The organism is Azomonas agilis (genome assembly GCF_007830255.1).
GTDB classification, from domain to species: Bacteria; Pseudomonadota; Gammaproteobacteria; order Pseudomonadales; family Pseudomonadaceae; genus Azomonas; species Azomonas agilis.
Window position 1 is genome coordinate 115,344 of sequence record NZ_VLKG01000001.1, and the last position, 387,593, is coordinate 502,936.

357 protein-coding genes, 10 tRNA genes, 1 other RNA gene, 1 pseudogene, 1 CRISPR repeat array and 1 riboswitch (1 of these 371 only partly in view) are annotated in these 387,593 nt (G+C 51.8%); of the genes and pseudogenes, 144 read left to right on the top strand and 225 right to left on the bottom strand.

Annotated features, from left to right (window positions below):
• Both LX59_RS00490 and LX59_RS00495 read right to left on the bottom strand, forming a co-directional pair.
• Positions 1–72: the beginning of a cyclin-dependent kinase inhibitor 3 family protein gene (locus tag LX59_RS00490; RefSeq protein ID WP_144569886.1), read on the bottom strand. It extends 429 nt beyond the left edge of the window; the window shows 72 of its 501 coding nt (coding positions 1–72); it begins with the start codon at positions 70–72; its stop codon lies off the left edge, out of view.
• A gap of 34 nt (positions 73–106) precedes the next feature.
• Positions 107–463, bottom strand: a complete 357-nt coding sequence (locus LX59_RS00495; protein WP_144569887.1) for a metalloregulator ArsR/SmtB family transcription factor — start codon at positions 461–463, stop codon at positions 107–109.
• Positions 464–569: 106 nt separating this feature from the next.
• On the opposite strand from LX59_RS00495, the gene arsB reads away from it, so the two are divergent.
• The 5 genes from arsB to LX59_RS00520 all read left to right on the top strand — a co-directional run bounded on the left by arsB (position 570) and on the right by LX59_RS00520 (position 5,481).
• Positions 570–1,625, top strand: a complete 1,056-nt coding sequence (arsB, locus tag LX59_RS00500; RefSeq protein ID WP_144569888.1) for an ACR3 family arsenite efflux transporter — start codon at positions 570–572, stop codon at positions 1,623–1,625.
• Between the two features lie 16 nt (positions 1,626–1,641).
• Positions 1,642–2,643 (top strand): permease, encoded by a 1,002-nt coding sequence (locus LX59_RS00505; RefSeq protein WP_144569889.1) that lies wholly within the window; start codon positions 1,642–1,644, stop codon positions 2,641–2,643.
• Between the two features lie 18 nt (positions 2,644–2,661).
• Positions 2,662–2,898: a thioredoxin family protein gene (locus tag LX59_RS00510; protein WP_144569890.1), complete on the top strand. Its 237-nt coding sequence runs from the start codon at positions 2,662–2,664 to the stop codon at positions 2,896–2,898.
• Positions 2,899–3,076: 178 nt separating this feature from the next.
• On the top strand, positions 3,077–5,035 hold the full coding sequence (locus LX59_RS00515) for a methyl-accepting chemotaxis protein (protein ID WP_144569891.1): 1,959 nt from the start codon (positions 3,077–3,079) through the stop codon (positions 5,033–5,035).
• A 35-nt stretch (positions 5,036–5,070) separates the two neighbouring features.
• A complete protein-coding gene (locus LX59_RS00520) occupies positions 5,071–5,481 on the top strand; it encodes a lysozyme inhibitor LprI family protein (protein WP_170234311.1) in 411 nt (136 codons plus the stop codon).
• 13 nt (positions 5,482–5,494) lie between these two features.
• Here the strand turns inward: LX59_RS00520 and LX59_RS00525 are convergent, their stop codons facing one another.
• The 4 genes from LX59_RS00525 to LX59_RS00540 form a co-directional block, all read right to left on the bottom strand.
• Complete coding sequence (locus LX59_RS00525) at positions 5,495–7,780, bottom strand: YgiQ family radical SAM protein (protein WP_144569892.1); 2,286 nt, start codon at positions 7,778–7,780, stop codon at positions 5,495–5,497.
• Between the two features lie 89 nt (positions 7,781–7,869).
• Positions 7,870–8,868 carry a LacI family DNA-binding transcriptional regulator gene (locus LX59_RS00530; RefSeq protein ID WP_144569893.1) on the bottom strand — a complete coding sequence of 333 codons (999 nt, stop codon included), beginning with the start codon at positions 8,866–8,868 and terminating at the stop codon, positions 7,870–7,872.
• 103 nt (positions 8,869–8,971) lie between these two features.
• The gene (locus LX59_RS00535) at positions 8,972–10,450 is read right to left on the bottom strand and encodes a glycoside hydrolase family 32 protein (RefSeq protein WP_144569894.1); all 1,479 of its coding nucleotides are present in this window, start codon (positions 10,448–10,450) and stop codon (positions 8,972–8,974) included.
• 93 nt (positions 10,451–10,543) lie between these two features.
• Positions 10,544–11,827, bottom strand: coding sequence for an MFS transporter (locus LX59_RS00540; RefSeq protein ID WP_144569895.1), 1,284 nt, complete (start codon positions 11,825–11,827; stop codon positions 10,544–10,546).
• Positions 11,828–11,979: 152 nt separating this feature from the next.
• Here LX59_RS00540 and LX59_RS00545 point away from each other — a divergent pair, with 152 nt between their 5' ends.
• Positions 11,980–13,605: a carbohydrate porin gene (locus LX59_RS00545; RefSeq protein ID WP_144569896.1), complete on the top strand. Its 1,626-nt coding sequence runs from the start codon at positions 11,980–11,982 to the stop codon at positions 13,603–13,605.
• A 74-nt stretch (positions 13,606–13,679) separates the two neighbouring features.
• Here the strand turns inward: LX59_RS00545 and alr are convergent, their stop codons facing one another.
• From alr to rnr, 8 genes and pseudogenes are all read right to left on the bottom strand, one after another.
• Positions 13,680–14,753 (bottom strand): alanine racemase, encoded by a 1,074-nt coding sequence (alr, locus tag LX59_RS00550; RefSeq protein WP_144569897.1) that lies wholly within the window; start codon positions 14,751–14,753, stop codon positions 13,680–13,682.
• 408 nt (positions 14,754–15,161) lie between these two features.
• The gene (dnaB, locus tag LX59_RS00555) at positions 15,162–16,556 is read right to left on the bottom strand and encodes a replicative DNA helicase (RefSeq protein ID WP_144569898.1); all 1,395 of its coding nucleotides are present in this window, start codon (positions 16,554–16,556) and stop codon (positions 15,162–15,164) included.
• A gap of 101 nt (positions 16,557–16,657) precedes the next feature.
• Entirely contained in the window at positions 16,658–17,104 is a 447-nt protein-coding gene (rplI, locus tag LX59_RS00560; protein WP_144569899.1) for a 50S ribosomal protein L9, read from the bottom strand.
• A gap of 21 nt (positions 17,105–17,125) precedes the next feature.
• Positions 17,126–18,018: pseudogene (locus LX59_RS00565) on the bottom strand (hypothetical protein).
• Between the two features lie 34 nt (positions 18,019–18,052).
• Complete coding sequence (gene rpsR / locus LX59_RS00570; RefSeq protein WP_144569900.1) at positions 18,053–18,283, bottom strand: 30S ribosomal protein S18; 231 nt, start codon at positions 18,281–18,283, stop codon at positions 18,053–18,055.
• A 27-nt stretch (positions 18,284–18,310) separates the two neighbouring features.
• On the bottom strand, positions 18,311–18,721 hold the full coding sequence (gene rpsF / locus LX59_RS00575) for a 30S ribosomal protein S6 (RefSeq protein WP_144569901.1): 411 nt from the start codon (positions 18,719–18,721) through the stop codon (positions 18,311–18,313).
• A gap of 142 nt (positions 18,722–18,863) precedes the next feature.
• Positions 18,864–19,610: a 23S rRNA (guanosine(2251)-2'-O)-methyltransferase RlmB gene (gene rlmB / locus LX59_RS00580; RefSeq protein ID WP_144569902.1), complete on the bottom strand. Its 747-nt coding sequence runs from the start codon at positions 19,608–19,610 to the stop codon at positions 18,864–18,866.
• Between the two features lie 54 nt (positions 19,611–19,664).
• Positions 19,665–22,253 carry a ribonuclease R gene (rnr, locus tag LX59_RS00585; RefSeq protein ID WP_144569903.1) on the bottom strand — a complete coding sequence of 863 codons (2,589 nt, stop codon included), beginning with the start codon at positions 22,251–22,253 and terminating at the stop codon, positions 19,665–19,667.
• Positions 22,254–22,439: 186 nt separating this feature from the next.
• Between rnr and LX59_RS00590 the strand changes: the two genes are divergently transcribed.
• Positions 22,440–22,526, top strand: a tRNA-Leu gene (locus tag LX59_RS00590).
• Between the two features lie 78 nt (positions 22,527–22,604).
• Positions 22,605–22,691 (top strand) — tRNA-Leu (locus LX59_RS00595).
• 83 nt (positions 22,692–22,774) lie between these two features.
• On the opposite strand, the gene LX59_RS00600 is transcribed toward LX59_RS00595, so the two are convergent.
• From LX59_RS00600 to LX59_RS00660, 13 genes are all read right to left on the bottom strand, one after another.
• On the bottom strand, positions 22,775–24,331 hold the full coding sequence (locus LX59_RS00600) for a sensor domain-containing diguanylate cyclase (protein WP_246118642.1): 1,557 nt from the start codon (positions 24,329–24,331) through the stop codon (positions 22,775–22,777).
• 132 nt (positions 24,332–24,463) lie between these two features.
• A complete protein-coding gene (locus LX59_RS00605) occupies positions 24,464–26,035 on the bottom strand; it encodes a diguanylate cyclase domain-containing protein (RefSeq protein ID WP_144569905.1) in 1,572 nt (523 codons plus the stop codon).
• Between the two features lie 164 nt (positions 26,036–26,199).
• Positions 26,200–27,492, bottom strand: coding sequence for an adenylosuccinate synthase (locus tag LX59_RS00610; protein WP_144569906.1), 1,293 nt, complete (start codon positions 27,490–27,492; stop codon positions 26,200–26,202).
• An 87-nt stretch (positions 27,493–27,579) separates the two neighbouring features.
• Positions 27,580–28,764, bottom strand: a complete 1,185-nt coding sequence (locus LX59_RS00615) for an ATP phosphoribosyltransferase regulatory subunit (RefSeq protein ID WP_144569907.1) — start codon at positions 28,762–28,764, stop codon at positions 27,580–27,582.
• Positions 28,765–28,982: 218 nt separating this feature from the next.
• On the bottom strand, positions 28,983–29,891 hold the full coding sequence (gene hflC, locus LX59_RS00620) for a protease modulator HflC (protein WP_144569908.1): 909 nt from the start codon (positions 29,889–29,891) through the stop codon (positions 28,983–28,985).
• Entirely contained in the window at positions 29,891–31,075 is a 1,185-nt protein-coding gene (hflK, locus tag LX59_RS00625) for an FtsH protease activity modulator HflK (protein ID WP_144569909.1), read from the bottom strand. The genes hflC and hflK overlap by 1 nt, the downstream gene beginning before the upstream one ends.
• A 97-nt stretch (positions 31,076–31,172) precedes the next feature.
• The gene (gene hflX, locus LX59_RS00630) at positions 31,173–32,474 is read right to left on the bottom strand and encodes a ribosome rescue GTPase HflX (protein ID WP_144569910.1); all 1,302 of its coding nucleotides are present in this window, start codon (positions 32,472–32,474) and stop codon (positions 31,173–31,175) included.
• Between the two features lie 11 nt (positions 32,475–32,485).
• Positions 32,486–32,734 carry an RNA chaperone Hfq gene (gene hfq, locus LX59_RS00635; protein ID WP_144569911.1) on the bottom strand — a complete coding sequence of 83 codons (249 nt, stop codon included), beginning with the start codon at positions 32,732–32,734 and terminating at the stop codon, positions 32,486–32,488.
• Positions 32,735–32,819: 85 nt separating this feature from the next.
• Complete coding sequence (gene miaA / locus LX59_RS00640) at positions 32,820–33,785, bottom strand: tRNA (adenosine(37)-N6)-dimethylallyltransferase MiaA (protein ID WP_144570228.1); 966 nt, start codon at positions 33,783–33,785, stop codon at positions 32,820–32,822.
• Between the two features lie 98 nt (positions 33,786–33,883).
• Positions 33,884–35,776 (bottom strand): DNA mismatch repair endonuclease MutL, encoded by a 1,893-nt coding sequence (mutL, locus tag LX59_RS00645; protein WP_144569912.1) that lies wholly within the window; start codon positions 35,774–35,776, stop codon positions 33,884–33,886.
• Entirely contained in the window at positions 35,773–37,248 is a 1,476-nt protein-coding gene (locus LX59_RS00650) for an N-acetylmuramoyl-L-alanine amidase (RefSeq protein ID WP_144569913.1), read from the bottom strand. The genes mutL and LX59_RS00650 overlap by 4 nt, the downstream gene beginning before the upstream one ends.
• A gap of 16 nt (positions 37,249–37,264) precedes the next feature.
• A complete protein-coding gene (gene tsaE / locus LX59_RS00655) occupies positions 37,265–37,729 on the bottom strand; it encodes a tRNA (adenosine(37)-N6)-threonylcarbamoyltransferase complex ATPase subunit type 1 TsaE (RefSeq protein ID WP_144569914.1) in 465 nt (154 codons plus the stop codon).
• Positions 37,717–39,225, bottom strand: a complete 1,509-nt coding sequence (locus LX59_RS00660) for an NAD(P)H-hydrate dehydratase (protein WP_144569915.1) — start codon at positions 39,223–39,225, stop codon at positions 37,717–37,719. The genes tsaE and LX59_RS00660 overlap by 13 nt, the downstream gene beginning before the upstream one ends.
• 72 nt (positions 39,226–39,297) lie before the next feature.
• Here LX59_RS00660 and queG point away from each other — a divergent pair, with 72 nt between their 5' ends.
• The 3 genes from queG to LX59_RS00675 all read left to right on the top strand — a co-directional run bounded on the left by queG (position 39,298) and on the right by LX59_RS00675 (position 41,435).
• Positions 39,298–40,389, top strand: a complete 1,092-nt coding sequence (gene queG / locus LX59_RS00665; protein ID WP_144569916.1) for a tRNA epoxyqueuosine(34) reductase QueG — start codon at positions 39,298–39,300, stop codon at positions 40,387–40,389.
• A gap of 345 nt (positions 40,390–40,734) precedes the next feature.
• The gene (locus tag LX59_RS00670) at positions 40,735–41,022 is read left to right on the top strand and encodes a 2Fe-2S iron-sulfur cluster-binding protein (RefSeq protein ID WP_144569917.1); all 288 of its coding nucleotides are present in this window, start codon (positions 40,735–40,737) and stop codon (positions 41,020–41,022) included.
• Positions 41,023–41,084: 62 nt separating this feature from the next.
• The gene (locus LX59_RS00675; protein WP_144569918.1) at positions 41,085–41,435 is read left to right on the top strand and encodes a 2Fe-2S iron-sulfur cluster-binding protein; all 351 of its coding nucleotides are present in this window, start codon (positions 41,085–41,087) and stop codon (positions 41,433–41,435) included.
• Positions 41,436–41,515: 80 nt separating this feature from the next.
• On the opposite strand, the gene LX59_RS00680 is transcribed toward LX59_RS00675, so the two are convergent.
• A complete protein-coding gene (locus LX59_RS00680; RefSeq protein WP_144569919.1) occupies positions 41,516–43,138 on the bottom strand; it encodes a methyl-accepting chemotaxis protein in 1,623 nt (540 codons plus the stop codon).
• A 424-nt stretch (positions 43,139–43,562) separates the two neighbouring features.
• A complete protein-coding gene (locus LX59_RS00685) occupies positions 43,563–44,363 on the bottom strand; it encodes a hypothetical protein (RefSeq protein WP_144569920.1) in 801 nt (266 codons plus the stop codon).
• 270 nt (positions 44,364–44,633) lie between these two features.
• On the opposite strand from LX59_RS00685, the gene sodB reads away from it, so the two are divergent.
• The 3 genes from sodB (at position 44,634) to LX59_RS00700 (ending at position 47,789) form a co-directional block, all read left to right on the top strand.
• A complete protein-coding gene (gene sodB, locus LX59_RS00690; RefSeq protein WP_144569921.1) occupies positions 44,634–45,215 on the top strand; it encodes a superoxide dismutase [Fe] in 582 nt (193 codons plus the stop codon).
• 166 nt (positions 45,216–45,381) lie between these two features.
• The gene (locus tag LX59_RS00695) at positions 45,382–46,698 is read left to right on the top strand and encodes an imelysin family protein (RefSeq protein ID WP_144569922.1); all 1,317 of its coding nucleotides are present in this window, start codon (positions 45,382–45,384) and stop codon (positions 46,696–46,698) included.
• A 20-nt stretch (positions 46,699–46,718) separates the two neighbouring features.
• Positions 46,719–47,789, top strand: coding sequence for an imelysin family protein (locus LX59_RS00700; RefSeq protein ID WP_144569923.1), 1,071 nt, complete (start codon positions 46,719–46,721; stop codon positions 47,787–47,789).
• A 34-nt stretch (positions 47,790–47,823) separates the two neighbouring features.
• On the opposite strand, the gene LX59_RS00705 is transcribed toward LX59_RS00700, so the two are convergent.
• The 6 genes from LX59_RS00705 to LX59_RS00730 all read right to left on the bottom strand — a co-directional run bounded on the left by LX59_RS00705 (position 47,824) and on the right by LX59_RS00730 (position 53,617).
• Complete coding sequence (locus tag LX59_RS00705) at positions 47,824–48,534, bottom strand: lipopolysaccharide kinase InaA family protein (RefSeq protein ID WP_144569924.1); 711 nt, start codon at positions 48,532–48,534, stop codon at positions 47,824–47,826.
• Positions 48,535–48,768: 234 nt separating this feature from the next.
• On the bottom strand, positions 48,769–50,046 hold the full coding sequence (locus LX59_RS00710; protein WP_144569925.1) for a sensor histidine kinase: 1,278 nt from the start codon (positions 50,044–50,046) through the stop codon (positions 48,769–48,771).
• 1 nt (position 50,047) lies between these two features.
• Complete coding sequence (locus LX59_RS00715) at positions 50,048–50,725, bottom strand: response regulator transcription factor (protein WP_144569926.1); 678 nt, start codon at positions 50,723–50,725, stop codon at positions 50,048–50,050.
• Between the two features lie 173 nt (positions 50,726–50,898).
• Positions 50,899–52,539, bottom strand: coding sequence for a chaperonin GroEL (gene groL, locus LX59_RS00720; RefSeq protein ID WP_144569927.1), 1,641 nt, complete (start codon positions 52,537–52,539; stop codon positions 50,899–50,901).
• Positions 52,540–52,585: 46 nt separating this feature from the next.
• Positions 52,586–52,879 (bottom strand): co-chaperone GroES, encoded by a 294-nt coding sequence (locus tag LX59_RS00725; RefSeq protein WP_144569928.1) that lies wholly within the window; start codon positions 52,877–52,879, stop codon positions 52,586–52,588.
• A gap of 255 nt (positions 52,880–53,134) precedes the next feature.
• Complete coding sequence (locus LX59_RS00730) at positions 53,135–53,617, bottom strand: FxsA family protein (protein ID WP_144570229.1); 483 nt, start codon at positions 53,615–53,617, stop codon at positions 53,135–53,137.
• 183 nt (positions 53,618–53,800) lie between these two features.
• Between LX59_RS00730 and hmuQ the strand changes: the two genes are divergently transcribed.
• The gene (gene hmuQ, locus LX59_RS00735; RefSeq protein WP_144569929.1) at positions 53,801–54,106 is read left to right on the top strand and encodes a heme-degrading protein HmuQ; all 306 of its coding nucleotides are present in this window, start codon (positions 53,801–53,803) and stop codon (positions 54,104–54,106) included.
• Positions 54,107–54,510: 404 nt separating this feature from the next.
• A complete protein-coding gene (locus tag LX59_RS00740; protein WP_144569930.1) occupies positions 54,511–56,253 on the top strand; it encodes an AmpG family muropeptide MFS transporter in 1,743 nt (580 codons plus the stop codon).
• 62 nt (positions 56,254–56,315) lie between these two features.
• Here LX59_RS00740 and LX59_RS00745 read toward each other — a convergent pair whose 3' ends face one another.
• Positions 56,316–56,795 (bottom strand): YajQ family cyclic di-GMP-binding protein, encoded by a 480-nt coding sequence (locus tag LX59_RS00745; RefSeq protein ID WP_144569931.1) that lies wholly within the window; start codon positions 56,793–56,795, stop codon positions 56,316–56,318.
• A gap of 117 nt (positions 56,796–56,912) precedes the next feature.
• Between LX59_RS00745 and LX59_RS00750 the strand changes: the two genes are divergently transcribed.
• Positions 56,913–57,881 (top strand): putative 2-dehydropantoate 2-reductase, encoded by a 969-nt coding sequence (locus tag LX59_RS00750; protein ID WP_246118644.1) that lies wholly within the window; start codon positions 56,913–56,915, stop codon positions 57,879–57,881.
• Positions 57,882–57,920: 39 nt separating this feature from the next.
• Complete coding sequence (locus LX59_RS00755; protein WP_144569932.1) at positions 57,921–59,930, top strand: ATP-binding protein; 2,010 nt, start codon at positions 57,921–57,923, stop codon at positions 59,928–59,930.
• Positions 59,931–60,008: 78 nt separating this feature from the next.
• Here LX59_RS00755 and ahpC read toward each other — a convergent pair whose 3' ends face one another.
• From ahpC to secA, 7 genes are all read right to left on the bottom strand, one after another.
• A complete protein-coding gene (ahpC, locus tag LX59_RS00760; protein ID WP_144569933.1) occupies positions 60,009–60,572 on the bottom strand; it encodes an alkyl hydroperoxide reductase subunit C in 564 nt (187 codons plus the stop codon).
• 211 nt (positions 60,573–60,783) lie between these two features.
• Positions 60,784–61,110, bottom strand: coding sequence for a heavy metal-binding domain-containing protein (locus LX59_RS00765; RefSeq protein WP_144569934.1), 327 nt, complete (start codon positions 61,108–61,110; stop codon positions 60,784–60,786).
• A 113-nt stretch (positions 61,111–61,223) separates the two neighbouring features.
• Positions 61,224–61,448 (bottom strand): VF530 family protein, encoded by a 225-nt coding sequence (locus tag LX59_RS00770; RefSeq protein ID WP_144569935.1) that lies wholly within the window; start codon positions 61,446–61,448, stop codon positions 61,224–61,226.
• A 23-nt stretch (positions 61,449–61,471) separates the two neighbouring features.
• Positions 61,472–63,238, bottom strand: coding sequence for a GmrSD restriction endonuclease domain-containing protein (locus tag LX59_RS00775; RefSeq protein WP_144569936.1), 1,767 nt, complete (start codon positions 63,236–63,238; stop codon positions 61,472–61,474).
• Positions 63,235–64,200 carry a Nudix family hydrolase gene (locus LX59_RS00780; protein WP_144569937.1) on the bottom strand — a complete coding sequence of 322 codons (966 nt, stop codon included), beginning with the start codon at positions 64,198–64,200 and terminating at the stop codon, positions 63,235–63,237. The genes LX59_RS00775 and LX59_RS00780 overlap by 4 nt, the downstream gene beginning before the upstream one ends.
• Positions 64,201–64,213: 13 nt before the next feature.
• A complete protein-coding gene (gene argJ, locus LX59_RS00785) occupies positions 64,214–65,431 on the bottom strand; it encodes a bifunctional glutamate N-acetyltransferase/amino-acid acetyltransferase ArgJ (RefSeq protein WP_144569938.1) in 1,218 nt (405 codons plus the stop codon).
• 105 nt (positions 65,432–65,536) lie between these two features.
• Positions 65,537–68,452 carry a preprotein translocase subunit SecA gene (gene secA, locus LX59_RS00790; protein ID WP_144569939.1) on the bottom strand — a complete coding sequence of 972 codons (2,916 nt, stop codon included), beginning with the start codon at positions 68,450–68,452 and terminating at the stop codon, positions 65,537–65,539.
• A 195-nt stretch (positions 68,453–68,647) separates the two neighbouring features.
• On the opposite strand from secA, the gene LX59_RS00795 reads away from it, so the two are divergent.
• Positions 68,648–69,112: a DciA family protein gene (locus tag LX59_RS00795; protein WP_144569940.1), complete on the top strand. Its 465-nt coding sequence runs from the start codon at positions 68,648–68,650 to the stop codon at positions 69,110–69,112.
• 86 nt (positions 69,113–69,198) lie between these two features.
• On the opposite strand, the gene LX59_RS00800 is transcribed toward LX59_RS00795, so the two are convergent.
• The 10 genes from LX59_RS00800 to nrdR all read right to left on the bottom strand — a co-directional run bounded on the left by LX59_RS00800 (position 69,199) and on the right by nrdR (position 79,306).
• Entirely contained in the window at positions 69,199–70,878 is a 1,680-nt protein-coding gene (locus tag LX59_RS00800) for a methyl-accepting chemotaxis protein (RefSeq protein ID WP_144569941.1), read from the bottom strand.
• Between the two features lie 304 nt (positions 70,879–71,182).
• A complete protein-coding gene (locus LX59_RS00805) occupies positions 71,183–72,859 on the bottom strand; it encodes a DUF1302 domain-containing protein (RefSeq protein ID WP_144569942.1) in 1,677 nt (558 codons plus the stop codon).
• Between the two features lie 16 nt (positions 72,860–72,875).
• Positions 72,876–73,490 (bottom strand): GTP cyclohydrolase II, encoded by a 615-nt coding sequence (ribA, locus tag LX59_RS00810; RefSeq protein ID WP_144569943.1) that lies wholly within the window; start codon positions 73,488–73,490, stop codon positions 72,876–72,878.
• A 74-nt stretch (positions 73,491–73,564) separates the two neighbouring features.
• Entirely contained in the window at positions 73,565–74,530 is a 966-nt protein-coding gene (thiL, locus tag LX59_RS00815; protein WP_144569944.1) for a thiamine-phosphate kinase, read from the bottom strand.
• Positions 74,531–74,543: 13 nt separating this feature from the next.
• Positions 74,544–75,029, bottom strand: coding sequence for a transcription antitermination factor NusB (nusB, locus tag LX59_RS00820; protein ID WP_246118645.1), 486 nt, complete (start codon positions 75,027–75,029; stop codon positions 74,544–74,546).
• Positions 75,026–75,502 (bottom strand): 6,7-dimethyl-8-ribityllumazine synthase, encoded by a 477-nt coding sequence (gene ribH / locus LX59_RS00825; RefSeq protein ID WP_144569945.1) that lies wholly within the window; start codon positions 75,500–75,502, stop codon positions 75,026–75,028. Before ribH ends, nusB begins: the two co-directional genes overlap by 4 nt.
• A gap of 73 nt (positions 75,503–75,575) precedes the next feature.
• The gene (gene ribBA, locus LX59_RS00830; protein WP_144569946.1) at positions 75,576–76,667 is read right to left on the bottom strand and encodes a bifunctional 3,4-dihydroxy-2-butanone-4-phosphate synthase/GTP cyclohydrolase II; all 1,092 of its coding nucleotides are present in this window, start codon (positions 76,665–76,667) and stop codon (positions 75,576–75,578) included.
• 31 nt (positions 76,668–76,698) lie between these two features.
• Positions 76,699–77,364 carry a riboflavin synthase gene (locus LX59_RS00835; RefSeq protein WP_144569947.1) on the bottom strand — a complete coding sequence of 222 codons (666 nt, stop codon included), beginning with the start codon at positions 77,362–77,364 and terminating at the stop codon, positions 76,699–76,701.
• 109 nt (positions 77,365–77,473) lie between these two features.
• Positions 77,474–77,616, bottom strand: a riboswitch (FMN riboswitch).
• A 74-nt stretch (positions 77,617–77,690) separates the two neighbouring features.
• Positions 77,691–78,824 carry a bifunctional diaminohydroxyphosphoribosylaminopyrimidine deaminase/5-amino-6-(5-phosphoribosylamino)uracil reductase RibD gene (gene ribD, locus LX59_RS00840; RefSeq protein WP_144569948.1) on the bottom strand — a complete coding sequence of 378 codons (1,134 nt, stop codon included), beginning with the start codon at positions 78,822–78,824 and terminating at the stop codon, positions 77,691–77,693.
• Complete coding sequence (nrdR, locus tag LX59_RS00845; protein WP_144569949.1) at positions 78,821–79,306, bottom strand: transcriptional regulator NrdR; 486 nt, start codon at positions 79,304–79,306, stop codon at positions 78,821–78,823. Before nrdR ends, ribD begins: the two co-directional genes overlap by 4 nt.
• 154 nt (positions 79,307–79,460) lie before the next feature.
• Between nrdR and LX59_RS00850 the strand changes: the two genes are divergently transcribed.
• On the top strand, positions 79,461–79,898 hold the full coding sequence (locus LX59_RS00850; protein ID WP_144569950.1) for a YbaY family lipoprotein: 438 nt from the start codon (positions 79,461–79,463) through the stop codon (positions 79,896–79,898).
• Between the two features lie 161 nt (positions 79,899–80,059).
• Here LX59_RS00850 and LX59_RS00855 read toward each other — a convergent pair whose 3' ends face one another.
• Positions 80,060–80,584 (bottom strand): MFS transporter, encoded by a 525-nt coding sequence (locus LX59_RS00855; RefSeq protein ID WP_144569951.1) that lies wholly within the window; start codon positions 80,582–80,584, stop codon positions 80,060–80,062.
• Positions 80,569–80,757 (bottom strand): MFS transporter, encoded by a 189-nt coding sequence (locus LX59_RS00860; protein ID WP_144569952.1) that lies wholly within the window; start codon positions 80,755–80,757, stop codon positions 80,569–80,571. The genes LX59_RS00855 and LX59_RS00860 overlap by 16 nt, the downstream gene beginning before the upstream one ends.
• A 405-nt stretch (positions 80,758–81,162) precedes the next feature.
• Here LX59_RS00860 and trxA point away from each other — a divergent pair, with 405 nt between their 5' ends.
• A complete protein-coding gene (trxA, locus tag LX59_RS00865) occupies positions 81,163–82,032 on the top strand; it encodes a thioredoxin (protein WP_144569953.1) in 870 nt (289 codons plus the stop codon).
• Between the two features lie 10 nt (positions 82,033–82,042).
• Here trxA and LX59_RS00870 read toward each other — a convergent pair whose 3' ends face one another.
• Positions 82,043–82,408, bottom strand: coding sequence for a hypothetical protein (locus LX59_RS00870; RefSeq protein ID WP_144569954.1), 366 nt, complete (start codon positions 82,406–82,408; stop codon positions 82,043–82,045).
• 429 nt (positions 82,409–82,837) lie between these two features.
• Here LX59_RS00870 and LX59_RS00875 point away from each other — a divergent pair, with 429 nt between their 5' ends.
• Positions 82,838–83,524: an OmpW/AlkL family protein gene (locus LX59_RS00875; protein ID WP_144569955.1), complete on the top strand. Its 687-nt coding sequence runs from the start codon at positions 82,838–82,840 to the stop codon at positions 83,522–83,524.
• A 61-nt stretch (positions 83,525–83,585) separates the two neighbouring features.
• On the opposite strand, the gene LX59_RS00880 is transcribed toward LX59_RS00875, so the two are convergent.
• Entirely contained in the window at positions 83,586–84,530 is a 945-nt protein-coding gene (locus LX59_RS00880; RefSeq protein WP_144569956.1) for an NAD-dependent epimerase/dehydratase family protein, read from the bottom strand.
• Positions 84,523–85,407 (bottom strand): sugar nucleotide-binding protein, encoded by an 885-nt coding sequence (locus LX59_RS00885; protein ID WP_144569957.1) that lies wholly within the window; start codon positions 85,405–85,407, stop codon positions 84,523–84,525. Before LX59_RS00885 ends, LX59_RS00880 begins: the two co-directional genes overlap by 8 nt.
• Before the next feature lie 338 nt (positions 85,408–85,745).
• Between LX59_RS00885 and LX59_RS00890 the strand changes: the two genes are divergently transcribed.
• Positions 85,746–86,642, top strand: coding sequence for an ABC transporter permease subunit (locus LX59_RS00890; protein WP_425457461.1), 897 nt, complete (start codon positions 85,746–85,748; stop codon positions 86,640–86,642).
• The gene (locus LX59_RS00895; protein WP_144569958.1) at positions 86,639–87,466 is read left to right on the top strand and encodes an ABC transporter permease subunit; all 828 of its coding nucleotides are present in this window, start codon (positions 86,639–86,641) and stop codon (positions 87,464–87,466) included. Before LX59_RS00890 ends, LX59_RS00895 begins: the two co-directional genes overlap by 4 nt.
• A gap of 1 nt (position 87,467) precedes the next feature.
• Here the strand turns inward: LX59_RS00895 and LX59_RS00900 are convergent, their stop codons facing one another.
• The gene (locus LX59_RS00900) at positions 87,468–88,013 is read right to left on the bottom strand and encodes a DUF6436 domain-containing protein (RefSeq protein ID WP_144569959.1); all 546 of its coding nucleotides are present in this window, start codon (positions 88,011–88,013) and stop codon (positions 87,468–87,470) included.
• A gap of 37 nt (positions 88,014–88,050) precedes the next feature.
• Here LX59_RS00900 and bipL point away from each other — a divergent pair, with 37 nt between their 5' ends.
• Positions 88,051–88,992 carry a phospholipase BipL gene (bipL, locus tag LX59_RS00905; protein WP_144569960.1) on the top strand — a complete coding sequence of 314 codons (942 nt, stop codon included), beginning with the start codon at positions 88,051–88,053 and terminating at the stop codon, positions 88,990–88,992.
• A gap of 1 nt (position 88,993) precedes the next feature.
• Here the strand turns inward: bipL and LX59_RS00910 are convergent, their stop codons facing one another.
• The 8 genes from LX59_RS00910 to LX59_RS15525 are packed head-to-tail and all read right to left on the bottom strand — an operon-like array spanning position 88,994 to position 94,556.
• Positions 88,994–89,779: a hypothetical protein gene (locus tag LX59_RS00910; protein ID WP_246118646.1), complete on the bottom strand. Its 786-nt coding sequence runs from the start codon at positions 89,777–89,779 to the stop codon at positions 88,994–88,996.
• 46 nt (positions 89,780–89,825) lie between these two features.
• The gene (locus LX59_RS00915; protein WP_144569961.1) at positions 89,826–90,536 is read right to left on the bottom strand and encodes an HAD family hydrolase; all 711 of its coding nucleotides are present in this window, start codon (positions 90,534–90,536) and stop codon (positions 89,826–89,828) included.
• A complete protein-coding gene (gene xerC, locus LX59_RS00920; RefSeq protein WP_144570234.1) occupies positions 90,533–91,429 on the bottom strand; it encodes a tyrosine recombinase XerC in 897 nt (298 codons plus the stop codon). The genes LX59_RS00915 and xerC overlap by 4 nt, the downstream gene beginning before the upstream one ends.
• A 24-nt stretch (positions 91,430–91,453) precedes the next feature.
• Entirely contained in the window at positions 91,454–92,140 is a 687-nt protein-coding gene (locus LX59_RS00925; RefSeq protein ID WP_144569962.1) for a DUF484 family protein, read from the bottom strand.
• Complete coding sequence (gene dapF / locus LX59_RS00930; RefSeq protein ID WP_144569963.1) at positions 92,137–92,967, bottom strand: diaminopimelate epimerase; 831 nt, start codon at positions 92,965–92,967, stop codon at positions 92,137–92,139. The genes LX59_RS00925 and dapF overlap by 4 nt, the downstream gene beginning before the upstream one ends.
• Before the next feature lie 6 nt (positions 92,968–92,973).
• The gene (gene lysA, locus LX59_RS00935; RefSeq protein ID WP_144569964.1) at positions 92,974–94,227 is read right to left on the bottom strand and encodes a diaminopimelate decarboxylase; all 1,254 of its coding nucleotides are present in this window, start codon (positions 94,225–94,227) and stop codon (positions 92,974–92,976) included.
• A gap of 9 nt (positions 94,228–94,236) precedes the next feature.
• Positions 94,237–94,374 (bottom strand): LPS translocon maturation chaperone LptM, encoded by a 138-nt coding sequence (lptM, locus tag LX59_RS00940; protein ID WP_144569965.1) that lies wholly within the window; start codon positions 94,372–94,374, stop codon positions 94,237–94,239.
• Between the two features lie 14 nt (positions 94,375–94,388).
• Positions 94,389–94,556, bottom strand: a complete 168-nt coding sequence (locus LX59_RS15525; RefSeq protein ID WP_170234313.1) for a hypothetical protein — start codon at positions 94,554–94,556, stop codon at positions 94,389–94,391.
• 16 nt (positions 94,557–94,572) lie between these two features.
• On the opposite strand from LX59_RS15525, the gene LX59_RS00945 reads away from it, so the two are divergent.
• The 10 genes from LX59_RS00945 (at position 94,573) to LX59_RS00990 (ending at position 103,604) form a co-directional block, all read left to right on the top strand.
• A tRNA-Arg gene (locus LX59_RS00945) sits at positions 94,573–94,649 on the top strand.
• 166 nt (positions 94,650–94,815) lie between these two features.
• Positions 94,816–96,054: a tyrosine-type recombinase/integrase gene (locus tag LX59_RS00950; protein WP_144569966.1), complete on the top strand. Its 1,239-nt coding sequence runs from the start codon at positions 94,816–94,818 to the stop codon at positions 96,052–96,054.
• A 471-nt stretch (positions 96,055–96,525) separates the two neighbouring features.
• On the top strand, positions 96,526–97,296 hold the full coding sequence (locus tag LX59_RS00955) for a hypothetical protein (protein WP_144569967.1): 771 nt from the start codon (positions 96,526–96,528) through the stop codon (positions 97,294–97,296).
• 60 nt (positions 97,297–97,356) lie between these two features.
• On the top strand, positions 97,357–97,623 hold the full coding sequence (locus LX59_RS00960) for a helix-turn-helix transcriptional regulator (protein ID WP_144569968.1): 267 nt from the start codon (positions 97,357–97,359) through the stop codon (positions 97,621–97,623).
• Between the two features lie 413 nt (positions 97,624–98,036).
• Positions 98,037–98,219: a hypothetical protein gene (locus LX59_RS00965; protein WP_144570235.1), complete on the top strand. Its 183-nt coding sequence runs from the start codon at positions 98,037–98,039 to the stop codon at positions 98,217–98,219.
• Positions 98,209–98,514: a DUF3077 domain-containing protein gene (locus LX59_RS00970; RefSeq protein WP_144569969.1), complete on the top strand. Its 306-nt coding sequence runs from the start codon at positions 98,209–98,211 to the stop codon at positions 98,512–98,514. Before LX59_RS00965 ends, LX59_RS00970 begins: the two co-directional genes overlap by 11 nt.
• On the top strand, positions 98,511–101,315 hold the full coding sequence (locus LX59_RS00975) for a DUF927 domain-containing protein (protein WP_144569970.1): 2,805 nt from the start codon (positions 98,511–98,513) through the stop codon (positions 101,313–101,315). The genes LX59_RS00970 and LX59_RS00975 overlap by 4 nt, the downstream gene beginning before the upstream one ends.
• Positions 101,316–101,474: 159 nt before the next feature.
• Positions 101,475–102,161 carry an HK97 family phage prohead protease gene (locus LX59_RS00980; RefSeq protein WP_144569971.1) on the top strand — a complete coding sequence of 229 codons (687 nt, stop codon included), beginning with the start codon at positions 101,475–101,477 and terminating at the stop codon, positions 102,159–102,161.
• Entirely contained in the window at positions 102,151–102,330 is a 180-nt protein-coding gene (locus LX59_RS00985; RefSeq protein ID WP_144569972.1) for a hypothetical protein, read from the top strand. Before LX59_RS00980 ends, LX59_RS00985 begins: the two co-directional genes overlap by 11 nt.
• A gap of 11 nt (positions 102,331–102,341) precedes the next feature.
• Positions 102,342–103,604 (top strand): phage major capsid protein, encoded by a 1,263-nt coding sequence (locus tag LX59_RS00990; protein ID WP_144569973.1) that lies wholly within the window; start codon positions 102,342–102,344, stop codon positions 103,602–103,604.
• Between the two features lie 131 nt (positions 103,605–103,735).
• On the opposite strand, the gene LX59_RS15805 is transcribed toward LX59_RS00990, so the two are convergent.
• A complete protein-coding gene (locus LX59_RS15805; RefSeq protein WP_144569974.1) occupies positions 103,736–104,029 on the bottom strand; it encodes a hypothetical protein in 294 nt (97 codons plus the stop codon).
• Between the two features lie 649 nt (positions 104,030–104,678).
• Here LX59_RS15805 and LX59_RS01000 point away from each other — a divergent pair.
• A complete protein-coding gene (locus tag LX59_RS01000; protein WP_144569975.1) occupies positions 104,679–105,326 on the top strand; it encodes a YitT family protein in 648 nt (215 codons plus the stop codon).
• 1 nt (position 105,327) lies between these two features.
• Positions 105,328–105,596: direct repeats of the CRISPR family, unit length 28 nt; unit sequence TTTCTAAGCTGCCTACACGGCAGTGAAC.
• A gap of 131 nt (positions 105,597–105,727) precedes the next feature.
• On the opposite strand, the gene cas6f is transcribed toward LX59_RS01000, so the two are convergent.
• The 7 genes from cas6f to LX59_RS01035 all read right to left on the bottom strand — a co-directional run bounded on the left by cas6f (position 105,728) and on the right by LX59_RS01035 (position 114,707).
• A complete protein-coding gene (gene cas6f / locus LX59_RS01005) occupies positions 105,728–106,288 on the bottom strand; it encodes a type I-F CRISPR-associated endoribonuclease Cas6/Csy4 (RefSeq protein ID WP_144569976.1) in 561 nt (186 codons plus the stop codon).
• Positions 106,289–106,297: 9 nt separating this feature from the next.
• A complete protein-coding gene (gene csy3 / locus LX59_RS01010) occupies positions 106,298–107,329 on the bottom strand; it encodes a type I-F CRISPR-associated protein Csy3 (protein ID WP_144569977.1) in 1,032 nt (343 codons plus the stop codon).
• A 14-nt stretch (positions 107,330–107,343) separates the two neighbouring features.
• Positions 107,344–108,315, bottom strand: coding sequence for a type I-F CRISPR-associated protein Csy2 (gene csy2 / locus LX59_RS01015; RefSeq protein ID WP_144569978.1), 972 nt, complete (start codon positions 108,313–108,315; stop codon positions 107,344–107,346).
• A complete protein-coding gene (csy1, locus tag LX59_RS01020) occupies positions 108,312–109,661 on the bottom strand; it encodes a type I-F CRISPR-associated protein Csy1 (protein ID WP_144569979.1) in 1,350 nt (449 codons plus the stop codon). The genes csy2 and csy1 overlap by 4 nt, the downstream gene beginning before the upstream one ends.
• Before the next feature lie 79 nt (positions 109,662–109,740).
• A complete protein-coding gene (cas3f, locus tag LX59_RS01025; protein WP_144569980.1) occupies positions 109,741–113,115 on the bottom strand; it encodes a type I-F CRISPR-associated helicase Cas3f in 3,375 nt (1,124 codons plus the stop codon).
• Positions 113,112–114,089 (bottom strand): type I-F CRISPR-associated endonuclease Cas1f, encoded by a 978-nt coding sequence (gene cas1f / locus LX59_RS01030; RefSeq protein WP_144569981.1) that lies wholly within the window; start codon positions 114,087–114,089, stop codon positions 113,112–113,114. The genes cas3f and cas1f overlap by 4 nt, the downstream gene beginning before the upstream one ends.
• Before the next feature lie 123 nt (positions 114,090–114,212).
• The gene (locus tag LX59_RS01035) at positions 114,213–114,707 is read right to left on the bottom strand and encodes a YgjP-like metallopeptidase domain-containing protein (RefSeq protein ID WP_144569982.1); all 495 of its coding nucleotides are present in this window, start codon (positions 114,705–114,707) and stop codon (positions 114,213–114,215) included.
• Positions 114,708–114,839: 132 nt separating this feature from the next.
• Here LX59_RS01035 and LX59_RS01040 point away from each other — a divergent pair, with 132 nt between their 5' ends.
• Positions 114,840–115,352: a DUF3617 domain-containing protein gene (locus tag LX59_RS01040; protein ID WP_144569983.1), complete on the top strand. Its 513-nt coding sequence runs from the start codon at positions 114,840–114,842 to the stop codon at positions 115,350–115,352.
• A 24-nt stretch (positions 115,353–115,376) separates the two neighbouring features.
• On the opposite strand, the gene LX59_RS01045 is transcribed toward LX59_RS01040, so the two are convergent.
• From LX59_RS01045 to tkt, 5 genes are all read right to left on the bottom strand, one after another.
• Positions 115,377–116,024 carry a PIN domain-containing protein gene (locus LX59_RS01045; protein WP_144569984.1) on the bottom strand — a complete coding sequence of 216 codons (648 nt, stop codon included), beginning with the start codon at positions 116,022–116,024 and terminating at the stop codon, positions 115,377–115,379.
• Between the two features lie 98 nt (positions 116,025–116,122).
• The gene (fba, locus tag LX59_RS01050; RefSeq protein ID WP_144569985.1) at positions 116,123–117,169 is read right to left on the bottom strand and encodes a class II fructose-bisphosphate aldolase; all 1,047 of its coding nucleotides are present in this window, start codon (positions 117,167–117,169) and stop codon (positions 116,123–116,125) included.
• A gap of 101 nt (positions 117,170–117,270) precedes the next feature.
• A complete protein-coding gene (locus tag LX59_RS01055) occupies positions 117,271–118,431 on the bottom strand; it encodes a phosphoglycerate kinase (protein WP_144569986.1) in 1,161 nt (386 codons plus the stop codon).
• A 33-nt stretch (positions 118,432–118,464) separates the two neighbouring features.
• Positions 118,465–119,508: an erythrose-4-phosphate dehydrogenase gene (epd, locus tag LX59_RS01060; RefSeq protein WP_144570236.1), complete on the bottom strand. Its 1,044-nt coding sequence runs from the start codon at positions 119,506–119,508 to the stop codon at positions 118,465–118,467.
• 53 nt (positions 119,509–119,561) lie between these two features.
• Positions 119,562–121,559, bottom strand: a complete 1,998-nt coding sequence (gene tkt / locus LX59_RS01065) for a transketolase (RefSeq protein ID WP_144569987.1) — start codon at positions 121,557–121,559, stop codon at positions 119,562–119,564.
• A 233-nt stretch (positions 121,560–121,792) separates the two neighbouring features.
• Here tkt and LX59_RS01070 point away from each other — a divergent pair, with 233 nt between their 5' ends.
• The 3 genes from LX59_RS01070 (at position 121,793) to LX59_RS15535 (ending at position 124,305) form a co-directional block, all read left to right on the top strand.
• Positions 121,793–122,449, top strand: coding sequence for an alpha/beta hydrolase (locus LX59_RS01070; protein ID WP_144569988.1), 657 nt, complete (start codon positions 121,793–121,795; stop codon positions 122,447–122,449).
• Between the two features lie 99 nt (positions 122,450–122,548).
• Positions 122,549–124,057: an ATP-dependent RNA helicase RhlB gene (rhlB, locus tag LX59_RS01075; RefSeq protein ID WP_144569989.1), complete on the top strand. Its 1,509-nt coding sequence runs from the start codon at positions 122,549–122,551 to the stop codon at positions 124,055–124,057.
• A 71-nt stretch (positions 124,058–124,128) separates the two neighbouring features.
• Positions 124,129–124,305, top strand: a complete 177-nt coding sequence (locus LX59_RS15535) for a hypothetical protein (RefSeq protein WP_170234314.1) — start codon at positions 124,129–124,131, stop codon at positions 124,303–124,305.
• Positions 124,306–124,310: 5 nt separating this feature from the next.
• On the opposite strand, the gene LX59_RS01080 is transcribed toward LX59_RS15535, so the two are convergent.
• The gene (locus LX59_RS01080) at positions 124,311–125,858 is read right to left on the bottom strand and encodes a CHAD domain-containing protein (RefSeq protein WP_170234315.1); all 1,548 of its coding nucleotides are present in this window, start codon (positions 125,856–125,858) and stop codon (positions 124,311–124,313) included.
• A gap of 185 nt (positions 125,859–126,043) precedes the next feature.
• On the opposite strand from LX59_RS01080, the gene LX59_RS01085 reads away from it, so the two are divergent.
• The 5 genes from LX59_RS01085 (at position 126,044) to LX59_RS01105 (ending at position 132,889) form a co-directional block, all read left to right on the top strand.
• A complete protein-coding gene (locus LX59_RS01085) occupies positions 126,044–127,270 on the top strand; it encodes an exonuclease SbcCD subunit D C-terminal domain-containing protein (protein WP_144569991.1) in 1,227 nt (408 codons plus the stop codon).
• The gene (locus LX59_RS01090) at positions 127,267–130,875 is read left to right on the top strand and encodes an AAA family ATPase (protein ID WP_144569992.1); all 3,609 of its coding nucleotides are present in this window, start codon (positions 127,267–127,269) and stop codon (positions 130,873–130,875) included. The genes LX59_RS01085 and LX59_RS01090 overlap by 4 nt, the downstream gene beginning before the upstream one ends.
• Positions 130,876–130,920: 45 nt before the next feature.
• The gene (locus LX59_RS01095; protein WP_144569993.1) at positions 130,921–131,511 is read left to right on the top strand and encodes a malonic semialdehyde reductase; all 591 of its coding nucleotides are present in this window, start codon (positions 130,921–130,923) and stop codon (positions 131,509–131,511) included.
• A 203-nt stretch (positions 131,512–131,714) separates the two neighbouring features.
• Positions 131,715–132,203, top strand: coding sequence for an acyl-CoA thioesterase (locus tag LX59_RS01100; RefSeq protein ID WP_144569994.1), 489 nt, complete (start codon positions 131,715–131,717; stop codon positions 132,201–132,203).
• A 92-nt stretch (positions 132,204–132,295) separates the two neighbouring features.
• Complete coding sequence (locus LX59_RS01105) at positions 132,296–132,889, top strand: IMPACT family protein (RefSeq protein ID WP_144569995.1); 594 nt, start codon at positions 132,296–132,298, stop codon at positions 132,887–132,889.
• On the opposite strand, the gene ung is transcribed toward LX59_RS01105, so the two are convergent.
• A complete protein-coding gene (gene ung / locus LX59_RS01110) occupies positions 132,886–133,575 on the bottom strand; it encodes a uracil-DNA glycosylase (RefSeq protein ID WP_144569996.1) in 690 nt (229 codons plus the stop codon). The genes LX59_RS01105 and ung overlap by 4 nt on opposite strands.
• 194 nt (positions 133,576–133,769) lie before the next feature.
• On the opposite strand from ung, the gene LX59_RS01115 reads away from it, so the two are divergent.
• Positions 133,770–134,882: an enoyl-CoA hydratase/isomerase family protein gene (locus LX59_RS01115; protein ID WP_144569997.1), complete on the top strand. Its 1,113-nt coding sequence runs from the start codon at positions 133,770–133,772 to the stop codon at positions 134,880–134,882.
• Positions 134,883–135,136: 254 nt separating this feature from the next.
• A complete protein-coding gene (locus tag LX59_RS01120) occupies positions 135,137–135,508 on the top strand; it encodes an Arc family DNA-binding protein (protein ID WP_144570237.1) in 372 nt (123 codons plus the stop codon).
• Between the two features lie 70 nt (positions 135,509–135,578).
• On the opposite strand, the gene mgtE is transcribed toward LX59_RS01120, so the two are convergent.
• The 10 genes from mgtE to rnd all read right to left on the bottom strand — a co-directional run bounded on the left by mgtE (position 135,579) and on the right by rnd (position 144,144).
• Positions 135,579–137,033, bottom strand: a complete 1,455-nt coding sequence (gene mgtE / locus LX59_RS01125; protein ID WP_144569998.1) for a magnesium transporter — start codon at positions 137,031–137,033, stop codon at positions 135,579–135,581.
• Positions 137,034–137,469: 436 nt separating this feature from the next.
• A tRNA-Arg gene (locus LX59_RS01130) sits at positions 137,470–137,546 on the bottom strand.
• Positions 137,547–137,583: 37 nt separating this feature from the next.
• Positions 137,584–137,660, bottom strand: a tRNA-Arg gene (locus LX59_RS01135).
• 11 nt (positions 137,661–137,671) lie between these two features.
• Positions 137,672–137,762: transfer RNA gene (locus tag LX59_RS01140), tRNA-Ser, on the bottom strand.
• Positions 137,763–137,821: 59 nt separating this feature from the next.
• On the bottom strand, positions 137,822–138,007 hold the full coding sequence (gene csrA, locus LX59_RS01145) for a carbon storage regulator CsrA (protein WP_144569999.1): 186 nt from the start codon (positions 138,005–138,007) through the stop codon (positions 137,822–137,824).
• Between the two features lie 173 nt (positions 138,008–138,180).
• Complete coding sequence (locus LX59_RS01150) at positions 138,181–139,407, bottom strand: aspartate kinase (protein WP_144570000.1); 1,227 nt, start codon at positions 139,405–139,407, stop codon at positions 138,181–138,183.
• Positions 139,408–139,500: 93 nt separating this feature from the next.
• Complete coding sequence (gene alaS / locus LX59_RS01155) at positions 139,501–142,128, bottom strand: alanine--tRNA ligase (protein ID WP_144570001.1); 2,628 nt, start codon at positions 142,126–142,128, stop codon at positions 139,501–139,503.
• 130 nt (positions 142,129–142,258) lie between these two features.
• On the bottom strand, positions 142,259–142,708 hold the full coding sequence (locus tag LX59_RS01160; RefSeq protein WP_144570002.1) for a YcgN family cysteine cluster protein: 450 nt from the start codon (positions 142,706–142,708) through the stop codon (positions 142,259–142,261).
• 21 nt (positions 142,709–142,729) lie between these two features.
• Positions 142,730–143,023: a YcgL domain-containing protein gene (locus tag LX59_RS01165; protein WP_144570003.1), complete on the bottom strand. Its 294-nt coding sequence runs from the start codon at positions 143,021–143,023 to the stop codon at positions 142,730–142,732.
• Positions 143,020–144,144 carry a ribonuclease D gene (gene rnd, locus LX59_RS01170; protein ID WP_144570004.1) on the bottom strand — a complete coding sequence of 375 codons (1,125 nt, stop codon included), beginning with the start codon at positions 144,142–144,144 and terminating at the stop codon, positions 143,020–143,022. Before rnd ends, LX59_RS01165 begins: the two co-directional genes overlap by 4 nt.
• Before the next feature lie 108 nt (positions 144,145–144,252).
• On the opposite strand from rnd, the gene LX59_RS01175 reads away from it, so the two are divergent.
• Together LX59_RS01175 and LX59_RS01180 are read left to right on the top strand one after the other, a co-directional pair.
• Positions 144,253–145,101, top strand: coding sequence for a sulfurtransferase (locus LX59_RS01175; protein ID WP_144570005.1), 849 nt, complete (start codon positions 144,253–144,255; stop codon positions 145,099–145,101).
• A gap of 23 nt (positions 145,102–145,124) precedes the next feature.
• A complete protein-coding gene (locus tag LX59_RS01180) occupies positions 145,125–145,946 on the top strand; it encodes a metallophosphoesterase family protein (protein ID WP_144570006.1) in 822 nt (273 codons plus the stop codon).
• A gap of 5 nt (positions 145,947–145,951) precedes the next feature.
• Here the strand turns inward: LX59_RS01180 and LX59_RS01185 are convergent, their stop codons facing one another.
• The 4 genes from LX59_RS01185 to LX59_RS01200 form a co-directional block, all read right to left on the bottom strand.
• Positions 145,952–146,509 carry a C40 family peptidase gene (locus LX59_RS01185; protein WP_144570007.1) on the bottom strand — a complete coding sequence of 186 codons (558 nt, stop codon included), beginning with the start codon at positions 146,507–146,509 and terminating at the stop codon, positions 145,952–145,954.
• A gap of 175 nt (positions 146,510–146,684) precedes the next feature.
• Entirely contained in the window at positions 146,685–147,350 is a 666-nt protein-coding gene (locus tag LX59_RS01190) for a C40 family peptidase (RefSeq protein ID WP_144570238.1), read from the bottom strand.
• A 210-nt stretch (positions 147,351–147,560) separates the two neighbouring features.
• Positions 147,561–148,385: a tRNA 2-thiocytidine(32) synthetase TtcA gene (gene ttcA / locus LX59_RS01195; protein WP_144570008.1), complete on the bottom strand. Its 825-nt coding sequence runs from the start codon at positions 148,383–148,385 to the stop codon at positions 147,561–147,563.
• Positions 148,386–148,478: 93 nt separating this feature from the next.
• Complete coding sequence (locus LX59_RS01200) at positions 148,479–149,081, bottom strand: cysteine hydrolase family protein (protein WP_144570009.1); 603 nt, start codon at positions 149,079–149,081, stop codon at positions 148,479–148,481.
• Between the two features lie 151 nt (positions 149,082–149,232).
• Between LX59_RS01200 and prmB the strand changes: the two genes are divergently transcribed.
• The 4 genes from prmB (at position 149,233) to LX59_RS01220 (ending at position 150,989) form a co-directional block, all read left to right on the top strand.
• Positions 149,233–150,162 carry a 50S ribosomal protein L3 N(5)-glutamine methyltransferase gene (gene prmB, locus LX59_RS01205; RefSeq protein WP_144570010.1) on the top strand — a complete coding sequence of 310 codons (930 nt, stop codon included), beginning with the start codon at positions 149,233–149,235 and terminating at the stop codon, positions 150,160–150,162.
• Positions 150,163–150,233: 71 nt separating this feature from the next.
• Positions 150,234–150,309 (top strand) — tRNA-Ala (locus LX59_RS01210).
• Positions 150,310–150,358: 49 nt separating this feature from the next.
• Positions 150,359–150,434 (top strand) — tRNA-Glu (locus tag LX59_RS01215).
• 117 nt (positions 150,435–150,551) lie between these two features.
• A complete protein-coding gene (locus LX59_RS01220; protein WP_211354803.1) occupies positions 150,552–150,989 on the top strand; it encodes an acyl-CoA thioesterase in 438 nt (145 codons plus the stop codon).
• A 39-nt stretch (positions 150,990–151,028) separates the two neighbouring features.
• Here the strand turns inward: LX59_RS01220 and htpG are convergent, their stop codons facing one another.
• From htpG to sdhC, 11 genes are all read right to left on the bottom strand, one after another.
• Positions 151,029–152,933 (bottom strand): molecular chaperone HtpG, encoded by a 1,905-nt coding sequence (gene htpG, locus LX59_RS01225; protein ID WP_144570012.1) that lies wholly within the window; start codon positions 152,931–152,933, stop codon positions 151,029–151,031.
• A gap of 114 nt (positions 152,934–153,047) precedes the next feature.
• On the bottom strand, positions 153,048–154,358 hold the full coding sequence (gene brnQ / locus LX59_RS01230) for a branched-chain amino acid transport system II carrier protein (protein WP_144570013.1): 1,311 nt from the start codon (positions 154,356–154,358) through the stop codon (positions 153,048–153,050).
• A gap of 21 nt (positions 154,359–154,379) precedes the next feature.
• On the bottom strand, positions 154,380–155,258 hold the full coding sequence (gene sucD, locus LX59_RS01235; RefSeq protein WP_144570014.1) for a succinate--CoA ligase subunit alpha: 879 nt from the start codon (positions 155,256–155,258) through the stop codon (positions 154,380–154,382).
• Positions 155,255–156,430 (bottom strand): ADP-forming succinate--CoA ligase subunit beta, encoded by a 1,176-nt coding sequence (gene sucC / locus LX59_RS01240; protein WP_144570015.1) that lies wholly within the window; start codon positions 156,428–156,430, stop codon positions 155,255–155,257. Before sucC ends, sucD begins: the two co-directional genes overlap by 4 nt.
• Before the next feature lie 128 nt (positions 156,431–156,558).
• On the bottom strand, positions 156,559–157,995 hold the full coding sequence (gene lpdA / locus LX59_RS01245; RefSeq protein ID WP_144570016.1) for a dihydrolipoyl dehydrogenase: 1,437 nt from the start codon (positions 157,993–157,995) through the stop codon (positions 156,559–156,561).
• A 78-nt stretch (positions 157,996–158,073) separates the two neighbouring features.
• Complete coding sequence (gene odhB / locus LX59_RS01250; RefSeq protein ID WP_144570017.1) at positions 158,074–159,267, bottom strand: 2-oxoglutarate dehydrogenase complex dihydrolipoyllysine-residue succinyltransferase; 1,194 nt, start codon at positions 159,265–159,267, stop codon at positions 158,074–158,076.
• 66 nt (positions 159,268–159,333) lie between these two features.
• Positions 159,334–162,165 (bottom strand): 2-oxoglutarate dehydrogenase E1 component, encoded by a 2,832-nt coding sequence (locus LX59_RS01255; RefSeq protein ID WP_144570018.1) that lies wholly within the window; start codon positions 162,163–162,165, stop codon positions 159,334–159,336.
• Positions 162,166–162,440: 275 nt separating this feature from the next.
• Positions 162,441–163,145: a succinate dehydrogenase iron-sulfur subunit gene (locus LX59_RS01260; protein ID WP_144570019.1), complete on the bottom strand. Its 705-nt coding sequence runs from the start codon at positions 163,143–163,145 to the stop codon at positions 162,441–162,443.
• A gap of 11 nt (positions 163,146–163,156) precedes the next feature.
• Positions 163,157–164,944, bottom strand: coding sequence for a succinate dehydrogenase flavoprotein subunit (sdhA, locus tag LX59_RS01265; protein ID WP_144570020.1), 1,788 nt, complete (start codon positions 164,942–164,944; stop codon positions 163,157–163,159).
• Positions 164,945–164,947: 3 nt separating this feature from the next.
• A complete protein-coding gene (gene sdhD, locus LX59_RS01270) occupies positions 164,948–165,316 on the bottom strand; it encodes a succinate dehydrogenase, hydrophobic membrane anchor protein (RefSeq protein WP_144570021.1) in 369 nt (122 codons plus the stop codon).
• Positions 165,310–165,696: a succinate dehydrogenase, cytochrome b556 subunit gene (gene sdhC / locus LX59_RS01275; protein ID WP_211354798.1), complete on the bottom strand. Its 387-nt coding sequence runs from the start codon at positions 165,694–165,696 to the stop codon at positions 165,310–165,312. Before sdhC ends, sdhD begins: the two co-directional genes overlap by 7 nt.
• A 355-nt stretch (positions 165,697–166,051) precedes the next feature.
• On the opposite strand from sdhC, the gene gltA reads away from it, so the two are divergent.
• Complete coding sequence (gene gltA, locus LX59_RS01280; RefSeq protein WP_144570022.1) at positions 166,052–167,317, top strand: citrate synthase; 1,266 nt, start codon at positions 166,052–166,054, stop codon at positions 167,315–167,317.
• Positions 167,318–167,459: 142 nt separating this feature from the next.
• Here gltA and ppsA read toward each other — a convergent pair whose 3' ends face one another.
• Positions 167,460–169,838 (bottom strand): phosphoenolpyruvate synthase, encoded by a 2,379-nt coding sequence (ppsA, locus tag LX59_RS01285; protein ID WP_144570023.1) that lies wholly within the window; start codon positions 169,836–169,838, stop codon positions 167,460–167,462.
• A 169-nt stretch (positions 169,839–170,007) separates the two neighbouring features.
• Here ppsA and ppsR point away from each other — a divergent pair, with 169 nt between their 5' ends.
• Complete coding sequence (gene ppsR, locus LX59_RS01290; RefSeq protein ID WP_144570024.1) at positions 170,008–170,829, top strand: posphoenolpyruvate synthetase regulatory kinase/phosphorylase PpsR; 822 nt, start codon at positions 170,008–170,010, stop codon at positions 170,827–170,829.
• 55 nt (positions 170,830–170,884) lie between these two features.
• Here the strand turns inward: ppsR and prpF are convergent, their stop codons facing one another.
• The 5 genes from prpF to LX59_RS01315 form a co-directional block, all read right to left on the bottom strand.
• Complete coding sequence (prpF, locus tag LX59_RS01295; RefSeq protein ID WP_144570025.1) at positions 170,885–172,063, bottom strand: 2-methylaconitate cis-trans isomerase PrpF; 1,179 nt, start codon at positions 172,061–172,063, stop codon at positions 170,885–170,887.
• Between the two features lie 95 nt (positions 172,064–172,158).
• The gene (gene acnD / locus LX59_RS01300; RefSeq protein WP_144570026.1) at positions 172,159–174,762 is read right to left on the bottom strand and encodes a Fe/S-dependent 2-methylisocitrate dehydratase AcnD; all 2,604 of its coding nucleotides are present in this window, start codon (positions 174,760–174,762) and stop codon (positions 172,159–172,161) included.
• Positions 174,763–174,764: 2 nt separating this feature from the next.
• Positions 174,765–175,925 (bottom strand): bifunctional 2-methylcitrate synthase/citrate synthase, encoded by a 1,161-nt coding sequence (gene prpC / locus LX59_RS01305; protein ID WP_144570027.1) that lies wholly within the window; start codon positions 175,923–175,925, stop codon positions 174,765–174,767.
• A gap of 87 nt (positions 175,926–176,012) precedes the next feature.
• Positions 176,013–176,900 (bottom strand): methylisocitrate lyase, encoded by an 888-nt coding sequence (gene prpB / locus LX59_RS01310; RefSeq protein WP_144570028.1) that lies wholly within the window; start codon positions 176,898–176,900, stop codon positions 176,013–176,015.
• On the bottom strand, positions 176,897–177,616 hold the full coding sequence (locus LX59_RS01315; RefSeq protein WP_144570240.1) for a GntR family transcriptional regulator: 720 nt from the start codon (positions 177,614–177,616) through the stop codon (positions 176,897–176,899). Before LX59_RS01315 ends, prpB begins: the two co-directional genes overlap by 4 nt.
• Positions 177,617–177,810: 194 nt before the next feature.
• Here LX59_RS01315 and pabB point away from each other — a divergent pair, with 194 nt between their 5' ends.
• On the top strand, positions 177,811–179,181 hold the full coding sequence (gene pabB / locus LX59_RS01320; RefSeq protein ID WP_144570029.1) for an aminodeoxychorismate synthase component I: 1,371 nt from the start codon (positions 177,811–177,813) through the stop codon (positions 179,179–179,181).
• Positions 179,182–179,185: 4 nt separating this feature from the next.
• Here pabB and thrH read toward each other — a convergent pair whose 3' ends face one another.
• Positions 179,186–179,803: a bifunctional phosphoserine phosphatase/homoserine phosphotransferase ThrH gene (gene thrH / locus LX59_RS01325; RefSeq protein WP_144570030.1), complete on the bottom strand. Its 618-nt coding sequence runs from the start codon at positions 179,801–179,803 to the stop codon at positions 179,186–179,188.
• Between the two features lie 243 nt (positions 179,804–180,046).
• Here thrH and LX59_RS01330 point away from each other — a divergent pair, with 243 nt between their 5' ends.
• Positions 180,047–180,967 (top strand): bestrophin family protein, encoded by a 921-nt coding sequence (locus tag LX59_RS01330; protein ID WP_144570241.1) that lies wholly within the window; start codon positions 180,047–180,049, stop codon positions 180,965–180,967.
• A 102-nt stretch (positions 180,968–181,069) separates the two neighbouring features.
• Positions 181,070–181,798: a phosphoadenylyl-sulfate reductase gene (locus LX59_RS01335; protein ID WP_144570031.1), complete on the top strand. Its 729-nt coding sequence runs from the start codon at positions 181,070–181,072 to the stop codon at positions 181,796–181,798.
• 63 nt (positions 181,799–181,861) lie between these two features.
• On the opposite strand, the gene mqo is transcribed toward LX59_RS01335, so the two are convergent.
• The 3 genes from mqo to LX59_RS01350 all read right to left on the bottom strand — a co-directional run bounded on the left by mqo (position 181,862) and on the right by LX59_RS01350 (position 185,726).
• Positions 181,862–183,346 (bottom strand): malate dehydrogenase (quinone), encoded by a 1,485-nt coding sequence (gene mqo / locus LX59_RS01340; protein ID WP_144570032.1) that lies wholly within the window; start codon positions 183,344–183,346, stop codon positions 181,862–181,864.
• A 494-nt stretch (positions 183,347–183,840) separates the two neighbouring features.
• The gene (gene sfsA, locus LX59_RS01345) at positions 183,841–184,554 is read right to left on the bottom strand and encodes a DNA/RNA nuclease SfsA (RefSeq protein ID WP_144570033.1); all 714 of its coding nucleotides are present in this window, start codon (positions 184,552–184,554) and stop codon (positions 183,841–183,843) included.
• Positions 184,554–185,726: a pyridoxal phosphate-dependent aminotransferase gene (locus tag LX59_RS01350; protein WP_144570242.1), complete on the bottom strand. Its 1,173-nt coding sequence runs from the start codon at positions 185,724–185,726 to the stop codon at positions 184,554–184,556. The genes sfsA and LX59_RS01350 overlap by 1 nt, the downstream gene beginning before the upstream one ends.
• A gap of 186 nt (positions 185,727–185,912) precedes the next feature.
• Between LX59_RS01350 and dksA the strand changes: the two genes are divergently transcribed.
• The 15 genes from dksA to LX59_RS01425 all read left to right on the top strand — a co-directional run bounded on the left by dksA (position 185,913) and on the right by LX59_RS01425 (position 203,015).
• On the top strand, positions 185,913–186,359 hold the full coding sequence (gene dksA, locus LX59_RS01355; protein WP_144570034.1) for an RNA polymerase-binding protein DksA: 447 nt from the start codon (positions 185,913–185,915) through the stop codon (positions 186,357–186,359).
• A 51-nt stretch (positions 186,360–186,410) separates the two neighbouring features.
• Positions 186,411–187,322, top strand: coding sequence for a tRNA glutamyl-Q(34) synthetase GluQRS (gene gluQRS, locus LX59_RS01360; RefSeq protein WP_144570035.1), 912 nt, complete (start codon positions 186,411–186,413; stop codon positions 187,320–187,322).
• A gap of 57 nt (positions 187,323–187,379) precedes the next feature.
• On the top strand, positions 187,380–187,556 hold the full coding sequence (locus tag LX59_RS01365) for a hypothetical protein (protein ID WP_144570036.1): 177 nt from the start codon (positions 187,380–187,382) through the stop codon (positions 187,554–187,556).
• Complete coding sequence (locus LX59_RS01370) at positions 187,543–190,479, top strand: sensor histidine kinase (protein ID WP_246118653.1); 2,937 nt, start codon at positions 187,543–187,545, stop codon at positions 190,477–190,479. The genes LX59_RS01365 and LX59_RS01370 overlap by 14 nt, the downstream gene beginning before the upstream one ends.
• Positions 190,480–190,515: 36 nt before the next feature.
• A complete protein-coding gene (locus LX59_RS01375) occupies positions 190,516–191,958 on the top strand; it encodes a sigma-54-dependent transcriptional regulator (RefSeq protein WP_144570038.1) in 1,443 nt (480 codons plus the stop codon).
• Positions 191,959–192,631: 673 nt separating this feature from the next.
• A complete protein-coding gene (gene pcnB, locus LX59_RS01380) occupies positions 192,632–193,972 on the top strand; it encodes a polynucleotide adenylyltransferase PcnB (RefSeq protein ID WP_144570039.1) in 1,341 nt (446 codons plus the stop codon).
• 25 nt (positions 193,973–193,997) lie between these two features.
• Positions 193,998–194,510, top strand: a complete 513-nt coding sequence (folK, locus tag LX59_RS01385; protein ID WP_144570040.1) for a 2-amino-4-hydroxy-6-hydroxymethyldihydropteridine diphosphokinase — start codon at positions 193,998–194,000, stop codon at positions 194,508–194,510.
• A gap of 116 nt (positions 194,511–194,626) precedes the next feature.
• Positions 194,627–195,427, top strand: a complete 801-nt coding sequence (panB, locus tag LX59_RS01390) for a 3-methyl-2-oxobutanoate hydroxymethyltransferase (RefSeq protein ID WP_144570041.1) — start codon at positions 194,627–194,629, stop codon at positions 195,425–195,427.
• Positions 195,424–196,287 carry a pantoate--beta-alanine ligase gene (panC, locus tag LX59_RS01395; protein WP_144570042.1) on the top strand — a complete coding sequence of 288 codons (864 nt, stop codon included), beginning with the start codon at positions 195,424–195,426 and terminating at the stop codon, positions 196,285–196,287. Before panB ends, panC begins: the two co-directional genes overlap by 4 nt.
• 76 nt (positions 196,288–196,363) lie before the next feature.
• Entirely contained in the window at positions 196,364–196,744 is a 381-nt protein-coding gene (gene panD / locus LX59_RS01400) for an aspartate 1-decarboxylase (protein ID WP_144570043.1), read from the top strand.
• A gap of 174 nt (positions 196,745–196,918) precedes the next feature.
• The gene (gene pgi, locus LX59_RS01405; protein WP_144570044.1) at positions 196,919–198,586 is read left to right on the top strand and encodes a glucose-6-phosphate isomerase; all 1,668 of its coding nucleotides are present in this window, start codon (positions 196,919–196,921) and stop codon (positions 198,584–198,586) included.
• Between the two features lie 38 nt (positions 198,587–198,624).
• Entirely contained in the window at positions 198,625–199,389 is a 765-nt protein-coding gene (locus LX59_RS01410; RefSeq protein ID WP_144570045.1) for a class I SAM-dependent methyltransferase, read from the top strand.
• A 104-nt stretch (positions 199,390–199,493) separates the two neighbouring features.
• On the top strand, positions 199,494–202,418 hold the full coding sequence (locus LX59_RS01415; RefSeq protein ID WP_170234316.1) for a DUF748 domain-containing protein: 2,925 nt from the start codon (positions 199,494–199,496) through the stop codon (positions 202,416–202,418).
• Positions 202,415–202,708, top strand: a complete 294-nt coding sequence (locus tag LX59_RS01420; RefSeq protein ID WP_144570047.1) for a DUF2845 domain-containing protein — start codon at positions 202,415–202,417, stop codon at positions 202,706–202,708. Before LX59_RS01415 ends, LX59_RS01420 begins: the two co-directional genes overlap by 4 nt.
• Positions 202,677–203,015 (top strand): DUF2845 domain-containing protein, encoded by a 339-nt coding sequence (locus LX59_RS01425; protein ID WP_246118647.1) that lies wholly within the window; start codon positions 202,677–202,679, stop codon positions 203,013–203,015. Before LX59_RS01420 ends, LX59_RS01425 begins: the two co-directional genes overlap by 32 nt.
• A gap of 50 nt (positions 203,016–203,065) precedes the next feature.
• Here LX59_RS01425 and pnp read toward each other — a convergent pair whose 3' ends face one another.
• From pnp to LX59_RS01465, 8 genes are all read right to left on the bottom strand, one after another.
• The gene (gene pnp, locus LX59_RS01430) at positions 203,066–205,162 is read right to left on the bottom strand and encodes a polyribonucleotide nucleotidyltransferase (protein ID WP_144570049.1); all 2,097 of its coding nucleotides are present in this window, start codon (positions 205,160–205,162) and stop codon (positions 203,066–203,068) included.
• A gap of 122 nt (positions 205,163–205,284) precedes the next feature.
• Positions 205,285–205,554 carry a 30S ribosomal protein S15 gene (gene rpsO, locus LX59_RS01435; RefSeq protein ID WP_144570050.1) on the bottom strand — a complete coding sequence of 90 codons (270 nt, stop codon included), beginning with the start codon at positions 205,552–205,554 and terminating at the stop codon, positions 205,285–205,287.
• Between the two features lie 110 nt (positions 205,555–205,664).
• Positions 205,665–206,582 carry a tRNA pseudouridine(55) synthase TruB gene (gene truB / locus LX59_RS01440; protein ID WP_144570051.1) on the bottom strand — a complete coding sequence of 306 codons (918 nt, stop codon included), beginning with the start codon at positions 206,580–206,582 and terminating at the stop codon, positions 205,665–205,667.
• Between the two features lie 2 nt (positions 206,583–206,584).
• Positions 206,585–206,974, bottom strand: a complete 390-nt coding sequence (gene rbfA / locus LX59_RS01445) for a 30S ribosome-binding factor RbfA (protein WP_144570052.1) — start codon at positions 206,972–206,974, stop codon at positions 206,585–206,587.
• Between the two features lie 93 nt (positions 206,975–207,067).
• A complete protein-coding gene (infB, locus tag LX59_RS01450; protein ID WP_144570053.1) occupies positions 207,068–209,608 on the bottom strand; it encodes a translation initiation factor IF-2 in 2,541 nt (846 codons plus the stop codon).
• 24 nt (positions 209,609–209,632) lie between these two features.
• Positions 209,633–211,114 (bottom strand): transcription termination factor NusA, encoded by a 1,482-nt coding sequence (gene nusA, locus LX59_RS01455; RefSeq protein WP_144570054.1) that lies wholly within the window; start codon positions 211,112–211,114, stop codon positions 209,633–209,635.
• A 47-nt stretch (positions 211,115–211,161) separates the two neighbouring features.
• Entirely contained in the window at positions 211,162–211,620 is a 459-nt protein-coding gene (gene rimP, locus LX59_RS01460; protein ID WP_144570055.1) for a ribosome maturation factor RimP, read from the bottom strand.
• Between the two features lie 124 nt (positions 211,621–211,744).
• Positions 211,745–211,821 (bottom strand) — tRNA-Met (locus tag LX59_RS01465).
• 319 nt (positions 211,822–212,140) lie between these two features.
• On the opposite strand from LX59_RS01465, the gene LX59_RS01470 reads away from it, so the two are divergent.
• The gene (locus LX59_RS01470) at positions 212,141–213,730 is read left to right on the top strand and encodes a sensor domain-containing diguanylate cyclase (protein ID WP_144570056.1); all 1,590 of its coding nucleotides are present in this window, start codon (positions 212,141–212,143) and stop codon (positions 213,728–213,730) included.
• A gap of 341 nt (positions 213,731–214,071) precedes the next feature.
• Here the strand turns inward: LX59_RS01470 and LX59_RS01475 are convergent.
• The 7 genes from LX59_RS01475 to rlmE form a co-directional block, all read right to left on the bottom strand.
• Positions 214,072–214,157 (bottom strand) — tRNA-Leu (locus LX59_RS01475).
• A gap of 12 nt (positions 214,158–214,169) precedes the next feature.
• Complete coding sequence (gene secG, locus LX59_RS01480) at positions 214,170–214,619, bottom strand: preprotein translocase subunit SecG (protein WP_144570057.1); 450 nt, start codon at positions 214,617–214,619, stop codon at positions 214,170–214,172.
• Positions 214,620–214,622: 3 nt separating this feature from the next.
• Positions 214,623–215,387, bottom strand: a complete 765-nt coding sequence (tpiA, locus tag LX59_RS01485; RefSeq protein WP_144570058.1) for a triose-phosphate isomerase — start codon at positions 215,385–215,387, stop codon at positions 214,623–214,625.
• Positions 215,388–215,454: 67 nt separating this feature from the next.
• The gene (gene glmM / locus LX59_RS01490) at positions 215,455–216,789 is read right to left on the bottom strand and encodes a phosphoglucosamine mutase (protein WP_144570059.1); all 1,335 of its coding nucleotides are present in this window, start codon (positions 216,787–216,789) and stop codon (positions 215,455–215,457) included.
• 16 nt (positions 216,790–216,805) lie between these two features.
• On the bottom strand, positions 216,806–217,657 hold the full coding sequence (gene folP / locus LX59_RS01495) for a dihydropteroate synthase (RefSeq protein ID WP_144570060.1): 852 nt from the start codon (positions 217,655–217,657) through the stop codon (positions 216,806–216,808).
• Between the two features lie 6 nt (positions 217,658–217,663).
• A complete protein-coding gene (gene ftsH / locus LX59_RS01500) occupies positions 217,664–219,577 on the bottom strand; it encodes an ATP-dependent zinc metalloprotease FtsH (RefSeq protein ID WP_144570061.1) in 1,914 nt (637 codons plus the stop codon).
• Between the two features lie 210 nt (positions 219,578–219,787).
• On the bottom strand, positions 219,788–220,411 hold the full coding sequence (gene rlmE, locus LX59_RS01505) for a 23S rRNA (uridine(2552)-2'-O)-methyltransferase RlmE (RefSeq protein WP_144570062.1): 624 nt from the start codon (positions 220,409–220,411) through the stop codon (positions 219,788–219,790).
• Positions 220,412–220,495: 84 nt separating this feature from the next.
• On the opposite strand from rlmE, the gene yhbY reads away from it, so the two are divergent.
• The gene (gene yhbY / locus LX59_RS01510; protein WP_144570063.1) at positions 220,496–220,798 is read left to right on the top strand and encodes a ribosome assembly RNA-binding protein YhbY; all 303 of its coding nucleotides are present in this window, start codon (positions 220,496–220,498) and stop codon (positions 220,796–220,798) included.
• Between the two features lie 35 nt (positions 220,799–220,833).
• On the opposite strand, the gene greA is transcribed toward yhbY, so the two are convergent.
• The 7 genes from greA to grpE all read right to left on the bottom strand — a co-directional run bounded on the left by greA (position 220,834) and on the right by grpE (position 230,679).
• On the bottom strand, positions 220,834–221,310 hold the full coding sequence (gene greA / locus LX59_RS01515; RefSeq protein ID WP_144570064.1) for a transcription elongation factor GreA: 477 nt from the start codon (positions 221,308–221,310) through the stop codon (positions 220,834–220,836).
• On the bottom strand, positions 221,307–224,531 hold the full coding sequence (carB, locus tag LX59_RS01520) for a carbamoyl-phosphate synthase large subunit (protein WP_144570065.1): 3,225 nt from the start codon (positions 224,529–224,531) through the stop codon (positions 221,307–221,309). Before carB ends, greA begins: the two co-directional genes overlap by 4 nt.
• Before the next feature lie 32 nt (positions 224,532–224,563).
• Positions 224,564–225,700, bottom strand: a complete 1,137-nt coding sequence (gene carA, locus LX59_RS01525; RefSeq protein ID WP_144570066.1) for a glutamine-hydrolyzing carbamoyl-phosphate synthase small subunit — start codon at positions 225,698–225,700, stop codon at positions 224,564–224,566.
• 197 nt (positions 225,701–225,897) lie between these two features.
• Positions 225,898–226,701 (bottom strand): 4-hydroxy-tetrahydrodipicolinate reductase, encoded by an 804-nt coding sequence (gene dapB, locus LX59_RS01530; RefSeq protein ID WP_144570067.1) that lies wholly within the window; start codon positions 226,699–226,701, stop codon positions 225,898–225,900.
• Positions 226,702–226,756: 55 nt separating this feature from the next.
• Complete coding sequence (gene dnaJ, locus LX59_RS01535; RefSeq protein ID WP_144570068.1) at positions 226,757–227,878, bottom strand: molecular chaperone DnaJ; 1,122 nt, start codon at positions 227,876–227,878, stop codon at positions 226,757–226,759.
• A gap of 189 nt (positions 227,879–228,067) precedes the next feature.
• Positions 228,068–230,008, bottom strand: coding sequence for a molecular chaperone DnaK (gene dnaK / locus LX59_RS01540; RefSeq protein ID WP_144570069.1), 1,941 nt, complete (start codon positions 230,006–230,008; stop codon positions 228,068–228,070).
• 104 nt (positions 230,009–230,112) lie between these two features.
• Entirely contained in the window at positions 230,113–230,679 is a 567-nt protein-coding gene (grpE, locus tag LX59_RS01545) for a nucleotide exchange factor GrpE (protein ID WP_144570070.1), read from the bottom strand.
• A gap of 186 nt (positions 230,680–230,865) precedes the next feature.
• Between grpE and recN the strand changes: the two genes are divergently transcribed.
• Positions 230,866–232,551, top strand: a complete 1,686-nt coding sequence (gene recN / locus LX59_RS01550; protein WP_144570071.1) for a DNA repair protein RecN — start codon at positions 230,866–230,868, stop codon at positions 232,549–232,551.
• A gap of 12 nt (positions 232,552–232,563) precedes the next feature.
• Here the strand turns inward: recN and fur are convergent, their stop codons facing one another.
• Complete coding sequence (gene fur / locus LX59_RS01555) at positions 232,564–232,983, bottom strand: ferric iron uptake transcriptional regulator (RefSeq protein WP_144570072.1); 420 nt, start codon at positions 232,981–232,983, stop codon at positions 232,564–232,566.
• Positions 232,984–233,079: 96 nt separating this feature from the next.
• On the opposite strand from fur, the gene LX59_RS01560 reads away from it, so the two are divergent.
• From LX59_RS01560 to LX59_RS01570, 3 genes are all read left to right on the top strand, one after another.
• A complete protein-coding gene (locus LX59_RS01560; RefSeq protein WP_144570073.1) occupies positions 233,080–233,592 on the top strand; it encodes an outer membrane protein assembly factor BamE in 513 nt (170 codons plus the stop codon).
• A 245-nt stretch (positions 233,593–233,837) separates the two neighbouring features.
• The gene (gene trhA / locus LX59_RS01565; protein ID WP_144570074.1) at positions 233,838–234,455 is read left to right on the top strand and encodes a PAQR family membrane homeostasis protein TrhA; all 618 of its coding nucleotides are present in this window, start codon (positions 233,838–233,840) and stop codon (positions 234,453–234,455) included.
• A gap of 452 nt (positions 234,456–234,907) precedes the next feature.
• Positions 234,908–235,471 (top strand): hypothetical protein, encoded by a 564-nt coding sequence (locus LX59_RS01570; protein WP_144570075.1) that lies wholly within the window; start codon positions 234,908–234,910, stop codon positions 235,469–235,471.
• Positions 235,472–235,593: 122 nt separating this feature from the next.
• On the opposite strand, the gene LX59_RS01575 is transcribed toward LX59_RS01570, so the two are convergent.
• Both LX59_RS01575 and purL read right to left on the bottom strand, forming a co-directional pair.
• The gene (locus LX59_RS01575) at positions 235,594–235,911 is read right to left on the bottom strand and encodes a YqfO family protein (protein WP_144570076.1); all 318 of its coding nucleotides are present in this window, start codon (positions 235,909–235,911) and stop codon (positions 235,594–235,596) included.
• An 88-nt stretch (positions 235,912–235,999) separates the two neighbouring features.
• Positions 236,000–239,896, bottom strand: a complete 3,897-nt coding sequence (purL, locus tag LX59_RS01580) for a phosphoribosylformylglycinamidine synthase (RefSeq protein WP_144570077.1) — start codon at positions 239,894–239,896, stop codon at positions 236,000–236,002.
• A 244-nt stretch (positions 239,897–240,140) separates the two neighbouring features.
• Between purL and LX59_RS01585 the strand changes: the two genes are divergently transcribed.
• Both LX59_RS01585 and metK read left to right on the top strand, forming a co-directional pair.
• The gene (locus LX59_RS01585) at positions 240,141–241,160 is read left to right on the top strand and encodes a metalloregulator ArsR/SmtB family transcription factor (protein WP_144570078.1); all 1,020 of its coding nucleotides are present in this window, start codon (positions 240,141–240,143) and stop codon (positions 241,158–241,160) included.
• On the top strand, positions 241,157–242,347 hold the full coding sequence (metK, locus tag LX59_RS01590) for a methionine adenosyltransferase (RefSeq protein ID WP_144570079.1): 1,191 nt from the start codon (positions 241,157–241,159) through the stop codon (positions 242,345–242,347). The genes LX59_RS01585 and metK overlap by 4 nt, the downstream gene beginning before the upstream one ends.
• A 63-nt stretch (positions 242,348–242,410) precedes the next feature.
• Here the strand turns inward: metK and LX59_RS01595 are convergent, their stop codons facing one another.
• Genes LX59_RS01595 through rsxA form a run of 9 tightly spaced genes read right to left on the bottom strand, consistent with a single transcriptional unit; the run spans position 242,411 to position 248,960 of the window.
• Entirely contained in the window at positions 242,411–242,830 is a 420-nt protein-coding gene (locus LX59_RS01595; RefSeq protein ID WP_144570080.1) for a NifB/NifX family molybdenum-iron cluster-binding protein, read from the bottom strand.
• Complete coding sequence (locus tag LX59_RS01600; RefSeq protein ID WP_144570081.1) at positions 242,827–243,549, bottom strand: dinitrogenase iron-molybdenum cofactor biosynthesis protein; 723 nt, start codon at positions 243,547–243,549, stop codon at positions 242,827–242,829. The genes LX59_RS01595 and LX59_RS01600 overlap by 4 nt, the downstream gene beginning before the upstream one ends.
• Positions 243,550–243,566: 17 nt before the next feature.
• Positions 243,567–243,827, bottom strand: coding sequence for an RnfH family protein (locus LX59_RS01605; RefSeq protein WP_144570243.1), 261 nt, complete (start codon positions 243,825–243,827; stop codon positions 243,567–243,569).
• Between the two features lie 19 nt (positions 243,828–243,846).
• The gene (locus LX59_RS01610) at positions 243,847–244,530 is read right to left on the bottom strand and encodes an electron transport complex subunit E (protein ID WP_144570082.1); all 684 of its coding nucleotides are present in this window, start codon (positions 244,528–244,530) and stop codon (positions 243,847–243,849) included.
• On the bottom strand, positions 244,527–245,228 hold the full coding sequence (rsxG, locus tag LX59_RS01615) for an electron transport complex subunit RsxG (protein WP_144570083.1): 702 nt from the start codon (positions 245,226–245,228) through the stop codon (positions 244,527–244,529). The genes LX59_RS01610 and rsxG overlap by 4 nt, the downstream gene beginning before the upstream one ends.
• Entirely contained in the window at positions 245,225–246,325 is a 1,101-nt protein-coding gene (locus LX59_RS01620) for an RnfABCDGE type electron transport complex subunit D (protein WP_144570084.1), read from the bottom strand. Before LX59_RS01620 ends, rsxG begins: the two co-directional genes overlap by 4 nt.
• A gap of 2 nt (positions 246,326–246,327) precedes the next feature.
• The gene (rsxC, locus tag LX59_RS01625; protein ID WP_144570085.1) at positions 246,328–247,785 is read right to left on the bottom strand and encodes an electron transport complex subunit RsxC; all 1,458 of its coding nucleotides are present in this window, start codon (positions 247,783–247,785) and stop codon (positions 246,328–246,330) included.
• Positions 247,786–247,814: 29 nt separating this feature from the next.
• Positions 247,815–248,339: an RnfABCDGE type electron transport complex subunit B gene (locus LX59_RS01630; protein ID WP_144570086.1), complete on the bottom strand. Its 525-nt coding sequence runs from the start codon at positions 248,337–248,339 to the stop codon at positions 247,815–247,817.
• A 48-nt stretch (positions 248,340–248,387) separates the two neighbouring features.
• Positions 248,388–248,960, bottom strand: a complete 573-nt coding sequence (gene rsxA, locus LX59_RS01635; RefSeq protein WP_144570087.1) for an electron transport complex subunit RsxA — start codon at positions 248,958–248,960, stop codon at positions 248,388–248,390.
• 451 nt (positions 248,961–249,411) lie between these two features.
• Here rsxA and nifL point away from each other — a divergent pair, with 451 nt between their 5' ends.
• From nifL to grxD, 7 genes are all read left to right on the top strand, one after another.
• Positions 249,412–250,974, top strand: a complete 1,563-nt coding sequence (gene nifL / locus LX59_RS01640; protein ID WP_144570088.1) for a nitrogen fixation negative regulator NifL — start codon at positions 249,412–249,414, stop codon at positions 250,972–250,974.
• Positions 250,975–250,994: 20 nt separating this feature from the next.
• Positions 250,995–252,578 (top strand): nif-specific transcriptional activator NifA, encoded by a 1,584-nt coding sequence (gene nifA, locus LX59_RS01645; protein ID WP_144570089.1) that lies wholly within the window; start codon positions 250,995–250,997, stop codon positions 252,576–252,578.
• A gap of 246 nt (positions 252,579–252,824) precedes the next feature.
• On the top strand, positions 252,825–254,354 hold the full coding sequence (gene nifB, locus LX59_RS01650) for a nitrogenase cofactor biosynthesis protein NifB (RefSeq protein WP_144570090.1): 1,530 nt from the start codon (positions 252,825–252,827) through the stop codon (positions 254,352–254,354).
• 30 nt (positions 254,355–254,384) lie between these two features.
• Positions 254,385–254,663: a 4Fe-4S binding protein gene (locus LX59_RS01655; protein ID WP_144570091.1), complete on the top strand. Its 279-nt coding sequence runs from the start codon at positions 254,385–254,387 to the stop codon at positions 254,661–254,663.
• Positions 254,664–254,675: 12 nt separating this feature from the next.
• Entirely contained in the window at positions 254,676–255,131 is a 456-nt protein-coding gene (locus LX59_RS01660) for an ArsC/Spx/MgsR family protein (RefSeq protein WP_144570092.1), read from the top strand.
• Positions 255,132–255,162: 31 nt separating this feature from the next.
• Positions 255,163–255,702, top strand: a complete 540-nt coding sequence (locus tag LX59_RS01665) for a nitrogen fixation protein NifQ (protein WP_246118648.1) — start codon at positions 255,163–255,165, stop codon at positions 255,700–255,702.
• A gap of 32 nt (positions 255,703–255,734) precedes the next feature.
• On the top strand, positions 255,735–256,058 hold the full coding sequence (gene grxD, locus LX59_RS01670) for a Grx4 family monothiol glutaredoxin (RefSeq protein WP_144570093.1): 324 nt from the start codon (positions 255,735–255,737) through the stop codon (positions 256,056–256,058).
• A gap of 85 nt (positions 256,059–256,143) precedes the next feature.
• Here the strand turns inward: grxD and LX59_RS01675 are convergent, their stop codons facing one another.
• The 4 genes from LX59_RS01675 to LX59_RS01690 all read right to left on the bottom strand — a co-directional run bounded on the left by LX59_RS01675 (position 256,144) and on the right by LX59_RS01690 (position 260,119).
• On the bottom strand, positions 256,144–257,787 hold the full coding sequence (locus tag LX59_RS01675) for a methyl-accepting chemotaxis protein (protein ID WP_144570094.1): 1,644 nt from the start codon (positions 257,785–257,787) through the stop codon (positions 256,144–256,146).
• Positions 257,788–258,010: 223 nt separating this feature from the next.
• A complete protein-coding gene (locus tag LX59_RS01680) occupies positions 258,011–258,448 on the bottom strand; it encodes a cache domain-containing protein (protein ID WP_144570095.1) in 438 nt (145 codons plus the stop codon).
• 226 nt (positions 258,449–258,674) lie between these two features.
• The gene (locus tag LX59_RS01685) at positions 258,675–259,247 is read right to left on the bottom strand and encodes a hypothetical protein (RefSeq protein ID WP_144570096.1); all 573 of its coding nucleotides are present in this window, start codon (positions 259,245–259,247) and stop codon (positions 258,675–258,677) included.
• A 35-nt stretch (positions 259,248–259,282) separates the two neighbouring features.
• Complete coding sequence (locus tag LX59_RS01690; RefSeq protein WP_144570097.1) at positions 259,283–260,119, bottom strand: SIR2 family protein; 837 nt, start codon at positions 260,117–260,119, stop codon at positions 259,283–259,285.
• Positions 260,120–260,551: 432 nt separating this feature from the next.
• Here LX59_RS01690 and nifH point away from each other — a divergent pair, with 432 nt between their 5' ends.
• From nifH to LX59_RS01800, 22 genes are all read left to right on the top strand, one after another.
• On the top strand, positions 260,552–261,433 hold the full coding sequence (gene nifH / locus LX59_RS01695) for a nitrogenase iron protein (protein WP_144570098.1): 882 nt from the start codon (positions 260,552–260,554) through the stop codon (positions 261,431–261,433).
• Between the two features lie 121 nt (positions 261,434–261,554).
• The gene (gene nifD / locus LX59_RS01700) at positions 261,555–263,036 is read left to right on the top strand and encodes a nitrogenase molybdenum-iron protein alpha chain (RefSeq protein ID WP_144570099.1); all 1,482 of its coding nucleotides are present in this window, start codon (positions 261,555–261,557) and stop codon (positions 263,034–263,036) included.
• Positions 263,037–263,150: 114 nt separating this feature from the next.
• Positions 263,151–264,728: a nitrogenase molybdenum-iron protein subunit beta gene (gene nifK / locus LX59_RS01705; RefSeq protein ID WP_144570100.1), complete on the top strand. Its 1,578-nt coding sequence runs from the start codon at positions 263,151–263,153 to the stop codon at positions 264,726–264,728.
• Between the two features lie 152 nt (positions 264,729–264,880).
• Positions 264,881–265,105 (top strand): putative nitrogen fixation protein NifT, encoded by a 225-nt coding sequence (nifT, locus tag LX59_RS01710; RefSeq protein WP_144570101.1) that lies wholly within the window; start codon positions 264,881–264,883, stop codon positions 265,103–265,105.
• 4 nt (positions 265,106–265,109) lie between these two features.
• On the top strand, positions 265,110–265,835 hold the full coding sequence (locus LX59_RS01715) for a dinitrogenase iron-molybdenum cofactor biosynthesis protein (RefSeq protein WP_144570102.1): 726 nt from the start codon (positions 265,110–265,112) through the stop codon (positions 265,833–265,835).
• Positions 265,836–265,855: 20 nt separating this feature from the next.
• Complete coding sequence (locus tag LX59_RS01720) at positions 265,856–266,125, top strand: DUF6129 family protein (protein ID WP_144570103.1); 270 nt, start codon at positions 265,856–265,858, stop codon at positions 266,123–266,125.
• Between the two features lie 11 nt (positions 266,126–266,136).
• Positions 266,137–266,883 (top strand): 4Fe4S-binding leucine-rich repeat protein, encoded by a 747-nt coding sequence (locus LX59_RS01725; RefSeq protein ID WP_144570104.1) that lies wholly within the window; start codon positions 266,137–266,139, stop codon positions 266,881–266,883.
• A gap of 221 nt (positions 266,884–267,104) precedes the next feature.
• A complete protein-coding gene (gene nifE, locus LX59_RS01730; protein WP_144570105.1) occupies positions 267,105–268,523 on the top strand; it encodes a nitrogenase iron-molybdenum cofactor biosynthesis protein NifE in 1,419 nt (472 codons plus the stop codon).
• 10 nt (positions 268,524–268,533) lie between these two features.
• Positions 268,534–269,892 carry a nitrogenase iron-molybdenum cofactor biosynthesis protein NifN gene (gene nifN / locus LX59_RS01735; RefSeq protein WP_144570106.1) on the top strand — a complete coding sequence of 453 codons (1,359 nt, stop codon included), beginning with the start codon at positions 268,534–268,536 and terminating at the stop codon, positions 269,890–269,892.
• Between the two features lie 26 nt (positions 269,893–269,918).
• Positions 269,919–270,392, top strand: a complete 474-nt coding sequence (locus LX59_RS01740) for a NifB/NifX family molybdenum-iron cluster-binding protein (RefSeq protein ID WP_144570107.1) — start codon at positions 269,919–269,921, stop codon at positions 270,390–270,392.
• A 123-nt stretch (positions 270,393–270,515) separates the two neighbouring features.
• Positions 270,516–270,998 (top strand): NifX-associated nitrogen fixation protein, encoded by a 483-nt coding sequence (locus LX59_RS01745; protein WP_144570108.1) that lies wholly within the window; start codon positions 270,516–270,518, stop codon positions 270,996–270,998.
• A 29-nt stretch (positions 270,999–271,027) separates the two neighbouring features.
• Positions 271,028–271,240, top strand: a complete 213-nt coding sequence (locus LX59_RS01750; RefSeq protein WP_144570109.1) for a CCE_0567 family metalloprotein — start codon at positions 271,028–271,030, stop codon at positions 271,238–271,240.
• A 242-nt stretch (positions 271,241–271,482) separates the two neighbouring features.
• On the top strand, positions 271,483–271,803 hold the full coding sequence (locus LX59_RS01755; RefSeq protein WP_144570110.1) for a 2Fe-2S ferredoxin: 321 nt from the start codon (positions 271,483–271,485) through the stop codon (positions 271,801–271,803).
• Positions 271,804–271,808: 5 nt separating this feature from the next.
• Positions 271,809–272,315: a hypothetical protein gene (locus tag LX59_RS01760; RefSeq protein WP_144570111.1), complete on the top strand. Its 507-nt coding sequence runs from the start codon at positions 271,809–271,811 to the stop codon at positions 272,313–272,315.
• Complete coding sequence (locus LX59_RS01765; RefSeq protein WP_144570112.1) at positions 272,315–272,683, top strand: hypothetical protein; 369 nt, start codon at positions 272,315–272,317, stop codon at positions 272,681–272,683. The genes LX59_RS01760 and LX59_RS01765 overlap by 1 nt, the downstream gene beginning before the upstream one ends.
• Positions 272,683–273,432, top strand: a complete 750-nt coding sequence (locus tag LX59_RS01770; protein WP_144570113.1) for a DUF364 domain-containing protein — start codon at positions 272,683–272,685, stop codon at positions 273,430–273,432. Before LX59_RS01765 ends, LX59_RS01770 begins: the two co-directional genes overlap by 1 nt.
• Entirely contained in the window at positions 273,432–273,872 is a 441-nt protein-coding gene (locus tag LX59_RS01775) for a hypothetical protein (RefSeq protein ID WP_144570114.1), read from the top strand. The genes LX59_RS01770 and LX59_RS01775 overlap by 1 nt, the downstream gene beginning before the upstream one ends.
• Before the next feature lie 23 nt (positions 273,873–273,895).
• The gene (gene hemC, locus LX59_RS01780) at positions 273,896–274,834 is read left to right on the top strand and encodes a hydroxymethylbilane synthase (RefSeq protein ID WP_144570115.1); all 939 of its coding nucleotides are present in this window, start codon (positions 273,896–273,898) and stop codon (positions 274,832–274,834) included.
• Positions 274,831–275,598, top strand: coding sequence for a uroporphyrinogen-III synthase (locus LX59_RS01785; protein WP_144570116.1), 768 nt, complete (start codon positions 274,831–274,833; stop codon positions 275,596–275,598). Before hemC ends, LX59_RS01785 begins: the two co-directional genes overlap by 4 nt.
• Before the next feature lie 22 nt (positions 275,599–275,620).
• A complete protein-coding gene (locus LX59_RS01790) occupies positions 275,621–276,844 on the top strand; it encodes a uroporphyrinogen-III C-methyltransferase (protein ID WP_144570117.1) in 1,224 nt (407 codons plus the stop codon).
• Positions 276,841–278,046 (top strand): heme biosynthesis HemY N-terminal domain-containing protein, encoded by a 1,206-nt coding sequence (locus tag LX59_RS01795; protein ID WP_144570118.1) that lies wholly within the window; start codon positions 276,841–276,843, stop codon positions 278,044–278,046. Before LX59_RS01790 ends, LX59_RS01795 begins: the two co-directional genes overlap by 4 nt.
• A gap of 161 nt (positions 278,047–278,207) precedes the next feature.
• A complete protein-coding gene (locus tag LX59_RS01800; RefSeq protein ID WP_144570119.1) occupies positions 278,208–278,711 on the top strand; it encodes a disulfide bond formation protein B in 504 nt (167 codons plus the stop codon).
• 60 nt (positions 278,712–278,771) lie between these two features.
• On the opposite strand, the gene LX59_RS01805 is transcribed toward LX59_RS01800, so the two are convergent.
• The 3 genes from LX59_RS01805 to LX59_RS01815 all read right to left on the bottom strand — a co-directional run bounded on the left by LX59_RS01805 (position 278,772) and on the right by LX59_RS01815 (position 283,760).
• Complete coding sequence (locus tag LX59_RS01805; protein ID WP_144570120.1) at positions 278,772–280,430, bottom strand: cation acetate symporter; 1,659 nt, start codon at positions 280,428–280,430, stop codon at positions 278,772–278,774.
• Positions 280,427–280,756: a DUF485 domain-containing protein gene (locus LX59_RS01810; RefSeq protein WP_144570121.1), complete on the bottom strand. Its 330-nt coding sequence runs from the start codon at positions 280,754–280,756 to the stop codon at positions 280,427–280,429. Before LX59_RS01810 ends, LX59_RS01805 begins: the two co-directional genes overlap by 4 nt.
• Before the next feature lie 553 nt (positions 280,757–281,309).
• Positions 281,310–283,760 (bottom strand): Lon protease family protein, encoded by a 2,451-nt coding sequence (locus LX59_RS01815; protein ID WP_144570122.1) that lies wholly within the window; start codon positions 283,758–283,760, stop codon positions 281,310–281,312.
• A 168-nt stretch (positions 283,761–283,928) separates the two neighbouring features.
• Here LX59_RS01815 and radA point away from each other — a divergent pair, with 168 nt between their 5' ends.
• The 3 genes from radA (at position 283,929) to LX59_RS01830 (ending at position 286,346) form a co-directional block, all read left to right on the top strand.
• On the top strand, positions 283,929–285,299 hold the full coding sequence (radA, locus tag LX59_RS01820) for a DNA repair protein RadA (protein ID WP_144570123.1): 1,371 nt from the start codon (positions 283,929–283,931) through the stop codon (positions 285,297–285,299).
• Positions 285,300–285,306: 7 nt separating this feature from the next.
• Positions 285,307–285,936 (top strand): SanA/YdcF family protein, encoded by a 630-nt coding sequence (locus LX59_RS01825; protein WP_144570124.1) that lies wholly within the window; start codon positions 285,307–285,309, stop codon positions 285,934–285,936.
• Between the two features lie 74 nt (positions 285,937–286,010).
• Positions 286,011–286,346: a hypothetical protein gene (locus tag LX59_RS01830; protein ID WP_144570125.1), complete on the top strand. Its 336-nt coding sequence runs from the start codon at positions 286,011–286,013 to the stop codon at positions 286,344–286,346.
• Positions 286,347–286,353: 7 nt separating this feature from the next.
• Here LX59_RS01830 and LX59_RS01835 read toward each other — a convergent pair whose 3' ends face one another.
• Entirely contained in the window at positions 286,354–286,749 is a 396-nt protein-coding gene (locus LX59_RS01835) for a diacylglycerol kinase (RefSeq protein WP_144570126.1), read from the bottom strand.
• A 251-nt stretch (positions 286,750–287,000) separates the two neighbouring features.
• Between LX59_RS01835 and LX59_RS01840 the strand changes: the two genes are divergently transcribed.
• The 3 genes from LX59_RS01840 to LX59_RS01850 are packed head-to-tail and all read left to right on the top strand — an operon-like array spanning position 287,001 to position 288,674.
• Positions 287,001–287,426 (top strand): polyribonucleotide nucleotidyltransferase, encoded by a 426-nt coding sequence (locus tag LX59_RS01840; protein ID WP_144570127.1) that lies wholly within the window; start codon positions 287,001–287,003, stop codon positions 287,424–287,426.
• Complete coding sequence (locus LX59_RS01845; RefSeq protein ID WP_144570128.1) at positions 287,423–288,346, top strand: cation diffusion facilitator family transporter; 924 nt, start codon at positions 287,423–287,425, stop codon at positions 288,344–288,346. The genes LX59_RS01840 and LX59_RS01845 overlap by 4 nt, the downstream gene beginning before the upstream one ends.
• On the top strand, positions 288,324–288,674 hold the full coding sequence (locus tag LX59_RS01850) for a HopJ type III effector protein (RefSeq protein WP_144570129.1): 351 nt from the start codon (positions 288,324–288,326) through the stop codon (positions 288,672–288,674). The genes LX59_RS01845 and LX59_RS01850 overlap by 23 nt, the downstream gene beginning before the upstream one ends.
• A 5-nt stretch (positions 288,675–288,679) precedes the next feature.
• Here LX59_RS01850 and cysZ read toward each other — a convergent pair whose 3' ends face one another.
• The 3 genes from cysZ to LX59_RS01865 form a co-directional block, all read right to left on the bottom strand.
• Positions 288,680–289,426 (bottom strand): sulfate transporter CysZ, encoded by a 747-nt coding sequence (gene cysZ, locus LX59_RS01855; protein ID WP_144570130.1) that lies wholly within the window; start codon positions 289,424–289,426, stop codon positions 288,680–288,682.
• 257 nt (positions 289,427–289,683) lie between these two features.
• A complete protein-coding gene (locus LX59_RS01860) occupies positions 289,684–290,169 on the bottom strand; it encodes a glutathione peroxidase (RefSeq protein ID WP_144570131.1) in 486 nt (161 codons plus the stop codon).
• A gap of 74 nt (positions 290,170–290,243) precedes the next feature.
• Positions 290,244–290,729 carry an FKBP-type peptidyl-prolyl cis-trans isomerase gene (locus LX59_RS01865; protein ID WP_144570132.1) on the bottom strand — a complete coding sequence of 162 codons (486 nt, stop codon included), beginning with the start codon at positions 290,727–290,729 and terminating at the stop codon, positions 290,244–290,246.
• 331 nt (positions 290,730–291,060) lie between these two features.
• Here LX59_RS01865 and LX59_RS01870 point away from each other — a divergent pair, with 331 nt between their 5' ends.
• Positions 291,061–292,248 carry an acetate kinase gene (locus LX59_RS01870; protein WP_144570133.1) on the top strand — a complete coding sequence of 396 codons (1,188 nt, stop codon included), beginning with the start codon at positions 291,061–291,063 and terminating at the stop codon, positions 292,246–292,248.
• A gap of 126 nt (positions 292,249–292,374) precedes the next feature.
• Entirely contained in the window at positions 292,375–294,474 is a 2,100-nt protein-coding gene (pta, locus tag LX59_RS01875; protein WP_144570134.1) for a phosphate acetyltransferase, read from the top strand.
• A gap of 52 nt (positions 294,475–294,526) precedes the next feature.
• Here the strand turns inward: pta and LX59_RS01880 are convergent, their stop codons facing one another.
• The 3 genes from LX59_RS01880 to LX59_RS01890 all read right to left on the bottom strand — a co-directional run bounded on the left by LX59_RS01880 (position 294,527) and on the right by LX59_RS01890 (position 299,619).
• A complete protein-coding gene (locus LX59_RS01880) occupies positions 294,527–297,853 on the bottom strand; it encodes a bifunctional diguanylate cyclase/phosphodiesterase (protein ID WP_144570135.1) in 3,327 nt (1,108 codons plus the stop codon).
• Between the two features lie 339 nt (positions 297,854–298,192).
• Positions 298,193–298,882: a YiaD family glycine zipper/OmpA-like lipoprotein gene (locus LX59_RS16025; RefSeq protein WP_144570136.1), complete on the bottom strand. Its 690-nt coding sequence runs from the start codon at positions 298,880–298,882 to the stop codon at positions 298,193–298,195.
• A 95-nt stretch (positions 298,883–298,977) separates the two neighbouring features.
• Positions 298,978–299,619 (bottom strand): MBL fold metallo-hydrolase, encoded by a 642-nt coding sequence (locus tag LX59_RS01890; protein ID WP_144570137.1) that lies wholly within the window; start codon positions 299,617–299,619, stop codon positions 298,978–298,980.
• A 199-nt stretch (positions 299,620–299,818) separates the two neighbouring features.
• On the opposite strand from LX59_RS01890, the gene LX59_RS16030 reads away from it, so the two are divergent.
• Entirely contained in the window at positions 299,819–301,138 is a 1,320-nt protein-coding gene (locus tag LX59_RS16030) for a methyl-accepting chemotaxis protein (protein ID WP_144570138.1), read from the top strand.
• Positions 301,139–301,190: 52 nt separating this feature from the next.
• Here the strand turns inward: LX59_RS16030 and LX59_RS01900 are convergent, their stop codons facing one another.
• The 3 genes from LX59_RS01900 to LX59_RS01910 are packed head-to-tail and all read right to left on the bottom strand — an operon-like array spanning position 301,191 to position 303,696.
• A complete protein-coding gene (locus LX59_RS01900) occupies positions 301,191–302,186 on the bottom strand; it encodes a sulfate ABC transporter substrate-binding protein (RefSeq protein WP_144570139.1) in 996 nt (331 codons plus the stop codon).
• Positions 302,187–302,223: 37 nt separating this feature from the next.
• Positions 302,224–303,060: a sigma-54-dependent transcriptional regulator gene (locus LX59_RS01905; RefSeq protein ID WP_246118649.1), complete on the bottom strand. Its 837-nt coding sequence runs from the start codon at positions 303,058–303,060 to the stop codon at positions 302,224–302,226.
• A 54-nt stretch (positions 303,061–303,114) separates the two neighbouring features.
• Positions 303,115–303,696, bottom strand: a complete 582-nt coding sequence (locus LX59_RS01910) for an RBBP9/YdeN family alpha/beta hydrolase (protein WP_144570141.1) — start codon at positions 303,694–303,696, stop codon at positions 303,115–303,117.
• 223 nt (positions 303,697–303,919) lie between these two features.
• On the opposite strand from LX59_RS01910, the gene oscA reads away from it, so the two are divergent.
• The 6 genes from oscA (at position 303,920) to LX59_RS01940 (ending at position 309,241) form a co-directional block, all read left to right on the top strand.
• Positions 303,920–304,111 (top strand): sulfur starvation response protein OscA, encoded by a 192-nt coding sequence (gene oscA, locus LX59_RS01915; RefSeq protein WP_144570142.1) that lies wholly within the window; start codon positions 303,920–303,922, stop codon positions 304,109–304,111.
• A gap of 42 nt (positions 304,112–304,153) precedes the next feature.
• Positions 304,154–305,161 carry a sulfate ABC transporter substrate-binding protein gene (locus LX59_RS01920; protein WP_144570143.1) on the top strand — a complete coding sequence of 336 codons (1,008 nt, stop codon included), beginning with the start codon at positions 304,154–304,156 and terminating at the stop codon, positions 305,159–305,161.
• Between the two features lie 82 nt (positions 305,162–305,243).
• The gene (gene cysT, locus LX59_RS01925) at positions 305,244–306,062 is read left to right on the top strand and encodes a sulfate ABC transporter permease subunit CysT (protein WP_144570144.1); all 819 of its coding nucleotides are present in this window, start codon (positions 305,244–305,246) and stop codon (positions 306,060–306,062) included.
• Between the two features lie 10 nt (positions 306,063–306,072).
• The gene (cysW, locus tag LX59_RS01930) at positions 306,073–306,945 is read left to right on the top strand and encodes a sulfate ABC transporter permease subunit CysW (RefSeq protein WP_144570145.1); all 873 of its coding nucleotides are present in this window, start codon (positions 306,073–306,075) and stop codon (positions 306,943–306,945) included.
• A 3-nt stretch (positions 306,946–306,948) separates the two neighbouring features.
• Positions 306,949–307,926 (top strand): sulfate/molybdate ABC transporter ATP-binding protein, encoded by a 978-nt coding sequence (locus tag LX59_RS01935; protein WP_144570146.1) that lies wholly within the window; start codon positions 306,949–306,951, stop codon positions 307,924–307,926.
• A 244-nt stretch (positions 307,927–308,170) separates the two neighbouring features.
• A complete protein-coding gene (locus LX59_RS01940) occupies positions 308,171–309,241 on the top strand; it encodes an LOG family protein (protein ID WP_144570147.1) in 1,071 nt (356 codons plus the stop codon).
• A 43-nt stretch (positions 309,242–309,284) separates the two neighbouring features.
• Here the strand turns inward: LX59_RS01940 and LX59_RS01945 are convergent, their stop codons facing one another.
• The 12 genes from LX59_RS01945 to LX59_RS02000 form a co-directional block, all read right to left on the bottom strand.
• Positions 309,285–309,764 carry a regulatory protein RecX gene (locus tag LX59_RS01945; protein WP_144570148.1) on the bottom strand — a complete coding sequence of 160 codons (480 nt, stop codon included), beginning with the start codon at positions 309,762–309,764 and terminating at the stop codon, positions 309,285–309,287.
• Positions 309,739–310,794, bottom strand: coding sequence for a recombinase RecA (gene recA, locus LX59_RS01950; RefSeq protein WP_144570149.1), 1,056 nt, complete (start codon positions 310,792–310,794; stop codon positions 309,739–309,741). The genes LX59_RS01945 and recA overlap by 26 nt, the downstream gene beginning before the upstream one ends.
• 97 nt (positions 310,795–310,891) lie before the next feature.
• Entirely contained in the window at positions 310,892–311,416 is a 525-nt protein-coding gene (locus tag LX59_RS01955; protein ID WP_144570150.1) for a CinA family protein, read from the bottom strand.
• Between the two features lie 80 nt (positions 311,417–311,496).
• A complete protein-coding gene (locus LX59_RS01960) occupies positions 311,497–311,793 on the bottom strand; it encodes a cyd operon YbgE family protein (protein ID WP_144570151.1) in 297 nt (98 codons plus the stop codon).
• A 6-nt stretch (positions 311,794–311,799) separates the two neighbouring features.
• Positions 311,800–311,901, bottom strand: coding sequence for a cytochrome bd-I oxidase subunit CydX (gene cydX, locus LX59_RS01965; protein ID WP_144570152.1), 102 nt, complete (start codon positions 311,899–311,901; stop codon positions 311,800–311,802).
• Between the two features lie 89 nt (positions 311,902–311,990).
• Entirely contained in the window at positions 311,991–313,130 is a 1,140-nt protein-coding gene (gene cydB, locus LX59_RS01970) for a cytochrome d ubiquinol oxidase subunit II (RefSeq protein ID WP_144570153.1), read from the bottom strand.
• Positions 313,131–313,160: 30 nt separating this feature from the next.
• Positions 313,161–314,726, bottom strand: coding sequence for a cytochrome ubiquinol oxidase subunit I (locus LX59_RS01975; RefSeq protein WP_144570154.1), 1,566 nt, complete (start codon positions 314,724–314,726; stop codon positions 313,161–313,163).
• A complete protein-coding gene (cydP, locus tag LX59_RS15830; RefSeq protein WP_246118650.1) occupies positions 314,723–315,223 on the bottom strand; it encodes a cytochrome oxidase putative small subunit CydP in 501 nt (166 codons plus the stop codon). Before cydP ends, LX59_RS01975 begins: the two co-directional genes overlap by 4 nt.
• A 189-nt stretch (positions 315,224–315,412) precedes the next feature.
• Positions 315,413–316,558: a molybdenum ABC transporter ATP-binding protein gene (gene modC, locus LX59_RS01985; RefSeq protein WP_144570155.1), complete on the bottom strand. Its 1,146-nt coding sequence runs from the start codon at positions 316,556–316,558 to the stop codon at positions 315,413–315,415.
• Positions 316,559–316,569: 11 nt separating this feature from the next.
• Positions 316,570–317,250: a molybdate ABC transporter permease subunit gene (gene modB / locus LX59_RS01990; protein ID WP_144570156.1), complete on the bottom strand. Its 681-nt coding sequence runs from the start codon at positions 317,248–317,250 to the stop codon at positions 316,570–316,572.
• Between the two features lie 132 nt (positions 317,251–317,382).
• Complete coding sequence (modA, locus tag LX59_RS01995) at positions 317,383–318,138, bottom strand: molybdate ABC transporter substrate-binding protein (protein ID WP_144570157.1); 756 nt, start codon at positions 318,136–318,138, stop codon at positions 317,383–317,385.
• A 29-nt stretch (positions 318,139–318,167) separates the two neighbouring features.
• Complete coding sequence (locus LX59_RS02000; RefSeq protein ID WP_144570158.1) at positions 318,168–318,980, bottom strand: TOBE domain-containing protein; 813 nt, start codon at positions 318,978–318,980, stop codon at positions 318,168–318,170.
• Between the two features lie 205 nt (positions 318,981–319,185).
• Here LX59_RS02000 and LX59_RS02005 point away from each other — a divergent pair, with 205 nt between their 5' ends.
• Positions 319,186–319,614 carry a TOBE domain-containing protein gene (locus LX59_RS02005; protein ID WP_144570159.1) on the top strand — a complete coding sequence of 143 codons (429 nt, stop codon included), beginning with the start codon at positions 319,186–319,188 and terminating at the stop codon, positions 319,612–319,614.
• Between the two features lie 54 nt (positions 319,615–319,668).
• Here the strand turns inward: LX59_RS02005 and LX59_RS02010 are convergent, their stop codons facing one another.
• Positions 319,669–320,997: an OprD family porin gene (locus LX59_RS02010; protein ID WP_144570160.1), complete on the bottom strand. Its 1,329-nt coding sequence runs from the start codon at positions 320,995–320,997 to the stop codon at positions 319,669–319,671.
• Between the two features lie 346 nt (positions 320,998–321,343).
• Between LX59_RS02010 and LX59_RS02015 the strand changes: the two genes are divergently transcribed.
• The gene (locus LX59_RS02015) at positions 321,344–321,907 is read left to right on the top strand and encodes a ZrgA family zinc uptake protein (RefSeq protein WP_144570161.1); all 564 of its coding nucleotides are present in this window, start codon (positions 321,344–321,346) and stop codon (positions 321,905–321,907) included.
• 130 nt (positions 321,908–322,037) lie between these two features.
• Positions 322,038–322,568, top strand: a complete 531-nt coding sequence (locus LX59_RS02020; protein WP_144570162.1) for a DUF4124 domain-containing protein — start codon at positions 322,038–322,040, stop codon at positions 322,566–322,568.
• Here LX59_RS02020 and bioC read toward each other — a convergent pair.
• The 4 genes from bioC to bioB are packed head-to-tail and all read right to left on the bottom strand — an operon-like array spanning position 322,565 to position 326,328.
• On the bottom strand, positions 322,565–323,368 hold the full coding sequence (bioC, locus tag LX59_RS02025; RefSeq protein WP_144570163.1) for a malonyl-ACP O-methyltransferase BioC: 804 nt from the start codon (positions 323,366–323,368) through the stop codon (positions 322,565–322,567). The genes LX59_RS02020 and bioC overlap by 4 nt on opposite strands.
• Positions 323,365–324,093 (bottom strand): alpha/beta fold hydrolase, encoded by a 729-nt coding sequence (locus LX59_RS02030; RefSeq protein WP_144570164.1) that lies wholly within the window; start codon positions 324,091–324,093, stop codon positions 323,365–323,367. Before LX59_RS02030 ends, bioC begins: the two co-directional genes overlap by 4 nt.
• Positions 324,086–325,264 carry an 8-amino-7-oxononanoate synthase gene (gene bioF, locus LX59_RS02035; RefSeq protein WP_144570165.1) on the bottom strand — a complete coding sequence of 393 codons (1,179 nt, stop codon included), beginning with the start codon at positions 325,262–325,264 and terminating at the stop codon, positions 324,086–324,088. Before bioF ends, LX59_RS02030 begins: the two co-directional genes overlap by 8 nt.
• A gap of 5 nt (positions 325,265–325,269) precedes the next feature.
• Positions 325,270–326,328 carry a biotin synthase BioB gene (gene bioB / locus LX59_RS02040; RefSeq protein ID WP_144570166.1) on the bottom strand — a complete coding sequence of 353 codons (1,059 nt, stop codon included), beginning with the start codon at positions 326,326–326,328 and terminating at the stop codon, positions 325,270–325,272.
• A gap of 86 nt (positions 326,329–326,414) precedes the next feature.
• Between bioB and LX59_RS02045 the strand changes: the two genes are divergently transcribed.
• A complete protein-coding gene (locus tag LX59_RS02045) occupies positions 326,415–327,221 on the top strand; it encodes a ComFC family protein (RefSeq protein WP_246118651.1) in 807 nt (268 codons plus the stop codon).
• On the opposite strand, the gene LX59_RS02050 is transcribed toward LX59_RS02045, so the two are convergent.
• From LX59_RS02050 to LX59_RS02105, 12 genes are all read right to left on the bottom strand, one after another.
• Positions 327,191–328,225: an ABC transporter ATP-binding protein gene (locus tag LX59_RS02050; protein WP_144570167.1), complete on the bottom strand. Its 1,035-nt coding sequence runs from the start codon at positions 328,223–328,225 to the stop codon at positions 327,191–327,193. The two genes, LX59_RS02045 and LX59_RS02050, sit on opposite strands and share 31 nt — an antisense overlap.
• The gene (locus LX59_RS02055) at positions 328,225–329,871 is read right to left on the bottom strand and encodes an ABC transporter permease (protein WP_144570168.1); all 1,647 of its coding nucleotides are present in this window, start codon (positions 329,869–329,871) and stop codon (positions 328,225–328,227) included. The genes LX59_RS02050 and LX59_RS02055 overlap by 1 nt, the downstream gene beginning before the upstream one ends.
• A gap of 55 nt (positions 329,872–329,926) precedes the next feature.
• Positions 329,927–330,934, bottom strand: coding sequence for a Fe(3+) ABC transporter substrate-binding protein (locus tag LX59_RS02060; RefSeq protein WP_144570169.1), 1,008 nt, complete (start codon positions 330,932–330,934; stop codon positions 329,927–329,929).
• A 276-nt stretch (positions 330,935–331,210) separates the two neighbouring features.
• Positions 331,211–332,152 (bottom strand): lysylphosphatidylglycerol synthase transmembrane domain-containing protein, encoded by a 942-nt coding sequence (locus tag LX59_RS02065; protein ID WP_144570170.1) that lies wholly within the window; start codon positions 332,150–332,152, stop codon positions 331,211–331,213.
• A gap of 127 nt (positions 332,153–332,279) precedes the next feature.
• Complete coding sequence (locus LX59_RS02070) at positions 332,280–335,075, bottom strand: response regulator (protein ID WP_144570171.1); 2,796 nt, start codon at positions 335,073–335,075, stop codon at positions 332,280–332,282.
• 107 nt (positions 335,076–335,182) lie between these two features.
• Positions 335,183–336,472, bottom strand: a complete 1,290-nt coding sequence (gene purD, locus LX59_RS02075; RefSeq protein ID WP_144570172.1) for a phosphoribosylamine--glycine ligase — start codon at positions 336,470–336,472, stop codon at positions 335,183–335,185.
• Positions 336,473–336,576: 104 nt separating this feature from the next.
• Positions 336,577–338,184 (bottom strand): bifunctional phosphoribosylaminoimidazolecarboxamide formyltransferase/IMP cyclohydrolase, encoded by a 1,608-nt coding sequence (purH, locus tag LX59_RS02080; protein ID WP_144570173.1) that lies wholly within the window; start codon positions 338,182–338,184, stop codon positions 336,577–336,579.
• Positions 338,185–338,235: 51 nt separating this feature from the next.
• Positions 338,236–338,550, bottom strand: coding sequence for a DNA-binding transcriptional regulator Fis (gene fis, locus LX59_RS02085; protein ID WP_144570174.1), 315 nt, complete (start codon positions 338,548–338,550; stop codon positions 338,236–338,238).
• Positions 338,541–339,566, bottom strand: a complete 1,026-nt coding sequence (gene dusB / locus LX59_RS02090) for a tRNA dihydrouridine synthase DusB (RefSeq protein WP_144570175.1) — start codon at positions 339,564–339,566, stop codon at positions 338,541–338,543. Before dusB ends, fis begins: the two co-directional genes overlap by 10 nt.
• Positions 339,567–339,668: 102 nt before the next feature.
• On the bottom strand, positions 339,669–340,613 hold the full coding sequence (locus LX59_RS15680) for a DUF3426 domain-containing protein (protein WP_246118652.1): 945 nt from the start codon (positions 340,611–340,613) through the stop codon (positions 339,669–339,671).
• A 101-nt stretch (positions 340,614–340,714) separates the two neighbouring features.
• On the bottom strand, positions 340,715–341,884 hold the full coding sequence (locus LX59_RS02100) for a glycosyltransferase family 4 protein (RefSeq protein WP_144570176.1): 1,170 nt from the start codon (positions 341,882–341,884) through the stop codon (positions 340,715–340,717).
• A gap of 95 nt (positions 341,885–341,979) precedes the next feature.
• On the bottom strand, positions 341,980–342,390 hold the full coding sequence (locus LX59_RS02105) for a hypothetical protein (RefSeq protein WP_144570177.1): 411 nt from the start codon (positions 342,388–342,390) through the stop codon (positions 341,980–341,982).
• A 432-nt stretch (positions 342,391–342,822) separates the two neighbouring features.
• On the opposite strand from LX59_RS02105, the gene nudE reads away from it, so the two are divergent.
• The 3 genes from nudE to LX59_RS02120 are packed head-to-tail and all read left to right on the top strand — an operon-like array spanning position 342,823 to position 345,011.
• Positions 342,823–343,386 (top strand): ADP compounds hydrolase NudE, encoded by a 564-nt coding sequence (gene nudE, locus LX59_RS02110; protein ID WP_144570178.1) that lies wholly within the window; start codon positions 342,823–342,825, stop codon positions 343,384–343,386.
• On the top strand, positions 343,383–344,240 hold the full coding sequence (gene cysQ, locus LX59_RS02115; RefSeq protein WP_144570179.1) for a 3'(2'),5'-bisphosphate nucleotidase CysQ: 858 nt from the start codon (positions 343,383–343,385) through the stop codon (positions 344,238–344,240). Before nudE ends, cysQ begins: the two co-directional genes overlap by 4 nt.
• Before the next feature lie 54 nt (positions 344,241–344,294).
• Positions 344,295–345,011, top strand: a complete 717-nt coding sequence (locus tag LX59_RS02120; protein WP_144570180.1) for a VC0807 family protein — start codon at positions 344,295–344,297, stop codon at positions 345,009–345,011.
• 86 nt (positions 345,012–345,097) lie between these two features.
• On the opposite strand, the gene lpxC is transcribed toward LX59_RS02120, so the two are convergent.
• The 17 genes from lpxC to rsmI all read right to left on the bottom strand — a co-directional run bounded on the left by lpxC (position 345,098) and on the right by rsmI (position 364,079).
• On the bottom strand, positions 345,098–346,012 hold the full coding sequence (gene lpxC / locus LX59_RS02125; RefSeq protein ID WP_144570181.1) for a UDP-3-O-acyl-N-acetylglucosamine deacetylase: 915 nt from the start codon (positions 346,010–346,012) through the stop codon (positions 345,098–345,100).
• A 106-nt stretch (positions 346,013–346,118) separates the two neighbouring features.
• Positions 346,119–347,318, bottom strand: coding sequence for a cell division protein FtsZ (ftsZ, locus tag LX59_RS02130; RefSeq protein ID WP_144570182.1), 1,200 nt, complete (start codon positions 347,316–347,318; stop codon positions 346,119–346,121).
• 58 nt (positions 347,319–347,376) lie between these two features.
• On the bottom strand, positions 347,377–348,648 hold the full coding sequence (gene ftsA, locus LX59_RS02135; RefSeq protein WP_144570183.1) for a cell division protein FtsA: 1,272 nt from the start codon (positions 348,646–348,648) through the stop codon (positions 347,377–347,379).
• A 13-nt stretch (positions 348,649–348,661) separates the two neighbouring features.
• Entirely contained in the window at positions 348,662–349,543 is an 882-nt protein-coding gene (locus LX59_RS02140) for a cell division protein FtsQ/DivIB (RefSeq protein WP_144570184.1), read from the bottom strand.
• Between the two features lie 2 nt (positions 349,544–349,545).
• The gene (locus LX59_RS02145) at positions 349,546–350,490 is read right to left on the bottom strand and encodes a D-alanine--D-alanine ligase (RefSeq protein ID WP_144570185.1); all 945 of its coding nucleotides are present in this window, start codon (positions 350,488–350,490) and stop codon (positions 349,546–349,548) included.
• 12 nt (positions 350,491–350,502) lie between these two features.
• Positions 350,503–351,945: a UDP-N-acetylmuramate--L-alanine ligase gene (gene murC, locus LX59_RS02150; protein ID WP_144570186.1), complete on the bottom strand. Its 1,443-nt coding sequence runs from the start codon at positions 351,943–351,945 to the stop codon at positions 350,503–350,505.
• On the bottom strand, positions 351,938–353,005 hold the full coding sequence (murG, locus tag LX59_RS02155; protein ID WP_144570187.1) for an undecaprenyldiphospho-muramoylpentapeptide beta-N-acetylglucosaminyltransferase: 1,068 nt from the start codon (positions 353,003–353,005) through the stop codon (positions 351,938–351,940). Before murG ends, murC begins: the two co-directional genes overlap by 8 nt.
• Positions 352,998–354,227, bottom strand: a complete 1,230-nt coding sequence (gene ftsW / locus LX59_RS02160; protein ID WP_144570188.1) for a putative lipid II flippase FtsW — start codon at positions 354,225–354,227, stop codon at positions 352,998–353,000. The genes murG and ftsW overlap by 8 nt, the downstream gene beginning before the upstream one ends.
• Positions 354,227–355,570, bottom strand: a complete 1,344-nt coding sequence (gene murD, locus LX59_RS02165; protein WP_144570189.1) for a UDP-N-acetylmuramoyl-L-alanine--D-glutamate ligase — start codon at positions 355,568–355,570, stop codon at positions 354,227–354,229. Before murD ends, ftsW begins: the two co-directional genes overlap by 1 nt.
• Before the next feature lie 6 nt (positions 355,571–355,576).
• Positions 355,577–356,659 carry a phospho-N-acetylmuramoyl-pentapeptide-transferase gene (gene mraY, locus LX59_RS02170; protein WP_144570190.1) on the bottom strand — a complete coding sequence of 361 codons (1,083 nt, stop codon included), beginning with the start codon at positions 356,657–356,659 and terminating at the stop codon, positions 355,577–355,579.
• The gene (locus LX59_RS02175; RefSeq protein WP_144570191.1) at positions 356,660–358,033 is read right to left on the bottom strand and encodes a UDP-N-acetylmuramoyl-tripeptide--D-alanyl-D-alanine ligase; all 1,374 of its coding nucleotides are present in this window, start codon (positions 358,031–358,033) and stop codon (positions 356,660–356,662) included.
• Positions 358,026–359,498 carry a UDP-N-acetylmuramoyl-L-alanyl-D-glutamate--2,6-diaminopimelate ligase gene (locus tag LX59_RS02180; protein ID WP_144570192.1) on the bottom strand — a complete coding sequence of 491 codons (1,473 nt, stop codon included), beginning with the start codon at positions 359,496–359,498 and terminating at the stop codon, positions 358,026–358,028. Before LX59_RS02180 ends, LX59_RS02175 begins: the two co-directional genes overlap by 8 nt.
• Positions 359,498–361,228: a peptidoglycan D,D-transpeptidase FtsI family protein gene (locus tag LX59_RS02185; RefSeq protein ID WP_144570193.1), complete on the bottom strand. Its 1,731-nt coding sequence runs from the start codon at positions 361,226–361,228 to the stop codon at positions 359,498–359,500. Before LX59_RS02185 ends, LX59_RS02180 begins: the two co-directional genes overlap by 1 nt.
• The gene (gene ftsL / locus LX59_RS02190) at positions 361,225–361,515 is read right to left on the bottom strand and encodes a cell division protein FtsL (RefSeq protein WP_144570194.1); all 291 of its coding nucleotides are present in this window, start codon (positions 361,513–361,515) and stop codon (positions 361,225–361,227) included. The genes LX59_RS02185 and ftsL overlap by 4 nt, the downstream gene beginning before the upstream one ends.
• Positions 361,512–362,459, bottom strand: coding sequence for a 16S rRNA (cytosine(1402)-N(4))-methyltransferase RsmH (rsmH, locus tag LX59_RS02195; protein ID WP_144570195.1), 948 nt, complete (start codon positions 362,457–362,459; stop codon positions 361,512–361,514). Before rsmH ends, ftsL begins: the two co-directional genes overlap by 4 nt.
• 336 nt (positions 362,460–362,795) lie before the next feature.
• An RNA gene (gene rnpB, locus LX59_RS02200) (RNase P RNA component class A) lies at positions 362,796–363,151 on the bottom strand.
• A gap of 58 nt (positions 363,152–363,209) precedes the next feature.
• Positions 363,210–364,079, bottom strand: a complete 870-nt coding sequence (gene rsmI, locus LX59_RS02205) for a 16S rRNA (cytidine(1402)-2'-O)-methyltransferase (RefSeq protein ID WP_211354800.1) — start codon at positions 364,077–364,079, stop codon at positions 363,210–363,212.
• A gap of 123 nt (positions 364,080–364,202) precedes the next feature.
• On the opposite strand from rsmI, the gene LX59_RS02210 reads away from it, so the two are divergent.
• The 4 genes from LX59_RS02210 to LX59_RS02225 all read left to right on the top strand — a co-directional run bounded on the left by LX59_RS02210 (position 364,203) and on the right by LX59_RS02225 (position 367,625).
• The gene (locus LX59_RS02210) at positions 364,203–366,029 is read left to right on the top strand and encodes a penicillin-binding protein activator (protein WP_425457466.1); all 1,827 of its coding nucleotides are present in this window, start codon (positions 364,203–364,205) and stop codon (positions 366,027–366,029) included.
• Entirely contained in the window at positions 366,026–366,394 is a 369-nt protein-coding gene (locus LX59_RS02215) for a YraN family protein (RefSeq protein WP_144570196.1), read from the top strand. The genes LX59_RS02210 and LX59_RS02215 overlap by 4 nt, the downstream gene beginning before the upstream one ends.
• A gap of 65 nt (positions 366,395–366,459) precedes the next feature.
• Positions 366,460–367,053 (top strand): phosphoheptose isomerase, encoded by a 594-nt coding sequence (locus LX59_RS02220; protein ID WP_144570197.1) that lies wholly within the window; start codon positions 366,460–366,462, stop codon positions 367,051–367,053.
• The gene (locus LX59_RS02225) at positions 367,050–367,625 is read left to right on the top strand and encodes a BON domain-containing protein (RefSeq protein WP_144570198.1); all 576 of its coding nucleotides are present in this window, start codon (positions 367,050–367,052) and stop codon (positions 367,623–367,625) included. Before LX59_RS02220 ends, LX59_RS02225 begins: the two co-directional genes overlap by 4 nt.
• A 14-nt stretch (positions 367,626–367,639) precedes the next feature.
• Here the strand turns inward: LX59_RS02225 and LX59_RS02230 are convergent, their stop codons facing one another.
• The 9 genes from LX59_RS02230 to LX59_RS02270 all read right to left on the bottom strand — a co-directional run bounded on the left by LX59_RS02230 (position 367,640) and on the right by LX59_RS02270 (position 376,254).
• Positions 367,640–368,041, bottom strand: coding sequence for a ClpXP protease specificity-enhancing factor (locus LX59_RS02230; RefSeq protein ID WP_144570199.1), 402 nt, complete (start codon positions 368,039–368,041; stop codon positions 367,640–367,642).
• Between the two features lie 135 nt (positions 368,042–368,176).
• Entirely contained in the window at positions 368,177–368,956 is a 780-nt protein-coding gene (locus LX59_RS02235; protein WP_144570200.1) for a cytochrome c1, read from the bottom strand.
• Positions 368,953–370,167, bottom strand: a complete 1,215-nt coding sequence (locus tag LX59_RS02240) for a cytochrome b (RefSeq protein WP_144570201.1) — start codon at positions 370,165–370,167, stop codon at positions 368,953–368,955. The genes LX59_RS02235 and LX59_RS02240 overlap by 4 nt, the downstream gene beginning before the upstream one ends.
• Entirely contained in the window at positions 370,167–370,763 is a 597-nt protein-coding gene (gene petA, locus LX59_RS02245; protein WP_144570202.1) for a ubiquinol-cytochrome c reductase iron-sulfur subunit, read from the bottom strand. The genes LX59_RS02240 and petA overlap by 1 nt, the downstream gene beginning before the upstream one ends.
• A 243-nt stretch (positions 370,764–371,006) precedes the next feature.
• On the bottom strand, positions 371,007–371,399 hold the full coding sequence (gene rpsI, locus LX59_RS02250) for a 30S ribosomal protein S9 (protein WP_144570203.1): 393 nt from the start codon (positions 371,397–371,399) through the stop codon (positions 371,007–371,009).
• A 14-nt stretch (positions 371,400–371,413) separates the two neighbouring features.
• Positions 371,414–371,842 carry a 50S ribosomal protein L13 gene (gene rplM, locus LX59_RS02255; protein ID WP_144570204.1) on the bottom strand — a complete coding sequence of 143 codons (429 nt, stop codon included), beginning with the start codon at positions 371,840–371,842 and terminating at the stop codon, positions 371,414–371,416.
• A gap of 266 nt (positions 371,843–372,108) precedes the next feature.
• Positions 372,109–372,936, bottom strand: coding sequence for a shikimate dehydrogenase (gene aroE, locus LX59_RS02260; protein WP_144570205.1), 828 nt, complete (start codon positions 372,934–372,936; stop codon positions 372,109–372,111).
• A 155-nt stretch (positions 372,937–373,091) separates the two neighbouring features.
• Entirely contained in the window at positions 373,092–375,260 is a 2,169-nt protein-coding gene (locus tag LX59_RS02265; protein ID WP_144570206.1) for a malate synthase G, read from the bottom strand.
• A 236-nt stretch (positions 375,261–375,496) separates the two neighbouring features.
• Positions 375,497–376,254 (bottom strand): IS5 family transposase gene (locus tag LX59_RS02270; RefSeq protein ID WP_144570207.1). Its coding sequence is split into 2 segments (ribosomal slippage): positions 375,497–375,918 and positions 375,918–376,254, totalling 759 coding nucleotides; the frame shifts between segments, so codons are not numbered across the junction.
• Positions 376,255–376,586: 332 nt separating this feature from the next.
• Here LX59_RS02270 and LX59_RS02275 point away from each other — a divergent pair.
• The 7 genes from LX59_RS02275 to LX59_RS02305 all read left to right on the top strand — a co-directional run bounded on the left by LX59_RS02275 (position 376,587) and on the right by LX59_RS02305 (position 384,558).
• On the top strand, positions 376,587–378,029 hold the full coding sequence (locus LX59_RS02275) for a peptidoglycan DD-metalloendopeptidase family protein (RefSeq protein ID WP_144570208.1): 1,443 nt from the start codon (positions 376,587–376,589) through the stop codon (positions 378,027–378,029).
• A 9-nt stretch (positions 378,030–378,038) separates the two neighbouring features.
• Positions 378,039–379,133, top strand: a complete 1,095-nt coding sequence (locus tag LX59_RS02280; protein ID WP_144570209.1) for an anhydro-N-acetylmuramic acid kinase — start codon at positions 378,039–378,041, stop codon at positions 379,131–379,133.
• Between the two features lie 123 nt (positions 379,134–379,256).
• Positions 379,257–380,105, top strand: a complete 849-nt coding sequence (locus LX59_RS02285) for a TIM44-like domain-containing protein (RefSeq protein WP_144570210.1) — start codon at positions 379,257–379,259, stop codon at positions 380,103–380,105.
• A gap of 160 nt (positions 380,106–380,265) precedes the next feature.
• Positions 380,266–380,976, top strand: coding sequence for an ABC transporter ATP-binding protein (locus LX59_RS02290; protein ID WP_425457464.1), 711 nt, complete (start codon positions 380,266–380,268; stop codon positions 380,974–380,976).
• Positions 380,976–382,238 carry an ABC transporter permease gene (locus LX59_RS02295; RefSeq protein WP_144570212.1) on the top strand — a complete coding sequence of 421 codons (1,263 nt, stop codon included), beginning with the start codon at positions 380,976–380,978 and terminating at the stop codon, positions 382,236–382,238. The genes LX59_RS02290 and LX59_RS02295 overlap by 1 nt, the downstream gene beginning before the upstream one ends.
• A gap of 16 nt (positions 382,239–382,254) precedes the next feature.
• Positions 382,255–382,758 carry a DUF3299 domain-containing protein gene (locus LX59_RS02300; protein WP_144570213.1) on the top strand — a complete coding sequence of 168 codons (504 nt, stop codon included), beginning with the start codon at positions 382,255–382,257 and terminating at the stop codon, positions 382,756–382,758.
• 495 nt (positions 382,759–383,253) lie between these two features.
• Positions 383,254–384,558: an NAD(P)/FAD-dependent oxidoreductase gene (locus LX59_RS02305; RefSeq protein WP_144570214.1), complete on the top strand. Its 1,305-nt coding sequence runs from the start codon at positions 383,254–383,256 to the stop codon at positions 384,556–384,558.
• A gap of 292 nt (positions 384,559–384,850) precedes the next feature.
• On the opposite strand, the gene LX59_RS02310 is transcribed toward LX59_RS02305, so the two are convergent.
• Together LX59_RS02310 and LX59_RS02315 are read right to left on the bottom strand one after the other, a co-directional pair.
• Positions 384,851–385,591: an SDR family oxidoreductase gene (locus LX59_RS02310; protein WP_144570215.1), complete on the bottom strand. Its 741-nt coding sequence runs from the start codon at positions 385,589–385,591 to the stop codon at positions 384,851–384,853.
• Positions 385,592–385,716: 125 nt separating this feature from the next.
• Positions 385,717–386,148, bottom strand: coding sequence for a hypothetical protein (locus LX59_RS02315; RefSeq protein WP_144570216.1), 432 nt, complete (start codon positions 386,146–386,148; stop codon positions 385,717–385,719).
• A 134-nt stretch (positions 386,149–386,282) separates the two neighbouring features.
• On the opposite strand from LX59_RS02315, the gene LX59_RS02320 reads away from it, so the two are divergent.
• The gene (locus LX59_RS02320) at positions 386,283–387,326 is read left to right on the top strand and encodes an IS110 family RNA-guided transposase (protein ID WP_144570217.1); all 1,044 of its coding nucleotides are present in this window, start codon (positions 386,283–386,285) and stop codon (positions 387,324–387,326) included.
• Positions 387,327–387,593 lie beyond the last annotated feature (267 nt).

Genomic DNA, 387,593 nt, shown 5'->3' on the forward strand with positions numbered 1-387,593 from the left:
AAGGCCGGGACAGGGCGTCAGAATTAAGGAGCCGGCCCCATCAAGGGGTAACAGATCATAAGGGTGGGACACAGCATCACCTCTCAAAGGTCATTAAGGATAGAAATCAACGGCACAGGGAAGAACGATCTGGGCGCTTTTGCATCTCCCGTAAACGCTGCTGATCCGGCTCCAGCCAAGTGCCATGAGCCGCTAAGACTTCCGCCAACAGGTGTTTAGCCCAATCCGGCAACTCTGGGTGCAGACGGTAGTACACCCATTGCCCCTGCCGCCGATCGGCCAGCAGCCCTTGGGTACGCAGCAAGGCCAGATGGCGCGAAATCTTAGGTTGGCTTTCTTCTAGAGCCGCCATCAGCTCACACACGCACAACTCCCCCTCCGCACTGACCAATAAGGCAATCCGCAGTCGGGTTTCGTCCGCCAGTGCTTTGAACAGCAACGAAGGGTTTAGGAGGTCAGACATGGCGACTCGCTACATATGTTTTTTCGAATATACTATATTTCATATATTACTCTAAAATTTCAGCCCTACCGGATGGGGTTGTCTGCCCCCAAGAGATCCTTTTGCTATGTCCCACGCCAATGCCTCCCCTTTAGGCCTGTTCGAACGCTACCTGAGTTTGTGGGTATTTTTATGCATTCTGGGCGGAACCCTGCTGGGATTGTGGGCTCCGAATGCCACCCAAGCCATCGGGGCACTGACCGTTGCTGAGGTCAATCTGCCCGTAGGGGTACTGATTTGGCTGATGATCATTCCCATGCTGATGAAGATCGACTTCTCAGCCCTGCACGAAGTCCGCCAGCAGAAAGCCGGAATGGGGATTACCCTGTTCATCAATTGGGTGATTAAACCCTTTTCCATGGCGGCTATTGGCTGGTTGTTTCTACGCCATATTTTCGCCCCGTGGCTGGCGGAAGATCAGATCGACAGCTATCTGGCCGGGCTGATTCTGCTGGGTGCTGCGCCCTGTACCGCGATGGTATTTGTCTGGAGCAACCTCTGTAACGGCAATCCCAACTTCACCCTGACTCAGGTAGCCCTGAATGATCTGGTGATGGTGTTTGCCTTTGCGCCCATTGTGGCTTTCTTACTCGGCGTGTCCTCCATTCCCGTTCCTTGGGATACCCTACTGCTCTCGGTGGTGATGTATATCCTGATTCCGCTGGCCATCGCTCAAGGTCTGCGGCGGCAGTTGTTGCGTCAAGGCGAGCCCGTCTTTCAGGCCCAATTAGCCAAGCTCGCCCCTTTCTCCATGTTGGCATTGCTGGCCACGCTGGTATTGCTGTTTTCCTTTCAAGGACAGGCCATTGTGGCCCAGCCACTGGTTATTGCCCTGCTGGCCGTGCCCATTCTGTTGCAGACCCTAGTGATTGCCGCCTTGGGGTATGCCTTAAGCCGCTATTTTAAGGTCAGTCATTCGGTAGCAGGCCCAGCAACCATGATCGGTGCTTCTAACTTTTTCGAGCTGGCGGTCGCCGTGGCCATTGTGCTCTACGGTTTCGACTCAGGGGCGGCACTGGCTACGGTGGTTGGGGTGTTGATTGAGGTGCCTGTGATGCTGTGGCTGGTGCGGCTGATCAATAACAGCAAAGTCTGGTACGAGCAAAATCTAACCCAAGCCTAATCTCTAGGAGTCACCCATGGACTTTTTTGAATGGCTGAACGATCAGTTACTGCGGATGGAGTGGCTGTCTCAGGGGGTGAAGGCTGTGCTGGAGGCGCTGGGGTTGGATTTGTCCAGCCGCTTGGGGGGCAGCCTGCACTTCTTTATCTACGATGTGATTAAGATTTTCATCCTGTTATCGGTGCTGATTTTCATCATCTCCTGGATTCAGAGCTATTTTCCCCCAGAGCGCACACGGCGCATCTTGGGCGGTTTGCAAGGCTTTCGAGCCAATCTAGCCGCCGCACTTTTGGGAACCATAACCCCCTTTTGCTCCTGCTCCTCCATTCCCCTATTTATCGGCTTCACTGGATCGGGCTTACCCCTGTCCATTACCTTCTCGTTCCTCATTTCCTCGCCCTTGGTGGATTTGGCCTCCCTCATCCTGCTGGCGGGTATCTTTAACTGGAGCATCGCCATCGCCTATGTGCTGCTGGGTTTGGTATTAGCGGTACTGGGAGGAGCCCTGATTGGCGCGTTGCGGATGGAGCAACAGATCGAGGCCTTTGTAACCCGCCATCCGGTATTGGACCTGCCCCCCGAACAACTTCAGCTACGTGACCGACTGCGTTATGCCGCCGAGCAAGTACAGGAGATTGTCCAGCGCGTCTGGATGTACGTGTTATTGGGGGTGGGTATTGGGGCTCTGATTCACAACTGGATCCCTGAGAGCGTCATCAATGCTCTGATTGGCAGCGACAAACTATGGTCCGTGCCCCTTGCGACCCTGATTGGCATCCCCATGTACGCCGATATTTTTGGCACCCTACCCATTGCGGAAGCGCTAGTACATAAAGGGGTCGGTCTAGGCACAGTGCTGGCCTTTATGATGGCGGTCACCGCCCTCTCACTCCCCTCGCTCATCATGCTGCGCAAAGTCGTGAAGCCACCATTGTTAGCGGCATTTTTCAGCATCATCACCCTAGGCATCATGCTGATTGGTTATCTGTTCAACGCCTTTGCTTACCTTTTTCTCTGATTGATAGGAGTACGCCCCATGCTGATTAAAGTTCTGGGCTCTGGCTGTAAAAAATGCATCACCCTGACCGAAAACACCCATACGGCCCTAAGCCAACTCCAGCGCGAAGCCGAGGTGGTGAAAGTAACGGACTTCGCCGAAATCGCTGCCTATGGCGTGATGTCCACCCCCGCGCTGGTGATTGATGAGCGCGTGGTATCTATGGGTAAAGTGCTCAGCGCAGATGAGGTCGCAGCCTTGATCCAAGCAGCCTAAGCCCGCTGCGGAGGCTGGCGGAAAATCCGTCGCCCTAAACGAAGCCAAGCCCAAAATAATGACGCTTAGCCTCTGGCAAAAGGCTTTCAGCTCCTATCAACCCACGCAGTCGTCATAAAAACGACACTAAACTGCCATAAGGTACAGCTCTCTCTCCTGACCTGTACCTGAGGCTGACATGCGCCTAAAGTCCCTCACCACACTCAACACGGTGCTGCTTGTTGGTGTTTGTTTGGCCTTGGGAATCACCCTCTGGTGGTCAGAGCGGGCTATGGAGCAGCCTTACCAACTGATTGGCCAGTATCTAAAATTATCCCAGCAGTTTCAGTACCAAGTCGCTAAGGGGTTACAAGACTATCTGGAAACCGGTGATGCCCTACAGCACAGCCAAGCTACCCAGAGCTTAACCACCCTAGAGTCTTCAGTAGATGCACTGCCAGAGCAACTGGCCCAGCAGTTAAACTCTAGCCTGAGCAAGCTGTACCAATTTGCCACTACCGACTTACTGGCCGCCGGAAAATTAGCCGGCGATCCTCAGGGGCTGTTAATTCAAGCTGAACGAGAGCTAGCCGATCATCTGGAACAGTTTGGCCGCTATGTACGGCAAGCCAACGCGCGCGAGTATTGGCCACCGTTGTCGTCCATGAATCTGCACCTACAACGCCTAAGCCATACACGCGCACGAGTCATCAGCACAGGCCGCGACGATCTTATGAGTGAGATTGAGCAAGCACTGGAACTGGTCAACCAAGATTACCGACAACTGCTTGCATTGCCTCCCCTAGGCATTGCCCTAGAACAAAGCGCTCCCAGTAATGACTTCGCCTCCCTGCTGGGATTAGGAGGTCAAAGTCAAAAAAACCGCCCCACTGAAGATGCCGCCATTGCCTTAAAGCGCGAACTGGGCAGTCTAGTGCAACGCTACCCCGCAGAACTTTTGCGCACTCGTGAACAAATTCGCCAAAGGACAATCCTCGTGCATCACCACGCAGAGCGGATGACAGAAGTCCAAAACGCACTCTCGGCACTGGAGAAACCCGTTCAGGCGGAGCGCGAGCGCATCCAACAAGACGTGCGCCTGATACAAGCGTTGTTGATCCTGATTATTTTAGGCATCGCCCTCACCATTGATCGCGTACAACGAGGATTCACTGCCCATTTAGAGCGCCTCGTCCCCCGTTTATCGGCTTGGGCACAGGGCGATTTTGAGCAAAGGATACAGATCCCTTCCCGCATTCAGGAAATGCAGGAAATTGAACGCTCATTAAATTGGTTGCGCGATTACCTAAGCCAACTGATTACCTCCTTACGTCAACACGCACAGAATGTCGCCGGAAGCAGTCAAAGTCTGGCCGGTATGAGCCACGAGCTACAAAAAAGTGCCCGTCATCAAGCCGCTGAAACCGCCCAGATTCGAGACTCCTTAGCCGAGCTAGAAGCCACCATCACCCAAGTGGCTACGGGAAGTAACGAGGCCGCCGAAGCAGGGAAAACCGCCAATCAATCCGTCAGCCAAGGCCAGCAGATCATTGGCCAAAGTTTGGATGGGTTACGCGCCTTGGTTAAAGAAGTGCAGGACAACGCCCAAGCCGTGGATAACCTTGCCCAAGAAACCCAAACCATTGGCAAAGTGCTTACGGTGATTCGCTCCATTGCCGATCAAACCAACCTGCTTGCCCTAAACGCCGCCATCGAAGCCGCGCGGGCTGGTGAGCAAGGACGCGGCTTTGCCGTAGTGGCCGAAGAAGTGCGCTCTTTAGCCCAGAGAACCACCCAAGCTACGGGAGAAATTCAACAGGTCATCGCACGCCTGCAACTGGCGGCCCGTCAATCGGTGGACAGTATGCAGGCTCAAGTAACCCACGCCGAAGACACAGCTAAACAAGCCGAGTCCGCCGATCACGCCATGCAGCATATTGTGGAAGCTATTCTCACCATTCGAACCATGGCCGACCAAATTGCTCAAGCTACCGCCCAACAAACCGATGCAGTGGCCGAAATTCGCCGCCACAGTGAGCGCATTTACCAGCTTGGAGATGCCAATTTAGAGCATATCAATATGGGCTTGCAGCAAAGTGAACATTTACTGCATTTAGGCAGCGATCTGGATAGAACTACCCAGAGTATTAGGGTTTAATCGGTCGATAACTCACTGCCTCTAAGGAGGCCTAGATGTTGCTCAAAGTACGCGCTGCATCATTATCAATTCTGCTGAGTGTTAGCCTATCGGTATCCGCCTTTGAGGATGAGGACTACTCCAGCGCCTATAACCAATGCATGGATAAAGCCGATGGCGTGACCATCCCAATGGTGGAGTGCGCTATGGCTGAGTTTCAGCGGCAAGATACGCTCCTGAATCAAAACTACAAAGCTGCCCTCAAAACCCTTGCCCCCGAAAAACAAAAACAACTGCGCGAGATTCAACGCCTGTGGATTCAGTTTCGTGATGCGGAATGCAGCTTTTATGGCAACCTCACCGGAGGCAGTATTGATCGTATTACCAGTTCATCTTGCATGATGGAGATTACTAAAGCCCGAGCCGACGACTTAGGCGCTTTAGCCGAATCCCAAGAAAGCAACTGAGCATAGGCCCTTATCATCGCGGTTTAGGCGGCTGCTTCTGTGGTTTATTTCCACCCTTACGCTTTTGCTCAACCTCGGCCTTACGCCGTGCCTCAGCCGCCGCCTTAGCCTGTTCGCGTTTATCCCACGCATTACCGCTGTCCGGCGTTTTCGGCAATCCGGTATGACGGGTGGCCATCGGTTTGCCGGATTTTTTGCTGTCACTCGCACTCGGCGTTGAGTTTTTACGCCGTGCGCTTTGATAGCCATCCGTTTGCGGTTGGTAAGCGGGAATCAGTTGCTGCTGACCATTACCGATCAAATCCGCGCGGCCCATATCTTTCAGCGCTTCACGCAACAAGGGCCAGTTTTTCGGATCGTGGTAACGCAAGAAGGCTTTATGCAGACGGCGTTGGGCTTCGCTTTTGACGATGTACACCCCTTCGCTTTTGTACGTCACCTTGGTCAGTGGATTGCGACCGGTGTGGTACATGGCGGTGGCAATGGACATGGGCGACGGATAAAACGCCTGCACCTGATCGGCGCGGAAGTCATTGCGCTTCAGCCACAGCGCCAGATTCATCATGTCTTCATCCGTGGTGCCCGGATGGGCGGCGATAAAGTACGGGATCAGGTACTGCTCTTTGCCCGCCTCTTTTGAGTAGCGCTCAAACAGGCGCTTGAAGCGATCATAGGTGCCCATCCCCGGCTTCATCATCTTGGATAAGGGGCCTTCCTCGGTGTGCTCCGGCGCAATCTTCAGGTAGCCGCCCACATGGTAGGTGGCCAGCTCCTTGATGTAGTCCGGTGACTCCACCGCCAAGTCGTAGCGCAACCCGGAGGCAATCAGGATCTTCTTAATTCCCGGTAAGGCACGCGCCATGCGGTAGAGCTGGATCAGCGCCGAATGGTCAGTGTTCAGATTCTGGCAAATACCGGGATAGACGCAGGACAGCTTGCGGCAGGCCGACTCAATGCTGCGGCTCTTACAGGCCAAACGGTACATATTGGCCGTTGGCCCGCCCAAATCGGAGATCACTCCGGTAAAGCCCGGTACATGGTCACGAATTTCTTCGATTTCACGCAGGATCGAGGCTTCGGAGCGGTTTTGGATGATGCGTCCCTCATGCTCAGTGATGGAACAGAAGGTACAGCCACCAAAGCAACCGCGCATGATGTTGATCGAGAAGCGGATCATCTCATAGCCGGGGATTTTCTCACCGCCATAGGCTGGATGCGGCACCCGTGCAAAGGGCAGCCCGAACACATAGTCCATCTCTTCGGTGGACAGCGGGATCGGCGCGGGGTTGAGCCAAATATCCAGCCCTTCGTGCCGTTGCACCAGCGCCCGACCGTTGCCGGGGTTGATCTCCTGATGCATCACCCGACAGGCATGGGCGTACAGCACCGGATCGTTGCGCACCTTTTCAAAGGACGGCAGACGCACCACAGTTTTATCACGCGGAATGCGCGGATTCGGCAAAATGGCGACCGGTTGTGCTTCGTCAGGCGCTTCTGCTTGAGGAGGCTTGGCTTGCTCTAGGGCGCAGGCCGCCGCATCCTGCGTATTGACGTAGGGGTTGATGATTTTATCCACCACCCCCGGACGGTCGATGCGCGTCGAGTCCAGCTCAAACCAGCCTTCGGGCGTAGTGCGGCGAATAAAGGCCGTGCCGCGAATATCGGTCAGCGACTCCACCGGCTCACCGGCAGCCAGTCGGTGCGCGACTTCCACCACCGCGCGGTCAGCATTACCGAACAGCAGCAAATCGGCGGTGGCATCCATCAAAATGGAGCGGCGCACTTTGTCCTGCCAGTAATCGTAGTGAGCGATGCGGCGTAAAGAAGCCTCAATGCCGCCCAAAATCACCGGCACATCGCTCCACGCCTCTTTGCAGCGCTGGCTATACACCAAACTGGCGCGGTCAGGACGTTTTCCCGCCAATCCACCCGGCGTATAGGCATCATCAGAGCGAATTTTGCGATCAGCCGTGTAGCGGTTGATCATGGAGTCCATGTTGCCCGCCGTCACCCCAAAAAACAGGTTGGGGCGACCGAGGCGCATAAAGTCCTCTGGCGAGCGCCAATCGGGCTGGGCGATGATGCCAACGCGAAAACCCTGAGCCTCCAGCAGCCGTCCAATAATCGCCATCCCAAAGGAAGGGTGATCCACATAGGCATCCCCGGTGACGATGATCACATCACAGGAGTCCCAACCCAAGGCATCCATTTCCGCCCGACTCATGGGCAAAAAGGGCGCAGGGCCAAAACATTCGGCCCAATAAGGGGTGTAATCAAACAGAGGTTTGGCGGCGTGCATGGTGATGACCGGAGGGGGAATTGCGAGGAGACCCCTAATAGTACAGCAACCCCTCCCCCCAAGGCAGCGGTGCGTTAGAAACTATCGACTTACCAAGACTGGCGGCTAATCACAGGACAGGGGACACGATGGATAAAGGGCTCGTGCTTTTCTTTAATCAGATGTAAGGTCGCCCGCCGCCCCATTTCATAATAAGGGAGCTGTACGGTAGTCAAAGGTGGGTAAAACAGCTCAGCTACACCCACCATATTGTCATAGCCTAGAACGGCTACATCTTCGGGAATGCGCAAACCACAACCCAGCAGGTATTGATAAGCCACCAGTGCAATGCGATCGTTGCCACAAATTAACAGATCAAAGTCGGGCTTACCGTTCGACGCACTCAAACGCCGCCTCAGCTCATCAAGGGTTTCGCCATAGGCATCATCGGCGGAAATATCGTACTGCGGTACAGCCTCTAAAGGGATACCGGCTTCAGTCAAAGCACGCTGCAACCCCTGCTGACGTAAGGTGCTCGCTAAACTGTGGCGGGGCAGATTGATGCACAAAGGCCGTCGATAACCGCGTTCTAAGGCTTGCTTAACCGCACAATATTGCCCCTCTTCATCGTCTGGAACGTAGCAAGCAATATCGGCCTCAGTACTGAGACAACCACTCAGCACTAGGGGTTTGTCGCGCAGTACCGCCGGAACCTGCAAAACCCGCAATTGCATGGCACTAAAGATAATGCCATCCGGTCGATGAGAGAGTAACAAGTCAATGACCTGTGGACAGGGAGGCGTTTCAAATACATTGAGAATAAAAACACTCCAACCGTGCTCTCGGGCCGTTTGCTCCAAGGACAGCAGCATTTCCACAGCAAAAGGCGTTGTTGCCGTATCGAATGCTAAAACGCCTATGGTCTTACCACCGGATGTCCCCCCACGAATTTGCCGAGCCGATAGGCTGGGTACATAGTTCAAACGCTCAACGGCCTGAAGCACTCTGGCCAGAGTTTCAGGATTAACCTTTTCAGGGGTATTGAGCGCTCTGGACACAGTCATCGGAGAAACCCCCGCCAACCGTGCAACATCTTTGACTGAAGCCATGTACAGGTGCCAGTGTGTATTTGGCGTTGCATGATGTCATGGCCAACAAAAAGATGACAATAAGCCAAAAGCGGGGCAGATAACTCGGTTTATGGCGGGCAACTTAGAGTTTAAGATCAGCCAGCCTCCATGCGGAAAGCTCGCCAAATACCCCAGTCCCATTCACAGCAAATGCACGAATCCCCACGCTGCAAGGATCGGGATAAATACGGCTGCTCAGCACATAGGCTCCATCATCTACAAAGACCTCAATAGAGGAACGATCCAGAAAAATATGCAGGGCCACCCGAGTTTGCTCCAGCGCTATGGGAACACTGCGCACTCCGCAAACGCCAACTCCAGACTGCTGACGATCCAGCACTAAACGACGCGCCATAGCATCAACGTATAGCAGCGTCTGCTCTCGTCCATCGGCACTGCAACGCAGCGCGAGACCAAAATGCTCTGCGGTGCTGCTCTGTACTTCAAGCTCAAGTTTAAGCTCAAGTAAGTCTCCACGCACCGCCAAGTCATGGCTTTGCGCCTCAATCACGCCCACTGTTAAGCAATGCTGAGATTGACGTAAGGCCACCAGCTCCCGTGCAGGGCGCATCCGCAAACGATCACCCTCTACACTAAGCTCTCGTGGCAACGTCAGTGCCCCACACCAGTGGTCGGCTTGGCTGGGCATAGGGCTGTTCCACATATCCATCCAAGCCCATACCAAGCGCCGCCCATCCGGTGCGAGTAGCGTTTGAGCGGCATAAAAATCATGCCCGTGGTCAAGTTCATACCAAGGAGTTTCACTGACAAAGGTGGCATCATCCTGCAAACGTCCTAAGCAATAGCTGTTTTGGTATAGGTTCCAGCGCTCATAACCTTGGGGCGTTAAGCCTTGGGGGGAACATAAAAAGACATCACGCCCTTCCAGCTCAAATAAGTCAGGACACTCCCACATATAGCCATCCAGAGCGCGCTGTCCTTTCAGAGCACAGCCTAAGTAATCCCAGTCATACAGATTGGACGAGCGATACAGCAGTAACATTGGATCATCACCTTGGCGTGCCCCCAATGCCATCCACCACTCATGGCCTCGCTTCCAAACTTTAGGGTCACGAAAGTGCATTATGTCAGGATAGGGCGCTGCTTCGATCACAACACCCCGCTTTGTAAAATGTACGCCATCTGTACTGGTTGCCAGACATTGCACCTGATGCATTCCCTGCGCATCATTACCCGCCTCCCCCAACCAACGATGCCCGGTATAGAACAGGTATAGGGTTTCTGCCTCAACCACTGCCGAGCCGGAAAAACATCCGTCTGGATCAAAATCATCGCCGGGCGCTAAAGCAATGGGCCTATGTTCCCAATGTACTAAATCAGCACTTTTTGCATGTCCCCAATACATAGGGCCCCATTTAGGCGAATGGGGATGATGCTGATAAAAGACGTGGTACTCACCCTGAAAATATACTAAGCCATTGGGATCATTCATCCATCCTAAGGGTGGGGATAAATGAAATCCGAGACGATAGTTACTGGTATATACCTGTTTTCGTTTATCAAAGTTTGAAACTGTTGCCGTTAAAAGTTCGGTCTGCATAGTTTTCTTTAACCCTAAAAGTTATTATCAATAAATACTGAGGAAGCGTTACCTTCAGCAACAAAACATGAAGGTAACGACTATAATGAAAGATCAATGCTCGCAGCGATTAGGTACTTTAACCCCGGCTACAGGAAACTCTAACCCAACACTCCGAGACTCATTAGTACGTGGTAAATCCCCTCGTAATAACGACCAAGACAGCAGCAAGCACACTCCAACTAAGCAACCTAATACTAAATAAACATTAGCAAAGCCAATCGAGTCGTAACCGTAGCCTACAGCAGGCGATAACAGCATTGCGGTCAACTGCTGGGCAAATTGGAAACATACAAGGTACAGTGTGGCAGAAAGGCGTGCCTCAAAGTTAACTGCAATGTACTTAAATACCGACACTAATAAGATGGGAACTTCTATTGCATGCAACATTTTACAGGCTGAAATTACCCAGATATCAGTGGCTAATCCAGAACCTATAATGCGTAGAAACATAATACTTCCTGCCAATAATAATCCATACTTGGCCCCAGTGCGCATAACAACCCAGGGTGCAAACAGCATTAATAAGGCCTCAAGAAGTACCTGTGATGAGTTTAAATATCCATAGGCACGGGTTCCTATTTCCTCCGTAGGAAAAAAAGAGGAAAAGTAGACTGGGAACTGTTGCTCGTAAATCATATAGATTCCAGCAACACCCGTTAAAAACAAACTAAATGCCCAAAAGCGCGGCAGATGGAGTAATTGAAAAATATCAGCAAACTTTACAGGTACTGATTCTATACCCTGTGGCTCATTGCTTTTAAAAACATCCATATCCAACCGGGAAAGAATCAGCAAAAAAATCAAACCCGATATACTGCTCATACAAAATACAATATTGGGATTGATATTAAAAACAATACCTACAATTCCCGTAGCTACTGCCCAACCCAATGATCCCCACATTCGAGTAGTACCAAACTCAAAACCCGCGTGGCGGGATAAACGCTCGGTATAAGACTCAATCACCCCAACGCCAGCCAGTACTGCGAAGGCCAAGAAAGCCGCCCCAACTAAGGCGCCCCAGAATACATTTTGTCCGAGTAGCTCGGCATAAACATATATTGCAAAGGGCGCTATGGAGGTCAGCAAAACACCAATCCAAGCCAATAGCTTTCGAGAAAGCCCTAAACGATCCTGCAAAGCCCCGTAAAAAGGCTGAACAAGCAGCGCCGCCACGGCATTGGCCGCAAAGATAAAACCGATTTCCGTACCATTTAAACCAATAATGCGATGTAGCCAAATCGAAAACAGTGAATAGCTCGATGACCACGCAAAAAAGAAGAAAAATAGCAGGCCACTGACCAACCAATACTCGCGCTTAAGTGCAATACGCATGAAACTCCCCTCTTGTTTTTATTAAAGGTAACGTTACCATTCATAAGGTAACGTTAACATGCGCAGCAATTACGCTACGAATGAGCGCGTTTTGTCAAGAAACATTTGACAGTCGTTCTGACGCACCTATGACAAGAATAAGAGGTTCATCTATGCGTTCTGCAACCTATCGGCCTTGGGCCAGTTTTTCTCTGCTTGTTCTTTCTGGAAACCTTCTTGCGGCATCCCCCAGTATCGAAGAACGTCTTGCGCGACTTGAAGCACGAACAGCAGCAGCCGAAGCCCGTGCAAGCGCTGCTGAAGCAGAGGCCACCCAACTGCGTAAAGAAGTTGAACGCCTTAACCAAAATCAACAATTTGCCCTAGGTAATCCCCTCGTAGCCCCAGAAACTCAAATGAGTTTGCTCGCACGGGTAGCGCAAATCGAAGCGCGTCAACAGTCGCTGGAGCGAGACACATCCAGTTTGGTTTCTTCAGTGGGCTCCATACGAAATATCACCAAAGGATTTACTTTTAGCGGATATGCCCGTTCTGGAACCATGAGTAACAGTGGGGCCGCAGGACGTGCAAGCCCCTATATAACCCCCGCCGGCTCAGTAGGTGGCGCTGTGGGACGACTAGGTAACGAATCCGATACCTACGTGGAAATGCAATTCGCAAAAGAAGATCAATCCGAGAACGGTACCCACTGGAAATACACGGTGATGCTCGCCGATGGCGTGGAAACCCCCAATGACTGGACGTCTAGCAGCAGCTCTCTCAATGTACGGAAGGCTTACTCAGAACTCAGTCACCTAGCTTCCTTCCAAAACAGCGCTGTATTCAAAAACGCAACCCTTTGGGCCGGTAAACGCTTCGATCGAGATAACTTTGACATCCATTGGCTCGACACCGATGTCGTGTTCCTAGCAGGAACCGGGGCAGGAATCTATGACGTACAACTCACTGACCAATGGCGTATCAATGCCTCCGTTATGAGCCGTTCCTACGGTGATTTCAGCGAAGATGCCAACGATAAAGACATCAGAAGTTACATCGCTACCCTCAACCAATTTTTTGATAATGGCCGCTGGCAACTCATGCTGAACGGCATCGCATCCCGACAAAACGATGCCAAGGTGCAGGCAAACTCCGAGGATACGAAAAAAACCGAGCGGCTCAACCAAGCAGGCTATAGCCCTGCTGAACGTGGTGTACACAGTATGTTGGCGTACCATCGGCCAGATTTTTTCGGACAGGAAGGCTTTTTCAAAGCCGCGCTACTGTACGGAAAGGGATTGGGTGCTGAGGTTAAAGGCATTGGCTCTGATGGCGAACTATTGGATGAAGCCAGCGCCCTACGTCTGGCAATGTACGGCCAAACTCGTTTGAATGATACCTGGCGCATTGCCCCTGTGCTCCTGACAGAACACAGCAAAGATCGTTATGTCCCCGGCGACAACTACCGCTGGTTAACGCTGAATGTGCGTTTAGCCAATGAGCTCAGTAGCAATTTTGAGATGGTCTATGAGACCAGTTGGCAAACTATGGATCTAGATCCCAAAGGTTATAAGGGTCGCCAAGCAGCCGACGGAGCCTTCTGGAAACTGACCATCGCGCCCACCTTTAAAGCTGAATCCGGTAACTTCTTTAAACGTCCCGAGTTACGCGTATTTGCCAGCTATATGGACTGGTCTAAAGAGTTGGACGGTTTCAGCGACTCGGATAACTTTGGTCAAAAATACTTTAAATCGGGCGGATTATGGCAATTTGGTACTCAGATGGAGGCTTGGTTCTAAAAACCTCAGCCTCTGAATAGAGAGGGCTGGACTCAGTGCCAGTTTGGCAACGAGCCCAGCGCCCAAGGGAGGGGTTAGCGGTACTGCCTCGGCACGCGCGGCGTTACCTTGGTCAACAACTCATAGCCGATGGTGCCGCAACGCTGGGCTAAGTCATCTACCAGCATATGTCGCCCCCAAAGCTCTACTGCATCGCCTACCTTGGCCTCGGGAAGATCGGTGAGATCCACCGCCAGCATATCCATCGACACGCGCCCCGCTAAGGGTACATGCTGGCCTCGAATAACTACGGATGTTCCCGAAGGCGCATGACGGGGATAACCATCCGCATAGCCACAGCTTACCGTACCAATACGCGAAGGGCGCTGAGCCACCCAAGTTGCGCCATAACCGACACTCTCTCCCACAGGGACTTCGCGGATGGCGATGAGAGCCGCAGTTAGGCTCATTACTGGTTGCAAACCCAAAGCGGCGGCGGATCGCTCGGCAAAGGGCGATGCGCCATACAGCATGATGCCGGGACGAATCCAGTCCTGATGGGCAGCAGATATACTTAAAACAGCGGCCGAGTTAGCCAAGGAACGGGCCACAAAGGGTAAATCCTCAAGCCCCACAAAAGCGGCCAATTGCTGGGCATTTAGCGGATGATCTGGCTCATCGGCGCAGGCAAAGTGGCTGATGAGGTTCAATTCCGCCACATTCGGATGATGATGCAATAAGGTAAAGCAATCACGTAGGCCTGAGGCAGACATCCCCAGCCGGTGCATCCCCGAATCCAGCTTTAACCACACAGAAAAAGGATTGGGTACAACGGCGTGCCTGAGAGCCGCACACTGAGCCTCACCTTGCACCACTAGGTCTAAATTCAGCACGCTAGCCTGCTGGTACTCCTCAGCCTCAAAACAGCCTTCTAGCAATAAAATCCGAATACTGGGATGCACGCTGCGAACAATTTCAGCCTCTTCCAAACAGGCTACGGCAAAGCCATCCGCCACACCGGACAAAGCTGCTACCACCTGTGCCGCTCCATGACCGTAGGCATTGGCTTTAACGACCGCAAAGGCTTTACGGCCCGCAGCACAGGCTTTTGCATGCAGGTAGTTGTGACGTAAAGCAGCCAGATCAATAGTGGCAACAAGAGGGCGCATGACAGGGTATCCCCAAGGAAACGAAGGCACATAGTAGCGAGTTCTTTCGACAATACAGCCCCCCAAGGGGTAATAGAGCTATGCCAAAACGGAATCAACCACAGTGACTAACACAAAATCGTCATATCTGCCCATTTGAATGATAAACCGATACAGAGGGCACAATCTGCAGCGAATCTCCGCTGCTTTTTGGGCAGAGCCGGTTAATGCCGTCACTAACCTCTGATTTATATTCGCTGCCTTAGCTTTGGCTTCGGGCAACTGCCTGAGCACTGGCTAAACGGCTCCCTATCCTACGGCAGAGCCTTCGTATTTGTTGCGGGGATTGGGCTCTATCAGCTCAGCATTGACCAACGTGAGCCTTGAGCCATCTTGTTGGCTTTGGGAGTGTTTAGCCTTTCGCTCGGCTTAATCGTCTTCAAACTGATAGGTGCCGGGAGCCAAATTATCAAACCGAGTATAACGCCCCAAAAATGCCAACCGTACTGTACCGATAGGGCCGTTCCGCTGCTTACCAATAATAATTTCCGCAACGCCCTTATATTCACTATTGGGGTTATAAACTTCATCCCTATAAATAAACATAATGATGTCTGCATCCTGCTCAATGGCCCCTGATTCGCGCAAATCCGAGTTGACAGGCCGCTTATTAGGCCGTTGTTCCAAAGAACGGTTAAGCTGAGATAGAGCCAGTACCGGACAGTTAAACTCTTTGGCTAAGGCTTTCAGCGAGCGGGAAATTTCGGAAATTTCGTTGGTGCGATTTTCACCAGAAGCTCCGGGAATACGCATCAACTGTAGATAATCCACCATAATCAGGCCGATTTCGCCATGCTCACGGGCCAAGCGTCGAGCCCGCGCCCGCATTTCGGTCGGGGAAATACCGGCGGTGTCATCAATAAAGAGTTTGCGCTCCGTCAGCAGATTGACGGCGGAGGTCAAACGCGGCCAATCATCGTCTTCCAACTTGCCGGTGCGGATTTTAGTTTGGTCAATACGCCCTAAGGAAGACAGCAAACGCATCACCAAAGAATCGGCAGGCATTTCTAGCGAAAACACCAATACTGCTTTATCGGTGCGTAATACCGCACTTTCCACCATGTTCATGGCAAAAGTGGTCTTCCCCATGGAAGGACGACCCGCAATAACAATTAAGTCAGAGCCCTGCAAACCGTTGGTTTTTTCGTCTAAATCGCTAAAGCCCGTTGATACGCCGATTAAACCTTGATGACTGTTAAACAGAGTATCAATACGGTTAACTGTTTTACTCAGTAATTCATTGATGGGCAATGGCCCACCGGTTTTAGGGCGTGCTTCGGCAATCTGGAAAATCTGGCGCTCGGCCTCATCCAATACTTCTTCAGCCTTTAAACCTTGGGGGAAGTACGCGGTCTCTGCAATTTGATTGCTGATGGTGATGAGCTGGCGCAGGGTGGCGCGCTCACGAATAATCTGTGCATAGGCCTTAATATTGGCAACCGAAGGCGTATTGCGAACCAAGTCTCCCAAATAAGCCAAACCACCCGTTTGAGCACCAACACCCGCCTGATCCAGTTGCTCAGCCAGTGTAACTACGTCAAAAGGCTGATTACGCTCTGCAAGCTGCTGAATAGCCCGGAAAATCAACCGATGGTCGTACCGATAAAAATCTGACTCTGAAACCTGTTCACAAACACGCTCCCACGCCGTGTTCTCACGCATTAGGCCACCTAAGACAGCCTGCTCTGCTTCAAGGGAATGCGGTGGGACTTTTAGGTTTGAGGTTTCCAGATCCTGTTGCGCTGATGCACGTTGTTTGCTCATAACAGAAGGAGTTCCGGAAAACAGAGGCACAGTGATGGATGCTCACAAAAAACAAGGGGCACGCTCAGACAGCGCACCCCAAGGATTACCTGCGAGGCTAATTAGCCCGCTTGAACCACAACACGAACCGAAGCCTCTACGTCAGTGTGCAGATGCAGAGCGACATCATACTCACCTACGAGACGGATGCTACCGTTAGGCAGACGCACTTCGCTCTTAGCCACAGGAACACCGGAGGCAGTCAGGGCATCAGCAATGTCTGCAGTACCGATAGAACCAAAGAGCTTGCCTTCGTCACCGGCTACAGCCGTGATGGTGACTTCCAGCTCAGCCAATTGAGCAGCACGCTCTTCAGCAGAAGCCTTCTTCTCAGCAGCCAGACGCTCCAACTCAGCACGACGGGCTTCAAAAGCCGCCACGTTTTCAGCAGTAGCACGAGTCGCTTTGCCTTGGGGTAACAGATAGTTACGCGCATAGCCACCTTTAATAGTGACTTTGTCGCCCAGATTGCCCAAGTTGGCAATTTTTTCTAACAGGATGACTTCCATTTGAGTCTTACCTCTTAACTTTTAACCTTCACCGTTCGCAGGGCCTATCCCGGATTACGGGCAGCACGTCCACGAAAATCAAACAGGCTGTCTACAACGGCCAACACAGCCAAGAGCGGATAAATCACCTGTAGCAAGAGCACCAGCATGACGTACAGACCCACCAGCCAGAACTTCGACATACGGTTCATAGCTACCAAACCATGCATCAGAGCCAAACTGGCTAGGATGAGTGGTAGGCTACACAGTGGAATCAACAGCGCCAGAGTCGGCCCCCCGAGCACACCCGCCAAAGCCCCCACACACAACCCAATAGCAACTACAGGAGACAGGCGTAACGCCCGAAACTCTGAGCCAAAGCCACCAGGGTTATACAAGAGTGCTTGCCAGTAACGCCCCAACATCAGACTGACCAAAGCCAATAACTGCAACAGGGTTGCCAATAAGCCGGTCAGTACAGCGGCGAACATCTGTTGCAGCTGCTCCCGCTCAACAGCGGACAGCTTTTCCCAGACTTCAGGCATCACTGTGGGCAACAAGGCATGGGCCTCAGCAGCCAATAGTTTTAGGCTATCGTCAAACAGCAGTATCAGCAGCGCTACATAGCCCAGCCCCAAACCGGTGCTGGCCAATAAAACTCGCTGCCAAGACCACCCCTGACGCAGCAATATGGCTAAAGCCAGCGCCCCGAGTAACACTAAGGCGGTTCTTGGTTCGCCTAAGTACCACCAGACTAGGGCTGGAATAGCTCCCCAGACTGCCACCTGTAGACCATCAGACAGTCCACGACGTAGCAAAACTAGACAACAGGCTGCTGCACTGAGCCAAAACAGTATGGGTACGGCAGCCGCTCCCGCAACCACTAAAGCGGCTTGCACCCGACCCCGCATGATGAACTCTGCCAGAAAGCGCACGCGATCTATCCCCTACTTAGGGTTTGGCCTGCTATTAGCGGCCGTGGCTATCGGTGTAAGGCAACAGAGCCAGATAGCGAGCACGCTTAATCGCAGCCGCCAACTGACGTTGGTATTTAGCCTTAGTACCTGTGATCCGGCTTGGAACAATTTTGCCGGTTTCAGAGATGTAGGCTTTCAGGGTGTTCAGATCTTTGTAGTCGATCTCTTTGACATCTTCAGCAGTGAAGCGGCAATACTTACGACGACGGAAAAAACGGGCCATGATTCGGTTCCTCAACAGGACTCTGGATTACTCACCAAGCTGATCGTGATCGCCTTCGCCATCAAGGGCGTCTAGGCTTTCAATGCGCTCACGGCGCTCACGACGCTCACTACGGTTTTCTTCAGCCTTAAGCATTTCAGAAGGACCGGTAATGGCTTCATCACGGCGAATCACCAGATTACGGATGACGGCATCGTTGTAACGGAAGCTGTCTTCCAGCTCAGCCAAGGCATTGGCTGTGCATTCTACGTTCAGCAAAACATAGTGTGCTTTGTGGACGTTATTGATGGCATAAGCCAGCTGACGACGGCCCCAATCTTCCAGACGATGAACCTTGCCACCATCTTCTTCGATCAGCTTGGTGTAACGCTCTACCATGCCGCCGACTTGCTCGCTTTGATCTGGATGTACCAGAAAAATAATTTCGTAATGACGCATAAATGCTCCTTACGGGTTGTAGCCTGCCGTCAATACGGTCAGGCAAGGAGTGAGTATTTTTAATGCCGTGCTCATCGGGGATAGGCAAGACAAGGGGCGCTATTCTAGTGAAGCCCCCTCATCCATGCAAGAAACCTATTGTCTAGGAGGATACGCGGCGCTGACGTACCGCTTCAAACAGACACACCCCAGTGGCTACAGAGACATTCAGGCTGCTGACGCTCCCTGCCATGGGTAAACGCACCAAATAATCGCAATGCTCACGGGTTAAGCGGCGCATACCTTTGCCTTCTGCGCCCATCACCAAGGCAATGGGGCCGCGCAGATCTTGCTCATACAGATCTTGGGTGGCTTCTCCTGCGGTTCCAACAATCCAAATGCCCTTTTGCTGTAGGCGCTCAAGGGTACGGGCCAGATTAGTCACTGAAACCACAGGAATCACCTCCGCCGCACCACAGGCTACTTTGCGCACTGTGGCATTTAACGTGGCTGAGCGATCCTTAGGCAAAATCACCACCCGTACTCCCGCGGCATCAGCGGTACGCAAGCAAGCCCCCAGATTGTGCGGGTCGGTGACACCATCCAAGATTAAGATTAAGGGCGGCTCGTCAGAAGCACCGAGTAAATCATCCAGCATGTTCTCACCCAGCACTTGGCTGGGTGTTACCTCCGCCATCACCCCTTGATGTACACCCTCCGTCCATTCGTCCAGTTGGCCACGGTCAATGGAGTCCACAGGCAGCCGATACTGCCCCGCTAACGCCAATAAAGGCTGAAGGCGTGGCTCAGAGCGGCGCTCAGCTAGCCATAGTTGCTTCACGCGCTTGGGGTGATGACGTAATAAGGCTTCCACCGCATGGATGCCGTACACTTTTTCCAATTGACTCATCAAGTACACAAGGCATCAGTCGCTGCGCCCTGCTTCCTCCTCAGCAAAAGTTGATTAAGACGTTGCTTTGCGTTTACGCGGACGACGGGCCGAAAAATCGGTATCCACAGCCGATGACGGGCGCTTTTTCTTCTTCGCAGCATAGCTACTGCGTCCTGAAGACAGCTTGTCCTTGGACGAGGATTTAGCCCTAGGCTCAGACTCTGTAGCCTCTGAGTGTTTAGAAGTCTTCGTTTTGCGACTGCGCTGCACCCCGGCTAATAGGCTCTCTTTAATCGCACGGCTTTTGTCACGCGCTTTTGCCTTAGTATCTTCAGACAGCAAGTCAGATAACACGGGAAGCGTTGACTTTTTGGCCTGACTCCGGCCCGCCACCTTAGGTTTTTTGGGCTGAAGACTACCTACCAGATCGAAGTCTATTTTGCGCTCATCCAAATCCACACGAGCCACTCGAACCTCTACCGCATCCCCCAAACGGAAGCTACGGCCACTGTTCTCCCCCGTTAACCGATGGTGTACGGCATCAAAGTGGTAATAATCACCCGGTAAGGCCGTAACGTGCACCAAGCCTTCCACATAGATATTGGACAGCTCTACAAACAAGCCAAACCCTGTTACCGCAGTAACTACACCGGGGAAAACCTCACCCACCCGATCCCGCATAAACTCGCACTTCAGCCAATTCACGACATCGCGTGTCGCCTCATCGGCACGGCGCTCGGTCATGGAGCAATGCTCACCCAGTTGCTCCAAAGCCGCCTCGTCATAGGGGTAAACACGCGCCTTGGGAATACTGGGTGCATCCAGTCTCTGCACATAGGGGGATTCACGGCGCGAACGAATAATGCTGCGGATAGCTCGATGAACCAGCAAATCAGGGTAGCGACGAATGGGCGATGTGAAGTGGGTATAGGCTTCGTAATTTAGACCAAAGTGACCCTGATTATCAGCGCTGTACACAGCTTGGCTCATGGAACGCAACATCACGGTTTGGATCAGATGAGTGTCTGGCCGATTCTGAATACTTTCTAACAGGGCTTGGTAGTCTTTCGGTGTGGGGTCTTGCTTACCGCGATGGAGGGTCAAGCCCAATTCGCTCAAAAAGGTGCGGAGCTTTTCCAAACGCTCACTGGGGGGGACATCGTGTATTCGATACAAGCCAGGGAGCTCATGGCGTTGTAGAAAATCCGCCGCCGCCACATTGGCACAGAGCATACACTCTTCAATCAAGCGGTGAGCAGCGTTACGTTGTGTCGGACGAATTTCCGCAATCTTACGGTCACGACCAAACACAATCCGGGTTTCCTGAGTTTCAAACTCAATAGCCCCACGTTCGTGCCGTGCCTTAAGCAGCGCTTTAAACAGGCTGTACAGTTGTTTGAGGTGTGGTAATAGCTCTTCATTCAGGGCAGACAGCCGTTTGCCCTCTGCCGAACGCGAATGTTCCAACATGGCGCTGACTTGGGTATAGGTTAGCCGTGCGTGGGAATGAATCACCGCCTCATAAAACTGGTAGCTTTGCATCTTTCCAGCGCGGCTGAGCTGGATTTCACACACCATCGCCAGTCGGTCTACCTCGGGATTTAAAGAGCACAGCCCATTAGACAGAATTTCCGGCAGCATAGGGATGACCCGCTCAGGGAAATACACCGAGTTACCCCGATTACGCGCTTCCTCATCCAAAGCGGAACCCAATTTCACATAATGGGATACGTCCGCAATGGCGACATACAACCGATAACCACCGGCTAAACGTTTGAGCCCAGCGGGGCGTTCGCAAAATACGGCATCGTCAAAATCCCGCGCATCCTCACCGTCAATGGTGACAAAGGGTAAATGGCGCAGATCGACACGCTTTTGTTTATCGGCTTCAGAAACCTGCGGCTTAATACGCGCCGCTTCCTGCTCTACCGCTTCCGGCCATACATGGGGAATACTGAAACTACGCAGCGCCACGTCAATTTCCATACCGGGGGCCATGTAGTTGCCGATCACCTCAACCACATCGCCTTGAGCCTGAAAGCGCACGGTGGGCCAGTGGGTGATACGCACCTCAACAAACTGCCCTACCTGAGCCCCTAAAGTACGCCCCGGAGTGACCAATACCTCCTGCTGAATTTTGGGATTATCGGCAACGACAAAGCCCACCTCTCCCTCAATCGCAAAGCGACCCACAATGCTTTCATGGGCGCGCCCAATGACTTCAACGATGGCACCCTCACGGCGGCCCCGTCGATCATAACCGGCAACGCGAACTAAACAGCGATCACCATCAAACACCAAGCGCATCTGAGTAGGCGACAAAAACAAATCATCTGTCCCATCCTCAGGGATCAAAAATCCAAATCCATCCCTGTGACCACTGACTCGCCCACAGATTAAATCCAGTTTATCCACCGGCGCATAAGCTCCACGCCGGGTATACAGCAATTGTCCATCGCGCTCCATCGCCCGCAAGCGACGGCGCAGTGCTTCGATATCCTCATCCGAGACTAAGCCAAACTCTGCCTGTAGTTGTTCGCGGGTGGCGGGAGCACCTCGCTGACTTAAGTGCGACAGAATCAGCTCCCGACTAGGAATAGGGTTTTCGTATTTTTCCGCCTCACGCGCGGCCTCGGGATCGAGGGATTGCCAATCGGCCATTAAATCCACATACCTTTTTCAATGAGTTAGGTTCATTTTTCTATTGAAGCCTAGAACGGCTGCCGATGGCAGTCATCTATGCGATTATTTTTTACCTTCAGGGCTTTACAAGGGCTAAGTCCCCCCTTATAGTTCGCGCCCACAGTGACAACGCAATGCTGTAGAGTGGTTGTGCTGCTTAGAAGTGCCCAGGTGGCGGAATTGGTAGACGCACTAGGTTCAGGTCCTAGCGGTAGCAATACCGTGGAAGTTCGAGTCTTCTCCTGGGCACCATATATTAAGATCTAGCTTGTTGGTTAGCATCTTAACCTAAAAAGCAGGCTTCACTCATACATCATCAGTGTACACACTGCCCAGGTGGCGGAATTGGTAGACGCACTAGGTTCAGGTCCTAGCGGTAGCAATACCGTGGAAGTTCGAGTCTTCTCCTGGGCACCATATTCGGAAACCCGCTTAAGTAAGCGGGTTTTTTGGTTTCTGACGATTTAGTCATCAAACATTCAATCAATAGAGCAAAGCGCTCAGCCTAAGTTAGCCTGTTCCACATCAACAGCAGCAGTAACCACCCTATTGCGCCCTTGTTGCTTGGCAGCGTACAACGCTTGATCTGCCATCTTTAGCACATGCTCTACCGTAATGCCGCTATTGGGATACCACTCAGCCACACCTAAAGAAACGGTAATTGATCGATCAATATGTGGAATATCGGCCAGTTGCATACGCAGCCTCAGGCGTTCTGCTACCTGTCGTGCATCCTCTAAATGGGCTCCTGACAAGAGCAGTAAAAACTCCTCCCCACCGTTGCGACATGCTAAGTCAGCAGTTCTTGAGCACTCCTGCATGACAGTCGCCAGATATTTCAGTACCTGATCGCCCATATCATGACCATAGGTATCGTTAACCTGTTTGAAGTGATCAATATCCAAGGCAATGATGGCAAAACCCTGTTGTTTTAATTGCCAAGTATCTAGGGTCACTCTTAATCCCCGGCGGTTATATAAGCCTGTTAGGGGATCTGTGAGTACATCACGAGTCAACACACCAATTCGTTGGCGTAAAGTACTAAAGCCTGCTAGTACAGCACGTTTCAACTGAGCAGCCTCAAAGTACCAAGCCTTCACCTGTTGAATTTGGTCTTGAGCGTTTTCAGCATCCAGTGAGCGCGCACCCCGGGCTAACTGCCACAAGGGCTGGGAAATCAAGCGCGCAAATAAGTAAATAGTCATTAGCCCTACAACAGCCCAAGGCAACGACTGGTATAAGATCGCCCACATAAGGCTATCTAACTCGGCCATAACTGCTTTTAAAGGACGCTGTGCTACCACTCCCCAACCAGAAGAGGGAATGGGAGCATAACCGGCCAACATTTCAACGCCTTGTGAATTAATTAACTGCATGCTTCCCGTTTCACCCTGAAGAACAGCTTTAATCACAGGATTATTAGGAACACGTTCTCCAATACGTTTGGGATCAACATGATGAATCAGGCGGCTGTCAGACCCAGCAACGTATAAATAAGATCCATCTCGATAATAATGCTCTCCCAACAAACGTGAGAGCATATTGGGCTGCTCAAGATAGAGCGTACCGCTGATATAGCCTAGATAACGCTTTTCTCGCGTCCAAACGGGAGAAGAAATTGCGATCAACAAATAGCCGCTGGCCCCTTGATAAGGCTCACTAATCAGAGGTATTTTTGCGCTTAAAGCGGTCTGTGCTGCCTGTGAGGTGGCGCGTATCCCTCGGAGTTGGGATAGAGTTTCAGGATAAATATCCAATAACGTACCTTGTGCATCGACAGCAAAAACCGAATTAAAACTGTCTGTTTGCAGTTTCAATCGTGCCAACTCAGCACGCAACAACGTCTCATCAGAAAAATGCTCGGATAAAAGAGCAGCGCTGTATCCTAGCTGCTGCCGTACCGCCTCAAAATACTCTTCAATGCTCGCTGCCAACTTAGTAGCGTATACCCGATTAGCTTCCAAGGTATTTTGGATCAGCGCTTCACGCTGCACTTGATAACTGGCATAGAACGTATTCGATAAGGTTGCTATGCCACTTAAAAACGCAAGCAACATGATCAATCGACGCAAATCCAAGCGAAATAAAGAAGAAAAAGGCATGGGATATTTGGATGGTTCCAGCGCCGCTATTTAACGCATCTTAGCACGTACATGAAAATTCATACCAATGCAGGCTGTATCTTCTCTTTAGGCAATAGGTGTTATAACAAAATTCCGCCGCCCCTGTTGCTGGGCTTCCTCAAGAGCTTGCACCACGGTCTGCACTATAACTTGCACACTAATCTCTGTCGTGAGACTCCAGTAAGATACGCCCAACAAAAGCGTAACCCCCACACCAGCTACAACAATATCCGCCAACTCAACCCGTAAACGCAGACGCTCAGCAACTCGTGATGCATCAGCTAAACTGGTTCCCGGCAATAAAGCCAACAAAACATCGTCTTTAAAACGACACAATACATCTGTAGCTCGCGCACTTTCTCGCATTAACTGCGCAACTTGCCCCATTGCATGATCTTTTGCATCTTGATTAGAGATCTCTGCACAGCCATCAATCGCCAAAGCTATGATGGAAAAAGAGCGACTTTCTTGCCATGTATCTAAGATGGCTATCAACCCCTGCTGGCTTTTTAACCCAGTCACGGGATCAATCAGGTTTGATACCGGCACACTAGGCACTTTTTGATGCAATAATCCAATCCCTGCTAACATGCTTTGGCGCAATTGAGCAACTTCAAAATACCAAGGTTGTACCAGATACACTTGCTCTAAAGCACCTTCGCCATCCATATTCCGAGCGGTCTGAGCTAGACAGTTTAAAGGGCGCGCAATGAGGAAAGCTAACAGATAACCTGCCAATAACCCCAGTACAACCAAGGGCATAGCATCATAGAAAATGTGCCAGACATTGGTTTCTAAGTCTGCGTATATAGCATTGGCCGAACTTTCGACTACCACACCCCAACCGGCGGAAGTAATGGCTGCGTATCCCGCTAATGAGCCTGAATGATTCAGTTGCCCATACTCCCTTTGCCCCAAGGCATCCAGTACAGGATTATGTTCAACAACCTCGCCAAGCTTAGAATCTGTACTTGAATCGTAGATCAGGTGATGTTTCAGATCGACTACATATAAATGAATATCGGCAGGCCGCCAGTGCTCACCAAATAACTCATGCAACTGATTGGTTTTCTTCAAATACAGACTACCCCCAATATATCCCAGATATTGCCCTTCTTCCGTCACTATGGGGTAGGAGACAAAAACCACTAAATTATTCGTGGCTGATATGTAGGGTCTGCTCACCAACGGCCTACGCTCTTTGAGGGCTTCAAGCGCTCCAGGTGAACTTAATATACGCCCGATTAAGGGAATAGACTCAGGGGAAGTAGCACGCACTAAACCCTGTGCATTTACTGCTACAACAGTGTTAAAACCGCTGATCTGCCGCCATAAACGGTCAACTTCTGACTGCAAAATATCAGGGTTATCTAGGCCATCTTGAAGTTGACGCGCACTATAGGCCAAGCGCTGCCACGAAGATTGAATAAAATCTTCTACAGTGCTGGCCAGTTTGGTGGCGTAGGCTTGATTAGCTTGTAAAGTTTTCTCAACGAGTAACTCATTTTGAGCCTGATAACTGGCATACAGGGTACTCCCCAGAGAAACCAATGCACTCAATAATGCTAATAGCCAAATCAAATGACGCAATCCAATACGGATCAGAGAGTATTCAAGGGTTCCATTTGCTAAGGTCATCCAAAACGCTCCCTCAATCCCCTCCTTTGTGTGTTTTGTCTCAATATAGACAATATCCCCAAAGTGGCTATTTGAAAGTAGAAATATTGTTAGTCCATCTATCGGATTTTTAAGCCAACGCCCCAAAGCAACTCGGTATGCGTTGCTTTGGGAGTTTTTAAAACTTAGGCGTAGGGGTGACGCAAAACAATGGTTTCGTTACGATCAGGCCCGGTTGAAATAATATCTACCGGAGCTCCTACTAAGGCTTCAATACGCTTAATGTACGCACGGGCATTGGCAGGCAAAGCCTCTACACTGGTGACGCCAAGAGTGGAGTCTTTCCATCCGGGCATGTCTTCATATATCGGAGTTAAGCCTTCATAGCTGTCCGCATCGGTTGGCGCTTCCACCAATTGCCCATTTTTATCCCGATAGGCGACGCACAGGCGCACGGTATCTAAACCATCCAGCACGTCTAACTTGGTTAAGCACAGGCCGGAAATGCTGTTGATTTCAATGGCTCGACGCAAAATCACCGCATCAAACCATCCGCAGCGGCGCGCACGCCCGGTTGTGGAACCGAACTCGTGGCCTTGCTTGGCCAAATGTGCGCCCACATCATCAAACAGCTCGGTTGGGAAAGGGCCAGAGCCTACGCGGGTGGTATAGGCTTTGGTGATGCCCAAAATGTAATCCAAATACAGCGGGCCAAAACCGGAACCCGTAGCAGTACCACCTGCGGTAGTGCTGGAGCTGGTAACGTAGGGATAGGTGCCGTGATCAATGTCCAGAAGTGACCCTTGAGCCCCTTCAAACATGATGTTGGCTTCTTGACGGCGCAACTCATGCAAACGAACGCCTACATCCGCCACCATAGGACGCAACTGTTCAGCATAGTTGAGCGCATCGTCCAAGGTTTTTTGATAATCCACAGGTTCTACTTTGTAGTAGTTCTGTAGCACAAAGTTATGGTACTCCATCAATTCGCGCAGTTTTTTGGCAAAGCGCTCAGGGTTGAACAGATCACCAATGCGCAAACCACGACGCGCCACTTTATCTTCATAGGCTGGGCCAATACCACGCCCGGTAGTACCGATTTTACCTTCAGAGCGGGCGGCTTCGCGGGCCTGATCTAAAGCGACGTGGTAGGGCAGAATCAGGGTACAGGCTGAGCTAATGCGCAAACGCTCCCGAACCGGAACACCTTTAGCCTCTAGCTTGGTGATTTCCTGCATCAGCGCATCGGGAGCGACCACCACACCGTTACCGATCAGGCACTGTACGTTATCCCGCAAAATGCCCGAAGGAATCAGGTGCAGTACGGTTTTTTCACCGTCAATGACCAAGGTATGGCCTGCATTATGACCCCCTTGATAGCGCACTACAGCAGCCGCTTGATCGGTCAGCAGGTCAACGATCTTGCCCTTGCCTTCGTCGCCCCATTGGGTGCCAAGAACCACAACATTCTTACCCATAAGCCTTTTGTCCTCTTTGAAAGCAAGCCGGTACATACCGGCCGATAACGAAATCCCGGTTCACCCGTTTGATGATGTGATCCTGCCTTACGGCAAGGGGACAACAATCCAATCGTTCTGCTGCAATACCAGTTGGCGATCGCAACCTAGCTGTTGTGCAGAATCTAGGCTTTGCCCATCTAAGGCTTGGATGACTCGCTCACCCGCCTGACGCAATGCGCTAATCTGTTGCCACAAATCGGTACTAGCCTCACTAGGAGCCCAGATAGCGGGGTGCGCTTGAACAGACTCCAATTGCCCCAAGGCAATCAGGTTTTTTAAATCCGTCGAAAAGCCTGTGGCCGCCCGTGCCCGTCCAAAAGGAGCCCCAATGTGATCATAGCGCCCACCCTGAGCAATGGACTGCCCAACACCGGGTACAAAGGCCGCGAACACAACTCCTGTATGGTAGTGGTAGCCGCGTAACTCTCCCAAATCAAAATACAAAGGCACTTCGGGATAACGCAGACTTAATTGGGTAGCGACTTGCCGCAATGTTGTTAAGCAGCTCTGCACAGGTTCTGGAGCCATAGCTAATAGCTGTTCGGCCTCATCTAAAACCTCTGCACCTCCGCAGAGTCTGACCAAAGACCGCAACATATGGGCTAAATCTGGAGGCAGCGACTCTGTTAAAGCGGCTACTTCATCGGTGGCTTTGCGTTGCAGGGCATCAAAGAGTTGTTGCTCAATACAGCCACTTAATCCTGCCGCCTGTGCCAAACCGCGATAAATGCCTACGTGCCCTAGATCTAGGTGTACATCAGCTACGGCGGCCAGATTCAAGACTTCAAGCATCAAACTGATGATTTCCAAGTCAGCCGTGCTGCTGTAATCACCGTACAGCTCCGCACCTAACTGAATCAGACTGCGGGATGAAGATAAGGCCTGCGGTTTAGCATGCAATACACTACCGGCATAGCAAAGACGGGCTGGCCCAGCTTGGCGCAATGCATGGGCATCAATACGAGCGACTTGGGGCGTAATATCGGCACGGACTCCCATTTGTCGGCCCGACAGAGGGTCGAGCATTTTGAAGGTTTTTAAGTCCAGATCCTGACCGGCATTCACCAACAATGACTCGATAAACTCGATATGCGGCGTAATGACGAGCTCATATCCCCAACGCTGCAACAGGTCTAGGGTAGCCCGTCGTGCCGTTTCGATGTGCTGCGCCTGGGGCGGTAGCACTTCCTCAATGCCATCCGGCAAAAGCCAGCGGTCTATTGTTGCCATGTCGCTCATCACCTCTCGATCTGGCAGGCCTTATCAAGACAGCTAGATCCTTTTTATAACCAAGGCAAGCGTTGTTGAGCTCACCCACAAGCCTCTACTGGCCCACAAATAGCCTAGCAGACGCAAAAAAGCCGGGATTGTCCCGGCTTGCGGATCATAACAATGTTTTTTTGCTGGGTCATCCCGTGGCCAAACGCACGGAAGACCCAACAAGGCTTTTACTGAGCGGACTCCACCTCTACATCCACCTTAGTGCTGGGCTGGTTAGCCTGCTTAAAGTAGCGCAAAAAGTCCGTATTAGGATCTAACACTAAAATATCTTCCTTGCTGGAGAAGCTTTCCCGCATAGCCTGTAAACCACGGTGGAAAGCGTAGAACTCAGGATCCTGCGTATAAGCTTTAGCATAAATGGCCGCTGCCTTAGCATCACCCTCACCACGCAACTCTTCAGCCTTGCGGAAAGACTCCGCCAAGATGACGTTGCGCTGACGATCGGCATCGGCTCGAATACCTTCAGCCAACTCGCGGCCTTTAGCACGATGCTCACGGGCTTCTCGCTCACGCTCAGAGCTCATACGCTCAAACACGCTGCGGTTCACTTCGCGCGGCAAATCAATGGCCTTCACGCGCACGTCAATGACTTCAATACCCAACTCTTGCTGAACTGCACGGTTCAGAGTTGCGGTCACTTGGGCCATCAATTCGTCGCGCTGTCCAGAGACGGCCTCATGCAGGGTGCGCTTACCGATTTGGTCACGCAGGGCAGCCTCCAGACGGCGGGCTAAACGCTCATCGGCAATCTGCTTAACCCCTGAGGTCGCAGTGTAGTAGCGCTCAGCATCATCCACCCGCCATTTGGCATAAGAGTCCACCATCAGGGCTTTTTTCTCTAAGGTCAAAAAGCGCGCTGTGGTGGAGTCTAGGGTTAACAGACGACCATCAAAACGTCGCACGCTGTTCACATAAGGGATTTTCATGTGCAGACCGGGCTTTAGGTCAGACTCAACCACTTTACCGAAGCGCAACATCACAGCACGTTCTGTCTGGGCGACGATAAAAAAGCTGTTCCATAGCACTACCGCTAACAAACCGCCAATCATTAGAGTGGCTAAAGATTTATTACTCATTAGCGCCCTCCTCTTGAACGTGGATCAGGCTGTTCGGGCAAATTAGTGACGGGAACCGCCTCTTGTTGCGCCGATGTATTGCTATTACCCGATGAGCCCGAATAGCTGCTGCTTTTTGATGAGTTGATCATTTTATCCAAGGGCAAATACAGCAGGCTGTTTTGTCCCTGCTCAGCGGTAATCAGAACTTTGCTGGTATTACCCATGATTTGCTGCATGGTCTCTAAGTACAAACGCTCCCGCGTAACCTCTGGAGCTTTGCTGTACTCCTCGCGCAACTTGCTAAAGCGATTGGCTTCACCTTCGGCGCGAGCAATCACCGACTCCCGATAACCGCTGGCTTCTTCCAGCATGCGCTGGGCTTCACCTCGAGCTTCAGGAACTACACCGTTCGCATAGGACTCGGCTTGGTTTTTCAGGCGCTGTTCGTCCTCACGGGCACGGATAACGTCGTCAAAAGCTTCCTGTACTTCGCGCGGGGCTGCGGCACTTTGCAAGTTCACCTGAGTAACCACAATGCCCGTGTTATAACGCTCCATAAAGCGCTGCAAACGCTCTTTGACTTCTCCGGCCATAGCTTCACGGCCTTCCGTTAGTACCTGATCCATAGCAGTAGAACCCACCACATGGCGCACAGCACTGTCGGTAGCCTGTTGCAAGCTGATTTCTGGCTCATCCACCGCCAGTACAAAGTCTTTTAAGTTGCCGACTTTGTACTGCACGGTCAGGGGCACTTCGATGATGTTTTCATCCTGAGTCAGCATCTGGCCTTGCTTGCTGTAAGAGCGCTCCCGCGTGACGTTTTCCTGAAACTTAGTGTCAATGGGCGGGAAATAAAGGTTCAGACCGGGACCTACGGTTTCGTAATACTTACCAAAGCGCAGAATAACGGCCTGTTCTTGCTCATCCACGATATAGACGGCGTTATACAGCCAAAAGCCAAACAGTACGACCAAGCCAAGCCACAGCATTCCGAAGCCGCCACCGGAAGCTCCTGAGTTGTTGTCGCCTGAATCTGAGCCGCGCTTTTTGCCTCCAAATAGGCTGTTTAAGCTGTCTTGTAATTTACGAAAAGCCTCATCAAGATCCGGCGGCCCTTGATGATCACCACCACGGCGACCACCTTTGCCCCAGGGGTCTTGGTCTTGGTTGTTCGAGTTGCCACCCGGCTCATTCCAAGCCATAGCGCTCTCCATTCTAATACACTGAAAGACGCGCCCAAGGCGCGCCACCCATGCTACCCAAAGCGCTGGCTCAACCCTTGTAAATCAGTGTGTTGCTTTATTGCAAAGTATGTTGCTCAAGAAAACCTTCTGGGTGCAAGTGTTCTCTACTCAACAAACGGTTGAGGTCAATACGCGGCAATCGAACCCTAATAACGTAGTCACCTTGCTCATCATAGGATTCCTCTTGCACCGCACCAGCGGCAAATAACTGGGCCCGCAAACGGGCTAATTGTTGGGGGACACGCAAAGCACCCACAAAAAGCTCCGTGCCCAGCAACTCAGCCATTGCTTGGTGCAGTAAATCCATGCCTAGCCCCTGCTGAGCAGAAACCCAAACCCGTTGCGGACGACCCTCAGCATCCCGTTGAATACAAGGCTGCGCCCCCTCCACCAAATCCAGTTTGTTGTAAACCTCAAGCATGGGCAAATCCTGAGCGCCAATTTCCTGCAAAACGCTCAATACTTGCTCAATCTGCTGCTCTCGCTCAGGTTCATGGGCATCAATTACATGCAGCAATAGATCTGCGTTACTGGACTCTTCCAAAGTAGCGCGGAAGGATTCAACCAGTTTATGCGGCAAATGACGAATAAAACCTACCGTATCAGCCAACACGATTGGCCCTACATCCTGAAGCTCTAAACGACGCAGCGTAGGGTCAAGGGTCGCGAACAACTGATCCGCCGCATAAACCACTGACGTAGTTAATTGGTTAAACAGGGTAGATTTACCCGCATTGGTATAGCCGACCAAAGAAACCACGGGAATCTCGGCCCTTTGACGACCACGCCGGGCCTGTTCCCGTTGGCTGCGTACCTTTTCCAAGCGCTGCTTGATTTGACGCATACGCACCCGCAGCAAGCGACGGTCCGTCTCTAACTGAGTTTCACCGGGGCCACGTAAACCGATGCCACCTTTTTGGCGCTCCAAATGCGTCCAGCCACGCACCAGCCGCGTGCTCATGTGATCCAATTGGGCCAGCTCCACCTGAAGCTTGCCCTCATGGGTACGCGCTCGTTGAGCAAAGATATCTAAGATCAGTCCGGTACGATCCAGAACGCGGCACTCCAGTACTCGTTCTAAATTGCGCTCCTGACTGGGGGTCAGATTGTGATTCACGATGACTAGATCAGCCTCGGAGTCCTTAACCTGTTCGCGGAGCTCATCAACCTTACCACTACCCAGTAAAAACTTAGCAGAAGGCTGATAACGCCCGACGCTCACCAAGCGCACAACCTCTGCGCCTGCGGAATAGGCTAGCTCTTGAAACTCTTGAGGATCTTCGCGAACGGCCGGATCTGGATTCTCCAGATGGACGAGGATAGCTCGCTCTCCACCATTGTGACGCTCAAAGAACAAGGGTGACTCCTTTAGAGTCCTGCCTCGGCCGCGTCACCCTCTCCGGAAGGCAGGCGAACAGGACGACTAGGAACAACGGTAGAGATCGCGTGCTTGTACACCATCTGGCTGACTGTGTTCTTGAGCAGGATAACAAATTGATCAAAAGACTCAATCTGGCCCTGTAGTTTGATGCCATTGACCAGATAAATAGAGACAGGAACGCGTTCCTTACGCAAGGTATTCAAATAAGGGTCTTGTAGCGAATGCCCTTTTGACATGGTTCACTCTCCTTAAGAGATGTATGCATTTTTAACGTTAGGATAAATTTTTGCTGATGAACAAGGAGCTTCATGCAACACAAGATCAATATATGGCGTATGTCTGCAAGTATTTCAATGTCTTAGACAGATTATCGCTTGCTAAGCTATCTAACCAGTATATTTCTCCCCAACTTCGCAGCCATGTATGCTGCCGCTTAGCCAATTGGCGCGTCGCAATAACACCCCGCTCAAACATTTCATCCCAAGACAACTGCCCGTCTAAATAAGACCATACCTGTCGGTATCCTACAGAACGCATAGAGGGCAACAAAGGATGCAGGTCATCACGGTTGCGCAACTGCTCAACTTCTTCCACAAATCCGAGTTTCAACATGCTTTGGAAACGCTGAGCAATACGCTGGTGCAAGATCTGTCGTTGTTGCGGAGCAATCGATAGCTCTACAACAGTATAAGGCAAGTTCCTGGGGTCTGAGGTTCCAGATGTGCGTAATATTTGTTGGCGCTGCCGATGCTCGGTCATGGATTGACCACTAACTCGATACACCTCTAGGGCTCGGATCAGACGCTGTGGATCATTAGGATGAATACGCAGGGCCGACTCAGGATCAACCTCAGCCAATTGTTGATGCAGTACGCTTAAACCCTGCTCAGCCGCCTGAGCTTCCAACTCAGCCCGAACCCTTGGGTCAGCACTGGGCATATCGGCTAAGCCTTCCTTCAATGCCTTGAAGTAGAGCATGGTTCCGCCCACTAGCAGGGGAATACGCCCCGCTGCTGTGGCTTTAGCCATAAGCGCCAAGGCATCAGTGCAAAAATCAGCGGCTGAGTAGCTGTCAAGCGGATCGCGAATGTCCACCAGATGATGGGGGTACTGCGCTAAAAGCTCTGGGCTGGGTTTAGCCGTACCAATGTCCATACCTCGATAGACCATCGCTGAGTCCACGCTAATCAGCGTGCAAGGCAAAGCCTGCATTAACTCTAAGGCTAAATCTGTTTTTCCAGACGCAGTGGGGCCCATCAAGAAGATGGCAGGGGGCAAAGCCGACATGGAGGTGCTCAACAACAAAGGTTGCTTAGTTTCAGATTGAGCGGACAAGACTGCAAGTCCTCTTTAGAAAAGCCCCGCTCCTATTTCGGAAGGTCTTCTTAACGACCCCGTGAAAACAGTCGATCTAAAGACTGCATATCCAACTGAGTCCAAGTAGGTCGCCCGTGATTGCATTGCCCACTACGCTCGGTCTGCTCCATATCCCGCAATAAAGCATTCATCTCCGGTACCGTTAAGCGCCGTTTAGCACGCACCGAGCCATGACAGGCCATAGTGGCCAATAGCTCGTTCACGTGGACTTCAATGCGGTCACTTTGGCCGTATTCTTGTAGATCGGCCAGAACATCTTGCACCAACTGACCGGCATCAGCTTGGCTCAATAAGGCAGGGATTTGGCGAATCACTAAAGTTTCCTGCCCTAAACTGTGCAGCTCAAAACCCAAGCGCAAAAACCAATCGGCATGTTGCTCGGCGCACTCAATTTGTCCGGCGGATAAAAACAGGGTTTCTGGCACCAGTAAGGGTTGGCCTCGAATACCCTCCACCGCCAATGCATTTTTCAACCGTTCATAGGTAATACGCTCATGGGCAGCGTGCATATCCACCAGCACCAAGCCCTCTGCATTTTCAGCCAAAATATAGATGCCCTTTAGTTGAGCCAAAGCAAAACCCAAGGGCGGGATGACTTCAGGTGCCTCTTCCACCAGAGCTGCGGGCGGTGACTGTGGCTCATCTGAATCGAGCGGCGCAAAAAAGGTGCGGTACACCCCGGCTGACTCAGCTATAGGTGATTCAAAGCGCCCGACGGTGCCAGCGCTGGAGAAGCCACTGGAGCGCCAAGCCGATCCTCCAGCCCCAGAACGGATACTAGGCAAGGATAAGGCCATTTCCCGTTGCATTGGAGTGGGGTCTTGAACCTCAATCCTCTCTGAGACCATAGCGGCTGGGGGGAGGATGTCGCCAGTCCTAGCGAGTTGATCGCCCGGACGCACATCGGCCAAGGACTGGTACAGAGTACTGTATAAGAAATCATGCACTGCACGGCTGTCTCGAAAACGCACCTCGTGCTTCGTAGGATGCACGTTGACATCCACAATGCCGGGATCTAGCTCCAAAAACAGCACAAAGGCCGGATGTTTGTTATGGGGCAGTACATCCTGTACCGCTTGGCGGATCGCATGGGCTACTAGACGATCTTTTACCATGCGCCCGTTGACATAGAAGTATTGTAAATCGGTTTGACTTCGAGCGGCACTGGGCAATCCTAACCAGCCCCAGAGACGTAGCCCACTGCGCTCAACATCCAATTTCAGGCTGCTCTCCACAAAGGCTGCGCCACAAATCTGACTGATTCGCCGTGCTCGGCTGGCTTCGTCGCACGCTTCCTGCAAACTCAATACAGACTTACCGTTATGCCGCAGTTGCAGGGCCACTTCAAAACGCGATAAAGCCAGCCGTTTGATGACCTCAAAAACATGGTCAAACTCAGTTTTCTCAGTGCGTAGGAATTTACGGCGGGCGGGCACATTGAAAAAAAGATCCCGAACCTCAATCGAGGTGCCCGGAGGATGGGCAGCCGGAGCCTCCTGCCGATTGATGCCAACGCCTTCAGCCGTCACCTGCCAAGCTTGATGGGCATCCACTTGCCGCGAAGTCAGCGTTAGGCGTGATACGGAGCTAATGGAAGCTAAAGCCTCCCCCCGAAAACCTAGGCTCGCCACATGCTCTAAGTCTTCCAGCACCCGAATTTTACTGGTGGCGTGGGGAGCCAGCGCTAAGGATAAATCCTCAGCCGCAATGCCACAGCCGTTGTCCCGTATGCGCAATAGCTTAATGCCGCCCTGCTCCACATCCAGCTCAATGCGGGTAGCGCCCGCATCTAAGCTATTCTCCAGTAACTCTTTAACCACAGAGGCAGGCCGCTCTACCACCTCACCGGCGGCAATTTGGTTAGCCAGTAATAAGCTTAGCTTTTGGATGCGTGGGGTCATGGTTGCCCCGCCAACATGGAAGCAGGAACCCGCAGCCGTTGCCCCACCTTGATGACATCGTTCTCCAACTGGTTAGCGCTGCGCAGTGATTCAGGCGATACCTGATAACGCATGGCTAATAAAGCCAAGCTGTCCCCCGGCTGAACCACATGCTCCCGAGGCCCGGAAGCTAAACGTCCCGAATCCTTCAACCAAGCGATGTAGGTACCGACTGGGGGATTTTCCTGAAAAAAATGGGTGACACCCGCTGCAATCGAACTCACCAAAGCCTGCTGATGACTGCTGGTATTCAGTTTCTTTGACTCATCGGGGTTTGAGATAAAGCCAGTTTCTACCAAGATCGAGGGAATATCTGGGGATTTGAGCACCATAAAGCCTGCTTGCTCAACCCGTTGCTTATGCAAAGGAGTAATGCGGCCAATATTGTCCAGTACCTTTTGACCCACATTCAGGCTGGAGGACAGGGTAGCAGTCATGGAAAGATCCAGCAGCACGCCTGCCAACATGCGGTCTTTATCTCCTAGATTTAGGTTGCCTGTACCTCCGATCAGATCAGAGCGGTTTTCAGCGTCTGCTAACCAGCGGGCAGTTTCTGAGGTAGCCCCGCGATCAGACAAAGCATATACCGAAGCACCAAAGGCTGAGGTACGGGGGGCCGCATCAGCATGAATGGAGACGAACAGATCAGCCCCTTGTTTACGAGCAATCTCGGTACGACGACGCAGGGGAATAAAGTAATCTCCTGTGCGTACCAGCTCCGCTCGAAAGCCCTTTTTCTGATCAATGGCTTGCTTTAGCCGTCTGGCAATCGACAGAGTGATGTCCTTTTCACGCAATCCTCCAGGCCCCAAAGCACCGGGGTCTTCTCCGCCATGCCCTGCATCCAAGGCAATAACAATGTCCCGTCGCCCAGAACTACTGGGTGAGCGCTTAGTGACGGATAGATTGGGTGATACGGGCGTGACAATGGGTGTTAAGGAAGCTGTCGTAGGAGGACTCGGAGAGGGCGCAGCCGCTACAGTTGTTTTAGGCACTGCCTGTACCTTGGCCATGATTTCATCGTTGGCCAGATCGGAGCCCTTATCCAACAAATCAACCACCAATCGGTGCCCGTACTCTTGGTTCGGCACTAGGGTGAAACTTTTGGGTAACACCTCCGCCGATAAATCCAATACTAAGCGCAGGTTTTTGGGGTCACGCTGGGCTGCCCGTAATCCCGTAATAGGGGTATTTTTTAAGACTAATTTGCTCAGGTTTGTTCTCAAGTTAGCCCCCATCACATCAATCACGATGCGATTAGGAGCACTGAGGGTAAACACGCTGTGTTGAACGGGGCCGGATAAATCAAATACCAGCCGAGTATTGTCAGGAGCACGCCATAAACGCACTCCTCGTACCTCTGAGGCCGCCCATACCTGAGCCGCCGTCAGCATGACGATCAGACCGGCTATCCACGCCGCACTTCTGCGCATATCCAACCCCTGACTGTTATCCGTTATTAAGTGTGGCGCACCAAGCTTGGCCCCGCACCGTATCGGGCTCCAGATATAAGCAGCGGCCCGTATTTTGCGGGCTAATGGTAATGTTCAAGTCTGCTCTTGGCAAAACCCCTTGTCCGCGTTCAGGCCACTCGATAATGCACAGTGCCTGAGGTTGGAAATAGTCGCGTACCCCCAAAAACTCAAGCTCATCAGGGTCTGTCAAGCGGTATAAATCAAAGTGAAACACCGATAGATTGGCTAACTCATAGGGCTCAACCAGCGTAAATGTGGGGCTTTTCACCCGTCCGTGATGACCAAGCCCCTGTAGTATTCCGCGAGATAAAGTGGTTTTACCGGCCCCTAAATCGCCCAGTAGGTACAAGATACCGCCGTCCTTCAATACAGAAGCTAGACGCTGCCCTTGCTCCAACATCGCTGCTTCATTTGTTGCAAAAATTTTCAGCCCCGACATGGAGACTGCTCCTCTAAGAGTTGGCGAATGTGGGGGATCAGATCGGTAGCCAACAAACCCCGTCCTTGAACAGCCGCTTGTTCTCCAGCCACTGCATGCAACCAAGTGCCTAAGCAGGCCGCCTCGAACGCTTCTAGGCCTTGGGCACGCAAGGCTCCTAAAACACCGGCCAGTACATCCCCTAAACCCGCCGAAGCCATAGCCGGATGCCCTCGATCACAGAGCGCTAACCGACCATCAGGCGCAGCAATCAGGGTGCCTGCGCCCTTGAGCAAAGCCACACACGCATAACGCTGTGCCAAAGCCAAGGCCGCTGCGGGGCGATCCTGTTGCACTTCGGCGATGGAGCATTGCAGTAAACGTGCTGCCTCTCCCGGATGAGGGGTGATTAGGCTATCTTTAGGCAGTTGAACCGCTCCTGAGGCCAGTCTATTTAAGGCATCCGCATCCCAGACCTGCGGGCAGTCTTGCTCAACAACCCAGCTCAGTAAGCTGTTTCCCCAAGCCTGCTGGCCTAAGCCCGGCCCGACAACTATGACTGGTCGAGTGGAGGAGCAGCGCTGCCAAGCCGAAGCCAGTGCATAGCTAGATTCCGCCGGGATGCACATCACTTCAGGACAACGAATCAAAGCGGCTGTGGCATGTTCTGGGCGAGTCACCAAGGTCAGTAAGCCAGCCCCTAAACGTAACCCCGCCTCAGCCGCCATCAAAGCAGCGCCTGCTGTACCACGATCGCCCCCCACAACCCACAGATGCCCCAATTGTCCCTTGTGGGTCGTAGGCACACGGGGAGCCAATTTAGGTAAGGTTTCGTTTGTTAAACGCTGGGCTTTAGCCGCACGCGCACTGGATTGAATCAGCTCAGGACTCACATTCAACGCATCAAACAGAATTTCACCCACATAATCCGGGCCTTGTCCCGTAAATAGCCCCAACTTAAGGCCTACAAAGCTCACCGTTAGTTGAGCCCGTACTGCAATACCCAGTATCTGCCCGGTATCAGCACAAAGTCCCGAAGGGATATCAACGGCCACAATTGGCAATCCTGACGCATTCATAGCGGCAATGGCTTCAGCGTACAACCCTTGCACGCTGCCATGCACTCCAGTGCCTAAAAGCGCATCAACCACTACTCCCTCAAGCCCTCGCTCTGCTGACCAATCCTGTATGGATAGCCCTGCGCTACAAGCTGCTTGGTAGGCTAAAGCGGCATCAGCCTGTAACAGGCTTGGATCCTCTAAGGTTAAAATCTGTACTCGCCAACCGGCTTGCAGGGCCAAGCAAGCAATCAGATATCCATCGCCCGCATTATTGCCCCGTCCTGCAATAACACTGAGGCTTTTAACCTGAGGCCATCGTTGAAATAGCGCTTGCCAAGCGGCCTGAGCAGCTCGCTGCATCAGGGTAAAACCCGAAACGCCCGCAGCGATCTGTTGAGCATCCAAGGCCCGGACTTGTTGGGCTGTATACAAGGCTGTAGGCCATGCGGACTTCATAGGTAAAAACTCCAAAATCACTTGGCCGTTAGAATCACAAGATCAGCCAACTCAATCAAGGTCACCCCCGCCATGTCTGCTCCTTCGGCATCACCTACGCCAACACCGCTCAGTTCGACACAGCTCAGCGCACTGAGCCAAAACATCAAACACTGGGCTCAGGCTTTAGGTTTTCAGCAAGTAGGCATCTCAGGGGTAGATCCCGGCATACAGGCAGAATATCTGGAGCAGTGGGTAGCAGCGGGTTATCACGGAGAAATGCACTACATGGCCGCCCATGGCCGCAAGCGCGCCTACCCTGCTGAATTGGAACCGGGAACCCTGCGCTTGATTTGTGTACGCATGGATTACCTACCCGCAGATACCCAGATGGCCCAATGCTTGAGCAACCCGGAACAGGCTTATATTTCTCGATACGCCTTAGGGCGTGACTACCATAAATTGATTCGTAAACGCCTACAGCAGTTAGCAGAGCGCATTCAGGCCACCATTGGCCCCTTTGGGCATCGAGCCTTTGTCGATAGTGCCCCCGTTTTAGAAAAAGCCTTCGCTCAACAAGCCGGGCTGGGTTGGATGGGCCAAAATACCCTGCTGATTAACCCTAAAGCTGGGAGCTGGTTCTTCCTAGGAGAGCTATTCGTTAATCTCCCCTTACCTGTAGACCCGCCTTACACTAAAAACCACTGTGGGTCTTGCCAATCGTGCTTAAAGCGCTGCCCTACCGGAGCCTTACTGGGTAATGGGTTAATGGATGCGCGCCGCTGTATTTCCTACCTCAGCATTGAACTCAAAGGCTCCATCCCAGAGCCTCTGCGCCCCCTAATGGGCAACCGCATTTACGGCTGTGATGACTGCCAAATAGCCTGCCCTTGGAATCGTTTTGCTCGCCCAACCTCAGAGGCTGACTTCCTACCTCGTCATCAACTGGAAACCAGCAGCCTGATGCAACTCTTTCAGTGGACTGAGGCTGAGTTTTTAACCCGCACCGAAGGTTCTCCCATTCGGCGTGCGGGCTATGAGCGCTGGAGCCGTAATCTTGCGGTGGCGCTTGGCAACGTGCCCAGCAATCCTGCTATTCAACAAGCGTTGAAACAACGCCTTAATAGTGCTTCCCCCTTGGTGGCGGAGCATATTAATTGGGCTTTAAAACAGCATACCATTTAACTCATAACCTAATGATTGATTTCTTCATTTACTTATAACACGAATGCAGCACTGTGCTTACCAGCATGCAAAGTATTAAATTGGAATTAAAGCTTGTTATTTAATTGCCTAACTTAACAAAACTCAATTAGTCGCATATAGGTATTATTCTCAACAATAACTTTTATAAAATAGAGACTTGCATTTCTACTAAGTAACAGGTTAAAACAGAGCCAAGCACCAACAATGAGCACTTAAGGTACATTCAGGCACTAATAAATATCCGCTATCCAAAAACAAAAAGCTCAATAAAAGATCTTGTTGTACGTCTTAACCACAGACCGTAAATAAGGGAAGGAATAGCAAATGGCCAAGGCAGAATTAACCTTCAAAGATATTGGCAAAACGGTATCTGCTCCCACAGGAACCCGGGTTATTGAACATTCCGAAAAAGCGGGCTCCGGCATTGTATATGGTTGCCGAGAGGGTGATTGTGGAACCTGCATTATGGACGTTGTAGAGGGCTGGGAGAACCTAAGCCAAACCTCCATTGTTGAAGACCGTGTCCTACGCGAGCAGCACGCAGGAAGACATCAAAGACTTGCCTGCCAAGCCCAAATTCTTGGCGGAAAGATTGTTGTAAAACCTGCCTAAGCAGCATCTTGCTTAACAGCAGCTTTACTACGCATTAAAAAACCAGAGAAAAGAGAAGAACCATGCCGAATATTACATTCAGCAATCCAACCTACCGTGATAAAACTGTTTATGCTGTTTCTGGCAGCCACACCGACACTGTATTAAAGATTGCTCGTGAAAATCACATCCCTATCAACTTTAACTGCGCTGACGGTGAGTGCGGAACCTGTATCGTTAAAGTAACCAGCCTATCCGATAAACCACGCATGGGTGGTTTTTTAACCGAAAAAGAAAAGGTAGTTCTGAAAGAGCACGGAAAACTCTCTGGTGAAGAGTTAGAACGCGCAGAAGTAGGTGACCAACCTCCTACTTGGCGACTGGCTTGCCAGATGATTGTTCGCGATGAAGATATTTTAGTCGAATACACCTGAGTTTTTATTTAACTCGAAACCAAAGAAGGCACTTGATAGTGCCTTCTTTTTTACTTTGTAGCTCAGATTTTGCGCTTAGATCACACTCTAAAACGTCTAATTAAATTACTCAGATTAACAGCCAACTGTGACAACTCCTGACAGGCCGTCGTTGTTTGATTAGCTCCTGCAGAAGATTGAACGGATAGATCACGAATATTGACCAAATTCTGATCAACTTCCCGCGTCACATGGGCTTGCTCTTCTGAGGCGCTAGCGATCAGCAAATTACGCTCGTTAATTTGACTAATAGCTTGGGCAATTTCATCCAAAGCCTCTCCTGCTTTTTGCGCTACCTCTAAAGTAGCACGAGCCCGTGCATTACTATTTTGCATGGCATTAACGGCTTGATCACTGCCCGTTTGGATATTGCCAATCATTTGCTCAATTTCTTGGGTTGACTGCTGAGTTCTGTGGGCTAGGGCGCGCACCTCATCTGCTACCACCGCAAAACCTCGTCCCGCATCCCCAGCTCGGGCCGCTTCAATAGCAGCATTAAGCGCCAAGAGGTTGGTTTGTTCCGCGATAGCCCGAATCACATCCAGTACTTTACTGATTTCTCGCACACTGCTGGCCAGTAGACCAATCTGATCAGCGGTTTGAGTCACATCATCAGCTAAGCCATTGATAGAATTGACGGTTTTCATCACCTGCTCACGACCGTTGCGGGTCGTTTGATCCGAGACTTTTGAAGCTTCTGAGGTACTGACCGCATTACGAGCTACTTCATCAACCGCAGTGGTCATCTCATTTACTGCTGTAGCCGCTTGCTCTACCTCATGGGTTTGTTGATTGAGGTTGCGGTTAGTATTTTCAGCCACCTGCGTCAACTCTTCTGAGGCAGCCGCCAGTTGGGTAGCAGAATCTGCAATATTTTGTAAAGTATCCCGCAAACTTTGTTGCATGGATCTTAAAGCTATCAGTAAACGTGCTGGCTCATCGTTACCCTCAATAGCGAAACTTTGCGTAAAGTCCCCTTGGGCGATACGCTCGGCCACCTTAACTGCTTGACCTAGAGGCAATACGATACTACGAGTTAAAAACGACGCAATTACAATGCTTAATAACGTTGCACCCAATAAAACAACGATGACAATGATTAAAGCGTTATCAAAAGCATGCAATATTTCTGCAGCAGCCTGCTTAGCACCTTCACGATTCAAAGTAATCAACTCAACTAATGAGCTGGAAACACTATTAGCTAATCGTCCAACATCACCACGGCTGATTGCAATGGCTGCATCAAATTGGCCATTACTCACGAGGGAAACCATTTGTGATTGGGTTTGGAAATAGTCCTGCAAGCGGGCCTTGAAATTGTTATATAAAGCTAACTCCTGATCTGAACTGATTAGAGGCTCATAAGATTTTTGATATTCAGAGAGCTGAACTTTGGCTTGCTCTAGCTTTTGGCGATCTTCCGCTACGCGCTCCATAGAACGATTAGAAGCTGCATTTAAAGTTAAAATCCGAATACCTAAAAAACTCTGGTTTATATCATTAACAGCCAAGATGCTGGGTAGCCAATTAGCTCCCACTTCCTCACTGGAGGAGCGCATGCTGTTCATTACCCAAAGGGCAACCCCCCCTAAAATAAAGGTCATAAAAACTAAGACACCGAAGCCAACAGCGGATCTGAGCGCGACACTTATATTACGAAACATTCCCATTACCCTCAAAAACAGTACAAAATAACCCCAACTACTTGAGTTGAACCCATCCTTGCGTCGCTGTCGATTGCACCACTGGAAATCCTAAGCCGCTGTGATCTTGTGATTAATGTTAGTCCAAAGTGGACTGGCAATAATGATGAATCTATATTAACGCTACTACAGCATTCGACATCCTCCCCGCCCTAAATGAACTGCCCCCCAAAAGTTGGACGGTTTGCATCAAGTCATAAAGTACGGGGTTTTTCGCGCAAAATTGATAAATTGAGCACAGAGAGATACTCAGTTTATTAACTCATTGTATAGCAATGAAATTATCTCAGATAACCATAATTAACGACTCAGAATCAAGGCTACGGAAATCTATCTGGACATTCTGCACACTCAATTATACCGCCAGATAACCTAAACTCAGCCGTTAACGGCGATCAAGCTGCTCCTGCAAGTTAGCCACCTGAGCTTGCAAACTAGTGATGTTTCGAGTCATCTGTGCACGAAATAGATCAAACTCTTGCACACTAATACTAGGCTTTGTGCTCAAAACAGCCGCCGGTTTCGGTAAACGTTCAATGCTAGAGCGTAATACCAATAACTCCTGCTCCAGATTAGAAAGAGCGGCCGCTGTGCTCATATTAAGTTTCAATTGTTGTTGTACTTGCTGCTCTTGCTGAGCTTTCCAGTCATTCCAGTCTGTCAAGACACTTTGTTGATGCTTTTGCTGTACTTGCTCTTGTTGCATCAGCCTTTGGGTCAGCGCTTGTAAAGACTCATCTCCCACAATCCTTTGCTGACGTAAAGCCACCAACTCTTGATGCAAAACCTGTTGCTGACTGTCTAATAAGGGTTGTTGGCGCACAAGGCTGTCCAAACGCTGAGACAGTTGCTCCAAACGCACCTCAAACTCGGCTTTGGATAAAGTCTCGGTGGCAGAATCTACTAGAGGCTCCCTCTGGCGCTCTAGCGCCTGTATCGCACGGCTGTTGGCTTCACTGAGACGGACAAAATTATGCTGCGTAGCGATCAACTGCTGCTCTAACTGCATCATCCGTTGATCAAACCACCAGCTTAAGCCGAGTACCGATAAGAGCAGCAACCAAAGCAGAGCCCATAATCCCCCAGTGCGTGCTGAACGACGACTCCACGAAATATCGGCAATAGACTCCGCTTCAGCCCTTAATTGCGGCCAATGGGTGGGATCGTCGTAACTGTCGTTGCGCATACGGGTTTTAACTCCTCAGCCACCAGACTCACTAAAGCCTTGGCAGTATAAAACGCTGGATTTAGGAATACAGAGCGGCTGGTTTTAATTTTGATAGAGTACAGGGTGCGTGGTTTTGTAGCAGGTCGGATGCTATGATCCAAAGTGCATAAGCCCAGAGTTTTAAAGCTCTGGTCGGCCGACCGTGACGGCCAGAACGGCGTAACAGCGCACAGGGTCTTTAATGTGCGTCTTGTATAGCAACTCAATCCATTGAGCAGGAGATAGACCATGGCTTTTGAATTACCGCCGCTGCCTTACGAAAAAAACGCGCTGGAACCTCATATTTCTGCGGAAACCCTTGAGTTTCACTACGGCAAACACCACCAAACCTATGTCACCAACCTGAACAACCTAGTACCTGGTACTGAGTTTGAAGGTAAAGACTTAGAAACCATCGTGAAAACCTCTTCCGGCGGCGTATTCAACAACGCGGCTCAGATTTGGAACCACACCTTTTTCTGGCACAGCCTAGCCCCTAATGCTGGCGGTCAACCGACTGGCGCTCTGGCGGATGCCATCAATGCTTCTTTTGGTTCCTTCGAAAAATTCAAAGAAGACTTCACTAAAACCGCCATCGGAACCTTCGGCTCTGGTTGGGCTTGGCTGGTGAAAAAACCCGACGGTAGCTTAGGTTTAGTCAGCACCTCCAATGCGGCCACTCCGCTGACCACTGCTGATAAACCCCTGCTGACTATTGATGTCTGGGAACACGCTTACTACATCGACTACCGCAATGCTCGTCCTAAATTTGTCGAAGCATTCTGGAATTTGGTCAACTGGGATTTTGCGGCTAAAAACTTCGCCGGCTAAACCCTATCTCTGTGGGAAAGTCTGCATTCTGTAGGCTTTTCCACAGTAAACACTTATTCATGCCTTAGCGTTATTTAATCGGCTTTGCATAAAACCTTAAGCTCTCGCATTATTGAGCAAACGATTCGATTTGCTCCGCTGCCGATTCAATGCTAAAGGACTCATTATGTTGCGTGCTTCTTACTGGGCCTTCGCTAGCTTGCTAGCTGTAGTTGTTTCTCTTGCTGGATGTGATGAACGGCATGCACCCGATTCAGACACACCCAAACCACAAGCCGGGCCAGCCCTAAGACCTGCTCAGCTTAAAGTGAGTGAAGCAGCTGCCCGAGCAGTAGTAGAGCATTATGCTGATCTGGGCTTTGCCGTTTTTACCGATGCCCATCAAGCAGCACTTCAGCTACAAACGGCTGTGCGTACCCTATTGGCTACTCCCACCAGCGAGCACTTACAAGCCACCAAAAATGCTTGGATTGCTGCGCGTGTTCCTTACATGCAAACGGAAGTGTTTCGCTTCAGTAGCCCTGTGGTGAATGAATGGGAACGGCAGGTCAATGCTTGGCCCATCAATGCCGAAGTGATTGACTATGTAGCCCGTGATGCTAAGCGCCCAAACAATGCACGCACCAGCATCATTGCTAACCCCATTATTAACTTAGGCGAAGAGCGCATCGAGTTTCACCAAATTACTGCCAGTTCGCTCTCTAGCCTCAATGAGTTAGCTGGCCCTGATCTTCCTATTATCACCGGCTATCATGCTTTGGAGTTTTTACTCTGGGGTGAGGAACCTGCTAAGAAAAATGGCGCAGGCCAACGTCCTGCTACCGATTATGCGGAAAAAGGCTGCACAAATGGCCATTGTGATCGCCGTCGAGCTTATTTAGAGGCTGTCACTGAACTACTGGTAACGGACTTGGCTGATCTTGCCGCTCAGTGGCAACCCGAGGTGTCCGATAACTACCGAGCGGCCCTGTTATTGGATACCACCTTTAACGGAATCCGTAAGATTTTAGTAGGTATGGGTAGTCTTTCCCTTGATGGGCTAGCTACGGAGCGGATGCAAATCGCACTGGATACTAACGCACCTGAAGCAGAGCACGACCGCTTTAGTGACAATACCCATAACGCTCTGTTCTACAATGCCAAGGGCATTCGCAATGTTTACTTAGGCACCTATCAACGCCTTAATGGCTCATTGCTCAGCGGGGCCAGTCTGGCCAATTTAGTGCAATCTGTAGAGCCCGATATAAACACTAGCTTGCAAAAAGACCTCGCAGATACTGAGACTAAAATGCAAGCCTTAGTGGACAGTGCCAACCAAGGAATATTGTTTGATCAGTTAATCGCTCCCCATAACAGTGCAGGACAAACCAAAGTCCGCGATGCAATTACCGCCTTAGTCAAGCAAAGCGTCACCATTGAACAAGTGGCTAATAGCTTGGGCATCGAAGACCTAACTTCTGAAACGGCTGATCGTCTCCAATAACCCTGACTTTGGAGCCCATTATGACGCTCAGCAGCTTACTCCGCCCCCTAGGTTCAATCTTAGGATGCGGCCTGCTATTTAGCCTGTCAGGCTGTAACCCTAATGACTCCATCACCGAAGTCAGCCGTAGTTTGGCAGAAACTGTACTGGTACCTGCCTACCAACAATGGGCAGATACCAATCAAGTTTTAGTGAGGACGACTCAAGCCTATTGCCAAGGCCAGCTCAGCCTTACTGAAACTCGCCAAAGCTTTTTAAATACTCAAATGGCTTGGGCAAGCCTACAACCTATGCTCTTGGGGCCTAACCACCAGCCTAACCATACATGGCAAGTCCAATTTTGGCCCGATCCGCAAAACTTAGTAGCGGCTCAGGTGCAAGCCTTACTGCAAGCAATCCCACTTCCTACCAAGGAGGACATAAAGCAGGAAAGCATCATCACCCGTACTCTGACAGCCTATGAATATCTGGTATTTGACCCTAACCTAAACCTTGAACAGGCACAGCAGAGACCAGGATACTGCGCTCTGGCGATAGCCATCAGTGAATATCAACAACAGCAAGCCAACCAGTTGCTTAATGAGTGGCAAGAAGGCTCACACAGCATGGCCGCTCAACTCATTGACTTTCCTAATCAGCGTTATACCAATGCACAACAGGCTTTGTTGGAATTGCAGTACGTGCAACTAAGCACCCTAGATAACTTGAAGAAAAAGCTGAGCGTTCCTTTAGGTCTATATTCCAACCACATCGTTCAACCTCATTTAGCAGAGGCATGGCGCAGTGGAGCCTCACTGAGCCTGATCAGTACCGAGCTAAGTAGCCTTGAACAGCTTTGGTATGGATCACAAGAAATGGGCTTACGTTACATAGTGGCGACCCATCAAGAACATTTAGCCACCCGCTTAGATCAGGCTTATGCCGAGGTGGATAAACAGCTACAGCGGCTGGAAGGCCAATCTTTTGAATCACTCTTGTCCCATCCAGAGGGCCAAGCCGAACTACATGGGCTCTATGAAAAGCTAAATACCCTGTACCAGCTACATCAAAATGAGCTGGCTCAGGTATGGAACTCACCGCTCACACCTTAAGAGCTAAGCGCTTTCGACTTCTAAGGGTTTGGGTTCAGTATTTTGTTGTTTGCGGTGGTATCGGCCCCATGACTGACTGATATCCCTGCTCAACCGCCTCCCAATCCTCAGGAGTATGAACAGAGCGACGGCGTAACTGAGTTAAATCGTGCTGAGCAGCTCTATGAGCACTCCAGCGTTGGCGGCTCTTTTCCAAGTCTAGCAAAGCCAGCTCCCCATGTTGCCCACAGGGGCTAACGCGCAGAAAAATATGCTTAGGGTACAAACAACCGTGCTGCCACCGATCAGTGTGCAATCGAGCTAGGGAAGCGCCCAACTCATAAAACAAGTTATGACGTAATTCAGGACTCCATGTCTTATCCAACCCAAGCTCCCGTATGCGCTCTAAGCTTTCAAAGCCCTGTAATGCCTCAGTGACCAACAAGGCTTCCCAAGTTCCGGCCCGTTTACGCGCAGCACAATACAGAACATGAGGAACCTTCACCCCCAAGGCAGTGAACGCCTGTAATGCGCGCTGTTCTCGTAAAATCGTTGGCTCTCCCAAAGGATGCTGCCAACTGCGATAGCAGTGATTGATTTGGTGTTTGCGGTATAAGTAAGTGCTGCCCTCTTGAATACGCTGCACACCACTGTAGCCACCCCGACGTTCATTAGGGAGCTCAACCCAATCCCCTGTGCGTGCCAACCAGTCATCAAAACTGGCTGTGGCAGCCGTGTATGCAGCAATAGGCTCAATTACGTCCATAATTAACCCTATTGAGCGCAGATTGTGGCTGTAGCGCTAATCTCGACACCCCCAAAGGCTGCAAGAAACTAGGCTGGTAAACACCTATAGTGATGAACATTGAGGAAAGCATCCGCTGACTGAACTGAAGTATCCAGAGTTTTTATTCTTAGAAAGCGGCCATGTAAACTATTGTAAGGCGGCTCTGGCATATAGGATGCCAGATTATCTTGAAAAAATAATCTGTAAAATAAATTAATTTACCCTTGGGCTACAAAGCGTCACCTCAAAGCGACAACCATGAGGCTCTACAGACCATAATTGGATGTCCCAGTGCTCGTGTTTGCAAATACGCTTAACTAGGGAAAGCCCTAATCCTAAACCATCGCCACGATTAGGCTCTCCGCGTACAAAGGGCTCAAAGAGGGTTTCGCGCAGTGCATCGGGTATTCCGGCTCCATTATCCTCTACTGTAAAGCCCCACTCGGTTAAAGTCAGTCTGATGCAGCCTCCTTCGCTGTAATGCCAAGCGTTACGCAATAAGTTTCCCAGTACTGCCCGTAAAAAAGGAGCGTTATAGCAGCGCCCTGAGTCTTCACAACTGATGTACTCTAAAACTAAACCCTTGGTTTCAATAGGCTCACGCCAGTGGGCAACCAGCTCATCGGCCACTGAGGTCAGGGTAGCCACAGGGGCTGAGATTTGGCCACTTTCAGCCCGAGCTAACTGCAAAAAGGTTTCCACCAAATCCCGCATATCCCGAGTAGCCCGCCCCATACGCTGTACTTGGCGTTGACTGCGGGTATCTAAAGTTGGGTTCTCCTGCAATAACTCGCAGGACGAGGCCAGTACCATCAGTGGAGTACGCAGCTCATGACTCACATCACTGGTAAACAAGCGCTCACGCTTTAAGGCTTCACGTAGCTGCATTAGAGTTTCATCAAAGGCTGCGGCAAGCTGGCCTACCTCGTCAGGAGCATAATCCGGTGCTAAGGGAGGCGCTAAAGTCAGTTGCTGATCCCTATGCCGCACCTGATGAGCTAACTGAATCACAGGGGCTAAAACCCGACGGGCCAACAACCAACCCAACAGGCCGGCAGAAATAAGGCTGATAACAAAGCCTACCATCACTATGGCATATACAAACTGCTCACGGCGCTCAAAATCGGTCTGATCTTGTAGCAGAACATAGCGTCGCCCTTCTACAACACCCACCATAGCGTGGTAAGAAGCATCTTCAAGGTGTATTTCATGGAAACCCTCGCTCAGATTGGCTAAATCCTTCGGTAATGCAAATTCGGCAGGCCCGTCGGTAAAATAAAATAATTGATTGCTCTGGGGCTTATTACGCCACTCGTCGATGGTGTCCATCTTGAGCAAAGCTTCTAAATCTCCACCCAAGTCATCCGAAAGCAGGCGCTCTTCCACAACGTGGATAGTGACTACAATGCCCACGGCAAAGCTCCCGGCTACCACTAAGGTCAGGAGCACAAAGGCAACCACAATGCGCTGGGCTAACCCTGAACGAAACATATCAGAGGGATTCCTCAGCCAGCCGATAGCCTAAACCCCGCACTGTATGCAGCAGCGGTTTGTCGAAGGGTTTATCAATGATTTGTCGTAATTGATGAATGTGACTGCGCAGGCTATCGCTATCAGGACAATCATCACCCCATAGGGCTTCCTCCAAAACTTCGCGCCGAACCAAATGCGGGCTTTTTTGCAGTAATAGCCCTAGGAGTTTGAGTCCAATCGGGTTGAGTTTTAGAGGTTTACCGGCTCTGGCAACCTCTAGGGTGTCTAAATCATAGGTTAAATCAGCGAGAGCCAGTTGCCGTTTGCCGCCGCCCTGAGCACGGCGTGTTACCGCTTCAATACGGGCGGCTAACTCCGACAAGGCAAAGGGTTTAACCAGATAATCATCCGCCCCTGATTTAAATCCCTGTAGGCGGTCATCCAAGGCATCCCGTGCGGTCAGCATAATCACTGGTGTGGTTTTACGTGCCTCCTCACGCAAACGCTGGCACAGGCTATAACCATCAACACCTGGTAGCATGACATCCAAGACCAGTAAGTCGTAATGCTGAGTCACCGCTAAATGTAGACCACTCAATCCATCTTGGGCACAGTCCACTGTGTATCCCTTAAGCTCCAGATAATCCACCATGTTGGCCAGAATATCTCGATTATCTTCAACTAACAGAATCCGCATGTTTTTCTCCTGTGTGTAGGCAGTCTATGGCTGCTCCTAAAGCACCTCAAGGAGGGTTAGACCAAGGAATGTGGGGGTTCACAGAGCTTTGATAGAGCCCAACCACTCAAGAGCCCTCAACAAAAAACCCCGCACTAGGCGGGGTTTTTTACAGCTAAGAGGCTTGGGGCCGATTACATCATGCCGCCCATGCCACCCATGCCGCCCATATCAGGCATTGCAGGAGCTGCTTTATCTTCTGGGATATCAGCAACCATGGCTTCGGTAGTGACCATCAGGCCACCGATGGAAGCAGCAGCTTGCAGGGCAGAACGAGTCACTTTCGCAGGGTCAAGGATACCCATCTCGATCATGTCACCGTATACACCCGTAGCTGCGTTAAAGCCGTAGTTACCGGAACCCTGCTTGACTTTATCAACCACCACGCTGGGCTCGTCACCGGCGTTGGCAACGATCTGACGCAGAGGGGCTTCAACCGCACGACGCAGCAGAGCGATACCGACGTTTTGATCTTCGTTGTCGCCTTTCAGCTCGGAGATAGCTTGCAGAGCGCGTACCAGAGCTACACCACCGCCAGGAACCACGCCTTCTTCGACCGCAGCACGAGTAGCATGCAGAGCATCTTCTACGCGGGCTTTCTTCTCTTTCATTTCTACTTCAGTCGCGGCACCGACTTTGATTACCGCAACACCGCCAGCCAGTTTAGCTACGCGCTCTTGCAGTTTTTCACGGTCGTAATCGGAAGAAGTGTCTTCGATTTGCTTACGGATCTGAGCAACACGGGCTTCGATATCAGCCTGAGCACCAGCACCGTCGATGATGGTGGTGTTTTCTTTGTTGATCACAACGCGCTTGGCATTACCCAGATGCTCAACCGTAGCGGTCTCCAGAGACAGACCCACTTCTTCAGAGATCACGGTACCGCCGGTCAGGATGGCGATGTCTTGCAGCATGGCTTTACGACGATCACCGAAGCCTGGAGCCTTAACAGCCGCAACTTTAACGATGCCGCGCATGTTGTTGACCACCAGAGTAGCCAGCGCTTCGCCTTCAACGTCTTCAGCCACGATCAGCAGCGGACGGCCAGACTTGGCAACGCCTTCCAGAACCGGCAACAGCTCACGGATGTTGGAGATTTTCTTGTCAACCAACAGCAACAGCGGGCCTTCCAGCTCAGCTACCATGGTGTCAGGCTTGTTGACGAAGTAGGGAGACAGGTAACCACGGTCAAACTGCATGCCTTCTACGACAGACAGTTCGTTTTCCAGACCGGAACCTTCTTCGACGGTGATAACACCCTCTTTACCCACTTTTTCCATAGCTTCAGCGATGATGTCGCCGATGGAGCTGTCGGAGTTGGCGGAGATGGTGCCTACCTGAGCGATGGCTTTGGTGTCAGCGCAAGGCTTGGACAGGGATTTCAGCTCAGCAACGATGGCGGTAGTCGCCTTGTCGATACCGCGCTTCAGATCCATAGGGTTCATGCCGGCAGCAACGGCTTTCAGGCCTTCGTTGACGATGGCTTGAGCCAGAACGGTAGCGGTAGTGGTGCCGTCACCGGCTGCATCGTTGGCTTTGGAAGCAACGTCTTTCAGCAGTTGAGCGCCCATGTTTTCGAACTTGTCTTTGAGTTCGATTTCTTTAGCTACAGACACACCGTCTTTGGTGATGGTAGGCGCACCGAAAGACTTGTCCAGAACGACATTACGACCTTTTGGGCCGAGGGTCGCTTTAACAGCGTCAGCCAGAACGTTTACACCCACCAGCATTTTTTTGCGGGCGGAATCACCGAATTTGACTTCTTTTGCAGCCATGTTAATTCTTCCTCAAAATTTTTGAATCGACAGGGTCGTCGGATAATCAGGCTTCGATGATGGCGAGGATTTCGTTCTCGCTCATGATCAGCAGGTCTTCGCCATCGACCTTAATGGTGTTGCTGCCTGAGTAAGGGCCAAAGACCACTTTGTCGCCCACTTTAACAGCCAGCGCACGAACCTCACCGTTGTCCAGCACGCGGCCTGTGCCTACGGCTAGAACTTCGCCACGGTTGGGTTTCTCTGCAGCAGAGCCCGGCAGAACGATGCCGCCCGCAGTTTTGGTTTCTTCTTCGCTGCGACGAATCACGACACGGTCATGCAGAGGACGAAGCTTCATTGTCGATCTCTCCTAACATTGAGTAGTTCCATACCGATGCTTCTTCATCGGCGGGGTTTGCTAAACCCAGCTACGCCGGGTGCAACCCAATAGGGGTTGCTAAATGAGTTTCGGTTGTAGCTAAAGCCACAATACCTTGCGGTGAACGCTAGATGTGGGCGGTGAAATCAATTTCAAGGACTGGTATTAGATTTTTTTACCACTGGGAACAAAAAACGGCGGGACAAGCCCGCCGTGTAAGGTCACTACAGCGCATCAATTCTTATCTTTACGCTCCCATTGCCCTTCAATCACTGTGGTTTCGCGCACAGTGTGGGTCTGATGTCGTTCTTCTTGGCGGTAGCGTTCATGTACGTCATAGGCTGTTCTAGGTTGTTTACGCAGTTGGAAGGCTACATAGCGCTCCAATAGATTGCGGATTAGATGGCGTGTCCAAGGCAGTAAAATCAACACACCTAAAATGTCACTAAGGAAGCCAGGCAGCAGAATCAAAAATCCCCCCGCTGCCATCGCCAAACCGTTGAGTACTTCACTTTCCGGTAATTCACCGCGCGTCAGACGCTCACGGGCTTTCCAAGCGGTGGCAAAACCCGCCAAACGAATCAGCAATACGCCTAACACAACATCTAATGCTAACCACAACAGGGTAGCCAACACGCCGATGGCACTACCGACTTTGATCAGCAAAGCCAGCTCTAACACCGGAAACAACAACAGCAAAAAGAAAAAGAGTCGCATCATGGGCCCTCTGGAAGAACCGCTTCCAGCTTACTTAAACTCAAACTAGGGCTCATGGAACCATAATTCAAGCCTAAGTATGAAATTGGCTGTAACGGAATGCGTCTTTCTTGGCAGGATAAGGCAATAATTGGGTAGCAAAGGCGCTATGCTAGCCCTACCCACATCATCTCGGAGTTTGCCATGTTCATCGCCATGAACCGCTTCAAAATCGCCCGTGGTCATGAAGAAACCTTTATCAACCACTGGCGGCAGCGGGAAAGCTATCTGGATGAAGTGCCCGGTTATGTACGTTTTCACCTGATCCAAGGCCCGCAAACCGAGGAGTACACTCTGTTTATTTCCCACACCGAATGGGAGTCCGCCGCCGCCTTTGAGGGCTGGACACATTCGGAAGCTTTCCGTAAAGCCCACGCCAACGCTGGTAAAAGCCCTCGGGAAATCTACCTTGGCCCACCACAATTAGAGCTGTTTGAATCGGTGCTCTAAAGCTGCCTACCAGCCAACGCCTAAACCGAAGGAGTAGCGTGTTTCGTCTAAATCGCCTCTTCGCTTTGCACACGATCTTTTTCGGTTTTAAGGTGGACAGAAATCCAATCAATAAAAAATGCTTCACTCCAGAGTTAATACCACCTACTGAGCTCCGACTTTGCATCTTTCTTTGTCTTAAGCACTGTACTCAGTACCGAACTTCTGGGCTCCACACAGACTCAGAGCAAACCCATAACACCATTGTGACTTTTTCCTCTGTTACCCTGCATCGAAAGTGTTGATAATCAGTCTTGCCTTGGGTAGCCCCTATATGCCTAAACACAGAGCCGCTCAAAAGGCATCCCACACCACCCTCACATGCCTTAGTTATGTGTTTATGGATTTATTTCAGCAGCTGATTTATGTCGATTAAATACTGGCGCACCGCCTTGGCTGCCTACGGTAGCCCTGCCTCCATTACCCTTCTTTTATTGGGGTTTGCCGCTGGTTTACCTGCGGTTTTGGTGTTTTCCACCCTGTCGGTTTGGCTACGCGAAGCGGGGGTTTCGCGGGAAACCATTGGCTACGCCAGTTGGATCAGCTTGGCTTATGCCTTTAAATGGGTTTGGTCACCGATGCTGGATCAGTGGCGCTTGCCTTGGATTGGCACACTGGGGCGGCGTAGGTCTTGGTTAGTGCTGTCCCAAAGTCTGATCGCCGTCGGACTGATCGGTATGGCGCTGTGCGATCCCAAACAAAGCCTTGGATTATTGATTGCCTTTGCCGTAGTAGTGGCCTTTTCCTCGGCGACCCAAGACATTGCTATCGACGCTTATCGGCTAGAAATCGCTGAAGATCGCTTACAGGCCACCTTAGCTGCTAGCTATATGACCGGCTATCGAGTGGCCATGCTGCTGGCCAGTGCAGGAGCCCTATTCCTTGCCGAGTGGTTAGGCTCTAGCAACCTCAACTACGACACCCTGGCTTGGACATGGACTTATGTGGCGTTTGCGGCGCTGATCGTGCCCGGATTAATCACCAGTCTGCTGATTAAAGAACCCCCAGCAGCAGTGGTGTTAACCCGAGAGGCTTCGCCCTACGGCTTTAATCATCAACTGGCCGCAGTGGGCTTGGTGGTGGTTTTGGTGATTTCCTTCCCCGCTATGGTGAATGCCCTCATCGCCCAAGCTTGGCCCCGTGCCTTACTGTACGGCCTCTTTATCGCCGGAACCTTTTCCAAGGGCGGGCGTGCTCTGCTGATTCCCGTACGTCATCTGGTGCAGGAAGCGTTGCACCGTCATCGACCGGCCCACAATGATTTCTCCTATCAAGGCGTATCGGTGGTGGTGCTGATCATCCTCACCGTATCCGTAACCGGTATGTGCCAAGCCTTTTGGGGCGGATACTGGCCACGCGGGGTGATGTATCTGCTGTTTTGCAGCCTCTGTTTATCCACCCCGGGCCGCATTTTAATGGGGCCCGTGATGACGCCCATTAATGACTTTATTCTGCGCTACCGCTGGCAAGCCCTGATTTTGTTGGGCTTAGTCGCTACCTACCGCATGTCAGATACAGTGATGGGGGTGATGGCTAATGTGTTCTACATCGACCAAGGCTTTACTAAGGATCAAATCGCGAGTGTCAGTAAGGTTTTTGGTTTGATTATGACGCTCTTAGGGGCGGCGGCTGGAGGATTTTTAATCCTGTGTTTCAACACATTACCTATTTTGTTCTTAGGAGGACTGGCCTCTGCGCTGACTAATCTGCTGTTTTTACTCTTAGTGGATATGGGGGCTAATCTCCCCATGCTGGTAGCGACTATTTCTCTGGATAACTTCAGTGCGGGATTGGCTTCGACCGCTTTTGTGGCTTATCTATCCAGCCTAACTAATTTGAAATTTTCAGCCACCCAGTACGCCTTGCTCAGCTCACTGATGATGCTATTGCCCCGCGTACTGGGAGGTTACTCAGGAGTAATGGTCGAGAAGCTGGGCTATAAAGAGTTCTTCCTGCTAACCACCCTGCTGGGCATTCCTACCCTGATCCTGATCGCCTGGCAGTGGCGTTTGAGTCGCTCTACGCCCGCTCAGCCCACCCCAGAACCTGAGGCTTCAGTATCTTCTGAAACTAGGGTTGCCCCTGCGGGAGAATCCAGCCAGGCGTAACCTTTTTATGGCGCGTGGAGTGAAACAAAGCATTTCCCCCTTGTCCACTCCACCGTCCTACATCAGTCGCGGAAGTTATTAAATTGCAGCGGCATACCAAAGTCTTTGGCGCGTAACACAGCAATGGCCTCTTGCAGATCGTCGCGCTTTTTACCCGTGACCCGTACTTGCTCACCCTGAATCGCCGCCTGCACCTTGAGCTTAGTGTCCTTAATGTGGGCTACGATTTTTTTGGACAGCTCCTTATCAATCCCTTCGCGTAGCACCACCTCTTGCTTAACGATCTTGCCGGAGGGATAGCTGTCTTTGTATTCCAGACACTGAATGTCAATCTTACGTTTAACCAAAGCGCCGCGCAGAATATCGAGCATCTGCTCCAGCATAAAATCAGCTTCAGCGGTTAGGGTGACGGTCAATTCTTTAAATTCAAAGCTGCCTTTGCCGCGCAAGTCGTAACGGCGATCCAACTCCTTCATGGCGTTATCAACCGCGTTGGTCACTTCGTGTTTGTCCAACTCGGACACCACATCAAAAGAGGGCATAGGGTTCTCCAGATAGGGTTGATCTTATTCAAAGCTGACAGCGCACAACTTGACGATGCACTATTGTACTCATTATAACCTGTAGCCTTTTGCAATCGGCACGTATCCGTGGCACTCGTGACTCAGCCTCTCATCTCGTCTCCCACAATCTCTGAGCCCGCCAAAGCCTGTTGGCATGTACTGGGCGTGGGCAGCTTAGGCAGTTTATGGGCCACTCGTCTGGCACAAGCGGGCCATGAGGTACGCTTAATCTTGCGCGATGCCGAGCGCTTAAGCGCCTATCAAGCCGCAGGAGGGTACTTACGATTACAGCAGCCTCAGCAACAAAGCTGCACTGATTATGCACTGGCGGCCGAAACACCCGACACCATCACCTCCATTCAACGCCTTGTCGTAGCCTGCAAAGCCTACGATGTGGTATCAGCCCTAAAACCTCTACTCAGCCGCTTGCAGGGAGCAGAAGTGCTATTGCTGCAAAATGGGCTGGGCAGCCAACAAGCGGTTATGGAGTTCCTGCCCCATACGCGCTGTCTTTTAGTATCCAGTACCGAAGGAGCTTATCGGCAACAACCTTTTCAGGTGGTACATGCGGGCGTGGGACAAAATTGGTTGGGTGATCCTCTGCGCCCTCAACAACCACCGGAGTGGCTGAAGGATTTAGCTCAGGCCAATATCCCCCATGTTTGGGCTGAAAACATTATGGGCCGTCTGTGGCGTAAGTTGGCCATTAACTGTGCCATCAATCCGCTGACGGTATTGCTGCGCTGTCGTAACGGAGTTTTGCTTGAGCATCAAAGCCAGTGGGAACCTATCTGCCTTGAACTTCAGCAACTACTCAGCAGCGCAGGACATCCTGAATCAGCCCATGACTTGATCCCAGAGGTACAGCAAATACTTCAGGCAACACAGGCCAATTACTCCTCCATGTATCAGGACGTAAAACAGGCCAGACCCACGGAAATTACCTACCTACTGGGCTACGCCTGCACAGAGGCTCAGCGCTTAGGGCTAGAGCTTCCTCATCTACAGCGCTTACATCAGCAGTTGCAACAAGAACTCAGCGCTTTAGGTTTACCCTCCCATTAACGAGGACTATGCTGCACAAAAAACCAGCGCTGCCTCGCCATGAACCTCTATCAACGCCTCGAATATCTTCCGGTAGGCCGCAAGTTGTTATTGGCGTTACTGGTGTTATTGCTTTCTACCCTCATCGCCGCCAACCTGACGTTTATCAGCGCGGCGTATTGGATCTCTCGGCAAAGCACGGCCCCCCAAGCGTTGCATACCATCGCGCGCCTCATCAGCAGCCCAGAATTGGTGTCCGCCCTAAAAACGCCTGAAGCAGCAAAAGCTATCTTGCAGCGCCTAGAACAGTACAGCCCACTGCGGGCAGCGGTGGTCTATACCCCCCAAGGCCAACAGTTAGCGGAATTCCATAACGGCCACCCGCTCAAAATTCCTACCCATGTAGAGGAAGTTCAGCAATGGCAGGCAGATGGTTTTAGAGTCAGTGTGCTCACCCCTCTGCCCCAAGAAGCGGGATATCTGTTACTGGTGGCCAGCAGTGAACTCCCAGAAGCCTTCTACACCGGCATCCTCAGTGCCAGTCTGGCGATTTTGCTGGTCAGCTTGGTGTTATGGGTCGTGGTATCGCGCCAAATGCGACGCTGGATCACTAAACCTATCCGCCGTCTAGAAAAGCTCTCGCGGCGCGTCACCAGCGAAGAAAACTACGCCCTACGCGCGCCGCCTACCGCTCCCGCCAGCAGCGACGAAATCGCTCATCTGGCCAATGCACTCAACACCATGCTCTCCCGCATGGAGGCCCGTGAGCACCAGCTCAAACAGGCATACGACGAGACGCAAGCTGCCCTAGACCAATCAGAAACCTACGCCCGCCAAACCCGCGAATCCAATGAGCAATTAGAGCAGGAAATCAAAGTACGCCACCGCATCGAGAAAAAGCTGACGGGGTTTCAAAATTACCTAAATAACATCATCAACTCCATGCCCTCGGCGCTGATTACCGCTGACGACTCCTTACGCATCACCCAATGGAACCACCAAGCCACCCTTCTGTCTGGGACCTCGGTAGAAGAGGCGGCCAATCAGCCGCTAGGTCAAGCCTTCCCCGCCTTAGCTCCTTTTGAATCGCGCATCCGCCATGCCGCTTTTTGTCAGGAAGTCCAGCGCGTGGAGCGCGTGTGCTGGCCACTGAACGATGGCCTGCAACACCACTATGAGCTGACCTTTTACCCCTTGGTGGGGGGCGATGGTTTAGGCGTAGTGATCCGTATTGATGAGATTACGGAACGCATTCATTTTGAAGAGCTGATAGTACAGTCAGAAAAAATGCGTTCCGTAGGCGGATTGGCAGCGGGTATGGCCCACGAAATCAACAACCCGCTGGGAGCCATCAGCCACAACATCCAAAACATTCGCCGCCGATTGTCAGCCGATTTAGAAAAAAACCAAGAAGCCGCGCAACAGATCGGGCTGTCGTTAACCGATATGCAGCATTACCTCAATATTCGGCAAATCCCGCAAATATTGGAGCGCATTCAACTGGCTACCAACCGAGCGGCGTGCATCGTTACCCATATGCTGGGCTTTACCCGCATGAGTAACCGACAGCATGTGGATACCTCATTGCCGGCCCTGATTGAACAAGCACTGTCCATTGCCGATAACGACTTTGATCTGACGGAAGGCTTTGATTTTCGCGCTATTCAAATCCTGCGCGACTTTGACCCGGACTTAGAACAAGTCCCCTGCATCAGCAACGAATTGGAACAGGTGCTACTAAACCTGCTGAAAAACGCCGCTCAAGCCATTCACCAACGCGCGGATCGCCAGCTCGGACGCATCGTGCTGCGTACGCGCCGCCATCCACCTTGGGCCGAAATACAGGTAGAAGACAATGGCGGTGGTATGCCTGAAGCGGTGCGCCAACGCATTTTTGAGCCTTTCTTCACCACCAAGGATGTGGGACAAGGGACAGGATTGGGCTTATTTGTGTCCTACTTCATCATCACCAACAACCACAAAGGGCAGATGGAAGTGCAATCGACCCTTGGCCAAGGCAGCTTATTCACCATCCGTCTGCCTCTGATCCATAACCCTGCTTCGGACTGAGTTTTGTCCGCACAGCAAAACGCCCGACGATTACTCATCGGGCGTTTCATAACCACAAATCTAGCGCATCAAAGCAGCTTAGATTTTACCAACCAGATCCAGAGAAGGCTTCAGAGTTTCAGCACCTTCTTTCCACTTGGCAGGGCACACTTCACCGGGGTGAGAAGCCACGTACTGAGCGGCCTTCACTTTACGCAGCAGCTCAGAAGCATCACGACCGATGCCCAGATCATGGATTTCAGCGACTTTGATTTGGCCTTCTGGGTTGACCACGAAGGTACCACGCAGAGCCAGACCAGCTTCTTCGATCATTACATCGAAGTTGCGAGAAATAGTGCCTGTAGGGTCACCAATCATTGGGTAGTTGATCTTCTTGATGGTGTCAGAAGCATCGTGCCAAGCTTTGTGGGTGAAGTGGGTGTCAGTAGACACGGAGTAAACTTCAACGCCCAGCTTTTGGAACTCAGGATACAGGTCAGCCATGTCGCCCAGTTCGGTTGGGCAAACGAAGGTGAAGTCAGCCGGATAGAAGAAGAAGATCGACCATTTACCTTTAACGCTGGCTTCGGTCAGATCAACGAACTGGCCATTGTGGTAGGCGGTTGCTTTGAACGGCTTGATTTCGGTGTTGATCAGAGACATCAACTCTCTCCTTGTTTGAATGAGGTACAACGCGTTAGTGGGTTGTACCATACCCTAGGCTACAACAAATGGTTAATTGATTGATAAAATCAGAGTCATTGATTTTGTTAAGCAAACACCACTGAGCGCAGAAGATTGGCACAAGTTTATGCCTAAGAAAAGGCTCAGTATGTGGTCTTAGTCACCTAAAACAATGCTTGTTAAACAAAACTTAGGCAGGCTGAATCACCACCGCCGTACCACTGGCCGATACCATCAACATACCGTTGCCTTGGCCGAGCACCTCGTAATCAAGGTCTACACCCACCACCGCATTAGCGCCCAAAGCGTAAGCGCGCTCTTCCAGCTCTTTAAGGGCTATTTCCCGCGCCCGTTGCAGCTCTTTCTCGTAGGTGGCTGAACGTCCGCCGACCAAATCGCGGATACCGGCAAACAGATCTTTAAAGATATTCGCGCCCAAAATGGCCTCACCGGCAATTACACCGCAGTATTGGGTGATTTTGTGGCCGTCAATGTTGGGGGTTGTGGAGATGATCATGGGATTCCTTCCTCTGATGTAGGAAAGACCATATTCGAATCTAATGTTAATAATGACAAGAGAGAATCGCTAAGAATAGATTGCCTATCCACAGGTTTGGAGTGCTGCTCCCTTTATCCAAGGCAAAAAGTTTTAATATACAGAGCCTCAACCTTATCTCTGGCCCAAGGAGTTCGGCGTAAAAATTTTAATGAAGACTTGATGGAAGGATCGTTGTAGAAGCAGTTTATTTTGATTTCTGCGTCCAAGCCTTCCCAGCCGTAGTGCTCCTGTAAACGGGTTAAGATTGTCTCTAGGGTTAAACCATGTAAAGGGTTGTTGGGCTGTTGTTGACTCATATGAAGATGACCTTTATTTAAGCTCACGAAAATAATGAATTAACAGCCAAGAGTTTTTTTCCAGATGCGACAACGGTTTCACTACCCTCTCTGGTGTAGGCATCATCACCAACAAATGACACTTCTTTTTGTTTTGGAATCCTAATTCTAATTACTGTTTTTCCTCTAAACTCAACAGTATCTATCTGACTCAATAACTGACTTTTTAGTGGCTCTGACAAATGTGAGCTTCGTATAGCACCAACTATTTTTGCAACGTACTGTTCAAGACTTATTTTTAGATGTGATAACTCACGATCTATCCCAACAACAAATCGCTCACCAATCTTAACGGACTGTACCTTATCTAGCTCCTCAATCCGATCTGAGTCATTCTTTTTATCTGCAACACCAATAAATAGAAACCCGTCTGCATCAGGGCCAGCATTAGCTATACCGCATAAGGTATCTATAATCTTTGGAAGCAAAGCTTTATCAAACTCTCTTTTATAAGACAAGTTAACCAAACCTTGCTTACACTCATACTTGGGAGTTTCAATTTTAGAGCGGCGCAGAGAGTTTTCAAAATCCAATGCAAGTCCAGCACCATGACGAAGTAAAGGAGGATCTTTTTTAACAAAGTACTTTTGAATTAATCCCTTAGCCATTCCTATATTTTTAACTCGATCACTGTTCGTTGAGTATTTTGCTGTAGTTATCATTCTTCCTTGCAACCCTGATATACTCGAAAAAATCTTACCGTAATCAACAGGAGACTTCTCTTCAGCAATAACCAAGTCGTGCATGGCCATAAACAAGCTATAAAATGCAGCCTTTATTGGATTTTGAGAGTTCCCACTTATAGCCTTTCTTAAAGTAGCATCTCCAGAGTCAAAGTTTTCTATAACTTCGTTCAGCACAGAGAAAGTTACTTTTATCTCCTCCTGCAACCGCTCCTCTCCATACGTCGCCAAAGCCGCCCTAATATCTGCGTATTCTGAAGCTTCCTCATCATATATTTTATTTAATAAATCTTTGCTTTTTGCTATAGGTGTTCCGCTAATAATAGAGGCTGCAATATCTGCTATCATCTCCTCATCTTCACTGTCTCTAAGCTGCTGAATCCTTAGCACTCCTTGCTTACACCAAAATATACTCTCAGCTTGAAGCTTATAACCCAACTCAAGTCGATTAGAGTCAATACTTATTTCAGGCATTTCTGATAAAGGTAAAACCTCTCTTGAGGCATCACCTCTAATCTCTGACGATATCAACCTTACTAATGATGAAAAATTATCAACCATACCTGCTTGGCGCTTTTCTTGAGAGCTAAGCTGTCTTCCCCCGGAGTTAATCCTTCCGAAAATATCAGTAACTTGGCCATCATTATCTGCTGGAAATATTGTAACTGCCAATTGATAATCTAAGAAGTCGGCACAAACATCTGGAGTCAAGAAGTTAGTACTAGAGTGCTTAATTGAAAATAAGCCTGAAGTTAATGCGACATGAGCCCGTGTAAACTGCGAAACATCAAAATAATTCTCATCTATACAGTACGCATTTTCAATGAAAGAAAAGATAGCATGTAGACGCTGCATTCCATCTAATATCTCATACTTGCTATTACTTTTAGACTCAGCTAACAAAATTAAAGGAATAGGGTAATTCTTTATAATACTGTCAATTAATGACTTTTTCTCCTCTAATGTCCAGACAAGCTTTCTTTGATATTTACGATTTACTTCAAACTTATCTTCTCTATATGACTTATAAGCCTCTTGAATACTCATACCTCTAGGGGTAACACTCATAAATTTTCTCCATTAAATAACATAGTTAAAATTCCTCGAATCCCCGCCACCCCCTGCGCTCCTATTTCAAACGCACGCGGCACATCTTCGGTTTTCATGCCACCCAACAAATACACCGGGCGCGGAAAGTCTGCAATCAACTGCTGCGCTTTTTCCCAGCCCAGCGGCTGCGCTTCTGGGTGGGTTTGGGTGGGTTGAATCGGCGACAGGGTGACAAAATCCACCCCAAGGGCCAGTGCCTTATCCAGCTCCGCCGCTGAGTGGCAGGAAGCCGCCAACCAGCGATGGGCCGCCAAAGGCCGAGCTCCAACGGGCAGTTGGTGTAGTTGGCGCGCCGTAAGGTGCCAACCGACACTGGGAAATTCGTCCGCCCAGGCCAGCGGGCCTTTAAACATCAGGCGCTCCGGGTGAAGGCAACGGGTTAGCACGCGCTGGGCCAAGCAGCGGTATTCCGCCTCGGACAGCTGCGGGGCGCGCAGTTGAATCAGGGTAATGCCAGCGGCCAACGCCTGCTCCACCCGCTCCAACAGCAGCTCAGGATTGGGCTCATCTGGGGTAATGAGATAGCGCTCTGGCAAACGCGCGGCGCTGATAATGGGGTAATTGGCAGCGGGAAAGCGGTAGTCGGGCAGCTCATCTGGCCAGACCCAGCGTACCGGCTGGCCTTCCAAACCCTGCGCCTCGCCATCAAAGGCCGTGACCTGCCAAACATCCAACAGCACTGTTTTGTTCGGATAAGCGTGGCGTACCTGAATCAAGGGCCGAGCCTGACGAACCTCAATGCCCAGCTCCTCGCGCAGCTCTCGTGCCAGCGCCGCCGTGCGGGTTTCTCCCGGTTCGCGTTTACCACCGGGGAATTCCCACAAACCGCCTTGATCCTTGTCCTCAGGCCGACGCGCAATCAGCACGCGGCCTGCGGGGGAGCGAATCACGGCAGCCATTACATGCAGCGGCGCAGACATGGAAAACTCCGAATCAGGTGCGGTATTCGGCGTTGATCTTCACGTATTCGTGGGACAGATCGGTCGTCCAGATGGTTTCGCTGCAATTGCCGCGATCCAGCTCGATACGGATGCTGATTTCCGCTTGGGCCATAACGGCTGCGCCTTGCTCTTCGGTGTAGGTGGCAGCGCGTCCGCCTTTGCTGGTAATGCACACATCGCCCAAGAACACATCAATCAGGCCGACATTAAGTTGCGGCACACCGGCGCGGCCCACAGCGGCCAAAATGCGGCCCCAGTTGGGATCGGAAGCAAAGAGCGCGGTTTTGATCAGCGGTGAATGGGCCACGGCGTAACCGACGTCCAAGCACTCTTGATGGGTCGCACCGCCGTTCACTTGCACGGTGACAAACTTGGTCGCGCCTTCACCATCGCGGACGATGGCTTGAGCCAGCTCCATGGATACGGAAATTACCGCGGCTTTCAGAGCCTCGAACAGCGGGCCTTGAGCTTCGGTGATTTCCGGCAGCGCGGCCTGTCCGGTAGCGACCAGCATGCAGCAATCGTTGGTGGAGGTGTCACCGTCGATGGTAATGCGGTTGAAGGATTTGTTGGCCGAGTCGCTGAGCAAGGCTTGCAGCACCGAGCGGCTAACCTTGGCATCGGTAACAATGTAGCCGAGCATGGTGGCCATATTCGGCTTAATCATGCCCGCGCCCTTGCTGATGCCGGTCACAGTCACCGTCACGCCGTCGTGCTGGAACTGACGGCTCGCGCCCTTGGGCAGGGTGTCGGTGGTCATGATGCCGGAAGCGGCAGCGGCCCAATTATCGGGCTTGAGGTCAGCCAAAGCAGCAGGCAAGGCGGCTTCGATTTTTTCCACCGGCAAGGGTTCGCCGATCACGCCGGTAGAGAACGGCAGAATGGCCGTTTCAGCCACGCCGGTCAGTTGGGCCAAGCTGGCACAGGTGCGCTGAGCGGCCAGCAAACCGGGTTCACCGGTACCCGCGTTGGCGTTGCCGGTGTTGGTCAGCAAATAACGCACCGGGCCTTCAAAACGCTGACGCGACAGGATTACCGGCGCGGCGCAAAAGGCATTCAGAGTGAATACGCCGGCGACGGTGGAGCCTTCCGCGCAGCGCATAACGACTACATCCTTACGACCGGGGCGCTTGATGCCCGCTGAGGCAATACCCAGCTCAAAGCCGGGAACCGGATGCAGTTCAGGGAGAGGGCCAAGACCGACAGCCATGAAAGAACTCCTTCACAAAGATGCGTGACGCAGGGATAGAAAAAGGCGCATGACCTTAGGTCACACGCCTTCATAACAATAGATCAGTCAGATTCTGTAGCGCTATTAACTGACTTTTCCATGACAGTGTTTGTATTTTTTGCCCGAACCACAGGGGCAAGGCTCATTACGGCCCACTTTGCGCTCGTTACGCACTGGAACCTGTGGCGCAGGAGCCGCTTTAGGACGAGCAATCACCCGAGCGGTGGAAGCCGGTTTGATCGGAGCCACCAGAGTAGCCTTGGGCTCTACAACCGCAGCGGGAGTAGGCTCTGATGCTGGCTCAACGGCCACAGGCTCTACAGGTGCAGAGGTAGGCTCAGGCGTTGGTTCGGTGGGCGTTGGAGCTTCGGCCAAAGGCTCTGCTGGTACAGCCTCAGGTTGTGGGTCAAGGGCTGACACTTCCAGATGCTGGAATTGCATCTGACGGGCCAATTCTTCCGCCTCCTGACGCAGACGCGCTTCTTCTTCCTCTGGGTCTTCACGGCGAATCTGTACATGGAACAGCACCCGCAAGCTATCGCGCTTGATGCTGTCCAGCAGTTCTTGGAACAGCTCGAAGGACTCGCGTTTGTACTCTTGCTTCGGATTCTTCTGCGCATAGCCACGCAGGTGAATACCGTGACGCAGATGATCCATAGTGGACAGATGCTCTTTCCACAGATCATCTAACACGCGCAGTACGATTTGTTTCTCAAAGGCGCGCAAAGCTTCTGGGCCAGCCAGTTGCTCCTTCTCAAGATAAGCCTCTAAAACCGCCTGACGAATGCGTTCGCGCAGCGGCTCTTCGTGCAGTTGCTCGTCCTCTTCCAACCAGTGTTGTAGCGGAAGCTTGACAGCAAACTCAGCTTCTAAAGCAGTTTCTAACCCCGGAATATCCCATTGCTCAGGCAGGGACATGGGCAGAATGTGTTGGTTGATCAAAGACTCCAGTACCAGATCGCGGAATTCTGCAATCACATCGCCGATTTCATCCGCCACCAGCACCGTATCGCGCAGATGGTAAATCACCTTGCGCTGTTCGTTAGCTACGTCATCGTACTCCAGCAGTTGCTTACGCATGTCGAAGTTGCGGCCTTCAACCTTACGCTGGGCTTTTTCAATCGCACTAGTCACCATGCGGTGCTCAATGGCTTCCCCAGACTCCATGCCCAAGGCTTTCATAAAGCCCTTCACGCGGTCGGAGGCGAAGATGCGCATCAGGTTATCTTCTAGCGACAGATAGAAACGGCTAGAACCCGGATCCCCCTGACGACCGGCCCGACCGCGCAACTGGTTGTCGATGCGGCGAGATTCGTGGCGCTCTGAGGCGATCACGTGCAAACCACCCGCTTCCAACACCTGCTGATGACGTTTTTGCCATTCGGTTTTAATGGCTTCGATGTCGGTTTCTGAAGGGTTCTCCAGCGCTGCTACTTCTACTTCCCAGTTGCCGCCGAGCAGAATGTCCGTACCCCGACCAGCCATATTGGTGGCGATAGTCACCGCACCGGGACGACCGGCTTGGGCAATAATCTCGGCTTCTTTATCGTGGTATTTAGCATTCAGAACCTTGTGCTCAATGCCCGCATCGGTCAGCAGCTTGGACACATACTCAGAGGCTTCAATGGAGGCTGTGCCCACCAAAACCGGACGGCCTTTTTCTTGGCAGTCTTTAACGTCAGTAATGATGGCCGCGTACTTCTCTTCCTGAGTCAGATACACCAGATCATTAAAGTCTTTACGGGCGATGGCACGGTTAGTGGGGATGACGACCACATCCAAACCGTAAATTTGGCGGAATTCAAAGGCTTCAGTGTCCGCCGTACCCGTCATACCTGAGAGTTTTTTGTACAGACGGAAGTAGTTTTGGAAGGTAGTCGAGGCTAGCGTTTGACTTTCAGGTTGAATCGGCAAACCTTCTTTGGCTTCAATAGCCTGATGCAGACCTTCCGAGAGGCGACGACCGGGCATGGTACGGCCGGTGTGCTCATCAATCAGGATGACTTGCTGATTCTGGACGATGTATTCCACATTGCGATGGAAGAGCACATGGGCGCGCAAGCCTGAATGCACATGGGTGAGCAAAGACAGGTTATGGGCGGCATACAGGCTTTCACCTTCGGCCAGTAAACCGGCTTCGGTCAGCAGCTCCTCAACGAATTGATGGCCTTGTTCGTTCAGCTCAATTTGACGATTTTTTTCGTCAACGCTGTAATGCCCCTCTTGGGTAACGACTTCTGGCTCGTCTTCAATGTGGCGCTTCAGACGCGGAATCAGTTCATTAATTAGCTGATACAGGCGAGAGCTGTCTTCGGCCTGACCGGAGATAATCAGCGGAGTACGAGCCTCGTCGATCAGGATCGAATCCACCTCATCAATGACAGCAAAGTTTAGGCCGCGCTGATATTTTTCTTCTTGGCTGAAGGCCATGTTGTCGCGCAGGTAATCAAAGCCCAGCTCGTTGTTGGTACCGTAGGTAATGTCAGCAGCGTAGGCGGCGCGCTTTTCTTCCGGCGGCTGAAAGGGAGTAACAATCCCCACCGATAAGCCTAAAAATTCGTACAGCGGACGCATCCAGTTAGCATCCCGCCGTGCCAGGTAATCATTGACGGTTACCACATGCACACCCTTGCCTTCCAGTGCATTCAGGTACACCGCCAAGGTGGCTACCAATGTTTTCCCTTCCCCGGTACGCATTTCGGCAATTTTGCCTTCGTGCAGGGTGATACCGCCGATTAACTGCACGTCAAAATGGCGCATACCCAGCACACGGCGGCTAGCTTCACGACACACGGCAAAGGCTTCGGGTAGTAGATCGTCTAGGCGCTCACCCTTGGCCAGTCGCGCTTTAAACTCTTCGGTTTGGTTGCGCAACGCCTCGTCGGATAAAGCCGATATCTGTTGCTCCAGTGCATTCACCTGAACAACTACTTTACGCATCCGCTTAATTTCGCGGTCGTTCTTGCTTCCAAAGAGGGTTCTTAACAAAGGGGCAAACATATCGGCAGGAACTTCCGTGCAAAGTGTGGGTGGCACGGCCCCGGAATTGGGCCGGGACTGCATGCAATGTAAAAAATATAGAAGGGGCATTCTACTCGGAAACGCTAAGGAGAAAAGCTATTCACTCAGCAGCATTCATGACTAGAGACATCAAATTTTGCTAGTCTGGATACTTTGTGTGTTGCAGGCTGTCTTATGGCTCATCCTCTGTCCTTCACTCCCTACACATCCACCCAGTCGGTGTTGCAAACTGGCTCTTTGCAGGCATTGTTTGCCCAAGTACAGTACTTATCCCACTTGCAGCAGCACCTAGATCTTCTCTTAGAGCCAGCCGCCCGCGACCAATGCCGCGTGGCTAACTTTCGGGAGGGTTGTTTATTTCTAATTATTAAGGATGCGGCTTGGGCTACCCGTTTACGGTATCGGCAGCAAAAACTGATTCAAAGTCTAGGGGAACTTAGAGAGTTTGCGGGGCTGCACCAAATTGTGTTTAAGGTAAGTCCTGATCAGCAGGCCATTCAGCCAATACAACGGAGTTTACCTTCGTTATCCAGCAAAGCGGCGGTTGATCTGCTGGAAACCGCAGCGGCCATCCAAGATCCGCAATTACGGGCAGCTTTAGAGCGCTTGGCCCGTCACGCCAAACCTAGCACGGGCTGAAATGCCATAAAAAAGCCAAGTAAGATGCCCCTTTAGAGCACACCTAAAACTTGCTGGTATGCCCCAAAGTGCTCGCTACCTCGCTACTAAACGCGAAACTGCCCTACTAAACCCCTGAGCCGCTCGCCCAGTGCTACTAAACCTTGAGTGGTACTAGTGCCACGCTCGGCACTCTGCGCCATATCCTCCACCGCGTTTGCAATAGTATGCACACTGCGATTAATGGATTCGGCCACCGCGGTTTGCTCACTGGCAGCGCTGGCAATTTGCGCGTTCATGTTATTGATGGTTGAAATCAAACTACTGATGGCCTCTAAAGAGGCTCCCGCTTGGTTAGCTTGAGTGGTGGTTTGCTCCCCGGTTTCTCCCGAACGCCGCATTGAGTCCACCGCAGCTACTGTGCCGCGCTGCAACCGATCAATCATGGTTTGGATTTCTTGCGTACTTTGCTGAGTACGACTTGCTAAGGCGCGCACCTCGTCGGCTACTACCGCAAAACCCCGTCCAGCATCTCCGGCACGGGCAGCCTCAATAGCCGCGTTGAGTGCCAGCAAGTTGGTCTGTTCAGCAATGGAGCGAATAACATCCAAGACGCTCACGATGGATTGCACGTCCTGCTGCAAACTATCCAGCGACTGACTGCTGTCGCGCATTTCCTGCACCAAGGCATGAATCTGGGTCACGCTACCATTGACAACCCGTTGCGCGGCCCTCCCCTGACTATCCGTCTCATGGGCAGCTTCGGCAGCGCGCTGGGCGCTGTTGGCCACTTCTTGAGCGGCAGCGGACATTTCATTAATCGCCGTAGCCACTTGATCGGTTTCTTGGCGTTGCTGCTGCATAGCTTGCTGTGTTTTACGAGCCTGCTGTGCCACTTCATTGAGTAAGCTGGTCAACTGCTGCGTTGCTTCAACTACCCCCACAATCGTCTGCTGAATCTTGTCCACAAAGCGATTGAATGAGCGTGCTAACTGCCCTAGTTCATCCTGAGAATCCAGTTTCAAACGGCGCGTTAAATCCCCTTCACCCTGAGCAATATCGTCTAAGTTAGCCTGTAATAAACGCAATGGTTTTAAGGTATGGCGCACAAAAGACTGCGTCACTATCACTAATACAATGAGCGAAATTATTGAAACACCTAATACTCCCATTAACTCTTGTTTGACTTGCTCTTGGATTGCTGCTTCAAGTTTATTTAACTCCACGCTTAAATCGTCTAAATTAACCGATGTTCCAAAAGCCATATCCCACTTGGGTAAGTACTCGGTATAGCCTAACTTTGGAACTAATGTATTGGATCCAGGTAAGGTAGAACTGTAATTCACATAGTGAGTGCCTTCTTTAGCAACTCGAACTAACTCACGATTAACATAAACACCATTAGAGTCTCGGTTATCACGAAAACTATCACCTACGCCAACAGGATCTGTGCTTTTAAACAGACGGATGACATTGGAGTCGTAGCCAAAGAAGTAGCCGTCTTTCCCATAGTTGATTGAAGACAGTAGTCGAATTGCTTCGGCTCTGGCCTTTAGATCACCACTCCCAGAGGCTTCATAGATGGGTTTAATCGCAGTCAGCGCTATCTCTACGGACTGTTGCAGTACAAGCTTTCTCTGCTCTAGCAATTGATTGCGGGCTGTATTGACCTGCTGCTCCATTTTCTGATCCAGAAATACATAGGCCCAACCGGTAATCAAGGCAGAAAATAACGCAACAGGTAGCGTAGCCAATAATAAAATTTTAGTTTTGAGGGTCATGCTCACAATCTAAATTCCTTACTTGCAATTATTAAATTTATTAATTAAATCAAATAGATATAAAAACATGCCGCCCACTACCCCATCCTCTGCGCAGAAGTTACCAGACACTGAGTATAACCTCCTCAAAATTCGCGACTACGACGGATAGCTAATAGCAAAAATCACCTATAAATGCACCAAAAATATTTAAACTCAGAAGCAATAAATCAATTATAAATATTAAATATTTAGACAGATTTACAACAAAACCCCATAGACAACTCAGCCCAGTTACAACGACTGAGTTTAAACTTCGCTAAATAAACCGTTAAAATTGTGTCGAGAACTTAATACGCATAAAATCTCGATCCTTCAGCGAGTTATACTGCCCACCATAAAAATGACTATAACTGACTTCCACAGCATAGGTATCCATATAGGAAAACCCCAGTTTAGCGGCAATGGAACAGGCTCCCTGGCTGAATTGCTCATTAGGTGCATAACCTTGCACATCTTGGGTAAAGGTTATTTGAGGTTGCGCATATAAACGGGCTATGGGCGTTGCATAGTCTGCAGATAGACGTAGTCGATAGCCCCAAGCCTCCGACGTAATAAAGCCCTCTCGCCCCGCCGAGCCAAAAACAGGATCACGACCATAGCGCTCGCTGCCTAAGCCCATCACACGCACATACCCCAACTCAGCCTCGACACTGAGTTGCTGCGCGCCTGCAATCTCGGCATTTAGCGGTTGATGAATCCCCAGTTGCCCCTGAGCCACTCGTTTACGCTGGTATCCCTCTTGCTCAGCCACTTCTGAGGTTTGTCCCAACCAGTCAATCAGCTGGGCTTGATTACGCTGTAAGGGCGTATTGGGCTGATAGGTTAATACGCCCCAAAGGGTGCCACCGGAAGCTAAAGTCCCCGTTGCACTCAGCCCGTACAGACGAATAGCCTCTGGATAGCTGAAAAAATAACGCCCATGACCTAAACGCACCGCTTCATTCACAGCGCTGGTTTCAGTGTTTTGAGCTAGGTAGGCCAATACTTCAGCATTAGCGGTGCGCACACCCAGCATTCCCTGACGGCTGTGGTAACGCAACCAATGAAACCCCAGACGCACATGGTCTCCTTGCCAAAACAACGCCAATCCAAACTGGCCGCTGTGCTGGGCTTTTTGATCACCGGCTCTAGGGATTAATACTCCTTCGGAACTCCACGCATAACCCAAACCTAAAGCCTCAGCTTGAGCCCAAGGATTTACGTCCCTATCTACCGCATAGTACGAGCAACCTCGCGTCGATACATCCCGCTGGGCAAAAAAGCCGCCACAGTTGGCAGGCACCTCCATCGCGTCACCCCATTGATAAAAAGCATCCAAAGTCCAACGCTGAGGCAAACTCTGAGACAGGTACAGCAGATTCACCGGAACCCTATCCTCAGTATCAGGACGCTCTAACCCAGAAAATCTATTGAAATCAACGGGATTAATAACATCCAAGGCGGAAGGTAAGAGCTGGCCTTCACCCCAATCCACCACCTGTCGTCCCCAACGTAAGGTTCCGGGTTGCCCGGCTAACTGGTAATGGTGGAACACAAAGGCCTGTAACCACTGACTTCCCGCCGATTGAGCAGCCCGAGGACGGTGGCCATTATCGAGCTCTCGAAAAGACTGGGAGTGATTTTGCAAGGCAAAGTCATACCAATAGCGCCCCTGCACAAAGACCCCAGAATCCCCAAGGCGCAGCTCCAAATCATGCTGGCCTTCAGCGCGCCGCGAAAAACTATCACCGCGGCGGAAATTGAGGCGGCCATCATCACTGCTGGGTGATTGACCTTGGCCACCATTACTAGCACCGATCCACGCAGAATCAGCTTCCTCAGCCGCCCAACGCAGATCCAAGGAAAATCGGCTGTCTAGCTGGGCTTCCAACGCTCCCAAATTGAAACTAATGGCTAAAGCCGAGGGCACTACACCCAAGCAGATCAGGACACAGAGGAAACGCATGGAGCCTATGCAGAAACTAAGGCTCTACTTCACCCTGATGAATATCGCCCAACAGATGACCTAATTTACCGGCCTTGGTAGCCAGATAACGCAGGTTGTGGGGATTGGCATCAATATGCAGAGGACGACGCTCTGCAATACGAATACCAAAACCCTCTAAGGCTTTAATTTTTCGTGGATTATTCGTCATTAAGCGAATTTCATTAATCCCTAAATGATCCAGCATCGGTTTACAGATAGCGTAATCCCGTTGATCGGCTGCAAAGCCCAACTGCTCATTGGCTTCGACGGTATCAGCACCTGCATCTTGCAAGGCGTAGGCCCGAATTTTATTCAGAAGACCAATACCACGCCCCTCCTGACGCAGATACAGCAGAACCCCACGCCCTTCTATGGCAATGGCCTGTAAAGCGGCCTCTAATTGAGCTCCGCAGTCACAGCGCATACTGAATAAGGCATCACCAGTCAGGCATTCTGAATGCAAACGTCCCAACACGGGCTCGCCATCAGCCACATCACCCAAGGTAAGGGCTACATGCTCCTTGCCCGTGGCCTCGTCGAGAAAACCATGCATGGTGAACACGCCAAACGGAGTGGGCAGTTTTGAAGCAGCGACAAAGATGACGGACACTGCAAGGCTCCCAAAAACCTAGAAAGTTATACTATAACACTCACACAAAGTTGGTGCAGTGTTGGTAAAAAGACTCAAGATCCACGCTCAAAGTGATCATAGCCGCGTACTGCGGGCGTAATTCGATGGCCGGTAGCCGTCTGTAGCTGAACTCCTTGACCTACTTCGACCCAACCAATGGCTTGTATGGGCCAGCCTTCAGCCTGAAGTACAGGTAATTGCGCTGGAGGCAGCGTAAAGGCCAGTTGGTAGTCATCTCCGCCCGAAAGTGCATATTGAAGAGCCTGCTCTGGCCTATAGATACGCTGTAAGGCTTCAGAATAGGGAATCTGCTCTTGATCAATGACCAAGCACACCTGAGAAGCGGCGGCAATGTGCCCACAATCAGCTAACAGACCGTCGGAAATATCCAAGGCAGCGGTGGCCCGTCCCCGCAGAGCCACTCCCAAACCCAACTGAGGTTGAGGAGCCCAATAACGGGCCAATAGGTATCGCTCCGTCTCTGAGTCGCCAAGGCTTCGGTTCAATACCAAGGGCAAAGCGCCGGCTCCATCCCCCAAAGGGCCACTGACGCACAGCAGATCACCCACGCAGGCACCGGAACGCTGCAACGCTTGGTGAGGAGGCACATGCCCCAATACACTGAGGGTTAGACTCAAGGGGCCACAGGTAGTATCACCACCAATTAAGGGCAAAGCACACTGCTCAGCCATCTGGTTTAAACCAGCCGCAAAGCGCTGCAACCAGTCGGCCTCTGCCTGTGGCAAGCTAATGGCCAAGGTAAACCCCAAAGGGCTAGCCCCCATCGCCGCCAAATCGCTGGCCGATACTCCGAGTGCCCGCTGCCCTAATAAAGCAGGGTCGCAAACTTCAGGGAAGTGCACACCAGCCACTAGGGTATCGGTGGATACGGCCACCAAATTTCCTGACGGGGGATTGAGCAAAGCACAGTCATCGCCAATCCCCAACACTACACCTGCACCGGTGCGCGCACAGGAAGCCGCCGCGAAGTATTGGCGGATTAGCTCAAACTCTCCCATAGCTATGCGCCCTTTAGGGCCGTGGCTTACGGGTTTCAGCCGGACGCAAGTGGGGAGCCAACTTGTCTAAAACCCCATTCACGAACTTATGCCCTTCGGTAGCGCCGAAGACCTTAGCCAGCTCAATCCCCTCGTTAATCACCACTCGATAAGGTACATCAGTACGCTGCATCAGTTCATAGGTGGAAAGACGCAAAATTGACCACTCCACCGGATCTAACTCCACCAGTGGGCGATCCAATAGAGGCTCGATCAGTTGGTCAATTTCGGGCTTATTGCGAGCTACTCCATTAAACAGCTCGTGGAAGTAAGCACCGTCTACCTGTGTGAAATCATTATCCACCCGAAACTGGGCTTCGATCTCATTCAGGGATTGACCCGCCATGTGCCATTGATACAGGGCTTGCATCGCCTTAGCACGCGCTTCGCGACGTTTGGCAGTCTTGCTGCCTTGCGCCGGTTTCGCACCGCCGCGAGCAGCTTCAGGCTTCTGGCTCACTTGGCCTCCAACGCAGCCAGCAAGCTGACCATTTCCAGAGCCGACAGAGCAGCCTCAGCACCTTTGTTACCGGCTTTAGTGCCGGAGCGCTCAATGGCTTGCTCAATGGAGTCTACGGTCAGAACACCAAAGGCCACCGGAACGCCAAACTCCAAAGACACCTGAGCTAAGCCTTTAGTGCATTCATTAGCCACGTATTCAAAATGCGGAGTACCGCCGCGAATCACCGCGCCCAATGCAATAATGGCATCAAACTTGTTCAGTTTGGCGACTTTCTGGGCCACCAAAGGCAGCTCAAAGGCACCCGGCGCACGAATGATGGTGATGGCTTCTTCTTTCACACCATGACGCACCAGCGCATCCACAGCGCCAGTCACTAAGCTTTCTACGACAAAGCTGTTAAAACGGCCAACCACCAGGGCAAATTTTCCTTTGGGGGCGACAAAAGTACCTTCGATGGTCTTAAGGGTCATAATTCTCTCGGTTTCCTGAGGGGCCAGCCAACCAGCGGCCCAAATGAATGTTCAGGTTTGCACGCAGTCTGGGTTATTCGGCGGGCAGGTATTCTACAACTTCCAGATCAAAGCCGGATATGGCATTAAAACGCATCGGCGCACTCATCAAACGCATACGGCGTACACCAATATCACGCAAAATCTGTGAACCCGCTCCTACGGTACTGTAGGTACTGGGCATCCGAGTCGCTTGACCGGCCGTGCCTTCCAGCACGCTGGCTAAAAGATCATCTTTATCCATCTCGTGGCCTAACAACAGCACAACACCGGTGCCTGCTTCGGCGACTTTGCTCATGGCCGCCCGCAAGCTCCAGCGCCCCGGCTGGCGCACCAGCAAGAGGTCACGCATGGGATCCATGTTGTGAACGCGTACTAAGGTGGGCTCATCGGCTTGAATATCACCTTTAATCAAGGCCATATGCACTTCGCTAGTCACCGAATCCCGATAGGTAACCAAATTGAACGAACCAAGTTCAGTATCCAAAGGCTGCTCGGCCACGCGCTGAATGGTACGCTCATGCAGTAAGCGGTAGTGAATCAAATCAGCGATGGTGCCAATTTTTAAGCCATGCTGCTGGGCAAACAGCTCTAACTCAGGACGGCGCGCCATAGTGCCGTCTTCGTTCATGACTTCACAGATCACCCCGCTGGGCTCACATCCAGCCATGCGCGACAGATCGCAAGCCGCCTCGGTATGACCGGCGCGAGACAGCACGCCACCCGGTTGCGCCATCAAGGGGAAAATATGTCCGGGACTGACGATGTCTTCCGCTTTGGCCTCACGAGCCGCCGCCGCCTGAACGGTACGCGCCCGATCAGCGGCGGAAATTCCGGTGGTTACGCCGGTAGCAGCCTCAATGGAAACCGTGAATTTAGTACCAAAGCCTGAACCGTTACGCGGGGCCATCAAGGGTAGCTTGAGGGTTTCGCAGCGCTCACGAGTCATGGGCATACAGATCAGGCCACGGGCAAAACGGGCCATAAAATTGATGTGCTCGGCCTGTACATGCTCAGCCGCCATGATCAGATCGCCTTCGTTTTCGCGATCCTCATCATCCATCAGGATGACCATTTTGCCTTGGCGGATGTCTTCAATCAGTTCAGCGATACTATTGAGGGCCATGTGGCCATTCCTCTGAAAATTTCGGAATTCGTTACTTCAAAAAACCGTGTTCGGCTAAAAAGCGCTCGGTTAGGCCACCGCTGGCCGGTTCTGGCTCTGCGGCTTTATCGCCCAGCAAGAGGCGCTCCAGATAACGGGCCAGTAGATCCACCTCCAAATTCACCCGCCGTCCGGGGCGATATTCGGTCATGATGGTTTCAGCCAGCGTGTGGGGCACTACGGTTAGAGTGAAGGTCGCACCCTTCACGGCATTGACCGTCAAGCTGGTACCATCCACGGTGATGGAGCCTTTGAGGGAGATGTATTTGGCCAGCTCCTTAGGAGCCTGTACCTGAAATTGAATGGCGCGGGCATTATCTTCGCGGCTGATAATCTCGCCCATGCCATCTACATGGCCACTGACCAAATGGCCGCCCAAGCGCGTGCTGAGGGTAAGGGCTTTTTCTAAATTCACTCGGCTGCCAGTTTTTAGCTCACTAAAAGCCGTGCGGGATAGCGTTTCACGGCTCACATCGGCCCAGAATCCGTGCCCTGTGAGCTCAACTACGGTGAGGCAGACTCCATTAACGGCAATACTATCGCCTAATTTAACGTCGCCTAAATCCAGCTTACCGGTGTCCACCTGCACCCGAAAATCCCCTCCTTTTGGGGTTAGGGCACGCAGGGTTCCAATGGCTTCAATTATGCCGGTGAACATAGGCTGCTCCCGACCAGAGGCATTCTTAAACGCATGTCACGCTTTCTCCTGTTTATAAAAAACAGGGCGATCGAACGAGGACTCAGGCCGATTGAGGCTCTGATAAGGATCCCGCCCTCTCTCATCCGGACTATGACCGTCGGCCTCGGAATCACACCGAGTCTGCTGTCCCTACTTTATGTAGGCGCTCGCGGGCTAGACTAGAACGTCATTACCGCCGGTGGGGAATTACACCCCGCCCTGAGAACGAAACGGCTGTTTTAGACAGCCGGGCGAGTTTTTATCACAAGTTGTTGCGCTGTGCAGCAGTCTTTTTGCTATAAGGATCAAACATAGGCGCTATATAGAGCCTGCTCCGGAGCTGCAATTATCTGCCAATCGCTGCCTACTGCGCGTATATCTAAGATACGTAAAGCGCTGGCCTCCTCCATACGTGCGAGAGGCCAATCCAATAGCGGACGAGCGCTTGAGCCCATCAATTTAGCAGCCATAAAGATACAGTATTCATCCACCAAACCTTGACGGGCAAAGGCTCCGGCTAAGGTTGGGCCTGCTTCCACTAAAACCTCATTCGCACCCTCTTGGGCTAATTGATGGAGCAGCCATGTCAAATCCACATGCCCTTCGGCTTCAGGGCACAGCAACAAACGATGCCCGGCTTGCTGATGGGCCTCAGTGGATGGATTGTTTAACGTAGCCACTACGGCAGGGCCAGCGCTAAAAAAGGGCATATTCAAAGGCACACGTAAGCGACTATCGACCACCACTCGCAGCGGTGGACGCGACAAAGCCAGTGCAGTTTGCTCCTCATCCAATCCCAGCTCTGAAGCCCTTAGGGTTAAACGGGCGTTATCCATCAGCACGGTGTCCGCGCCCGTCAGCACTAGGCTGGAGCGCGCGCGCAGCCGCTGCACCGCAGAACGTGCTGCAGGGCCGGTAATCCACTGACTTTCGCCACTGGCCATCGCGGTGCGTCCGTCCAAACTCATGGCTAGTTTGACCCGAACAAAAGGCATTCCGGTTTCCATACGTTTGATAAAGCCAATATTCAGCGCACGAGCCTGAGCCGCTAATACCCCGCTCTGCACCTCAATACCCGCCTCATGCAGGCGCTTTAAACCACGACCGGCCACCTGTGGATTAGGGTCTTGCAGCGCAGCCACTACCCGTTTAACACCAGCGGCAATCAGAGCATCGGCACAGGGCGGCGTGCGACCATAATGGCTGCACGGCTCCAAAGTGACATAGGCGGTAGCTCCCTTGGCCAACTCACCGGCTTGGCGTAGGGCATGCACTTCAGCATGGGGCTCACCCGCTCGCACATGCCAGCCTTGCCCGACTGTCTGCCCTTGGGCGTTCACCAGTACGCAGCCCACACGAGGATTAGGATGGGTGGAGTACAGGCCGCGCTGTGCCAAGCCTAGGGCTTGGGCCATAAAAAAATGATCTTGGTCGCTCATTCGCTTTTGGGAGGATCACGAGAAAGGGAAGGGTCACGGGATAGGCGATCAATTTCTTCCCGAAATTCGTTAAGATCTTGAAAACGCCGATAGACGGAGGCAAAGCGGATGTAAGCTACCTCATCCAGTTTATGCAGCTCGGCCATCACCAACTCTCCCAAAACCCGCGATTTCACTTCACGCTCGCCAGTGGAGCGCAAGCGGGATTTAACGTGGGCAATGGCTTCCTCCAAACGCTCGACACTAACGGGCCGCTTTTCTAAAGCGCGCTGCATCCCTGCCCTGAGTTTGGTTTCGTCAAAGGGCTGTCGGCTGCCATCTTGCTTAATCAAGCGTGGCATCACCAACTCAGCCGTTTCAAAGGTGGTAAAGCGCTCGCCACAGGCCAGACATTCACGACGACGGCGCACCTGTTCGCCCTCAGCCACAAGTCGCGAATCAATGACCTTGGTGTCGTGAGCCTTACAAAAAGGACAATGCATGCCAAGAATATCCGAAGACGATGCAGCATATTAGCCTATCCTAGAGCCTGCCATAACCCGCCAGACTTAAGTCTTTTCAGACAATCTGTACTTAATCCTCAACCGCGCTTGGAGTAGAGTAATAAACTTATGCGCTCTGATACGGAGTCCCGCCATGCGTTCATCCTTAGTATGCTCATTAATCGGTTTGGCTGTGCTGGCAGGCTGCCGGACAACCGCCGAGCCCCCCACATCCGTAGCACCCAATAAAATGCAGGAAAGTTCGACTCCGGCCATTCCTGCCAACTATCGGGTATTGACGGGACAACTGATTGGCATTCCCGCAGGTGCTGAGGTTGAGCTGGCGTTGGTTGAACTCAATGAGCGTTCCCGCCCTGCCCGCTCGTTGGGAGATACTCAAATCTCCATTCAAACGGCGGAAACCCCCTTCCAACTGGCTTTTGATCCCGAGCGATTTCCGACCGATCGACGGGTTGAATTACGCGGACGGGTCATTCAGTCGGGACAACTGACCATGCGCTTACCCAGTCGTAGCATCAGCTTAGCCAGTGACTTATCCGTGGGCTCACTACAAGCAATTCCCACACCTTAACCCAGAAAGGCACTATTTACATATTCAGCCCGATAGTTAGCGCTTGCCCATAAATATATAAAACAGGTTCGGGTATTTTTGCAAAACGTAATTATCAGACTAAAAACTCACCTACTAGCAAGGTGAGTTTATTCCCAGTATATGACCAAGAAAACCTATTACTAATTGGCGTATAGCTGTTGAGGCTTTGTAGTTTTTGGATGAATTTGTAGCTTTTCTAAGTAAGTGAATTTAAACCAATCCTGTGCTTGCTCTGGAGGCTGGTTAAAAAACTCTTTAATACCTGGAATCATAAAAAAAAGAAACAGGCTAAGTGTACTTAATAAGCTGCAACCTAAAAAAACATACCAGCCGTTGAAATAATCCATAAGAGGAGCCGTAATTAACAGCCCAACAGGTACAGCAACACTACTAAATACACTCATTGTAGTCGTAGTGCGGCTACGATAACTATCTGGAATAACCAGAGCTAATCGACTGCTTATCAAAGTATTCAGCCAAGTCGTAAAAATACTAGAACAACTAACGCCAACCAAAAGGGGCCAATAGCTCTGAGCCAATCCAATTACAACAAAGCAAAGTATAGGTAAAGTAGCACCTAAAATACTGACAATATACCTTGATGTATGCCTTACCAATAGACCAAGACTTAAAGCCCCCGCAACTGTTCCTACTCCAGCAGCCAAGTGATCAACTTTAAAACTAAAACCACAGACATACTTGCTGCAGAGTCGGTGAGCTCAAGCACCCACCAAGCAATAGCGAGGGTTTGGGCATAACCTCCTAACTCAGATAAAAACTCACCACCTCGAAACCACCAAAAGTCTCGTCCAAGACCTCGTTGCTTAACATCTGACATCATTATTCCTTAATGAATAGCAAAAGCATTTCATACTTTAAATGCTTGATCGTAAGTCGATAGATATCACTTGTATTAACGGCTATAAATCGGGATACAAAATAAAATCTAATAATAAGCTTTTCAAAAAAATTACTTATAATTGATAGCAAACATAAACTATGACACCATGTCAACACTTAATACTTTTTCGCTCAAAAAATCAAACTTGTTCGTATAGATTTGATCTTTGTACGCACCCTAGATAGTTAATCCTCGTTTATAGAGACTGCTCTATCTATGAGTACAGCACAGCCTTACAAAACGCATATCTACAAGAATCCTTTCCTTCCTGACTTCCCGTCGCACCTCAGGCCACTTAACATGGGGCATCCATCCTTCCTGTAGTACGGGATCTAAGCCCCCATGAGTTCAGTACCCTATATTTACGATGCCACCGATGCCAATTTTGATCAGGTGGTGCTGGAAAACTCCTTCCACAAGCCAGTATTGGTGGATTTTTGGGCCGAATGGTGTGCGCCCTGCAAAGCCTTAATGCCTCTGCTGGCTAAAATCACCGAGGAATATCAGGGCGAATTGCTGCTGGCTAAAGTCAATAGCGATCTGGAACAGACTTCAGTGATGCGCCTAGGCATTCGTACTTTGCCGACCGTGGTGCTGTTTAAAAACGGGCAGCCAGTAGACGGCTTTGCCGGAGCTCAACCCGAATCCGCGATTCGAGCTATGTTAGCGCCCCACGTTAGCCTACCTCCAGCGCCTGAAGCCGACCCTATGGAGCAAGCTCAGGCGTTATTCAACCAAGCTCAGTTTGCTGAGGCAGAGCAACTGCTTAAGGCCATTCTGACTGAGCAAAATGATCAAGCCACCGCCTTGATTCTATACGCCCGTTGCCTGATTGAACGCAATGAGCTCACCGAAGCCGACGCGGTTTTAAACGCAGTTAAAGGGGATGAGCATAAACACGCCTTAGCGGGAGCTCGTGCCCAAATTACCTTCCTGCACCAAGCCGCTGAGCTGCCTGAAGTAGCTGAACTCAAATCCCGTTTAGCGCAAAACCCTCAGGATGATGATGCTCTCTACCAACTCGCCATCCAGCAATTAGCCCGCCAACAATATGAGGCGGCTCTTGAGGGCTTGTTACGGCTCTTTATACGCAATAAGTCGTACCATGAGGGACAGCCCCACAAAACACTGCTGCAAGTGTTTGAGCTCTTAGGTAATGACCATCCTTTAGTCACCCAATACCGGCGTAAACTCTATCAAGCGATTTATTAAGCCGCCCGACTTACTTATCCTCTGAGCCCTGCCAACGATACAGCAGGGCATCCGATGAGCGCTCAACTACAACCTCGTTACTGTGCCGTAGCCGTACCATGAGCTGCTTAGCGGCTTGAGTATTCCCCGTTAAGGTTTCCAGTTGAACCAATAACGCTGGCCCGGCTAGGGTTCCTGCCTGTTGCAGTATCTGTTGCGCCAATTGCCAGAAGGGATCGGCCCGCGTTTTTTCCGGCCCCACGGGTCTTGAAACCTTTTCAGGTTCTGAGGAGGTTTGAAGACTTACTAAACCACCCAACTGTGTCCAGTCCTGTGCATCCAACTCAATATCTAGGGCTACAGGATAACCCCCTACAGTTCCCCGAATACGAATCATTCTTTAATTCCTGACCTAATAAATAAACACAAAATAACTGGGATTAGTTACTTGTTTTGCAATACAGTTTTTACTATCAAAAAAGACAAAATGTCGCACTAGCTCATCAGATATTAGCTTATTGCTCCAGATCAAAAACATAAAGTCACTTATCAGCATTGGCTTAAAATTATTGAGCTGTATCAATACCTTATTTTTTACTCAAAAATTAAATACCCGCCTAATTTAAATACAACACTGAGGCTTTTTTGAGCCAGATCAATTTAATTATCAAAGAGCAATTAGACCAACAAAGCTTTATTGAGCTGTATCAAAAAGTGCCAGCCCTCAAGTTTTAACATTAGCCCCATCAAACTTTTAACAGATTCGCTTCTTCGCAGAACTTCCAGTTTCTGTAGTTCCCTGAAAGGCGATAGAGGGGCTCACACCATGCGTAAGATTCTCTTCACTGCATCCTTGATGGCTGCCTTATTGGGCGCTCCAGCGGCCCATGCCCATTTGGAAGGGGACCTTATTTTCCGCGTCGGTGCCGTACTGGTTGACCCTCGTGAGCGCAGCGATGATATCCACCACCAAGCTTTAGGCGATATTCCCGGCACCAAAGTCACTTTGGATCATGAAGTCCAAATGGGTATGAACTACCTGTACATGCTGACGGATAACATCGGTGTCGAACTGTTGGCGGCTACTCCTTTCACTCAAGAATTACGGGTTAAAGGTATGCCTGGCCCCTATGCAGGCTTAAATGGCCGCTTAGGTGAAGTGGAACACCTGCCTCCAACCCTGAGCTTGGTCTACTTCCCCTTAGACGATACCTACGATTTTCAACCCTATGTGGGCGTGGGCTTTAACTACACTTTCTTCTTTAACGACAAATTGAGCCGTGAGGCCAAAGGCAAAGGCTTCCAAAGCGGTTTGGACATTGATAACTCCTATGGATTATCCGCCCAAATCGGCGTTGATTACATGATTTCAGATCAATACCTGATCAACGCCCAGATGCGTTACATCGACATCGACACTAAGGGCACTACATGGCTAGCCGGTGGACGGGTGGACGTGGATGTGGACGTAGACCCCTTTGTTTACATGCTGAGCTTCGGTTATCGCTTCTAAGCACCGACACTCCCCAAAAAAGGCATCCTCCAAGGATGCCTTTTTTTATGCCTAAACTTTATTAGTTCCGATCCAACACACTGGCCAAAGTGCGGCTTAATCCTTCATCCAGACTCGTCACCCCAGGTAATTGGTAATGCTCTTGCAAACGCTGGTTATCCGCCCTTGAATGCCGAATATCTCCAGAGCGTGCCTCTTTATGAGTAACCGAAGGCAAGACAGTGCCTGAAGTCTTGGCAATATGAGCCAATAGCTGATTTAAGGTGGTAGAGCGCCCCAAGCCGACATTAACGGGCAGGTGTGTAGGTTGTGCTTGCTGTAAGCCTTGTATCAGTAACTGAACCAAATCCTCCACATACACAAAGTCACGGGTTTGCTCGCCATCACCAAATACCCAAATGGGCTGTTGACGATGGGTACGCTCGATAAAAATGCTGATCACCCCAGAATAAGGGGAGGAAGGATCTTGGCGCGGCCCATAGATATTAAACAACCGGAAGATAACCGGCTGAAACCCATGTTGGCGGCGATAAAAATCCAAGTAGTACTCGCTGGCTAATTTATCCACTGCGTAAGGCGTTAAAGGCGCTTTAGGCGTATCCTCGGCGACTGCCACACCTTCTCCGTTTGGCCCATAAACAGCAGCACTAGAGGCAAAGAGCACCCGCTGTACCCCCTGTTTGCGCATCGCCTCACACAGATTAAGCGTACCCAGAAAATTGGATTGGTGGGTTCCCAAAGGATCATCCACCGAAGCCTGCACCGAAGCAACCGCCGCCAAGTGTATTACTGCACAGCACCCCTTGACCGCTCGCTCCACTTGAGCTGCATCGGCCACATTGCCCTCAAGCACCTCTAATTGAGGATGAGGCTTAAGATTAGAGCGCTTGCCGGTAGAGAAATTATCCAGCACCCGTACGGATTGGCCTTGCACCAATAAAGCCTCTACAACGTGGGAGCCGATAAACCCCGCACCGCCGGTAATTAATACAGGGGCATCAGACATGTCGGTAATAACTATCCATTAGAGTGGGTAATGCCGCTCGCCAAGGACGCGGTTTAATGCCAAAAGTATGGGTGATTTTTTTACAGGCTAATACGGCATGTTGCGGTTCAACCATAGAATCGGGGCAATCCACATGGGGGCGCGATAACAAGTCTTTTTGGCGCACCCGACCAAAAATGCTTGCCTCTGCCAACACTGCTTGGCCTAAGATCAATTGGCTTACTGCATCATAGCCGCCGTACTGATAAGTCCCCCACAAATCAGCCTTGCAGTCTAACTGCTTGAGTACCGCCAAAATGGCACTGGCTGCATCTTCTACCGGCGTGGGCTGTCCACGTCGATCATCGGCCAAGCTCAGGGGCTTTTCCTGTTCCAGTTGGGCTAAAAATCGTCCTAACCAACCTTCGGGGCTATCGTCCAGCAGCCAACCGAAACGAATGATTACATGCTGATGACACAAGGCATGCAAAGCCTGCTCAATGGTCATAAACAGATGACCCCGTGCATCCAGAGGAGCCGGAATGTCCGACTCTCCATAGGGCATAGTGCGCGTACCATCAAACAAGCGGTAACTGGAAGGCTGGACTAGAATCACTCCGCGCTGCTGACAGAGCACCGCTAACCAGCGCACTACATGCTCTTGGTGATTCAAACGCAGTGAGTCCACCGCCTTAGCCTGAAACCAATCGTGGTAGTACGCCAAATTAATCACAACATCAGGACGACTTTCGTCCAAGACCTCAGTCAGACTGGCAACATCCCAACCACTTTCTGGGGGGCGCGGCGCGAGAAACTCTATATCTTCCTCTGAACCTAGGCGGATTAATGCCTGACCCAGGGCATTGCCGCCACCCAACAACATCAGGCGCATTCGCATTTACCGAGCAATCCTGTTCTTCAACGGACAAGGAGCACCATTGCACCACAGATCGGGTTATTCCGGCAAAAAATCCCCCCATTTCATCCGGGTAATCAGGTGTTTTTTTGATCCGACTACAGGTACATTGCGCACCCAGAACCCATACCTACAGCCCTTATGTACAGCTTGTTAGCGCTGCTTAGCCGCCTAACGCTGAAGCAAGATGCTGTGAGGAATAAAAAAAGCCACAATACGAGCCCTCGAACCCCATTCGATACTGTGCCATCCATCACCCCAGAGTCACAGTCCACAGACTGTGACTCCGGTGGCAAGCCTACAGGAGACACTAAGGCCCAATGAACATCCCCTCTCTGAATCTTGGCCGCCGTCTGGTGATTGGCGTGCCCTTTATCTGGTTGGCACTGTTTTTTCTACTACCCTTTGCCATGGTACTGAAGATCAGCTTCTCCAGTGCAGAGGTTGCCATTCCGCCTTATACCGAGCTTGTCCGCTATGTAGATCAGCAACTTCAAGTACTGGTGAATTTTGGTAACTACCTATTACTGGCCGAAGATGGGCTTTATTGGTCTGCCTATTTAGGGTCGTTGAAGATCGCCAGCATCAGCACGTTGGTGTGCTTGTTGATCGGTTATCCTATGGCCTATGCCATCAGCAAAGCGCGCAAGGATTTACAAACGGTGCTCCTGTTGCTGATTATGATGCCGACTTGGACGGCTATTTTGATCCGTGTGTACGCTTGGATGGGCATTCTCAGCAATAACGGTCTAATCAATAACCTATTGATGGGCCTTGGATTTATCTCTGAACCCTTGCAAATTTTGAACTCAGATACCGCCGTCTATATTGGCGTGGTCTACGCGTACCTGCCGTTTATGGTGTTGCCTTTGTACGCCAACTTAGTCAAACACGACCCAACCTTGCTAGAAGCTGCTGCCGATCTCGGGGCACGTCCCATCGAAAGCTTCTGGAAAATTACTGTTCCGCTGTCCAAAGGCGGCATCATCGCCGGTTGTATGCTGGTGTTTATTCCGGTAGTCGGTGAGTTTGTGATTCCTGAACTTTTGGGCGGCCCCGAAACCCTGATGATTGGCAAAGTGCTGTGGCAAGAATTCTTCAACAACCGTGATTGGCCAGTGGCGGCGGCCTTAGCCGTGCTGATGCTGTTGATTCTGATTGTACCCATCCTGCTGTTCAACCGTAACCAAGCTAAAGAATTGGAGGGCCGCCTGTGAAACGTCTGAGCTTTTCTACGCTAATGCTGTGGGGCGGTCTGGCCTTTATCTATCTGCCCATGCTGATTTTGGTGATTTACTCCTTCAACGCCTCCAAATTGGTGACAGTGTGGGGCGGCTGGTCTTTGGAGTGGTATGCCGGTCTGTTTGATAACAGCCAACTAATGGCTGCGGTGGGCCGCTCACTACAGGTAGCCTTTTTTACCGCCTTGGCCGCCGTTACCTTAGGAACACTGGCAGCCTTTGTGCTAACCCGCCTGCCTCGCTTTCGGGGACGCACTTTGTTTGGGGGGTTAGTCACTGCGCCCTTGGTCATGCCGGAGGTGATCACCGGCCTATCTCTGCTACTGCTGTTCGTAGCCATGTCGCAATTGATTGGTTGGCCAGAGCGCGGATTAACCACCATCTGGATCGCCCACACCACTTTTTGCTCTTCCTATGTGGCTATTGTAGTTTCGGCACGGCTACGGGAGCTGGATTTATCCATCGAAGAAGCGGCTATGGATCTGGGCGCACGGCCTTGGAAGGTGTTTATCCTGATCACCATTCCTATGATCGCGCCTTCGCTAGTCGCCGGTGGGATGATGTCCTTTGCCCTGTCGTTGGATGATCTGGTGCTGGCCAGCTTTGTGTCCGGCCCCGGCTCAACCACTTTGCCGATGGAGATTTTTTCCGCCGTGCGCCTAGGGGTAAAACCGGAGATTAATGCGGTCGCCAGCTTGATTTTATTAGCGGTATCTTTGGTGACTTTTTTAATTTGGTACTTAAGCCGCCGCGCGGAAGAAAACCGCATTCAGGCATTGCGCCAAGCTCAAGAGGCATAAGTCAGTTCCAATCGCAAAAACAGGCTACTGCCAGTTGGTGGGTAGCCTGTACAGAGCGGCCAGCTAAGGTGGCCTCTAAAATGGGCTCCACAAATCCACGGGTGACGTTGCAGTTAGCGCCCTCCGTGTAAGGCCCAAAATAGACCAAATCCCCCTGAGCATTCCAAATCGCCACGGCTGGACTGGCAGGAATCTGTGCCCAGTTGTGCTCCTCCTCTAAGGGCTGTACTGCAGAAAACACAGCGGGCAATTGCCCTCTACGCCCGGCCCGTTTAACGCTGTAAAAACGTACCCCTTGAGGGGCAAACTGCTGCACAATCGCCAATAAATGAGCCTGATTGCCTACATTACAGGGGCAGGCGGGATCCCAAAAATGCACCAAACGTATCGACTGTTCGGCCTCTAACGTCTTAGGCACCGATAGGGCTGTGGCAGAAAACACTTTAGAACGCGGACTAAACGCAGGATCTTTAAACACAAGGAGTAGAAGCAGCGCCCCCACAGCCGCCAAGCCTCCGCCCCAAAGCCCCCAGTGCCGAACCAACATAAGTCACCTTTGACCACAATCTGTACAGGAAGTACCCATGACTCCTAACTTCCACGCTGAATCTATTCGCACCCAGCTCACCGCCCTTGACCTACAGCGCCCACTGACTTCAGAGCAACAAAACTACCAAAGCTTTTATGGCTTAAACCAAGATTTACCCCCTCAAGCACACAGCCACTTGGGCGTGCTGTCCGTAGCGGAGTATCAGATAGTGACTCAAGTCTGGTGCCCTACTCAACCACGCGCCACCTTGATAGTGTTGCATGGCTACTACGACCATATGGGTTTGTATCGACATCTGGTGCGCTGGGCGCTGGCACAAGGATTTTGTGTGCTCTCTTGCGATCTACCCGGTCATGGATTATCCAGCGGAGCCCAAGCCAGCATTCGCAGCTTTAGCGAATACCAACAGGTATTGCAGGCTCTATTGGCAGAAGCCCAGCGTTTACAACTACCTCAGCCGTGGCATCGTTTGGGGCAAAGTACAGGAGCGGCCATTCTGCTTGACTACCTGCTGCATCCTCCAGCAGAAGGCCTCCCAGCCGGACGTGATGTTTTGTTAGCGCCTTTGGTGCGTCCCTACCACTGGACGCGGGGTTATCTCAGCTATTGTCTGCTCAAGCCTTGGGTGCGCAAAATCCCCCGTAGCTTTAGCAACAACTCCAATGACGCAGACTTTTTGGCCTTTGTGAAACACCAAGACCCCCTGCAAGCTAAGATTTTACCTACGGCTTGGGTGGGCGCTTTGGCCCGCTGGATTCCCTACATCGAACAGGCTCCCAGTAGTATCCAAAGCCCTTTGATTATTCAAGGTGATCAGGATAAAACCGTGGATTGGCAACACAACCTGCCCATACTGCAGCACAAGTTTAACCAACCCCAAATTAAGCTGTTAAAAGGCGCACGCCACCACCTCGTCGGGGAACGGGCCGATATTCGCCAGCAGGTATTCTCATCCCTCCAAGAGTGGCTGGAGTGACTTAGGGTCGAGCACTGCTAGATTGAGATAAGCGGCTGCTGTCTTGCCCTACGGCCAAGCCTGTCCGCACCGCCTGCAAGGCCGCTTGATAGTAGGCTCGGCCCTGCGGGGACTGAGCAAACATCAGATACTCATCCAGCTCCGCATCGGACAAGTCTTGATAGATGTGCAACAACCAGTTATCCACCTCGGGCTCAAAACGGTTAAGCAAACGCTGGCGCTGGTTTTCCACCATACTTTGCGCTTGATTGCCCATCGCCAGCCCCGGCAGCATTTGCGTCAAACTATCTGCCGCGACACTGGCTAACGCCAAACTGACCTCAGCGCCCAAAGCCGTTACTGGGATGGTTTGAGCCAAGCTGCGGATCAACAACTGTCGCGTAGAGCCCGCCTGAATCACCGGTAATCCCTGAGCATAGTATGCTAGTTGGTCAGCACTTGAAGCTCTAACCTCGGCGGCTACAATCTTGCGTCCTAACGAAGATTGGTAGAAGGATAAAGCCGTTTGAGGACTGGGCAACTGTTGGCGCAGCGCACCCAGTGCCCGTTGATCTACGGCGGTGGCCGCAAAACGCTGATTGCTGTTAGCGACCAGCGTTTCATACACCAAGGTGGGCAAACTGCTTTGGTAGCGCTGCTGGGCTAGCTCCAGTGCCTGCCGAAAGTGGGCGCGTTGCTCAGGCCAACCGGCCGCTTGATACAAAAGTTGGTAGGTATCGGCCTTAGCCAAGGCACTAGCGCCTAAACACAAAACCCATACACCGATAACGCTGAGTACCCTTAGCATAAGGCTATTCCTGATGTGTGCTTCTAGCCTTATAGACCGGCTAGGGTTAAAGCCGTTCCGCTGCCCAGCGATCAATCAGTACAGGTATTTCCGCTAAGCTTTGTACCTGTGCATCGGGCGGTATCCCCTGCTGCCAAAGCTTACCCAAAGGATTAAACCAAATAGAGCGCACTCCAGCCTGACGCGCCCCCTGAATATCATCCACCGGATGATCGCCGATATGCACTGCCTCAGTAGGCTGTACGCCTGCGCGTTGCAAAGCCTCGGAGAAGGGACGCAGATCGGGCTTACCAATGCCCAACTCCTCCGCCGACAGAGCAAACTGGAAATAATCGCCCAAGCCTAAGCGATGCACATCGGCATTACCATTGGTGAGCACGCCCAATTGATAACGGCCTTGCAGTGACTCCAACACTGGGCGTACCTCAGGGAATACCTCAACTGAATGCCGGGCCTCTAAAAACACCTGAAAGGCGCGCTCGACTATTTCATTGCGCTGGCTAGCCTCGTAACCGGCTTCACTGAAAGCGCGCTCCAGAACCTTGCGGCGTAGAGTGCTGACTCTATGACTTAATTCGGGCTGCTGACTGAGTACCTGTTGACGCAACTGAGCCAACACCTCCCGGGTAAAATCCCCGATTTGCGGTGCATGTTCAGCCAACCAGCGTTGCAGTGCCATTTCAGCGCGGTCAATGGCCGGAGCGGCATACCAAAAGGTGTCGTCAAGATCAAAGGTAATCAGTCGGATACTACTCATTCGGAACTCTGCTTGCGTTTGGCACGCGGATGGGCCTGATCGTAGATTTTGGACAACTGTTGAAAGTCCAAATGGGTATAGATCTGGGTGGTGGTAATATCCGCATGGCCCAATAACTCTTGAATAGCCCGCAGATCGTGGGAGGACTCCAGCAGGTGGCTGGCAAAACTGTGCCGCAGCATATGGGGATGAACATGTTGCCCTAAGACCCGAGTGGCAAAGGCGCGGACGCGCAATTGCACGGCGCGGGGGGTGAGGCGCTTTCCGGTATGACTTACAAAAACGGCGGCATCCTGTGGCGCGGTCATTAAGCGCAATGCCAACCAACGGGTAATGGCCTCACGAGCTTGCCGACCAACGGGCACAATCCGCGCTTTATTGCCTTTGCCCTGTACCTGCACTAAGCCCTCGACCAGATCCAGCTTATCCATGTCCAACTCCACCAGCTCGGATAAGCGCAGCCCAGAGGAATAAAACAGCTCCAACATGGCATGGTCACGGCGCGCTAAAAACTCATTGGGCACCTCGGTATCCAAGAGCTGCATGGCTCGGTCGGCATCCAACACCTTGGGTAATTTGCGTAGCCCCTTAGGAGCCGCCAGACCATTCACCGGATCATGGATGCAGCGCTCTTGAGACAATAAGTAGCGGTAAAAGCTACGCACCGCCGAAAGCAAGCGCGCCAGACTACGCCCCGATAATCCTTTGCTGTGCAGTTGGCTCACCAGTTGACGCAGATGAGGTTGAGTGACCTCTTCCCATGCTTTGAGCTTTTGACGGCGACAGTGCTCCAGCAGTTTTTCCAGATCGCGCCGATAGCCATCTAGGGTATGTACCGACATCTGCCGCTCATAGCGCAGATAGTCTAAATAGGCCTGTAGATCGGTTTCCAGCGACGACATAGGAATCTCCCGGCGCTATCCAATGCATTCCAGTTGGGTCGAAAAACGCGCCAGAACCCGCTCCAACACCTCAGCGATGTGGGCTAAAAATAAAGTGCCCAAGGAGCCTTTGTAATGCTGAGGATCAGGCGTACCTATGGCTAATACCGCACGCCCACCCACCGCAATCACCGCCGCCGACCCAATATGTGGGCTATCGTCCTCAAACAAGAAGGCCAAGTCGTTGGGGCGCAGCACACCACAGATGCCTTGACGCTCCAACAATAAACCACCGATAGCGCTCAACGCCTGTTCTGCAGAAACACTACGGCCCACAGGGAGCGCGTGTTGGCTGAATAAAATCAAGCTGGTATAGGGCACGTTAAAGTCATGGCGCAAACTTTCATCCACTACACCAATGACCTCCTCCAAGCTATCTGCATCCATTAAAGCCAAGATCAGGCGGCGGGTTTTCTCGAACAAACGATCGTTGTCCCGCGCCGTCTCCAACATGCTGCCAAGGCGCTCATGCAGGTGCTCGTTGCGGTGCCGAAAGGAATACAGTTGTCGCTCAACCAAGGAGATGGCACCGCGTGGAGCGTGGGGAATGCGTAACGCCTGTAACAGCTCGTCCTGCTCCACAAAAAAATCCGGGTGCTCCCGCAGGTAGGCGGCCACCTGTGCAGCCTCCAAAGCGGGTGCGGTTAAGCGATCCTGAGTCATAAGCGAGTCTGCCCTTCAAATACGCGCACGGCAGGGCCGGTCATAAATACCGACTGACCGGGCCCCGCCCATTCAATATGTAAACTGCCCCCCGGCAAATCAATCTGTACCGGAGAGTCCATCCACCCCTGACGAATCGCCGCCACCGCTGCTGCACAGGCTCCTGTACCACAGGCTTGAGTTTCCCCAGCCCCACGCTCCCAGACTCTTAAACGGGCTCTGTGCCGATCCAACACCTGCAAAAAGCCCACGTTGACCCGCTGCGGAAAACGCGGATGATTTTCTACCAAAGGCCCGAGGTGATGCACAGGCGCGGTCTGGATATCCTCAACAGCCAATACCGCGTGGGGATTACCCATAGAAATGGCGGCCAGCTCAAGGCTCTGTGCCTCAACCTCTAGGCTATAGCTAATAGCTTCCACTTCAGCCTTGAAGGGAATCTGTGCTGGTTGAAAGCGCGGCGGGCCCATATCCACACAGACTTGCCCATCGCGGCGCACGTTTAATTCAATGATGCCGCTGCGGGTTTCCACCCGAATACAGCGCTTGGTGGTCAAACGCTTGTCCAGCACAAAGCGCGCAAAACAGCGGGCTCCGTTGCCACATTGCTCCACCTCGGAACCATCGGCGTTAAAAATCCGGTAGCGAAAATCCACGTCTGGACGAGTCGGTGGCTCCACCAGCAGCAATTGATCAAAACCAATGCCAGTATGCCGATTACCCCAGCAACGCGCATGCTTAGGTTGGATATAAGCCTCTTGGGTGACTAAGTCGATCACCATGAAGTCATTACCCAATCCGTGCATTTTAGTAAAACGCAACAGCATCTTGGCTTACCCCTCCTGTGGTAAACAGGCTTCGCTGGCATACAACTCTTCCAGCGACTCACGGCGGCGCACCAAATGCATCTGATCTCCGTCCACCATCACCTCAGCGGCACGGCCTCGGGTGTTGTAGTTAGAGCTCATTACAAAACCATAGGCTCCGGCTGAACGCACGGCCAGCAAATCCCCTTCTGCCAGAACCAGAGCGCGGTCTTTAGCTAAGAAGTCGCCGGTTTCACAGATGGGGCCAACAATGTCGTAGTGGCGGGCCTCTCCTGTGCGCGGTTGTACCGGAACCAAATCCATCCATGACTGATAGAGGGCTGGACGAATCAAGTCATTCATCGCCGCATCCACGATGGCAAAGTCTTTGTGCTCGGTGTGTTTGAGGTACTCAACCCGCGTCAGCAGCACACCTGCGTTAGCCACAATAGAGCGCCCCGGCTCGACAATCAGCGCCAAATCCCGACCGACTAAGCGCTGTTGCACCGCCTGAATGTACTCTTGGGGCGTAGGTGGTTGCTCATCACGGTAGCGAACCCCCAAGCCACCACCCAAATCTAAATGATGGAGTTTGATGCCTGCTGCTGCTAGCCGATCAATCAGCAGCAGCAAACGCTCTAAAGCATCCAAGAAAGGCTCTAGGCTGGTAAGTTGCGAACCAATATGGCAATCCACCCCCAAAATATTTAAGTTGGGTAGCTCAGCCGCACGCCGATACACCTGTTCAGCGTGGTCAATATCAATGCCAAACTTGTTTTCTTTCAGGCCGGTGGAGATGTAGGGATGGGTTTGGGCATCCACATCGGGATTTACCCGCAGGGAAATAGGCGCTTGAACTCCTAACTCAGCCGCCACTTGTTGTAGGCGTTCCAGCTCTTCAGTGGACTCCACATTGAAGCAATGCACACCCACTTCTAGAGCGCGGCGCATGTCACTGCGGCTTTTACCGACACCTGAAAACACCACTTTGGCAGGATCTCCGCCAGCGGCCAACACACGCTCCAACTCGCCCCGAGATACGATGTCAAAACCTGCGCCCAAACGCGACAGCAGATTGAGGACTCCTAGGTTAGAGTTAGCCTTGACCGCAAAGCACACCAGATGCGGCGCGCCCTTAAAGGCTTCGTCGTAGGCACGATAGCTGGCTTCAATATGGGCCCGCGAGTAAACATAGGTGGGAGTTCCGAAGCGCTCAGCAACATCATTTAGCGCCACTTGCTCAGCCCATAATTGAGCATCACGATAAATAAAGGTATCCATGAATGTCCCTTACAGCTCGAAGCGGTCTTTGGAGCGGCCTTTGGCCTCTTCACTGTCTGGCAAATACAGTGGCCCTTTTTGACCACAAGCAGCCAAGGCGCTGGTCAGTACCAGCAAAGCCATTAGGGAAAGCAGCAAACGCTTCATGGAAACACCTTTCATCAACGAATGAGCGGAGTATAACGGTCGCCCGATAGCTTGCCTACGCAGCCTATCAGCGCATGGATACCGAATTTGAGTTTACGGATATCTACAATCCAGCATGGACGATCTGCATGGTTACAGGTATTATCTCGCCCCGCTGCAGACTGAGGCTTTAAACCCAGCATACTGCCGATCCAATACGCACTCGTAGCTCAGCTGGATAGAGTACTGCCCTCCGAAGGCAGGGGTCGTGGGTTCGAATCCCGCCGAGTGCGCCAAGTTACTGCTTTTACCAGTCTATAGCAGTCTACAAATTCCCCACAAAAGCCCGCCCCATGCGGGCTTTGTTGTCTCTGGCTATCTATCCTTATCTCTCCCTATACTTGACCACCCTGTATACAGGCGTGTACATCGTAAGAAAATTAGAACCAAGGGTGTACATGGGTGAAACGCAGCGACATCAAACGCCGACCTTTGGCAGACAGCACCTTAGCTAACCTAGAGCCTGAAAATGCCTCCTATAGGGAGCTAGACAGCAACGGGCTATACATACGAGTCAACCCCAATGGCCAGAAGTCATGGAACTTTCGGTATAAGAAAGCTGATGGCAAATGGTCATGGCTTGGCCTAGGCAAATACCCTCAAGTAAGTGGAGCGCTGGCCAGAAAAAAAGCAGCTGAGTTACAGGCCGATATGGCAGATGGGAATAACCCTCTTACCAGCAAGCAATCCCGCCAAGCGGCTGAACTCAAAGCAACCGGCAATACGTTTGAGTCTCTAACCAGAGAATGGATTGATCTGCGACTATCTGGCTGGGCACCCAGTACAGCTAAACGCACTATAGGGGCACTTGAGCTGCATGTCCTACCTGTAATTGGAAAGCGCTTGTATACAGAGATAGCCCCAATCGAATGGATGCAACTGCTCAAAAGCATGGAACAGAAAGGCATCATTGAGCAAATGGGACGGGTACGCCGCTCTTGTAAAGAGATCTACGACCTAGCGCGTGTTACTGGACGGGCCACACACAATCCCTTAGAAGGTCTTAGCCGTTTCCTGAGCAGTAAACCAGCCGAAAACTACGCCCATGTAAGCAATAAAGAACTACCTGCGCTCCTGCGGGCTATTGCCGCCTATCCTCATGCCCACGATATACGTCTTGGGCTACAACTCTTAATGCTTACCGGAGTCCGCCCCAGCGAACTACGCGAAGCACTATGGGCTGAATTCGATCTAAAAGAAGGTTTATGGTCTATTCCAGCCACACGTATGAAGAAACGCCGCCCCCACACAGTCCCACTCTCTCACCAAGCACTCAAAGCACTGAAGCAGCTGCATGTATTAACAGGGGCTTATCCCCTACTGTTTCCAGGACGGAATAGCAGAACTCAAGCCCGCAGCAATATGGCCTTCAATATGGCCCTGAGACGACTGGGGTACGCCGGACGGCAAACCGCACACGGATTCAGACACATTGCCTCCACTACGCTACGTGAACATGGATTCCCCAAAGAGCATGTAGAGGCCCAACTGTCCCATGTTGAAGAAGGAGTAGCCGGTGTCTATAACAAAGCTATCTATCTGGAGCAACGCCGTACCATGATGCAATGGTACGCCGACCACTTGGACAAGCTGGCCACTGGCAATGTAGTACAGGGGGACTTCCAACAAAGAATTGGATAGGCAGGGGGAGGTCAAAACTTCAGGAACTCATTACCAGAGAAACCACCCGTTCCCTCATTCGTAGATTTTTCTCCCTTTAACGGATTTGGTTAAAACTCGTTAATTTTGTTAAAGGGTTGTTGTGCAACAAACACCGAACTCCCCTAAAAACTGGTGTTCCGGGTGTTCCATGTGTTCCAACATAGCTACAGCCCTAGATCCATGCGGCTTTCAGCTTTGGAACACTTTGGTGTTCCGGCCAGAATACTGGTGTTCCAGAGCATTTAAGGTGTTCCACCTAAAAAACTTAACTTATTGATTAACAAGTAAATTGCATTTTTACGATTGTAAGCACGGTCAATTTTGACCCTGCAAAACACACCTAAAAACACCGACTAAAACAGGGTTTTTGGTGGAACACAGGAGCCAGCCAGCCGACGAAAAAGCCCCTGCTTTTACCTGTTGGCAACGGGATTTCGCGCAGAAGCGGGCTTGAGTCTTGGGCACGGGAAAATGAGAAAAACGAGTTTGGTCGAAATTCTTGGAAGTGAGTATCCAAGAAATGAGTATGAGTTACGCTTTTTTGTAAATGAAATAGAGCTATTTAGATCCCAAAAGAATGAAGCGCACTTCAAATTAACCACTAAAAAGGATTTAGAAAACAATATTCCAAGTATTAGATTTCGGGCATTTTGCATAGACCTTTGCCAAAAAAGCCATGTTCCACACCTTGAACTTATCCTCAAAGAAGCATTGAACAGATATTTGGCTTGGACACGCACACCATTTAAACAAGTAGAAACCTTAAATGACGCTTGGAATACTCTTTCAGACTTCGACTATCCGCGAGACGAATTTGGGCTAGCTTTAGCTGATGCTCTAATTGAGGTGATGATCTTACAGTCCCCCAAATGGGGAGCCGTCGACTCTGTATGCACAATGAAATTGGCCTATCGCCTAAATCAAATTGCCAATATGTCTAATAACCCCTCTGAAGTTTTAAGAAATTTCAGGCAAAAATCTGGGGCAAAAGGAGGTAATGAAACAGGGAAAAATACAAGAAAAGAATTTTATGAAGCTGCGAAAAATACCTGCAATATTGCACGGCGCTTGGCAAAAGGGGAAAAACTTTCCAATTCGGCATTGGTGAACTTATTGGTTGAGTATACCGAAAAAACAAAGCCAACCATTCGGAGCCATCTTAGAACGGAAGGTTTATATCCATCTGCGAAAAAAAGACTGTCGAAAAGAAAACCAAGCTAGGCTGGCTTTCTTTTTAAAACTTAGCCTATTCCTTGTCTCAACCAATACAGGGAAATAGCTATGACGCACGATCTACCCGAAAACGCCGAAAATACCCCCGTATTCGACCCTACAGCCGTCCTAATTCGCATAGACGAAGTGTCGTCCATCGTGGGGTTGGCCCGTCCTACCATCTATAAGATGCTGAAAGACCCAAATGTGGGCTTTCCTTTGCCGGTCAAACTCAGTGACAGCACGGCACGGGGCGCGCCAGTGGCATGGGTATTGGCTGAGGTTCAAGACTGGGTACGCGCCCGCATCGCCAGCCGAAATAAGGTGGCCGCCTAAAACGCAAAACGCCTATGGGCAGCCACCCATAGGCGCTTGGAGTTAAAGGGCGCTCACAGGCGCTCTGAAACCATCAAAACCGCTTTGCAGGTCACCAGTCTATGCCCACCCCCTTTAAACGGCAAGGCCAACCCCTTGTCATGCCAGCTATTGCCCGCTACTCTGTGCCTGCCCTTGTGAAAGCGACAGGGGTCGACCTTGGCCGGTCGAGACTCTCTAGGCGCATCAGCGCCCCAACGACCTTTGTAGGCGCTTTTTTTATGCCTGCAATGTTGTGTTATGGCGGCTGTGCGCGGGACACCTTCGGGTGTGCCGGGTGCCTAGAGTCCCGGTCGGCCAACCCGCGTACAGTCGTCACCAATATTCGCTTGGCCGCGAATGGTGATGGCTCCACTACTCTAGGAGCTACACCCATGACTTACCGTCATACCCTGAGCCTCAATCCGTCCAAAATTCGGGCAATTGCCCATCGACGTATGGCCTTAGCTGCTTTGCACGCTGATTCGTCCCTATCTACCCGCCTCAGTCGCTACCACCACCACATGAGCCAAGCCCGTGCTTTGGAAGCCCAACAGGGGGTGACTCATGGTGCGTGATCCTCGCTTGTTTACCACCGGAACTACCAGCTTTCCTGCTCTGACCGACCACGATCCTTTATTGCAGATAAAAGCCGGTGTCCCCTTGGATGAAGCCCTGAACCAAGCGGGCATACTGATGAACATGGCCGGAGCCTTAGCTCATGTGATTGCTGCAGGCCACAATGGAAATGACACTATCACCAGTGATCTGGCTCAGATTGCCCACTTATTGAACGATATCGCCTTCAATATCATGTCCGACGTTGAAAGGCCCGTAAGCCAGCTTTGCAAAGGCCAAGGGGGGCAACCATGAAGCGCCCCAGCTTTGCCGAAGTGAAAGCCGCTTCCCTGCGGGCCATTGACTCAGTGCTACCCCACTGGTTGCCCGAGGGCAAATGGGTTGACGCGGGCCATGAGTACAGCGCTCCTAATCCCACCCGCTCCGACAAAAAAGCCGGATCGTTCAAAATCAACCGCCATACTGGACACTGGAGCGACTTTGCCACCGGCGACAAAGGCGGCGACTTAATTGACCTTGTGGCCTATGTAGAACGCTGCTCAGTAGAGGAAGCCTGCACCCGCTTGGCTGAGTTTCTGAGCCTGAGCACTGCACCCGCTCCAGCGCCTCAAAAACCTGCACCCCAAAATACATGGCAGCCTATAACGCCCATTCCTGACGAGGTGATGAGCTACTGCCCCAGCAAACACCCCAAGCATGGAGCACCCAGCAAGCTTTGGATATACCGCAATACCCAAGGCCAGCCGCTTATGGTGCTGTATCGGTTCGACTTGGCCGAGGCTAAGGTATTTGCCCCACTGACTTGGTGCCAATCCATCGGCACTGAGCGCCATCAATGGCAGTGGAAAGGCTTACCCGAACCTAGACCCCTACTAAACCTTGACCGCATAGCCCAACAGCCAGATGCAGTGATTGTGCTCTGTGAAGGGGAAAAAGCCGCTGATGCCGCTCAAGAGCTATTCCCCCATGCAGTGGCAACGTGCTGGCTGAATGGCTCCAAGTCATGGGCCAAAGCGGATTTCAGCCCCCTGCAAGGCCGTGAAGTCTGGTTGTGGCCCGATAACGATGCCAGCGGCCAAAGCTGCATGGGGCAAATCACCCTTCAGTTAGAGCCGCTTGGGGCCAAGGTACGCCAAATTGCTATGGCCCCCTTTGAACACGACAGCCCTTGGCCTGAAGGCGCAGACGCAGCCGACGCACTGGCTCAAGGCTGGACAGCCGAGCGTCTAAGCACTTTAGCTCAGAGTGGCGCACTGTTTCAGGCAACGCCTAGCCCCGCTCAGCCTAAGCCCAAACCCACGGCTAACCCCACCACCAAAGCCTGCCCGCCCAAGGCCAAAGCCCCACGCGCCAAAAAGCCCGAATCCCTACCCGGTGGCTTTCGTGTCACCCATGAAGGTGTGTTCCGCCTCAATGAGGAAGGCGAACCTATCCCGGTATGCTCCAAGCTGGACATACTGGCCCGCACCCGTGACCACAAAGGCGGAAATTGGGGTGTGCTGGTTGAGTTTGACGACCCCGACGGCACCCGCAAACGCCTCAACATTCCCGCCAGCGCAATGGCTGGGGAGTTCGGCAAGGAAGTCGTAGTGCCCTTGGTCAATATGGGCCTGAGATTGGCTCCCACCCGTACCGGACGCAATGCCCGCAACGACCTACAAGGCTACCTGCAAAGCTACGACAGTGCCGAGCGCGCCCGACTGGTGACCCGTTTGGGCTGGCACGAGCAAGCCTACCTAGTGCCGGATCAAATTTTTGGCCAAACCCGCGAACACCTGCATTTTTATGAGGCCGGTTCCGCCTTGCCCCCCTTTGAGCAAGCTGGAAGCCTAGAGGACTGGCAACAACAGGTCGGGGCACTGTGCATCGGCAACAACCGCCTAGCCTTTGCCGTGAGTCTGGCCTTTGCGGGGCCACTCCTCCACCTAATCGGAGCGGAGTCCGGTGGCTTTCACTTCTACGGCAACAGCTCCACCGGCAAAAGCACCGCCGGACGGGTGGCCTGTTCCGTGTATGGCCCACCGGCTTTTGAAAAGTCGTGGCGCTCCACCGACAATGCCCTAGAAAGCATCGCTGCTGCCCACTCCGATGGCCTGCTAGTGCTGGATGAAATCGGCCAATGTGATCCCCGTATTATTGGCGAAACCGTCTACATGCTGGGTAATGGCATCGGCAAAGCCCGTGCAAACGACCGAGGCCAAAGCGGAAAACCCACCCAAGAATGGCGGCTACTGTTCCTCTCCAGTGGGGAAAAGACCTTAGCCCAGCACATGGCCGAAGCCAGCCGAGAACTCAAAGCCGGTATGGAGGTGCGTCTACTGGCCATCCCAGCCGAAGCCCAAAAAGGGCACGGCCTATTCGACACCCTGCATGGATTTACCGAAGGGGCGGCCCTTGCCGATGCCCTCAAAGCACGGGTAGCGCGCTACTACGGAACACCCCTAATTGCCTACCTGTCGGCCCTCTGCGATCCCCTGAAAATGCTGGCCTATCAAAGCATACTCAAAGAAACCGTAGAGCAATTTGTACACCGCAACCTTCCCGCCCACGCCAGCGGCCAAGCCAAACGCGCCGCCGCCCGTTTTGGGCTGGTGTACGCCGCTGGAGAACTGGCCACCGGCTTAGGCATTACCGGATGGCCCCACGGCACCGCACTCCAAGCCGCCCAAGTCTGCTTTGGCGCATGGCTGGCCGACCGAGGTGGAGCCGGTAATCAGGAAGAAGAGGCTATCCTAAGCCGCCTACGCCTTGTGATTGAACGTCACGGTGAAAGCCGCTTCACCCGTTGGGAGCAGGAAATACCCAAGGTAGACGACCACGCCCCACGCACCATAGACCGCCTAGGCTTCAGACGCACCCAAGAGGATGGACTAGGTTCCGACCGCCATACCCACGTCACCTACTACTTTCTGCCCACCGCATGGAAGGATGAAGTCTTTAAAGGCATGAACCTTAAAGAAGTGAACCGGGCTTTGGTGGAGCGCGGCATCCTAGAGCCCAGCACCGACGGCAAGGCCGCCCACTCTATCCGCCTCCCCGGTATGCCCAAAGTGCGGGCCTATGTGGTGAATGCTGGGGCGCTGATGGGTAGTTAATAAATAAAACACTTAATAAACATTAATACTTGTACTCAGTAACTTTTGCACTGATAATTTAACGATTCCGTATGTGATGTACGGAAACTTTCTATTGTCAGTGCGCGTGATGCGTTACTTGAGTCAGATAGTTATTTATTTGTCTCTTATAGGTACGTTATGCACACACAGACACTTTATTCAGCACCCTTAGAAATAAAACTATCTCCAACTTCTGATGAAGTTAGTTTAGGGCTGTTTTCAGGATACGCCTCAACCTTTGGGTATATTCCAGACTCTCACAAAGACATTATAGCGCCGGGAGCTTTTACTAAATCCTTAGCGCGCCGCAACCAAGACTATGCAACTCCAGCCATGCTATGGATGCACGATAGCAAAAAACCCATTGGTCGCTGGCTTTCCTTTAAAGAGGATGACTACGGTCTTTATGTATCGGGTAAACTAACCCTAGATGTACCCCAAGCTCAAGAAGCCTATGCCTTAATGAAAGATGGTGCTCTGGCCATGAGTATTGGGTTTTTCCTTATTGACTCGGTTCAACTCACCCCAGAGATAAGACAAATCAAAGAGGTTGAATTAGTTGAAGTGAGTTTAGTATCTCTACCCTCTAACTCCAGAGCGCAAATCACCGAAGTAAAGGCTCTTGATCTTGATGATCCAAGAGCCTTTGAACGCCGAGTGCGCGATGCACTGGGCTTATCGTCCCGACAAGCAAAACGCTTAATGTCGGGTGGCTGGTCAGCACTCGTCCGCGATGAACGCAGTGATAACAGTACCGAGTTAGTGGCTATTGCAAAGCGACTACACCAAATCACTCAAGATTTAAGGATAAGTAATGACTCTTAACAAAACAGATAAAACGCAAGAAGCAGATACAGACATTAATAAACTACGCCAAGAGATGGAAACAGAACACAAACGACTGCATCAGCGTATTAATCAATTGGACGACTTATTAGCAGAGCACCTCAGTTTGCATATGTATGAACTTAAGAAAAAACTGATTAGCCAATAACAGGTGCTCTCATGTCTCATGATCTTGTTGTAAAGGCTTTAGAAGAACATGGCCAAGCCGTTAAAGGATTTCGCTCCGAAGTAGAGGGCGAATTTGGCCGTGTGCATGGTCGTATTGACGAACTTCAAAAAGAATCGGACTGGCGCTTTGGAAAAGCCAATAAATCAGCCCAAACAATTTTTGGTGGTATGGGTTCGGGTACATTCCAGGACGTTAATAATGGAGATGTACTTGACACACAGGGGCGAGTGATTAAAAAAGGCCGCCCTGATCGCCCTGTTAATGCACGGACTGAAATGTTCTCTCTGTTCACAGACAGCGAACAATTCAAGCTGTTAGGCAAAGGCGCTGCCTCAACCGGGCGCGTTATGATTGAAGGCATGAGCCTAAAGGCATTGACCAACGAAGGCCAAGGCGCTGAAGGCTCAACAGGCTATGCTGCCCAGCCGCAACGGGCAGAAGGCTTATACAATGATCCACGCCGCAGCCTAACCCTACTCTCGGTTTTGCCCTCACTGCCGGTTACGTCCAGTACCTTTGAGTACATGCGGCTGGCGACCGCCAATAACCTAGCGGCCTTTCAAATCAAAGAGGGCGACCAAAAAGCCGAAACTAACTATGGCATGGAGCTGGAAACGGCCAACATTGCCACCGTTGCCCACTGGACTAAGGCTTCTGCACAGGTCTTGGATGATACGCCCGCACTCTCCCAAAAGCTCTTGAGCCTTTTAGAGTACGGTGTGCTGGCTAAACTGGAGGCCGAATTAATCCTAGGTGTGGGCGGACAAGGGCGGATCAATGGCCTGTTCTCCCTGAGTACCTCTTTTACCCCAAGTGGTGTAGTCAACCAGTACGACATGCCCCCAGCGGATCGGTTAGGGGCTGCGGTAGTACACCTGCAAGCCAGCGGCTGGGTAGCCGGTCTGATTCTTATGAACCCCGTTGACTGGCACCTACTGGCCTCAGAACGGGATGCCGATGGGCAGTATGTGTTAGGAAGCCCTCGTGATCCTTCGCCACTGTCTTTGTGGGGTGTTCCCGTTGTATTAAGCCCAAGCTGCCCGCGTAATGCTGCGATGGTGCTTGATCCGGCTCAAATCGCTATCTTGGATCGACAAAGCCCTACCCTGATGGCCAGTCGTGAAGATGGCAATAACTTTACCTCAAACATGGTGACCCTCTTAGGTGAGATGCGGGTAGGTCTGGCTGTTTTTGCTTCTGGAGCGGTTTTACTGGTGCAAGTATCTGCCACCAACCCCGAAGAAACTCCTTAAGTGTTCCTCACTAACCGTACAAAACCCAGCCCCTAAAGCTGGGTTTTTTATGGGCTCATAAATAGATAAAAACTATTAAATTCCGATAAATCCCCCAAAAACACTGCTGTGAAAACACATCAAAAACAGCCTTATTTTTTGGTTTTTAACCGGCTCATTTCTGAGTGCTCCAAACCTGTTTTGTTAAAAATCAATAAGTTAAGTTTTTTAGGTGGAACACCTAAAATGCTCTGGAACACCAAGATTATGGCTGGAACACCAAGGTGCTCCAAACCTGAAAGCCGTATGGCTCTAGGGCTGTAGACATATTGGAACACATGGAACACATGGAACACATGGAACACATGGAACACATGGAACACATGGAACACATGGAACACATGGAACACATGGAACACATGGAACACATGGAACACATGGAACACATGGAACACCAGTTTTTAGGGGAGTTCGGTGTTTGCTACACATAAACCCAAATCAAATGTAATTAAGTAAATCTATTAACCCTGTCACCCAATGGACAGGAATGCCACCAGCGAAAGGAGTTAAGTAACGGGGCAATCTTAGGTAAGGCATCACCATTTTGGTGATGATGGATTGGGTAGCTGAGCTGAGCCGACAGGGTTGGGCTAACAACCCTAGGGGGGGTAAAAAATTTAGAGGCTATCTCTACCTAGACCGCCCGTTCCCCTCTCTTCGCAATGACGGGAAAAATGGAAGGGGGGGGTATTCCATAGGTCTATGTACACTGGCGTGTATACAGGAAAAATAAACAACTTAAATAATTATTTAAAAACATAAAGTTAGCTTATTGGTTATAAGCTCGCCGAGCGCCAGGTTTTTGTTACCTCCGCTCTACTTCCCTCTAAAGCCCTAGATTTATAAAGACTTTTCAACTTTATAGGCTATATATCCTTATCTCCAACTTGCTCCTCGTATAGGCCCAGTTGTATACCTTGGACAGATAAAAACTGAGATAGCCTCAACCTAAGAGGATGCGAGAACAGGGGCATTTTCTAATGCCGTGCTATCCCTCCCCGCTCCAAAAGAACAGGGTTTCTCGCTCATAATCTGATGAGTAACTGTGAACAACCCCGTTGTGCAACGGTTTGCCTTCATCAGTCTAAGCCACAACACTCTTGGCTGGATGATGTACAGGGCGAGTTAAGTGGCATCTTAGTGGTGGTGCTGGGTGTGTCGCTGTTAAAGGCAGCAGGCCTGATTACCGGACAATTTGCGGGCTTAGCTTTATTAATTGCTTTAGCCACAGGCTTTAGTTTTGGCAGCGTTTTTTTTCTGATTAATGTCCCCTTTTTTATCTTCGCTTTTATACGCATGGGGGGGCGCTTTACTCTTAAATCCCTGATCGCAATCAGCAGTATTTCTCTGTTAACCGACCTTATGCCTCAGTTTATTCAATACCAGTATTTAAACGGTTGGGTTGCCGCTGTCCTAGGAGGTTTGTGTACAGGGATTGGCTTGTTGATGCTGTTTCGCCACGGTTGTAGCTGTGGCGGTGTTGGGGTTGTCGCTCTGTATATTCAGGAGCGTACTGGCTTTCGGGCTGGCTGGGTGCAGCTCATTTTTGACCTGGTGCTGTTTAGTGTGGCGTTTACGCTGCTACCGACTCAAGCTGTGCTGTTGTCGCTTCTGGGGGCACTGGTGTTTAACTTAGCTATTAGCCTCAACCACCGGCGGGATCGTTATATTGCTTCGTCTTAACTCCCTGAGCTGCCTACACGGCAGTGAACATCGGCACAACACGCAGCAAAGAGGGCTGTACTTTCTAAGCTGCCTACACGGCAGTGAACTGATGAATGCCACCGGCTTACTCCGACGATCCTTTTCTAAGCTGCCTACACGGCAGTGAACGTGTTCTTATTCGGCTGGATGGCTAACCGGGTTTTCTAAGCTGCCTACACGGCAGTGAACGCCCAGCTTGAGCTGCTGAAGTTACAGCAAGATTTCTAAGCTGCCTACACGGCAGTGAACAAGAGCTTAATTTCCCTAATGCGATAAAGCAAAAGGAAAAAAGGCTCAACCCAGCGATTTACCCCTTTTTTTGAGTAAATCGCTAACTCCTTGTTTTTAAAGAGCCTGAGAACACCCTCTGAAAAAAGGGTTCAGAACCAAGGAATGGTTGCCTGTGCGCTTAAACCATACGCCGAAAAGTCTCCCGGTTGCGGCTGAGCAATCAGCGCACCATGCTCAATAAACAGCTTAAAACTCTGCCCCGTACTTTGGCTGCGCAGGCTGACAAAGGGCAAGCTGAGTAGCTTTTCAGGCGTGTGCGCCGGAATCTGCTCCAATGCTTGAGCCTCTGTCAGCCCCTTGCGCCGGGTAAGACGATTGCGCAGACGCTCTGGGCTGCTATCACTTTGCACACGGCGCACCACCCGATACTGCACGGCCTCTGGCACTGAGCGCACAGGCTCCACATCACTGTGGTCACGCATGCCTTTTAACCAATCCAAGGCCATGAGTTGGTTTAATACCACCTCAGAGCCATGCAGCCGCAAGCGATCACCTAAGCCTTTGGAATGCACCTTAGGAAAGCTCAGGCCGATGTCTGTACGCTTTAGCTCCGCCAGCGCCCGATGCAGCTTGCTGAATAAAGCGCTCATCAACTGGGGTTGGCTGAACTCAGGATCAGGCAATACCTGGATGTCGATATAACGATCCATGCCCGCCCCCTACTCCACCGATCCGAACACACCGCCGCGAATCAGGGTCGCCATAACAAAGTGCTGCTCCTCAATGCTCAAGGCTTGATCTTTCAGCACCCAGCCATCGAACAGGGTGTAAAAATCGGCCTTAGCCTTGGGCTGGCGGTAGGCTTTGCCTTGGGTGGTCACTGAGCCGTAGGGCTCCACCGCAATCGGCCCTAAGTCTTTGCCTTGCTCATCGGCGGGATACCAAGTATCAATGGTGCGTAGGGCATTGCCGATTTTCTGGCTGTGCATGGCGGCGACTTTGTTCACCTCGTACAGGGTTTTGCTTTTGTCCCCGCGACTGCGATCTAAAATCAACTCTTGAGAGGGGAATACTTCCTGTCCCGCACCCACACGCACATAGGCGGTAATTTCCAGCAGCAGATGGCGCGTACCGCGTAAAGCTTCAGCAATCAGGCTGCCCAACTCATTCAGAGCTTTGGCTTGTGTACCGGCCTCAAAACCGCGCAGAGACAATGCAAGGGCATCGAATGTCCAAGTTTGAGCGGCACTGCCCTCTACCTGATGAGCCACCTGCACTTCGACTTGCTCAGCACCCACACGGTTGCGCCACAAAAAGCGCCCGTTGGCCAGATTGAAGGCGTAACGGCAGGCCAGCTCAGTGAATTGTTGTGCCTCAGCGTATTCTTTGACCTTGCCCAGTAGCTTGTCTTGGTAGTCAGCACTGTTACAAGCGGAAGGCGTACCAGCACCGGCCAACACGCGCAGGCTAAAGCGCACGCGCAGGGTATCAGCCTCTGGTGGAAGTGCCGCCACATCGACCTTTTGCAGGTTAGGGTTTTCAATGGCCGCGTCCAGCTTGGCAGGGTCTTGATCCTTGGTTTTCAGGCGGTTGGAGATGGTGCCGCGCACGGATTTTTCCCGCACGGCAATGGGTGTCCATGCGTCCTGCTGTTGCCAGTTTCCAGCATAAAACAGAGCATCGGAAGGGTCGAGTTTGCGCTCAAAAGCCAGTACGGAGGCGGTTTTCAGTGCGTCTTTTTCTTTAGCCATGACGGAAAGTCCTTTTAGTCAAAATCGTAGAATGGGGTAGTTTGATAGTCATTGCGGCAGCGATACAGACCTTGCTCAGGTGAGCTGTCGGCGTACCACAGCAAATCTTGGACAGACTCCAAACGGTGCGGGCTAACCCACTGGCCGATGGAGAACAGGCTTTCGACAAAACGAAAGGGCGTGTCCTTATCGCGGGCATTGGCTACAGAACCGGCAGGCAGAACCTCAGTTAATGCGCCATAGCCCACGGGGATGGGCACAATCCAACCATTGCCTGCACGGTCGTGCTGCCATTCTTTGTGTTCGGCATCGTAGCGCCAGTTAATTCGTGACAGCGACAGCCACGCCTCCAAAGCCGAAGCCTGTGGATTTTTAGCCTGTAGTTGCTCTTGGCGCTGTTGGAGCAAATCGGCGCGCTCGACAAGGGCAAAACCGGGGAGTAAATGCACCCGTTTTTCTCGGAATACCCTGCTCTGTTCGGCGGAGTCTTCGGGGAGTGACACGACATAAGGTTGTTGCCGACGATGCGGCGCAGTTGAAGGAATCAAGGAGCCTCCGGCTACGCGCATGGGCATCAGCAACTCCTGCACCTGTGCGGCCAGCTTTTGCCGCTCTTCCTCAGAGGCATTCAGCAGCGCGTGGCTCTGGATGCCAAAGACGAGGCTGATGTCCAGATGCATGCGTCCTTCTTCGACAATGGCGACGGTGCTGCCGTCTTTGTCGATGGGATTGCGGGTGAGATGGAAACCACTGAGGTACTTATCGCCGCTGCTTTGTTCTTGGTGCTGATGCGCCACCACGCCCACGGCGTTAAATTGCAGATCCAAGCCCGCCTGATGGGTTCGGCGCTCCAAAGCCCACATCACCCCCAAAAAGGCGGTGATGGAGGGAAAGCCGTGGGTCAGCGGACTGGAGATGGCATTGGCGTTTTGTACCCGCAAGTGAGGCAGCACCAGCAGATAGTCAATAGCAGGGCACTGGCTCATAGGGCACCTCCTTGGGAACAAGGAGCCCGACGACGCATTGTTGCAGGCCACTCCGTCACCTCAACAATGGCTTGTTTAGCCCAATGGCGGTACTCAACATCACCCACCGGCAAAGGGTATTTAGCCGATAAGTAGTTATTTGCCCAGTTCGCAAAGCGCCCTGCTACTTCGTCGGGCCAATCCTTCCATTCGTAGGCTTGGGCAAAGGCTATATCTTCATCCTGATAATCAGGGCGCGGCGCTAACTCGGTGCGCTCAGGATCGAGCCACAGTTGTTCGCATAGAGGAAGTTTGCAGTTGGTATCCCGCGTCCATCCGGCTGGAAAGGCTTGCTGCATGGCTAAACCAAAAGCCGCTAAGGATTGACCTAGGGCTTGCTCGATGCGTTCGCGTTTAGTCCGCGTTTCCATAGTAGGCGGTGGATTACTGGTCAAAAATTCGCCCAATTGCTTGAGCAAGCTCGGCACCTCTTCGTAGCTCTGGAAGCGTTGCAAGGCCGAATCAATAAACAGCAGTTGGCGCGGCTGAACTTGTGCCCATGAAGGCGGCGCAGAGGACAGCAAGTAGTTCACGCCACCGCGCTCGCTATTCAACTGGCTGATGTTTTGCGGTTTGGTACCGCCTAACTTCCGCACCGCTAAACCGCGATACTCCACATAGGGCGCATCGTGGGGCTGATTATCGCGGCGTGCTTGGCGGGCCTCTTTATTTGCCTCACCAAAACGCGCGGCTTGAATGTCGTGATGCACCGCATGGGCCAAGCTGCTGGAAAACAGCGGTTGCAGCAGGTGGAAGTGCTCATCCTGCGTCGGATCATCTCCAATACACCAATAGACTTGCTTGGCCATGGGGTGGGAAGCGTAGTCTGCATCGGCGCTGCGAATCAGCCCTTTAAAGGCAGCGCTCCAGTCTTGTGCCGTGGCTGAGTCAGGGTGTAAGGCCGCTACTAAGTCAGGATCGTCGGCTAAAAACCAATCCAGCAGACGGCGCTGTTCCACATCCAGCTTGAGGAACTTGTATACATCAAGGGCCGCCGCGTTACCGACCACATCATCAGCGTATTCAGCCCCCAAGGTATGGCTGCCGATCTCTGCATGGCTAGGTAATTCTGTGGGGACAAGATATAGGCTACTTCCCCGTGCATCGGGATGGGTCGCCTTCAGCACATGAGTTACAGCCTGTATCTGGGTGACACGGCGCGCGGCATCGGCCAGCCATGTGTGGTAGTCGTATTTAGCGGCTTTGTCGAAATCGTCCGAATCTTTAAGCTTTTCGTCTTTGCGCTGCTGGATAAAGCCTCGAATAGTGCTACGAAATAATTGCTGACGTTGGTTAGCATCCTGCATTAAATCCATACTCCGAGAAATAAAGCCGTGCTCACTTTAAAAACTCAGTGAGCAAAAGGCCAGCATCTTCCTTGATCGATTATCTGCTTTTGCCAAACCCCAAAACCGGATGATAGCGCCAGCCTTGCCCTGATTTAGGCACCGCCACCACTGCAAAGCGCTCGGCACAGCGGTGCAGAGATTGACCCTGTGCTTCGGTTTGAGCTTCGAGTAACTGCATCAGGTCGTGCTGCCCCCAAGGCTCAATGCGCGGGCCAAGCTGGGCTTCAAGGTCGATGCGTTCTAAAAGGCTGTGCTCGGCCTCAGTGTAGATGGCGGGGTTTCGACCTTTCGCTTCTTGGTGAATGCGATAGAACAGCAACTGCTCCTCGTCTTCATCCGGTAAAAACAGCACCTCCACATCGGGGTTTGGGTCGTCGCGGAACGGCTGTTGCTGGGGTAGTACGCCGGTCAGAAGGGCTTGGGGAAACTGCCAGCCACAGGCGGCATCCAAATCGCAGGAGGAACGAACCCCGCGTTTCGGCGGTTGTGGAGTGCGATCTTTAGGCAGCATCTGCACAGCCATTCGGGCGTGCTCCAAATTTACGAGGCTGGTTTTGGCCTGCTGCTTGGCTTCTGGGTGCGGCTCAATTCGCGGGCAGGCGCTGATGCCTTGGTATTCTTCTTCGCGCAGCAGTTGGGTTAGCGAATGAGTGTTGAGCCGAAACTCATCACTGACGGCCACGCCATCACGTTCAAAACCCGGTTTCACAAAAGCGGCTTTTCCGGGTTGGCTGAAGTGGCGCAGATTGGTATCAAAAATCAGAATATTCGGCGTTTGACAGGGCCACTGACGATGCCGCTGCACCCGTCCGGCCAACTGAATCAGCGAGCGCATGGAAGAAGGCTCTACCACGGCCCAATCGTAATCGTGGTCGCGGCCCACTTCAGTCACCGGCGAGCCTAAAACCACAAAGATGTGCTGCGGCTCCGGGGATTGCTCAAGGATTTGGCGAATCTCTGGCCGCTCATACACCGCTTGGGGCGTGCGGCGGTTTAAACAGCCATCCAATTGCTGCTCAATGGCCGAACGCAGAATCAACGGAAAACGCGCATGATAAACGCATAAATGAATGCGATAACCTTCCGGTGCGCCCCGCTTGAATAGCGCCAACGCCACCTCAAACAGCGGCTCGATATTAGCCATCCGCACCAGCCCAAAGCTGACCTTTTTACCCGTATGCGGGCAGGTTTCAGCATGGCGATCATGGGCTTTTAGGATGGCTTCCTGTACTGACTCAGCAAAGGCGCGGTACAAAGCCTCTTCCTTGCTGGCCGTGAGATTGAGTGGTATCAGCTCACCCCGACGGCAGGCTTTATCCGCTTGCTGCTTCAGTTTGCTGACCCGCTGTTGCACAAAGGCCGCGTGCTGTTGGCGCAGGCTTTCCGCATCCGTACAGCCTTGGCTCTGTACGCCGAACTCATCCACCCACAGGCAGGGGATTTCCGGCACTCGTCCGGCGTTGGGTTGGCCTCGGTTGCGTTGATACTGGGATCGTCCGGCGTGGTAGGCCAAAAACATGCCTTCCACCAAGGCCGGAGGTAAGGTAGCCGAAGACAGCAGCACCCGCGTCCCCAAGAGTCCGGCCCAATACATCAGGCGCGTTAAGGCGGGTAAGTCGTTGAGGTCGAAGTCGTCTAGCTCATCCAACACCAAATCGCTGCTCATCAGCCGCAACATAGGTGCAATTTGCCGTCCCGCGCGCAAGGACTCGGTGGCCGGAATCAGGTGGTCGATGGTGCAGACCAACAAAGGTGCAGACAGCAGCTTACGGGTTTCAGGGTCAGCGGCGAACAGCACGGGATGTTCGGCCATTTGCCCTTCATAGAGGACATGGCTGTCTTCCTCCAACAAGGCTTGGGTAGAGGCAGAGCCCTGTGCCTCGGCTTGCTCTTGGTAGAACTCAAACAGCGCACGGCTGGCCGAGCCGCCAACACGAATGGCCAGTTCGTCTTCATCTAAATGCAGGTCTTGGCGGTAGCTGCGTCCGGTTTGCAGGGTCAGGGTACGCAGGCCCAAGGCAAAGCTGGCGCGCATTCCTCGCTCTGGGTCACTTAGGGCATAGAGAATCCGTGCATTAGCCAAGGTTTTACCGCAGCCAGTGGAGGCCATATTGATGATAAAAGCCCCTTGCTCCGCCGCTCGATTGCGGAGCGCAGCGGCAGCCTCAGCAGCTTTGTTTTGCCAGAAAAACGCCCTCTTATCTGTACGCTTAGCCAATCCACGGTGTTTAGCCAAACGGGGCAAATGGCGCTCAAAGCTCATCAACCCATAGCCAATACGACCGGCCCACTGAGTTACGCCTAACAGGTGTTCTTCCAGCGTTTGCTTGAGCTGCCCGGATGAATCGCTGTTGGCGTACAGGGCTTTGGGATCAGCCTCGGATTGAGCAGCAGCCGGCAAGCTGGAGTAGTGATGATCCGCTAGCATCAGACTTAGGCGGGCCAAGTGCATCACATAGGGATTATCCAGCCATCGACCTTTATCCGGCTGGCTCGTCAAAGCCAACAGCTTGCGGGCTACCTTGCTGGCTTGGGCACGCCATGGGAGCATCTGAACCGGCAACGCCTGTTTGAACTGCCAGTACGCTTCAATCTGGGCGGGCTCTGCCGGTCGGTATTGCTCGTTCCAATCGTGTTCTACAGAGGCTAATAGATCAGGCAAACGCGCGACTTTAAAGTCGGTAGCACGTTTACCCAGCCATTGCTGCTCACCTTGCTCGTAGACCGGCAACACCGGCAAACGATGGTGGCTAACCATCAGCCAGCCAATGGCGGCAGCTAAGGGGGGTAAGCTTTGGAAGGGTTTTGGCGCTTTCTCATCCAAGCCATCGCACCAATAACGGCCCGCCTTCAGCCAAGTGGCATCGTCTTCGGAGGTAGGGTCGGCCAAGCGTTGCAGCCAGCCGCTGTCCTCCGTTTGATCTGGCCCAACAAAGGCGTGCAGCAAGCGCAGGGACACCCACTCATGGCGGTAGAGGTTTTTCTCCACCAACCCGCACTGCCGTAATCGCTGCTGAAAGGCCACACTGGATTTGCCCAAGTCGTGCATTAGGGCGGCCATCTGCGCTAACAGCCGAATATCCTCGCCGGTGTGCCAGTCGTTTTCATCTTCAGTACGCAAAATATTGCTCCGGGTGCGGTTGGTAGGGACAGCGCCTTGGGCGTTAAAACGTGAGGCATCGCCGACAATCCACAGCAGCTCGCTGTGATCCTTACCGCGAATCCAGTGGCAGGCCACGGCGGTATTTTTGCGCGCGGTTTTACGCAGCAAACGCCGTAAAGTGCTTAAACCCTGTTGGGTGATAGGGGTTTGCCACGTACGCTCGCCACGCCGCTCGGCAAATTGGTCGAGGATGCGGCGGGTTTCGGTCAGAGCGCGTTTGCTGCACTCCGAAATCAGCAGGATATTCATACCTTGGACGCTCCCAGTTGCTGGGCAATCTGCTGGATCTGTTCGATCATAAAATCCAAGGCTTCGGTGCGCGTTAGCAGCTCTAGGCAGCTTTGGCGAAACGCTTGTTCTTCGTCACCACGTTGGGCGGAGATAAAGGCTTGGGGCAGAATCAGAGCATCCTTGACCAAATCCGCCACATCAAACACCAAGCCGCCGCGTCGGGTTTTACCGTGCAGCACCGCCAAGCCGTGGGGCAAGCCCAACACCCAAGTGGCGGTCGCGCCTAGGCCATAGGCCAGATAGTTGCCGTGGTCTAAAAAGCGATTGGCGGCATCGGTGCCGCTGCCACGTTTAGCGCGGGTAAAGGGGCCATAGCCCATTGTTTGACTGGCCAGCGCATATAAGGCTTTGCTCATACGCATTTCTTCAGTCAGTAAGGCTGATACGCTGGGCATGGCCTCAAAGTTTTTGGAGGCGGCGTTTAATAAAACTGATAGGCGCTTGGCATTGACCTTAAAATCCGCCTCCCGCAGCAGCCGATTGTTCAGCCAATGTTGTTCAATCCAGCGGATGCGTGCTTGTTGAATGGCTTTGGCGGCCTGCACTCGCTTAGTCTCATCAAACCAAAAACTCACCCACTGCTGTAGATACTCGGTAGGTCGGTATTCGCTTTGGGGCGAGAACCACGCCACCTCAATATCCATTTCATTGGCGCTGAACAGTGGCGTGCCGCCGCCGCCACAAAAGCCCACCAAAACCCCAGCCTTGGCCAATTCGCGCATGGCCGCTTGGGTGACGGAAGTCCCGGTGCCCAACAGGATGCTGGTGGTATTGGCGATAGGGATATTCCAATACAGGGATTCCTTCCCCCGATCAGTCACATATTCCACGCGCCCACCATTGACCAATACTCGGCAATGTTCGAGGTAGTACAGATTGGCGCGCTTAGAGTGCAGAATGGTTTTTAAATCAGAAGATTTAATATCGTCCATAATTAACCTTATAGATAAAAGAATACTTGAATATGCTGTCGAACTTTTATCTATAAGGCTATACAGTTAAATAAAACTTAATAACAGCCCTGTGTTACCGCTTTTAAAGTTACTTCGCCTTACTCAGCCCTGAAGATCCTTCCAGATTAAATAAAGGCGTAAATCAAACTCCAGTTGGCCATAACCGGGTAGCATATGTTCGCACAACTGATAAAAGGCTTTGTTGTGCTCCATTTCCCGCAGGTGGGCTAATTCATGTACCAAGATCATGTCGAGAAATTGCGGGGCACAATCGCGAAATACACTGGCAATGCGAATTTCCCGACTGCTGCGTAACCGGCCTCCGTGATTTTTGGAGCTACGGGTGTGCAGACCGAGGGCGTTTTTCAGCACATCCTGTTTACTGTCATAAAGCACGCGGTCGAGGGTAGGTGCATTTCGCAGATACTTTTGGCGTAAAGCGGCTGCCTTTTCATACAACGCACGGTCGCTGCCACAGTCATGGCGGTCAGGGTAGCGACTGTGCAGATAATTACCAAGGCGATCCTCGGCAATCATTTTCTCAACCTGAACAATCAGGTGCGCAGGATAGCCATTCAGGTAACGCAGGGAACTCATGGCGGGTTTTAAATCCAATCAACGAAGAATGCAGATACTAACAGCCCTAAAGCGCACTGAGCCGCAGCCCCGCTGCCGGTATACTAAAATCCCAACACAAAACTCATCATCCAATTATTAAGGAATTTACCCATGCTGCGTTTTGCGCCCTTTGCTTTCGTCTTGGTGGGTTACATCAGCCTCAGTGCCCACGCCCAAAGCATTGAGCCGGGACTTTGGGAAATGAGTTCACCGAATATGGCCATCAGCGGCCAAAATCTGCCGGATATGCAAAGCCTGTTAGCCCAAGTCCCCGCCGAGCAGCGAGCGATGATGGAGCAAATGCTCCAGCAAAACGGTATCAACCTTGGGCAAAACGGCGGCATTCAGGTGTGTATTACACCGCAGCAGATTGCCAAAAGCGAAATTCCCCTTAATGATCCCGAATCCGGCTGCCAGCAACAGGTAACGGAGCGCAGTGCCAAGCGCTGGAAATTCAACTTCAGTTGTCCACAGGGGAAGGGGCAAGGCGAAGTACAGTTTATCAGCCGCAAGGAGTTCTCTACCGAGGTACGCGGCCAATTTAGCCACCAAGGCATGGCTCAAAATGGCACTATGAAAACGCATGCGCGGTGGGTGAAAGCGGATTGTGGAAACTCTAAATGACAAATATTGGTTACTAGCCCCTCTCTAATTATGGAGTCGGAATGCCTTGATCTTATCATCAAGGTAGATAACTTTACTCTCTTTGATCTGAATACATCCTTTTGATAATAGCTGCTTATAAATACTCTCCGCTACAATTTCAGTACCACCATACTTACTTCTTATACTATTCATAAGTGATTCTAATTTTGCAGGCCTATTGCCAGCATACATTAAAAGATGATTACAGTAAGGAGCTATATCCATATTTAACTCCTCATTTATATTCTGAGAAATCTCATTTTTATGTATACCCACTCGCTCTGCTGAACGCCCATGAGCCTTTAGTAAGTAGACAGCATGGTCTAGATCTGTATCATTAGAAACAATAGTAAAATGTGTATTTTTAGGAAGCTCTTGCATAAGAGATCCTGCAAAAAAGCAAATTCCAAAGTCTGCCGAGTTTTTTCCAGGCTTTTCCATTTTCATAATGATCAGCTTACCTGCCGATATCGCAACCGATAGTGAAACAACCCAACCCAATGGGATTTTTGCATTACTCTGTGCATGACAGATAACAATCTTTGTATATTCTGTTAAATTACCCTGCAACTGATTTATTTGACTCGGACAATTTTCAAGATCAATCAATAAAACATGCCCATTAGACTCATTAAAAATTTGCTCATCCATATGCAAAAATATCTCAAATTTAACTTGATAACTTAAAGCCAAGTCTCTCTATACTTAAAGAAAGAGAGACTTGTTATATAGTCCAGCAGGGGATTGAATTAAAACCCCTTGCTGTACTTCACAAACATCTCATCCAGCGACAGCGCCTTAATCTTGGACGCATTGCCGGCGGTACCGAAGGCCTCATAACGCGCGATACAGACATCACGCATGGCACTGACGGTTTTCGCCAGATATTTGCGCGGATCGAATTCGCTGGGGTTTTTAGCCATAAATTCGCGGATGGCACCGGTGGAAGCCAAACGCAGATCAGTGTCGATATTGACCTTACGCACGCCGTACTTGATGCCCTCAACGATTTCCTCGACCGGAACGCCGTAGGTTTCGCCGATTTCACCGCCGTATTGGTTGATGATTTTCAGCCACTCTTGGGGAACGGAGCTGGAGCCGTGCATCACCAAGTGGGTGTTGGGAATGCGGGCGTGAATCTCTTTAATGCGCTGAATGGACAGGGTGTCGCCAGTCGGCGGCTTGGTGAACTTGTAGGCACCGTGGCTGGTTCCGATGGCGATGGCCAGCGCATCTACGCCGGTTTTGGCCACGAAGTCAGCGGCTTCTTCGGGGTCGGTCAAGAGTTGGCTGTGATCCAGCACGCCTTCGGCACCGATGCCGTCTTCTTCACCGGCCATACCGGTTTCCAGACTGCCCAAGCAACCCAGCTCGCCTTCCACGGAAACGCCGCAGGCGTGGGCCATTTCCACCACGCGGCGGGTAATTTCGACGTTGTACTCGTAGGTGGTAGGCGTTTTGCCGTCTTCACCCAGAGAGCCGTCCATCATCACCGAGGAGAAGCCCAGTTGGATGGAGCGCTGGCACACCGCCGGGCTGGTACCGTGGTCTTGGTGCATGCACACTGGAATGTGCGGGAACTCTTCAATGGCGGCCAGAATCAGGTGACGCAGGAAGGGCGCACCGGCGTATTTACGCGCCCCGGCCGAAGCCTGCACGATCACGGGCGAGTCGGTTTTGTCCGCCGCTTCCATAATGGCGCGCATTTGCTCCAGGTTGTTGACGTTAAAGGCCGGAACGCCGTAGCCAAATTCGGCGGCGTGGTCCAGCAATTGGCGCATGCTAATCAGAGCCATGTGTTGCGTCCTCTGTGTTCTTAGGGGTGGCTGCTTAGGCGGAGCCACGTAACTGAGCGATGGGGGTGCCGCCGGAAGCGCTGCGCCTCCGGCCTAAAAAATCAATTACCGCGCTGCTCCAGCACTTCGACCGCAGGCAGCACTTTGCCTTCCACAAACTCAAGGAAAGCACCGCCGCCGGTGGAAATGTAGGAAATTTTCTCAGCCACGTTGTACTTGTCGATAGCGGCCAGAGTGTCGCCACCACCGGCGATGGAGAAGGCGGGGCTTTCAGCAATCGCCAAGGCCAAGGCTTTAGTGCCCTCGCCAAATTGGTCGAACTCAAATACGCCGACAGGGCCATTCCAGAGGATGGTTTTGCAGGACTTGAGCAGCTCGGCAAACTGGGCGGCGGTTTTTGGGCCGATGTCGAGGATCATGTCGTCGTCGGCGACGTCTTCTACCGCTTTGATGGTGGCTTCGGCATCTTCGGCGAAGGCTTTGGCCACCACTACGTCGACCGGCAGAGGCACGCTGACCTTGGCGGCGATGGCTTTGGCAGTGTCCAGTAGATCGGCTTCGTACAAGGATTTACCGACTTTGTAGCCCGCAGCGGCCAAGAAGGTGTTGGCAATGCCGCCACCGACGATCAGTTGGTCGCAAATGCTGGACAGGGAGTTGAGTACGTCCAGTTTGGTGGAGACTTTGGAGCCAGCCACAATCGCGGCCATAGGACGCTGTGGATTACCCAGCGCCTTGCCCAAGGCGTCCAGCTCGGCGGCCAGCAGGGGGCCAGCACAGGCAACCTTGGCAAATTTGGCCACGCCGTGGGTGGAGCCTTCCGCGCGGTGGGCAGTACCGAAGGCATCCATCACGAAGACATCGCACAGGGCGGCGTATTTTTGCGCCAGCTCGTCGGCGTTTTTCTTCTCGCCTTTGTTGAAGCGCACGTTCTCAAACAGCACCAGTTCGCCGGGCTGAACGCTCACGCCTTCGAGGTAGTCTTTCACCAGCGGGACGGGACGGCCCAAAGCCTTGCTCAGGTAGTCGGCGACGGGTTGTAGGCTGTTTTCTTCCGAGTATTCGCCTTCGGTGGGGCGGCCCAGATGGGAGCAAACCATCAGTGCTGCGCCTTTCTCCAACGCCAGTTTGATGGTGGGCAGAGAGGCCAGAATCCGCGCGTCACTTTTTACCACGCCGTCTTTTACCGGCACGTTGAGATCCTCGCGGATCAGTACCCGTTTTCCTTGGAGGTCAAGGTCGGTCATTTTTAGAATGGTCATGGGTGTTCCTTCCGTTTGCAAATCAAACATGGCTCAAAGCGGCCGAGCAGCCTTTAGGTAATAGTCCGCAACATCCAACATACGGTTGGCAAACCCCCACTCGTTGTCGAACCAAGCCAGCAGCGTTACTAAACGCGATCCTGAAACCTGAGTCAGACTGCCATCTACAATGGCTGAGTGCGGGTCGTGGTTAAAATCACAACTGGCGTGGGGAAGTTCGGTGTAATCCACCAAGCCTTTCAAAGGCCCGTACTGACTGGCCTCGGACAAAATACGGTTGATTTCAGCGACATTGGTATCCCGCTGCACATGCAGGCTGATGTCCAGACAGGACACATTCACCGTCGGCACGCGCAAGGCTTTGGCTTGAATCCGGCCTGAGAGTTCCGGCAACAGGCGTTCAATGCCGCGCGCCAAGCCGGTGGAAACCGGAATAATCGACTGGAAGGCCGAGCGGGTGCGGCGCAACTCCACATGGTGGTAGGCATCAATTACCGGCTGATCGTTCATCGCCGAGTGAATGGTGGTAATGCTGAGGTACTCCAGCCCTAAGCGCTCGTGCAGCAGCTTGAGCAGCGGTACACTGCAATTGGTGGTACAGGAGGCATTAGAGACTAAGCGCTCGCGCCCGGTTAACCGCTGCTGGTTCACCCCCATCACTACCGTGGCATCCACATCGGCTTCGCTGTTCATGGGTTGGGACAGCAACAGGCGCGGCGCACCCGCATTGAGAAAACGTTGAGCCTCGGCGCGACTGGTGTAACAGCCGGAACACTCCAGAACCAAATCCACCTCTAAAGCGGCCCAGTCCACCGCCTCGGGTGTGGATTCGCAAAACACCTGCACCGGCTGCTGATTGATCAGCAACTGCTGCCCCTCTAAGCGCACCTCACCGGGAAAACGCCCGTGGGTGGAGTCAAAGCGGGTGAGGTATTCAATGCTGGCTAAGTCCGCCGGATCATTCAAGGCTACAATCTGGAAGGGAATATCTGCGGCGCGCTCGTGATAAGCGCGCATCACACAGCGTCCAATTCGACCATAACCGTTCAAAGCAACGCGCAAGGCAGGCTCTGGCATTTCGGCCTCATCTAAGGGGAACAAGCGGGCCATTATGACCCGCTAACAGCACATCAGTGGGCCAGAAGTTCCTGTGCCGTGGCGACGACTTTGGCACAGGTAAAGCCAAACAGCTCGAACAGCTGACCGGCTGGCGCGGACTCACCAAAGGTGGTCATGCCGATGATGCGACCGTTCAGGCCCACATACTTGTACCAGTAGTCGGCATGGGCGGCTTCGATGGCGATGCGTGCGGTGACAGCGGCGGGCAGTACTTGCTCGCGGTAGGCCGCGTCTTGAGCTTCAAAACGGCTGGTGCAAGGCATGGACACCACACGCACCCGGCGGCCTTGTTCGCTCAGCACTTTCTGCGCTTCGATGGCCAAAGCCACTTCGGAACCGGTAGCGATCAGAATCAGCTCCGGTGTGCCGTCGCAGTCTTTGAGGATGTAGCCGCCCTTGGCAATCTTGTCCGCGCCATCGGCACTGTGGGCCTGATAGGGCAGGTTTTGACGGGAGAAGATCAGCGCGCTGGGGCCGTCTTTACGCTCGACGGCAGATTTCCACGCAATGGCGGATTCTAAGGTATCCGCTGGCCGCCACATATCCAGATTCGGCGTCATGCGCAGGCTGGCCAGTTGCTCGATGGGCTGGTGGGTTGGGCCGTCTTCACCCAGACCGATGGAGTCGTGGGTAAACACATAGATTACCCGCTGCTTCATCAGGGCCGACATACGCACCGCGTTGCGCGCGTACTCCATAAACACGAGGAAGGTCGCGCCGTAAGGAATGAAGCCACCGTGCAGGGCGATGCCGTTCATGATGGCGCTCATACCGAACTCGCGCACACCGTAGTGCAGGTAGTTACCGGAAGCATCTTCGGCGGAGATGGCTTTGCAGCCTTTCCACAGGGTCAGGTTAGAACCGGCCAAATCGGCAGAACCGCCCAAAAACTCCGGCAGCAGTGGGCCAAAGGCATTCAGGGTGTTTTGGCTGGCCTTACGGCTGGCGATGGTTTCGGCTTTCTCGGTCACGCTGCTCAGGTAAGCGGCAACGCCTTGGGCAAACTGCTCGGGCAGATCACCAGCCATACGGCGTTTGAACTCAGCCGCCAGCTCAGGGAAGGCAGCGGCGTAGGCAGCAAAGCGGCTGTCCCACTCGGACTCACGTTTGGCACCGGCTTCGCGGGCATTCCACTCCGCAGCAATGTCGGCGGGAATTTCGAAGGGCGCGTGGGGCCAGTTCAGCTCGGCGCGGGTCAGGGCGATTTCGTCCGCACCCAGAGCCGCGCCGTGGCACTCTTCCTTGCCTTGCTTGTTGGGCGAACCAAAACCAATGATGGTTTTGCAGCAGATCAGGGTGGGCTTATCGCTGTTGCGCGCGGTTTCAATAGCGGTACGGATTTCTTCCGCGTCATGGCCGTCCACATTGCGAATCACCTGCCAACCATAGGATTCAAAACGCGCGGGGGTGTCGTCGGTAAACCAGCCGTGGACTTCGCCGTCGATGGAGATGCCGTTGTCGTCGTAGAAAGCGACCAGCTTGTTCAGACCCAGTGTGCCTGCCAACGAGCAGACTTCGTGGGAAATGCCTTCCATCATGCAGCCGTCGCCCAAGAACACGTAGGTGTTATGGTCAACGATGTTGTGGCCGGGACGATTGAACTGTGCGGCCAAGACTTTTTCCGCCACCGCCATACCCACCGCGTTGGCAATGCCCTGACCCAGCGGGCCGGTGGTGGTTTCAACACCGGGCGCATAACCCAGCTCCGGGTGGCCGGGGGTTTTGCTGTGCAGCTGACGGAAGTTTTTCAGGTCTTCGATGCTGAGGTCGTAGCCGCTCAGGTGCAGCAGGGAATAAATCAGCATGGAGCCGTGGCCGTTGGAGAGTACAAAACGGTCGCGGTCGGCCCACTCAGGGTTGGCGGGGTTGTGCTTTAGGTAATCGTGCCAAAGCACTTCAGCGATGTCTGCCATACCCATGGGAGCGCCGGGATGGCCGCTGTTGGCTTTTTGCACAGCGTCCATGCTGAGGGCACGAATGGCATTGGCGCGTTCACGACGGCTGGGCATCGCTGAATCTCCTGCTGGGGGTGGGTAACAAAAAAGGCGCATATTTTCGCCCAGTAAGCGAGTATCGGGCAATGACAGTCGATGAAATACTCTTCCCCCCAGCGCAAAATCCGCTCACTCCAGCAAAATCCTGCATCTATCCTTGATCTCTGTCCTTTTCCCGCTTTGATGATCCATAGGATGATAAAAAATAAAACCTATGCCTTTGTTCCAGTGCCTACGCGGAGCCCACTATGACTGACCTTTTACTGCTTGAACCTAGCCGCCCCGCTGACTCCTGCGTCATTTGGTTGCATGGCTTGGGCGCTGATCGTTATGACTTTCAGGAAGTGGCCGAAGCTTTGCAGGAAAGTTTACCCAGCACCCGCTTCATTTTGCCGCAAGCCCCTACCCGTCCAGTGAGTGTAAACGGCGGCTGGCCGATGCCCAGTTGGTACGACATTTTGGCCATGACACCTGCACGCGCCATTGATCGCGACCAGCTAGAAGAGTCCGCCCAGCAGGTGATCCACCTCATCGAAGAACAACGCGCTGATGGCATTGACCCCACCCGTATCATTCTGGCGGGGTTCTCCCAAGGGGGGGCGGTAGTGTTGCACACAGCCTTTCTACGCTGGCATGGCCCTTTGGGTGGCGTGATGGCCTTGTCTACCTATGCGCCGACCTTTGGCGCTAGATTGGAATTAAATGCCCGCCAAAAATCCATTCCTACCCTCTGTCTGCATGGCCGTTTGGACGATGTGGTGTCGCTGGATATGGGACAGACGGCCTTTCGTACTCTGATTGCCAGCGGAGTACAGGCGAACTGGAAAGACTACCCCATGCGCCATGAGGTATTACCCGAAGAAGTGGGCGATATCGCCGACTGGCTGCAAGAAGTTCTGGAATAACGACGCTATGACGCAGGCCTAGGGTACAGCGCTCCTTCGCCCTAGGCTCAACTTGCTTTACACTGCACCTATCCTTTATCCAACCATGATGGAAGTACCGTGCTCGACGCACTCAGGAAATTATTAGGTAAAAAAACGGCCTCTCAAGCTGATCTCTCTGACCTAGAAGAAGCAGCTTCCCCCACAACCTCACCCCCTAGCCGTCCATCCCAGCCCCAACGCCCTATCCAATCTACTCGCCAGTCGCCCCACAGGGACACCTCCCGTACTCCACAGGCTCAGACTGTAGCCTCTGAGGAGACAAGTTCAGGACGAGGCCGAAAACCACGCCCGGAAAAAAGACCCGCCCGCGCACCACAAAAAGCTTACCCAAGCGCGCCTGCCCGCCCTGCTTGGAAGTCCGAAGATTTTGCTGTTCCAGCACAAGAAGGCAAAACGCGCTTCCATGACTTTCGGTTAGCGCCAAGCCTGATGCACGCGATTCAAGATTTAGGTTTTAGTTACTGCACCCCGATTCAAGCTCAGGTACTCGGCCACACTCTGAAAGGACAAGATGCTATTGGCCGTGCCCAAACCGGCACCGGCAAAACGGCGGCCTTTTTGATCTCTTTGATCACGCAACTGCTGCAAACCACACCGCCTAAAGAGCGTTACATGGGTGAGCCTCGGGCCTTGATTATCGCACCTACTCGCGAGTTGGTGGCGCAGATCGCCAAGGATGCCGAAGCCCTAAGCAAATATTGCCCCCTGAACGTTATGAGCTTGGTCGGCGGTATGGAGTTTGATAAACAGCTTAAGCAACTGGAAAGCCGTTTCTGCGACATCTTAGTGGCTACCCCCGGTCGCCTGCTGGACTTTAACCAGCGCGGTGATGTGCACTTAGACATGGTGGAAGTCATGGTGCTGGATGAGGCTGACCGTATGCTGGATATGGGGTTTATCCCCCAAGTGCGGCAAATCATCCGCCAAACGCCATATAAGGGAGAGCGCCAAACCCTGCTGTTTTCCGCGACCTTTACCGAAGATGTGATGCATCTAGCCCGCCAGTGGACGGTCGATCCTGCCATTGTGGAAATTGAGCCAGAAACCGTAGCCAGTGACTGTATTGAGCAGCAGGTATATGCCGTTTCAGAGCAGGATAAATACAGCCTACTGTACCACCTAATCACCCAAAACAACTGGGAGCGGGTGATGGTGTTTGCCAACCGTAAAGACCAAGTGCGCCGTATTGAGGAATCTCTGACCCGCGATGGCATCAGTGCAGCCCAAATGTCTGGGGATGTCCCTCAGCTCAAACGCATTCGGGTATTAGAAGGCTTTCGCCAAGGGAAAATTCGAGTTCTGGTGGCCACGGATGTGGCGGGACGCGGCATCCATGTCGATGGTGTCAGCCACGTGATCAACTACAACCTGCCCGAAACCCCCGATGATTATGTACATCGCATTGGGCGTACTGGGCGGGCAGGCAGTACAGGAACCTCCATCAGCTTTGCCGGTGAGGACGATGCGTTCGCCCTCCCTCCTATTGAGGCACTATTGGGGCATAAAATCCGCTGTGAATCCCCACCTCCAGCCTTACTACAGCCCATTCCTCATCGCTCTTCTTAGCTCAGTGAGGTTTGGACAAAGACTGCAATACTTTGCTGACTAGGCCATAACTTTACAAAGGACTGGTTTTCATGGAAACCAACAGCGTCATCCTACACAGCATGTTGGCTGTGCTCTTCACCGGCTTTATGTTCATGGGCATCGGTTTTAACTTTCGTGAGCGCACTTGGGGCATTGTGCTGCTGGCGATGGGCAGTTTGATTATGCTGTCCACCATTGCCTACCGCATTCATCTAGCGTTGAGCTGAGTCCATCAAGATGATCGCTTCCAAAAAATAGGCAACTCCTGCAAGGCTTTTAAACTGGGCTCTATGAGCAATTCAGCCTGAGTAAGCTCCTCCTCAGCCCTGTCTATCAAGATCAATCTGCGCTCCTCAACCTGCAACAAACTGGCCGCGCAACCTGTCCGAACAATGGATAGGTTGCGTAACACTTGAATGGCTTGCCACTGATCGTTTTGCTGCCCCAAAACTTCCTGCGCCTGAGTTAAGGCCTTTAGCCAACGCTTTGGCTTTTTACCCTCGAATAGGTCAACGCAGCCATCCAAGGTATAACGCAGCTTCTTCAGCACAATGCGTAGGTCGTGGTAGGTTTTGGGGTCAGGGTGAGCGGGGATTTGCTGAAGGGCTGTAACCCAAGTTCGGTATCCCGCTCGTAACGCCGTACACGCCATATCACGGGCTGACAGCCGATCATGAGCCGGTAAGCGTACTCTTAATCCCTCTAACTCCAATAAAGCACGTCCGCAGGAGGCTTGGTTTAACTCGGTCTGTACTTCCTGTATTGCTTGATAACGACGGGCCTGAAAAAACTCTTGGAGCAATGCGTCTGCGGGATGCGCTCCTACTTGGGCAATCCACTGTGGCCAAGTGTGTTGCAAAAATACGTCCCAATCCCGCCACTGCCCCAGTTTTTGCGCCAAAGGGCACAGCGCTTCCCGTAGCTTTTGGCTGCGCCGAGGCATTAATTGATGGCTAAGTCGTAACAGCGTACGTATTCGGCGCAGTGCGACCCGCGCTTGATGTACCCATTCTGGATTATCCAATCCTCGCCCGGCGCGCAGAACCTGTAGATTGGTTAATAGTGTCTGTTGGCAGGCCTCTAAAGTAGTAGCTAGGCGCGGGCCTGCTAAAGGTTGCTGTAACTCAGGTAGCGTGGCCTTTAGCGGCTCAGCGGCGGATTGATCCTGTAACCTGAAACAGCGCTGGGCTAAGGTTTGCCCTTCTAAGAACATCGGGATGTCGGCGGCTAAGCGGGTCACGCCATCCAAGAGTTTTTTGAGTTTTCCCTTGTGTAACACAACCCCCAACTCATGTATGGATTCGGTACGCCGCCCCGCTTCTACCCCAACCTGCAAGTAACCTATGTCAATGCACAAGATGGCCTGAGTACCATTTCTGAACTGGAGTAGCTGGTACTCGCGCTGTATGTGCGCCTCACCCACTAGCTCTAAGCGAGGCTCCATCAGCTCTAGGATAGACTTTAATTCTTTGGGCAAAACCTCAAAGGCGGCTAAATCCAGTTGATGCCCCTTGAGCAACACTTTTTGCTCACAGAGTATTTGATAGCGAGCCGCCTGTTCTGGAGTTAGGGTCAAACCTTGCCAAGTGTCGATGCCCTGCTGATGCAAGTACAGATGAATACCTTGACGCATCAGCAAGCGGGCTGGGGTATCCCAGTAGCAGTAGCGCTGCCCCTGAGTATAAGGCGGCTCTATTCGACAATCAGTCAATAGAGGATGTTGACGGAGTACAGCCAGATCAGCAGCGGAAATCCTCAGCGTCAATCGAGTAACAGACATCAGTGTTGCTCCCATCCATAAGGGGGTTCCATCATGGGCAACGACTGTGACCGACTGATGAGCACGTTTTAAAGCCTATCAGCCGTTCCAGTACTTGGGGCTAATGTGCATCCATTAACCCCATGCTTCCCCCATTATAGTTCTACGCCCAAAGGCTTTAGCTGATCACGGAGGAACCTATTTCCATGCGTTTGATTCATACCTCGGACTGGCATCTTGGCCAAACCCTGCATGGGCAGGAGCGCGAGTACGAACACCGCTGTTTTCTCAACTGGCTGCTGCAACAACTACAGCAGCACCGCTCGGATGCGCTCTTGATTGCAGGGGATGTATTCGATAACCCTAACCCCAGTGTATCCGCTCAGGAGCTGCTATATGACTTTATCCTGCGCGCCCATCAACAAAACCCTCAGCTACAGATTGTGATGATTGCCGGTAATCACGACTCTGGAGCGCGCATAGAGCTGCCAGCCCCCCTTATGCAATCCTTAAACACCCACGCCCTAGGTCGTGTGTATGGGCAGGAGCCTTCCGACTATCAACGTTTATGCCTTCCCCTGCGTAATGCCCAAGGCAGTATAGAGGCTTGGTGTTTAGCCATTCCTTTTCTTCGCCCCACGGAAATCATCGGTCAGCGTCTTGGCAGTCAATACCTAGAAGCCGCCCAACAAGTACACCTTGAGTTGTTAGAACAAGCCGAGCACAAACGCCAAGCAGGACAGGCTTTGATTGCTCTCACCCATACGCATCTAATCGGTGGGGTCATTTCTGAGGACTCTGAACGCAATATTTGCATCGGCAACGCTGAGGCCATGCCCGCCAGCTTGTTTCCAGAATCCATCAGCTATGTGGCATTGGGGCATTTACACCGCCCACAGCAAGTCGGTGGACAAAATCGCTTGCGCTACAGCGGCGCGCCTATTCCTCTGTCCTTCACTGAGGCTAACTATCCGCATCAGGTGTTATGCGTTGAGTTACAGGGAGAACAGCTCCAAAACATCCACAGCGTTCCCGTTCCGCGCGCCGTGAACATGCAACGCCTTGGGCCTGCACCCCTTGATCAGATCCTCACCCATATTCAAGCCCTACCTCAACACCAAGGCCCACAAGAGACCTACCCTTGGCTCGAAATACGGGTACAGCTAGAAGAGCCACTGCCCGATTTACGTCCCCGATTAGAGGCCGCGTTAGGGGATAAACACTACCGCCTAATCCGCATTAATCCCCTGTACCCCGCTTTACACCAGACTCCAACAGAACCCTTGATTGAGTTGGATCAGATCGCCCCCGATGAACTTTTCAGCCGTGCTTGGGCAGAGCAACACTCTGGCCACCCTCCCAGCCCAGAATTGATGAACGACTTTGCCCAACTGATCCAGCAAGTCAATCTAACGGAGGAGACAACTCTATGAAAATTCTGGCTATTCGACTCAACAATCTGGCCTCCTTAGCGGGAACCCATCAGATTGAATTTAACGACGAACCGCTAGCCAGTGCCGGAGTATTTGCCATCACCGGCCCCACAGGTGCGGGCAAAAGTACGCTGTTAGATGCACTCTGCTTGGCCCTGTTTGGCACTACTCCTCGCCTGCTTCAAGCCCCCTCCCCGCAAAGCCAAAAACTCACCGATGGTGATCAGCTCAGCTTACAGGATGGACGCACCTTACTGCGGCGCGGCTGTGCCAGTGGTTACGCTGAAGTAGATTTCACCGGAGTTGACGGCCGTCCTTATCGGGCTCGCTGGGAAGTACGCCGCGCCCGAGACAAAGCCAATGGCCGCCTGCAAGCCAGCCAACAAAGCCTGATGGATCTGAGCGATCAAAGCCAGCTCGCCCGCACCAAAAACGAATTTAACGAACAACTCGAACAAAAACTGGGCCTCAGTCGAGATCAGTTCACCCGAGCCGTATTACTGGCTCAAAACGAGTTTAATGCCTTCCTCAAAGCTGAGGACAATGAGCGCAGCACCCTATTAGAAAAACTCACCGATACACAGCTCTACACACGTCTGGGCATGGCCGCATACCAAAACACTAAGGCGGCAGAACAACGGCTCACACAGTTGGAACAACAGCTCAATGGCTTACCTCTGCTGGACTCTGATAGCCGCCAAGCCCTTGAGCAAGCCTATCAAGACTGCTACACCCAACGCGCACAGGATCAACAACAACTGGAACACAGCCAACGCCAACAGCAATGGCTCAGCACCAAGGCGCAACTGCAACAGCAGGTGCAGCACAGCCTGCACGCCCAAACTCAAGCCGAACAACAGTGGCAATCCTTAGCTGAACTACGCCAAAATTTAAACGATTGGCAGCTAATAGCCTCAATACGTCCTGTTTTAGACCGCCTCAGCCATCTGGATAGCGAACAAGGCCCACTCAGGCAACAGCTAGCCTTGCACCAAGAGCAACTACCCCAGCGACAACAAGAGCTGAAGCACGCACAGGACATGCGCCACAACGCGCAACAAGCAGAGCATCAAGCACTTCAAGCGCAACAACAGGCGGAACCAGCCCTCAAACAACTGGAGCACGAAGAAGGCCAACTGCATAACCTGCAACAGCGCTTGAACTGGGTACAGCAACACACTCAGCAGCTTGCCCACAGTCTGCAACACCACCAAGACCAAATTGATCAGCACCGCCAGCAGCTTAGCCAGCACCAGCAACAGCGCGCCGAATTAGAGGCTCAACTGCAGCATCAGCAGCGCCTTGAGCCCTTAGCGGCTTATTGGGCAGATCGGCGACCTCAGCTTTATCAGCTCGCAGAGCAACTGCGGAAACAACAGGATTTGGATAAGCAACTTCCAGCCTTAGAACAAGCGGTGCAACAGGCAGCCCAACGCCTTGATGAAGCACAACAGCAACTGCAAACACTAGCGCAGCAGGCTAACTACCCTCTGCAAAACCTCACCCAGCACCTAGAAATACTGAACCAACGGCAACACTTACTGCTGCAACTACAGCATTTAGGACAACAGGGACAGCGGCTACACCAAGAGCGGCAAGAGCTGCTTCAACAACGCCAGCAATCCGAACAGAAATTACCGCAACTCGAACAGGATTACGGGCAACTGAATCAAGCCTACCAACAGGCTGAACAGGAAGCTCAACAGTTGCAACGCCTGTTGGAGCGCCAGCAATTAGCCCGCAGCCACAGCGCAGAACAGCTACGAGCACAACTGCAATCCGAAACCCCCTGCCCCGTTTGCGGCAGCTCAGACCATCCTTGGCGCGGCGTTCAACAGCTCTTAAATCAACAGGAACAACAAGACAGCCAAACACGCGACCAAGCCCAAGCTCAACTCAAAAGTTTGGATGAACAGCGGCGCGCACTACAGCATGAGCTTAGCCAACAACAAATACGTCAGGCGCACATTCATGAGCGTTTAGCCCAGATTGACCCACAGTGGCAGGAGTTAGAACAAAGCCTTAAACAACACCCTGAATACACCTGTGAACAACTCTTGAGCCAAGGGTTTATGTCTCAACTCAAACAGCAGCTAGAACATTTAGGGCAAGAAATAAGCACCGCCTTAACCCATCAAAAAGCTTATCAACGGCTAAATGAGCAACATCGACAAGCCCAAGACCAACATCAACACGCACAACGGCATCTTGAGCAGCAAAGTACACAGCACCACCACTATCAACAGCACAATCAACAAGGCCTTGAACAACTGGCTCAATACCTTTGTGCTGAACAGCATCACGCATGGCAAACTCAGCCTCAACAAGCATTTGAACATCTGGAACAACAGGTTCTGCACTGCAAACAAACGCAACAGCGTTACCAAGACTTGAACAGTCGTTGCCAACAACTGCAAGAAAGCCTAAATCAACACCAGCAGCAACAACGCCCTTTAGAGCAACAGCATCAGCAGCACGAGCAAGAGCTTGCTCAACTGCACCAACAACTGATCCAACAACGAGACATCTGCCTAAACCAATCGGGCTCCTACACCGACAGCCGCCAGTGGCGACAACAGCTCCAGCAAAGCCTCGACCAAGCCCGAAGCCAATACCATCAAGCACAACAGCATCTGCACCAGCAACAGCACCTCCTAGATCAACTCCAGCATGGCCTGAACACTCAGCAACAACGACTGGAGCACCTACAACAAGAGCGACAACGCCTCAGCCAACAAAAAGCTCAATGGCACCACCACCACCCTGAATTGAGCTATGCACGCTTAGAGCAGATTTACCACCTAGCTCCTGAGCAAATAGCCCAATGGCAACAAGAGGTTCAACACGCCAATGAGCAGTATCAGCAAACCCAAGCTCAGTATCAGGCTTGCCAACACCAACTAGTGCAACATGAAGCCCTATATGCGCAGGAGCCCAACCTCGACCCGCAAAGCCTAGCCGAGCAAATAAACCGCATTCGGGAGCAACTTAAGGAAACCGAACAACAGTTGATCCAACATGCCAGCCGTTTGGAAGAAGACCGCCGCCAACGCCAACAGCTTGGCCAGCTACAACAGCAGATTGAAGCAGCTCGCACTGAATACCTACGCCGTGCGCGACTGAGTGCGGTAATAGGCTCCGCCGATGGCGCGGCTTTTCGCAAAATAGCCCAAGCCTACAACCTAGACCTACTGCTGCAACACGCTAACGTTCAGCTTCGTCAATTGGCACGCCGTTACCGCCTACAACGGGGAGGCAGTCCTCTGGGACTGCTGATTATCGACACCGATATGGGCGACGAATGCCGATCCGTGCATTCTCTATCTGGCGGAGAGAGCTTTTTGGTGTCCTTGGCCCTAGCCCTTGGGTTAGCCTCTATGGCCTCGCGCAATCTAAACATCGAATCGCTGTTTATTGACGAAGGATTCGGTAGTTTAGACCCTGAATCCCTACATATTGCGCTGGATGCGTTAGACGCTTTGCAAGCGCAAGGACGTAAGGTGGGCATCATTTCCCACGTTCAAACCTTGCACGAACGCATCAGCGTACAAATTCAAGTTCAGCCTCAAGGCAACGGGCAAAGTCATCTTAAGCTTTTGCCCTAAATCATTCCTTCCACCCTGCTGATGCACCATTTTGAGGATTTTGATATGAGTATTCCCCTCGACAGCAATGTTTTAGGCCAATTATTCACCGAGGCCAGAACCTTTACTGCTTGGCAGAATCGTCCCGTTACCGACGCTCAGCTAGAACGCTTGTACGCGCTAGCCAAAATGGGCCCCACAGCAGCTAATGGTTGCCCAGCCCGCTTTGTGTTTATCCGCACCCCAGAAGGTAAAGAGCGCCTCAAACCCTTTTTAGCCAAAGGGAATGTCGAAAAAACCATGAGCGCGCCGGTCACGGTAATCGCCGCCTACGATCCAAACTTCTACGAGCACTTACCCGAACTCTACCCCCACATAGACGCACGTAGCTGGTTTGTAGACCAGCCCGAACTCTGTGCTGAAACGGCCTTTCGTAATGGCAGCCTACAAGCTGCCTACCTCATCTTAGCTGCCCGATCTTTGGGCTTAGATTGCGGCCCTATGTCTGGGTTTGATGCCGCAGGGGTTAATGAGGCTTTTTTCTCTGCAAACGCTTGGAAAGCTAACTTATTGATTAATCTAGGTTATGGCGATACTGAAAAACTTCACCCCCGTTTACTGCGCCTAAGCTTCGAACAGGCTTGCCTATTGGCATAGTTACTGCTCTAAAATATAGATAGTTTCCTTAGTAACTAATTTACCGGAAACTATCTTCGACCAACTCAAGTCTGAATTTATAAGGCAAATCTTTCATTATACGCCGGACTTGAAAAAAAAAACGCTTAAGTGCATCATGATGTCGCACCTAGCCTAAGGTCGAATAGGCTAACTTAAAACCGAGACAGAGAGCCCGAAATTTCATGGTATCCACAGACAAGTCCACGCTCACCATGACCGTACTGATGACTCCGGATAAGGCCAACTTTTCCGGTAATGTCCATGGTGGAACCCTACTCAAGTACCTTGACGAAGTCGCCTATGCCTGCGCCAGCCGCTACGCTGGAAGCTATGTTGTAACTCTGTCTGTGGATCAGGTGGTGTTCCGCCAACCCATCCATGTGGGTGAGCTGGTCACCTTTATGGCCTGCGTCAACTACACCGGTAATACCTCAATGGAAATCGGCATTAAGGTCGTCACTGAAAACATCCGTACTCAAGAACAACGTCACACCAATAGCTCCTTCTTCACCATGGTCGCTATGGGCCGCGATGGCACCCCGGTTCAGGTTCCGCCCCTAGAACTCAAAACCGACGAACAAAAACGCCGCTTCCACCACGCCGAGGAACGCCGCAAAATTCGTCGTGAAATGGAAGCTCGCTACAAAGCCCTCAAAAAAGCGGCCCAGTAAATCAAAACTCCAGATTGGGATGCTCCACTACTGGTGTTCCCCGTGTAAAAGGCATAGGCTCAGGCTTCATTGGTTTTTAACTGCGCTTGAGCATGCCTTACACGCTACACAACCCCTGCCAACATATAGAGCTCATTCAAAAGAGCCGCTTTCTGACCCACGCCGCTCCCATTCAATCTGCTGCTGAAGCACAGCAGTTCATTCAACACCTGAGTGACCCCTCGGCCACCCACAACTGTTGGGCGTGGAAAATCGGCCAGCAATACCGTTTTAGCGATGATGGGGAGCCGGGAGGCACCGCAGGGCGACCGATGCTCACCGCCATTGAAGGCCAAGACTTCGATCAGGTAGTCGTTGTCGTGACCCGCTTTTTCGGCGGCATTAAGTTGGGTACAGGAGGCTTAGCCCGAGCCTATGGCGGATGCACAGCCAAATGCCTACAAGCCGGTGAAGCCATTGAGCTGCTGAGTTTAACTCGTGCTCAATGCCACTGCCGCTTTAGCGATTTAGCCCGTCTAAAAGCGCGTTTGACCGACTTTGAAGCACTATTAGAAGCTGAATGCTTCGACGCTGAAGGAGCCGAACTTCAATTAGCCGTCCCTCAATCACGCTTGTCTGATTTACAGAGCTTTATCAAAGACCTCAGCCGAGGACACAGCCAACTCAAACCGAAGACAGAGAATTAGTCGGGGAGTCGCCAATCAATGGGCGTTAATCCTTGTTGCTGCAAAAACTGATTCGCCTGACTGAAATGCCCATTTCCCATAAAGCCACGATGGGCCGACAAAGGCGAAGGATGAGCCGACTTTAGTACCAAGTGCTTCGAGCCATCAATCAGGGGCATTTTACTTTGTGCGTGACTCCCCCACAGCATAAACACCACATGCGGACACTGACGGGATACCAACTCAATAATGCGGTCGGTAAAGCGCTGCCAGCCTGCTTGCGCGTGGGAGCCCGCTTTGCCCTGCTCCACACTTAAGGAAGTGTTCAACAATAAAACACCCTGATCGGCCCAGTGCTGTAAACATCCATGCTTAGGCGGATCAATCTGCAAATCTCGATGCAATTCTTTGTAGATATTCAGCAGCGAAGGAGGAATCGCAACCCCTTGCGGGACTGAAAAACACAAGCCATGCGCTTGCCCCGGCCCATGATAGGGGTCTTGCCCTAAAATCACGACCTTAACCTGATCCAAAGGCGTGGAATTCAAAGCGTTAAATATCAGCGCACCGGGCGGATAAATCACCTTACCGGCTGCCTTTTCATGCCGTAAAAAATCCCCTAAAGCCTGCATATAAGGTTGCTGAAACTCATCCAGCAAAGCAGCCTTCCAATGAGGTTCCAACTTGATGCGATCAACAGCACTCATGGGGGAGCCTAAATCCTGTTTCAGTTTGATGTTTTAAGAACTTGCCTACAAAAAAGGCAAATACCTACCGCCTTTCCCATAGAAAACCTCTATGCTGCATTGTAAGGATTTATCCTCTTGATGCGGTAGTACAGCGAACTCATTGTCTCGTTCTTATGTTTACAACAACTTATAAAGGGCTTACCGAGGCTTATATGGATGTACTCTTTGAACAACAACCCACCCACCAAGGCTCCTCAATCGGCATTGTTACCCTTAACAGTGAAAAGACCCTCAATGCCCTCACCCTAGCCAGCGTTGAGGCCATGTTGCATCACCTGCAAAACTGGGCGCAAGATCCCTCGGTGGTCTGTGTTGTATTGCGTGCTGAAGGGCAAAAAGCCTTTTGTGCTGGTGCGGATGTTCGTCGGCTGGCCAAAGCCTGCCTTGAGCAACCCGGCCATGTGCCGCAATTAGCCGCTCAATTCTTTGAGACCGAATACCGTTTGGATTACCTACTACATTGCTTCCCAAAACCAGTAATCGCTTGGGGACACGGCTATGTGATGGGCGGTGGTATGGGATTACTGCAAGGTGCTTCAATCCGCATTGTGACTCCAAGCAGCCGATTAGCCATGCCAGAAATTAACATTGGCTTGTATCCCGATGCAGGAGCCAGTTGGTTTCTACCAAGGCTTCCGGGCAAATTGGGCTTATTTTTAGGCTTAACCGGCGTGCAAATTAACGCACAGGATGCTTTGGATTGGGGATTAGCCGATCGTTTATTACCAGAGGATCAATACGAAGCGCTGCTCCAAGGGCTACGACACATTAATTGGGCTCAGCAACCAGAGCTGCAATTAAACGCTTTGTTGCAAAGCCTAGCCGTCTTAGCCCAAGCGCAACACCCTGAGGCCTGGATAGCCCCCCGCCGTGCACGCATTGAACAATTATTGGATACCACCGAATTACCCTTAGCTTGGGAAGCTTTTCGAAGGTTATCCGAGGATGCAGACCCGTTCTTAGCCCAAGCAGCCCAACAGCTTATCCAAGGCTGCCCCATGACAGCCCAGCTTGTGTGGGAGCAAATGCAGCGCGCCCGTCACTTATCACTTGCTGAAGCCTTTCAAATGGAATACACCATAAGCATAAATTGCTGTCGACATCCCGAATTTTCTGAGGGTGTACGAGCAAAACTCATTGATAAAGATCAAAAGCCACGTTGGCATTGGGCGGATATTAATGATATTCCGCTGACAGTTGTTCAGGCACACTTTCAGCCGATAGGAACTCATGCTCATCCACTGGCACAAATCAATGAAGGATAGCTTGCCCCTAGAGGATTGAACTACTTCTGCAGATCAAGCTCAAAGTATTGCTTTTTTATATAGCTTCTTGCTTAAAAGCACCAATAGCATTGGGTATTTCGCAAAAGGCTTTCACATATTCACTAAAGATAAGCATAATCAGAAGTATACATACAGATATTGTGAGGCCTTGGGCAATGCTTCCGTCATACCGCTGATTGATGATGAGATCACCCAACAAACCACAACACTGCACACCTAAACCACATTGGGACCTGTATCCTATGAAACAAGCCACATTATCCAGTCGAACTGCTGATAAATTTGTCGTCCGCCTGCCTGATGGTATGCGCTCTCGCATTGCCGAAGTGGCCCGTCAGCACCACCGCAGCATGAACTCTGAGATCATCGCTCGGCTGGAACACAGCCTTTTTCACGAGGTTTCCCCCGTGGAACACCTAAGATCAATCGTTGATGATCAAACTGGCTTAACCGCCCACGAGCTTGAGTTGTTGCAGCGTTTTCGGCAGTTATCTGAACGCCAACAAAATGCTTTAGTGGCGCTGATCGCCCAAGACCAAGGCCCATTGGCTCCTAAGGTTCGCCATGAGTCACAGATTCTCGACTATCAACCTAAAGCACGATGATGATGCGCCCTAAACGAGGGCGCACCTCCTTATCTATTTCCAGCGCTACAAGCCTCTGTGCCAACCTACTTTACATCAAGCAGAGGCTGGCTAAACCGAGGAAGATAAAAAAGCCACCACTGTCAGTTACTGCAGTGATCATGACACTTGCGCCCATTGCAGGATCGCGCCCTAAACGAGCTAATGTCATGGGGATCAAAACGCCCATTAATGCCGCCAACAATAAATTTAGGGTCATAGCCGACACCATCACCAAGCCTAAGCCAAGGCTGTCGTATAAAACAGCGGCGACCACACCAATGACACCGCCCCAGACCAATCCATTAATCAAGGCTACAGAGAGCTCCTTGCGCAGCAGGCGTAGCGTATTACCTTTGCCCGTGGTTAGCTGATCCAGCGCCATAGCCCGAACAATCATAGTGATGGTTTGGTTACCCGAATTTCCACCAATGCCCGCTACAATCGGCATCAAAGCGGCCAAAGCCACTAACTCGCTGATGGTGTCATCAAACAACCCAATCACCCGAGAAGCAACAAAGGCCGTCATGAGGTTTACTGCCAACCAAAACCAACGGTTACGCACCGACTTCCACACCGATGCGAAGATGTCCTCCTCTTCGCGCAAACCCGCCATATTGAGGACTTCGCTCTCGCTTTCCTCGCGGATCAGGTCAACGATCTCATCAATGGTCAGACGGCCAATTAATTTGCCGTTTTTATCAACCACCGGAGCAGAGACTAAGTTATAGCGTTCAAAAGCTTGGGCAGCCTCATAGGCATCTTCGTCCGGGTGAAATAACACCGGATCTATTGCCATAATTTGAGCAACAGTTTTATCTGGATCGCTGACCAAAAGTCGCTTAATGGGGAGTACCCCTTTCAGCACGCCGTCGTAATCCACCACAAACAGCTTGTCGGTATGCCCCGGCAGCTCTTTCAAGCGTCTTAAATAGCGCAGTACTACTTCAAGGCTAACGTCTTCGCGAATGGTCACCATCGCAAAGTCCATCAAAGCCCCTACTTGGTCTTCCTCATAGGAGAGTGCCGAACGAAGCCGCTCACGCTGCTGAGCATCCAAGCCCTCCATGAGCTCATGCACCATGTCACGCGGCAATTCGGCGGCTAGATCCGCCAGTGCATCGGCATCCATTTCCCGTGCAGCCGCCAGCAACTCCTGATCGTCCATATCGGCAATCAGGGTTTCACGCACAGCATCTGATACTTCAAGCAGGATGTCACCATCCCGCTCGGCCTTAACCAATTGCCAGACCATCAAACGGTCTTCAAGGGGTAAAGCTTCTAAGAGATGGGCTACGTCAGCGGGGTGCAGCTCATCCAACTTGGCTTGAAGCTCAACCAGATGTTGGCGGTGCACCAACTGCTCGACGCGGTCTTGATGATGTCCCTCTTGGCGTTGAGTCAGCCCCTCAACCAGCTTATGGCGGTGTAATAACTCAACGACTTGTCCCAAGCGATCCTGTAGGGACTCTTGCGCTTTCTTTGCTTCTACTTCAGCTTCAGTCATGGCGCACTCCATCCCCGGTCGAGGATGGGTGCCGGGGATCAGTCAAAGATGGATCAGTAAGTTTGAATGGCTACTGGGTAATTCCATGATTTATTCCGGATATCTGACAAAGAGTCGGATCAGCATCAGCAATTTATTGAGCTTACACATCTGAATCTTTTGCCAGCTTAGGATGACCTCCAGCAATTTTGCTCTTAAAGCCTTAAGCACCATCAGGCCAACTTAGGGCTTACTCAGATTTTGTCCCATTTATCAGTACGCTAGTTCCGTGACAAACACCAGATGCAGCAAATAATTCAAATAGCCTTAGATTTGGCTACAGTTTTCTGGTGTTAATCTTTAGCGAAGGATCTTTGCTGCTACCAACACACATCGACTTCTGTTTTGGCAACAAAAAAATAAAAAGCCTACGTTTAGGTAGGCTTTTTATTAGATATGGTGCACTCAGGAGGATTCGAACCTCCGACCGCTCGGTTCGTAGCCGAGTACTCTATCCAGCTGAGCTATGAGTGCAAAACTTTGGGCACATCTTAAGGTACAACATCTTATATGGTGCACTCAGGAGGATTCGAACCTCCGACCGCTCGGTTCGTAGCCGAGTACTCTATCCAGCTGAGCTATGAGTGCGTAACCGTGCATGGCGGAGAGGGGGGGATTCGAACCCCCGACACCCTTTTGAGGTGTACTCCCTTAGCAGGGGAGCGCCTTCGGCCTCTCGGCCACCTCTCCGAAACACGGGGCGCATAATACCTTTCTTTACGCCAATTGCAAACAAAAAATAGATCAAATCAGTGGTTTGATTCCTGATCCTTTTCTTTTTGGATGCGCTGGTAAATTTCTTCACGGTGTACAGCCACTTCTTTAGGGGCATTCACACCAATACGCACTTGGTTGCCTTTCACACCCAGTACAGTGACGGTGACATCATCTCCCACCATCAGGGTTTCCCCTACCCGACGTGTTAAAATCAGCATTCCTTTCTCCTCAACGGATTCAGCCAGAAAACAGCTGCACACTCAAAGATGATCCCGTCATCTTGTGAAATACAGACAGCCGCCTGAGTTTATTTCAGCATACAGGGAAATTAATCGCTCTGTATCTCTCTTTGAGGACAACTCAGGGGGTAAAACCTAAGCTGTCCAAGTCATCACGCAGTTACTGCATCCAGCTCAAAAGCAGTATGTAGTGCTCGTACCGCCAATTCGAGGTATTTCTCCTCAATCACCACCGATACCTTAATCTCGGAAGTAGAAATCATTTGGATGTTAATGCTTTCCTTAGCCAGAGCTTCAAACATACAACTGGCCACTCCAGCGTGGGAGCGCATACCCACACCCACGATGGATACCTTAGCAATATTAGTATCTCCAGAGACTTCTCGCGCACTCAGTGTTTGAGCCGTTTCTTTTAATACAGATAAGGCCTTCTCGTAGTCGTTGCGGTTGACCGTGAAGGTAAAGTCGGTGGTGTTATCGTGCGCTACATTTTGCACGATCATATCTACCTCAACGTTAGCCGCCCCAATGGGGCCTAGGATTTTGAAGGCGACGCCAGGATTATCCGGTACGCCGCGAATGGTCAGCTTGGCTTCGTCGCGGTTAAAGGCGATGCCGGAGATGATTGGCTGCTCCATGGATTCCTCTTCATCAAGGGTAATGAGGGTACCCGGCCCCTCTTGAAAGCTGTGCAGCACGCGCAGCGGAACATTGTATTTACCCGCAAACTCCACCGAGCGAATTTGCAGAACTTTGGAGCCGAGGCTGGCCATTTCCAGCATCTCTTCAAAGGTGATTTTTTCCAGGCGACGGGCCTTGGCAACAACGCGCGGGTCGGTGGTGTAAACGCCGTCCACATCGGTATAAATCTGGCACTCGTCGGCCTTAAGGGCGGCGGCTAGAGCCACACCGGTGGTATCGGAGCCGCCACGGCCGAGGGTGGTGATGTTGCCTTGCTCATCCACGCCTTGGAAGCCTGCGACCACCACCACACGACCGGCCTTCAGATCACCCATGATGTTCTGGGAGTCGATCTGCAAGATACGGGCCTTAGTGAAGGCGCTGTCGGTAAGAATCCGTACTTGGTTCCCAGTGTAGGATACCGCTGGCACGCCGCGCTTAATCAGGGCCATGGCTAACAAGGCAATAGTGACCTGCTCGCCTGTGGATACCATCACATCCAGCTCACGTGGATCGGGCTGCGGATTAATGGCTTTGGCCAATCCAATCAAGCGATTGGTCTCACCGCTCATGGCGGAAACCACGACTACGATGTCGTCGCCTCGGTCACGAAACTTCTTTACCTTCTCGGCTACCTGTTCGATCCGCTCAACGCTGCCAACCGAAGTGCCTCCGAATTTTTGTACGATCAACGCCATGTCATAACCACCTAAGCCCTCATGGGGCAATTATGGGTACTGCATTCAGAAAAACAGGGAGCTGCCGGCAGACCTAAGCCTGCCGATGGGTGCTCAGGCACCCTGCTCAACAAATTGAGTGGCTAATGCCAAAGCTTCATCCAAGCGTGAAGTATCTGTACCGCCGCCTTGGGCCATGTCAGGACGACCGCCCCCTTTACCACCCACCACCGCGGCTGCTTGCTTCATCAGCTCGCCTGCTTTGAGTTTAGCGGTCAGATCAGGAGTTACGCCGGCGACCAATACAACCTTGTCGTCCACGACACTGCCTAAGAGAATCAGGGCACTGCCGAGTTTATTTTTCAGCTGATCGACCAGAGCCAGCAGGGCTTTGCCGTCTTGGCCTTCAAGACGGGTGGCCAAGACTTTAATGCCTTTGACTTCGACAGCCTCATTGGCCAGCTCGCTACCAGCAGCACTGGCAGCTTTGGCTTTTAGCTGTTCCAGCTCTTTTTCCAGCTGACGGTTACGGTCTAACAGGCCACTCAGTTTATCCAGCAAATTATCGCGGCTGCCTTTGACCAAACCGGCCGCCTCTTTGAGCTGAGTCTCCGCCTGAGTGAAGTATTCCAGTGCGCCCGCACCGGTGACTGCCTCAATACGGCGCACCCCAGCCGCAACGCCGCCCTCACTGGTGATTTTGAACAGACCAATATCACCCGTACGCTGAGCATGAATACCGCCACATAGCTCTACGGAGAAGCCTTGGCCCATGCTCAATACGCGAACCTGATCGCCGTACTTTTCACCAAACAGCGCCATCGCGCCCTTGGCTTTGGCGGTTTCGATGTCGGTTTCTTCGGTTTCAACGAGGGTGTTTTTACGAATCTCGGCATTCACCAAGGCTTCGAGGGTTTTCAGCTGCTCAGGCTTTACGGCCTCAAAGTGGCTGAAGTCAAAACGCAGGGCTTGGCTGTGCACCAGCGAGCCTTTTTGCTGTACGTGATCGCCCAGCACTTGGCGCAATGCGGCGTGCAGCAAATGGGTGGCTGAGTGGTTCAGCGCCGAGGCTTGACGCACTTCAGCATCCACCTGAGCCTCAAGGGTAGCGCCCACAGCCACGGAGCCGCTGACCAAAACACCGTGGTGCAAGAAGGCACCGCCGGCCGTTTTGGTGGTATCGCGCACTTCAAAGCGCACGCCATTTGCCAGCAGATAACCGCAATCGCCCGCCTGACCACCGGACTCTGCGTAGAATGGCGTTTGATCCAGCACCACAACCGCTTCATCACCGGCCACCAGCTGCTCTGCGGCTTGACCGGCTTTGAACAGCGCCAAGACTCTGCCCTGACCCTGAGTATGGCTATAACCGGTAAATTGGGTTTGACCCTCTACCCGCACCAGTGCGTTGTAATCCATACCAAAGGCACTGGCCGAACGGGCGCGCTCGCGCTGTGCCTGCATTTCGCGCTCAAAGCCTTCTTCGTCCAGCGTCAGCTCGCGCTCACGGGCGATGTCGCCGGTCAAGTCCACGGGGAAACCGTAGGTGTCGTAGAGCTTAAAGATAACTTCGCCCGGAATAACCTTACCTTGTAGGCCGGCCAAATCCTGCTCCAGAACGCGCAGGCCTTGCTCCAAGGTTTTGGCAAATTGCTCTTCTTCGGTTTTCAGCACGCGCTCAATATGCGCTTGCTGGGCGGAAAGCTCTGGGTAAGCTGCGCCCATTTCCTGCACCAGCGCCGCCACAATCTTGTGGAAGAAGCTGCCGCTCGCGCCCAGCTTATTACCGTGGCGGCAGGCACGACGAATAATGCGGCGCAGCACATAGCCACGGCCTTCATTCGAGGGCAGTACGCCGTCTGCAATCAAGAAGCCGCAGGAGCGAATGTGGTCGGCCACAACCTTCAGCGAGGGCGCGCCATCATTGGCACAACCAATGGCTTGAGCAGAGGCACTGAGCAGATTTTGGAACAGATCGATTTCGTAGTTGGAGTGCACGTGCTGCAACACCGCACTGATGCGCTCCAAGCCCATGCCCGTATCCACACTGGGTGCCGGCAGAGGATGCAATACGCCATCCGCAGTCCGGTTGAACTGCATGAACACGTTGTTCCAGATTTCGATGTAACGGTCGCCGTCTTCTTCGGGTGAGCCGGGTGGGCCGCCCCAAATGCCTTCGCCGTGGTCAAAGAAGATTTCGGTGCAAGGGCCACACGGCCCCGTATCACCCATCGCCCAGAAGTTATCCGAAGCGTAGGGAGCGCCCTTGTTATCACCGATGCGCACCATACGCTCAGCTGGGACACCCACTTCTTTAGTCCAGATGTCGTAGGCTTCGTCATCGCTGGCGTACACCGTGACCCACAGCTTGTCTTTGGGCAGGGCTAGCCACTTGTCAGAGGTCAGAAACTCCCACGCATAGGTGATGGCATCGCGCTTGAAGTAGTCACCAAAGCTGAAGTTACCCAGCATTTCAAAAAAGGTATGGTGACGCGCGGTATAACCGACGTTCTCCAAATCGTTGTGCTTACCGCCCGCGCGGACGCACTTCTGGCTGGTGGTAGCGCGGGTGTAGGCGCGCTTTTCCAAGCCGAGGAAGCAGTCTTTAAACTGGTTCATACCGGCATTGGTGAACAGCAATGTGGGGTCGTTCGCCGGGATCAGCGAACTGGAGGCCACACGGGTATGTCCCTTTTCTTCGAAGAAGCGAAGGAAGGCTTCACGGATTTCTGCGCTTTTCATAGGTTCTTCCAGAGAGCAGCGGCGGAGCGACTACCGGTGGACTCGGCAACACAAGGCAGCCGTGAGCCGTCCAATTGACCGGCAAAGCGTCGCATTATATCGGCCTTAGGCACAAGGTACAGGCTTTGAATTAACCCGCTCTAAAAATCAAATAAGATTCCCAATCTTCTTCAGCCACCTCACGCTCACTCAGCATACGCCCCGCTTGCGAAATACGCTCCTTGTGTACCGCTTGTGGGTCGCCACAGACTAGAGGGTGCCAAAGGGGTAAATCCTTACCTTCTGAGCGCAATCGGTAGGCGCAGGTAGGCGGAAGCCAAGTAAAACGCTCGGCATCAGCCGCTGTGAGCTGCACACAATCTGGCACAAACTGCCGACGATTGGGATAATCCGTACAACGGCAGGTACTAAGATCTAACAGGTGGCAAGCCACGCGCGTGTAGTAAATAGCACCGTCCTCTTCATCTTCTAACTTTTGCAAACAGCATAACCCGCAGCCATCGCAGAGAGCCTCCCATTCCTCTGTCTCCAACTGATCTAAGGATTTACGCTTCCAAAAGGGTTCAACTTTGGCAGCCATGAGCCTTGTTCCTGCAAGTCTTTACAGAGGATCGTTCATGCGTAACAGTTCTTCGGGCAGATGTTCGATGTACTCTTCTTCAGGAGGCGGCATTTGTAGATGAAAGCCTTGCTGCTCCAGATTTGCCAACACTTTGTGAATGTCTTCCTGCGCCAAAGTACGTTCTGGAGTCAGTACCAGATCAAACGCATGTCGAGGCGTACCGAACACAGCCAATAAAGCTTCGGGGACACGCGTCAAGGCTTCTTGCTTGTTTACGTAAAGATACATCCCGCTTTTACGCGGGCTTTTATAGATAGAGCACAGGCGCTTCATAGAGGATTTTCCAAAGCAGCCAGCAAAACAGGCCCTATTTGGGCACGTCGCCAACCGCGCAGGCTGTCAGGGAGTCGATAAGGGCCTTTAGGATACCCGGTTTTGAGTAGCGCCTCTAAGGTCTTACGCCGTACTACCAATTCAGGAGCAATGTCTAAGCGCACGGCCTCTTGTTGTGCTATAGCCCGCAGATGCTTAAGCGGCCCCGAGGATTCAATGGGTAAAGGCTCAGGCAGTCGCTGCGGCCAAGCCTCTGCCGGTAATCGCTGCGCTTGGCGGATCAACTCCAGCAACTGGGCTCCATCCTGACGAACCGTTTTAGGATGCATATCCTCCAAACGTGCCAGAGCTTCTATATCCTTAGGTTGGTGGCATGCCAATGACCATAGGGTGTTTTCTCGTACAATGCGATTACGCGGCTGGTTGCGGCTAATAGCCTGTTGCTCACGCCATGCAGCCAATGAGCGCAATACTGCCAATTGCTGTGGCCTTAGCCGCCACGCTTGCTTTACCTCTAGGTAGAGGCTATCTAAATCAAGCTCACGCCCCAACTGTTCGGTGATTTCTTGGCCATCCTCCAGCAGCCAGGCCCGCTTTTCAGAGGATAGGCGCACATCCAATACTTGATAAATCTCCGCCAGATGCTGCACATCTTCGGCGGCATAGCGGATCTGGGTGTCCGTCAAGGGGCGATGCAACCAGTCTGAACGAGTCTCTCCCTTAGGGAGCTCAACGGCTAAGATCTGCCCCACCAACCGCGAATAGCCCATAGAAAAGCCAAGATTCAGATAGGCTGCGGCCAACTGTGTGTCGAATAACGGCTGAGGCAATTGCCCGGTTAACCGAAGAAAGACTTCTAAATCTTCACTACAGGCATGCAGCACCTTCACAACCGAAGGGGTGGTCAATAAATCGCCTAGAGCCTGCCAATTAGTGATCCGCAGAGGATCAATCAACCAGACTTTTTGCCCATCACTGACTTGAATTAAGCCGACCTCTGGGTAAAAGGTATCCACCCGCATGAACTCGGTATCCATAGCGATAAAGGGGCGCTGCTGCCAGTTGCTGCACACCTGTTGCAAGGCAGCGTCATCACAAATCCAATGAATATCCATAGTCACGAAAGCAGTTCCTCTAGCCATCGCCTGCGTAAAAGAAGAACACAGTATATATGGATTGCCTAAGCCACATGCTAATGTTCCACCGCGCAGATTATTGGAGCTAAAAGGATGTCCCTCGCCCGCCTGATCAGTCCCAAAGCCTTGCTGGCCCGTCAACAACAGCCCAATCTTGTGATCATTGATTGTCGTTTTGCCTTGGATCAACCCCTGTATGGCCAAGACAGCTATCAAGTGAACCACATTCCAGGCGCCGTCTTTTTAGATTTGGAACAGGACTTATCCGGGCCTATTCGCCCAGGGATCACGGGTCGTCATCCACTGCCTGACCCTCAGCAACTGCAAGCCAAACTGCGGGCCTGTGGCCTCAATCAAGACTCTGAGGTTGTGCTGTATGACGATGGCCCCGGAGCCTTTGCAGCACATGCGTGGTGGCTTTTACTCTGGCTGGGTAAATCGCAGGGAGTTTATCTATTAGATGGCGGGCTGCAAGCTTGGAAGGCAGCTCAATTGCCCCTAAGCAGTCAAATCCCTACAAGCTGCTCCGGTGATTTCCAAGCTCAGGCGAATCCAGCGCTTACCTTGGATATGAATGCGATACGCGCTCAGCATGATCAACTCATCTTACTTGATGCGCGTGCTTTACCTCGATTTCGTGGTGAAGTGGAACCTATTGATCCCGTGGCAGGCCATATTCCCGGTGCTCACTGTGTGCCCTTTAATGAAAACTTAGGTGCAGACGGGTGTTTTTTGCCTCCCGAACAACTTAAACAACGCTTCGCTCCCTTTATTGAGGGCAAAAATACAGAACACGTGGTGGCCTACTGCGGCTCTGGTGTGACGGCCTGCCATAACCTTTTTGCGCTTTGCTTGGCGGGATACCCCCTCATTAAGCTCTATCCCGGATCTTGGAGTGAATGGATTACCCAACCTAATAACCCTATTGCTACTGGCTGCTAAAGCCCTTTTAAAACGAAGCGCGCATGACCAAGATTTTACATTTATCCGATACCCATTTTGGTACAGAAACTCCTGCGGTCGTGGCTGCTTTAGAACAGCATGTGCAAAACCAAGGGGTCGATCTGCTTATCCTCAGCGGTGATATCACTCAAAGAGCACGCCGAGCGCAATTTGCTTCTGCTCAAGCCTTTATCCAGCGACTGAATCAAATAGGGGTTCTGACGCACCTGAGTGTGCCCGGAAACCACGACATTCCTTTGTTCAACCTCTTTCAACGCTTTTACAAACCCTACGCCAATTACCGCCATTACTTAGGGGATGAATTAGAACCCTACTTTGAAAATGATCAAGTGGTGGTGATTGGTCTTAACACCACTCATCCACGGCGGCATAAAAACGGGCTCATCACTCCAGAACAGACGCACCGTGTCTGTGAGTGTCTGTACCAAAGTGCAGTGGATAAAGTACGGATTGTAGTTGCTCACCAACCCTTTGGAGCCATGGTCAGCAGCGATCTGAAAAATCTACAGCGAGGTGCCCAGACCGCACTACAGGCTTGGGCTAATGCGGGACTAGACATTGTGATGGGTGGGCATATTCACCTGCCCTACATACGACCTTTACGCCAACAGTACCCAGAACTAGCCCGAGAGATTTGGACGGTACAGGCGGGAACGGCAACATCTTCGCGCATACGTCACTCAATCCCAAACTCCTTCAATCGGTTACATATTCATAGCAGCCAAGAAGGAAAAAGGGTTCAGGTAGAGCGCTGGGATTTTCAACAGGATCAATTTGTACTGGGCACCTGCTTAGATCTTGATTGGGGATCAACCAACCCTTGATCTAATCAGGGATTCACAGCCAAATGCTGGTTACTCAGGATGCGCTTGGCACCCAAATAATTTTTCTGCCAGTAAGTGCTCGACAGTTGATCCATACGCACTGTGCCTCCTGCTGAGGGGGCATGGATAAAACGCCCTTCTCCCACATAGATACCCGCATGGCTGACTCGCCCCGGGCCATTGGTGGCAAAAAACACCAGATCTCCCGCTAACAGTGAACCTCGTGCCACATTAGGGCCATGCATTTGGCTCATTTCAGTCGTGGTGCGCGGTAGACGAATACCCGTAGTCTCTCGATAGACATAAGCAATCAGACCACTGCAATCAAAACCGCTGTCTGGCGTATTTCCACCCCAACGGTAAGGTACTCCTACCAGACCCAAGGCTCGAAACAGAATATCGTGCGCTAAGGGGGAAAAGACTTGGCTCTGTTGCACCTGCGACCTTTGCCCAATAGGGGAATCCACAGAGTCCGGCGTATGGTTGGAACACCCAGACAGCAGCATACCCACAATGAGAACAGAGCTAATCAACAGAGTACGCAGATGGGATGGGGTCAGCATGCCGTGCTATTCCAAGATATTATAAAGCCAAGGGGTTATAATTCTGATCCAAAGCGGCCTTAGGATAAATGGATGTATAGCCTACTCTTTGTGACCTTTATCAAGAGTAGATGTAAATTGTTTTACTTTTTAGACATTTTTCATGGGGCTATGTCAAAAAACACCTTAGGCATTATCAAGCATCAGGTACGGCGGCTGCTAAGACTCGTTTAGCCTGCATGTAGCTACTGTTCCAGTAGCGATCTTCCAAGCTGTCTACCCGAACCCCACCGCTCTTACGGCTGGAGGAGTGGATAAATTGATCGTTACCAATATAGATCCCTGTGTGAGATACCCGGCCCCGCCCCTGATTGTTGAAGAACAACACATCGCCCGGTTGCAAATCACGACGCGCTACATTAGGAACATCCAACTCAATCAGTTCGCGGGTTGAACGTGGTAGATCAATACCAGCCTCTTCACGGAATAAGAATCCCACAAAACCACTGCAATCAAAGCCTGTTGTTGCTGAATCGCCACCGAATTTATAGGGCGTTCCGACTAGATCAAAACCACGGTCTAAAATCGTACCGACCATCAGCTTAGGAAACTCATAGAGTTGCTCGACAACAGCATGTGCCCGCTGCATTAAGCCTTGCTGAGCAGGAGCCTGAGCCCTTTGAGGTGCTTTGGCATTGGTCTGGGAGCTAAAACGGAAGTGGTTATCCCAAGCTCTTTGCTCATGGGCATCAGCTTGGTTTGTTACGGCCACGGGGGAGTTTTCATAGGCAACAGGGCTTGCGCAACCCGCTAACACGCTGGTTAAGGCACATAACAGCAAGAGTGCAATACGATGTGGCATAGACACAACCCTGTAGCTCCTCAAAACATGGGGCGCGACTATGCCTCCTAGGGTTTTATTCCTGCAAGATCTGACTTAATGGAAGTGTCTCTTTTTTTGATATATATCAGTTTTTAAGAACGACTAAAGTATAAACACTGAACTGCATCACAAAACAAAAGCCAGAATAAAATCCATTAGAGCTAGATCAATAAAGCATAAAAAACAGACCTAAAACTCAGATAAGTCCGCACAACGTACCGGAGCCTGCTCATTAATACGCAAACCTGCAAAATCAAATAAAGCGCGATCGGCTAGCTGTGAAGGATGCACGTTTTGCAATGCTCGAAACATGATCTCAGTGCGGCCAGGAGCCGTGCGCTCCCAGTCATGCAGCATACTTTTGATAACTTGACGCTGTAAGTTTTCTTGAGAACCGCAGAAGTTACAGGGAATAATCGGGAAGTCTTTGATCTTCGCGTAAACCTCAATATCTGACTCACTGCAATACGCCAGTGGCCGAATTACCACATTACGCCCATCATCAGACAGCAACTTGGGAGGCATAGCCTTCAAGGTGCCACCGTAGAATAGATTCAGAAAGAAGGTTTCTAAAATATCATCCCGATGATGACCTAACGCCATCTTGGTGGCCCCAATCTGGTCAGCAAAGGTATACAAAGTACCACGCCGCAGTCTGGAGCACAGGGAACAGCTTGTCTTACCTTCTGGGACTTTTTCCTTCACAATCGAGTAGGTATCTTTCTCAATGATGTGGTATTCGACCCCTAAATTCTTTAAATAAGTGGGCAACACCTCTTCTGGAAACCCCGGTTGCTTCTGGTCCAGATTGACGGCCACCAATTCAAACTTGATCGGCGCTACTTTTTGCAGATACATCAAAATATCCAGCATGCTGTAGCTGTCTTTACCCCCCGATAGGCAGACCATCACCTTATCGCCTTCTTCGATCATGTTGTAATCAGTCACCGCCTCGCCTGCTAAACGACGCAGGCGCTTCTGCAGTTTATTTTGATTGACCGAAAGACTGCCCATGATGTTATCCGCCGTGACTCAAAAGCCGGATATTCTAAGAAAAAACCACCCTACTGCCTAACCCAGATACCAGAATAAATAACAAGGAACGGCTCAACCTTGAGCCAACAGATGATTGACCGTGGGCACCCAAGCGGCAAAGTTATCCGCCAAAATAGCCATTTCCATACGATGCACTTCTTGGGCTTTTAGTACAGCACCACCAAAGGGCAAATCACGCGTGGCGCAGGCACTGTCTACCACCGTACAGCGATAACCGTAGTCTTTGGCTGCGCGGATGGTAGTGCTGACACTTGAATGAGTCATAAACCCGCATACGATTAAATCTAAACGCCCCAACCGTTGTAAGGTATCGTGTAAATCCGTACCCGCAAAAGCATTGGGCAAGCGCTTAGCCAACACCGTTTCACCTAACTGCGGTAAGGCTTCGGGCATAATCTGGCCCCGAAAGCCCTGAGGATCAAACAGACCACCGCTAATGCCCAAGTGATGTACATGCACAATGGGGGTTCCCGCTTGACGGGCTGCGGCCAATAACGTGTTGATTTCATCCAAAGCAGCAGGCAAATCAGGCAGAGCCAATACGCCGCTGCGGTATTCCTCTTGTACATCAATCACTAACAGAGTGGCATCCCCCAGTTTAGCGGGGGCATAGCTACGGCCACTTAGTTGCAGCATGGTCTGTGGCTGAGACATCAGTCGCTCCTTAATTAATATAAGAGGGGGATTGTGGCTTTTGACGACCCCGTTGTGAACTAGCCGAAATATGCTAAACGCCGATAAAGGTGATCTTGTGCCATCACTTGGAATCATTCGCTAGTATTAGCATTTTACTGGAGCCTTTATTTTGTCTGTTCTGCCCTCTGAATTACATACATTACGTGACTACATCCGCTGGGCTGTCAGCCGCTTCCATGCTGAAGGCTTATTTTTCGGGCACGGCCAAGATAATGCTTGGGACGAAGCCCGTTTTTTGGTGTTGGGGGGATTGCATCTCCCTTGGAACATGCCAGAAGCCTATCTGGATTGCCGATTAACGACCGAAGAGCAGCATCAGCTCTACGCACTCTTACAACAGCGTATTGAGGAGCGTATCCCCACGGCCTACTTGTTGGGAGAGGCTTGGTTCTGCGGTCTTTCCTTTATCGTTGATCAGCGCGTACTGATCCCACGCTCTCCCATCGGTGAGCTAATCCGCAAATCCTTCCAACCTTGGTTGAGCCAGCCACCCGCACGGATTTTAGATTTATGTACTGGTTCAGGCTGTATCGGCATTGCCTGCGCCTATCAATTCCCAGAGGCGGAGGTTGTACTGTCCGACCTCTCCTTTGAGGCACTGGAAGTCGCTAACCTCAATATTGAACGGCATAATTTGGAGGATCGCGTTTATACCGTACAGGGCGATGGCTTTTCTGGACTCCCCCATCAACGCTTTGATCTGATACTGTGCAACCCACCCTATGTAGATGCGGAAGACTTTGCCGATATGCCGGTAGAGTACCAACATGAACCTGCCATTGCCCTAGCCTGCGGTGAAGACGGACTGGATCTAGTGCGGCAGATCCTAGCGGAAGCGGCTGAGCATTTAACGGAGCAAGGCTTGCTGATTTTAGAGGTGGGTAACTCATGGGTACATGTGCAGCAAAACTACCCAGATGTTCCCTTTACTTGGCTAGAGTTTGAGCAGGGTGGATCAGGGGTATTTTTGCTAACGGCCGAACAGTGTCAGCAATACCGCACACTTTTTAAAACACAAGTATCTCAGCCTAGCCCATGATTCATCCATTTATGTTAAAAATTAGTTGACAGCCGTCAAACTCACTCCTAATATGCGCCCGTCCTTAAGACGGGGCTATAGCTCAGCTGGGAGAGCGCTTGCATGGCATGCAAGAGGTCGACGGTTCGATCCCGTCTAGCTCCACCAAACACTAGTATTTGATGTAAGATTGCATCAGGTACTCATCGAAGGTTTCGTCCCCTTCGTCTAGTGGCCTAGGACATCGCCCTTTCACGGCGGTAACAGGGGTTCGAGTCCCCTAGGGGACGCCAATTTTGCCTTAGTGGCGCAGGGGCACACCTGAATGGGTATGCTCCTTTGTTATTTTAGGGCTACCTAAAATCAATCCTCTCAGCTTTTTCCGAATATCCTAAATCAAGATGGACAGTATCCATTGGGATAAACCTTATCCCTTCTGCGCCAATATTCAGGTCGAACCAAAGCACATTGACAGCTTAGGGCATGTTAATAACGTAGTGTACGTCTCTTGGCTTGAACACTGTGCTTGGCAGCACGCCAATAGCTTAGGAATAGACTTAAACGACTACCATCGGCTTAACCGTGCCATGGTGGTAGTTCGCCACGAGTTAAATTACCTCGCCAGTGCCTTTGCTGAGGATCAGCTTATAATGGCTACTTGGATCACCCAGTCCGATTTGCGCCTGAAGCTTCGGCGGCAATTTCAACTGATACGCCCCGCTGATGGTTGCACCCTACTCCGAGCAGCAACAGACTTTGTATGCATTGAACTATCCAGCGGAACCCCCAAGCGCATGCCTCCTTTATTCGCAGAGGCTTATGGGAAAGCGCTGCAACTACAGGCATAAAAAAGCCCGCATTAAGCGGGCTTTTTTATCAGCACAAGGTCACGCTGAGAGCGCTACCAAAAGCTTATTCAAGCGCTGCACATAAGCACTAGGATCTTTCAGGCTATCCCCTGCGGCCAGAGTGGCTTGGCCAAACAACACTTGGGCCAGATCAGCAAAACGATCTTCGTCCGGCTCTTGATCCAGTTTTTCAATCAAAGGATGCTGCGGGTTGATTTCGAAAATTGGTTTGGAGTCTGGGAGTTTTTGTCCACTGGCTTCCAAAATTTGGCGCATTTGTAGTCCCAAATCTTGCTCACCGATGGCCAAAATCGCTGGGGAATCGGTCAAGCGATGGGATACCCGTACCTCGGAAACCTGATCTTTCAGCACTTCTTTCAAGCGCTCCAGCAAGCTCTCTTTGGACTTAGCGACTTCTTCCTGAGCTTTTTTCTCTTCTTCAGTGTCCAGTGTACCCAGATCCAAATCACCACGGGTTACGTCGGCGAATTGCTTGCCATCAAACTCGGTGAGGTGGCTCATGGCCCACTCATCAATGCGATCGGTGAGTAGCAGCACTTCGATGCCTTTTTTACGGAAGACTTCAAGATGTGGGCTGTTTTTCACCTGTGCGTAGGACTCACCGGTCAGGAAGTAAATCTTATCTTGGCCTTCCTTCAGGCGGCTAAGGTAATCGGCCAAGGAAACGCTTTGCTCGCCTGAGCTGTCGTGGGTGGAGGCAAAGCGCAGCAAACTGGCAATTTTTTCGCGGTTAGCAAAATCTTCGGCAGGGCCCTCTTTCAGCACTTGGCCAAAGGTTTTCCAGAAGGTTGCGTACTGCTCAGGCTCGTTTTTAGCCAGCTTCTCCAGCATATCCAGCACACGCTTGGTCAGGGCCGACTTCATGGAGTCGATGACGGGATCTTTTTGCAGGATTTCACGGGAGACGTTCAGGGATAGGTCGTTAGAGTCCACAATCCCCTTGATAAAACGCAGGTACAGAGGCAGGAATTGCTCAGCCTGATCCATAATGAACACGCGCTGCACATAGAGCTTCAATCCCTTAGGCGCTTCGCGCTGGTACAGGTCGAAGGGCGCACGAGCCGGAACGTACAGCAGTGAGGTGTATTCCAGCTTGCCTTCGACCTTGTTGTGGCTCCAAGACAGCGGCGCGTCGAAATCGTGGGAAATATGCTTGTAGAACTCTTTATAGTCTTCGTCGCTGACCTCAGTGCGTGGACGAGTCCAGAGGGCACTGGCGCGGTTGACGGTTTCCCACTCTACTTCGGTAGCTTTCTCAGCTTCTTCGCCGTACAGCTCTTTGGGCAGCTCAATGGGCAGACTGATGTGGTCGGAGTATTTTTTCACCACATTGCGCAAACGCCAGCCGTCAGCAAAGTCGGCCTCGTCCGCTTTTAGGTGCAGTACGATGCGCGTACCGCGCTCGGCTTTCTCAATCGTGGCAACCTCAAATTCACCCTCGCCCTTCGACGACCAGTGTACGCCCTCCGAAGCCGACAGACCGGCACGGCGGCTGTACACATCTACTTGATCGGCCACGATAAAGGCGGAGTAGAAACCCACACCAAACTGACCGATCAGGTTGGAGTCTTTTTTCTGGTCGCCGGTGAGGTTTTTCAGGAAGTCACTGGTTCCTGAGCGGGCAATGGTACCCAGATGCAGGATGACGTCCTCACGGCTCATACCGATGCCGTTATCTTCTAAGGTCAGGGTGTTGGCGGCTTTATCGAAGCTGAGGCGAATTTTCAGCTCGGTGTCGTTTTCCAGCAGCTCTGGCTTGGCCAGACTTTCAAAACGCAGTTTATCCGCAGCATCCGAAGCGTTGGAGATCAATTCGCGCAGGAAGATTTCCTTGTTGGAATACAGCGAATGGATCATCAGGTGCAGCAGTTGCTTAACTTCGGTCTGGAAGCCCAGAGTTTCTTTTTGAGTTTCCACACTCATGTTTAACACTCCACATCGTCAAGGGATCAGGCCACCGATGGGTGGCAATGGCGACGAAATGGGGCCTTAGTGGAAGCATTTCAAGGGCAAGAGAGCCAAAGACACCCTAATGAGCTACCCCTTAGATCGTGCCGCCCACCAGCGATCTACCAATGCAGCGATCAGTAACATGCCCAAACTAGGCCAAAACCAAGCTAAGTTATGTTCACTGAGCGGTAGCTGCCGAAAGAACGACGGAACCCAATCATTAAGCTGTGCGGCCACTAAACCGTCCACAAGCCCACATAGAAAGGTTACGGCTAATACGGGCCGAAAAACGATGTGTGGCCGCCGCCATAAGTAGCCTAATAGGTTGAGTAGTACCAGCATAATGGCCAAGGGATATAAACCAATCAAAACCGGCAAAGAGACTCGAATTAACTCTGTTAAACCTCGGTTAGCCACAGCAAAGCTAAACAGCGTTAACAGCACAACAAGAATGCTATAGCGGATGGGAAAGACTTGGCTGAAAAACTCCGCGCAGGCGACAACCAAGCCCACTGCGGTGGTCAAACAGGCCAAACTGATAATGACTCCAAGCAGTAAGTACCCTGAAGCACCAAAGGTATGGTGTACATAAGCTAACAGAATTTGCGCCCCATTCTCGGGCTCTGTTACTAAGGAGCCGCTGGTTGCTCCCAAGTAGAAAAAAGCCAAATACACCCCTACGAGACAGCCTGCTGCAATCAGGCCCGCACCTAGGGTATAGCGCACTGTGGCAGCAGCATCAGTAATCCCATGATCCCGCAAGGCACCCGTAATCACGACACCAAAGACCAAACCACCTAGGGTATCCATCGTCAGATAGCCGTCTAAAACACCCTTTAAAAAAGGGCTGCTTGGGGCAGAGTCTGGCGGTGAGATAGGGATATTCCCCGCAGGTTGTAGCACAGCAGATAAGCCCAAAATACACAGACCTGACAGCAAGACGGGAGTAATTAAAGCCCCTACTCGCTCCATTAAACGGCCACGCCCTAGGGCTAAGTACAACACCAAGGCAAAATAGACCAGCGCGTATGAAAATAAAGCCAGCGCTGAAGAACCCACCAAGGGCACAATAGCGAGCTCAAACGAAACTACAGCGGTTCTTGGAGTGGCAAATAAGGGGCCAATGGCCAAATAAACCACAATGGCCATACCCAAGCCCAAGGATTTACCCAAAGGCTGGGTTAAGTGGCTCATCCCTCCGCCGGCCTGAGCTACAACTACCAAAGTCAGGATAGGTAAGCCCACCGCTGTGACCAAAAAACCTAAGGCAGCCCACCAAACCCCCGCTCCGGCAGCTAGACCGGCACTGGGTGGAAAAATAATGTTCCCAGCCCCTAAAAAGAGTGCAAAGGTCATGAATCCTAAAGCCCACTGATCCTTGAACCCCAGTCTCTTCATAGTGGTGTGCCTCGTCCTAAGTTAGCGTGTCCACCCCGTCGCCGTGGCTAGAGCTTGGCTGATTTCTGCAAGAGAACGCACGGTGGTTACTCCCGCATCTTGCAAGGCGGCGAACTTTTCCTCAGCCGTTCCATGACCACCCGCAATAATAGCGCCCGCATGTCCCATGCGTTTGCCGGGAGGCGCGGTAACGCCCGCAATATAAGCCACCACCGGCTTGGTCACTTCAGCTTTGATGTAAGCCGCTGCCTCTTCCTCAGCCGAACCACCAATTTCACCGATCATCACAATGGCTTCGGTTTGAGGATCAGCTTGGAACAGGCGCAGCATATCCACAAAGGAGGAGCCGGGAATAGGATCACCACCGATTCCCACACAGGTGGATTGGCCAAAGCCTGCATCCGTAGTTTGCTTAACCGCTTCATAGGTCAGAGTACCGGAGCGCGATACAATCCCCACTTTGCCCGGTAAATGAATGTGCCCTGGCTGAATGCCGATTTTGCAAGCACCGGGGGTAATCACACCCGGACAGTTAGGGCCAATCAGGCGTACCCCTAGCTCATCGCATTTGACCTTCACCTCCAACATATCCAGCGTTGGAATACCTTCGGTGATGCACACGATCAGCTTAACGCCCGCAAAAGCGGCTTCTAAAATGGAGTCTTTACCAAAGGGGGCTGGTACATAGATGACCGAAGCATCGGCACCTGTGGCCTGTACAGCCTCGTGCATCGTATCAAAAACCGGCAAGCCCAGATGCTGAGCACCGCCTTTACCCGGTGTAACGCCACCCACCATCTGAGTACCATAGGCAATGGCTTGTTGGCTGTGAAAGGTTCCTTGGCTGCCAGTAAACCCCTGACAGAGCACTCGGGTATTTTTATCAATCAAAATACTCATAGAGCTTTGGCCTCCATAGCGGCTGACACCACACGAGCGGCAGCATCCTGTAAATCCAGTGCGGGGATAATGTTAAGGCCGCTTTCTGCTAAGAATGCCGCTCCTTTATCCGCGTTATTGCCCTCCAAGCGCACTACCACAGGCACCTTAACGCCTACATCTTGTACCGCGTGGATAATGCCTTCTGCAATCATGTCGCAGCGCACGATGCCGCCGAAAATATTGACTAGCACGGCCTTAACCTGAGCATCCGACAGGATGATCTTAAAGGCCTCACTGACGCGCTCTTGAGTGGCACCACCACCGACATCCAAGAAGTTAGCCGGACGACCACCGTGCAAATTCACCATATCCATGGTCGCCATCGCCAAGCCTGCGCCATTGACCATACAGCCAATGTCTCCGGTCAAGGCAACGTAGTTCAGCTCCCATTTTTCGGCATGGTTTTCGCGGGGATCACGCTGCGAAGAATCGTGTATTTCACGCAAATGCGGATGGCGGTATAGAGCGTTGGAGTCGATACTGACCTTCGCATCCATACAATGCAGATTACCCGCTTTAGTAATGACCAGCGGATTAACCTCCAATAAAGCAACATCGTTCTCAATGAACAGGCGGGCTAGTGTGGTGAAGATGTGTACGCACTGCTCAATCTGAGCCCCTTTTAGCCCCAGCCAACCCGCTAGCTGACGGCCTTGAAAAGGCTGCGCGCCCACTAAAGGATCTAAAGTCAGTTTAAAAATAAGATGCGGAGTGTCACGGGCCACTTTTTCAATGTCCATGCCCCCCTCCGTAGAAGCCATGAACACAATACGCCGACTACTACGGTCAACGATGGCACCCAGATACAGCTCGCGCTCTACCTCAATGCAGTCTTCCACCAGAATTTTACTGACCGGTTGACCACGGCTATCGGTTTGATAGGTAACGAGGCGTTGATCCAACCAGTGTAGGGCAAACTCCCGAGCATCCTCTTTGCTCGTAACAACCTTTACCCCTCCGGCTTTACCACGGCCACCCGCATGTACCTGAGCTTTGACTACCCAACGGTGTCCACCCAGTTTGTCACAGGCTTCGGCAGCTTCTTTAGGAGTTTCGACAACATGGCCACGGGAAACCGGTAGGCCATATTCAGCAAACAATTGTTTGCCCTGATATTCATGGAGGTTCATGCCTTTACCGTCATCCTTATAGGTTATACGTTGACAGGTACTGCATGCCCGAACCTCCCGCCCGCTCAGGAACGGGAGACTCAAGCCAGTGATCATTTAAGCACGATCACTGGCAAACGCTACTGGGATTAGCGTTTTTTCTTGTTCGCGATGTGAATCGCGTGGCCGTTCACAGCCAGAGCCGCTTCGTGCATGGCTTCGGACAGGCTTGGGTGTGAGAACACCATCATGCCCAGATCTTCAGCGCTGCTGCCGAATTCCATCGCGATCGCGCCTTGCTGAACCAGTTCAGCAGCGCTCAGACCGATGACGTGCACACCCAGAACGCGGTCAGTTTTGGCGTTAGCAATGATTTTAACGAAACCTGCGGTATCGTTAGCAGCCATCGCACGGCCACTAGCAGCGAAGGGGAATACGCCGACGTTGACTTCAACGCCTTCGGCTTTCAGTTGTTGCTCAGTTTTACCTACGCTGGCCATTTCTGGGTGAGTGTAGATAACACCGGGGATGATGTCGTAGTTGACTTGGGCTTTGTGGCCAGCAATACGCTCAGCAACCATCACCCCTTCTTCAGAAGCTTTGTGCGCCAGCATTGGGCCACGAACCACGTCACCGATGGCGTAGATGCCAGGAACGGCAGTAGCGCAGAACTCGTTGACCTCGATGAAGCCACGCTCGCCTACAACCACACCAGTGCCTTCGCCCAGCAGGTTTTCAGTTACAGGACGACGACCTACGGCAATGATCAGCTTGTCGAAGGTAATTTGCTTGTCACCGCTGGTGTCGGTGTAGCTGACAACTACTTGCTCACCTTTCACTTCAGTAGCGGTCAAACGCGCGCCAACCAAAATGTTCAGACCTTGTTTGCTCAGTACTTTGTAGGCTTCTTTAGCGACTTGCTCGTCCATAGCGGCCAAGAAGGTATCGGAAGCCTCCAGAACGGTGACTTCAGAGCCCAGACGTGCCCATACAGAGCCCAGTTCCAGACCGATAACACCGGCACCAATTACGCCCAGTTTGCCGGGAACGCTGGTGATGTCCAGAGCGCCTGTAGAGTCGAGAATGACTTTTTGATCCACAGGGGCAGGAGGAATTTCAACCGGCTTAGAGCCAGAAGCGATGATGACGTTTTCAGTGTCCAGAACCTGAACAGTGCCGTCCATGCCAGTGACTTCGACTTTCTTGCCAGCCAGCAGTTTGCCATGACCTTCAAACAGGGTCACGCCATTGGCTTTGATCAAAGCAGCTACACCGCCGGTCAGATTTTTAACGATCTGATCTTTACGGCCAACCATGGTAGGTACGTCCAGTTTAACTTCACCGGTGCTGATACCGTGAACAGCGAAGTTATCGTGGGCTTCGTGGTACTTATAGGAAGTATCCAGCAGGGCTTTGGAAGGAATGCAACCTACGTTCAAGCAGGTACCGCCCAGAGCGACTTTGCCTTCTTTGCCTTTGTACTGCTCAATCACAGCGGTTTTCAGACCCAGCTGAGCTGAACGGATGGCCGCAACATAACCGCCGGGGCCTGCACCGATCACGATAACGTCGAACTTCTGACTCATAACAAATTCCTCTCTAAACACAAACAAAAAACCACAGGCTCCAGCCCACCAGCCAGAAACCTGTGGCACAGGCCTTGGTTAGATGTCCAGCAGCAGACGGGCTGGGTCTTCCAGCAGGTCTTTCATGGTCACCAGGAAGGTCACCGCTTCTTTACCGTCGATCAGGCGATGGTCGTAAGACAGAGCCAGATACATCATCGGCAGAATCACTACTTGACCGTTAACAGCCATTGGACGCTCTTGGATTTTGTGCATGCCCAAGATAGCGGTTTGTGGTGGGTTAACGATTGGAGTAGACAGCAGAGAACCGAATACACCACCGTTGGAGATGGTGAAGGTACCGCCAGTCATGTCTTCGATGCTCAGCTTGCCAGCTTTGGCTTTCTTACCGAAGTCATTGATGGTGCCTTCGATGGTAGCCAGGTTCATGTTCTCAGCGTTACGCAGGATAGGTACTACCAGACCGCGATCGCTAGAAACAGCCACACCTACGTCGCAGTAGCCGTGGTAAACGATGTCGTTACCGTCGATAGAGGCATTCACACCGGGTTGACGCTTCAGTGCTTCAGTAGCAGCCTTCACGAAGAAGGACATGAAGCCCAGACGCACGCCGTTGTGGGTCTTCTCGAACAGATCTTTGTACTTAGAGCGCAGCTCCATGATGGGCTTCATGTTGACTTCGTTGAAGGTAGTCAGCATGGCCATAGAAGACTGAGCTTCAACCAGACGTGAAGCCACTTTGGCACGCAGGCGCGTCATAGGAACGCGTTTTTCGATGCGATCGCCGCCGGGCAGCGCAGGCGCAGAAGCAGCAGGAGCGGCAGATTTGCCAGCAACCGCAGCCACAGCGTCTTCTTTAGTGACGCGGCCGCCTTTGCCAGTGCCGGGAATGCCAGCAGGGTCTAAATCATTTTCAGCAGCGATTTTACGCGCCGCAGGAGCCAGAATAGGCTCAGCCGCAGCGGCTGGAGCGGCAGCAGGTGCAGCAGCGGCAGGCGCAGCAGCAGGAGCGGCGGCGGCTGGAGCGGCAGCAGCACCGGCTTCCAGTTTACCCAGCAGCTCACCGCTCAGAACGGTTGAACCTTCGCCTTTAACGATTTCAGTCAGAACACCGTCGGTCTCGGCCAGTACTTCCATGACCACTTTGTCGGTTTCGATATCGACAATCAGCTCATCACGCTTAACGGCATCACCTGGCTTTTTATGCCAAGTAGAAACGGTACCGTCAGCTACGGACTCTGGGAATGTTGGGGCCTTGATTTCGATTGCCATGTCAGATCCTAATAATTCGGTGAGTGCATGGGAGCTGTATTAACACAGCTCCTTTTTAGCAGATTTTCAAGCAGTGAAAGCGTCGTTGAGCAACTGCTCTTGCTGTTCGGCGTGCAGTGAAGCGTAACCCACTGCTGGAGAAGCCGAAGCCGGACGACCGGTGTAAGCCAGTGACAGTGCTGGGTTATGTGCTTTCAGAACCTTGTGCATGTGGTGTTGGCTGCAATACCAAGCCCCTTGGTTCATAGGCTCGTCTTGGCACCAAACAACATTCTTCAGGTTGGTGTAAGGACGGATCACCTCGGCCAGTGTCTCTTCCGGGAAGGGATAGAGCTGCTCGATACGCACGATAGCAATATCATCACGACCGCTGGCTTGACGCTTCTCAACCAAGTCGTAATAGATCTTGCCGGAAGTCAGGATCAAACGCTGAACCTTAGAAGCCGTGATGCTGCTGTCGGTTTCTGGGATCACGGTTTGGAAAGAACCGTTGGCCAGTTCGTCTAAGGTGGAGATCGCCAGTTTGTGACGCAGCAGTGACTTCGGTGTAAAGACAACCAGCGGCTTACGCAGCGGACGCACCACTTGACGACGCAGCAGGTGGAAGATCTGACTCGGAGTGGTCGGTACTACAACCTGAACGTTGTGCTCAGCACAGAGTTGCAGGTAACGCTCCAAGCGAGCAGAAGAGTGCTCTGGGCCTTGGCCTTCATAACCGTGTGGCAGCAGCATAGTCAAACCGCACAGACGGCCCCACTTGTGCTCACCGCTGGTGATGAACTGGTCGATCACTACTTGGGCACCGTTGGCGAAGTCACCAAACTGAGCTTCCCAAATGACCAATGCGTTAGGCGTGGTAGTAGCATAGCCATACTCAAACGCCAGCACCGCCTCTTCTGACAAGAAAGAGTCATAAAGGATGAACGGCGGTTGATCGTCAGACAGATGTTGCAACGCAATGTAGTTGCTACCGTCTTTTTGGCTGTGCAGAGCGGCATGACGGTGGGAGAAGGTACCACGGCCCACGTCTTGGCCTGTAATGCGTACTGGATAGCCTTCGGTCAGCAGAGAAGCATAGGCCGCAGTTTCAGCAAAGCCCCAGTTGATCGCCAGCTCACCAGTAGCCATCTTGGCACGGTCTTCCAGCAGCTTGCCTACTTGACGCTGAACTACGAAGCCTTCTGGCAACTTCAGCAGCTTGGTGGACAGCTCTTGCAGTTTTTTCAGGTCAAAGCGCGTGTCACAATCTGCGGTCCAAGCGTGTCCCAAATAGGGAGTCCAGTCCACAAACAGCGCTTTGTTAGGCTCTTTAACCAGACTTTTAACCACGTGCTGACCGTTATCCAGCGCTTGACGATACTCATCGACCAGCGCTTGAGCTTCTTCAGCAGTTACAACCTTAGCGTTGATCAAAGCATCAGCATACAGCTCACGAGTAGTGCGCTGTTTAGCAATTTGCTGATACATCAGAGGCTGAGTACCGCTTGGCTCATCCGCTTCGTTGTGACCACGACGACGGTAGCACACCAGATCAATCACGATATCGCGATTAAAGGTCATGCGGTAATCAACCGCCAACTGAGCTACGAACAACACTGCTTCAGGATCATCACCGTTGGCGTGCAGGATCGGAGCTTCGATCATTTTGGCAACGTCGGTAGCGTACTCAGTGGAGCGTACGTCATCGACACGGTTGGTGGTGAAGCCTACTTGGTTGTTGACCGCAATACGAATAGTACCGCCGGTTTTATAGGCGCGTAGCTGAGACATTTGGTAGGTCTCCATGACCACACCCTGTCCCGCGATTGCCGAGTCACCGTGAATGGTGATCGGTAGTACGCTGTCACCCTTGACATCACCACGGCGGTCTTGACGAGCCCGCACCGACCCCTCAACCACTGGAGAGGCAATTTCCAAGTGCGAAGGGTTAAAGGCCATGGCCAGATGGACTTCACCACCTGAGGTCATGATGTTGGAGGAGAAGCCTTGGTGGTACTTCACGTCACCGCAGCTCAAACCTTCTACGCGCTTACCATCGAACTCGTCAAACAGGTCGCGTGGATTTTTGCCCAAAGTGTTGACCAGTGTGTTCAGACGGCCACGGTGGGCCATGGCGATCACGACTTCTTTGGTCAGACCAGTAGCACCGGCACGTTGGATGATTTCATCCAACAGAGGAATCATGCTCTCGCCGCCTTCCAGACCAAAGCGCTTGGTGCCTGGGTATTTAGTACCTAGGTATTTTTCCAAACCTTCAGCCGCAGTCAAACGCTCTAGCAGGTGCTTTTTGGCTTCTGCAGAAAATGCTGGGCGAGAACGCACACTTTCAACACGCTCTTGCAGCCAATTACGCTGCTGAGTGTCGGTAATGTGGGTGAATTGGGTAGCGACGGTGCGGCAATAGGTCTCTTTCAAGGCCTGCTGGATTTCGCGCAAAGTGGCCTCTGATTTTCCAATGGCCAAATCACCAGTAGAAAACTGAGTATCCAGATCAGCGTCGCTAAGACCGTAGTAAGCCAAAGACAGCTCTGCCGGAGCTGCTTTCTGTTGTAGACCTAGCGGGTCTAGCTGGGCAACACGGTGGCCCAAGGTACGATAGCCTTGAACCAGTTGCAGGACAGCAACTTGTTTTTTCTCATGTTCAGGACTGACGGAACCAGCAGCGCTTGCGCGGCGCGGATTTTTGGCCAGCTCAACAAATTGGTCACGAATGACGGAGTGGGGAACGTCCTTGGCCTGTGTACCAGTCGCTGGCAACTTCTGGAAGTAGCTACGCCACTCCTCTGAAACGGCATTGGGATCTTGCAGATAGAGCTCATAAAGTTCTTCTACATAGTCGGCGTTGCCGCCAGAGATGTGGGCAGAGTCCCACATACGCTGCATCACACTTTCTTGCATGCTTTGTCGCCCTCAATAAGGGGACACCACCGGCGTACAAACCGTAACTGGTCTCCCCTTAAGTATTGATCCAACTAACTCAAGGTGAATAGTTAAGGCCGCAGATAGCCCGGACACCAGCCCGGTCGTCCCCTGCTGGTCTACAGATTCCGAGAGAACCCCAGCACCTGCTAGGATTCTTTTTCAAACACCACCCTCTTTTAGAAGGGTGGTGGGTAACACTGGATCAGCAAAGTGCCATCAGAATCAGCCCCCACTGACCCTAATCTGACCGATTAGGTCGCACTCTTCAGCAGCAAGTTGCGAATATGACCAATGGCTTGAGTTGGGTTCAGGCCCTTTGGACATACGTTGACGCAGTTCATGATGCCGTGGCAACGGAAGATACTGAAGGGATCATCCAGCTCTGCCAGACGATCTTCGGTCTCAGTATCCCGGCTATCCGCTAAGAAGCGCCAAGCTTGCAGAGATGCAGAAGGGCCAAGGAACTTGTCGGGGTTCCACCAGAAGGATGGGCAGCTGGTGGAGCAGCAAGCGCACAGGATGCACTCGTACAGGCCGTCCAGCTTCTCACGATCTTCAGGGCTTTGCAGACGCTCAATGGCCGGAGCCGGTGTATTGTTGATCAGGTACGGACGAACGCGCTCGTACTGCTTGTAGAAAATCTTCATATCTACAACCAGATCGCGGATCACCGGCAGACCGGGCAACGGACGCAAGGTTAGGACGTTGTCAGTCACCACGCTAGACAGCGGAGTGATGCACGCCAGACCGTTCTTACCGTTGATATTCATACCGTCGGAGCCACAAACCCCCTCACGGCAAGAACGACGGTAGGAGAAAGAACCGTCTTGCTCTTTAACCAGCGCCAATACGTCCAGCACCATCAGATCTTTTCCATGAGTCTCGATCTGGAAAGTCTGCATGTAGGGCTTTTCGTCTTTCTCGGGGTTATAGCGATAAACACTTACTTGCAACATAGCGTTCACCCTTAATAAGTACGAACTTTAGGTTTGAAGTACTCAAGGAGGTCTTCACCGATGGTTTTCGGTGAGCGGTTGACTTCGCGCTTGGCTACGCGCTTCTCACCCGGGAAGTACAGGGTGTGGCACAGCCAGTTCTCGTCATCGCGATCCTCGTAGTCTTCACGCGCGTGGGCACCACGAGACTCTTTACGCTCTTCGGCGGCAATAGCGGTTGCTTCAGCTACTTCCAGCAGGTTTTGCAGTTCCAGAGCTTCGATACGCTCGGTGTTGAAGGCTTGGCTCTTATCAGCAATTTTGATGTTGCCAATACGTCCACGCAGTTCAGCCAGTTGAGCAATACCTTTCTGCATGTATTCGCCAGTACGGAATACACCGAAGTAGTTCTGCATGCACTGTTGCAGTTCACGACGCAGCGGAGCAACGTCTTCGCCCGAAGTACGCTCGTTGACCGCCGCCAGACGCGCTACTGCTACGTCCAGATCGGTTTCGGTGGCGTTGCGGTATTCGATGCCGTCTTTGAGGGCTTTTTCCAGGTGCAGGCCAGCAGCACGACCGAACACCACCAAGTCCAGCAGCGAGTTACCGCCCAGACGGTTAGCACCGTGTACGGATACGCACGCCACTTCGCCCACAGCAAACAGACCTTCGATGATCTTATCGTTGCCGTTAACATCTTGAGTGATCGCCTGACCATGAATGTTGGTGGCAACACCACCCATCATGTAGTGGCAGGTTGGAACTACTGGAACTGGAGCGGTTACAGGGTCAACGTGAGCGAAGGTTTTGGACAGTTCGCAAATACCGGGCAGACGGCTGTGCAGAACTTCTTCACCCAGGTGATCCAGCTTCAGCATCACGTGGTCTTTGTTCGGACCACAGCCATTACCGGCGATGATCTCTTTAACCATGGAGCGAGCTACTACGTCACGACCGGCCAAGTCTTTGGCGTTCGGTGCATAACGCTCCATGAAGCGCTCACCGTGGGCGTTGATCAGGTAACCACCTTCACCACGGCAACCTTCAGTAACCAGTACACCGGCACCGGCAATACCGGTTGGGTGGAACTGCCACATTTCGATGTCTTGTACTGGAACGCCAGCACGCAGAGCCATACCAACGCCGTCACCGGTGTTAATCAGGGCATTCGTGGTAGAGGCGTAGATACGACCCGCACCACCGGTAGCCAATACGGTCGCTTTGGAACGAACGTAAACCGTCTCACCTGTCTCGATGCAGATGGCGATGATACCGACGATAGCACCGTCTTGGTTTTTCACCAGATCCACTGCGTACCATTCGTTCAGGAACACAGTGTTATTTTTCAGGTTGCCTTGGTACAGAGTGTGCAGCAGAGCATGGCCAGTACGGTCAGCCGCCGCGCAAGTACGAGCGGCTTGGCCACCTTTACCGAACTCTTTGGACTGACCACCGAACGGACGCTGATAGATACGACCCGCTTCAGTACGGGAGAACGGCAGCCCCATGTGCTCCAGTTCGAACACAGCTTCTGGGCCTACGGAACACATGTATTCGATAGCGTCTTGGTCACCGATATAGTCGGAACCTTTAACGGTATCGTACATGTGCCAGCGCCAATCGTCATTCGGGTCGGCCGAAGCGATCGCGCAGGTAATACCGCCCTGAGCCGATACGGTGTGTGAGCGAGTCGGGAAGACTTTGGTCACTACAGCCGTTTTGTGACCAGACTGGGCCAATTGCAGCGCAGCGCGCATGCCAGCACCGCCACCACCAACAATGATGGCATCAAAAGAAAGCGTACGAAGGTTAGCCATGAATCAAATACCCCAAAGAATCTGCACACCCCAGACGAAGAACGTGAACATGGCAACGCCACATCCCGCCTGGAAGATGAAACGGATAGCAGTAGCGCTTTTACCCAAAGTCATGGGAGTGAGGTAGTCGGTGGAAATAGTCCACATGCCTACCCAAGCGTGGGCGCCCATGGCAACCAAAGCCAGCAGACTGAAAATCTGCATAGCGCTGCTAGAGAACAAATCAGCCCACTGGGCGTAATCCAGTTCTGGATGCAGAACCAAATACCCTAGCAAGAAGATAAAATAGAGTGCCAATACAACGGCAGACACACGCTGGGCCATCCAGTCATACAGACCCGAGCGTGAAAAATTGGTGACATTGACTACCATACCCAAACCCCCGTCAGCAAAATCAATACTGCCGATACGATAAAGACGATTTTCGAGCCCAGAATACCGCCTTGAAGTGTCTCACCATGGCCTGTATCCATAATCAGATGGCGAACACCCGCCACTAGGTGATACAGCAGTGCAGACAGTAATCCCCAAACAATCAGCTTAACCAAAGGATTGCTCAGGTAGGATTTGACCTGTTCGAAGCCTTCTTCCGAAGACAAAGAGGTATCAAGTGCGAGTAACAGCACGGCAATACCGACAAACAGGATCACACCGGAAATACGATGTAAAATCGACGTATACGCAGTGATTGGGAGTTTAATAGTCCTAAGATCTAGGTTTACAGGTCGTTGGCTTTTCACGGCTTTTTTCACACTCGAAAGCCCTGGCGTCCAGAGCAAAGTTGTCGGGAAGAGCAGCTAAACAGCGCTCGCCACCCACGGGTAAAACCTTCAAGACAGTCACACCTAGAAGGCCCCCTGCCGGTCGGTGGCCGAGTATAAACCGATAGGTTCCTAATCACAATCTGATGCGCTACCCACTAAAGAAAGCATTGCGAAGGAACACTAAAAGGCGTATTCATCGGCCGCTACTAATGAAAAAGCTCTCTGAGGACCCTTACCATTATGCTTTAGGCCAAATTGACTTTGTGTCCTAGAGAACTATAGTGACCCGGGCCCTGCATGGGGGCTTTTCTGAGTGATTCCAAGCAAACACAGGAGGCCGTACATGGCTGACAAGACAGCGCAGTTGAGCTTCGATGGTAAAACCGTCGAATTGCCCGTTCTCAGTGGCACTCTGGGGCCTGACGTATTAGACGTGCGTGCATTAGGCAGCGCCGGTGCTTACACTTTTGACCCAGGCTTCATGGCAACTGCGTCCTGCGAGTCCAAAATCACCTTTATCGATGGCGACAAAGGTATCCTGCTGCATCGCGGATACCCCATCGAGCAGTTGGCCGAGAAAGCTGATTATCTGGACACCTGCTACCTGTTGCTGAACGGCGAGTTGCCAACAGCCGAGCAAAAAGCTCAGTTCACCGACGTGATCAAGAACCACACTATGGTTCATGAGCAACTGAAGAGTTTCTTCAACGGCTTCCGCCGTGATGCTCACCCCATGGCCATCCTGTGTGGCGTGGTCGGTGCTCTGTCTGCGTTCTATCACGACTCGCTGGACAACAACAACCCGCAACACCGTGAAATCTCAGCGCATCGTCTGATCGCTAAGATGCCAACCATCGCTGCTATGGCGTACAAATACTCCATCGGCCAGCCGATGATGTACCCACGCAATGATCTGGGTTACGCTGAAAACTTCCTGCACATGATGTTCAACACTCCGTGCGAAGAGAAGCCAATCAGCCCTGTTCTGGCTAAAGCCATGGACCGCATCTTCGTTCTGCACGCGGACCACGAGCAAAATGCCTCTACCTCCACTGTACGCTCCGTAGGCTCTACTGGCGCTAACCCCTTCGCCTGTATCGCTGCCGGTATCGCTGCTCTGTGGGGCCCGGCCCACGGTGGTGCCAACGAAGCTGTTCTGCTGATGCTGGACGAAATCGGCACCGTTGAAAACGTTGAGAAGTTCCTGGCTAAAGCCAAAGACAAGAACGATCCGTTCAAACTGATGGGCTTCGGTCACCGCGTCTACAAAAACTTCGACCCACGCGCGCGCGTGATGAAGAAGACCTGTGACGAAGTTCTGGCCGAGCTGGGCATCAACGATCCGCAACTCGAACTGGCGATGAAGCTGGAAGAGATCGCGCTGAAAGACCCCTACTTCGCCGAGCGCAACCTGTATCCGAACGTAGACTTCTACTCCGGTATCATTCTGAAAGCCATCGGTATCCCAACCAGCATGTTTACTGTGATTTTCGCCCTGTCCCGTACAGTTGGCTGGATTTCTCACTGGAAAGAAATGCTGTCTGGCCCCTACAAAATCAACCGTCCTCGCCAGCTCTACACTGGCTCGGTCAAGCGCGACATTCCGTAATCTACGGTTTTTGTCGGCGGTTGGTGTGCCGAAACAAAAAACCCTGCCTTATGGCAGGGTTTTTTATTGGCTGAAATTTATGGCCAACACATAAAAAACCCGGCACTGAGGCCGGGCTTTTTATACGGAGCAGAGAATCGAATCAGAGGTGATCCAGATTGTTTTCGGCTAAGAAGAACCAAGTGTCCAATACGGAATCTGGGTTCAGGGACACACTGTCGATGCCCTGATCCATCAGCCATTTGGCCAGATCAGGATGATCGGATGGGCCTTGGCCACAGATGCCGACATACTTGCCAGCCTTACGGCAGGCTTGAATGGCGTTAGCCAGCATCTTCTTCACCGCTGGATTACGCTCATCAAACAAGTGGGCTATGATGCCGGAGTCACGATCCAGACCCAGAGTTAATTGAGTCATGTCGTTGGAGCCGATGGAGAAACCATCGAAGTACTCCAAGAACTCATCGGCCAACACAGCATTGGAAGGCAGCTCGCACATCATGATCACGCGCAGGCCATTCTCACCGCGCTTCAGACCGTAGTGACCCAAAAGATCAATCACTTGCGCCGCTTCACCCAGAGTACGCACAAAGGGCACCATCAGCTCGACGTTGGTCAAGCCCATGACTTCGCGCACTTTCTTCATGGCACGGCATTCGAGCTCAAAGCAATCGCGGAAGTTGTCGCTGATGTAGCGAGAAGCACCCCGGAAACCGAGCATGGGGTTCTCTTCTTCCGGCTCGTACAGCTTGCCGCCGATCAGGTTGGCGTATTCGTTGGACTTAAAGTCCGACAGACGCACGATGACCTTCTTCGGCCAGAAAGCAGCGGCTAGGGTACTCACACCCTCCACCAGCTTCTCAACGTAGAAGTTGACTGGATCAGAGTAGCCCGCGATACGCTTAGTTACATTTTCTTTGATTTCGGGCGGTAAGCTCTCAAAATTCAGCAGCGCTTTAGGGTGTACACCAATCATGCGGTTGATGATGAACTCCAGACGCGCTAGCCCTACCCCTTCATTGGGCAGGTTAGCGAAGTCAAACGCACGATCTGGGTTACCGACGTTCATCATGATTTTGAACGGTAGCTCCGGCATGGCATCCACAGAGTTTTGACGGATATCAAAGCCTAGCTCACCGGCAAAAATGTAGCCCGTATCGCCTTCGGCGCAGGAAACAGTGACACGCTCGCCATCTTTGAGGATATCCGTAGCATCACCACAACCGACCACCGCAGGAATGCCCAATTCACGGGCAATGATCGCAGCATGGCAGGTACGACCGCCACGGTTGGTCACAATGGCGCTGGCACGCTTCATCACCGGCTCCCAATCAGGGTCGGTCATGTCGGAAACCAGCACGTCACCGGGCTGTACTTTATCCATCTCAGCAATGCTGTGGATGACCTTAACCGGGCCAGCACCAATACGCTGACCGATGGCACGGCCTTCCACCAATACAGTGCCTTTTTCTTTAAGCAGGTAACGCTCCATCACATTCGCCGAAGAACGGCTTTTTACCGTTTCTGGGCGCGCCTGTACGATGTAGAGCTGGCCATCATCACCGTCTTTGGCCCACTCAATGTCCATCGGACGGCCATAGTGTTTTTCGATGATTAAAGCTTGCTTGGCCAGATTGGTAACTTCTTCGTCACTTAGGGCAAAACGAGCACGCTCTGCGGCCTCTACGGGTACAGTTTTCACCGAGCGACCGGCGCTAGCTTCTTCGCCGTACACCATTTTGATGGCTTTGCTGCCCAGATTGCGGCGCAGAATTGCAGGACGACCAGCCTCTAGGGTGGGCTTGTGGACGTAAAATTCGTCGGGGTTCACAGCACCCTGTACTACGGTTTCACCCAAACCGTAAGCGCCGGTAATGAAGACCACATCACGGAAACCGGACTCGGTATCCAGCGTAAACATCACACCGGCTGTAGCCGTTTCCGAACGCACCATACGTTGGATGCCAGCAGACAGAGCCACCAACTTGTGATCAAAGCCTTGGTGTACGCGATAAGCGATGGCGCGGTCGTTAAACAGAGACGCAAAAACTTCCTTCACCGCGCGGATTACGTTATCTACGCCGCGAATATTGAGGAAGGTTTCTTGCTGACCGGCAAAGGAAGCATCCGGCAAATCCTCAGCCGTTGCTGAAGAGCGTACCGCTACCGCCAAGTTAGGATTACCCGCAGACAATGCCGCAAACGCCTGACGGATTTCAGCATCCAAACGGGCTGGAAACTCAGCCTCCATCACCCATTGGCGGATCTGAGCCCCCACTTCAACCAATTTATTGACGTCATCGACATCCAAAGCATCTAAGGTTTCGTGAATACGCGCATTCAGACCGCTTTGCTCTAAAAAATCGCGGTATGCCTGTGCTGTGGTAGCAAAACCACCGGGAACCGAAACACCAGCGCCCGCCAGGTTACTAATCATCTCGCCAAGGGACGCGTTTTTGCCTCCCACATGCTCTACATCATGGACACCGAGCTTATCGAGGGAAACTACGTAATCTACCAAGGTGATCTCTCCAGAATTATGTTGGTAACCCGACTGAGGACAGGTCTGCGCATGATGGCGTTGGCCCGAATCGACAAAATGGGTAACAATGCCGACAGTCAAGGTGTTGCAAATTAGTTGCAATTATAGCAGTTGAGCGTACAGCCCGATGCCTACAGGCCCACAGGATATGACAAACAGAACCGCTTTTTTTATTTCTGACGGTACCGGCATCACAGCCGAAACACTGGGCCAAAGCCTGCTGGCACAGTTCGAGAACATCCATTTTACCAAGCTGACCCGGCCTTACATTGACACCCCCGAAAAAGCCAAGGCCATAGTACAGCAAATCAATGCTGCTGCTGCAAAGGATGGCGCTCGACCTATTATTTTCGACACTTTAGTCAACCAAGAAATCCGTGACATCATTGCCAGCTCTCAAGGTTTTATGGTGGATATCCTCTCTTCGTTCCTTGCTCCCTTGGAACATGAACTGAAAGAGCGCTCATCCTACTCGGTGGGCAAATCCCACGCCATTGGCCTAAACAGTAACTATGCAGATCGAATCGCGGCGGTTAACTTTGCCCTTGATAATGATGATGGAGCCCGCACCCATTATTACAACAAAGCAGATATTATTCTGGTCGGGGTTTCCCGCTCGGGTAAAACGCCCACCTGCCTATACATGGCCATGCAGTTTGGCATTCGCGCCGCCAATTACCCGCTGACCGAAGAAGATATGGAAAACCTGCGTTTGCCCAGCTCTTTACAACCTCATCGCCACAAGTTGTTCGGCTTAACCATCGACTCTGAGCGCCTGTCCAACATCCGCCATGAACGCAAACCAGACAGCCGCTATTCCAGCTACGCCCAATGCGAATTTGAAGTGCGGGAAGTGGAGAAGCTGTTTAAGCGCGAGAACATCAAATACATCGACTCCACCCATTTTTCGGTCGAGGAAATCTCCGCCCGCATCTTGGTAGAAATGGGTATTGAGCGGCGCTTGAAATAGCACGCAAAGCGCCGTGAGCGCTCATGCAACTCACGGCGTTTATTGCTGAGTACGCTTAGAAGGTGTCGCCGGGAATCCGTACAGCACCTTCCATCAGCACACGGGCGCTGCGGCTCATCACGGCTTTGGTGGCGGTCCACTCGCCATTCACCACTTCCGCAGACGCACCCACGCGCAGGGTGCCGGAGGGATGACCGAAGGTCACGGCCTCACGCTCGCCACCACCGGCGGCCAAGTTCACCAGCGTGCCGGGAACCGCGGCAGCGGTGGCAATGGCCACAGAAGCGGTGCCCATCATGGCGTGGTGCAGTTTGCCCATAGACAAGGCGCGCACCAGCACATCCACATCAGCGGCTTTGATTTCTTTGCCGCTGGAGGCCACATAGTCGGTAGGCGGCGCAACAAAAGCGATTTTTGGCGTGTGCTGACGGGCAGCTGCCTCAGAAATATCGGCGATCAGGCCCATCTTCACCGCACCGTAAGCACGCATGGTTTCAAAACGCGCTAAGGCTTCGGCATCGGAGTTGAGGTCTTTTTGCAGTTCAGTGCCGGTGTAACCAATGTCCGCCGCGTTGACGAAAATGGTCGGAATGCCGGAGTTGATCATGGTCGCCTTAAAGGTGCCGATGCCGGGAACCTCTAAGTCGTCCACTACGTTGCCGGTGGGGAACATGGAGCCTTCGCCGTCGGCTGGGTCCATAAATTCGATGACTACTTCAGCAGCGGGGAAGGTCACGCCATCCAACTCAAAATCGCCAGTTTCCTGCACTTCACCCTTGGTGATAGGTACATGGGCGATGATGGTTTTGCTGATGTTCTTCTGCCAAATGCGCACGGTGCAAATGCCGTCTTGTGGCACACGCGCCGGATCAATCAGGCCTTTGCTGATGGCAAAAGCGCCTACGGCTGCGGTCAGGTTGCCGCAGTTGCCGGACCAATCCACAAAGGCTTTGTTGATCGCGACTTGGCCGAACAGGTAGTCGACATCGTGGTCGGGCTGTTCGCTCTTGGCGAGGATCACGGTTTTGGAGGTGGAAGAGGTCGCACCACCCATGCCGTCGATTTGCTGGCCATAGGGATCGGGGCTGCCGATCACACGCATCAGCAGTTTGTCGCGGGCCTCACCCGGCACTTGGCAGGCTTCGGGCAGGTCTTTGAGGCTGAAAAACACACCCTTACTGGTGCCGCCACGCATATAGGTAGCAGGCACTTTGATTTGGGGAAGATGAGCCATGAGCGTGGATCCTCATGTAAAAAAAGGGGCCACTAGAGAGGGGGCAGCCCCAAAAAAGGAACGCGCGACCCTTGGATCAGGCCGCGCGTTGACGGTTAGGCTTGGCCGAGGAAGTCCTTGGCAAAGCGTTGCAGTACACCGCCTGCTTTATAAACGCTGACTTCCGCTGCGGTATCCAGACGGCAGGTCATGGGCACTTCCACCACTTCACCGTTTTTACGGGTGATGACCAGAGTCAGGTCGCAACGAGGGGAGATGTCGCCCTTCACATCGTAGGTTTCGGTACCATCAATGTTCAGGGTTTTGCGGTTAACGCCGGGTTTGAACTCCAGCGGCAACACGCCCATGCCCACCAAGTTGGTGCGGTGGATACGCTCAAAACCTTCTGCGGCGATGGCTTCAACACCGGCCAGACGCACGCCTTTGGCGGCCCAGTCACGCGAAGAACCTTGGCCATAATCCGCGCCAGCAACGATGATCAGTGGCTGTTTGCGGTTCATGTAGGTTTCGATGGCTTCCCACATGCGCATCACTTTGCCTTCTGGCTCAACGCGCGCTAAAGAACCCTTCTTCACTTCGCCATTGACCACGGCCATTTCGTTCACCAACTGAGGGTTGGCGAAGGTGGCGCGTTGGGCGGTCAGGTGGTCACCACGGTGGGTGGCGTAGGAGTTGAAGTCTTCCTCCGGCAAGCCCATCTTGGCCAAGTACTCACCCGCAGCAGAGTCCAACAGAATGGCGTTGGAGGGCGACAGGTGGTCGGTGGTGATGTTGTCGGGCAGTACGGCCAGAGGACGCATGCCTTTCAGAGTACGCTCACCGGCCAACGCACCTTCCCAGTAGGGCGGACGACGGATGTAGGTGGACATGGGACGCCAGTCGTACAGCGGCGACTTGGCCTCTTCCACGGTGCCCAGATCGAACATCGGGATGTAGATCTGATGGAACTGCTCCGGCTTCACGCTGGTTTTCACCAGTGCGTCGATTTCTTCATCGCTCGGCCACAGGTCTTTCAGGGTGATGGGGTTGCCGTTCTTGTCGGTGCCCAGCACGTCTTTTTCGATGTCGAAGCGCACAGTACCGGCAATGGCGTAGGCAACCACCAGCGGCGGCGAAGCCAAGAAGGCTTGCTTAGCGTACGGGTGGATACGGCCATCGAAGTTACGGTTACCGGACAGCACGGCGGTGGCGTACAGGTCACGGTCGATGATTTCTTGCTGAATCACCGGATCCAGCGCACCGGACATACCGTTACAGGTGGTGCAGGCATAGGCCACGATACCGAAGCCCAGTTGCTCCAACTCGTGCAGCAGGCCGGCTTCTTCCAAATACAGCTTGGCCACTTTAGAGCCGGGGGCGAAGGAGGTCTTCACCCAAGGCTTACGCACCAGACCCAGCGCATTGGCTTTCTTAGCCAGCAAACCGGCCGCCACGACGTTGCGTGGGTTGGAGGTATTAGTGCAGCTGGTGATGGCGGCGATGATCACCGCGCCATCAGGCAGCAGACCCTTGGCCTCTTCGGCCTTGGCAGCGGCCAGTTTGGCTTCGTCAGCGATGCCACGTTCGTGCAGTGCCGAAGTCGGCAGACGCTTGTGCGGGTTAGACGGGCCAGCCATGTTACGCACAACGGTGGACAGGTCGAAGCTCAGCACACGCTCATACACAGCGGTTTTCAGCGCATCGGCCCAAAGACCGGTGGTCTTGGCGTAGTTTTCCACCAAGGCGACTTGCTCCGGCTCACGACCAGTCAGCTTGAGGTAGTCGATGGTTTGCTGGTCGATGTAGAACATCGCCGCCGTCGCGCCGTACTCAGGGCACATGTTGGAGATGGTCGCACGGTCGCCGATGGACAGGCTGTCCGCGCCCTCACCAAAGAACTCCACATAGGCACCGACCACGCGCTCTTTACGCAGGAACTCGGTCAGCGCCAACACGATGTCGGTAGCGGTGATGCCGGGTTTGCGTTGGCCAGTCAGCTTCACGCCGACGATGTCGGGCAGACGCATCATGGACGGATGGCCGAGCATTACGGTTTCCGCTTCCAGACCGCCCACGCCGATGGCGATCACGCCCAGCGCGTCCACATGTGGGGTGTGGGAGTCGGTACCAACGCAGGTATCGGGGAAGGCCACACCTTCACGCGCCTGAATCACTGGAGACATTTTCTCCAAGTTGATTTGGTGCATGATGCCGTTACCAGCGGGGATCACGTCCACGTTTTTGAACGCGGTTTTCGTCCACTCGATGAAGTGGAAGCGATCCTCGTTGCGACGGTCTTCGATGGCGCGGTTTTTCTCGAAGGCTTCTGGATCAAAACCGGGCGCTTCAACGGCCAAGGAGTGGTCCACGATCAACTGCGTGGGCACTACGGGGTTGACCTTGGACGGATCGCCGCCTTGGTCCGCAATGGCATCACGCAGACCGGCCAGATCCACCAGCGCGGTTTGGCCCAGAATGTCATGGCACACCACACGCGCGGGATACCAAGGAAAGTCCAGATCGCGCTTGCCTTCGATGATTTGCTTCAAGGAATCGGTCAGCGCCGCTGGCTCACAGCGACGTACCAATTGCTCGGCCAGTACACGCGAGGTGTAGGGCAGCTTGTCATAGGCTCCGGGCTGGATGGCTTCAACCGCCGCACGGGTGTCGAAGTAATCTAAGGCAGAACCGGGCAGAGACTTACGGTATTCAGTGTTCATTGTTACAGGCGCTCCCGGAGCGGAACGAATTTGAGGTTTTCCGGGCCAACATAATTGGCGCTCGGACGAATGATCTTGCCATCAACGCGCTGCTCAATAACGTGAGAGGACCAGCCGGAAGTACGGGCGATCACAAACAGCGGGGTGAACATGGCCGTGGGTACGCCCATCATGTGGTAGCTGACCGCGCTGAACCAATCGAGATTGGGGAACATCTTTTTGACTTCCCACATCACGCTTTCCAGACGTTCGGCAATGTCGTACATCTTGGTGTTGTTTTGCTCGACGCTCAGCTCGCGGGCGACCTCTTTGATCACCTTGTTGCGTGGGTCAGCAACGGTGTACACCGGATGGCCAAAGCCAATCACCACTTCTTTGCGCTCAACGCGGGCGCGGATGTCGGCTTCGGCTTCTTCCGGATTGTCGTAGCGCTTCTGGATCTCGAAGGCGACTTCGTTGGCACCGCCGTGTTTTGGACCACGCAGGGCACCAATGGCGCCGGTGATGCAAGAGAACATGTCTGAGCCCGTACCGGAAATCACGCGAGAGGTGAAGGTAGAGGCGTTGAACTCGTGCTCTGCATACAGAATCAGGGAGGTGTGCATGGCACGTACCCAAGATTCGCTGGGCTTTTTGCCGTGCAGCAGGTGCAGGAAGTGACCACCGATGGAATCGTCGTCAGTTTCTACGTCGATGCGCTTGCCGTTGTGGCTGAAGTGGTACCAGTACAGCAGCATGGAGCCCAAGCAGGCCATCAGCTTGTCGGCGATGTCGCGGGCACCGGGATGGTTGTGGTCGTCTTTCTCAGGCGACAGGCAGCCGAGTACCGATACGCCGGTACGCATCACATCCATCGGATGGGCCGAAGGCGGCAGTTGTTCCAGAGCGGCCTTAACGCCAGCGGGCAGGCCACGCAGCGCCTTGAGCTTGGCTTTGTAGCCGTTCAGTTCGGCCAGATTGGGCAGCTTGCCATGGACCAGCAGGTGGGCGATTTCCTCGAACTCACAGGTGGTAGCAAAGTCGAGAATGTCGTAGCCACGGTAATGCAGGTCATTACCGCTGCGACCGACGGTACACAGAGCGGTATTACCGGCAGCAGTGCCGCTCAGGGCTACGGACTTTTTCGGCTTGAAGCCAACGCTGGTGGTTTCAGTAGTGCTCATCGCTTGAATTCCTAATCCGGTTGAATAGTTGTCTTTGTTTTCCCCTAGGCTCGCCCTGCACAGACGAACCTAGGCCGGTTACTGTGATTACTTCTTGCCCGCAGCAAACAACGCGTCGAGGTGCTGCTCAAACGCGTGGTAGTTGATGCGATCGTACAGCTCCATACGGGTTTGCATGGTGTCGATCACATTCTTCTGAGTACCGTCACGGCGCAGGGCGGTGTAGACGTTCTCAGCAGCCTTGTTCATGGCGCGGAAGGCGGACAGCGGATAGAGCACCAGCGATACGTCCACAGAAGCCAGTTCTTCAGTGGTGTACAGCGGAGTCGCACCAAACTCGGTGATGTTGGCCAGAATCGGCGCCTTCACACGGTCGGCAAAGGTTTTGTACATCGGCAGTTCGGTGATGGCTTCGGGGAAGATCATGTCCGCACCGGCTTCAATGCAGGCGGCGGCGCGATCCAGAGCGGAGTTCAGACCCTCAACCGCCAGCGCATCGGTACGCGCCATGATGACGAAGCTGTCATCGGTACGGGCATCGACAGCGGCTTTCACGCGGTCGATCATCTCTTGCAGAGAGACGATTTCTTTATTCGGACGGTGGCCGCAACGCTTGGCACCCACTTGGTCTTCGATGTGGATGGCAGCCGCGCCAAACTTGATCATGGACTTAACGGTACGGGCGACGTTGAAGGCTGAGGAACCGAAGCCCGTATCCACGTCCACCAGCAAAGGCAGATCGCAGACGTCGGTGATGCGGCGTACGTCGGTCAGTACGTCATCCAGACCGGTGATGCCCAGATCCGGCAGACCCAGAGAGCCCGCCGCCACACCGCCACCCGACAGGTAGATGGCTTTGAAACCGGCACGCTTGGCCAGCAAAGCGTGGTTTGCGTTAATCGCGCCGACTACTTGCAGCGGATGTTCGGCAGCAACGGCATCGCGGAAACGCTGGCCGGCGGAGATATTACTCATGCTTCACCTCGGGTTTTGGGGGTGTTCTGCTTGCTTTGAAGATGACGCTCGACGTTACGCCGTGAGGCTGCGATGTGGCGGCGCATTAGCAGCTCTGCCAGTTCGGCATCGCCCTCGGCAATGGCATCGAGAATACGGTGGTGCTCGTTAAAGGCTTGGCGGGGCCGATTGGGCGTGGTGGAGTATTGGATGCGGTACATGCGCACCAGCTGATACAGCTCGCCGCACAGCATCCGGGCCAATGTTGTGTTGCCACAGCCTTGAATAATTCGGTAATGGAAGTCGAAGTCCCCTTCCTGCTGGTAGTAACCCACGCCCGCACGGAAGGCCTCGTCACGCTCGTGGGTATCCAATACCCGGCGCAACTCATCGATGTCTTGGGGGGTCATGCGCTCAGCCGCGAGACGGCAAGCCATGCCTTCTAAGGATTCGCGGATTTCGTACAGCTCAATCAATTCAGCGTGGGACAGAGACACTACTCGTGCGCCCACATGGGGAACACGCACCAGCAGTTTCTGGCCTTCTAAACGATGAATCGCTTCACGCAGCGGGCCACGACTAATGCCGTAGGTGCGCGCCAGCTCTGGCTCGGAGATTTTGGCGCCCGGTGGAATCTCGCCCCGGACAATCGCACTTTGAATCTGACGAAAAACCTGTTCTGACAGGGTTCCGCCCTCTTCCTCTTGAATTTGAACAATCTGTCCGGGCTGGCTCATCTTGATTGTCGACACTTATCTATTTGCTTGGCTAGAAAATAGGTTAAGTAGTGAATTTGGTCAACACTACATAGACTATTGTCGACACTTTGTAAGATAGCTACCTAAATACTTCAACCCCTCAATACGCAATGAGCGTGCTAGAATCCCAACCCGCACCTAAATCGCCCCGCTTGTTCAGGAGCTTTCCGGGCATGTCCACTCTCCCTGCCGATGCCCTACCTTTGGTTCGCTGCTTCCCTCTGGCCTACGAAGCAGATCCTAGCCGCCGCTTTGATCTGATCCGCCACGCGCAGGGTGCCATACTGCTGGATGCAGGCCAGCCTAAAGCCTATCGTGGGCGCTTCGATCTGATGAGTGCTTGGCCCATAGAAACCCTAGAACCCAAACCTCAAGAAAGGGGATCGGCTTTTTTTCAACGTCTGCGCCAAGCCTTAGAGCGTTTGGGGCCCACAGCGGTGGCCGAACAGGATCAACCCTTGCCCTTTGCAGGCGGTTTGATGGGGATGCTCAGTTACGACTTTGGCCAACGCTTGGAGCACTTGCCGCAACAGGCGATGGATGACATCGGCCTACCGGATGCACGGTTGGGACTTTACGGCTGGGCCTTAATCAGCGATCACCAGCAACAGCGGAGCTATTTAATGTTCCATCCCGCCTTTTCGCGGGGGGAGCAAGCCTGTATCCAAGCCTTGTTTGTCCAAGATGAACCTACTGCTGCCTGTGGTTCGTTTAAATTGTCGACAGCCTTTACCCCTGAACTGTCACCCGAGACTTATCAACAAGCCATCGCCCGGATTCAGGATTACATTCAGGCCGGTGACTGTTATCAGGTGAACTTTACCCAACGTTTCCGCGCCACCTACCAAGGCGACCCTTGGCTGGCGTATCAGGCCCTACGTCAGGCTTGCCCCACGCCCTTTGCCGCTTATATGGCATGGGAAGATACCGCCATCGCCAGCCTATCGCCGGAGCGCTTTTTAAAAGTCAGCCAAGGACAGGTGGAGGCCCGCCCTATTAAAGGCACACGCCCCCGCAGAGCAGCGATAGAGCACGATCAAGCGGAGATTCAACAGCTTAAAGATAGCCTCAAAGACCGCGCGGAAAACCTGATGATTGTGGATTTGCTGCGCAATGATTTAGGGCGCAGTTGTCAGATTGGTAGCATCCGCGTGCCGGAACTGTTCGCCATTGAAAGCTACCCCAACGTGCACCATCTGGTCAGCAGCGTGACCGGCGCGCTAGCCGAAGGTAAAGATGCGCTGGATTTACTGGCTGGTAGTTTTCCCGGTGGTTCTATCACCGGCGCGCCGAAAATCCGCGCCATGCAAATCATCGACGAGCTGGAGCCTTGCCGCCGCCAACTCTACTGCGGCTCGCTGCTGTATGTGGATGTGCGGGGAGAAATGGACAGCTCCATCGCCATCCGCAGCCTGATCTTCAAGCAAGGCCAAGTCCACTGCTGGGGCGGCGGTGGCATCGTGATGGATTCGGAAGCAGAGGCCGAATACCAAGAGTCGCTAACCAAGGTTCGCGTCTTGATGCAAACCTTGGAGCAGCTTTAAATACTTACAGGCTCAACTTACGGTTGGAGGCCTTGATGAATTCCTGTTTCAGATCTTCATAAGTATGCACGGCGGGGAACTGCGGGAATTCGCGGATCACGTTTTCCGGTGCATGGAACAGGATGCCGGCATGGGCTTCGCTGAGCATGGTGGTGTCGTTGTAGGAGTCACCCGCCGCAATCACGCGATAGTAGAGGCTCTTAAAAGAAATCACGGATTGACGCTTGGGATCTTTCTGGCGCAGTTGGTAATCCACCACGCGATCGCTGTCATCGGTAATCAGACGATGGCACAGCAGCGTCGGGAAGCCTAGTTGACGCATCAAAGGCTGGGAGAACTCGTAGAAGGTGTCGGAGAGAATCACCACTTGGAAGCGCTCGCGCAGCCAATCCACAAACTCCACCGCACCGTCCAAGGGTTTCAGGGTGGCGATCACATCCTGAATGTCTTTCAGCTTAAGGCCGTGCTCATCCAGAATGCGCAGGCGTTGCTTCATCAGCACATCGTAATCGGGAATATCGCGGGTGGTCGCACGCAGGGATTCGATGCCGGTTTTCTCGGCAAAAGCGATCCAGATTTCCGGAACCAGTACCCCTTCTAGGTCGAGACAGGCGATTTCCACGAACACATCCTCAGGCAGATAGAGAAGGCGGCACTCTAACCACAAGCCTTAGCCAACGCAACCGCCGCTCCCTTTCATGTGCCCGTCAAAAAAGCGGCTAGGCTCTGGCTTAGGAATTTGACTCATGATGTGGTGTCTATTTTATAAAGGAAGAACGCCTAACGAGTCGCTGAGCCTGTACGACCTACTACTGAACAACGCCCCATTCAGTCACTTACTCAGGATGACCCCGTGTCTCGAATCATGAGCCCCAAACCGCCGTTTCTCTTTACCACCCTCACCTATGTGGGCTGGTCACTGTTTTGGCTGCTGCTGTGGGATATTTTTGTCACCGCCTACTACATGCTGGTTCTTGACCCTACCTACAGCCTACCCTCGATGCCCGTTACCCTGATGGGTTCGGCACTGGTGGTTCTGATCAGTTTTCGTAACACCAGCGCCTATAACCGCTGGTGGGAGGCACGTACCCTGTGGGGCGGTATGACTAACTATTCCCGCAGCTATGCCCGCCAAGTCCTCACCCTGATTGACGATCCACAGGACGGTCTCAACCCCGTTAAGCCTCTGTTGCTCAAGCGCCATCTGGCCTACTTAAAAAGCCTCTCCGCCCATCTAAGGGGCGAACCCTGCCCTACAGACATCCGGGAGCTGATCGACTGGCAAGAGCAGGCGCGCAGCGATCAGACCAATAATTTCCCCAATGACCTACTGACGACTTCCGCCGCTTTGTTGGTTCAAGAATACAAAGAAGGCCGCCTAGATAGCATTCGTCTCGCACGCCTTGAGTCGACGATGGTGGAGCTGTCCAACTGTCAAGGCGGCATGGAGCGCATTGCTAACACGCCACTGCCCTTCCCCTACGTCTACTTTCCGCGCTTTTTTATCACTCTATTCTGCATCATTGTGCCCATTGGCTTGGTAGAGACCCTGCACTGGTTTACCCCCCTTGTGTCCACGGTAGTGGGCTATATGCTGTTGGCCATTGAAACCGTAGGTACGCATTTGCAAAATCCCTTCCACGACAGCGAGTTACGCATTCAAACCGAAACCATCTGCCAAAATATTGAGCGCAACCTAAACTCCATGCTGCGCGATGCACGGGATGAGCGGTTAGCAGCAGCAGGTAAAGCAGGCCCGAATGAATTACCCTGCCTTTTTACCTAAAGTGCTCCTTCTTTTGATCAAAGGCTTTGGAGCGATTCTCAAGCATAGGCAAAGGGGCTTAAGATCGCGGTTCCGTGATTTAAGCCCATAGAAGAGACCGCCATGACCACAGCCTTTGATGTGGACAGCCTCGCCGCTGCCTATGCCGACCGTTCGCCACAAGACATTCTAAAACTGGCCTTTGAGCACTTTGGGGATGACCTTTGGCTGTCGTTCAGTGGTGCCGAAGATGTGGTGCTGGTGGATATGGCGTGGAAGCTGAATAAGAACGTCAAGGTATTCAGTCTGGATACCGGCCGCCTGCACAGCGAAACCTATCGTTTTATTGAGCAGGTACGCGAGCATTACAAGCTGCCCATCGAAATCATGAGCCCCGATGCACAGCGCCTAGAGCCCTTTGTACGCGAAAAAGGCCTGTTCAGCTTCTACCGTGACGGTCATGGCGAATGCTGCGGCGTGCGTAAAATTGAGCCCCTGCGCCGTAAACTATCCACTGTTCGCGCTTGGGCGACCGGCCAGCGTCGTGACCAAAGCCCCGGTACGCGCAGTCAGGTCGCGGCCTTAGAGCTAGACACCGCCTTCTCCAGCCCAGAACGCCCGCTGTATAAATTCAACCCACTGGCACAGATGAGCAGCGAAGAAGTCTGGGGCTACATCCGCATGTTGGAAATTCCCTATAACCCGCTGCATGAGCGCGGCTACATCAGTATCGGTTGCGAGCCTTGCACCCGCCCGGTACTACCCAATCAACACGAACGCGAAGGCCGTTGGTGGTGGGAGGAAGCGACCCACAAAGAGTGTGGTTTACACGCGGGCAATCTAAAAAAATAACCCTCCCTAAAACGACTGTTCCCCGCCTAAGCGAGGAACAGTTGACGGCAACAGCGGTAGAAATTAACCGGCCAAGCCCAAACGCTCTGCGGATTGCTTAGCTACAGTACGGTAGGCATCAGCATCGGTTTGCAGTTGTTTTTCACGCGCTTGGAAGATTTCGCCCAGTTTGGCTGTCCAGTCTGCCGACTTGTAACGCTCAGGGAAGCAACGCTCAATCAGGCCCAGCATAATGGGTACGGTAACAGAAGCACCTGGAGACGCGCCCAACAAGGCAGCAATGGTGCCATCTTTAGCTGCTACCAGCTCAGTACCAAACTGTAGAACGCCACCTTTCTTCTCATCTTTCTTGATGATCTGAACGCGCTGACCGGCAATGGCCAGTTTCCAGTCTTCGGCTTTGGCTTGTGGGTAGAACTTCCGCAGGCTGGCCAGACGATCATCCATAGACTGGCGTACTTCACGCACCAGATACTTGGTCAGATCCATATTGTCGCGTGCTACCGCCAGCATCGGCCCAATGTTGGCCAAACGAATGGAGCAAGGCAGATCGAAGAAGGAACCAAACTTCAGGAACTTAGTGGTAAATCCGGCATAAGGCCCAAACAGCAGAGATTTTTTGCCATCCACCACGCGGGTATCCAGATGAGGGACAGACATGGGGGGAGCACCCACTTCAGCCTGACTGTACACCTTAGCCTGATGCTGGTTCACCACTTCTGGATTGTCGCAGCGCAGCCACTGGCCACTGACGGGGAAACCACCGAAGCCTTTACCTTCCTCAATACCGGACAATTGCAGCAAAGGCAGAGCACCACCACCGGCACCGAGGAAAACGAACTTAGCTTGCAGTTCGCGGGAGTCAATATTGCTTCTGTGACCAACCTTAACCGACCAACCCTGTCCCTGACGCTTTAACCCAATCACTTTATGGCTGTAAGTGATGGTCACTCCGGGCTGCTTGGATAAGTAATCCAGCAGTTTTTGGGTTAAAGCACCAAAGTTAACGTCTGTACCGCGCTCAGAACGGGTAGCCGCTACTACTTCACTGCTGTCACGGCCCGGCATCATTAAGGGAGCCCACTCCGCAATGGTATTGCGGTCTTCGGTATACACCATATCCTCAAAGGTATGGTGAGCACTGAGCAGCTCGTGGCGCTTTTTCAGGAAGGGAACATCCTTGCCGCGCACAAAGCTGATATGAGGCACGGGGTTGATGAAGTCACTGGGATTATCAAAACCTTCGCGCCCAACCATGTAGGCCCAGAATTGCTTAGAAACCTCAAATTGGCTGTTAATAGCCACGGCTTTAGAGATTTCAACCGACCCATCAGCGCTTTGCGGGGTGTAATTGAGCTCACACAGACCGGCGTGACCGGTACCTGCGTTGTTCCAAGGGTTAGAGCTTTCTTGAGCTCCACCGTCTCGCATTTCCACAATTTCCAGCTTAAGGCTGGGGTCAAGCTCTTTGAGCAGTACCGCCAAGGTAGCGCTCATGATGCCGGCTCCAACCAGAACCACATCCAGCGCTTCGCTATTTTGCGTCATTAACGCTTCTCCCAGAATGCAGCAAAAATTTTTCACGCGTGCAAGAGCTTACGTGAAACACTTTGGCCAGACGACCCAAGGGGTTTAGCCAGAAGATTTTGCTGGCTTTTGGGTAGTCTGAACCACCCACCCGCATCGCAGTCTCCGCTTAAAGCTCAGTAGCTTCCTAACAGAAGAAAGGAAGCTGTCACTCTAAAACGGCCAGCCGATGAACCTAAACCGGCCTATACCGGCATACAGACTTTGTCTCCCAGTGGGATAGCCACGAGGTAAGGTTGACGCTGGAGGTCAGCCTGACAAGACCGTCAGATTACACATCAGCCCAAGGCTAAGGCATTGATGTCAGACACAAAGCCCTGTACTCAGGACAAGCAAGTGCCCACGGGAGAGGCAGTGTACTCTTGGCAACCCAAGGGCTCAACGCACCCTGAGTGCTTGCGACCAAGGTAGTACCCCATTTTTGCGCCTATTTTTGAGATTACTACGTGCATTAATTAAGGCCAGACTAAGGGTAATGACTTAGTAATGCGCATCCCTTTAGGTGACAACTCAACCGCATAGGCTAATAAACGCACACCGGCACTCTGGGCGGTAATCAAAGCTTGAGCGTACTTAGGATCAATCTCTAAGGCAGGCCGCACCGCTTGCATCCCGGATAAACACACGCAGTACAGTAGCGCTGCTGCACCCACGCCCTGATAAGCCAAGTGCGTTAATTCGCGCAAGTGCTTTTGCCCACGCTCTGTCACAGCATCGGGAAAAGCAGCTACCTCAGAATCAGAAAATCCTAGGGTGACGCTTTTAACTTCCAGATATAACGAGCCAGAAAGGTAATCCAAGCGAAAATCCGCCCGACTGCGTTCGGCTCCATAGGGTACTTCGCGCTTGAAAGCGCTAAAACCTGCCAGCTCCGTAATCAAGCCTGCGGTTAAGGCTTCTTCAACCAACGTATTGGCCCGCTGAGTATTGATACAGGCCAAACGACCTTGCGGAGTTTCAGCCAGCTCCCAAGTAGCGGGTAGTTTACGTCCCGGTTTATCGCTGCGTTGAAACCATACCCGCCCACCTTCCTGCATACAGTTCAACATGGAGCCTGTATTAGGACAGTGAATACACAGGGTTTCCCCTTCAGGAGTGATCACATCGGCTAAAAAGCGCTTGTAGCGCCGAATTAAGCGCGCCTCTTCTAAGGGTGGGGAAAACTCCATCAACGACTCCAATGGGCTAAAGCCCGCTCAATCCGCGCCACAGCCTGCTCTAAGCGAGGAATGCTCTGGGTATAGGCAAAACGAACATGCTGTTGAGCCCGATACTGGCCAAAATCCAAACCCGGAGTCACAGCAACATACTCCGTCTCCAACAAATAGTTACAGAAGCTTTGGGCATCACCACCCAAATGGCTAATATCGGCATACAGGTAAAAAGCCCCTTCCGGCTCCACCTCAATACGAAACCCCAGACTCCGTAAAGCAGGCAGCAAATAATCACGCCGCCGCGCCAACTCTGCCCGCCGCTGCTCAAAAATGGCCAAAGTTTCAGGCTCAAAGCAGGCCAGTGCCGCATACTGTGCAAGGGTAGAAGCGCTGATGTAGAGGTTTTGCGCCAAACGCTCTAAGGCAGGAATGGCCGCCTCAGGAGCCACTAACCAACCCAAACGCCAGCCCGTCATACCAAAATACTTAGAAAAACTATTCAAGATAAAGGCTTCATCGTCCACCGCCAGCGCTGTGGTTGCTTCCACGCCGTAGGTAAGGCCGTGGTAGATCTCGTCCACCACCAGATGTCCGCCTTTTACCCGTATAGCTTTAGACAGAGCCGCCAATTCATCGGGATAGAGCAACGTCCCTGTGGGATTGGCTGGAGAGGCCAAGAGCGCACCCACCGAATCCTCAGACCAATATTGATTCACTAAATCAGGGGTTAATTGATAACGACTGGCGGCGGTTACCGGAACCAACCGTCCCTGCGCCTCCACCAAGCGCAAAAAATGCCGATTGCAAGGATAACCGGGATCAGCCAATAACCAGTGTTTTCCCGGATCCACCAATAAACTGGTGGCCAGTAATAAAGCCCCAGAGCCGCCGGGGGTAATCAAAATACGCTCAGGACTTAGGGTTACGGAATAGCGCTGCGCGTAAAAATCCGCAATGGCTTGGCGTAACGCAGGTAAGCCACGAGCCGCCGTATACTGAGTGTGGCCAGCAGCCAAAGCCGCTTGCCCCGCCGCAATAATAGGAGCCGCCGTTGGAAAGTCAGGCTCACCAATCTCTAAGTGAATCACATCACGGCCAGCGGCCTCTAAGGCCTTAGCCCGCGCCAGTAACGCCATGACTTGAAAAGGCTCAATGGCTTGACTGCGCGCACTGAATAAAGAGTCCATCATCTTCTCTTACACCCTAATTAGTGGATAGATTCTATCCAAAGGCCCAAAAATGCCGCACGATCCGCCCAAGTCTGGAGTAGCATGGATATCTGCAATCTGGTAATTTCCCCCGCTTGCAGTGGCAAGCCCTAGATGAGGGGCCAAGTCCCAACTGCGCCATGGACACAGCGAGAGGCAGCCATCATGCCCATTACCAAAGACAGTCAAAGCAACGCTCAATTAGTCCGAGGCTTTCAGCCCTACAAGGAAAAAAAGGGCGAGGAATACATGAGCGACGAAATGCGCGAGCACTTCACCGCCATCCTCAATCAGTGGAAGAAGGAGCTGATGGAGGAAGTGGATCGGACAGTACACCATATGCAGGATGAGGCAGCTAACTTCCCTGATCCAGCAGATCGTGCCAGTCAGGAAGAGGAGTTCAGCCTAGAACTGCGCGCCCGCGATCGTGAACGCAAACTGATTAAAAAAATTGACGAAACCTTGCAACTGATCGAAAACAACGAGTACGGCTGGTGTGATTCCTGTGGCGTTGAAATCGGTATCCGCCGTTTAGAAGCACGCCCCACAGCCACCCTGTGCATCGACTGTAAAACCCTAGCTGAAATCAAGGAAAAACAGGTCGGATCTTGATTACTCTGTGCGGCGAGTTATCCCCAGTCTCGCCGCCCGATCTGCCATAGCATGTCTTATCCAGCAGACTATGTGGGGCGTTTTGCCCCCACGCCTAGCGGCTCACTGCATCTTGGCTCGTTAGTGGCAGCATTGGCTTCTTATCTGGACGCTAAATCCGCTCAGGGGCACTGGCTGCTGCGCATTGAGGACTTAGACAAACCCCGCGAAGTCCCCGGAGCAACCACCTCCATCTTAACCACCCTAGAGCACTATGGTTTTGAGTGGGATGGGCCGGTGATTTATCAAAGTCAGCGCCTAAAAGCCTATCAAGAAGCCGCTGAATACTTACAGCAACAGGGTTTAGCCTATTTCTGCCGCTGCTCCCGCAAACAATTGGAAGCCTATCCTGGCCCCTATCCCGGTTTTTGCCGTGATCGACAATATCCTCCTCAACAGGCAGCCCTTAGACTAAGGGTTCCCGAGCAGAGCTTTAGTGTTCAGGATCGCGTACAGGGAGCATTCTGTCAGCACCTAGGGCGGGAAGTGGGCGATTTTATTATTCAGCGGCGGGATCAGGTATTCGCCTATCAATTAGCGGTAGTGGTTGATGATGCGTGGCAGGGTATTACTCAGATTGTACGCGGCGCTGATCTTTTGGACTCCACGCCGCGCCAGCTTTACTTACAACAGCAGCTTAAACTACCTCAGCCTCAGTACTTGCACGTTCCCCTGCTAATGCAAGCCGATGGACACAAACTCAGTAAGAGCCATCAAGCGCCACCCATTGAGCCTCAAGCGGCGGCACAACTATTGGTCACAGCGCTCTCTTTGTTGGGACAAGATCCTCCGAAAGCCCTTGAGCAAGAATCACCCCACCGCATCTTGGCCTGGGGAATTCAGCACTGGGCAAGCCATCAAATACCCGCGACCCCACAGCTACTCTTTAATCCTTTATCAGCAGATACGACCTTTAAACGGTGACGCTGAGAACGCCTTTAGTTACCATCCCCTAACCTTTTGGCCGCAGGAGGACTGGGTATGTACATCTACCGGCTGGTATTGATTCTGGTAGTGGGAATCTACCTGTTTTCCCCCACCATCATGGACTGGTGGATTGCGCCCGACGGTGCTTGGTATCGCCCCTATATGCTGTGGCTGATCCTCATCATTGTGACCTTTATCTTGCAGAATGGAAGTGACGTTGACCAGTTTTAACCTCAGCCACCTATTGCTGATCAGCGTACTCTATTTATCTTTGCTGTTTGGCCTCGCATGGATTACCGACCGTGGGTTAATTCCCAGCCGCATTGTGCGCAGCCCCGTGGTGTATATTTTGTCCATTGGCGTGTATGCCAGTGCTTGGGCCTTTTACGGCACGGTCGATCTGGCCTATCAATATGGATATGGCTACTTAGCCACTTATTTGGGGGTTAGCGGCGCTTTTTTGCTGGCTCCGGTTTTGCTACACCCTATTTTGCGCCTTACTCGCACCTATCAGCTATCCTCTCTGGCGGATCTGTTTGCGTTCCGCTTTCGCAGTACTTGGAGCGGCTCACTCACCACCCTGGTGATGCTGATCGGGATGCTGCCGTTACTGGCCCTGCAAGTACAGGCCATTGCCGACACCATCAGCATCCTGACCCATGAGCCTCAGCCTAAGCATGTGGCTTTAAGCTATTGCTTGCTGATCATGTTATTCACCATGCTGTTTGGAGCACGCCAAGTAGCCTCCCGCGAAAGGCATGAAGGATTAGTGCTAGCGGTAGCCTTTGAGTCCTTGGTTAAACTCATCGCGTTAAGTGTGATCGGCTTATATGCCCTGTTTGTAGTCTTTGATGGGCCAAGTGGTTTAGAGCGCTGGTTACTGGAACACCAAGTGGCATTAGCTGCACTGCATGCACCGCTCAACGAAGGCCCTTGGCGTACCATGCTGTTGGTGTTTTTTGCCGCCGCGTTGGTCACGCCCCATATGTACCACATGGCTTTTACCGAAGGGATCGGCCCGCGCAATATGACTACCGCGAGCTGGGGTTTGCCTCTGTTTTTGCTGTTGATGAGCCTTGCCGTCCCGCTGATTCTTTGGAGTGGTCTTAAACTCGGAGTTACCACTCACCCTGAATACTTCACCCTCGGCTTAGGGCTCACCGTACACAGTGAAACACTGGCATTACTGGCCTTTATCGGCGGGCTATCGGCTTCCAGTGGTTTAATTATTGTCAGCACCCTGTCCCTATCGGGCATGGTGATTAACCACTTGGTTTTGCCACTCTATCAACCCCCTACCGATGACATTTATCGCTGGTTACGCTGGACTAAGCGCATCCTAATTTTTGTCATTATCATGGCGGGATACGGTTTTTACCTGCTGCTGGACAGCAAACAAGGCCTGACCAGCCTAGGCAGCGTTGCCTATGTTGCCACTCTGCATTTTTTACCGGCGGTGCTCTCAACCCTGTATTGGCCCGCCGCCAATCGACGCGGCTACATCAGCGGATTGCTAGCAGGCATCTCCATCTGGCTGGTCACCATGCTGCTCCCGCTAATTGGAGGCCAAGATAGCTTCTACCTCCCGCTGCTGAATTTAACCTATGTACTGGACGAAAATACATGGCACTTAGCGGCGGTAGCCTCTCTAACGGTAAACGTACTGGTATTTGGGTTAGTCTCCCTGTTTAGCCCCTCCACCCCAGAGGAAATTCGCGCCGCTGAAGCCTGTACCGTAGATAACATGCGCCTGCCTCAGCGCCGGGAGCTGGAAGCCAGTTCGCCGCACGAATTTGTGCTACAGCTTTCTACTCCCCTTGGGCCACAGATCGCCCAACAGGAGGTAAAACAAGCCCTAAATGCCTTACAACTTCCGCTGGATGAGCATCGCCCCTACGCATTACGCCGCTTACGCGACCACATAGAGGCCAGCCTATCTAGCCTCATGGGGCCGAATGTGGCTCAGGATATCGTCAAAAACTTTTTGCCCTACAAAAAAACGGCAGAAAGCTTCATCAGCGAGGACATTCACTTTATTGAGAATCGTCTGGAAGAATATCGCTCCCGCCTCACCGGCCTAGCGGCTGAGCTTGACACCCTGCGCCGTTACCACCGCCAAACCCTGCAAGAACTGCCGATGGGGGTTTGCTCCCTAGCCAAAGACCGCGAGATTTTAATGTGGAATCGGGCAATGGAAGAGTTAACAGAAATTCCAGCGCAAAATATCGTAGGCTCACGTCTGAATACCCTGAGTGAACCTTGGCGTACCCTGTTGGAAACCTTTATCCAGCAACCGGACGAGCACCAGCACAAAAAACAACTGTCTTTACAAGGTAAACTGCGCTGGCTGAATTTGCACAAAGCCGCGATTGAAGAACCCCTTTCCTTTGGATGCAGCGGCTTAGTGTTGCTGGTCGAAGACTGCACCGAAACTCAAGTGTTAGAAGAACGCCTGATTCACTCAGAGCGCCTAGCCAGCATCGGACGGCTGGCCGCAGGGGTAGCCCACGAAATCGGCAACCCGGTTACGGGCATTGCCTGCTTAGCACAAAACCTTCATGAAGAACGGGAACACGACCCAGAAATCAACGAAACCAGTTTGCAGATTATTGAGCAAACCCGACGGATTTCTAAAATTCTGCACTCTCTGATGAGCTTTTCCCACGCGGGCAATCATCAGCATAACAGTTACCCTGTAAGCCTCACCGCCATCACTCAGGATGCTATGGCTTTGCTGTCCTTAAATAAAGAACAGGAAGTGCGCTTTATCAACCAATGCCACGCCGAGCATTATGCCGAAGGCGATCCCCAGCGACTGGGGCAAGTACTGGTGAATTTACTGTCTAATGCTCGCGATGCCTCACCGCCTAGAGGACGTATCTGGGTCAGTAGCTCCGCCACTGAGCACAGCGTTTGCCTTATCCTTGAGGATGAAGGGGCAGGAATTCCTACTGAGATTCAAAACCGCCTGTTTGAACCTTTTTTCACCACCAAGGATCCGGGAAAGGGCACAGGGCTAGGTCTTGCGTTAGTCTATTCCATCATTGAAGACCATTATGGCCAGATTGATATCGAAAGCCCTACCGACCCCCTAAGCCAACGCGGAACGCGCATTCGCATCCAACTACCCCGCGCGACTAATACCGCCCCCTAGGCAGATCCGGTGTTAGGCTTGCCAAGAGAGACCTCCATGCCACACATCCTCATTGTCGAAGACGAAAGTATTATCCGCTCCGCTCTACGCCGCCTATTGGAGCGCAATCAGTACCAAGTCAGTGAGGCGGGCTCCGTGCAGGAAGCCTTAGAGCGTTACTCACTCACGCAATTTGACTTGATTATCAGCGATCTGCGCCTTCCTGGTGCGCCTGGCACAGAGTTAATCCAGCATGCCAAAGGGCAACCCGTTCTGATTATGACCAGCTATGCTAGCCTGCGCTCAGCCGTAGACTCTATGAAGTTGGGCGCGGTGGACTATATTGCTAAACCCTTTGACCACGGAGAAATGCTGCAAAGTATCCAGCGCATCTTAAAAGACAACCAAGCCAACTCCAGCAGCAAACCAACCGTCCCGACTGCAACCCCGAGCGCTCCGCCCGCACCAAGCTCACAGATCCCTCAACAGGTATCCCTAGGCATCATTGGCCGCTGTTTGGCCATGCAAAACCTGTTTGGCAAGATTCTCAAAGTCGCGCCAACAGACTCCAACGTTTTAATCCTAGGGGAGTCAGGAACGGGCAAAGAATTAGTCGCTCGGGCACTACATAATCAATCACAGCGCGCTAAATCACCCATGATTTCCGTGAACTGTGCAGCCATCCCAGAAACCCTGATTGAGTCCGAACTCTTTGGCCATGAAAAAGGGGCATTTACCGGAGCCACCAGTGGACGCACCGGCTTAGTGGAGGCAGCGGATGGCGGAACCCTATTTTTAGACGAAATAGGAGAACTGCCTTTAGAAGCCCAAGCCCGCCTACTGCGCGTATTACAAGAGGGAGAGATTCGTCGTGTAGGCTCGGTACACTCACAAAAGGTCAATGTGCGCCTGATTGCGGCTACCCATCGTGACCTAAAAACCCTGTCTAAGGCTGGGCATTTTCGCGAAGACCTGTATTACCGCCTCAACGTCATAGCCCTTAAGCTCCCGCCGCTGCGTGAGCGTGAGCAAGATGTCTTAGAGATTGCCGAGGCTTTTTTAAAACACCACAGCAACCGGCTTAATACGGGGCCTTTGTTTTTCTCCCCAGAAGCTAAGCAAGCCATCCTACACTACGCTTGGCCTGGCAACGTGCGCGAGCTGGAAAACGCTATTGAACGCGCCGCTATTCTCAGCGATCGCCAAGAAATCAGTGCTGAAGTATTGGGCATTGATTTGGAACAAAACGCCTTTGAAGCCTTTAACAGCCTGCACCGCGAAGAACACAACAAGCCCAGTGAAGCTAAAACCAATGACCTTCCCGAGGCTGCCGAAAATTTATCCCTTGAGGATTACTTTCAGCACTTTGTGTTGGAACACCAAGAGCATATGACCGAAACCGAACTGGCACGCAAACTGGGTATCAGCCGCAAATGTTTGTGGGAACGCCGGCAACGCTTGGGGATTCCGCGCCGAAAATCAGCCGCCGGTGAAGCTTAACTCAAGGTAGCAAAGTGTTACCGACCACAGAAACAAGGTAACTTCAAGCGGGTTGATTGGTAACAAAAGTCTGCGTAACACTTCAAACCCTGCTGTAACAAAAACATATAACCACATGAAAAATAAGTGATTATAAAAGTTGGCACAACCCCTGCTATTGTACTGATATAACAACAATAACAAGTGAAACTTTATAACAAGAACAACAGATAACGGCTCTAACACAATAACAACAAGATGGTAGAGACGAAGCTAACTGATTCTTTTGGAGAGGAGTTGTCGTCAGGGAAACCTGCGACAGTGTGATAAGAATAAAACTGCGGTATTCAGCAGACACCACACTGATCCAAGCATCACCTCATCGATCAAAGGTATCCGTTTGCTCTTAGCCCCCGAGTAGGGGGCACCTCCCGATGCGTCCAGCCGGGATGGGCTAAAATAACAATAACGGGCCCAATACAATAACAATAAGAGCAGCGCACTATCCTCTGGAAGGGAGCCTCGGCTCCCTTTCGCACATCTGGACTTATCAAAACTTTGCCCATATTTCATACAGACTCTTGACGTTCTGGTGCTAGAATCCCAATCTTTAATTCAAGCAGATGCACTTTGGCTGATCAGCCAATCCTGCATACTTCAGTGCCCATTCGTTATCTCATGCACAATTATCCCCATGCTGAATAAGCTGTTTCAATTCATCCGCCAGCCCCTTAATCACTTACCTCAACGACGTAAGGCTCAAGAAGCTGCTCCCTTTCAGCATGATTTAAGTCCTGAAGACATTAGCCCTAATGCGCTGTACAGCATTGAGCGTTTACAACAAGCCGGGTACTCCGCCTATGTGGTAGGTGGCTGCGTACGAGATCTTTTATTGGGGATTCGCCCCAAAGACTACGATGTGGTCACTGATGCCACCCCTGATCAGATACGTAGTCTCTTTCATAATGCCCGTATCATTGGCCGTCGTTTCCAATTGGTGCATCTACCTTTTGGGCGCGAGCTGATTGAGGTTGCTACCTTCCGCGCCGAACACAGTTATGAGGATGAGGACGAACAGCTTGCCGCCCGCAATGCCAGTGGACGCATCCTGCGCGACAACATCTTCGGCAGCTTAGATGATGATGCCTACCGTCGGGATTTCACGATTAATGCCCTGTACTACGACCCCGTCAGTGAGCAAATCATCGACCATGTACAGGGCGTGCGAGACATTCGCGAGCGCCAAATTCGTCTTATTGGCAGTCCTAAACAGCGCTATCAAGAGGATCCGGTACGCATGCTGCGTGCCGTGCGCTTTGCAGCCAAGCTGGATTGTCAGATAGAGCCCCATACTGCGGCTCCCATTCGCAGCCTGGCCCACTTATTAGCAGAGATTCCGCCGGCCCGACTCTATGAGGAAGTGCTCAAGCTCTTCCTAAACGGTCAGGGGGTACAGACCTTTGAGCTGCTGCAAAAATACCAGCTTTTTGCGCCCCTTTTCCCAGCCACAGCCCTAGCCTTACAAAGCAATTACCAATACACCAACACCCTGATCCACAATGCCTTGGCTAATACCGATTTACGCATTGCTCAAGGTAAGCCTATTACCCCAGCGTTCTTATTTGCGGCATTACTCTGGCCAGCACTTCCGGCACGCTCTTTAGAGCTGCAAGCTCAGGGTCTGCTGGCGATCCCTGCGTTACAAGAAGCTGCTCAAGAAATTCTGTGGGAACAGTGCCAACGCACCGCCATCCCCAAGCGCTTTTCCATTCCTGTGCGAGAAATTTGGGATCTACAAGAGCGCCTCCCCCGCCGTCAGGGTAAAAGAGCCGATGCTTTGTTAGAAAACCCCAGATTCCGCGCCGGTTACGACTTTTTACTGCTGCGGGAAAGCGCCGGTGAACAAACTGAAGGCTTGGGTCAATGGTGGACTCAGTACCAAGAGGCTTCTGACTCTGAACGCCGCGCCATGATTAGCGCCTTAAAAACGAACACCCCGCCTACCCATCAGCGCAAAAAACGTCGTCCTCGTTGATTTATAGCGCTACGAGCTGAACGCTATGACCGCAGAAATCGCCTACATTGGGCTGGGCAGTAACCTATCTCAGCCACAACAACAGCTATGCAACGCCCTACAAGCACTGGCTACCCTGCCTGACACTCAACTCACAGGGCAATCCGCACTCTACAGGAGTGCTCCCTTAGGCCCAACGGATCAACCAAGCTACATCAATGCTGTAGCACGGCTTAGCACCTACTTATCACCCTTAGCCTTGCTCGATGCCCTGCAAGCCATTGAGCAACAGCAAGGCCGTATACGCCAAGGTGAGCGCTGGGGGCCAAGAACCCTAGATTTAGACATTGTATTGTTTGGCTCACAGCTTATCTGTGAGCCTCGCCTACAGGTGCCGCATTATCATCTACAGGCGCGGGCCTTCGTGCTCTATCCCCTAGCCGAGTTAGTGGCTGAGGACTTTCGCCTCCCCGATGGACGATGGCTGCGGCAACTATTAGCCGAATGTCCTCCCGAAGGGATCGAGCGGCTGACACAAGCTTCAATCATTGACTTATGATGCGTCCGTCCTGAGTATAGCGTTTCATTCTAACCCATAGAACTTTCGGTTTTAGGAAAGCAATTCGCAGCGTGCCACACGAACAATAATCTCTGCGACCCAACGAGGATGGCCCAATGCCCGAAGTAACCCTAACCAGTTTGTACGGCTTAAAGCAGCGTGGCGAAAAAATCGTCATGCTCACATGCTATGACGCGACCTTCGCCCACCTCTCCTGCGAGGCTGGGGTAGAAATGCTCTTGGTAGGGGACTCGCTGGGCATGGTGCTTCAAGGACATGACAGTACCCTCCCGGTCACCTTGGAGGATATGGCCTACCACACAGCTTGCGTTAAACGGGGCAACCGAGGAGCCTTTATCGTGGCGGATATGCCTTTTATGGCCAATGCCACCCTAGACCAAACGCTCAACAGCTCGGCACGCTTGATGCAGGCCGGAGCGCATATGGTCAAGTTAGAAGGCAGTCGCTGGTTAGCTGAGTCTATTCGTATTTTGGCCGAACACGGTATCCCCGTCTGTGCGCATATGGGACTCACTCCCCAATCAGTAAACCTATTGGGAGGCTATAAAGTACAGGGTCGCCAAGAGGCCCAAGCGCGCAAAATGTTGGAAGATGCTCAGGCGCTAGAACAAGCCGGGGCTGCCATGCTGTTGTTAGAGTGCGTTCCCACCCCTCTGGCACAGCAAATCAGCCAAGCCGTTCAGGTGCCAGTTATTGGCATCGGAGCTGGAGTACACACCGATGGCCAAGTTTTAGTGGTACAGGATGCTTTAGGCTTATCCCGGACAGGGCACACTCCCCGTTTTGTTAAGAACTTTATGCAGGGCCAACCCGATATTCTGGCAGCACTTAAAGCCTATGTCGCTGCCGTCAAAGATCGGAGTTTCCCAGCCCCTGAACAGAGCTTTAACGCATGAATACTCTGACCAGTGTCGCCGAATTACGCCAAGCCATTGCCCTAGCTCGAAGCGCCGGAAAACGTATCGGTTTTGTACCTACTATGGGCAATTTGCACGCCGGTCATATTTCCCTAATTAAGACCGCCCTACAGCGGGCTGACTACATTGTGGCCAGTATTTTCGTCAATCCACTGCAATTTGGCCCGCAGGAAGACCTCGATAACTATCCCCGCACGCTGAGCGCCGATCAGCAGCAGTTGCAAGAAGCCGGCTGTGATCTACTCTTCACGCCCACTGTGGCTGAGATGTATCCACAGGGCCAGCAACAACAAACCTTGGTCAGCGTACCTCAGGTTTCTGAAGGGCTTTGCGGAGCCAGTCGTCCGGGGCATTTTGTGGGTGTTGCCACCATCGTGTGTAAGCTGTTCAATATGGTGCAACCCGACGTCGCTGTATTTGGCCAAAAGGATTTTCAGCAACTGGCTGTTATCCGTAGCATGGTTCGAGATCTAAATATTCCCGTACAGATTGTGGGCGCGCCGACGGTTCGAGCGGCTGATGGACTGGCACTATCCTCCCGCAATGGCTATCTGTCTGCTGAGCAACGAGCTATAGCTCCAGTTGTTTACCAGTGCTTACAAAGCATCGCCGAGGCGCTACGCGCAGGGGCCAAAGACTACGAACAACTGCGTCAGCAGGCCCAAGAGGTTTTAGTCGGTGCGGGTTTGCGCCCTGACTATCTGGAAATTCGCGAAGCTCTGAGCCTAAAACCGGCGAATGAGGATTCGTACACGCAGGATTTAGTCATTCTGGTAGCAGCTTTTTTAGGCTCAACCCGTTTGATTGATAACTTACTGGTAGAAGCCGCTCAACCCTGAGATTCACTACAACTGATTAATCCCCGTTTGGGACTCGACTATTTCTGCGCGCTGCGCAGTCGGAGGAATTCCTGCCATGTACGCCATCATGCTCAAGGCAAAATTGCACCGTGCCCTAGTGACACATTCGGTATTGGATTATGAAGGCTCCTGTGCAATCGACGGCGATTGGCTGGATTTAGCCGGTATCCGAGAGTATGAGCAGATCCAGCTCTATAACGTCGATAACGGAGAGCGCTTCACGACCTACGCTATTCGTGGTGAAGAAGGGTCGCAGATTATTTCCGTCAACGGAGCAGCCGCCCATAAAGCAGCAGTGGGCCATCGTTTAATCATCTGTGCCTACGCCCAATACAGCGAAGCCGAGTTAAACAACTTCAAGCCCCGTATCCTATATATGGCAGCCGATGGCTCTTTAAGCCACAGCAGTAACGCTATTCCCGTACAGTTGGCTTAAGTTTTACCCCTCAGTCGACTAACCATCAGACTGAGGGGATCAGCAACGCCTTTTCAGGGCGTGGCGAAAAAGCGCTATAAGGAACATCCAGAGCATCCTGCACTCCAAGCTCTCAGAATAACCCTAACTTATTTCCTCTAACGCTTTACTCATTTCGACAGGAAGTTACTTGCTATGCTTCGTGCTAGTCAGCAATCCGATGTTACTCAGCTCCCCGCATGGATCGCTTTGCAAGACCATTATCAGAGTATGCAGTCTTTTCGCATGCGCGAAGCTTTTCAGCAGGATAGCCAGCGTTTTACGCGCTACTCAATGGAGCACTGTGGCATCTTCCTCGATTACTCAAAAAACCTGATCACCGATCAAACCCTAAGCTTACTGTTCCAACTCGCCGAGCAAGTGGGGGTGAAACCTGCGGCTCAGCGTATGTTTCAAGGCGATCTGATCAATAACTCTGAAGGCCGAGCCGTACTGCATACGGCCTTACGCCGCCCGATGGGTGATCAATTACACCTGGACTCCCAAGACGTGATGGCCGAGGTTCATACGAGTCTGGCTCGGGTCACTGATTTGGTGGAGCGTCTGCATCATGGCCTTTGGCGCGGCTATACCGATAAACCCATCACCGATGTAGTAAACATCGGGATTGGTGGCTCCTTCCTTGGCCCACAGGTAGTTACCGAAGCCCTACAGCCCCTGACACGCGCCCAGCCAATACGCTGCCACTACTTGGCTAATATTGATGGCAGCGAATTCCGCGAAGTAGTACGCGGTTTGAGCGCTGAAACTACCCTGTTTATTATTTCCAGTAAATCCTTCAGTACGCTGGAAACTCTGAAAAATGCTCAGGCGGCCCGGGCTTGGTATTTAGGCCAAGGTGGTACTGAGGCCAAGCTGCACCAGCATTTTATTGCCATCAGCACTAACCTGAGTGCGGCTAAGTCCTTTGGTATTCGTGAAGAGAATATCTTCCCCATGTGGGATTGGGTCGGTGGACGCTATTCCCTATGGTCTACCATAGGCTTGCCCATTGCTTTGGCCATTGGTAGCGCCAACTTTAAGGAGTTGCTGGCCGGGGCTCACCGCATGGACCGCCACTTCCTAAATGCTCCTCTTGAGCAAAATATGCCGGTTTTATTGGCACTGCTGGGGGTTTGGTACAGCAATTTTTGGGGCGCTCAAAGCCAAGCCTTTTTGCCCTACGACTACTATCTGCGTAACTTTGTAAAACACCTGCAGCAGATGGATATGGAGTCCAACGGTAAAAGCGTAACTCGGGATGGCAAGCCCGTTTCTTACGCCACCGGCCCTGTGATTTGGGGCGATGTAGGCTGCAACGGACAACACGCCTACCACCAGTTACTGCACCAAGGCACCTTGCTTATTCCTGCTGACTTTATCGTACCGGCCAACAGCTACAACGCAGTGAGCGATCACCATGAATGGCTGTATGCCAACTGTCTGGCCCAAAGCCAAGCTTTAATGCAGGGCAAAACCTTTGAGGAAGCAGTAGCAGAGTTACGCGCCAAAGGTCTATCCGAATCCGAAGTGCAACAATTAGCGCCCCATAAGGTGATTCCCGGTAATCGCCCCAGCAATACGCTGGTTATGGAGCGCATCACTCCTGCTACCTTGGGAGCACTGCTCGCACTCTATGAACATAAGGTGTTTGTACAAGGCTGCATTTGGGGCCTGAACTCCTTCGATCAGTGGGGCGTAGAGTTAGGTAAAGAACTGGGTAAAAACCTCTACCAACACCTGACCACTCGAACCCCTTCAGAAGCGGAAGATGCCTCTACCCAAGGGCTGATTCACTACTTCCGCCAACACCACCGAGGTTAAACCTAGGTGCAGCACTGAATTAGCGTTTTAAGGATACTTTGGTGATACCCGTTCAAGCTTTAGAGCCTTGTTTTGAAGCTCAAGCGCAACAATGGCAAAGCCGCCTTGGGCTTCCTAGCCCTGAGGATTTAGGGCTGATTTTGGAGTTAGGCGCGCAGGGTCTACAACTGCGCGACCTTGGCCCTGAAGCGCCCGGCCCAGTTCGGGTGGACTTTGTGGAAGGAGCAGCGGCACACCGTCGCCAGTTTGGCGGCGGTAGCGGCCAAATGATCGCTAAAGCCGTGGGTATTCAACCCGGAATACGCCCTAATATTCTGGATGCCACCGCCGGTTTGGGGCGCGATGCCTTTGTCTTAGCCACCTTAGGCTGCTCAATGACCTTAATCGAGCGCCAGCCGGTAATCGCCGCCTTACTGGCCGATGGCTTAGAGCGGGCACTCCAAAGCCTTGACATACAGCCCATCATCCAACGTATGCGATTAGTCACGGGTAACGCCATCAGCCTGATGCAACACTGGTCAGAAGTGCCTCCTCAAGTTATCTACCTAGATCCTATGTTCCCACATCGGGACAAATCGGCCTTAGTCAAAAAGGAAATGCGCCTGTTCCGCCCTCTAGTGGGTGACGATGAGGATGCGGTTCTGCTGCTAGAAAGTGCTCTCGCTTTAGCCAGTCACCGTGTGGTGGTAAAGCGTCCCCGCAAGGCTCCTTGCATCAGCGGCCCAACGCCCAGTTTGGTCTTAGAAGGGAAGTCCAGCCGCTACGATATTTACCCCAAACGCTCCCTTAAAACGCTCCTTTAGAAGAAAGGCTATAAGAGTACTCACCAAAAGACTAATTCCCCTGTATGGCTTAGGATCGTGCCATACTGAACTGCAAAACCAGCCTTGCTCGCTAAGGAATGCTTATGTTCAAACTACTCAAGCGCCTGCTGGTGGCTCTTGTATTAGGACTTGCACTGTACAGCCTACTGGGTTTTATCGTGCTGCCTGAGGTCGGCCAGCGCCTGATTAATCAGCAACTGGCGCACTACACAAGCCTCCCGGCCCATCTTAAAAAAATTCAGCTTAACCCCTTTACCCTAGAGCTGAGTCTGCATGAGTTTCGGCTGGGAACAGAAGATAAACCCCAACTCAGTTTCGAATGCTTTTACACCCAACTGGACTGGCGGAGTCTATGGCTTGGGCGCATACAGGTGCGTAGCCTGAGTTTGGAAAAGCCCTTCGTTCAGATTCAGCTTGACCCCAAGGGACAACTCAATGCCCAAAGCTGGTTCAAACTCCCACCCAGCGATCCTTCATCCAAGTCATCGGGTCTACCTCTTTCCATTCATATTGAGCATATCGCTCTCGTAAACGGCCACGCCCAGTTTGAGGATCTGGGGCCTAAAGAGGCGGTACGATTAAACTACGACCAAATCAATCTGTCGGCGCGGGATTTTTCCACCCAAGAAAACGCTATTGCTGAACTTCTACTCAGCCTGAATAACGCCCAGACGCAACAGCAGCAGCTCAGTTGGAAAGGACAGGTAAAACTTGATCCTCTACTTGTAAATGGCCAACTCAAGCTGGAAGCTTTAGAGCTGAACAACCTGCGGCCCTATATTCAGCAAGCGGCTCCCTTGGTGGTAGAGCAAGGGCAGCTAAATCTGAGCAGTCAAGTACAACTGAGCTTACCTGCATCAGGACTACAACTTCTGTTAGACGACTTATCCCTAGACACCAAGGCTTTGCGTATTAACGCACCGGATAAACGCCCATTGATTCGACTGGAGCAACTCAGCCTTGCTAAAACCTCAGTGAATCTGGCTGAACAACGCCTACAGATCGGCAAAATTCACAGCCAAAAACTCGAAACCTGGCTAGCCCGTGAAGCCGATGGTGAACTGGATTGGCAAAAGCTCTTCAGTAACAACAGTACAACTAAATCTAATCCTGCCCAGACAAAGGCTCCAGCCAACAAAAGCTCAGCAACTGAGAAACCTTGGCAGCTTCAAATCGCTACGATTCAACTGCGTAACTATCAAATTCACGCAGCCGATCGCCAACCTAAAGAAGCGGTGCAACTGGAAGTCGGCCCACTAAATCTTGATGTCAGCCAGATTGATACTCAAAGCAAACGCCCGCTTCAGTTTGAGCTAAACACCGGCTTAGGCTCTAAAGGGCGGCTCAAAGCTCAAGGGCAATTTAACTTGGCCACCCTTGCGGCTCAGGTTCAGGTCAATACTCAGGATGTGGATTTACGGCTGGCCCAAAGTTACCTCTCTCCCTTGGCTCAGGTTGAACTGCACAGCGGCCTACTGAATACCACCTTGGATGTGGCCGTTACTCAGATACAACCCCTAGCATTGCACGTAACAGGACAGGCAGAGATTACTCAATGGCATCTGCTCGATGCGCGCCGTAAACAAGAGCTGATCAAATGGCAGAGGCTGCATATAGCGGGCATTGATTACCGCCATGAGCAGTCCTTGAATATCCAACGTATCAGTCTGGTACAACCCTATACCCGCTTTGTGATTAATCCTGATCTATCCAGCAATTTCAGCACTTTGCTAGTGAAGCAAACACCAGAGCCCACTAAGAAAGTGCCGGTTCAAGCTGCTCCCAAAAGCATCAATGCTACTAAACCTATGGGAATACGGATTGGCAGCATTCAAATCATTAATGGCTCTGGGTATTTCGCTGACCTGAGTCTAAAACCCGACTTTGCCACCAGCATCCAAACCCTAAGCGGTGACATTGGTACTCTGGATAATCAGAGCACTCGACCCGCTAAAGTGGTGATTCGCGGTAAAGTAGATCGCTACAGCCCCCTCAGTATCGAAGGCACACTCACGCCATTCGATCCCTTGCAAAACCTAGACATTACTACCCGCTTTAAACAGGTAGAAATGACTACCCTAACCCCCTACTCCGGCAAGCTTGCAGGCTACCGAATTCGCAAAGGCCGCTTAGATTTAGACCTACACTACCGCATCCAAGGCAAACGCCTGAAAGCCGAAAATCAGGTGGTCATCCATCAACTGCAATTGGGTGAGCGCGTAGACAGTGATGCAGCCGCTGATTTACCCATTCGCTTAGCCATTGCTTTGCTCAAAGACAGTTCGGGCACCATCCATTTGGACTTACCCATTGAGGGCAACTTAGAAGATCCCTCATTCAGCATCATGCCCCTGCTTGGCAAAACTCTCGGCAATATGCTGAGTAAAGCGGTGCAAGCGCCCTTTAGCTTATTAGGCAGTTTGATGGATTTTGGCGGCGCAGATCCCAACAAAATCCCCTTTAACGCAGGACAAACAGAACTTAGTACCGAGGCTAAAACCACCTTAAACGCCTTAGCCAAGGCTCTAAAAGACCGTCCAGACCTGATGCTTGAGGTAGAGGGCGCTAGTAGCCCCACCCTAGATGGCCCCTCGCTCGCCCAACAAAAGCTGGAACAAGCCTATCGAGCCCTGTGGTATCAAAAGCTCCAGAGCAAGGGGGAGCGCCTTCCTTCTAGCCCCGATAAACTACAAATCAGCGATCAAGCCAAAGCCAGTCTGTTGGAAGAGCTGTACCCTATCCGACTCAAACAACAACCGCCCAATGCTTGGAAATCTCTATCTGCCCAAGAGCGACAGACTCAGCTACAACAGGCGGTATTAAAATCTTGGAATCAAGATCAGGCCTCTATGCGCCAACTCAGCCAAGCTCGCGCCCAAACGATTAAAGACTATCTGGTACAACAGGGCGGAATTAACAACATCCGCATCTACTTGGTGGACAGCAACCTATCTGCCTCCAGTGAAAACAATACCGTGGCCTCTACCCTATACCTGGCTGGACAATGAAGCCTATACAACTACTTAGTCTGGCTTTGGCGCTCCTGAGCCCGCTCACCTATGCCGACAGCATGCGCTGCGGCAACCAACTGGTGACAGCGGGAGATCGTGGCTTTGAAGTAGAGCGCAAATGCGGCCCCCCCGAACACCGAGAAGTGGTGAGCTATGCCCGCAGCTACTCTCAAGGTCAGGAGGTTTTAGTCGAAGAATGGGTGTATGGCCCCACCAACGGCATGTTCCGTATTCTACGCTTTGAGGGAAATCGCCTTGTCCGCATCGAAAGCCGCCGAGTGCAATAAAAGCTACTGTGCCGCATTACTCAGCTTACTGCTGCTGACTTACGCGAACCTAGGCTATGCCAGTGCCACCTTTCGTTGCGGCAGCCAGTTAGTCAGTGCCGGTGACAGCAGCCACGAAGTGCTCTACCGCTGTGGAGACCCTGTTGACCGTAGCTTTATAGGTAACAAAGTGGTTCGGGATCGCTACGGATATAGGCAGGAAATACCTGTCGAAGAATGGACGTACGGCCCCAACCACGGCATGTACCATCGCCTGCGCTTTGAAGGGGGGCGTTTACAAAACGTCGACAGCTACCGTGGCCCCTAAAAAACAAAAAGGGCTCCGAAGAGCCCTTTTCTAACCAACAACCTTAAAACTTAAACCTCGGCGGGAACGTCTTTAATCGACAGTTTAATGCGGCCACGATTATCCACATCCAACACCAGCACCTTCACCTCTTGGCCTTCTTTCAACACATCAGTGACTTTCTCAATGCGCTGGTCGCTGATCTGAGAAATATGCACCAAGCCGTCTTTACCGGGCAGGATGTTGACAAAGGCACCGAAGTCCACAATGCGCTCGATACGACCCACATAGACTTTGCCAATTTCGGCTTCAGCAGTGATGGCCAGAACGCGCTGTTTAGCCGCCTCAGCCGCTTCACGGGTTTCACCGAAGATTTTAACCGCGCCGTTGTCTTCAATATCAATGGAGGCTTTGGTCTCTTCGCAGATGGAGCGAATAGTAGCGCCGCCTTTACCGATGACATCGCGGATTTTGTCTGGATCAATCTTCATCGCCAGCATAGTCGGAGCATTCACCGACAGCTCGCTGCGGGACTGGCCGATGACTTGTCCCATCTGTTGCAGAATATGCAGACGCGCTTCTAAGGCTTGATTCAGGGCGATCTCCATGATCTCCTCAGTGATGCCTTGAATCTTGATGTCCATTTGCAGCGCGGTGACACCCTGAGCGGTACCGGCCACCTTGAAGTCCATGTCGCCGAGGTGGTCTTCGTCACCCAAAATGTCGGTCAGAACGGCAAACTGCTCGCCCTCTTTAACCAAGCCCATAGCGATACCGGCTACAGGGGCTTTCATCGGTACACCGGCATCCATCAGCGCCAAGGAAGCGCCGCACACAGAAGCCATAGAGCTGGAACCGTTGGATTCAGTAATTTCTGAAACCACGCGGATGCTGTAGGGAAACTCGGTTTCTGCAGGCAGCATGGCTTGCACGCCACGACGAGCTAAACGACCATGACCGATTTCACGACGGCCTGTGCTGCCCATGCGTCCACACTCACCCACCGAGAAGGGCGGGAAGTTGTAGTGCAGCATAAAGGGCTCACGGCGCTCGCCTTCCAGCGTATCCAAAACCTGAGCATCGCGGGCGGTACCCAGAGTGGCGACCACCAAAGCTTGGGTTTCGCCACGGGTAAACAGGGCTGAGCCGTGGGTTCTAGGCAGAACACCTACTTCAATGCTCAAAGGGCGTACGGTGCGGTTGTCGCGTCCGTCAATGCGGGGTTTTTGATCCACAATGTTCTGACGCACGCTGCGGTATTCGATGGTACCGAAGGCTTCAGAAACTTCAGCAGCCGAGAATTTGCCTTCTTCCTCACCGGATAAGCTGGCCACAGCTTGAGCGCGTAGCTCGTCCAGACGGCTATAACGCTCTTGTTTGACGGTGATGGTATAGGCTTGAGAAATAGCCTCACCAAACTCCGCTTTAACGGCATTCAGCAGAGCGGTGTTTTCAACCGGAGCAGCCCAATCCCAAGCAGACTTACCGGCTTCCGCCGCAAACTCTTTGATGGCTTGAATGACGGTTTGGAATTCTTCGTGAGCAAAGAGCACCGCGCCCAGCATCTGATCTTCGGTCAGCTCTTCGGCTTCAGATTCCACCATCAGTACGGCGGTTTCAGTACCAGCTACCACCATGTCTAAGCGCGAGGCTTTGAGCTGCTCATAGTTGGGGTTGAGCAGATAGCCGGTTTCCTCATGGAAACCTACACGCGCAGCACCCAAAGGGCCATTAAAGGGAATACCGGAAATGGCTAAGGCAGCTGAAGTACCGATCATCGAAGCGATATCGGGATCGGTTTTCTTGCTGGTAGAAACGACGGTGCAGATTACCTGCACTTCGTTCATGAAGCCTTCAGGGAACAGGGGACGGATCGGACGGTCGATCAGACGTGAAGTTAGGGTTTCCTTCTCTGAAGGACGGCCTTCACGCTTAAAGAAACCACCGGGAATACGACCGGCGGCATAGGTTTTCTCTTGGTAATGCACCGACAACGGGAAAAAATCTTTACCCGGGTCGGCTTGTTTAGCAGCAACCACGGTGACTAATACACTGATGTCATCATCAATAGAAACCAGCACAGCTCCTGTCGCTTGGCGGGCGATGCGGCCGGTTTCTAGGGTTACGGTCGATTGACCAAACTGAAACTTTTTAATTACCGGATTCACGGTGTTCCTTCTCTGTGTTGCCTCGGGGGAAAGGGTCAGAAACATCGGGTATCGGCCCGTTTGTCCCTGAAAACGAGGAGCCGAGGGGATCATTCCACTCGACTCCCAAACCGGAAAAGCGCTTAGCGACGCAGACCCAGACGACCAATCAGGGCGCTGTAGCGGCTAGTGTCCTTGCCTTTCAGGTAGTCCAGCAGCTTGCGGCGCTGGTTGACCATGCGGATCAGACCACGACGGGAGTGGTGGTCTTTGCTATTGGCCTTGAAGTGGTCTTGCAGCTTGTTGATGTTTGCAGTCAACAGGGCTACTTGCACTTCGGGGGAGCCCGTGTCGCCTTCAGACTGTTTGTAGTCAGTAACGATTTGGGCTTTTTCTTCAACGCTTAGTGCCATAACAAACTCCTCATAGGAACAGGCTGGGAAGATTCCCTGTTAGTAATTCAAGGTATGACCGTGCCTGCCAACAGCCACCCTCGGCCCACCACTACACGCGGTGGTATCGGTCAAACTGACCGAATCAAACGACGTGGCGCTAAGCGCCCATCATCATTCATTTCACCTAAACCAATAAAACGATCTTGGTGATCCCGCACTCGTACCATACCAAACTTTGGTGCATCCGGTGCCCAGACGGGCTGTCCGTGCAACCAGTAATAGGCACTGTGTTCTGATAGCTGCAACTGCGGCCAGTGTTCTAAACCACTGTCTACCGGCAATAACAGACTGTCCAAAGCCTCAGCGCCTTGAGCCGCCTGCAGTTGCTCAAGCTGTTCTAAAGTCACAGACTGCTGCAATTGGAACGGCCCAGCCTGAGTACGACATAAAGCAGCAACATGAGCCCCACAGCCTAAGGCGTGGCCGATATCCTCAGCCAGCGTTCGGATGTAGGTTCCCTTACTGCAGTGCACCGATAAGCGCAGTTGATCTCCAGCATAGTCCAATAACACCAACTGCGTAATGGTTACTTCGCGCGCCTCGCGCTCTACCACTTCGCCTGCACGGGCTAACTTGTACAGCGGCTGGCCGTCTCGTTTCAACGCAGAATACATGGGAGGAATTTGCTGGATCGTACCCACAAAGCGCGCCAACACCTGCTGGATCTGATCTCGTGTTGCGCTAACAGAACGACGCTCCAGCACTTGCCCTTCAGCATCACCCGTAGTGGTAGTGACACCCAACTGAACCAGAGCTTCGTAGCCTTTATCCGCATCCAATAGATACTGAGAAAACTTGGTCGCCTCACCAAAACACAGGGGTAAGACCCCAGTAGCTAGAGGATCAAGACTTCCAGTATGTCCGGCTTTTTCTGCATTGAGCAACCAACGCACCTTCTGTAAGGCTGCATTGGAGGTTAACCCCTTGGGTTTATCTAAAATTAGAACACCGTCCACTGGACGGCGAATACGTTTTACTTGCGCCACCCTTATTCCCCATCAGACTGATGCTGGCGGTCTTCCTGTACCGCACGTTCAATGAGTGCAGACAACTCCGCCCCACGACGGATGCTGGCATCATAATGAAAGTGTAATTGCGGAATTGTACGCACCTTCATAACTTTGCCCAGCATCATGCGTAAAAAACCGGCCGCTTCTTGGAGAATTTCCAAGCTTTGCTGAATGCGCTGTAACTCATCCGCACCAGCGGTCATTACCGTGATGTAGACCTTCGCGTGCCCCAGATCACGACTGACCTCGACGGCGGTTAGAGTCACCATCCCTAAGCGGGGATCTTTAATCTCTCGCTGAATCAGCAAGGCCAGCTCGCGCTGCATTTGATCGCCAATTCGCTGAGTACGACTGTATTCTTTGGCCATATAGATACCCACCCTCGCTCGATAGGCCCAAGACAAACGGGCTGGACTGACTCAGTAGTCAATCCAGCCCGTTGTGCACTAAATACTAAAACCTTAGAGGGTTCTAGCGACCTGGATCTTCTCGAAGACCTCAATCTTATCGCCAATGCGTACGTCGTTGTAGCTCTTAACGCCGATACCGCACTCCATGCCGGCGCGCACTTCGGAAACGTCATCTTTAAAGCGACGCAGGGATTCCAGCTCGCCTTCGAAGATCACTACATCGTCACGCAGTACGCGGATCGGACGGTTACGGAAGACGTTACCTTCCACCACCATACAACCGGCCACCGCACCGAATTTCGGTGAACGGAACACATCGCGTACTTCGGCAATACCCAGAATGCTTTCCCGGACATCGCTGCCGAGCATACCGGACAGGGCTTTCTTCACGTCTTCGATGATGTCATAGATGACGTTGTAGTAGCGCAGATCCAGACCTTCCTGCTCGACGATCTTACGCGCACCCGCGTCCGCACGGACGTTGAAGCCGAAGAGTACCGCGCTGGAAGCCAGAGCCAAGTTGGCGTCGCTCTCGGTGATACCACCCACGCCACCACCAATGACCCGCACTTGCACTTCGTCGTTGCCCAGATCGGACAGCGCACCTTGCAAGGCTTCCAAAGAGCCCCGTACGTCGGCTTTGAGCACCACGTTGAGGGTCTTCTTCTCGTCTTGGCCCATGTTTTCGAAGATATTTTCCAGCTTGGCCGATTGCTGGCGTGCCAGCTTAACCTCACGGAACTTACCTTGACGGAACAGAGCCACTTCGCGAGCTTTCTTCTCGTCGGCCACTACGGTCAGCTCGTCACCAGCATCTGGTGTGCCATCCAAACCGAGGATTTCGACCGGAATCGAAGGGCCCGCTTCTTTAATTGGCTGAGCATTCTCGTCCAACATCGCCCGAACGCGGCCATAGTTGACGCCCGCCAGTACGATATCGCCCTGACGCAGAGTACCGTTTTGTACCAGTACTGTCGCCACAGGGCCGCGACCTTTATCCAGACGCGATTCAATAACCACACCACGGCCCGGAGCGCTCGGCGTAGCAGTCAGCTCCAGTACTTCGGCTTGCAGCAGTACGGCTTCTAACAGCTCGTCGATGCCGGTACCAAACTTGGCCGAAACATGCACGAAGGGTGCGTCGCCGCCCCACTCTTCGGGGTTAACCCCGCGCGCCGCCAAATCAGCTTTAATCCGATCAGGATCAGCCGAGGGCTTATCAATTTTGTTCACCGCCACAACGATGGGCACACCGGCTGCTTTCGCATGCTGGATCGCTTCTTCGGTTTGCGGCATCACGCCATCGTCCGCTGCCACCACCAGAATCACGATGTCAGTGGCCTTAGCACCCCGAGCCCGCATCGCAGTAAAGGCTGCGTGACCGGGAGTATCGAGGAAGGTCACCATGCCGCGATCGGTTTCAACGTGGTAAGCACCGATGTGCTGGGTAATACCACCCGCTTCACCCGTAGCTACTTTGGTGCGACGAATGTAGTCGAGCAGCGAGGTTTTACCGTGGTCAACGTGACCCATAACGGTCACGACTGGCGCGCGGCTAACGGCTTCACCCTCAAACTTCAGGGACTCGGCCAGTTGATCCTCTAGGGCGTTCTCGTTAACCAGAGTCACCTTGTGGCCAAACTCTTCAGCCACCAGCTGAGCGGTTTCTTGGTCCAGAACCTGGTTAATGGTAACCGGAGAGCCCATCTTGAACATAAACTTGATGACTTCAGCCGCCTTAATAGACATCTGCTGAGCCAGTTCAGCAACCGTGATAGTTTCACCCAAATTCACTTCACGCACTACAGGCGTAGTAGGTGCTTGGAAACCATGCTGGTTACGCTTCTTAGGTTTGCTACGGCCACGACCACCACCCCGGCGACCACCACCAAAACCATCAGTATCCTCATCATCACCCACACTGACCACAACCCGAGTTACGGGGGCCTTAGCTTTCAGCGATGGACGATGTTGAGCCTGCTTACGCTCCCGACGCTCATCATCATCAGTACGATGATCTTTATCGACACGACGAGGCTGATCTTCCTTTTTACGCTCACTAGGCGCAGGAGCTGATGGAGGAGCCGCTTTAGTTGGGGCAGCCTCAATGCTGCTTTGCTGATGTGTTGCTTTAGTAGCGGCTTTTGCGCGCTCTTCCGCCTGAGCTTGGCGACGCGCCTCAGCTTCAGCTTTTTGACGGGCTTCGGCTTCAGCTTTTTCTTTTTGACGCGCAGCCTCAGCTGCTACAGCACGCTGAGCCTCCAGCTCTTTTTGCTTTTCTGCTTCAACTTCAGCAGGAGTACGTTTGACGTAGGTTTTCTTCTTACGTACTTCAACACTAATGGTCTTGCTGGCGCTGACTTTTAATTTAGTGGTCGTCTTACGCTGCAAGGTAATTTTACGCGGCTCATCGGCAGTAGTACGCGCCCCGTGGGTTCCCTTTAAATGGGTCAACAGGGTTTGTTTTTCTGCATCGCTTACTGCTTGCTCGGCATTGTTGTGGGGCAAACCCGCTTCACGCATCTGCTGTAACAGGCGCTCAACGGGGGTATCTACAATCTTGGCTAACTCTTTCACCGTGACTTGCGTCATGCGTTATTCTCCTCAGGCGGCCCATTATTCAAACCAATGGGCGCGTGCGGCCATGATCAACTTACCGGCACGTTCTTCATTAATACCTTCTATATCTAGCAAATCATCAATAGATTGTTCTGCTAGGTCTTCACGGGTAATGACACCGCGCACAGCCAGTTCAGCGGCCAGCTTTTCATCCATCCCATCCAGCGCAAGTAAATCCTCGGCTGGTTGAGCATCGGCTAGTTTTTCTTCAGTTGCTATAGCTCGGGTTAGCAAACGGTCTTTAGCCCGTGCCCGCAGTTCGTTGACGATGTCTTCGTCGAAACCTTCAATGCCAAGCATTTCCTCCATTGGCACATACGCTATTTCTTCTAGCGTGGTAAAGCCTTCATCAACCAGTGCTTGGGCAAGCCCTTCGTCCACACCCAATTCATTGACAAAGCGTTTAAGGATATCACCCGTCTCTTTAGCTTGTTTGGCTTGAATGTCCGCCTCTGTCATTACGTTCAAAGTCCAGCCCGTCAGTTGACTTGCCAGACGGACGTTTTGACCTGCACGACCTATGGCTTGGGCTAGGTTATCCTCCGCCACAGCGACATCCATCGCATGGGCATCTTCATCTACAATAATGGCCACTACTTCAGCAGGGGCCATAGCGTTGATGACAAACTGGGCCGGATTTTCATCCCAGAGCACAATATCGACGCGCTCACCGCCGATTTCACCTGATACCGCCTGTACTCGAGATCCACGCATACCGATGCAAGCACCCTGTGGATCAATGCGTTTATCCTTAGAACGTACGGCAATCTTGGCCCGCGATCCTGGATCACGGGAAGCGCCCATCACTTCAATCAGGCCTTCCGCAATCTCAGGAACCTCAATGCGGAATAACTCAATCAGCATAGCCGGAGCAGTCCGAGACAAAATTAACTGCGGGCCACGGTTCTCGCTACGAATCTCTTTTAACAATGCCCGCATCCGAGCACCGACTCGGAAGGTTTCCCGGGGAATAATTTCCTCACGGGCTAACAAGGCTTCAGCATTGTTGCCTAAGTCCACGATGACGTTATCACGCGTCACCTTTTTCACGGTGCCTGAAATAATCTCACCCAAGCGTTCGCGGTAGGCATCAACGATCTGAGCCCGCTCCGCTTCACGAACCTTTTGTACGATAACTTGCTTAGCGGTTTGCGCTGCAATGCGACCGAACTCAATGGAGTCGATTTTCTCCTCAATAACCTGTCCTAACTGAGCCTCTGGAGTACGTTGCTGAGCTTCATCTAGGGTCAATTGAGCCGCAGGATTTTCAAAATCCTCATCGTCCACCACCGTCCAGCGGCGGAAGGTGTCGTAATTACCAGTCTGGCGATTGATGGCTACACGCACATCAACTTCATCCTCATAGCGCTTTTTGGTGGCTGTGGCTAAAGCCAGTTCCAACGCTTCAAAAATGACACCAGGAGGCACACCTTTTTCGTTGGAAACCGACTCAACAACCAGCAATACTTCTTTGCTCATCGCATGCCTCGCTTCTTGAAGTCCATTCGGCTCCGCAAACCTATAACTTATTCAAATCGGGGAACGATATTGGCTTTATCGATCGTTTCGATCGGCAGGAGGTATTCATGGTCTTCCACCACTACCACGACATCTTGCTCTTCTATTCCGCGTAACAATCCTTGAAAGTTACGCCGTCCCTCAAAGGGAACACGCAGTTTGATCCTCACTTGCTCTCCGGCATGGCGAGCAAATTGCTCCAAGGTAAATAAGGGACGATCCATCCCCGGTGAAGACACCTCCAGCGTGTACTCAACACTAATAGGGTCTTCAACATCCAATACCCCACTCAGCTGACGGCTAACCTTTTCACAATCTTCAATCAGGATGCCGTTCTCATGATCAATATAGACGCGTAATAAGGAGTGCCGCCCCTGAGAGAAAAACTCAATCCCCCAGCATTGATAACCCAGAGCCTCGACAATTGGAGACAGCAACTCCTGCAACTGCTCTAGCTTGCTCGACAAGAAAGTTCCTCACCATATTTTAGAAATAAAAAATGGGCTAAATGCCCATCGGATAGTGCCCTGCTGAATGAACAAGGCTTAGCTAATAAAAAGCCCCTATTTTAGGGGCTTTTTAACAAAAAACTGGTTGCGGGGGCTGGATTTGAACCAACGACCTTCGGGTTATGAGCCCGACGAGCTACCAGACTGCTCCACCCCGCGTCGAAATCATGGCAGTATAACCAACAACCAAAAAAAATCAATCTGCACTGGTGATTTAAGGTCTTTCTTTTAGAGCATTAACAGCGCTAAATGCAATCAATCGGTTGGATATTAGGATAAACCTATATCTGTATACAGCTCCTTTGTTAGATGGCAAGCCAATATAAACGACTGGCCCAATATTACAGCTCAATACTGAGAATACTGAGCCTCGTATCGATTATCCTATGACTGGCCTGACTGAAGGCATCCTGTAATAAGCAGATACCTTAAGTAAACTGGAAAACTGTCAGACATTCTTTCAGGACTGCTGTGCCCTATGCCAATTTTTTCAGCGATCCAACTGCGAATGGATCTGCGCAGTCTTATTTTGCTGCTTGTCGTTAGCAGCGGCCTGTTAATTTTACTCAGTACCCTAAGTGCCGCCCGTCAGGTGCAACGGGACGCACTGATTGAAAGCACGCTAGAAGGCAACCAAGTATATGCCACCAGACTGGCCAAAACCTTAGAGCACTATCTACAAGATGCCCAGTATGCCTTGAGTTACGTCGCAAACCATATGGAGCACTCCCCAGAAGCTGTACGGGAGGCAACACAGCGACTACAGCAACAAAACCATTATTTCAACTCAGTGTTTCGGGTGGATGCGGAAGGCCGTGTGATTAGCATCTGGCCTGCACATTTACAGTATATGGAAGGACAGCTTCTGAACACGGCGGGTAATCACGCCGCCTTGACCCAGCAGCAACCAATGATTACGCCTCCTTATGTATCCAAGGCGGGCAACTGGATCATCCAGATGTCCTATCCTATTAAGGATGCGCAGGGGCATTACCAAGGGTATCTGGGAGGCTCTATCTACCTGCATGACGGCCCGCTGCAACGCCTGATAGATCAGCACCCCTTCCAAAACGGTACCTATGTGTATGTCGTTAGTGTTCAGGGCCAGCTTATTTACCATCCCGAGCCACAGCGTATCGGTGAGTTTGCCCCTCAAAACTCGGTGGTTCGTCAACTGATGCAGGGAAACAGCGGCAGCCAACGACTGATCAATACACAGAACATTGACATGCTCGCTGGCTATGTAGCATTGCCCTCTTTAGGTTGGGGCATTGTTGTTCAGCGCCCCACCCAAAAGACACTCTCTTCATTGGATATGCTGATGCAAGACGTAATAAAGCATATAGCTCCACTGATATTAGTATTGTTGCCGCTACTGTGGTGGCTGGCTCGGTCAATCTCTGCTCCTTTAGAGCGCCTAGCGGATAATAGTCTGGATATGGGCAGCAAGAGCTGTATTCCTCAGCTTCAAGCGGTGTCTGGTTGGTATTACGAGGCTCAACGGATGAAGCAGGCTTTGCTTCTAGGCATTTCTGCCACTCAAGAGCAACTACGCCAGCTAAAAGTGGATGCTCACCAAGACCCTCTCACGGGTCTCTACAATCGTCGTGGGTTAGAGAAAGCCTTGAACGAACTGGCCGCTTCGAATCAATGCTTTAGCGCCATTACTTTGGATATTGATTTTTTCAAACAGGTCAATGACATCTATGGCCATCTCCAAGGCGACAGGGTCATCCAAACCATAGCTCAGGTGATGCGCGAGCAAGCCAAGGGGAAAGATATTCTCTGCCGCATGGGTGGCGAGGAGTTCTTAATGCTACTACCCCAAACCAGTTTATCTGACGCCTGTATAGTAGCCGAGCACTTACGCCATGAGGTAGAAAGACATAGGCCCATTCCAGACCAGCCTTTGTCGATTTCCCTTGGGGTGGCCAGCTACACCTCTGCCAGCCCTTACTCTCCTGAGCAAACCCTGACCTTAGCAGATCAGGCCTTATACACGGCTAAGCGAAATGGCCGAAATCAGGTGGTCTCTAGCCCTCCGTTAAACTCTGAGCCCAATGCTTAATTAGGGTAGTTGTTTTCAAAGAACCACATTCCTTCAACGGGGCACGCTCAGTTTTCGTGCCCGTGGTCTTGATCAGTAGGAATGGCCTCTGCCCATCAAACAGCTTGTACACGAAGCTTGGCGACCTCGCATTTCGTATCACTCAAAGGGGTGACAGTGCGAGCCATAGGTAGGGGTACGCTGACAAATCGAACCGAGATACCTCTAAACATACCCCTAAAACACGGGTGTATCTAGGTAGACCGAGATTAACTCAGGCACAAAAAAACCGGCGCTATGGCCGGTTTCTCTGCTCTCCCGTCTAGCCTAGGTGAACTTAGGGCAAGTCGGGATACTATGTATGGTACCGAGGAGGGGACTCGAACCCCTACAGCCTGTGGCCACTACCACCTCAAGGTAGCGTGTCTACCAATTCCACCACCTCGGCAAAACTTAACTGTTACTGACTAGACTTTTCTTGATCCTTGTTATCAACACTAGGAATATCAGAGTTAGGAGCAACAGGAGCAGATTCTACACTCGGAACCACTTCTGACTTAGAGTGCTTCTGATCTAAAACAGGTACGTCTTCAATCAACGGTTTAACGGGCTTATTAGCAGGAACTTCAAATGCAGACGGAACAACAGGTAATCCCGCTTCCGAAAGTTCCTTACTTTGCTGCTTGGCAAAATAAGCCAAACCCAAGCTAGTCAAAAAGAAAATCCCTGTCAGTACTGCTGTTGTCTTGCTCAAAAAGGTCGCAGAACCTTGGCTTCCGAAAACGGTTGCAGAAGCTCCACCACCGAAAGAAGCCCCACTTTCAGCTCCCTTTCCTTGTTGGAGAAGCACTAGAAGCACTACGCCAACAGCAGCTAGCAGATGTACGGCAATCACTATACTCTGATACATCAATTAATTCCCAGCAGCACGGCAGATAGCACCAAACTCATCAGCAGAAAGAGAGGCTCCGCCTATCAACCCACCATCTACATCCGGCATTGCGAACAACTCACACGCATTAGCCGCTTTCACACTGCCACCGTAGAGAATCCGCATGTTTTTCACAGTAGCTGAGCCTGCACCTAAGCACCGAGCCAGCCAAGCACGTATCCCTGCATGAATTTCCTGCACTTGGTTAGGCTGCGCAGTCAATCCAGTGCCTATGGCCCATATAGGCTCATAAGCTATAACCACAGTTTCATGGGCATCAAGCAAGGGCAAAACGGCTTTAAGCTGCTGCTCTACTACAGCCAAGCTTATACCAGACTCCCGCTGCTCTAATGTTTCCCCAACACAAAATACTATTTTTAACCCAGCTTGCTGAGCAGCTCGACACTTTTGAGTGAGTACTTCGTCTGACTCACTCCAGAATGTACGGCGCTCAGAGTGCCCAACCAGCACCCAAGCACACCCTAAATCTGCTATTTGGTGTGCTGAAATCTCGCCTGTCCGTGCGCCACAGTCAGGATCTGGTGAGCAATCTTGCACACCAACACCCACGGATAAATCTAAGCTACGAATACTTGTCAAAACCTGATCAGCATGCAAAAAGCCAGGAAATACCACTACATCAACTTGCTCAGGCAATGACTGTTTACGTAGGCCACTCACAAGCTCAGCCACACTGGCACGGGTACCGTTCATTTTCCAGTTACCAGCTACCAAGGGACGACGCATGCTCAGCCTTCATCTGTCGTAAGTGGGCGCGAAGTTTACCTTCAGTTTGAGCCACTGACAAGAGCTCTCACGCACTAACCTTCGCGACTAACTGAGCTAAATTTTCTGCATGTGTCTGAACTAACGCAGGGTCAATCCCTTCAACCATTACACGCACTAGTGGCTCAGTTCCTGATTTACGCAGTAAAACACGCCCTTCTCCTGCCATACTGTCGGTAATACGCTGACAAGCCGCCTGTACATCAGGATGATTAATGGGGTCTCCACCTTTAAAACGCACATTGATCAGCACTTGCGGGCATTTTTTCACCGCTTGCCGTGCTTGAGCCAAGCTCAGTTGGGTTCTACGCAAGGCACGCACAACCTGCAAGGCTGCAATAATTCCATCCCCGGTTGTGGCATGTTGAGCGCACACAATATGTCCCGAGTTCTCTCCACCCAGTAACCACCCACGCTCTAACATTTCGGCCATTACGTAGCGATCACCCACCTTAGCACGGGTAAAGGGAATATCCCGATGACTTAAGGCCAACTCCAACCCTAAATTGCTCATCAGAGTTCCTACAACCCCTCCGGTAAGCAGGCCACGCTCTTGTAAATCAGCAGCAATGATGTAGAGCAGCTCGTCACCATCGACTATTGCTCCCGTATGATCGACCATCATCACTCGGTCACCATCGCCATCAAAAGCAATGCCTAAATGGGCACCGTGCTCCACAACAGTTTTTTGCACCTGCTGTACATGGGTTGAGCCTACTTGGGCATTGATGTTTAAACCATCTGGTTGCACGCCAATGGCTAGAACCTCAGCCCCCAGCTCACGGAATACGTTAGGCGCTACTTTATAGGTCGCGCCATGGGCACAATCCAGAACTACCTTTAAGCCCGATAAATTGGTGCTGGTAGGTACACTGCTTTTACAAAACTCAATGTAGCGCCCAGCCGCATCGTTAATACGGGAAGCTTTTCCCAAATGAGCAGAGTCAACCACGCTCATCGGTGTGTCGATGAGCTGCTCGATTTTCAGCTCGACCTCATCCGGTAGTTTGGTACCGCGTCCAGAGAAAAACTTAAGTCCGTTGTCATAGTGCGGGTTATGGGAAGCGCTAATCACAATACCGGCATCAGCGTGAAAGGTTCGCACCAAATAGGCTACTGCGGGTGTAGGCATAGGCCCGAGCAGCATCACATTAGCCCCGGCAGCAGACAATCCCGCCTGTAGAGCAGACTCAAACATATAGCCGGAGATCCGGGTATCTTTGCCTACCAAGATGCGGGTTTGACCCTGACCACGAAAGGCACGCCCTACAGCCCACCCCAGCTTGAGTACAAAATCTGGAGTAATGGGTGGTTGCCCTACAAGCCCTCGAATGCCGTCGGTTCCAAAGTACTTTCTGCTCATGAACACTCTCACTCGTTTATTGTGCCGATTGAACGGCAGCAACCATCCGAACCGCATCCCAAGTTTCAGCTACATCATGCACTCGGATGATGTGCGCTCCTTGCTGAGCCGCCAAGGTAGCCAAAGCAATACTGCCCGCTAACCGCTCAGTGGGTGCTTTGTTTAACACTTGGCCAATCATAGTTTTACGCGATACTCCCACCAATAAAGGCTGGCCTAATTGGTGTAGCAACCCCAAGCCTTTAAACAGCACTAAGTTATGGGTCAGGGTCTTACCAAAACCAAAACCGGGATCAAACAGAATATTGTGCGCGCTGATCCCCACTTCTAAGCAGGCTTGGCGACGATCACTCAAGAACTGCTGCACCTCTTGCAGTATGTTGTCATACTGAGGCGCTTGTTGCATCTGGGCGGGATCCCCCTGCATATGCATTAAACAAACGGGCAGTCCTGTAGCAGCGGCAGCAGCCAATGCCCCTTCGCGCTGTAATGCCCGAACGTCATTAATTAATCCGGCCCCCAAACGAGCACTCTCCCGCATCACTGCAGGTGTGGAAGTATCCACAGAAATAATCACGTCCAACCGCTGAGCAATGGCTTCAACCACTGGAAGAACTCGATTGAGCTCCTCCTCCTCGCTCACTACGGCTGCCCCCGGACGAGTTGACTCACCACCCACATCAATCAACTCAGCTCCAGCCACCAGCATAGCCTCCGCATGGCACAGCGCAGTATCTAATTGATTGAAACGTCCACCATCAGAAAAAGAGTCTGGGGTTACGTTCAGAATCCCCATCACTTTGGGCACTGAAAGATCAAGAACCCGGCTGCCACATTGGAGCCGGGTGTACGTTGAAGGTCTAATCATGCGTTATTAATGATTGCTGGCTGGCCCACCAATCGGCGGAACCTCAGGGCGATCAATCGACACATTAGGGGTTCCTGAAGCACCCTTACCACCGCCTTGCCAATCTTTCGGCTCACGCGGAGCTCGGCCCGCCATGATGTCGTCGATTTGCTCGGCATCAATGGTTTCGTACATCATCAAAGCATCGGCCATCATATCCAGCTTGTCACGGTGCTCGGTCAACAGGGTTTTAGCCGTGCCATAGCAGTAGTCGATAATGCCACGCACCTCTTGGTCGATTAGCTTGGAGGTTTCTGCTGACAGGTTAGCGTGTTGACTGGCACTGGAGCGCCCCAAGAATACTTCACCCTCTTCTTCCGCATACATTTGCGGGCCAAGCTTTTCCGACAGACCCCACTTAGTCACCATGTTACGGGCGATTTGGGTAGCGCGCATGATGTCGTTGGAGGCCCCGGTGGTCACACCATCAAAGCCAAGGGTCATTTCTTCGGCTACACGGCCACCAAACAGAGAACAAATTTGGCTGGTCAGTGCGCGCTTAGACAGACTGTAACGATCCTCTTCGGGCAGGAACATGGTGACACCCAAAGCACGACCACGCGGAATAATCGACACCTTATATACAGGATCATGCTCAGGCACTAAACGCCCCACAATTGCGTGGCCTGCTTCGTGGTAAGCGGTGTTACGCTTTTCTTTCTCCGACATCACCATAGATTTGCGCTCAGCGCCCATCATGATCTTGTCTTTAGCCAACTCAAATTCATGCATTTCTACCACGCGCTTGTTAGCCCGTGCAGAAAATAGGGAAGCTTCGTTAACCAAGTTGGCTAAATCTGCCCCCGAAAAACCGGGCGTACCCCGCGCAATTACTGAGGGATCAACGTCTTCACCCAAGGGTACTTTACGCATGTGTACTTTAAGAATTTGTTCGCGACCGCGAATATCTGGCAAGCCCACTACTACTTGGCGGTCAAAACGACCAGGACGCAAGAGTGCAGGGTCTAACACATCGGGGCGGTTGGTGGCCGCAATGACGATGATGCCATCGTTCATTTCAAAACCATCCATTTCCACCAACAACTGGTTCAGGGTTTGCTCACGCTCATCGTGACCACCGCCTAAACCTGCACCTCGATGACGGCCTACCGCATCAATTTCGTCGATAAAGATGATGCAAGGTGCGTGTTTTTTGGCTTGGTCGAACATATCGCGTACGCGGGAAGCACCCACGCCGACGAACATTTCTACGAAATCTGAACCGGAGATGGTGAAAAATGGCACCTTGGCTTCACCGGCAATGGCTTTGGCCAGCAAGGTTTTACCGGTACCGGGTGGGCCAACCATCAGCACACCGCGCGGAATACGGCCACCCAAACGCTGGAATTTGCCCGGATCGCGCAAAAACTCTACCAGCTCGCTGACTTCCTCTTTAGCCTCATCGCAGCCGGCAACGTCAGCAAAAGTAGTTTTGACCTGATCTTCAGAGAGCAGACGCGCCTTGCTTTTACCAAAGCTCATCGGCCCACCTTTGCCGCCCATACCGCCTTGCATCTGGCGCATAAACAGCATGAAGACCGCGATGATCACTAAAATCGGGAAACTAGCTACTAAGAGCTGCGTCCAGATGCTCTGCTGTTCGGGTTGCTTACCTTCGATCTGAACTTTATTGTTGATCAGATCACCGATCAAACCAGAATCCTGAATCGCAGGGCGAATGGTTTTAAATTGCTCGCCGTCTGAGCGCACACCGGTAATGATGAAACCATCTACCGTGACTCGCTCAACCTTGCCGGACTTAACTTGCTCAATAAATTCCGAATAATTAAGTGTGCGTGGCTCCATCGGATTGGAGAAATTATTCATCACCGTGACTAATACCGCCGCGATGATGAGCCACAGAATGAGATTCTTCAGCATATCGTTCAATTAGCTACCCTCTAGGACAGTTTCCGGCCTACAAAGCCCAAAACTGCAAACAGCCGGTTTACTTGGCAAACTTACTACACAACCCGATGGAGGGGTCATATAAGCTCTGTAACGCTTTATGAGTATTCATCTATCAGACATTGTTTCTGGCTGCAAGGTCACTTAGAGCCAACCAGCGGTTTCTTGATCTTAATAGGCCACCTAAAGTCCCCGAAAACTACGGGCTAACAAATACTGCTCCCGAGAGCGATCCCGCGAAGATTCGGGTTTACGCATCTGCACCCGCTCAAAACCATCCCTGACTTGGCGCAGGTAGTCATCAAAACCTTCTCCCTGAAAGATTTTAATCAGAAAATCCCCGCCGGGCCTAAGCACTCGGGTAGCCAAATCCAAAGCCAACTCACATAGATACATGGCTTTAGGTTGATCGGCCGAACGCACCCCGCTCATATTGGGGGCCATATCGGAAATCACAAGGTCTACGGGATGACCGTCAATGGCCCGCAGAATCTCGTCAAAGACCCTTTGCTCGGTGAAATCGCCTTGAATAAAGGTCACATCCGGGATGGCATCCATCGACAAAATATCCGAGGCAATCAAACGCCCCTTATCTCCCAGCACACGGCTGGCTACCTGCGACCAACCACCCGGAGCGGCCCCCAGATCTACTACGGTCATACCGGGGCGCAGCAGGTGGTCTTTTTCCTGAAGCTCCAACAGTTTGTAACTGGCCCGTGAACGATAGCCATCTTTTTGGGCCATCTTCACATAGGGGTCGTCAAAATGCTCTTTCAGCCAGCGCTGACTGGTTTTAGAACGTGCCAAAACGGCCACCTCAATCTGTGCGGCTTTCTAAGGGTCAGTTACACTAGCCGCTGTTTATTCAAGTTAAGACGCAAAGGTCTGATTATGCCGCTCTCTAACGAGCAAAAGAAAACCTACAAGGCCATCGGTCACCACCTCAAGCCTGTGCTTATTGTGGCTGATAATGGCTTAAGCGAAGGCGTATTGGCAGAGCTTGAGCGCGCTCTGAACGATCACGAGCTGATTAAAGTACAGTTTCGCCAAACTGAACGCGACGATCGGCGCAGCTTGATGGACGAGCTGTGCCAACAAGCCCGCTGCGAATTAGTGCAAGTGATTGGCAAAATTGCGTTGGTGTATCGCAAAAACCCAAACCCCAACAAAGCCTTATCCAATCTACATCGCTAACTGATAGGCCTGCCTAATAGGCAGGCCTAATCCGCTTACAGGTGACGAACCTCAACGATCTCGTACTCTACGACACCGCTGGGCGTTTTAACGATCACCACATCACCCTCTTCCTTACCCACCAAAGCACGGGCAATGGGAGAGCTCACTGACAGCTTACCCTGCTTAATGTCCGCCTCATCATCGCCCACGATTTGGTAGGTTAGGCTTTCTTCAGTTTCGGTGTTAATAATCTCCACCGTTACCCCAAAAATCACCTTACCGCTATGGGGAATATTAGCAATATCAATGACCTGAGCGTTCTGCAAACGACCTTCAATATCGCGGATACGTGCCTCTACCATGCCCTGTTGCTCACGGGCAGCATGGTACTCAGCGTTTTCCTTCAAATCTCCTAGCTCACGCGCCTCGGCGATAGCTTGGGTGATCTGCGGGCGCAATACGCTTTTTAGGTGCTTTAGCTCATCCTCTAGCGCTTTAGCCCCCTGAATGGTCATGGGAAACTTGGTCATAGATGCTTAACTCCTGCATGCAAATCCTGCAAGCGACGAACGGTTTTCTCTGAGCCAAACTTTAAGGCCTCACAGATGGCCTGAGCACCGGCCAGAGTCGTAGTACAATACACCTTATGCTGCAAGGCATTGCGGCGAATTGAGTAGGAATCGGCAATGGATTGACGACCTTCCGTGGTATTGATGATCAGGGTAATTTCGTCATTTTTGATCATATCCACAATGTGCGGACGGCCTTCAGTCACCTTGTTCACCCGACGCACACTCAAGCCTGCGGCCTCAATTTCGCGGGCTGTGCCACTGGTAGCCACCACATCAAAGCCTAACTCAATCAGGCTGCGTGCCACATCAGCTACCATAGGCCGATCGTCTTCGCGCACGCTGATAAAGGCACAACCACTGCTCGGCAGCACCTCACCCGCACCCAGTTGGGCTTTGGCGTAGGCTTCGGCAAAACCATCACCCACACCCATAACTTCACCCGTAGACTTCATCTCTGGGCCAAGGATGGGGTCAACGCCGGGGAATTTGGCGAAGGGGAATACTGCTTCTTTGACGCTGAAGTAGGGTGGAATCACCTCGGTGGTGAAGTCTACTTCGGCCAAGGTTTTACCCGCCATCACACGGGCAGCTACTTTAGCCAAAGACTCGCCAATGCACTTGGAGACGAAAGGCACGGTACGCGAGGCGCGTGGGTTAACTTCGATGACATAAATGTCTTCACCCTGCACCGCCATTTGCACGTTCATCAGGCCGACAACGCCTAATTCCAGCGCCATTTTCTTCACTTGCTCGCGAATCTCGTTTTGGATTGGCGCAGGCAAGGAATAAGGGGGCAGCGAGCAGGCAGAGTCACCGGAGTGCACACCGGCTTGCTCAATGTGTTGCATGATGGCACCGATCACGACCTCATGACCGTCGCTCACTGCGTCAATGTCCACTTCAATAGCGCAGTTGAGGAAGTGATCCAGCAGCACAGGGCTGTCGTTGGAGACCTGAACCGCTTCACGCATGTAGCGCTTCAGCTCTTCCTCTTCGTACACGATCTCCATCGCGCGACCACCCAACACATAGGAAGGACGCACCACCAGCGGATAGCCAATGGCTTTGGAGGCGGCAATGGCTTCGTCTTCGCTGCGGGCGGTGGCGTTGGCCGGTTGACGCAGACCTAAACGCTGCACCATTTGCTGGAAGCGTTCACGGTCTTCAGCACGGTCAATGGCATCCGGGCTGGTACCAATGATGGGCACACCCGCCTCTTCCAAAGCACGGCAAATCTTCAGCGGCGTCTGACCGCCAAACTGCACGATCACGCCTTTGGGCTGCTCAACGCGCACGATTTCCAGTACGTCTTCCAGAGTCACCGGCTCGAAGTACAGACGGTCGGAGGTGTCGTAGTCGGTGGACACGGTTTCGGGGTTGCAGTTGACCATGATGGTCTCGTACCCGTCTTCACGCATCGCTAGCGCCGCATGCACACAGCAGTAATCAAACTCGATGCCTTGGCCAATACGGTTCGGGCCACCGCCGAGAATCATAATCTTGTCGCGGCTGGACGGATTGGCCTCGCACTCTTCCTCGTAGGTGGAGTACATGTAGGCGGTATCGCTGGCGAACTCAGCGGCGCAGGTGTCCACACGCTTATACACCGGCAGCACTTTGAGCTTGTAGCGGTGGCTGCGCAGATTTTTCTCTGTCACACCGAGCAGCTTAGCCAGACGCGCATCGGAGAAGCCTTTGCGCTTCAAACGACGCATCAGGCTTTCGTCGATGCTGGACAGGCCAATGGTCTTGATCGCCTCTTCTTCCTTGATCAAATCTTCGATTTGAATCAGGAACCAAGGATCGATTTTGGTCAGACCAAAGACTTCCTCGACACTTTTGTTCATGCGGAAGGCATCAGCCACAAACCAAATGCGCTCCGCACCGGGAACGGTCAGCTCGCGGCGCAGACGGCTTTCGGCTTCCAGTTCATCGGGGCTGATTTTAGGATCAAAACCGCTAGCTCCGACTTCCAAACCGCGCAGGGCTTTTTGCACCGACTCTTGGAAGGTACGGCCAATAGCCATCACTTCACCCACAGACTTCATCTGGGTGGTCAAGCGCGCATCGGCTTTGGGGAATTTTTCAAAGGCAAAACGCGGAATTTTAGTGACCACGTAGTCGATAGCCGGCTCAAAGGAGGCTGGGGTGCGACCACCTGTGATGTCATTGGACAGCTCGTCCAGGGTGTAACCTACCGCCAACTTGGCTGCTACCTTGGCGATGGGGAAACCCGTAGCTTTCGAGGCCAGTGCGGAAGAGCGAGACACCCGTGGGTTCATCTCGATCACCACCATACGGCCATCGTCAGGGTTAATGCCAAACTGAACGTTGGAGCCGCCGGTTTCTACCCCAATCTCACGCAGCACCGCCAAGGAGGCGTTGCGCATGATTTGGTATTCCTTGTCGGTCAGGGTTTGCGCTGGAGCTACGGTGATGGAGTCACCGGTATGCACGCCCATCGGGTCAAAGTTTTCGATGGCGCAAACGATGATGCAGTTGTCCTTTTTATCGCGGACCACCTCCATCTCGTACTCTTTCCAACCGATCAAAGATTCGTCGATCAAAAGCTCATTGGTGGGCGACAGATCGAGGCCACGGTTGCAGATTTCCTCGAACTCTTCCCGATTGTAGGCAATACCGCCACCCGTGCCGCCCATGGTGAAGGACGGACGGATAATGCAGGGAAAGCCAACTTTATCCAGTACACCGTAAGCTTCTTCCATGGTGTGCGCGATACCGGAGCGTGGGCACTCCAGACCGATGGTACGCATGGCCTTATCGAAGCGGGAACGGTCTTCAGCTTTGTCGATGGTATCGGCATTGGCACCGATCATCTCGACGCCGAACTTTTCCAATACGCCGTGCTTTTCCAACGCCAAAGCGCAGTTGAGCGCCGTTTGTCCGCCCATGGTGGGCAGCAGAGCATCAGGACGTTCTTTTTCGATGATTTTGGCAACAGTCTGCCATTTTACCGGCTCGATGTAGGTGGCATCGGCCATGGTCGGATCAGTCATGATGGTGGCTGGGTTAGAGTTCACCAGAATGACGCGGTAGCCTTCTTCGCGCAGCGCCTTGCACGCTTGAGCGCCGGAGTAGTCAAACTCGCATGCCTGACCGATGACAATGGGGCCAGCGCCAAGGATCAGGATGCTTTTAATGTCTGTACGTTTTGGCATGAGTCTCTCGAAATCTGTGCTCGGCAGTGGACTTAGCGGCGCTGGGCCATGGCATCGACGAAGCGGTCAAACAGCGGGGCCACATCATGGGGGCCGGGGCTGGCTTCGGGGTGACCTTGGAAGCTGAACGCCGATTTGTCAGTACGCTCAATACCTTGCAAGGTGCCATCGAACAGGGATTTGTGGGTCGCACGCAGATTGGCCGGAAGACTGGACTCATCCACCGCAAAACCATGGTTCTGGCTGGTGATCATCACCACACCGCTGTCCAAATCCTGCACCGGATGGTTGGCACCGTGATGACCGTGTCCCATCTTCATCGTTTTAGCACCGGAGGCCAGTGCCAGCAGCTGATGGCCTAAACAGATGCCGAACACGGGGATGTCGGTAGTCAGGATTTCTTTAATCGCGGCGATGGCGTAATCACAAGGCTCGGGATCGCCGGGGCCGTTGGACAAGAAGACACCATCTGGGTTTAGGGCCAAGACTTCACTGGCAGGCGTTTGCGCAGGGACTACGGTCAAACGGCAACCGCGAGCCACCAGCATGCGCAGGATATTCCACTTCACGCCATAGTCGTAAGCCACTACATGGTAGGGCAACTCAGAGGCGGGAATTTCTGCATGGGCATCGGTAGCCAGATCCCACACACTGGAGCGCCACTCGTAGGCCTTAGCCGTGGTGACTTCTTTAGCCAGATCCATGCCTTTAAGGCCGGGGAAGCTGCGAGCCAACGCCAATGCCTGCTCGTCTGTGATGTTGTCACCGGCCAGAATGCACCCATTTTGGGAGCCTTTCTCACGCAAAATGCGGGTCAGGCGACGGGTATCAATACCGGCAATGGCGACCGTGCCATGCTGTTGCAGGTATTCTGGCAAGCTTTGGCGGTTACGCCAGCTACTGGCCAACAACGGCAGGTCGCGAATAATCAGACCGGCAGCCCATACTTGGGCGGACTCCGCATCTTCCGGCGTGGTTCCGGTATTACCAATATGCGGATAGGTCAGGGTCACGATCTGCTGGCTGTAGGACGGATCGGTGAGAATTTCCTGATAGCCGGTCATGGCGGTGTTGAACACCACTTCGCCGATGGCCTGACCCTCGGCACCAATGGATTCACCGCGAAAAATACTGCCATCAGCAAGAGCGAGAATGGCTGGCTTAGTCAAGAGACCTCCCGTAGATCAAAGGCTGGAGCAAACGCAGGGTGTAAAAAAACGGGATGACGTATGAAGGTCACCCCGCTTTTTAGAAATTAAAGCCATGTCTGCGTTACTTTTAGTGGACACACTAAAGCAGACAATATACAGAAAAGTGCTGTAAATCGCCAGCCGACCCTTGGAGGTCTCACGCAGTTTTAATGGGCTTATTTTAAACCCAACACATCCTGCATATCGTAGAGTCCCGCCGGTTTGTCCTGAAGCCACAGAGCGGCACGTACCGCACCCTTGGCAAAGGTCAAACGACTGGAGGCTTTATGGGTGATTTCGACGCGCTCGCCTTCTGCGGCAAAAAGCACCGTATGATCCCCCACCACATCGCCGGCCCGCACGGTGGCAAAACCAATGGTTTCACGGGCGCGGGCTCCGGTTTGGCCCTCACGACCATAGACTGCAACCTTTTCCAGATCACGTCCTAAGGCATTAGCCACTACTTCGCCCATACGCAAAGCCGTCCCTGAGGGGGCATCTACTTTATGGCGGTGGTGGGCCTCAATGATCTCGATGTCTACGTCATCACCCAAGACACGGGCGGCCGTATCCAACAGCTTCAGGCACAGGTTGACACCCACACTGAAGTTGGCGGCAAAGACAATGGGGATTTCCTTGGCCGCATCTAGCAGCTTTTGCTTTTCGGCGGGGGTAAAACCTGTGGTGCCAATGACCATCGGCACTTTAGCCTGGCGGCACAGCTCCAGATTGATCAGGGTGCAACTGGGATGGGTGAAATCGATCAGTGCCGAAACCTGCCCTAAAGCTGCGCCTAGGTCGCTGCTCACAGGTACATTTAAGCGTCCCAAAGCTGCCAATTCGCCTGCATCGCTGCCGATTAAACTGCTTTCTGGACGATCAATAGCCGCGCCAAGACGAGCTCCTTCGGCCTGTGTCAGGGCTTGAATTAACGCCCGCCCCATGCGCCCTGCAGCGCCCACTACAGCAATGGATTGCATCTATTAACCTCAGCTTTAGCCGAATGTTGAACCTTTTAGGGTTTTTTCACTGGGCTTACAAACCTTCGAAAAAACGCTTTACGCCCTCAAACCAACCGCTGGCTTTAGGGGAGTGCGAGCTGTCTTGTTGCAGGGTATCGCGGAACTCTTCCAGCAACTTGCGCTGCTCAGGACGCAAGTTAACCGGTGTTTCCACCATAATGCGGCACATCAAATCCCCAGGGCCACCCCCACGCACGGAAGTTACACCCTTACCCCGCAGGCGGAACATTTTACCGCTCTGGCTACCTTCAGGAATTTTAAGCTTCACACGGCCATCTAAGGTGGGTACTTCTAATTCGCCTCCAAGGGCTGCATCCACAAAGCTGATGGGAACCTCGCAGTACAAATCCCGTCCATCGCGTTGGAAGATAGGATGCTCGCGTATCGTAACCACGACATAAAGGTCTCCAGCCGGCCCACCTAGAGCTCCTGCCTCTCCTTCACCGGCTAAGCGAATGCGATCTCCGTTGTCTACACCGGCTGGAATTTTGACCGATAAAGTCTTTTGCTCTTCCACGCGGCCACGACCCTTACAAGCTGGGCAAGGGTCGGGGATGATTTTTCCGCTACCGTGACAACGAGGACAGGTTTGCTGTACCGAGAAAAACCCCTGTTGCATGCGCACTTGCCCAATACCGTTACAGGTTGGACAGGTAATAGCGCTGGAGCCTTTCTTAGCGCCTGTACCCTCACACACACTGCAAGAAACCAGCGTTGGAACACGAATATTAACCGTTGTACCCCGCACAGCTTCTTCTAAATCCAGCTCTAAGGTATAACGCAGATCACTGCCACGCTGGGCACCACCCCGGCCACCACGCCCACCGCTACCAAAAAAGTCGCTGAACACATCGCCAAAGATGTCGGAGAAGTTGGCATTGCCGGCTCCAGGCCCGCCGCCCATACTGGGATCGACACCGGCGTGGCCATATTGATCATACGCGGCGCGCTTTTTGGCATCCGAGAGAATCTCGTAGGCTTCGTTGGCCTCTTTAAATTTTTCCTCCGCTTCCTTGTCGTCGGGATTGCGGTCAGGATGATATTTCATGGCGAGGCGACGGTACGCTTTTTTCAGCTCGGCCTCATCGGCCCCCTTTGCAACCCCCAAAACCTCGTAATAATCACGCTTAGCCATAGCTGTTCCAAATCCTCATCGGTATCGGGCGGGAGTGTACGCGAGTCTGAGGCCTACCCGCGAAGCCTTTGGCTCCCCCCATGACACTTCATCGCCTGTATGGGCTCCAGACGTGCCAACGCGGGAGCAAGCCCCCGCGCAGCAATCAGCCCATAAAGGTTATGGGCTGGAGCATAAGCAGTTAGCTGCTTATTTCTGGCCTTTTTTGCTGTCCTTCACTTCTTCGAACTCAGCATCGACCACGTCATCTTTGTCGTTGCATTTGCCATCACCACAACCTTCGGTACCGCAACCGCCTTCAGCACTCTGAGGTTGCTCAGCATACATTTTCTGCGCCAGTGGTGCGGTTGCAGCGGAGAGCGCTTCTACCTTGGCATCGATCTGGGCTTTGTCGTCGCCTTTAACCGCAGCTTCCAGATCAGCAATGGCTTTCTCGATGGCTACTTTTTCGTCAGCCGTGGCTTTATCACCGGCTTCAGTGATCATCTTACGGGTAGCGTGTACCAGTTGATCGCCTTGGTTGCGCGCGGTGGCCAGCTCCTCAAACTTGCGATCTTCCTCGGCATTGGCCTCGGCATCACGCACCATTTGTTGGATTTCGTCTTCCGACAGACCGGAGTTGGCCTTGATGACGATGGACTGCTGTTTGCCGGTGGCTTTGTCCTTAGCGGACACGTTCAAAATACCGTTGGCATCGATGTCGAAGGTGACTTCAATTTGCGGTACACCGCGAGGCGCTGGAGGAATGTCCGCCAGATCGAAACGGCCCAGTGACTTGTTCTGAGTCGCTTGCTTACGCTCACCTTGCAGCACGTGAATGGTCACGGCGTTTTGGTTGTCGTCTGCGGTGGAGAACACTTGCGACTTTTTGGTCGGAATCGTGGTGTTCTTCTCGATCAGCGCGGTCATCACGCCGCCCAGAGTTTCAATGCCCAGCGTCAGCGGAGAAACGTCCAGCAGCAGAACGTCTTTGACGTCGCCGGCCAGTACCGCACCTTGAATGGCCGCACCGATGGCTACAGCTTCGTCCGGGTTAACGTCTTTACGCGCTTCTTTACCGAAGAAGCTGGCCACTTTTTGCTGTACCAGCGGCATACGGGTTTGACCACCGACCAGAATCACTTCGTCGATTTTGGACGGGTCAATACCGGCGTCTTTCAGCGCGATACGGCAGGGCTCGATGGTGCGCTCAACCAGCTCTTCCACCAGCGCTTCCAGCTTGGCGCGGGAGATTTTGACGTTCAGGTGTTTCGGGCCTGTGGCATCAGCGGTGATGTAGGGCAGGTTCACGTCGGTTTGCTGGCTGGAGGACAGCTCGATCTTGGCCTTTTCAGCGGCTTCTTTCAGGCGCTGCATGGCCAGTGGGTCGCCTTTCAGGTCGATGCCACTTTCTTTCTTGAATTCATCCGCCAGATAGTCGATCAGCTTGATGTCGAAGTCTTCACCACCGAGGAAGGTATCACCGTTGGTGGCCAGTACTTCAAACTGATGCTCGCCATCGACTTCAGCAATCTCGATCACGGAAACGTCGAAGGTACCACCACCCAAGTCATAGACGATGACGGTGTGGTCGCCTTTGGCTTTGTCCATACCGTAGGCCAGAGCGGCAGCGGTCGGTTCGTTGATGATCCGCTTCACTTCCAGACCGGCGATACGACCGGCATCTTTAGTCGCTTGGCGCTGGCTGTCGTTAAAGTAAGCTGGAACGGTGATCACCGCTTCAGTTACGGGCTCGCCGAGGTAATCCTCAGCGGTTTTCTTCATCTTTTTCAGCACTTCGGCGGAGATTTGTGGTGGGGCCATTTTTTGGCCTTTGACTTCCACCCAGGCATCGCCGTTGTCGGCTTTAGTGATGGTGTAAGGCACCAGCTTGATGTCTTTCTGAACGACTTCTTCAGCAAAGCGACGGCCGATCAGACGCTTCACCGCGTACAGAGTATTTTGCGGGTTAGTGACCGCTTGGCGCTTAGCGGACTGGCCTACCAGAGTTTCACCATCGTTGGTGTAGGCGATGATGGATGGGGTAGTACGCGCGCCCTCAGCATTCTCAATCACCTTGACGTTGCCATTTTCCAGAATGGCGACGCAGGAGTTAGTGGTGCCGAGGTCGATGCCGATAATTTTGCCCATGTGTATCTCTCCAAATTCTCTATTCATTCTGCGCCGCTTGGTCTTTACCTAGGGCACTTCACGCAAAACTGCTTGACTCTTAAATAGGGATCAGTCGCTGGATTTCAAGCTTGCTCATCAACTGAAGTGTGTGCCTGAGGTGCTTTACTGACCACCACCATCGCGGGGCGCAGTAAACGACCATTCAGCAAATAGCCCTTTTGGAATACTTTGAGCACGCTGTTGGGCTCAGCATGGGCGCTCTCTTCCATCGCCATCGCTTGATGATGCTCTGGGTTAAAGGGCTCACCCACCGGATCAATAGCAGTCAGTTGGTGACGTGCTAGGGTGTCCAAGAACAGCTTAAAGGTCAGCTCCATACCCTCACGGATAGGCTTCACTGCTTCGTCATTCGGGCTAGACAGCTCTAAGCCACGCTCCAAGCTGTCTACAATGGCCAACAAATCTCCCGCAAAACGCTCTAAAGCGAATTTGTGGGCCTTTTCTACGTCCTGCTCTGCGCGACGGCGAATGTTTTGTACCTCAGCCGCCATGCGCAAGTTTTGATCCTGTGCCGCCGCGAGTTGCTCTTCGAGGGTGTGAATGCGACTGCTTAAGTCTTCACCAGCTTCAGCGGTTTTGCTTTCATTTGCCTCAAGATTTTGCTGATCTTGATTGTGCTCGTCAGCCATGCCTTCCTCCTGTCTGTCTGGTGCTTACATCGTTTTGCTTGCCGCCCAATATGGGGACATAAATGCAGGCTTCAAGGGCTTAGCGTTAAAACGAGCACTACTACAAAAACTCAGCAAAATACTGCTCTAATGCCCTGCCCACTCAGCCCAGATAACGGGCGGTCGTTGCCAAAGGAATAGCCCACTATGCTGGTTCAGCTCGTTATTCGCCATTACGCCACTATTGAACACCTGGATTTAGATCTGCGCCCCGGAATGACGGTGATTACAGGCGAAACCGGAGCCGGTAAATCCATTATGGTGGATGCTCTAGGCTTAGCCTTGGGAGATCGCGCCGACAGCAGCGCGGTACGCCCCGGTGCAGAGCGGGCTGAAATTTTGGCGCACTTTTCTTTGGATGACTTACCCGAAGCCCGTCAATGGCTGCAAGAGCGCGATTTGGATCAAGAGGATGTATGCCTACTGCGGCGCATCGTGACGACGGAAGGACGCTCACGCGCCTACATCAATGGCAGTTTATGCAGCCTAAATGACTTAAAAACCCTAGGCGCTTATCTGGTTGATATTCACAGCCAGCACGAACATCAATCCCTATTACGCGCCGAAACCCATCGCCGTCTGCTGGATGAATACGCACAGGCGCAATCTCTGGCGCAACAGGTTCAGCAGTTGGCACAACACTGGAGCCAAACTCGGCGGGCTCTGGAACAGCATCAGCAGCAACAGGCACAACGCCAAGCTCAGCAAGAGCTGCTTGAGTATCAGCATGAAGAGCTTGAACAGTTGGGCTTAGTCGAAAATGAAGTCCCACAACTAGAACAAGAACATCGACAATTGGCCGAAGCTGAGGCTTTACTGAGCAACTGTCGCTATGTGTTGGATCTGTGTAGCGAAGGTAAATCGGGCACCATACAAGCGGCGCTTAACAGCAGTCTAAACCGACTCACCGGCTGCAACAGCCGACCTAAAGCATTAGAAGAGGCTATTCAGCTACTTTCCAGCGCTCAAATTCAGGTAGCTGAGGCGGTCAACGAATTACAACACTTCATTGATCATTTTAACTCCGACCCGCAACACCAACAGCAACTGGAACAGCGCCTCAACACGCTATATCGACTGGCGCGCAAGCACCGTATTCAACCCGAAGCACTCCTTGAGCACCAGCAGCAACTGCATCACACCTTAACGCAGTTACAAGAGGAAAGCGCCCACTGTGGCCATTTAGAGCAGCACATGGATCAACTGGCTCAGGAATATAGACAACAGGCTGAACACTTAAGCCATATACGCCGCCAAGCCGCCACACAATTGGAAGCCATCATCAGCCGCGAGATTCAGGGCTTAGGCATGCCCAAGGGACGTTTTAAGATTGAGTTAGAACCTCAATCGACAACAATCCCCCAACCTCATGGTCTGGAGCAGATTAATTTTTTGGTCAGCGCCAATCCAGGGCAACCGGTACGACCTTTGGCCAAAGTGGCCTCAGGGGGAGAATTATCCCGTATCAGCTTGGCTATTCAGGTAATTACCGCTCAAACCTCTGGTATTCCAACCTTAATTTTTGATGAGGTGGATGTGGGCATCGGAGGCCCAACCGCCGCCGTGATTGGCCAATTACTGCGTCAACTGGGTAATCGGGGTCAGGTTCTCAGTGTAACCCATGCCGCTCAGGTAGCTGCCCACGGCCATCAACACCTGCTGGTACATAAGGCAGATAATGGTCAAGAGACGCACACACAGATTTCCGAGCTCAGCTCAACACAGCGCGTTGAAGAACTGGCCCGCATGATGAGCGGCCTACAGCGTACCGAGGAATCCTACGCCCACGCCCGAGCCTTACTGGAGGATGCGGTGGGCCAATCCGGTGACTGACCCAAACACATGTCAGGAGGAAGGGGTACTTCCCGGCTTACGCACATACAGCACCAGATTGTGGCCAATCAGCTCAAAACCGTGCTTTTTGACGATCTCGCGCTGCAACTGTTCAATCCCAGGCTCGTAGAACTCAATCACCTCGCCGCTGTCAATGCATACCATATGATCGTGATGACCGTTGTCCGCCAGTTCAAAGACGGCATGACCGTTGTCGAAGTTATGGCGCACTACCAAACCAGCGGCCTCAAACTGAGTCAGTACCCGATAAACGGTAGCTAAACCCACGTCTTCACCCGCGTCCATTAATGCCTTGTATACGTCCTCAGCACTCATGTGCCGATGACCGGCAGAATCCAGCATTTGCAGGATTTTGATGCGTGGCAAAGTAACTTTTAGGCCCGCTTTGCGTAGTTCTTGATTTTCAACCATGGTCGGTTCTCGCTACTGCTGCTGTTTCGCAGCTTCGGTGATGCGGTATGATCCGCAACTGATTTGCTCTGCCAAGATAGTGGAAGTCATTCTCCGATGCAAAACTCCAAACTTCTGCTCACCTGTCTTATTTGTTTCAATCTGCTGGCAGGTTGCGCTATTCCTATTCCCCATGTGTACAAAATGGACATCCAGCAGGGCAATGTCATTACTCAGGATATGGTAGACCAATTACGCCCCGGTATGACTCAACGTCAGGTGCGTTTTATCATGGGTAGCCCCTTGATGACCGATACTTTTCATCCTAAACGCTGGGATTATCTGTACAGTTTCCAAGCGGGCGGCACACGTCGTCAGCAAGAACGCATCAGTCTAGTCTTCGGCAAAGATAATCAACTTATTGGCTTAGCCGGTGATTTTATGCCCGGAGTAAGCCGTGACCAGCGTCTATTGGGTACGGGACAAGCAACGACTATTGTGAATGAGCGTGAAGGCCAACAGCCTGTGCAGCAGGATGAAGCGCCAGAACCAGGCTCATTGTTGGATGAACTGCAACGGGAGATTGATGCCATCGAACCGGCTCCAGTGCCTGTTCCTGAGCGACTTTAGCCGAGTTTACTCACCATTTGAGCGCTACCTCTCAGTCAAGTGCAAAACTGATGCAAAGGACTGGTAAAGCCTCTGAAACAAGACTAGTTTTCTAATGAGAGTCGGGTTGGGTAAATACTCATTAGGCCAACTAGCCTCCCGACAATGCCCGACCCCCTTAAGCACGGACTACATGATTTGTAGTCCGTTTAAAACTACAGATCTTTGCGCAATGCAGCAGATGCTGACAGGGGAAGGAAACAACTATGTATTACGGTGAACGTTTCAATGCATGGACCCACCTGATTGGAGCTATTTTGGCCTTTATTGGGGCTATTTGGCTGGTCGTAATGGCCAGCTTGGACGGAAATCCCAATAAAGTGGTCAGTGTGGCTATTTACGGAATCACCTTAGCGCTTTTATATTGTGTATCAACGATTTACCACTGTGTGCGCGGGCGAGCAAAGCTCATCATGCGCAAGATGGATCATCTGTCTATTTACTTGATGATTGCAGGCAGTTACACACCCTTTTGCCTCGTCACTCTACGCGGCCCTCTAGGTTGGGCGCTCTTTGGCACAGTCTGGGGCATGGCTGTTATTGGCATGTTGCAAGAAATCAAACCGCGCTCCGAAGCACGAGTATTGTCCATTGTCATTTATGCGCTTATGGGCTGGATTATCTTAGTAGCCATCAACCCTTTAATTTCCGCTTTAGGTACTGAAGGTTTTACTTGGTTAGTAGCCGGCGGCATTATGTATACCGTTGGCATTATATTTTTTGTCTTCGATGAACGCTTTCGTCACTGGCACGGCATTTGGCATTTATTCGTGATCGCCGGAAGCTTGCTGCACTTTGTAACCATCATGTTTTATGTCCTTTAAATCTCCGGCCCTAACCGGAGATTTAAAATTCCCACTTACTATTCAAGCCTGTACTGTGCAGTCAGCGTCTCATTAGGGGGGCTCCGTATGAACTCACTCCAACTGCTATTCCATCCAAATTAAGAGTCATCGATCAGCTTAACGTTTTGAAATGAAAGCAATAATGATGAAGCCAATATAGGAAAGTATTTTGATTTCTGAAACTTACCTTCTTTGGCCCCAAACCCAAAAATCGCCTCAGTATCCTCATTTTCGCTCAGACTTCTATCAGGCTCCTTGAGTCGGGAATTCTAATATCCCGTATCCATCTGAGCATAAACTCCGAAAAGTAAAAACAGTCTATTTTTTAATAAGCTTTAAAGCTATCCTAATCCGGTGGATGTAGCTTATATGTCATTCTGACATCCAACATTAAATGTACGCTTATAACAGCTTCCTCTGGAACAATGATCATGGATACTAGCCCACCACCCGTAAGCACAGTGAGAACCTTCTTTAATACCTACTATCTAAGATGTTACCCAGACGTCGCCAAAAGCTCCTATGGAACACAGGATGGTGCTGCTAGTCACTATATATTCATAGGACTTAATGAGGGGCGATCTCCTAATCCGTTTTTTGTCCCCCAGTTTTATCTACATCAGTATGATGATTTAAAAAAAGCCTTTGGTAATAACTATGCCGCTGCTTTTAATCACTGGGTGACTCTGGGTATTAAAGAGGGTCGTCAAGGCTCCCCCTTTTTTGATCCAAAATTTTACTTAAGTAATAATCCTGATTTACTCCAAGCATTCGGAGCAGAGGGTTTCGAAGAGGCTTGCAATCACTGGATTAATTTCGGTTTAGTTGAGGGGCGACACAGTATTGCCTCTATTTCATCATCCGCTTTTGAACATAATAATGAGCTAATCTTATCCAAAGCCGGATTAATTGCCTTAAAACAATTTTTAGCTATGGCAGGTATCACTCCTCCGGCAAGACCTTTGTCTGCACTCAGTCAAGCAATAAATAAGTAAAACCCGCTCTATAAGTATTTTGGTGTTAATTATAACTCCTTATATTTTTATAAGGAGTTGTATAATGAAAAAGTTAATAACTCCTAACACATGAGTGGAGCTGGACGCAGGAGGAGCGCTGACTAACCGGCCAAATCCGACAGATGCCAGACTTCAAACGCCGGAGTTTCATAAGGATGACTGGCTTTAAGCGCTCCAATCACCTCATGGATCAGGGCATCCATCACTACCAATTCGACCTTCCATTCGGGAAGCGTCTCTAAGCAATTCATTTGCCCCCAAAAAGGATTACTGCCTTCCAAGGGCCGAAATTGTCCTTGCCCCAAAACCTGCCAACAACAGCGATCATAATCTCCTATTCGACCAGCTCCTGCTTCGAAAACAGCCTGTTTGACGGGTTCTAAATGCGTTTCGGGCACGTAAAAGCACAGCTTATACATACACACCTCAATCCATCTTAGACAGCGTATTTACTGATCAACCTAGGTAGGCAGCCCCGCTACTGCCTACCGGCTAAACAGTTTAGACTCAGTTCACCCACACCCGTGCATTACGGAACATGCGCATCCAAGCCCCATCCTCTTGCCAGTCGTCGGGCCGCCAAGAGTTTTGTACTGCCCGGAATACACGCTCCGGGTGCGGCATCATCAGGGTTACTCGGCCATCCGGCGTGGTAAGCCCAGTGATACCCCGCGGCGAGCTGTTCGGGTTAGCTGGATAGCTTTCGGTGACTTTGCCGTAATTATCCACATAACGCAGAGCCACAGTACCGGACAAATCCGCCTCTAACAGAGCTTCTGGACTAGAAAACTCGGCATGTCCTTCCCCGTGGGCAATGGCAATCGGCATCCGCGAACCTACCATGCCGTGTAGGAAGATAGAGGCCGACTCTTGCACCTGTACCAATGCTACCCGAGCTTCAAACTGCTCAGATTTATTACGCACGAAATGCGGCCAAAGTTCACTGCCGGGGATCAACTCATGCAGGTTTGACAGCATCTGGCAGCCATTACACACCCCTAAAGCAAAGCTGTCCTTGCGCTCAAAGAAGGCACTAAAGGCATCCCGGGCACGGCTGTTAAACAGGATGGATTTGGCCCAACCTTCGCCTGCGCCCAGCACATCGCCATAAGAGAAACCACCGCAGGCTACTAAGCCTTTAAAAGTCGCCAAATCCACTCGACCGGCCAGAATATCGCTCATATGGACATCCACGGCGGCAAAACCGGCGCGGTCGAAGGCGGCGGCCATTTCCACCTGTCCGTTCACGCCCTGCTCACGCAAAATCGCCATGCGTGGACGCACACCAGTTTTGATGTAAGGCGCGGCCACATCTTCGTTGGGATTGAAGCTGAGCTTGATATGTAGACCGGGGTTATCCAGCTCCTGAATCAAAGCAAACTCTTGATCGGCGCACGCGGGGTTATCGCGCAGGCGCTGGATTTGGTGGCTGGTGGCACTCCACTCGGCCTGCAAAGCGCTGCGCTGGCCACGGAATAGCGCCTCACCACCTAAACTAAGGGTGATTTCATTGCCCACTACGGGCTCACCCAAGACGGCAATGCAATCGCTCAGGCCCACGGCCTCGAATTGCTCTTCAATGGCGGCCAGATCGCTGGCACGCACTTGCAGCACGGCTCCCAGCTCCTCGTTGAACAAGGCCGCATTGGCTTCTTCCAGCGTGCGCGCAATGCTATCCAGCCCCAGACGCAAGCCACAGTGACCGGCAAAGGCCATTTCCAGCAGCGTGGTGATCAGGCCACCATCGGAACGGTCGTGGTACGCCAGCAGCTTACCGGCGGCATTCAAAGACTGAAGGGTGATGAAGAAGGTACGCAGATCGACCGGATCATCCACATCCGGCACTTCACGGCCGATCTGGCCGTACACCTGAGCCAGAATGGAGCCGCCCATACGGTTCTGACCACGGCCCAGATCGACCAACAGCAGACGGGTTTCGCCCTTATCCAAACGCAGTTGCGGAGTCAGGGTAGCGCGGATGTCCTGCACGGGTGCAAAGCCGGACACGATCAGCGACAGGGGTGCAGTGACGCTCTTGTCTTGGCCCTGATCCTGCCAGCGGGTTTTCATGGACATGGAGTCCTTACCCACGGGAATGGTGATGCCCAGCGCCGGACACAGCTCCATACCCACGGCTTTTACGGTTTCGTACAGGCGCGCATCCTCACCGGGATGACCGGCTGCCGCCATCCAGTTAGCGGACAGACGAATATGCTCCAGACGCTCAATACGCGCCGCGGCCAAGTTGGTGATGGTTTCACCAATGGCCATACGGCCAGAAGCGGGAGCATTCAACAATGCCAGTGGGGTGCGCTCACCAACGGCCATGGCCTCGCCGGTGTAAACATCAAAGCTGGTAGCAGTGACCGCACAATCGGCTACCGGAACCTGCCACGGGCCGACCATCTGATCGCGGGCGACTAAGCCGGTAATGGAGCGGTCACCGATGGTAATCAAGAAGCTCTTACTGGCGACCGCAGGATGGTGCAGCACTCGGCTGATGGCTTCGCTGAGGTTCAGTTGAGCTGGGGTAAAATCATCGCCCTGCTCGGCTTCACGTTGCACAGAACGGTGCATGCGTGGGGGTTTGCCCAGCAGTACTTCCAGCGGTAAATCTACCGGCGCATTGCCAAAGTGACGGTCTGTAACGCTCAGGTGTGGCTCAGCAGTGGCTTCACCGACTACGGCGAAGGGGCAGCGCTCGCGCTCACAAATGGCTTTGAACTGCTCAAAATCCGCCGCATCCACCGAAAGAACGTAGCGTTCTTGGGATTCGTTGCACCAGATTTCCAGCGGGCTCATGCCCGGCTCGTCGTTGGGCACATTACGCAGCTCAAAGCGTCCGCCGCGTCCGCCGTCGTTGATCAGCTCCGGGAAGGCATTGGACAGACCGCCCGCACCCACATCGTGAATAAACTTGATGGGGTTGGCCTCGCCGAGCTGCCAGCAGCGGTCGATCACTTCTTGGCAACGGCGCTCCATTTCCGGGTTATCGCGTTGCACCGAGGCAAAGTCCAAGTCCGCCGAACTGCTGCCGGTGGCCATGGAGGAAGCCGCGCCGCCACCCAGACCAATCAACATGGCGGGGCCGCCCAGCACGATCAGCTTAGCCCCAACGGAAATCTCGGCTTTTTGCACATGCTCGGCACGGATATTCCCCATACCGCCCGCCAGCATGATGGGCTTGTGGTAGCCGCGCACTTCCGCGCCGCGGGGGCTGTCCACCGCTTGCTCAAAGGTACGGAAATAGCCAGTCAGCGCCGGACGACCAAACTCGTTGTTGAAGGCCGCGCCACCCAGCGGGCCATCAATCATGATGTCCAACGCGCTAACGATGCGCTCTGGCTTACCGTAAGGCTGTTCCCAAGGTTGTTCAAAGCCGGGAATGTTCAGATTGGACACGCTAAAGCCGGTCAAACCCGCTTTGGGCTTGGCACCGCGCCCGGTGGCACCCTCGTCACGGATTTCACCACCCGAGCCGGTGGAAGCACCAGGGAATGGCGCAATGGCGGTGGGGTGGTTGTGGGTTTCCACCTTCATCAGGATGTGTACCGGCTCTTGGGTCGCGCCGTATTCGCCACTACTCGGATCGGGGTAGAAACGACCGGCGGTAAAGCCTTCCATCACTGCGGCGTTGTCTTTATAGGCCGAGAGCACGCCTTCGTGCTGCATTTCGTAGGTATTTTTGATCATGCCGAACAGGGATTTGCTCTGGCTTTCGCCATCAATATCCCAGCTGGCGTTGAAAATCTTGTGCCGACAATGCTCGGAGTTAGCCTGTGCGAACATCATCAGTTCGATGTCGTTGGGGTTGCGGCCCAGAGTGATAAAGCTGCTGACCAGATAGTCGATCTCATCTTCAGCCAAAGCCAGCCCCAAGGCTGTGTTGGCAGCCACCAAGGCCTCACGTCCACCACCGAGCACATCCACTGAGGTCAGGGCTTTGGGTTGCGCGTGGCTGAATAGCCCTTCGGCGGCTTCCAGCGCGCTCAGAACTTGCTGAGTCATGCGATCATGCAGCAGGGTCGCTACTTGGGCGGACTCAGCGGCTGACAGGGTGCCTTGCACATAATAGGCGATCCCGCGCTCCAGACGGCGGACTTTGCTCAGGCCGCAGTTGCGGGCAATGTCGCTGGCCTTACTCGACCAAGGCGAAATAGTGCCGGTGCGCGGAACAACCAAGAATAAAGCGCCCTTGGGCTCTTGTACCGGCACGCTGGGGCCATACTTAAGCAAGCGCTCCAGCACCTGAAGCTCGCTGGCATCCAGCGCCTCCGACAGCTCGGCAAAGTGGGCAAACTCGGCATACAGCCCTTGGATGGCCGGTACCTTCTGGGTCAGTTGGGCCAGTAATTTGCCGTGACGGAAGGTCGAAAGGGCGGGAGCGCCGCGCAGAATCAGCATGGTCGGAACAGCCTCGGAGGGGAGCAGAAAAGGATTATTTTAGCCGATCATAGGCTGTAGAAGCTAAAACACTGGCGAAGGAAGCGACCTCAAAGCCTAAATTTTGAATCAAACCTTCAATCTGGGCGTAAAACACGAATTTCAGGCCCAAGGCAGGAGTATTCCTTAAAAACTGTGAGGCTATATCAACTTTTTTTGATACAGCATTGCGGCTTAGTTTTTATCCCACTAGACTCCACCACCTATGAGTCTACGCATCCCCCGAGTGTCCCATGAGCCCAGCGATATTCTGGCCAGCCTGTGCAAGGCGGCGGGCGATCCGCTGCGTTTGAATATTTTACGGGCACTCAGCAATGACTCTTTTGGGGTTTTGGAACTCACTCAGGTGTTTGCCATTGGCCAATCTGGGATGAGCCACCACCTTAAAGTCTTAGCCCAAGCAGGACTGGTGGCCACGCGTAGGGAAGGAAATGCCATTTTTTATCGTCGGGCCTTACCTAGCCCCGCTTGCCCCAGCGGAGCCTTACACAGCGTGTTATTGGATACGCTGGAAGCAGTGGAATTAGCACCCGATATTCAACAGCGTATTACAGCCGTTCACGCCCAGCGTCGAGCCGCCAGTGAGGAATTTTTCACCCGACTAGCCGGTAGTTTTCAGAAACGCCAAGATCTAATTGCAGGACTGCCCCAATACCGCGACAGCTTATTGGCGTTTTTAGAGGCGCTACAGATCCCCCATAGTGCCCATGTGTTAGAAGTAGGCCCTGGAGAAGGTCGTCTTCTCCCGGATTTAGCGGCTCGATTTGCCCAAGTAACGGCCATCGACAGCAGTTCAGCCATGCTGGAGCGAGCCCGTCAACACTGTAGGGAGCAAGGCTGTGACAACGTAGCCTTTATGTTAGGCGATGTACTCCAAGCCTCTTGCCCTCCTACGGATTGTTTAATTTTAAATATGGTACTGCACCACCTCGCAGCCCCCGGAGAAGCCCTACAGCAGTTGGCTGACCTACTCCACCCCAAAGGTAGTTTACTGATCACAGAGCTTTGCCAACATCAGCAAAGTTGGGCACGAGAAGTCTGTGGAGATCTATGGCTAGGATTTGAACAGGAAGAGCTGGCTCGTTGGGCCAGCTCAGCCGGATTAATTCCCGGTGAAACACTGTACATTGGATTAAAAAACGGTTTTCAGATCCAAATTAGGCACTTCGCCAAACCTGATCTGGAGCATCAAGGCACCACCGATACTTTAGGAATCAATCAATGAGCGAATACTCTGTTTTCACCTCTGAATCCGTTTCAGAAGGCCACCCGGACAAGATTGCCGACCAAATCTCCGATGCCGTGCTAGATGCCATCATCGCCGAAGACAAGCACGCCCGCGTAGCCTGTGAGACGATGGTTAAAACTGGGGTAGCCATTGTGTCCGGTGAAATCACCACCTCTGCGTGGATTGATTTGGAACAGTTGGTGCGCAACGTCATTGTCGATATTGGCTATGACAGCTCCAACGTGGGTTATGACGGGCATACCTGCGGCATCATCAATATCATCGGTAAGCAGTCTCCCGACATCAACCAAGGTGTGGATCGCGCTAAGCCCGAAGATCAGGGTGCCGGTGACCAAGGTTTGATGTTCGGTTATGCCAGCAACGAAACCGAGGTGCTGATGCCCGCGCCCATCACCTTTTCCCACCGTTTGGTGGAGCGTCAAGCCGAAGCGCGCAAATCCGGTTTACTGCCTTGGCTGCGTCCCGACGCTAAGTCCCAAGTCACCTGCCGCTACGAAAACGGCAAAGTCGTGGGTATCGATGCGGTGGTATTGTCCACTCAGCACAACCCAGAAATCAGCCAAGCCGACCTGCAAGAAGCGGTGATGGAGCTGATCATCAAGCACACATTGCCCGCAGAATTGCTGCACAAAGGCACTCAGTTCCACATTAACCCAACGGGCCAGTTCATCATCGGTGGCCCGGTGGGTGACTGCGGTCTGACTGGGCGTAAGATTATCGTGGACTCCTATGGCGGCATGGCCCGTCATGGTGGTGGTGCATTCTCGGGCAAAGATCCGTCTAAAGTAGACCGTTCAGCCGCTTACGCAGGCCGCTATGTGGCTAAAAATATCGTGGCGGCGGGTTTGGCCGATCGTTGCGAAATTCAAGTGTCCTATGCCATCGGCGTGGCTCAACCGACCTCTATTTCCCTGAATACCTTTGGTACGGGCCGGATTGGGGATGACAAGATCATCCAACTGGTGCGCGAGCATTTCGATCTACGCCCTTACGCTATCACCAAGATGCTGGATCTGTTGCATCCCATGTACAAAGCTACGGCGGCTTACGGTCACTTTGGCCGTCAATCTGAAGAAATCACGGTTAAGGGTGATACCTTCAATACTTTTACTTGGGAGCGTACCGATAAAGCCGATCTGCTGCGGGATGCGGCTGGGCTTTAAGCCTCAACAAAAACCCCGGCAAGCCGGGGTTTTTTTATGCTCACGCCAAAGACAGCATTACAATTAATGCGCTGTGTCTTCGTGGTCGTGGCTATGGCCTTCACCACCACAGGTATGCTCACTGTGTGGCGGGCCTTCTGGCAAGGTATCACTCAGATAGGCTTTTACCGCCACACGCGGATCTAACTCAGCCGTCGTCACTAATTGCACGCCACGCTCACCCAAACGACGGATCACTCCGTCTCCGGCGGTCATCACGATGGCTACATCAACAAAATGCAGCGGATGGCGCTCAGGATAGGTTTGGGTATGCCACAGATGCAACACGCTGGACTCTTCCAACTCCAGCGTATAAATCAGCTCAGGCTCTGGGCGCTCAGGCCAGACATCAAACACTTGCCAACGTTGTGCGCGACCGGCATGGTTTGAAATCTGACCCTCTTCCGTAACGGCCACTGCGATCAGTAGACGCTTGTCGGTCATGCCGCACCCTCTTCATCCGACAGATCAAAGCCAAAACGCTCTTCTGCTGGAACACCGAGCAGTTTAGCTAACCACGGCGGCGGAGCGTTTTCCATGCGGGATTGCAATTCGGCCATCATGTCAGCGACAGAGCCGCCATTGACCTTCTTAACCGGATGGATGCCTGCTCTCACCACCTTGGCTGCTGCCGGCCCACCAATAGACACCACATACAGGACTTGGCAGTCTTTGATTAACTCAGCGCGCCAACCGTTCTTGTCTTCTGCTGAGTGCGCATCCATGGTGGAGCGCACATCAATCAAGAAGCACTCTTTAACGCTTACTTGGTAGACCAAAAATCGCAAGCAAGAACCAAAGTGGCCGTCCAACAGCTCCCCGTTGTTAGAGGCTACGGCGACCCGAATGGAACCTTCGGGAAGCGCATCCAACTTAACAGGCTGCGGCAGACTATCTTCCCCCGTTTCGCCCCAAAGAATGCGCACCGCATCCTTTAAAGCCGACATGGGTGTATCCAGCATATCCACATCTTCTTCAGAACCGGCCAGACCGATCTTAAGATCGGTCACCGTAATGTCCTGTAGGGTTTTTTCGGTCAATGGCCCATTGATCTGTTGATGCAAAATCTCTAACAGCTCTCCCACGCTGGTGCTCGGTAGAGCTCTGGCTGCCAGCGCGATACGCAATGCCGTGTCACGGCTCATGCTTGGGGCGTTATCCATGGGCGGCCTCCTCAGGCTTAATCATCGTCGTCGTCATCATCATCCAGCACCCGAGTGATTTTTTGGTAGATTTCTACTCGGTCGCCTTCCTTCAGAGGATTATCGAGTTTTGTGAACTTACCGAATATACCCACTTTTTGCTTGGCCAGATCAATGTCTGTGCAATAGCGCAGTAATCCAGATTGCTCAATCGCTTGCTTAACGGTGCAGCCTTCTTCCACACGGCAGTTCAACAACACGGGCCGATCAGGTGAGGCATAAACTACCGAGATTTTCATAACCATTTTTCAGCCAACCTCACTGCAACACAACCAGTTCGCCGTGGGTTTTGGCGCGGCGCTCGGCAATTTTTCGATCCACAATGCGCTTTCCAGCCAGCAGAAAGCCCAATACGATGAAGGCTCCCGGCGGCAGAATAGCCAGTAAGATACCTTGGAAGTCAGGGATGATGGTCATTTCCAGCCAATGGAAGTTTTCACCCAACAGCAACGAGGCTTGGGCAAACAGGGTTCCACTCCCCAAGATTTCCCGAATACCACCGATAATGACCAAGGCTACGGTGAAACCTAAGCCCATGCCCGCACCGTCCAAAATGGAAGGAACCACGGGATTTTTGCTACTGAAAGACTCAGCACGGCCCATTACAGCGCAGTTAGTTACGATCAAGGCGATGAACAAACCCAGCACTTTATACATCTCGTGCATCCAGGCATTCATCATCATGTCGGTCAGGGTTACTACCCCTGCAATCACCCCAATCATCACGGGGTTACGCACCTCAGGCGAAATGGCGTGACGCATAGAGGCAATGATGCCGTTGGTCATCATGAGCACCATAGTCGTGGCCAAGCCCATACCTAGACCATTGGTAGCACTAGTGGTAACGGCCAGCGCAGGACATAAGGCCAGCATCTGCACAAAGGCGACGTTATAGTCCCAAAGGCCCGCAGTAAAATATTTAGACAATTTGGGATCGCTCACGGCTTAACCTCTTCAGATGTAAATCGTGCGGCCTGACGCTCTTGGAATTGCAGGGCTTGAACGACGCTTTTCACAATGGCACGGGGGGTAATGGTTGCACCGGCAAATTGATCGAAACGTCCCCCGTCTTTTTTCACGCCCCAATCTTTCATGGGCGTATTTTTCAAAGATAGGCCGTTGAATACGGTAATCCAGTCACTGCGGGTAATCTCAATCTTATCCGCTAAACCGGGGGTTTCTTTGTGGGCCAAAATCCGAGTTCCTAAGATTTCTCCTTCGGAACTTAGGGCGATCAGTTGGTCAATAGGGCCAGCGTAACCAATATTGCTCACGCGGAACACAATGGCTGTAATCTTGCCATCCTTACGTGCTGGATAGACTTCAACCTGACCTAGCTCGTTGTCTTGCACCATCATGGCATCGGTCAGAGGGTTGTTGTCGTACAGCTCCGCCGGCAATACCTGACGCAAAACCACCAAGCGATCCGCGATTTGCTCGCGCTCAATCTGGTCTTTAGTCACGACGTTACCGAGTAACAGCAAAAATGCGACCAATCCACAGATGGCACCTAAGGAACCACCTTGATATTCAACCTTAGGTCGCCACTCGTCTAAACGTGCCTTAATGCGGGCATTCAAACTTCCCGGTGCTGCAGGCTCAGTAGGGACAGCACTGTTAGGGCATGTATTCTCAGTCATACCTTATCCACCTCTTTGACTTGGCTTGTCCACTTGGCAGCTACCAAAGGTTTACCGCTGCTGTTACGACCATAAGCACGAGGCCGCCAGTAACGATCAATCAGCGGAGTCAAGGAGTTCATAAACAGAACCGCAAAGGCCACAGCTTCTGGGAAGTTGCCCCAAGTACGAATCAGATACACCAATACACCACAGCTTAAGCCGAAGATGATGCGGCCCGTGCGGCTAATCGGGGAAGTAACAGGATCGGTGGCAATGAAGAACGCGCCTAAGATCAAACCACCCGAGGCCAGATGATAGAAACCACCGGGATAAGCTTGAGGATTAACCTGCTGCGCAATCACACCCATCAGGAACACAGAACCCAGCATGGTGACTGGAATTTCCCAGTGAATGATCTTTCTCAGTACCAGCCAGATACCACCGGCTAGCAGCAAAAGCTCGGAGGTTTCCCCCATACTACCCGGCGTAGAACCAAAGAAGGCAGGCCAAAACGAGAAGCTCTGATTCAGGACTTCTTCAGCAGTACGGTTTAGGGTCATCTCGGTTTTCAGACCACCCAGAGCCGTGGCACCCACCATAGCATCCGTTAAGGGCATGCCCCCGAAGGTGATGTGCAAACCTTCAATGAAGCCAGGAGCGCCGCTGGTGAATAAGGGAGCCGGCAAAGCCCAAGTGGTCATTTGCAGCGGGAAGGCGATCAAAAGTGCCACCCGAGCCAACATGGCAGGGTTAAAGATGTTCTGACCAATGCCACCATAGAGTTGCTTGCCGATGCCAATAGCAAACAAGCTACCACCGACACCGATCCACCAAGGAGCCCAAGGCGGCAGTGAAATCGCTAATAACCAGCCGGTCAGCAATGCACTACCATCCAGCAAGCGGCTCATAGGTTGGTTCATCAGGTGCAAGCAAGCCGCTTCGATTGCAATGGCGCTGCCGCAGGTCACGATAAACAGGTTGATGGCTGGCCAACCGAATAACACTAAACCAAAAAACGTCGCTGGCGCTAAGGCCAGACATACTTGCAGCATAATACGATCGACGGATGAGCGATCATGGGCAAAAGGCCCTGCTGCAATACTCGGGGAACTCATGACTACACCTCTTGTTTCGGCTTAGCGGTCGCGGCTTTTTTAGCGGCTTTAGCAGCCGCTTTGGCGGCTTCTTCGGCAGCAACACGGGCCGCACGCGCCTCGGTCTGCTGTTTGATGTAGCTGTTTTTACGCTCGGTAGTGCGGCGCTCGTCCTGTTTGCCCTTGGCGTACTGGAAGTAATGCACTAAGGGAATATGCGCCGGACATACATAGGAACAGCAACCACAGAGGATGCAATCGCGCAGGCCGGCAGTGCTGGCCTGATCTAAGTCATCCACCCGTGCAAACAGCGCCATCTCTAAGGGAGCCAATCCCATAGGGCAAGCATCAACGCAACGAGAGCAGCGAATACAAGGCGCTACTTCTTTACGCGGCAGTTCATTTTGCTCTAAAGCCAGCAAACCGGTAGCGCCCTTAATGACAGGGATATCCAAGGAAGGAATCACACTGCCCATCATGGGGCCACCGAGCATTAACTGAGCCGGTGTGCTGGTCAAGCCGCCGCAGAACTCTATGGCTTCACGAGCTGGAGTACCAATCAGCACCTCTACGTTACTGGGGTTCTTAACGCAGGCACCGGATACGGTCATCACCCGAGAAATCAAAGGCCGACCATAACGTAATGCCTGTTGAATGGCGTACACCGTACCCACGTTATGCACCAGCACGCCCACATCGGTACTACGACCACCGGCTGGAACTTCACGGCCCGTTACTTCAAAAATCAACTGCTTCGCAGAACCCATGGGGTACAGAGCAGGAATAGCCATCACTTCAATAGCACCGTAGTGCGCACTGGCAGCCTTCATGGCCTCAATGGCTTCGGGCTTATTGTCTTCAATAGCGATCACGATGCTGTAAGCACGCAGAATGTGCTGCACTAAACGCGCACCGTCTACAATGTCAGCGGCCCGCTCACGCATGATGCGGTCATCGGTGGTCAGGTAGGGCTCGCACTCACTACCGTTGATGATCACGGTTTTGATTTCGTGCTTGGCACCCTGCTTTAGCTTCACCGCAGCCGGGAAGATCGCGCCCCCTAAACCCACTACTCCTGCCTGAGCCACACGCTCAGCCAAAACTTGGGCAGACAGGGCAAAAGGATCGGCCGGAGCGTCTAGCTCAATCCAGCGATCCTCGCCATCACTTTCCAACACAATGCCCGTCACACTCAAGCCAGAGGGATGAGGGGCTAAAATAGGGCCAATCTCTACGATGACCCCAGAGGTGGGCGCGTGAATGGGCGCAGAAACCTCAGAGGGCGAGGCCGCAAGCAACTGACCTTTGAGAACCTTGTCACCCACTTTTACCAGCGGCATAGCCTCAGCACCGGCGTGCTGGCGTAAAGGCAGATACAGCCGCTTAGGCAAGGGCAGGTAAGTAATCTCTGGATTTGCAGAAAGATCCTTACGCGCATCGGGGTGAACGCCACCTTGAATGCGGCGAACAAAATTGAACATGGTGAACTCCGGTAATGCGAGACCGCGACTTAGGCAGCTTGGGGTTTAGACCAACGCCAGTTATCCAATGAAGGGTCTTGAGCGACCAACTCGATGCAGTCCTCTGGGCATGCATCCACACACTTGCCACAGCCGGTACAGGCATCTAGCAATACGCAATGGAGTTGTCCTGTAGCCCCCACAATGGCATCGGTAGGGCAAGCCTTGTAGCAACGAGTGCAACCGATGCACTCACTAGCCTCAACGCGGGCTAACTTAGGTGCCTCCATCTCTCCGGCTTCCAAAGTCACCCCCAAAACGCTCGCCAGCTTTTCGGCCAAACCGATACCGCCGGGTGGGCAGCAGGTCACAGGCAGTGTTCCTTCCACCATGCCTACAGCCGCAGCACCACAGCCTGGAACACCACACTGACCACAGTTACCACCGGGCAGCATTTGCTCCACTTCTTTAAACAGTGGATTTCCATCAGCCACGGCAAAATAGCGCGCTGCAACCCCAAGGGCAGCACCCAACAAAACACCCATCAGTGCTAATGCCAAAGTCGCCATTATCATCTAGCACTCCTCGCTGGCCCCAAGCCAGTCATCATCAAGTTAAAACGATCAGATAAGACCGCCAAAGCCCATAAAGGCCAGAGCAAGTAGGCCTGCTGTAACGAAAGCAATGGGCGCGCCCGCAAAGACAGCAGGGACATTAGCCAGTGCTAAACGCTCCCGCAGGCCAGCGAAGATAACCATAATCAGAGAAAAGCCTAAGGCAGCACCAAAGCCAAACAAAGCAGCTTGAGCTAGGTCGTGATTTTCACGCACGCTAATCAAGGGCACACCCAATACCGCACAGTTGGTAGTAATCAAAGGCAAATAGATGCCTAACGCACGGTATAAGCTTGGGCTAAGTTTCTTAATAGCCATCTCAATAAACTGCACCATGGCAGCAATTACCAAGATATAAGCCAAAATACGGATGAACCCAATTCCTAATGGCTGTAATACATAATGCTCTAGCAGCCAACTACTGATACCACCCAAGGTCATAACCAGAGTCGTGGCAACTCCAAGACCTACTGAGGGATCTAATTTGCTAGATACCCCCATAAACGGGCAAAGCCCTAGAAAGCTAACCAGCACCACGTTGTTGACCAGCACAGTGGCGATCAAAAACAACAGGTATTCCATATAGCGCCTCACCTTATGGCTAAATTGGCTAAAAGCTTAAGGCGCCCGTCTATAGCGGGCGTACTGAGTGCTGGCTGCTGCATCAAACATGCCATGAATAATTTTGAAACAAAAATGAACAACAATACTTTCTAGATCCTGATTTACATCAATGAACCAATAAAAAAATCATCATCCATTATTTGCTACTGGACTCCGACTTGTAAGCTTTATGACAATAAGGCATTTAAGGCTTCGTTTCATTGTGGTATTTCGCACAGAAATGTAGTCTCAAAGGGTAATTTATTCGGGATTTTGTGACGGATTTGTTCAGATTGCGTTCTACCATGAGCCTCTTTCGGATATAGGGCATGCTCCTTGCAAAAACACTTAGCCTGCCCTCCCCTCGACCGCGCCTCGCGCAGGTGCGATTCGCGTTCGCTGGTTTTCCGTGGATATGACGAGGCTCAGCATGACAACTCAGGCTACCCCCGCTTCAAATAACGAATCCCCATCTTCCAGCAGAGAGAACGCGGAATTGCTACCCGAAATCTTCCGCCAAACGGTAGAGCATGCGCCTATTGCCATCTCTATTACTGACCTTAAAGCCAATATTTTGTACGTGAACCGCGCATTTTGTGCGACCACAGGCTATAAGGCGGAAGAAGTCATCGGGAAAAATGAATCCGTACTCTCCAACAGCACCACACCGCGCTTGGTCTACCAAGCCCTCTGGGGCCGTTTAGCGCAGAAAAAATCTTGGTCAGGTGTGTTGGCTAACCGCCGCAAGGACAATAGCCTATACATGGCTGAGCTTACCGTAGCCCCAGTACTGGACGACCAAGGTGAACCCGTTTGTTACCTAGGCATGCATCGCGATACCAGCGACCTGCATGAACTGGAACAGCGAGTGAACAGCCAACGTCTGATGATTGAGGCTGTAGTCAATGCCGCGCCTGCCGCTATGGTGGTCTTGGATCGCCAACACCGCGTCATGTTGTCCAACCCAAGCTTCTGCCGCCTCACCCGCGACCTAACGGCAGCCAAAGGCAATGCAGAAGACTTTGTCACCTTGCTGCGCGAAAATCTAGGCGCACCTTTTGAAGCTTTAGAGAATCAAGGTATCTCATTCAGCGCCAAAGAAATCTCCTTTGATTTTGGCGGTCGTCAATCTCGCTGGCTGTCCTGCCACGGTATGGCGATTCACATTGAGGACGAACACAGCTCTCTGCTCCCACAAAATGCCGAGCACTACCTGCTGCTGACCATCAATGACATTTCCGAGTTGCGTCAAAAGCAAGAAGACTCACGCCTGAATGCTCTAAAAGCTCTAATGGCTGAAGAAGAACTGATGGACGGTATGCGGGAAACCTTTAACGGTGCCATCCACCGCTTACAAGGCCCAGTCAACCTGATCAGTGCGGCCACCCGCATGCTAGAGCGCCGCCTAGGTGATCAGGCAGAGAACGACCCCATTTTAGCCGCCATGCGTGAAGCCAGTGCTGCCGGTTTAGATGCACTGGAAAATCTATCAGGCTCCATCCCTGTGCGCTTAGAAGAGGCTAAACTTCCGGTTAATATCAACCAGTTGATCCGTGAAGTCATATCAATGAATACCGATCAACTGCTGGCTCAGGGTATTATTGTCGACTGGCAACCGGCTCTCCGATTACCATGGGTTATGGGTGCAGAAAGCGGTCTGCGTAGCATGATCAAGCACCTGATCGATAACGCCATTGAATCCATGAGCCAAAGCCAGATCCGCCGCCGCGAACTCTTTATCAGTACGCGTGTGGAGAATGCCAAGTCAGTACGTATGGAAATCACTGACAGTGGCCCGGGAATACCGGCAGAATTGGCCGTTAAGGTGTTTGAACCCTTCTTCAGCACCAAGCCACCACACCGGGGTGCCCGAGGCATGGGACTTCCCATGGTTCAGGAAATTGTCACCAAGCACTCCGGGATGGTGCATTTTGACACCGGTTATCAGGATGGTTGCCGAGTAATTGTTGAATTGCCCTTCTCGGCTAACTGATTTCAGCGCAAGGGCCGCTCATGAATGCAACTTCCCCACACTACTCGTCCCAACCAACTCAGCTTGAGCTTTACGATAGCCAGTTACAGGCGCTGGCGAGTATTGCTCGTACGCTGTGTCGGGCGCAGCAGATAGAGGAAGTGCTGACTCAGGTATTATCCGTACTGCACCATGATTTAGATCTGCAACATGGATTGCTGTCCATCGCAGACCCCAACAATGCGGCCTTACAAATCGGTTCGGTGTATACCGACTCCGAAACCGTAGCCTTAGCCTCCGAAAATACGCGCTATCGCAGCGGCGAAGGCATCATCGGCCAAGTACTCAAACAAGGGAGTAGCATCGTACTTGGACGTATTTCGGCCGACTCCCGCTTTTTAGATCGGCTGGCATTATACGACCTAGAACTTCCTTTTATTGCGGTTCCGATCAAGGATGCAGAAGAGCGCACCATCGGCGTATTGGCCGCTCAACCGGGTCGCCCTGCGGATAACTTGCTACCGGATCGGACGCGCTTTCTGGAAACCGTAGCTAATCTGCTATCCCAAACGGTACGCCTATCGACCAATTTGGAAACCGGCCGCGAAGTCGCGGATGAGCGTGATGAGCTTCGGCGCGAAGTACGGGCAAAATACGGCTTTGAAAACATGGTGGTCGGTCACACAGCCTCCATGCGCCGCGTCTTTGACCAAATTCGTCGCGTGGCCAAATGGAACAGTACCGTATTGATCCTAGGCGAATCAGGAACAGGTAAAGAGTTGATTGCCAGTGCCATTCACTACAACTCACCGCGCTCTCACCGTCCGTTGGTGCGCCTCAACTGCGCTGCCCTACCCGAAACCCTGTTGGAATCCGAACTCTTCGGCCACGAAAAAGGGGCCTTTACGGGGGCGGTAAAACAACGCAAAGGCCGCTTTGAGCAAGCCGATGGCGGCACCCTATTTTTGGATGAAATCGGCGAGATTTCACCCATGTTCCAAGCCAAACTCTTGCGCGTACTCCAAGAGGGCGAGTTTGAACGTGTTGGTGGTAACCAAACGGTACGCGTTAATGTGCGTATTGTGGCAGCTACCAACCGCGATCTGGAAAACGAAGTAGAAAAAGGAGCCTTCCGTGAAGACCTTTACTACCGCCTCAACGTCATGGCCATTCGTGTTCCACCGCTACGGGAACGTACGGCCGATATCCCTGAATTGGCCGACTTCTTACTGAGCAAAATCTCAGCGCAACAGGGTCGCCCGTTGACCATCACCGATAGCGCTATCCGCCTGCTGATGAGTCACCGCTGGCCGGGTAACGTGCGCGAGCTGGAAAACTGTCTGGAACGCTCCGCCATCATGAGTGAAGACGGTACTATCACCCGTGATGTGATCTCCTTAACCGGATTGGATAACGACAGCCCCCCCCTAGCCATGCCAACCTCATCCCTGTCTTTACCTGAGGTAAATCTAGCCGATGAAGCGCTGGATGATCGTGAGCGAGTCATTGCCGCCTTGGAGCAAGCGGGTTGGGTAAAGGCTAAAGCAGCCCGATTATTAGGTATGACACCACGGCAAATTGCCTACCGTATTCAAACTTTGAATATCCATATGCGCAAAATCTGAGCAAATTTAGCCAAACCCGCCCCCAGATTGGGCGCATTGACTTGGCAGATAATGGCTCTGCTTTGAACAAAATACTTTATTGTTGCTAAGCAGACAGATTGCACCTAAAGCATCCCTATCCTTTGTTCATTGCACTACAAACCTGACAGGCTTCACAGTCTGAGAGGCTACTAAACTCGCCACTCTGAATAATGGCACATATTATGCTTTGGTTTTAAAAACAGAACTCTTCATCGGAGAACAACCATGGAGCTGAACGTACTGGATAAAGCAGGCAGCAACAGCACTGGCAGTTGCTCCTCCTCAGGTGGTTGTGGAGGCGGTAGCAAAGGTGATCAGCCGCCTCTAGCGCATCTTCCCGCTCACATTCGCGAGAAGGTACAAAACCACCCTTGCTACTCCGAAGATGCCCACCATTACTTCGCACGCATGCATGTGGCCGTAGCACCTGCATGTAACATCCAGTGTCACTACTGTAACCGTAAGTACGATTGTGCTAACGAATCTCGTCCTGGTGTTGTCTCCGAACTTCTAACGCCTGACCAAGCCGTCAAAAAAGTCAAAGCCGTAGCAGCCAAAATCCCACAAATGAGTGTACTGGGTATTGCGGGCCCTGGTGATCCCTTGGCTAATCCCAAGCGCACTTTTGACACCTTCCGTCAACTGAGCGAACAAGCGCCCGACATTAAGCTGTGCGTATCCACCAACGGCTTAGCTTTACCAGAATGTGTGGACGAATTGGTTAAATACAATATTGACCATGTAACCATCACGATTAACTGCGTTGACCCTGAGATCGGAGCCAAGATTTATCCTTGGATTTACTGGAACAACAAACGTATTCGTGGCGTAAAAGCAGCCAAGATCCTGATTGAGCAACAGCAAAAAGGTCTGGAAATGCTGGTCGCTCGGGGTATTTTGGTCAAAGTAAACTCGGTACTCATTCCTGGAGTTAACGACGAACACCTAAAAGAAGTCAGCCGCATCGTTAAAGAAAAAGGCGCTTTCTTACACAACGTCATGCCGTTGATTGCCGAACCTGAGCACGGTACTTTCTACGGCGTGATGGGCCAACGCAGCCCCACACAAGAAGAGCTGCAAGACCTGCAAGATGCCTGCGCTGGGGATATGGCCATGATGCGCCATTGCCGCCAATGCCGTGCTGATGCCGTTGGTATGCTGGGTGAAGATCGAGGTGATGAGTTCACCCTAGATAAAGTTGAAGAAATGGAGATTGACTACGCGGCTGCTATGGTCAAACGTGCAGCCGTCCATGCGTCAATTAAAGAAGAGCTGGAAGAAAAAGTTGCCAAGAAAGCCCGCCTAGCAGGTGTTTCTGTAGTCACCGGTACTACACAAAATGCTGAAATTGCGCGGCGTTACCGCCCCGTATTGATGGCCGTGGCTACCAGTGGCTCTGGAGTCATTAACCAACACTTTGGACACGCCCGCGAGTTTTTGGTGTATGAGGCATCCCCTGAAGGGGTACGTTTCATCGGGCATCGCCGTGTAGATCAATACTGTGTCGGCAATGACACCTGCGGTGAAAAAGAATCCGCACTGGCCGGCAGCATCAAAGCACTTAAAGGCTGTGAGGCTGTTTTATGCTCAAAAATTGGCTTTGAACCTTGGAGTGACTTGGAAAAAGCAGGCATTCAGCCCAACGGAGAGCACGCAATGGAACCCATTGAGGAAGCTGTCATGGCGGTGTACCGCGAAATGATCGCTTCCGGACAATTGGACGAAGAAGAAGCACTCTGCCAAGCCAATGCTTGAATCATTTAGGCCTTTACCGGGAGCTGCATTATGGCATTAGAAATTGTGGAGTCCTGCGTTAACTGTTGGGCCTGCGTTGATGTCTGCCCTGTTCAAGCGATTTACCAAGGCAGCACATTTTTTGAGATTGATGCACACAAGTGTACAGAGTGCCAGGGAGACTATGCTCATCCACAATGTGCCAGCATCTGTCCCGTAGAAGGGGCTATTCTATTAGCTGATGGTCAACCCGCTAACCCACCAGGCTCACTCACCGGTATTCCGCCGGAGCGTCTGGCCGAGGCTATGCGTGAGATCCAAGCTCGCTGAGGAGTTCAGCCCATGTCCTGCATCGTCTTTTACGAAAAACCAGGCTGTGCCACCAACCGCTTACAAAAACAGTTGTTGCGTGCCACAGGCCTTGAGCTAGATGTCCGGGACTTACTCAACGAGCATTGGACGGAAGAGATGTTGCGGCCTTTTTTCGCCGATAAACCGGTAGCTGAATGGTTTAACCAATCAGCTCCCGCCATTAAATACGGCGAACTTGACCCACATAGCTTAACTGCCGAGCAAGCTTTAACACTGATGATCAAAAACCCTGCCTTAATTCGTCGCCCTCTCATCCGGTATGGCACACATTTTATGGCAGGTTTTGACTTAGCTACCTTAAGCCGTGAATTACCCTGTAAAGGGCGTTTCACTCCTCCTGATACAGCGGCTCTTACGCCCATCAATGGCTGTGCAGTCGGAGAGCGAACCCACCAAGGATGTAAACCTACACCCGGGTGTCATTAAACACAGCAAGCCCTAACAGTTGATGCTATCCATGCCATCCCAAAACACCCTAGATAATCGGCGCTGGCTCAAACGGATCTTTCAAGCACAGCGTCTAGGAAACACCTGTCTGCCTGACCACCTTGGCTTGGATCAGTCTAGCTATCAGCGCCTTTCGCAACAGTTAAACATTGATCCCCCCTCTACAAATCCCTTGCATCAAGAACGTAATCTGCTACGAGAAGACCTTTTACAACTACGCCAGGATGAATGGCAGCAACTACAGGATTTGTTACTCGCGTATTTGGCAGGAAAAGACCCAGAAAACGAACAAGCCTTAGCCCGTGTTATTACAGCGGCTTGTCTTGGTACCGACCACTTATGGCGCGATCTTGGATTGGAATCACGGCAAATGCTACGTGATTTATTAGAATGCAACGTGCCAGAACTAGTGCGTAAAAATACACAAAATATGCGCTGGAAACGTTTTTTTTATAAACAGCTTTGCGAGCAAGAGGGTAGTTATGTATGCCGCTCCCCTACATGCGAACAATGCACTAGTTACAATGAATGCTTCGGAGACGAACACTAGCCGTTTGCTCCACCACTTAAAGGCACCTAAAGATGCAAGCTCAGGACACAGCAACGCGAATTCGCCGCCAAATCGAAGAAAACCCGATCATCCTCTATATGAAGGGTACTCCTGATAATCCAGAGTGTGGTTTTTCACGGGCCGTTGTCGCGATACTCAAGCAACATCAAAAGCCCTTTGCTTTTGTGAATGTACTAGCTGCACCACACATTCGTGAAAAACTGCCACAAATATCGAATTGGCCTACCTATCCCCAATTATTCATCAAGGGTGAACTCATTGGCGGATGCGACATTGTGCAAGGCATGCACGCTGATGGTACCTTGAAACCCTTACTGGATCAGGTCACCGAGTAACACTCTAAAATCTCTCCCCCTTGTCAGCGCCTAGTGATCTTCCTTCACCTTAATGGATAATCGCTAGAGCGCTGATTTTTTTTAATTAAACCTGAAACCGCTGCATCAACTGACTCAAGTCTTTAGATAAGTCGGATACTCGCTGGCTGGCTTGCGTACTACGTCCAGAAGTTTGAGCCATCTCATCAGATAGGCTGCGAATTTCATCCATAGTACGCGCAATATTTTCCGTAACCTGCGTTTGTTGCTCACAGGCTGTCGCAATTTGGGCGGCAATGTCATTGATTTGATTAATTGCTTGTCCTGTAACAGCTAAGGCCTCGTCAACACTCGCTGCCTGAGTAACACTTTCTTTAGCTTTTTGGCTGCTGGAATACATCGCTTTTACGGTTTCCTGAACACCCAATTGCAAACGCTCGATCATGTTTTGGATGTCCTTAGTCGAATTTTGGGTTCGAGCAGCCAAAGCCCGAACCTCATCAGCGACCACCGCAAAACCACGTCCTTGCTCTCCGGCACGCGCCGCTTCAATAGCCGCATTTAACGCCAACAAGTTGGTCTGATCTGCAATTTCTTTAATCACATTAAGCACAGCCCCAATATTAGTCGTCTCTTTTTCTAGGGCTGCGATACTGGTTGAAGCATATTCAACATCAGTGGCAAGTCGGCGAATGGTTTGAATACTGTCATTAATCACTTGCGTACCAGCCTGTGAACGAAGCTGTGCATGATGAGCTGCATCTGCTGCATGTTGAGCATTACGAGCAACCTCATGTACCGCCGCCGTCATCTGGTTAACGGCAGTACTGACTTGATCCATAGCTAAGTGCTCGTTATGAATCAATTGGTCATTATTCGTGGCCATACTCGCCAAATCTTTTGCCGATAGAGTCACTTGCTGCGTAACCTGCCCCACTTGCTGTATCAAAGGCTGCAACTTGTCTAAAAAACGGTTGAATGCACGTCCTAAGCGCCCTAATTCATCACGGGATGAAACCTCTAAACGCTCCCGCAAATCTCCATTGCCATCGGCTATTTGCTCAATGCGCCAAAGCAGAGTATTCAGAGGGCGCGTCACCAATATTGGAAATACGACAATCAGGCCAATGCATAGGATGATACCTGTAGACAGTATCAGGCCTTGCTGCCACTGTTGCTTTGCTCCAGTACGAGCACTTTGGGTAGTTTCTAGCTCAACCTTGGCCTCAACTAAATCCTCCAAGGTATCAATGGTTCCGCGCAATGCACTAAAGAGCGCATTACTTTCCTGTGCGTAACTTAAACGTGCAGCAGCAGTGATATCGCGACTGGCTAAATCGACAATGCGCTCTGTATTTTCTTTCCATTGCTGAAAGTAACGCTCAAACTCGTCTAACTTTTGTCGCTCCTCCTGAGACTTAGTACCTAAAGAAGCATACTGCCGTACACGGTCTTGTACTTGTTGAATGTTCTCGACATGATTTTTTTGTAAAGCTTGTAGCTGCGTACCACGCACATTTTCATGTGCCAAAGCACGCTCTGCAACCAAGGCCTGATACAAGTCTCGATCTGCATTCAACAATAAGCCTACAGAAGGTACATAAACTTGGCTTAAACGAGCATTCGCTTCTACTAATTGTCCGATAGAGTACATGCCCAAACTCCCCATGAGCGCCAGCAACATGGCAAGGAGCAGGATGGGCAACGCCAACTTCCAACGAAAATCTAAGTCGAAAAATACCTTTAACATAATTCTCTGCGCTATCAATCACCTGATCCTAAGTAATTAAGATAGATCAGTTTTACTAACATGCAGAGAATACGTACCCAAACCAGTTAAAGAATAGGCAACAGAACAAAATGCAGTGATTGGCAGGAGCTTACAGCCGCAAAAAATAGAGCCGCTGTTGCTGGAGTTGACTTGTCCGAAAGCTAGGTTTCGGACAAGTCAGAGTACAGACTAGTTGGGAAAATTACTTGTAGTAACCCACTACACAGACCTGATCATCCACCTTAGTTACAAAGGCATGTTTCTCAACAGGAGCATCGCTACCAGGACGTGGCCACATGTAAGAAACCTCACCTACTGTACCAACCGCTGCCGTTTTATACAGCTCTTCGCCGAATGCTTTACCGGCTTTATCCTTCAGATCTTTTAGGCTTTTACCCACCAAGCTGGGATGCGCGCTGAAGTTACCGTCCGGCCCACCGCAGAAAGGGTAAAGATCACGATCTTTGAAGCCATCTGTCCCTTTAGTGAATTTTTCTAAAGCAGCTGCTTTGTCTGCTTTGACCGCTACCACTGCTTTTTCCAGCATAGCTTTGGCCTCGCCTGCGGTACCAAAGTCAGCAGCATGCGCAACCAAAGTCAAACCCATAGTACATAGCAGAGATACTAAGACTTTACGCATAAATGCCCTTCTCCAATTTGTTTTTATTGGTTGTAAACCACCGGGCTAGGTGATTGTGGGAGCATCCTAAACCAGTTTTTAGAAGGCAATAAACTAAGACTATAGTCGTTAACTACAGCTTAGCAGCTCGTCAAGCCCAACTTAGAGCTGCTGCGCACAATATGCTTAAAAACAAAACCCCGCTTTCGCGGGGTTTTGTCAGAAGTCTGCCAAAAGTGGCTAAACTTTATACCGGGCCGCGAGTCTCACGACGGCTGGCAACGATGAAGTTAGCCAGAGCGTCCTGCAGACTTGGGCTTTCAGCTTTGATGCTGAAATCTTTCAGAGCTTCGTAAATGGTGATGACTTTGTCTTCTGGAGTTTGACCTTTGAAGTCTTCTTTATCCAGACGCAGGTCGTCCATCAGCAGGCTCCAAACAGCACCGCCCTCTTCGTGAGGCAGCAGCATAGAAACCACACCATCAACGTCGATGATCAGTTTTTTACCGATGTTTTCAACGTAGAACAGCATACGGACGCTAGGAGCCAGATCCGCCTTGTACATCTCATTGATCAGCGGCAGGTGGGCCAGATCAGTCAAAGCACCGGCGATCATTTCGATTTTGTCGTTTTTGATCAGAATGGCGGCTTGCTTAATAACGGCAGTTGGGGGCAGGCGGCGGCCCGCGTCATCAGCGATTTCGCCTTCTTTCAGAACCAAGTCACCACGATAGGCATCAACACCGGCTTCGGTGGTAGCGCCTTTAACGCTCAGGTTGCACAGCAGGGCTTTGGATTCGTAGGTACTCAACAACGTCATGGTCACTTCCTCTAGTTGGTGATCGCTTTAGGGGGTTAGCCTGAAGTAGCTGCAAGCAGCTCGCTCCAATCTTTTTCAATCAGTTCAATCTTTTTACGGCTGCAGACCTTGCGTTCTTTGGGCGAAGGCTCCGCTATAAATGCCCAACCGGCATCAGGGGCCGCATCATAAATCAGATCGCTCATCACCATACGTTCGGTGTCACGAGAAAAATGCAGACCTAAAAATAGATACTGACAGTCCTTACGTTTGGTTTTAAGCCAAGATGGAATGGCAAAGCCTCCCATCAGCTCAGTGATGTAATCCACATAATCGGCATCACTGGCAATGTATGTGGGTTTAGGTAGAGGTGTACCTAAGGGCTTAAAGAGTACCGGCAGCTCTGGGTTAGCCTGCTCTTGGGTAATGGCCTGATAGCTCCCATCCTGCCATTGATAAATCTCAAAGCGGTAATGAGTTCCCATCAAACGCGCGCAACCCACAACTAAGGTGTGTGCTCGGTCGGCATAGCATTGTTGCAACAGAGTGTCCCGATTACAGTCAATAATGTAGGGCAAATTCAAACTGGCCAACCAACGATGAACCGGAGCGGGAGTCCAACCCTCTCCACCGTAGGTCTTTGTCATAAAGCGCTCAATAAAGCTACGGCCTTTCTTATTCTCTAGGTGCATTGCTGCACGGGAGAGCTCATACATCAAGCGTGGGGACATTGGCTGCCCACCGGTCATGGCCAGAATCATTGCTTCATCTGTAACAGGTAAAGGCTGACCCGTTGTTGGAGCAATAACGCCCTGCAAAATGCCTGGACCTAGATAAGGCACCACATGGCCACTTTTAAGCCGTGCCAAGATTTCCTCAAAACGCTCGTTCACTGCTTTCTCCTGCTAGGAAAAGACTCAGCATAGCGGATTCGCAAAGCAATATCTAAGCCAGTCAAAAATAATAAATAACCAATTGATTTAAAAGATATTTACCAAAAAACCCTCTTTGAAAGAAATATGACCACAAGAAGCTTTCACGACAAAATGTCGTGTTTTGTACAGATACACCCTAATAGCGGCCATATAAAAGTGTACTAATAAAGCACTTTGTCGTATTGTTGCCATTGTGCCAAGCTGATCGTGCCTATTGTTATGTATCGCACTTAGACACTGGGAACGTACAAATAAAAAAATCCTTATATATCAATAAAATGTACGTTTTTATGCATTTTGGCATAGAGCCTGCACTAGGACTAGGGCGCGGGCTTGTTCTTGTCTCAAGACCCACTAGATTCAGTGGCAAAGAAACCAGAGGAATTAAATATGGCAATGCGTCAATGCGCTATCTACGGAAAGGGTGGTATTGGTAAATCCACTACTACTCAAAACCTCGTGGCCGCTCTGGCCGAAGCGGGCAAGAAAGTGATGATCGTCGGCTGCGACCCTAAAGCTGACTCCACTCGTCTGATCCTGCACTCCAAAGCCCAGAACACCATCATGGAAATGGCTGCTGAAGCCGGTACCGTTGAAGATCTGGAGCTGGAAGACGTTCTGAAAGTCGGCTTCGGTGGCGTTAAGTGCGTTGAGTCCGGTGGTCCAGAGCCAGGCGTTGGTTGCGCTGGCCGTGGTGTTATCACCGCCATCAACTTCTTAGAAGAAGAAGGCGCGTACGAAGACGATCTGGACTTCGTATTCTACGACGTACTGGGTGACGTAGTTTGCGGTGGCTTCGCTATGCCAATCCGTGAAAACAAAGCTCAAGAAATCTACATCGTTTGCTCCGGCGAAATGATGGCGATGTACGCTGCTAACAACATTGCTAAAGGCATCGTGAAGTACGCTAACTCCGGTAGCGTTCGTCTGGGCGGCCTGATCTGCAACAGCCGTAAAACTGACCGCGAAGACGAGCTGATCATCGCTCTGGCTGCCAAAATGGGCACTCAGATGATCCACTTCGTACCTCGTGACAACGTTGTACAGCGCGCTGAAATCCGCCGTATGACTGTTATCGAATACGATCCAAAAGCTGGCCAAGCTGACGAATACCGCGCTCTGGCTCGCAAAGTTATGGATAACAAACTGTTGGTCATCCCAACCCCAATCAGCATGGACGAGCTCGAAGAGCTGCTGATGGAGTTCGGTATTATGGAAGTAGAAGACGAGTCCATCGTCGGCAAGACTGCTGCTGAAGAAGCCAAGGCCTAAATTAAGCCCGCTTTAGATGGACGGGGCGAGGCAGATGGGCTTCGCCGGAGCGTCGCAAACCTTCCTTAAGGGGTGCGACGCATCCGTTACCCGCAAATTCCAAGTAACAGGAGCCATACTCATGTCTGGTATGTCACGCGAAGAAGTCGAGTCCCTCATCCAGGAAGTTCTGGAAGTTTACCCCGATAAAGCCCGTAAAGATCGTAAAAAGCACCTGACTGCTAACGATCCTTCTCTGCCTAACGCTAAGAAGTGCATTACTTCCAACAAGAAGTCCCAGCCCGGTCTGATGACTATCCGTGGCTGTGCTTACGCAGGTTCTCGCGGTGTGGTTTGGGGTCCAATCAAGGACATGATCCACATCTCCCACGGCCCCGTTGGTTGTGGCCAATACTCGCGTGGCGGTCGTCGTAACTACTACATCGGCACCACCGGCGTGAACACCTTCGTTACCATGAACTTCACTTCGGATTTCCAAGAGAAGGACATCGTATTCGGCGGCGACAAAAAACTGTCCACCATCATCGACGAAATTGAGACCCTGTTCCCTCTGAACCGTGGTATCTCCATTCAGTCCGAGTGCCCGATTGGTCTGATCGGTGACGACATCGAAGCCGTCTCTAAGAAAAAAACCGTTGAAATCAACAAGCTGATTACCCCCGTACGTTGTGAAGGCTTCCGTGGCGTATCCCAGTCTCTGGGTCACCACATCGCCAACGACGTAATCCGTGACTGGGTTCTGAGCAAGCGCGACAACGACAACAGCTTCCCAACTACTCCCTACGATGTGGCCATCATCGGCGATTACAACATCGGTGGTGATGCTTGGTCTTCCCGTATCCTGTTGGAAGAAATGGGTCTGCGCGTTGTAGCTCAGTGGTCCGGTGACGGCACCATCTCTGAAATGGAACTGACTCCTAAAGTCAAGCTGAACCTGGTTCACTGCTACCGTTCCATGAACTACATCTCCCGTCACATGGAAGAAAAGTACGGTATCCCATGGATGGAGTACAACTTCTTCGGCCCAACCAAAACCATCGAATCTCTGCGCGAAATCGCCAAGCAATTCGATGAAACCATCCAAGCCAAGTGCGAAGAAGTAATTGCTAAGTACAACCCCGAGTGGCAGTCCATTGTCGCCAAATACCGTCCACGTCTGGAAGGTAAGCGCGTCATGCTGTACATCGGCGGTCTGCGTCCTCGCCACGTAATCGGTGCCTACGAAGATCTGGGCATGGAAGTGGTAGGTACAGGTTATGAGTTCGCGCACAACGACGACTACGACCGTACCATCAAAGAAATGGGCGAATCCACTCTGATCTATGATGACGTGACTGGTTACGAGTTCGAAGAATTCGTGAAGCGCATCAAGCCTGACCTGATTGGCTCTGGTATCAAAGAGAAGTTCATCTTCCAAAAGATGGGCATTCCTTTCCGTCAAATGCACTCTTGGGACTACTCCGGCCCTTACCACGGTTTCGACGGTTTCGCCATCTTCGCACGCGATATGGACATGACCCTGAACAACCCCTGCTGGGCCAAACTGCAAGCACCTTGGAAAAAATCCGAGGCTGCTGTTGAGAAAGTCGCTGCTAGCGCCTAATCGCCCAGTCGTTTAGTCCAAATAATCGAATGCAACGTCCGTTGTGGGTGTTTCCCACCCACAGCCGACATCCGTGATCGCCGTTCACAGATGAGTGAGGCGTAGGAGAGAGTCATGAGCCAACAAACTGATAACATCAAAAACAGCTACCCGCTGTTCCTCGATCAAGATTACAAGGACATGTTCGCGAAAAAACGCGACGAGTTCGAAGAGAAGCACCCGCAAGACAAGATCGAGGAAGTGTTCCAGTGGACTACCACTCAAGAATACCAAGACCTGAACTTCAAGCGTGAAGCTCTGACCATCGACCCAGCTAAAGCTTGCCAACCACTGGGTGCTGTTCTGTGTGCTCTGGGCTTTGAAAAAACCATGCCTTACGTGCACGGTTCTCAAGGTTGCGTGGCTTACTTCCGTACTTACTTCAACCGTCATTTCCGTGAGCCAGTATCTTGCGTTTCTGACTCCATGACTGAAGACGCCGCAGTATTCGGCGGTCAACAGAACATGAAAGACGGTCTGCAAAACTGTAAAGCCACTTACAAGCCTGACATGATCGCTGTGTCTACCACTTGTATGGCTGAGGTTATTGGTGACGACTTAAACGCGTTCATCAACAACACCAAAAAAGAAGGCTTCATTCCTGACGACTTCCCTGTTCCTTATGCCCACACTCCGAGCTTCGTTGGCAGCCACGTCACTGGCTGGGACAACATGTTCGAAGGTATTGCTAAGTACTTCACTTTCACCCAGCCTTCTGCTGGTGAGAAAGTTGTTGGTAGCAATGGCAAACTGAACATCGTTCCAGGTTTTGAAACCTACTTAGGCAACTTCCGTGTCGTCAAGCGTATGCTGGCCGAGATGGGCGTTGACTACAGCCTGCTGTCTGATCCTGAAGAAGTTCTGGACACTCCTGCTGACGGCCAGTTCCGCATGTATGCCGGTGGTACTACTCAGGACCAAATGCGCGATGCGCCTAACGCCCTGAACACCATTCTGCTGCAACCTTGGCAGTTGGAAAAAACCAAGAAGCTGGTTGAAGGCGCTTGGAAACACGAAGTACCTAAGCTGAACATTCCTATGGGTCTGGATTGGACCGACGAATTCCTGATGAAAGTCAGCGAAATCACTGGTAAGCCAATCTCCGACAGCCTGACCAAAGAGCGTGGCCGTCTGGTCGACATGATGACCGACTCCCACACTTGGCTGCACGGTAAGCGTTTCGCTGTGTACGGCGACCCAGACTTCGTAATGGGTCTGGTTAAGTTCCTGCTGGAAGTAGGTGCTGAGCCTGTTCACATCCTGTGTCACAACGCTAACAAGCGTTGGAAGAAAGCGGTTGAAGCTCTGCTGGAGACCTCTCCTTACGGCAAAAACGCTACCGTTTATGTAGGTAAAGACCTGTGGCACCTGCGTTCTCTGGTCTTCACCAACAAGCCTGATTTCATCATCGGCAACAGCTACGGTAAGTACATCCAACGCGACACACTGCACAAAGGTAAAGAGTTCGAAGTGCCCCTGATTCGTCTGGGCTTCCCAATCTTCGACCGTCACCACCTGCATCGTCAAACCACTCTGGGTTACGAAGGTGCCATGCAAATGCTGACCACCATCGTTAACGCCATTCTGGAGCGTCTGGACGAAGAAACTCGTCTGATGGGCGTTACTGACTACAACCACGACCTCGTTCGCTAAGGTCTGGCTTGAGTCTGCTGTAATACCAGCCGGAGCGGTGTGATGCCGCTCCGGCGCTTTGCTATTTACCGCCTGATAATTTGTCCGTAACACTTTGGCAGAATGCTGTAGAGTGTTGCCCACTATTCCAGCCCCCTTCATGGAGATTGCTCATGCCCAGCGTGATGATCGGCAAAAATGCCCAAGGCCAGTTAACCTTCTACGTTCCTAAAAAAGACTTGGAAGACGTTATCATTTCCATTGAACACGACAGCCCAGACTGCTGGGGCGGCAAACTCGTTTTAGGCGAGGGTGATGCTTACTACATTGAGCCACTACCGGCTCCACCTAGCCTGCCGATCACATTACGCGCCAAACGAGCTGGCGAAGAGGACTGAGTAGATGGCCGTGCAATCGCCCTCTCAACAGGCGCGCCTGCCGGCTCACTTAGCCTTGCGGATTGCCCTTGCGTCACGCACGCTTAAAGGAGTCGATACCGCCTGTCTTCTGCGTGCTTTGATAGCGGCTGTCGGTGAGCCGATTACTGAAGCACGTCTCGCAAAGCTTCGTGCTTCACGCTTACGCTCTCGGCTATCAGAGCTGGCCTTAACAGAAGATCTGACCGACCGCCAAATTCATCGCGCTTTAGGGTTGCTGAAAGGGCGTGGCGTTAGTATGCCGGAAGATCCTCTGCCAACACTCCAAGCCTATCAGCCAGGTGACATGCCCAACTCCATTCGAGTGGCCTGTGCTTCAAACAGTGGCGAAACCTTAGATGGCATCTTTGGTAGCTGTGTTCGTTTTTTGATTTATCAAATATCTCCCCATGAATGTCGTTTGATTGAGCTGCGCGATGCCTCAGCACCCGACCAATCCGACCGTTACAGTCATCGGGCCGATTTATTGCAAGACTGCCAGCTACTCTATACCCTCAGCATCGGCGGCCCTGCCGCGGCCAAGGTAGTACGAGCAGGCATTCATCCGGTACGACTGGCGCGTGCTGTGCCCGCTAGAACCGTTATTGAAGAACTACAACGCATCCTAGCCACCGCCCCGCCCCCTTGGCTTGCCAAAGTGATGGGTGCAGAACCTGGACAACGGGTGCGATTTTCCTGTGATGCTCCCTGATGAGGGGAAAGGAGACTCTTGTGATCACCCAAGCTCAATTGGATGAAATTGTCAGCCTAGCCGAACAACAACCACTGGATGATGCTTTGCTGATTCGCCTACGGGATAGCTACCCAGACCTTCACTTTACGCGCTGCTTGGATGATGAAGTATCGGTCAACGCTAAAGCCGTAGTAGAAAAAACCAGTTTTAACCTGTATTTGGTAAACTCTGGCAGTCATTGTTCGGTTCTGACCAATGATCCAAACAGCGCATCCGGCGTTGTTCTGGCTGAAGTCATTGAGGATTGAGGTTATAAGGCATGCTGGACGACCAAGGTGAAGACACAACTCCGGTAGCAGACTGCCGAGTTTGTACCTTTCGCAGCACTCTGCTGTTATCTGGCCGCTGCATGCCGGGTGATATGTGTGTAGCCGTTGAAAGTGGACGGCAAATTGATCGCTTCTTCCGTAACAACCCTCAATTAGCCTCGCACTACTTGGCAGACTCGTTCTGGGAGCGGCGAGCCATCGCAGTGCGTTATGCGCCTGTTGAGACCCTCCCCCCCTTAATTCGAGACCAAGATGAAGTCGTACGCCGTGCGGTAGCTTATCGCTTACCTCGAGAGCAGCTAACAGCCTTAATCAAGGACGAAGACCGTGAAGTACGCATCACCGTTGCTGACCGGCTGCCTTTAGATCAGCTTGAGCAAATGGCCACGGATAAGGACTATCTGGTGCGGGCTTATGTCGTACAGCGCATCCCCCCCGGTCGCCTGTTCCGCTTTATGCGTGACGAGGATCGCCAAGTACGCAAGCTGGTCGCCAAACGCCTACCCGAAGAAAGCTTGGGACTAATGGTGATGGATCCTGAACCGGAAGTACGCCGCATTGTGGCCTCACGCATGGAAGGTGATGATCTGTACGATCTGCTGCGTGACTCCGATTGGACCGTGCGTCTGGCTGCCGTACAAAATGCCTCAGCCCAAGCACTGAGTGCTCTTAAAGAGCAAGATCCTGAAGTACAGTTAGCAATAGAAGAACGTCTGGCCCAGCTTGCTGAGCACTAAAGCCTCTGTCTTCTTTACGTCACTTGCTCTATCTAGGTGCACTATTTATCGCCAAAAGACCTGACACATCAGGTCTCTGATTTGTTATAAAACGAACAACGCGGTGTGTTTGGTACAGCTCAGGTCGCCGAGATGCAGCTAAAAACCGGCTTCTTTGTTACTGGTACGAACCTTGCACCGCTCTGTACCGTGCGCTATACAACAAATCAGAGGGGTATGCGATGAAAGCCAAGGATATTGCTGAGCTCCTGAACGAGCCTGCCTGCACGCATAACGCCAAGGAAAAATCCGGCTGCTCTAAATCCAAACCAGGAGCCACAGCCGGCGGTTGCGCCTTCGATGGTGCTCAGATTGCTTTGCTCCCCATAGCGGATGTTGCCCATATTGTTCATGGCCCCATTGCCTGTGCCGGAAGCTCTTGGGATAACCGAGGTACACGCTCTAGCGGCCCAACCCTGTATCGTATTGGCATGACCACGGATCTGACCGAACAAGACGTGATCATGGGTAATGCGGAAAAACGTCTGTTTTATTCGATTCAGCAAGCTGTTAGTACCTATGCACCACCCGCGGTATTTGTATACAACACCTGTGTTCCTGCATTGATTGGCGATGATCTGGAAGCTGTGTGCAAAGCAGCCAGCCAGCACTTTAACGTCCCCGTTGTACCTGTGGACTGTGCTGGTTTTTACGGCAGCAAAAACTTAGGCAACCGCATCGCAGGCGAAGCGATGGTGAAATACGTTGTTGGCACGCGTGAACCCGATCCACTGCCTGCCAACAGCCACCGCGAAGGCATTACCGTGTACGACATCAATTTTATTGGTGAGTACAATATCGCAGGTGAATTCTGGCATGTGCTGCCCTTGCTGGATGAGCTAGGCCTGCGTGTGCTCTGTACCCTGTCCGGTGATGCGCGCTATCGTGAAGTGCAGACCATGCACAGAGCTAAAGTCAATATGATGGTCTGTTCTAAGGCCATGATTAACGTAGCGCGCAAACTTCAGGAAATCTATGGTACGCCTTGGTTTGAAGGTAGCTTCTACGGCATTAGTGATACCTCACAAGCTCTGCGCGATTTTGCGCGCCTAATCGGCGACCCTGATCTCATCGCGCGTACTGAGGTAGTAATTGAGCGGGAAGAAAAACGAGTACGTGCCGCCCTAGAACCTTGGCGCGCCCGCCTTGAAGGCAAGCGTGTACTGCTCTATACCGGTGGCGTTAAATCTTGGTCTGTGGTATCCGCTCTGCAAGATTTAGGCATGGTGGTGGTAGCCACAGGTACCAAAAAATCCACCGAAGAAGATAAGGCCCGTATTCGCGAACTCATGGGCCCCGATGTGAAGATGCTGGATGAGGGAAGTCCTAAAGTGCTGCTCGAAACGGTCGAGAATTACAAAGCGGACATCCTGATCGCAGGTGGCCGTAACCTCTATACCGCCCTCAAATCCCGGATTCCCTTCCTTGACATCAACCAAGAACGCGAATTTGGTTACGCAGGCTATACCGGAATGCTGGAATTAGTACGCCAACTGAGCCTGACTATTGAATGCCCCATCTGGGATCGCGTGCGCAACCCAGCGCCCTGGGCCGAAGAAGGCGAAATCCACAACCTGCCGCCCCGCGTGATCAACAGCTAAGGAGCCGATCATGGCCGAGATACTGGTGCGTAAAAAGGCGTTGGCGGTTAATCCCCTCAAAGCCAGTCAAACCATGGGCGCAGTACTGGCCATGTTGGGGATGAAGCGTTGCATGCCTCTAATGCACGGTTCCCAAGGCTGTACTGCCTTTGCCAAGGTATTTTTCGTACGTCACTTCCGTGAACCGATCCCGTTGCAAACTACCGCTATGGATCAAGTCACCTCAGTCATGGGAGCGGATGAAAATATCATCGAAGCCCTCAAGGTGATCTCGGAAAAACAGCATCCGGCTTTGATTGGTCTGGTCAGCACGGGCTTGTCAGAAACCCAAGGCTGTCACATGAGCCGTGCCATTGGGGATTTCCGCAAGCGTTACCCAGAATATGCGGATGTAGCGGTAGTCCCCGTCAATGCGCCTGATTTTAGCGGTAGTTTCGAAAGTGGTTTTAGTTCTGCGGTTAAAGCCATTATTGAAACCCTAGTCCCTGAAGATCGCACCAAAGTTGGCCAAAAATCACACCAAGTGAACGTCATTTGCTCTGCCAGCCTAACGCCCGGTGATTTAGAGTTTATCAGCGACAGCATCGAGAGCTTTGGCTTACAACCACTGCTGATTCCTGACCTGTCTGACTCCTTAGACGGACACTTAGAGGATGCACGACTGCAACCTCTGACCAACGGCGGCCTAGGCATTACCGAATTAGCTACCGCTGGTCAGAGCATCGCGACCCTAGTCATCGGTCAAAGTATGGCCCCGGCTGCTGAAGCTCTTGCCGCTCGCACCGGTGTCCCAGAGCAGCGCTTTGGTTTGCTACTGGGGATTGATGCGGTTGACGAGTGGATTATGGCCCTAGCTAAGATCAGTGGTAATCCGGTTCCAGCGCGCTGGCAACGCCAACGCCGGCAACTACAGGATGCCATGCTGGATACTCACTTTATGCTTAGTGATGCCCGCATCGCCATTGCAGGGGACTCCGATATTCTGCTTGGATTTGATGCTTTTTTGCGTACTATGGGCAGTCGTACCGTTGTGGCCGTTGTTCCTGCTCGTGCTCCCGCTCTTGTAGACTCCCCCCTAACCAGCATTCAAGTGGGGGACTTAGAAGATCTGGAGCAATCTGCACGCATCGAGCAACCCCAGCTTATTTTGGGCAACAGCCACGCGTTAGCGGTCGGTGAGCGCTTACAGGTGCCGGTATTGCGCGTGGGCTTTCCACAATACGATTATCTGGGTGGATTCCGACGTTGCTGGAATGGCTATCAAGGCAGTTATCAAGCCCTGTTTGATATGGGCAATCTGCTGGTAGAGCATCATGCCGAAATTAAGCCTTACCGTTCCATTTATGCCCAAAAACTTGATAACGAATAACCCGGATAGCAATGGAGGCTCATGCTATGGCCAATCCGACGCGCCAACTACAGGTACTGGATGAAAACGACGGCACCCTGTTGAAATTGGCCTTTGCCTCTTCAGATCGCGAGCTTGTAGACCAACACTTTGGCTCCTCGCGTTCTTTCGTGATTTACGGTGTTAATCCCGAACAGTCACAGTTGCTGTCAGTCATTGAGTTTGGCGATTTAGCCCAAGACGGTAACGAAGACAAACTGGTCAATAAAATGGAGCTGCTCGACGGCTGCGTGGCCGTTTATTGCCGAGCCTGCGGGGCTTCTGCTGTACGTCAACTGCTGGCTAAAAACATTCAGCCAGTCAAAGTAGCTGAAGATGCTCGCATTGAACATTTGATTGAAGAATTTCAAACCGAATTGAAAGAAGGTCCTTCCAGTTGGCTGGCTAAAGCCATTCGCCGTACCCAAAGCGGAGATGCATCCCGCTTTGATACTATGGCCGCTGAAGGCTGGAATGAGTAACTTAGCACCCAGCTAATCAATGTAGTACTGTAGGCTCACCTCAAAACACTCCATATGGCCTTGTTTTGAGGTGTTTTTTGTTGTGGACATCCCTTTTACCGTCGATACCAAGGAAACCGCTGTATGTACGAAGAAGAATCCAATCAAATCCTTGTGCAGGATGATGACCCAGCCTTACAGCACCCCATCATTCGCCAGATGGTGATTCAATTACGTGCTACTGACAGCTACGGCACTTTTGACACATGGAGCGATGCCCGAGTGCTGGATCCTCTGGTGATGACCAAAGAGCGGCGTAGAGCCATCCCTATCGTAGGCGACCCTGACGAAATCATCATTACCCGCATCAAGGCCTTCTACAATGCCATGTCGCAGATGATTGAAAAAGAAACCGGCATTATGGCAACGCCGGTGATCAACATCTCCCACGAAGGTTTTGGCCGTGCTCTGATCTTAGTGGGCAAGCTGGTTGCCTTGGATAAGACACTGCGCGATGTACACCGCTTTGGTTTTGGCTCCCTAGACATTCTGATTGAGGATGCCAACAAGCTGGTTACTAAAGCCTGCGAGCTGGTCAACGAGCATCGCGTAGTCGCTGAACTCTAAAACTCAAGACTATTTAGGAGTGTCCATAAATGACCGAAGACGAACTGAAAGCCCTCAAAAAAGACGTTAACCAGAAAAAACGCATCGCTAACGAATGGGCTTCTCAAATCCACGACTTGGTTGAAGACCGCCTCTGGACGGATTTCCCCAATCTGCCTGAGCTGGCTAAGCAAACCCATCAGGCCTGCTCTGAGTGGGCAGAAGCCTTAGCACGCTTAGAGGCTGCGGGCGGCAAACCTTAATCTAGCCCGTCATTTAACCTCCTATGCTTCCTAGTGCTTACTGCTGAGTAAGTACAGCAAGACATCCCGCTCGGCCTGTATAGGCCGAGCGGGATCGGGTTTAGGCTTCCCCTGCTTAAACCCCAGCTTCATCGAACCGAGCACCACGCCGAACCCTATCCGGCTGTTTCGGCCTAAATAGGGCACGATAATTGCTTTTGATGAGCGCAAACCTAGCCTTACCGATCGAAGGATAAACCAAGATGGCCAGACCCGAGTTTCACATTTTTCTGTGCACCCAACGCCGCCCTGATGGACATCCCCGTGGATGCTGTGGTTCTAAGAACGCCGATGCAGTCTACGATGCCTTTGCCCAAGCACTGATTCAGAACAATCTGACCAACCGCGTTGCTCTAACGCGTACAGGCTGCCTTGGCCCTTGCATGGCTGGCCCTAACGTGCTGATCTACCCTGCCTCGCAAATGTACAGTTGGGTTGAGCCTGAAGACGCGGCCATCATCATCAAGCAACTGTTAGCCGGCGAAGTCTATGCCGACAAGCTGACCCCTGCCGAACTCTGGTAAAACCAATGGCTGAAGTGTTGCCCTTTGGTTCTAAACGAGCCTTCTTTTCTGCGAGTACCCCTCCAGATTTGCGACGGATTCTTCAAGATGCTCTGGAAGCCACTACCAGCAGTCCTGAGCGCACTGAGGCGTTATTACTCAAAGCCCGCCGCCAATGGCCTGAAGAGCCAGACGCACACATCAGCCTTTATAAATTTTATTTCGTGGCACGCCGTTATCATCAGGCAGAGGCCGCGGTATGGGCTGCGCTACGGATGGCCGCACAGGATCTGGGAATCACACGCAATTATCGACGACTCACCCCACACAGTGCCCAGTGGTCTCAACGCCAAGGATCAGAGCGCCTGTACCTGTTTAGCCTAAAAGCCCTAGGAGTCATCCGATTACGGCGAGATCGCGTGGTACAAGCTCAGGCTGTTTTAGCCAAACTATTAGAACTAGACCCTCTGGACGAAATTGGCGGAGGGACTTTTTTGCAGATTGCTCAATCCTTCACTGAGGAGGATGACTGATGGACAATGCGCTAGAGCAACGACTGAAGGATATTCAGCCGCTCTTACAAGAACTATGGCCCGCGTTGGCACGCAGCTTAACCCAAGCCGAGTTACCTGCTTTAGAAGTCTTAGGCACAGCGCCTTCGCACATAGAGCTGCGAAAAGACGTTTATGACCAAACTCATGCTCTGTTTATGGAATGGCGCTCTGCGTTAGAGTCTTACCTTGGCCACCTAATCGTACATGCAAATGGCCGCTGCTATGCGGAATTTGATGTACTCTGCGCCCACCCTACAAAACCAAAGTGGGTTGTAGAAGCGGTCACTGCTTGGGGACAACAAGGGGCGGTAAAAACAGAACTCCGTCTTTTACCGGCGCTAGAATAATGAACACACTCTACGATCGACTGCTAGCCCAATGTACAGACACCGCGCCTATTGAGCGCGTGTTACTGGGCTTAAACTGGACTATGGCGGAGGTGCAGGGCAGCTTAGGCTTTGCCTTTAGCCCTCGCCAAGTACCTCGAACCCTTAGTTGGGCCGGTACGCTCTGTGGCCAACCGAGCGATCAAGTTCGATCTTGGCTATTGTCTTGGGATAGCGCTCAGGCATCGGTCGGATTAGCACTGTTAAATGCTTCCATAAACCGCACCTCTTCCTGTTTAGATCAGGCTCAACCCTTACGCCAAGTAGGTATTCCAAGCCATCTACAGGTGTTTGCTTATTTTCGCCCGCAACTGAGCGGGAAAAAAATCGTCGTTATTGGTCACTACCCTCAGCTAGAGCAGTTGTGGAGTGATCTAGCTTATCAATGCTTAGAGCGCAATCAACAAAGCAATGATTTACCCGATGCAGCGGCTGAATACCTCTTACCTCAAGCCGACTGGGTATTCATTACGGCCAGCAGTTTGGCCAATAAAACACTACCGCGCTTGCTGGAGTTGTCCCAACATGCCAAGGTGGTACTGATGGGCCCGAGTCTGCCGTGGTTTGATGCCTGGCAAGACTTTGGCGTGGATTACCTAGCTGGAGTGCGGGTACTCGACGCTGTTGCGGTTTCCAGTGTGGTGGCCGAAGGCGGTGGAACCCGCTTATTCGGCGGCCCGGTTGAATACGCTCTTCTGGCACTTAAATAATGACTGACGTTTTTACTCCGACGCTTGAAACCCCTTGGCGCATCCTGCTATGCCACAAACATCCGGTCAGTGCCCGGTTGCGCTTTCTGGTTCCTGAAAACCCCAAGGCGGGCGTAGTGGTTCCAGAATCTTTACCGCCGCTGTGCGTGGTCGCTGAGCCCGACCAACAGCCGAATGTTCAAAGCCACCCGGCCACAGCCTTAAATCTGCTCAAGCAACGCATGCCAAACCTTGACCCTGAGTTTGAGATTTGCAGTGAATACCAACTGTATCTGGAAACCTCAGAGGGTCTGATGCCAGTCTATTTGGCAACTCTGAATGGACATAATCTGTGTGATATACCCGAAGGCATGCGCTGGATGGAGCTCACCCAAAGTATCGGTATGCCTTGGCTCGACCGAGAAATTTTACGCCGTGCTTATGAAGTACTGGTTGGTTAAGGCCTGTGTTTCGGAAACCTCCGATGACTCATGAATTACGGATTGCAACTCGAAAAAGCGCGCTCGCTCTGTGGCAGGCCGAATACGTCAAAGCAGCCTTGGAGCAACAGCATCCGGGCCTCAAAGTCACCCTAGTTCCTATGGTGAGTCGGGGCGATAAGCTGCTGGATGCTCCCTTGGCCAAAATTGGCGGCAAAGGGCTGTTCGTCAAGGAGCTGGAAAGCGCCCTGCTCAATCAAGAAGCCGACATTGCCGTACACTCCATGAAAGATGTACCTATGGAGTTTCCCGAAGGCTTAGGACTGTACTGTATTTGCCAACGTGAAGACCCTAGGGATGCCTTTGTATCCAACCGCTATAACAGTGTGCAAGAGCTCCCTCAAGGCGCAGTGGTAGGAACCTCCAGTTTGCGCCGCCAAGCGCAACTACTGGCACAACGGCCTGACCTGAATATCCGTTTCTTACGGGGTAACGTAAACAGCCGCCTTGATAAACTCGATGCCAGCGAGTATGAAGCCATCATCCTCGCCGCAGCCGGATTGATTCGCCTAGGTTTTCAGCAACGCATCCGCAGTTTTATCAGCGTGGAAGACAGCCTACCTGCGGGCGGACAAGGCGCTGTGGGTATTGAATGCCGTAGTGCTGATCAAGAGATACAGCAACTCCTAGCCCCCTTGAATGATGCTGAAACCAGCGCCCGTGTGCGTGCTGAACGTGCTTTGAACCGGCACCTCAACGGCGGTTGCCAAGTGCCCATCGCCTGCTATGCCATTCAAGAAGGCTCTGAACTGTGGTTACGCGGCTTGGTGGGGCAACCGGATGGCCGTTTACTGCTGCGCGCCGAACACCGTGCCTCCATCACCGATGCAGAAGCCTTAGGCATTGAAGTAGCTGAACGTCTGCTAGCCCAAGGTGCAGATCGTATCCTCAGCAGCCTATACGATCAGGGAGCTACTCCGTGAACGCCTGGCGGCTGTTGCTGACTCGTCCCGCAGAAGACTGTGCTGTCACCGCACAAGCCTTAGCGGAACAGGGTATTTACAGCAGTAGCCTTCCTTTGCTAGCTATTGAGCCTCTTGCTGAAACACCCGAGCAGCGCAGCCTGATTCTGGATTTAGATCGCTACCATGCGGTGATTGTGGTTAGCAAACCCGCTGCACGTCTAGGACTGGACTTAGTAGACCGTTACTGGCCACAACCGCCCCTTGGCCCGCAGTGGTTTAGCCTAGGGGAAGCCACCGGGCATATTCTTTCTGACTACGGCTTAGATGCATCTTGGTCTGAGCAAGGCGTAGACAGCGAAGCCTTATTAGCTCACCCTCAGCTAATAAAAGCACTGGCTCAACCTGAGCCTCGTGTGCTATTCATCAAGGGTGAAGGTGGACGGTCGCTGCTGGGGGATAACCTCAATGCGCAGGGGGTGCAGACGGACAGTCTGACGTTATACCGGCGCAGACAGCCTCAATATGCCCCAAACACCTTACTACAGCGCCTAACAGACGAAGCTCTGAACGGTCTTGTGGTGACAAGCGGTCAGGGGTTGTTATCCCTACGAGCGCTTGCGGCTGATGCTTGGCCGATCCCTGTAACTCTTTTCGTACCCAGCTCCCGTGTTGCCGAAATGGCACGCCAGATGGGAATGGGCAATATTGTTGACTGTTGCGGTGCCGGAACCCCGGCCTTGCTAAACGCGTTACGGAACACCCCCGTGCCAACTGCTGCATGACGCAAAGATGGAAACTGGAAACATGAGCGAAGCAGACAACCAGAAAGACCTAAAGAAAGAAGAACCGGTAGCTGAACAGTCTGCTGCCTCACCCCCTCCGCCCGTCCAAGCCCAGCCACCACGCAGTAGCGGTGGTAGTGGTCTATCGACTCTGGCGTTACTGGTGGGGCTGGCAGCCTCTGGAGCCGCAGGCTATGTGTTCTATCTCAATCAGCTACAGCAGCAGCATTTTGATGCTCAAGCCCAGCAGATTAGCCAACAAATCGAGCAGCTAGGACGACAATCTACAGCGGCGAACCCGGCAACGACTTCGATCATCAATGATCAAAATCGTAAACTCAGCCAACTGGCCGAGTTCGATCTGGAGCTCAACGCGCGCTTAGATCGCCTGCCTTCCCTTGAGGAACTGGAAGATCGCCGCCGTGCCTTGGTCAAACTGCAAAGCGACCAACAGCACTTAGCCAGCCGAGTAGAAAAAGTACTGGGTGCTAGCCGTGAAGATTGGCGTTTGGCTGAAGCAGAGCATCTACTACGCATGGCCATGTTGCGCCTGTCGGCCATGCAGGATGTGAAAAGTGCCGCGGCCTTAATCAACGAATCCGATCTCATTTTGCAAAAACAGGATGATCCGGGGGCTTATGGCGCACGCCAAAAGCTGCTGGATAGCTTAGAAGCGCTGCGCAGCGTTCCTGAGTTAGATCGTACCGGGCTATTTTTACAGTTAGGTGCATTGCGCGGCTTAACGGCTAGCCTGACCTCGACCTCCCCCCAGTTCAAAGCAGATGGCACATCTACTGCTAACCCCGTAGAAGACAAGAAAACTTGGCAATACTGGGTCAACGAGCTGGCGCGCTATGTACGCATTGATTTGGACTCCGTAAACGGCATTAAGCCTTTGCTGGCTGGCCAAAGTTTAGGTCAGGTTCGTTTGGCGCTGGCCTTGGCTGTTGAGCAAGCACAGTGGGCCGTACTCAACGGCAATACTGAGGTTTATCGTCAGTCCCTCAAACAAGCCCATGATCTGATCATGGAGCACTTCACGGATAAAGATCTGGAAAGCCGTGCGGTAGCTGAGCGCATCAAAGCCTTGGTTTCCCGTCAAGTTTCGGTGACTCTGCCTGATCTCACTCCAGCCTTACGTGCCATGGAAGCCTATGTTCAAGAGCGCCAAAACGCGACCAGCGGTGGGGCTGAAAAAGGCAAAAAAGCAGCAAAGGTCATGAGCCATGAGGATCCGCGGACATGATACGACTGGTCTTTTATTTCATCCTACTCTTAGCAGTAGTGGGTGGCCTCGGCTGGGGAATCAGCCAAGGTACCGGCTATGTGCTGATTACCTTTGATCAGTTCCGCTATGAATCCACGCTATGGGTCTTTTTGGGCCTCTTGTTTGGATTATGGCTGGCACTCTTTCTACTGCGCCGCATTCTAAAACTGCTGGTAGTTTCTGGGGCCGTCATCAACCCTTGGTCTCGTCGTAACCGTGAGCGTCGTGTACGCAAAGCGATCTTAGCGGGCCAACGTGAGCTGGCCGAAGGGCGTTGGAGCCAAGCCTTAGAGCATCTCACTCTAGCGGCTGATAACGATACGCGCCCCTTGGTTCACTACCTAGGTGCGGCTCGGGCAGCCAACGAAATCGGTAAGCCCGACGAGTGTGACCGACTGCTGGCCAGAGCCTTAAACCGTGAGCCTGAGTCGGCTTTAGCCGTTGGTTTAACCCGTGCTCAACTGCTGATTGAGCGGGGTGATTTAAGCAGTGCGCGGGATAGCCTAAGCGATCTGCAACGCGAGTTCCCCAAACATCCCCAAGTGCTCAGCTTAGTACATAAGCTGTATCTACAGTTGGAGGACTGGGAGCAACTGTCTAAGCTGCTGCCTGAACTGCGTCGCCAAAAAATCCTGTCGGATGTTAAGCTAGGCGACTTGGAACATTTGGTATGGCGTAGCCTGTTGCTGCAAGGGGCTAAACACTCCGCAAACCCTGAGGTTCAGCTAACCCAGTACTGGCAGGATATGCCCGTGCGCTTACACTCAGAAGCCAGCATTGTGCATGCCTATGCCTCAGCCTTAATTCAGATCCAGCAACCGGAAAAGGCGCTGTCTGTTTTAACTGAAGCCCTAAATCAGCATAAAGACTCTAGCCTGATTGAGCTTTATGGACAGGTTCAAGCCAGCGAATCCATGCAGCAACTCCTAACCGCAGAGCAGTGGCAAGGCGACAGCAATGATTCGGTCTTACTGCTGACGCTAGGCCGTCTATCAGCGCGTAATGGGCTGTGGGATAAGGCTCGTTCTTACCTAGAAGACAGCCTGCGTTTAGCCCATCGTCCAGAAACTTGCGCAGAACTGGCCCGCGTCATGATACAACTGGGTGACCAAGAGCGCGGTAATCAGCTCTTTATAGAAAGCCTGGCAGCACAGGATCGTAGCTTGCCTGTACCACAGTAAATAGAGCCCCCTAAGCCCTTCCCTCATCAGGATGCTGTGGAAGGGCTTTATTGTTAACCACTCGCTGTCGAAATGATGCTGAGCATAACTACTACTGATACAGCACGCTCACTCTATCCGAGTGTATTTCCCCACACCTGCACACAATCAGTACCCCCTCTATGAGACTGATCTGCTCCCGGTTGAATTTTCTCATCGCCTTTCTGTTCGCGGCTGTCGTCATGGCAGCAGCCTTGTATTTAGAGTACGTTGTAGGCCTAGCTCCCTGCCCTCTGTGCATCGCCCAACGCCTGTGCATCATCGGCTTTGGCCTAACGGGACTCACCGCGGCTATTCATAATCCGGCCATACTGGGTTTCCGTATTTATACTCTGGTGGCTTTGTTCTTTGTACTACTTGGAGGGAGCTTTGCGTGGCGGCAAATTTGGCTACAAACGCTACCCCCCGAGGCTCTACCCAGTTGCTTACCCAGCTTGGAATACATGCTAGAAGTCCTACCTTTTCAGGAAATTCTGAGCCTGTTTTTACAGGGAACGGCTGACTGTGCTGAAGTAAATTGGACCTTTTTAACCCTAAGTCTGCCCGAGTGGAGCCTATTGGTATTCATCGCTCTGACCTTAGGTTGCTTGTGGCAATTGCTGCTCACACGAAGGCCCAGTCACTGATCCAGCCGCACATAAAAACGCCAGAGCTAAGCTCTGGCGTTTTTAGACTGCTGTAACCTGTTAATGGTTAACAGCCGCCGCCGCCCCTAAGCCGGTTTGAGCCCGTACAAACTGATCATCATAAGCACTACGCTCCAGTTCTGCTTGGCGGCTACGATCAAGTTTCGACACCAAGATAATAACCGCAAAAGCCAGTGGCATAGAAAAGAGTGCCGGATGGTCGTAGGGGAAAATGGCTTTCTCATGCCCTAGCACCGTCACCCATACCGCAGGAGATAAAACCACCAACACCAAGGCAGAGACTAACCCCGCAAAACCGCCCCAAAGTGCCCCACGGGTGGTTAGATCTTTCCAATACATCGCCATAATCAGCACGGGGAAGTTGGTGGAAGCGGCCACACCAAAAGTTAAGCCCACCAAAAAAGCCACATTCATTTTTTCAAACAGAATACCGAGCAAAATCGCCACGATGCCTAAGCCGACTGTGGCAACTCGGGTTACCCGCATTTCCTGCTGCTCAGTGGCTTGGCCTTTTTTGATTACTTTAGCGTAGAGATCATGGGAAATTGCTGAGGCTCCTGCCAAGGCTAAACCCGACACCACCGCTAAGATGGTGGCAAAAGCCACAGCGGATAAAAAGCCCAAAAATAGATTTCCTCCCACGGCCTTAGCTAAATGCATGGCCACCATATTGCCGCCACCAATTAAAGCCCCTTGGGTATTACCCCCAACAAAAAACTGTGGATCTGTCCCCACAATAACGATGGAGGTAAAGCCTAAAATCATCACCACCAGAAAGAAAAATCCGATAAACCCGGTGGCATAAAATACGGATTTACGCGCCTCTTTAGCGTTAGGCACGGTGAAAAAGCGCATTAAAATATGCGGTAATCCAGCGATACCAAACAGCAGCCCCAGCGACATAGAAGCCACATTAATCGGGTTATCCAACATAGAACCGGGGCCCATGATATCCCAGCCTATTTTGTGGGCTTCCACTGCTTTAACCGCCAAATTTTCCAAACTAAAGTCAAAACGCGATAGAGCCATCAGTGCGAGGGTGGTGCCCCCAGCTAACAAGAGTACGGCCTTGATAATCTGTACCCAAGTCGTAGCAATCATGCCGCCAAACAGGACGTATACCAACATCAACAGGCCTACGACCATCACAGCTATGGAGTAATCCAAGCCAAACAGCAGCTTGATCAATTGGCCTGCGCCCACCATTTGCACGATCAGATAGCAGCACACCACCGTCAGAGAGCCTAAGGCGGCAAAGGTGCGAATTTTGGTCTGATCCAAGCGATAAGAAACGATGTCCGCAAAGGTGAACCGGCCCAGATTACGCAAGCGTTCCGCCATCAAAAAGGTAATCAACGGCCAGCCGACAAAAAAGCCTATGGTGTACACAAAACCATCATATCCTTTGGCAAACACCATACTGGATAAGCCCAGCAAGGTCGCCGCTGACATATAGTCTCCGGCAATGGCTAAACCGTTTTGAAAACCACTAATGCCCCCACCTGCAGTATAAAAATCAGCGGTGGAATGGGTCTGGCGAGCAGCCCACCAAGTAATGACCAAGGTTCCTAATACAAACAAAAAGAACATGGCAATGGCATGTAGGTTTAAAGGCTGTTGTTCTGCTGCTGTTATGGGGGCGGCCATAGTGCTCAGCGAGAACATCATGCCCAACAGGCCGCTAATCAATAGCCTCATACCCGTGTTTCCTCCAATACTGACTGGCTGAGTTGATCAAAACGGGTATTGGCTCGACGTACATACAACCCAGTCATCAGCCAAGAAAACACAATAATGGTGGCCGCAATAGGAATGCCCCAAGTCAAATGCCCGCCCTCCTGCAAGGGGGTATGCAAAACACTGGGGATTGCAGCCACAACGATCATGTAAAGAAAGTACAGCCCCAAGACCAATAGAGTCAGTGACCAAGCCAACTGAGCACGCTCTTTGACTAAGAGTTGAAACTTGGGATTGGTACGAATTTGCTGGCAACAGTTTGCCCGCTGAGTGCTGTCACTACTCATCCTAAACTCCGCATTTATTGTTTTTTTAAGTCGATATTGGCGTGACACGCATCCGGACGCAGAGTCAACTACACGCAGGGGGTATCCGGCATGACTTAGCTTAGAAGCCCCTTTTAGTGCGCTATTAGCTTTACCTGCTCCCACGCATCCGACAAGCACAAAGCCAGCCTTAAACTTGACATATTCGGACAGCACTCAGCCGAAGCAGCCCAAAATCCATTAATAGCAGAAGCTGCTAACCAGCCTGCAACAAGCTACGCCATAGCGCCTTAGTTGAGGTTTAGCTCAGATATTTTTCTAAATATTTCCATAGTGGCTGCTTGACAAATATTTCACATTGCTTTGTTCAGAATAGGCATCACAGACAGGTTCTAAAGAGCCAATACTGGGTAGCCCTATCGCCCAGCGAGCCAAGATATTCTGAGGAATTTATCTGACTTACCGATTGCATCCCTTTTCTTGCTCATAGACCCGAGGTCAAGGAAGTTTTGACAGCAGCTTCTCTTATTGAGCATCAGCCACCCTTGCGGTGGCTGTTTTATTTCATCCGGCCTTAAATGCGTACCCGTACCGCCGCACTGGCTTTAGCCGAGAGATCTGGCACATCCTGAGGTTCGTGACGGCCCTCATCCTCCAAATCCAGCTCGGCGATTTCCTGCAAGCGGGCCACCACACGCGCATTTAAGCAGCCTTCTGGGAAATGCCCCTGCTCATCCGGCTCACCTACTTCCGTGCCCGCGAGCAGCGATAGAGCCTCATCTACATGGCGCACCGCATATACATGGAAGCGATTTTGACGCACCGCCTCCAACACGCGCTCGTCCAACATCAGGTTGGTCACGTTGGCAAAAGGAATGATTACCCCTTGATCTCCAGTTAAACCTCGGGCCTCACACAGACGGAAAAAGCCTTCAATCTTCTCATTCACGCCTCCTACGGCCTGTACTTCACCAAACTGGTTGATGGAGCCGGTAATAGCAAAACACTGTTTGAGCGGCGCGCGCGATAACGCCGAAATCAGGGTGCATACTTCGCCTAATGAGGCGCTATCACCATCGACATAACCGTAGGACTGCTCCAAAGCAATGCTGGCTGAAATAGCCAAGGGAAAGGCTTGGGCATAGCGACTGCCTAAGTATCCGGTCAGAATCATTACGCCTTTAGAGTGAATCGGCTGGCCTAAGCTAACTTCACGCTCAATATCTACAATGCCGGAGCTGCCGGGATATACAGTGGCGGAAATACGCGCCGGTACGCCAAAGGCCGAATCCCCCACTTCCAAGACGGTTAGGCCGTTGCATTTGCCGATGGCAGCGCCTTCCGTATCAATCAGGATAATTCCGGCCAGCATATCGTCCAAAATACGCGCAGACACTCGTCCAGTGCGGGTGGCCTTCGCGAGTAAAGCGCGCTCAATATGAGGGGCATCCGTCACCTGTTCTTGGGCTAGCTGACGGATAAAGTCCGCCTCACTTAGGAGTTGAAATAAATCCCCAATCCGCGCCGACAATCGCCCCTGATGTTCGGCCAAACGAGCGCTGTAAGTGGCTAAACGGGCCACCGCTGCGGAGGTAAGCGGTGCCATCTGTTCTTCAGAGGTACGGGTTTTCAGCAGTTGGGAGAACTGTTCTAAACCATCATCGGACAGGGGGATATCTTCGTCAAAGTCCACCAATACCCGAAACATCTCCTGAAAGTCAGGATCAAGGTCTTGCAGGCTGTAGTACAGCTCCCGCGAGCCAATCAAAATGACCTTAAGGTGCAAGGGAATCATGGCCGGAGTCAAAGTGACCGTAGCAATACGGCCTAACTCGTTCAAAGGGGACTCCATTTTCAACCGGCTGGAGCGTAACGCCCGTTTAAGGGCTTCCCATACAAAGGGCTCAGTTAAGAGCTTTTCTACCTCTAGCACTAAAAAGCCGCCGTTCGCACGGTGTAACGCACCAGAGCGCAACTGGCGATAGCTGGTGTAAAGCGCGCCTTGGTCGGTACTGTATTCGATACGGCCAAACAAATTGTCGTAGGTCGGATGGGGCTCAAAAACCACTGGAGCCCCACCCTGAGGCTGATGCCCCACCACTAAACAGGGGCTGTACATATCCTCTAATAGGGTACGGGTTTGCACCTCGGTACGGCTTTCATCCGCTAAACGCTCAATGCTGGTACGCAATAAGTCCGTTTGCATGGCCCGCAGGTAGGTGACTACACCTTCATTGGCTGCGTATTTTTCAGTGATGGGCTCCAGCAACGGATGCAGCGCTTGAGTAACGGTTTCCTCATTCAGTTGGCGCAACTGGTTGCTGCTTTCGCGCTTCCACTGCGGCAAGCTAGACAGCTCTTCGTTCAGGCGCTCCTCTAAAACCGCGATATCTTGGTGAAAACGCTCCCGCTCGGCTTCAGGCAACTGGGCAAATTCGGTTTCATCCAAGGCTTTCCCCTGTTGCATTGGGGTAAAGGCTACATTGGCCGAGTCACGATACAAAGCAATGTTGCGTTCTAGGGCTAATTTCTCGATCACATCCAGCGCCTTGTCGTAACGCTGATTGAAGGTTCGATCAATGGCACTTTTTTTCTGCTGATAGCTTGGGTGTTCAAACACGGCGGGAAAGGTGGTCAGCAGATTATCAATCAGTTGCGCAATATCGGCGATAAAGCCTGAAGCACAACCTGCTGGCAGACTCAGCGCCAAGGGTTCACGAGATTCTGCAAAATTACTGACATACACCCAATCTAAGGGCGTAGCTTGACGTTTAGCCTCAGCCCGAAGATAACGGCGCACAAAGGAAAAGCGGCCTGTGCCCGGTTCACCCATCACATAGAGGTTATAACCATGACGCGGCATGGCCACGCCAAATTGGAGTGCTTCCACAGCGCGCTCTTGTCCCAAAATGCCTAGAAAAGGTTCCAGCTCGTCCGTAGTGCTGAAGTTAAACTGGCTGCTGTTAAAGGGACGAGTCAAAGCTTCGGGCGCCAAACGCAAACGGGCGGCAGTATGTTGGGACATCAGAAATCCTTGCGGGGGGCGTATCAATCAAAAACAGAGCAATCATTGTGGCCTTGGCCCGTCGGTGCTGCAAGGCATCTGGCTAGGATCGGGCAAATATCCATTTTCTACACAGCGCCCGACACCTTTGGCTAAGATACTGGTCTTTGTTTGATCGGAGCGGGTTTCATGGCCAAAGCCAAACGCTTGTACGGCTGCACAGAATGCGGAGCCACCTTTCCCAAATGGGCCGGACAATGCAGCGAATGCGGGGCTTGGAATACCCTAATTGAAACCCGCCTTGAGTCTCACCCCACTAGTTCAAGCAGCCGCCGCACGGGTTGGACTGGCGAGCAAAGCAACATCCGCACCTTGGCTGAGGTCAGCGTAGAAGAGGTTCCGCGCTTTTCCACCGCTTGCGGTGAGTTGGATCGGGTTTTGGGCGGCGGTTTGGTGGATGGCTCGGTGGTCTTGATTGGCGGCGACCCCGGAATCGGCAAGTCCACCATTTTGCTCCAAACCCTGTGCAACATCGCCCAGCGCTTTCCTGCGCTATACGTCACTGGGGAAGAATCACAGCAGCAAGTGGCCTTACGCGCGCGCCGGCTGGAATTGCCGCAAGATCGCCTCAAGGTAATGACCGAAACCTGTATTGAAGCCATCATCGCCACAGCGCGCCAAGAGCAACCACGAGTGATGGTAATTGACTCCATTCAAACCATCTATACCGAGCAACTGCAATCCGCCCCCGGTGGCGTGGCGCAGGTACGGGAAAGTACCGCACTGCTGGTGCGTTTCGCCAAACAAACCGGAACTGCGGTGTTTTTGGTTGGGCATGTCACTAAGGAAGGCTCACTGGCTGGCCCTCGGGTGCTGGAGCACATGGTGGATACCGTTCTGTATTTTGAGGGTGAGCCGGACGGTCGCTTGCGTATGCTGCGCGCAGTGAAAAACCGCTTTGGGGCCATCAATGAGCTGGGCGTATTTGGGATGACTGATCGTGGGCTGAAAGAGGTTTCCAATCCCTCAGCGATTTTCCTGACCCGCGCCTCAGAAGCGGTTCCCGGCAGCGTGGTGATGGCGACTTGGGAAGGATCGCGCCCGATGCTGGTGGAAGTTCAGGCCTTGGTGGATAGCAGTCACATGGCTAACCCTCGCCGCGTGACTTTGGGCTTGGATCAAAACCGGCTGGCTATGTTGCTGGCTGTTTTGCATCGACATGGCGGCATTCCCACCTATGACCAAGATGTGTTCCTCAACGTGGTAGGCGGCGTTAAGGTGCTGGAAACTGCGGCTGACTTGGCCTTGATGGCGGCGGTTATCTCCAGCCTACGCAACCGTGCCTTGCCCCATGATCTGCTGGTATTTGGTGAGGTAGGCTTATCCGGCGAGGTACGCCCCGTACCCAGCGGCCAAGAACGTCTGAAGGAGGCCGCTAAGCATGGGTTTAAACGCGCCATCATCCCCAAAACCAATGCGCCTAAAGAGGCTCCTAAGGGCTTAAGGGTGGTAGCGGTAACGCGACTAGAACAGGCGTTAGAGGCACTCTTTGAGGAATAAAAGCTTCATGTGTCTACTCAAAATCATCTTATTGGGCTCAGTCAGCCTTGGCCTTGGCTTTTTAATCATCAGTAATCTATGGGTCAGCCGATACGCCCAATACGCCACTAACCATCTGGATCTCCTACCAACAGAGTCAGTTTGTTTGGTATTAGGCACCAACAAAACCTTAGCCAATGGCCAGCCTAATGCTTTTTATCAACACCGTATGGAAGCAGCAGCCCAAGTTTATCGGGCTGGGAAATGCCAAAAACTCATCGTTTCTGGGGCTCTACCTACTGCGCAGTACAATGAGCCCGACGAGATGAAAAACAGCCTGATTGCCTTAGGTGTCCCTGCTGAGGTTATCTTCTGTGATTATGCGGGGATACGCACCCTAGATTCAGTAGTGCGCTTTAAACAAATTTTCGGGCAATCCTCTGGAATTGTGGTATCCCAAGAGTTTCACAACGCACGGGCCATCTACATTGCCCAACATCATCAGATTCAGCTCACTGGATTTAACGCCCAAGAGCTAAGTAGCTATCGCACCCTAAAAACCCGCCTGCGCGAAATTTTCTCCAAGGGATTGGTGGTGTTGGATGTACTGGTTTTTCACACCAAACCCCGATATTTAGGCGATAAAATCCCCCTATAATGCGGCCAACATGAACGGGCTCACTAACACCACATCCCTGAGCAGCCCGTGCCCAAGCTCTTACAGGAACTTATATGCTAACGCCTAAAGCCATCAGTCATCGTGTGCCCTCAAGCGAAGGAACTGAGCGGACACTGCTGAATACTGAGTACAACGGCAAACAACTGCGGGTATGGATCAGCTCAAAACCGGGCGTACAGCCTGATAATGCAGAATTAGGGGAAACCGATCGGGTGCATTTGGCGATCTTAGTCAACCACCATGAAATTACCCGTAAGTTAGGGGATATTTTGAAAAAATCGCAAACCGGCGATGCCGTGGTAGTGGCGTGCCAAACCCAGAAAACCTACCAAACGGTATTAAAGTTTCTGGGTTATGTACGGGAAACAGCCCCTGATCAAGGCGTTTAGTGTGCAATCACAGCAAAATAATGCCCCACACCAAGGTAATGGCTGTCAGAGAAACAAACTGGGCTGCACTACCCATATCCTTCGCCTGTTTGGATAAAGGATGCAGCTCTAGGGAAATACGGTCTACCGTGGCCTCAATGGCAGAATTGAGCAATTCCACGATCAAACTCAGTAACAAGACCGCGACTAACAGAGCGCGCTCACCACGGCTTACCTCGACCCAAAAAGCAATGGGGAGTAGCAACAGATTAAGCAAGACCAACTGACGAAAGGCGGCCTCCCCGCGAAAAGCCGCCTGAAAGCCTGCCAGTGAATAACCCGCGGCTTTAATAATACGGGCAACCCCTGAGCGCCCTTTCAGCGCTTGAGCATCAGGGATGGGATCGGATGGAACAGAACTCATGCAACGTTACTCCAAAATGGGATCAAAAATTAACAGAGCTCAAATAAAAACCGGGTGGTCGGACCCCCCAAACCACCCGGCTATGCTACGAGCTACAAAACTGTACCCTGTCCTGCAACTGATCAATAGGATCATAAGCGATCCATGATTGGCTTTCGAGTTGAGCTGATCTCTGAATATTTCATAAATCGACAATCCGAAATAGAACACTTTTAGCTACAGAGGCTCCCATGAATCAAGCCGGAGGACACATGCGTCTATTCAAGCCACTGATCAGTGGTCTGCTGATCAGTACGCTGACGATACAGCTCACAGGATGCGGGTCGATCTTTTACCCTGATCGACGGGGACAGATCGGTGGAGATGTCGACCCCTTGATTGCAGGATTGGATGCCCTCGGCTTACTGCTTTACATTGTGCCCGGCGTTGTAGCACTGAGCATCGACTTCACTACCGGAGCCATCTATATCCCCCATACTCGCCGTCCGCAGTACAGCCTTGAACCTCAAAAGCTGCAGGAAACCTTGCAAGCCGACGGTCAGGTAGATCGGGCACGCTTAAAAATGCTGCTGGAACAGGAGTTAGGCTACAGCCTGCCTTTAGAAGATCAACAAGTTACCCTCAAGCGCGTCCCGCGCCAGATTTTGGCCCAAAGCACTGCCCCCTCAAGCCCATGAATAATCCCTACCATGCACAACTAATGCGCCGTGCCACCTATGCGGCTTTGACGGTGGCACTCAGTTTAGCCTTGGGTAAAGCCATCGCTTGGTGGCTAAGCGAATCTGTGAGTCTGTTGGCAGGATTGACAGACTCTCTATTGGATGGCGTGGCCTCCTTACTCAATCTGCTGGCCGTTCACTATGCACTGCAACCGCCTGATAACGAGCACCGTTATGGACACGGTAAAGCTGAAGCCCTTGCAGGCTTAGGGCAAGCTACCTTTATCGGTTTAAGCGCTGTATTGGTGGGAAGCCAAGCCATCGAGCGCTGGATCAACCCGCAACCCTTGGCCGCTCCGACCTTGGGCATTTTGGTGATGCTACTTTCCTTGGTCTTGACCACTGCCCTAATTCGCTATCAAGACTATGTAGTACGCACTACCGGCTCAACGGCTATTCGAGCAGACTCCCTACACTATCGCTCTGATTTACTGCTCAATGGCAGCATTTTACTGGCGTTAGTACTTACAGAGTTGGGCTTAGAGCGTATGGATGCAGTGTTTGGCATTCTGATCAGCTTTTACATTTTATGGAGTGCGATCAAGATCGCCCGCGAAGCCACAGCGGTCTTGATGGATCGAGAGTTATCTCCAGAAATCACCACCTCCATCAAAGCCTTAATCTGTGCCACGCCCCACGTCATAGGCTGCCATGAACTACGCACCCGGGGCTCAGGAACCCGCTGGTTTATTCAACTGCACGTTGATTTACCCGAGTCTATGAGCCTCAAAGAAGCACATCAGGCCTGCGTACAGATCAGCCAAAATATCCAACAGCATTATCCTCAGGCAGAGGTTTTGGTACATGCCGATCCTCTATCCCCGCATTATTATGAGCAGCAAACCGAGAACTACTGTGAACGACCTCAGTCAATTTAGAGCCAAAATCCAACACGATGACCACCGCTTTAGCGATACTCTGCAGTTTATTGCCCAGCACTACCACTACCAGCCCACTGCTTTTACCAATGGTGATGTCCAGAATGCAGTGGGAGAAAACGAAGGCTCTTGTAAGCTGTTAGGCCTTGCCGTACTCGAAGGCTTTAGCACTCAAGAAGCACTGTTAGCCTTTGGGGAACACTATCGGGCCGTGTTAGCACACCCTGAAGCTGAGGATCATCGCAACATTCGCGCCCTGATGCAGCAAGGCCTTGAGGCAGTCCAGTTTACGCAACCGCCTCTAACACCTAAGAAGCATAATCTCTAAGCGGACTATTCTGCCTTATCGGATTGCTGTTGCTCTTGTACCCACAGCACAGTGGCACCCGCTACGGCAGCGGGCATCACCAACAAGTTAAAACCTGGCACCAATAAAGCGGCATAGGTAGTACCGCCTAGCCCAAAGCTTTTCCAACGCCGAGCGCGTATCCAAGCTAAGGTTTCGCCCCAGTTTAGGCGATGATTATCGGCTGGGTAATCCAAGTACTGCACGGCCATCATCCAAACCCCAAAGATCAACCATAAGGGGGTGGCCACTAAGTTGACTACAGGAATGACGGATAACAGCAACAACCCCAAGACACGCGGTATGAAATAGGACAGCTTTTGCCACTCCCGCGCCATACTATGGGGTACAACAGCCACGAATTCAGCCCACTGAAATTCCGGCACAGAAGCTTGAGGGTCTAGCAAACGCTCTACACGTTCAGACAATAAACCATTGAACGGAGCCGCTAAAAAGTTCGCCACCAAGGTAAAGGTAAAAAACACGATCACCAGCAACAACAGCACAAAAATGGGCCAGAGCAGATATTCTAAAAACAACAACCAATCTGGCAAACTGGGCATCAGTATGGCCAACCAATGCTCAAACTGCTGAATAGATAGATACAACAGCCCAGAAAATACCAATATATTCAACGACAGCGGCAATAACACAAACAGCCTAAGCTCTGGGCGAAAAATCAAACGCAAGCCAGCTATCCAACAGGACACACCTACCCCGAATACTGAAGGCATAAACATTCACTCAAAGGCTATAAACACCTTATTGTGCCCTTAGCCTTTCCACTGAAAAAAGCTCAAAGGATGAAATAGCATTTTTCTATCATAAGGATAGAAAACATATATTAACAAGCAAGGCTCTTGTGTTTAGAATGCAGGCTTTCCCAAGGGTCATCCTCTCCTTCCCTTCTGCTGCCTTCCCCAAGGCTTATTTTGGATGACCCTTTTTTTATACCTAGCGCTTTGAAACCCTACTCAAAAATAGATATTCGCTACTCGAACAAGGCGGACTCGATCTGCTGCGTCAAACCGGGATCGTCAGGCAGTACGCGAGGGGAAAAACGGGCAATGATCTGGCCCTTTTTACCGACAAGAAACTTCTCAAAATTCCATGTGATATCACCGGGGAATGGAGCCTGATCCCCAGCCAGCCATTGGTATAACAGATGACGCTGCGGCCCGTTGACTTCTAACTTTCCCGCCATCGGAAAGCTGACCCCGTAGTTAAGACTGCAAAACTGGCGAATGTCTTCGTCTGTACCTGGCTCCTGTGCTCCAAATTGATTGCAGGGCACGCCCAATACACTAAACCCACGCGATGCATATTGTCGGTACAGGGTTTCTAATCCAGCATACTGGGGAGTCAAACCACACTGAGAAGCTACATTGACTACCAATACCACCTGATTGCGAAATTGCTCTAAGGCTAATTGGCCACCGCCCAGTGCCGGTAAAATCATCGAATGAAAACTATCCACGATCCCCTCCCCAGCTGAATGATAACAGGCACAGACTTTAAATCGGTGTACAGCCCGTACCTATTCTTTACTGCTTAGTGGTGGTGTCCGCCCTCGCCATGAATATGGCCGTGGGCAATTTCTTCTGGACTTGCATCACGCACCTGTACGACCGTTACGTCAAAATTCAAACGCTGACCGGCTAAAGGATGATTGCCATCCACAATGACGTTATCGCCATCCAATTCACGAATAGTCACAATTTGCATACCGCCATCGGGGGCAGAAGCATGGAACTGCATCCCCACTTCTAACTGATCCACCCCTTCAAACATGGAGCGATTTAGGGTAGCTAACAGCTCTGCACTGTACTCGCCATAAGCATCAGTAGGTTCAATGCTGACTTGGAAACGATCACCTACTACCTTACCTTCTAATGCCCGCTCAAGCCCAACGATGATGGCATTGGCACCGTGCAGATAAACCAGCGGCGCACCACCGGCTGAACTGTCGATCACCTCACCAGCCTCGTTGGTCAGGGTATAGTCGATTGAAACAGCTTTCTGGGAGGCGATCTGCATGAGCCTAACCTTATTACAAAGAAGAAATGGAGTTTGAAGTGTAGCTGGCTGCAAAGATTTAAGCGAATCACAGCCCTTTAAAGCGCGGCAAATTACCGCGACCCCACGAAAGTAGCCAACTTTCAAGCACTTCCTACAACCTTTGGATGAGTCTCACACCCCATGAGTTATGTAAGAATCCTTCCAATCTAGCGCTCTTGTACGAACACTGTGACACAAAACGAACACCAGCGTTGCGATTAAGACTACAAGTCTAGGGGATCCGGTACAGCAGAGCGGCAGGCGAAAATCCTAATAAACTCAAATAATTAGCTAAACCGAGGAGTTCCAAATGTCTGATCGCAATATTTTGGTGATCAATTGTGGCAGTTCGTCCATCAAGTTTGCCCTAGTTCATGAATATGAGCCTACATTCCGACTGCAAGGCTTGGCAGAACGCTTAGGTAGCCCCGAGGCGGTGTTGCAATGGCAAGTCGGCCCAGAGAAACAAATCAAAGACATGCCAGGCGCAGATCACCAAGCCGCCCTGTCTTTCATTCTGCCCTTAGCCCAAAAAGCAGCCGGCGGCCATTTGGATGGTATTGGCCATCGCGTTGTACACGGTGGTGAGCACTTCACCAGTGCCGGAATCGTCAACGATGAGGTATTGGAAGGCATCCGTGCCAGTGCCCAATTAGCTCCGCTGCACAACCCAGCGAACCTGATTGGTATTGAAGCGGCTATAGAGTTGTTCCCCGGTTTGCCGCAGGTAGCCGTTTTCGACACCGCCTTCCACCAAAGCATGCCAGACTACGCTTACCACTACGCCGTACCGGAGTTTTTGTATAAAGAGCACGGTGTCCGCCGCTATGGTTTCCACGGCACCAGCCACCGTTATGTAAGCAAACGCGCCGCCGAAATGACCGGCTTACCCGTTGAAGATAGCTGCTGGTTGAGTGCCCATCTAGGTAATGGCAGCTCCACTTGTGCCATCGTCAACGGCGAGAGCCGTGACACCAGCATGGGCATGACACCGCTGGAAGGTTTAGTCATGGGAACCCGCAGCGGTGATGTAGACCCCAATCTACACAGCTACTTGGCCAGTACCCTCGGCTGGAGCTTGGATCAAATCGACAACATGCTAAACCGTGACAGCGGTTTGAAAGGCCTGTCGGGTTTATCCAACGATATGCGCACCATTTACGAGGCCAAAAAAGCGGGCCATCAGGGTGCGACGCTGGCTTTTAATGTGTTCTGCTACCGCCTCGCTAAGTCGCTAGCCGGTATGGCCTGCGCCCTGCCCCGCCTAGATGGTCTGATTTTTACCGGCGGCATCGGTGAAAACTCAGCCGCTGTACGCGCCCAAACCGTCGAGTTCTTAAAACTCTTTAACATTAAATTGGACGCAGAAGCCAATGCCCGCTGTGTATGCGGCGTAGCGGGAGAAATCCAAGCGGCTGGAAGCCCACGGGTTATGGTCGTTCCCACGAACGAAGAACGGCAAATCGCGCTGGATACACTGGCCTTACTGGACGACTAATTCATCTGTCCGCAGATCCTTTAATCTCAGTCCGAAACTCCATCGTTTCGGACTGGGGAAACTACTCTAACAATGGATCTGCAAGCGTTCCCGTGTTATCCAACTTCGCTCCCCAAAGGAGATGTTATGCACGCCCTTTTCCTAGCTCCTACCGGTTTTAGTGTTGGTTTGAATTCCATCAGCTTGGGTTTATTCCGTGCTCTTGAGCAGGCTGGTCTTAAAGTCGGCTTCTTCAAACCCATCGCCCAACCCTTTCCCCTTGACCAAGGTCGGGAACGCTCATGCCTCTTAGTAGAGCGGGCTCTTGGCTATACAGCACCCGATCCTATTCCTTTAGAGCAGGTGGAACACCAACTGGCCAATGGTGATTTGGATTTACTGTTGGAAGAGGTGGTCAGCCGTTACCAACAGGCGGCCGCTGGTAAAGATGTGGTGATTGTGGAAGGTATGATGCCTACCCACAAGGCCGCCGACTATCCAGTGCGTCTGAACACCCATCTGGCTAAAAGCCTAGACGCGGAGGTTATTTTAGTCGCCGCGCAGGGTGAAGACAGCCTCAAACAACTGGCTGAACGCATTGAGATTCAAGCCCAATCTTTCGGCGGTGCTAAAGATCCTAAAGTCTTAGGCGTTGTGCTGAATAAAGTTCGCTACGCAGCGGGCATCCCGGCCTTTGTAGAGCAGCTAAAACAAGCCCTACCTATCTTAGATACAGCCGACTTCCAACTGTTAGGCAGTATTCCTTTCCAAACAGAGCTCAACGCCCTGCGTACCCGTGATGTGGCTGAACTGCTGGGTGCCAAAGTGCTGAATGCCGGTGAAGCAGAGCAACGCCGCATCCAACAGATTGTGCTCTGTGCTCGGGCCGTTCCTAACACAGTACCCTTACTGCAATCCGGTGTACTGGTGGTTACGCCCGGCGATCGTGACGACATCATCCTTGCAGCCGCTTTAGCTTCACTCAACGGTGTGAAACTGGCCGGACTGCTGCTGTGCAGTGACTTCGCCCCCGATGAGCGCATCATGGGACTGTGCAAAGCTGCTTTAGACAGCGGCCTACCAGTGATGACGGTCACTACTGGCTCCTACGATACGGCCAATAATCTATTCGGTCTGAATAAAGAAACGCCCTCCGATGATATTGAGCGGGCCAAAAATGTCACTCAGTTCATCGCCAGCCACCTACACCCTGAGTCACTGCATACTCGTTGCAGCTTGCCGCGTGAGCTGCGCATGTCCCCAGCCGCTTTCCGCTACCAGTTGGTGAAACGCGCACAGGATGCCAATAAGCGTATCGTACTCCCAGAAGGCAGCGAACCCAGAACCGTGCGCGCCGCCGCCATCTGCCAAGAGCGCCAGATTGCGCGCTGTGTTCTATTAGCCAAACCGGAAGAAGTACACAAGGTTGCCCAAGAACAGGGCATCAATCTACCCGCTGGCTTGGAAATCCTTGACCCTGAGCAGATTATCGGCAACTACGTCGAGCCTATGGTAGAGATGCGCAAAGCCAAGGGCTTAACCCCTGAGCAAGCTCGCGAGCAACTGCAAGATACCGTGGTTTTAGGCACTATGATGTTGGCTTTGGATGAGGTAGACGGATTAGTCTCCGGGGCCATCCACACCACCGCCAACACCATTCGCCCCGCGCTGCAACTGATCAAAACTGCACCGGGTTACAACCTCGTATCCTCAGTATTCTTTATGCTGCTGCCCGATCAGGTACTGGTGTACGGCGATTGCGCGGTCAACCCCAATCCCAACGCTACCGAATTGGCCGAAATTGCCCTACAAAGCGCCGAATCTGCTGTGGCTTTGGGCGTTTCGCCACGGGTAGCGATGATCAGCTATTCCACCGGAACCTCCGGCAGTGGTGCAGAAGTAGAGAAAGTCGTCGAGGCCACACGCATTGCCCAAGACCGTCGCCCAGATCTGCCCATCGACGGCCCCTTGCAATATGACGCTGCTTCCGTGCTCAGTGTCGGTAAGCAAAAAGCACCTAACAGCAAGGTAGCCGGCCAAGCTACAGTGTTTGTATTCCCCGATCTGAATACAGGCAACACCACCTATAAGGCGGTACAGCGCAATGCGAACTGCTTAAGCGTGGGCCCCATGCTGCAAGGCTTAGCCAAGCCGGTTAACGATTTGTCACGCGGTGCCTTAGTAGATGACATCGTATTTACCATCGCTCTGACTGCTTTACAGGCCGCCAACCGTTCCACCCGCTAAGCCATTAGCTACTCTAAATAGGCCGCTTTATCTGATGAAGCGGCCTTTAAATTCAGCTTGATGATATTTTCGGGAGCATGGTTGTATCACTGATCTCCAATCGGGTGCCTTCACGCAACAGAGTTTCAAATGCCTGAGCAGAGACTGGCTTGCTGAAATAGTAACCTTGGATTTCATCACATCGGTAGGCACGCAACACATCGCATTGCTCAGCAGTTTCGACACCCTCGGCGACCACCTTAAATTTTAGGCTATGCGCCAACCTAATCACCGACCGTACTATGGCTTCATCCTCTGAGCGGATTAGCATATTGTCCACAAAGGATTTATCAATTTTCAGGGTATCCACGGGTAAGTGCTTTAAATAGCTGAGGCTGGAATAGCCGGTACCAAAATCATCTATCGAGAGTCGTATCCCTACAGCCGTGAGTCGATCAAAAATACCGATCGTACGCTCAACATCTTGCGCAATCATGCTTTCTGTCAGCTCTAACTCCAGCAACTCCGGTGCCAGCCCTGTTTCCTGCAATACATCCAGTGTCCAAACGGAAAGATCTTGTTGCAGCAGGTAGGCGGAAATGTTGACGGCCACGGTGGTACGCGGCAAACCAGCATCAAACCAAGCTTTAGCCTGAAGACAGGCTGTACGCATCACCCACGCACTGATCGGAACAATTAGGCCCGACTCTTCTGCCACAGGAATAAATTGATCAGGCGGTATCATACCCAATTGAGGATGATGCCAACGCAATAAAGCCTCACAACCGACAATCCCCCCTGTGTGCAAACTCACCTTGGGCTGATAAACCAGTTGTAACTGTCCGGCGGCCACCGCGCCGTGCAGAAAAGTTTCCAGATTGATGCGCTGTTGCATCTGCTGATTCATTTCCGCTGTGAAGCTGACGCACCGATTTCGCCCCAAACGCTTGGCATGACACAGAGCTTGATCTGCATGCTGAATGAGGGTTTCAGCATTATTGCTGTCATAGGGGCAAAGACTTAACCCCACGTGGCTGGATAGATGAATCTCTCGCCCCTGTAACAGAATGGGCTGGCAGATACTGTCAATAACTTTGCGGGCGATCAAATGGGCTTCATCAACATGCTGCAAGTCTCGTACAAGGATTAGGAACTGATCACCACTATGGCGCGCCACGGTATCAGCTTGGGTAAACAGCGAAACCAGCCGCTCACCCATCGCCTTTAGCACTTTGTCACCAAAAGGATGGCCGTAAGCATCATTAACGACCTTAAATCTATTCAAATCGACCAGCAGTAAGGCTTGTGGCTTATGGGTTTGCTCAGCGCTGGCAATGGCTTGTTCAAGCCGATCTCGGAGCAAATAGCGATTGGGTAGATCCGTGACTACATCGTGTGTAGCTAGGTGGCGTAAACGCTGCTCCGCTCGTTTACGCTCTGAAATATCCGTACCTAATCCAACAAAACCACAGGCTCCCTCGTGGGCAAAACGCACGCCGGTAAACAAGCAGGGAATGCGCTGACCATTAGGCAGTACATAGCTGGCCTCAAAATGCACCGCTCCTTTCTCAAATACTTCTGCCACCTTAGCGGCAACCCGTTCTTGTTCATCTTTGGGCATAAATGAGATGGGATCTACACCCAGCAACTGATCAGCCTTGGTGCCGGTAATGCGCTCAAAATTTCGGTTCCAGCGTTGCAGACGAACGTATTCATCACAATGGTAGAACACACCCGGCAGACTATTCAGCACTGCATCGGCATAATCTCGTTCTTGCTTTAAGCGCCGTTCAGCCTTACGACGGGCTGAGATATCTTCAATGACTAGGGTATAAACAGGCTGCCCCTGCTGGTGCCCTTTAATCACGCGCACTTCAGCGTCAAACACTCCTAAATGGCCGACGAGCTGATAAGTGCTGATGTCTTTGATGGCTAACATGCTGGGCCAATCTAGGGCATTTTCTGGAGTATCCACCAGCTCGGTAATGGGCCGCTGTAGCACTTGCTCTCGACAGCAACCAAAGAGTTGTGTGGCAGCCCGATTCCATTCGATGACTAAAAGCTGCTTATCCAAACTAAAAATGGCTGTATCCGTGGAGTCAATAATGGCTCCTTTTAAGGCCAAAGAAGCCAACTGCTGCTCCTTAGCTTCAAGCAGTTCGATATTTTGCAGGGCCAACTGCTCTTCACGCTGTTGCACGGCTAAAGCTAAATGACTTAACGCTTGCTCTAGGCGCTGGGTTTCCCGAAACTCACTGGAAGGGCTGTCAATAACCAAAGGTTCCAAGGTATCTGAGTCACTGGCTTGTTTCAGTCGGCGCTCAAGCTTAACCAAAGGCTGAGTAAAGCGGCGAGCTATGCGTATGGAACCCCATACCAGGCCAATCAAAATCAACAGCCCCATACCTGCTACTTGGTAAAGTTGGCGGCGTAAAGGAGCCTCAATCAGAGCCGTAGGGCGGCTGGCGACAACCACCCAAGTAAGCCCACCTTTAAGTTCAAGGTGTCGAACCGCAGCCCAATGGCTTCCCTGTGCCGATACCCATTGGCCAACACCCGCCTCACCCTGTGACTGAATCAACTGAGCCAGTTCGTTGGGTACACTGAGTGGCTCTCCAGCAATACGCTGATCGCCAATCAAAAGCGGTGTGTTGCCTAATTCAACAATCTGGAGCTGTACTCCATACTCGGTAGCCAATTCCTGTAAAAATCGGTTTAAGGCGGGCAAATCCAAGTCAACATCTAACACGCCAATGAGCTGGGCGTTTGCATCCCATAGTGCTTTTACATAGCTCAACCCCCAGAGCGGAACTCGGCTAATGGAATGCACAATCCATTGATAACTGGGTAACCAACGACCTTCCGCAGCTCCTTGGAGCGCAGCCTGATAAAAAGGACGGGCGCGAGGATCATAGCCATTAGGAGCCTGCTGGGTATAAGGAATAAATCCTTGTTCGGTCAGGACAAAATTGCGAGTCATGGCAGCATCAGGCCGCGCTCCTGGATGCAGCCACAATAGAATTTGCCCCTCAGAAGTTCGCTCTAAGGTACCGTACTCACCGTATTCTGGTAGCACAATACCCAGATAGCTGAGCTCAGGGCGTTGCTCGAAGGCAGCTAAAGCCCGATCCAATGCAGGAAACAAGGTGCTGGCTGTTACTGCGGGTACTCTGGCGATACGCTCTGCTGAGTCTGCCGTCATCTCAGCCGCTTGGATCAGTATGCGTAAGCGCTCGACTGAACGATCCAAAGCATGGGAGAGTTCATATTCGGCCGCTTGCCGTGTGCTAGAAACCGCTTGCCATACCATGCCTATGAGCACAGCGCTACCAATCACCAACACCAATCCAGCCGCATTTTGCACTAGAGCACTGGAGAACGATCGAGTCAGCTGCTTCATTATTTTATTCTGAGTTGAGCGACATAACCTGTCATAACTGCGCTTAGCGCGTCGTTTTCCTAACTGTTCACGTTAGTTTGCAGCAGACTTAAGAAAAACCGCCCATGCTTTTCCAAGACATTGCGCGAAATTTCAAACGACCTAACATGAAGGCATACTAATAGCGCATTAAGCCTCTACTCAGCAAATTTCTTAGCGAAAGATTAGATTCAAGGTACTTGCTTAAGATCAAAACTCTATTAATAAGCCCAGAGAGCCTCTATCCACAAAACTAAAGCGCCATAAAAAAGCCCCAGAAACTGGGGCTTTTTGGCAAAAAATCAAACAAATCCTTTATCGTCAGTAAGGCTGCTGCTGATGTTGCTGCTGCATGGGGGTCAATTTAACCTCCACACGACGGTTTTGGGCCCGTCCCGATTCAGTCGCATTGCTGGCAATGGGATTTTCTGGGCCGGCACCACGAGCAATCACCCGTGAACCCTCAACACCCTGAGACACTAAATAGTTCACCACGCTTTGGGCACGGCGTTGGGATAAGGCCACATTGTTCTGGTAAGAGCCTGTGCTATCGGTATAACCGATGACTTCAATGGTGCTTTGATTGTACTGTCTGAGGCTATTGGCCAGATTATTCAGGGGCGTATAGAAGCTGCTGGAAATATCTGACGAGTTGGTGGCAAAGGTTATATTGCCGGGCATCACCAAGGTCAACTGATCCCCTTGACGCTGGATATCAATCCCTGTGTTGGCCATTTGCTGGCGTAACTCGGCCTCTTGTTTATCCACGTAGTAACCGTAACCAGCGCCCGCAGCACCCCCTACAGCCGCTCCGATCAAAGCCCCTTTACCACGGTTATCTTTATTCAGTAAGGCACCGGCTGCGGCACCGGCCAAAGCGCCCATACCACCGTAGGTTGCCGTTTTACCGACACCTTGGCTCTGGTTTTGATTGTTCGGATCGTTTGAGGCACAGCCTGCCAAAAACACTGCCATGCAGCCCCAAATCAGAGGGCGGGATAATTTAAGCATAGAACACACTCCTATAAAGACCTTGCATACCTTGGCAAGATCATCATATCAATAACGAACCTCTAGGGCTTTAGAGGTATCACAGTTTCCAGAAATTAGCCTCGAATGTAAGGATTTTCCCGCATTTCGTCGCCTAATAGGGTATCTGGGCCATGCCCCGTAATCACACGAGTGTTTTGGTCTAACCTATAGAGCTTTTGACGAATAGATTGTTCCAAAGTTGCATAATCCCCACCCCACAAATCCGTGCGCCCTATGCCTCGACGAAATAGGGTGTCTCCGGCTACCAGTAAGTGCTCCTGAGGGAACCAAAAACAAGTTGATCCTGGAGAGTGTCCCGGCGTATGTAGGGCTATGCCACCCAAGGCTAGCGCGTCTCCATCCTGCAACCAATCGTCAGGCTCCGGGACTGGAGTATAGGCTAGACGAAACGCACGGCATTGCATCTCTACAGCCTCCCATAAAAAACGATCTGCCGCCGGTACCGCGATACGGGCTCCAGTATGCTGCTTTAAGGCTCCTGCGCCCATCACATGATCTAAATGAGCATGGGTGTGCAAAATACTGACTAAACGCAAGTTAAACTGATGCACATAGGCCATTATCTGATCTGCATCTCCACCCGGATCAATCACCAAGGCTTCACCCGTCTCCGTATTGCCTATCAGGGTGCAATTACAATGCAACAACCCCACAGGAAAGGTTTTGCAGATCAATTGAGATGACACAGCAGACATCCGTATTCTTCCTATACTCTAGTGAAAATTGCCGTGCGGGCGGATATGTTTGTATACAACAAACAAACCCATTTGGGTTTTACCCTGACTGGCTTTAAACAACACAGTATGTATTGCTGTAGTGGTATAAAACTCTCGACACCTGCACTACGCACTTGTGCATTTTTACCCAACGTAACCTCAAGGTAGGTCGGTTTTGATGTTTAACTCAGCGCTTAAACGGCAACTATCTGACATGCAACGTGAATCAGCCAAAGTGCAGAGCGTCCGTGATGCAATCGGTCAATCAATGTTGTGTTTTAGTGTCTCGCATCAAGGGGTTATAGAGGAGATTAACGACCAGATGCTGCAATTTCTTGGATACAGAAGCGCTACAGAATTGCAGGGTCGGCCCGTAGATCAACTGTTATCCAACTATTACCGCACCACTGCCGCCTACCCCAAAATACAAGCCACATGGCGCAATGGCCCCTCATTCCATGATGTGTGCGGTCTGATGTGCAAAGATGGTCGTGAGGTTTGGGCATCCTTAACTTGGACTCCGGTAAAGGACAAACAAGGACAATTGCTGCAAGTAATTTGTCTGGGAAATGAGATTACTGAAGCCTTAGAGCGCGCTCAGGAACAAGAGAGTTTGATTAACGCCCTTATGCGCTCTATGGCCGTGATTGAGTTCACCCCAGAAGGCAACATCGTTACGGCCAACAGCAAATTTTTACAGTTGATGGGGTATTCACTCGATACTTTGAAAGGCAAACACCATCGCATGCTTTGTGAGCCTTCGTTAGTAAACTCGTCGGAATACCAAGAGTTTTGGCGCACCCTCAATCAGGGCCAATACGTCACTGGTCGATTTAAACGTCTCGATAGCCACGGACATGCCATTTGGCTGGAAGCCTCATACAACCCCGTATTTGACCTACACAACAATCTGAAAAAAATCGTTAAATTCGCTACGGATATTACCGAGCAAGTTCAACAGGAGCAGGCCGTAGCAGAGGCCGCTGAAATTGCCTACAGCACCTCAAAACAAACCGACCTCTGTGCCCAACAAGGCTCAACGGTGGTACAGCACACGCTCAACGTGATGCATCAAATCGCCGATCAAATTCAGCAGGCCTCCGCCGGAATTGAGGCATTAAATAAACAATCCCTGCTCATCAGCAACATCATTAAAACCATCAGTGGGATTGCCGATCAGACCAACCTATTGGCCTTGAATGCTGCCATTGAGGCCGCACGGGCTGGAGATCAAGGACGCGGCTTTGCGGTGGTCGCTGACGAGGTTCGACAACTGGCAGGACGCACCAGTAAAGCCACGGAAGAAATCGTTACTGTGGTGCAACAAAACCAGCAATTAGCCGCTCAAGCAGTGACCAATATGGCCACCAGTCAGCAGCAAACCACGGAAGGATTGGAACTGGCCAACCAAGCAGGCTCGGTTATTGTGGAAATCCAAGAAGGCGCTCGTCATGTAGTAAACGCAGTTGAACAATTTGCCACACGCCTTAAAAATTAAGGAGCTGGCTTTGAGCACTCGAAGCCGTCGAGTGCCCTTCAGCGCTCAGACTCTACTTTTTGATGTAAATTTGATCAAAAATACCACCATCTGCAAAATGTTCTTTCTGAATCACTGGCCACTCACCGAAAGTTTTTACCACCGGCAAAAACGCTACTTTAGGGAAGCGATCGGCAAACTCAGCCAGCACTTTAGGATCACGAGGCCGCAAGTAGTTTTGTGCGGCAATCCGCTGTCCCTCTTCAGACCACAGATACTTTAAGTAGGCTTCGGCCTGTTGGCGGGTACCCTTTTTATCCACCACTTTATCTACGACAGTCACGGGTGGCTCCGCTTCAGCAGATACGCTGGGATAAACCACTTCAAAACCACCGCGCCCAAATTCACGGGCAATCATTTCAGCTTCGTTCTCAAAGGTGATCAGAACGTCGCCAATTTGGTTTTGAATAAAGGTGGTAGTGGCCGCACGCCCGCCGGTATCGAGTACCGGAGCTTGACGGAAGAGTTTGCCGACAAAGTCACGCGCGGCTTTATCATCTTGGCCCTGCTGCTTCACATAGCCCCAAGCTGATAAGTAAGTGTAGCGACCGTTACCTGAGGTTTTGGGGTTGGGCACTATAACCTGTACGCCTTCTTTAAGCAGATCCGGCCAATCTTTGAGCTGCTTGGGATTCCCTTTACGCACAATAAACACTGTCGCTGAGGTAAAGGGCGCGCTGTTATTGGGTAAACGGTCAGCCCAATGTTCGGGAATCAGCTTTCCATGCTCGTACAAGGCATTGATGTCGGTGGCCATGTTCATGGTAATTACGTCGGCTTGCAGACCATCAATCACCGCCCGCGCTTGCTTGCTAGAGCCACCGTGGGACATTTGGACGTTTAACGGACTTCCATCCTCCGCTTTCCAATGCTTTAAAAAAGCGGCGTTGTAGTCTTTATAAAAGTCCCGCATCACGTCGTAAGACACATTCAGCAAGGTAGTTGCCTGTAATGTACCGGCTAATCCCAACCCGGCGGTCAACAACGATAGGCTTAGAAATCGCTTCACAGAGTACCTCTTATTCAGTCCAGAGTATTGGCTGTCATCAGTCTGTCTGCATGAACCCCACACAAGGCCAATACAGATGTTGCGGCAAAAGCTGGGTTTCTCCACACATCAAGAGCGCAAAATGCATGCAACTCTCTAACTCACGGGTATTTCCCGGCCAAGGATAGTTTAACAACTGCTGGTTCGTGGCTTCAGTTAAACGCGGGGGCTGTATATTGAGACGCTGGCTGTAATAATTCAGAAAATACTCCGCCAAAGGCAAAATGTCGGCGGGACGCTCACGCAATGCCGGCAGTCGCAAGTAACTGGGCTGTAAGCGCTCAAACAGATCTCGATTGAAACGCCCGGCTTGCACGGCACGTTGTAAATCAAAGCTGGTGGATACAATGAGACGCACCGCCACTGGGGTAGCTTGAGCAGCACCCACGCGCCAAACCACACCCTGTTCTAATACCTCAAACAATCGTTGCTGCAAACTCAGCGATAAATCGCCGATTTCGTCCAGATACAGGGTTCCTCCTTGGGCGGAACCTAGCCATCCCGCCCGACTGCTCAAACCGGCGGAAATACTCGCGATGTGCCCAAACAACTCAGCCTCACCCTGAGTAGGGCTAAGGCTGCCGGTATTTACCGCTACGAATAACCCCGAACGCTCACTCTGCCGATGGATAAAGCGGGCCAGTAATTCTTTACCCGTGCCCTGCTCACCCTCAATCAATACCGGCTTTGTGTGGGTACTCAGTTGCTCAAGCTGCTGTTTGAGCTGCACAGATTTAGGATCGACAAACACCAAGGCTCCAGCTCGAATGCTAGAGGGCGTGCGCTCCGTATCTGCAAAGGCCAACAAAGCCGGAGATTCTGGACGCTGAAACACGACAAACGACTCCATTCCCCCAGAGAACCCCACTTCATAAGGTGGGCCTTAGGTTTAAGCACAACGACGGGCTTGCTGCTCAATCAAATTCTGCAAACGGTACAGATAGGCAAAGCCTTGTTCCCAGCGGTAATGCCCCGACTTAATATTGATGTGTCCAACCCCCACCAAAATAGCCGCTTCACTCCCCCAGTCACGAGCTAGCTCTAAAGCGCGCAATGGCGTGGCCGCTGGGTCATTATCCGACCCCACCAGCAGACTGGGAAAAGGCAGAGGTTGCCGAGGAATGGGGGCAAAGTTAACCAAAGCCTCGGGGCAATCTGCGCGCTCTACATCCGCAGGAGCAACCAGTAAGGCACCTCGAATTCGTCTTACAAGGGATGCCGGAGCCTGAGCCGCCCAATGGGTCAAGGTAATGCAACCCAGACTGTGGGCCACAATGACTGTGGGCCTGTCTTCAGAGGCGATGCTCTGTTCTAAACAATCCACCCAATCCTGCCGTTGGGGATAATCCCAATCTAGCTGCTCAACACGACAAGCGTTGGGTAAACAGCGCTGCCAATGGCTTTGCCAGTGATCGGCAGGCGAACCCTGCCAGCCGGGGAGTATCAGATAGCGAATCGCTTGACCGGACATGACAGCAATCCTCGTAGATGGCCGTGGATGAAGTGAGTCTTAGTGTATGCCAACCAGCTTATCTCGTTAAGAAATAAAAACTTATTTACTTATAAAAAATATATCTAATATATTCAAAAAAAGAATTACAAAATAAATAAATAATATTTTTTAGAATAACAAAAAGCCTTTATGATCTCCATCAGCCACCAAAGCTTGGATCAGTCACCCAAGGAGCCGCTTTATGACCACCCCTATTCGTAGTCTGGAATCAAATCACGAACCAAGCTCTATCCTGCGCGAAATCCAAACCGCTCTACGAGACCTTCGTTTTGGGGCGGTGGAAATCACGGTACATAACGGCCAAGTGGTGCAGATTGAGCGTAAAGAAAAATTCCGTCTGCAAGCTCAAAGCGGCGCAGGCAAAACGACCTAAGTATCTAAAAATCTTTTATAAATAGAATAGATAGGAGTTTGTATGTCCCTTCGCCGCTTCACTTTGGCTGCCTTAACCAGCGCCTTAATGGTTGGATCACTCCCTGCCAGCGCAGCCACTGAGCTGCTGAATGTGTCCTACGACCCCACCCGCGAGCTCTATGTTGAGTACAACCAAGCCTTTAACCGTTATTGGCAGTCTAAAGGCCATGAAGCGGTTAAAGTTCAACAATCCCACGGTGGCTCCGGTAAACAAGCGCGCTCCGTGATCGACGGGCTACGAGCTGATGTGGTGACATTAGCCCTAGCCAGCGACATTGATGCCCTGTATCAAAACGGTAAGCTGATCCCAGAAAATTGGCAAAGCCGCCTACCGAACGCCAGTACTCCCTACACCTCTACCATTGTATTTCTAGTACGCAAAGGCAACCCCAAAGGCATTAAAGACTGGGACGATTTGGTTAAGCCAGGCGTAGAAGTCATTACGCCTAATCCTAAAACCTCAGGCGGAGCACGCTGGAACTTCCTCGGTGCGTGGGCCTATGCCCAGAAAAAATTTGCCAACGATGAGGCCAAAACCCGAGCCTTCGTAACCCAACTGTATAAGCAAGTTCCGGTGTTAGATACCGGCGCTCGGGGTTCAACCATTACCTTCGTCAATAACAAGATTGGCGATGTACTCTTGGCGTGGGAGAACGAAGCCTTCTTAGCTCTGAAAGAAGAAGGCGGTGATAACCTACAAATTGTAGTGCCTTCCTTATCCATTCTGGCTGAACCGCCGGTCACTGTGGTCGATAAGAACGTAGACCGCAAAGGTACCCGCGAACTGGCCGAAGCCTACCTGAATTATTTGTACAGTGAAGAAGGACAGCGTATCGCTGCCAAAAATTTCTACCGCCCCCGCAACGCTAAGGTGGCAGCCGAATTTGCTAAACAATTCCCCACCTTAGAGCTTGTGACTATTGACGGAGCCTTTGGCGGCTGGAAAAGTGCCCAACCCAAATTCTTTGGTGATGGTGGAATTTTCGACCAGATCTATCGGGCCAAGTAAAGAGGCAGCGACTTGCCCACTGCCAGCACCAGCGGCAAGCGGGCTTGTCGCTTACCCCTAACGCCTACTTTGGAATATTGCTATGTCTCGCCGCACTTCCCCCGTCATACCCGGCTTCGGGCTGACGCTGGGCTACACGCTGCTCTATCTGAGCCTCTTGGTACTGATTCCTCTGGGGGCTATGTTTCTCAAAACCACCGCCCTCTCTTGGAGCGAGTTTATTGCGGTCATTACCGATACCCGCGTCCTAGCAGCACTGCAACTAAGCTTTGGTACAGCCTTAGCCGCCGCCTTAATTAATGGTGTCGTCGGTACCCTCTTAGCTTGGGTGCTGGTGCGCTACACCTTTCCGGGGCGCAAGATTATGGAAGCCATGATTGACCTACCCTTTGCACTGCCCACTGCCGTTGCAGGGATTGCCTTGACTGCACTCTACGCGCCCAGCGGACTCATCGGACAATGGGCTACCGATCTTGGGTTTAAAATCGCTTACACCCCTTTGGGGATCAGTCTGGCTTTAACCTTTGTAACCCTGCCCTTTGTAGTACGCACCCTACAACCCGTATTGGCCGATATTCCCCGCGAAGTGGAAGAGGCTGCCGCCTGCTTAGGAGCTAATCCTTGGCAAAGCTTCCGTTATGTACTGCTGCCAGCCCTATTACCGGCTTGGTTGACCGGCTTTGCGCTGGCGTTTGCGCGGGGCGTGGGTGAATATGGCTCGGTAATTTTCATCGCCGGCAACATGCCGATGAAAACGGAAATTCTACCCCTGCTGATTATGGTGAAGCTGGATCAGTACGATTACACGGGCGCTACCGCCATTGGTGTACTGATGCTGGTGGTGTCTTTTATCTTACTGCTGCTGATTAACCTTCTACAGCGTCGCATCGCTACCCCCTAGGGAGGCCTTTATGTCGTCATCCTTAAGCAGTTCGGCCCCCTTTAGCCTTAGTAAGAGCCAAGGTCGTCCCCTAGGGCAACGCTTGCTGATTTTAAGTGCTTGGTTGGCCTTCGGCCTGTTGTTGCTATTGCCTTTATATGTCGTGCTGAGTGAAGCGCTCAAGCTGGGTTTTGGCACTTTTTTCAGCGCCATGCTGGAGCCCGATGCCCTAGCCGCCATGCAACTCACTTTGATTGCTGTGGGGATCTCGGTTCCCCTGAACCTAGTGTTTGGGGTTGCAGCGGCTTGGTGCGTCAGTAAATACGAGTTTCGAGGTAAGAGCCTACTGATTACTCTAATTGACCTGCCATTCTCCGTATCCCCTGTTATCGCCGGTTTAATCTATGTGCTGATGTTTGGCGCTCAAGGCTGGTTTGGGCCTTGGTTGTTGGATCGTGATCTGCAAATCATCTTTGCCGTGCCGGGTATTGTGCTGGCCACCCTATTCGTTACCGTTCCCTTTGTAGCCCGCGAGCTGATTCCCTTGATGCAAGAGCAAGGCACTCAAGAAGAAGAAGCCGCTCGTTTACTGGGAGCTAGCGGCTGGCAAATGTTCTGGCACGTTACCCTACCCAACATCAAATGGGGTTTGATTTACGGGGTGGTGCTCTGTACCGCACGGGCAATGGGCGAGTTTGGTGCTGTGTCCGTAGTATCCGGCCATATTCGTGGCTTGACCAATACCCTACCTCTGCATGTAGAAATTCTCTATAACGAATATAACCACGTCGCTGCCTTCAGCGTTGCCAGCCTACTGCTGGTCATGGCGCTGTTTATCTTGCTGCTCAAGCAGTGGAGCGAATCTCGAATCAACCGCCAACGCCACAACAGCGCGGAGGAGTAAGCCATGAGCATCGAAGTTTCTCAGGTCAACAAACACTTTGGCAGCTTTCAGGCCCTTAAAAACATCGACCTTAAGATTCAAAGTGGTGAGCTAGTGGCCCTTCTTGGCCCTTCCGGTTGTGGCAAAACCACCTTATTGCGCATTATCGCTGGACTGGAAACCCCAGACACCGGCTCAATCTTATTTCACGGCGAAGACGTTTCCAGCCGCGAAGTGCGCGAGCGTAACGTAGGCTTTGTATTCCAACATTACGCCTTATTTCGGCACATGAGCGTGTTTGATAATGTCGCCTTCGGCCTGCGTATGAAGCCAAAAAGCCAGCGGCCTAGCGAAAAAGTCATCGCCGACAAAGTGCATGAGCTGCTGAATCTCGTGCAGTTGGATTGGCTGGCCGACCGTTACCCAGAACAGCTTTCCGGTGGCCAGCGCCAGCGGATCGCTCTTGCCCGCGCCTTGGCCGTAGAACCTAAAGTCCTGCTGCTGGATGAGCCTTTTGGAGCCTTAGATGCCAAGGTACGCAAAGAGCTACGCCGTTGGTTAGCGCGCCTGCATGAGGAAGTACACCTAACCTCAGTGTTTGTAACCCACGATCAAGAAGAAGCTATGGAGGTCGCTGACCGCATCGTAGTGATGAACAAAGGTGTGGTAGAACAAATTGGCTCACCCGGCGAAGTGTATGAAAATCCCGCCAGCGACTTCGTGTATCACTTCTTAGGGGACTCCAACCACTTGAAGCAAGGCGATGAGCACATTCTGTTCCGTCCCCATGAGGTGGCTTTAGCGCGTCAAGCCGAAAATGATTTTCGTCCGGCAGAGGTACGGGATATTCGTCCGCTGGGTGCAGTGACCCGCATTACGCTCAAGTTAGACTCCCAAGACGAGTTTATTGAGGCGGAAGTGATTAAAGATCATGCCAGCCTCAAAGGGCTCAGCCGAGGACAGATTTTGTACTTCAAGCCTAAAGCCAATACTCCAGCTTAATCTCACTCCCCTCTCCACGCGGCACTCCAAGGTTTTTCGGAGTGCTATTGGGCACTAGGTTTACAGACTAAGCGCACCTCCGCTTTCTTCTTTAGGAGTGTTCACTGAGGATCTAAACTCATCAATACAGGTGTTACAGCAATCTCTGGAATTGGAATCTGTAGCTATTTTCTGCTCAAAGGACAGCACATCGCTGTATAACGCTGAATTCGTACCCTGTTACCCCAAGGGTTAGGAGGACAGCATGCCCTTTAATGATCATTATCTATCGCGTCACGTCCAAATCAGTGGCTCTCGCTTAGCGCAAACTCTTGATGAGCTGCTGCACCAAGCCCTACCAGAAGGTAACCCTAATAGTGCCTTGTATCGAGATATGCTGATGACCATCATCCGCATGGCACAAACCGATCATAGCCGCTGGGATGCCAAAATTTTGCTGCAAACCATTCACGAAATGGAGCGCGCCTTCCACCACTTAGATCGCTTCAAACGACGGCGTAAAGTCACCGTTTTTGGCTCATCCCGCGCACCTAAAGATCACCCTCTATATGCCCAAGCTAAAGCGTTAGGAGCCGCCCTTGCCCATCAAGATTTAATGGTTATGACAGGCGCAGGAAAAGGAATTATGGAAGCCGCCCATGAGGGTGCAGGATTGGAGTACAGTTTAGGGCTGAACATCATCTTGCCCTATGAACAGCAAGCAAACCCTATTGTGGCAGGAACCGATAACCTGCTGACCTTTCACTTCTTCTTTATCCGCAAACTATTTTTTGTGAAAGAGGCCGATGCCTTGGTGCTCTGTCCCGGTGGGTTTGGAACCCTAGACGAAGCCCTAGAGGTTCTAACTTTAGTACAAACGGGTAAGAGCCCCATTGTGCCTATTATTTTATTAGATGAACCTGGTGGATGTTATTGGACGGATTTACTGCGCTTTATGGAGCAGCACATGAAGGATCAGCAGTACATATCCTCCAGTGACTTACACCTGATGCGCCAAGCCCACAGCGTGGAAGAAGTCGTGTCGGATATCACCAGTTTCTACACCAACTTCCACTCCAGCCGCTGGTTAGACGAGCGTTTTGTAATCCGGCTACAACATAAACTGTCTGAAGCCACACTGGAGTATTTAAACCACGAGTATCGGGATTTGTGCCACCACGGAGCCTTTGAGCAGACTCCCTGTTGTCCTATGGAGCTTGATGATGAACCTGAACTGCAACACCTCACCCGCCTAAGCTTTGCCTTTAATGGTAGACACCACGGACGGCTACGCGCATTAATTGACTGTATCAATCACCCAGAACACTGGGCCTAATCCATCAAGGGCTTTGGGTAAAAACTCAAGGCCCGTCCTCGTTTCAGCGCTGACTGGAATGCCACAAGCGCAATACTTCGGAAACTGCAAAGCCTCGATAGGTCAAAAACCGCATCTGACGAGCCCGCTCAGAGTCTGTGGCGGGTAACTGACCCGAAAATTTGGCTTGCCACACCTGCTGCAAGAGCTCAAACCAATCACAAGCAGCGTTCTTTAACGCCTGCTCCACTTCAGACTTTGGAATACCCTGTTGCAGCAACTCTTCGCGGATACGCATAGGCCCATAACCGGCTTGAGCCCGCTTGCGTAGCTGAATTTCGACGTACCGCGCATCACTTAACCAACCCTGAGCCGCCAACTGATCCAGCACAGCCTCAATGGACGACCCCTCAAAACCCCGCCGGGCCAGCTTACGCTTTAGCTCTGTACGGCTATGTTCACGGCGCGCCAACAGACTCAAGGCTAGGCCTTGAATCTGCGGTTTTGCATCCTCAGTATCAGTAATCGACTGATCCGTCAGCATCGGCTAAGTCTTCGTCAGTCTGTATGCTGGCTTTAGTAGCCCCTACCGCCATCAGTTGTTGACGAATTTGCTGCTCAATACCTTGAGCGACCTCTGGATTCTCCTCCAAATAGCGCGCTGCATTGGCTTTACCCTGACCAATTTTAGTGCCCTGATAGCTGTACCAAGCTCCAGCTTTCTCAATCAGGTTTTGCTGTACGCCTAAATCAATAATCTCGCCATTGCGGTAAATGCCTTTGCCGTACAAAATTTGGAACTCGGCTTGCCGGAATGGGGGCGCGACTTTATTTTTAACCACTTTGATTCGAGTTTCGCTGCCTACAATTTCTTCGCCCTCTTTCACCGCGCCCGTGCGGCGAATATCCAAGCGTACTGAGGCGTAGAACTTAAGCGCATTACCGCCGGTAGTGGTTTCTGGATTGCCGAACATCACACCAATCTTCATCCGAATTTGGTTGATGAAGATTACCAAGCAGTTGGCATTCTTAATGTTACCAGTGATCTTACGCAGCGCTTGGGACATCAAACGCGCTTGTAAGCCCACATGGGTATCCCCCATTTCACCTTCAATTTCGGCTTTGGGCACTAGAGCTGCTACGGAGTCAACAATGATCACGTCCACTGCATTAGAGCGCACCAACATATCGGTAATCTCTAAGGCTTGCTCACCTGTATCGGGCTGAGATACCAGCAGATCGTCGACATTAACCCCTAACTTACCTGCATAGTCGGGATCTAAAGCGTGCTCAGCATCCACAAAGGCACAGGTAGCACCCTGTTTTTGGGCCTCGGCAATCACAGAAAGCGTCAGTGTGGTTTTACCTGATGACTCCGGCCCATAAATTTCAACGATACGCCCCTTGGGTAATCCACCGATACCCAGCGCAATATCTAAACCTAAGGAACCTGTTGAAATGGAAGGAATAGCTTGCCGCTCATGATCACCCATGCGCATCACCGCGCCCTTACCAAATTGGCGTTCAATTTGAGTTAAGGCTGCAGCCAAGGCACGCTTTTTGTTTTCGTCCATTTAACATCCTCAAGAGCATGGGAGCTTAAAAGCACTGTATATAAGTACAGTATTAGAGCACAGTACAGGGTTGAAGGCGATGCTTGATTATAGTGGCTTAGACCATCTCGCCCAGAAATCGCTGACTGCCCGATGGGGGCAAAGCGTCGCATAAAGCAATGATACCCTCCAGAGCAGCCTCAACAGCCTGTTGACGCACCGCTTGGCGATCTCCTTCAAAACAGAAGAGGCGCACATAAGACTGGTCATCCAAAACCCAAGCAATCCACACACTGCCCACGGGTAAATCCGGCAAAGCTCCGGTTGGGCCTGCGATTCCCGTAGTAGCCACGGCAAAGCGGGCCACTGCCCTATGCTGTATTCCCTGAGCCATAGCCACTGCAACGGCTGCACTCACTGCGCCCCGCTCTATTAATAACTGCGAAGATACTCCCAGTAGTTTTACCTTTTGGGCATTGGAATAGGTAATACAGGCCGCTTCAAACCACGCAGAACTTCCGGCTATACGTGTAATGGCCTCAGCAACTCCACCACCAGTACAGGATTCTGCCACGGCAATCTGGGCTTTAAGGGCAGTCAATCGATCACCCAATTGCTGGGCTAAGACGGTTACAGAATCCATAAAATCCCTCCCCTAAAAACAGAAACCCTTGCCTCAATACTGAAGCAAGGGTTTGTAAACCAGCACAAGGCTAACTGAGGTTAGCTAGCTTGGGCCTGAACCAATACCACATAGCCCATTCCCATCAATAGCCAACCCAGTATGGGATGAAATACCACGCGCCAAAATAGGCCACGGGGATCGAAGCCAACCCCATGAATAACACCTGCGGATATGCCAAGCATTACCAGCATCAATTGACCATGACTGTACTTTCCTTCTGAATCCAACATCAATGCTGGATGGATCAAAAAAATCAGTGACAGAGGTGTTGCAAGCAATACCGAAAGCACACGACTCCAACGGGTTTTCAGAAATTGGACATCGATCATATTCATCCAAAGTTACTCCTCGTCAAACAAACCGAGGGTTTCCATACGCAGCGCCAGGATGATACCGAAGCTGCAAGCCAGCAGAATGCCGAGAACCCAAGTGAAATACCACATATTCTCTTCCTCTTTACCCACTAAAGGGCAATGGTTAAAGCCAACAGAGGCAGGGATGCAAAGCCCTTACGCTTTGCATCCGCCACCGATCAATACAGACCGTGCGAGTTGTCCTCGATAGTCTTGTTGGTCAGCGTGCCCCACATCCGCGAGTAGCACCAGTAGGTGTATGCGAAGATGATTGGCAACCAAATGATGGCTGCAATGGTCATTACACCCAGACTTTTCTCGCTGGAAACCGCATCCCACATAGTCATGCTAGAGGTCAAATCAATGGAGGATGGGAACACGAAGGGGAACAGAGCAAAGCCGGCAGTGCAAATAGCACCCACGATAGCCAAGCTAGTACCCAAGAAAGCCTGAAGGCTCTTACCACTTTGAGTTGAGCGCAGAGCCAGCACACCACCGGCAATACCCGCCAGAGGAGCCAAAATGGTAATGGGGTAACGAGCATAGTTAGCTAACCAACCGCTGTTATCCTGTACCACTTCTTTAACCAGAGGGTTTAAAACCGCATCTGGATCGAAGTTGCCCACTAAGCTCAGGCCATCAATACCAACGATCAGCCACAGGCCAGCCAGTACGAAGCTACCTAAAAAGACTAGGGTGCACAAACGGGCTGCATTGCGGCAACGCTCGTACAACTCGCCCTCAGTACGCAGCATCAGCCAAGTACCGCCGTGGGCGCACAGCATGGACAGACTTACAACACCACCCAGCAGAGCAAAGGGATGCAGCAAACCGAAGAACGAACCTTCGTAGTGCATACGCAGGGTTTCGTCTAGGCGGAACGGCAAACCTAAGAACAGGTTACCGAAGGCTACACCGAACAACAGAGCAGGCAGAGCACCACCTACAAACAGCGCCCAGTCCCAAGCATTACGCCAGGTGCGGTTTTCGATCTTGCTGCGGTAGTCAAAACCTACCGGACGGAAGAACAGACCAAAGAGCACCAACAGCAGAGCCCAGTACATGCCGGAGAACGCCGCAGCATACACCATCGGCCACGCAGCAAAGAAGGCACCACCTGCGGTGATCAACCAAACTTGGTTGCCATCCCAGTGGGGCGCAATGGTATTAATGGTGATACGACGCTCATTATCGGTTTTACCGACAAAGGGCATCAGAGCCATAGCACCCATGTCGAAGCCATCAGTGAGCGCTAAACCAATCAGCAGTACGCCAACCAGTACCCACCAGATGATTTTTAATGTTTCATAATCAAACATAACAGTATTCCTCAGGCGCTCGCCAACCACTTAGTGGGTAGCAGCGGCATCACGCTCGAAGTGGTAACGACCTGTGTGTAAACTTGATGGGCCAAGACGCGAGAAGCGGATCATCAGGTACATCTCGATAACCAGCAACACGGTGTAAAAGCCGATCAAAGCAATCAACGAACCCCAAACATCTGCGGTAGACAGGCTAGAAGCCGACAGATAAGTAGGCAGAACCTCACCCACTGTCCAAGGCTGACGACCGTGCTCAGCTACGAACCAGCCTGTTTGAGTGGCGATCCAAGGCAGCGGCAAGCTGTACAGAGCCCACTTGAGCAGCCAAGGCTTGCTTTCGTAGGTGTTTTTCAGGGTGAAGTAGAAAGCGCACGCGAACAGACCCAGCATCAGCAGACCACAAACCACCATGATCCGGAACGTCCAGAACAGGCTAGCGACATGCGGAATGGTATCTTTAGCGGCTTGTTTGATTTGCTCTTCAGTCGCATCAACTACAGCAGGCGTGTATTTCTTCAGCAGCAGACCATAGCCCAGATCAACTTTAACCTTGTTGAACTCGGCAATGGTTTGAACGCTCTTGTCACCAGCACGGATTTTCTCCAGCAGGCCATAAGCGATCATACCCTGACGAATACGTCCTTCATTTTCAGCGATCAGATCTTTCAGACCCATCACTTTTTCATCAATAGAACGCGTAGCAATCAGACCCAAAGCGAAGGGGATCTTAATCGCGAAGTCTGTGCGTTGCTCTTCTTCATTCGGGAAGCCGAACAAAGTAAAGCTAGCAGGAGCAGGATGAGTTTCCCACTCAGACTCGATAGCAGCCAGTTTAACACGCTGAACTTCACCCACTTCGTAGCCAGACTCGTCACCCAGCAGGATGACAGCCAGAACAGAAGCCATGCCAAAACCAGCAGCAATGGCGAAGGAACGACGAGCAAAGCCAAGATCGCGCTTTTTCAGCAGGTAGTAGCTGGAAATGGCCAGAACGAAGATTGCGCCAGTCACATAGCCAGAAGCTACCGTGTGAACAAACTTCACTTGAGCCACAGGGTTGAAGATCAGGGCACCGAAGTCCACCAGCTCCATCCGCATGGTTTCAAAGTTGAACTCAGCGCCAACCGGATGTTGCATCCAGCCGTTAGCGACCAGAATCCACAAAGCGGACAGGTTAGAACCCAGAGCAACCAACCAAGTCACGGTCAAGTGTTGCAGCTTGGTCAGGCGATCCCAACCAAAGAAGAACAGACCGATGAAGGTGGACTCCAGCATGAACGCCATCAGGCCCTCAATCGCCAGCGGGGCACCGAAGATGTCGCCAACGTAGTGAGAGTAGTAGGCCCAGTTGGTACCAAACTGGAACTCCATGGTTAGACCTGTGGTCACACCCAGAGCGAAGTTGATACCGAACAACTTACCCCAGAACTTGACCATATCCTTGTACACCTGTTTGCCGGTCATAACGTAGACCGACTCCATGATGGCAAGGATAAAGGTCATACCCAGGGTAAGGGGTACGAACAAAAAATGGTACAGCGCGGTCATCGCGAACTGAAGTCGCGATAAATCTACTACTGCTTCCGAGATCATTTCGGGGGTTCCTCATCATTTACACGCAGGTTCTGCACTGGCGGCTCGCTAGTCCCGAACAGCCGTTCGCTAACTCGCCCTGCACCATCTTCAGGTACGACAGGTTCAGTGAACCATATCGCCTTGATACCGATCAGGATGCTGAGCTTGATCGCCAAGATAATGGTGAGTTCTCGAACTAAGGGGATCCGCCAGGGGGAGTTGGGCTTCAACATATCGACTGCTCCAGACTTGTAGCGCCAATCACAGTTCGTAGCAGAAATATCAGACTTTAATTGACATGGATCATGCCAGTGACGCATGGTCGCACTTACAGAACTTCCAATTTGTGATTTTGTGCTACGCACCATTGTAACTTTTAGTGTTTGGCTCTTTTGAAAACCTGCATAAATGCTCCATTCTGAAGCAAAAAATATACATTCTTTGTAAGCGATGTCTAAATGGTCATCGAGCACGCTAAAACCGCTGCATCCAAAGGGGTTATATTCTGTGCTCAAAGTCTCATCTGGTGCGCTTGCGCACGATAACAGTGCAACTTAAAGAAATCCGAAATACGACTGATACAAAAACTTAAAAAAGAGTCTGTTTACTAAGTCCCTTTCGCTATTTGCATATACGCACCTATAGCAAATCATTCTTAACAAACAGACGCTATTGAGGCCTTATTTGGAGGGATGCTAGGGTCTTTAAACCAGTAAAGCCACAGCCTTAATCTGAGCCCACATATCCATTCCTTGAGCAATACCCAATTGGTCGCATGACCGACGAGTAATACGGGCAATAAAAATACTGCCACCGACATCCAAACGCACCAACACATGGGCCGGCGTATCCGCCGTGGCGATATCCATAATCCGCACAGGTAGTATATTCATCACGCTAGTGCCTTCTACTCGGTGATGGCTCAGACTGACATCCCGCGCATCTACCCGAAAGCGTAACCTTTGCCCTAGAGGTTCTGGTCGTTCTGTCACTAACACAGAGCCTCCCACAAAGTCCAACCGCGTTAAATGGTACTCGTCATCATGTTCAGCAACGCGGGCCTCAATCACCACGCCTGTGTGTTCGGTAAACACGGCGGGCAAGTCCAAACGTGCCATCGTCTCTTGCAACCCGCCTTGCGCAATCACCTGTCCTTGATCAAGCAATACGACATGATCGGCCAAACGTGCTACTTCATCTGGGGAATGGCTGATGTAGAGCACTGGGATATCTAGCTCCTGATTCAAGCGCTCTAAATAGGGAAGAATCTCCCCTTTACGTTTGAGGTCTAGTGCCGCCAGAGGCTCATCCATCAGCAACAACCGAGGATTGGTAACTAAAGCCCGAGCAATACCCACTCGCTGGCGCTCGCCTCCCGAGAGACGATCCGGCATACGATCTAACAAATGCCCAATGCCCAGCAAATCTAGAATGTGATCCCAAGAGGTGCGCTGGGTGCGATCAATGCGCTTACGACCATATGCCAAATTACCGCGCACGCTCAGATGCGGAAATAAGCTGGCCTCTTGAAACACATAACCGAGGGAGCGTTTATGGGTAGGAATAAAAACCCCGGCTTGTGTGTCCTGCCACAGCTCACCATTGACCTCAAGATAACCAATATCAGCCTGCTCTAAGCCCGCAATACAGCGCAGGCAGGTGGTTTTACCCGAACCCGAGTGGCCAAATAAGGCAGTTACTCCATGCCCTGGAAGGTCTAAATCAACCTTAAGTTCAAAACCCGGATACTGGATGTGAAAACGCGCATAGATGCCCTGGGTGTTTTTTGCCTGAGTAGGCTCTACAGAGGGTTGTTCTTTGTTAGTCAGTCGATTAAACCATGAACGCATTCTAATACTCCTCAGGCTAAACCGGGCTTAAAGCGCCTGCTTGAGTACAAAGCCAGCAGTACGATAAAGGAGAACACCACCATGCCCCCCGCTAACCAATGGGCTTGGGCGTATTCCATCGCCTCCACATGATCGAAAATTTGCACCGATACGGTACGAGTTTTATCGGGAATACTGCCGCCCATCATTAACACCACACCAAACTCACCTACAGTATGGGCAAAGCCCAAAATAGAAGCAGTGACGAAACTGGGACGTGCCATAGGCAACACCACGGTGAAAAAGCAATCCCAAGGATTCGCCCTTAGGGTTGCGGCGACCTCAAGGGGGCGATCACCAATGGACTCAAAAGCATTTTGTAGGGGCTGAACCACAAAGGGCATAGAATAAAAAACGGATGCCACCACCAAGCCGGTAAAGGTAAAGGGCAGGGTACCTAAGCCTAGAGATTGAGTGATTTGCCCCACCGGGCCATGTGGCCCTGAAACCACCAACAAGTAAAAACCAATTACAGTCGGGGGTAATACCAAAGGCAAAGCAACAACCGCCCCAATAAGCCCTTTAAGGCGTGAACGAGTACGAGCTAACCACCAAGCGATAGGCGTTCCTACAATCAGCAATAACACCGTGGTTAGGCTTGCTAACTCCAACGTAAGCCGAATGGCTGAAAAATCATGGTCCGAAAGAGGCATTGCAAAAAGCTCCTGCCAGATACGCTCAATACAGCAGGCACAGCAAACAAGCTGCACGAAAAAGACAGGAGGGGCACGGCCTGAACCTTACCCCTCCAAGCGCGGGATACCGAGATGACCTAGAAAGCGGTCTTATTTATCGTAGCCGTAAGCTTTGATCACCGCAGCGGCTTTATCGCCTTTCAGATATTCCACCAAAGCTTTTGCAGCAGGATTATTCTTACCCTTATCCAAAATAACGGCATCTTGCTTAATGGGCTCATACAAATCAGCAGGCACCATCCACGCAGAGCCACCGGTTAACTTGCCATCTTTATACACTTGGGACAGAGCAATAAAACCCAATTCAGCGTTACCTGTGGCCACAAATTGATAGGCTTGCGTAATATTTGAGCCTTCAACCAGCTTGGGTTTTAAGGCTTCGGTCAGCTTCAGTTTTTCCAGCACCTCTACAGCCGCAGCACCGTAAGGCGCAGTTTTCGGATTAGCGACAGATAGATGCTTAAATTGGTTTTTCTTCAGCACTTCGCCCTTGGCATCCACATAGTTTGCAGTGGGAGACCACAGAACCAGCTTGCCAATGGCATAGGTAAAGCGAGACTCTTTAACTGCATCACCTTCAGTGACTAGCTTGCCGGGAGTAGTGTCATCCGCAGATAGGAATACTTCAAAAGGAGCCCCGTTCTTAATCTGGGTATAAAAACCACCCGTTGGCCCAAAAGAAGCTACCACCTTGTGGCCTGTATCTTTCTCAAACGCGGCTGCAATTTCCTTAATAGGTGCAGTGAAGTTAGCGGCAACAGCGATCTGCACTTCTTCTGCCAGAGCACTACAGGCAACCAAACTCAGGCTCAGGGCCGCACACAAACGGGATAGAGAAAAGCTCATAGGGAACTCCATGATTGAATGAAGAGTTGCTATTCATAAACAGCGATAATCACACTGGATGACTTAAAAAAGGCACAGACTGTTAAACCTAGCCGCACACCCAGCGACACACAGCTATCTGTGCTCACCACACAGGTAACCGTACGACCTGAAGGCAATACCAAGGTCACCTCGGTATTTAGGGGGCCTTCATGTATCTCAGAAACCTTCCCCCACAACTGATTGCGGGCGGTTAAACGAATATCGGAGTCCATTGCCAACATCACGGACGAGGACTTAACAAAGGCAAAAACCTCTTTACCTAGGGATAAGTTGAGGTTTTCTGCACTAGCACGAGTAATCACAGCCACCACTTGGTGATCCTCATCCAAACGAATACCCACCTCGTAGTGGATACCGTCTGGCTTTAGCGCCACTACGGGCCCAGAAAATTGGTTACGGGCACTGCTTTTCAAGCTCATGTGATGCATCAAGCGCTGAAAACTGTGGATATCGCTCTCTTGCACGTCATGTAGACGCTCACAAAGCCGATCTAAAGCCTGCTGATACTCAAGCTCCAAAGCCCGATACATGGCCACAATGCGCCGACCGTATTCAGTGAGCTGAGATCCACCTCCTTGTCGTCCCCCTACAGAGCGCACCACTAAAGGCTCAGAGGCCAAGTTATTTAGAATATCTATAGCGTCCCAAGCAGCCTTGTACGACATAGGGACTGCCTTGGCGGCCTGACTAATCGACCCTTTATGATCAATAGCCTCCAGCAAACGAATCCGAGTATCCGAGAAGGCACTCCCTAACTCCGTATCCAAAGACATGCGTGCTAAAAATCGAGTGGCGGTCATTTGCTTCTACTGAGTTATATCTAGTAAAAATTTATATAAACTAAATAAAGGGTATTTTTTCGTTTTCTATGGTTTATCGAAGATAAATAGGCCTGATAGAGTTTAAAAGCAACACAATATTCGCTTTCTTACTACATATTATGTACAGGTTATGTACGCATGTAGCACAAAGCAAGCACTCCAGTAGAGAGAAAAGGAAACCATCATGAAAGTCAGCGCCCGCAATGTCTTTAAAGGCACTATTAGCGAACTGCAAACCGGCGTGGTAAACGCTAAGGTAGATGTCCATCTCGGCGGCGGAGACAGACTGACCGCAGTGGTTACCGTAGAAAGCGCCCAATCGCTGGAGCTGGCGGTGGGCAAAGAGGTTATCGCCATCGTAAAAGCCCCTTGGGTCATGCTGATGGCTGATGACAGCGGTATTCGTCTATCCGCCCGCAATATCCTGACAGGCATTGTCAAAACCATTGAGGCAGGCTCTGTGAATGCCGAAGTCACCATTGGATTACCGGGAGGTACTGAAGTCACAGCAATGGTGACCAAAGAGGCTGTAGCAGAACTGGGTCTAAAACCCGGTAGTACCGCTAGTGCCGTGATTAAAGCCTCCAACGTCATCTTGGGCGTGCCGGCCTAACACACCCAAGCCAGGTAGAGGGCTACTGATCAATAGGTGAGTAGCCCATCCCTCTTAAAGCAACGGAATGCTGTAGTTGACGATCAAACGGTTTTCGTCCACGTCACGGGTGTCGTTACCCCGCCACATAGCATTCATCCAGCTCAGTCCAACGCCCTTCAGCACACCCTCTTGGAAGGTATAATCCAAGCGGATATCGCGTTCCCACTCACGCTTATCGCTGCCTGCAGCATCAATATCATCGCCACTAAAATAGTTAACACCGGCCTTTAGACCGGGGATACCCGCCGCTGCAAAGTCATAGGCGTACTTAACGACCCAAGTGTTTTCACCTGCGTTGTGGAATTTGTGTACTTGAGCATCGGTAATCAAATACAGAACCCGACCACCGCCTTGGTTCAGATGGGGGAAGTCACTATTCCCGGTGATTTTTTGTACACCCGCACCCAGAGAATGCCCTTGCAGGCTATAGGTAAACAGGGCACTCCAGAGTTGGTTATCTACCTCATAGCGGTTGGAGCTTCCTGTACTCCAATAACCATTGGCACGATAGCCTTCGGCACGACCTGAAGCGCTACTGTTCTTTCCATCGGAATCACTGGAGAAATAGCGCAAATCGGTTTGCAGTTTACCTACGGGTAGCTGCCAGTTATGAACCAACCCTAAAAAGTGTTGCTCATAAAAATCACGCAGCTTGCCGTAGTAGTATTGGAGCGTCAGGTCTTTGGTGGCTTTAAAGTCCACGCCACCATAATAGAACTCGTTGCTGAACTGCCCGGTTTTCCGGTTGTTCGAGCCCTCAATTGAGAGGCTATCGCTGTCGCTGGAGTTACGCTCAGTAGAGTGTTCTAACTTACCCGCTGTGAAGGTGAACTTATCAATATCGTTAGAGACGATCTGAGCACCCCAGTACATTTGAGGTAACAAACGACCATCGTTCGCGATCACTACGGGCACTCTAGGACGTAATGCTCCAAGTTGTGCAACGGTTTTAGCAAAACGTACCTTTCCGGTTACGCCCACTTTACTAAACTCGTTAACGGTCGAACCATTACTTTCCAGAGGGAAAACCGAGCCTCCGGTGCGATCAACACCGGCTTTCCCCACTTTACCACCGGAATCCAAACGCAGGCCGTACATAGCCAAAGCATCCACACCAAAGCCTACAGGCCCTTCAGTAAAACCTGATTGAAAGTTGAGCATGAAGCCTTGCCCCCACTCTTCAAGGCGCGCTCCCTCCTGATTACGAACATCCTGGTTGTAATAGAAATTTCGGGTTGAAAACGTCAGTTTGCTGTCTTCAATGAAGTCAGCATAAACCGGAACGCCCCCAAAAACCCCAAGAGCCGCCCCGACAGCCGGTGCAAGCAAAGACTTCTTCATGCTAAGCAATCTCCTTTTTTGTCAATATGCTTTTATATATAGAAGCACATAATTCGCAAACCATAGCAAAAAACCAGCCATAAGCTATAAAAAATTAATATCTTTTAAAATCAAAAAGATAAATAAAAAACGATCAATATATAACCTATAAATAAGTAATAAAGCAGTCGTTAAGTATTTATGTTTGTATATTTATCAACAATGTTTTGTTATTTTCGCAACAAAAATGTCACTGAAGTACAACTGTTTTGGCATCTTTTTGCACTAGGTTGCTAAGGTTCTGTTTACCTTTTCCAAACAGCACAAATGTTATACTGTTGCAAATACAGTTTAGAGAGCTAAACCTATGAACCCTTTAGCATTTGCTCTTGCCTTGCAGGGAAGCTTGGCTTTTGCAGCGGATACCAACAGTCATAGTCATCCAGCTACCTTAGCCACCCATGAACATGGTGTGGGACAGCTCAACCTAGCACTGGATCAGCAACGCTTAGATATTGAGCTAGAGGTTCCTGCTTTTAATCTACTCGGCTTTGAACACCAACCTCGTCAGCTTGAAGAAAAGAAACGTCTCTCTCTGGTCTATCAGCAACTTAACCAACCTTTACAGTTGTTTGCTGTAAAACAAGAAGCCCAGTGCTCGATAACACAGGCCCAAGTATTAAACGACATAGAATCCGATGAGCATGAGCATGAGCATGAGCATGAGCATGAGCATGAGCATGAAACACACTGGAATATCAGGGCCAATTATCAACTGAATTGCCAAGCTTTTGAGCGCTTAACACAGATTGATTTATCCCCCTTCTTCAAAGCCTTTCCCAATACCCAAAGCCTTCAGGTTCAGATGATTGGGCCAAATGGACAGCAGGGTATTAAGGCCACCCTCAAGGACAGCCTACTGGTGCCCTGACGATCAGCTTTTGACATCCTCCCCGCCCTAAATCAACTGCCCCCCAAAAGTACGGGGGTTTTTCGCGCAAAATTGATAAATTGCTATGCTGTCACCTATATCTTCAATAGATACACAGGGATAAAAAACTATGCGCTGGCGGTATCTGTTACTGGTTTGCTGTCTTTCGACAGGTACCCATGCTGAAATTTACCGCTACACCAATGCTCAGGGAGAGGTGATCTACACCCATCAGCCTCCCGCGGGCGTGGAGGCAACACCGATTGAGCTCTCAACACCCAATCGTTTAGAGCCTCCATCAAGGCCCTTAGTACAACCTCCAAGCTCATCCGTAACCTCAGGCAAAGCAGCCTTTGCTTACCAAATCCGCTGGATCGGACTCACCTCAGGTCAAACCATCCGAGCGAATGATGGCAACCTACACATCAGCGTTCAGTTGCAACCGGAATTACAATCTGGGCACTTTCTGCGATTTAGCCTCGATGGCCAAGCAGTGACGGGGCTTCAGGCAGATGCTGAGGTGTATTTAACAGAGTTGGATCGTGGAGCCCACAGCATCATGCTTGAAGTGCTAGAGGCCAATGGTAAAGTTATTCAAACCAGCGCCCCTCTTTCCTTTACTTTGCAGCGCAGCAGCCTTAATAACCCTGCTCGCCGTTAAGAGGGCTCGGACTTTTCCAACACTGCATAGAGCACCTCCCAGCAAGCGGGTAGACCTTGGGATGTGCGCAAGCCCTCATAGGCTGCAACTAAGGCTTGGATGCGGGCTCGTCCAGTCAATCCTTCTGGTCGTCCCGGATTTACATTATGAGCCCCCAAATTTTTAAGCTCGTGGGTGAGGTGACGTAAGTCAGGGTAATACAGCCGTCTTGGCTCTAGCTCCAGATGCAGCACCTTAAAGTCGCTATCCGCACAAGAACGCTGATACTCCGTTAAAGTACGAAAACGATTAACGTGCACTAAGGCATCGACCTGTCGCCAACTGCTCTGCAACTCATGCAGCGTTCCTGCACACAAACTGCTGAAGGCCAATACACCACCGGGTCGCAATACTCGATAAGCTTCCGCCAGAACTTGGGGAAAGTTGCCACACCACTGCAAGGCTAAACTGGAGAAAATCAAATCACAGCAGCCCGCCTGCAATGGCAAGTGCTCCGCATCCCCGCCAATAAAATACTCAGCGCCGCCTAAAGGTTGAGCGTATTTCAGCATACCCTCGGACAGATCTAAGGCCATGCCGGTTGCTTGGGGCAATAGTCCATACAAAGCCCGTGAGCCATATCCAGTACCGCTGCCTAAGTCCAACCAACACTGGATTTGTTTTGCGGCTAACAGAGGTTCTAAGGTATCGAATAATAGCTGTTGTGCGACCGAGCGCTGTAACTCCGCCACTTGGTCGTAACTGGCTGCCGCTCGAGAAAACGAGGCCGCTATGTGACGCTTATCGGGACTCAAGCTCATGGATGAGTCCTGCGTAAAAAGGCAGTTAGAAAACCTGCCAGCACTTCAGGCTGTTCAATCAAGGCCGCATGTCCCGCTGACTCCATCAGATGCACTTCAGCCTTAGAGGTCAGGCCCGCTATTCTTTGGGCTGCTCCGGCTGGAACCAACGCATCCTGAGCTGCCAACACATGCAGTTGCGGGGCTTTGATATCTGCTAAGCACGAGCGATTATCCAGTTTTGCTAGCACTTCCAACCCACTAAGGTACTCATCTGCTGTCTGCTGTTGATAATACGCAGCCAACTGCCGGGATATAGCGCGCCCTCCTGGGCAGCCTTGGGCGCACAGCAGCGAAAAACGCTTCAGGGTGGCGGCAGAGTCTTGGATGCAGCCTTGATAAAAAGCGGAGAAGGTTTCTTCCGGCATGGCTTGGGGCCAATCAGGATGCGCTACAAAGCGTGGATTAGCCGCGAAGGTGAAAAGCCCTAAGCAAGAAGAGCCACGCCGTGCTGCCAAGGCCGTGGCCAGCATGCCTCCCAATGACCAGCCACCCAGCCAAGTATTGTGGGGGATTTGAGCTTCTAAAGTGTCCAACCAATGTTCAGGCTCGGAGCCGGAGTCTATGGGCAACGCAACTAAACGCACCTCTAGCTCAGGCATCCGCAGACGCACAGAGTCCACCAAGGGCTGTAACACCGCAGGCGCAACCCCCCAGCCGGGTAGCAAAACCAAACAGTCATTCATAGGGATGGGGCTCTAACTTGTGCCAGCACTCGGCTAAAGCATCCAACAGACGATCCACCTGAGCTTCAGTATGGGCGGCGCTGAAGGTAATCCGCAGTCGTGCAGTACCAGCAGGGACGGTTGGTGGCCGAATGGCTCCCACCATAATCCCTTTCGCTTTCAGTAAGGCCGAGAGCATCAGCGCCCGTGCATTGCTGCCCACCAATACCGGCTGAATTGGGGTTGGGCTGTCCAACAATGTTAAGCCCAACTCTGAAGCCCCTTGGCGGAAACGATTAATCAGATGCTGTAACTGCTCCCGCCGCCACGTCTCTTGCTGCACTAACTCCAAACTTTTCAGAGTGGCACAGGCTAAGGCTGGAGGCTGTCCGGTGGTATAGATGTAGGGCCGGGCAAACTGAATTAGGGTTTCGATGAGTTCTTCACTGCCCGCTACAAAGGCTCCTGAAGTACCGAAAGCCTTCCCCAGAGTGCCTACTAACACCTGCACGGAGTCATCGGCCTCAAGGTCAAAGTGCTCTAAAATGCCGCCGCCGCGTTGACCTAATACGCCAAAACCGTGGGCATCATCCACCATCAACCAAGCTTGGGCTCGACGAGCAACCGGGCACAATGCAGGCAGATCAGCCAAGTCTCCATCCATGCTAAACACCCCATCGGTCACGATTAGGGTATTGCCGCTATTTTTCTCCAGCCGACTGGCTAAACTGGATGGATCGTTGTGCAGATAGCGCGAAAAACGCGCCCCGGATAATAAGCCCGCATCCAACAGGGAAGCATGATTGAGCCGATCTTCTAAAACCGTATCGCCCTGCCCTAGCAACGCTGTCACCGCCGCTAGATTTGCCATGTAGCCGGTTGAAAACAACAAAGCACGCGGCCGACCGGTAAAGGCTGCTAGCGCTTCCTCTAACTGATGATGAGCACGGGTATGCCCAATCACCAAATGGGAGGCTCCACTACCTACCCCCCATTGCTCAACTCCCTGTTGAAAGGCACGACGCACGTCCGGGTGATTGGCCAGCCCCAAATAATCATTGGAACAGAAGGCCAACATAGTGCGCCCATCCACCCTAACCTCAGTGCCCTGTGGACTCTCCAAAATGGGACGGATGCGATACAAGTGTTCAGCGCGGCGCTCCGCTAAGCCTTGGCTCAGATCAAAAGGCATGGAGCTTATACCGCCGTAGCATCGTAAAACAGCGCGCTGTTTTTCTGCTCAATCAAGGCTTGCTCAATAGCTGCTTGATGTACCTCGTCGGCATGATCGGTGCGTTGCTCAGGTTTAATTCCCAAACGGGCAAACAGCTCAAGGTCTTTTTGGGCTCCGGGATTTCCCGTAGTCAACAAACGCTCGCCATAAAAAATCGAGTTAGCGCCCGCAAAAAAGGCTAGGGCTTGCATCTGATCGCTCATCTGTTCCCGCCCTGCGGATAAACGCACATAGGATTTGGGCATCATGATGCGCGCCACGGCTAAGGTACGGATGAAGTCGAAGGGATCAACATCCTCCGCATGTTCCAGCGGTGTGCCCTGAATTTTCACTAGCATATTGATAGGCACGCTTTCGGGGTGCTCAGGCAGGTTCGCTAACTGGATCAGCAATCCGGCGCGATCATCCAAGGATTCACCCATTCCCAAAATACCGCCGGAGCAAATTTTTAATCCTGCCTCGCGCACATAGGCTAGGGTTTGCAGGCGTTCTGCGTAGGTGCGTGTAGTCACAATGTTGCCGTAATACTCGGGGGAGGTGTCCAGATTATGGTTGTAATAATCCAATCCAGCCTCCGCTAACTGTTGGGTTTGCTCACGGCTCAAAGTACCCAAGGTCATGCAGGTTTCCATGCCGAGGGCTTTCACGCCCTTAACCATCTCCAGCACATAGGGCATATCTTTAACGCTGGGGTGCTTCCAAGCTGCGCCCATGCAAAAACGGGTAGAACCAATGGCTTTAGCTTCGGCGGCGGCTTGAATTACCTTCTGCACTTCCAACAACTTAGCTTTATCCAAGCCCGTGTTGTGGTGGCCGGATTGGGAGCAGTATTTACAGTCTTCCGGGCAAGCCCCAGTTTTGATGGATAACAGGGTAGAAACCTGCACTTGGTTTGGGTCGAAGTAGGAGCGGTGTACTGTCTGTGCCTGAAACAGTAGGTCGTTAAAAGGCAGCGCAAACAGCGCTTTGACCTCAGTCAGCGTCCAATCGTGACGCAAGGCGGAAACAGCAGTAGCACTCATGGGTACTCCTTAGAACACTGTAAATAGCGGGTAAACTGCCTATCAGGGGCTGGAATGGTCAATCAAGCTAGGGAGGGCTGTCAACTGTGTTGCTACAATGGGTTAACCAATGGTTAAAATTTGAACAGCATTGTGTACTCTGTGGTGAGCGCTGTGACCCTCAGCAATGGATCTGCCTTGCCTGTGAACAGGAGTTGCCTTGGCTACACCATCGCTGTAGCTGTTGCGCCCTTCCGCTGCATGCCGATGAATTAGGCCCGTTGTGCCCTAGTTGCCAATATCAGACTCCTGCCTTTGATCATGTCGAAGCTCCTTGGCGCTTCGACTTTCCTATAGATGCTCTGATATCGCGCTTTAAACAGCAGTCTGACTGGGGCACTGGGCGCATTTTATCTCATTACTTAGCGCATCATGTGGAGCAAGCCCATAAGGAAGGCTTGGCGAAACCACAGGCATTGGTTCCTGTGCCTTCCTCCCAAAAGCGCCTCCGGCAACGAGGCTTTGACCATACCCGAATGCTGGCTGATTGGCTGAGTAAAAGGCTACACACACCGGTAGAAACTCGCCTCATACGGCGAATACAGGACACTCCGGCCCAAAAACAACTGAATGCTCAGGAGCGCCAATCCAACCTACAAACCGCATTTCAGATCGGGCTTAATCCCTTGAAGTATCAGCACATCGCTATTGTGGATGATGTCGTCACCACCGGAGCTACCGTTAATAGACTGGCTACCTTGCTGCGCTCCATCGGCATCAAACGCGTGGATGTGTACGCTTGGGCTCGCACTCCTAGACCAGAGCCTCAGCCTGCGCCCTCAAGCAGCGCAGAAAATCTTCAAGAGGCTCCACCACAGATAAATCAGTTACTACTGGGAAAAAGCACCAAATGATCCAACTCAAGCCGAATGCCCAAACGGGCATTTAGATGATGGTCGTGGTGACTTGGGGCCAAACAAAGCACCTTATCTCCCGTATCCAATTGCAGTCGGTATAGGATATGTGAGCCTCGAAAGGACTTCTGTATTACCTTGGCTCTTACTTCGCTTTGGTCATCGTGCACTATGTCGTCGGGACGAATCAGCACTTCAACCCTAGAGCCCAAACGCAAGCCATGTGGATGATGGAGAACGCCTAAAGGCGTTTGTACGGACTCTGTGGATAATACCTGCCCCGGCAACAGCACTCCTTGGCCAATAAAATCAGCGACAAAGGGATTCGCCGGCTGATGATACAACTGGTAGGCATCGGCCCATTGCAGCAACGAACCCTGTTGCATTACCCCAATCTGATCAGCCACAGCAAAGGCTTCGTATTGATCGTGGGTCACCATCAGGGCACTGATACCCCGTGCCTTAATGATGCCACGAATTTCCTGTGCTAGACCTTCGCGTAAATCCGCATCTAAACCAGAAAAAGGCTCATCCAATAATAAAACCCTAGGCTCTGGAGCCAAAGCCCGCGCCAAGGCCACGCGCTGCTGCTGCCCTCCCGACAATTGATGTGCGTAACGCGCCCCTAATTGCGGCAACCCCACTAAAGCCAGCAGTTCCTGTACGATACTGTGCCGCACCGAAGACTTAATACCGCGTAACCCGAAGGCTATATTTTCAGCCACGGTAAGGTGTGGAAACAGGGCAAAATCTTGAAATACCATGCCGATTCGGCGCTGTTCAGGGGGCAGCAGGTAGTTTGGGCTCGACAGCAAGGAGCCATCTAAAGATACAGAACCTGTCTGTACTGGCTCAAAGCCTGCAATGGCCCGCAATAGGCTGGTTTTCCCACATCCCGAAGGCCCCAACAGACAACCGATTTGGCCCTGTTGTAGGCTTAAACTGAGAGGACTGACCACACGAGTAGGGCCATAGGCAATGGATATCTGTTGGATCTCTAACATTAGATTGGGCTCTTACGAGATTTGTCCAAGGCTTTGGACAACAAGACCACAGGGAGTAGACCGACCAAGACAATAGACAGAGCCGGTAAGGCAGCATCCGCCAAGCGCTCATCAGAGGCCAACTCATAGGCCCGCACAGACAGGGTATTAAAGTTAAAAGGCCGTAACAGCAAGGTTGCAGGCAATTCTTTAAGCACATCCACAAAGACCAGTATCACAGCAACCAGCAAGGAAGAGCGTAACAAAGGCAAATGGACGCGCACTAAAGCCTCTGTTGGTGAAGCTCCTAAGCTACGCGCGGCTTGATCCATTGAAGGTGTAATGCGCCCTAAACCCGCCTCCAAGCCATGCAGGGCTACCGCCAAAAAACGCAGACTGTACGCCAACACCAAAGCGACTAAGGTTCCTGAAAACAGCAACCCCAAGCGAACACCAAACCAGTGCTCAGCCCAAGCATCTAACTGATTATCCAACGCGGCCAGCGGCATCATCACGCCAATGGCAATCACTGTACCCGGCAGAGCATAGCCCATCGCAGACAACCGCACCGGCCATTGAAGCAACCAATGCGGATTTAAACGACGACCATAAGCAAACAACAGCGCCACGGCACAAACGACTATTGAGGTCAAACAAGCCAAGGAAAAGCTATGCCAACACAGCCGTAAAAACTCTGGGGAAATCAGTTGATCTAAGCGCTCTAAACTCCAGTAGAACAACTGTCCAGCCGGTAACACAAAGCCCAATAACAGGGGCAATAAACAGAGCACAACCGCTATCGCGTGCTTAAACCCCATCAAAGACAACCGCTCTGAAACCTGTGTACTCTGGCGCGGCTGGTAAAATTTCAGCCGTTGTCGTGAGCGCTGCTCTAAGTACAACAATACCAACACAACACTACAGAGTAAGGCCGCTAACTGCGCCGCTCCCAAGGGATTACCCATCCCAAACCAAGTACGAAAAATTCCCGTGGTGAAGGTGGTTACGCCAAAGTACTGAACTGTACCGTAGTCGGCTAACGCCTCCATCATCACCAAAGCCATACCGGTCAAAATGGCGGGGCGAGCCATGGGTAAAGCAACCTTCCAAAAATGTTGTTTTGGTGTCCATCCTAGGGTGCGACTGGCCTCTAATAATGAGGACGATTGCTCACTAAAAGCCGCACGGGCCAACAAATAAACATAGGGATAGAGCACCAAAGACAGCATCAATACCGCGCCGCCTAACGAGCGAATTTCTGGAAAATAGTAATCGCCGTACGACCAGCCAAAGATTGCCCGTAGTTGCGTTTGGATTGGCCCGGCAAAATCCAACAACCCGGTATAACTGTAAGCCATGATGTAGGCCGGAATTGCCATGGGTAACAACAGTACCCATTGCAACACCGAGCGCCCAAAAAACTCATAGCGCGCCACATACCAAGCCAGAGTAGTGCCTAAAACACCGGCTAAAACCCCAGCCCCCAGAGCCAAGCGCAAGGAATTCCACACATAATCGGCCAACACCGTATCCCTAAGGTGTTGCCATAATTCCGGCTGTGGCCAAAAAACAGAACCCAACACCACCAAAATAGGCACAGCCAACAAGGCGGCCAGCACAATCACCCAGACACTCAGACTGGAACAACGAAGTACTTGCAGAATCATCACTCCCCATAACGCTGCCCGCTAAAACCGACAGCGTTACTCTGTTGCTAGCTGATTACTTCCAGCCCGCTTTATCCATAATTTCAATGGCTTTTGCGTTTAACTCGCCCAGTTTTGCCAGTGCCAAAGAGTCTGCTTTAAAGTGTCCAAAAGACTCCAATAGAGGGCTCCACTTCACGCCCTCCACTACGGGATACTCATGGTTAGTGGCCGCATACCAGTCCTGAGCTTCAGGCTTTACCATGTACTCAAGCAGCTTTATGGCTTCGGCTTTATTGGGGGCAAATTTGGCAACCCCTGCGCCGGAAATGTTTACATGGGTGCCAAAGTCATTTTGATTGGGCCAGAACACCTTCAGCTTTTCTGCCGCCGCCTTGTCTTTGGGATCATCCAACATGCCGCCCAAATAGTAGGTGTTGGCAATGGCTAAATCGCACACACCCGCTGCTGCTGCTTTGATCTGATCCCGATCCCCACCTTTAGGAGGCTGGGCAAAGTTGTTCACAAAACCATTGGCCCAAGCTTGGGTTTTTTCCTCACCTAAATGAGCGAGTAACGCCGCCACCATGGACTGGTTATAAATATTATCGGAAGAGCGAATGCAGATTTTTCCCTTCCATTTGGGATCAGCCAGATCTTGCAGCGTCGATAGCTGTGCAGGATCGACCTTAGCAGGTACATACAAAATAGGACGAGCGCGCAAAGTTAAACCAAACCACTGCTGTTCAGGATCGCGTAGATAGGCAGGAATCGCGCCCGTTAGGGTAGCTGAGTCCACCACCTGCAAAACCCCAGCCGTTTTAGCACGGCTTAAGCGACCTACGTCTGAGCTGATGAGCACATCAGCCGGGCTGTTACGCCCTTCTGTCTGCATCCGACCAATTAACTCATCGGGTTTACCCGTGATCAGATTAACCTTAATGCCGGTTTCCTGAGTAAACCGATCCAGTACTGGCTTAATCAGTTCCTCTTGTCGGCCAGAGTACACATTGACCTCAGCCGCTTGCACAGCGCTAGCCAGGATTAAGCAGGCCGCTAATAAAGACCTTTTCCATAACATCATGATGCCCTGCCTTAGGTATTTTTATGACTGACATTTGTATAGATATAAACAAGAACTCATCCCCTATAAATAGCCTTTTATGTATGGGGAAAGTCCATTACATATGGATAAGCCTCTAATTTACTGAGGATATACAGTATCTTCGGCAATTAAGACTTAATTGAGAGCGAATCACATAAAGAGCAAAACAATGCTTTTATGGTTACCAAAAATTGCCAGCTCACATGCTCTCCATAGACTCATGAGCTAGCTCTGAATGTCTGATACCGGTTTGGATTAGCGCTGCTCTATCTTCTTGAGGCAAGCCTGCTGTACCTCAAAAAACACCACCACAAAAATAGCGAGCGCAAAGGGCAGCAACAAATATAAACCACGGAATACGATCAAGGCAGCCAGCATATCAACCGTATTGAACTCAGGTAGTGCAGCTAAAAACGTGACCTCTAAGACACCTAAGCCACCCGGCGCATGGGAAAGTAAGGCTAAAGAGAAAGAAGCCAGAAAAACCCCTAAAATGGTGATATACCCGGGATTACCCTGTTCTGGCAACGCAAAATAGATGATGGCCGCCGCACATAAAATCTCCAGCGGGCCAGCTAATAACTGGCGCGCCACAATAGATGGCTTAGGATACTCAACCTGCCATTTCCAGCAGCGTAAAGGCGGGAGATTGCGCAAAGAACCTACAACATAAAGGATAATCGCTGACAGCATTAAAAAGCCGATGACGCGTGCCACCCAAGGGTCTAAAGGTAAAATACGGCTAATCAGCTCCGGTTGTATCAACAGCACCACTCCAGAAGCCAGAACCGTCCCCATAGCAAAGGTTAGCGAACAAAAGACAATCAGAATACCAATATCTTGAGGGGTTAACCCCTTAGTACGATAAGCACGATACCTCACCAGAGCCCCGGAAAATACGGAAGCTCCAATATTATGGGCCAGCGCATAGGTGGTAAAAGAACACAGTGTAATGAACCACCAAGAAATCTTGTGGCCCAAGTGTGAAACTGCGATACGGTCATACCAAGCCAGCGCTGCGTAGGCTCCCAAGGTAGCCAAGCCAGCCATCACCCAATGGGGTGTAGCAATGGCGCGCAAGCTTTCTGTCAGTTCGGCCAAGGATATGTTGCGTACTTCCTGGTATAGCAAATAACCAGATAGCAACACAGCCACGATCCCGACAAGAGTCCAAGCAGTATTGCCTCTGTTACTCATTCACGGATCCCCAGTTTTTTTATTGGAACAACAGCACGCAGTACCTCAGGCAGAGTGCTAGCCCGGTACTTTACTGCCTGAATTGCCTTGTGTCGCCTACGAAGAAATAAGTAGTTTTTTCGAGGAGTTAACGAATAAGGGACCGATGATGTGCCGCGTGGCTTTCCAGATAGGGACGAACCAGAGTCCGTAGTCGAGATAAATCCACTGGTTTGGCGATGTAGTCATCCATTCCCACCGCTTTTGCTCGACTTTGATGCTCTGCAAAAATATAAGCGGTTAAGGCTACCACGGGGGTACGAGTACGCTCAGGATGCAAAGCTTCCCACAACCTTAACTGGTGGGTTGCGGTGTACCCATCCATCACAGGCATTTCGCAGTCCATCAGAACTAAATCAAAAGACTCGTTTTGCAAAGCCTGTAACGCTTCCTGACCGTTTTTAACCAACTTAGGGACAATTTTTAACTTACCCAATAACCCAGCAATCACCTTACTGGAGGCTTTATCATCCTCGGCAACCAACATCCGAAAATCCTCAGGAACACTCCAAAGCTGCGTCGAATGAATCAAACTCATACGATTAAGACGACCCGTGCGTTTTAACTCATGGATCAGTACGGTTTTTAGTGTGTATGGAGAGACAGGACGCACCAACAGGCGATTAATCCCCGCATTACGGGCCTCAATGCGGCTATTGGCGGATTCGAGCGTTACCAACAAAATCAGGGCTACATCCTGTTTAAGTAGCACATCTTCCCGCACCTTAGTTGCTAATTGCAGCCCCGTCATACCCAACATGTCTTGATCTATGATGACCGCGTCAAATAAATCGCCTAAATGAACGCGTGTTCTCATCAAAGCCAGAGCCTCTTTACCATCCACGGCTAAATCGACATCAGCACCCCAACTGCGACATTGGGTGGATAAAACCTGACGGCAGGTTTCATCATCATCCACAATCAATACCCGAGCGCCTGAGAGCAAGCTTTCTTGCATCTCTGGAGCCTCAAGCGCTGGGAGGATTTGAGTGGGTAAATGGATGCAGATTCGACTTCCTCCCGAAGCCGATAAACTGTTAGAACTCCAGCGTCCTCCTAAGATACGCACTCGCTCCACTAAGCTCAGCACATTTAGGCTAACTTCAGGTGATAAAGCCTTAAGTTTTTGCGCAGGCTCGGTAAGAGTTGATAGCAGATGTTGTGCCGCCTCGGATAAAGGTGCGCCATCATCCTCCAGACTCAGCTTAATCTCTGGCAAAGAGGCTTCCTGAATCACAGAAACACTGAGCTGAATCTGGCGTACATCCGGTCGGCATAAGCGGCTATCCAATAACCCCATCAGCAGTTGGCGCATGCGTGCTGGATCGGTCTGGATATACACAATCTGTTGCAAATCCTGCACGTAACTGAGGGTTACCCCTTGGCGCTCAAAGCGATAACGCAAGTCTTCAATACACTCAGTGACCAGCCCAGAAAGGCTCAGGGGAAGCTGATCCAACTCTATTGGCTTTGAGTGGGGCTGAAGAATATCTAAGGTCTCATGGATCAGATCCAACAACTGATAATGAGCTCCTTGGATGGCGTGAACAGCCTCTCGTTGCTGTACCGACAAGACTGTCTGCTGTAGTAACTCTGCTGTATTTAACCCAGCATTGACTAATTGACTCAGTTCCTGATTGACCTGCGCTAAGAATACCTCCTGCACCTTAGGCTCATCAGCCGGGCGATCTAAGGGCACAGCCGGAGTCTGTCTCGCAGCGCGCAAAGCAGCATGGCGTTCTTTTTTCTGGCGGGCCAAAGCAATATTCAATACCAAGCCCCCAAAGGTAGCGAGCCAGAATACAGCGCTCACTAAGCCCTCAGCATCCAAAATTTGATAACCCACAGAGGTAGAGAGTAGGCAGGTATAACCCAGAGCAAAAACCAGCCCTAAAACCACCAAATGGGCCGGACGATTACCACAAGCAGCATAGTATCCACTGATCACCAGTACGCTGAGCGTCAAAACGAGCGCCAAGCTTTGTGCCAATAAACCATGTAATAACCAAGGTTTAACCACCAAAGCTAAGGCTTCTACAGCCATCATGTAAAAACCGATGCGGATAAACCACAGAACCGCAGGACTGGCAAAGGTTCGGAAAAAACACAGCAAGAAGGCCAAGATAGCCATGCAGGCCAACAAAGGCATGAGATCAGCCACCAGAGATTGATGGTGCGCCCATTCGGGGAACCACACCACCCAAAGCCCCAGATTAGCAATCAAACTACTAAGTAGCATGAGGTGAAAAGCGGCCAGCCACAGATAAGCTATCTGTCGATGTTTCAGCAGGCAAATCAGGTTATAAATGACTACTAACCCTAGAGTCCCCAGCAACATGCCATGAAAATAAGCCATCCGCTCTAGCATGCTTAAACCCTTGTCCCCCAAAAGCTCAAAATAGGCCATCATGGAATGCCCAGACTGCAAACGCAGATAAGCTTCTCGGGGTTGGTTATCGCTTGGTAGCGTAAACAGATAAGGACTGATCGCAGACTGCCAATGGTGCTCCTTAGCCCGCAGAGAACCACTTTGTACGTGCCGCTCTAACTGCCCTTGATGCAGTAAATAAAAATCCAAATACTCCACATGACGAGCGTTCACCCACAGCCAATAGGGGGCTTTAGCATAAGCCGGAATCTGAACGTGTATCCAAACTGCCTTTTCACTACCCATAGCGGTATATGAAGGCGTATCTAGGCGTTTGAACAGTGACTGCTCCGCTCTCACTTCATCCAAGGATAATTGACCTGAAGGATCAATCAGCACATGCCAATTTTGCGCCTCTGGATGCATCTGAAAAGCGGTCTGTACCTGTGAATAGGTTTGCTTTACCTCAGCACACCAGAGGAATAAACCTAACCAACACGTCCAAAACAAGCGCACAGGAGAAATTCCATTCAGTCTAGCCGGCTTGCACGAGCCGCACGTCCATAGGGATAACTCGTAAAGACCCCTGCTTTAACAAGGGTCTGTGTGCAATGAGTATGATGCTAGGCTAAGGACTGCTCGCGTTCAACAGCTCGATAGCCAATATCGTTACGATAAAAACAGCCGTCCCAAGAAATCTCGCGAGCCAGTATATAGGCGTTCTGTTGAGCTTCTAAGACGGTATTGCCCAAGGCCGTCGCGCACAGCACACGCCCGCCGGAGGTCAACACCTGCTGATCCTTATAAGTGGTACCGGCATGAAATACCTTACCGGGCCACTGTGCAGCCTGCTCTAGCCCGTGAATCACCGCACCTTTAGCGTAGTCACCGGGATAGCCACCTGCAGCTAACACCACTCCAAGGCTTGGCCGAGGATCCCACTGGGCTTCGATTTTATCTAAGGCTTTAGCCAAAGCGGCTTCAACCAACAACACCAAACTGGATTGCAAGCGCAGCATCACCGGCTGAGTTTCAGGATCACCAAAACGGCAATTAAACTCGATGACTTTGGGCGCGCCCGTTTGATCAATCATCAACCCCGCGTAGAGGAATCCGGTATACACATTACCCTCAGCAGCCATACCACGCACGGTTGGATAAATAATCTCATCCATCACCTGCTGGTGTACTTCAGGTGTGACCACAGGAGCCGGAGAATAAGCCCCCATGCCACCGGTATTGGGGCCAGTATCTGCATCCCCTACCCGTTTGTGATCCTGACTGCTGGCCATAGGCAGCACATGCTCACCGTCCACCATGACGATAAAGCTGGCCTCTTCGCCGTCCAAAAAGTCCTCAATCACAATACGGGCTCCGGCATCACCAAAGGCATTGCCTGAGAGCATATCCCGCACCGCGGCTTCGGCCTCTTCTAGGGTCATAGCCACGATGACCCCTTTGCCCGCCGCTAAACCATCGGCCTTAATGACGATGGGAGCACCACGCTCACGCAAATAGGCCAGCGCAGGCTCTACTTCAGTGAAGTTTTGATAGGAAGCGGTCGGAATACCCTGCCGAGCCAGAAAGTCTTTGGTAAAGGCTTTAGAGCCCTCTAACTGGGCCGCTGCCGCTGTGGGGCCAAAGATATCCAAACCCCGACTACGAAATAAATCCACTACCCCTTTCACTAAAGGTGCTTCCGGGCCAACGATGGTGAGTTGGACATTTTGAGCTGCAAACTCAGCCAATGCCTCTAAATCCAGCACATCAATGGCAATGTTTTCACATTTAGCTTCAGTGGCAGTTCCAGCATTTCCTGGAGCTACAAAAACCTTTTCAACGCGAGCATCCTGCGCCACCTTCCAAGCTAGCGCGTGCTCACGACCACCACTGCCAATAATCAATACCTTCATTGTGTTCTCCGGGTAGAGCAAGCCTAAGACTCTCAGGCTGTAGGCTTTGGGTTAAAGGCTAAATACGCCCAGCGTCCCGCCTTAAGCTCCACAGTATTATTCGATCAGTGGCGGAAGTGACGCATACCGGTAAAAACCATCGCAATGCCTGCTTCATCGGCCGCCGCAATGACTTCCTGATCCCGCATGGAACCACCGGGTTGGATCACCGCCGTAATACCCGCCTTAGCCGCATTATCAATGCCATCACGGAAGGGGAAGAAGGCATCACTGGCCATCACTGCGCCCAGAACCTCTAACCCGGCGTGCTCGGCTTTAATGGCTGCAATGCGCGCGGAGTTAACACGGCTCATTTGGCCTGCACCTACACCCACAGTCTGGCGGTTTTTGGCGTACACAATGGCGTTGGATTTGACAAATTTTGCCACCTTCCACGCAAAAATCAGGTCATAGATTTCTTGTTCTGTGGGAGCCCGCTGGGTCACGATCTTCAAGTCGGCTTCAGTAATCATGCCGATGTCTCGGCTTTGTACCAGCAAGCCACCGTTAACCCGCTTGAAGTCCCAACCGGGCTGACGCACTTCAGGCCATTGGCCACACTCTAAAAGACGCACATTGATCTTGGTCGCCACAACGGCTTTGGCCTCGTCTGAGACACTCGGCGCGATGATAACTTCGACAAATTGGCGCTCTACGATGGCTTTGGCTGTTTCTGCATCCAGCTCACGGTTGAAGGCAATAATGCCTCCGAAAGCGGATTCGCTGTCAGTCGCGTAGGCCAGATCGTAGGCTTTACGAATTCCGCCTTCGCTCTCAGGTACAACAGCCACACCGCAAGGATTAGCGTGTTTGACAATCACACAAGCAGGCTTAACGAAGCTTTTAACGCACTCTAACGCGGCATCCGTATCGGCTACGTTGTTGTACGACAGCTCTTTGCCTTGAATTTGACGCGCGGTTGCGATGCAGGCCTCTCCCGGATTGGACTCACGGTAAAAGGCCGCGATTTGATGCGGGTTTTCTCCGTAACGCATGTCCTGCACTTTAATAAACTGGCTATTAAAGGTATTCGGGAAGGCAGAGCGCTCTTGAGTAGACAAAGTTTCAGCCGCCTGATTCACCGTGCCTAGGTAGTTAGCGATCATGCCATCGTAAGCTGCGGTGTGCTCAAAGGCTTTCAGCGCCAATTGGAAGCGCTGAGCATAGGTTAAACCGCCCTGCTTCAGGCTATCAATGATCTGAGTGTAATCCTGAGCATTAACCACGATGGCTACATCTTTGTGGTTTTTTGCCGCTGAACGCACCATAGTTGGCCCACCGATGTCGATGTTTTCAATGGCATCGGCTAGGGTGCAATCGGCTTTAGCGACGGTGGCCGCAAAGGGGTATAGGTTAACCGCCACCAAATCAATGGGCTGAATCCCGTGTTCAGCCATGACCGCACCATCCTGTGCCCGCCGTCCTAAAATTCCGCCGTGAATTTTGGGATGCAGTGTTTTTACCCGTCCGTCCATCATTTCAGGGAAGCCGGTGTAATCCGCTACTTCAACCGCAGCAATACCTTGATCGCGTAGCAGCTTAAAGGTGCCACCAGTGGACAGAATCTCAACCCCTAGAGCACTGAGGGCGCGAGCAAAGTCAACAACACCCGTTTTATCTGAAACACTGATCAGCGCACGACGAACAGCTAGGCGGGTAGTTTGGTCGGTCATAAAAAATCCGTTACTCAAAAAATCGGGAGAAAAAGTATGAAGCGGGCAATCCTAAAGCAGGTCGTACTGTTTTAGCTTTTTGCGTAACGTACCCCGATTGAGCCCCAAAAGCTCAGAAGCTCGGGTCTGATTACCCTTTACATGCTCCATTACGGTTTCTAGCAAAGGAGCCTCCACTTCAGACAGCACCATGGTGTAGATACCGGTCACTTCTGTCCCTTCAAGATGGGTGAAGTAGTCACGCAAGGCTTTTTCAACACTCTGACGTAGGGTCTGAGGAGCGCTATTGCAATGTGCTGCATAGGCTTGATCGCTTAAAGTTTCACTCACAGATGCGGTCCCGGTTAATGTGTCGGTCATTGCCATAAGGCGGTTTCCTCGCCGATTCCTGTGCCAGGAGATGGATATTCAGGATAAAGCGCAAAAAATCTACCAATGCTCTGTACTTGGGTTGCTGAATCACCCAAGCGATTAAATTGAGCACAAAAGGCTTGGCTGTCCGGCAGTCTGGCCAAATACCAACCCAGATGTTTACGGGCAATACGAACCCCCAAAGCCTCGCCATAAAACGAGTACAACGCTTGTAGATGGCCCGTTAAAACCTGCTCAAGCTCATCCAGATCAGGGGCAGGACAGAGTTGTCCGGTACGCAAATACTGATCTACTTCACGGAAGATCCAAGGGTTACCTTGGGCGGCTCGACCGATCAGCACAGCATCGGCTCCCGTTAGACGCAGTACTTCGTAAGCCTTAACCGCAGAGTCAATGTCCCCATTAGCAAACAGGGGAATTTTAATCTGTTGCCGTACTTGGGCGATGGTTTCATATTCTGCCCGTCCTCCATAAAAATCGGCACGGGTTCGACCATGAATGGCCACAGCAGCAATACCCGATTGCTCTGCAATACGCGCAATATTCGGGGCATTACGCTGTGCCTGATCCCAGCCGGTGCGGATTTTCAGGGTTACGGGTACATCAACGGCGGCGATAACCTGCTCTAAAATCTCTGCCACTAGCAGCTCGTCCTTCATCAAGGCCGAACCCGCCGCTTTATTACATACCTTGCGCGCCGGACATCCCATATTGATGTCAATGATTTGGGCACCCAAGGTGACATTCTGCCGCGCAGCTCGCGCCATCTGTTGTGGATCGCTGCCTGCAATCTGTATCACGCGTGGGCTAGGCTCGCCGATGTGATCAAGGCGTAACTGGGATTTACGACTCGTCCACAACCGCGTGTCGCTGGTGAGCATCTCTGAAGCAGCCAAGGCCGCGCCCATACTACGGCACAGTTGCCGAAAAGGACGATCCGTCACTCCGGCCATGGGAGCGAGTATGACCTGACTGGATAGGCTATAAGGGCCGATGCGCACCGCTGACATGAAGACTCCTGTTTGGGCCTGCTTGTTAAGGTCGATCGGATAAAAAAGGGCGGGAATAATACCTGCTCTTGAGCAAGGGATAAAGGTTGTTATGGACACAAGTTACTCAGGGGGTAACAAGCCCAAACTGTAGCCCACCGCATGTTCTCCGGGGTCTAACACATCCACCTGAATAGAAATAGGTACTTGGGGTGGCATCTCTTTGGGATGCTCTGTGGAGCCTAGATATTCGCTTGGCTTGAACTGGCGGCTGCTGATACGCCAACCGTTCATATCATTAAAATGCAGCTCTAAAATAGGATAAGGCTGGGAAAAATGAGCGCGATTGTACAAAAGCGCCTCAACCCGCAAAACTCCTTGAAACTCAGGGTGACTCTGTACCAACAGGTTGCTGCTTTGAATGCGGGAAACATCGCTATAAGCAGGTAAGCGACAGCCCAAGGTAGCGCAGAAGCGCTCTAATACAGGCCGCACTGAATCTAAACGGGCCAATTCTTGGAAATGCAGCACCCCATACAACCCAGAAAACCCCAAAATACCCAATGACAATACCAAAACGGGTAAACCCCAACTGCGGGCGGCTTCTGAATGCCCTAACGACCGATCCAACTGCCAAGGGGCATCCTGCTCCGAAAGCTCAGAGGGCACTGGTATGGGTTGATAAGCTTTGCGGGCTTTAGGATTATCAAAACCAGCTAAGGGTTCGGGAGCGGGCTCTGGGACAGAGCAATCAGCATCACGACTGGCAAAGCCTAAGCGAATACGGGGTGGCTGATCCTCTGGCGGAGGAACTACCGCCACAGAATGAGCACGATATGCGGGAAGCTGGGGCAGTGGACTGCGTACCGGTATCTTAATCTGCGTAGGCTCAATCTCTGACTCAGGAATGGGATGCTGCAACAAAACGGGCGGCTTTGCACTGTGATGCTGAGCATTAAATACCACTAAACACGCCCCACAACGCGCCAATCCACGGGCGGCTTTCAACTGAAACGCCCCGATACGAAACCGAGTCTTACAATGAGGGCATTGGGTGATGAGGGTCATGTGCAAAGAGTTATAGGTTAAAGATTGCTCAAGTCTAGCCTAGACCGGAGAACAGAGTCTCTCCTTCCTAAAGAGAGCGTTCCGAACGGGACTGTAAGTACTCAAGGCAGGAGTTGCCGATAAACCTCAATGGTTTGCTGAGCACAGTGCTGCCAAGAGAACCTCTGAGCACGAGCCAAGCCCGCTAGAGCATAGTGTTGGCGCTGTTCGGAGTCTTCCAGCAAGAGTTGAATGCAGGCTCCTAGCTCTTCAGGCTGCCCCGACTCGACCAGCGCGATACTATCCCTAGCAAATTCGGCCATAGAAGTGCGGGCCGTACTGATGACAGGAACACTACTGGACATAGCCTCTAATACCGGCAGACCAAAGCCCTCATAGATTGAGGGGTAAACAAATAACTGAGCCCCAGCATACAAATAAGGTAAATCAGCCTGAGGTACAAAATGGATATGACGTATCCCATGAGTATGCTGCATCGCTTGAATACGCTGGCATAAATGTTGGTTATTCCAACCGGAAGCACCGGCTAATACCAAAGGCCAGTGACAACGAATAGACTCAGGCACTAAACACCAAGCATCTAATAAAGTATCTATGCCTTTACGCGGTTCTAAACTGGCTAAAAACAATACATAACGACCATGCTCTAACGCATAGTTTTGTAAAACTGATTGAGTTTGCTGTGCAGTACGAGGCTGAAACTCAGGCTCCACCCCCAAATGAATACTATGAACTCGGTCAGGGGCTACCCCATAGTCTGCAATTAATTCTTGCCGAATCACTTCAGAAGGGGTGATCAAAGCATCGGCTCGCGCCAAAGTGTTAGGAAGCTGTTTGGCTAGCCAGCGAATCCCTGCCGGATGATATTCGGGGTAACGAACCAAAGCTAAATCATGAATGGTGGCCACACAGGGCCCTGCGTAGGGTTTTAGTATGAAGTTAGGCTCATGGTAAACAAAGCCTTTATGTTCCTCTGCCCCCTTACCAAAATAATGATTTTGAATCTGGGCCCGGACTTGATAGGCCAGCGTCGTTTTACGCAACAGCTCCCGTAGATTTTTTTTAAAACCCGTACCGCCTTTTATCATCCTTTGGCTTTGAGTTTGGCATTGTTCCAGCGCCGTTTGACCGGACAAAAATTCAAACCCAGAAAAACATTTAACAGAGCTGACTTGGTCAGACTGGCCAATATTTTTTAATAAAAACTGGGTGTAATTACCAATACCCGTTAAAGGTGGTTTTAGTGACTCTGTACCCAACAATATATTCATAAACACTCTAGCAACCAGCCAGCTAACAACGCTGCATAGAACCAATATAAATAATAAGGGCGCCTTAAAGCGCCCTTATAAATAAAACCTGTACTTTAATTTAAAGCACGTAAGCGACCGCGAACAATTTCTACCTTGTCGCCCACTTGGAATACTTGGTTGGGAGAGCGAACCCGGATATCTCCTTCGTCAGTATGCACAATATAGGCACGACGAGGATCACGCAGACTTTCTTCTTCTTTTTTCTTGCGCTCAAGTTCTTCCTCAGCCGCAGCATGCTGCGCCGTACCCCCAGCAAACATACCGGCCATAGCGCCTACCACAGCACCAACAGGCCCACCTGAAGCAGCCCCCATCATTACGCCAGATAAGCCACCATAGCCTTTACCTTGGCTGGCATCTTTAATTTCGGCCTTAATTTCACCGACCTTGGTGTCATCCGCCATAGCTATCCCTCCTTCGATAAATAGGGATAGAGTAATGGCAATGAATTTTTTAAACTTCATGTTAGGCATCCTTCTGCATGATTAGCCCAGCTTATAATTAATATGCTCATAAAATGTGCCAGACTATACAAGTCAAAAAAATAATCAGTTTCGTGATGTACGTCAATAGCCTTTCAGTTTAATGACGCAAAAGAGCCAACCCTTGAAATTTTATTTTTCCCGAAGTTAGTCATTAAATTACTATCTTTTTCAGAATATTAGTTACTTTTACTGCTTTTACTTAAAACACATAAAACCCTATTCAAGATATATAACGCACAAAAACTATATTGCAAAAATTTACAAAAAAATGGTAATGCACTAATTTTTAGTTAGCTGATTAAAAAGTCCCTTTAAATACACAACATCACACCTAAATGCACCGAGCAATCTACTGGTACTCCAGCGCACAGCCGCTATGATGGTAGCTTGTCTTTGCAGGAGTGTTTGGCCATGCGCCACAAGCCAGAGGTACTTGCCCGTAACCTAATCGCCTCTACTCGGCTGTTTCGGGTAGAGGAGCTACAACTAAAATTCTCCAATGGGGTCGAGCGCACTTATGAGCGTTTGATCAGCCGGGCAGGCTATGGTGCCGTTATGGTAATAGCCCTTGAAAATTTTGAACGGGCTATTCTCGTTGAAGAGTATTGCGGGGGTACTGAGCGCTACGAGCTATCGCTGCCTAAAGGCCTGATTGAGCCCGGAGAAGATGTATTGGCAGCCGCCAACCGAGAACTTAAAGAAGAAGCAGGCTTTGGAGCCAAAAACTTAGAGCATCTGGGGGAATTGTCTTTATCCCCTGGCTACATGGGGCAGAAAATCCAACTGGTTCTAGCTTGGGATCTGTACCCAGAACATCTGCCGGGCGATGAGCCAGAGCCTTTGCGTATTGATTACATCCAACTTAAAGAGCTATCCCAACTGATTCATCATCCCTCCTTTAGCGAAGGGCGTGCCTTAGCTGCACTGTACCTTGCCAGGGATTTACTGAGTCAACGCGGGCTTTTCCCTTCATGAACTCAACAGTATTTGAGGCCGTCATAGCGCTAGCCCAGCAAGCCGGCTCTTGCATACTTCCTTATTGGAGAACGGGGCTACAGGTACAGGAAAAATCGGACGCATCCCCAGTAACGGCTGCTGATATGGCCGCGCACCAATGCATCCTTTCGGGGCTACGGGCATTAGATCCTAGTATTCCGGTTCTGTCTGAGGAGGATTGCTCCATTCCTCTGCATGAGCGCCAACATTGGACACGTTGGTGGTTGGTCGATCCTTTAGATGGCACCAAAGAATTCATTCAGGGTAGCGAAGAGTTCACCGTCAACATCGCTTTGATTGAACAGGGACAGGCGGTTTGGGGCGTAGTGGGATTACCGGCCAAACAAGCCTATTACTACGGCGGCTCTTTACAACAAGCTGCTTGGTACTGTAGTCCAACAGAACGACACGCGCTCAAAATCCCTGTCCAACCCCATACCCTAGGCCCAAGCTCTATTATCGCCAGCCGCCGCCATACTAATCCGGCGCAGGAACAGCTACTCCATTTAATTCAAGAGACTCTGGGCACTCCAGAACTACGCTCTGCAGGTAGCTCACTGAAGTTCTGTTTAGTGGCTGAAGGCCAAGTCGAGTGCTATCCTCGACTGAGCCCAACCGCTCAGTGGGATACAGCCGCCGCCCAAGCCGTACTGGAAGGGGCCGGTGGAGTAGTACTGACCTTGGATGGCTCCCCTTTAACCTATGAAGCCCGACAAGACTTCATCAATCCAGCATTTTTAGCCCTACCTGCTAAAGCTCCTTGGCGCGATCAGATATTGGCACTGGCTTGCTCTAGTCAAAGCTTTGCTACTGCTGCTCAGTCCAAACACTAACGCGCTCCCCACTACATTCTTATCCTTCATCCCTTATTCAGATATGCACATATTATGAGTATGCCTTCATCAAGTCCTCGTCCGAAATCTCAGCATCCACTCACAGACCTCATCATCAGTATTCTCATTCCGTCCATCATCATGATGAAGTTGAGCGGAGAGGAGTATTTAGGCAGTGATGGTGCTTTAATACTGGCTTTAGCCTTTCCCTTAGGCTGGGGAATTCTGGAGCTCATCCGCTACCGCAGTTTCAATTGGATTGCCTTACTGGGTTTGGTGAGCACCCTGCTCACAGGTGGCATTGGTTTACTGCGCTTAGATACTCAATGGTTAGCGGTTAAAGAGGCGACTGTACCCTGTCTATTGGGTGTTGCCGTACTGGTTTCCACCCGAACCCGCTATCCCTTAGTACGAACACTGCTGTACAGCCCCCAAATACTGAACATTGATAAAATCCAAACGCACCTTGAGCAACGGGGGGTACAAGCTGTATTTGAACAACGCCTATTGCGAGCTACCTACTGGCTAAGCAGTACCTTTTTCTTTTCAGCTACGATGAATTACATTTTGGCGAAATGGCTGGTGACTAGCCCTTCTGGCAGCGAAGCCTTCAATGCAGAACTAGGACAGATGACCCTACTGAGTTACCCCATGATTGCCATTCCCTGCACACTCATGATGCTCGGTATTCTGTATTACCTATGGCGTACCATTCACGGCTTAACAGGACTGTCTTTAGAAGAAATTTTGGCGCATCCACCGCAAAAGTAAGAGCAGATAGCCATTTGAAGCTATGGATGAGAAAAGACCACCTAGGTTAAAAGGTGGTCTTAATCTTAGAAAGGAGGCTACTTAGCTTAGCCAATGGCGGCAGGGCGCATATAGGAAATCGGAGCATCTGTCATAGCCCCTTCGAAGGTAACTACCTCCCAAGCATCCTGCTGCTCAATTAACGCCCGCAGCAACTTATTGTTTAATGCATGACCTGATTTATAACCGCGAAACTCACCCACTAGACTATTGCCAAGCAAATATAAATCACCGATAGCATCTAGGATTTTATGCTTAACAAACTCATCCTCGTAGCGTAGGCCATCCTCGTTCAGCACACCCTGCTCGTCTACCACAATGGCGTTATCTACACTGCCACCCAAAGCGAGATTATGGGCGCGCAAGTACTCAATATCGCGCATAAAGCCAAAGGTTCTTGCCCGACTCACTTCTTTCACAAAGGAAGTGCTGGAAAAATCTACACTTGCCACCTGTGTTCGTTTTTTGAACAAGGGATGATCAAAGTCGATCTCAAAAGACACTTTAAAGCCATTAAAGGGCAAGAACGTGGCGCGCTTATCACCTTCAGTAACAGATACTTCCCGTTTAATGCGGATGAATCTCTTCGCCGCATCTTGCTCTTGCAAGCCTGCTGATTGAATCAGGAACACAAAGGGGCCTGCACTGCCATCCATAATGGGGACTTCAGAAGCGGAAAGTTCCACTAAGGCATTATCAATGCCTAAACCCGCCATTGCAGACAATAGATGCTCTACGGTATCCACCTTGACCGCTCCATTGATCAAGGTAGTGGACATAGTGGTTTCACCTACGTTTTCTGCACGAGCTGGGATAAATACAGGCGGCACCAGATCAGTTCGGCAAAATACAATACCAGAGTCCACTGGAGCGGGCTTCAGGGTCAGGTATACCTTTTCACCCGAATGTAGGCCGATGCCCGTAGCACGGATGGTATTTTTCAGGGTTCGTTGTTTGATCATGGCTCGCGTCGCTACAGCGCCCTTAGCTAGTGGTGTTCAGCAAAGCGGGAATCATAACAGAACCCAACCGGCCGACTCTCTAAACTGATGCCTAGACTTAGTCCTCTCAATCAGCTTGACGTCTTAAAAAAGCAGGAATATCTAAATAATCCAGATCCTCTTGGGAGTTAATACGGTTAGCGCTGGAAGATTGAGCCTGATTGCGCAAGATGGTTGGACGCTCTAAATCACGGTAATTCACGTTTTGAGGATCAGGGCGTACTGGAGCTGTAGGCTGTTGCTGTTGCTGTTGCTGTTGCGGCGCTGCAATTGTAGTTTCAACAGCAGGCTTAGTCACAGGACGATCCAAACGCGAATTCAACCCGGTGGCTACTACAGTAACGTGCAGCTCATCACGCATTTCAGGATCAATCACCGCGCCTACTTTGACAGTAGCTTCATCAGAGGCAAAGGCTTCGATGATCTCGCCCACGGCGGCGTACTCACCTAAGGACAGATCATTGCCAGCGGTAATGTTAACCAGAATACCCCGTGCGCCCAGCAGATCGACATCTTCCAATAAGGGGTTACGGATGGCGGCCTCTGTCGCCTCACGGGCACGATTTTGGCCACTGGCAAAACCAGTTCCCATCATCGCCATGCCCATTTCACCCATCACGGTTTTCACGTCTGCAAAATCGACGTTCATTAAACCGGGGCGCTGCATAATATCGGAAATACCCCGTACCGCACCGGCTAACACATCATCCGCTTTGGCAAAGGCGGCCAGCAGGCTGGCATCTTTACCCAGAATGGTCAGCAACTTTTCGTTAGGAATAGTGATTAATGAGTCAACGCACTCGGATAGAGCACGGATACCCTCATCGGCCACCTGCATCCGCTTACGCCCTTCAAAAGGGAAGGGTCGAGTCACTACAGCTACGGTCAGAATGCCCATTTCTTTGGCCACCTGAGCAATAATAGGTGCAGCACCTGTACCGGTTCCGCCACCCATACCGGTGGTAATGAACACCATATCCGCACCATCGAGCACTTCAGAGATGCGTTCGCGATCTTCCATCGCCGCTTGACGGCCAATCTCTGGATTAGTACCAGCCCCCAATCCTTTGGTAATGCCAGAACCTAATTGTAAAACAGTACGTACTTCAATCTTTTTCAGGGCTTGTGCGTCTGTATTAGCACAAATGAATTCAACACCCTCGACATTGCTGCGAGCCATGTGATTTACGGCATTACCACCGCCGCCACCCACACCGATCACCTTAATTACTGCGTTTTGCGGACTATGATCAACGAGCTCGAACATGCTGAATCTCTCCTGTAATCCCGTAATTTCTAATTCTATATATTTGCTTTTCTACGTTTCAGAAATTACCTTGAATCCAACCCTTTAAACGACCAAGCATAGACGGCTTTGGTGGCTTTGGCTGATATTCGTCAGGTTCATCCAGAAACGGCTCTAAGTCAGACATGGGTGTCCCCTCTGACTGCTTTTGCAATCCGTATAACAGTAACCCTACGCTGGTTGAATAAATAGGATTACGTACCACATCTGCTAACCCCCTAACACCTTGAGGTGTTCCCAAGCGCACGGGCATGTGGAAAATCTCTTCAGCCAGCTCTACCGCTCCCTCCATCTTTGCTGTCCCTCCGGTTAGCACCAAACCAGCAGGGATTAAATCTTCATAACCACTGCGGCGTAACTCAGCTTGAATTAATGTAAAGAGCTCTTCGTAACGTGGCTCTACTACTTCAGCTAATGCCTGACGAGACAACTCACGAGGCGGACGGTCTCCTACACTCGGCACTTTAATCGTTTCACCCGCTCCTGCCAGTTTGGCTAAAGCACAGGCATAACGGATTTTTATTTCCTCAGCATATTGCGTCGGAGTGCGCAGCGCCATAGCAATGTCATTGGTGACTTGATCACCCGCAATAGGGATGACCGCAGTGTGACGTATAGCACCTTCCGTGAAAATGCAGATATCGGTAGTTCCGCCCCCAATATCGACTAAACAAACGCCTAATTCTTTTTCATCGTCTGTCAATACGGCGTTCGCGGAGGCCAGTTGCTCTAGGATAATATCATCGACTTCTAAGCCACAACGACGTACACATTTTTCGACGTTCTGGGCAGCGTTAACAGCACAGGTCACCACATGCACCTTAGCCTCTAAACGTACCCCTGACATTCCTAAAGGCTCGCGAACGCCCTCTTGATTATCAATAACGTAATCTTGGGGCAGCGTATGCAAGACCCGCTGGTCTGCTGGAATAGCTACCGCTTGAGCCGCATCCAACACCCGTTCCAGATCAGCTTCACTGACTTCACGGTCTTTGATAGCCACAATACCGTGGGAGTTCAAACTGCGAATATGATTACCGGCTAAGCCCACAAAAGCAGAATGAATCCGACAACCGGCCATCAGTTGAGCCTCTTCGATCGCTCGCTGGATCGATTGCACGGTTGATTCGATATTGACGACAACCCCTTTCTTCAGACCCCGTGATGGATGGCTGCCAATACCAACAATTTCTAATTGGCCTTCGGTTGTCACCTCACCGACCAACGCCACTACTTTAGATGTGCCGATGTCGAGTCCAACGATCATCTTCCCAGTTTGCACATAAGACATGTTCGGTTTTCCTTCAATTCTTTCTGGATGCCGCTGCTTTCGCTGCCGGGGTTGCCTCACGCCATGCTACGGCTAAACCCTTAGGATAGCGAAGGTCAATACGTGCAATATTGTCACGTTGGGGTTCCAGCGCTTTTTGATAAATGGTGGTAAAACGGCGTACTTTTTCCAGCACCTGATCACGCCCTAACAGCATTTCAATGCCCTGCTCTGTGCTCAGAAACCAGCTACCGCGATCACGCAGCTCCAAACGTGTAATCGAAAATCCTAAAGGGCGTAACATGTGACTCAGTATTTGATACTGATGCATCACTTTTTGCTGCGCTCGTTGTGGGCCATACAAATAAGGCAAGTGTGCGTAATTTCCCGTATCACCCGGGGTAAACGACTGCCCCTGAGTATTTAATAATGCCTGCTGCCCCCAACGGGCTATGGGTATCTGCTCAGCTAGGTGTACAACGATCTGATCAGGCCACACACGACGCACCTCAGCCCGCGCCACCCAAGGAATTTGCTCTAACTCTTGGCGAATACCGAGTAAATTAACTTGGAAAAAAGGCCGCTCGACTAAAGGAGCTAGTCGCTGCTGCACAACCAGAGGGCTAACATGGGGAAGCTCCCCCTGCACGGCAACACGGGCTATGGGCCGATTAATGTAGGGCAACAAATTTTGACTTAATACATACCCCCCAACCACCAACCCCACCAACAGCAGCCCCCAGAACAGGTGCTTAAAAATCCCAAACCAATAAAATCTTGGCTTTGGGGGCTTGGCTGGCTTCGCTGTGGAGGAGCTAGACGAAGGCCTTTGTAATCGACTCGCTCCCCGTTGTCCCACTCCGCCTAGCTGTGGAGCACGCTTATCCTGCGATTGTGAACGCACTCCCAGAACCATGCTTAACGTCCCTTGACCAAAGTATCGCTCAGAATAGCCAATACCAACTGCTGAAAGTCCAGACCCGCAGCGCGGGCGGCCATAGGCACAAGGCTGTGATCGGTCATGCCGGGAACTGTGTTGATTTCAAGTAGCCAAAAACGACCTTCAGCATCTTGCATCACATCAACTCGAGCCCAGCCTTGAACGCCTATTGCGTCACAAGCCTGTGCTGTCAGAGCACGCAACTCTTGTTCTTTATCAGCCGATAAACCACAGGGAATACGGTATTGGGTGTCATTGGCCAGATACTTGGCATCAAAATCATAAAAAGTGTGGGGTGTACCCAAACCAATGGGAGGCAAAATCTGCCCGCCAAGCATGGCGATGGTGAATTCTGGGCCTTGAATCCATTGCTCAACCAACACCTGAGGATCGTAGGTAATCGCGGTATTCCAAGCCTGAACCAAAGCCTCAAGGCTGTCCACCTTGGCCATGCCAATGCTGGAACCTTCGTGGCTGGGCTTGACGATTAATGGAAAGCCCAACTCCTGAGCCGCCACTTGGCAATCTTGCTCAGAGGTCAGGGTGGCATAACGAGGTGTAGGCAGGCCTCTGCTTAACCAAACCTGCTTAGTACGCAGCTTGTCCATCGCCAGAGCAGAAGCCAATACCTCGCTACCGGTATAGGGAATACCCGCGCACTCCAGCAGGCCTTGCATACTGCCATCCTCACCGCCACGACCATGTAACACGATAAAAGCACGGTCAATAGACTCAGCGGCTAAACGCGCGATGATGTGTTCATCCACATCAATACCGAAGGCGTTCACTCCAGCAGACTGCAATGCTTCCAGTACGGCCTGTCCTGATTTAAGCGAAATCTCGCGCTCGGCACTGCGGCCGCCAAACAGAACCGCCACACGCCCAAAAGCTTGTGGATCACGGGTTGATTGCAGCGCACTCATTTCAAGACGTCCTCACAGCGCAGAGTCGATAAATAATGGATTTTTAATCAGTTGTGGGGCTAAAGCGCCCACATCTCCAGCCCCTTGGCACAACAAAATATCATCGGGCCGTAGTAGCGGTTTAAGTATGGGGGCTAGGTCAGTACCTCGCTCCACATAGATAGGATCAAGTTGCCCACGCTGGCGGATGCTGTGACACAACTGTCGGCTATCCGCTCCGGGAATGGGCTCCTCTCCCGCGGGATAAACCTCCAGCAGCAAGAGTACGTTGGCATCGGTCAGAACCTGTACAAAATCCTCATACAGATCGCGGGTGCGGGTAAAACGATGGGGCTGATAGACCATGATGAGGCGGCGTTTTGGCCAGCCACTACGCACCGCTTTAATGACCGCCGCTACCTCTCTGGGATGATGGCCATAATCATCTACCAGCATGACGCTGCCGCCTTCTACCTTGAGCTCGCCATACACCTGAAAACGCCGCCCTACGCCTTGGAACTCCGAGAGCCCTTGGATAATGGCGGTATCAGAAATCCCTTCATCGGTGGCAATAGCGATGGTAGCCAAGGCATTCAATACATTGTGGTTGCCGGGCATATTGACCATCAAATCCATCGGCTCACGCCCCTGCCGATGCACTCGAAAATAGGTGCGCATCCCCTCTTGGCGAATATGGCTAGCCCAAACATCGGCCTCTTCAGACAGACCATAGGTTAAACGCGGGCGACCAATTTGTGGCAGGATTTCGCGCACAATCGGATCATCAATGCACAGCACGGCCAACCCATAAAAAGGCAGGTTGTGCAGAAAGTCGACAAAGGTTTTCTTGAGCTTGCCAAAGTCACCGTCGTAGGTGTCCATATGGTCAGCATCAATATTAGTGACTACAGACACCATCGGCTGTAGGTGCAGGAAGCTGGCATCACTCTCATCCGCCTCGGCAATCAAATAGCGACTGCCGCCCAGTTGTGCGTTGGTTCCCGCTGCATTCAAGCGTCCACCGATCACAAAGGTGGGATCAAGGCCCGCTGCGGCAAATACCGAAGCCAATAAACTGGTGGTGGTGGTTTTACCGTGGGTGCCTGCTACGGCGATGCCGTGGCGATAGCGCATTAATTCGGCCAGCATTTCGGCACGGGGAACCACAGGAATGCGTTGCTCTAAGGCACTGGCCACTTCGGGGTTTTTGGCGTTTACTGCACTAGAAACCACCAATACGTCCACGCCTACCACATGCTCGGCACTGTGACCAATAAAGATCTGAGCCCCTAAAGCCGCCAAATGCTCGGTATTGGCTGAGGATTTGATGTCTGAGCCTGAGACTTCATAGCCCAGATTGAGTAACACCTCAGCGATGCCGCACATCCCGACACCGCCAATACCCACAAAATGCACCCGACGAATTCGGCGCATACGACGCTCTTCAGCCTTGACAGCTCCCGGCGATTTAGCCACGGGTGGCCTCCAGACAAATAGTTACTAATTCGGTCGTCGCTTTAGGACGCGCTAACTGACGAGCCAATGCGCCCATTTGCTCCAGTACCTGGGCTTGGGTCATTAACTCAGTGAGTTGAGCCGCTAAACGGGCAGCATCCAGTTCTGCTTGTGGCAAAATCTGGGCGGCTCCGGCATTAGCTAAATAACGAGCGTTAAAGGTTTGGTGATCGTCAATAGCATGCGGCAGCGGAATCAGTAGCGAAGGGAGCGCAGCGGCTGCTAATTCACTCACCGTTAAAGCCCCTGCACGACAGACTACTGCATCCGCCCAAGCATAAGCGTGAGCCATATCCTCAATAAAGGGCAAAACTTTCACCTCTACGCCCGCTTCGCGATAGCGCTGCTCGGTGCGCTCTGCATGTTGCTTACCCGTTTGATGCCAAACCACAGGGCGCTGTTGTTCGGGAATCAGTCCCAAAGCTTCAGGCAATAAGCAGTTCAGCGGCTCGGCCCCTAGGCTGCCGCCCAGCACCAAGAGATGCCGAGGTGGTTGGTCAGTAATTTGCCGCGAGGCTTGGGCAAATAACTCAGGACGTACTGGATTGCCCGTGGTGTATAGGTGCGTCTTAAGTTTAAAGGTTTCTGGAAAAGCCTCACATACTCGATCAGCCAAAGGAGCCAACAGACGGTTAGTGGTTCCCGCTACCGCGTTTTGCTCATGGATAATCAAAGGAATGCCACACAGCTTAGCGGCCAGCCCTCCAGGGCCAGAGACATAACCACCAAAGCCCAAAACACAGACAGGCCTCAACTGACGCATCAGGCGAATGGATTGCACTAAAGCGCCCAGTAACTTAAAAGGAGCGCTTAAGAGCGTTTTAAAGCCTTTACCACGTAGCCCGCCAATACGAATATGGTGCAGAGGAATACCAGCAGCGGGTACTAGATCGTTCTCAATCCCCCGGGGTGTACCCAACCAATGCACATCAAAGCCTCGGGCTCGAAACTCTCGCGCACAGGCCAGCGCTGGAAATACATGACCGCCCGTACCGCCGGCCATGATCAATACCTTAGTCATGCAGCCGCTCCTCTCCCAATTCAGGTTCTATTCTGCTCGATTTAGGATGGGGAACATATGTACGACCTTCCCGCAGCATTCGACGGCGCTCCCAATCAATACGCAACAAAATAGCCATACTGGCGCAGGTTACAACCAAAGAGCTGCCTCCATAACTCAAAAAGGGCAAGGTCAAACCTTTAGTGGGAAGTAGACCGGTATTTACTCCGATATTTACCAAAAATTGGCCAATCCATAGAAAAGCCAATCCCCAACTCACATAGGCACCAAAAAACAGCCCTGCACGCTCTGCGAGCAATCCCAAGTACAGAGCGCGCAATCCAACAAAGGCAAACAAAGCTACGGTAGCCAGTGCCCCGACCATACCCAACTCTTCTGCCAATACCGAAAATACAAAATCGGTATGAGCTTCAGGGAGGTAGAACTGCTTTTGCACACTATTACCTAAACCTACGCCTAGCCAGTCACCGCGCCCAAAAGCAATCAGCGCTTGAGTGAGCTGATAACCAGAGCCGTATTGATCCGCCCAAGGATCAGTAAAGGTAATCAGGCGCTGCATCCGATATTCTTGGGTTTGCGCCAAAACGTAGACAGCGAAGATAGCCAGTATGGCCATAAGTCCGAAGCGAAACAGGCCCACACCACCCAAAAACAGCATGGCAACGGCAGCGCCCATCATAATCACCGTTGCCCCGAAGTCGGGCTCCATCAACAGCAAAAAGGCCATCGGCAATAGGATTACAAAGGGTTTAAAAAATCCCCACCATTGTTCCCGTACCTCCTCCTGTCGCCGCTCCAAATACCCTGCGAGGTAGATGACCACAAACAGCTTAGCCAGCTCGGAGGGCTGAATGTTGAAAAAGCCGAAGCCAATCCAGCGCATAGAGCCGTTCACTTCGCGACCTATGCCCGGAACCAACACCAGTACTAACAAAACAAAGGCTGCCAGCAGCAGTTTACCGCTAAGGCGATCCCAAGAGGCCATTGGAATGAGCAAGGTCAAGGTGGCCGCAATTAGCCCCAAGCTAATGTAAATCAGGTGGCGAATCATGTAGTACAGGGTGTTGCCTGTGGTAGCCGTTGCTACTTCAGAGGAGGCGGAGGTGATCATCACCAAGCCCAAACCTAATAAGCCCAGACAACCTGCTAACAGGGGGAAGTCAACATCAACGCCACTCCTAAGCGGTGAAGACTCCCTATCTTTATGTAATCGGGAAAGCATCAGGCAAGCCCCTCTACAGTAGCGGCAAAGAGCTGCCCGCGCTCTTCAAAGTTTTTGAACATATCCAAACTGGCACAGGCCGGCGATAGCAATACCGCATCCCCTGCTTGGGCTTGTTTAGCAGCTAACTCCACAGCTTCTTCTAAAGAAGCAGCGGCTTCCAGCACTACCGTACCACTCAAAACTTCCGCGATACGGTCAGCATCACGGCCAATCAATATTACGGCACGGCAGTAGCGGGCCACCGGATCCCGCAACGGCTTAAAGTCAGCACCTTTGCCGTCACCTCCGGCAATCAGCACCAAACGGCCGGCAATGTCTGCGCCTAAGCCTTCAATAGCGGCTAAAGCAGCTCCAACATTGGTGGCTTTGGAGTCGTCGTAGTAGCTCACTCCAGCACGCTCTCGAATCCACTGACAGCGATGGGCCAGTCCGGTAAAGCTTCGTAATGCCTTCAGCATCGGTGCAAAGGGTAAGCCTACGGCATACCCTAAAGCCAAAGCGGCTAAAGCATTGGCCTGATTATGGGTGCCCCGAATTTTCAATTCACGCACGGGCATCAAAGCATCAAACTGAAAGGCCAAATGCTTTTCGCCTCGAATTTCCAACAAACCAAAGTCTTTGAAGTGGGGCTCACCCAAGCCAAAAGTCCAAAAAGGTACGTTGTCGTTTAACAAGGGCTGACTTAAGGGGTCGTCACGATTGACCACAATCTGCCGTGCACCTCGGAAAATACGGTGTTTGGCTCGGTGGTAAACGGCCAGCCGTTTGTAGCGATCCATATGGTCTTCGCTGACATTCAAGCAGGTGGCAACCTCAGCACCTAGATGCTCGGTGGTTTCTAACTGAAAGCTGGACAGTTCCAACACATACAGCTCAACCGAATCGTCTAAAAGATCAAGGGCTGGGGTTCCTAAGTTTCCACCTACACCCACTTTGCGCCCTGCGGCCTGAGCCATCAGGCCCACCAAAGTGGTTACGGTACTTTTAGCATTGGAGCCGGTAATAGCCACAATGGGCGCTGTGGCCGCTTTGGAAAAAAGGTCTATATCCCCAGAAATACGCACACCTCGAGCCGCTGCATCAAGTAATGCGGGCGTATGCAGTGGCAATCCAGGGCTGACCAATAACTCGGTCGCTCGACACAAAAACTCTGTGTCCAGCTCACCGCAGTGTACCTCTACATTGGGAAAATCACGACGTAGGGCAGCCAGCTCTGGAGGGGCAGTTCGCGTATCCACCACAGCAAATGGAACACCTTGACTGGCTAGGTAGCGAGCTACGGATAAGCCGCTCTTGCCCAGTCCCACCACAATACGGAGTTGATCAGAAACTGGCTGCACGTCTGTTTACCTCAACTTCAGGGTGGCCAAACCAATGAGTACCAAAACCACGGTGATAATCCAGAAGCGCACAATCACGCGCGGCTCTGGCCAGCCTTTCAGCTCGAAGTGGTGGTGAATGGGAGCCATACGAAATACTCGTTTACCGGTTAGCTTAAACGAGGCAACTTGAATCATGACCGATAGGGTTTCGATAACAAACACCCCACCCATGATGAATAGCACGATTTCTTGGCGCACGATGACGGCAATAGTGCCTAAAGCAGCTCCTAAGGCCAACGCACCCACATCGCCCATAAATACTTGGGCCGGATAGGTGTTGAACCAGAGAAAGCCCAATCCCGCACCGATTAAAGCGCCGCAAAATACAATCAGCTCACCCGCGCCCGGCACATAGGGAATCAACAGATATTGAGCAAAGTTGACGTTACCGGACAGATAGCAAAATATGCCTAAGGCTCCTCCCACCATGACCGTAGGCATAATGGCTAAACCGTCCAGGCCATCGGTTAGGTTCACTGCATTGCTAGAGCCCACAATGACAAAGTAGCTTAGAACTACAAAGCCAAAGCCTAAAGGAATACTGACATCCTTTAACATCGGCACAATAAAGGTGGTTTCTACCGGTGTTTGCGCCGTCCAATACAAGAACAAAGCAGCCACCAAACCAAACACTGACTGCCAGAAATACTTCCAACGACTGGGCAAGCCTCGGGAGTTTTTCTCAATCACTTTGCGATAATCATCCACCCAACCGATGGCCCCAAACAGCAGGGTGACCAACAAAACAGTCCACAGATAACGGCTGGATAAGTCGCCCCACAACAGGGTACTGACGGTGATTGCCGATAAAATCAGCGCGCCGCCCATAGTGGGTGTACCCTTTTTCGACAGATGAGACTGCGGGCCATCATTACGAATCGCTTGACCAATTTGGCGCAGCTGTAGGGTACGGATCATCCAAGGCCCTAAGCATAGGGCAATGATTAAAGCCGTCAGTACCCCTAAAATCCCCCGTAGGGTCAGGTACTGAACTACCGAAAATCCAGTGTAGAACTGTTGCAGATACTCTGCGAGCAACAGCAGCATTCAAAGCGTCTCCGTAGGGGATGAACTCAAAGCAGTAACGACCTTGTCCATTGCCGCACTGCGTGAACCTTTAATCAGTAAGCTAGTATCTGGAGCACATAGGGGCTTTAAGGCCGCGATGAGGGCCGCTTGGTCACTAAAGTGGTGTCCAGCATCGCCAAAGGCCGCTACCGCATGGGCCATATGCGGGCCCACAGCATATAAAGCGTCCACTTTACCCTGAGCGTATTGGCCTACTTGTCGATGGCTAGACTCAACCCAATCGCCCAGTTCACCCATATCGCCCAGAACTAAAATTTTGCGTCCAGTCAGGCTGGCCAGAATATCAATGGCCGCCATCATGGAAACGGGGTTGGCATTGTAGCTGTCATCAATTAAACGCACGCTACCCAAACCCAAAGAAGTTACCGCACGCCCTTTAACCGGCTGCACGGCTTGTAATCCCTGTTGAATGGCGCTAGGAACAATCCCCATCGCGTAGGTAACAGCAGCAGCAGCTAAGGCATTAGCTACGTTATGCCGCCCCAGCAAATTGAGTTGTACCTCCAGATTTCCCCAAGGGCCTTGCATCTGGAACTGGGGACATCCGCGTCCATCTTGAGTCAAGGCAAGGGCGCGTACATCAGCCTGTTCGCAGAACCCAAAGGACAATACCGAACGTGCTCCCGCCCGCTGTTTCCAGCGTTCAAACGCCGGATCATCACGGTTTAGCACTGCAACGCCCTGATCGTCTAAGCCTTCTAAAATCTCGCCCTTAGCTTCAACAATACGTTCAGGCCCACCAAACTCACCCACATGGGCTAAGCCTGCATTGGTAATCAAGCATACCTGCGGGCGTACTAAGGCCACCGTATAGGCAATTTCTCCCACATGGGAAGCGCCTAGTTCCAAAATAGCGCTTTGGTGTTGGGCATTCAGCTCCAATAGGGTGAGAGGAACGCCCAAATCATTGTTCAAATTGCCACGGGTAGCCAATACACTCTCGGCCCCGTGGGCCACGCGTAAAATGCTGGCGATCAGTTCTTTGGCGGTTGTTTTACCGCTAGAGCCCGTCACAGCGGCCATTGAGCCACTAAAGCGCTGACGATTTAAAGCCCCCAACTGACCCAAGGCTATACGCGTATCAGCCACCTTTAATTGAGGCAGAGGACAATCCGAAACTGCATGGGCTACCAAAGCAGCCACCGCGCCCTTGGCTGCTACTTCGTTTAAATATTGATGCCCATCAAAACGTTCACCCACTAAGGCAATAAACAACTGCCCCGGCTGAATGGCTCGACTGTCAGTACTGACTGAGCAGAAGGACGCATCCGACCCGATCAATTGGGCAGCCAGAGGCACTTGGAGCTCACTCAAGCTGAAGCGCTTAAACATGGGTGGCACTCCAAGCCTCTAAGGCACGACGGGCTTCTTCATAATCCGAGAAGGGGTAACGTACACCCTGAATTTCTTGGTAATCCTCATGCCCCTTTCCGGCTAACAACACCACGTCCTTAGCTTGGCTAAGGGCAATCGTATGGGCGATGGCTTCAGCGCGGCCTAATAAGCATTCAATAGAATCTGGGGCCACAAAACCGGAGCGAATATCGGCTTGGATCTGGGCTGGATCTTCAGAGCGCGGATTATCATCCGTCACCACCACTACATCGGCTAGGCGCTCGGCGGCGGCGGCCATCAAGGGACGCTTACCACGATCCCGATCCCCACCACAGCCAAATAAGCAGCGTAGTTGCCCTTGGCTGGCATGGGGACGTAAAGCCGTCAGCACTTGCTCTAAAGCATCTGGGGTATGGGCGTAATCAATAATCACCAGTGGTTGCCCTTTTCCACCTAGGCGCTGCATACGCCCCGGAGGAGGATTTAAGCGTGGCAACACTGCCAAAATTTCATCCAAGGGATAACTCATGCCCAGCAAAGCGCCCACTACCGCCATCAAATTACTGAGGTTAAAACGGCCCAATAAAGGACTGCGTAGGCTGCTCTCCCCTTGAGCCGTGACTAAGCGCGCCTGTATGCCCTGATCGTTGAACTGGGCACTGGGGCAATACAAAACAGCCGTAGGATCATTCAGGCTGTAGGTAATCAGTTGCGAAGCCTGATCCTGAGCGGCCAAGTGCCGTCCAAAAGGATCATCCAGATTGATAACCCGGCATTTAACACTAGGCATGTTGAATAAACGGGCTTTGGCTTCACCATAGGCCTCCATAGTGCCGTGATAATCCAGATGGTCACGGGACAGATTGGTGAACACCGCCATGTCAAAATCCAGCGCTGATACGCGCCCTTGCTCTAAACCGTGGGAGGACACCTCCATCGCCACGGCTTCAGCTTCAGCCTGCTTGAGATTGGCTAAGGCCTCCTGTACTCCTAAGGCATCAGGGGTGGTGTACAGACTACGGGTCAGAGCACCGTAAAAGCCACAGCCTAAGGTTCCAATCAGGCCACAGCGCTCACCCAGTAAATCTAAGGCTTGAGCTAAGAGTTGGCTCACGCTGGTCTTACCATTAGTGCCGGTGACACCGATCAGGCGCAAGCTGCGACTGGGATCACCATGAAAACGCCCGGCAATAGCGGACAGTTGCGCACATAAATCTTTAATAGGCAGAGCGACTACAGGTGCAGCAATGTCCAAATGCTCTGGAGCGCCCTCTAATTCATAGGCAACAGCTACGGCCCCTCGCGCAATGGCATCAGCAATGTGGTGACGGCCATCGGACCTCAAACCAGGAACGGCTAAAAACAAATCGCCGGGGCGGACATTTCGACTGTCCAAAGCCAAGGCACGCACCATGACCGAGGTATTGGCTTGGGGGAACAGATGATTTAACGGCACGGCCATCAACCACGCCCTCCTTTGCTAGGTTTTACTTCTACGGTTTGCAGCGATGGGAGGTTATCCGGGGCCACATTCAACAGGCGCAAAGCACCTGCCATCACATTAGCAAAAATCGGAGCCGCTACCTGTCCACCGTAATACTGGCCCGTGCTGGGCTCATCAACCATCACGACCATAGCCAAGCGTGGATTCGAGACCGGCGCGATTCCCGCAAAAAAAGCCCGGTAAGCACTGGCGGTATAACCACCATGCCCGGAAATTTTCTTAGCGGTACCACTCTTACCTGCGACATGGTAGCCCGGTACCTTAGCCCGCGCACCACCGCCCCCTTCCTCCTCAACCACTGCTTGCAACATATGCAATACAGTACGAGCGATCTCAGGCTTAACCACCTGCTGCGCCACGGGAGGCGTTTCCTGACGGATAAGCGATAAAGGCACAAGCCGACCCTCATTACCTAATACGGTGTAGGCATGGGCTAACTGAGCAGCGGTAACGGATAATCCATAACCATAGGCCATAGAGGCTATTTCCGGTGGCCGCCATTTGGGGTGATTGGGCAATTTACCTAAACGCTCACCCGGAAACCCTAGCCCGGTATCCTGTCCAAAGCCCACCTGATGCAACAGGGTATGCAAAGGTTCTGGGCCTATGTCTAAGGTAATCTTGCTCACCCCGACGTTACTGGATTTTTTCAAAATCCCCGTCAAATCCAACAATCCGCCCCGAGATACGTCCTTAATGGTGTAACGCCCAATTTTCATGGAGCCTGGACTGGTGTCTACCACCGATGAGGGATGGTAACGACCTGTGATCAAAGCAGCGGTAATAGAAAAGGGCTTCACCGTGGAACCGGGTTCAAATAAGTCCGTTAAGGCGCGGTTACGCATGGCAGCGGGTTGCACGGTACGACGATTATTGGGGTTATAGGTAGGCTGGTTCGCCATCGCTAAAATTTCCCCGGTTTTAACATCCACCATCACAAGGGTGGCCGCTTTAGCACCGTGCTGTTGTATGGCATTACGCAATTCACGATGAGCTAAATATTGCAAACGCAGATCAATAGATAGTGCCAGCGTTTTTCCCGGTTTGGCGTTCTGTACCACTTGAATGTCTTTAATCACTCGCCCCCGGCGGTCTTTAAGTACCTGCCGCTTTCCGGGAACCCCCGCTAACCATTCATCGTAGGCCAGCTCAATGCCTTCACGTCCCCGATCATCAATATCGGTGAAGCCTATGAGATGCGCAGGAACCTCCCCCGCCGGATAAAAGCGCCGAAACTCCTCTTGAGAGTAAACTCCGGGAATTTTCAGAGCCAGGACTTGCTGACCCTGCTCAGGCGTTAAGCCACGAGCCAGATACATAAACTCACGGTGTCCCAATTGTTGGATGCGTTGGCTCAGACTCTGGGCATCCTGCCCCAAGGCTGCCGCTAAAGCCGCCCAGCGTACCGGAGCAATCTGCTGATCTTTCAGCTCTTTTGGGTTAGCCCATAACGCCGTTACTGGGGTGCTAATGGCTAAAGGCTCGCCATGACGATCTGCAATCACGCCACGGTGAGCGGGAATGGGGATATAACGCACACTGCGGGCATCGCCTTGCTCTTTCAAAAACTCCTGACTTAACACCTGTAAGTCAATAATGCGCCACGCGATAGCAGCCACCATCAAGAGCAGTAAGCCTAAAACCACGCGAAAACGCCAAGGATACACAGCCCCTTGAAGGTCTTTCATGGCTGCACCAGCTTGATATCAACAGCACTGGGGACGTGCATATTCAGTTGTTCCGTAGCTAGGGTTTCAATGCGGCCATGGGCCGTCCATGTGCTTTGCTCTAACACCAAGCGCCCCCATTCAGCTTGGGTTTTGTCGCGCACGCTCAGTTGCTGAAATAACTCACTGAGCAACTGGCGGTTCCAATGGGCTACATAAGAAACCGCCATTGATGAAATCAGGACGCTGACAAACAGAATCAACAGCAACCAAGTGCCGCCGGGTAATCCTTGCTTGATGCCTTTCATCGTAGTTTCTCTGCTACCCGCATAATGGCGCTGCGCGAACGAGGATTATCCGCCAGCTCCTGAGCGGAGGCGTATTGCGGCTTGCCAATCAAGCGCAAGCGGGGGTCAAATTTTTTACTGTAGACGGGTAAATCCCGTGGCAGTTGATCTTGCTCGCCTTTAGCATGGCGGCGCATAAAATGTTTCACGATACGGTCTTCTAGGGAATGGAAGCTAATCACTACCAAACGCCCACCCACGGCTAAGGACTCAAGAGCCTGCTCCAAAGCATGCTCTAAATCACCCAGCTCGTTATTGATGTGAATGCGAATACCTTGGAATGCCCGAGTCGCAGGATGCCGTCCCTTTTCCCAAGCCGGATTAGCCGCCGCTAACACCTGAGCCAAATCACCAGTACGCTGAAAAACTTGTTGCTGGCGGCGCTGTACCACCGCGCGGGCCATGCGTTTGGCAAAGCGCTCCTCACCGTAGTTTTTCAGCACCTGAGCGATTTCCTCTTCCGAGGCTAAGGCGATCCACTGGGCAGCACTGAGTCCTTGGTCTGGATTCATACGCATATCCAAGGGGCCATCCTGCATAAAACTAAAACCACGTTCAGGATCGTCTAACTGAGGCGAAGAAACCCCTAAATCCAACAGTAATCCATCAACGGCACCCTGCCAGCCACGCTGAATGACTTCTTCACCTAAACAGGCAAAGCTTTGCTGAACGATACTAAATCGAGGATCTTTGGCTGCTAACTCCAAGCCGGTTTGAATGGCTTGAGGGTCTTTATCAAAACCCAATAAAGCACCTTCTGCACTTAGTTGGGTCAAAATCAGGCGACTGTGTCCCCCACGGCCAAAGGTACCGTCGATATAACGCCCCGAAGGCTTTACCGCTAATGCAGCTACGGCTTCGTCACGCAACACGGTTATGTGCTGAAAACTTGGAGTTAAATTCACAAAGTCACGTCATGCAGTAATCAGAATAGGCAGTCCGATGGATGCTCTCAGCTTGGCTTTATTCATCGGAACCATCGGCTAGTTCAGCCTCTGAACCATGACACTTCATCCAAAGCATCACCACTTTGGCATAAGTCAGAGTTTTCCGTAGTTAGGCACAACGAAGGGGCACGATAGACAGGTCTTATTAAGATAACGCTAAGGGGTCTGTCCATCACAGGAGCGAACTATAAAAATGCGCTCATCTTATCGTCAAGACAAGGACATAGATAGCGATAAGGACTGAATAAAAACAGGCCAAGTGGTGGCCTATTGCTCACTAAGCATTAGATGAGGTCGGAGAGTCGATCTATAAGCCGGGTTCTGTCGAGGACAGTCATTCCTCTACGATGGCCATCACTGACTATCTTTAGCAACCTACCCGGATCCAGCGCGGGCCACGCCAATGGATCCCTATTTGGTCTTGCTCCAAGTGGGGTTTACCTAGCCACGAACTGTTGCCAGCCGTGCGGTGCGCTCTTACCGCACCTTTTCACCCTTACCGGCACTTGCGTACTTAGGCGGTTATTTTCTGTGGCACTTTCCGTAGGCTCACACCTCCCAGGCGTTACCTGGCACTTCGCCCTATGGAGCCCGGACTTTCCTCCCTCCCCTTTCGGATGAAAGGGAACAGCGACTGCCCAATCGACTCTCCGGCGGCAAGGATAGAGTGCTTAACCTGAACCTGCAAGCCTAGGCATTAGCTAGGCATTAGCTGGACTTACGCTCTAAAGCCACTTGATACAACTGATTTTTGCGCGCTCCGGTAATTTCCGCAGCCAAAGCGGCGGCCCGTTTAACAGGTAACTCTTTCAATAACAGATCCAACACCCGTAGGCTTTCGGGGTCTACCTCATCCTCAGACTCAGGTTTTGACCAACCAGCTACCAACAATACAGACTCCCCGCGCTGCTGGTTCGAGTCTGCGGCTACCCAATCGCGCAAAGCGCCTAGTGGTAGGCCTTTTAGCGTTTCAAAGGTTTTACTGAGCTCTCGTGCTAATAATGCCGGTCGATCCTCACCCAAAATGGCAGCCAGATCGGTTAAACAATCTAATAAACGGTGGGGTGCTTCGTAAAAAATCAAGGTGCGCTCTTCACGCTGTACGGCGGTTAAACGACTCTGACGAGCAGCAGATTTTGCCGGTAAAAAGCCCTCAAAGATAAAGCGATCCGAAGGCAAACCCGCCGCAGACAGTGCCGCCACTAAAGCACAGGGGCCAGGAATAGGGACAACAGAAATCCCCGCCGCGCGCACTTGACGCACGAGGTGATAACCCGGATCAGAAATCAGGGGGGTTCCAGCATCGGAAATTAACGCAATATCCTCACCCGCCAATAACCGAGTTATTAAAGCAGCCCCTTGTTCCCGCTCATTATGATCGTGACACGCGATTAACGGCGTAGAGATACCAAAATGGCGCAAAAGCGGAGTAGAATGGCGCGTATCTTCCGCCGCAATTAGAGCAACCTCGCGCAGAGTTCGTATAGCACGAGTGCTCATGTCGTCTAGGTTACCAATCGGCGTGGCAACCACATACAGTGTCCCCACTGTGGAACCCGTATAACTTTTAGCACTCACAGGCTCTACCCTTCGGTCATGAAAGCCGCATTGTATCCCTTTTTGTGTCAGCGCATCGCCGCACGATTCCGGCTTGGGTACACTTCCTTGCCGCACCACGACAATCAGGACATCTCTACCATGATGGATCGCCTGCGTTTACCCGTACTTGCGCTTATTATTCATTTACTCAGTGCTTGCTCTAGCACGCCGGAAGGCCCGGTATTGGGTGAGCTACCTCGTACACCTCAGGCTAACGTGCAGCAACTGTTACAACAGGCTGCTACCCTTGAGGGAGAGCAAGCTTGGCTATTGCGTCTCTCCGCCGCTGATCAAAGTGCTCGGGGCGGCGACTTATTACAGGCACGCCGTATCTTGGAGCAAACCCCCCTTGAGCAGTTAAAACCTGCGCCTCAAGTGTTTGCCTATACCCTACAAGCAGAGCTGGCATTGGCCCAACAACGCCCTGATCAAGCTCTGACGGCCATTCAACACAACAGTTTTCAACGCTTGGCTGAGTTACCACTCCCTCAGCAGGTACGCAGTCACATGGCTCGGGCACGAACCTTTGAGGCCAATAATCAGCCATTAACGGCCATTCGTGAGCGTATTTTTTTGGCCTATCAACTCAATGGGCAACAACCGGCTACGGCTGAAAATCATCAAGCCATATGGCAATTGGTTTCTGGACTATCGGATGAACAACTCAGTGCTACCGGTACTGAGCCTGATTTAAACGGCTGGATCAGTTTAGGACGTATGGTTCGCCAAGCCAAAACACTGCCGCAGCAGCAACAAGCCATCAATTTGTGGCGGCAGCAAAACCCCAATCATCCGGCCAGCCGTCAGCTACCGGATGAGTTGAACAAGCTTTTGACCTTTGTGGATCAGCCGCCCCGTCAAGTTGCATTGCTTTTACCGCTACAGGGATCCTTAGCCAACATCGCCCAAAGCATCCGTGACGGCTTTATGGCCGCCCACTTTCAGGCCCAGCAAGAAGGCAATGCTCTAGCGCGAATTCAAATTTACGACAGCACTCAATTCAAAACCCTAGACAGCTTTTACCAACAGGCTCAGGCCGATGGGATTGAACTGGTGATTGGCCCCCTAGAAAAAGAGCCCGTCCGCCAACTGGCTAATATGAGCCAACTGCCTATTCCAACCTTGGCCCTAAACTACACCGATCCCGGCCAGCAGGTGCCTGCTCAGTTATTCCAATTTGGCTTAGCGGCTGAAGATGAGGCCCGTGAAGTAGCGCGCCGCGCTTGGGCTGAGGGTCATCGCCGCGCCATTGCCTTGGTTCCCAGTGGAGATTGGGGAAATCGAGTGCTGGAAGCCTTCCGCCAAAGCTGGAGCAGTCAAGGAGGCACCCTCCTAGCCGCAGAAACCATCGCCGAGCCCGGAAAACTCGCCGCCCAGTTGGTGGAAGTCTTCCGGCTGCGCGAGTCTGAAGCGCGCGCTAAACGTTTACAGCAGCAACTGGGTACCCAACTATCATTCCAGCCTACCCATCGGCAAGATGTTGATTTCCTGTTCCTAGCTGCTACACCTCAGCAAGCACAGCAGGTTCGTCCTGCATTGATTTTCCAATATGTAGGAGATGTGCCTGTTTATGGTACTTCGCAATTACATGCCGCGACCCAAAATCGCACCCAATATCTGGATCTGGAAGGCATTCGCTTTACCGAAACCCCTTGGTTGTTAAATCCCAATACCCTACTGCGTCGAGCCGTTGAGCAACAATGGCCGCAAGCTAGCAGCAGCCTAGGACGAATTTATGCCATGGGTGCTGATGCCTATTTGCTGGCCTCACGCTTGAAACAGCTACAAGCACTCCCAGATACCCGTCTTGAGGGTGTGACTGGAGTGTTACAGCTCAACACTTGGCGGCGGATTGAACGCCAGTTGCCTTGGGCGACGTTCCACAATGGCGAAGTTATCCCTTGGACTACCACCCAAGCAAAACCATGAGTACAACATCGCGGACACTGGGCCAGCTCAAGGAAGAGCAGGCTTTGGATTACCTCCGTGCCCAAGGGTTACAACTGGTAGCCCGTAATTGGAGTTGTCGTGGCGGTGAGTTAGATTTGATCTTACTACACCAGCAAACGTTGGTTTTTGTAGAGGTTCGATACCGTAGCCGCAAGGATTGGGGTTCTGCTTTAGAAAGCATCACTCCACGCAAACAGCAGCGTCTGATTACCGCAGCGCAGGCTTTTTTAATGTCGGAACCCCATTGGGCTCATCATCCTTGCCGCTTTGATGTACTGGCCATCCAGTCACAGGCCCAAGGAGCAGATCATGTTGAATGGGTACGCCATGCCTTTGATGCCTGAGTACCCAACTTCTTATCACTCTTTCATGGCCTGAAACTGGCCCGATCATTCGAGGTAAAGCATCTATGGACGCTCAGTTACGAATTATCCAGCTCTTTCAAGCCAGCATTGAGACCAAACAAAAAGCCATGGACAGCCTCGTGCCCAGCATTGAGCGTGCAGGACAATTGATGGTCAATGTCTTATTAAACGACGGAAAAATCTTAGCCTGCGGCAATGGCGGCTCGGCGGGAGATGCTCAGCATTTTTCGTCGGAGTTACTCAACCGCTTTGAGCGGGAACGCCCCAGTCTGCCGGCGATTGCACTGACCACCGACAGCTCCACCCTAACCTCCATTGCCAACGACTACAGCTACAGCGAAGTGTTTTCCAAGCAAGTACGTGCCTTGGGACGCTCAGGCGATTTACTACTGGCCATATCCACCAGCGGTAACTCGGCGAATGTACTGCAAGCCATTCAAGCAGCCCATGATCGAGATATGCAGGTCGTGGCCTTAACCGGACGTGATGGCGGCAACTTAACCTCGTTATTGTTGCCAGAAGATATTGAAATCCGTGTTCCCTCACAGGTTACGGCTCGGATTCAAGAGGTACACTTATTGGTCATCCATTGCCTCTGTGATTTGATTGACAATCAATTGTTTGGGTTTGATGAATGAATGTCTTCCGTTATTTCGCAGTCTGTAGCTTGTTACTCAGCCTTATAGGCTGTACCTCTGTGGTTAACGCTACCCATGATGAGCCTATTCAGGATGATCGTGGGACGCGAACCCTAGGGCGTAAGATTGATGACTCCCTGATCGAAACCAAAGCATCCGTTAATATCTCCAAGGCACATCCTGAACTGGAGAGCGCTTCACACATCATTGTTGCCAGCTATAACGGCATTGTGTTGCTGGCTGGACAAACCCCTCGGCAAGAACTAAAACGGCTGGCTGAACAAGCCGTTGCCAGTATTCAAGGTGTCCGTGGGGTGCGTAATGAGCTGCAAATTACCAACCCCTCCTCGGCACTGGCACGCAGTACCGATGCTTGGCTAACCACGCGAATCAAAAGCGTCATGCTGACTGATAACAGTATTTCCAGCGCACGGATTCGCGTGATCACTGAAAATGGCATCGTCTATTTGATGGGGCTCGTTACCCGCCCAGAGGCAGACCGAGCCACCAATGCCGCGCAAGGAGTATCCGGTGTACAACGCATTGTGCGTGTATTTGAGTACATTGATTAGGACAAGAAACCCAACTACTTAACCACCTTCAGGCTAGGACGACCGGAAGGACGTGATCCGGAGTTATTATTGCCTTCATCCGGTTCGTCCCCGCCTTGTGGGGGAATAGGTTCAGCTTCAAAGACCATTCCTTTACCATTTTCTCGGGCGTAAATCGCTAAAATTGCTCCCATAGGCACTAGGATTTGATGTACCACTCCCGAGAAGCGTCCATCAAAACTGATCTCTTCATTACCCATCTCTAACTGACGCACTGCATTGGGTGAAACATTCAGCACCATCTGGTCGTTTTGAGCATAGCCTTCCGGCACTTGAACCTTGGGATATCCCGTATTCACTAACAAATGCGGCGTACAATCGTTATCCACAATCCATTGATACAGCGCCCGGATCAGATACGGCCGGTTTGAAGTCATCAGTATCTACCTCTGATTGCCTAAATTCAGAACGGGAATACACTCCCCGAACCCTATCAGGGTACTGGCAATTCCCCCTAAAAAACAAACGCGCCCCACTGAGGCGCGTTGTTTTAGGTACAAAATCAAAGGGCTTTAGTGTACATCCTTCCAGTATTCTCGCTTTAATAGATAAGCAAATACAAAGAACACCACCAAAAACAGCAGAACGTAGGTACCAATGCGTTGGCTTTCTAATTTGACCGGGTTAGCCGAGTAGGCCAAGAAGGTCACCAGATTTTTCACCAACTCATCATACTCAGACTCAGATAAAGAGCCGGTACCAGGAACCACAGCCATGACCCCACACTCCTCGCGGGTTAAGGGCACGCCGGTTAGTGGATCGTATTGTTTACGCCCCTGCTCCACCAAAGGCACTTGCTTACAGCCTATGGCTCTACGGCCTTGCAGTGAAATCAGCGCATGAGGCATACCTACGTTGGGAAACACACTGTTGTTCACCCCATAGGGCCGATGCGGATCATCGTAAAAGCTACGCAAATAGCTATACAACCAATCAGTGCCTCGTACCCGAGCCACCAGCGTTAAATCTGGAGGAGCCGCGCCAAACCAAACTTTGGCTTCTCTAGGTTGCATGGCGGATTGCATGTGATCGCCAATTTTGGCCCCAGTAAACACCGTGTTTTTCAACATGATGTCTTCAGGAATCCCCAAATCCTTCGCTACTCGCTCATAGCGTTGGTATTGAGCTCCATGACAGCCTTGGCAATAGTTGACGAAGGTGCGTAAGCCATCTTGCATGGCGGCTTTATCCGTCAAGTCAATCTCAACCGAATCAAGGGCAGTAACTCCTGCCGCAGCGAAGGAAAACGAAGGCATCAGCGCCAATAAAAATACTGCAAAGTGCTTTTTCATGAGCCTGTCACCCGATCTGGAACCGCTTTGGTTTTTTCAATGCTGGTATACAGCGGCATCAACAGGAAGTAGGCGAAATAAACCACCGCACATACACGCGATACCCAAGTACGTTCTGGCGTTGGAGCCAACACACCCAGCACCCCAAGGGTGATAAAAGAAATACAAAAAGCGATCAAAGCAATGCGGCTGAGCCAACCTTTATAGCGCATGGATTTAACTGGACTGCGATCCAACCACGGCAGCACAAACAGCATGGCAATCGCGCCACCCATCGCCATTACACCCATCAGCTTATCGGGAACAGCGCGTAAAATGGCGTAAAACGGGGTGAAATACCAAACAGGGGCAATATGCTCAGGGGTTTTGAAGGCGTTGGCGGGCTCGAAGTTGGGGCGCTCCAGAAAATAGCCACCACCCTCTGGGAAAAAGAACACCACGGCGCAGAACACAAACAGAAATACCGCTACACCCACTAGATCCTTAACGGTGTAATAAGGATGGAAGGGAATACCGTCTAGGGGCCGACCCTGCTCATCTTTATGCTTTTTGATCTCTATTCCGTCGGGGTTATTGGAGCCCACCTCATGCAAGGCCAGTATGTGTAAAACCACCAACCCCAAGATCACAATGGGCAGAGCAATCACATGCAGGGCAAAAAAGCGGTTTAGGGTAATCCCTGAAACCAGATAATCGCCGCGAATCCACTGAGTCAGGTCTTCGCCGATCACAGGAATGGCGCCAAACAGGGAGATAATCACCTGCGCACCCCAATAAGACATCTGCCCCCACGGCAATAAGTAGCCCATAAAGGCTTCAGCCATCAGAGCCAGATAAATGAACATCCCCAAAATCCACACCAACTCACGGGGCTTTTGATAAGAGCCATACAGCAAGCCACGCAGCATGTGCAGATAGATGACGATGAAAAAAGCTGAAGCCCCCGTAGAGTGCAGATAGCGGATAATCCAGCCGTACTCCACATCCCGCATGATGTACTCAACTGAGGCAAAAGCTCCCGTAGCCGAAGGCTCGAAACTCATGGTTAACCAAATACCCGTCAAGATCTGGTTAACCAATACCAGCAGAGCTAAAGAACCAAAGAAGTACAGAATGTTGAAGTTTTTCGGAGCGTAGTACCGCGTTAAGTGGTCTTCGACCATCTTAGTCACGGGTAAGCGTGCATCAATCCAATCCATGATCTTGCTCATCACGCCTGCTCCTTAGGATCAACCCCTATGACAATGATGTCGTCCGTCTCATAAAAATAAGGCGGAACCGGTAAATTCAGGGGTGCTGGCTGGGCTTTATACACTCGTCCCGCTAAATCGTAGCGAGAACCGTGGCAGGGGCAAAAATATCCCCCCAACCAACTCGCACCTAAATCAGCTGGTGCAATTTCAGGCCGAAAGGAAGGGGCACATCCCAAATGAGTACAAAGACCTACTACCACCAAAATTTCGGGTTTAATGGATCGGTACTGAGCATGAACATAAGTTGGCTGTCTGGATTCCTTAGACTCTGGATCGGCAACAGCTCCGTTTAATTGGTCTAAATGAGTCAAGATACTGGGGTCGCGGCGTAAAATAAAAACGGGTTGTCCCCGCCATTCAGCCACTATCTGCTGCCCCGGTTCAATCTTGCTGATATTCACCTTTACAGGTGCCCCTGCTGCCTTGGCCCTAGCGCTTGGAAACCAAGATCCCACAAAGGGAACTGCGGCTCCCACCGCCCCAGCAGCACCCACTACAGAGGTGGCGGCTACTAGGAAACGCCGGCGGCCCGTGTTAACGCCGTCATAGCTCATTCAGTCGTCTCCCATCAGTTTCTTATAGTTGCTTTATCTGACTTTCTGCTGCGGCTTGTATAAAGATCGGACAAATTAGAAAGTCTGTAAAATGGTAAGCATCCCCTTTTTTTGTGGCAAGGCACGCAGATCATGACAAAGCATGGCACAGGCCTAAATACTGCGGTATAGCCTTAGCTCATCAATTCGCTTTGGCAAAAAAAATGCCCGGTTTCGAACCGGGCATTTTTGACCACCAACCGATTAACGCTTGGAGTATTGTGGACGCTTACGCGCTTTGCGCAGACCCACTTTCTTACGTTCTACTTCACGAGCATCGCGGGTTACAAAACCTGCTTTACGCAGTGTGCTACGCAGGGTTTCATCGTACTCGATCAGAGCGCGAGTGATACCGTGACGGATAGCACCGGCTTGACCACTGATACCACCACCTTCAACAGTGATGTACAGGTCAAACTTCTCAACGGTTTCAGTCAGCTCTAGGGGCTGACGTACTACCATGCGTGCGGTTTCGCGACCGAAGAAATTTTCTAAGGTGCGATTGTTGATGGAAATGTTGCCAGTGCCCGGACGCAGGAATACGCGGGCAGTTGCAGTCTTGCGACGGCCTGTGCCGTAATTTTGAGTCGCCGACATAATGAACTACTCCGTTAAATCTTCAGTTCTTGGGGCTGTTGAGCAGTGTGTGGGTGGGCTGTGCCTTTGTACACTTTCAGCTTACGGTACATGTCACGACCCAGTGGGTTTTTCGGCAGCATGCCTTTAACCGCGATTTCAATCACACGCTCAGGAGCACGGTCGATCAACTTGTCAAAGCTGATGGATTTGATGCCACCTGGAAAACCCGAGTGAGAGTAGTACATTTTGTCGCTGGCTTTAGCACCAGTAACCTGCACTTGTTCGGCATTGATGACTACGATGTAGTCGCCAGTATCCACGTGAGGGGTGTACTCTGGCTTGTGTTTGCCACGCAGACGGCGGGCAATTTCAGTGGCCAGACGACCCAGGGTCTGACCGGCAGCGTCGACGACATACCAGTCGCGCTTTACGGTTTCCGGCTTGGCAGTAAAAGTCTTCATTAGTTATAGCCTCAGAGGGCCGCTCTTCATACAGGACGGCGAATCTTACTGGATAGTGCTTGCCCCAGCAAAGCTAGGACGGGCCGGAAACAGACACTGTCGGGGGCTCGGGTCAAAGCGTCCGCATTCGGCAAAACTACGGCAGGCTAGGCATCCCCTACCGATTGTTTATATTCGACGGGCTATAGGCATCCCCGACGAAGGTGCAAAATTATCCAGATTATTGGAAAAATAGCAATCCGTAAGCGGCCTAATTACACAGAAACTTAGCCTGCTTGCACTTGTTCACGCAATAAAGACAACACTGATTGCGTTTCAGGACGAACACCCCGCCACAGTGCAAAAGACTCCGCCGCCTGCTCCACCAACATACCCAGACCATCCAAAGCCCTAGCAGCCCCGCACTCTAAAGCCCATTGGTTAAACGCCGTTGGCTCTTTGGAATACATCATGTCATAGCACAGGGTATGCCCTGCCTGAACGCAAAGCACTGGAATGGGCGGAACGGCCCCAGAAAGGCTGGCTGAAGTACCGTTAATAATCAGGTCAAAGGGGGTCTGTAGTGCTTCAAAGTGGCTGACCTCTACCAAACCAAAATCAGCAAACAGACTCGCCAAATGCGCGGCCTTCTCCTCAGTACGGTTGGCAATCACCAAACGGGCAGGCTGCTGCGCCAATAAAGGCTCCAGCACACCCCGCACTGCACCACCAGCCCCCAACAGTAAAATATTAAGGCCCGTTAGAGAAATTCCAGCGTTATTACTGAGATCGTTGACCAATCCCGCTCCATCGGTGTTATCCCCAAGCAGGGAGCCATCGGCTTGGCGCTTGAGTGTATTCACTGCCCCAGCAAGACGCGCCCGCTCAGTGAGTTGATCTGCCAAGCGATAAGCATCCTCTTTAAAGGGTACTGTGATGTTAGCGCCTTGCCCCTGCTGGAAAAAATCCTTAGCGACGCTCGTAAAGTCATCCAGCGGAGCCAAAATAGCCTCATAGGTCAAATCTTGGCCAGTTTGCTGGGCAAATAGCCGATGGATCTGGGGGGATTTACTGTGGGCAATAGGATTGCCAAAAACAGCGTAGCGGTCAGTCACAGGGATACCTCGTTAAAGCCCAACAAAAGCATGGGCCAATTAGGGTGAGAGAGTCCCCGTAATAAAATACGAAGGGCCACCCTGACCGCAACAGGATGGCCCCTTTTTATACAGAACCCCTTATCTTTATACAGAACCCCTTATCACCCGATTAATCAAGCATTTTTGGCTTTGAACTCGCGGCGACGGCGGTGCAGAACCGGCTCGGTATAGCCGTTGGGCTGCTTCGTACCCTCAACCACCAACTCAACGGCAGCTTGGAAAGCCACGCCATCAAAGCTAGGTGCCATAGGACGATACAGTGGATCTTCGGCGTTTTGGCGGTCTACCACCACGGCCATGCGCTTCAGGGTTTCCATCACCTGATCCAGCGTGCACACGCCATGACGCAGCCAGTTAGCAATGTGCTGGCTGGAAATACGCAGAGTAGCGCGGTCTTCCATCAGGCCGACATCGTTGATGTCCGGCACTTTGGAGCAGCCCACACCCTGATCAATCCAACGCACGACATAGCCGAGGATACCCTGAGCATTATTGTCCAGCTCTTGCTGAACCTCCTCAGGTGTCCAGTTGGCGCTTGGGGCCAGCGGAATGGTCAGGATATCGTCTACGGACGCGCGCTCACGCTTGGCCAGTTCTTGCTGACGGGCAAACACATCGACCTTGTGGTAGTGCAAGGCGTGTAGCGCGGCAGCCGTGGGCGAAGGAACCCAAGCGGTGTTGGCACCAGCCAGCGGATGACCGATTTTCTGCTCCAACATGGCGGCCATCAGATCGGGCATGGCCCACATGCCTTTACCGATTTGCGCACGACCCGGCAGACCCGTGGCCAGACCGTTGTCCACGTTCCAGTTTTCGTAGGCCTTGATCCAAACGGCGTTTTTGATGTCGCCTTTACGGATAAAGGGGCCAGCTTCCATGGAGGTATGGATTTCATCGCCGGTACGATCCAAGAAGCCGGTGTTGATAAACACCACGCGCTCGCTGGCGGCTTTGATACAGGCCTTGAGGTTAACCGTGGTGCGGCGCTCCTCATCCATGATGCCGACTTTCAGGGTGTTACGGGGCAGGCCCAGCACATCCTCAACGCGACCGAAGATTTCGTTGGTGAAGGCGACTTCTTCAGGGCCGTGCATTTTCGGCTTCACGATGTAGACGCTGCCGGTGCGGCTGTTCTTACGGCTGGTGTTGCCGTTCAGGTTGTGGATGGCCACCAGACTGGTCACCAGACCGTCCATGATGCCTTCCGGTACTTCAAAGCCGTCTTTGTCGATGATTGCATCGTTGGTCATCAGGTGACCGACGTTGCGGATAAACAGCAATGAACGACCGTGCAGCGTCAGACTACCGCCCGCTGGCGTGCTGTATTCACGATCTGGGTTCATGGTACGGGTGAAGGTGCTGCCGCCCTTGCTGACTTCCTCCGACAGGTCGCCCTTCATCAGGCCCAGCCAGTTGCGGTAGACGATGACTTTGTCATCCGCATCCACAGCTGCTACCGAGTCTTCGCAGTCCATGATGGTGGTCAGAGCCGCTTCCATCAGGATGTCTTTCACGCCGGCGGCATCGGTTTGGCCAATGGCGTTTTTGGGGTCGATCTGGATTTCAAAGTGCAGGCCGTTGTGCTTGAGCAGCACGGCTTTCGGCGCACTGGCTTCACCTTGGAAACCGGCCAGTTGGGCTGGGTTTTTCAGGCCAGTGCTGCCAGATTTCAGGCTGACCAACAGCTGACCGCCTTCAATACGGTAGCCGGTCGCATCTTTATGGGAACCGCTTTCCAGTGGAGCCGCTTGATCCAAAAACTCACGACCAAAGGCGATGACTTTGTCACCACGGACTTTGTTGTAGCCCTTACCTTTTTCCGCTCCATCGGTCTCCGGAATAGCATCGGTGCCGTACAGCGCGTCGTACAACGAACCCCAACGGGCGTTGGCGGCGTTGAGGGCAAAACGGGCATTCATTACCGGTACGACCAGCTGCGGGCCAGCGGTGAAGGCAATTTCAGCGTCCACGTTCTGAGTGGTGGCCGCAAAATCAGCGGGCTCAGGCAGCAGGTAGCCGATTTCTTGCAGGAAGGCCTTATAGGCCGCTGCATCATGGCCTTGACCGGCACGGGCTTGGTGCCAAGCATCGATTTGGGCTTGCAGAGCATCACGCTTGGCCAGCAGAGCACGGTTTTTAGGAGCCAGATCATGGATGACGCTGGCAGCGCCGGCCCAGAAGGACTCGGCAGACACGCCGGTGCCGGGAATGGCTTCGTTGTTTACGAAGTCGTACAGGACTTTGGCGACCTGCAGGCCACCGACTTGAATGCGCTCAGTCATCACTTGCCTCACTCGTTGTAGAATCTGACGCTGCCTAAAAGCGAGCATCGGTAGGGCTGCCGTCCGGGTCTGTAACACCGGCTACAGCATGGAATCCCCTTATGAATTGGCGATGACGGACTTGGGAATCCCGTTTTGTAGTCCGTCTTTGCGCATACTACATGAAGCAACGAGGAAAAACAGGGGGGGAAATTAGTCTGGGTGTAAAACCTGAGTCAACTAGGGCCTGTTGAGATTCATCGTGAATTGATAATGGCTGCGACAAGATTGACCATGGCGTAAAAGCTCGCATCGGTCTTGTCACAACGCATGGCAATTCGTTTGAACTCTTTGAGTTTGCAAAAGAAGTTCTCGATCAGATGCCGACACTTGTAAATCTCCAAGTCAATGTCCAGAGGTGCTCTGCGTTGCGAGCTCTGGGAAATCACGACCTTAGCGCCTCGCTGGTTTAAATCAGCAATCAGCCCGTTGGCATCGAAGGCTTTATCAGCGATCAAGCCATCAAACTCAACGTCTTTGATCAAGGGAGCAATCCCCGTAATATCGTGGCGTTGCCCAGGTAGTAGGATAAAGCGCACCAAGTTCCCCAAAGCATCTGTCAGGGCCAGTATCTTGCTCGTCATGCCACCTCTGGACTTGCCTATGGCCTGGCTTTGAGTCCCCCTTTTGCGCCTTGGCCATGGCGATGAACCTTTACGATGGTCGCGTCGACCATCGCATATTCCATGTCGGGTTCATCGCTTACAGCATCGAATAGACGCTGGAAGACATCGGCCTTCACCCAGTCCCGAAACCGTTTGAAAACAGTATTCCAATGACCGAGTTCAGCCGGGAGGTCGCGCCATGGACTGCCGGTACGGGCAATCCATAGAACGGCTTCGATAAAGCGTCGATTATTGGTACCACTACGGCCTGGATCGCTTGGCTTACCTAGGCAATGTGGTTCCATCTTCGCCCATTGGGCGTCTGTGAGTACGAGTCTGACCATTCCCATACTTCATCACAGGAAACTGGAGCGGGAAAGCTGAATCTCAACAGGCCCTAGCCTTTATCCTTAAATAAGGCTATAGCAAGCTAAAGAACGCCGACCTTATACCGATATGCTGCACACAATCACAAAACGGCGCATACGCTCAAACCTCCACCTCTTTAAATGCCTCTACAGACCTCAAAAATTGGAACCAAATGAAAAACACTGAATAAATAACCAGTTATATCAATTTCAAACTGCCATCAAGGCCCAGACTTATGGTGATTTAGGGTTGCCTCGGGGTAGCTTTGCTTATACTTTAGGCGGCTGTTTTGACTACCTAATGCCATCCCCCCATGATGATGTTCGCTCAAAAAAAGCCACGTTATCCCAAAGGACATCTACTGGCAGCCAGTGGCATCGCGGCCGTGCTCAGTTTCGCCCTATTAATCTTTCCTTCGCGGCAAGTAGAGGCCAAACGTAGCTTACTGGAATACAACTTCGATGCCAGCCAAGAATTCAAAGCCTTAGAACAGGATTTACGTGAAGCAGTTGAAAGTGGATCGGGTTCCGAAGCTCTTGAAGATCAGGTTACGGACACTAGCATTGATAACCCCTTTCCTAGGCTGCCTCATGCTGCAAAGCTCCCCGATAAGGATGCAGAGTCTAGTGCCCCCCAGACGGCTAAGGCTTCTGTTAGAAAAATACAGGTAAAGCAAGGGGATACCCTGTTCTCAGTCTTCACCAAAGCCGGCTACCCATCTACGCTAGCCCACGACATTCTCAAGACAACGCCTGAATCCAAAGTATTTACCCAAATCAAACGAGGACAGACGTTAGAGTTTCATGCCAATGCGCAGGGGCAACTGCACCAAGTACGCACCCAAACTAAAGATCACGGAAACCTGATCTTAGAACGCAATGAGACGGGCCAAGGTTATAGCCTGAAAACAGAGCACTCCAAACCCCAAACCGGCTCAGCCTATACCTTTGGCGTAATCAACAGCAGCCTTGTTGAATCTGCGCGCAGTGTGGGTTTGAGCTATGCCTTGACGATGGATCTGGCCAAAATTTTTGGCTACGACATTGATTTTGCTTTAGATCTGCAAAAAGGTGACACCTTTGAAGTCATCTACGAAGAAAAGCAAGTCAAGGGTAAAAACATCGGGGCAGGTCATATCTTAGCCGCTCGCTTCACCAACCAAGGCAAAACCTATACGGCCATACGCTATAAGGCTAAAGGAGGCGGTTGGGAATACTACAACGCTCAGGGTGACAGTATGCGTAAAGCCTTTATCCGTACTCCGGTGGATGTTGCGCGCATTACCTCCGGTTTTTCTGCCGGTCGCCGTCACCCGATTTTGAATAAAATTCGCGCCCACAAAGGCGTAGATTACGCAGCCCCCACCGGAACACCGATTCGAAGTTCAGGTAACGGTAAAATCGTGATGGCCGGTCGCAACGGTGGCTATGGTAATACGGTCATCATTCAACACGGTCAGCGTTATCGCACTTTGTATGCCCACATGCAGGGTTTTGCGCGGGGTATTCGTGAGGGGAGTAACGTCAAACAAGGCCAAATTATCGGCTATATTGGTACCACGGGCCTATCTACCGGGCCGCATTTGCATTATGAGTTTCAGGTCGATGGACAGCACATTGATCCTCTAAGTGAAAAGCTTCCAACGACCAATCCGCTGGTGGCCGGAGAAAAAACGCGCTTCCTGCAAATGAGCCGATCCTTATTAGCCCGTATGGATCAAGAGAAATCGACACTGTTAGCCTTAAATCAACTTTAGGAAGCTCTGATGCCACTCTATGCAGGTGTGATGTCTGGAACCAGTCTTGACGGTATTGATCTGGTTTTAGTTGAGCAAACCACAGAACCTCGCTTGCTGGAAACACACTACCTACCGATGCCAGAACCCCTACGCCAATCTTTACTGGCGCTTTGTAGTTCTGGCCCCGATGAAATCGTGCGCAGCGCCTTGGCAGAGCAACACTGGGTTCGATTGGCGGCTCAGGGTATCCAAGAGCTTTTAGAAAAGGCGCAGCGTCCTGCATCCTCAATCCGTGCGATAGGCAGCCACGGGCAAACCATTCGCCATATGCCCCAAGAAGGTTTCAGCGTCCAAATTGGTAATCCTGCGTTATTGGCCGAATTAACTGGCATTAGCGTGGTGGCTGATTTTCGGCGGCGCGATCTGGCCGCAGGCGGCGAAGGAGCCCCTTTAGTTCCTGCCTTTCATGAGGCACTTTTTGCCCACCCTAGTCGAGTGCGGGCGCTGTTGAATATTGGTGGTTTCTCCAATGTCAGCCTTTTAACGCCTCAACAAGCAGTGCAGGGGTTTGATTGTGGCCCCGGCAACGTACTGATGGATTTGTGGATTTGTCACCAAAAAGGCCTAAGCTACGATGCTCATGGCGCTTGGGCGGCCACTGGGCGCGTTCGGCCTGAGCTGCTCACACAACTCTTAAGCGACGATTTTTTTGCGGCTACGGGGCCTAAAAGTACAGGTCGAGAGCGGTTTAATTTAACTTGGCTCAAAGATCATCTTGCCGTTTTGCCCCACAGCCTGCCCGCTGAAGACGTACAAGCTACTCTGTTGGAGCTGACGGCTCGCAGCATCAGTGATGCCTTAACCCGCACCCAACCTCAAGCCGAAGACATTTTTGTTTGTGGCGGCGGAGCCCACAACACCAAGCTCTTAGAGCGCTTACAACAATTACTGGCCCCCAGCACCCTGCAAACAACGGCAGCCTTAGGTGTTGATCCTGATTGGATGGAGGCTATGGCTTTTGCGTGGCTGGCTCACTGCTGTTTAGAAGGGATTCCAGCCAATCGCCCCAGTGTTACAGGAGCCCTTGGCCTACGCATATTAGGCGCTATTTATCCCGCCTAAGGCCTTGTTTTGTTGTACATATCCAGCAACACAACAAAACAAAGGTCTGAACGCTTTCAGCTAGGTTCTGGCAGACTAGATAGGTCACGATCCTCACGGATCCTATTCCTTAGGAATATTTCTATGCAACGTATTCTGAGTCTGTTCATGGCGTTCAGTATCGCCTTAACGCTGAGCTTTGATGCCTCAGCTAAACGTATGGGAGGCGGCAACAGCTTAGGTTCTGCACCCAGCCATCAAAGTCGTGATGCCAGCCCCAGCACCCCTGCTCCTGTGGCCAACCCTCAAGCGCGCCCACAACAGCAACCTGCCGCCAGCGGTGCTTCTCGTTGGCTTGGCCCCTTAGCTGGCTTGGCAGCCGGTGGCCTGTTGGCAGCACTGTTTATGGGGGGCGGCTTTGAGGGCATCCAGTTCCTCGATATCCTGCTGCTGGCGCTGATTGCCTTTGGCATTTTCTACTTCATCCGTAAGCGTCGTCAGCAACAGCAGCCTGCGATGGCCGGTCATCCCTCCAGCATGAACCGCGAAATACCAAGTGCTCAGGCTAATCAGGGGGGCTTATTCAATTCTGCAACCGCCCAACCCGCCCCGATTAAAGCGCCGGTTTGGTTCAATGAGCAGAGTTTTATCGAGGCCGCCCGTGAGCACTTCACCAGCTTACAGCGCTACTGGAACGTCAACGATATGGACAGCATTGCGGACTTTGTCACCCCCAATATGCTGGCTTTACTCAAGCAAGAACGTGAGCGCCTAGGTTCAGCCCACCAAACTACCCAAATCGAAAACCTGCACATCCAATTGGATGGCGTGGATGATTTGGCGGATAAAACCGTGGCTACCCTGACCTTTAGCGGTCTGAGCAAAGAGCATCAGTTCGACCAAGGCGAGCGCTTTAGCGAAAGCTGGCGTATGGAGCGCTTACAGGGCAATAACCAGCCTTGGCTGATTGCCGGTATTCGTCAAAACATCTAATGATTTAGGCGTTATCGGAGTAAAAAGGGACAGGCCAAGCACTGTCCCTTTTCTATTTGGGGCCTTCTCTTTATGCTCACTAGCCCATTTGGGTAAACGGATATTAAAAGCTGTGCCCTCAAGTAGCTGTCATCAGATCAACCCCTTATAAGGCCTCCTGATGCAACCCACCCTTGAACTAACGCACGTACAATTTTCTTGGCCCCAGCAACCAGAGCTGCTGCTTAATATTCCTCAGCTTCAATTAGCCGCTGGGGAATGCCTGTTCCTACACGGCCCTAGCGGTAGTGGTAAAACCACGCTGTTGGGGCTTTTAAGCGGCATCCAAAAGCCGACCCAAGGCCGCATTTGCATTCTAGGACAGGATTTATCTCAGCGATCAGCGGGGGCGAGAGATCATTTTCGAGCCGATCATACTGGCTACATATTCCAACAATTTAATCTGTTGCCCTTTCTCAGCGTGCAGGAAAATGTGGAGCTGAGTTGCCGTTTCTCCAAACGCCGCGCTCAACGGGCTCAACAACAGCACGGCAGCCAAGGCCAAGCAGCCAAGCATCTGCTGCAACACTTGGGCTTGCCCAGCCCTCTTTGGTCACAGCGGGCAGATAGCCTGTCAGTAGGTCAACAACAGCGCGTAGCCGCCGCGCGCGCCCTGATCGGCCAACCGGAGCTGATTATTGCCGATGAGCCCACCTCTGCGCTGGATGCTGACAGCCGGGCTGCTTTTCTGGAGCTGTTATTTTCTGAATGCCAAGCTGTGCAAGCCAGCTTGCTGTTTGTGAGTCATGACTTGAGCTTGGCTCCGCTCTTTCAACGCAGCCTATCTTTGCCTGAATTGAATCAGGCGCACCCTGTTGTGGGAGCCTGCTGATGTATTTATTGCGTTTAGCGTGGGCTAGTTTATTAAACCGCCGATTCACCGCCTTATTAACCCTGTGCAGCATCGCCTTATCCGTAGCCCTGCTATTGGCCGTGGAGCGAGTACGGGTTGAAGCCAGAGCCAGCTTTGCCGGTACGGTCAGCGGTACAGATCTGGTGGTAGGTGCGCGCTCCGGCTCGGTGAATTTGCTGCTGTATTCAGTGTTCCGGATTGGTAATGCCACCAACAATATCCGCTGGGAAAGCTTCCAGCACTACGCTCAGCATCCCCAAGTACGCTGGGCCATTCCTCTATCCTTGGGCGACTCCCACCGCGGCTATCGTGTATTAGGCACATCCGAAGCTTATTTTGAGCATTATCGCTACGGGCAAAATCAAGCGTTAGAGCTAGCTGAAGGGCGCGCCTTTGCTGAAGATCCCTTTGAAGTAGTGCTCGGATCTGAGGTAGCTAAAAGCCTGAACTACCGCTTAGATCAGTCGTTGGTGTTAGCCCACGGTGTAGCCACCATCAGCTTAGTGCAACACGAGGATAAGCCCTTTCGGGTGGTGGGGATTTTAAAGCCTACTGGAACACCGGTAGATCGTACCCTGCATGTCCCACTGTCCGGCATTGAAGCGATGCACATTGATTGGCAAGGTGGTATGCCCTCCGCAGCCCAGCGTATCAGCGCCGATCAAGCCCGTCAGTTAGCCCTCACGCCCAAGGCTATTACTGCTTTTTTATTGGGATTGAACTCCAAGATTGCCACCTTTGCGGTGCAACGCGATATCAACCAATACTCGGGCGAACCCTTACTGGCTATTTTGCCCGGTGTCGCCTTGCAAGAACTCTGGGGTTTGATGAGTACCGCAGAACAAGCCTTATTTCTAATCTCGCTGTGTGTCGTCTTTGTTGGACTACTGGGCATGCTGACAGTGATTCTGGCCAGCTTAAACGAGCGGCGGCGAGAGATGGCGATTTTACGCTCCGTAGGCGCACGCCCTTGGCATATTGCGGGACTCTTGATGTTTGAGTCTTTAGCACTAGCCGCCTTGGGCATCTTGGCGGGATGCTCCTTGGTATCCCTGGGCATTTGGCTGGCCCAAGATGCAGTACAAGCACATTATGGGCTCTACCTACCCTTAGCTTGGCCAAGCACCTACGAGCTCATTTTATTGGGCACAGTCCTCAGTGCGGCTTGGCTGATGGGCCTAATTCCGGCTTGGCGTGCTTACCGTCAATCATTGGCGGATGGTCTGTCCATTCACTCTTAGAGGAAGCTTTTCACTCATGTTGCCTTTGCTGCTACCCATCCTCTTGTATCTGGTGCTGGCTCCCAACCTCTGGGCCGCAGAGCCGCCCCGTGCGTTGGCGTGGGCAGAAATGGTTCCCGCCCATGCTAAGCCTCTAGGCCAACCGTTAGTGTCCCACGATGGAGGAGAAACCGGCCCTCGAATGGCCCAAACTCTAACCAATGCCCCTGTAGTTGCGGAGCTTGAGGGGCAAACCATCAAGCTCCCCGGCTATATGGTGCCTCTGAGCTACGACACGCAGCAGCGGGTTACTGAATTTCTATTAGTGCCTTATTTCGGTGCTTGTATTCATGTACCCCCGCCACCCTCCAACCAAATTGTGTATGTTCAGGTTTCTCCCGGGGTAGTACAGGAGGCTCTATACCAACCTTTTTGGATTGAAGGCCCGTTAAAAGTACAGCAAACCAGCAGTGAACTGGCTGAAACGGGTTACTTTATGCAGGCTAATCGCGTGTACCCTTACGAGTTACCCAAACCTTAATATCTATATAAAAAGCCATACAACGATCGCACCAAGAGTGCTCAATTTCCTATAAATTGCAGGGTTAATTTCAAAAAAGCGCTCCACAATAGGGCGCTTTTATTTGATTTAGATCAAACTTTTTTAGGATCTACTCGGCTTCCATACTAGCCAATGGTCTAATATTCCCCCCTAAGCCATCCCAATCTTGGATTTGCGACCTATTGCCGCGCGTCAATAAGTGCCGCTATCTCCAGCCAACTGCATATTTTCCTGCATTCAATCCAAATATTCCTAGCGCTTATTTGACGCAGTATTTAAACAAATAAGTGGCATTCGACTTGCTTACGAGAGACTTAAGAACTACGGGCATAAACCTAAAATACGGCACTTGGATGCTGGTCGGTACGCCCACTTTCATGGGATCTTCCTCAGGCCTTTTCTTCTAGCCATGTCATGTCCCAAAGCGATGTGACCGGCCTATTCAACTCTGAACCTAAAGGAAATTTGATTGTTATGGCTCATAGAATCCTGATTGTTGGCGGTGGTGCTGGTGGATTGGAACTGGCTACACGCTTAGGTCGCACTCTGGGTAAACAAGGCAAAGCTACCATCACCTTGGTAGACAAAAACCTCACCCACCTTTGGAAGCCCTTGCTGCACGAAGTTGCCGCTGGTTCCCTGAACACCTCAGAAAATGAGCTGAACTACGTGGCTCAAGCTAAGTGGAACCACTTCAATTTTGAAATCGGTACCTTCTGTGGCCTTGATCGCGACGCTAAGCAAATTCAACTGGCGGCGATTCAAAACGATAAAGGCGAAGAGGTCGTTCCTCCACGCTCATTAGACTACGATACGCTCGTATTGGCCGTTGGCAGCCGCACCAATGACTTTGGTACCCAAGGAGCTGCTGCACACTGCATCTTCCTAGATAATCTGCAACAAGCAGTTAATTTCCACCAAATGCTGCTAAACCACTATCTGGCAGCGCACTCCACCCACAAAGAACAAACCGAAGGCAAAATCAGTGTTGCCATCGTAGGGGCCGGTGCTACCGGTGTTGAGCTATCGGCTGAACTGCACCATGCGGCTCGTGAACTGGCCGCTTATGGCTTGAAAGGAATCCGTCCAGAAAATATGGACATTACCCTGATTGAAGCCGGCCCCAAGGTATTGCCTGCTTTGGGTGATCGCATCAGCAAACCCGTCCACGAGACACTGGAAAAGCTAGGTGTGACTGTCCTCACCTCCGCCCCCGTACAAGAGGTTACTGCTGAGGGCATGAAGATCGTTGATGGCCGCTTCATTCCAGCCAGCCTGAAAGTTTGGGCTGCCGGTATTCGCGGTCATGCCCAGATGAAAGGCATCGCCGGCTTGGAAACCAACCGTATTGACCAACTGATCGTGCGTCAAACCCTGCAAACCACGCTGGACGATAATATCTTTGCTTTTGGCGACTGTGCTGCCTGTCCTTTGTCTGAAGGTAATGAGCGTAACGTACCGCCTCGTGCTCAAGCTGCTCACCAACAAGCCTCTATGCTGACCAAATCCCTGATCGGTCGCTTAGAAGGCAAACCGCTGCTCAAATACAAATACCGCGACCACGGCTCATTGGTTTCGCTGTCTCTGTTTAGCGCCGTAGGCAACCTGATGGGCAACCTAATGGGCGATGTAAAACTGGAAGGCTGGCTGGCCCGTATGTTTTACATCTCTCTGTACCGTATGCACCAAGTCGCTCTGTACGGAGCCTTCCGTACCCTGCTCTTAGTATTAAGCGACCGTATTGGCCGTAGTACAGAGCCGCGCCTGAAACTGCACTAAGTTTGGCTTGATGCACAAAAACGGCATAGTCCTCGACCGACTATGCCGTTTTGTTTTTGTGGGCTGTTTTATTTTTAGCAGTATTTATTTCAATCCTAGTCTTAATCATCGCTCTTGCAGTAATGCAAGGCCAACAATGACCCTTATGATCGATTGACCACGCGCACACTACAGAATGGCCAGAGTACTGAGCTCGCAACAGGCCGGATACACGAGTGTAACCGCGCTCGAAAAGCTATTGCTCACTGCTTGTGGGGGGAGTCCATATATGAATTGTTAGAGTGCAGCCCGATTACTGCATGATTAATCCACCATCGACTGCATACTGACTGCCCGTTACATAGGAAGAGGCATTGGACAAAAGGAATAGTGCCACGGCTGCCGCCTCCTCTGATGTTCCAACTCGCTGTAAGGGAACCTGATTTACTACAAAGCTCTCGAACCCTTCGCGCGCTTCATCTGGGAGAAAACTTCTAAAGTTCGTTGCGATTGGCCCGGGTACAAGCGTATTTACTCGAATCCCACGATGAGCAACGGCACTTGCCCAAGAGCGGGCAGCGGCCAGCAATGCCCCTTTTGATGCGGCGTATAGACTCGTTGCGGCCGCTCCCTCATAGACAGAACTAGATGCAGTAACAACAATAGAGCCATTGTCGTTGATCAGTGCCGACAGCGCAGCAAGTTGAAGCAAGGGGCCGCGTACATTTATATCCATGATCTGGTTGTACGTGGGGACAGTGATTTCCTCAAGAGGCCCAATTCGCGCAATCGCTGCATTGAGCCAAAGGCCGTCCAATCTGCCAATCTTCTCTACCTGACTGGCAAGATCAGTACCAGTTGTTGGACTGCCTGAGTCATTCTCCAGTACGACAGCGTCACTCCCAAGTTCTTGCTGCGCAGCGTTCAGACGTTCTGGGTTTAGGCCGGTAATTATGATGCGACCGCCACCCTTGGAGATTTGTTTGGCAGCAGACAGGCCCATGCCACTTGTGCCACCAGTGATTAGATATGTCTTATCTTTAAATTCGTACACGATATCCTTTCCCTTCACTGCACTCTAACGTTTGACGTGAGGGGCCGCCGAAGCGGCGAAGCCGTGAAGGGAACCTACAAGCGTAGCTTGTAGGCGGTCCCTCTCGACGGAATTGTTAGGCGAATTCATACCCCTCTACTTTTTCCGAGTTCGAGTATAGCGTCACACAAATGACACGCAAAAATCACGATGTCGTTCCCAACACTCTTCACGGCCTCTCTTTCATAGCGATATCGAGCAACAGTGAATATGTCGTTGAATTTTGCAAGAGAAGCACGAACGTCGTATGTCGAATCTATTTGACTTGAGAATCTGATGATTTCAGCCTGATCTGCAACATCTATCTTGGAGAATAAGTCGGTTAGTGGGTGCCCGCGCTGTGTGCTGGGGTATCCATGTTTGTCTTCTTGTGCGAGAAATGACTTCAGAAAAATCTCGATTGATAGTGCGGCCAGAACTGCGGCCGGCCAAAGCTTCATCTCTTTGACGAGGCTCTCGGCGGCCTCTAAGTATTCTCGTCCAAGAATCCATACTTTTGCGTTGGGTATTTTTTCCATGGGACAGGCTCCTTTGCCTAACGCTTGAGTTAAGCCGTGCCGCGAAGCGGCATCGGCTTGAATGCTGTAATGGGCTCTCCCCACGCCACGGTTCTATACCGAAGTAACGACGTTTGCTGAGTGGGAGAGCAGTGATGAAGCGCATCGCAGTTGATCTGGCCAAGTCCATTTACCAAGTTGCTGAGAGTGTCCATTCTGGCCAAGTGGTGCAGCGTAAACGGCTGAACCGGGTGGCGTTTCGGCAATATATACAGGAGCAGAGCGAGCCCGTCGAATGGGTGATGGAAGCCTGCGGCACCGCTCACTATTGGGGGCGCACGATGCAAGCACAGGGGCATGCAGTGATGTTGATTCATCCACGCTACGTGCGGCCCTATCGCCGGCGCAACAAGACTGATCGCAACGACTGCGATGCCATGCTCGAAGCGGCCCGCTGTCGCGATATTCATCCAGTGCCGGTAAAAACCCACGAACAACAGCAGGTGCAGCAACTGCATGGCCTGCGTGAAACCTGGAAGAAGAGCCGTACCCAGCGTATCAACCTGCTACGCGGCTTCTTGCGTGAGGCGGGGATTGAAGCGCCCAGCAGCACCGCCACGTTTCTGCGCGCCGCGCATGAGCTAATCGAGCGGCCTGAGCTGGCACTGCTGCGGCCTCAACTGCAGATTGTTCTGGCCGAGATCAACCTGTACGCGCAGTGCATGTCCGAGTGCGAGCAACAGCTCAAGCGCTGGCACGCCGCCGACGAAGTCGTACGCAAACTGGATGAAGTCAGTGGCATTGGCCTGCTGACCGCCAGCGCCCTGACCGCCGCTGTTGGAAAACCAGAACGCTTTGCCAGCGGCAGGCAACTGAGCGCTTGGCTGGGCATGACGCCACGCGAGTTCAGTAGCGGCGACCGCCGCAAACTCGGCCATATCAGCCGACAGGGCAACGTCTATGTGCGCACCCTGTTGATCCATGGCTCCCGAGCCGCCTTGCTGGCTGCCCAACGCTGCCAGGCGCGCACGCCGGAGAAGCTAACGCACTTACAGCGATGGGTTGTAGAAACAGCAGCGCGGATCGGCCACAACAAAGCGGCGGTAGCCCTGGCCAACAAGCTGGTACGGATCTGCTGGGCAGTTTGGTGCCACGAGCGGCGGTTCAATGGCAACTGGCAGAGCACAAAGCTCGCCTAACGGCGGGGGTAATCAGTAAAGATGTGATGGTTTTCTGGTGGTTGTGGTGAACAGCAGCACTGTCGGAACAGGCGAGTCCTGCAGCGGAACAAGGCCGATAACAATGATGATCCCCGTGATCGATTGAACGCTTGGCCCCCGCTGCGCGAACTACAGCATGGCCAGGGCGTAAGCGCCCAGAACAGGCCGGATATACGAATGCAACCGCGCTGACGACAGGTGCAAAAGCAAAGCTTTGCTCACTACTTGTGGGGAGAGTCCATATAC

Bases quoted from the DNA above. Each gene is read 5' to 3' on its own strand.
- LX59_RS00495 (WP_144569887.1), bottom strand. From the start codon at position 463: ATGTCTGACCTCCTAAACCCTTCGTTGCTGTTCAAAGCACTGGCGGAC.
- arsB (WP_144569888.1), top strand. From the start codon at position 570: ATGTCCCACGCCAATGCCTCCCCTTTAGGCCTGTTCGAACGCTACCTG.
- LX59_RS00505 (WP_144569889.1), top strand. From the start codon at position 1,642: ATGGACTTTTTTGAATGGCTGAACGATCAGTTACTGCGGATGGAGTGG.
- LX59_RS00510 (WP_144569890.1), top strand. From the start codon at position 2,662: ATGCTGATTAAAGTTCTGGGCTCTGGCTGTAAAAAATGCATCACCCTG.
- LX59_RS00515 (WP_144569891.1), top strand. From the start codon at position 3,077: ATGCGCCTAAAGTCCCTCACCACACTCAACACGGTGCTGCTTGTTGGT.
- LX59_RS00520 (WP_170234311.1), top strand. From the start codon at position 5,071: ATGTTGCTCAAAGTACGCGCTGCATCATTATCAATTCTGCTGAGTGTT.
- LX59_RS00525 (WP_144569892.1), bottom strand. From the start codon at position 7,780: ATGCACGCCGCCAAACCTCTGTTTGATTACACCCCTTATTGGGCCGAA.
- LX59_RS00530 (WP_144569893.1), bottom strand. From the start codon at position 8,868: ATGGCTTCAGTCAAAGATGTTGCACGGTTGGCGGGGGTTTCTCCGATG.
- LX59_RS00535 (WP_144569894.1), bottom strand. From the start codon at position 10,450: ATGCAGACCGAACTTTTAACGGCAACAGTTTCAAACTTTGATAAACGA.
- LX59_RS00540 (WP_144569895.1), bottom strand. From the start codon at position 11,827: ATGCGTATTGCACTTAAGCGCGAGTATTGGTTGGTCAGTGGCCTGCTA.
- LX59_RS00545 (WP_144569896.1), top strand. From the start codon at position 11,980: ATGCGTTCTGCAACCTATCGGCCTTGGGCCAGTTTTTCTCTGCTTGTT.
- alr (WP_144569897.1), bottom strand. From the start codon at position 14,753: ATGCGCCCTCTTGTTGCCACTATTGATCTGGCTGCTTTACGTCACAAC.
- dnaB (WP_144569898.1), bottom strand. From the start codon at position 16,556: ATGAGCAAACAACGTGCATCAGCGCAACAGGATCTGGAAACCTCAAAC.
- rplI (WP_144569899.1), bottom strand. From the start codon at position 17,104: ATGGAAGTCATCCTGTTAGAAAAAATTGCCAACTTGGGCAATCTGGGC.
- rpsR (WP_144569900.1), bottom strand. From the start codon at position 18,283: ATGGCCCGTTTTTTCCGTCGTCGTAAGTATTGCCGCTTCACTGCTGAA.
- rpsF (WP_144569901.1), bottom strand. From the start codon at position 18,721: ATGCGTCATTACGAAATTATTTTTCTGGTACATCCAGATCAAAGCGAG.
- rlmB (WP_144569902.1), bottom strand. From the start codon at position 19,610: ATGAGTCAATTGGAAAAAGTGTACGGCATCCATGCGGTGGAAGCCTTA.
- rnr (WP_144569903.1), bottom strand. From the start codon at position 22,253: ATGGCCGATTGGCAATCCCTCGATCCCGAGGCCGCGCGTGAGGCGGAA.
- LX59_RS00600 (WP_246118642.1), bottom strand. From the start codon at position 24,331: ATGTTGCTTGCGTTTTTAAGTGGCATAGCAACCTTATCGAATACGTTC.
- LX59_RS00605 (WP_144569905.1), bottom strand. From the start codon at position 26,035: ATGACCTTAGCAAATGGAACCCTTGAATACTCTCTGATCCGTATTGGA.
- LX59_RS00610 (WP_144569906.1), bottom strand. From the start codon at position 27,492: ATGGGTAAGAATGTTGTGGTTCTTGGCACCCAATGGGGCGACGAAGGC.
- LX59_RS00615 (WP_144569907.1), bottom strand. From the start codon at position 28,764: ATGGCAACAATAGACCGCTGGCTTTTGCCGGATGGCATTGAGGAAGTG.
- hflC (WP_144569908.1), bottom strand. From the start codon at position 29,891: ATGAGTAATAAATCTTTAGCCACTCTAATGATTGGCGGTTTGTTAGCG.
- hflK (WP_144569909.1), bottom strand. From the start codon at position 31,075: ATGGCTTGGAATGAGCCGGGTGGCAACTCGAACAACCAAGACCAAGAC.
- hfq (WP_144569911.1), bottom strand. From the start codon at position 32,734: ATGTCAAAAGGGCATTCGCTACAAGACCCTTATTTGAATACCTTGCGT.
- miaA (WP_144570228.1), bottom strand. From the start codon at position 33,785: ATGTCGGCTTTGCCCCCTGCCATCTTCTTGATGGGCCCCACTGCGTCT.
- mutL (WP_144569912.1), bottom strand. From the start codon at position 35,776: ATGACCCCACGCATCCAAAAGCTAAGCTTATTACTGGCTAACCAAATT.
- LX59_RS00650 (WP_144569913.1), bottom strand. From the start codon at position 37,248: ATGCGCAGAAGTGCGGCGTGGATAGCCGGTCTGATCGTCATGCTGACG.
- tsaE (WP_144569914.1), bottom strand. From the start codon at position 37,729: ATGTCGGGGCTGAAAATTTTTGCAACAAATGAAGCAGCGATGTTGGAG.
- LX59_RS00660 (WP_144569915.1), bottom strand. From the start codon at position 39,225: ATGAAGTCCGCATGGCCTACAGCCTTGTATACAGCCCAACAAGTCCGG.
- queG (WP_144569916.1), top strand. From the start codon at position 39,298: ATGTCTGCTCCTTCGGCATCACCTACGCCAACACCGCTCAGTTCGACA.
- LX59_RS00670 (WP_144569917.1), top strand. From the start codon at position 40,735: ATGGCCAAGGCAGAATTAACCTTCAAAGATATTGGCAAAACGGTATCT.
- LX59_RS00675 (WP_144569918.1), top strand. From the start codon at position 41,085: ATGCCGAATATTACATTCAGCAATCCAACCTACCGTGATAAAACTGTT.
- LX59_RS00680 (WP_144569919.1), bottom strand. From the start codon at position 43,138: ATGTTTCGTAATATAAGTGTCGCGCTCAGATCCGCTGTTGGCTTCGGT.
- LX59_RS00685 (WP_144569920.1), bottom strand. From the start codon at position 44,363: ATGCGCAACGACAGTTACGACGATCCCACCCATTGGCCGCAATTAAGG.
- sodB (WP_144569921.1), top strand. From the start codon at position 44,634: ATGGCTTTTGAATTACCGCCGCTGCCTTACGAAAAAAACGCGCTGGAA.
- LX59_RS00695 (WP_144569922.1), top strand. From the start codon at position 45,382: ATGTTGCGTGCTTCTTACTGGGCCTTCGCTAGCTTGCTAGCTGTAGTT.
- LX59_RS00700 (WP_144569923.1), top strand. From the start codon at position 46,719: ATGACGCTCAGCAGCTTACTCCGCCCCCTAGGTTCAATCTTAGGATGC.
- LX59_RS00705 (WP_144569924.1), bottom strand. From the start codon at position 48,534: ATGGACGTAATTGAGCCTATTGCTGCATACACGGCTGCCACAGCCAGT.
- LX59_RS00710 (WP_144569925.1), bottom strand. From the start codon at position 50,046: ATGTTTCGTTCAGGGTTAGCCCAGCGCATTGTGGTTGCCTTTGTGCTC.
- LX59_RS00715 (WP_144569926.1), bottom strand. From the start codon at position 50,725: ATGCGGATTCTGTTAGTTGAAGATAATCGAGATATTCTGGCCAACATG.
- groL (WP_144569927.1), bottom strand. From the start codon at position 52,539: ATGGCTGCAAAAGAAGTCAAATTCGGTGATTCCGCCCGCAAAAAAATG.
- LX59_RS00725 (WP_144569928.1), bottom strand. From the start codon at position 52,879: ATGAAGCTTCGTCCTCTGCATGACCGTGTCGTGATTCGTCGCAGCGAA.
- LX59_RS00730 (WP_144570229.1), bottom strand. From the start codon at position 53,617: ATGCGACTCTTTTTCTTTTTGCTGTTGTTGTTTCCGGTGTTAGAGCTG.
- hmuQ (WP_144569929.1), top strand. From the start codon at position 53,801: ATGTTCATCGCCATGAACCGCTTCAAAATCGCCCGTGGTCATGAAGAA.
- LX59_RS00740 (WP_144569930.1), top strand. From the start codon at position 54,511: ATGTCGATTAAATACTGGCGCACCGCCTTGGCTGCCTACGGTAGCCCT.
- LX59_RS00745 (WP_144569931.1), bottom strand. From the start codon at position 56,795: ATGCCCTCTTTTGATGTGGTGTCCGAGTTGGACAAACACGAAGTGACC.
- LX59_RS00755 (WP_144569932.1), top strand. From the start codon at position 57,921: ATGAACCTCTATCAACGCCTCGAATATCTTCCGGTAGGCCGCAAGTTG.
- ahpC (WP_144569933.1), bottom strand. From the start codon at position 60,572: ATGTCTCTGATCAACACCGAAATCAAGCCGTTCAAAGCAACCGCCTAC.
- LX59_RS00765 (WP_144569934.1), bottom strand. From the start codon at position 61,110: ATGATCATCTCCACAACCCCCAACATTGACGGCCACAAAATCACCCAA.
- LX59_RS00770 (WP_144569935.1), bottom strand. From the start codon at position 61,448: ATGAGTCAACAACAGCCCAACAACCCTTTACATGGTTTAACCCTAGAG.
- LX59_RS00775 (WP_144569936.1), bottom strand. From the start codon at position 63,238: ATGAGTGTTACCCCTAGAGGTATGAGTATTCAAGAGGCTTATAAGTCA.
- LX59_RS00780 (WP_144569937.1), bottom strand. From the start codon at position 64,200: ATGTCTGCGCCGCTGCATGTAATGGCTGCCGTGATTCGCTCCCCCGCA.
- argJ (WP_144569938.1), bottom strand. From the start codon at position 65,431: ATGGCTGTCGGTCTTGGCCCTCTCCCTGAACTGCATCCGGTTCCCGGC.
- secA (WP_144569939.1), bottom strand. From the start codon at position 68,452: ATGTTTGCCCCTTTGTTAAGAACCCTCTTTGGAAGCAAGAACGACCGC.
- LX59_RS00795 (WP_144569940.1), top strand. From the start codon at position 68,648: ATGGCTCATCCTCTGTCCTTCACTCCCTACACATCCACCCAGTCGGTG.
- LX59_RS00805 (WP_144569942.1), bottom strand. From the start codon at position 72,859: ATGCGTTTCCTCTGTGTCCTGATCTGCTTGGGTGTAGTGCCCTCGGCT.
- thiL (WP_144569944.1), bottom strand. From the start codon at position 74,530: ATGGGAGAGTTTGAGCTAATCCGCCAATACTTCGCGGCGGCTTCCTGT.
- ribH (WP_144569945.1), bottom strand. From the start codon at position 75,502: ATGACCCTTAAGACCATCGAAGGTACTTTTGTCGCCCCCAAAGGAAAA.
- ribBA (WP_144569946.1), bottom strand. From the start codon at position 76,667: ATGGCCCTCAATAGTATCGCTGAACTGATTGAAGACATCCGCCAAGGC.
- LX59_RS00835 (WP_144569947.1), bottom strand. From the start codon at position 77,364: ATGTTCACCGGCATAATTGAAGCCATTGGAACCCTGCGTGCCCTAACC.
- ribD (WP_144569948.1), bottom strand. From the start codon at position 78,824: ATGAGCGACCAAGATCATTTTTTTATGGCCCAAGCCCTAGGCTTGGCA.
- nrdR (WP_144569949.1), bottom strand. From the start codon at position 79,306: ATGCATTGTCCTTTTTGTAAGGCTCACGACACCAAGGTCATTGATTCG.
- LX59_RS00850 (WP_144569950.1), top strand. From the start codon at position 79,461: ATGCGTTCATCCTTAGTATGCTCATTAATCGGTTTGGCTGTGCTGGCA.
- LX59_RS00860 (WP_144569952.1), bottom strand. From the start codon at position 80,757: ATGTCAGATGTTAAGCAACGAGGTCTTGGACGAGACTTTTGGTGGTTT.
- trxA (WP_144569953.1), top strand. From the start codon at position 81,163: ATGAGTTCAGTACCCTATATTTACGATGCCACCGATGCCAATTTTGAT.
- LX59_RS00870 (WP_144569954.1), bottom strand. From the start codon at position 82,408: ATGATTCGTATTCGGGGAACTGTAGGGGGTTATCCTGTAGCCCTAGAT.
- LX59_RS00875 (WP_144569955.1), top strand. From the start codon at position 82,838: ATGCGTAAGATTCTCTTCACTGCATCCTTGATGGCTGCCTTATTGGGC.
- LX59_RS00880 (WP_144569956.1), bottom strand. From the start codon at position 84,530: ATGTCTGATGCCCCTGTATTAATTACCGGCGGTGCGGGGTTTATCGGC.
- LX59_RS00885 (WP_144569957.1), bottom strand. From the start codon at position 85,407: ATGCGAATGCGCCTGATGTTGTTGGGTGGCGGCAATGCCCTGGGTCAG.
- LX59_RS00890 (WP_425457461.1), top strand. From the start codon at position 85,746: ATGAACATCCCCTCTCTGAATCTTGGCCGCCGTCTGGTGATTGGCGTG.
- LX59_RS00900 (WP_144569959.1), bottom strand. From the start codon at position 88,013: ATGTTGGTTCGGCACTGGGGGCTTTGGGGCGGAGGCTTGGCGGCTGTG.
- bipL (WP_144569960.1), top strand. From the start codon at position 88,051: ATGACTCCTAACTTCCACGCTGAATCTATTCGCACCCAGCTCACCGCC.
- LX59_RS00910 (WP_246118646.1), bottom strand. From the start codon at position 89,779: ATGCTAAGGGTACTCAGCGTTATCGGTGTATGGGTTTTGTGTTTAGGC.
- LX59_RS00915 (WP_144569961.1), bottom strand. From the start codon at position 90,536: ATGAGTAGTATCCGACTGATTACCTTTGATCTTGACGACACCTTTTGG.
- LX59_RS00925 (WP_144569962.1), bottom strand. From the start codon at position 92,140: ATGACTCAGGATCGCTTAACCGCACCCGCTTTGGAGGCTGCACAGGTG.
- dapF (WP_144569963.1), bottom strand. From the start codon at position 92,967: ATGCTGTTGCGTTTTACTAAAATGCACGGATTGGGTAATGACTTCATG.
- lysA (WP_144569964.1), bottom strand. From the start codon at position 94,227: ATGGATACCTTTATTTATCGTGATGCTCAATTATGGGCTGAGCAAGTG.
- lptM (WP_144569965.1), bottom strand. From the start codon at position 94,374: ATGAAGCGTTTGCTGCTTTCCCTAATGGCTTTGCTGGTACTGACCAGC.
- LX59_RS15525 (WP_170234313.1), bottom strand. From the start codon at position 94,556: ATGCTGGGTTTAAAGCCTCAGTCTGCAGCGGGGCGAGATAATACCTGT.
- LX59_RS00960 (WP_144569968.1), top strand. From the start codon at position 97,357: ATGACGCACGATCTACCCGAAAACGCCGAAAATACCCCCGTATTCGAC.
- LX59_RS00965 (WP_144570235.1), top strand. From the start codon at position 98,037: ATGACTTACCGTCATACCCTGAGCCTCAATCCGTCCAAAATTCGGGCA.
- LX59_RS00970 (WP_144569969.1), top strand. From the start codon at position 98,209: ATGGTGCGTGATCCTCGCTTGTTTACCACCGGAACTACCAGCTTTCCT.
- LX59_RS00975 (WP_144569970.1), top strand. From the start codon at position 98,511: ATGAAGCGCCCCAGCTTTGCCGAAGTGAAAGCCGCTTCCCTGCGGGCC.
- LX59_RS00980 (WP_144569971.1), top strand. From the start codon at position 101,475: ATGCACACACAGACACTTTATTCAGCACCCTTAGAAATAAAACTATCT.
- LX59_RS00985 (WP_144569972.1), top strand. From the start codon at position 102,151: ATGACTCTTAACAAAACAGATAAAACGCAAGAAGCAGATACAGACATT.
- LX59_RS00990 (WP_144569973.1), top strand. From the start codon at position 102,342: ATGTCTCATGATCTTGTTGTAAAGGCTTTAGAAGAACATGGCCAAGCC.
- LX59_RS01000 (WP_144569975.1), top strand. From the start codon at position 104,679: ATGAGTAACTGTGAACAACCCCGTTGTGCAACGGTTTGCCTTCATCAG.
- cas6f (WP_144569976.1), bottom strand. From the start codon at position 106,288: ATGGATCGTTATATCGACATCCAGGTATTGCCTGATCCTGAGTTCAGC.
- csy3 (WP_144569977.1), bottom strand. From the start codon at position 107,329: ATGGCTAAAGAAAAAGACGCACTGAAAACCGCCTCCGTACTGGCTTTT.
- csy2 (WP_144569978.1), bottom strand. From the start codon at position 108,315: ATGAGCCAGTGCCCTGCTATTGACTATCTGCTGGTGCTGCCTCACTTG.
- csy1 (WP_144569979.1), bottom strand. From the start codon at position 109,661: ATGCAGGATGCTAACCAACGTCAGCAATTATTTCGTAGCACTATTCGA.
- cas3f (WP_144569980.1), bottom strand. From the start codon at position 113,115: ATGAATATCCTGCTGATTTCGGAGTGCAGCAAACGCGCTCTGACCGAA.
- cas1f (WP_144569981.1), bottom strand. From the start codon at position 114,089: ATGGACGATATTAAATCTTCTGATTTAAAAACCATTCTGCACTCTAAG.
- LX59_RS01035 (WP_144569982.1), bottom strand. From the start codon at position 114,707: ATGAGTTCCCTGCGTTACCTGAATGGCTATCCTGCGCACCTGATTGTT.
- LX59_RS01040 (WP_144569983.1), top strand. From the start codon at position 114,840: ATGCTGCGTTTTGCGCCCTTTGCTTTCGTCTTGGTGGGTTACATCAGC.
- LX59_RS01045 (WP_144569984.1), bottom strand. From the start codon at position 116,024: ATGGATGAGCAAATTTTTAATGAGTCTAATGGGCATGTTTTATTGATT.
- fba (WP_144569985.1), bottom strand. From the start codon at position 117,169: ATGGCTCTGATTAGCATGCGCCAATTGCTGGACCACGCCGCCGAATTT.
- LX59_RS01055 (WP_144569986.1), bottom strand. From the start codon at position 118,431: ATGACCATTCTAAAAATGACCGACCTTGACCTCCAAGGAAAACGGGTA.
- epd (WP_144570236.1), bottom strand. From the start codon at position 119,508: ATGCCAGAGCCTGCCTTGCGCGTTGCTTTGAACGGTTATGGTCGAATT.
- tkt (WP_144569987.1), bottom strand. From the start codon at position 121,559: ATGCCCAGCCGTCGTGAACGCGCCAATGCCATTCGTGCCCTCAGCATG.
- LX59_RS01070 (WP_144569988.1), top strand. From the start codon at position 121,793: ATGACTGACCTTTTACTGCTTGAACCTAGCCGCCCCGCTGACTCCTGC.
- LX59_RS15535 (WP_170234314.1), top strand. From the start codon at position 124,129: ATGGAAACCAACAGCGTCATCCTACACAGCATGTTGGCTGTGCTCTTC.
- LX59_RS01080 (WP_170234315.1), bottom strand. From the start codon at position 125,858: ATGTCTGTTACTCGATTGACGCTGAGGATTTCCGCTGCTGATCTGGCT.
- LX59_RS01085 (WP_144569991.1), top strand. From the start codon at position 126,044: ATGCGTTTGATTCATACCTCGGACTGGCATCTTGGCCAAACCCTGCAT.
- LX59_RS01090 (WP_144569992.1), top strand. From the start codon at position 127,267: ATGAAAATTCTGGCTATTCGACTCAACAATCTGGCCTCCTTAGCGGGA.
- LX59_RS01095 (WP_144569993.1), top strand. From the start codon at position 130,921: ATGAGTATTCCCCTCGACAGCAATGTTTTAGGCCAATTATTCACCGAG.
- LX59_RS01100 (WP_144569994.1), top strand. From the start codon at position 131,715: ATGGTATCCACAGACAAGTCCACGCTCACCATGACCGTACTGATGACT.
- LX59_RS01105 (WP_144569995.1), top strand. From the start codon at position 132,296: ATGCCTTACACGCTACACAACCCCTGCCAACATATAGAGCTCATTCAA.
- ung (WP_144569996.1), bottom strand. From the start codon at position 133,575: ATGAGTGCTGTTGATCGCATCAAGTTGGAACCTCATTGGAAGGCTGCT.
- LX59_RS01115 (WP_144569997.1), top strand. From the start codon at position 133,770: ATGGATGTACTCTTTGAACAACAACCCACCCACCAAGGCTCCTCAATC.
- mgtE (WP_144569998.1), bottom strand. From the start codon at position 137,033: ATGACTGAAGCTGAAGTAGAAGCAAAGAAAGCGCAAGAGTCCCTACAG.
- csrA (WP_144569999.1), bottom strand. From the start codon at position 138,007: ATGCTGATTTTAACACGTCGGGTAGGGGAAACCCTGATGGTGGGAGAT.
- LX59_RS01150 (WP_144570000.1), bottom strand. From the start codon at position 139,407: ATGGCGTTGATCGTACAAAAATTCGGAGGCACTTCGGTTGGCAGCGTT.
- alaS (WP_144570001.1), bottom strand. From the start codon at position 142,128: ATGAAAAGCGCAGAAATCCGTGAAGCCTTCCTTCGCTTCTTCGAAGAA.
- LX59_RS01160 (WP_144570002.1), bottom strand. From the start codon at position 142,708: ATGGCTGCCAAAGTTGAACCCTTTTGGAAGCGTAAATCCTTAGATCAG.
- LX59_RS01165 (WP_144570003.1), bottom strand. From the start codon at position 143,023: ATGAAGCGCCTGTGCTCTATCTATAAAAGCCCGCGTAAAAGCGGGATG.
- LX59_RS01175 (WP_144570005.1), top strand. From the start codon at position 144,253: ATGTCCCTCGCCCGCCTGATCAGTCCCAAAGCCTTGCTGGCCCGTCAA.
- LX59_RS01180 (WP_144570006.1), top strand. From the start codon at position 145,125: ATGACCAAGATTTTACATTTATCCGATACCCATTTTGGTACAGAAACT.
- LX59_RS01185 (WP_144570007.1), bottom strand. From the start codon at position 146,509: ATGCTGACCCCATCCCATCTGCGTACTCTGTTGATTAGCTCTGTTCTC.
- LX59_RS01190 (WP_144570238.1), bottom strand. From the start codon at position 147,350: ATGCCACATCGTATTGCACTCTTGCTGTTATGTGCCTTAACCAGCGTG.
- ttcA (WP_144570008.1), bottom strand. From the start codon at position 148,385: ATGGGCAGTCTTTCGGTCAATCAAAATAAACTGCAGAAGCGCCTGCGT.
- LX59_RS01200 (WP_144570009.1), bottom strand. From the start codon at position 149,081: ATGTCTCAGCCACAGACCATGCTGCAACTAAGTGGCCGTAGCTATGCC.
- htpG (WP_144570012.1), bottom strand. From the start codon at position 152,933: ATGAGTGTGGAAACTCAAAAAGAAACTCTGGGCTTCCAGACCGAAGTT.
- brnQ (WP_144570013.1), bottom strand. From the start codon at position 154,358: ATGAAGAGACTGGGGTTCAAGGATCAGTGGGCTTTAGGATTCATGACC.
- sucD (WP_144570014.1), bottom strand. From the start codon at position 155,258: ATGAGTATTTTGATTGATAAAAATACCCGAGTGCTCTGTCAGGGGTTT.
- sucC (WP_144570015.1), bottom strand. From the start codon at position 156,430: ATGAACCTCCATGAATATCAGGGCAAACAATTGTTTGCTGAATATGGC.
- lpdA (WP_144570016.1), bottom strand. From the start codon at position 157,995: ATGAGTCAGAAGTTCGACGTTATCGTGATCGGTGCAGGCCCCGGCGGT.
- odhB (WP_144570017.1), bottom strand. From the start codon at position 159,267: ATGGCAATCGAAATCAAGGCCCCAACATTCCCAGAGTCCGTAGCTGAC.
- LX59_RS01255 (WP_144570018.1), bottom strand. From the start codon at position 162,165: ATGCAAGAAAGTGTGATGCAGCGTATGTGGGACTCTGCCCACATCTCT.
- LX59_RS01260 (WP_144570019.1), bottom strand. From the start codon at position 163,145: ATGTTGCAAGTAAGTGTTTATCGCTATAACCCCGAGAAAGACGAAAAG.
- sdhA (WP_144570020.1), bottom strand. From the start codon at position 164,944: ATGGCTAACCTTCGTACGCTTTCTTTTGATGCCATCATTGTTGGTGGT.
- sdhD (WP_144570021.1), bottom strand. From the start codon at position 165,316: ATGGTAGTCAATGTCACCAATTTTTCACGCTCGGGTCTGTATGACTGG.
- gltA (WP_144570022.1), top strand. From the start codon at position 166,052: ATGGCTGACAAGACAGCGCAGTTGAGCTTCGATGGTAAAACCGTCGAA.
- ppsR (WP_144570024.1), top strand. From the start codon at position 170,008: ATGACAAACAGAACCGCTTTTTTTATTTCTGACGGTACCGGCATCACA.
- prpF (WP_144570025.1), bottom strand. From the start codon at position 172,063: ATGGCTCATCTTCCCCAAATCAAAGTGCCTGCTACCTATATGCGTGGC.
- acnD (WP_144570026.1), bottom strand. From the start codon at position 174,762: ATGAACACTGAATACCGTAAGTCTCTGCCCGGTTCTGCCTTAGATTAC.
- prpC (WP_144570027.1), bottom strand. From the start codon at position 175,925: ATGAGCACTACTGAAACCACCAGCGTTGGCTTCAAGCCGAAAAAGTCC.
- prpB (WP_144570028.1), bottom strand. From the start codon at position 176,900: ATGAGTAATATCTCCGCCGGCCAGCGTTTCCGCGATGCCGTTGCTGCC.
- LX59_RS01315 (WP_144570240.1), bottom strand. From the start codon at position 177,616: ATGAGCCAGCCCGGACAGATTGTTCAAATTCAAGAGGAAGAGGGCGGA.
- pabB (WP_144570029.1), top strand. From the start codon at position 177,811: ATGTCCACTCTCCCTGCCGATGCCCTACCTTTGGTTCGCTGCTTCCCT.
- LX59_RS01330 (WP_144570241.1), top strand. From the start codon at position 180,047: ATGAGCCCCAAACCGCCGTTTCTCTTTACCACCCTCACCTATGTGGGC.
- LX59_RS01335 (WP_144570031.1), top strand. From the start codon at position 181,070: ATGACCACAGCCTTTGATGTGGACAGCCTCGCCGCTGCCTATGCCGAC.
- mqo (WP_144570032.1), bottom strand. From the start codon at position 183,346: ATGACGCAAAATAGCGAAGCGCTGGATGTGGTTCTGGTTGGAGCCGGC.
- sfsA (WP_144570033.1), bottom strand. From the start codon at position 184,554: ATGGAGTTTTCCCCACCCTTAGAAGAGGCGCGCTTAATTCGGCGCTAC.
- LX59_RS01350 (WP_144570242.1), bottom strand. From the start codon at position 185,726: ATGGACTCTTTATTCAGTGCGCGCAGTCAAGCCATTGAGCCTTTTCAA.
- dksA (WP_144570034.1), top strand. From the start codon at position 185,913: ATGCCCATTACCAAAGACAGTCAAAGCAACGCTCAATTAGTCCGAGGC.
- gluQRS (WP_144570035.1), top strand. From the start codon at position 186,411: ATGTCTTATCCAGCAGACTATGTGGGGCGTTTTGCCCCCACGCCTAGC.
- LX59_RS01365 (WP_144570036.1), top strand. From the start codon at position 187,380: ATGTACATCTACCGGCTGGTATTGATTCTGGTAGTGGGAATCTACCTG.
- LX59_RS01375 (WP_144570038.1), top strand. From the start codon at position 190,516: ATGCCACACATCCTCATTGTCGAAGACGAAAGTATTATCCGCTCCGCT.
- pcnB (WP_144570039.1), top strand. From the start codon at position 192,632: ATGCTGAATAAGCTGTTTCAATTCATCCGCCAGCCCCTTAATCACTTA.
- folK (WP_144570040.1), top strand. From the start codon at position 193,998: ATGACCGCAGAAATCGCCTACATTGGGCTGGGCAGTAACCTATCTCAG.
- panB (WP_144570041.1), top strand. From the start codon at position 194,627: ATGCCCGAAGTAACCCTAACCAGTTTGTACGGCTTAAAGCAGCGTGGC.
- panC (WP_144570042.1), top strand. From the start codon at position 195,424: ATGAATACTCTGACCAGTGTCGCCGAATTACGCCAAGCCATTGCCCTA.
- panD (WP_144570043.1), top strand. From the start codon at position 196,364: ATGTACGCCATCATGCTCAAGGCAAAATTGCACCGTGCCCTAGTGACA.
- pgi (WP_144570044.1), top strand. From the start codon at position 196,919: ATGCTTCGTGCTAGTCAGCAATCCGATGTTACTCAGCTCCCCGCATGG.
- LX59_RS01415 (WP_170234316.1), top strand. From the start codon at position 199,494: ATGTTCAAACTACTCAAGCGCCTGCTGGTGGCTCTTGTATTAGGACTT.
- LX59_RS01420 (WP_144570047.1), top strand. From the start codon at position 202,415: ATGAAGCCTATACAACTACTTAGTCTGGCTTTGGCGCTCCTGAGCCCG.
- rpsO (WP_144570050.1), bottom strand. From the start codon at position 205,554: ATGGCACTAAGCGTTGAAGAAAAAGCCCAAATCGTTACTGACTACAAA.
- rbfA (WP_144570052.1), bottom strand. From the start codon at position 206,974: ATGGCCAAAGAATACAGTCGTACTCAGCGAATTGGCGATCAAATGCAG.
- infB (WP_144570053.1), bottom strand. From the start codon at position 209,608: ATGACGCAAGTCACGGTGAAAGAGTTAGCCAAGATTGTAGATACCCCC.
- nusA (WP_144570054.1), bottom strand. From the start codon at position 211,114: ATGAGCAAAGAAGTATTGCTGGTTGTTGAGTCGGTTTCCAACGAAAAA.
- LX59_RS01470 (WP_144570056.1), top strand. From the start codon at position 212,141: ATGCCAATTTTTTCAGCGATCCAACTGCGAATGGATCTGCGCAGTCTT.
- secG (WP_144570057.1), bottom strand. From the start codon at position 214,619: ATGTATCAGAGTATAGTGATTGCCGTACATCTGCTAGCTGCTGTTGGC.
- tpiA (WP_144570058.1), bottom strand. From the start codon at position 215,387: ATGCGTCGTCCCTTGGTAGCTGGTAACTGGAAAATGAACGGTACCCGT.
- glmM (WP_144570059.1), bottom strand. From the start codon at position 216,789: ATGAGCAGAAAGTACTTTGGAACCGACGGCATTCGAGGGCTTGTAGGG.
- folP (WP_144570060.1), bottom strand. From the start codon at position 217,657: ATGATTAGACCTTCAACGTACACCCGGCTCCAATGTGGCAGCCGGGTT.
- ftsH (WP_144570061.1), bottom strand. From the start codon at position 219,577: ATGCTGAAGAATCTCATTCTGTGGCTCATCATCGCGGCGGTATTAGTC.
- yhbY (WP_144570063.1), top strand. From the start codon at position 220,496: ATGCCGCTCTCTAACGAGCAAAAGAAAACCTACAAGGCCATCGGTCAC.
- greA (WP_144570064.1), bottom strand. From the start codon at position 221,310: ATGACCAAGTTTCCCATGACCATTCAGGGGGCTAAAGCGCTAGAGGAT.
- carB (WP_144570065.1), bottom strand. From the start codon at position 224,531: ATGCCAAAACGTACAGACATTAAAAGCATCCTGATCCTTGGCGCTGGC.
- dapB (WP_144570067.1), bottom strand. From the start codon at position 226,701: ATGCAATCCATTGCTGTAGTGGGCGCTGCAGGGCGCATGGGGCGGGCG.
- dnaJ (WP_144570068.1), bottom strand. From the start codon at position 227,878: ATGGCTAAGCGTGATTATTACGAGGTTTTGGGGGTTGCAAAGGGGGCC.
- dnaK (WP_144570069.1), bottom strand. From the start codon at position 230,008: ATGGGCAAAATTATCGGCATCGACCTCGGCACCACTAACTCCTGCGTC.
- grpE (WP_144570070.1), bottom strand. From the start codon at position 230,679: ATGGCTGACGAGCACAATCAAGATCAGCAAAATCTTGAGGCAAATGAA.
- recN (WP_144570071.1), top strand. From the start codon at position 230,866: ATGCTGGTTCAGCTCGTTATTCGCCATTACGCCACTATTGAACACCTG.
- fur (WP_144570072.1), bottom strand. From the start codon at position 232,983: ATGGTTGAAAATCAAGAACTACGCAAAGCGGGCCTAAAAGTTACTTTG.
- LX59_RS01560 (WP_144570073.1), top strand. From the start codon at position 233,080: ATGCAAAACTCCAAACTTCTGCTCACCTGTCTTATTTGTTTCAATCTG.
- trhA (WP_144570074.1), top strand. From the start codon at position 233,838: ATGTATTACGGTGAACGTTTCAATGCATGGACCCACCTGATTGGAGCT.
- LX59_RS01570 (WP_144570075.1), top strand. From the start codon at position 234,908: ATGGATACTAGCCCACCACCCGTAAGCACAGTGAGAACCTTCTTTAAT.
- LX59_RS01575 (WP_144570076.1), bottom strand. From the start codon at position 235,911: ATGTATAAGCTGTGCTTTTACGTGCCCGAAACGCATTTAGAACCCGTC.
- purL (WP_144570077.1), bottom strand. From the start codon at position 239,896: ATGCTGATTCTGCGCGGCGCTCCCGCCCTTTCGACCTTCCGTCACGGC.
- LX59_RS01585 (WP_144570078.1), top strand. From the start codon at position 240,141: ATGAGTCTACGCATCCCCCGAGTGTCCCATGAGCCCAGCGATATTCTG.
- metK (WP_144570079.1), top strand. From the start codon at position 241,157: ATGAGCGAATACTCTGTTTTCACCTCTGAATCCGTTTCAGAAGGCCAC.
- LX59_RS01595 (WP_144570080.1), bottom strand. From the start codon at position 242,830: ATGACCGACAAGCGTCTACTGATCGCAGTGGCCGTTACGGAAGAGGGT.
- LX59_RS01600 (WP_144570081.1), bottom strand. From the start codon at position 243,549: ATGGATAACGCCCCAAGCATGAGCCGTGACACGGCATTGCGTATCGCG.
- LX59_RS01605 (WP_144570243.1), bottom strand. From the start codon at position 243,827: ATGAAAATCTCGGTAGTTTATGCCTCACCTGATCGGCCCGTGTTGTTG.
- rsxG (WP_144570083.1), bottom strand. From the start codon at position 245,228: ATGACTGAGAATACATGCCCTAACAGTGCTGTCCCTACTGAGCCTGCA.
- LX59_RS01620 (WP_144570084.1), bottom strand. From the start codon at position 246,325: ATGAGTTCCCCGAGTATTGCAGCAGGGCCTTTTGCCCATGATCGCTCA.
- rsxC (WP_144570085.1), bottom strand. From the start codon at position 247,785: ATGTTCAATTTTGTTCGCCGCATTCAAGGTGGCGTTCACCCCGATGCG.
- LX59_RS01630 (WP_144570086.1), bottom strand. From the start codon at position 248,339: ATGATAATGGCGACTTTGGCATTAGCACTGATGGGTGTTTTGTTGGGT.
- rsxA (WP_144570087.1), bottom strand. From the start codon at position 248,960: ATGGAATACCTGTTGTTTTTGATCGCCACTGTGCTGGTCAACAACGTG.
- nifL (WP_144570088.1), top strand. From the start codon at position 249,412: ATGACAACTCAGGCTACCCCCGCTTCAAATAACGAATCCCCATCTTCC.
- nifA (WP_144570089.1), top strand. From the start codon at position 250,995: ATGAATGCAACTTCCCCACACTACTCGTCCCAACCAACTCAGCTTGAG.
- nifB (WP_144570090.1), top strand. From the start codon at position 252,825: ATGGAGCTGAACGTACTGGATAAAGCAGGCAGCAACAGCACTGGCAGT.
- LX59_RS01655 (WP_144570091.1), top strand. From the start codon at position 254,385: ATGGCATTAGAAATTGTGGAGTCCTGCGTTAACTGTTGGGCCTGCGTT.
- LX59_RS01660 (WP_144570092.1), top strand. From the start codon at position 254,676: ATGTCCTGCATCGTCTTTTACGAAAAACCAGGCTGTGCCACCAACCGC.
- LX59_RS01665 (WP_246118648.1), top strand. From the start codon at position 255,163: ATGCCATCCCAAAACACCCTAGATAATCGGCGCTGGCTCAAACGGATC.
- grxD (WP_144570093.1), top strand. From the start codon at position 255,735: ATGCAAGCTCAGGACACAGCAACGCGAATTCGCCGCCAAATCGAAGAA.
- LX59_RS01675 (WP_144570094.1), bottom strand. From the start codon at position 257,787: ATGTTAAAGGTATTTTTCGACTTAGATTTTCGTTGGAAGTTGGCGTTG.
- LX59_RS01680 (WP_144570095.1), bottom strand. From the start codon at position 258,448: ATGCGTAAAGTCTTAGTATCTCTGCTATGTACTATGGGTTTGACTTTG.
- LX59_RS01685 (WP_144570096.1), bottom strand. From the start codon at position 259,247: ATGACGTTGTTGAGTACCTACGAATCCAAAGCCCTGCTGTGCAACCTG.
- nifH (WP_144570098.1), top strand. From the start codon at position 260,552: ATGGCAATGCGTCAATGCGCTATCTACGGAAAGGGTGGTATTGGTAAA.
- nifD (WP_144570099.1), top strand. From the start codon at position 261,555: ATGTCTGGTATGTCACGCGAAGAAGTCGAGTCCCTCATCCAGGAAGTT.
- nifK (WP_144570100.1), top strand. From the start codon at position 263,151: ATGAGCCAACAAACTGATAACATCAAAAACAGCTACCCGCTGTTCCTC.
- nifT (WP_144570101.1), top strand. From the start codon at position 264,881: ATGCCCAGCGTGATGATCGGCAAAAATGCCCAAGGCCAGTTAACCTTC.
- LX59_RS01715 (WP_144570102.1), top strand. From the start codon at position 265,110: ATGGCCGTGCAATCGCCCTCTCAACAGGCGCGCCTGCCGGCTCACTTA.
- LX59_RS01725 (WP_144570104.1), top strand. From the start codon at position 266,137: ATGCTGGACGACCAAGGTGAAGACACAACTCCGGTAGCAGACTGCCGA.
- nifE (WP_144570105.1), top strand. From the start codon at position 267,105: ATGAAAGCCAAGGATATTGCTGAGCTCCTGAACGAGCCTGCCTGCACG.
- nifN (WP_144570106.1), top strand. From the start codon at position 268,534: ATGGCCGAGATACTGGTGCGTAAAAAGGCGTTGGCGGTTAATCCCCTC.
- LX59_RS01740 (WP_144570107.1), top strand. From the start codon at position 269,919: ATGGCCAATCCGACGCGCCAACTACAGGTACTGGATGAAAACGACGGC.
- LX59_RS01745 (WP_144570108.1), top strand. From the start codon at position 270,516: ATGTACGAAGAAGAATCCAATCAAATCCTTGTGCAGGATGATGACCCA.
- LX59_RS01750 (WP_144570109.1), top strand. From the start codon at position 271,028: ATGACCGAAGACGAACTGAAAGCCCTCAAAAAAGACGTTAACCAGAAA.
- LX59_RS01755 (WP_144570110.1), top strand. From the start codon at position 271,483: ATGGCCAGACCCGAGTTTCACATTTTTCTGTGCACCCAACGCCGCCCT.
- LX59_RS01760 (WP_144570111.1), top strand. From the start codon at position 271,809: ATGGCTGAAGTGTTGCCCTTTGGTTCTAAACGAGCCTTCTTTTCTGCG.
- LX59_RS01765 (WP_144570112.1), top strand. From the start codon at position 272,315: ATGGACAATGCGCTAGAGCAACGACTGAAGGATATTCAGCCGCTCTTA.
- LX59_RS01770 (WP_144570113.1), top strand. From the start codon at position 272,683: ATGAACACACTCTACGATCGACTGCTAGCCCAATGTACAGACACCGCG.
- LX59_RS01775 (WP_144570114.1), top strand. From the start codon at position 273,432: ATGACTGACGTTTTTACTCCGACGCTTGAAACCCCTTGGCGCATCCTG.
- hemC (WP_144570115.1), top strand. From the start codon at position 273,896: ATGACTCATGAATTACGGATTGCAACTCGAAAAAGCGCGCTCGCTCTG.
- LX59_RS01790 (WP_144570117.1), top strand. From the start codon at position 275,621: ATGAGCGAAGCAGACAACCAGAAAGACCTAAAGAAAGAAGAACCGGTA.
- LX59_RS01795 (WP_144570118.1), top strand. From the start codon at position 276,841: ATGATACGACTGGTCTTTTATTTCATCCTACTCTTAGCAGTAGTGGGT.
- LX59_RS01800 (WP_144570119.1), top strand. From the start codon at position 278,208: ATGAGACTGATCTGCTCCCGGTTGAATTTTCTCATCGCCTTTCTGTTC.
- LX59_RS01805 (WP_144570120.1), bottom strand. From the start codon at position 280,430: ATGAGGCTATTGATTAGCGGCCTGTTGGGCATGATGTTCTCGCTGAGC.
- LX59_RS01810 (WP_144570121.1), bottom strand. From the start codon at position 280,756: ATGAGTAGTGACAGCACTCAGCGGGCAAACTGTTGCCAGCAAATTCGT.
- LX59_RS01815 (WP_144570122.1), bottom strand. From the start codon at position 283,760: ATGTCCCAACATACTGCCGCCCGTTTGCGTTTGGCGCCCGAAGCTTTG.
- radA (WP_144570123.1), top strand. From the start codon at position 283,929: ATGGCCAAAGCCAAACGCTTGTACGGCTGCACAGAATGCGGAGCCACC.
- LX59_RS01825 (WP_144570124.1), top strand. From the start codon at position 285,307: ATGTGTCTACTCAAAATCATCTTATTGGGCTCAGTCAGCCTTGGCCTT.
- LX59_RS01830 (WP_144570125.1), top strand. From the start codon at position 286,011: ATGCTAACGCCTAAAGCCATCAGTCATCGTGTGCCCTCAAGCGAAGGA.
- LX59_RS01835 (WP_144570126.1), bottom strand. From the start codon at position 286,749: ATGAGTTCTGTTCCATCCGATCCCATCCCTGATGCTCAAGCGCTGAAA.
- LX59_RS01840 (WP_144570127.1), top strand. From the start codon at position 287,001: ATGCGTCTATTCAAGCCACTGATCAGTGGTCTGCTGATCAGTACGCTG.
- LX59_RS01845 (WP_144570128.1), top strand. From the start codon at position 287,423: ATGAATAATCCCTACCATGCACAACTAATGCGCCGTGCCACCTATGCG.
- cysZ (WP_144570130.1), bottom strand. From the start codon at position 289,426: ATGCCTTCAGTATTCGGGGTAGGTGTGTCCTGTTGGATAGCTGGCTTG.
- LX59_RS01865 (WP_144570132.1), bottom strand. From the start codon at position 290,729: ATGCAGATCGCCTCCCAGAAAGCTGTTTCAATCGACTATACCCTGACC.
- LX59_RS01870 (WP_144570133.1), top strand. From the start codon at position 291,061: ATGTCTGATCGCAATATTTTGGTGATCAATTGTGGCAGTTCGTCCATC.
- pta (WP_144570134.1), top strand. From the start codon at position 292,375: ATGCACGCCCTTTTCCTAGCTCCTACCGGTTTTAGTGTTGGTTTGAAT.
- LX59_RS01880 (WP_144570135.1), bottom strand. From the start codon at position 297,853: ATGAAGCAGCTGACTCGATCGTTCTCCAGTGCTCTAGTGCAAAATGCG.
- LX59_RS16025 (WP_144570136.1), bottom strand. From the start codon at position 298,882: ATGCTTAAATTATCCCGCCCTCTGATTTGGGGCTGCATGGCAGTGTTT.
- LX59_RS01890 (WP_144570137.1), bottom strand. From the start codon at position 299,619: ATGTCTGCTGTGTCATCTCAATTGATCTGCAAAACCTTTCCTGTGGGG.
- LX59_RS16030 (WP_144570138.1), top strand. From the start codon at position 299,819: ATGTTTAACTCAGCGCTTAAACGGCAACTATCTGACATGCAACGTGAA.
- LX59_RS01910 (WP_144570141.1), bottom strand. From the start codon at position 303,696: ATGTCCGGTCAAGCGATTCGCTATCTGATACTCCCCGGCTGGCAGGGT.
- oscA (WP_144570142.1), top strand. From the start codon at position 303,920: ATGACCACCCCTATTCGTAGTCTGGAATCAAATCACGAACCAAGCTCT.
- LX59_RS01920 (WP_144570143.1), top strand. From the start codon at position 304,154: ATGTCCCTTCGCCGCTTCACTTTGGCTGCCTTAACCAGCGCCTTAATG.
- cysT (WP_144570144.1), top strand. From the start codon at position 305,244: ATGTCTCGCCGCACTTCCCCCGTCATACCCGGCTTCGGGCTGACGCTG.
- cysW (WP_144570145.1), top strand. From the start codon at position 306,073: ATGTCGTCATCCTTAAGCAGTTCGGCCCCCTTTAGCCTTAGTAAGAGC.
- LX59_RS01935 (WP_144570146.1), top strand. From the start codon at position 306,949: ATGAGCATCGAAGTTTCTCAGGTCAACAAACACTTTGGCAGCTTTCAG.
- LX59_RS01940 (WP_144570147.1), top strand. From the start codon at position 308,171: ATGCCCTTTAATGATCATTATCTATCGCGTCACGTCCAAATCAGTGGC.
- LX59_RS01945 (WP_144570148.1), bottom strand. From the start codon at position 309,764: ATGCTGACGGATCAGTCGATTACTGATACTGAGGATGCAAAACCGCAG.
- recA (WP_144570149.1), bottom strand. From the start codon at position 310,794: ATGGACGAAAACAAAAAGCGTGCCTTGGCTGCAGCCTTAACTCAAATT.
- LX59_RS01955 (WP_144570150.1), bottom strand. From the start codon at position 311,416: ATGGATTCTGTAACCGTCTTAGCCCAGCAATTGGGTGATCGATTGACT.
- LX59_RS01960 (WP_144570151.1), bottom strand. From the start codon at position 311,793: ATGAATATGATCGATGTCCAATTTCTGAAAACCCGTTGGAGTCGTGTG.
- cydX (WP_144570152.1), bottom strand. From the start codon at position 311,901: ATGTGGTATTTCACTTGGGTTCTCGGCATTCTGCTGGCTTGCAGCTTC.
- cydB (WP_144570153.1), bottom strand. From the start codon at position 313,130: ATGTTTGATTATGAAACATTAAAAATCATCTGGTGGGTACTGGTTGGC.
- LX59_RS01975 (WP_144570154.1), bottom strand. From the start codon at position 314,726: ATGATCTCGGAAGCAGTAGTAGATTTATCGCGACTTCAGTTCGCGATG.
- modC (WP_144570155.1), bottom strand. From the start codon at position 316,558: ATGCGTTCATGGTTTAATCGACTGACTAACAAAGAACAACCCTCTGTA.
- modB (WP_144570156.1), bottom strand. From the start codon at position 317,250: ATGCCTCTTTCGGACCATGATTTTTCAGCCATTCGGCTTACGTTGGAG.
- modA (WP_144570157.1), bottom strand. From the start codon at position 318,138: ATGAGCTTTTCTCTATCCCGTTTGTGTGCGGCCCTGAGCCTGAGTTTG.
- LX59_RS02000 (WP_144570158.1), bottom strand. From the start codon at position 318,980: ATGACCGCCACTCGATTTTTAGCACGCATGTCTTTGGATACGGAGTTA.
- LX59_RS02005 (WP_144570159.1), top strand. From the start codon at position 319,186: ATGAAAGTCAGCGCCCGCAATGTCTTTAAAGGCACTATTAGCGAACTG.
- LX59_RS02010 (WP_144570160.1), bottom strand. From the start codon at position 320,997: ATGAAGAAGTCTTTGCTTGCACCGGCTGTCGGGGCGGCTCTTGGGGTT.
- LX59_RS02015 (WP_144570161.1), top strand. From the start codon at position 321,344: ATGAACCCTTTAGCATTTGCTCTTGCCTTGCAGGGAAGCTTGGCTTTT.
- LX59_RS02020 (WP_144570162.1), top strand. From the start codon at position 322,038: ATGCGCTGGCGGTATCTGTTACTGGTTTGCTGTCTTTCGACAGGTACC.
- bioC (WP_144570163.1), bottom strand. From the start codon at position 323,368: ATGAGCTTGAGTCCCGATAAGCGTCACATAGCGGCCTCGTTTTCTCGA.
- LX59_RS02030 (WP_144570164.1), bottom strand. From the start codon at position 324,093: ATGAATGACTGTTTGGTTTTGCTACCCGGCTGGGGGGTTGCGCCTGCG.
- bioF (WP_144570165.1), bottom strand. From the start codon at position 325,264: ATGCCTTTTGATCTGAGCCAAGGCTTAGCGGAGCGCCGCGCTGAACAC.
- bioB (WP_144570166.1), bottom strand. From the start codon at position 326,328: ATGAGTGCTACTGCTGTTTCCGCCTTGCGTCACGATTGGACGCTGACT.
- LX59_RS02050 (WP_144570167.1), bottom strand. From the start codon at position 328,225: ATGTTAGAGATCCAACAGATATCCATTGCCTATGGCCCTACTCGTGTG.
- LX59_RS02055 (WP_144570168.1), bottom strand. From the start codon at position 329,871: ATGATTCTGCAAGTACTTCGTTGTTCCAGTCTGAGTGTCTGGGTGATT.
- LX59_RS02060 (WP_144570169.1), bottom strand. From the start codon at position 330,934: ATGATGTTATGGAAAAGGTCTTTATTAGCGGCCTGCTTAATCCTGGCT.
- LX59_RS02065 (WP_144570170.1), bottom strand. From the start codon at position 332,152: ATGAGTAACAGAGGCAATACTGCTTGGACTCTTGTCGGGATCGTGGCT.
- purD (WP_144570172.1), bottom strand. From the start codon at position 336,472: ATGAAGGTATTGATTATTGGCAGTGGTGGTCGTGAGCACGCGCTAGCT.
- purH (WP_144570173.1), bottom strand. From the start codon at position 338,184: ATGACCGACCAAACTACCCGCCTAGCTGTTCGTCGTGCGCTGATCAGT.
- fis (WP_144570174.1), bottom strand. From the start codon at position 338,550: ATGGCAATGACCGACACATTAACCGGGACCGCATCTGTGAGTGAAACT.
- dusB (WP_144570175.1), bottom strand. From the start codon at position 339,566: ATGTCAGCGGTGCGCATCGGCCCTTATAGCCTATCCAGTCAGGTCATA.
- LX59_RS15680 (WP_246118652.1), bottom strand. From the start codon at position 340,613: ATGACCCTCATCACCCAATGCCCTCATTGTAAGACTCGGTTTCGTATC.
- LX59_RS02100 (WP_144570176.1), bottom strand. From the start codon at position 341,884: ATGAATATATTGTTGGGTACAGAGTCACTAAAACCACCTTTAACGGGT.
- LX59_RS02105 (WP_144570177.1), bottom strand. From the start codon at position 342,390: ATGAAGTTTAAAAAATTCATTGCCATTACTCTATCCCTATTTATCGAA.
- nudE (WP_144570178.1), top strand. From the start codon at position 342,823: ATGCGCCACAAGCCAGAGGTACTTGCCCGTAACCTAATCGCCTCTACT.
- cysQ (WP_144570179.1), top strand. From the start codon at position 343,383: ATGAACTCAACAGTATTTGAGGCCGTCATAGCGCTAGCCCAGCAAGCC.
- LX59_RS02120 (WP_144570180.1), top strand. From the start codon at position 344,295: ATGAGTATGCCTTCATCAAGTCCTCGTCCGAAATCTCAGCATCCACTC.
- lpxC (WP_144570181.1), bottom strand. From the start codon at position 346,012: ATGATCAAACAACGAACCCTGAAAAATACCATCCGTGCTACGGGCATC.
- ftsZ (WP_144570182.1), bottom strand. From the start codon at position 347,318: ATGTTCGAGCTCGTTGATCATAGTCCGCAAAACGCAGTAATTAAGGTG.
- ftsA (WP_144570183.1), bottom strand. From the start codon at position 348,648: ATGTCTTATGTGCAAACTGGGAAGATGATCGTTGGACTCGACATCGGC.
- LX59_RS02140 (WP_144570184.1), bottom strand. From the start codon at position 349,543: ATGGTTCTGGGAGTGCGTTCACAATCGCAGGATAAGCGTGCTCCACAG.
- LX59_RS02145 (WP_144570185.1), bottom strand. From the start codon at position 350,490: ATGAGTGCGCTGCAATCAACCCGTGATCCACAAGCTTTTGGGCGTGTG.
- murG (WP_144570187.1), bottom strand. From the start codon at position 353,005: ATGACTAAGGTATTGATCATGGCCGGCGGTACGGGCGGTCATGTATTT.
- ftsW (WP_144570188.1), bottom strand. From the start codon at position 354,227: ATGCTTTCCCGATTACATAAAGATAGGGAGTCTTCACCGCTTAGGAGT.
- mraY (WP_144570190.1), bottom strand. From the start codon at position 356,659: ATGCTGCTGTTGCTCGCAGAGTATCTGCAACAGTTCTACACTGGATTT.
- LX59_RS02175 (WP_144570191.1), bottom strand. From the start codon at position 358,033: ATGTTTAAGCGCTTCAGCTTGAGTGAGCTCCAAGTGCCTCTGGCTGCC.
- LX59_RS02180 (WP_144570192.1), bottom strand. From the start codon at position 359,498: ATGGCCGTGCCGTTAAATCATCTGTTCCCCCAAGCCAATACCTCGGTC.
- LX59_RS02185 (WP_144570193.1), bottom strand. From the start codon at position 361,228: ATGAAAGACCTTCAAGGGGCTGTGTATCCTTGGCGTTTTCGCGTGGTT.
- ftsL (WP_144570194.1), bottom strand. From the start codon at position 361,515: ATGAAAGGCATCAAGCAAGGATTACCCGGCGGCACTTGGTTGCTGTTG.
- LX59_RS02210 (WP_425457466.1), top strand. From the start codon at position 364,203: ATGGATCGCCTGCGTTTACCCGTACTTGCGCTTATTATTCATTTACTC.
- LX59_RS02215 (WP_144570196.1), top strand. From the start codon at position 366,026: ATGAGTACAACATCGCGGACACTGGGCCAGCTCAAGGAAGAGCAGGCT.
- LX59_RS02220 (WP_144570197.1), top strand. From the start codon at position 366,460: ATGGACGCTCAGTTACGAATTATCCAGCTCTTTCAAGCCAGCATTGAG.
- LX59_RS02225 (WP_144570198.1), top strand. From the start codon at position 367,050: ATGAATGTCTTCCGTTATTTCGCAGTCTGTAGCTTGTTACTCAGCCTT.
- LX59_RS02230 (WP_144570199.1), bottom strand. From the start codon at position 368,041: ATGACTTCAAACCGGCCGTATCTGATCCGGGCGCTGTATCAATGGATT.
- LX59_RS02235 (WP_144570200.1), bottom strand. From the start codon at position 368,956: ATGAAAAAGCACTTTGCAGTATTTTTATTGGCGCTGATGCCTTCGTTT.
- LX59_RS02240 (WP_144570201.1), bottom strand. From the start codon at position 370,167: ATGAGCAAGATCATGGATTGGATTGATGCACGCTTACCCGTGACTAAG.
- petA (WP_144570202.1), bottom strand. From the start codon at position 370,763: ATGAGCTATGACGGCGTTAACACGGGCCGCCGGCGTTTCCTAGTAGCC.
- rpsI (WP_144570203.1), bottom strand. From the start codon at position 371,399: ATGTCGGCGACTCAAAATTACGGCACAGGCCGTCGCAAGACTGCAACT.
- rplM (WP_144570204.1), bottom strand. From the start codon at position 371,842: ATGAAGACTTTTACTGCCAAGCCGGAAACCGTAAAGCGCGACTGGTAT.
- LX59_RS02265 (WP_144570206.1), bottom strand. From the start codon at position 375,260: ATGACTGAGCGCATTCAAGTCGGTGGCCTGCAGGTCGCCAAAGTCCTG.
- LX59_RS02275 (WP_144570208.1), top strand. From the start codon at position 376,587: ATGATGATGTTCGCTCAAAAAAAGCCACGTTATCCCAAAGGACATCTA.
- LX59_RS02280 (WP_144570209.1), top strand. From the start codon at position 378,039: ATGCCACTCTATGCAGGTGTGATGTCTGGAACCAGTCTTGACGGTATT.
- LX59_RS02285 (WP_144570210.1), top strand. From the start codon at position 379,257: ATGCAACGTATTCTGAGTCTGTTCATGGCGTTCAGTATCGCCTTAACG.
- LX59_RS02290 (WP_425457464.1), top strand. From the start codon at position 380,266: ATGCAACCCACCCTTGAACTAACGCACGTACAATTTTCTTGGCCCCAG.
- LX59_RS02295 (WP_144570212.1), top strand. From the start codon at position 380,976: ATGTATTTATTGCGTTTAGCGTGGGCTAGTTTATTAAACCGCCGATTC.
- LX59_RS02300 (WP_144570213.1), top strand. From the start codon at position 382,255: ATGTTGCCTTTGCTGCTACCCATCCTCTTGTATCTGGTGCTGGCTCCC.
- LX59_RS02305 (WP_144570214.1), top strand. From the start codon at position 383,254: ATGGCTCATAGAATCCTGATTGTTGGCGGTGGTGCTGGTGGATTGGAA.
- LX59_RS02315 (WP_144570216.1), bottom strand. From the start codon at position 386,148: ATGGAAAAAATACCCAACGCAAAAGTATGGATTCTTGGACGAGAATAC.
- LX59_RS02320 (WP_144570217.1), top strand. From the start codon at position 386,283: ATGAAGCGCATCGCAGTTGATCTGGCCAAGTCCATTTACCAAGTTGCT.